Below are 456752 nucleotides of genomic sequence, written 5' to 3'. Positions count from 1 at the left end.
GATGCTGGCGCGGCGTCTCCCCGGCATCCTGCCCCCGCTCGACGAGGACGCCGCGCTCCTGGCAGCCTCCGTGCGGTCGCTCGGCGGGCAAGCCGTCTCGGCTCTTCGCCGGACTCCGCCCTTCGAGGCTCCGCACCACAGCGCGAGCGTGGCTGCGCTCGTCGGTGGCGGATCGCGGATCATCCGGCCGGGGGCGATCGCCCGCGCGGCGACCGGCATCCTGTTCCTCGATGAGGCGGGGGAGTTTCCTGCGCACACGTTGGACGCGCTGCGCCAGCCCTTGGAGAGCGGCCGGATCACCATCCACCGGGCCGGGGCGGTCGCGGAGTTCCCGGCGCGATTCCAGCTCGTGGCTGCAACCAATCCCTGCCCCTGCGGACAGTTCGCCGTGCCGGGCGGATCGTGTGTCTGCCCGCCGATCGCCATCCGGCGCTACCTCGGCCGGCTTTCGGGCCCCCTGCTCGACCGGATCGATATCGAGCTGTCGATGCGTCGGGTGGCGGTCGCGCCCGGCCAGGGCGATGCCGGCGGCACCACCACCGCCGACGCGCACGCTCAGGTGCGCGAGGCGCGGGCACGCGCTGCGCATCGCCTCCGCGAAACCCCGTGGCGGGTGAATGCCGACGTGTCGGGAAGCTGGCTCCGGCAGGGGCCGGCCGCACCGTCGCCGATCATCCGCCGGCCACTGGATGCTGCGCTCCACCGCGGAGCGCTGACCCTGCGCGGGTACGACCGGGTTCTCCGGGTCGCCTGGTCGCTCGCCGATCTCGGCGCCCGCCCGCAACTGAGCGTCGAAGACATCGGGCGTGCTCTGTTCCTGAAGAAGGGGGTGACCGCATGAGAGTGTGGCCGGAGTCTTCTGATGCCGCGAGGCGCACGCTGGCGGGCGTCCGCGGTGCGGATTCATCCGACTCCGACGAAGCCGACACGTGGGCACGGGTGGCGTGGAACCTCCTCACCGAACCCGGTGACGGCTCCGCCGGTCACCTCATCGCAGAGTACGGCGCCCTTCGGGCGCTCGAGATGGTGGTGAATGCGGGCCCCGCGCCCACGCACCTCGCCGGGGCTGCGGAGCAGGGCCGAGAGCGCTGGATGCCGCGGTGGCGGCCGGAAGGTGTCGCCGAAGCGTGTGCGGCCGCGGCGCGGGCCGGTGTGCAGCTCATCGTCCCCGGCGATCCGTCATGGCCGACGGCGGTGGATGACCTGGGAGCCCATCGGCCTGTCTGTCTCTGGGTGCGTGGAAGCGCCGCCCTGTTGCGGCCGGCCGGCGCCGCCGTCGCGCTGGTCGGCGCGCGGGCGGCGACATCCTACGGCGAGCACGTCGCCGGAGAGCTCGCCGCCGACCTCGCCGGCTCGGGGGTGACGGTGGTCTCCGGCGCGGCCTACGGCATCGATGGCGCCGCTCACCGCGCCGCGCTCACGGTCGGCGGCGACACCGTGGCTTTCCTCGCCGGCGGCGCAGATCGCGCGTATCCGGCCGGGCACAGTCATCTGATCGATCGCATCGCTACCAACGGCGCGATCGTCAGCGAAGCCCTGTGCGGCGCGGCGCCGACGAAATGGCGGTTCCTCCAGCGCAACCGGCTGATCGCGGCGATCTCCGATGCGACGGTGGTCGTCGAGGCAGGGTGGCGAAGCGGCTCACTCAACACGGCCGGTCATGCCGCCTCCCTGGGACGTCCGCTCGGCGCGGTGCCCGGGCCGATCACCAGCACCGCCTCGGCGGGGTGTCATCGGCTGCTGCGGGAGTACGACGCGCGCTGCATCACCTCCGCGGGCGATGTCCGCGAGCTCCTCGGTTGGGAGGACGGGATGCTGCTTCCGGCGGTGAGCGGGGACCGCACCGATCGGACCACGCGCGTCATCGACGCCCTCAGCGTGCGATCGGAGAAGGACCTGTCCCAGATCGCCCGGTCCTCAGGCCTCGCGCCTGCCGAGGTCGAGGCGGAGCTCGGGATCCTCGCCCTCTCCGGAGGCGTGGAACGCGGCAGGACCGGATGGCGCCGGGTACCTTCGTGGACGAGATGAGCGCGCCGCCGCGCGGCGGCGCATCGATGGGGACGCATCGGGCATCCTGGGGTGATGCGGCTCTCGGCGGTCATCGAGCGCTACCTGGCGCACCTGCGCGACGTCCGGCGGCTGTCACCGGCAACCGTCCGTGCGTACCGCGCCGATCTGCGCGACCTCGCCGACATCCTCGACGATCCCGACATCGGCGAGATCACTCGCGAGGATCTGCGCGAGTGGCTCTGGCGCGTCCAGCAGAGCGGGGCCTCCCGGGCGACCCTCGCACGGCGTGCGGCATCGGCGAGGGGACTCTTCGTCTGGGCGGTGGCCGCCGGCGACCTCTCGACCGACCCCGCCGCCCGCCTCGTCACTCCCAAACGCGGACGGACTCTGCCGACGGTGGCACCCGCCGAGGCGCTCGCCGAGATGCTCGCCGATCTGGGGGCTGCAGCGTCGCAGACGGGCGATCCTCTCGCGCTGCGCGACCACGCGATCCTCGAGCTGCTCTACGGGGCCGGCATCCGCGTCTCGGAACTCTGCGGCCTCGACACCGACGATGTGGATCGCGAGCGGCGCACCGTGCGCGTCTGGGGCAAAGGGGCCAAGGAGCGCGTCGTGCCGTTCGGCATGCCCGCGTCTGCGGCGCTGGAGGCTTGGTTCGTGCGGGCGCGCCCCGTGCTCCTCGCGCGGCAGGCTGATCGAGACCGCGGGAGGGCTGCGCTCTTCCTCGGCGCGCGCGGGGCACGGCTCGGTCCGCGGACCGTGTACGACCTCGTGGCACGCACGGTCGGCCCCCTCGTCGGGAGACCCGTCGGTCCGCACGCCCTGCGGCACAGCGCCGCCACCCACCTGCTGGACGGCGGGGCCGACCTCCGCAGTGTCCAGGAGATCCTCGGTCACGAGAGCCTCGGCACCACGCAGATCTACACCCACGTGTCGCACGAACGCCTCACCGCGTCCTACCGTCTGGCTCATCCTCGAGCGTGACCTGCGAACGGCTCAGCAGCAGGGGAGGAGGACCGCGCGCGGCACCCCTCCGAGAAGCAGCATCGGGTTGATGTAGGCGCCGTTTCGGCGCACACCGAAGTGGAGCGTGCCGGGCGCGCTGTGGCCGCCCTCGGACAGGATGGCGACGACGCCCCCGCGATCGACCGCGGTCCCCGGGGGGAGAACGCCCGAGGCGGGTTCCAGCGTGGAGACGAACCCCGCCCCGTGGTCGATCGTGACCACCGGGCGCCCTGCCACCTGTCCGCTGAAGGCGATCACCCCGTCCGCCGGCGCGACGACCTCCACCGACGACGGTGACCCGATCGGGGCGATGTCGATGCCCCGATGGCCTGGCGCATACTCGTGCGCGGGCGCGATGTACGGGCGGACGAGCCGGAACGGCTCCAGAGGCCATCCCCAGGTTCCTGCGAGCGGGATCGAGACATCGTCGGGCGGAGTCGCCGCGCCGACGGGAGGGGAACCTGCGACCGCGAACGCGAAGCCGAGCACGACAACCAGCCGGAATGCCGCCCACCGGTTCGTCTGTGGTGGTCGATCGGACGGTGCGCGCGAGGCCATGAGCGCAAGGCTCGCTCACCCGAGCAGCTGACGAGTCGTGCTCGTCTGGATCTGTGGACTCCTGACTCCTCTTCGCACGTGGGGAGGAGAGGACGTGGCCGCCATGACGCTGATAGACTTCCCTTCGCACCCCGACATCGGGGTGACTACGCGTGCCCTGAGCGCGCTGCGACGACTTCGGTCCCGCAGCGCGCGGCATCCTTCCCACGGTCTCCCACCCGACATCGTCGCGTGCGAGCGGAAGGCGGTCGGGTACCAGGCAGCACCGGTCGATCGACCGGGAGGAAAACCGAAACGGCGCGAACGCGCCAGAGAAGGAGAACGGCCATGGCCGTCGTCACCATTCGCCAGCTGCTCGACAGCGGCGTGCACTTCGGACACCAGACCCGTCGGTGGAACCCGAAGGTCAAGCGCTTCATCCTCACCGAGCGCAGCGGCATCCACATCATCGACCTGCAGCAGTCGCTGTCGTACATCGACAAGGCGTACGAGTTTGTCAAGGAGACCGTCGCGCACGGCGGGACCGTCCTGTTCGTCGGAACGAAGAAGCAGGCCCAGGAGGTCATCGCCGAGCAGGCGACCCGCGTCGGCCAGCCCTACGTCAACCAGCGCTGGCTCGGCGGACTCCTCACCAACTTCCAGACGGTGTCCAAGCGCCTGGCTCGTATGAAGGAGCTCGAGGAGCTCGACTACGACAACCCGGCAGACAGCGGCTTCACCAAGAAGGAGCTCCTGCTGAAGAAGCGCGAGCTCGACAAGCTGCACAAGTCCCTCGGCGGTATCCGCAACATGTCCAAGACGCCGTCGGCGATCTGGGTCGTGGACGCCAAGCGCGAGCACCTCGCCGTCGATGAGGCCACGAAGCTCGGCATCCCGATCATCGGCATCCTCGACACCAACGCGGACCCCGACGAGTTCCAGTACCCGATCCCCGGCAACGACGACGCCATCCGCTCGGTGTCGCTGTTGACGCGCATCATCGCCGACGCCGCTGCCGAGGGCCTGATCCAGCGTCACCAGCCCGCAGACGCCGACGAGGCCGCCGAGCCGCTCGCCGAGTGGGAGCGTGAACTCCTGGAGCAGGGCAGCACGGTCACGGGTGCCGCCGATGTGTCGGTCGCCGCGACCGAGACCGCTGCCGACGAGGCCGGTGCCGCCGCCGCCGAGGCGGCCGTCGCCGCCGAGACTGCGGAGACCCCCGAGACCGCCCAGGAAGCGGCCGACGCCCCCGAGGCCGCGGCCGACGAGGCCACCGAGAAGTAAGCCGCTGTTCCTCGGGGCGGGGTGGAGACGCCCCGCCCCGAGGAACGCGCATGCACACGACAGCACCCGTCACATAAGGAGCCGCCACCCATGGCAAACTTCACCATCGCTGACATCAAGGCTCTTCGCGAGCAGCTCGGCACCGGAATGGTCGACACCAAGAAGGCCCTCGAGGAGGCCGACGGCGATGTCGAGAAGGCCGTCGAGATCCTGCGCCTGAAGGGCGCGAAGGGCAACGCCAAGCGTGCCGACCGCTCCACGAGCGAGGGCCTCATCGCGGCCCGCGAGCAGGACGGCAAGGTCACCATGATCGAGCTCGCCTGCGAGACCGACTTCGTCGCCAAGAACGACCGCTTCGTCGCTCTGGCCGAGAAGGTCGTCGAGGCCGCCGCCGCCGCCGGCGCCGACTCCGTCGACGCCGCCCTGGCAGCGCCCGCCGGTGCGCAGACGGTCGCCGAGCTCATCTCGGACGAGGCCGCGATCATCGGTGAGAAGGTCGAGCTGCGTCGCGTGCGCACGCTCGCCGGTGACAACTTCGAGGTCTACCTGCACAAGACCAACAAGGACCTGCCCCCGCAGGTCGGAGTGGTCCTGGCGTACTCGGGTGATGACGCCGAGACCGCCCGCAGCCTGGCGCAGCACATCTCCTTCGCCAACCCTTCGTACCTCTCCCGCGATGAGGTGCCCGAGGAGGACGTGGAGAAGGAGCGCCAGATCGTCACGGAGATCTCGCGCAACGAGGGTAAGCCCGAGGCGGCTCTGCCCAAGATCGTCGAAGGACGCGTGAACGCCTTCTTCAAGCAGGTGTCGCTTCTGGACCAGGACTACGCCCGCGACAACAAGCTGTCGGTGGCCCAGGTCGCCAAGGACGCAGGTCTGACCCTCACCGGGTTCGCCCGGTTCAAGGTCGGCGCCTGAGATCGCTGCAGGGCCCGTATCGACCCCTCGTCGATGCGGGCCCTTTCTCACGCTTCGATAGTCTGCGTTGGACGAGAGGATGATCCGTGATCGATGAGACGAGCCACCGCCGTCGTGTTCTGCTGAAGCTGTCCGGGGAGGCGTTCGGCGGAGGACAGCTCGGGGTCAATCCCGACATCGTCAGCCAGATCGCCCGCGAGATCGCTGCTGCGGTCGATCGTGTGGAGATCGCCGTCGTCGTCGGCGGCGGCAATTTCTTCCGGGGGGCCGAGCTGAGCCAGCGGGGGATGGACCGGGGCCGGGCGGATTACATGGGCATGCTCGGCACCGTGATGAACGCGCTCGCCCTGCAGGATTTCCTGGAGCAGGCGGGGTCCGCAACGCGCGTCCAGTCGGCGATCTCGATGACTCAGGTCGCCGAGCCGTACATCCCGCGCCGTGCCGAGCGTCACATGGAGAAGGGCCGCGTCGTCATCTTCGGCGCCGGAGCAGGACTGCCGTACTTCTCCACCGACACCGTCGCCGCACAGCGCGCCCTGGAGATCGGAGCGATCGAGGTCCTGGTCGCGAAGAACGGCGTCGACGGCGTCTACACCGCCGACCCGCGGAAGGACGCGACCGCGACCCGCATCGATCGCATCACCTACATCGATGCACTTCAGCGCGGTCTGAAGGTCGTCGACTCGACCGCGTTCAGCCTGTGCATGGACAACGGCATGGACATGCGCGTGTTCGGGATGGAGCCGGAGGGCAACGTGACCCGGGCCCTCCTGGGCGAGTCCATCGGCACCCTGGTGACCGTCTGACGACGCCCCCTCCTCGCCACCACGGTGTGCTGCCCCGGGCTTCCCGGGGTCGCGCACTAGACTTCTGATGAGTTCGGAGAATGGAGTTCCTGTGATCGCCGACGTACTGGCAGATGCCGCTTCCCGCATGGACCGGGCGGTCGAGGCCGCGAAGGAGGACTTCGCGACCGTGCGCACCGGGCGTGCCAACCCGCAGCTGTTCCAGAAGATCATGGTCGACTATTACGGTTCGCCCACGCCGCTTGCCCAGCTCGCCTCGCTGAACAACCCCGAGGCGCGCACGCTCGTGGTCACGCCCTACGACAAGTCGGCGCTGAAGGCCATCGAGCAGGCGATCCGCGACACCCCCAACCTCGGAGCCAACCCCACCAACGACGGCAACCTCGTGCGTGTCACGCTGCCCGAGCTCACTCAGGAGCGGCGCAAAGAGTTCGTCAAGATCGTCCGTGCCAAGGGTGAGGACGCCAAGGTCCACGTCCGCGGCATCCGCCGCAAGGCCAAGGACGACCTCGACGCGCTCAAGAGCGAGGTCGGTGAGGATGAGATCTCCCGCGGTGAGAAGGAGCTCGACGCTCTGACGCGCACGCACGTCGACGCCATCGATGACGCGCTCAAGCGTAAAGAGGCTGAGCTGCTCGAAGTGTGAGCCGGTCATGACAGACACCGCGGGTGGAGAGCGGGGCAGCGACGCCCCTGCGGTTCCCGCGACCCGTCGGGAGGCCGCTGCGGCCCGACGGGCGCCCGTCGCCGGAGAACCCGGATTCCAGACGCATGTGCGCGCTGCCCGAAGCGAACTGGAGACGCAACTCGCGCATGCGCGAGCAGAGTTCGAGGAGGCCAACGCCAGGATCACGCAGCGCACCGGGCGAAACCTCATCCTGGCGATCCTCATCGGCCTGGCGATCGGCGTCGTGGTCCTGGCATCCCTGATCTTCTTCAAGCAGCTGTTCGTGCTGTTCGCGCTGGCTGCCAGCACCCTCGGCACGTTCGAATTCAGCCGCGCCCTGCGCGCGTCAGGTCGCCGAGTCGACATCGTCGCGCAGCTCATCGCGGGAACACTTCTGGTTCTCGCCGGCTTCTTCCTGCAGCCCTGGTTGCACTGGATCGGCGCGTTCGCCGCGGTCTCCCTCGTGGTGGTGTGGCGACTGGTCGCGCAGCTCTTCGCCGACGACGGCCGACCGCATGCACTCGTGCTCGGTGACGTCCTGATCGCCGGCCTCGTCCAGCTCTACGTCCCCTTCTTCGCCAGTCTCTGCGTCGCCCTCCTCGCCCAGGACGGCGGCCAATGGTGGGTTCTCGCCTTCATCATCGTGGCGGTGGTCTCCGACACCGGCGCCTACGTGTCGGGACTCACCCTCGGACGGGGTGGCCGTCACCCGATGGCGCCGCGCATCAGTCCGAAGAAGACGTGGGAGGGATTCGCAGGGGCCGCGGTGGCCGCGGTCATCGCGGGACTCCTGCTCGCGCCGTTGATGCTCGGTCTGCCGGTCTGGACGGGCGTCATCATCGGACTGGTGATCCTCGGCACGGCCACGGCCGGCGATCTCGGCGAATCGATGATCAAGCGCGATCTCGGGATCAAGGACATGAGCTCTTGGCTCCCGGGCCACGGAGGAGTCCTCGACCGTCTGGACTCCATCCTGCCCTCCACGACCGCAGCGCTTGCTCTGTACTACCTGCTCTCGCCCCTCGGAGTCGCATGACCGACCTTCGACCATCAGACACCGGCGCCGCGGGCCGGACGCACGCCCGGGCGGCGTTCCCGATCGCCCGTGGCCGCGAGAAGGGCTACGACCGCGGCGCGGTCGACGACTTCCTCCTTCGCGCCCGCGAGTCCTTCGAAGGGCGGACGGCCGATCCCGTCACCTCGTGGGACGTCCGCCACGCCGCGTTCGCTCTGGTGCGGGGCGGTTACGTCATCGACGCCGTCGATTCGGCCCTCGGTCGGATCGAGGATGCCTTCGCCGCGCGGGAGCGCGAAGCCGAGGTGGCTCGACTCGGCGCCGCCGGATGGGTGGGGCGCACCCGCGACCTCGCACAAGAGGTCCTGGACCGGCTGTCGCGCCCGGAGGGCCGGCGCTTCGACCGTGTCGGTGTGCTCGGCTTCGGCTACCGGGTCGATGAAGTGGACCTGGTGGCCGACCGCATCTGCCGTTACCTGGAGTCCGGCCAGACGGTGACGGTCGAGCAGGTCCGCGCGGTCGCCTTCCGCATGCAGCGCGGCGGATACCGTGAGCAGCAGGTCGACGCGGTGCTCGACGCCGTCGTCGAGGTCATGCTCGCAGTGTCGTGACGCCTCGCTCGACGCGCGTGGCGAGACGGGAACCGGGTCGGTAGACTCGGCGGCACTGTGACTCCCGACGGCTCCGTTGCGAACGATCTGCCGGCACCGAACGACGATGCCGGGGCGACGCGCGCCGTCGTTCCGACGCGGAGACGTGACCTCGCCGCTCCCGGTCAGGCGATCACCCGGCGCGCGACGGCACGACGAGCCGCGCCGCGTCCGGCTGCTCGCTGGTCTCGGCGGCGGAGCACCTCGGCGACATTCGCAGCCTTCGCCGCGGTTGCCTTCGCGGCGGCCTGGATCGGTCCCACCGGGGCGGCGCTGTCCAGCGCGAACGCCGAGGAGGTGCCGCCGATCTCGCTGTACGCCAGCACGCTCGGCGACGTGCAGGCGGTGACCGTGGGAACCGACACCGAGACCGCCACCGACGCCGAGTCGCCGTCGCTGGATCGCAGCGGCTATACCGTCTACGTCACTCCGACACCCACCCCGACGCCCACACCGACACCCACGACGACGCGGTCGGCCGCGTCGTCGTCCTCCTCGGGGTCGGGAGGCTGGGTGCCGCCCTTCGTCACACCCGATCCCGGAAGCGCCCAAGCGATCGCCTACGACATGGTGATAGCGCGCGGATGGGGCGACGACCAGTTCAGCTGCCTGGTGGCCCTGTGGAACAAGGAATCGGGATGGCGCGTGAACGCGTACAACGCGTCCAGCGGTGCGTACGGCATTCCCCAGTCCCTCCCGGGCAACAAGATGGCCTCGGCCGGCGCCGACTGGGAGACCAACCCCGCCACGCAGATCACCTGGGGCCTGGGCTACATCGCCGGGCGGTACGGCACGCCGTGCGGGGCCTGGGACCACTCGACCCGCACCGGGTGGTACTGACCTGATGCCACGATCGCACCGTCGTCGCCCGGATCCCGCGCGCGACGACTCCTTCGAACGGCTGCTCGCCGGCTGGAAGCGCACCGAGGAGCGACGCGGCACGATGTGGACGGTGCAGCCCGTATCCGCAGGACAGGCTGCGAAGTCGTATGTGTGCCCCGGGTGCACGCAGGACATCCCACCGGCGACGGCTCACGTGGTGGTGTGGCGCGCCGACGGCATCCTCGGCGACGCGGCCGCCCTGGCGGACCGCCGCCATTGGCACACGCACTGCTGGAGGATCGGCTGATGGAGATCCGCGGCCCCGTTCTGCTCCCGGCCGGCCGGGAGGACATCGAGCTTCATACCGTCGACGGCCTGACCCTGGTGGGCGAGCTCGCGGTTCCGAAGGACGCGGCGCCGGTGGCCACGCTCGTGACGCTTCATCCGCTCCCGACCGCGGGTGGGTTCATGGATTCCCATATCCTGCGGAAAGCCGCCGGCCGCCTACCCGCGCTGGCCGACCTCGCGGTGCTGAGGTTCAACACCCGGGGGACCACCTCGGCTCGCGGCACGAGCGAGGGGAGCTTCGACGGCGGCCGCAACGAGGCTTTCGACGTCGCCGCGGCGATGGACTTCGTCCGGGAGCGCGGTCTGCCCCGGCCCTGGCTGGTGGGATGGTCGTTCGGCACCGAGCTGGCGCTGAAGTACGGACGCGACCACGACGTCGAGGGCATCATCCTCCTCTCGCCCCCCTTGCACCGTGCGACCGAGGAAGACCTCGCCGGATGGGCTGGGGACCTTCGGCCGGTCATCGCACTCATCCCCGAGTTCGATGACTACCTGCGTCCGGATGCCGCGCAGGAGCGGTTCGCCGCCATTCCACACGCGACGCTCATCCCCGTCGAGGGGGGAAAGCACCTTTGGGTCGGCGAGAATCAGACGCGCCGGGTCTTGACCGAGATCGTCGCCGTGGTCAACCCCGACGCCCTGCCGCTGCCCGTGGAATGGGACGGTCCTCTGGCAGACCCCGCGTAAGCCGAACGCCGGTCACAGCTCGTTCTGTCGGGGAATGATCACCTGTCGATAGATGATGAGGATGCTGGCCGCGACGGGGATCGCGACGAGAGCACCCAGCAGTCCCAGCAGGGACCCTCCGGCGAGGGCGGCGATGACCACGACGGCCCCCGGGATCGACACCGCACGGTTCATGATGCGGGGGGAGATGATGTACGCCTCGATCTGCATGTAGATGAGGTAGTAGATCGCGGCGACGAGCGCCGTCGTCGGGGAGCCGAGCCCGGGGATCAGACACGTGAGCACGATGATGGCCGATCCGGTCAGGGTGCCCACGAGCGGGATCAGCGAGAAGAAGAAGGCGATGACCGCGAGGACAGCGGGGAAGGGCGCCTGGATGATCGAGAGGAAGATGAAACTCAGGATGCCGTTTGTCACACCCAGGCTCAGCTGACCGATGACGTAGAAGCCCACCGAGGCGGTGATCTGCTCGGCGAGGTCGATGAAGCGGGGCCGCTTCGAAGCCGGCACCAGCTGGTAGACGGCCTTCTTGAGGTTCGGAGTGGAGGCGGTGAAGTAGATCGTCAGGATGAGGACGATGAACGCGCCGCCGAACCCGGCGATCACGGCCCCCACGGCTCCGAGGACGCCCTCACCGATCGTGCTGCCGATGGACCCGAGGTCCAGCGAGGTGTACCAGTCCTCGATGTAGCTCCACACCTCGTCCACCCGGATGCCGGGAAAGGTGTCCTGAGCCCAGGTGAGGACACCGCCGATGAACTCCTCCCACGTCATGGTCGAGAAGAGATCCTGGATCGCGGCGATCAACTGCGCGACCTGCGCCACGATGATCGGCACCACCATCAACACGATGCCGGCGAAGATGCCGAGCACGCCGAGGATGGTGATGAGCACGGCCGCCCAGCGGGGGAGCCCTCGTCGCTCCAGCCAGGAGATGATCGGATCGAGCCCCAACGACAGGAACAGTGCCGTACCGACGTAGAGCAGGATCGTGGAGAGAGTCTGAATGCTCGCGATGAGCAGGAGTCCCAGACCCACCCCGAGAGTGGCGACGAGCGCCACGCGGAACGGATTGTGGATCTTCATCGGCGCGCGCCCTCTCTCGGCTGAACCGGCGCATCGACGTCCGGTCTTGTCAGGATACTGATAGCCGGTCGTCACCCCCGGCATCATTCGCTCCCGGGCGACATCCAGGCGCCCTTCGGTAGTCTGGAACGTCGAGTTTTGCGCTCCGCCGCGTCCTGGAGCGGTATCGGAGCGAGGAGAGGTGAGGCATTCGTGCGTTTCGTGTGGGCTGTCGCGGCCTTCGTTCTGGCCGCGCTGATGATCGGCGCGGGCATCGCCCAGCGCACGGTCTTCCAGGGGCCGGACACCGCGACCGCTGCCGTCACCGTCGAGGAGGACACGCCGTACGTCCTGGTCGAGGGCGACGTGCTCAACAGTCGCCCGGGAGCGCAGACTCTCCGTGCGCAGAGTGAGGGAACCATCTTCGCGGCATACGGTCGCACAGCCGACCTCGAGGCCTGGCTCTCTGATACGGCGTACACCCGGGTGACCGTCGGCGAGGAGGGGGCGCTCGAGGCGGAGCAGACCACCCCGAGTCTGGCCGTGTCGGAGGAGCCCGGAGAGGGCTCGACGCCGGCGCCCGAGGAGTCCGCCACCGCGGAGGGGAACGAGGCCGAGACGCCCGCGGCCGACGCCGCCACCGGCGACGAGGCGGGCGCAGACGATGTCCGTAGCCCGGTGGGCTCGGATCTCTGGCTGGACGAGTTCCAGCAGGAGGATGTGCTCATCGCCCCGCTTCAGCTGCCGGAGGACATGAGCGTGCTCGTCGCCGCAGACGGCGTCGAGCCGGCACCGGCCGACATCACGGTGTCGTGGCCGATCGCCAACGCGACTCCGTGGGCGGGGCCGCTCATCGTCGCCGGCGGTCTCATGATGGCCGTGGGGGTGTTCCTGTACATCCTCGCGATCCGCCACCTGCGACGCTCGCGCGGCCCCCGCCGCAAGGGCCTACCCGTCCCGGTCACGGAGCCGATCGACCTCGCCGTCGAAGGCAAGCGCAAGGGCGTGATCAGCGCGACCGGTCGACGCGCACTCACCGGGGGGCGCCGCCGCCTCATCGTCGTCCCGGCCGTTGCCGTGTCCGCCCTCCTGTTCGCCGGATGCTCGTCCGAGGCGTGGCCCCAGTTCGCCCCTTCGCCGACGCCCTCACCGTCCGCCTCGGTCATCGTTCCCGAGGGTCAGCAGGCGCCGGCGGTCACGGAAGCCCAGGCGGATCGCATCTGGACGCGGGTGGCCGAGACCGTCGCAGCCGCCGACGAGGCGGCGGACGAGGCTCTGGCCGCCACGCGGCTCGACGGGGCCGTGCTCGCGGCGCGTTCGACCAACTACGCGCTGCGTGCGGCGATCAGCGACTATCCCGCTCCCGCCGCACTGCCGGCCGAGCCGCTGACTCTGGTGTTGCCCCAGGCGTACGACGAGTGGCCGCGTTCGATCGTGGGTGTCGTCGATGACGCCGACTCCAACACCTCGAGCATCATGATGCTCACACAGCAGGACCAGTGGTCGCCGTACAGGCTGACTTATCTGGCGAGCCTCGAGGCGGCCACCGAGCTTCCGGTCGTGGCGCCGGCGTACATCGGCGCCATTCAGCCGGCGCCGGATTCTCCGTTCCTCCTCCTGCCCCCCGCGCAGCTCGCCGAGGCCTACGCCGACATCTTGAACAGCGGGGAGGAGAGCGAGTACTTCGATCTCTTCGACGTCGCGAGCGACCAGTTCCGCGTGAGCGTGGCCGGAGACCGCCAGAAGCGCCTGGACGAGTTCAACCAGACCGGTGCTTCCACGGGGGAGCTGACCTTCCAGGCCGCACCCGGCGCGTACGAGCCGCTGGCTCTCGCGACGCTGGAAAGCGGTGCGATCGTCGCGGTGAACATCGATGAGATCGACACCGTCAAGCCCACCAACCCCGACGCGGTGATCAAGCTCGAGAACAACCCCACGGTTCGTACGCTCTCGGGTGCCGAACAGTCCTCGACGGGCTTCACCACGACCTACACCGACCAGCTCTTCTTCTACGTGCCCGGCCAGGGGTCGACGGAGAAGATCCGTCTGCTCGGGTACGCATCCGACATCCTCAACGCGAAGGTGATTCCGTGACCGACGTCTCTCCCGGCGCGACGCTGCGTGGCGCCGTCGATCTGTCCTCGCTCCGCAACCGCCCCGCCGCGCCGCCCGCCGGGTCGGCCGGACCGCCTGCCGAGGGTGCTGCACCGGCTCCGTCCGGACGCGTGCCATCCCTCGTCATGGACGTCACGGACGCCACCTTCGGTCAGGTGCTGGAGCTGTCTCGGACGGTTCCGGTCGTCGTGGACCTGTGGGCTGAGTGGTGCGGACCGTGCAAGCAGCTGAGTCCGGCGCTCGAGCGCGTCGTCCGTGAGCTGAACGGTCGGATCGTGCTCGCCAAAGTCGATGTCGACGCCAACCCCCAGCTCGCGCAGGCGTTCCGGGCGCAGTCGATCCCGATGGTCGTGGGCGTCGTCGCGGGTCAGCCTGTGCCGCTGTTCACGGGCGCAGTACCCGAGCAGCAGGTGCGCGAGGTCTTCGCCCAGTTCCTTCAGCTGGCGGCCCAGAACGGGGTCACCGGCACGGTTGCCGCGGATGCCGATGGCGCCGATTCCGACGGCCCCGTCGAGCCGGAGCTTCCGCCGCTTCACGCCGAGGCGGCTGCGGCGATCGAGGCGGGCGACTACGCCACGGCCGTCAGCGCGTACGAGCGCGCTCTGGCCGAGAACCCGCGCGATGCCGATGCGCGCGCCGCACTCGGCCAGGTGCGTCTTCTCCAGCGTGTGCAGGGCCTGGATCTCGTCGCCGCCCGTGATGCTGCGGCAGCCGCTCCGCGGGATCTCGACGCGCAGTTCGCCGTGGCGGACCTGGATGTCGCGGGCGGCCACGTCGATGACGCCTTCGCGCGCCTGCTGGACCTGTTCTCGGTCCTCTCCGACGACGAGCGCGCACCGGTGCGTGAACGGCTGCTCGAACTGTTCGGCGTGATCGGTGACGCCGACCCCCGCGTCATTCGCGCGCGCGGGCGCCTCGCGTCGCTGCTGTTCTGAGGGAAGGGATCTTCTCAGCACCCCGGAGGGGGCGGGCTCGCGCCCGCCCCCTCCGGCGTGTCAGCCCCGGGTCGGCGAGGGGATGTGCGCGGGAGTGCGGTGGCGCAGCCAGAGCACGCCGAGTGGGGGGAGGACCATGGTCGCGCGGCCGTTGTCGTCGGCGTGCACGACGCCCATGTTCCCCACGCCCGAGCCGCCGTACTCACCAGCGTCGGAGTTGAGGATCTCCTCCCACACGCCCGCAGCGGGGAGGTCGAGCGTGAACGGCTGAACGGGCACGCCCGAGAAGTTGGCGATCACGGCGACGGTGTTGCCGTGGTGATCGCGACGCGAGAACGCGATGACGTTCGGGTCCCATGACGGCGCCCCCAGGCGATGGAACGCCGAACCGTCGGCATCCCGCGACCACAGGGCGGAGTGGGCACGGTACTGGCGGTTCAGCTGGGCGACGAAGTCCTGCAGCTGCCGGTGCGGGGGCTGCTCCAGCAGCCACCAGTCCAGGCCGCGGGACTCCGACCACTCCGACAGCTGTCCGAACTCCTGGCCCATGAACAGCAGCTGCTTGCCGGGGTGGCCCCACATGTACGCCAGATAGGCACGCATGTTCGCCAGCTTCTGCCAGTGATCGCCCGGCATGCGTTGGAAGAGGCTGCCCTTGCCGTGGACGACCTCGTCGTGGCTGATCGGCAGGATGTAGTTCTCGCTGAACGCGTACACGAACGAGAAGGACATCTCGCCTTCGTGGTGGCTGCGGTACATCGGATCGCGGGCGATGTACTGCAACGAGTCGTTCATCCAGCCCATGTTCCACTTGAAGCCGAAGCCGAGACCGGCGTGGCTGGTGGGTGCGGTCACGCCCGGGAAACTGGTGGACTCCTCGGCGATCATCGAGATACCGGGGTAGCGCCGGTAGGCCGTGGCGTTGACCTCCTGCAGGAACGCGATCGCATCGAGGTTCTCGCGACCGCCGTAGATGTTGGGGAGCCACTCGCCTTCATTGCGCGAGTAGTCGAGGTACAGCATCGAGGCGACGGCGTCGACCCGGAGGCCGTCGACGTGAAACTCCTGCAGCCAGTAGAGCGCGTTGGCGACGAGGAAGTTACGGACCTCACGTCGGCCGTAGTCGAAGATGTAGGTGCCCCAGTCCTTGTGCTCGCCGCGGCGGGGATCGGCGTGCTCGTACAGGGGCTCGCCGTCAAAGCGCGCCAAGGCCCAGTCGTCCTTGGGGAAGTGGCCGGGGACCCAGTCCATGATGACGCCGATGTTCGCCTGGTGCAGGCGGTCGATCAGATACCGCAGATCGTCCGGTGTCCCGAAGCGACCCGTGGGAGCGAAGTACCCGGTGACCTGATAGCCCCAGGAGCCGCCGAAGGGGTGCTCCGCGAGCGGCATGAACTCGACGTGGGTGAACCCCTGGTCGGTGAGGTACTCGATCAGCGGATCCGCGGCGTCCCGGTAGGACAGCCCGGGACGCCACGAGCCGAAGTGGAGCTCGTAGATCGACATCGCGCTTTCCGCGGGCCGGGATGCGGCGCGCTCCTTCATCCACGCGCCATCGCCCCACGAGAAGGATGAGTCCTCGACGATCGACGCCGTGCCGGGAGCGACCTCCGCACGGCGCGCCATCGGATCGGCCTTCATCACCCACGCGCCGTGACGCGAGAGGATCTCGAACTTGTAGCGGACGCCCGCGTCGAGGCCCGGGACGAACAGCTCCCAGACGCCGCTGCCGCCCATCGACCGCATCGAGTGGCCGGTGCCGTCCCAGCTGTTGAAGTCGCCCACCACCCGGACGGCCTGGGCGTTCGGCGCCCACACGGCGAACGATGCCCCGGCGACGCCGTCATGGGTGCGAAGATGCGCGCCCAGAGCGTTCCACAGTTCCTCGTGCCGGCCCTCTCCGACGAGATGAAGGTCGAGTTCGCCGATCGTCGGACCGTGCCGGTAGGGGTCGTCGGCGGTGTACTCCGATCCGTCCGGGTAGGTGGCGGTGATGACGTATCCGGTCGGTCGCGCGGTGAGAACGCCCTCCCAGATGCCGGCATGCCGATGGTTCAGCGGCACACGCGTGCCGTCGTCGAACACGGCGACGACGCTGTCGGCCAGCGGCCGACGGGTGCGGACGACCCACCCCCTTCCCTCGGCGCCCAGCGCGTGGATTCCGAGCACCGCGTGCGGATCGTGATGCGCGCCATGGGAGACGGCGTCGAGGAGGCCGGCGTCGAGGGGAGGAGGCGTGGCGGTCATGCGCGGTCCTTTGCGATGTGGAGGATGTGCACGGGTTCGGTGAAGGCGTCGAGGCGCACGAAATTGTGATCCGACCATGTCCAGCGCGCCCCGGTCACGAGGTCCTCGACCTCGAAGGGCTCGCCGGGCGTCACACCCCACACGCGGGTGTCGAGGTGGACCATGGTCTGACGGGTGGAGTGCGGGTCGACGTTGACCACCACGAGGATGGTGTCGGATTCGCCGGTGGGCGACAGCGCGGCATCCAGGTGCTTGGAGTAGACCAGGATGGCTTCGTCATCGCTCCAGTGCACGTCGAGGTTGCGCAGCTGTCGGAGCGCCGGGTGCGCGCGCCGGATCTCGTTGAGGCGCCGCAGCCACGGCGCGAGGGACTCGCCGCGGGCCTCGGCGCCGTCCCAGTCGCGGAACTTGTACTCGTACTTCTCGTTGTCGATGTTCTCCTCCGAGCCCGGACGGGCGACGTTCTCGAACAGTTCATACCCGGCGTAGACACCCCACGTCGGCGACGCCGTGGCGGCGAGCGCGGCGCGGATCCGGTATCCCGGTCGCCCGCCGTACTGCAGGTACTCGGTGAGGATGTCATGGGTGTTGACGAAGAGGTTCGGCCGCATGAAGTCCGACGTCTCATGCGAGATCGAGGTGAAGAACTCCTCCAGCTCCGCCTTGCTGTTGCGCCAGGTGAAGTAGGTGTAGCTCTGCTGGAACCCGGCCATCGCCAAGCCCCGCATCATCGCCGGACGGGTGAAGGCCTCGGAGAGGAAGATGACGTCCGGGTCCGCCTTGTTGACGGTCGCGATCAGCCACTCCCAGAACTGCACCGGCTTGGTGTGCGGATTGTCGACTCGGAAGATCTTGACCCCGAGGCCCACCCAGTGCTGGACCACCCGCAGGATCTCTGCGTAGATCCCGGCCGGATCGTTGTCGAAGTTCGGCGGATAGATGTCCTGGTACTTCTTCGGCGGATTCTCGGCGAAGGCGATCGAGCCGTCGGGGAGGGTGGTGAACCACTCCGGGTGCTCGGTGACCCACGGATGATCCGGAGAAGCGTTCAGCGCGAGGTCGAGAGCGACCTCGAGGCCGTGGCCGCGGGCGGCGTCGACGAAGGCGACGAAGTCCGCCTCCGTACCGAGGTCGGGGTGGATGGCGTCGTGTCCGCCCTCGTGGGACCCGATGGCGTAGGGCGAGCCGGGGTCGCCGGGCTCGGAGGTGAGGCTGTTGTTCCTGCCCTTGCGGTTGGTGGTTCCGATCGGATGGATGGGCGGGAGGTAGATGACGTCGAAGCCCATCCCTGCGACGCCGGGAAGCCTGTCGATCGCGGTTCGCAGCGTTCCGCTGGTGACCGAGCCGTCATCATTGCGCGTGGCACCCTCGGAGCGCGGGAAGAACTCGTACCAGGATCCGACGCCGGCTCGCTCGCGCTCGACGAGCAGTTCGGCTTCTTCGCCCGCGCTGACGATCGCCGAGGTCGGACGCGCGGCGAACAGCGCCGCGATCTTCTCGTCGCGGACGATGTCCAACGCCTGGGCATCGGAGACGTCGGCATCGCGCAACCGCGCGGCGGAGGCGGCCAGCAGCGTGCGTTCGGCCGCGCTCCGGCCCTTCTCGGCGATCGCGGTGTCGAAGAGGCGGGCCCCGGATTCGCGCATCACGAAGGGGTCGAGTCCGGCGGCGAGCTTGATGTCGGCAGCGTGCTGCCACGTGGCGAAATCGTCGCTGAAGGCCTCGAACCGGAAGCGCCACACCCCGGTCTCGAGGGGCGCCACGGTGGTCGTCCAACGGTCGAAGCCGTCGTTGAGAGGGGTGAGCCGGTGGAGGGACTCATCACCTGAGGGGGAGAAGAGCCGCACCTGCACGCCGATCGCATCGTGTCCTTCGCGGAATGCCGTCACGGTGAAGGGGACGGCATCGCCGACGTATGCGGACGGCCGATAGCGGCCGCCGGGCACGCTGGGAGAGGGGAGGATCAGGGGGATGCGCGGGGTCACCGTGGGCGCGGGTGCGGTGGTGGGGCGGACGGCGCGCACCGGGATCGCCGATGCCGAGCGCCAGGGATGGGGGCGGGGGGAACGAGTCGTCGTGGCCACCACTCGAACCTACCGCGCACCATCGGACGATCGCAGGGCTTGCGCACAGGCCGCAGATCACTCCACGCGGAACAGCCGCATGCTCGTCGGGGGGACATCCAGGTCGTCGCCGGGTGCGAAGACACCCTCGTGCGCGGACGGATTCTCATCGGCGCTGGACCACAGCGAGACGAAGCGGTCGGCCTCCTCGAGTTCGGGAAGGGTGACGGTCGTCGGGCGCTCGACACCGTGGATGACGAGGAGGACCCGGTTGAACGGTTCGTTCTCGGGGGTCGAGGCGGCGACGTACTGGAGCGTCCGGTGGCCGGGGTCGGTCCACCGGTCGGGCGACATGGTCTGACCATTCTCGTCGTACCACTGCATCACCGAGGCCGAGGGGATCCGCTCGCCCAGACGGGCGAATCGGATGGGACGCAGGGCGGGGTTCTCTCGACGCAGCCGGGTGAGGGCTTGCACATGGGCGAGAAGATCCTGCTGCCAGGGCGCGTGCTCCCACGACAACCAGGTCAGCGGCGAATCGTGGCAGTAGGCGTTGTTGTTGCCCCGCTGGGTGCGACCGAACTCGTCGCCCGCCGTCAGCATCGGGATCCCTGCCGACAGCAGCAGGGTGCCGAGGAGGTTGCGCATCGCGCGGCGGCGGGTGGCGAGGATCGCCTGGTCGTCGGTGCGCCCCTCCGCTCCGTGGTTGAACGAGCGATTCGTGTCGGCACCGTCGCGATTCTGCTCTCCGTTGCCGAGGTTGTGCTTGACGTCGTACGACACCAGGTCGCGGAGGGTGAAGCCGTCGTGCGCGGTGACGAAGTTGACGCTCGCGAGGGGTCCGCGTTCCTCGCTGAAGGTGTTGGACGATCCGGCCAGGCGCGTGGCGAAACCGCCGATGCCGACCGGCGACGTCGAGGCCCGTCGGGCGTAGTCGATGTCGCTCAGCCAGAAGTTGCGGACCCGGTCGCGGTAGCGATCGTTCCACTCGTGCCAGCCGGGTGCGAAGTTCCCCGTCTGCCAGCCGCCCATACCGACGTCCCAGGGCTCGACGATCTTCTTCACATCCGCCAGCGCCGGATCGTCGACGATGGCCTGGAGGAGCGGATGATCCGGGGTGAAGGCGTGCCCGGCATCACGTCCGAGGGTCACCGCCAGATCGAAGCGGAAGCCGTCGATCTGCACCTCCCGTGCCCAATACCGGAGGGAATCGAGAACCAGCCGCGCCGCGGCGTCGGTCGCCGTGTTGACGCTGTTTCCACACCCGGTGACGTCGATGTAGGTGCCGTCGTCCTGCTGCCGGTAGTACGACCGGTTGTCGATGCCGCGCAGACTCGAGCGGGGGCCGCCGATTCCTTCTTCGGCGGTGTGGTTGTAGACGACGTCGAGAAGCACCTCGATGCCGGCCTCGTGCAACAGGCGCACCATTCCCTTCACTTCGCGGAGCACCGCTTCGGGGCCCTGCCGCTGGGCCTCCAGAGTGGCGTAGGCGGCATGCGGGCTGAAGAAGTTGACGGTGTTGTAGCCCCAGTAGTTCGAAAGTCCGTGCTGCAGCAGGCGCGGCTCGGAGGCGAAGGCATGGATCGGGAGGAGCTCGACACTGGTCACCCCCAGGCTCAGCAGGTGCTCGATCATCGCGGGGTGGGCGAGTCCCGCATATGTGCCGTGGAGGGCGGCGGGGATCCCCGGGTGACGCTTCGTGAGGCCCTTGACATGTCCCTCGTAGATGACGGTGCGATCCAGCGGGACGCCGGGCTTGGGCACACCGCCCCAGTCGAACCCGCCGTCGATGACGACGCAGCGCCAGTCCTCCAGGCCGCTTCCGACGACTCCGCGCGCATAGGGATCGGTGAGAAGCGCCGCGCTGTTGAAGACGCTGCCGGGGCCGGAGGGGCCGTCTACGCGGAGCGCGTACCGGGCGCCCGGGTGCAGCAGCGGGGTGGTCACCGCCCAGACACCACCGCCTTCCGGGACGAGCGAAGCGGTTGCGACGATCCAGTCGATGTCATCGCGGTCGAAGAGGACGAGCTCGATGGCTTCGGCGTGGGCGGACCAGACCCGAAGGGTGCCTCCGGCGGGGCCCTGCCTGACGCCCAGGTCGTCGAGGTGCGGGCTCAGCAGTGAGGCGGAGGGGGAGGTGGGGGCGAGGGGGTCGGTGCTGACCATGCGAACTACGATAGTGAGCGCGTGTATCCCGGAGATGACGGCTCGTCCTGACGGGGAGGAAGGTGCTCGGCGATGACGGCGTACCTCGATCACGCGGCGACGAGCCCCCTGCGCCCCGAAGCCCGCGAGGCGTGGATCCGCGCCCACGAGGTCGTCGGCAATCCCTCGTCGATCCACGGCGCCGGTCAGTCCGCGCGTCGCCTCCTCGAGGACGCCCGGGAGCGCCTGGCGGTTCTGCTCGGCGCCGATCCCATCGAGATCGTGTTCACGTCGGGAGGGACCGAGGCGGTCAATCTCGCTCTGAAGGGGTTGTGGTGGGCCCGGTCGGCCGGGGCGGAGGCCATCGTGCTTCCCGACGGCGAGCACCACGCGACCCTGGACGTCGTCGAATGGCTGTCGCGCTTCGCGGGAGCACAGGCGCGGTCCGTGCCGCTCGATGAGATCGGGCGCATCGGGGTGGCGGAGTTCGCCGCCGCCGCGAGAGGGGCGGCTGTGGCGACGGCGCTTGCGGCCAACAACGAGATCGGCACGGTCAACGACATCCCCGCTCTCGCCGCCGCTGCCTCCGCGGCGGGCATCCCGTTCCACGTGGACGCCATCGCCGCCCTCGGGCGCGTGCCGGTCTCCTTCCGCGACTGGCGCGGGTCGGCGACCGGATCCGCCGGCCTGGTGGCCCTCAGCGTCGCCGCGCACAAGGTGGGGGGCCCGGTCGGCGTGGGCGCCCTGGTGGTCTCGCGCCACGCGCGCATCGAGCCTCTCCTCCACGGCGGCGGGCAGCAGCGCGGACTCCGGGCCGGTACCCAGGACGTCGCCGGCAGCGTCGCGTTCGCGGCCGCGCTGGATGCCGCCGAGGCCGAGCGCGAGCGGGAGCAGGAGCGTCTGGGCGGACTGTCGGACCGTCTGATCCGCGGCATCCGGGAGACGGTGACCGGCGCCGAGGTCCTCGGCCCGCCCGCGCACGGATCGACGCCGCGTCTCGCGGGCAATGTCCACGTGCTGTTCCCGGGGGCCGCGGGGGAGACGCTGCTGTTCCTCCTGGATCAGGCGGGGATCGCGGTGTCGACCGGGTCGGCCTGCCAGGCGGGGGTCGCCGAGCCGTCCCACGTCGTCCTCGCGCTGGGCCGGACCCCGGCCGAGGCGCGACAGGTGCTGCGATTCTCGCTGGGGCGGACGAGTACGCCGTCGGACGTCGACGCGGTGCTCCGGCATCTGCCGGAGGCCGTCCGACGCGCGCGTGCGGCATCCGGACTCCGTCCAGCGACCCCTTCGTAGACTGGACGGATGCGAGTACTGGCGGCGATGAGCGGCGGCGTGGATTCGGCCGTCGCGGCGGCCCGCATGGTCGATGCGGGTCACGACGTCGTCGGCGTGCACCTGGCGCTTTCGCGGGCGGGGGGCACTCTGCGCACCGGCAGCCGGGGATGCTGCACCATCGAGGATGCGATGGATGCGCGTCGCGCCGCGGATCTGCTCGGGTTCCCGTTCTACGTGTGGGACTTCTCCGAACGCTTCCGGGACGACGTGATCGAGGACTTCGTGACCGAGTACCGGGCCGGTCGCACCCCGAACCCGTGCATGCGGTGCAACGAGCGCATCAAGTTCGCCGCACTGCTCGAGCGGGCCGTCGAGCTCGGGTTCGACGCGGTGTGCACGGGGCACTACGCGCGCATCGTGGACACCGCCGCCGGGCGCGAGCTGCACCGGGCCTCGGATGCCGCCAAGGATCAGTCCTACGTGCTCGGAGTCCTCACTCCCGACCAGCTCGCGCATTCGCTCTTCCCCCTGGGAGACACCCCGTCCAAGGCCGTGGTGCGGGCCGAGGCGGAGCGCCGCGGTTTGACCGTGGCGAACAAGCCCGACAGCTACGACATCTGCTTCATCCCCGACGGCGACACCCGCGGCTGGCTCGCCGAGCGCGTCGGTGCGACCCCCGGCGACATCGTCGACCGCGCCGGCGACGTCGTCGGCCGGCACGACGGCGCCCACGCCTACACGGTCGGGCAGCGCCGTGGACTGGCGCTCGGTGTCCCGGCTGCAGACGGCAAGCCCCGCTTCGTCCTCGAGGTCCGGCCCGTCTCCAACACCGTCGTGATCGGTCCGAAAGAGGCGCTGGCCACCGCGCGCATCGCCGGCGATCGGTTCAGCTGGACCACCCAGCCGCCGGCGGTCGGACTGTTCTCGTGCCACGTCCAGATCCGCGCCCACGCCGAGCCTGTGCCGGCGGAGGGACGGTTCGACGGCAGTGAGATCGAGATCACCCCGGACCAGCCGTTCGATGGCGTCGCCCCCGGACAGACCGCCGTCCTCTACGAGGGCACCCGGGTCATCGGGCAGTTCACCATCGCGCGTACGGTGTCGGCGGCTCCCGTCGAGACGGTCGTCTCCTGAACGGGCTCCGCTGCGGTGTCGGAGGCACTGCCTAGACTGACGGCGTGACAGACGCGGTGAGAAGCTCGGCAGACCCCCTCCGTGTCGCTGAGGATCAGGTGTCGATGACGCCGGCGGCGGCACGGGCGCGGGCCGACGAGCTGACCGATCGCATCCTCCGCGCGCGCGACGCCTACTACGGCGAGGAAGCCCAGATCGTCGACGATGCCACGTACGACGCATGGATGCACGAGTTGGAGCAGATCGAGCGGCTCCACCCCGAGCTCCAGGGTCAGGATTCCCCCACGCAGAGCGTCGGTGCAGCGTCGGCGACCCTCTTCGCGCCTGTCACCCACGCCGAACGCATGCTGAGTCTGGACAATGTGTTCAGCGAAGAGGAGTTCCTCGCCTGGACGACGCGCGTCGAGCGCGACGCCGCACGCGGTGTCCGCTACCTCTGCGAGCTGAAGATCGATGGTCTCGCGCTGTCGCTCCGGTACGAACGGGGCCGACTCACCACCGCAGCGACCCGGGGCGACGGACGTGTCGGCGAGGATGTCACCGAGAACGTGCGCCGCATCGGCACGATTCCGGCCGTGCTCGCCGGCAGCGGGCATCCAGACCTCGTCGAGGTGCGCGGCGAGGTGTTCTTCACCGTCGCCGACTTCACCGCGCTCAACGCGTTCCAGCAGGCGCAGGGCGATCGCCTCTTCGCCAACCCCCGCAATGCGGCATCGGGATCGCTGCGCCAGAAGGCCGAGGGGAAGTCCGAACGACAGCTGCGGGCCATGACGGAGCGACTGAGCCGACTGCGGATGACGGTTCACGGCATCGGTGCGTGGGCCGACCCGCCGGTGGCCGCGCAGAGCGAGGTCTACCGCCTGCTGGAGGGCTGGGGGCTCCCCGTGAGCCGGTACTTCCGGGTGGCCGACGATGCCGGGGAGGCCGCCGAGTTCATCCGGCACTACGGCGAACACCGCCACGACGTGGAACACGAGATCGACGGGGTCGTGGTCAAGGTCGACGACCTCGCGCTCCACGACGAGCTGGGTGCCACCAGCCGCGCACCGCGCTGGGCCATCGCATACAAGTACCCTCCCGAACAGGTGAACACCACGCTGCTCGACATCGTGGTGTCGGTCGGCCGCACCGGTCGTGCGACGCCCTTCGCCGTGATGGCGCCGGCACAGGTCGCCGGCTCGGTCGTTCGCCAGGCGACGCTGCACAACCAGGACGTCGTGAAGGCGAAGGGCGTGCTGATCGGTGACACCGTCGTGCTCCGCAAGGCGGGGGACGTCATCCCCGAGGTGCTCGGCCCGGTCGTGGAGCTGCGCGACGGCAGCGAGCGGGAGTTCGTCATGCCGCACCGGTGCCCCGAATGCGGTTCGCCGCTCGCCCCCGCCAAGGAGGGCGACATCGATCTGCGCTGCCCGAACGCACGATCCTGCCCCGCGCAGGTGAGGGGACGTGTCGAGCACATCGGGTCACGGGGAGCCCTCGATATCGAGGGGCTGGGGGAGGTGTCGGCGGCCGCGCTGACGCAGCCCGTCCGCCCCGAGATCCCCCCGCTGGTCACCGAGGCCGGTCTGTTCGATCTCACCGCCGCCGATCTCTTCCCGATCGACGTCGTGGTGCGCGATGCCGAGACGGGGCTGCCGCGTCTCCTGGAGGACGGCACGGCGGACACCCGCTCACCCTTCCGCCGTCAGCGCAAGAAGTCCGACCCGCCCTTCGACCCCGACGGCGAGTTCGACGGCGACGCCGTCCACATCGTCTCGCGAGCAGCCCAGGAGCTCCTGGCCAATCTGGAACGCGCCAAGACCAAGGAGCTGTGGCGGTTTCTCGTCGCCCTCAGCATCCGCCACGTCGGTCCCGTCGCGGCGCGCGCCCTGGCGCAGTGGTTCGGTTCGATACGCGCGATCCGGGACGCGTCGCGCGACGACCTCGCCGCCGTCGACGGCGTCGGCGGGATCATCGCCGATGCGGTGACGGAATGGTTCGCCGTCGACTGGCATCGCGAGATCGTCGAGCGGTGGGAGGCGGCCGGTGCGCAGCTGGCGACCCCGGGTCATCCTGGTCCGGGGGCCGCAGCCATCGCCGGCGGCGTCCTCGACGGTGTCACCGTCGTCGCCACCGGAACCCTCGAGGGCTACACCCGGGAGGGCGCCCAAGAGGCGATCCTGCGCGCCGGGGGGAAGGCGGCGTCGTCGGTGTCGAAGAAGACCGACTTCGTTGCGGCCGGCCCAGGGGCCGGGTCGAAGCTGGCGAAGGCGGAAGAGCTCGGCCTTCGGGTCATCGACGCCGCGCAGTTCCACCTGCTCGTGACCGAAGGACCCTCCGCCCTCGCGGACGTGGACGACTCCTCGTCGTGATCAGTCGGCGTCTGCCCGGCCCGCATTCATCGTCTCGAGAAGCCGCGCCCGCACCTGACGTCGCTGCACCTTGCCGATCAGCGAACGCGGCAGCTCCTCGACGACGAGCACCCGGCGCGGCACTTTGTATGCCGTGAGGATCCCGCGCGCGAAGCCTCTGACCTCCTCCGGATCCAGCGGATCGGTGCCCGACACGACGACCGCGGCGACGACATCCTCGCCCGAGTGAGTCGAGGGGAGACCGACCACTGCTGCGTCGCTCACCCGGGGATGCTGGCGCAGGGCGTTCTCGACTTCAGTGGGCGCCACGTTGAAACCACCCGTGATGATGAGCTCTTTGATCCGGTCGACGATCCTGACGAAGCCCTCGTCGTCGATCGTGACGATGTCACCGGTGCGGAACCAGCCGTCGACGAACACCTGCTCGGTCTCCTCCGGACGCCCGTGGTAGCCGTCGAACACCTGCGGTCCCCGCACGACGAGCTCCCCGGGCGCGCCCTGCGGCACATCGGTGCGAGGGTCATCGGGATCCACCACCCGGCACTCGGTGCCCGGCAGAGGAAGGCCGACGCTCCCGGGCTTGCGGTGGGTCGCCACGGGGTTGGCCATGAGGACCGGAGAACACTCGCTGAGTCCGTAGCCTTCGACGAGGTAGCCACCGCTGGCCCGCTCGAAGGGCACGACCAGTTCGTGGGGGAGGGCCATCGCGCCCGAGATGGCGACCTGCGTCCCCTCCAGAGAAACCCCGGCGGCCTCGGCGGATGCGAGCAGCCGTTCGGCGATGGGGGGAACGAGGGGGAGGAAGGTCGCGGGCCGCTTCTTCGTCACCGCCAGCACGAGGTCGGGATCGAAGCGGGGGAACAGAACGAGCCGGGCGGCCATCGACATGGCGAAGGTGAGGCACAGCGTGAGACCGTACGCGTGGAACATCGGGAGGACGGCGTACACGACGCATCCCTCTCCGCGCCTGATCTCCGGCACCCAGGAGCGGGCCTGCGCGGCGTTGGCGAGAAGGTTGCGGTGGGTCAGTCGCACGCCCTTGGGCGAGCCGGTCGTGCCGCTGGTGTACTGCAGGATCGCGAGATCGTCGGTGTCGGGACCTGCGTGCTCGGGGGCGAGCGGGCCGTCGGCGGTCAGGTCCTCCCACCGTTGCACCGACGCCGCGCGCCGAGCGAGCGGGGAGTCCAGTGCCATCCGCGCCTCACGGGCTCGCGCGACCGGAAGTCGCAGGGCGACGCGGGTGCGCCACGGCATGGCGCGACGGATCTCGACCGACACCAGGGTCTGAATCCCGAGATCGTCGGGGAACGCGCGAACGGTGTCGACGACCTTGCTCCAGACGATCGCGTGACGGGCTCCGTGATCCTGGAACTGGGTGCGCAGCTCCCGCGCGGTGTAGAGCGGGTTGTGTTCCACGACCACCGCACCGAGCCGGAGGACGGCGTAGAAGGCGACGATGTGCTGCGGACAGTTCGGCAGCACGATCGCCACCGCATCGCCCGCTTTCACCCCGCGCCGTCGCAATCCTTCGGCGGCGGCGATGATCTGCGCGTGAAGCTGGCGGTAGGTCGTCTCTCGTCCGAAGAACTCCAGCGCCGGCGCATCGGGATTCTCACGCGCCGCGGTGTCGATGATGTCGACGAGCGACCCCGTTACCTCGGGGAGGTCCGAGGGAACCCCCTCGGCGTAGCTGGCGATCCACGGACGGGGCGGGTCGTACGTCGTCACGCCCGACACTCTACGACGCTGCGCAGGCACCTCCCGTCGCCCGGCACGGACCGGAGGCCGACGGAGCGAGCACCTAAACTGTTCGCGTGTCTGAAATCACACCCGACCTCGTTCGCCATCTCGGCGTGCTCGCCCGCATCCAGCTGAGCGAAGGGGAAGTGGCGCGCCTCACCGGCCAGCTCGACGTCATCGTCGACAACATCGCGAAGGTGTCCGAGGTCGCGACCGCCGATGTGGTGGCCACCAGCCACCCCATTCCCCTGCAGAACGTGTTCCGTGAGGATGTCCCCGCCGATGTCCTGACCGTCGAGCAGGTGCTGCAGAACGCCCCCGAAGCCGCCGACAATCGCTTCCGGGTCACCGCCATCCTGGGGGAGGAGCAGTGAGCGCGGCCGGCGAGATCATCCGTCTCACCGCCGCCGACCTCGCGTCGCGGTTGAGGAGCGGCGAGATGTCCAGTGTCGAGGCGACCGGTGCGCACCTCGACCGCATCCGCGAGGTCGACGGGGATGTCCACGCCTTCCTCCACGTCAACGACCGTGCCCTCGAGGTGGCCGAGGACATCGATCGACGACGAGCCGCAGGCGAGGAGCTCGGTCCGCTGGCGGGTGTGCCCCTGGCGATCAAGGACGTCCTGGTCACAACCGACATGCCCTCGACCAGCGGGTCACGGATCCTCGAGGGGTACATGTCGCCCTACGACGCCACCGTGGTCGCCCGTGCCCGTGCCGCCGGGATGGTGCCGCTCGGCAAGACGAACATGGACGAGTTCGCGATGGGCTCCTCCACGGAGCACTCCGCGTACGGACCCACGCGCAACCCTTGGGATCTCGACCGGATTCCCGGTGGTTCCGGTGGTGGCTCGGCCGCCGCGGTCGCCGCGTTCGAGGCGCCTCTGGCGCTCGGATCCGATACCGGCGGCTCCATTCGCCAGCCCGCGCACGTCACGGGGACCGTGGGCATGAAGCCCACCTACGGCGGGGTATCGCGGTACGGCGCCATCGCGCTCGCATCGAGCCTCGACCAGGTCGGCCCGGTAACGCGGACGGTTCTCGACGCCGGACTGCTTCACGACGTCATCGGCGGCCACGACCCGCACGATGCCACGTCGCTCGAGCAGACCTGGCCGTCTTTCGCCGCCGCGGCACGCGACGGCGCATCGGGGGAGGTCCTGCGCGGACTCCGGGTCGGCGTCATCTCCGAGCTTCCCGACAGCGGATTCCAGCCGGGCGTCTCTTCGCGCTTCCGAGAGACCCTCGACGCCATGGCGGCGCAGGGTGCCGAGATCGTCGAGGTCAGTGCCCCGCACTTCGAGTACGGGGTCGCGGCCTACTACCTCATCCTTCCTGCGGAGGCATCGAGCAACCTGGCCAAGTTCGACTCGGTCCGGTTCGGCATGCGTGTGATCCCCCATGTCGGGGCGACCGTCGAAGAGGTCATGGCGGCCACGCGCGAGGCCGGGTTCGGCGACGAGGTGAAGCGACGCGTCATCCTCGGCACGTATGCGCTGTCCGCGGGCTATTACGACGCGTACTACGGCAGCGCGCAGAAGGTCCGCACCCTCATCCAGTCGGACTTCGACGCCGCCTTCGCGCAGGTCGACGTGCTGGCCACTCCCTCGGCTCCCACGACGGCGTTCCGGCTCGGCGAGAAGCTCGACGATCCGCTGCAGATGTACCTCAACGACGTCACCACCATTCCGGCGAACCTTGCGGGTGTCCCCGGGATCTCGATCCCTGCGGGTCTTGCACCCGAGGACGGGCTGCCGGTGGGGATCCAGTTCCTGGCTCCCGCCCGTGAGGACGCGAGGCTGTATCGGGTCGGGGCTGCGGTCGAGGCGCTACTGGTCGATGAATGGGGTGGTCCCCTGCTGGACCGCATGCCGCTGCGGGGAGGGGTCGCCTGATGGGTCGCGACAAGCTGATGGACTTCGACGAAGCCCTGGAGCGTTTCGAGCCTGTGCTCGGGTTCGAGGTGCACGTCGAACTGAACACCCGCACGAAGATGTTCTCAGGCGCACCCAACCCCGCGAACAGCACCAACCACGATGCGGCGCCGAACACGCTGGTCGCCCCGGTCGACATGGGGCTTCCCGGCGCTCTGCCCGTCGTCAACGAGGAGGCCGTACGCGCCTCGATCAGTCTCGGGCTCGCCCTCGGATGCCAGATCGCACCATCGAGCAGATTCGCGCGGAAGAACTACTTCTACCCCGACCTCGGCAAGAACTATCAGATCTCTCAGTATGACGAGCCGATCGCGTTCGAGGGTTCTGTCGAGGTCGAGCTGGAGGACGGGACGGTCGTGACCGTTCCGATCGAGCGCGCCCACATGGAGGAGGATGCCGGCAAGCTCACGCACGTCGGCGGATCGACCGGCCGCATCCAGGGGGCGGAGTACTCCCTCGTCGACTACAACCGTGCCGGCGTGCCCCTGGTGGAGATCGTCACGAAGCCGATCTTCGGAGCGGAGCACCGAGCGCCCGACATCGCCAAGGCCTATGTCCAGACCATCCGCGACATCGTGCTCGCGTTGGGCATCTCGGACGCGCGGATGGAGCGGGGGAACCTCCGCTGCGACGCCAATGTCTCGCTGCGTCCCCGTGGTCAGGAGAAGCTCGGAACGCGCACCGAGACGAAGAACGTCAACTCGATGCGGTCGGTCGAGCGGGCCGTCCGCTACGAGATCCAGCGTCAGGCGGCGATCCTCGCCGCAGGCGGGACGATCACACAGGAGACACGCCACTGGCACGAGGACACCGGCACGACCTCGCCGGGTCGGCCGAAGTCCGACGCGGACGACTACCGGTACTTCCCCGAGCCGGACCTGCTTCCCGTCGCCCCCGCGGAGTCGCTCATCGAGGAGCTGCGCGCGGCCCTGCCGGAGCAGCCCGTCGTGCGCCGCCGGCGTCTGAGGTCGGACTGGGGTTTCGCGGACATCGAGTTCCGGGGAGTGGTCAATGCCGGCCTCTTGAGCGAAGTCGAGGCCACCGTCGCAGCCGGCGCGACGCCTGCCGCCGCCCGCAAGTGGTGGATGAGCGAGATCAGCCGTATCGCCAATGCCGATGGCCGAGAGCCGGGAGCGCTCGTCACCCCCGCGCAGGTCGCCGAGCTCCAGCGGCTGGTCGACGAGGGGACGCTCACCGACAAGCTGGCGCGCCAGGTGCTCGAGGGTGTGATCGCCGGAGAGGGAGACCCGGCGCACGTCGTGACCTCGCGGGGCCTCGCGGTCGTCTCGGACGACACCGCGTTGATCGCCGCGATCGACGAGGCGCTGGCTGCGCAGCCGGACGTGCTGGCCAAGATCCGCGACGGCAAGGTCCAGGCCGCCGGAGCGGTGATCGGTGCGGTCATGAAGGCGATGCGAGGACAGGCGGATGCCGCGCGCGTGCGTGAGCTGATCCTCGAGCGCGCGTCTCAGTGACCGGATGTCGGCGGCTTCGCCGACAATGGACGCATGGGTCGCGGTGACGGCAGCGGCCGGCTCGTCTCACCGGAGGGTGCAGATGACACGGGGGCCGGCATCCTCCACGTCGACATGGATGCGTTCTACGCCTCCGTCGAGGTGCTGGATGACCCGACCCTGCGTGGCAAGCCGCTGATCATCGGGGCCCCTGAGAGCCGCTCCGTCGTTTCCAGCGCTTCCTACGAGGCGCGGCGCTTCGGCGTGCGCTCGGCGATGCCGGTCTCGCAGGCGCTCCGACTCTGCCCTGCCGCGTTGGTGATCCCCCCGCGGTTCCCGCGTTACCTCGAGCTTTCGGCCGCGGTCATGGCGCTCTTCCACGAGATCACGCCTCTGGTCGAGCCCCTGTCCATCGACGAAGCCTTCTTGGATGTGCGCGGGGTGCGGCGACTGTGGGGGAGTCCGGGCGATGTCGCCCGCCTCCTGCGTGCGCGGGTGCGCGACGAGGTCGGACTTCCCTGCTCCGTGGGCGCCGCAGCCACCAAGCATGTGGCGAAGATGGCGTCCACGCTGAGCAAACCGGACGGTCTCCTCATCGTTCCCGAAGCAGCGACGACCCGTTTTCTCGCCGGTCGCAGGGTGAGTGAGCTGTGGGGCGTCGGCCCCAAGGCGACCGACGCGCTGGCGGCGCGCGGCATCCGCACGGTCGCCGACATCATCGACTCTCCTCCGGCGATGATCGATCGCGTGCTCGGTGCTGCGCTCGGTGCTCGCGTCCGCCAGCTGGCCCAGGGTGTCGACCCACGTGAGGTCGAGACGACACGGGTCGAGAAGAGCGTCGGACATGAAGAGACCTTCGCCGACGACATCGACGACCCTGGTGTCCTGCGGGTCGAGCTGCGCCGCCTTGCCGATCGCGTCGGCGCGCGTCTGAGGGAATCCGGCTGGGAAGCCGGGACGGTGTCGATCAAGGTGCGCTTCGCCGACTTCAGCACCGTGACGCGTGCGCAGGCCCTGCCGGAGACGACGGCGGTCGGGCAGCGCATCGGGGCGGCTGCCATCGACCTGTTCGACGCTCTCGATCGACGCGGCCCGATTCGGCTGCTCGGCGTCCGGGCCGAGAAGCTCCGACCCTCCGCGACCGCAGTGCCGACGCTGTGGGACGATGACGACGACTGGCGGCGGGTCGAGGGGGTCCTCGACGGCGCTGCCGCGAAGTTCGGACGTGGAAGCATCACCCGTGCGACGCTTCTTGACGGTCACGTCAAGGATCGGCGCAAGACTGGGCAATGAAGGTGGCGCCGAGTAGCGTGGGGGCATGCCCAACATCGCACTCGACCTCGGCAAGCAGTCCGCGGACTTCGGCGTCACATCCGTCTACGGCGAGCAGCAGGACGTCGACGGTGTCCGCCTGGTCCCGGTCGCCCTCACCTGGACCGCCTTCGGGGGTGGATCCGACGAAGCCGGAAACGGCGGAGGTGGTGGCGGCGGCTACGCGATTCCGCTCGGTGCCTACATCCGTCGCGGTGACGACCTGCGATTCGAGCCGAACGTCGTTTCGCTCCTGGCGGTCGGGATCCCCTTCGTCTGGGTGGCCGGTCGCGCGCTCAGCCGTGTCATCCGCGCGCTCAAGAAGTGAGTCCGACCCGGTCGGGCGGGCACTGACGGCAGCGGTCGAGCACACGCGCGACGCCGTCCTCTCCGTCGCCGCAGCGAACCCGGTGATCCTGATCGACGGCCGCAGCGGCGCGGGGAAGACCTCCCTCGCGCGAGAGCTCATCGCCGCGTGGCCTCTTCGCGGGCGGGTCCAATCCGTTGCGCTCGACGCGCTCTATCCCGGCTGGGACGGGCTGGCGGAGGGGGTGCGGACGGCGCAGGAGGCGATACTCCGGCCGCACGCGCGAGGTCTCATCGGTGTCTGGCAACGCTGGGACTGGGAGCGGGGGGAGTACGCCGAGGCCCATGCCGTCGACCCGTCGCTGCCGCTCATCGTCGAGGGATCGGGGCTGTTGACTGCGGGCACCGCGCCGCTCGCCGACATCCGCATCTGGCTCGAATCCCCCGCGCGAGCTCGCAGAGACCGCGCCCTCTCGCGCGACGGTGACACGTACCGGCCCCATTGGGACAGGTGGGCCCGACAAGAGGAGCGGCACCTGGTTGAGGACGGGCCGGCTCAGCTGGCCACCCACGTCTTCGCGATCCCCTGAGCTTTCAGCGCTCGGCGGTCTCCGCGTTCTCGATGGCCCGGATCAGGCCTTCCAGGCGATAGCCCAACCAGTCGTACACGCCGAACCGCGGATCGCCGTCATCGTGCTGATCTTCGTCGGTGATGCCGAGCCGGGACGCGATGACGAGTCTCACGGCAGCGAGGGTTCGCATCCATGCCTGCACGGTGTCGGGGTCCAGAACGAGATCGACCTCTTCCCAGCCCTCGGCCCCCGCCGTGGTGACGGATGCGAGTGTCGCCGCCGGAGACAGACTGATTTTCACGAGCTGTGCATCCCTGTGCCGACGGTGAAGGAGGTCTCGTTCGGTGACGTCGCGGAACTCTCGAGCCGCCTCGGGATCGTCGGTGTACGCATCGGGGACGAGCCGGAGCACGGCGGGGTCGCCCTCCGAGGGGTCGCTGACGAGCTCGGCGAACTGGTCGACCAGATCACCGAGATGGGTCGCCTCCAGGCGCATGATCTGCAGAACGAGAGGGACGGTGTTCACGCGGCGGGAGCCCTTCTCACGGTCGCCCACAGGCCGTAGTCGTGCATCGCCTGGGTGTGCAATTCCATCTGCTCCCGCGCCCCCTCGGCCACGACGGCATGACCCACGTGGTGGACGGCGAGCATGAGCCGCTCGGCCGTGGCCGCGGGAAATCCGAAGTACTCGCGAAAGACATGGGTGACGTAGCTCATCAGGTTGACAGGATCATTCCAGACCACCGTCTGCCACGGACCAGTCGTCCTCTCCTCGATCAGCTGGTCGAGGCGCTCCTGAGTCTGCGTCGTCGACGCCATCACGCCCACCCGAGCTCGTGCAGCTTGTCGTCGTCGATGCCGTAGAAATGGGCGATCTCATGGACGAGGGTGGTGTGCACCTCATGTCGCAGAGCCTGCTCGTCAGCGCATGCGGCGAGGTGGGGTTCGCGGTACAGCACGATGCGGTCGGGCAGTTCTCCCATGCCGTACCGATCACGCTCGGTCAACGCCCAACCCTCGTACAGGCCGAGCAACTCCTGTGCGGGATCCTCAGGCCGGTCCTCGACCACGAAGACGACGTTGTCGAGACCGTCGACCATGTCGTCGGGGAGGAGATCGAGCTCTTCGATCACGAGACGCTCGAAAGCATCCGCATCCATCTCGAGCATGACTCCACGATACGGGCCCAGAAGGCCTGCGAGATTGGGGTGGCTGACGGGACTTGAACCCGCGGCCCCCTGGACCACAACCAGGTGCTCTACCGACTGAGCTACAGCCACCGCGGTCCCGCATCGGCGGGACAACCCAACGATTCTCTCATACACCGGGGGAGAACGCCGACACCACGGATGCGGCCGCCGCACGGGCTCCGTCGCTGGTCGGTCCAGGTTCGGGCACGAAGACCGCCTGCCGGTAGTAGGCCAACTCGGTGATCGACTCGCGGATGTCAGCGAGCGCGCGATGGCCGCCGTTCTTCGCCGGTGCGTGGATGTAGGCACGGGGATACCAGCGACGCGAGAGCTCCTTGATGCTGGAGACGTCGACGTTGCGATAGTGCAGCCATCGATCGACACGCGGCATGTACTTCGCCAGGAACATCCTGTCCGTTCCGATGGTGTTGCCGGCCAACGGGGCTTTGCCCTCCTGCGGGGCGAAGCGCTGAATGTACTCCAACGCCTGGAACTCCGCGTCGGCAACCGTGACACCGCCGGGGATCTCCTGCAGAAGGCCCGAGGTCTCGTGCATGGTGCGCACGAAATCGCTCATGTTCTCCATCGCGGAGGCGTCCGGCTTGATGACGACCTGGAATCCCGGATCCAACGGTCGCAGCTCGAAGTCCGTGACCACGATCGCGATCTCGACGAGCTCGTCGACCGCGAGGTCGAGGCCGGTCATCTCGCAGTCGATCCACACGAGCCGGTCATTCTCCGAAGCACCCACCATGGGCCCATCCTAATGACGGGCGCACACCCCGCTCCGATTCGCGGACAGTCGGTCCCCCAGGCACGATTCGAACGTGCGACCGGCGGATTAGAAGGCCGCTGCTCTATCCACTGAGCTACTGGGGGTCGCCAGACAAGGGTAGCGGCCAACAAGGGAGGGCCGGAATCGCTCCCGACCTCTGGCGGCGGGCCGGGCGGAGGCGTAGCGTCGGAGCATCGGAAGGAGTTCGACGATGAGCACAACCGACACGCACTCGACCCTCTGGGTGGCCTACGGGACGGGCGGGGTGGTGGGAAGCATCCGCAAGTCCGGCGATGGCTACACCGTGACGATGGCGGGCGCCGAAGAGACGGCCGGCACCTACCCGACCATGGACGTCGCCAAGAACGCCCTGCACGCCCGGATGCGGCCGGGGAGCGCCTGGCCGACCTTCGAGGAGCACTGAGTCCCGACGAACCGAGTCCCGACGACCGCGGACTGACCTCGCGCGCGTCGACTCCTGTTCACGCGTCGCGTGTGGCGTCGACAGCGGTCAGCGTCGTGTCGCGACCAGCGCCGCCGGTGGAGGACTCCGCGGAACCGCTTCTGCGGGCGGTGTCGAACATCGGCAGCGTGATGTGGACCAGCGGTCCGATCGCCACGGCGAACACCACGGTGCCGACGCCCACCGTCCCCCCGAGCAGCCAGCCGATCAGCAGCACGCTGAGTTCGACGCCGCCCCGACACGCCCAGACGGGCCAGCCGAATCGTGCGTGCATGCCGGTCATGAGACCGTCGCGCGGGCCCGGCCCGAAGCGGGCGCCGATGTACAAGCCGCACCCGACCGCCACGATGAGGATGCCGCCGACGAGCAGGGCGGCCTGCGCCACGATGTGGTTCGGCGCGGCCGGGATGAGACCGAGCACGACCTGCATGCTCGTGCCGACGAGCAGGATGTTGGCGACGGTCCCGACTCCCGGCCGTTGGCGCAGCGGGATCCACAGGAGAAGAACGCCGAGTCCGACGAGATTGGTCACCCACCCGATCCCGAGCCCGGATTGGCGGGAGAGTCCCTCGGCGAACACGGTCCACGGGTCGACACCCAGACCCGCCTCGATCGTGAGTGCGCATCCGGCGCCGTACAGGACGAGGCCGGTGAGGAGTCGGAACACGCGATTGATCACCCTGTCATCTCAGCATCTCATTGGACTGCAGCAAACATGCCAATCGAACTAAAGTGGATGGATGGATTCCCGCATCTCGGCGCGCTCCCTTTCCCACGCTCTCGGGGGATGGCGCACACGAGAACCCACCTACGAGGCGTTGGCCGACGGCATCCGACTCCTGTGCTTGGACAACCGACTGGCGCCGCGCACATCTCTGCCCGCCGAGCGGGAACTGGCCGGGGTTCTGGGCCTGAGCCGCAGCACGGTCGCCGCCGCCTACCGGAGCCTGCGCGACACCGGTCACATCCACAGCGTGCGCGGATCGGGCAGCATCACCCTCCCTCTTCTCAGGAGGGACCCCGGCATCACCTCCGATGTCCACCGCGATGACATCGATCTCCAGCAGGCGAGCCCGGCCGCGTGGCCGGGTCTGGCCGGTCTCATCGCCGAAACGGTGGTCGACGCGCCCACGATCGTCGCCCGCACCGGCTACGACATCGTCGGACGGCACGAGCTCCGACTGCGGGTAGCCGAGCAGTATGCCGCGCGGGGCCTTGCGACCTCCCCGGATGAGATCCTCATCACCACCGGTGCGCAGAGTGCGATTCATCTCCTCGCCCGCGCTCTGATCACGCGCGGCGACCGCGTGCTCGTCGAGACCCCCACCTATCCGCACGCGGCGGAGGCGCTGCGGCAGGCGGGTGGGCGACTGACCGCGGTTCCGGTCACCGTCCGGGAGGGATGGGACATCGAACGAGCGGCGCAGGTCTCACAACGGACGCTCCCGGTGGCGGCGTATCTGATGCCCGACTTCCACAATCCGACGGGTCGGTCGATGAGTGCGGCAGAGCGCGACGCCCTCGCACGCGGGGCCGAGCGCGCGGGGACCACGCTGATCCTCGACGAGACCACGGCCGATCTGGACATCGACCGAGGGCCTCTCGCCCGCGGCTTCGACCGGATCGATCCGAGTCTGGTGATCCGCATCGGTTCACTCGGCAAGACGGTCTGGGGCGGGCTCCGCGTCGGATGGATTCGTGCGGCACCGGGGTTGATCCGCCGTCTCGTCGCGCTGCGCAGTGCGCAGGATCTCGGAACGCCCGAGCTGGAGCAGGTCGTCGCGGCGGCTGTCCTGGACCGTTTCGGCGATGTGGTCGCTCAGCGCCGGCATATGTTGCGGGAGGGGAGGGACGTGATCATCGCCGCACTTCGCGAGCGGTTGCCGCGCTTCACCGTTCCCCAACCACGGGGCGGGGTCTCCCTGTGGATCGAAATGGATGCACCCCTCAGTGCGGCGCTCGTCATGGACGCTCGCCATCGTGGCCTGCTGCTCACGTCGGGACCCCGGTTCTCGGTCGACGGCGGACACGACCGATACCTCCGGGTGCCTTTCACCGCAGCTCCGGAAACGCTGATCCGGGCGGCGGACATCCTGGTCGAATCGTGGTCGACCGTCTCCCGGGCCGCGCCTCCGACGCTGCTGCGCGAAGAAGCGATGGTCTGAGGCCGTCACCGGGAGTAGTGGAGGCACGACACCGCGTCGTCCAAGGTCCAGAACCGCCCCAGTTCGAAGAAGCGCCGGATCCGCGTCGAGTAGCGGAGGGCGTGGAACGGCGGCACGTCCGCATCGCGGAAGGTCTGAATGTGACCGACGATGCGTCCGCCACGGTCGACGACCCGCCACATCCGCCCGCCGGCATCGACGAGCCGCAAGCCGAGATGCGACGTCGGTTCTGCGAGGGACCTCGCGCGGTCGGTGAGAGTGGTCATGACTACCTCCTGGATCGAAGATAACTACGGCCTCCGACATCGCACTCCTCTCCTGCACAACCCCGTCTGAGCGGCGTTTCTCCACCGATCGAAGGGGGGCTCGCCGCGGCCGTCTTCATCGTCGTCACCATGAAGTCGTGCCGGTGTCCGCCGGGCACCCGGGCACCGGCACAGCCGAACATCCACACGACGAAGGAGCATCATGACAGACACCATCACCCTCACCGGCAACATCGCGACGATCCCCGAGCACAAGAAGATCCTCGACGGGGTCGCCGTGACCTCGTTCCGCGTGGCGACCTCGAACCGGCGCCTGGACAGAGCGACGGGCCAGTGGGTCGACGGCGAGACCAGTTACTACACCGTCCAGTTGTTCCGGCAGCTGGCCGAACACGCCGTGCTCTCGCTCAGCCGCGGCGACCGCGTCATCGTGACCGGCCGGCTGAAGGTGCGGGAATGGGACAACGGAACGCGCAGGGGGACGACCGTCGAGCTGGAGGCCGACGCGATCGGGCACGACTTGAAGTTCGGCACGTCGCGTTTCACGCGTTCCACCGCGTCGCGACCCGCGGCCGACGCGGCCCCGGCGGATGGATGGGCCGCCCCCGGCGTTCCCGCCGAGGTGACCTCTGAGACGCCGACCGACGGGTGGGCGACGAGTACCCCGGGTTCCCGCGACGGCTCCTCCGAGGGCGACACCGACGGCCCCGGTTCCGGCGCCCCGATTCTGTCGGTGGCCGGGGAGACACCCTTCTGAGGTCGGGCGCGAGGAGCCGGTGAGGCCACGACGTAGACTCGGCGCGTGCCTCTGCGGAAACCGGACCACCACGCCGGCCGTCGTCGTCTGCGCCTTTCACCGCGGCACCAGGGTGTCGTGCTCGGCGCGGCCGTCGCGCTGCTGCTGACGGCGTGCACCCCGACGCCGACTCCCGGTCCCCCTGCGACTCCGACAGGTCCCGTCGCAGAAGCGACGCCGTCGGCCGCACCCACCCCGGTCGGCCCGAGCCTGCTCCCCGATGGGTCGGCGGAGGACAATCTGCCGTACTTCTCCCAGATCATCCAATCGGTGTGGAACAGCGACGGACGCGGCGCCGGCAGGGCGTACGTCGACGCGTTGGCGGCCGGCGGATTCGACAAGGGCGCGATGCAGGTCACCGCGGACACGTCCACCGTGGGCAACCCCGCCGAGAGCATTCAAGTATCGGTTCGATGGGGAGAGCAGTGCCTGATCGGCCAAGTGGGTGAGGCCACCGGCGAGCCGGTCGCGACCGTGCTCGGGGCGCTTCCAGACGGAGCGTGCCTTCTGGGCGAGACGCGCCCGATCGATTGGTGAGTGGCAGACCGACCCCCAGGGGCGGGTGATCGTGGGGCGGCAGAACCGACCGGCTAGGCTGGGACGCTGACGTCGGGACGCGAAGGGAAGCTGCGAACGGTATGGCTGAATACATCTACTCGATGGTCCGGGCACGCAAGGCGGTCGGCGACAAGCTGATCCTCGACGACGTCACGATGGCCTTCCTCCCGGGGGCGAAGATCGGAATGGTCGGCCCCAACGGGGCGGGGAAGTCCACGATCCTCAAGATCATGGCGGGTCTGGACACGCCCTCGAACGGCGAGGCCAAGCTCAGTCCCGGATTCTCCGTCGGGATCCTCATGCAGGAGCCCGAGCTGGACGAGTCCAAGACGGTGCTGGAGAACATCCAGGACGGAATCGCCATCAAGGCCAAGCTCGACCGGTTCAACGAGATCTCCGCTCTGATGGCCGATCCCGATGCCGACTTCGATGCTCTTCTGGCCGAGATGGGCACGTTGCAGGAGGAGATCGATGCCGCCGATGCCTGGGACCTCGACTCCCAGCTCGAGCAGGCCATGGACGCGCTCCGTACCCCGCCCGGAGAGGCCGCGATCGCGCCGCTGTCGGGGGGTGAGAAGCGTCGGGTCGCATTGACGAAGCTTCTGCTGCAGAAGCCCGATCTCCTGCTGTTGGATGAGCCCACCAACCACCTCGACGCCGAGAGTGTGCTCTGGCTGGAGCAGCACCTCCAGAAGTATCCCGGCGCCGTCATCGCCATCACCCACGATCGCTACTTCCTCGACAACGTGGCCGAGTGGATCGCCGAAGTCGACCGCGGTCGCCTCATCGGGTACGAGGGCAACTACTCGACCTACCTGGAGAAGAAGGGCGAGCGGCTGGAGGTGCAGGGCAAGAAGGACGCCAAACTCGCCAAGCGCCTCAAGGAGGAGCTGGAGTGGGTCCGCTCCAATGCCAAGGGCCGGCAGGCAAAGTCCAAAGCCCGCCTCGCGCGCTACGAGGAGATGGCGGCCGAGGCCGATCGCACCCGGAAGCTCGACTTCGAGGAGATCCAGATTCCGCCGGGACCGCGTCTGGGCGGCATCGTGATCGAGGCGAAGAACCTGCAGAAGCGTTTCGGTGATCGATCGCTCATCGACGGGCTGAGTTTCAGCCTCCCGCCCAACGGCATCGTCGGTGTCATCGGTCCCAACGGCGTCGGCAAGACCACCCTGTTCAAGACGATCGTCGGCTTGGAGCCGCTCGACGGCGGATCGCTGAAGATCGGCGAAACGGTCAAGATCAGCTACGTCGACCAGTCCCGCGCCAACATCGATCCCGAGAAGACGCTGTGGGAAGTCGTCTCCGACGGTCTGGACATCATCACGGTCGGCAAGACGGAGATCCCCTCCCGTGCGTACGTGTCGAAGTTCGGTTTCAAAGGGCCCGACCAGCAGAAGAAGGCCGGCGTGCTCTCCGGAGGCGAGCGGAACCGCCTGAATCTCGCGCTGACGCTGAAAGAGGGCGGCAACCTGCTCCTCCTCGACGAGCCGACCAACGACCTCGATGTCGAGACGCTCCAGTCGCTGGAGAACGCCCTGCTGGAATTCCCCGGTTGCGCCGTGGTCATCACCCACGACCGGTGGTTCCTCGACCGGATCGCCACCCACATCCTGGCGTACGAGGGCACCGAGGAGCACCCCGACAAGTGGTACTGGTTCGAGGGCAACTTCGATGCCTATGAGCAGAACAAGATCGATCGGCTCGGCCCCGACGCCGCGACCCCGCACCGCTCGGCCTACCGCAAGCTCACCCGTGACTGAACCCGTCGTCGCCACCGAGACGACACCGTTCGGCCTCCGGCTGCACATCCCGATCCCCCTGCGCTGGGGGGATCTCGACGCGTTCAACCACGTCAACAACACAGCGATGCTGAAGCTTCTCGAAGAGGCGCGTGTCCGAGCATTCTGGCTTCCCGATCCCGGCGAGACGGCCCCCGACACGGCGGTGCTGTCCTCCGGCATCTCCGCCGGTGTCCTCACGCTGATCGCTCGTCAGGAGATCGAGTACCTGGCGCCGGTGCCGTACCAGCGCCACCCTCTCGATGTGCAGATGTGGTTCGGCAGGCTGGGCGGCTCGAGCATCGAGGTCTGCTACGAGGTGTGCAGCCCCCGTGAGACCGCCGCGCCCGACGGAGCCCAGACGATCTATGCGCGCGCGACGACGGTCGTGGTCAAGGTCGACGCCCGTTCCGGCGCCCCGCTCCGGCTGAGCGCCGAGGAGCGGGCGGCGTGGGAGCCGTACGTCGGTCCGCCGCTCGTCTACGCGCACCGCCGCTAGACGACGCCGCGCGGGGAAGTCAGCCGTCCGTGTTCGGCACCCGAACCATGACCTCCTGAGCCACGCTCGCGACGAGCACGCCGTCGCGGGTGAAGATCCTGCCCTGCGCGAGGCCCCGGCCGCCGCGGGCGCTCGGCGATTCCTGCACGTACACGAGCCACTCGTCGACCCGTGCCGGACGATGCCACCACATCGCGTGATCGAGGCTCGCCACCTTCAGTCCCGGTGTCGCCCAGGCGACCCCGTGAGCTCGCAGGATCGATTCCTGAATGGTCAGGTCGCTGAGGTAGGCCAGGACGGCCCGGTGCAGGCCGGGTTCATCCGGCAGCGCGCGGCGGGTGCGCAGCCACACCGCCTGCCGGGGTGCCCACTCGCCTTCCACCCGCATGTAGATCGACGACGGCACGTGGCGAACGTCGACGGGGCGATCGGTGAAAAGCCGCTTGGACATCGGGTGCAGGCCGGTCAGCTGCTCCTCGATGTCGGGCAGATCCTCCGGAGCGGGAAGGTCGTCGGGGAGGCCCGTCTGGTGTTCGAGCCCGGGATCGTCGTCCTGGAAGGACGCGATCGCGGAGAAGATCGGTACTCCCGATTGGAAGGCCTGTGTGCGTCGCGTGGAGAAGGATCTGCCGTCGTGGATGCGGTCCACCGAGAAGGTGATCCCCTGACCTGCGTCGCCGGGACGGAGGAAGTAGCCGTGCATCGAATGGACCGTCCGGCCTTCGGGGATGGTGCGCTCGGCGGCGACGAGCGACTGCGCCAGCACCTGACCGCCGTAGACGCGGCCGAGCGGCATCCGCTGCGACACCCCGGTGAAGATGTCTTCCGTGGTCCGAGCTGAGGAGTCCTCGAGATCGAGAACGGCGAGCATGGACGCAACGGGGTCGGCGTCGGATCCGCCGTGTCCCGGATCCGGGTGCGCCGGGTGTTCGGGCTCGGTCACGCGCCTGTTCCTCCTGTCCGGGCGCGGCGCCCGTTCGTTGGTAGTTTAGGTCGGATGTCCGAGCGCCTTCTTCTCGCCGATCACGACGCCGTCGCCGATGCCCTCACCTTCGCCGGTCGCGCCGCCCGACTCGGCGACGGCGCGGTGCGCCTGCGGTCCTCCGCGGGAACCCTGACGATGTGGGCGGCCGTGCTGGCGCCGCGAGGGCTCTTCGACAGCACGCCCACCATCCTCGGAATGCGGGCGATCCGCGCCGACCCCGAACTGGAGTGCGACTTCGTCGTGGACGCGACGTCACTCGCTGTGGACGCCGCCGACGCCCGAGCCCTCGCTCTGCCGGCGACGGCCCTCGCCCCGGCATGGGCGGGTATCTCGCCGCCACAGGGTGGGTGGGTGCCCGGTGGAGACATCGCGGCATCCGATCTCGCATCACGCGCGCAGTGGGGGATGGCGGCCGTGGCGAACAAGCTCCCTGCCGACGCCGGCGAGGACGTGGTGCGCGTGATCAGATCGGATGTCTGGGGAGCACCCGCGGAGGAACTCGCCGATCTGCCGCTCGGCGTCGCCTTCGCCGCATTCGGGCTGGGCTTCATCGGTGGCGAGGAGACGGTACGCGTCTTCACCGCACCGTCGTGGACGCGGCTGAGTCTTCGGCGCGGGCATGTGCTGGTCCGTCGCCCGCCCCGCGAGGGACTCACCGCGGTCCGCACGACCGGTCGCACGGACCGCTGAACAGCCAGCGCAGATCGCCGCGGGTCACACTGCTGCAGCGGCACCCCGTCCCGCCGCACGGCCGCTGAACAGGCATCCGCCGAGGAACGTCCCCTCCAGCGCCCGGTATCCGTGGACGCCGCCGCCACCGAATCCGCTCGCCTCACCCGCGGCGAACAGCCCCGGCACAGCCGAGCCTCCTTCGCCCAGGGCACGACCGTCGAGATCGGTCTCGATACCGCCGAGGGTCTTCCTGGTGACGACGCCGAGGCGCACCGCGATGAGGGGGCCCGCCTTGGGGTCGAGCAGTCGGTGCGGCGCGGCGGTGCGGATCAGCCGGTCACCTCGGAATGCACGCGCGGAGCGCAGCATCGCGATCTGTGAATCCTTGGTGAAGGGGTTCTCGACCTCGCGGTCGCGGGCTTCCACCTCGCGCCGCACCAACGCGCCGTCCAGGACGTCGCCGCCCGGGAGGGCCTGCATGCCGGCGATCAGATCGTCGAGGGTGTCGCGCACCACGAAGTCCTCACCGTGGTCGAGGAACGCCTGCACCGGCCCGGCGGCGCCCTTGCCGAGACGGGAACGGATGAGCAGGGGCAGATCTTTGCCGGTCAGGTCGGGATTCTGCTCGCTGCCCGACAGCGTGAACTCCTTCTCCACGATGCGGGAGGAGAGCACGAACCAGGAGTGATCGAATCCGGTCCGGCGCAGGTGGGCGAGAGTGCCGAGGGTGTCGAATCCGGGGTACAGCGGCACGGGGAGGCGGGTTCCTCGGGCATCCAGCCACAGCGAGGAAGGACCAGGCAGGATGCGGATTCCGTGGGCGGGCCAGACCGGGTCGACGTTGTGCAGCCCCTCGACGTAGTGCCACATCCGATCGCTGTTGATCACCCGCGCACCCGAGGCTGCCGCCGTCTGAATCATCGACCCGTCGACGTAGGCGGGGACCCCCGCGAGCATCCGCTCGGGCGGCGTGCCCAGTCGGTCCGGCCACGCCTGACGGACGAGATCGTGGTTGCCGCCGATCCCTCCCGACGCGACGATGGTGGCTCCGGCCGTGATCTGGAAGTCGGCCACCACCTCGCGAGAACTCGGACGACCGCGAGCGGAGCCGGAGGGTGCGAGGATCTGGCCCTCTGCACCGCCGATCGCTCCGTCGCGGGGGAGGAGCCCCGTGACCCGGTGGCGGGGCAGGATCGTCACGCGTCCCTCCGCCTCCGCGCGTTCGACGTCTCGGAGGAAGGGCGCCACGACGCCGGGGCCCGTGCCCCAGGTGATGTGGAATCGCGGGACGGAGTTGCCGGGGCCGGTCGCGCCGTAGCCTCCGCGTTCGGCCCAGCCGACGACCGGGAAGAACGACATCCCTTTGCCGCGCAACCACGCCCGCTTCTCGCCCGCGGCGAAGTCGAGGTAGGCCTCGGCCCACCGGCGGGGCCAGAGGTCCTCGGGCCTGTCGAAGCCGGCCGTTCCCCACCAGTCCTGCTCGGCGAGGGCCAGGGAATCCCGTACGCCCATTCGCCGCTGCTCGGGGGAGTCCACCAGGAAGAGGCCGCCGAAAGACCACCAGGCCTGACCGCCGAGGTTGCTGCGCGGCTCCTGATCCAGCAGGATCACGCGCTTTCCCGCGCTCACCGCCTCGGCGGTCGCGACGAGACCTGCCAGGCCCCACCCGATCACGAGGACATCGGCCTGCAGGACCTCCGTCGACGCCATCACGACCCCTTCGTCGGCTCGAAGGTGTTCACCATCGCGAAGGCCGCCCGGTGCAGGTAATCCCACAGCGTCTCCTCCTGCAGAGGAGGCAGCCGGAGTTCGTCGACGGCGGTCCGCATGTGGCGCAGCCACCGGTCCCGCGCGTCGGGATTGACGTGGAACGGGGCGTGGCGCATCCTCAACCGCGGGTGGCCCCGCTGGAGACTGTAGGTCGTCGGGCCGCCCCAGTACTGCTCGAGGAACAGCGTCAGGCGATCCTTGGCCGGTCCGAGGTCCTCCTCCGGGTACATCGGGCGCAGGACCTCATCGGCGGCCACCTCCCGATAGAAGACGTCCACGAGTCGGACGAAGGTGTCGTGGCCGCCCACCTCGTCGTAGAACGACCGTGGCGATGTCTCGGCGTCACTCACCGGCTCGGGGCTCCTTCCGAAGGCGGCACCTCCGCGGCGCCAGCCTCCAATCTACGCGTCCGCATCGGGCGGGGTGGTGGTCCCGGGGGGTGTCGTGCCCGGCGGCGGCGGGGTTTCGCGCGAGCGTCGGGGGCGCAGCTTCGGGCGCCAGACCGGTCGCTCCGCGGCGATCGGCACAGGGGTCGGCTTCGTCTTGGGCGGGTTCGCGCCGCGCACTCGGTGGGCGCCGTCATGGCCCTCGAGCCGCACCGAGGTGACGGTGGCGCTCAGCCCCAGGTCATCGGTCGCCCGCTTCACACGGACACGCAGCTCCCGGGCGACATCGTCCTTCGAGTGGGCCCGCGTGCGGATCACCACCCGGAGCACCAGTGTCTCGCCGGTGACCGCCTCCAATCCCCAGACCTCGGGCCGGTCGACGATCCGGGAGCGCCACTTGGGATCCTTCGCAAGTCCCGTCGCGGCATCCTGCAGTGCATGTTCGACCTCGTCGATGTCGGAGTCGGCGGGAACTCCGACGTCGACGATGACCCGAGACCATCCCTGCGACAGGTTGCCGATGCGGGTGATCTCGCCGTTGCGGACGTACCAGAGGGTGCCGTTGACGTCACGGACGTGGGTGACCCGGACGCTGACGTACTCCACGATGCCGGTGGCGAGCCCCAGATCGACGACGTCGCCGATCCCCACCTGGTCCTCGGCGACGATGAAGATGCCGTTGAGAACGTCCTTGACGATGTTCTGGGCGCCGAAGCCGAGGCCGGCGCCGACGGCCGCTGTCAGGAGGGTGAGCGACCCCAGGATGTTCGGGTTGATCACCGAGACGATGAGGAGCAGCGCCACGACGATGATCGTGACCCCGACGATGTTCTGCAGGATCGAGCCGAGCGTGCGGGTCCGCTGGACGACGCGCACCTGTGCGACGGGGGAGCGCTCCAGCGCCTGCGTGTCGTCGACGCGGGCACGGTTCTTCGCACCGGAGACGATGCGATCGACGACCCTGCGGATGACGGCCCGGAGGATGATGGCGATGAGCAGGGCGGCCACGACGATGATCGCGACCTGCAACGCTCGCCACCCGATCTCTTGCAGGACGGGCAGGACGACATCCCAGGGTGCGGGGAGGGCGGGAGGCTCCTCGGCGGGCGCTGCGGACGCGGAGACGGAGATGACAGTCATCGGTCTCAGATCCTAACGACGCGGCCCCCAGGATCTCCTGAGGGCCGCGAGCGGAAGGGATGCTGCTTACTGCGCGTCGCGCTCCTGCACTGCCAACGCGCGCTCGACGCCGGCGAGGTTCTCCTGCACCAGTCGGCGAAGGGCGGCCGGTGCGTCCGCGTGCTCCGCGAGCCACGCGCGGGTGGCGTCGCGGAGCGCCGTGTTCGCCAGCGGGGCGGGATAGAGCCCCGCGATGAGGTACTCCGCGATCTTGTAGGTGCGCGACTCCCAGACCGGCAGCAGCATGGCGAAATACGGCTGCACGTAGTCGGCGAGCAGGTCGCGGCCGGCGGGGTTGACGAATCCGAGGGAAGCGGATCGGACCACGGTGTTGGGAAGGTCGTCACGGTCGACCAGCGACGCCCATGCGGCGCGTTTGGCCTCGGGGAAGGGCAGCGCGGCGCGGGCCTGGGCGGCGAACTCACCACCCTTGGCGGTGTTGTCCGCGGCCAGAGCGGTCTCGATGTCGCCGATCGAGGCGATCCCGCCGGCGGCGAGGGAGACCAGCAGCTGCCACGAGAGGTCGGTGTCGATCTGCAGACCGTCGAGGACCACGTCGCCGTCGCGGAGGCTCTTCACCGCCGCCCACTGCTCCTGAGTGCAGGCCGCCGCCGCGAAGGCGGTGACGAACTGCAGCTGGCTGTCGCTGCCGGCCGGGGCGTTCTGCGCGAGAGCCCACAGGTGTCCGGCGACGCGACGGCGGGTGTCATCCCGCTTCTCGGGGGTGACGTACGAGCTGGAGGCCAGGAGCAGCTGTGCCAGGGTCGTGCGCACCGTTGTCGATTCGGTCTCGGAGGCGATGTTGCGCAGCACCAGATCGACGTAGTCGGTGGCCGAAGCCTCGGCATCGCGCGTCTGATCCCATGCGGCGCCCCACACCAGCGATCGGGCGAGCGGGTCGGCGATCCCCGCGAGGTGGTCGATGGCGGTCTGAAGGGAACGCTCGTCCAGGCGGATCTTGGCGTAGGCGAGGTCTCCGTCGTTGAGCAGCACCAGGTCGGGGCGGACGAGGCCCGCCAGTTCCGGCACCTCGGTGCGGTCGCCGTCGACGTCCAGCTCCACCGCGTGGGTGCGCACCAGAGCGCCGTCCTGGAGGTTGTAGAAGCCGACGCCAAGACGGTGGGGGCGGATCGTGGGGTAGTCCGCCGGAGCTGTCTGGATGATCGCGAATCGACGGATCGTCCCGTCGGGGGATTCGTCGATGACGGGGGAGAGGGTGTTCACCCCGGCCGTCTCGAGCCACTTCTTCGACCAGGTGGTGAGCTCGCGACCGCTCGTGGCCTCGAGCTCGGTCAGCAGGTCCGACAGCTCGGTGTTGGACCACTCGTGCTTCTTGAAGTAGGCCGCGACCCCGGCGAAGAACGCCTCGATCCCGACCCACGCAGCGAGCTGCTTGAGAACCGAGCCCCCCTTGGCGTAGGTGATGCCGTCGAAGTTGACCTGGACGTCCTCGAGGTCGTTGATCTCGGCGACGACCGGGTGGGTGGACGGGAGCTGATCCTGGCGGTACGCCCAGGTCTTCTCCATGGCGTTGAAGGTCGTCCACGCCTCTGTCCATTCGGTCGCCTCGGCGGTGGCGATGGTGGAGGCCCACTCGGCGAACGATTCGTTCAGCCAGAGGTCGTTCCACCACTTCATCGTGACGAGGTCGCCGAACCACATGTGGGCGAGCTCATGGAGGATGGTGACCACGCGACGCTCCCGGACGGCGTCGGTCACCTTGCTGCGGAACACGTAGGTCTCGGTGAAGGTCACCGCTCCCGCGTTCTCCATGGCGCCGGCGTTGAACTCCGGAACGAACAGCTGGTCGTACTTGGCGAACGGGTAGGGGTAGTCGAACTTTTCCTCGAAGTAGGCGAAGCCCTGACGCGTCTTGTCGAAGACGTAGTCGGCGTCGAGGTGGTTCCACAGGCTTTTGCGAGCGTAGACGCCGAGGGGGATGACCCGACCCGAGGCGCTGGTCAGCTCGGAGAAGGTCTTCTCGTAGGGCCCGGCGATGAGGGCGGTGATGTACGAGGAGATGCGGGGCGTCGGCTCGAAATCCCAGGTCGCCGTCCCGTCGCCGTGCCGGGCCGGCTCGGGCGTCGGGGAGTTGGAGACGACTTCCCAGGCCTCGGGAGCCGTCACGGTGAAGCGGAAGGTCGCTTTCAGGTCGGGCTGCTCGAAGACGGCGAACATGCGCCGGGAGTCGGGAACCTCGAATTGCGAATAGAGGTAGACCTCGCCGTCGACGGGATCGACGAAGCGGTGAAGCCCCTCACCGGTGTTGGTGTAGACGCAGTCGGCGTCGATGACCAGCTCGTTGTCCTCGGCGAGACCGTCGAGCGCGATGCGGGAATCGGCGAAGGCCGTGGCGGGATCGATCGACCGGCCGTTCAGCGTGATCTCGCGGACATCGCGGGCGATCAGGTCGATGAAGGTCGAACTTCCCGGCTGCCCCCGGAAGCGGACGACCGTTCGCGAACCGAAGATCTCCGCACCCCGAGTGAGATCGAGATCGACCTGGTAGGAGTCGGTGTCGACGACGGCTCGACGCTCCTGGGCCTCGAGGCGGGTGAGGTTCTCTCCTGGCACGGCTGTTCTCCCGGGGTCTGGGGGTAGACGGAGCGGCGCGGCCCTGTGGCACCGGCACCGCTGACAACTGCACCAGCCTACGCCCGGCGCCAGTGCCGTCGCGCGATGCGAGGATGGCAGGGTGACCGAACTCGCCCCCCAGGACACCAGCTCCGACACCCCCACGGTTCTGTTCGCCTCCCCGGCCGCCGCTTCGGGAGCGCCGCACGTCGAGACCCCCGTCGCCTACGACGCCGTGCTCCTCGCCGGCTTCGGCGGCCCCGAGGGACAGGACGATGTCATCCCCTTCCTCCGCAATGTCACCCGCGGACGGGGGATCCCCGACGAGCGCCTCGAGGAGGTCGCCCACCATTACCGTCACTTCGGTGGCGTCAGCCCCATCAATGCGCAGAATCGCGCGTTGAAGGCCGCTCTCGAAACGGAGCTCGCCTCCCGTGGGATCGACCTGCCCGTGTACTGGGGCAACCGGAACTGGGCGCCGTACCTCGACGAGGCCGTGCGTCAGGCCGCTGACGCCGGACACACGACCCTTCTGGGACTCGCCACGAGCGCGTACAGCTCGTTCTCGAGCTGCCGGCAGTACCGCGAGGACTTCGCACGGGCTCTGAACGAGACGGGCCTGGGCGACACCGTGACCATCGACAAGGTGCGCCAGTTCTTCGACCACCCCGGATTCGTCCGGCCGTTCGTCGACGGAGTGCATGGCGCGATCTCGGGCCTGCTCGATGACGGAATCGACCCGTCGCGGATCCACGTGCTGTTCTCCACGCACAGCATCCCCACCGCCGATGCCGAGCGGTCCGGCCCCCGGGACCGCGACTTCGGTCCGGGGGGTGCCTACGAAGCGCAGCACCTCGCGGTCGCCGAGGTCGTGATGGCCGACATCGCCGCGGAGATCCCGGCGGCCGCCGGCGTGCCGTGGCAGCTCGTCTACCAGTCCCGATCGGGCCCGCCGACCCAGCCCTGGCTGGAGCCGGACGTCGTCGACGTCATCGAAGGGCTTCCCGAGGTCGGAGCGCAGGCGGTGGTGATCGTTCCGCTCGGGTTCGTCAGCGACCACATGGAGGTCATGTGGGATCTCGACACCGAGGCGATGGAGGCTGCGGAGGAGGCGGGTCTGCGTGCCGTGCGGACGCAGACGCCGGGGATCGATCCGGCTTATGTGCGTGGGCTGGTCGACCTCATCGAGGAGCGGCTGAAGGGCACCCCCGCAGCGGATCGGCCGCATCGTACCGATCTGGGGCCGTGGTTCGATGTGTGTCGACCGGGTTGCTGCGAGAACGTGCGGGCGGGCTTCAAGCCGGCGGCGTCGGGCATCGCGCCGTAGGTCGCAGGCGCCGCGAGGAGCGGCGCCGTTCCGTCCGATCCGCCCGTTTCCGCCTCCCTAGGATGAAGGCCATGCGCATCCACATCGCCACCGACCACGCCGGTCTCGAGTTCTCCACGCAGCTGCAGCACCATCTCGCCGCGCAGGGGCATCAGGTCATCGATCACGGTCCGATCGAGTACGACGCGCTCGATGACTATCCGGCCTTCTGCATACGGGCGGCGCAGGCCGTCGTGCGAGACCAGGCCGCGGGTCTGGAGTCGCTCGGCGTGGTCTTCGGAGGATCGGGCAACGGCGAGCAGATCGCCGCGAACAAGGTCGCGGGCATCCGCGCCGCGCTGGTGTGGAGCATCGCGACAGCTGAACTCGCGCGCGAGCACAACGACGCCAACGTGATCGCGATCGGTGCCCGCCAGCACACCTTCGACGAGGCATCGGCGTTCATCGACCGCTTCATCGCGACGCCGTTCTCGCGTGAGGAGCGGCATGAGCGTCGCATCGCGCAGATCGCGGCCTTCGAGGCAGACGGGAGCCTCGCCCCCGACCCACGAGCGACCGGAACCGCGACCGGTGCTGCAAAGGCCGATGTCCTGGCCGACGAGACCAGCTCTTTCGATCCCGAGGCCGGCTGACACCGGTGCCCGAGGGCCATTCCGTCCACCGCATCGCCCGACAGATCGCGCAGAACTTCGTCGGGCGAACGGTGGCGGCATCGAGTCCTCAGGGACGCTTCGCCGAGGGCGCGGCACTCATCGACGGGCGCGAAGCGCGTGAATCCCGGGCGGTCGGGAAGCAGATGTTCGTCGCCTTCGACGGCGACCTGTGGCTGCGCGTGCACCTCGGTCTGTACGGCGCATGGGACTTCGCCGGCGAGATCGTCTCCGATCCGACGATCGCCGCGTCGAACGGTCGGATGGGCCAGACCAATCAGCGCGGGACGCCGCCGGAGGCGATCCTGGATGCGGCCGGGGAGAACTCCCTGACCTCGATCGGCGCCCCTCGCCGCGCGCGCGGCCGCGTGCGGATGTCGGAGCAGACCACGGGTCTCCCGGGGGAAGCCGATTCCGAGGAGTGGCCGCCCCCGGTGCGCGGCCAGGTGCGGTTGCGGTTGCTCACCGACCTCACCTGCGCGGATCTGCGGGGACCGACCGCGTGCGTCATCCAGACGCCCGATGAGGTGGAGCAGTCCCTGGCGAAGCTCGGGCCCGATCCGCTCGTCGACGACGCGCGCGAGGGGGAGGAGCGGTTCGTCGCGCGCGTGCGGCGCACCGTGACGCCCATCGGACTCCTGCTGATGGATCAGAGCGTGGTCAGCGGGATCGGCAACGTCTACCGCGCGGAGCTGTTGTTCCGGGCGAGGCTCAACCCCCACACGCCGGGCCGAGAGGTTCCCGAGGAGACGGTGCGCGAGATCTGGCGCGACTGGTCGCGGCTCCTGGTCATCGGCGTCGAGACGGGCCAGATGATGACGCGCGATGGGCTCACCGCGAAGGAGCGGCGCAGTGCGATGGCCCGCCGCGAGCACCGGCACTGGGTCTACGGGCGAGCGGGACTGCCCTGTCGAGTCTGCGGCACCTCCGTCGTGGTGGAGGAGGCGGCCTCGCGCAAGCTCTACTGGTGCCCGTCCTGTCAGGCGTGACCGGCGTCGTCACCCGACGATCGGGCACGACGGGGCGATCCGCGCGCTCGTCCTAGGCTGGGACCATGCGTCAGAATCCGAGCTTCGCGATGACGGATGTCGCAGAGCTGCGTCGCCTGGTCGACCTCAATCCGTGGGCGACGATCGTGAGCGCCGGCGACGAGGGGCTGGTCGCCTCGCACTACGTCGTGCTGCTCGACGACGACCGTGACGACCTCACCATCGTCGGTCATGTGGGCAAGCCGGATGACCTCATCCACGGTCTGGGCACGCGCGAGCTGCTCGTCGTGATCCAGGGGCCTCACGGGTACGTCTCGCCAGGGTGGTACGGCGACACGCCATCGGTTCCCACGTGGAACTTCTCCTCCGTCCACCTCACGGGTGTCCCCGAGATCCTCGATGCCTGTGAGAACCTCCGGGTCCTCGACCGGCTCGTCGCCCGCTTCGAGGGCGGAATGCCCGCGCCCCGACTCCTGTGGGAGCGGCCGAACGACGCCGCCTTCGTCGAACGGCTCGAGCGCGGCACCGTGGGGTTCCGGCTGACACCCACCCGCATCGTGGCCAAGCGCAAGCTCAGCCAGAACAAGCCGGCCGAGGTCGTCCGCGCCGTGATCGACGGCCTCGCTCACGAGGGCCCGCACCACAATCCCGCCCTCGCCGCAGAGATGGAGCGCGCGCTGCAGGCGCGAGCCGATGCCGGAGGGATCGCGTGAACGTCGGCGAGCAGGTCGCCGTCATCCGAGGCGCCCGGGTCCGCGGTCCTGGCCGCGAGCTTCTGCCGGTCGCCGATGCTGACGACCGCGTCGACGTCTTCCTCTCGGACGGCGCGATCGTCGACATCGCACCGACGGGCGTCATCCGTCCGGCGGGGTCGGTGCTCGAGGCCGACGGACGATTCCTCCTCCCGGGGCTCTGGGATCATCACGTGCACGTCACGCAGTGGGCCCTCGCCTCAGAACGGGTCTCGGTCGTCGATGCGACCACCGCGGTGGAGGCCGCACGCCGCGTGGCGGGGTCGCCGGTCCTCGCCGACGGCCGACGGGTCGGGGTCGGCTTCCGCGACGCGCTGTGGGCGGACTCGCCGAGTGTGGCGCTGCTGGACGAGCACACCGGAGACGTCCCCACCTACCTGATCAACGCCGACGTCCACAGCGTGTGGCTCAACTCCGCCGCGCTGCGCCGGGAGGCGTTGTCGGCCGACGACAGCGGCATCCTGCGGGAGGCCCCCGCGTTCGAGGTGTCGCGCCGGCTGAACGCCGTCCCTGCCGCGCACGCCGACGCCCTCGTCGCGGCGATGGCACGCCGCGCGGCCGGTCGAGGCGTCGTCGGCCTGGTGGATCTCGACATGGCCTGGAACGAGGATGCGTGGGTTCGGCGTGTGGCGGGCGGATTCGACACGCTGCGGGTGTCGTTCGGCATCTACCCCGAACACCTCGATCGCGCGATCGCCGCAGGCCTTCGCACGGGTGATCCCCTCCGCGGAGGATCCGACCTCGTCCACGTCGGGCCTGTCAAAGTCATCACCGACGGCTCGCTCGGGACTCGAACCGCCGCGTGCTCGCACCCGTACGCCGGCTCTTCCGACGATCGCGGGATGCTCACCGTCGCACCGGCCGCGCTGGTCGAGATGATGACCCGGGCGACCGCGGCGGGCCTGTCGTGTGCCATCCATGCGATCGGGGATGTCGCCAACTCCCACGCCCTGGACGCCTTCGCGCTCAGCGGAGCGACCGGCACCATCGAGCATGCGCAGCTCGTGGGCGCATCGGACATCCCGAGGTTCGCGCGGCTCGGCGTCGGTGCGAGTGTGCAGCCCGAGCACGCCGTCGACGACCGGGACCTCACCGACGAGATCTGGGCGGCGCAGACCGCCACTCCCTATCCGCTTCGCGCCCTCGCCGACGCCGGCGCCACTCTGCTGTTCGGATCGGACGCCCCGGTCTCACCCCTGGATCCGTGGGCCGCGCTGGCTGCCGCGGTGCACCGTACCCGAGGAGGTCGCCCGGCCTGGCGGCCCGAGCAGGCCCTGGACCCGCACACGGCGTTGGCGGCGTCCACGAGGGGTGGTTCGACCGATCCGGCGACGATCCGCCCCGGCTCCCCGGGTGATCTGGTGTTGTGCGACAGCGACCCGCTCGCCGCGACGGAGAGCGAGCTGCGCGAGATGACGGTCGCAGCGACGCTTCTCGCGGGTCGGCTGACCCATCTGGCCTGACCGCGCAGGCGGGCGCACCGCAGGTGTCGACGAAGGGCCCCGATTCCTCCGGAGAGGATTCGGGGCCCTTCGTCGTCATGTGAGCGAGGTCACTCGGCAAGGTGTGCGAAGAGGAACCAGCGGTCCTTCTCGAGCGTCTGCATGATGGCCAGTGCCACGTCCTGACTGGTGAGATCGACCTCGTCGAGCCCCTCGATCGCGGTCTTGACATCGACGATCACGGCGTCCATGTCGGCGATCATGTCGCGGACGATCTCCTGCCACGGGGTGAACCCGGCGGGAACCGCGGTGGGCGCGACCTTCTGAGCGATGGTCGACGTGCGGGCGTCGATCGGAAGCCCGAGCGCGACGATCCGCTCCGCAGCGTCGTCAGCTGCCTGCCGGGCGTGGTCGACGATCTGATCGAGGAGTTCGTGAATGGCGATGAAGTTCGCCCCCCGCACGTTCCAGTGCGCCTGCTTGCCGTTCACGGCCAGAGCCTGCAGTCCCAGCACGACCGGGGTGAGGAACTGCGCCGAGCCGGCGGCGACCGTGGGATCGGCGGCGGTGGCGGGGGTGGTCTGAATGTCGGTCATTCTGTCGGCTCCCTTCGAACCGCCACGCGGCGGTCCAGTGAACCCAACGCTAGTGCGCGCCCCCTATTCCGCAAGCAAGAGAAGGCTCCGCTAACCCGTCACACTGGCAGGTCGCTGAGCAAGCCGGCTGCCGTCAGGGGTTACCGTCTTACCGTGCCATCCGCTGATCCCGCCCTCGAGCCGCGCCTGCCCGGCGACGCCGAAGGGCGACGCAGCCGTCGCACACAGGGCTCGCCCGAGCACGCCGAACCTGCTCGGTTCCTTCCTCACGTGCAGGGGCTCCGCGCCATCGCCGTGCTGTGCGTGGTGCTCTACCACTTCTGGCCGGGGCGCTTCCCCGGCGGCTACATCGGCGTGGACATCTTCTTCGTCATCTCGGGCTTCCTCATCACCTCGCACCTGATGCGGGAACTCACCGCCACCGGCACCGTGCGTCTGGGCCAGTTCTGGGCGAGACGTGCTCGGCGACTTCTTCCCGCATCCCTGCTCGTGCTGCTCTTCTGCGCGCTGGTCGCGATGACCCCGTACCTCACCCCGACCTCGGCATTGCCGAACGAGGTGCGCGAGATCCTCGCATCGACCTTCTACGTCGAGAACTGGTACCTCGCGATCACGTCTGCGGACTATCTCAACAACGGCGGCGACCCCACCACCGTCCAGCACTACTGGTCGCTCTCGCTCGAGGAGCAGTTCTACGTCATCTGGCCGCTGCTGATGCTCCTCGCTGCGTGGGCCGCGGTGAAGTGGGCGCGCGGCACAGTGCGCCGGAGCGTCATCGCGGTGCTGGCGGTCGTCTCGGCGGCATCCTTCGTCTTCTGCGTCGTCTTCACCATCACCGACCCCGCGCCGGCCTACTTCGTGACCTTCGGTCGGATGTGGCAGTTCGGTGTCGGTGCCCTCATCGCGCTCGTCCCGCTGCTGCGGCTGCGCTCCGCGGGGGCGAGCTTCGTGGCGGGCTGGGTGGGGATCGCCGCCCTCCTCTGGGCGACCTTCGCCTACGACGGACAGACCCCCTTCCCCGGGTACGCCGCCCTTGTGCCCACGCTCGGCGCGGGCCTGATCATCGCGGCGTCGAACACCGACCGCTGGTGGTACCCGACCCGTGTGCTCTCGGTGCGTCCCGCGCAGTTCATCGGGGGGATCTCCTACTCGCTGTACCTCTGGCACTGGCCGCTCATCATCATCGCGCCGTCGGTGCCGTTCTGGGGACTGACGATCTACCATCGCGTCGCCCTGCTCGCGCTCTGCTTCGTCCTCGCGTGGCTGACGAAGACCTTCGTCGAGGATCCCTTCCGCAGCTGGAAGGTGCTGACCTCACGCCCGCCGCGGGTCACCCTCTGGGCGTCGCTGGCGGCGATGCTCCTGGTGGCGAGCACCGCGGGCGCCGCCTGGGCCGTGAACGCACCCGCCTACAACGCCGGTGTGCGGGCCCTCGCGGAACTGCGTGAGAACCCGCCGGAGTGCTTCGGTGCGGCATCGATCCTCGATCCGACGTGCGATGACTCCGCGACGCCCGACACGATCCTGCCGGCGCCGGGCTTCGCGGGGGCCGATCGACCATCCGACGATCAATGCTTCGTGCAGCTGAACGATTCCCGCCCGGTGTCCTGCGAGTTCGGCTCCGACGCCGACGACGCCCCGCGCGTGGCCCTCATCGGCGATAGCCACGCCTTCCAGCTCCTGCCCACATTCGAGCGGATGGCGCAGCGCAACGGCTGGCACCTGACGACCTTCTTCAAGGGGGCGTGCCCCTGGAACACCACACCCCTGTCGACGCCTGGCGCTTTCGGTGCGGCGTGCACCGACTGGCGCGAGGGCGTCACCTCCGCCCTCGCCGACCGGGAGATCGATGTCGTCTTCACCTCCGCCCTCGCGACGACCCCGTACGCCTCGGACGGGTTCGATTCGTCCCGCGACGCCGCGGTCGCGGGCTACCGCGAGGCGTGGAGCGAGGTGATCGATCGCGGCACACCGGTGGTGACGGTGGTGGACAACCCGGTGTGGGAGACCGATCCGAACAAATGCCTGCGCACGCGTGACGCCTCCGAGTGCGACGGGCCGCGCGCCGACGTGCTCGTTGCGGACGACCCGCTGCGCGAGGCGGCGGAGGGGATGGCCGGGGTCACCCTGCTGGACTTCACCGATGTCTTCTGCGACGACGAGGTGTGTCGCCCCGTGGTGGGCGGAGCCAACGTCTACCGCGACCAGGACCACCTGACGGTCACCTTCGTCGACACCCTCGAACCCTGGTACGAAGCGGCCATTCGCGACGCCCTCGCCTCTCGCTGACCCCGGACCCGAGGACGTCTAGGCTCCCTGGCATGAGCATCGACCCCGCGGCATCCGTCCTCTCCCTCGGCGACCGGCGCCCGTCGCTGCCTGATTCGGCGTTCGTCGCCGCGGGCGCGCGGGTGATCGGCGCCGTGACGCTGGGGGAGGGCGCGAGCGTCTGGTACAACGCGGTGGTGCGCGGGGACAGCGCTCCGATCACCATCGGCCCGGGCAGCAATCTGCAGGACAACGTCTCGGTGCACGTCGACGCCGACCACGCGGTGGTGCTGGGGGCGAACGTGTCGGTCGGTCACAACGCGGTCGTGCACGGATGCTCGATCGGCGACGGCTCGCTCATCGGGATGGGGAGCGTGGTGCTCTCGGGCGCGGAGATCGGCGCAGGATGCCTCGTCGCGGCCGGGGCCGTCGTGCTGCAGGGCACGGTGGTGCCGCCCGGGTCGCTCGTGGCGGGCGTGCCCGCCCAGGTGCGCAGGCCCCTCACGGAGGAGGAGCGCGAGGCCATCCGGCGGAACGCGGCGATCTACCTGCAGCACCTGGAGACGCACCGGGCGGCCGAATCGATCGGCGAGAGCGGCCTCTGAGGGCCATGGAGGGGATGACGGGAATCGAACCCGCACCATCAGTTTGGAAGACTGAGGCTCTACCATTGAGCTACATCCCCGCGGCGGAGAGATCCGCGGTTACTCCAGTCTAGGGGACGCGCGAGGTGGGTCCTGTCGATGAGGCTTCCGGGAGTGTCGGCTAGACTGCAACAGGCCCGATCGGCGCACGCGTGCGTGCGCACCCGCCCGGGGCGTAGCTCAGCTTGGTAGAGCGCCCGCTTTGGGAGCGGGAGGCCGCAGGTTCAAATCCTGTCGCCCCGACCATCGGCCCCCCATCACGAAGACCTACGCCCACGCGTCCGCGTGCGGTGGCAGACGAGGAGAGACACAAGGCATGGTCACCACCACCGTCGAGAAGCTGAGCCCGACTCGCGTGAAGCTCCGTATCGCGGTCAGCCCCGAAGAGCTGAAGCCCAGCATCACGCACGCCTACGAGCACATCGCCCAGGACGTGCAGATCCCCGGCTTCCGCAAGGGGAAGGTGCCCGCACCGATCATCGACCAGCGCGTCGGGCGCACCGCGGTGCTCGAGCACGCCGTCAGCGAAGGGCTCGATGCGTTCTATCGCGAGGCTGTCACCGCCAGCGAGATCCGCGTCATGGGTCGCCCGAGCGCCGACGTCGTGGAGTGGCCCGACGCCAAGGACTTCAGCGGCGACCTGCTGGTCGACGTCGAGGTCGATGTCCGGCCCGAGTTCGACCTTCCTGACTTCGAGGGCACGACCATCGAGGTCGACGCCGTCGAGGTCGACGAGTCGGCTGTGGACGCCGAGCTCGACAAGCTGCGCTCGCGCTTCGGCACCCTGGTGACCGTGGACCGCCCGGCCGCCACCGGCGACTTCGTCGAGCTCGACCTCGTCGCCACGATCGACGGCAACGAGGTCGATCGTGCAGATGGCGTGTCGTACGAGGTCGGCTCGGGCGAGCTGCTCGAAGGCATCGACGAGGCCGTGGACTCGCTGACCGCAGGCGAGGAGACGACCTTCCGCTCCACGCTGATCGGCGGCGACAACGCCGGCCAGGAGGCCGAGGTCGCCGTGACCGTCAAGGCGGTCAAGGAGCGGGAGCTTCCCGAGGCGGACGACGACTTCGCGCAGATGGCGTCGGAGTTCGACACGATCGCCGAACTGCGCGACAGCCTTCGCGAGCGTGCCGGCGAGCAGTCGGTCTTCACCCAGGGGTCTGCGGCCCGCGACAAGCTCATCGAGACGCTCCTGGCCGGCGCCGAGATCCCCGTGCCGCAGCAGCTCATCGAGGACGAGGTGCACAACCACCTCGAGGGCGAGGGTCGTCTCGAGGACGATGTCCACCGTGCCGAGGTCACCGAGGCCAGCGAGAAGCAGTTCCGCACCCAGATGCTGCTGGATGCCATCGTGGAGAAGTACGAGGTGCAGGTCTCGCAGGACGAGCTCACCCAGTACCTGATCCAGTCGTCGGCGCAGTACGGCATGTCGCCGCAGGACTTCATCAACGCACTGCAGCAGGGCAACCAGCTCCCGGCCATGGTCGGCGAGGTCGCCCGCAACAAGGCCCTCGCGGTCGCTCTCGGCAAGGTCACCGTCGTCGACACCAACGGCAAGACGGTCGACCTGACCGGCTTCGTCGCGCTCGAGGACGAGGAGACCGCCGAGGACGAGGTGGTCGAAGAGGCCGAGGACATCGCTGACGCCGCCGCCGAGGCCGATGAGGTCATCGCCGCCGAGGAGGCCGAGGCCCCCAAGAAGCCCGCTCGCAAGAGCCGCGCGAAGAAGGCCGACGCCGCCGAGTAAGCGCACACGCCGACAGGAGTGAGGGACGGATGCCGCGGCATCCGTCCCTCACTCGTCTGTCCGGCGACGCCGGCTCGGCGCAGGCGCGACGCGCTCGATCTGCCGACGGCGAACACGGGCGGGGCGCGATTCACGCGCCGGTAGATTCGAGGACACGACCACGGAAACAGGAGTACACATGGCCGAACCACTTGTCGCGACGAGCGTCTTCGACAGGCTGCTCAAGGACCGCATCATCTGGCTGGGGTCGGAGGTGCGTGACGAGAACGCCAACGAGATCTGCGCCAAGATCCTGCTTCTCGCCGCGGAGGACTCCGAGAAGGACATCTACCTCTACATCAACTCGCCCGGCGGCTCGATCACGGCCGGAATGGCGATCTACGACACCATGCAGTTCGTGCCGAACGACATCGTCACCGTCGGCATCGGGATGGCTGCCTCGATGGGCCAGCTGCTGCTCACGGCGGGCACCAAGGGCAAGCGCTACATCACGCCCAATGCCCGCGTCCTCCTCCACCAGCCCCACGGCGGCTTCGGCGGCACCGCGAGCGACATCCAGACGCAGGCGCAGCTCATCCTCGACATGAAGAAGCGCCTCGCCGAGATCACGGCCAAGCAGACGGGCAAGACGGTCGAGCAGATCAATGCCGACGGTGACCGGGACCGGTGGTTCGGCGCCGAAGAGGCGCTCGAGTACGGCTTCGTCGACCACATCCGCGAGTCCGCGACCGACGTCATCGGTGGCGGCGGAACCGCCACCGACAGCTGAGCTCGACGGCGAAAGAGAGAGAAGTAGGAATGCAGACCCCCACCTTCGGAGGCGCCCCGTCGGCGCCGCAGGGCCTTCAGATGCCCGGCAGCCGCTACGTCCTGCCTCAGTTCGAGGAGCGCACGGCGTACGGCTACAAGCGACAGGACCCGTACAACAAGCTCTTCGAGGATCGCGTGATCTTCCTCGGCGTCCAGGTCGACGACGCGTCCGCCGATGACGTCATGGCCCAGCTCCTCGTGCTGGAGAGCCAGGATCCCGACCGGGACATCGTGATGTACATCAACTCGCCCGGCGGCTCGTTCACGGCCATGACCGCGATCTACGACACGATGCAGTACGTCTCGCCGCAGATCCAGACCGTCGTTCTGGGTCAGGCGGCGTCGGCCGCGGCGGTCCTGCTCGCAGCGGGGGCACCGGGCAAGCGCCTGGCGTTGCCCAACGCCCGCATCCTGATCCACCAGCCTGCGATGGGTGAGGCCGGCCACGGCCAGGCCTCGGACATCGAGATCCAGGCCGCGGAGATCATGCGGATGCGCACCTGGCTCGAGCAGACCCTCGCAGCCCACTCGAACAAGTCCGTCGACGAGGTGAACAAGGACATCGACCGCGACAAGATCCTCTCGGCCGAGGACGCGGTGACGTACGGCCTCGTCGATCAGGTCCTCACCACGCGGAAGCGGACGGCCGGGGCCCCGGCGCTGACCCGCTGACAGACCCGAACGGTGACGCCCCCGCGCTCCGGCGACGGGGGCGTCACCGCGTTCACGCCGACTCAATCCCCGCGCATGTCCCCGGCAGAGGTTAGGCTCGACGGTGACGACGGGGGAGGCATCCCCGGGGCGACGAAGAGGAGCCGCAATGGCACGCATCGGTGAAAGCGCCGACCTGTTCAAGTGCTCTTTCTGCGGAAAGAGCCAGAAGCAGGTGCAACAGCTGATCGCCGGCCCCGGTGTGTACATCTGCGACGAGTGCGTCGAGCTGTGCAACGAGATCATCGAAGAGCGGATGGCCGAGTCCTCGACCGGTGTCGTCTCCGAGTTCGACCTCCCCAAGCCTCGGGAGATCTTCTCCTTCCTCGAGGAGTACGTCGTCGGTCAAGACGACGCCAAGCGCGCGCTGTCGGTCGCGGTGTACAACCACTACAAGCGCGTACGCGCCCAGGGCACCCTGCAGCCCGCCGAGCAACGCGCCGACGAGGTCGAGATCGCCAAGAGCAACATCCTGCTGCTCGGTCCGACCGGCTGCGGAAAGACGTATCTCGCGCAGACCCTCGCCAAGCGCCTCAACGTGCCCTTCGCGGTGGCCGACGCCACGGCGCTCACCGAGGCCGGTTATGTCGGCGAAGACGTCGAGAACATCCTGCTCAAGCTCCTGCAGGCGGCCGACTTCGACACCAAGCGCGCAGAGACAGGCATCATCTACATCGACGAGGTCGACAAGATCGCCCGCAAGGCGGAGAACCCCTCGATCACCCGCGACGTCTCCGGCGAGGGAGTGCAGCAGGCGCTGCTGAAGATCCTCGAGGGCACCGTGGCCTCCGTTCCTCCGCAGGGGGGCCGTAAGCACCCCCACCAGGAGTTCATCCAGATCGACACGACGAACGTGCTCTTCATCGTCGCGGGGGCCTTCGCCGGGCTCGAGGACATCATCTCCTCCCGGGTCGGCAAACACGGTGTCGGATTCGGGGCGCCGCTGCACAGCAAGGGCCAGGATCTGAACCTGTTCAGCGAGGTTCGGCCCGAAGACCTTCACAAATTCGGACTGATCCCCGAGTTCATCGGTCGTCTCCCCGTCGTGGCGTCGGTCAACCCGCTCGATCAGGCGGCGCTGATGGAGATCCTCACCGAGCCGAAGAACGCGCTCGTCAAGCAGTATCAGCGCATGTTCGAGCTGGACGGAGTGTCGTTGGAGTTCGACAGCGAGGCCCTCGAGGCGATCGCCGACCTCGCGGTCGAGCGGAAGACCGGTGCCCGCGGGCTCCGCGCCATTCTCGAAGACGTGCTCGGACCGATCATGTTCGAGATCCCGTCGAGCGAAGACGTCGATAAGGTCATCGTCACCCGCGCCGCGGTCGAGGAGCGCGCCGCCCCGACCTTCGTTCTGCGAGAGAAGCGCAAGAGCGCCTGACCCGCCGCGTGCGATGAGTCTTCCCGCCCCGTCGCTGGCCGACTACAGCGGTGTCCTCAGTCTCCGACGTGGAGATGCGGTACTGGGTGAGTGGGCAGGGGGACTCGCCGACCGCACCTCGGAGGCGCCGAATACCGTCGCCACCCGCTTCGGGCTGGCAAGCGGCACGAAGATGTTCACCGCGGCCACCGTCCTCGCGTTGGTCGACGACGGCTTGCTGTCCCGGGAGACGCGGGCACGCGACATCCTCGGAGGCGACCTCCCGCTGGTCGCGCCCGACGTCACGGTCGATCACCTCTTGACCCACACGTCCGGGATAGGCGACTACCTCGACGAAGAGGTCGACGCCCTGGCGCCGCTTCCGGTTCCCGTCCAGCAGCTCGACTCGACGCCGGCCTACCTTCCCCTCCTCGACGGGCACCCCACCAAATTCCCCGCGGGGGAGCGGTTCTCCTACTGCAACAGCGGCTACGTCCTGCTTGCCGTCCTGGCCGAACGCGCCTCCGGTAGCTCGTTCGCCGAGCTCGTCGAGACTCGCGTCTTCCAGGCTGCGGGCATGACGGATTCAGGGTTCCCTCGGTCCGATCACCTGCCGCCGGGCACAGCCACCGGGTACCGTGACGACGGACGGACGAACGTGTTCGCGCTCCCCGTCGTGGGGTCGGGAGACGGTGGCGCCTTTTCGACGGTCGCCGACCTCCACCGCTTCTGGGAGGCGCTGTTCGCCGGGCGCATCCTGAGCCGAACTGGTGTGGATCTTCTCATCACGCCGACGACCGCCGACACCGGCGACGGGCTCGGCTACGGTCGTGGCGTGTGGATCGACGGCGACGATCTCGTCATGGCCGGAGGCGACCACGGCGTCACGGCGGTGAGCAGACGCCACGCCGCATCCGGCACCACGGTCACCGGCCTCGCCAATGTCGCCGTCCGCACCTTCGCGCGCACCCGTGACCTCATGGACCAGGTGCTGGGACGGCCGGCGGCCGCCGCGGCTGAGGCGGTGTCGGCGGACTGACCGCGCGGACACCGCACTCAGCTCACACGTGCGCTGAACTCACGCGGCGAGGCCGCGGCGTCGCAGCAGCGGCGCGATGTCGGCATCCCGGCCGCGGAAATCCCGATAGGCCTCGAGCGGATCCTTCGAACCGCCCACCCCGAGCAGCCGCTGCCGGAAGCGATCGCCGTTGGCGCGGGTGAGCCCGCCGTTCTCTCGGAACCACTCCACCGTGTCGGCGTCGAGCACCTCGCTCCAGATGTAGGAGTAGTACCCGGCGCTGTAGCCGCCGGAGAAGACGTGAGCGAAGTAGGTCGAGGAGTAGCGGGTCGGGACCGCGGGATCGTCCAGGCCGATCTCCGCCAGCGCTCCTGCTTCGAAATCCGCCACGTCGAGGTCCTCGGCCGCGGCATCGGCTCCGAGCCGGTGCCAAGCCTGGTCGATCCAGGACGCCGCCAGGTATTCGCTGGTCGAGAAGCCCTGGTTGAACGCCTCTGATGCGTGCATTCTCTCGACGACGTCTGCGGGCAGCGGCTCGTCGGTGTCGACGTGACGGGCGTACGAGCTGAGGATCTCGGGCCAGTAGATCCACATCTCGTTGACCTGGCTCGGAAACTCGACGAAGTCGCGGAAGACGTTCGTGCCTCCGAAGGACGGGTAGGTCACCGTCGCGAAAAGGCCGTGCAGGGCGTGGCCGAACTCGTGGAAGAGCGTGGTGACCTCGTCAAGCGTGAGAAGCGTCGGCTGCCCGGGGGAGGGTTGGGGGACGTTGAGGTTGTTCACCACCACGGCCGCCGTACCTCGCAGACGCGACTGCACCACGATCGAGTTCATCCACGCGCCGCCTCGCTTGGTGTCGCGGGTGTAGAGATCGAGGATGTAGAGCCCGACGGGGGTGCCGTCGGCGTCGTGGACCTCGAACACCCTCGCCTCGGCGTGGTAGGCGGGAAGGTCGGGTCGCTCGGTGAAGCTCACGCCGAAGAGGTCGGTGGCGGCCCGGAACACGCCGTGCTGCAGAACCCGCTCGGCCTCGAACCAGGGTCGAAGCGCCGCCCGGTCGAGGTCGTACTCCGCTTCGCGCACGCGTTCGGTGTAGAAGGCCCAATCGTGCGCGGCCAGCGGAAACGATTCGCCGGACGCGTCGATGATCTTCTGGAGGGCGTCCTGCTCCCGTCGAGCGTTGCGGGCGGCCGGTCCGGCCAACCGGAACAGCAGCTCGCGCACGGCCTCGGGAGACCCGGCGGTCTCGTCCGCTGTGACGTATGCCGCGTGGGAGTCGTACCCGAGGAGCTGGGCGCGCTCGGCGCGCAGGCGCACGATCTCGCGCAGCACTTCCTGATTGTCGTTGGCATTCCCGCGGGAGCCTCGTGCCTGCGACGCGGCCAAGATGCGACGCCGACTCTCGCGATCGGTCAGGGTCGAGAGATAGGGGTGGCCCGTGAACAGGGTGAGGGTCACGACGTACTTCCCCTCCATACCCCGGTCTGCGGCGGCCCGGGCGGCCGCGGAGAGTTCCCCCTCCGTGAGGCCATCGAGCTCCGACTCGTCGTCGAACACCACCGCGAGGTCGTTCGTGTCCGCCAACAGGTTCTTCTCGAAGGTCGTCGTGAGAGTCGACAGTCGCTGATTGAGCTGGGTCAGTCGCTCTTTCGCCTCGTCTTCCAGCGCCGCACCTGCGTGGGTCATCTCGCGATAGCGCCGTTCGACCAGATACAGGTCTTCGGGTGTCAGGTCTTCGTTCTGGCGACGGTCGTACACGTGGCGCACGCGCGCGTAGAGGGCGGGGTCGAGCTGGATGGCGTCCTGATGCGCCGCCATGAGGGGAGCGAGCTCCTGCTCGACCGCCTGGATGTCACCGGTGGCGTCGGCGGAGGAGACGGTGTAGAACGTGCGGGCGATGTCGCCGAGAAGATGACCCGATTCCTCCAGTGCGACGAAGGTGTTCGCGAACGTGGCCTCGGAGGGATCCGCAGCGATGCGCGCGACCTCTTCTCGGTGCGCTGCGAACGCGGCGCGGAACGCGGGGAGGTAATCGGCGGCCGCGATGCGGCGGTAGTCCGGCAATCCGTAGGGCAGGGACGAGGGTGCGAGCAGCGGGTTGGCGTCGGTCATCTCTCCACCCTAGGTGAGCACGCGAGGGGTGCAACCGAGTGTTTGCAAAATACACCTTGCAAAGGTTTCTTTGCAGAGCTACTGTTGCCTCATGAACACTCCGGACGAGCAGGAATCGGATGCGGCGGCGCGGGTCGAGTCCCGCCACGCGAACGATCGGGTTCTCGACGCGCAGGCCCTCCGCGCCCTGGCGCACCCGCTCCGGGTGAAGATCTACGACATCCTCAGTCAGTACGGTCCGCAGACCGCCAGCTCGCTCGCGGAGCGATTGGGCGAGTCGACGGGTTCGACGAGCTACCATCTGCGCGCGCTGGCGAAGCAGGATCTCATCCGCGAGCGCCCCGGACAGGGGACGGGCCGCGAACGCTGGTGGGAGCGTCCGGTCGGGGGCGTGACCATGAGCGCCGCGGGCACGGCGAAGACGCCGGCTGCGCGAGCGGTCACGCAGCTCGTCACCAGCGAGTTCTTCCGTCTGCGTCAGCAGGCTCTCCTGGACTTCCACGACCACGCCATCGGGCTGGAGGACGACGTGTGGAAGGACGCGAGTCTCATCTCGACAGCGACCGCGCGTCTGACTCCCGCCCAGAGCGCCGAGCTCACCCATCGCATCATGGCGATCATCGACGAGACCGTCGACCGCTACCGCCACCAGGAAGGCGAGGACGTGCGACCCGTCACGATCCGCGCCGACGTCTTTCCGCTTCCCGACATCGGAGGTGCCTCATGACCACTCTCTTCAGCCCACTACCTGCGACCACCGGCGTCGAACGCCTGATCCTGGTCGCCGCCGATGCCGCCCGGGGAGTGGTGGCGCGTCGCGTGGAACGTCGTACCGGTCCGGTCGGCCGGCGAAGCGCCGCCGTGCTCGCCGACGCCGTCGAGCGCCGTCATCGGGCGGTCGCGCACGGCGTGATCGGCCTCTTCCCGGGCTGAACCGGTGACCGATACGAGGCCCGAGGTCGTCCCCGAGCTCGGAACGGTCCGCCCACGACGCCCGCCCCTCGGCCGAGACTTCGGTCGACTGTGGACCGCGGCGGCCTTCAGCAACCTTGCCGATGGACTGGGCCGCACTGCGGTGCCGCTCATCGCGACGACGCTGACGACCGACCCGCTCGCGATCGCCGCCGTGGGCGCTCTGGCGTTCCTGCCCTGGCTGGTGTTCGGGCTCCCGGCCGGCATGCTGGTGGACCGCTTCGACCGGCGGGTCATCATGGCAGGCGCGAACACCCTTCGCGCGAGCGCCGCGATCGCTCTGGCCGTCCTCACGGTCACCGGTGAGCTGACCATCTGGGCGCTGTTCGCGGGCGTGCTGGTCTTCGGACTGGGGGAGACCCTGTTCGACAACGCCACGAACGCGGTCGTCCCCGCGCTCGTGGCGCGCGGCGGCCTGGATCGCGCGAACGGCCGAATCCAGGCGGCGCAGATCACGATCGACAGCTTCCTGGCGCAACCGGTCGCGGGCCTGCTCTTCGCCGTGTCCTTGGCTCTGCCTCTCTGGCTCGGCGCCCTCGGATACCTGGTGCCGATCGTCCTCGCCCTGCTCCTGCCCGCCGCGGCCGCGCGACCTCGCCGAGACCCGGAGGACACCCGACCCGCCTCGCCGATCTCCACGCGCACGGCCCTGGCCTACCTGTGGCGGCATCGCTACCTCCGCGCCCTGGTGATCTTCACCTCCGTGGTGGGTTCAGCCTTCTCCTTCGCACAGGCGGCGACCATCCTGTATTTCCTCGACACTCAGGGCGTCCCCCCGGCTGCGATCGGTTTTGTGACCGCTGGTGTCGGAGTCGGCGCCCTGGCGGGTTCCCTCGTCGCGCCACTGCTGGTGGACAGGTTCGGCCGCGGCGCCGTGATGCTCGGTGCCAACCTGCTCGCCGCGGTGAGCCTGGCGCTTGTCGCGGCGGCCCCGGGGGTCGTTCTCGCGGTGGCGTTCTACGCTCTCATGGCCTTCGCCGTGTCCACCTGGAACGTTCCCTGGGGCGCCCTCCGACAGCTGATCGTGCCCGGCGACATCTTCGGACGCGTCCTCGGCGTCATCCGCAGCCTCACGTGGGGACTCTTCCCGATCGCGACCCTCGCCGGTGGACTCGCCGCACGCGTAGACCTGCGCCTGCCGTACATCATCGCCGCGGGAGTGACACTGGCGGCCACCGCGGTGGCGTCCCGCCTCATCCTCGCAGCCAGCAGGCAGACCGGTCCTCTGCCGGTGAGCGCGTCGACGGACGCGCAGGCGACTCAGCCGAACTCGTCCTCGTCGTCATGACGCACCACCGCGGTACCGTTCGCGTCGAGCTCGACGATCACGCCGCTGTCGAGTTCGGCGATCGGCCGGCCCTCCAGCCACGTCAGCGTCCACCGCGGGCGCGGACCGGCTGAGCCGAAGGCGGCGTCGACGGAACGAACGGCCGCGGCGACCGCGGGCGGTACCGACGCCGGCGGTTCGTCCCCCGACGTCCATCGCGTTCCCAGCTGCATGTCAGGCCTCCTCGGCGAAGCGGATGTCGGTGACGACCGTCTCGGTGCCGTCGGCGTATTGGATCTGGGCGACCCGGCCGACTGCCTTCAGGTCGTCCTCGGCGAGGCGGAGGCGCTCGGAGATCTCAGACGGCGCCTGGATCGTCAGCTCGGCCACCGGCGTCTTCTGCGAGACCTTCGCTTCGGTCTTGGCGCGACGGATGCCGATGAGGGCGCTTCCCACGGCCGTCAGCACATGCGGATCGCCGTCGACCGCCTGCGATCGCGGCCAGTCGGCCAGGTGGACAGAACCGACGTTGAACCACGACCATGCCTCCTCCGTGGCGAAGGAGAGCACCGGCGCGAAGAGTCGCAGCAGGGCGCTCAGTGCCTGGCGCAGCGCCAGGGCCGCAGACGCACCACCCGCGGTGGACCGGTCGTACGCACGTTCCTTGACCAACTCCAGGTAGTCGTCGCAGAACGTCCAGAAGAACGACTCGGTGATCTCCAGCGCGCGCGCGTGGTCGTACGCCTCCCACGCCGCCGTCGCCTCGTCGATGACGCGGTCGAGGGTCGCCAGCATGCTGGCATCGAGGGGGTGGGTGATCTCGGCGGCCTCGGGCACGGGGAACGACAGCACGAACTTCGCCGCGTTCAGGATCTTGATCGCCAGTCGCCTGCCGATCTTGATCTGTGTGGGATTCTGCGGGTCGAACGCGGCATCCGTTCCCAGCCGGCTGGACGCCGCCCAGTAGCGGACCGCGTCCGATCCGTGCTGGGCGAGGATGTCGGCGGGAGTGACGACGTTGCCCTTGGACTTGGACATCTTCTTGCGGTCCGGGTCGACGATGAAGCCGGAGATCGCCGCCGTCCGCCAGGGCGACCGACCGTCTTCCAAGGCGCTGCGCAGCATGGTGGAGAACAGCCACGTGCGGATGATGTCCTGACCCTGGGGGCGCAGATCGAACGGCGTGACGAGATCCCACAGCTCGGGATCCCGCTCCCAGCCGCCCGCAAGCTGAGGGGTGAGGGAGGAGGTGGCCCAGGTGTCGAAGATGTCCTGCTCGCCCTCGAAGCCGCCGGGCACGCCGCGCTGATCGGCGGTGAATCCCTCGGGGACGTCGATCGTGGGGTCCACCGGCAGCTGGGCGACTCCGGGAACGATGACCCGGTCGTAGTCGCGGTTGCCGTCGGCATCCAGCCCGTACCAGACCGGGATCGGAACGCCGAAGAACCGCTGACGCGAGACGAGCCAGTCTCCCGTGAGCCCGTTGGTCCAGTTCTCGTACCGCACGCGCATGAAGTCGGGGTGCCAGCTCAGCTCCCGTCCGAGCGAGATCAGCCGGTCTCGAAGCGCCGCGTCGCGGGCGCCATTGCGGATGTACCACTGGCGCGTCGAGACGATCTCGAGCGGGCGGTCGCCCTTCTCGTAGAACTTCACCGGATGCGTGAACGGCCTCGGTTCGCCGATGAGCTCACCGGAGTCCCGAAGGAGCTCGACGATGCGCTTCTTGGCGCTGAAGACGGTCTTCCCGGCGAGCTCGGCGTACGCCGAGACACCGGCGTCCGACGTGATCGCATCGGGTGCGTCGGCGATCACCCGGCCGTCCTGACCGAGGATCGTGCGGTTGGGGAGGTCGAGCTCGCGCCACCAGATGATGTCGGTCACATCGCCGAACGTGCAGATCATCGCGATACCCGACCCCTTGTCGGGCTGGGCGAGCGGGTGCGCGAGCACCGGCACCTCGACATCGAACAGGGGTGTCCGCACGGTCGTGCCGAAGACGTCGCGGTAGCGCTCGTCGTCGGGATGTGCCACGAGTGCGACGCAGGCGGGGAGAAGTTCGGGGCGGGTGGTCTCGATGTGGATGTCACCGCTGCCGTCGGTGCGGTGGAAGGCGACCCGGTGGTAGGCGGCCGGCTGCTCCCGATCCTCGAGCTCGGCCTGCGCGATCGCCGAGCGGAAGTCGATGTCCCACAGGGTCGGGGCCAGGGCCTGGTAGGCCTCACCGCGCTCGATGTTGCGGAGGAACGCGAGCTGACTGGTGCGCATCGTCTCGTCGGAGATCGTGCGGTAGGTCTGAGTCCAGTCGACGCTCAGACCGAGGTTCCGCCACAGAGCCTCGAAGTGCTTCTCATCCTCGACAGTGAGCTTCTCGCAGAGCTCGATGAAGTTGCGCCGGCTGATCGGGATCTGATCGGCGGCCCGAGAGGACTTGTTGTCGCCACCCTCGTACGGCGGCGAGAAGTCGGGGTCGTAGGCCAGACTCGGATCGCACCGCACCCCGTAGTAGTTCTGCACCCGTCGCTCGGTGGGCAGGCCGTTGTCGTCCCACCCCATCGGGTAGAAGACGACCTTGCCGCGCATCCGCTCGAAGCGGACCTTCACATCGGTGTGGGTGTAGCTGAAGACGTGGCCGATGTGCAGACTCCCCGAGGCGGTCGGCGGAGGGGTGTCGACGCTGTAGATGCCCTCGCGCCCCACCTCGGCAGCGCGGAGCCGGTCGAAGGCGTAGGTGCCCGCCGCGGTCCACCGTTCGTCCCATGTCTTCTCCAGCCCCTCGAGTGCGGGCTTGTCGGGGATCGTGGCCATGGTGTCTCCTCGGCGCTATGTGCGGCACTGTGTGAGCGTGCCTGGATGTGGGTCCGCCCGATTCTATCGGGCGGACCCACGGCCTCTCGGCGACGCTAGGACGCGGACGCGACGAGCTCGGGGGTCTTCTCGATCTCGGCGTCGGGTCGACGACGGATCACCGCGTGGGCGGTCACGGCCGAGACGAGGGTCACCGCGGACATCACGGCGAGGATGACACCGGGGTGCCACCAGGCGTTCCCCGTCGCCAAGCCGAACTCGAAGGTGAGCGAAGGGATGAAGCCGCTGATGGTCGCGGCGAGGGCGTACGCGAACGACAGCGCCGAGTAGCGGAACCGATCGGGGAACAGATCGTTCATAAGGCCGCCGAGGGCCGCCCACGACATGGTGGGAAGGATGCCGCCGATGATCATCGTCGCCACGAGGATCGGGAACGTCGAGAACTGCAGGAGGAAGTACATCGGGAAGGTGATGAGCAGCGTGCCGAGCGCTCCGGCGGCGACGACGCGCGCCGATCCGACACGGGCGGCCCACATGCCGAAGAGCGGGATGGTGATCAGCTGCAGCAGACCGCCGACGGTGGTCGCGACGAGGAGGTCCTGGTAGCTGAACCCCAGCTGAGACGTGCCGTAGCTGATCGTGTAGGTGTTCATCAGCGAGTAGGACCCGATGCCGAGGAGCGCGGCGCCGATGGCGACCACGAGAGCTCCCGGGCGCTGCCGCAGCATCGACAGCACCGGCGTGCGGTCGCGGCGGCCCTCGGCGACGAGGCCCTCGAAGACCGGGGTCTCGGAGATCGACCAGCGCAGGTAGAGCGACACGAGCAACAGCGGCAGGGCGAGGAGGAAGGGGATGCGCCAGCCCCACGCCGCGAGCTCCTCGGCGGGAAGGACGAGGGTGAGCACGATGAACACCGTCGCCGAGAGGATGGAGCCCACGGGTGAGCCCAGCTGCGGGATCGCGGCGTAGAAGGCGCGCTTGACCGGCGAGGAGTGTTCGGTGGCGATGAGGATCGACCCGCCCCACTCGCCGCCGAGCGACAGTCCCTGCGCGATGCGGAGCGTGACCAGAAGCACCGCTCCGAGCCATCCGGCCTGAGCGTATGTGGGCAGGAGCCCGATGAGCCCGGTCGCGACACCCATGATGCCGACCGTCCACAGCAGCGTCGTGCGTCGCCCGAGGCGATCGCCGAGGTAGCCGAAGATCAGCGCGCCGACCGGGCGGACGACGAAGGCCACAGCGATGGTGAGGAACGACAGCGCGGTGCCGCCGACCGGGCCGAGGGGCTCGAAGAAGAGCGGTCCGACGAAGAACGCCGAGAAATAGGCGAAGAGGTAGAAGTCGAACGACTCGAGCGAGGTCCCGACCATCGACGCCCACGCCACGCGGCGGGTGGGGGTGCGGTCGAGGGCGGGGGAGGACCCGGGGGGAACGGAAGACCGAGGTGAGACGGAAGGCACGGGGGACGATTCTGGCACGAGTCCAGAAACCAGGTGCATCGTCCGGGCATTCCCCGCCGCGTGCACCGAGCGGGAACGATATGATCGATGCACACGCACCGATCCGGCCATCACCGGGGAGCACTCGGAAGAACATCCCCCATGGGACCAGTAGAACCGAGCGGGTCAGGCCCGTCACAGCCGCTGTGAGAGAGGCGGGGAGACCCGCAAGCAGGGTGGTACCGCGGCTCGCGACGAGTCGTCCCGGCGTCCGGCACGACCGACGACTGCGAGACGACATGACCTATCCGAAGCCCTCTTCCTCCGGCGCCTCCTTCGGCCCCGCGGCGGTCGTTCCGAGCCCGCGATTCCCCGAGATCGAGAACGAGGTGCTCGCGTTCTGGAGCGAGGACGACACCTTCCGTGCGTCCGTGGCCCACCGCGACGGAGCCGAGGAATGGGTGTTCTACGACGGCCCGCCGTTCGCCAACGGTCTGCCGCACTACGGTCACCTCCTGACCGGGTACGCCAAAGACCTCTTCCCGCGTTTCCAGACCATGCGAGGCAAGAAGGTCGACCGCGTCTTCGGCTGGGACACCCACGGCCTGCCGGCGGAACTCGAGGCGATGAAGCAGCTCGGCATCACCGAGAAGACCGACATCGAGGCGATGGGCATCGACGTCTTCAATGATCGCGCCCGGGAATCCGTCCTCGCCTACACCCGGGAGTGGCAGGACTACGTCACCCGGCAGGCCCGGTGGGTGGACTTCGAACGCGGGTACAAGACCCTCGACACGACCTACATGGAGTCGGTGCTGTGGGCTTTCCACACGCTCCACGACAAGGGACTGGCGTACGAGGGCTACCGGGTGCTCCCGTACTGCTGGCGCGATGAGACACCGCTGTCGAGCCACGAGCTGCGGATGGACGACGACGTCTACCAGATGCGACAGGACCCCTCCGTCACGGTGACCTTCCCCCTCGTCGGGGCGAAGGCCGAAGCACTCGGACTGACCGCCGTCCGCGCCCTGGCGTGGACGACGACGCCGTGGACGCTGCCGACGAACCTCGCACTGGCCGTGGGCCCGGACATCCGCTACGTCGTTCTCCCGGCGGGGCCGCGGGGCGCCGCGGACGTGCACACCTCTCCCGACGGCACGCCCGACGACGCGATCGAGTCGAGCGCGCACCGCTACCTCCTCGCCGAGGATCTCCTCGCCGGCTACGCCAAGGACCTGGGATACGAGACGGCCGATGAGGCTCGCGCGGCGATCGATGCCCGCGTCACGGGAGCCGAGCTCGAGGGTGTGGCCTACGACCGACTCTTCGACTACTACGCCGATGCGGAGATCTGGGGGACGCACAACGCCTGGCAGATCCTCGTCGACGACTACGTCACGACCAGCGACGGCACCGGCATCGTGCACCAAGCCCCTGCGTACGGTGAGGATGACCAGCGGGTCGCCGATGTCGTCGGCATCCCGACCATTCTTTCCCTCGACGACGGCGGTCGCTTCCTGCCGCACGTGACGGATGTCGCCGGGCAGCTGTGGATGGAGGCCAACCGTCCGCTCATCCGCCTCCTGCGCGACGCGGGACGACTCCTCCGCGAGGCCAGCTACGAGCACTCGTATCCTCACTGCTGGCGATGCCGGAACCCGCTGATCTACAAGGCCGTGTCGAGCTGGTTCGTGCGCGTGACCGCGATCAAGGAGCAGCTGCTCGACGGCAACGAGCAGATCACGTGGGTTCCCGACAACGTCAAGCACGGTCAGTTCGGCAAATGGCTCGAGGGTGCACGCGACTGGTCGATCAGCCGCAACCGGTTCTGGGGTTCGCCCATCCCGGTGTGGAAGAGCGACGACCCCGACCACCCGCGCGTCGACGTGTACGGGTCGCTCGCCGACCTCGAGCGCGACTTCGGCCGGCTGCCGCGAAATCCCGCGGGAGAGGTCGACCTCCACCGGCCGTACATCGACGAACTGACCCGTCCGAATCCGGATGACCCGACCGGGCGCAGCACCATGCGTCGAATCGAAGACGTGCTGGACGTCTGGTTCGACTCCGGCTCCATGCCGTTCGCACAGGTGCACTATCCGTTCGAGAACCAGGAGTGGTTCGACGCCCACGCGCCGGCCGACTTCATCGTGGAGTACATCGGGCAGACCCGCGGCTGGTTCTACGTCATGCACGTGCTCTCCTCCGCACTGTTCGGCCGACCGGCCTTCAAGGCCGTCTCGGCGCACGGGATCGTCCTCGGCAACGACGGCCAGAAGATGTCGAAGTCGCTGCGCAACTACCCCGACGTCCGCGAGGTCTTCGACCGGGACGGGTCCGACGCGATGCGCTGGTTCCTGATGGCCAGCCCGGTGCTGCGCGGCGGGAACCTCGTCGTCACCGAGGAAGGGATCCGGGCCGGGGTGCGCGAGTTCCTTCTGCCGCTGTGGAACGCCTGGTACTTCTTCGCCACCTACGCCAACGCGTCGGACGGCTACGAGGCGACCTGGCGCACCGATTCGCAGGACGTGCTCGACCGCTACATCCTCGCGCGCACCGGCGACCTCATCCGCGGGGTGACCGCCGACCTCGAGGGCCTGGATTCGACCTCGGCCGCAGCGAAACTTCGCGACTTCGCCGAGGTGCTCACCAACTGGTACATCCGGCGCTCACGCGATCGTTTCTGGGCCGGCGTGTCGGCGGACGACCCGCGCACGACCGAGGCGTTCGACACCCTGTACACCGTGCTCGAGACACTCACCCGGGTCGCGGCGCCGCTCATCCCGCTCGTCGCCGAACGGGTGTGGCAGGGTCTCACCGGGGGACGGAGCGTGCACCTCGAGGACTGGCCGGACGTCGACGCGTTCCCCGCCGCCGACGACATCCGGGATGCCATGGACGCCGTCCGAGAGGTCTCCTCGGTGGCCAACGCCCTCCGCAAGAAGCACGGACTGCGGGTGCGTCTGCCGCTGCCGAGCCTGACGGTCGTCACGCGCGACGCGGTGGGCCTGCACCGGTTCGAGGGCATCGTGCGCGACGAGCTGAACGTGAAGTCGGTGGCCACGGCGGAGCTCGACGACTCCGTGGCCGAGCGCTACGGCATCAGCAAGCGCCTCACCGTGAACGCGCGGGCCGCCGGGCCGCGCCTGGGCAAGCAGGTGCAGCACGTGATCGCCGGAGCCAAGGCCGGGGTCTGGGAGGAGCGAGACGGCGGCGTCGTCGTCGACGGCATCGCTCTCGAGCCCGGCGAATACGACCTGGCCCTGGAGGCGGGGGGAGCGGCCGAGGGCACCGCGATCGCGCTGCTGACCGGCGGCGGCTTCGTGCTGCTGGACACCGCCACGACGCCCGAGCTGGAGGCCGAGGGCCTGGCACGCGACGTCATCCGCGCGGTGCAGGACACACGCAAGGCGGCCGGGTTCGAGGTCAGCGACCGCATCGAGCTCTGGCTGAGCTTCGATGAGGCCGACGACCGCGTCGCTGTCGAATCGGCCTTCGAGACCGCGGGGGTGGCCACGGAGACCCTCGCGATCGCGCACGGTCTGTACGGCCCGCGCGGCTCGAGACCCGCGGATTCCGAGCCCGAACACACGGCACGATTCGACGCGGGAACGTTCGCCAACCGCGGCGCTTTCGAGGTCGCCGTGTCACGCCGGGAGGCATGATGGGTCACCGCGAACGCGCCGACCGGGTGTACGAGGCGCTCCTGACCCGACAGGGGGAGCGATGGGTCCAGCCGCGGGTGGAGCGAACGAGACGCGTGCTCGAACTGCTGGATGATCCGCAGCGCACCTACCGCGTGATCCACGTCACCGGCACCAACGGCAAGACCTCCACCAGCCGCATCATCGAGAGTCTGGTGCGTGCGCACGGTCTGCGCACCGGGCTGTTCACCAGTCCGCACCTGACTCGATTCACCGAACGGATCATGATCGACGGTGAGCCCGTCGCCGATGCCGCGGTGGCCGACGCCTGGGACGAGATCGCACCGATCGTGGATCTCGTCGACGCCGAGCTCTCGGCGGCCGGTGACGCGGCGCTGACCTTCTTCGAGCTGCTGACGGTGCTCGCCTTCGTCGCCTTCGCCGACGCACCGATCGATGTCCTGGTGCTCGAGGTCGGGATGGGCGGGTCGTGGGATGCCACGAACACCGCCGACGGCGACGTCGCCGTCTTCGCGCCCATCGACCTCGACCACGCCGATCGCCTGGGCGAGACCATCGCCGAGATCGCGACGGTGAAGTCGGGCATCATCAAGCCGGGCGCCGCCGCGGTGTCCGCGCGACAGCAGCCGTCCGCGGCGGCCGTCCTGCGGGACGCCGCCGCGGGGCAGGGCGCGACGCTCGCGGTCGAGCAGGAGGACTTCGCTCTGGAAGACGCCCGGCTCGCGGTCGGCGGACAGCTCGTGACCATCCGGGGACTGCATGCCCGGTACACCGACCTCTACCTGCCGCTCTACGGCGCGCATCAGGCCGAGAACGCCACCCTCGCCGTCGCCGCGGTCGAGTCGCTCCTCGCGCCCGGAGACCGCGGGCTCGATCCCGACGTCGTCGCCGAGGGGCTGGGAGCGGCGACGTCACCGGGAAGGGTTCAGGTGATCGGCGCGGACCCCACCGTCGTCGTCGACGCGGCCCACAACCCCCACGGCGCCCGCGCGCTGGTCGCCGCCCTCGCGGCATCCTTCGACTTCGATGAATGGGGTCTGGTACTCGGCGTTCTCGACGACAAGGATGCCGCGGGGATCCTCGACGCCCTCTCGACGGTGGAGGGACCGGTGTTCGCCACCGTCCCCGACTCCGAACGTGCCCGAGACGCCGACGGGCTGGCCGACCTCGTCGAAGCCTCCGGGCGACGTGTCACCGTGCACCGCGATCTGCAGGACGCCGCCGACGCCGCCAGGGAGTGGGCCGCGGCAGCACCCCGTCGTGCGGTCGTCGTCACCGGCTCCGTCGTGCTCGCCGGCGAGGCGATCCTCCTCGCCGAGGACGAGGATTGGCGTGGCGGGTGGCGGGCATGACCGCGGCCGCCGCCGGCCCCTCGGACCGCCCTCGTCGTCCCCGCCGGCAGCGGGGCGCCGAGGAGGCGCTGGGGTCGATCGTGCTCGGGTTCGAGTCGCTCATCGCCTTCCTGGGCGGGCTGGTCGTGTACGGACTGCGGGCCCTTCCCGAGCCGATCCCGGCATGGTGGGGGATCGTCGCGGGAACGGTCGTCGCGCTCCTCATGATCGTCACCGCGGGACTGCTGCGACATCGGTGGGCGATCATCGTCGGGTGGGCGCTGCAGGTCGTCGTCGCGCTCGGGGCGATCCTCGTGCCGGCGCTGCTGTTCGTCGCGCTCATTTTCGGCGGCATGTGGGGATATGCCACCATCAAGGGTGCCTCCCTCGATGCGCGCAATGCGCGACGGGCGGCGGAATTCGGGAACGAAACGGAGACTGACTGACATGGCTACGCAAGAGACCCTCGTCCTGGTGAAACCCGATGGCGTCGCGCGGGGTCTGACGGGGGCGATCCTCGCCCGCATCGAGGCGAAGGGCTACGCCCTGGTCGACATCCGTCTGGTGGAACCCGACCGCGAGCGCCTCGAAGCGCACTACGCCGAGCACGAGGGCAAGCCCTTCTACGAGCCGCTTCTGGAGTTCATGATGTCGGGGCCGTCGGTGGCGATCCGTGTCGCCGGAAACCGCGTCATCGAGGGCTTCCGCTCCCTGGCCGGGGCGACCGACCCGACGGCTGCAGCACCGGGAACCATCCGGGGCGACTTCGGACGCGACTGGGGACTGAAGGTTCAGCAGAACCTCGTGCACGGCTCGGACAGCCCCGAGTCCGCCGCCCGCGAACTGTCGATCTGGTTCTGATCAGAAGAGCGAGCCGAGGACGTCCAGTCGCACCTGGGCGAGGATCGCCACGAGCGCGTAGCTGAGGACCGCCAGAAGCGGAACCCAGCCCATGAGCCGGTCGGCCGCACGACGCATCGCCTTGGGAGCGGGAAGGATCCCGGTTCGGATCACGTGCAGGGTGACGGCGTAGAACGACGGGATCGCCACGACCCACGTCACCATGCACCACGGGCACAGAGTGCCGAGCACGAAGATGCTCTGGGTGATCAGCCACACCACGAAAGCGAACGCGAGGGTCATCCCGAGCTCGAGCAGGAGCCAGAACCAACGGGCGAAGCGAGCGCCCGAGAGGATCGCCGCCCCTACGACGATCGGCGCGATCCAGCCCGCGAGACCCAGGATCGGGTTGGGGAAACCGAACACCGCACCCTGGGCGGATTCGAGATTCTTGCCGCACTGCACCAGGGGACTGAAGTCGCAGGAGGCGCTGGATCCCGGGTTCTCGAGCAGGTGGAACCGCTCCATCGTCAGGGAGAAGGCCGCCCACCACCCGATGACGCCGGCGATGAGGAGCCAGATCGCCAGAGCGCGGGGCTGGGAACGCGAAGACGCAGCGGGCATTGGTCGATTCTGACACCGGCAGCCTGAGTGCGTGCCGCAGGTCACGCGAGGCGTCGTCGAATCCCCGAGGCGGGTCACCCCTGCCCGATCTGCGCCGTGTGCGATAATGATCGTTGATGCGTGGCGGCCGCGCCGCCTCACCGCATCGCGAAGACTTCGGGCGATGACCGCCCGCGCAGCCCGAGCCTCGGGCCGGCTGCAGACCGCAGTGAGTTCGCGGCACCGCAGGTGCGGCGCCGCCAGAGATTTCGCCGGACGACGCGCGGTGTCGCCCCGCAAGGAGTAAGCCAGTGATGGCCGATGAGAACGAACAGCATGTCGAACCTTCCGCAGAGGGCCCGTCCTCTCCGACGCCGGATGCGGCCGAGGACGAGACCGCGGCCCTGATCGAGTCGATCGCGGTCTACGAGGACGGCGCACCGGCGCCCGAGGCCGACTCCGCCGAGAGCGCGCCCGAGGGCGACGCACCGGTCGAGCCGTCACCGACGGAGTCCGCGGATCCCGAGTCGGTCGATACGCAGGCCGCGGAGCCCGGCGACGGCGAAGATGCCCCCGCAGCTGAGGAGACCGTCGAGTCGTCGTCCTCCGACCCTCAGGGCGAGGAGACACCCCAGGGGCCGCCCACCGCCGTGAGTCTCGGACTGCTGCCAGAGGTGTTCGTTTCGTCGGTGTCGACCACGCTGCATTTCTACGCCCCGGATCTCCCACCCCTCCCCGCACTTCCCGCCCGCCCTCCTCGCTCCGAGCAGAGCACGCCGGCGCCGACGTCGTCGAAGCGCCGCCGCCGCCGTGGTGGATCCGACGGTCGCGACGACGACGGCGACCAGGGTCGAGACCGCGACGAGCAGCCGCGCCAGCGTGCCGTCGAGCTCGTGACCGAGCCCCAGCGCATCAAGGGGTCGACCCGGCTGGAGGCGAAGAAGCAGCGTCGCCGCGACGGCCGCGAGGCCGGGCGACGCCGTGCCGTCGTGACGGAGGCGGAGTTCCTCGCGCGTCGCGAGGCCGTGGATCGGGTCATGATCGTCCGGTCCAAGGCGGGGCGCATCCAGATCGCCGTCCTCGAAGACAACGTCCTCGTCGAGCACTATGTCGCCCGCCACCAGGACGCCTCCCTCATCGGCAACGTGTACCTCGGCCGCGTGCAGAACGTCCTGCCCAGCATGGAGGCGGCCTTCGTCGACATCGGCCGCGGTCGTAACGCCGTGCTCTACTCGGGCGAGGTCGACTGGGATGCGGTCGAGACCGGCAACCAGCCGCGCCGGATCGAGCTGGCGCTGAAGTCCGGCGACAAGGTGCTCGTGCAGGTCACGAAGGATCCGGTCGGGCACAAGGGTGCTCGTCTCACCAGCCAGATCTCCCTCCCCGGCCGCTACCTGGTCTACGTCCCCGGTGGCGCGATGAACGGGATCTCCAGGAAGCTCCCCGACACCGAGCGCGCCCGGCTCAAGCGCATCCTCAAGGAGGTGCTCCCCGAGTCGTCGGGTGTGATCGTCCGCACCGCGGCCGAAGGCGCCACCGAGGACCAGTTGACGCATGATGTCCAGCGCCTCACCACCCAGTGGGAGCACATCAGCCGGCAGGTCGAATCGATGCCGGCTCCGGCGCTGCTGCACGCAGAGCCCGACCTGCTCGTGAAGATCGTCCGCGACGTCTTCAACGAGGACTTCTCGAAGATGCTGATCCAGGGCGACGACGCGTTCCAGACGATCACGTCGTACCTGCAGAGCGTCGCGCCCGATCTGCTCGAACGGGTGACCCGTTTCGAGGGCGATGCCGACCCGTTCGACGAGTTCCGCATCACCGAGCAGATCGAGAAGGCCCTCGACCGCAAGGTCTGGCTGCCCTCCGGTGGATCGCTCGTGATCGACCGCACCGAGGCGATGACCGTCATCGACGTCAACACCGGGAAGTTCGTCGGCTCCGGGGGCAACCTCGAGGAGACCGTGACGAAGAACAACCTCGAAGCGGCCGAGGAGATCGTCCGCCAGCTCCGCCTGCGCGATATCGGCGGCATCATCGTGGTCGACTTCATCGACATGGTGCTGGAATCCAACCGCGACCTCGTCCTCCGACGCATGGTCGAATGCCTCAGCCGCGACCGCACGAAGCATCAGGTGGCGGAGGTGACGTCGCTCGGGCTCGTCCAGATGACGCGGAAGAAGCTCGGCCTCGGCCTGCTGGAGACCTTCAGCGAGGCGTGCGAGGTGTGCGCGGGTCGCGGGATCATCGTCCACCACGATCCGGTCTCCAAGCATCGCGCGGCAGGCACGAGCTCGAGCGGTCGTCGACCGCGCAACGGATCGTCCTCCAACGGCGGTTCGCAGGGCACGCATGTGATCACCGAGGGCGTCAAGTCGGCGCTCGCCCAGATCGCCGCGTCGACGATCCAGCCGCATGCGGAGGACGAGCGCCCGGAGATCCCGCCCGCGGTGGTCGAGGCGGTCGCCGATGCCATCGTGGAGGACGGCGTCGAGCGCGCGGCCGACCGGGAGCGTCCCAAGAAGCCTCGCAAGAAGCGCCCGGATGCGGGGAAGGGACCGAAGTCCGAAGCGGAGCTGTTGCTCGACTCCGTTCTGGATGCTCTCCCCGAACCGAAGGCCCCCGGCCAGGGTCGCGCGCGCCGACGGGTCACCACCGCCGCACTGACCGGGACGCCGATCAGCCACGCGCCGGTCGACCCGCCTCAGTGAGAGATGCGGTTCCGACGCTCGCGCGCGGTGACGCGCAGCCCTGACGCCAGCAGCGCCCGGACGAGTTCGTGGCCGTCGACCGGGCGGGCGCCGGCGCCGACCAGGCGGTCGTACGACTCCTCAGGGACGTCGTAGTGGTCCAGATCGAATCCCCGGCGAGGGATGCCCGCCGCGGCGGCGAAGGCGTGGAGTTCATCCAGGTCGCAGTCGCTGATCAGGTGCGACCACAGCCGCCCGTGGGCGGGCCAGCGGGGCTCATCGATCAGGATCGCCATCCGCTGATCTTATGGCCCGCTCCGGACACGCGGGCACGGGCTTTTGCCTGTGGTCCCGGCATCCGGTAAAGTATTCCTTTGGTGCGTCGAGAAATCCGCACCACGTCTTGTGTGACATCCCGAGCGCGTGCGCTCCCAGAAGAAAAACAGGTGTGAAGTGGTTTACGCAGTTGTGCGCGCCGGCGGCCGGCAGGAGAAGGTGGAGGTCGGCACCATCGTCGTCCTCGACCGTCAGCAGGCGAAGGTGGGCGACAAGCTCGAGCTCCCCGCGGTTCTGCTCGTCGACGGCGACGCCGTGACGACCGATGCCGACAAGCTCGCGAAGGTCACCGTGACCGCCGAGGTCCTCGGCGAGGAGCGCGGCCCCAAGATCGTGATCCAGAAGTTCAAGAACAAGACCGGTTACAAGAAGCGCCAAGGACACCGTCAGGACCTCACGCGCGTCAAGATCACCGGCATCAAGTAAGCCCAGGGAGACGTAGAGATGGCACACAAAAAGGGCGCAAGCTCCACCCGGAACGGTCGTGACTCCAACGCACAGCGCCTGGGCGTGAAGCGATTCGGCGGCCAGCAGGTCCTGGCCGGCGAGATCATCGTCCGCCAGCGCGGCACCCACTTCCACCCCGGCGCCAATGTCGGCCGCGGTGGCGACGACACGCTCTTCGCGCTGTCGGCTGGTGCTGTCGAGTTCGGCACCAAGGGCGGCCGTAAGGTCGTCAACATCGTCGCGGCCGAGTAACGGCCCCTCGAACAGTTCTCCGGGAGGGGGCGGGCGGATGCTCGCCCCCTTTCCCACTCCACCGGCGATTCGTCGCCTGACCGCAGGGAGCATGATGGTCACCTTCGTCGACCAGGTGACGCTGCACCTGCGGGCCGGGAAGGGCGGCAACGGCTGCGTCTCCGTGCGACGTGAGAAGTTCAAGCCGCTCGCCGGACCGGATGGCGGCAACGGTGGTCACGGTGGCGACATCGTCCTGGTGGCCGACCCCCAGGTCACGACTCTGCTGTCGTACCACCACTCTCCTCACCGCAGTGCCGGCAACGGCGGGTTCGGGATGGGCGATCACCGCTCCGGCGCTGCCGGCGAGTCCCTCGAGCTCACCGTGCCGGTCGGCACGGTGGTCAAGGATCCGTCCGGCGAGACCCTCGTCGACATGATCGAGCCGGGCATGCGATTCGTCGTCGCCCCCGGCGGCCGCGGCGGACTCGGCAACGCCGCCCTCGCATCCCCGAAGCGCAAGGCGCCCGGCTTCGCCCTGCTCGGCACACCCGGGTGGGAGGGCGACGTCGTCCTCGAACTGAAGACCGTCGCCGACGTCGCGCTGGTCGGCTTCCCCTCAGCCGGCAAGTCCAGCCTCATCGCGGCGATCTCGGCCGCCCGTCCGAAGATCGCCGAGTACCCGTTCACCACGTTGCATCCGAACCTGGGCGTCGTCCAGGCCGGTGACGTCCGCTACACCGTCGCCGACGTTCCCGGTCTCATCGAGGGCGCCAGTGAGGGTCGGGGACTGGGCCTGGAATTCCTCCGCCACGTCGAGCGGTGCACGGCTCTCGTGCACGTCCTCGACTGCGCCACCCTGGATCCGGGGCGCGATCCGCTGACCGACCTCGACGTCATCCTCGCCGAGCTCGCGGCCTATCCGGTGCCCGACGACCAGGTTCCGCTCCTGGAACGACCACAGCTCGTCGCCCTGAACAAGATCGATGTGCCCGAGGCGAAGGATCTCGCCGACCTCGTGCGCCCCGAGCTCGAAGCGCGCGGATTCCGCGTCTTCGAGATCTCCACGGTGTCGCGCGAAGGACTCCGCCCGCTGACGTTCGCCCTGGGCGACCTCATCTCCGCGCACCGCGTGGCGCAGGCGTCGCAGCCTCCGGTCGAGCGCGTCGTCATCCGTCCGAAGGGGGCGGAGGCCGACTTCACGGTACGGGTCGAAGGCGGATCGTACGGACCGGTCTACCGCATCCTCGGTGAGAAGCCGGTGCGATGGGTGCAGCAGACGGACTTCCAGAACGAGGAGGCCGTCGGCTTCCTCGCGGATCGTCTCGACCGGCTCGGGGTCGAGGACGAGCTTTACCGCGTCGGCGCGACAGCCGGCGCCACGGTGGTCATCGGCGAGGGAGAGAGCGTGGTGTTCGACTGGCAGCCGTCGCTCAGCTCTGCGGCGGAGCTCATCGCGGCCCCGCGCGGCACCGATCCGCGATTCGACCAGAGCACGCGTCGCACCACGTCGCAGCGCCGGGATCGCTACCACGAGCGGATGGACGCGAAAGCGCAGGCGCGCGCAGACCTCGAGGCCGAACGCCGGGCAGAACGGCAGGCTCCCGAGGAGTCCGAGTGACGCTGATGGACCGCGCCGGCATCCCCGGTGCCCGGCGTGTCGTGGTGAAGGTCGGTTCCTCCTCGATCAGCGGAGACAACGCGGCGAAGATCCAGCCGCTGGTGGAAGCGCTCGCGCGCGCGCATGCCACCGGCATCGAGGTGGTGCTGGTGTCCTCCGGCGCGATCGCCACCGGCATGCCGTTTCTGGCCCTCGATGAGCGACCGAGCGATCTCGCCACGCAGCAGGCCGCTGCCGCCGTCGGGCAGAACGTGCTCATCTACCGGTATCAGGAGGCTCTCCGGCCCTTCCGGATCGTGGCCGGCCAGGTGCTCCTCACGGCCGGCGACCTCGAGAACGTCACCCACCGCTCCAATGCCCGACGCGCGATGGAACGACTGCTGGGGCTGCGGATCCTGCCGATCGTGAACGAGAACGACACCGTCGCCACGCACGAGATCCGCTTCGGTGACAACGACCGGCTCGCGGCGATGGTGGCGCAGCTTGTGGGCGCGGATGCGCTCATCCTGCTCAGCGACATCGCCGCCCTCTACACCCGGCCGCCCGACCAGCCAGGAGCGCGCCCCATCGTCGATGTCGCGCCGGGTGATGACCTGTCGGGATACGAGTTCGGCTCCGTCGTGGTGAACAGCGTCGGGACCGGGGGAGCGGCGACCAAGGCCTCTGCGGCCAAGCTCGCTGCGGCGTCGGGAATCGCCACGCTCGTCACCAGCGCCGATCTCGTGGAGCCCGCCCTCGCCGGCGCGCAGGTCGGCACCTTCTTCGTGCCCCGTCCCGTCCAGACCCCTGTGCCGACGGGCGCCATCCGCACCACCGCGTGACCGACGCGCACGTGCCGGCTCGATACCCTGGAGGTATGTCGACGCTCTCCGCCTCACCGGCTTCCGACACAGCCGACGACGCCGTCTCCGACGACAGCGCCGCATCCCGGATGCGGAAGGCCAAGGATGCCGCCCGTTCGATCGGTCTGCTCACCGATGCCCAGAAGCGGGAGGCCCTGCGGGCGATCGCCGACGAGATCGCCCGCGCTGCCGACGAGATCATCGCGGCGAATGCGGAGGATCTCCAGCGCGGACGCGAGGCCGGTCTTTCCGAGGCGCTGCAGGACCGACTCTCGCTGGATCAGGCGCGTGTGGCGGCCCTTGCCGACGCAGTGCGGGAGATCAGCGTCCTTCCCGACCCCGTCGGGCGCATCCTCGACCGACGGACGCTTGCCAATGGGGTGGCATTGACCAAGGTGTCTGTGCCCTTCGGCGTGGTGGGAGCCATCTACGAGGCCCGGCCGAACGTCACCGTCGACATCACCGCCTTGGCGTTGCGTTCCGGCAACTCCGTGGTCCTCCGCGGAGGGAGTGCGGCGCTGTCGAGCAATGCCGCGATCGTCTCGGCGATGCGGCGTGCTCTCGCAGCCGTCGGCATCGATCCCGAGGCGATCCAGACGGTCGACCCCTTCGGACGTGACGGCGCTCGGGCGCTCATGACGGCGCGGGGGATGATCGACGTCCTCGTGCCGCGGGGGAGCGCAGATCTCATCCACACGGTCGTGACCGAGTCCACCGTCCCGGTGATCGAGACCGGCGCCGGGGTCGTCCACATCGTGCTGGACGAGACGGCCCCCCTCGAGTGGGCGCGCGACATCGTCGTCAACGCCAAAGTGCAGCGACCCAGTGTCTGCAACGCCGTCGAGACGGTGCTGATCCACCGCGCGGCCGCGGAACGGCTGGTGCCCGCCGTGGTCGATGCCCTCGTCGCCCGGGGCGTCACCGTCCACGGGGACGAGACCGTCCTGGAGTTGGCGGGCCGGGGTGTTCCTGCGACCGACGAGGACTGGGCGGCGGAATACCTCAGCCTGGATGTCGCGATGCGGGTCGTCGACGATCTGGACGACGCGCTGGATCACATCCGCCGCTACTCCACGCAGCACACCGAATCGATCATCACGATGGATGACGCAAGCGCCGAACGATTCATCGCGGAGGTCGACTCCGCGGTGGTGATGGTCAATGCCTCGACGCGCTTCACCGACGGCGGCGAGTTCGGCTTCGGGGCGGAGGTCGGCATCTCCACGCAGAAGCTCCATGCCCGCGGTCCGATGGGTCTGGCCGAGCTCACCAGCGCGAAGTGGATCGCGCGGGGTGCCGGGCAGGTGCGCGGCTGACCGCCTAGACTGGGAACGCCTGCACCCGGGAAAACGAACGGAGCCCGAATGACGACCTTCGCGACGCTTGTCAGCCTCGCCGCCGAAGAGGCCGAGTCCCACGGGAACGTGGCGCTGGAGACCGTGTGGTACGGCATCGTCGCCATCGTCGTCTTCGCCGCCCTCGCCCTCGTCACCGCCTCGTACCGCAACGTCGCCAACCGGCACGCGCACAAGGCGGAGGCTTACTCGCAGGCCCACGCGAACGACATCGTGAAGGCGGGGCACGGCCACTAGGCCGAGCGCATGAGCCCGGCGCGTCCCCCGAGGATCGGGGTGATGGGTGGGACGTTCGATCCCATCCACCACGGCCACCTCGTCGCGGCCAGCGAAGTGGCGCAGTCGTTCGATCTCGATGAGGTCGTCTTCGTGCCCACGGGGAACCCCTGGCAGAAGACCCGCGTCAGCGACAGCGAGCATCGCTACCTGATGACGGTGATCGCCACCGCCTCCAATCCCCGGTTCACCGTGAGTCGGGTGGATATCAACCGCTCCGGTCCGACCTACACGATCGATACTCTCCGCGATCTCAAGCACCAGCGGCCCGATGCCGAGCTGTTCTTCATCACCGGAGCCGACGCCATAGCGCAAATTCTCAGTTGGAGGGACCATGATGAACTGTGGGATCTCGCCCACTTCGTCGCCGTCTCTCGTCCCGGTCACGTCCTCGACACCGCGGGCTTGCCGACCGAAGATGTGAGTCAGCTGCAGATCCCCGCGCTCGCCATCTCGTCGACCGATTGCCGAGAACGCGTTCGCCGAGGCCACCCGGTGTGGTACCTCGTGCCGGACGGCGTTGTGCAATACATTGCCAAGCATCACCTCTACCGGAGCAAGGAATGACGGATAACCCAGCGAACCCCCCGCTGACCCGCAAGCAACTGCGTGAGATCCGCAACACCGGTGCGACTCCGGTCGTCAGCCGGGAAGCGATCGAGGCGGCACGTCAAGACACCGCGGCGCCCACCGACACTGCGCCTGAGAGGGCCGACGTCGCCGCCGCGCCCCTGGCGCGAGCCGCGGAACCCGCCGTGATCGGCGCCCGGCCCGTCGCCGACTCCGCCGTCGATCTCGGCGTCTCACCTCTCACGCGCCGACAGGCGCGGCAGCAGGAGCGGATCCGTACGGCGTCGGTACCCGTGATCACGCCCGACCTGCTCGAGGCGCCGCCGCGCCCGGCTGCGACGCCCGAGGCGAGTGCGACGGTCGAGGACGACGTGTCCGAGCCGGCGGCGCCCGACGACCGTTCCGCCCGGGACTCCGGCGACGGCGACGCCGCCGCCGAGCGCGCCACGGTCAGCCCGAAGCTCGGTGCCGAACTCCTCGAAGCCGAGGCGGTGCAGGTCGATCTCCCGCCGTCCTTCGATCAGCTCCTCACCCGGGCACCGGCGTCGACGTCGAGCACGCCGCACGCCCTGATCGTCTCGCAGACGCCGTCTCCGCAGATCATGGCACCGGTGAACGCCACCGGCGAGGTCATCATCACGGGCATGCTGAATCTGCCCGACGGGCTCGGCTCCACCGGACATGCGCCGGGTGCCGCCGACGGAAAAGACGTCGACGCCGTGCTCGTGGACGGCGAGCTCCCCGCGCATTCGTCCCCGACTCCGATCGCCGCCAGCGCCGCGATCAGCACGGTGAAGCTTCCGGGCGAGATCATCCAGCCGCCGGCACCCGAGAAGGGCAGTCGCCTGATGATCGCCCTGGCCATCACCGCCGGTGCCCTCGCGCTTGCGCTGGCGGCGGTGCTCATCCTCGCCTTCGTCAGCGGGGTTTTCGCATGACGGCCACGGAATCGTCTCGAGAGATGCTGCAGATCGCCGCCGCCGCCGCGGATGCGAAGGGGGCCGAAGATCTCGTCGCCCTCGACGTCTCGGAGCCGTTGCCTCTCGTCGACATCTTCCTCCTCGCAACGGGACGCAGCGAGCGCAATGTCGCCGCCATCGCCGACGAGGTCGAGCAGAAGCTGCTCGAGGCGGGGCACAAGCGGCTCCGCCGCGAAGGGCGCCAGGAGGCGCGCTGGGTGCTGCTGGACTTCGGAGACCTCGTGGTCCACGTCTTCCACGAAGAGGAGCGGGTCTTCTACGGGCTCGAGCGGCTGTGGAAGGACTGCCCGGTCGTCCCGATCGAGCTCCCCGCACACGCCGGGGAGACGGACGCCGCGAGTGGTTCGAGGCACGCCTGACGATGTAGTAATCTTGTGGGGTTGCCTCGTGAGGCGACATCCGGGCCTGTGGCGCAGCTGGTAGCGCACCTGCATGGCATGCAGGGGGTCAGGGGTTCGAGTCCCCTCAGGTCCACCGAACAAGCCCCCGAGAGATCGGGGGCTTCGTCGTAGGACGGTGTCATCATGACCGCGAGGGGAGATCGGATGCCCCGGGCAGTCGTCGCCGGCGCGAGCGGCTTCCTCGGTGCTGCCGTGTCCGAGGCTCTCGCGGCAGACGGCTACGACGTGGTCCGCATCGGCCGACGCGAAGCGGTCTCCTGGCACGACCCGGCCCGCATCGCCGCCGCGGTGGACGGGGCCGACGTCGTCGTGAACATGGCAGGGAAGAGCGTCAACTGCCGGTACACCGATGCCAATCGCGACGAGATCCTCCGGTCCCGTGTACACACGACCGCGGCGCTGCGGGACGCGATCGCCGCGGCCTCACGCCCGCCGCGGGTCTGGCTCAACTCGTCGACCGCGACGATCTACGCCCACGCGATGGATCGGCCCCACACCGAGGAGGACGGCCGGTTCGGCGAAGGGTTCTCCGTGGACGTCGCCCGGGACTGGGAACGGGAGTTCTTCGCGGGCGATCTCCCCACGACCCGCCGTATCGCGCTTCGGATGGCCATCGTGCTCGGCGACGGACCCGCGACGGGACTGCTGCTCACCCTCGCTCGCGTCGGCCTCGGCGGTCCCCAGCACGACGGGCCGTGGTTCCCGCACAGACGGTATCGCGGGATCGGCGCCGACCCGTCCGGTCCTGACGTCGGGCCGCCGGTGTACCGCACGCGAGGTCGACAGAAGTTCAGCTGGATCCACCTCGACGACGTCATCGGTGCCATCCGATTCCTCATCGATCGCGACGACCTCGAGGGTCCGGTGAATCTGTCCAGTCCGCACCCGAGCGACAACGCCGAACTCATGCGCACCCTCCGTCGCGCCGTCGGCATGCCGCTGGGGCTTGCATCGTGGAGATGGATGCTGGAGCCCGCCATGTGGCTGTTGCGGACCGAGCCGGAGCTCATCCTGAAGAGCCGGTGGGTGTTGCCGGGTGTTCTCACCGGCGCGGGATACGAGTTCTCACATCCCGACCTCGTCGACGCCGTGGATGCGGTCGTCGCCGCGAGAGCGCTGAACGATCAGGCGCCGCGCACGGCGTCGTGAGCGGCCTCGGTCGCCGTCGATTGCAGTTGCATGACCGCGACCGCCTCGCGGAGCGAGGCCAACGGTGTCTCGATCTCGTCGAAGTGGTGGACGAATCCGTTGGCATCGCGCGCCGTGATCGTCACGAACGCGTACCCATGCCGTGGCACCCGCACCATCGGCTTCGTGCGCTGTCTCCGCTCGCCCATTCGGCCCCCTCTCGCCCCTTCGACGGTACCGTGACCTTCTGCTCCGGTCCGGCCACGACGCGCAGGAGCCGCTTAGACTCCGAGGTGGGTGGAGTTCCCGGGTCGCGACGGACGGAGTGATGATGACGGCAGCGAAGCGATCTCTCTGGCAGCGACTGGTGCGCACGTTCCGGCCGGAGCCGGAGACCTACGAAACCCGTCGTGCACGGCCGGGAGGGGCTGACCCGGGCGTCATCAACGCATCTCCGATCGACCAGCGCCGCGACGGAGGGTCCGGCGGCATCGGCGGCGGCTAGGACGGAGACTGCCGGATGACGTCGATCGACCGGTGCCCTCCGCTGAGGGCGGGGCGCACGTCCCGTCGTTGGTCAGGGGTGTGCGTCGTCGGCGTTCTGACTCTGGTGCTGGGCCTCGCGGGGTGCGCGCAGAGCCCGGCGAATGCCCCCACGAGCGATCCGGGCACCGTGGAACCTGTCGCGCCGCGCACGGATCCCTCTCCGTCACCGCCCGCCTTCACCGGCCACTGGCGGGTCGCGGAGGGGGTCGTCACGGTCGCGAGCGGGCTGACCGCGCCGTGGGCCGTGGCCGCGCTGCCCGACGGTGCGTTGGCGGTGTCCGAGCGCGACAGCGGCGTCATCCGAGTCGTCAGCCCCGACGGCCGCGTGGGTGAGCTCGGACGGATCGAGGGCGTGGTGTCCGGCGGCGAGTCGGGCTTGCACGGCCTGGCCGTGCTCGTCGACGGCGAGCGACACTGGCTGTACGCCTATCACGGCGCCGCGGATGACAACCGGGTCGTCCGGGCACCGCTGACCTTCACCGCGGACGGCTGGCGGCTCGGCTCGGTGGAGACGGTCTTCGCGGGTATTCCGAGAGCGAACACGCACAACGGCGGGCGCATCGCCTTCGGCCCCGACGGGCTGCTGTACGTCACCACCGGTGACGCACAGAACGTCCGGGCCGCCCAGGATCCGGCGCAGCTGGGCGGCAAGATCCTCCGGCTGACGGCCGACGGGGACCCGGCGGGAGGCAACCCGTTCGGCACGGCGGTGTACTCCCTCGGGCACCGGAACGTGCAGGGGATCACCTGGTCGGGCGACGGTGCGATGTGGGCGAGCGAGTTCGGCCAGAACACCTGGGACGAGCTCAATCGCATCGAGGCGGGCGGCAACTACGGGTGGCCGGAGGTCGAGGGGCGGGCCGGGGATGAGAGGTTCATCGATCCGGTTGCGGTGTGGGCGACGGCGGAGGCGAGTCCGAGTGGGATCGCGGCGGTCGGCGAGACCGTCTTCATGACCGGACTCCGCGGCGAACGTCTCTGGGCGATCGATGTGTCGGGAGCGGGTGCCGAGGGAGAGCCCATCGTGGTGCTCGACGGATACGGACGCCTGCGCGACGCGGTCGCGACCGGAGACGGGAGCCTGTGGGTGCTGACGAACAACACCGACGGGCGAGGTGATCCCCGGGAAGGGGACGATGTGCTGCTGCGGGTGCCGTTGGGGCCGGCGGGCTGACCGCCGCGCCGCGGCACCGCGCCGTAGGCTGGACCGCGTGACAGGTCGGCGGAGAGTGCGGGGGGAACGTGCGCTGCCCGCACTCGCGCTGGCTGTGGGACTCACCGTCGCTCCGGGCGGGCCGGCCGGCGCCGATGACACCGAGGACGATTCCACCGCCGGGTCCGTGGGCGCCGCCGGCGTGTCGATCGAGCCGGCACCCTCTGACACCCTCGCTCGTCTCGCCACGGAACGGGTCGAGGCGATGACCCTCCCCGAGAAGGCGGCGAGCGTCGTCATGGGTCACGTGCCGGGAACCGACCCGGGTGAACTCGGGACATACATGGAGCAGACCGGCATCGGCGGGTTCATCCTCATGGGGGCGAACATCCCCGCAGACGAGGCGTCGCTCGCGCAGGTGACCGCCGCGTTGACGGGGGACCCCGCTTTTCCGGCGTTGATCGCCGTGGATCAGGAGGGCGGGGATGTGTCGCGGCTGCCGTGGGACAGTCTGCCCGCAGCACTGACGCTGAAGAACGCCCCCGCCGCCGACACCGCGGCGGCCTTCGCCGCCCGCGCTGCCCTTCTGCAGCGGGTGGGGATCGGCGTGAACTTCGGCATCGTCGCTGACGTCTCGCCGGCACCGGGCGAGTTCATCTTCCGCCGGGCGCTCGGGACGGATGCCGGTGGTGCGGCGGAGCGCGTGGGAGCGGCGGTCGCCGGGGAGGCGGGGGCCGCCCTGTCGACCATCAAGCATTTCCCTGGGCACGGAGCAGCGCCCGGCGATTCGCACGCGACGATTCCGCGCACGGATATGTCCAAAACGGAATGGGCCGCCTCTGACGCTCGCCCGTTCGCTGCGGGGATCGACGCCGGCGCGCCGTTCCTCATGTTCGGTCACCTGTCCTATACCGCCGTCGACCCGCTGCCGGCGTCGCTGTCGGCGGAGTGGCACCGGATCGCCCGGGAGGAACTGGGCTTCGACGGCATCGCGATCACGGATGATCTCGGCATGCTGCAGTCGGCGGGGGAGCCCGCCTACCTCGACCCCGTCACGAATGCCGTCACCGCCCTGGCGGCGGGCAACGACATGGTGCTCACGGTGGTCTCCTCCACGGCGGACACCGCTCCCGCCGTCGTGAACGGCATCGTGGCCGCCGTCGCGTCCGGTCAGCTCTCGGAGGCGCGTCTCAGCGAGGCGGCGACACGCGTGGCCGAAGCGCGACTGCTGCTCGCCGCGGAGGGCAGGGGCATGTCTCCATGTCCGTCGTGCGAGCCGGTCTCGTGATCTCCCGCCCGCAGGGCGTCTCGCAGCCGCGACCGCAGCAGTTGCGCTCTGTCACTGAGGTCGCGCTGCCGGCCGACATACGCCGCCTTGCCTGACGGCGTCTCTATCTCGACCGCCTCGTATCCCCAGTCGCGCAGGTCGTAGGGCGAGGCGGCCATGTCGAGGGCTCTGGTGTCGCGGGCGAGCGCGAAGCAGTCCAGGAGCAGCTCGCCCGGCACCAGGGGGCCGGCCTTCATCGCCCATTTGTACAGATCCATGCCGCCATGGAGGCATCCGGGTTGCTCGAACTCGCTCTGACTCGCCCGTTCGAGCCGATTGCGGTTTCGAGGGACCGCGTCCGGCGTGAAGAAGCGGAAGGCATCGAAGTGGGTGCAGCGCAGCTCGTGCGACTCGACCACCTCGTCCGTTCCCCGCGATCCCAGACGCAGCGGAAGCGAATGGCGCCGCTCAGACGAGCGGTAGAGCATGGCCCACTCGTGCAGGCCGAAGCAGCCGAACACCGGCGCACGCCCCTGCGTGGCGCGCAGGAGGCCCTCGATCCCGCGAAGCAGCCCGGCCCGCGACCGTCGGAACCCGACGTCGTCCACCCGCAGGGTCGCCGCGTGCGCTCCCGGTTCGTACCAGCGCCAGCCCGCACGCGCCTCGCCGGCGGCATCGACGAGGTCGACACCCGCACCGGGGTGCCACCGCGACAGCAGCGCCGGCTTGTACGAGTAGTAGGTGAACAGGAAGTCTTCGACGGGATGCTTCTCACCACGCTGCGCGCGCGCCCGGTGACCGGCCGTCAGGCTGTCTGCCCTCTCCCGGTGGATGCGCTCGCGCGCTGTCCACTCCGCGCGTTCAAGACGCATCGTCGGTCGGTGCCGCGCCGTCGGCGGGTTCGATGAGATGAGGACCATTGTTCCGGACGTTGCCCACCGCCCGGTCGACGACGTGGTCATCGAGCGTCTCGGCGACCGCGGGAGCCGCATCGATCGCTGCGTCCAACACGTCGCGGACGTTCTCGGTCGTCGGGTCCAGCCACGCGTCGGCGTGGTCGGGATCCATGAAGAGGGGCATTCGGTCGTGGATCGATCCGAGTCTGCCGATCGAATCCCTCGTCAGGATCGTGAAGCTCAGCAACCAGCGCGCCGGGTCATCGTCCTGCTTCGACGGATCCTTCCACCACTCGTAGAGCCCGCCGAAGAAGAGCGGCTCGCCGCCGGCGGGATGGATGTAGTGGGGGATCTTGGCGCCGTCCACCTGCTTCCACTCGTAGTAGCCGGTCGCCGGGACGACGGCTCGGCGCTTGGCGAGCGCCTGGCGGAACATCGGCTTGTCCTCGAGCTCCTCGGAACGGGCGTTGAACGCGCGAGCGCCGACCTTGACGTCCTTCGCCCACCCCGGCACGAGACCCCAGCGCGCCGGTTCGAGACGACGGGTGGGGGGCTCGGTCTTCGCGGAGTCGAGGACGATCGCCACGGTCGAGGTCGGCGCGATGTTGTACGACGGCGCAGGCAGATCGTCGCTCTCGACGTCCACACGCAGCACGCCGACGAGCTCGGAGCCGACGTTTGCCACCACGAAGCGTCCGCACATGCGATCAGCCTACGACCGGCCTCCGACCCCCGCGGTGTGCCGCCGTCAGGAGACGACCACGCCGACCGCCTGCAGCCTGTCCAGCAGCTCCGCGCCGTCTCGGCCGGTGACCCAGGGCACAGCCGCCGCGGAGTGGTCGTTCACCGCGGTGCGCCCACCGGCCAGGACCGCCTCGGCAGGGGAGAGGCGTCGGATGGCGACGGCGATCACGTTGTCGGGGTTCTCGCTGGTGAAGGTGGTGTAGATCTCATCGTCGTGCTGACCGTCGTCGCCGATGAGGAGCCACTTGACGTCGGGGAACTCGCGGCCCAGGCGCCGGAGGTTCTCGAGCTTGTGATCCTTGCCGCTTCGGAACCAGCGGTCGTGCGTGGGGCCCCAGTCGGTCAGGAGGATCGCGCCCGTGGGGTAGACATGCCGGCGGAGGAAGCGCATGAGGGTCGGGGCGATGTTCCACGCGCCGGTGGACAGGTACACGAAGGGGGAGCCGGGGTTGTCGCGCACCAGTCGCTCGGCGAGCACCGCCATTCCGGGGACAGGCTGACGGGCGTGCTCATCCACCACGAAGGAGTTCCACGCCGCCAGCAGCGGCCGGGGGAGCGCGGTCACCATGACGGTGTCGTCGACATCGGAGATCACGCCGAAACGCACCTCGGGGGCGACGATGAACAGGCGCGTCTCGATCGGCTCCCCGCCCTCGACAGACATCGTCACCGTCTGCCATCCGGGTTCGAGAGCCGCGGGGAGGACGGTGTCGATCACGCCGCCACGATCGGCGACGACCTCGTGCTCGGTGCCGGAGATCGTCACCCGCACCTGCGCGTAGCCCACGGGAACGGAGGCGAAGCTGCGCCAGCCCCGAACCCCGGCGTACTCGCCGGATTCGGTCGTGCGAGCGGGAGGGACGATCAGCACGCGGCCGAGCACACGCACCCAGTCGACACCCCCGTAGCCGGGGAACGGCGCCACGGTGGGTCGCTGACCACGGCGACGGGCGCGTCGTTCCCGCCACGCGTGGAAGCGGTACTCCAGGCGAGCGAGCCACAACACCTTCGCGCCGGGCGACGGAGTGGTCTCAGACATCACCTCAGTCTTTCACGGTGTCGACCTCACCCGTCGACTCCGCCACCGGATCGGGGTCGAAGTGGCGGCGCTCGAGACGTTCGATGATCTTCTTCGCGGCGAAGACGAGCAGAAGGAAGACGACGATGGCCCCGACGAACAGGTACCCCGCGAAGTGGAGTCGATCGGCCAGCTCGCGATAGGTGCCCGCCGCCGCTGACGCCACGCTGACGTAGAGGGCGGCCCACAGGATGCAGGCTGGCGCCGTCCAGGCGAGGAATCGTCGGTAGGCGAACCCGCTCATCCCCACTGTCAGCGGGACGAGGGAATGCAGGACGGGGAGGAAGCGGGAGAGGAAGATCGCCGGCCCGCCGCGTCGCTGCAGGTAGCGCTCGGATCGCGCCCACTTGTCCTCACCGATCCACCGACCCAGCCGGGAGCGCCGGATCCAGGGACCGAGGAAGCGCCCGAGGTAGAACCCGACCGTCTCGCCGGCGAGGGCGCCGAGGACGACGACGATCGCGAGGATCACCCCCTCCCAGGGGGACGAGACAGCGGTGGCTGCGACGATGACGATCGTGTCGCCCGGAACGACCAGACCCACGAGGACGCTCGTCTCGAGCATGATGGCGATCCCCGCCAGCACCGTCCGCACGACGGGGTCCACACTCTGGACGGCGTCGAGGATCCCGGAGAGGATCTCGTTCACCCCTTGAGCCTACGGGTCCGGCGTGTCCTCTAGCCTGAGAACATGTCGGTGCACCCCGTGGCCGTCGAGCTCGAGGCGTGGATCGACCCGAGCCAGGCATTCGCCCGGTGGGCAGGGCGCCACGATCACTGCTTCTGGCTCGATGGCGAGGCCACCGAGTCCGGCGGTTGGAGCTGGGTGGGGATCGGCACCCCCGCCGCTTCCGAGGTCGTCACCGCAGCGCCGATCGGCGCGGCCACGACGTCTGCGCAGCGGTGGCCGGCCGGCCGGTTCCGGGGCGGCTGGGTCGGGTGGTTCGGCTACGAGGTGGGCGCCGCCGCTGCGGGAGCGCCGGTGCACCCGGATGCCGCCGACGCGCCGTCATCGCTGTGGCTCCGCGCGTCGCAGTGGTACGCCTTCGATCACTCGCGGCAGCGGGTGTTCTTCGTGCACCACGAAGACATCGCCGAACGCCGTGTCGTGCCCGACGCCCTCCTTCCCGCGGGGGAAGCCCGACCGCGAGACGTCGCCACGCCTGCGACGGCCGTGGCACGCCACGGGGCGGATGAGTACGCCGCGCTCATCGAGAGATGCCGCGCGCACATCCGCGAAGGCGACGCCTACCAGCTCTGTCTCACCACTCGATTCACCGTCGCCGGCCCGCCTGTCGATCCGCTCGAGGTCTATCTGCGGCTGCGCGCCGGCTCGCCGGCCCCGTTCGGTGCACTCATCCGCTCGGGGGACGTCGCCCTCCTCAGCGCCAGCCCGGAACGCTTCCTCGACGTCGAGGGGGCACGGGTGCGGACGAGCCCCATCAAGGGCACGCGGCGTCGGTCGCCCGATCCGGCGGAGGACGCCATCCTGGCTGGCGAGCTCATCGGCGACGAGAAGGAGCGCGCAGAGAACCTCATGATCGTCGATCTGATGCGCAACGATCTCTCGCGGGTGTGCGAGCCGGGATCCATCGCCGTCGACGAGTTGTTCGCCGTCCATTCCTATCGACAGGTCCACCAGCTGGTCAGCACCGTGTCGGGGACGCTTCGCCCCGGCATCCGGGTCTCCGACCTCCTCGCGGCGACGTTCCCGGCCGGAAGCATGACGGGAGCGCCGAAGCTGTCGGCGATGACGATCCTGCATCGGCTGGAGGGTGCGCCGCGCGGGGTGTTCTCCGGATGCCTCGGGTGGATCGGCGAGGACGGCGGACTGGACCTGGCGATGATCATCCGATCGATCGTGGCGCACCCCGGCGGTGCGTACGTCGGCGCCGGCGGTGGCATCACGTGGAGGTCGGTGCCATCGGCGGAGGTCGCCGAGGTTGCGCTGAAAGCCCGCGGCCCGCTCTCAGCGCTCGGCGCCGCCCTGCCCAAGGGCTGGTGACGACACCCGTCCCCGCCTGACCCTGCGGCTCGGCTACCCTGGGAATCTCGCGCTCCGCGCGCTCGATGTCCCGTTCGAGCACCACGATTGGCATCTCTCCGTGAGTCAGACTTCCCCCAGCGACACCACCGCGCCCACCGACGGCAGCGGATACGACCCCTACGCCATCCAGCAGAAGTGGCAGCAGCGATGGGAGTCGGCAGATCCGTTCCGCGCCGGCGACGAGGGCGACACCCGGCCCCGCAAGTACGTACTCGGCATGTTCCCCTACCCCTCGGGCGACCTGCACATGGGACACGCCGAGAGCTACGCCTACGTCGACATCGTCGCGCGCTTCTGGAGGCACCGCGGATACAACGTGCTGAACCCGATCGGATGGGACTCCTTCGGCCTTCCGGCTGAGAACGCCGCCATCCAGCGGGGCGCCGACCCCCGGGAGTGGACCTACGCCAACATCGCGCAGCACAAGAAGAGCTTCCGCGAGTACGGCTCGTCCTACGACTGGAGTCGCATCCTGCACACCAGCGATCCCGAGTACTACCACTGGAACCAGTGGCTGTTCCAGCGGCTGTACGAGCGCGACCTGGCCTACCGCAAGGAGAGCCCGGTCAACTGGTGCCCCAACGATCAGACCGTCCTCGCCAACGAGCAGGTCGTCGACGGACACTGCGAGCGCTGCGGCGCAGAGGTCATCAAGAAGAAGCTGACGCAGTGGTACTTCAAGATCACCGCCTACGCCGATCGACTCCTCGATGATCTGAATCAGCTCGAGGGGTTCTGGCCGCAGAAAGTCATCCGCATGCAGCGGAACTGGATCGGCCGGTCCGTCGGCGCCGACATCGACTTCGAGATCGAGGGTCGCACCGAGAAGGTCACCGTCTTCTCGACGCGTCCTGACACGCTGCACGGGGCGACCTTCATGGTCGTGGCACCCGACAGCGACCTCGCCGCCGAGCTCGCCGCGGGCGCATCCGCGGAGGTGCGCATGCGCTTCCAGGACTATGTCGACACCGTCGCTCGCGAGAGCGAGATCGATCGTCAGAACACCGAGCGTCCGAAGACGGGTGTCTTCCTGGAGCGGTATGCGGTCAACCCCATCAACGGCGAGCGACTGCCGATCTGGGCAGCCGATTACGTGCTGGCCGACTACGGACACGGTGCGGTGATGGCCGTTCCCGCCCATGACCAGCGCGACCTCGACTTCGCCCGTGCCTTCGACCTGCCGATCAAGGTCGTCGTCGACACCACCGCCCCCATTACGGGGGCGATCCCCGTCATCGAGCTCGATGACGACGGCGAGCCGATCATGCCGGAGGACACGGGGCCGAGCCTGGCCGACATCGACCCCGCACAGACGGGTATCGCGCTCACCGGTGAGGGGCGGATGATCCATTCCGGGAGCCTGGATGGTCTGTCGAAGCGCACCGCCATCGCACGCATCATCGAGGAACTCGAGGCCGCAGGAACGGGACGAGCGGCGAAGTCCTACCGGCTGCGGGACTGGCTGATCTCGCGCCAGCGTTTCTGGGGGACGCCCATCCCCATGATCCACACCGACGACGGACGCATCGTGCCGGTGCCCGAATCGGAGCTGCCGCTGCGACTTCCCGACGCGCAGGGGCTCGACCTTGCGCCGCGTGGCACGTCTCCGCTGGGCGGTGCCGAGCAGTGGATCCACACCACCGATCCCGAAACCGGCCGTCCTGCGCGCCGCGACCCCGACACGATGGACACCTTCGTGGACAGCTCGTGGTACTTCCTACGGTTCCTGTCGCCGAACGACGCCACGCAGGCCTTCGCACCGCAGCAGGCCGATCGTTGGGCACCCGTGGACGCCTACATCGGCGGTGTGGAGCACGCGATCCTCCATCTCCTGTACGCACGGTTCATCACCAAGGTGCTGTTCGACATGGGTCTGGTCGAGTTCACCGAGCCCTTCACGAGCCTCGTGAACCAGGGCATGGTGCTGCTCGGCGGGTCGAAGATGTCCAAGAGCAAGGGCAACCTCGTGGAGTTCGCCGCGAGCATGCGCGATCCCGGCGCCGACGTCGTGCGGGTCGCCATCGCCTTCAGCGGCCCGGCCGAGGATGACATCAATTGGGAGGACGTCTCCACGACGGGTGCCCAGAAGTTCCTCGCCCGCGCCTGGCGTGTGGCGAAGGACGTCACCAGTGAGCCCGACGTGGTCTGGGCGGAGGGCGACGTTGCGCTGCGTCGCGTCACGCACCGCCTCCTCGCCGACGCTCCGGGCCTGATCGAGCACACCAAGTTCAACGTGGCCGTGGCGCGTCTGATGGAACTCGTCAACGCCACGCGCAAGGTGATCGACTCCGGAGCCGGACCGGCCGACCCCGCCGTCCGCGAGGCGGCGGAGGCGACGGCCATGATCCTCGATCTGTTCGCTCCCCACACCGCCGAGGAGATGTGGGAGATGCTCGGGTACGCCCCGTTCGTGGGGCTCGTGCCGTGGCGGCATCCCGACCCGACGCTTCTCGTCGACGAGACGGTGACGGCTGTCGTGCAGATCGATGGGAAGGTTCGGGCGACGCTGGAGGTCTCGGCGCGAATCGATTCCGCCGCCCTGGAGGCCCAGGCGCGCGCGAACGAGAAGGTCCAGCGCGCGCTGGCCGGCCGGGAGATCACCCGCGCTGTCGTGCGTCCTCCGAAGGTCGTCAGCTTCAGCACGCACTGAGGTGCCCAGCCACCTCTCCTGCACACCGGCACGCGGCCACGATCCCTCCACGGATCGTGGCCGCCGCCGTTCTCGCCGACCACGCCCGCTTAGCGTGTGACCGTGACGGGAGACGGCGAGGAGGGTCGCGACACCGCCCGCAGACTCGGCCTCGGCGCGGCGGTCGTGGTCGTCCTGGTCGCCGTGGCGATCACCGTCGGCATCGGCGTCTTCCGCAGCGCCCTCGCCCCCGTAGACGAGATCCCCCTGGCATCTGAGACGAGCGGAGAGGCGACGGGGGAGGAGGCGACGCAGACGGCGCCCTCGTCGTCGTCCACGGAGCTCGTCGTGCACGTCGCCGGAGCCGTCGGGAAGCCCGGTGTCTACGTCCTGCCCCCGCAGGCGCGGGTCCTCGATGCTGTGGCCGCCGCGGGTGGGTTCACCGAGACCGCCGAGCCCCGATCCGTGAATCTCGCACGGCTTCTCGCTGACGGCGAGCAGTTGGTCGTCGCCGAGATCGGCGACCACACACTCGAACAGCCGCCGGGTACGGTCCCCGGCGATGCTTCTGCCACCGGCGACGGCAAGGTGAATCTCAACACCGCCGATGAGGCGGCGCTGGACACCCTTCCCCGGATCGGACCCGCCCTGGCCGAGCGCATCATCGCGTGGCGCGAAGCGAACGGACCGTTCACCAGCGTCGACGACCTGCTCGCCGTCTCGGGGTTCGGGGAGAAGATGGTCGAGTCGCTTCGCGATCTGGTCGTCTTGTGAGCACCTCGCCGACGCGGAAGGCGATGAGACGGTGGCGGATGCCGGTGGCCGCCGTCATCGTGTGGATCGCCGCAGCGGTGGCGACTGTTCATCCGCAGGCGGCCGCCGTGATCGCCGCAGCGATGTGGACGACGGCAGTGCTCGCCCTCGCGGCGGCCCTCGCGGCGAGGACGACCTCGAAAGGTCGCCGTGCCGTCCGAGGGCCGAAAGGCCTGTGGCTGGTCGCCGTGGTGCTCGGATTGGCGGCAGCAGGAGTCGCCTCGACCAGCGTCGCACTGGCCGCCCCGACGGTGCGGGAAGCGCAGGAGCGGTTTCCGGCGGGGCGGGGCGTGGAAGCAGAGATCCTCGTCACCGGCAAGGTCGAACGACGCGGCGCCGCGGAGTGGGACTTCGACGCCGTCGCCCTCTCCCTGACCACAGGAGACCCCGCCCTGGCCGGCCTGGGGACGGTCGTGGTGGGCGTCATCATCGCCGATGCCCATCGTGACGTCCTGCCACAGCTCGACGTCGGCGCCCGAGTCCGGCTCGCCGCCGTCGTCGTAAGGCCCTATCCCGGCGACCGGGCCACGCTCGTCCTCCGGGCGCGTGATGAGCCGGCGGTCCTGCGTCCCCCGACGGGTCTCCTCGCCGTGGCGTCGGAGCTGCGGAGCGGACTCGTCACAGCCGTCGACGGACTTCCCGATCCCGGACGAACGCTGATCCCCGGCCTCGCCGTCGGCGATACGAGGCTGGTCACGGCAGATCTCGAGACGGCGATGACCGCATCATCGTTGTCGCACCTCACGGCTGTGTCGGGAGCCAACTGCGCTCTCGTCGTCGGCGTGGCATACGTCCTGGCCGCCGCCCTGGGTCTGCGACGCGGCGCGCGGACGATCGTGTCGCTCATCGCCCTCAGTGGCTTCGTCGTCCTCGTCACTCCGGAACCGAGCGTGGTTCGGGCCGGGGTCATGGCGGCGGTGGCCATGCTGGCCGTGCTCCTCGGTCGCTCCGGGATCGGCCTGGCCGTGCTGAGCCTGGCGGTCGTGGCACTCCTCGCGCTGGACCCCTGGCTCTCCACCTCCCTCGGATTCGCCCTCTCGGTTGTGGCCACCGGCTCGCTCCTCGTCCTCGCTCCGCCGTTGGCGGCCGGGCTCGCACGCGTCCTGCCGGCGTCGCTCGCTCTCATCCTGTCGGTGCCGATCGCCGCGCAGATCGCCTGCGGCCCGCTCCTCGTCCTCATCCAGCCCACCGTTCCCCTCTACGGTGTCATCGCGAACGTCCTTGCCGCTCCGGCGGCACCCGTGGCGACGATCGTCGGGCTCCTGGCGTGTCTTTCCCCGATGATCCCGCTCGTGCAGTCGGGCTTGACGGCCCTCGCCTGGGTCCCCGCCGCGTGGATCGCCGCCGTCGCCGAGACGGCGTCTGCGCTCCCCGGGTCGCAGTCCCCGTGGATCGGCGGCGTAGGCGGTCTGCTGACGTTGGCTGCCGCCGGCGGTGCGATGTGGATCCTCGTGGCGATCGGCCCCCGTCGGCGGAGAGCTGTCGGGGCCCTTCGCCTCATCTCGGGCCTTGCGCTCGCCCTCGTCCTCGGTATCGTCTCGGGAACCACCGCGCTCCGCACCCTCGCGGGGCCCCTCACCCTGCCCGGAGCCTGGAGCGTCATCGCCTGCGACATCGGGCAGGGCGACGCCGTCCTCGTCCGCTCGGACGGGGAGGTCGCCCTCGTCGACACCGGGCCCGACCCCGTGGCGCTGGGGGCGTGTCTCGATCGGGTCGGCGTCGACCGCATCGATCTGCTCGTGCTCACGCACTTCGACATCGACCACACCGGGGGCGTGGAGGCCGTCGTCGGACGTGTCGGCACCGTCATCCACGGTCCTCTCGACGGGGTGTCGGCTGCTCGGGTGCGTTCAGCCCTCGTCGCCGGCGGCGCCGAGGTCCGAGAGGTCCATCAGGGCGTGTCGGGTCGCCTCGGCGCGGCGAGCTGGCGAACTCTCTGGCCGCGCGAGGACTCGCCCGCCTTTCCTCCCGGCAACGACGCCAGCGTGGTGATCGACGTCCGGGGCGCCGGGATTCCGAGCCTTCTGCTTCTGGGCGACCTCTCGGCGGCGCCGCAACGGGCGTTGGTCGCCGACGGCGTGCTGGCCGATTCCTATGATCTGGTGAAGGTCGCCCATCACGGCAGCGCCGATCAGCACGTTCCTCTCTACGACGACGTCGATGCTGCGGCGGCGCTGATCACGGTGGGACGGGAGAACCGCCACGGGCACCCTCGGGAGGACATCCTCCATGCGCTGGCGGCAACGGGGACGGCGGTCGCGCGAACGGACGAGGACGGCCTGGTCGCCCTCTGGCTCGACGACGATCGGCTGCGGATCTTCCGCGACGCCGGACGCGCGGCGTCGGAGGGCACTGTCGGCGGTCCTCGCTAGGCTGGATCGCATGCCGGCCCGCTCCTCGTCTCGCTCGGCTGCCCGCTCATCGGCGCCGCGCAGCGCCATCCCGCAGCTGTCCTGGCGCGATCCGCAACCCGCTCCGATCGTCCTCGTCTCGGGCCCGGAAGAGGTCTGCGCCGAACGGGCCATCGCGGGCCTCCGCGACTACCTGCGCGCAGAGGACGCGAGTCTGGAAGTGTCCGACATCCGGGCAGACGACTACGCGGCCGGGTCGCTCCTGGCTCTGACCTCCCCGTCCCTGTTCGGTGAGCCTCGTCTGGTGCGCGTCTTCGGTGTGGAGAAGTGTTCCGACGCCTTCCTCACCGAGGCCCTGGGCTATCTCTCCCACCCGCAGGACGGGGCGACCGTGCTCCTGCGCCACACCGGCGCCAGTGTACGGGGCAAGAAGCTGCTGGATGCCGTCCGGGCGGGACAGGGCGGTGGCGTCGAGATCGCCTGCCCGGCGCTCAAACGGGAGTCGGACCGTTTCGACTTCGCCGCGGCCGAGTTCACCCAGGCGCGCAAACGGATCGCACCCGGTGCGCTCCGCGCCCTGGTGTCGGCATTCGCCGACGACCTCACGGAGTTGGCGGCCGCATGTCAGCAGCTCATCTCCGATGTCGCCGACGACATCAACGAGCAGACCGTCGTGCGTTACTACGGCGGTCGCGTCGAAACGTCGGCGTTCACCGTCGCCGACACCGCCATCGCCGGCCGCTACGGCGAGGCGCTCATCGCCCTCCGCCATGCCCTCGCCTCGGGGGCCGATCCGGTGCCCCTCGTCGCGGCGATCGCGTCGAAGCTGCGCACGATGGCGCGGGTCGCAGGACACCGCGAGCCATCGTCGGCGCTCGCGGCGCGACTCGGTCTCAAGGATTGGCAGGTCGACCGCGCACGACGCGACCTGTCGGGGTGGTCGGAGTCGACACTTGGGATGGCGATCCAGGCGGCCGCCCGAGCGGACGCGGAGGTGAAGGGTGCATCGCGTGACCCCGTCTTCGCCCTGGAGCGCCTGGTCACCGTGATCGCCACCCGCGAGCCGTTCGCCGGCGCACCCCGCTGATACCCACGAAGACGACCACGGCCCGTTCGTCATCGCACAGACGAACGGCCCGCCTCCGAGGAGACGGGCCGTTCGATGTCTACGAGGTCAGAGCGATGCGACCTGCTTCGCGATCGCCGACTTGCGGTTCGCGGCCTGGTTCTGGTGGATGACACCCTTGCTGACGGCCTTGTCGAGCTTCTTGGTCGCCTTGGCCAGCGCCTTCTCGGCGGTGGCCTTGTCGCCGGCGGCAACGGCCTCACGCGTGCGGCGGATCTCGGTCCGCAGCTCGCTCTTCACGGCCTTGTTGCGCTCGCGCGCCTTCTCGTTGGTCTTGTTGCGCTTGATCTGCGACTTGATGTTCGCCACGTGTCGACGTTCTTTCGTTCGGAGGTTGGATGAGAAGCCCGGCGACAGGAGAGGGCCGTCGCGAGGCGGTCGTGAGGGCGAACCCACACGCAAGCCAAACAAGGAGTCTACCAGGTCAGGTGGGGGGTCCCTTTCCACCGTCCCGCTCGAGCGTGGCGACGGCAACCCCCAGCAGGGCGTTGAACACGCGCGGACGCATCGCGGTGACGAGGTGACTGGTCCGCGGTACGACGATGAGCTCGGCGTTCGGCGCGATGCGCATGAAGAGCCGCTCGTTCACACGCAGCTGGTCGTACTGACCGTTGACGAACCACAGCGGCACCGCGATGCGGCCGAGGGCCGTGAGGAGATCGAGGACCGACAGGCTTCGCAGCGCCACGTCCTGGGCGTCGAAGGCGTATCCGCCCGCGCCGAAATCCGGCCGCGTCTCGTGGGGGAGGGTTCGGTCCAAGACGAAGTTGGTCAGCCACATGCCGCGATCTGGAAGGGCGTCGAAACGTCGGGCGAGGAAGCGGTACGTGGCCAGTCCCACGCCCCGCGGAATCGCGGTGCAGGATGCGGCGACGAAACCTGCGACCGGCGGAGGGTCTTCCTGCCCGACGTAGTCGATGCTGACGAGGCCGCCCATCGAGTGGGCGACGAGAAGCACGGGCCCGCGGGCGGCCGCCTCGCGGACGGCGCGGTCGATGGTCTCGAACGCGCCGTCGAGCGTGAACATCTCGCCGCGGCGGGTGCCGTGCCCGGGGAGGTCGACCGCCGTCACGGCGACATCCCGAGACCGGAGGTATTCGACCTGCGCCCGCCACATGGTGGCCGACGTTCGGATGCCGTGGACGAGCACGACCTGGACCCCCATGCCATCCACGATAGGGTCGGCGCGCCGTCGACCACGACGGCCCCCGCCGGGAAGGCGAGGGCCGTCGTCTCTGAGGGTGCGTCGTCAGATCACTGCTCGGCGGGCAGAGTCCGTCGGCGCAGGGCGAAGAACACCCCGCCGGCGACCAGGAGCAGTGCGCCACCGAGTGCGACGCCGAGCGGCAGCTGCGCACCGGTCACGGCGAGCGGGTCGCCCGCCTGGTTTCCCGCGCCCGGCTGACCCGGCGTGCCCGGCTGACCGGGCTCGCTCGGAGTACCGGGCTCGCCCGGCTCGGTCGGCAGATCGGTCGCCAGGATCGCGCGGCCGAGCGGTGCGGGATCGACCGTCTCGAACGCCTGGAAGTAGGCCAGGGTGGCATCCAGGTCGATCTGGCCGGTGTCGGTCCGGTCGGTCCCCTCGGTGAACGTCGGGAACCCGTCGCCGCCGTTGGCGAGGAAGGAGTTCGTGACGACCGTGAAGGTATCGGTCGGCTCGATCGGCTCGCCCTGGTAGCTCATCGAGACGATGGTCCCCGATCGGGCGACCGTCTGACCTGCCGCCGGCTCGCCCTCGACGTACTCGTAGCTGAAGCCCTCCGACACACCCAGGTGCAGCTTCGGACGATCGCCCGTCGCCTTCCACTGCTGCGTCAGGATCTCCTCCAGCTGCGCACCGGTGAGGGTCACCGTGACCAGTGTGTTCGCGAACGGCTGGACGTCGGCCGCCTCCTTGTATGTGACGACTCCGTCCTCGCCGACCAGCAGATCGGCGCGCAGACCACCCGGGTTCATCAGCGCGATCTGGGCCGGCGTGCCGCCGAAGGCAGGGTTCTCGCTGGTGGCCCAGAGGTAGACGTCGGCGACCCAGTTGCCCATCGACGACTCCACGCCGCGATCGGCGCCCGGAGGCGTGCCGCCACGGAGGATGTCACCGGTGATCGATCCGATCGGGGCGGACCCGAGCTCGTCGGCGGTCTCGACGTAGCCGGCGACCTGAGCGGCGATCTCCGCGTCGGCGGGGAAGGCGTCCTTCAGCGGGAAGGTCGTCCCCTCGATCGAGATCAGCTCATCGGCCTCGACGTCGTAGCTCAGCGAGAGCTGACCCATCGCCTTGCCGTACTCCGAGGCCTGGATGACCGGACGAGTCCGGTCGGTCCCGTCCACGGGAACCTCGCACGCGTACGTCTGGTGCGTGTGGGCCGAGACGATGGCATCGATGAGGGGCGAGGCGCCGGTTGCCAGGTCGCCGAACCCGTCGGCGTCGGCAGCGAGCTGCGCGCAGTCGCCGGTCGCCGCGCCTGAGTGGGTCAGCAGCACGATGACGTCGGGGTCGACGGTGTCGGCCAGTTCGTCAGCCACGCGGTTGGCGGCCTCCAGCTGGTCACCGAACTCGATGTCGGAGATGCCGGAGGGGTCGACCATCGTCGCCGTGTCGGGAGTCACGGTGCCGATGAAGGCCACGCTCACCCCGTCGATCTCGCGCAGCGCGTACTCCGGGAGCACCGGGTCGGTGGTGCCGGCGGCGTAGACGTTGGCACCCAGACCGAAGTCCTGGCCGGCCAGGCGCTCAGCCTCGGTCACGTTCTCGGGGTCGGTGTTGCCGCCGTAGCGCGGGAGCACACGGTTCAGCAGGTCATCGAAACCGCGGTCGAACTCGTGGTTGCCGACGACCGAGAGGTCCAGACCCGAAGCCACCAGCGTGTCGATGGTCGGGTTGTCCTGCTGGATGAACGACGTGAAGGTCGACGCTCCGATGTTGTCCCCGGCCGAGACGAACAGGGTGTTCGGGTTGTCGGCCTTCTTCGCCTCGACCGCACCCGCGATCACGGCAGCGCCCGCCTCGGCACCGGAGGGGTTGGCCTCCAGGCGACCGTGGAAGTCGTTGATCGTGAGGATGTCGACCTCGACGGGCGCGGTGGCCCCGGCGCTCAGCCCGACCTTGATCGGGTCATGGTCGCTCGAGCGGTACGGGTCGTCGGCGTGGAACTCGGTGCCGTGGTACCCGAAGCGCGAGTACTCCAGGGCGAGTGCCTCGCCGGCGTTGATGTTCCAGACGTCGGCGCCGGTCTGGCGGGCGGCAGCGGCGTCGTTGACGAGGATGTGGTCCAGCGACCCCGAGAGCCCCTGGAACACGTAGCTGTACTCGTCGCCCTGCTCCGCGTCCGAATAGCCCGCCTCGTAGAGGACCCGCATCGGGTCTTCCTGCCCGTAGGAGTTGAAGTCACCCGCGAGGATGACGGACTCGGTGTCGCCCTGGATCTCGTCGACCCACTCGGCCAGCGCCGTCGCCTGTCGCACGCGCGACTCGTTCGAGGTTCCCTGGCCGTCGCCGGCGTCCGCGTCACCCGGCCACGGACCGACCGATCCCTTCGACTTGAAGTGGTTCACGACGAAGAGGAACTCCTCGCCGTCGTCGACCGGCGCGAACACCTGGCCGATGGGCTCGCGCGCGTTCTGGAAGGCGCCGTCCGCTCCCGACTCGTCGCCGAGCGCACGGGCGTCACCGACGGTGACCACCTCGGCGGGCTGATAGATGATCGCGTTGGTGATCACGTCCAGTCCCGAGGCGTCGGGGAGCTCGTCCGAAGACGCGACGAAGTCCCAGCGGTCGGTGCCGGCGTCGGCATTCAACGCGTCGACGAGGCTCGACAGCGCCTCATCGGTCGCCTCGCCGAGGGCGGCGGAGTTCTCGATCTCCATGAGGCCGACGACCGAGGCGTCGAGCGCGTTGATCGCCGAGACGATCTTGGTCTGCTGACGCGCGAGATCGGCGTCATCCCAGGCTCCGCGCTGGTCGCATCCGTCGCGCACGTTGTTCAGCTCCGAGCCATCGGGGCTCTGGAACGCCGTGCACGAGGAGCTGTCGGTGCCGAGGGTGGTGAAGTAGTTCAGCACGTTGAAGGATGCGACGCTGACGTCGCCGCCGACCTCGTCGGGGGCGACGGTGCGGACGTCTTCGAACTCCACGCCGTCACCCGCGCCCGATCCGTCACCGGTGAGGGGTGAGGTCGGGTTGAGCTTGAACGCGTTGTTGCGATAGTCGACGATCACCGGCTCGGTGAAGGTGACCGAGGCCCCCACCACGACCGGCTCGGTGAGCGAGACGTAGGGCGGAGTGAGTGCGGCGTTGGCGGCGGAGAGGAAGTTCGTGCTTGCGCCGTCGTCGAGGACGACGCGACGTGCGGCATTCTCGGCGGTCACTGCGGCGGCCTCGGGCGAACCGGGGAGCGCCACCTCGGTGGGCTGCACGAGCGGGCCGTCGCCGAAGGCGAGGGGAACCTCGCCGTACTGGTTCGTGCCGTAGGTGTCGGTGACGGTGAACGCGCCCTCGGGCTGGATCAGCATCGACTCGAGCGCTTCGCGACCCGTGTCGTCGGCCGGCCATCCGGTGACGAGCGGCGTGACCGGTGCGTCGTCGGCGATGACCTCGACACTGCCGGTGCGGATATCGACCTGGGTGAGGCCGTTGAACTCGGTGGCGAGCCCCGTCACGCGCACCGTCTGACCCTCGGCGACCTGACCGACCGTGCTGGGCGCGTAGACGAAGACCGCGTCGGACGCGGTGCCCTCTGCGGCGCCGGTGCCGGGCGTCTGGATGACGAAGCCTGCGAGGCCTCCGGTGGGGTAGTGCGCCGTGACGACGCCCTCGGTGACCACGGTCTGGCCGTTCAACGGCGTCGAGGCGCCGGTGCCCTGGATCTCGGCGATCGTGACCGCCTCGGGGCCGGTCGGTTCCGGCTCCGGGTCGGGAGTGGGCTCCGGGTCGGGAGTGGGCTCAGGGTCGACATCGCCCCCGGCGCCCTCGGGCGTCGGGGTGCCCGCGGTGAAGTCGGCAGCGTTGACCGCGGTGTGCGAGCTCTCGGCATCGCGCGAGATGCTCGTGGCATTCGTCGTGGCAGGCGCCGGCCCCCCGGCGGAGTCGGTCGCGCCGCCCCAGCCGACATAGTCGACGACCTGATCCACGGCCGCCATGTTCGTGCCGCCCGACAGCGCCTCGGCGGAGTCGACGAGCGCGACCTTGCCACGCTCGCCCGACATCGCGATGGTCCCCTCGACATCGGCGTCGAACCCGGGGAGGGCAGTGTCTCTTCCGGTCGCCTGACCGACGAGCACCTTCCCACCCGGCTGGATCGTCGTCCCCGTCAGCGGAGTGACCTGCCAGCTGTCGCCCCCGGCGGACGCGTACTGCACGCTCCACGACCCGAGGTCGACGGCGGTGTCGCCGGTGTTGACCAGCTCGACGAAGTCGCGGTTGAACGCCGCGCCGCTGTTGCCGCCGCCGCCGTAGACCTCGTTGATGAGGACGGTGGCGTCCACGCTCACCGCGGCCTGCGCGGGCAGGGCGAGACCCGCACCACTCAGGGCGAGGGCTCCCGAGAGGAGACCGACGCCGAGCGTCCGGGCCCTTCGTCTCGGTCGGCGTGGCGTGGGGGATAGGGCACCGGATGTCACGGTCACAGACACTCTCCTGGTTTCGTATGCACAGACGAACAGCGTCCCGAGCACGACGAGACCATCGTCCGGGGGCACGCCGTTCGATCCTTACCGAATTCCCGATCGCGTGGATGACGCCTGTGGAAACTCCACGTGACACTTCGTGCGAGGGCGGCTGCCACCGGCATCCGCTCCTCTTCTCCGGCGGCGCAGGCGGCCGGCTGGTCGCCCGTAGAATCGAGGGAATATGTCCCCGCGCGCCCTCCAGCCCCTCGAGCCCAGTGCGACTCCGCCCGAGCTCATCCGGAACTTCTGCATCATCGCCCACATCGACCACGGCAAATCCACCCTGGCCGACCGCATGCTGCAGATCACCGGCGTCGTCTCCGATCGCGACATGCGCGCGCAGTACCTGGATCGGATGGACATCGAGCGCGAGCGCGGCATCACGATCAAGAGCCAGGCGGTGCGGATGCCTTGGGCCACCGATGCCGGCACCTACGCCCTCAACATGATCGACACCCCCGGTCACGTCGACTTCACCTACGAGGTGAGCAGGTCACTGGCCGCGTGCGAGGGCGCGATCCTGCTCGTCGATGCCGCACAGGGGATCGAGGCCCAGACCCTCGCCAACCTCTACCTGGCACTGGAGAACGACCTCCACATCATCCCCGTGCTCAACAAGATCGACCTTCCCGCCGCCGACCCCGAGAAGTACGCCGCGGAGCTCGCGGGACTCATCGGCGGCGACCCCGATGACGTGCTGCGGGTCAGCGGCAAGACCGGCGCGGGCGTCGAGGAGCTCCTCGACCGCATCGTCGAGCAGATCCCCGCACCGCAGGGGAACGCCGACGCTCCGGCCCGCGCGATGATCTTCGACTCCGTCTACGACGCCTACCGCGGCGTGGTCACCTACGTCCGGATGATCGACGGCAAGCTCCAGCCCCGCGAGCGCATCCAGATGATGTCGACCCGGGCCACGCACGAGCTGCTCGAGATCGGGGTGTCCAGCCCCGAGCCGATTCCGACCCGCGGCCTCGGTGTCGGGGAGGTGGGGTATCTCATCACCGGCGTCAAGGACGTCCGGCAGTCCAAGGTCGGCGACACGATCACCGATCAGCGCAAGCCTGCCACCGAGGCCCTCCCCGGCTACACCGACCCGAAGCCGATGGTGTTCTCCGGCATCTACCCGATCGACGGCAGCGACTACGCCGAGCTTCGCGAGGCCCTGGACAAACTGAAGCTCTCCGACGCCTCGCTGCAGTACGAGCCCGAGACCTCCGTAGCGCTCGGCTTCGGTTTCCGCTGCGGATTCCTGGGCCTGCTGCACCTGGAAATCATCACCGAGCGGCTCTCGCGCGAGTTCGGGCTCGACCTCATCACCACCGCCCCCTCCGTCACGTACGAGGTGCACACCGACACCGGCGAGACCATCTCGGTGACGAACCCCAGCGAGTACCCCGACGGCCGGGTCGCGGAGGTGTCCGAGCCCATCGTGAAGGTCGGCATCCTGCTGCCGAAGGACTACGTGGGAACCGTGATGGAACTCTGCCAGTCCCGCCGCGGAGCACTGCTGGGTATGGACTACCTCAGCGAAGACCGGGTGGAGCTTCGCTACAACATGCCCCTCGGTGAGATCGTCTTCGACTTCTTCGACCACCTCAAGAGCCGCACGCAGGGCTACGCGAGCCTGGACTACGAGCCCGCCGGGTCGCAGACCGCAGACCTCGTGAAGGTCGACATCCTGCTCCAGGGCGAGAAGGTGGATGCCTTCAGCTCGATCGTGCACCGGGAGAAGGCGTACGCCTACGGCACCATGATGACCGAACGACTGCGCAAGCTCATCCCGCGTCAGCAGTTCGAGGTGCCGATCCAGGCCGCGATCGGCGCCCGGATCATCGCGCGCGAAAACATCCGCGCCATCCGTAAGGACGTGCTGGCCAAGTGCTACGGCGGTGACATCACCCGCAAGCGCAAACTGCTCGAGAAGCAGAAGGAGGGCAAGAAGCGCATGAAGATGGTGGGCCGCGTCGAGGTGCCGCAGGAGGCCTTCATCGCCGCGCTCTCGGGGGATGTCGAGGGGAAGCAGAAGTAGGCTGTCAGCCATGCGCCGCGGAACCTTCAGGGATGACACGGTCGACTATGCCGCCGTCGGGGCCACCCAGGCCGCCGATCTCATGCACTTCCCGCCGGAGCGGAGCATCCCGGCGGAGGAATCGTGGCGGATCGGCAGCGGCGAGGAGCGCTTCCGCGCCGCCGGCGAGTCGCTGCTCTCGTGGAGTGCGCAGCGCGGAGCCGGGTTGGAGCTGACCGACGTCCGCCCCGCCGCCGGCCCGATGTACGCCGGCGTGAGCTTCGATGAGAACGGCGCTCCCATCGCTCCGAGCAAGCTCGAAGTCGAGCAGCGCTACGACTCCGACGGCACCCCCTTCGTCACCGCCGGCGCGACCGTGCACCTGGGGGGTCGGGTCGCGGGAATGCGCGCCGACGGCGAACTGCGGGTGATCTTCGCGGTCGAGGAACCCCGCCGCATCGGCTTCGCCCTCGGCACGGTGCAGGGGTCGGTCGTCAGCGGCGAGGAATCGTTCATGCTCGACTGGCACGACAACGACGAAGTCTGGTTCACGGTTCGCGCCTTCGACGCACCGCAGGCGCTGCTCTATCGGCTCTTCCCCGCCCTCACGCGGCGCCGCCGCCGCGAACTGTTCACCCGCTACCTGCGTGCCATCTCTCCGCTGTACGCCACCCCCGCCTGAGCGTGGGAGCCGCGCTTCCCCTCGGTGAACCCGCCCCGGCCGACGGCTCGCTGCCGGCCGGCACGGTCATCGACCCGGCGGTGCCCTTCGGCGCCTATCTCCACGTCCCCTTCTGCCGGGTGCGCTGCGGGTACTGCGATTTCAACACCTACACCGCCACCGAGCTACGCGGCGCCAAGCAGGACGACTACGCCGACACTCTGTTGCGCGAAGTGGAGCTGGCCCGCCGCGTGCTGTCCGAGACCGGGCGGCTGCGACCGGTCGAGACGGTGTTCTTCGGCGGGGGCACGCCCACCCTTCTTCCCGCCGACGACCTCGTGCGCATGCTCGAGGGCGTGCGTGCGGCGTTTCCGGGGGCCATCGAGCCCGAAGTGACGGTGGAGGCCAACCCCGACACCGTCGACGAGGCGGTCGCACGCCGCCTCGCGGAGGCCGGGGTGACCAGGCTGTCGATCGGCATGCAGTCCTCTGTTCCTCCTGTGCTGGCGACGCTGGATCGCTCGCACCGCACCGACGCGGTGGCCACCGCCGTGGCTGCCGCCCGCGAAGCCGGGCTCGGTGTCAGCATCGATCTGATCTACGGCGCACCGGGAGAATCACTGGCCGACTGGCGCGTCTCGCTCGAGACGGCGATCGCGCTCGACCCCGACCACCTCTCCGCCTACGCCCTCATCGTCGAGGAGGGGACGGCGCTGGCCCGCCGCATCCGACGCGGGGAACTCGCCCTCCCCGACGACGATCTGCAGGCGGAGATGTACGAGCTCGCAGACGATCTGCTCACCGGGGCGGGGCTGTCGTGGTACGAGGTGTCCAACTGGGCTCGGACCCCCGCCGATCGCTGTCGCCACAATGCCGCGTACTGGCGGGGCAGCGACTGGTGGGGGTTCGGCCCCGGCGCGCACGGCCATGTCGCCGGAACCCGCTTCTGGAACGTGCGTCATCCGGCCGCCTACGCCCAACGGCTCGCCGAGGGCCTGTCTCCCGCAGCGGGGCGCGAGGTCCTGTCACCGTCATCCCGGCTCCTCGAGGCGGTTCTCCTCGGCGTCCGCACCCGCGAGGGTCTGGCCACCTCGTCCCTCCCACCGGGCGCAGATGCCGCCCTCCCGGGGCTCGTGGCGGACGGCCTGGTCGAACCTCAGACCATCGACCGGGTGCGGCTGACCCGGCGCGGCCGACTCCTGGCCGACCACGTCGTTCGCACGCTCACGGCCTGACATGCCGTGATCCGGCCGTCCGACGTCGAGGGTGTTCCGATAGAATTGGCACTCGGATCCCACGAGTGCCAGGGGTGTCGGCAGGCCGACGAAGGGGGTGTCATGGTCAGCGAACGCGGATTGCAGGTGCTGCGCGCCATCGTGCAGGACTACGTCGACACGCGCGAACCCGTCGGCAGCAAGGCCATCGTCGAGCGTCACGCCTTCGGCGTGTCCGCCGCCACCATCCGCAACGACATGGCTCTGCTCGAAGACGAAGACCTCATCGTCGCCCCGCACACGTCGTCGGGGCGGGTCCCGACCGACAAGGGCTACCGCGTCTTCGTCGATCACCTCGCCCAGGTCCGGCCTCTGAGCCCCGCCCAGCGGACGGCCATCTCGTCGTTCTTGGAAGGTCCCTCGGATCTCGACGAAGTGCTCGCCCGCACGGTGCGCGCTCTGACGGTCCTCACCGGGCACGTCGCGATCGTGCAGTATCCGTCTTTCGCGCGGGCGACGGTCTCCCACGTGGAGCTCGTACGCCTCGACCCACTGAAGGTGCTGGTCATCGTCGTCACCGACACCGGCCGGGTCTCGCAGCGACTCGCGTTCCCGGGAATGGAGATCGATGAGGACCGGATGCAGCGGATCCGCGGCCGGGTCTCCGACCTCGTCGTCGGAGTGCCGGTGCGGGAGGGCGTCGCCGGGGTCGCGACCGCCGTCGAGGCGGGCGAGACCCCCGGGGATCCCGACGGCCCCGCGCTCCAGGCGATCCTCCGGGTCATCGGGGAGGAACTGGACGGCTTCCGCCAGGACCGACTCGTGCTCGCCGGCAGCGCCAACCTCGCCCGCAGCGAAGCGGATTTCCGCGGCAGCATCTATCCGCTGCTGGAGGCCATCGAAGAGCAGGTGACACTGCTGAGGCTCATGGGAGAGATGGTCGCCGACGATCAGGGCCTCGCGGCGAGCATCGGCCGCGAGAACGAGCCCTTCGGCCTGAGCGAAGCGTCCGTCGTCGCGAGCGACTACGACGCGACGGGCTCTCGTGCTCGCGTCGGCGTGCTCGGACCGACCCGCATGGACTACCCGACCAACCTCGCGGCCGTCCGGGCCGTGGCGAGGTACCTCACTCGTCTCCTGGACGAAGACGAAAACGCCCGCTGACGACAGCATTCCGCAGACTCCCCGCGCCCGGCGCGGCAGGAAGGTGAAAGTGGCTGACCACTACGAAGTACTCGGTGTGGCGCGTGACGCCAGCCCCGACGACATCAAGCGCGCCTACCGACGGCTGGCGCGAGAGCTGCACCCCGACGTCAATCCCGGTGAGGACGCGGCGGAGCGGTTCAAGCTCGTCACGCACGCCTACGACGTGCTGAGCGACCCCGACCAGCGCGCCCGCTACGACGTCGGCGGCGACACCGCCTTCGGCGGAGCCGCCGGCGGGTTCGGCGGGTTCAGCGACATCTTCGAGACCTTCTTCGGCGGGGGAGGAGGCGGCGGGGCGCGCGGTGCCCGGCCGCGCTCACGGCGCGAACGCGGTCAAGACGCGCTGGTTCGGATCAACCTCGAGCTCAAGGACGTCGTGTTCGGCGTGCACCGCGACATCGAGGTCGACACCGCCGTGGTGTGCGAGACGTGCACCGGATCGTGCTGCCAACCCGGCACCTCACCCGTCACGTGCGACATCTGCCACGGCACGGGCCACGTTCAGCGGCAGGTCCGAAGCCTCCTCGGCAATGTCGTCACCTCACAGCCGTGCTCGGTGTGCCAGGGGTACGGCACGACGATCCCGTATCCCTGCGCCACCTGCCAGGGGCAGGGGCGGGTTCGCTCACGCCGCACGGTCTCGATCGACGTACCGGCGGGCGTCGAGAGCGGTCTGCGTCTCCAACTGCCCGGGTCGGGCGAGGTGGGCCCCGCCGGCGGACCCAACGGCGATCTCTACCTCGAGGTGAACATCGCACCCGACCCGGTGTTCTCGCGCGACGGCGATGACCTGCTGGCGACGCTCGAGGTGTCGATGCCCGACGCGATCCTCGGCACCCACACGACGATCGACTCGCTCGACGGACCGGTCGACCTCGAACTGAGGGCCGGCGTGCAGTCCGGCGACGTGCTGACCATCAAGGGGCGCGGCATCACACCGCTGCGCGGCTCGCAGCGCGGCGATCTTCGCGTCGGCGTGCAGGTGGTGACCCCCACACGGCTCGACCACCGGGAGCGCGCCCTCATCGAAGAGCTCGCCAAGCGCACCAAACCCGCCCCGCCGCGCCTCTCCGAATTCCACCAGGGCCTGTTCGCCAAGCTCCGGGATCGTTTCCGGAACGGCTGAGCGGTGCCCCTGCACTTCCTGGCCTCCGAGGCGACCACGACGCCCGTCGGCGGCGTCGTGACCCTGACCGGTGCCGAGGCGAAGCACGCCGCCACGGTGCGGCGGGTGCGCGTCGGTGAGAGTGTGACCGTCGGCGACGGCGCCGGGGTGTGGCTCGAGGGCGCCTGCGAGTCGGTGTCCCCGTCGTCGGTGGCAGTGCGGGTGTCGGCGAGATCGCAGATCGCCGCCCCTGCCCCTCGCGTGGTCCTGGTCCAAGCCCTGGCCAAGGGCGACCGCGACGAACTGGCCGTTCAGGCAGCGACCGAGCTCGGCGTGGACGAGATCATCCCCTGGCAAGCCGCGCGGAGCATCTCCCGCTGGGACGCGGCCAAGGCGGCCAAGGGACGGGAGCGGTGGCAGACGATCGCCCGGGAGGCGGCGAAGCAGGCCCACCGGCCCTGGGTTCCCCTCGTGTCCGAGCCGGTCACGACGGCCGCGATCGCGGCGCGTGCGGACAGCGACCTCGTCGTCGTCCTCGAGCCGACGGCGTCCGAGCGGCTGAGCGGGCTTGCCTCGCCGAGCCGCGACCTGCTGCTCGTGGTCGGTCCCGAGGGAGGCATCACCCCGCAGGAACTCGCCCTGCTGGAAGACGCCGGAGCGACCCTCCGTCGCCTCGGCGAATCCGTCCTGCGCACCTCGACGGCGGGTCCCGCAGCGATCGCCGTCGTCAGCGGTGCCCTCGGTCGCTGGTGACGGCCCCTCGGTAGACTTCCTCCATGAGCGAACCGTCGGTCTTCAGCCGTATCCTCACCGGCGACATCCCGGGAGAGATCCTCACCGAGACGGAGAACGTCTTTGCCATCCGCGACATCGCCCCCCAGGCCCCCGTGCACCTGCTCGTCATTCCCAAGACCGAGCGCTACCGCGACGTGGGGGAGCTCGCCGCAGGCGACCCGGCACTCCTGAGCGAAATGGTCGCGCTGGCCGGATCGCTCGCGGCGCAGCACGCCGACGGCGATTACCGCCTCGTGTTCAACACCGGCGCCAACGCCGGACAGACGGTCTTCCACGTGCACGCGCACGTCCTCGCCGGGGGCCTGCAAGAGAAGGAGCTTCGTGCCTGACACCCCACCCGCCGTCGAGCGCGTCCTCGCGGACGGCGTCGCCATGGTCCAGCTGCTCGGTCCGCAGGACCGTCTGCTGCGCGTGGTCGAGAAGGAGCATCCCGATGTCGACGTGCACGTGCGCGGCAACGAGATCACCCTCACCGGCGATGCCGACGCCGTGGCCGCCGCCCGCGTGCTGGTCCACGAGTTGCTGGCGATGACCAAGGCGGGACAGAGCCTCGGCCCCGCCGATGTCACCTCCGCCGACCGGATCCTCCGCAGCGACGGCGGACCCCGCCCGTCCGAGGTTCTCGGCGAGCCACTGCTGTCGACGCGGGGCCGCGTCATCCGCCCCAAGACCCTCGGACAGAAGGCGTACGTCGACGCGATCGACGATCACACGATCGTCTTCGGCATCGGACCGGCCGGTACCGGCAAGACCTATCTGGCGATGGCGAAGGCCGTCCAGGCGCTGCAGCGCAAAGAGGTCAACCGGATCATCCTCACCCGTCCGGCGGTGGAGGCGGGGGAGCGTCTGGGCTTCCTCCCGGGAACGCTCACCGACAAGATCGACCCGTACCTGCGTCCGCTCTACGACGCTCTCAACGAGATGATGGATCCCGAGATCGTGCCCAAGCTCATCGCCAGCGGCACGATCGAGGTCGCTCCGCTGGCGTACATGCGCGGGCGCACCCTCAACGACTCGTTCGTCGTCCTCGACGAGGCCCAGAACACCACGCCCGAGCAGATGAAGATGTTCCTGACCAGGCTCGGGTTCGGGACCAAGATGGTCGTGACCGGTGACATCACCCAGATCGACCTCCCGCAGGGCGCCTCGGGGCTGCGCCTGGTCACCCGCGTGCTCGATCGCATCGACGACATCCACTTCTCCTTCCTCACGAGCGATGACGTCGTACGCCACACCCTGGTGGGCCGGATCGTGGACGCGTACAGCGAATTCGACGAGCGGCGCCTGGCTGCGCGTCGCGAACGCGACGAGGCGACCGAGCTGGCTGGTCGCGCGGAGCGTCGCGCCGCGACCCGGGCCCCGGGCCCTCGCGACCGCCTTCCGAAACGGGGACGCCAGTGACGATCGAGATCACCAACGAATCCGGGATGCCGGTCGATGAGACCGTGCTCCTGCGGCTCATGGAGCACAACTTCGGCGAACTGCACGTCAGCTCGGAAGCCGACGTGGCGATCCTCCTGGTCGATGAGGGCGCGATGGAGTCGCTTCACCTGCAGTGGATGGATGAGCCGGGGCCGACCGACGTGCTGAGCTTCCCGATGGACGAGCTGCGGCCCGGCACCGAGGAGTCGCCCACGCCGGCGGGGCTCCTCGGCGACATCGTCCTCTGCCCCCAGGTGGCCGAGACCCAGGCGACGGCCGCTCGGCACTCGACCATGGACGAACTGGTCATGCTCACCACCCATGGCCTGCTGCATCTGCTCGGCTTCGATCATGCCGAGCCCGAGGAGGAGAAAGAGATGTTCGGGATCCAGCGCGATCTGATCGTCTCCTTCCAGATGAGCGAGCGCCGTCGCGCGCGGTCATGACCCCCGTTCTCCTCCTTCTCCTCGCGCTGGTCCTCATCGCCTTCGGCGCCCTCATGGCATCTATCGACGCCGCCCTCGGCGTCACCTCGCGAGGAGACCTCAGCGAGCTCGCCGAGCAGTCGCCGCGGAATGCCACGTCTCTGCGGCGGATCGCCGCCGATCCCGACGCGCACGCCACGGCCGTGGTCTTCATCCGCGTTCTCGCCGAGACGGGGGCCGCGGTGCTGGTGACGGTGTCCTTCGTCATCCTCTTCGACAGCATCCCGTGGGCGATCGTCGCCGCCATCGTGCTGATGACGGGGATCTCCTTCGTCCTTGTGGGCGCCAGCCCCCGCGGCGTCGGCCGGCGTCACGCCCGCGGTCTTCTCCGCGGCGCCGCCCCGGTCATCCGCGGCGCCCGCCTGGTTCTCGGACCCCTCGCACACGGACTCGTCGTCCTGGGCAACCGGGTGACCCCCGGTGCACCTCGGGGTGCATCGTTCGCCTCCGAGGAGCAGCTGCTCAGCATCGTCGACGAAGCCGCCTCCCACGACCTGATCGAGCAGGACGACCGCGACCTCATCCACTCGGTTTTCGACTTCACCGACACCTTCGTGCGAGCGGTGATGGTGCCCCGCACCGACATGGTCACCGTCGGGGCGACCACCTCCACCCGCGAGGCGATGCAGGTCTTCCTCGACAAGGGCGTCTCCCGCGTTCCGCTCATCGATGAGGACGCCGACGACGTGGTCGGGGTGCTGTACCTCAAAGACCTCGTGCAGTTCGGGTTCCGCGACGAGTCCGGCTGGCGCGACGCACCGGTCACGCGCATCGCCCGCAAGGCCGTGTTCGTCCCCGAATCCATGCGCGCCGAGACTCTGCTGCAGCAGATGAAGCGGGATGCGGTGCACGTCTGCCTCGTCGTCGATGAGTACGGGGGCGTCTCGGGCCTGATCACCCTGGAGGACATCATCGAGGAGCTCGTGGGAGAGATCTCCGACGAGTACGACCCGCGCGCCGACGAGGTCGTCGAGGTCGACCCCGGCCGCTACCGGGTCAGCGCCCGTCTCGGCTTGGACGCGGTGGGCGATCTGTTCGGGATCGAGCTGGAAGACGAGGACGTCGACTCGATCGGAGGCCTTCTCGGCAAAGCCCTCGGCCAGGTGCCGCAACCCGGCGCAACCGCCGAATACCTCGGCCTCCTGATCACAGGAGGCACGTCGCGCGGACGCGGGCGCGGTCTCGCGACCGTCTTCGTCGAGCGGACGGAAGAAGCCGCAGCCGCGCGGGAGCGCGAGCACAGTGAACGGGAAGCAGGAGCACGATGACAGACGATCCCGCCGACACGCCGACCGGATCGCGCTCCGGATTCGTGACCTTCGTCGGCCGACCGAACGTGGGCAAGTCCACCCTCATGAACGCCCTCGTCGGCGAGAAGATCGCCATCACGAGCGAGAAGCCCCAGACCACCCGCCGGGCGATCCGTGCCATCGTCAACCGCCCGGGCGGTCAACTGGTGATCGTCGACACCCCCGGCATCCACAAGCCCCGCACCCTTCTCGGCCAGCGGCTCAACGACCTCGTCGACGACGTGCTGGGCGATGTCGACGTGATCGGGTTCTGCGTCCCGGCCACCGACCCCGTGGGCCCCGGCGACCGACGGATCGCCGCGTCGCTGAGCGGCTATCCGCGGGCGAAGAAGATCGCCATCGTCACCAAGATCGACGCGGCCGCGCGCGAACAGGTGACCGAGAGGCTGATGGAGGTCGACGCCCTCCGTGAGGACTGGGCCGCCGTCATCCCGCTGTCCGCCCTGACCCGGACGCAGCTCGACGTCCTCAGCGACGAGGTGCTCGCCCTCATGCCGGAGGGACCGGCGCTCTACCCCGACGATGTCGTCACCGACGAATCGGTGGACGACCGCGTCGCGGAGATCATCCGGGAAGCCGCCCTGGAAGGAGTGCGGGACGAGCTTCCGCACTCGATCGCAGTGGTCGTCCAGGACATCGCACCCCGCGAGGACAGCGACCTGACCGATGTCTTCGCCGACATCGTCGTCGAGCGCGACAGCCAGAAGGCGATCATCATCGGCCACCGCGGTTCGCGCCTGCGGGATGTCGGATCCCGCGCCCGGTCGCAGATCGAGCCGCTGCTGGGCACGCGCGTGTACCTCTCGCTGCACGTGCGCATCGCCAAGGAGTGGCAGCGCGACCCGAAGCAGCTGCGTCGCCTGGGTTTCTGAGCCTGCTACCATGGCCGCATGCGCGCCGGCCTGCTTCTTCTCCTTAGCCGCCGCGGCGAGGCCTCGATCTAGGGCCACCCTCGTCGCGGAGCTCGGCGTCGGCCCGTCCCTCAGACGTGGAAGAGAAGAAGCGACATGAAGAACACCCAGCGCCCCTCGGGCATGCCGATCCACAAGTATCGGCCGTATCACGAGCAGATCCGCGTCGATCTGCCCGACCGTACGTGGCCGGATGCCCGCATCACGCAGGCACCGCGCTGGTGCGCGGTCGACCTCCGCGACGGCAACCAGGCCCTCATCGACCCGATGAGCCCCGAACGCAAGCGCATCATGTTCGACCTCCTGGTCAGCATGGGCTACAAAGAGATCGAGGTCGGCTTCCCGTCGGCCAGCCAGACCGATTTCGACTTCGTCCGACACCTGATCGAAGAGGACGTCATCCCGGACGACGTCACGATCCAGGTGCTGACCCAGGCGCGTGAGCACCTGATCGAGCGCACCTACGAGTCCATCGCCGGCGCGAAGCAGGCGATCGTTCACCTGTACAACTCCACGAGCGTCCTGCAGCGCGAGGTGGTGTTCCGCACCGACAAGCAGGGCATCGTCGACATCGCCCTCGAGGGCGCGCGGCTGTGTCGCCAGTTCGAGAAGCGCATCCCCGAGACGAAGGTCTACTACCAGTACTCGCCCGAAAGCTACACCGGCACCGAGCTGGAGTTCGCGGTGGATGTCTGCAATCAGGTCATCGAGATCTTCGAGCCGACGCTCGAGCGCAAGGTCATCATCAATCTGCCGGCCACCGTCGAGATGGCCACGCCGAACGTCTATGCAGACTCGATCGAGTGGATGAGTCGGCACCTGGTGCACCGCGAGAACATCATCCTGTCGCTGCACCCGCACAATGACCGGGGGACGGCGATCGCCGCTGCCGAACTCGGGTACATGGCCGGGGCCGACCGGATCGAGGGATGCCTGTTCGGCAACGGCGAGCGGACGGGCAACGTCGATCTGGTGGCGCTCGGCATCAACCTGCTGACCCAGGGCATCGACCCGATGATCGACTTCAGCGACGTCGATCAGATCAAGCGCACCGCCGAGTACTGCAACCAGCTGCCGGTGCACGAGCGCAGCCCGTGGGCCGGAGACCTGGTGTTCACCGCGTTCAGCGGCTCCCACCAGGACGCGATCAAGAAGGGCTTCGAGGCGATGGACGCCCGGGCGGCCGCCGAGGGCGTCTCGGTCGACGAACTCGAGTGGGCGGTGCCGTACCTGCCGATCGACCCGAAGGATCTCGGCCGGTCGTACGAGGCGGTCATCCGTGTCAACTCCCAGTCCGGCAAGGGCGGGGTGGCGTACCTGCTCAAGAGCGACCACGCCATCGACCTGCCGCGTCGCCTGCAGATCGAGTTCTCCGGTGTCGTGCAGGCGAAGACCGACGCCGAAGGCGGCGAGATCACCAGCGATGAGATCTGGCGCATCTTCACCGACGAGTACCTGCCCGCCTCCGATCCCAACGAGCGCTGGGGCCGTTTCGAGCTGCTGAGCACCCGCACCCAGAGCGACATGTCCGGTGACGTGGTCCTCGAGGTGTCGCTGCGCGACGGCGAGGAGCGCGTCGCGGCTTCGGGTCACGGGAACGGGCCGGTTGCGGCCTTCCTCGAGGTCATCCGCGCACAGGGCTTCGACGTGACCCTCTACGACTACGTCGAGCACGCCTTGAGCTCGGGTGGTGATGCACAGGCCGCGGCCTACATCGAGTTGCAGGTCGACGGTCAGCGCCTGTGGGGCGTCGGGATCGACGGCGACATCTCGACCGCTTCGCTGAAGGCGATCGTGTCGGGTGTGAACCGGTCGATCCGCACGCGCGAGCAAGCGGGAGTGCTCGCCGGAGTGTGAGCGGAGCTCACGGCTTGATGATCGGGATCCCGGTGGTCTCCACGGCGACCTTGCGGCGGTAGAGCGCCCGCTGTTCAGGCAGGGAGATGTCGAAGATCACGGCGAGGAGCCGGATGACGGCGGTCACCGCGATCCCGATGATCGCTGCCACGGCGAGCGACGCGCCGAAGGCGTGCACCACGGCGAGCACGGAACACCCGACCGCTGCGGCGACCGCGTAGAGCGATCCGACGTGCATGATCGCGATCGGCACGCCCATCAGCATGTCGCGGAGGATGCCACCGCCCACCGCGGCGCAGACGCCGACGAACACCGCGGGGACGACGGGGAGCCCGAGGGCCAGGGCCTTGCTCGTGCCGAACGCGCCGAAGAGTCCCATCGAGAGTGCGTCCAGACCGACGATCACGGCGTTCAGGCGTGCGAAGACGCCCGACAGCAGCATGCCGACAAGGGCCGCGACGGTCGCGGTGATGAGATACCAGTTGCTCTGGAGGGTCACCGGGGTGGTGTTCAGCAGCAGGTCGCGGATGAGCCCGCCCCCCATCCCCAGCACGACGCCGATGATGGCCACACCGAGGAAGTCCAGGCGTCGCTGACCGCGGAAGCCCGAGGCGAACAGCGCCCCCTGGATGCCGCCGAGCCCGACCGCGGTCAGGTCTGCCCACAGCGGAATCACGAAGAGCGGCTCGTCCACGCGTCCATTCTGGCCCGACGGACGCGATAATCGAGTGTGCCCACCTATCGCGACGAGGTCGTGGTCCTGCGCACCCACAAGCTGGGGGAGGCGGACCGCATCGTCACCGCCCTCGGCCGCCGCAGCGGCAAGATCCGCGCGGTCGCGAAGGGGGTGCGTCGCACCTCTTCCCGTCTCGGCGCCCGCCTCGAGCCCTTCATGGTCGCCGATGTGCAGTTCTCCCGCGGCCGCTCCCTCGACATCGTGCAGCAGGCCGAGTCTCTCGGCTCCTACGGCGCCGAGATCTCCCAGCACTACGACCGTTACACCGCCGCCCACGCGATGGTGGAAGCCGCCGATCGCCTGAACGACGCCGAAGCCGCCACGCCGCATTACCTGCTGCTGGTCGGGGGTCTGCGCGCGCTCGCGCGCGGGGATCACGCCGCGCGCAGCATCCTGGATTCCTACCTCCTGCGGGCGATGGCCCTCGCCGGCTGGGCACCGGGCCTGGGTGAATGCGCACGCTGCGGCGCGCCTGCGCCCCACGACCAGTTCGTCGCGCAGCTCGGGGGTGTCGTGTGCGCCGCCTGCGCCCCCACCGGTGCCGCGCACATCGATCCCGCCACGATCGGACTGCTCACCGCACTCATGGCGGGGGAGTGGGAGATCGTCGACGCATCCACCCCGCACTCCGCGGGTGCGGCGTCCGGGCTCATCGCCGCCTACGCACAGTGGCACCTCGAACGCGGGATCCGCTCGCTCCAGCATGTGGAGGCGGTCCGATGACCCCGAAGCCCTACACGCATCGCGACGCCGTGCCCTACCGTCCGCTCGATTGGACCGGCGTCCACCCGCCGGCGTTCCCGGGCGCCGTGCCGCGCCACGTCGCGATCGTCATGGACGGGAACGGCCGCTGGGCCAACCGTCAGGGCCTCACCCGGGTGGAAGGGCACAAAGCGGGCGAGGAAGTGCTGCTGGACGTCGTCGCCGGCGCCATCCAGGCCGGCGTGCGGCACCTGAGCGTCTACGCGTTCTCGACCGAGAACTGGGCCCGGTCGCCTGATGAGGTCCGCTTCCTCATGGGGTACAACCGGGATGTGCTGCACCGGCGGCGCGACCAGCTCAACGAGTGGGGTGTGCGGATCCGCTGGGCGGGCCGGAAGCCCCGGCTGTGGACCTCGGTGATCAAGGAGCTGCAGTTCGCCGAGAGACTGACGGCCGGCAATGACGTCCTGACCCTCACCATGTGCATCAACTACGGCGGCCGCATCGAGTTGGTCGACGCCATGCGCGCCATCGCCGGCGAGGTCGCTGCCGGGCGGATGCGCCCGTCGGCGATCAACGAGAAGGTCATCCGCCGCCACCTCTACCAGCCCGACATGCCCGACGTCGACCTGTTCATCCGCTCCAGCGGCGAACAGCGGACCTCGAACTTCCTGCTGTGGGAGTCGGCCTACGCCGAGTTCGTCTTCCTCGACACCCTGTGGCCGGATTTCTCCCGCGCCGATCTCTGGCGCGCGATCGATCTGTATCTCGACCGCGACCGCCGCTTCGGCGGGGCGGTCGATCAGCCGACATCCGACATCGCCGATCACGATCGGCAGGAATAGCGAGGCTGCCGGGGATGGTTGTGGTCGATATGACTGAACCCCTCCGGCTCGACGTATGGAGCGACATCGCCTGCCCGTGGTGCTACATCGGCAAGCGCAACCTCGAAGCGGGCCTCGCCCAGACCCGGACCGACGCTGATGCTCCCGAGGTCGAGATCGTCTACCACTCCTACGAGCTCGCCCCCGACACTCCGCCGGACTACGACGGCAGCGAGGTGGACTACCTCGCCGAGCGCAAGGGCGTGAGCCGCGACGAGGCCCAGCAGATGATCGACCGCGTGACCGAGGTCGCCAAGGGATCGGGACTGGCGTACCGCTACGATCTCCTCCACCATGCCAACACCGGCAAGGCCCACCGGCTGCTGCACTTCGCCAAGGAGAACGGCCGGCAGCTGGAGCTGGTCGAACGGCTGATGTCGGCGTACTTCACCGAGGGCCGGCACATCGGTGCGGACGACGAGCTCGTGCGGCTCGCCGCGGACGCCGGTCTCGACGCCGACGCGGCCCGCGAGGTCGTCGCCACGGATCGATTCGAGCTGGACGTGCGCCGCGATCAGGCGCAGGCGCAGGCGTACGGCATCTCCGGGGTGCCGTTCTACGTGATCGACGGCACCTACGGCGTCTCCGGGGCCCAGCCCCCTGAGGCCTTCGCGCAGATCCTGCGTCAGGTGTGGTCGGAGCGCCGCTCGACAGCCGAGGCCGAACCCGCCGCGAGCGCCGGCTGAGGGCGGACCGCCGGCGCGGCCTCAGCGGGGGAGGTTCTCCTCGATCACCGAGATGATGGCGGGGTCGTCGGGCTTGACGTTCGGCCGGAAGCGGTGAACCTGGCCCGAGGGGGTGATGAGGAACTTCTCGAAGTTCCAGATGATCGGCCCCTTCTTGCCCTCGAGGTCCTTGGCGCGCTTGAGTGCCTTGTACACCGGCGCCGCACCGTTGCCGTTGACCTTCACCTTCTCCTGGATCGGAAAGGTCACGCCCCAGGTCGTGGAGCAGTACTCGAGGATCTCCTCCATCGATCCCGGCTCCTGCCCCATGAACTGGTTGCAGGGGAAGCCGAGCACGATGAAGCCCCGGTCGCCGTACGTGCGCTGGAGCTCCTCGAGCTGCTCGTACTGCGGTGCCAGGCCGCAGCGGGAGGCGACGTTGACGACCAGCACGACCTGGTCGGCGTAATCGCCGAGCGTCGCCGTGCCGCCGTCAGCGGTCGTGAACGGGATGGAACGCAGATCGGTGAGGGTGGCTTCGGAGGTCATATCCCCAGGCTAAATCCGCTTTCGCGACCCCGGCCGCGAGGATGGGAGAATACAGAGGTGTCACTCGCCGTCGCCCCAGCCCCGACCCTTCGGATCGGTCCGCTGACCCTGGACGCACCGGTCGTGCTCGCGCCCATGGCCGGTATCACCAACACCGCCTTCCGCCGTCTCTGCCGTGAGTACGGTGCCGGCCTTTACGTCAGCGAGATGATCACCTCGCGCGCGCTGGTGGAGCGCAACGCGACCACGATGCGTCTGATCACCCACCACGAGTCCGAGGTCCCGCGTTCGATCCAGTTGTACGGCGTCGACCCCACCACGGTCGAAGCCGCCGTGAGGCTCCTCGTCGAAGAGGACCGTGCCGACCACATCGACCTGAACTTCGGCTGCCCGGTGCCGAAGGTCACGCGCAAAGGCGGGGGCGCGGCGCTCCCCTGGAAGCGCGACCTGTTCCGCGACATCGTCACCCGTGCGGCACGCGCCGGGGGAGACATCCCGGTCACGGTCAAGATGCGCAAGGGCATCGACGACGATCACCTGACGTACCTCGACGCAGGCCGGATCGCCGAGGACGCCGGCATCTCGGCCGTCGCCCTCCACGCGCGGACGGCCTCGCAGTTCTATTCCGGCACAGCCGACTGGGCGGCGATCTCGGCGCTGAAGGAGGCCGTCACCAGCATCCCGGTTCTCGGGAACGGCGACATCTGGTCTGCCGAGGACGCGGTGCGCATGATGGCGGAGACCGGATGCGACGGGGTCGTCGTCGGCCGCGGGTGCCTCGGTCGCCCCTGGCTGTTCGGCGATCTCGCCCGCGCCCTGGGCAGGGACGGGAGCGCCGCCGGAGAGCCTGTCGACGCCACCCTCGCGTTCGTCGCCCGCGCCTTCCGACGGCACGCCGAACTGCTCGTGGAATTCTTCGACGACGAGGGTCGAGGGTGCCGCGACATCCGCAAGCACGTCGCGTGGTATTTCAAGGGTTACCCGGTGGGGGGCGACACCCGGGCTCGGCTGGCGACGGTGTCCACGCTCGCGGAGATCGACGAACTCCTCGCCACCCTCGACCTCGACGCCCCGTACCCGGGCGCACCCGCCGAGGGCCAGCGCGGCCGCGCCGGCACGCCCAAGCGGCCGGCGCTGCCGGACGGATGGCTCGACTCCCGCGACATCGGAGCCGACGCCTCCACCACCCTCGCCGAGGCCGAACTCGATCACAGCGGTGGCTGACCCGGTGGCGGCATTCCCGGCGAGCGAGGGCGCGGCCGGTCACGGCTCCTCCGCAGCGTGGAACGGCGGAGCAGGACTCGGCGTGGCACCCGGTCGACCGACCGGCTATGACGACGGTGACGCCGAGCGCTTCCACACCGAGACCCATCGGTCCCAGCGCGATGACTTCGCACGGGATCGCGCCCGCGTGCTCCACTCCGCGGCATTGCGTCGGCTGGCAGCGAAGACGCAGGTGCTGAGCCCGGCCAGCCCCGCGGATTTCGCACGCAACCGACTGACGCACTCGCTCGAGGTCGCCCAGGTCGGGCGCGAGCTCGCAACCGCCCTCCGGCTCTCGCCCGATGTGGTCGACACCGCGTGCCTCAGCCATGACCTCGGGCATCCGCCCTTCGGTCACAACGGAGAGCGCGCGCTCAACGACTGGGCCGACGACATCGGCGGCTTCGAAGGCAATGCGCAGACCCTCCGCATCCTCTCGCGACTCGAACCGAAAGTGTTCGACCCCGCCGGCCGGAGCGTCGGACTGAATCTCACCCGCGCGAGCCTCGACGCGACGTGCAAGTATCCGTGGACCGCCGACCATCCGGTGCCCGATCCCGGCGGTCGGCTGAAGTTCGGCGTCTACCCGGATGACGAGCCGGTTTTCCGTTGGATGCGCGAGGGCGCCCCGGGGCGGGTGCGGTGCATCGAGGCCGAGGTCATGGACCTCTCCGACGACATCGCCTACTCGGTCCACGACTTCGAAGACGCCGTCGTCAACGGGTACCTCGACCCCGCCCGCCTTGCCGACCCCGCCGAGCACGAGCATCTCCTCACGGCCGTCCAGACCTGGGTGGGGTTCGACTTCGCCCGCGACGAGCTGGCCGATGCGCTCTATCGGCTCATGCGTCTTCCGGAATGGATCATCGAGTTCCGCGGCACACGCCAGGATCTTGCCCGGCTGAAGAACCTGACCTCGGATCTCATCGGTCGATTCGCCCGTGCGGCGACGACCGCCACCCGCGATGCGTACGACGCCTCTGTCCTCACCCGGTACCGTGCCCACGTCGTGGTGCCGCGTGTCATCGAGGCGGAGATGGCGGTTCTCAAGGGCATCATCGGTGCGACGGTGGTCTCGATCGACGGGCGGAAGACCCTGTACAAAGAGCAGCGTCGCGCGCTCAAGCGGCTCGCAACGGCGCTGTGGGACGAGCCGGCGCACCTCGACGCCATGCACGCAGAGGACTTCGTCTCCGCCGAGACCGAGAGCGCACGTCGACGAGTCATCGTCGATCAGGTGGCGAGCCTCACCGATCAGCTCGCCATCGCCTGGCACACGCGCCTCGTGGGTGAGATCGACGCCGCCGCGCTCGGAATCTGGGCTCCCGGCTCGAGACGTCCGACGGCGGAATCGGGGCCGCGCTGATGGCCGGGCGCATCCGTCAGGCCGATGTGGAGGAAGTGAAGGCCCGCACCAACATCGGTGACATCATCGGCGAGCGTGTGGCTCTGAAATCCGCGGGCGTCGGGTCGTTGAAGGGCCTCTGCCCCTTCCATGACGAGCGCAGCCCGAGCTTCCACGTCCGCCCCCAGGTCGGCTTCTACCACTGCTTCGGGTGCGGCGAGTCGGGAGATGTCTACACGTTCCTCCGGAAGATGGACCACGTGTCATTCACGGAGGCGGTCGAACGTCTCGCCGGACGGATCGGGTACGCGCTCCACTACGAGGACGGCGGTGCTGCGCCCGAGACGACCGGACGCAGCCGGCTCTATGCGGCCAACGCGGCGGCGGGGGACTACTTCCGCTCCCAGCTCGTCACTCCGGACGCCGCCGCGGCACGCACCTTCCTCGGAGAGCGCGGATTCGACGCCGGCGCGGCCGCGCACTTCGGCGTGGGGTACGCGCCCCGGGGGTGGTCGCACCTGATGGACCACCTGACCGCCCAGGGATTCAGCCGCGAGGAGCTCACCACCGCGGGTCTGGTCTCGCAGGGTCAGCGCGGTGTCTACGACCGGTTCCGCGGCCGCCTGGTCTGGCCGATCCGCGACGTCACCGGGCAGGTGATCGGCTTCGGAGCCCGGAAGCTGTATGAGGACGATGGCGGACCGAAGTATCTCAACACCCCGGAGACCCCGATCTACCGCAAGGCGCAGGTGCTTTACGGGCTCGACCTCGCCAAGCGCGACATCTCGCGCGATCACCGCGTGGTGGTGGTCGAGGGCTACACCGATGTGATGGCCTGCCACCTCGCGGGGGTCACCACCGCCGTGGCCACCTGCGGCACCGCCTTCGGAACCGATCACATCACGGTGCTGCGTCGCGTGATGGGCGATGACAGCGCGGCCGGCGAGGTGGTCTTCACCTTCGATCCCGACGCGGCGGGCCAGAAGGCGGCACTGCGCGCCTTCGGGGACGAGAAGCGGTTCGCCGCGCAGACGTACGTCGCGGTCGCACCCGAGGGCCTGGACCCGTGCGATCTCCGCATGACGAAGGGGGATGCCGCGGTGCGCGCCCTCATGGACCACAAGGCGCCCATGTTCGAGTTCGTGATCGACCAGCGGTTGGCCGGGTTCGACCTCGCATCCGTGGAGGGGCGTGCAGGCGCGCTCGGAGCCGCGGCGCCGATCGTGGCGGAGATCCGCGACCCGGCCCTCCGTCCGGGCTACACCCGCGTCCTCGCCCGTCGGCTCGGGCTCGACCTCGGGGAGGTCTCCGCCGCCGTCGAACGTGCGGCGCGTGGCGCCGCACGCGATCACGCCGCTGAGCCCCGAAACAAGAACCCGCGCGACGGCGATGCGGACCGCGCGGGTGGGCGCGGCGGACGGCCTGTCGAAGACCACCCTCCGGCGGGGGAGGACCATCAGGTCCGTCCGAGCGTGGCGACGTTGCCTCGCACAGCGGACGCCGCCCTCGAGCGCGACGCCCTCACGGGCTTCCTGCAGTTCGGGCATCGGATCGACGCGGCACTTCGCACCCGTGCCCTGGCGCAGCCCTTCCGGGTACCCGCACTCGAAGCCGTGCGTCAGACCCTCGCGGTCGTGCCGGACCTGGACCGGATGGGGTGGGCCGCGGACGCGGTCTCGGAGGTGCGCGAGCCGTACCGGTCGCTCGCCGCCGAGCTTCTGACCCGCGCCTTCCCCGCGCTGACCGACGACGCCGCCGTCGCCTCCACGGCCGATCTCGCCCGTCGCGTCGTCCTGCGCGGCATCGAAGAGGAGAAGCGCGAACTGCTCCGTGCCATTCAGCGGGTGGCACCCGATTCCGAGGAGGGCCGCGCGGTTCGACTGCGTCTGCGTGAACTCGACCACGATCGGCAGGTGGTCACGGCCGAAAGCTGAACGTTCGGTCGCCGGCGCCTCGCTGACCAGGCATGATGGGGCTATGGCCCCGCCACGAGACGATGACGTCGCGATCCACAGCCGTGATCTGTCCCTGGCGTGGAACCCTCGTCTCGGCGCCCTCCGGGTGGTCGAGGGCGTGTCGTTCCAACTGCCGCGAGCCCGCACGCTGGCGGTGATGGGGCCGACGGGCGCGGGAAAGTCCAGCCTGCTGATGACGCTCGCGGGGTTCGCCCCGGCCGATCTCGGTGTGGTCGGCGGAGACGCTCTGGTCGAGGGCATCTCGGTTCGCCGCCCGGGGCGCAAGCATCGGGTTCTGACCTACGTGGCCGGCTTCCTGCCGCAGGGAGCCGGAGCGAAGCTCCCCGCACGGCTGACGGTGTCCGAGACGATCGCCGAGCCGGTGACCAGCCGCGATCGTCGTGTCAATCAGCGGGCGCTGTCGATCCGGGTCGCCGCACTGCTCGACGAGATGATGCTGCCGCTGGGGGCGGCGGCGAAGTACCCCTACGAACTCAGCGCAGGCATGCGCCAGCGCGTGGCGTTCGCGCGAGCCCTCATGCTCCAGCCGAAGGTATTCCTCGCCGACGAACCCTTCGCCAACATGGATGTCGAAGTGCGACGTGCGGCGCATAACGCCATCCGGCGGCGTCGCGATGACGTCGGCATGGCCAGCGTCATCGTGACGAACGAGGAAGACGTGGCACGCGACCTCGACGCACAGGTGCTCGTCCTGCGCGGGGGCCATCCGGTCGCCGCCGGCCGGCACCTCGATGATCTCCTCTGGACGCCTGGAGGCGCAGAGGACCGGCGGCGCGCTGCATCCTGATGTCCCTCTGCCGACCGATGTCACGGGGACCCCTCCACGTTTGCTAGCATGGTCGGGTTGCCCGCGCTGCGGCGAGGGGACATTCCTCCATAGCTCAATTGGCAGAGCAATCGGCTGTTAACCGATAGGTTCTTGGTTCGAGTCCAAGTGGGGGAGCGCAAACGGCCCGGGGCTCCACCCCCGGGCCGTTTCTTCGTGTACGCGGCGGATCACTTCCTCTCGCTCAGCGCGAGGACATTCCCCTCGGTGTCCGTGAACCAGGCCGCCCGCTCCGTCGCCAGATCGGCCACACCGTCGACCGTGGTCAGGCCGGGGAAGTCATATTCCTCGAACGTCACCCCGCGTTCGCGGAGCGAGGCCATATCCCTGTCCAGGTGTGGTGTCTCGATGGCGAAGACGGTGTTCTTCGCGGTGCCCGCGAAGCCCGTGCGATACAGGAGCACCTGCGTCTGCCCGAGTCGATAGAACACCTCCTCCTCCGACGGATCGGTCACCGGGGTCAGACCGAGCACGCCCTCGTAGAACCCACGCGCGCGAGCCAGGTCCGACGCGGCGATGACTGCCACGCCATGCGCGTCTTCGAACATGGTGCCCTCACCTTCCTTCTCTCTTGCCCTCGTGCGCGACGGTACTCCTGCTTCCCCCGACGCGAAACGCCCCCATGCGCAACGACAGGCCCTCGCTTCTGCGAAGGCCTGTCGGGAGGGGGAGCGGCGCGTCTCAGGCGTCGAGATCGTCGACGCCTGGCATCCATGCCGAGCCGGGACGACCCCAGCCGCGCTTGCGCGCGATCTTCTGCACGGTCTTCCACTCCCCATCGTCGAGCCTGTCGATGTAGAGGACGCCGTCGAGGTGGTCGAACTCGTGCTGCAGGATGCGAGCGCGCCAGCCTTCCACATCCAGCGAGACGGGCCGCCCCTCGAGATCGTGCCCCGTCACACGAACTCGATCCGACCGGCGAAGCGGGAATCGCTCGCCGGGGAACGACAGGCAGCCCTCCGACTCCTCGTCGGGGTCGGGCTCGCCGGGCACCGTCGGCAGCATCCACAGTTCGGGGTTGATGACCACCCCGCGCCAGGGGAGACCCTCGTCGTCCTCGTAGGAATACGTGAAGATGCGCAGCGGCACGCCGACCTGGGGGGCCGCGAGACCCACGCCGGGGGCCGCGTCCATCGTCTCGAACATGTCGGTGACCAGTGACCGGATCTCGTCGGTGATCTGTTCCACAGGCGCGGCGGGGGCGTGGAGCACCGGGTCTCCCATGATGCGAATCGGTCGAACGGCCATGTCTCGAGCCTATCGACGCGGCGTGGCGGGTATGGTCGAGGGGTGCTGAGCGCAGACGTACAACTGGAGGATGTCGGCGAGGTCCTCGTCGGTGTGTTCCAGAATCCAGGACTGCTGATCGGCATTCCTCTGGCGTTGCTCGGCGCGGTGTTCATGTCGTTCGGCGCGCAGTACCAGCACCGCGGCGTCGCCAAAGTCGAACAGATGAGCGGCGCCGGAGGGGCGGGCGGTCTCAGCGGCGGTCAGCTGCTGCGCCTGCTGTCGCGGCCGTCGTGGGTGATCGGCACGATGATGCTGGGGCTGGCGATCGCCTGCCAACTCGCCGCCCTCTCGTTCGCACCGCTCATCGTCGTCCAGCCGCTCGGCGCGATCGCTCTGGTGATCACCACCCTGTTGAACGCCCGGATCAGCGGACACAAGCCGACGAGGCGTTCGCTCATCGCCATCGCCGCCTGTGTCGGCGGCATCTTCATCTTCGTCACGATCGCCGCGCTCTTCGCCACCGAATCGCCCATCTCCGACGGGCAGCTCATCACGATCCTCCTCATCCTCGCCGGAGTCACCATCGCCTTCGCGGGTCTGTGGGTGTGGCTGCGCAAACGGATGGGCGCACTTTTCTACATCATGGCCGCGGGGGTGATCTACGGTTTCGTCGCGACGCTGGCGAAGGTCATCATCGTGCGGATCCAGAATCAGAATTTCGAGTGGCTGACGCTGCTCTGCCTCATCGCGCTGCTGATCGGAACGGGGATCGGCGCGTACTTCGTGCAGACCGCGTACTCGTCCGGTCCGCCCGACCTCGTCATCGCGGGCCTCACGGTGATCGATCCCATCGTGGCGATCCTCATCGGCCTCATCGTCCTCGGTGAGGCCGCGACCGCGCCGCTCTGGGCCAACATCGGCTTCCTGATCGCCGGCGTCCTCGCGGTGTGGGGGGTGTTCCAACTGGCCCGCTACCACCCGCAGATCGTCAGTGACAGCAAGGAGATCCCCATCCAGCGAGGCTCGGACGGCGACGGCACCGTCGCGGGCCCCAGCACCGGATCGATCCGGGTCACCGAGGCCGTCGCGAAGGTCTGGCCGGAACCGCCGGTGCGCGACCGCGACGATCCACGCCGCTGATCCTCGTCGGCGTCATTGGTAGGGCGGGTGGGACTTGAACCCACGATCGTCGGGTTATGAGCCCGCTGCCTTGACCAGCTTGGCCACCGCCCCTCGCATCCGAGCCTAGCGGCCCGGAAACCTGCTCCTCAGCGTCGCACGCCGGTGGACATCACCGCTCCGATGTAGGAGTACTTCACGAAGACCTCCTCCGCGATCCCCGCCTCCGCGAGCACGCCCTGGACGGCGCTGAGCATGTAGCTGGAATCCCACCCGAGATAGAGGTGATGATCGGCATCCAGTGCGTCCCACTGGCCGGTCCACGCCCGCTCGGGGTAGACCGGACCGCCCCGGCGGGCACTGTATGCGACAACCGCGTCACGCGCGTCGGCCCACAGCCGCGCGAAGACGCGGTGGAAGAGGTAGCGGACGTCCTTGACCTCCCAGTGCTCACCGCGGTACTCGACGTAGTCCCACTCGCGTTCCCAGCCTCGCGGCCACCCGCGTCGGCGGACGGCGTCGAGCACCGGGGTCAGGCCGTCGTCGTCGATACCACTGAGCGCGTCCCGGGGCCATACGCGCACGAACTGCGCGGTCAATGCGGCAGAGCGGGCCGAGATCTCCTTCGTCCCCCACCGCCCATGAGCGGCCAGTGCCGCCGTCGCGTCCACCGCAGAGCGGGCGTACCCGCTGCGCTTCGCCGCGAACGACGCGTCGAAGACCTGCATCCCCAGTCGCTCTTCGAGGAGCGCCAGATTCCCCAGGGTGCGCGCGAGGGCGCGGTGGCTGTTCTGCTCGTCCTCGGAATACTCGGCCCAGCTGCGCACTCCGTCGCCGCTCCATGCTTCACCCGGTGCGAGCGGCACGATGTGGTCGATGTCCCAGGCGGCGCGCGCATCGACGTCGAACAGCCGGGTCAGGACGTAGTGCGGGTGGGGGAGATCGGAGTACTTCAGCGCGACAGACACACGCTCATCGCTCGGTGTGATGCGGGCCATGGCTCTGCTGAGTGCCTGGGCACCCTCGTGCTCGGCGCGGCACAGACGCGCGACGATCCGGTCGGTGCCGATCCCCACGATCGTGCGCCGAAGCAGAAGCGATTCCACCTGCCGCAGCAGGCTGAGGAGCCCCTCTCGCGAGAGATCACCGCCACGAAAGCGTCGATACGCCCGCATGACGAGCGGGAACGCGATGGGGCCGAAGACACCCACCCCGGCCAGCCTCCGCGAGACGTCCTCGTCGGCTTCGCGCTCGGGTTCCCTCAGGATGCGGTGGATCTCGGCGTACTCCCGCCACTCCGACGCGTGGGAGTCCAGCGCACCGGGTTCGAGACGGGGGAACTCGTGGCGGAAGACGTCGTAGACGCCCCGGCCCGCGGCATCCTCGGTCTCACGACCCGTCCGCATGACGAGGTACTGCTCCCAGAATGCGGCGATGCTCTCGCCGGTCGCCTGCTCGATGGGCAGCCAGTACTCGTCCTCGATCCGCACCTGCTCGGCGTGAGAGAGGCCCATCAGCACGTAGTTGTGGATGAGCTCGTGGTCGCGCAGTGGCTCTCCCGTCGAGTTCAGGCTCTCGAAAATCTGCTGTGCGTTAGCGCCCGCTCCGAGGCTGATCGCGACGTGTTCGAGCTTCTGCAGTCCTCGCCAGATGTGCGGTGCTTCATCGGGTGACACCTGGCTGCGGAAGAAGGCGTAATTGTCGGCGAAGCGCGACTCCCGCACGGCCGGATCGGCGTCGTTGCCGAGGATCACCGAGCGGAAGACATCAGCCCACGCCCGGTGAGGGCGCAGCGTCGTCCGAGGCCCGTCGCCCGGCTCACCTTCACGAAGAAGGACGGCCTGAAGCTCCGTCGAGAGTGCGGGGTCGTTGTCGCCGACGGCGTGATGCAGCGCCGCCACCAGAAGCATGAGAGTCGTGATGCGCTGCTGACCGTCGATGAGCACGAGCTCATCGTCCGAGACCGCGGAGAGGACGGAGCCGATGAAGTGCATGTGACGATCGTCGAGGTCGGCGACGGCTCGGATGTCGGCGAGCAGTTGCTCGCAGTTGCCGATGTCCCATCGGTACTGCCGCTGGTAGACCGGGACGACGATCGTGCGGTCGCCGGAGGCGAGCCACCGCAGCGTGTTGACGGCGGTGGCATCGACGTTCGTGGCGGTGACCATCGGGGCGGTTCTCTCCTCGGGATGACAGGGGCGGACCGCGTCGAGTCTAATGAACCGGTCCCGGCTCCCCGGGCTCCCGCGCCTGCCGGAGGTAGGCTTGCCTTAGTTGGCCTGTTAAAACGTGCTGGCCACCTACGAAAGGGCATAACGCTATGGGTTACATCAAGTCAGCTGCTCTCGAAGAGACCGGCTACGTGGTGCTGGACAGCTACGGCAAGGAGATCGATCGCAAGGAGTGGCTCGACCTCGAGTACGTCGACTGGAAGTCCTCCGGCGACACCCGGTTCGCACCGCTGGCGTCGGCGAAGGGCGAGATCGAGTGCAACGGCTTCTGGAACCACAAGCCGCCGCGCACCGACAAGGACGGGGTCTGGATCGATTCCCAGACGGCGATCGCGCCGACCCTCACCGAGCGCGCCCTCGAGCCGGGCGCGAATGTAGGCCGCTGCCGCATCATCGAGCTGCAGCCGAACTCCTACGCAGACTGCCTGTACAACCTGCACCAGGACGACAACAACCGTCTTAACCCCGACGGCACCGGATGGGTCGTCCGCGGATTCTTCAACCTCACCGATGACAAGGACAGCTTCTTCGTCCTGCGGGAGAACCGCACCGACCCCCAGGGTGAGGTGCGGATCGCGCTGCCGGCCGGCGCTCAGCTGATCATCGACACCCAGCGCCTGTGGCACGCCGCCACCCACCTCGGCAGTGAGCCGCGTTACTGCCTGATCACGTCCTGGGAGTCGGGCCCCGAGCTCGACGCCTACATCGAGAAGTACAACGGCGTTCCCCACGCCGACATCGTCGACGTGCCGCAGGATGTCCTCGAGGCCGGCCAGGTCGAGCAGGCGCGCCGCGACGCCGCCCGCGCGGCCTACTACGCCGCCAAGGGCCAGCAGGAGAAGCTGGCGATGAGCGAAGCCTGAGTCGCCAGACTCCTCTCCGAAGGCCCCGGGGCACACCTGCGCCGGGGCCTTCGGCGTGTCGGAATCACATGCTTGTGATTCCGACGATCCTCGGGTGATAATGGCCGCACAACCGAACACACGCCGGAGCAGACGTTTCGCAGGTCGTAGGGGAAGACGTACCTGAAGAAACGGAGTCATCATGGCGACAACCACTGCGCGTGGAGTGATCTTCATCCACTCCGCGCCACGCGCGTTGTGCCCCCACCTCGAGTGGGCGGTCGGCCGCGCTCTCGGTCGACCCGTCACCTTCGAATGGGCCGACCAGCCGGTGCTGTCGGGAAGTCGGCGCGCGGAATTCTATTGGGAGGGTCCCGCGGGCACGGGCGCCGCGTTGGCCACGGCGATCCGCGGCTGGGAGCACCTCCGATTCGAGGTGTCCGAGGATCCCACTCCGCGTAGCGACGGGGGGCGTTGGATCCACACCCCAGGACTCGGCATCCACTACGCCCAGACGGATGCGGCGGGCAACATCGTCATCGGGGAGGATCGCCTCCGCTACGCGATGGAGATCGCCGCCGGTGATGCGCAGGAGCTGCAGCGTGAATTGAACGTGGCACTGGGCGCCGCGTGGGACGCCGAACTCGAACCCTTCCGTCACGCCGGCGACGAAGCATCCGTCGTGTGGCTGCACAAGGTGGGATGACCCGCCTCATGATCTGACGGACGTATCCCGTGCGCGAGGCGCCACTACCGGTGGATCGGTGATCACTCCCGGGGATCGGGACCGCGAATCGACGCACGGAGACAGGTGAGGCCCCCGACCTCGGTCGGGGGCCTCTGCCGTGCAGGGACGGCGAAGCTCAGACGCTCGCGAAGGCCGCCACGGCGTTGTGTCCGCCGAAACCGAACGAGTTGCTGATGGCGAGCTGATCGCCCTGTCCGAGCGCCACGGGCTCGCCCGAGATGCGGAAGGGCACCTGCGGATCCTGCGTGGTGATGTTGATGGTGGGAGGGGCGACGCGGTGACGAAGAGCCAGAACCGTGAAGATCGCCTCGAGGGCACCGGTGCCGCCGAGAAGATGGCCCGTCGACGCCTTCGTGGCTGACACCGGGATCTCGTCGATCCGGTCGCCGAAGACCGTTTTGAGCGCGGTGTACTCATTCGGATCGCCGACCGGTGTCGAGGTGGCGTGGGCGTTGACATGCGTGACGTCGTCGGGCGAGGCGTCCGCCATCTCCAGTGCCATGCGCACAGCCCGAGCCGCCCCCACTCCCTCGGGGTCGTTCGCCGTGATGTGGTACGAATCCGCCGTGACGCCGCCGCCGACGACGGCGGCGTAGATCTTCGCGCCGCGGGCACGGGCGTGTTCCTCGGTCTCGAGGATGAGGACGCCGGCACCCTCGCCCATGACGAATCCGTCACGGTCCACGCTGCAGGGACGAGACGCGGTCGCGGGGTCGTCGTTGCGGCGCGACAGCGCCTGCATCGAGGCGAAGGAGGCGATCGTGATCGGGTGGATCGCCGACTCGGTACCCCCGGCGATCACGACGTCGGCCAGGCCCGCGCGCAGATGTTCCACGGCGTTGACGATCGACTCGGTACTCGACGCGCACGCACTGGCCACCGTGCGGGCGAAGGCCCGCGCGCCGAAGTGCAGTGAGAGGTTCCCGGCCGCGGCGTTGGGCATGAGCATCGGGACGGTCATCGGCATGACGCGCCGCGGACCCTTCTCACGAAGGGTGTCCCAGGCGTCCAGCAGCGTCCAGACGCCGCCGATGCCCGTGGCGAAATCGATGCCCAGTCGCTCGGGGGCGACGTCGGGTCGTCCGGCATCATCCCACGCCTCCATCGCTGCGACCATGGCGAACTGCGACGCCGGGTCGAGCCGCTTGGCGATGGGACGCTCGAGAACGGTGTCGGGACGCACCTTGGCCTGCGCGGCGAAGGTGACGGGCAGCTGGTACTGCTCGACCCACTCGTGCTCGAGGGTCCGGGTTCCGGAAGCCCCGGCGAGCAGCGCCTCCCAGCTCTCGGGCGCGGTCGCGCCGATGGGGGAGGAGGCGCCGATTCCGGTGACGACGATGCGTGACGTGCTCATGCGTAGGTGATTCCTCGGTGTGTCGTGCCGGTGGGGGCCGAGGGCCCCCACCGGAGGGCGCTACGCCTGGTTCGACGTGATGTAGGTGACGGCGTCGCCGACGGTCTTGAGGTTCTTCACCTCGTCGTCGGGGATCGTCACGCCGAACTTCTCCTCGGCGTTGACGACGATCGTCATCATCGAGATCGAGTCGATGTCGAGGTCGTCGGTGAACGACTTCTCCAGGGCTACCTCGTCGGCCGAGATACCGGTCTCGTCGGTGATGAGCTCAGCGAGCCCGGCGAGGACCTCGTCGTTGGTGAATGCCATGGTTTCTCCTGTTTTCTCGGGGGAAGCCCGGTCGGGCCCCGTTCAGTTTAGGGTCGTGCGTCCCGCGCTCACGGGAGCACGATCACCTGCGCGCCGAAGACGAGTCCGGCGCCGAACCCGATCTGCAGAGCCAGTCCTCCGCTGAGCTCGGGATGCTCTTGCAGCAGACGATGCGTGGCGAGCGGGATCGACGCGGCTGACGTGTTGCCGGTCGTCTCGATGTCGCGGCCGATCACGACCGTGTCGGGAAGCTTCAACTGCTTGGCGAATTCGTCGATGATGCGCATGTTCGCCTGGTGCGGGACGAAGGCGGCGAGATCGGATGCCTCGACACCGGCCGCCTCCAGGGCCTCGCGCGCGACCTTGACCATCTCCCACACCGCCCAGCGGAAGACGGTGGGCCCCTCCTGGCGGAGGGTCGGCCACGGGGCCTTCCCGTCCCGGAAATCCGTGAGCGTGTGATTCATCCCGACCGCATCGGACTTGGAGCCGTCGGACCCCCAGACGGTCGGGCCGATGCCGGGCGTGTCGCTCGGCCCGACGACGACGGCGCCGGCACCGTCGCCGAGCAGGAAAGAGATGCTGCGATCGGTCGGATCGACGACGTCGCTGAGCTTCTCGGTGCCCACCACGACGGCGTAGTGGGCAGCGCCGGCCCGGATCAGCGCATCGGCCTGAGCAACCCCGTAGGCGAAGCCGGCGCATGCGGCATTGACGTCGTAGGCGGCGGCGGGATTGGCGCCGACGCGATCGGCGACGATCGCCGATACCGACGGCGTCTGCTTGGGGTTGCTGATCGTCGCGCAGATCACCAGATCCACCGCACTCGGCTCGACACCGGAACGCGCGATCGCCTCTCGGGTGGCCTCCGTGGCCAGGTCGATGGCGTCGGTGTCGGCTCCGGCACGCATACGGGTGACGATGCCGGTGCGCTGGCGGATCCACTCGTCGCTGGAGTCGATCGGCCCGACCAGATCGTCGTTCGGAACCGCGAGCTCACCGCGCGCGGCGCCGTAGGCGTAGATGCGCGTATGGGCGACGCCCGTGGGTTGACGCAGGGAGACGGTCATGCCGCAGATCCTTCCCAGAGCTCGACGGCGGTCGCGAGGTCGTCGGGAGTCTTCACGGCGACGGTCGGAATACCGCGGAGCGCCCGCTTCGCCAGCCCGGTGAGCGTGCCCGCCGGAGTGAGCTCGATGAGGCCGGTGACACCGGCGGCGGCGAAGCTCGCCATGCACAGGTCCCAGCGCACGGGCGAGGCGACCTGCTCGACGAGGAGATCGATGAACGCGCGTCCGGTCGCCACCGCGGAGCCGTCGCGGTTCGTCCAGATGGTGCGGAGAGGGTCACCGCCCACGGTCTGGGCTGCCGCGTCGCGGAGTGTCGCCACGGCGGGTGCCATGTAGTCGGTGTGGAACGCGCCCGCCACCTGGAGCGGGATGACGCGGGTGCCGGCGACGGGCTCGGCCGCGAGGCGGTCGAGATCCGCGCGGGCCCCGGCGGCGACGATCTGGCCGGCACCGTTGTGATTGGCCGGTGTCAGTCCGAGCGACGCCAGTCGCTCGAGAACGGATGCCTCGTCACCGCCGATCACGGCGCTCATTCCGGTGTCGGCCTGCGCTGCGGCATCCGCCATCGCCCGACCGCGCACGCCGACCAGACGCAGCACCTCGGCGTCGGGGAGGATCGCCGCGGCGGCCGCAGCGGTGAACTCTCCGACCGAATGCCCTGCCACTCCCGCCACCTGGCGAGGCCTGCCCAGCTCGCCCCAGGCGAGGAGGCCGGCTGCGACGATGAGCGGCTGGGCCACCTTGGTGTCGCGGATGCGATCGGCGTCCCACTCCGTCCCCGCCGCGACGAGATCGACGCCGGCTGCGTCGGAGTAGACCTCGAGGGTTTCTCGAGCCCCCGGGATCTCCAGCCACGGGGCGAGAAATCCCGGCGTCTGCGAACCCTGTCCAGGGAAGACGGCGATGATCACGGTTCCATCCTTTCAATGATCCTGCGGCACCTTCTGGAGGGCGTGACAAAGAAATCGCCGGAGGCTTTGTGCGTTTCGCACACAGAAGGCATCCTCACCCGACGCGCCGCGGTCCAGGAGAACGTCGGCGCGTGGCATCCGTCCCGATCGATCCGAGAATCAGCGCCGTCTGCAGAATGAGAGCTTCGCGCGGACCTGTGGCGTCCCAGCCGATGACCTCCGATACCCGTTTGAGTCGGTAGCGCACGGTGTTCGGATGCACGAAGAGCTCCCGAGCGGTCGCCTCGAGCGAGCGGCCGTTGTCGAGGTAGCTCCACAGCGTCGTCACGAGATCGGAGCTGTGGCTCTGCAACGGGCGGTAGATCCGCTCCACCAGCGTCTGCTTGGCCAGCGGATCGCCGGCGAGAGCCCGCTCGGGAAGCAGGTCATCGGCCTCGACGGGGCGGGGCGCGTGACGCCAGGCCCGGGCGACCGCGAAGCCGGCGAGGGCGGCACGCGCACTCTGGCTGGCGTCGACGAGAGCAGGCACGGCGGGTCCGAGCACGAGGTAGCCCGTCCCGAAGCCGGGTTCGAGGCGACGGGCGATCTCGTCGAACGGCAGGTCGGTCGGGGTCTCCTCCCCGCGCGGTGCGTCGGCACGACCGACGACCAGGACCAGGCGCGAGCCCTGGACGCCGATCAGCACATCGACGCCGAGCTTGCGCGCCGTCCGCCGCAACTGGTCGACATCGAACTGCGGGGGAGTGGTGCCCACGAGCACGGCCACCTCGCCGTGCCCGTGCCAGCCGAGGGCCGCGATACGGCTCGGCAGCTCCTCGTCGGCCTCGCCGGTGAGGATCGAGTCCACCACCAGCGCCTCCAGGCGCGCGTCCCACAGCCCGCGCGCCTCCGCTGCGCGGGCATATACGTCGGCGGCGGCGAAGGCGACCTCGCGCGAGTACAGCAGGATCGCTTCGCGGAGGTTCTCGTCCTTGCCCGCCACCCGCTCCTCGGTCACCTCGACGGTGACACGGATGAGCTGCAACGTCTGCGTCAGCGACACGCTCCGCAAGAGCTCACGAGGCGCGGCGGCGAAGATGTCCGCGGCGATCCAGGGGGTCGACCCGGGGTCGTCGTACCACTGGATGAAGGAACTGATACCCGCTTGCGCGACCAGACCCACCGCCGACCGACGGGCGGGCGGCATCTCGGCATACCAGGGCAGCGAATCCTCGAGACGCTGGATCGTGGCCGTGGCGAGGTCGCCTGAGATGCGTCGGAGCCAGGCGAGTGTTTCGGCCTTGTCCATCGTCGGAGGCGTCCCGGATCAGCTCTCGCCGCCCGCGTTCCCGCTCGTTCCCGCGCTGACGTCGTGCAGACGGTACTTCTCGATCGCCTGCGCCGAAAGCGAACGATCCACCGTCCCCTCGGCGGCCAGCGCCTGCAGGGTCTTCACGACGATCGACGGCCCGTCGATCTTGAACCACCGGCGTGCGGCCGGGCGCGTGTCGGAGAAGCCGAACCCGTCGGCGCCGAGGGTGTGGAAGTTGTGCTGCACCCACGGACGGATCTGATCCTGCACGGCATGCTCGAAATCGCTGACCGCGATGACCGGGCCGGGCGTCCCCGCCAGCTTGTCGGTGACATAGGCGGTGCGCTGCTCGCCGTCGGGGTGCAGGAAGTTGTGCTCGTCGGCGGCGAGACCGTCGCGGCGCAACTCGCCCCACGAGGTCACCGACCACACGTCGGCTTCGACGCCCCAGTCGTCGCGCAACAGCTGCTGGGCCTCGAGGGCCCACGGCACGCCGACGCCCGAGGCGAGGATCTGCGCGCGTGCGCCCTCGCCGGTGGCGGGTGCGATGCGGTGGATGCCGCGGACGATGCCCTCGACGTCGACCCCTTCGGGCTCGGCCGGCTGGATCATCGGCTCGTTGTACACGGTGAGGTAGTACATGACGTTGGGGTCGGGATGGTTCCCGCCGTACATCCGCTCGATTCCCGCCCGCACGATGTGGGCGATCTCGTAGCCGTAGGCCGGGTCGTAGCTGACCACCGCCGGGTTGGTGGAGGCCAGGAGCGGCGAGTGCCCGTCGGCGTGCTGGAGGCCCTCGCCTGTCAGCGTCGTCCGACCCGCGGTCGCGCCGATCAGGAAACCCCGCGTCATCTGGTCGCCGGCCGCCCACAGGGCGTCGCCGGTGCGCTGGAATCCGAACATCGAGTAGAAGACGTAGACCGGGATCAGCGGCTCGCCGTGCGTGGAGTAGGACGTGCCGGTGCCGGTGAAGGCAGCGAGCGCGCCCGCCTCGTTGATGCCGACGTGGATGATCTGCCCCTGAGGGCTCTCCTTGTAGGCCAGAAGCAGTTCGCGATCGACCGAGGTGTAGTGCTGGCCGTGCGGGTTGTAGATCTTCGCCGTCGGGAAGTACGCGTCCATACCGAACGTGCGGGCCTCGTCGGGGATGATCGGGACGATGCGGTGACCGAAGTCCTTGACCCGCAACAGGTCTTTCAGCAGACGCACGAAGGCCATCGTCGTCGCGACTTCCTGCGTGCCCGATCCCTTCTTGGGCAGGGCGTACGCCTGATCACCGGGCAGTTCCAACCCGACGTGATGCGTGCGCCGCTCCGGCAGATAACCCGCGAGCGCTCGGCGCCGCTCCTGCAGGTACTGGATGGTCTCGTCCTGCGGGCCGGGGTTGTAGTACGGCGGCAGGTAGGGGTTCTCCTCGAGCTGCGCGTCGCTTACAGGGATGTGCATCGCGTCACGGAAGAGCTTGAGGTCGTCCAGCGTCATCTTCTTCATCTGGTGCGTGGCGTTGCGACCCTCGAAGTGGGGTCCGAGGCCGTACCCCTTGATGGTCTTCGCGAGGATGACGGTGGGCTGACCCTTGTGCTCGGCGGCGGCCTTGAACGCGGCGTAGACCTTGCGATAGTCGTGCCCGCCCCGCTTGAGGTTCCAGATCTGCTCGTCGCTGTAGTCCTTGACCAGCGCGGCCGCGCGCTCGTCGCGGCCGAAGAAGTGCTCGCGGACGTAGGCGCCGTTCTCGGCCTTGTAGGTCTGATAATCACCGTCGGGGGTGACGTTCATCAGGTTCAGCAGGGCGCCCTCGCTGTCGCGGGCGAGCAGGTCGTCCCACTCCCGGCCCCAGATCACCTTGATGACGTTCCAGCCGGCGCCGCGGAAGAAGCTCTCCAGCTCCTGGATGATCTTCCCGTTGCCGCGCACCGGCCCGTCGAGGCGCTGCAGGTTGCAGTTGACGATGAATGTGAGGTTGTCCAGGCCCTCGTTCGCGGCGACCTGAAGCTGCCCGCGGCTCTCCACTTCATCCATCTCGCCGTCGCCGAGGAACGCCCACACGTGGCTGTCGGAGACGTCCTTGATGCCGCGGTTGGTCAGGTACTTGTTCGTCATCGCCTGATAGATGGCGTTGATCGGACCGAGACCCATCGACACCGTCGGGAACTGCCAGAACTCCGGCATGAGGCGGGGGTGCGGGTAGGACGGGATGCCGTTGGGTGCCGCCGACTTCTCCTGGCGGAATCCGTCGAGCTGTGCTTCGGTGAGGCGACCTTCGAGGAAGGCGCGCGCATAGGTGCCCGGTGAGGCGTGGCCCTGGATGAAGATCTGGTCGCCGCCGGAGGGGTGGTCCTGCCCCCGGAAGAAGTGGTTGAAGCCGACCTCGTAGAGCGCTGCCGACGAGGCGTAGGTCGAGATGTGGCCGCCGACGGCGATTCCGGGTCGCTGAGCGCGGTGCACCGTGATGGCGGCGTTCCAGCGGATCCACGCGCGGTAGCGCCGCTCGATCTCCTCGTCGCCGGGGAAGTCGGGCTCGTTCTCGGCCGCGATGGTGTTGATGTAGTCGGTGGTGGGAACCATCGGAACCCCGAGGTGGAGTTCCTTCGACGCCTTCAGCAGGCTGAGCATGATTTCGCGCCCGCGCTGCGGGCCCTTGGCCTGCACCAGCTGCTGAAGCGACTCCTGCCACTCCGACGTCTCTTCCGGATCGCTGTCCTGCGGGCCCTGAGAGTACGGATCCTGGTCGTGAACAGTCACACGAGACCTTTCTTCAGCTGGCAGATCATGCCAGGTATTCACCACGGACGTGCGGCTCGCTTTGTTCGCTCCGCACAACACACCATCGACAAGCCTATCGAGTCCTCGGTGGGCCCTGCCGGGATCGAACCGACGACATCCACGGTGTAAACGTGGCGCTCTACCAGCTGAGCTAAAGGCCCCTCCCGCTCAGTCTAGAAGGGCGGCGGAGTCGATCACAGCGCGCGGAGCCGCTCGAGCAGAGGACCGGCCGCCTCGGCGAGGAAGCGCTCCTGGTGGTCGCCGCCGATCTGCACGAGGGCGACATCGGTGAATCCCGCGTCGATGTAGGGCCGCACGCTCTCGGCGATCCTGTCGAGGTCGGGGCCGCAGGCGATGCCCTCGGCGACGTCCTCGGGTCGGACGAATTGGGTGGCCGCGGCGAAGCTCGCCGGGGTGGGCAGTTCGGAGTTGACCGGCCAGCCCAACCCGAACCACCGGAACTGCTCGTGGGCGCGGGCGATGGCGGCATCCTCGTCAGGATCCCAGGAGATCGGGATCTGGCCGATCTTCCGCGACCCGCTCTCGTGGGCCTCATCCCACCCGGACACGAGTTCCGCCTCGGGTTCGACGGCGATCATGTGATCCACGAGGGGCGCGAACCGCGCGATGGACTTCGGCCCCGACACCGCCGTGGCGAGTGGCACACCGCCGTCGGGGGCATCCCAGACGCGAGCGGAGTCGACCCGGAAGTACTGTCCGTCGTAGGTGACGAGATCGCCGCTGTGCAGGGCCCGGATGATCTCGATCGCCTCGACCAGCATGTCCTGGCGCACGTCCACGCCGGGCCATCCCTCGCCGACGACGTGCTCGTTGAGGCTCTCGCCCGACCCGAGTCCCAGCGTGAAGCGGCCGTCGGCGAGTAGCTGCAGTGTGGCCGCCTTCTGCGCGACGACGGCCGGGTGATAGCGCACGGTCGGGCACGTGACGTATGTCATCAGCTCCACCCGCTCCGTCACGGCGGCCACCGCCCCCAGCACGGTCCACGCGTAGGGCGCGTGTCCCTGCGTGGTCAGCCAGGGGGAGTAGTGATCGCTGGAGACTTCGAAGTCGAAGCCGACGTCCTCGGCCAGGCGGGCGTAGCGCACGAGCTCTTTCGGGCCGCTCTGCTCGGTCATCAGGGTGTAGCCGAAGTTCGTCATCGGTGCTCCTCAGGTCTGGTGGCGCCCAGGCTACGGACCCCGGCACCTCCGCCCGAGGCCTTGCGCTGGCGACCCGGATGGGGCAGGGCCCGGCCGACGGTGCGGCTGATGCGGCGGGTAGGTTGGACACGTGAACGCCACTCCTGCCGATCAGCGCCGTCTCCTCGAGGTCTCCGACCTCGATACCCGCATCCGCCAGGCAGATCACGCGCGGCGGAACCCGCCGCAGGCGTCGCGGGTCAAGGAGCTGCTCGCCCGCCGCACCGAACTGACGCAGGAGCTCACCCGCCGCGCCGGTGCGCGCGACGATCTGCGCGCGGAGCTGGCACGGATCGAGTCCGACGTCGCCGTCGTGGATGCACGCCGCGCACGCGATGAAGAGCGCCTGGCGGCGAGTTCGAACTCCCGCGAGGCACAGGGGTTCGAAAGCGAACTCGCCTCCCTCGCCCGCCGCAAGCGGGACCTGGAGGACGCCGAGCTCGAGGTGATGGAGAAGCTCGACGCCGCGGAGGCCGCCGTCGTCGAGCAGGAGGAGCTCATCCGCGCGACGAACGAGGAAGGGGCGCAGCTGAGCGCCGAGGCCAAGCGCGCGGTTGCCGAGGCTGAAGCCTCCCTGACCGCCGCCCGGCGCGACCGTGACGCCGTCGCAGGATCGATCGCCGCCGACCTGCTGGCGCTCTACGAACGCCTCGCCGCCCGCGGCGTCGGTGCCGGTCTGCTGCGCCGGCAGACCTGCGAGGGCTGCCACATGGTGCTGTCGGGTACCGACGTGCAGCGGATCAGGCAGACCCCGGATGACGCGGTGGTGACCTGTCCGGAATGCGGTGGCATCCTCGTCCGCACCGAAGAGTCGGGCGTCTGAGACCCGGAGCCACCCGACGGGTGGAGCCCCACGGATGAGCGCGCCATCGGCCGACGTCGCGTGGGTCGCCCTGGGCATGAGCGCCGACGGGTGGGAGGCGGTCATCCTGACCGCGGCCGGCTCCGAGGGTGAGCGTCGCATGCTCGCGACGGGCGACGTGGCGACGTGGGTGCGACGGGTGGAGGCCTCCCACGCACCACGGTGGATCTGGTCGGACACCGACGGCATCTATCGACGCCTGCTCGCCGCCGGCGTCCGCGTGGCTCGCTGTCATGATCTGCGCCTCGCCCACGCGATCCTCCGATCGCCCTCCGACGCGCCCCCCGAGCTCGCCGCCCGCGCCGATCCGGGATGGGACGCCCCGCGGACGGCAGCCGAGAGCGAAGACGGCGACACGCTCTTCTCCCTGGAGCCCGGCGCCGGTGCGACGCGGCTGCCGCAGGCGATCGATGCCGTCCTGCGCGAGTTCATGCGGCAGCGGGAGGCGATCGCCGCGAGCGCGTCGCCGGCCTCCCTCCGGCTTCTGCTCGCCGCCGAATCGGCCGGGGCCCTCGCTGCCGCGGAGATGACAGCGGCAGGTCTTCCCTGGGACACCGCGACGCACGATCGCGTGCTCTCGGACATTCTCGGTCCGCGCCCCCGCGGCGATGAGCTGCCGGAGCGGATGCGCCTGCTCGCTGAGGAGGTCCGCGCGGCTCTGGGCGACCCCGCCGTATCGCTCGACTCGCCGCCCAAGCTCCTCCGCGCGCTGCATCGGGTGGGAATACACGTCGAAACGACGAGCCGCTGGGAGCTCGAGCGTCACACTCACCCCGCGATCGGCCCGCTGGTGCACTACAAGCGGATGTCGCGACTGCTCACCGCGAACGGCTGGTCCTGGCTGGACGAATGGGTGCACGACGGGCGATTCCGGCCGATGTACGTTCCCGGTGGCGTCGTCACGGGCAGGTGGGCGTCCTCGGGAGGCGGTGCCCTGCAGATCCCCCGGGTGCTGCGCGATGCCGTGCGCGCAGACCCCGGCTGGTGCCTCGTCGTCGCCGATGTCGCCCAGCTCGAGCCGCGGGTGCTCGCTGCCATGGCCGGTGACCTCTCCCTGGCGGCCGCGGCCCGGGGACGAGACCTCTACGAGGGTGTGGTGGCGACGGGCGCCGTGGCGACGAGGTCGGACGCCAAGATGGCGCTCCTCGGCGCGATGTACGGCGCGACGACGGGGGAGAGCGGGCGCCTGGTGCCGAGACTGCGGCGGTCGTTCCCCCGTGCGATGGCCCTGGTTGACGAAGCGGCCCGGGTGGGGGAGGACGGCGGGGTCGTCCGGACGTGGTGGGGAAGAACCTCCCCGCCACCGAGCCCGGGATGGCGCACGGCGCAGGATCGCGCCAGCGAATCCGACGCGACGATCGCCGAGCAGGAACGGGCCAGACGCAGCGCCCGCGACCGCGGACGGTTCACCCGCAACTTCGTCGTGCAGGGGACTGCCGCCGAGTGGGCCCTGGCCTGGATCGCCGACCTGCGGGGGCGGCTCCACACCCTCGGCGGCGACATCGTCGACCCGCCGGCGGTCGCGTCGGGTCCGGTGTTCGACCGACACCCGCACCTTGCGTTCTTCCTACACGACGAGATCATCGTCCACGCCCCTCTCTCACAGGCCGAGGCGGTGGCCGACGCCGTGCGCGCAGCATCCGTCTCGGCCACCCGTCTGCTCTTCGGGGACTTCCCTCTCGATTTCCCCCTGGATCTGCGGATCACCCAGTCTGCGGCGAAGACGTGAACCCCGGGTGGCCGCCGGCCCCGCGCTACACTCGAAAAGCGAATGGGTCGGCTGGACGGTCGCGTCGCGGGCTCGCCCGCGCCGAGGAACGTCCGGGCTCCATAGGGCAGGGCGGTGGGTAACACCCACCCGGAGCGATCCGCGAGACAGTGCCACAGAGAACAGACCGCCGGGGGAGACCCCGGTAAGGGTGAAACGGCGGTGTAAGAGACCACCGGGGTCGTGGTGACACGACCCGCACGGTAAACCTCGCCCGGAGCAAGGCCAGACAGAGGATGCTGACGCGGCTCGCCGAGTCCTCGGGTAGGCCGCTGGAGCGGCACGGCAACGTGTCGCCGAGAGAGATGACCGTCCACGGGGCTCACGCCCCCGGACAGAACCCGGCGTACAGGCCGGCCCATTCGCCCTCTTCCACTTCCCCGGGGGCGCGGGTCAGTCGGTCATACCGCGGCGGATCCCGTGCTGGACCGACCAGAGACGTCGTACCGAACGCGCAGAACAGGATGTTGTAGAGCATGCGCGCACGGGGGGCGCCCCTCGGAATGGCGCCCCCGGATGGGGGCTAGCGTCGACGTGCGCTCATCGGCCGATCAGTCAGCGGAAGTCACGTCGGCCAGCTGCGGCTCGACGCCCAGCGACAGGGCGGCCGCGCCGATGATCCCCGCATTGTTGCGGTGGGTCGCCGGCACGATCGGCGTCTTGAGTGACAGCAGGTGGAGGAACTTGTCGGCATGCTTGCTAACGCCGCCCCCGACGATGAAGAGATCGGGGCTGAAGAGGAACTGCACGTAGTCGTAGTACCACTGGAGTCGCTCGGCCCACTGCTCCCACGAGAGTTCTTCGCGCTCCATGGCGGAGTACGCGGCGAACGCCTCGGCGTCCTTTCCGTGCTTGGCACGCTGGAGATGACCCAGTTCGGTGTTGGGGATGAGAACACCGCGGTACATCACCGCAGAGCCGATGCCCGTGCCGAGAGTGGTGAGGATCACCAGCCCGTTCTGGTCGCGTGCGGCGCCGTAGCGCATCTCGGCGACCCCTGCGACGTCGGCATCGTTGGCGAAGTAGATGTCGCGCCCGAGTCCCTCCTCGAAGAACTTCTCCGCCTCGAACCCGATCCACTTGTCGGACACGTTCGCGGCCGAGAGCGTCGTGCCGTTCTTCACGATGGCGGGGAAGGCGACGCCGAGCGGGATGGCGTCCTCGCTGATCTCGAGACGCGACAGGACCTCTTTGACGGCCTCGAGGACGTCGGGCGGCTCCGCGCCCTTCGGAGTGGACACCTTCACCCGATCGGTGAGGAGGGTCCCGTCCTTCAGATCGACCACCGCACCCTTGATGCCGGTGCCGCCGATGTCGATGCCGACGGCACGCGTCGCGTCAGAAGCCATGGCGCAAGCCTATCGACGCCACCGTCGATCGATAGGATCGACCCAGCGGATGATCCGTGGGCGAGCCGAGGAGTCGATGTGGCGAACGACAGCGAGAAGTACTGGTACAACCTGACCACCGGCGAGGTCGAAAAGGGCTTCGAATCGCCCGCCATCGACCGTGCTGGGCCGTTCGACACGGCTGAGGAGGCCGCGAAGGCTCCCGAGGTGCTGCGCGAGCGCTCCCGCGCCTGGGCCGAGGACGAAGCACGCGAGGACGGCTGGGAGAGCCGTCCGGCCGGCACGGACGGCGCGAACTAGTCTGACCTCGGCGCGGTCGGCTCAGGCCCCGCGTCCGCAACACCCCGGCGGAAAGGAACCCATGGACAAGCAGCGGGACTTCGTACTGCGCACGATCGAGGAACGCGGCGTGAAGTTCGTCCGCCTGTGGTTCACCGACGTCATCGGGACGCTGAAGTCGGTGGCGATCGCCCCGGCCGAAGTCGAGGGGGCGTTCTCAGAGGGGCTGGGCTTCGACGGGTCGGCGATCGAGGGTCTCACGCGGTCGTACGAGTCCGACCTGCTGGCCCATCCCGACCCCAGCACCTTCCAGATCCTGCCCTGGCGCGGTGAGATCGACCCCACCGCGCGCATGTTCTGCGACATCACCACGCCCGACGGCCAGCCCGCCGTCGCCGATCCGCGTCACGTGCTCAAGCGTGCGCTGGCGAAAGCCGCTGATGCGGGGTTCACCTTCTACACCCACCCCGAGATCGAGTTCTACCTGCTGAAGTCCTCGTCGTTCGGCACCGAGGGTCCCGAACCGGTCGACTCGGCCGGTTACTTCGACAACGTGCCCGGCGGGACGGCGCATGACTTCCGTCGCCGCTCGGTGCGGATGCTGGAAGACCTGGGGATCTCGGTCGAGTTCAGCCACCACGAGGGCGGTCCCGGCCAGAACGAGATCGACCTCCGATACGCCGATGCCCTCGCCACCGCCGACAACATCATGACGTTCCGCACGGTGATCAAGGAAGTGGCGATCGAGCAGGGCGTGTACGCGACGTTCATGCCCAAGCCCCTCGGCGGTAAGCCCGGAAGCGGGATGCACACGCACATGTCGTTGTTCGAGGGCGACGTCAATGCTTTCTACGAAGAAGGAGCGCAGTACCAGCTCTCCAAGATCGGGAGGCAGTTCATCGCCGGACTCCTCCGTCACGCCAACGAGATCTCCGCGGTGACGAACCAGTTCGTCAACTCCTACAAGCGACTGTGGGGTGGCGACGAGGCACCGAGTTTCATCACCTGGGGCCACAACAATCGCTCGGCCCTCGTGCGGGTGCCGCTGTACAAGCCGAACAAGGGTCAGTCCTCACGCGTCGAGTACCGTGCGCTCGACTCGGCGGCCAACCCCTATCTCGCGTACGCGCTCATGCTGGCCGCAGGCCTCAAGGGCATCGAGGAGGGCTACGAGCTGCCTCCCGAAGCCGAGGACAACGTCTGGTCGCTCACCGACGCCGAACGCCGCGCGCTCGGGTACGCCCCGCTTCCGGCGAGCCTGGACCACGCGCTGGAGTACATGGAGGAGTCGGAGCTTGTCGCCGAGACGCTCGGGGAGCAGGTCTTCACGTATGTCCTCCTCAACAAGCGGCGCGAGTGGCAGGAGTACCGCTCGCAGGTGACCCCCTTCGAGCTGAAGAGCAACCTCGAGATGCTCTGACCGGCCCATGAGCACGGGCGAGCGCACGTCGTCTCTCACCGAGCTCGCTCGGCTCGGGTTCAGCGCGCTCTCGGAGAGCGCCGAGCTGCTGGAGGAGCTGGCCGCGGCCATCACGGCACCCCGCTCCGATCTGCTCCGTGCTGCCGCGTCCGCCGCGGATCCGGACGGCGCACTCCTGGCACTCACACGCATCGCCCGGCGCGATCCGCAGCCGGTGCGCCGGATCCATGCCGACCCACAGGGATGGCGCGCCCTGTGGGCGCTCCTCGGGGCCTCGACGGGGTTCGCGGAGTTCTTCCTGCGACGCCCCGACGAACTGATCCACCTCGTCGACGCCGGGCTCGCCCTCCCGAGCCCGGCATCCCTGCGCGAGGAGATGCTCGAGGCCATCGGCGCCGAGGACGGCTTCGCCGCAGAGGGCACAGAAGAGTCCTGGGTGAGACTGCGGGTACGCTACCGGCGGCTCCTCGCCCAGATCGCGGCGTTCGATCTGCTGCATCCCGAGCCGCTCGAAGTGATCCCCGACGTGGCCGCACGCCTCGCGGATGCCGCCGGTGCGGCGCTGGAAGCCTCGCTCGCCGTCGCGCGGACCCGTGTGTCGCGCGGGGCCGCCGGGGCGGGCCTGTTCCCGGCGGAGCAGGTGGCGCGCACGAACCTCGCCGTCATCGGCATGGGGAAGGCCGGGGCACGCGAGCTCAACTATGTCAGCGACGTCGACGTCATCTTCGTCGCCGGCGCCGACGACGACATCATCGACGAGATCGGCGAGAGCCGCGTCGTCGACATCGCCACTCGGCTCGCCGTCCAGACCATGCGCGGCATCTCGGGCGCCGAGATCGAGCCCCCGCTGTGGGAGGTGGACGCGAACCTCCGCCCGGAGGGCAAGCAGGGTGCGCTCGTACGCACACTCGGCTCGCACCTGTCGTACTACGAGCGCTGGGCGAAGAGCTGGGAGTTCCAGGCGCTGCTGAAAGCCCGACCGCTGGCGGGAGACGTCGCGCTCGGCGAGCAGTACGTCGCCGCCCTCGCGCCGAAGGTGTGGACGAGCGCAGCGCGCGAGAACTTCGTCGACAGCGTCCAGCGCATGCGTGAGCGCGTGACCGACCACATCCCCGCCGACGAGGTCGCGGTCCAGATCAAACTGGGACCCGGAGGCATCCGGGACGTGGAGTTCACCGTTCAGCTGCTCCAGCTGGTCCATGGCCTGAGCGACGACCGGATCCGGCAGCGCGGCACGCTGCCGGCCCTCGAAGCCCTCGCATCGGAGGGCTACATCGGTCGCGCCGAAGCATCCGCCTTCTCCCGCGACTACCGCAGACTCCGTCTGTTGGAACACCGGATGCAGCTGAGGAACCTCCGCCGCACACATCTCATGCCGCGGGAAGCCGACGAGCTGCGCGTGCTGGCCCGCGCGACGGGGCTCGCCGAGACGGGGGAGCGGGTGTGGCAGACATGGGAAGCGACCAAGCGCGAGGTCCGCGACATCCACGTCCGTCTGTTCTACCGTCCCCTGCTCTCCGCGGTCGCGAGCCTTCCCGAGGCCGAGCGGTCGCTCTCACCGGCGCAGGCTCACGACCGGCTGGCGGCGATCGGCTTCACCGATCCCGCCGGAGCACTGCGACACATCGGTGCGCTCACGAGCGGACTCAGCCGGAAGGCGACGATCCAACGGCACCTCATGCCGGTGATGATCCGCTGGTTCGCCGACGGCGTCGATCCCGACTACGGGCTGCTCGCCTTCCGCCGCATCAGTGAGCGGCTGGGCGACACTCCGTGGTTCCTGCGTATGCTCCGCGATTCGTCAGGAGCGGCCGAGAGCCTCACCCGCGTGCTGTCGGGCTCGCGGTACGTCGGAGAGCTGATGGAGTGGATCCCCGAGTCGGCGGCGTGGCTCGATGACCCTGATCTGCTCCGACCCCGCAGCGGCCTGGCGCTTCAGGAGGAGGCGCGGGCCATCCAGACCCGCCACGAGACCGTCGATGACGCGATGCGCGCCGTGCGGGCGCTTCGACGCCGCGAGCTTCTGCGCACCGCCATGGCGGCGATCGTCGGCACCCTCACGATCGAAGAACTCGCTGATGCGCTGACCACGATCACCGAAGTCACCATCCAGGCGACGCTGCGCGCCGTCCGACGCGACGTCCTCGACCCCGAGGATGCGCCGCTGGATTTCTCGGTGATCGCCATGGGACGGTTCGGCGGGGCCGAGCTCGGGTTCGGCTCGGACGCCGATGTCATGTACGTCTACCGCCCGAACGGGCTGGATCCCGAGCGGGCGGCACGCAAGGCTCTGCAACTCGTGGGAGCGCTGCGGCAGTACTCCGAGGATCATCGTGCACCGCTCGACCTCGATGCGGGGCTGCGTCCCGAGGGGCGCAACGGACCGCTCGCGCGCTCGCTGGACGCCTTCGAGGAGTACTACCGCCGCTGGTCGCTGTCGTGGGAGGCCCAGGCCCTCCTGCGCGCCCGTGGCGTGGCGGGCAGCGTGAAGCTCATCACCGCGTTCACCGGGCTCGCCAACGAGGTGCGCTACCCCGCATCGCCCGACCCGGCCGGGCTCCGTGAGATCAAGCGCATCAAGGCCCGTGTCGAGAACGAACGCCTGCCGCAGGGCGCCGACCCGGCGCGGCATCTGAAGCTCGGCCCCGGCGGCCTCAGCGACGTGGAGTGGCTCGTCCAGCTGCTGCAGCTGCAGTACGCCCACACCGTGCCGGCGCTGCGCACCACCTCGACCACCATCGCGCTGACGGCGGCGAAGGATGCCGGCATCGTTCCCGAGGCGGACGCCGCGCGCCTGTTCGAGGCGTGGCGGCTCGCCAGCCGTCTACGCTCGGCCAACACCCTTCTGTCCGGACAGACGAGCGATGTGCTGCCGACGGATCGGAAGAAGCTGGACGGCATCGGCCGACTGCTGGAGTACCCGCCTCGATCGGCCACCCAGGTCGAGGAGGACTGGCTTCGCACGGCCCGACGGGCGCGGCGGAGCTTCGAGCGCCTCTTCTACGGCTGAGGCGCACGAGCGCCTGTCCACCTTGCGCCGCCAACCGATTCAGGCGCATCCTTCTGACATGACTCGTGAGATCCCCGACGAGGATGTCGTGTTCACCGAGATCGCCGACCGCCTACGCGAGCGCTACCCGCAGGCATCCCCGGCCGACATCGAGCAGGCTCTCGATCGCGCCCGACACCATTTCGACGGCGCCAAGGTGCGCGACTTCGTTCCGGTTCTGGTCGAACGCGAGGCGCGCGCCTCCCTCGATCAGACGCTGTCATCGGGATGATGCCTTCCGGGATAGGGTGTCGGCGTGACGGTCCCATCCGCGGCACCCACCCCCGACGCGCCGCCGCCCTCTCGGAGTGCCTGGATCGCCCGCACCTGGGATCGCATCCCGACCGGCTGGTTCGCCGGCATCCTCACGGCCGTCTTCCTCGCCGGCACCGCGGCATTCGGAGGTCTCGCGCAGGCCGCCGTGCCCCCGATTCCCGAACTCGAACCGGGTGAGACCCACGTCAACGAGCAGTTCGCCCTCACGGTGGAACGGGCGGTCCTGATCGACGAACTGCCGGAGGCGGGGATCACCGTCGAACCCGGTCAGCGAGTGCTCGCGGTCGTCCTGACGGCCGAGAACGTCTGGGACCGCGCTCTTGCGTCCGAGAGCTCCGGCGGGCTGAGTGCGGGGGTGCGCGTGACGGAACTCGCGGACGCCCCTCCCGCAGCGATCGCCCGGTTCGACGACACCACCTTCTCGCCCTACCTGCAGCCGCGCGTTCCGGCTGAGCTGGTGGTGACGTGGGCGGTCGATCGTAACGCTCTCGCGGAGGGCGACGAGATCGAGATCGTGCTGCGGGATCTGAGCCTTCGCGAGGGCGCACTCGTCGTCGCCGGCGAGTACTGGGAGTCGCCCGTCGCGGCCGCGACGATGACCCTCGAGGTCACCGACGTCGGCGCAGGAGCAGACGCCGAGGGAGACGAGGGATGAGGCGGTGGATGGCGTGGACGATCGGGGTCGCGCTCGTCGTCGCGGCCTGGGGCGTTCTCCAGATCACTCCCTCTCAGGATGACGCCGAAGCCCCGTTCCCTCTCGCGGCGGAGATCGGCGAGACGGCTTCCGCACGCGGATTCGTCATGAACGTCACGGACGTGCGACTGGCCTCACGGGCCGTCGCCGGCGGCTGGTCGGCCGAAGGCACTTGGCTGGTCGTCGACCTCCGGGCCGAGGCGACCCAGGAGGAGACCGGCACGATCCTGGCGCACGCCGAGCTCACGATCGACGGTGTGACCTACCGCGCCAGCGAGCGACCCGCGTCGCTTCTCCGCACCGGTCTCACCCCGGGCATCCCGCGGGAGGGAAGCCTCGCTTTCGAGCTTCCGAGCGAGCTCGCGCGCGAGACCGCGACTCTCGAGCTGGGGATCGGTGACGATCCCCGTCTCGACAGTCTCGTGACCCTCAATCTCGACCTCGGTACGCTCGAAGCCGAAGGCGAGGTCGAACTTCTCGAGACCGGGTGGGCGCAGCGATGACACCGAATCGGTCGCCACAGTCCCGATCGACAGAGGCCCCCTCGACACCGACCCCATCCGGACCGGTGCCATCGAGACAGGGATGGTGGCGACGCAACGCCCTCGCGCTGGGTGCGGCCGCGATTCTGCTGCCGGCGGCGGTTCTCGTCCCGACGGGCGTCGAGTGGTGGCGCTGGAGTCAGGCCGACCCCGTGTTCCCCACCACGGCCGCCGCGGGCGAGAGCGTCGACTGGGCGGGCGCGTCCTGGGGTCCGGCTACGGCGGTCGACGAGACCGGCACGTTCGCCGCCGATGCACCGGCCGGAACCCGCGTGCTCGTCGTCGAGATCCCCGTCGACCCGCTCGAGGAGACCCCCGGTTGCACCACCCCGGTCCTCCGCGAGCTCGGCGCCACGGGCCGGGAGTGGGCTGCGGCGATGACCGAGGTGGACTGGCGCTACGAGCAGCCGAGCTCCTGCGAGACCGGTTCAGAGGCCCCGTTCACCCTCGAGGTGCCCTACCTCGTCCCCGACGACGCTCGCGGCCCGTTCGGCGTCGAGCTCGCCGTCCCGGACGAGCTGCCGGGCTTCCTCCGACTCGAGGTCATCCCCTGACGACACCACCGGCGCCCCGATGAGCGCACCCACCGTCGCGTCGTACGTCGCGGCGATGAGGACGGTGCGCAGCGGCTCGACGATGAGCGGGACGATGAGGAAGAGTGGTGTGGCGGCGATCACCCAGAAGTCGAAGAGGTCGTGAGGACCGACCAGTCGGGTGAGGAGCACGCGGAGCCCCTCCCCGACGAAGAGGATGAGGGTGTAGAGCAGCACGTACCCGCCGATGAGGATCGGTCCGCCCCGCCACATGAGCAGGATCGCCTGCCAGATCGGGCGGAACCGACCGCCGACCTCCGATCCGAGATCCACGAGGCGGCGGCGGAGTCGCTGGGGAAGGGTCCCGTAGCGCGACCGGGCGCGGTCGACGAGAGCGCCACGCAGCTGCGCACCCTGCGGTGACACGGTGCGTCCGTAGATGACGCCCGCGATCGTCAGCCATGCGAGCGGAACGAAGAGCACGCCGCCTGCCTCACCGATGAGCCACTCCACGGCGTCCCAGGTCCATCCGAGCGGCGCGAAGAGGTCTCCGACGGCCTGCCGGAGGTCGGCCACCCACACCATCGCCTGGCGCGTATCGATCCAGGCCGTCACCCGCCCGAGGGCCTCACCGATGAAATAGGCGACGAGGAAGATCCAGAGCGCCTCGAGGTACGTCGCGACGAGCGCCGTCCACCGGGGGAGCGAGGATCCCCAGCGCTTCCACGCCCAACGACCGGCGAACGCGAGCATGACGACGACGATCGTCCAGGGCTCCCAACCGAGGCTGTCCACCGCGCCGGAGGTGTCGACCTCGGACTCTTCCACGATGGCCGCCCATTGGCGATCGGTCTGCACCGCCAGTGCCACCCGCAGGTAGGCGGTGACATCCTCGACGAGGAAGCCGAGTACGGCGTAGACCGCGATGAACGGCAGCACCGCAGACAGCAGCGCGTCACGGAACGACCGGAGGCGCTCGGCACGGTCGACCGGGGTCGGTGCGATCGCGTTCAGTCGCAGCATCCCGTCCCTCAGGACGAGGAACATCGCCACGAGGCTGACGAGCTTGGCGAGGATCGCCAACGGGAGGAGCAGGATGCCGCCGAGCGCGGTGTATCCGCCCACGAATCCCGCCAGCTGGATCGACAGGTATCGCCCGAACGAGCCTGCGAGATACCACGCCAGAAGGGCAGGCCAATGTGCGACGAGGAGTCGAAGCCCCATCCGCATGATCTCCCGCACCGTTACACCGTAGCGCTGGAGGAGCGGTGGCTCAGCAGCTGCCCACGTCGTGCGTGTGCATGCCCGCCAGGTGCCCCTCGCCGTCGAAGTCGGCGTAGACCTCGGTGAGGACGTGGTTGTGGCAGACCTGACCGAGGAGGTGCCCGCCGATCCCGCCGCCATTCTCGGCGTAGCCGGTGAAGGGGGTGCCGTCGGCGTTAACAAGCATGACGAAGGGGCTCGCTGCCTTTTCGCCGGTGTTCTGCGCGTCGTCGTTGATCGCCATGATGTCGCCTTTCCCTGCGTAAGCGTGCACTCGTGCGCACACGAGGGAGAGCCGCAGAACGGGCGGGATGATACGCCGGAATGACGAACTCCCCCGAGCGCCGCGGCGTGCGGGGCTCGGGGGAGTGAGGTCGCTCCGGGTGTCAGACCCCGAAGTACAGCTCGAACTCGAACGGGTGCGGGCGCTGCGCCATCGGCCGGATCTCGTTCTCGATCTTGTACTCGATCCAGGTCTCGATGAGCTCCGGCGTGAACACCCCGCCCTCGAGCAGGAACTGGTGGTCGGCCGCGAGGGCGTCCAGCGAGTCCTGCAGCGAGTTCGGCACCTGGGGGATGCCCTTGGCCTCCTCCGGCGGGAGCTCGTAGAGGTCCTTGTCGACCGGCTCGTGCGGCTCGATGCGGTTCTTGATGCCGTCGATCCCGGCCATGAGCTGGGCGGCGAAGGCGAGGTAGGGGTTGCCCGAGGCGTCGGGGGCGCGGAACTCGATGCGCTTGGCCTTGGGGTTGGAGCCCGTGATCGGGATGCGGATGGCCGCCGAGCGGTTGCCCGCCGAGTAGACCAGGTTCACCGGGGCCTCGAAGCCCTTCACCAGACGGTGGTAGCTGTTCAGCGTGGGGTTGGTGAACGCGAGCACCGCCGGGGCGTGCGCGAGGATGCCGCCGATGTACCAGCGGGCGATGTCGGACAGCCCGCCGTAGCCCTTCTCGTCGTAGAAGAGCGGCTTGCCGTCGTTCCACAGCGACTGGTGGGTGTGCATGCCCGAGCCGTTGTCGCCGAAGAGGGGCTTCGGCATGAAGGTCGCGACCTTGCCCCACTGCTCGGCGGTGTTCTTGACGATGTACTTGAACTTCAGGATGTCGTCGGCCGCGTGCACCATGGTGTCGAAGCGGTAGTTGATCTCCTGCTGACCGCCGGTGCCCACCTCGTGGTGCGCACGCTCGAGCTGCAGCCCCGACTCGATGAGCTTCAGGCTGATGTCGTCGCGCAGATCGGCGGTCTTGTCGACGGGGGAGACGGGGAAGTAGCCGCCCTTGTAGGGGGTCTTGTTGGCGAGGTTGCCGCCCTCTTCGACCCGGCCGGTGTTCCAGGCGCCCTCTTCGGAGTCGACGGAGTAGAAGCTGGAGTTCTGCTTCACCTCATAGCGGACGTCGTCGAAGATGTAGAACTCGGCCTCGGGAGCGAAGAACGCGGTGTCGGCGATACCGGTGGAGGCGAGGTACTTCTCGGCCTTCTTGGCGACCTGACGCGGGTCCTTGGCGTAGATCTCGCCGTTGCGCGGGTTGTAGATGTCGAAGACCATCACGAGCGTCTTCGCCTCGCGGAACGGGTCGAGGTAGGCCGTCGACACGTCGGGGATGAGCTGCATGTCGGACTCGTGGATGTTCGCGAACCCACGGATCGAGGAGCCGTCGAACAGCTGCCCGACGGTGAAGAACTCCTCGTCGACGGTGGCGGCCGGAATGTTGAAGTGCTGCTGCACACCAGGGAGGTCCGTGAAACGGATGTCGAGGAACTTGACGTCCTCGTCCTTGATGAACCGCAGCACCTCGGATGAATCACTGAACATGGAGACTCCAGAGGTAGGGCATCGGGAACTGCCGCCCGTCGAGCGGGCCTTGAGGCACCGTATCGGCAGGGGATTGCCCGACCGTGACACCTTTGTTTCCGGCATGTTACGCGCCGAGCGCGGGTAGGGTGGAATCGTGGTCGCCAGCGCACAGGACTATCCCGGAGAGCGACTGGGGCGCCCCCGCGAGGGCGCCGGATCGATCGGCCGTCTCGGCCGTCGCGTGGGCGCTCTGTTCATCGACTACGGCGCGGCCTACCTGATCTCGGGCTTCTTCGGCTGGGACGCCCTGGCCATCCTGCTGATCTTCGGCGCGATCCAGATCGTCTTCCTCCCGACCCTTCAGGGGAGCCCCGGGCACCGTATCTTCGGCATGCGACTGGTGCGCCTCGACGGCGGGTGGGTCGGCCTGTGGCGGCCGGTGCTGCGCACCATCCTTCTCATCCTCGTCATTCCCGCGGTGATCTGGGACGCAGACCAGCGGGGCCTTCACGACAAGGCGGCGGGCACCGTCCTCATCCGCGACTGACGTCGGCGGATGTCCCGGCTCAGCGGGGACGCGGGGCGCGCACGCGCTGCGGGTCGATGCCCTTCGGGATCGGGAGCGACGCGACGGACTGCGACACCGAGTCCATCCGCTTGACGACGGCCGCCATCGTGGCACGGTCGATCTTCTTCGGCAGCGACTTGATGGCAGGAGCCAGCTTGCCGATCGGCACCTCGTCGTCGCCGTGGCCGACGTAGAGCACGGTGACGGGAACACCGGATGCCACGCGCTGCGCCTTTCCGCGCTCTTCGTTGACGAGCCGGGTGAGTCGTCCGCGAGCCCCTTCGCCGACGATCACGATGCCGCCACGGCCGATCGCCCGGTACACGGCTTCCTGGGTCTTGGGGTTGATGCCCACCGGCATCTCCGACGCACGCCAGCGGCGCCCCAGGGCGCTCGACAGCACGTATCCGGTGGCACCGGGCATGCCGTCGATCTTGCGATACATCGCCTTCGTCGAGAGCCGCGTCATGGTCATCAGGGCCGCGAGGATGCCGAACATGAAGCCGGTGACACCCCACAGGATGATGCTCCAGATCGCTCCCGGCGGGATCAGCGCACCGAGAGCGACACCCAGAAGCGTGCCGCCGATGAGGATGCCGACGAGGGCCCAGGGGAGCCAGCGATAGGCCTGGACCGTGAAGGTGTAGAGGGTGCGGATCTGCGAGAAGAACCCGGGACGCTTCTCGGGTGCGGTACTGCGTGCGGCCATGGTTCCAGCCTACCTTTCCGGCCCCTGCGACCTCTCCTGCACAAGGAGGGAGAGAGCCTGTTCTCCACAGTTCGACGGCAGGTTAGAGAGGGGGAGCGCGGTGCGGGGGAGTCTGGGGCGATGGCGATCGATTCAGCGGATGCCCTGCTGCGGTCCCTCCGACCGGTGCGGCGGGTGGATGACACCTCCGCGCCCTGGCCCGGAGAGGTGGTCCGCGACCCTGACGGTGCCGCCTGGCTTCTGGTGGACGTCGCCGAGCTCGGCGAGGGCTGGGCAGGATGGCGCGTCGCGGACGCGGAGCACCTTCTCGCACCGCACGACCTCGTCCGCACACCGTCGGGTCACGCCGCGCTGTTCCCGATCTGCGGCGATCGGCTCATCGACGTCGTGCGGCGACGTTCCGACGACGACGACCCGTTGTCAGCAGGCGAAGCCCTCACCCTCGCCGTCAGTGTGCTGCGCGGCCACCTCGAGGCGGGAGCGTCGGCGGGAGCGACAGCCGGTACCTGGTGGCTCACCGACCATGCGCGCCCTGTGCTCGCGCTGCAGCCGACGGGACCCACGGAGTCAGCGGCGATCTTCCGCCTTCTTCTGGCCCTGTTCCCCGCGTGGACGGAGGTGCTTCGCGACGGGCTGTCGGCAGTCGAACAGGCGCATCCGCACGAGCGCGACGTCCTGGGTCTCGAGGCGCGACTGTTCGCCCTGGCGTCGCCGCAGCCACTGCGCTTGGGAACGAGGAGGACCGCCTCGACGACGCCGGGTGCAGTGCCGGGTATCTCGGCTCGTCCGGTGGTCACCCGAGCGGCGTCGCGCGCGGCGGCTCGGGCTGCGGCGTCCGCCGGATCCGACGACGGAGGACTGCTCGCCCGCATCTCCGCGCTGATGGATCGCGATCTCGCTGACGCCGTCTCACGGGCCACCACAGGCCTCTGGCGGGTCGTGAGCACCAAGGGGCCGCGGTCTCGCCGCCGTGGCTTCGTGATCGCAGCCGGTGCGGCGGCCGTGGTGCTCGCCGTGGGACTCACATGGCCGAGCGATCCGGAGGCGCCGGCCGCGGCCGAGCCCATGGTCACGCCCCCGGCATCGGATGCGAGCCACGCGCCCGCGTCGGAGAAAGACCCCGCGGACAGCGCTGCTCCCACCCCGACCGGGTCGACAGAGCCCACCCCCGACGATCTCGCCGCCGTGACCGACCGGCTGTTGACCGCGCGCGCTGGATGCGGTGAGGACAGGGAGTGTCTCGCCGAGATCATGGTCGATCCGGAGCGTGCACCGGCCGCGGGGGCAGCAGACCTGCCGACCGACGTTCGGACCGTCACGTTCCTCGATGATCTCGGCGGCGCGGCCGTGCTGCGCGTGTCCGCACACGAGACATCGAACGGGTCCGCGGTGTCTCAGCTCATCGTCATCGTCCGGATCGGCGAGGAGTGGGTCATCCGCGACATCCACGACGCGGGGGCCACATCGTGATCACGATGTGGCCCCCGCGTGGTGCTTTTCCGCAGTGGATCAGATGCCGAGGTCGCCCTCGAAGTCCGCCTCCTCCAGACGGGCCTTGACCGCGCCGAGGAACCGCGCGGCGTCAGCCCCGTCGATGACCCGGTGGTCGTAGGACAGCGCGAGGTAGACGTACGACCGGACCGAGATCGCGTCGCGGCCGTCGACCGAGACCACGCCCGGGCGCTTGACGACGATGCCCGTCCCGAGGATCGCCGACTGCGGGAGGAAGACGACCGGTGTGTCGAACAACGCCCCGCGGGATCCGGTATTGGTCAGCGTGAAGGTGCCACCGGCCAGCTCGTCGGGCTTCAGCTTGTTGTCGCGCGTGCGCGCGGCGAGGTCGGCGATCTCGTGGGCGATCTGCGCGAGGTTCTTCGACGCCGCATCCCGCAGGACAGGGGTGAGAAGGCCACGCTCGGTGTCGACGGCGATCGAGAGGTTCTCGGTCGCCGGGTAGACGATGTTCGTTCCGTCGACCGTGCTGTTGATGACGGGGAAGGCCTGGAGAGCCTCCGCCGCCGCGAGGGCGAAGAACGGCAGGAACGACAGCTTGTCGCCGGTCTTGGACTGGAAGTCGCCCTTCACGCGGTCTCGGAAACCGGCGAGCTTGGTGACATCCACCTCGACGACGGTGGTGAGCTGAGCGGTCGCCTGCATAGACGCCACCGCGCGCTCGGCGAGCACCTTGCGCAGCCGCGACATCGGCTGGGTCGTCCCCCGCAGCGGTGAGACCTCCAGCGGAGTGCGGGCCGGGGCGGTGGAGGCCGACGGGGCGGCGGCCGGAGCCGGCGCCTTGGCGTCTTCCGCGGCCTTGAGCACGTCCTCCTTGCGGATGCGACCGCCGACACCGGTGCCCTTGACGGATGCCAGATCGACGCCCTGCTGCTGAGCGAGCCGGCGCACCAGCGGGGTGACGTAAGCCACCTCGTCATCGCCGGAAGACGCTGCCGGCGCGGCCGACGAGGGAGCGCTGGAGGGCGACGGCTCCTGCTCGGTGGCGACACCGGTCGCGACCGGCGCGTGCGCGACGACCTTCTCCGGAACGGGCGCGACCTCGGCCGGCTTCTCTTCGGCCGGCTTCTCCTGCGCGGCGGGCGCGGACTCGGCCGGCTTCTCCTCCGCAGCGGGCGCGGACTCGGCCGGCTTCTCCTGCGCTGCCGGGGACTCCGGGGCGGGTGCGGCGGGGGCGGCACCGTCGCCGATACGGGCGAGAGCCGATCCGACGGCGATCGTCTCGTCCTCCTGGACGAGGATCTCCTGCAGGACGCCCTTGACAGGGGAGGGGATCTCGGTGTCGACCTTGTCGGTCGAGATCTCCAGCAGCGGCTCGTCGACCTCCACGGCGTCACCGACCTGCTTGAGCCAGCGCGTGACCGTTCCTTCGGTGACGCTCTCGCCGAGCTCGGGCAAGACGACTTCGGTTCCGCCGCTGGTGGTGGAATCCGAGGGCGCAGCCTGCGCCGGAGCAGCCGGACCAGCGTCCGTGGGTCCGTCGGCAGGCTCGGCCGCCTCGGCGGCGGGCTCTTCGGCCTGAGTAGGCTCTGCGGCCGCAGGCTCTTCCTGCGCATCGGCCGGGGCCGGTGCCTCTCCGCCGCCGGAGCCGTCGCCGATCTTGGCCAGGACAGCGCCGACCTCGACCGTCTCGTCCTCGTCGACCAGAATCTCCTCGATCACACCGCTGATCGGGGAGGGGATCTCGGTGTCGACCTTGTCCGTGGAGATCTCGAGGAGCCCCTCGTCGGCCTGCACGGTGTCACCGACCTTCTTGAGCCAGCGGGTGACCGTTCCCTCTGTGACGCTCTCGCCGAGCGCGGGGAGGACCACGGATGTGCTCATGGGCTTGTCTCCTTCGGGGTTGCCGATGTCTTGTCTAGCTTAGTGATGCGCCCGCGGGCCCGTGTCAGGTCCGCGTCCGCGCGACGAACGCCGGTCACAGCGCGTGCAGCGGCTTGCCGGCCAGGGCCAGGAAGGCCTCACCGAGCGCTTCGCTCTGCGTGGGGTGGGCGTGGATGAAGGGGGCGATGTCTTCGGGGTGGGCCTCCCACGCGACGGCCAGCTGACCCTCGGTGATGAGCTCTCCGACCCGGTCGCCGATGAGATGGACACCGACGACCGGTCCGTCCTTGAGACGGACGACCTTCACCAGGCCCCCGGTGCCGATGATCTCGCTCTTGGCATTGCCGGCGAGGTTGTACTCGAAGGACTGCACCGCGTCCACACCGTGCACCTCGACCGCCCGCGCTTCGGTCACACCGACCGAAGCCACCTCGGGGTGCGAGTACGCGACCCGTGGGATGAGCTGCTCGGGGACGACCACGGGCTTCTGCCCTGCGATCGTCTCGGCGACGAAGATGCCCTGCTGGAAACTGCGGTGGGCCAGCTGAAGGCCCGGCACGATGTCACCGACGGCGAAGACGTGCGGGGTGGTGGTCTGGAGCCTCTCGTCGGTGACGACGAAACCGCGATCCAGCGCGACCCCGGCCTCTTCCAGGCCCAGATCCGCGGTGACGGGGCCCCGGCCGACGGCGACGAGCAGGTAGTCCGCCGAGAACTGCGTCCCGTCCTCGAGCGAAACGGTCACCGCGTCGGCAGACTGCGTCGCAGCGGCGAACCGGACACCGAGAGAGAAGCCGATGCCGCGGCGGCGGAACGCGCGCTCGAGCGCCTTGCTCATCGCGACATCCTCGGCCGGCACGAGGTGGTCGAGCCCCTCGACGATGGTCACCTCGACGCCGAAGGAGCGCCAGACGCTGGCGAACTCGACGCCGATGACACCGCCGCCGAGAATGATCACCCGCTCGGGGATCTCCTCCAGCTGCAGCGCCTGGTCGCTCGTGAGGATGCGGCCCCCGATCTCCAACCCCGGCAGCGTGCGGCTGTACGACCCGGTGGCCAGGACGACATCGGTGCCGCGGTAGACGGTGTCGCCGACCCGCACGGCAGGACCGGCCTCGAGACGCCCCTCGCCGTCGACCACGCGGATGCCGCGGGCCTTCAGCAGGCTCTGCAGACCCCGGTACTTCTTGTCGACGATGCCCTCGCGATAGGCGCGCACCCGGGCCGGGTCGATACCGCGCAGCTCCGCGTCGACCCCGATCTCCGTCGCAGCTCGAACGGCGTCGGCGACTTCGCCGGCGTGGAGAAGGGCCTTCGTCGGAATGCACCCGCGGTGCAAGCACGTGCCGCCCACCTTGTCCTTCTCGACCACGATCACGGACTTGCCGAGCTCGGCGGCGCGGAGCGCGGCGGCATAGCCGCCGCTCCCGCCGCCGAGGATGACCATGTCCGCCGTGGTGTCCGGCGTCGCCCCGGCGCTCATCGGGTAGCCTCGGTCTGCAGCAGACGGAGAAGACTGCGCACGGTCGCCCCGGTCGGCCCCTTGTCGGTGAATCCGAACCCGCCGCCCTTGTTCATCCCGACTCCGGCGATGTCGAGATGGATCCACGGGATGCGCTGCTCGCTGTCGGGCGCGGTGCGGCCCACGAAATGCCGGAGGAACAGACCGGCGAACAGCGATCCGCCGGCCGGGTCGCCGATCTTGGCGTTCTGCAGGTCGGCGATCGGCGAGTCGAGCTCGTCGACCATGTGCGCGGGGAGGGGGAGCTGCCAGGCGAGCTCTGCGACGTCTCCTGCAGCGGCGAGGTACCGCGCGACGGCATCGTCGTCGCCCATGACGCCGGTGTGGCGCGTGCCCAGCGCGATGGTGATGGCTCCGGTGAGGGTCGCCACGTCGATCAGCAGATCGGGGTTCTCGCGGCTGGCCGCCACCAGGCCGTCCGCGAGGACGAGCCGCCCTTCGGCATCGGTGTTGAGCACCTCCACGGTGGTGCCGTCGGCGATGCGCACGACGTCGCCGGGGCGGGTGGCGCGGCCGGAGGGCATGTTGTCGGCCACCGCGAGCCAGCCGGTCACCCTCACCGGCAGCTGCTGGGCCGCGGCCGCGCGGACCACCGCCAGAACAGTCGCCGCGCCGCACATGTCGTACTTCATCCCCACCATCGATGCCGCGGGCTTGAGCGACAGCCCTCCGGTGTCAAAGGTGATGCCCTTGCCGACAAGGGCGACGTGGCACCTCGCGCCGGCGGGGGAGTAGTCCAGGCGCACGAGTCGGGGCGGGCGGTCCGATCCCTGACCCACACCCAGGATGCCGCCGAAGCCGCCCTCGCGCAGCGCGGTCTCGTCCCACACCGTCACCTCGACCGGGAGGTCCGCGACCTCCTGGCCGGCGCGGTCGGCGAGATCGGCGGGACCCAGCCACTCCGCGGGAATCGAGACGAGATCCTTGACGAGGGCGACGGCCGATGCCGTGGCGGTGACGGCCGCGAGCGCGGTCGGGTCGAGGTCATCCGTCCCGTGCATGATCACGCGGCTCGCGCGACGCTTGGGTCCGTCCGCCTTGTACCCGTCGAAACGGTAGCCGCCGAGAGCCGCCCCCTCCGCCGCGGCCAGGAGGTGCTCGCTTGCGAAGGGAACGGCGACCGCGACCGTCTCGAATCCGGTCAGGCTGCGCAGGGCCGTACCGACCGCGTCACGTACGGCTGCTGCATCCGGGACGGCTCCCGTCCCGACGACCGCGAGAGGCCGCGGGGTCACGTCGGGCGCGTAGACACGGTGGAACGAGCCCGGCGAACCACCGAACCCGGTCGCCACGAGCGCTTCTTTCAGGCCCGGGAAGTCCTCCATCGGTGGGGCGGCATCGCCCTCCACCGGCGGTAGGGCGATGACGACGGCGTCGGCGTCGATCTCGGAGAGGGGGGCGGAACGGTATTCGAGGTCGGGGAACGACATGGGTTCCATCCTATGGAGCGGTGTTCGCTGTCAGCGGCAGTGGCCCGGCTCGCGGTGTCGCTGCGACTCGTAGCATGGAGCCATGCCTTACGCCGGTCCTCTCTACGAGCGCTCGGTCTCCGCCCCGACTGTGCCGGCGGGCCTGCCGCTCGTGATCGCCCTCACCGGCTTCACCGACGCCGGGGGAGCGGTGGCTCGCCTGATCGAATACATTCGCGACGATCTGGATCCCATCCCGCTGGCCGTCTTCTCCAACGATGTGTTGCTCGACTACCGCGCGCGCCGGCCGATCGTGACCTTCGAGGCCGACCACCTGACCGACTACCGTCCGCCGCGGCTGGAGCTCTCGCTCGCGCACGACGCCCTGGGCACGCCGTTCCTGGTGCTGGCCGGCTACGAGCCCGATTTCGCCTGGGACGGGGTGTCGGAGGCCGTCCTCGACCTCGCCTCGAGCTTCGGTGTCGCCTCCATCACCTGGGTGCACGCGATCCCCATGCCTGTCCCGCATACCCGTCCGATCGGCACGACCGTGAGCGGAACCCGCGCCGAGCTGACCGAGGCGCACTCGGTGTGGCAGCCTCACACCCAGGTGCCCGCGACGGTGGCCCACCTTCTCGAGTACCGCTTCACCGAGGTAGGCGCCGCCGTCGCCGGTTTCGTGCTGCTCGTGCCCCACTATCTCGCCGACACCGAATACCCCGCCGCCGCACTCGCGGGCCTCGACAGCATCACGGTCGCCACCGGGCTCGTCTTCGACGGAGACGGCCTGCGCGAGGAGAACCGCGAATATCTGACGAAGGTCGAGGAGCAGGTCGCCGGCAGTGACGAACTGTCTCGGATGCTGCAGGGGCTCGAAGAGCGTTACGACGCCTACATGGCAGGTGCGACCAACGCCACCCCCATTCTTCACACGGGCGATCTCCCGAGCGCCGACGAGCTCGCAGCGGAGCTCGAGCGCTTCCTCGCCTCGCGGCCGAACAGCGACGAAGACAAGCGCCCCTGACCGTCGAGAGGAATTCCCTCCGACTCTTCGACGTTGTGTCCTGAGGGCGCGTTCGGGAATTCGTGGGGAGCGTGAATGCGAACCGCCCAGACAGATGTGAGACAATGGATGTTCTGACCCATTGTCGTCCCCCGTCCGCTGCCCTGCGTACGGGAACGGGACTTGACAAGGGTCTTACTAGTGTCCGAAAGATACCGCCGCGGCGCTCCGCGTTCGTGACGGTGAAAGGCGAACCGTGACCGCAGGCACGAAGACGACGAACCGCACCACGAAGGACACCGACACCGCCGACACGGTCGAGGAAGTCGAGACCGCCACCGCAGCGCCCGCGAAGAAGCGGCCCGCGGCGAAGAAGGCCCCTGCCAAGAAGCCCGCCGCCAAGACGACGGCCAAGGGCGGCAAGAAGAAGGCTGACGCCGACGAGGTCGATGAGGAGATGGACGACGTCGAGCTCGACGCCGACGACGAGATCTCGGGCGACGATGTCGATGACACCGAGGGTGACGCCGACACCGCGGCGCCGAAGGCCGCTGCCGCCGCGACGCCCGAGGGGGAGTCCGAGGAGGACGAAGAGGAGAACACCAAGCCGGTGTTCGCCGAGCCGCTCCCGACCGGCGCCATCGTCATCTCCAACGACGAGGACGACATCCCCGTCTACTCGACCCAGATCACCGGCGCGACCGCCGACCCGGTCAAGGACTACCTGAAGCAGATCGGCAAAGTGCCGCTGCTGAACGCTGCCGAAGAGGTCGAGCTGGCGATGCGGATCGAGGCGGGTCTGTTCGCCGAGGAGAAGCTGTCGCACATGTCGGCGGCCGAGAAGGCGTCGCAGCTGGGCCTCGACCTGCAGTGGGTCGCCCGCGACGGTCAGCGCGCCAAGAGCCACCTGCTCGGCGCCAACCTGCGCCTCGTGGTCTCCCTGGCCAAGCGCTACACCGGCCGCGGGATGCAGTTCCTCGACCTGATCCAGGAGGGCAACCTCGGTCTCATCCGCGCGGTTGAGAAGTTCGACTACACCAAGGGGTTCAAGTTCTCGACCTACGCCACGTGGTGGATCCGTCAGGCCATCACCCGCGCCATGGCTGACCAGGCGCGGACGATCCGCATCCCCGTGCACATGGTCGAGGTCATCAACAAGCTCGCCCGCGTGCAGCGGCAGATGCTGCAGGACCTGGGTCGCGAACCCACGCCCGAGGAGCTCAGCCGCGAGCTGGACATGACCCCCGAGAAGGTCATCGAGGTGCAGAAGTACGGCCGCGAACCGATCTCGCTGCACACTCCGCTCGGTGAGGACGGCGACAGCGAGTTCGGTGACCTGATCGAGGACACCGAGGCGGTCGTGCCGGCCGACGCCGTGGGCTTCACCATGCTGCAGCGCCAGCTCGAGTCGCTGCTGGACTCGCTGAGCGAGCGCGAGGCGGGCGTCATCCGCATGCGCTTCGGTCTCGGCGACGGCCAGCCGAAGACCCTCGACCAGATCGGCGACACCTTCGGGGTGACCCGCGAGCGCATCCGTCAGATCGAGTCGAAGACGATGGCCAAGCTCCGCCACCCGAGCCGTTCGCAGTCGCTGCGGGACTACCTTGAGTGAGCGGTCGAACGCATGACCGGTGAAGCGAACGACGGCAAGGCCCTCACGGTCACCGTCGATGGGGCTTCGTTCGCCCGTATCCCGATCCGCACGCGCGTCGTGATGCCGGGGGATGACCTCGATGCGTTCGTCCGCGAGTACGCGGCGAGCCTGGTCCGACCCGATGATCTGCTGTTCGTGACCGAGAAGATCGTCGCTATCACCCAGGGTCGGTCGTACCCGCTGGACGAGATCCAGCCGCGCCGGCTTGCGCGGTTCCTGTCGCGCTACGTGACCCGGACCCCGCACGGGATCGGTCTGGGCATGCCCGAGACCATGGAGATGGCTCTTCGGGAGTGCGGCACCCCTCGCATCCTGCTCGCCGCCGCCGTCTCGGCGGTGACGAAGGTGTTCGGCCGGAAGGGCGATTTCTACCGGATCGCCGGCGACAAAGCGCGTGCGATCGACGGGCCCACGAGCGGCACCATCCCGCCGTACAACAAGGCCGTGGTGCTCGGGCCGGATCGCCCCCGCGAGGTGGCCAGGCGGTTGAAGGATCTTCTCGGAGGCGTTCCCGAGGTCGCGGTTGTCGACATCAACGACCTGGGCGGGAACATCCTCGGCTCGACCGTCGACAAGGCACGCGAGAAGCAGCTCGTGGCGATCCTGAAGGACAATCCGCTCGGCCAGGGTCACCAGTCGACCCCGCTCGGAATCATTCGCGCGGTCTGACCCGACGGACGGCTACGGTCTTCAGCCGAGGATCGCAGTCGCAGCCAGCAGGACCGGGATGCATCCGATCGTGGTCAGGAATACCGTATCCCGCGCGATCGCCTCACCGACGTCGAAGCGCTGGGCGTAGTTGAACACATTCTGCGCGGTCGGAAGAGCGGCCAGAACGACGATGACCAGCACGTCGGCGCGGGGGAGCGCGAACACCAGGGTCGCGACCGCCCAGGCGATCGCGGGCATGACCAGCAGCTTCAGCGTCGACGCGAGGACCACGTCGCGGCGTCGCCCGTGGGCGCCGAGGACGCGCTGCCCGTACAGCGACAGGCCGTAGCTGATGAGCAGCACCGGCACGCAGGCGTTCGCCACGAGCGCGGCCGGAGCCATGACGACCTCCGGCAGCTCGACTCCGCTGATCGAGACCGCCGCGCCGAGCGCGGAGCCGATGACGATCGGATTGGTGACGACGCGACCGACCGTCTTCCCGAGGGACGAACGCCCGGATGTCACAGCATCGAGGATCGCCATCGTAATCGGCGTGAAGACGAGGAGCTGCAGGAGGATGACCGGCGCCGGGAACGCCGCATCGCCGAGGAGGTAGAGCGAGAGGGGGATGCCGATGTTGTTGGAGTTCACCTGGCCTGCGCTCAGGCTCCCGATCGTCGTCTCGGCGACGGACCGGCGCCACACCACGCGCGCGATGACCGCGTAGACCACGATGACCGCCACGGCGGCGATCGCGGACACCGGCAGGAGCGACGAGAAGAGCGTTCGCACGTCGGCCTCGGCCAGGACGACGAAAAGCAGGAACGGCGACAGGACGAAGAAGGTCAGCCGTGCCAGCACCGGGCGCGCGTGCTCGCCGAGCAGGTTGATGCGCCCGAGGATGTAGCCGATGAGGATCGCGACACCCACCACGACGAAGCCGGTGAGAGCCGTGAGCATCCCTCGATGCTAGTGCGGCCGATCTCTCACGCCGGTCGTACCCGGAGCCAGACGACGCCGTGCGCGGGGAGCATGAGCCCGCCCGTCAGGACGACGGGGGAGTGCGAGACGATGTCGGTGGCATCCGGTCGGAACCCCGAGAGGGTGATCGGCTCGATCAGGACGGTGGAGTCGCCGACGTTGCCGAGCACGAGAATCGTGGAGTCCGCGGCGACACGCTGGAAACCCACCACCTGCGGGAACGGCGTGTGGAAGGGGAGGAGGGGATTGCCGGCGGCGAACTCGGGGGAGTTCTGCCGGGCTCGGATCAGAGCGTGGAGCCGGGCGCTGAGGCGCCCGGCGACGGTGGACTCGTCGTGCCGTGCCGCGTACGCCCTCGCGTCGCGGTGGGGCCTGTGCACCCAGCGACTGTCGTCGGCGTGGGCCGGGTCGTCCCGGTAGCCGTAGTCGTTGAGCTGACCGACCTCGTCGCCGAGGTAGATGAGCGGGATCCCGCCGGTGGAGAGGGCCAGAGCGTGGGCGAGGATGACGCGGTCCTCACCACCGGGGTCACCCGCCTCGATGCCCGCCAGCGATGCCGTCGTGCCGGCAACACGGGCATCACCGGTCTTCGGGTTCTCCTGGAAAGGCTCGCCGCGCGAGAAGGTGCCCTCGAACCTCCCGACGTAGAAGTCGTTGAGAAACCGCCGATGCGGGTAGCCGTCGATGCCGAGCTCGGCCGCGTCCTCGTCGGCGAAGGTCCAGCCGATGTCGTCGTGACTGCGGACGTAGTTCACCCACGAGGTCCCGGGCGGCAACGCGTGGCGCTCGTCGAGCGCCTTCTGCAGCAGCCGGGCGTCGCGGGTGGCGAGGGCCTCCCAGCCCAGCGCCATCTGCAACGGGTTGTACGACAGCTGACACTCGCCGGGGGAGATGTACGTGATCACCTCGTCTGGGTGCACGATCGCCTCGGATTTGAACAGCACCGAGGGAGCCGCGAGTCGGAGGACCAGGTTGAAGGCGCGCAGGAGCAGGTGCGCTTCGGGAAGCGACTCGCACGGAGTGCCGAGGCGCTTCCAGATGAACGCGACGGCGTCCATGCGAAGGACCTCGACGCCCTGATTGGCGAGGAACATCATCTCCTGCGCCATCGCCCGGAACACCCGGGGGTTGGCATAGTTCAAGTCCCACTGGAAGTGGTAGAAGGTCGCCCAGATCCATCGCCCGTCAGGCAGCTGCACGAACGCACCGGGGTGGTCGTCGGGGAAGATCTCGCGCACCGTCTCCTCGTACCGGTCCGGCATCGTGCGGTCGGGGAAGATGAGGTAGAAGTCCTCGTAGTCGGGGTCGCCCGCAACGGCCTTTCGGGCCCACTCGTGCTCGTTGCTGGTGTGGTTGAAGATGAAGTCGAGCACCAACGAGATGCCTGCCGCCCGGAGATCGGCCGACAGAGCGGCGAGATCGGCCATCGTCCCGAGCGGCGGGTCGACCTTGCGATAGCTCGAGACCGCGTAGCCGCCGTCGTTGTTGCCCTCGGGGGAGTCGAAAAGTGGCATGAGGTGCAGGTACGTCAGCCCCAGTTCCTGGAAGTAGGGGATCTGCGCGCGGATCCCGGCGAGGGTGCCTGCGTAGCGGTCGACGTAGCAGACCCCGCCGAGCATCCGCTCCGACAGGAACCAGTCGGGGTCCGCCATGCGCTGGGCGTCGAGCTGCTTCAGATCCGTCGGCCGATCGCGCCACCCCGCGGCGGCCGCCGCGATCACCTCGGCGAGGGCCTCTCGTCCGTCGTCGCGATCGCCGTAGAGCTGCGCGAACAGGCCGTGCAGCTCGGGCAGCGTCGCCGTCAGACGTTCGTCGAAAGCGGGACCGGCATCTCCGAGGACGGCTCGCGCAGCCGCCCGGGCGGCCTCGAGATCGACCGAAGGATCAGGACTGAGGCGTGTCATGGCGCTCCACATCGACGGGATCACGTGGATCGCATCGTATCGCTCACGTGGCGTGGGACTGACACCTCGGACACCACCAGGTGCGGCGGCGGCCGGGATCATCCGGGACCTCGGCGACGACCTCGATCCTCGTGCCGCATCGCAGACACGGGCGACCCGCCCGACCCACGACCCAGTGCGTGGACCCCCGTGCGCGATTGCCGGTGGTCACCTGGTACATACCGGGGACGGTGGCTGAGATGCGCAGACAGCGGGCGGCGAGGTCGACGAGCGCGGCGATGTCGGTCCTGCCGATGGGCGCGAAGGGATGGATGCCGCGGAGGAAGGCGAGCTCGTTCACCCACAGGTTGCCCAGCCCGGCGAGGTTCGCCTGATCGAGAAGGGCGGCGACGGTCGGTCTGTCGGGCCGCCGTGACAGACGTCGCGTCGCCTCCGCGGCATCCCAGTCCCCGCGAAGCGGGTCGGGACCGAGTCGCTCGCGAACAAGGCGTTCCTCGGCGGTGGGCGCATACTCCATGACCGGCACGTCGATGCCCCAGAGCGTCGCTCCGTCATCCAGAGCGAACCGGCAGCGCACACGATGCATCTCGGCGCGCGGGATCGGACGCCGGGTCACCGACCACGAGCCCTGCATCTTCAGATGGGTGTGCAGGGACCAGCCGTCGTCGAAGCGAGTGAAGAGGTGCTTGCCGTGCGTGTCGTACGACAGGATGCGTCGGTCGTCGAGTTTCGTCCCGGCATGGCTGCCGGATCGCAGTTCACCCGTCACGATCGTCCGACCGGTCGACGCGGAATGCAGGCGACGTGCCAGTCGGTAGACGCTGTCACCCTCGGGCATCCCGCCAGCTTATGGCGGGCCTCCGACACGGCCACCGCGGAGACGCAACGACGAAGCGCCCCGAATTGTTCGGAGCGCTTCGCCAGCGAGGTTGTGTGCTGGAGCGGATCAGTCCAGCTGGCCTCGAACCGCCCCTCCGGGGTACTCCGCGTTGTGCACGTTGACGTAATAGTTCTCCGGGTCAGCGGCAAGAGCGGCGGCGAGATCCGGGTTGTAGACACAGCCTGATGAGTAGCCCTTCGTCGGGGCCGCGAGATCCTGCACCACCGGACCGGAGGCACCGGCGCCTCCGACATGGATGTGCGCTGCGGCCGCAGGCTGGATCCGCTGAACGAAGAGGTTGTAGCAGACCTCTCCGTCCTCGGTGTCCCAACGGACGAAGGCGAAGCCGCGCCCGTCCGGGTCACCCGGCCCCGGCACCTCCGCAGCGCCCGTGAGGCGGGTGAAGGAGAACGGTGTGAGGTCGGTCGGCTCGGATGCGGCAGCGGCCGTGGGGAGCGCCAATGCTCCCGCCAGTCCCAGTGCGGCAACTGATGCCAGAGTTCGTTTGCGCATGTCTGTTCCTTTCGGTTGTTCAGACTTTCCGTTTTTTCGTAGCGTGCGCCGAATCGGATGGGAACTGAGCGATTGCAGGGACGATGCCGGACAGTGCTCGATGCCATGGTGTGCCTTCGCCCGAAACCCCAGCCCCGATAATGCACATTATGTCAGTTCGAGCGTGACTGAGTCGATGTGGCGCTCGAAGTACGCTCCCCCGGGAAGATTCAGCGATCCACCCGCACCGCGTCGTAATCGGTCGTGGGTGTCGGCGGGGTACCGAACCGGGCGTTCGGCAGATAGAGATCCTGCCGGTACGCGGCCACCGTCGTCGGCACGCGGAATGCGTCGCTCGTGATGATGTTCTCGAGCGTGCCCGACCTGCCCTGGACGTCAAGGCGGAACTCTGCGACCTGATTCAGCCTGTTCTGCACGACGTAGAGCGTGCGGTTGACGACCAGCAGGCCGTCGCCGTTCACCAGCGAGTATCCGCCCAGATCGACCGCAGTGGCGACGCCCGACTCGGGGTCGACGCGGAAGAGGGTGCCCGTGGCCGACTGGACGACCAGCAGCGCCTGGCGATTCGGCGTCAGAGCGATGCCGTTGGCGTTGAAGCCCTTCTGCTGCACCCACTCCCCCGTGAGCGGCAGCGTGACGATCTCAGACGGGTCGGGCAGATCGCCCGATCGCGGGATCGGGAGGAAGTACAGCTCCGCCGCCGACGAGTTGGTGAACCACGCGCCATCTCGTGTCAGGACGACGTCGTTGATGAACCCACCGGGCGCCGTGAGCTGGAACCGCGCGAGCTCCGCGCCGGTCGCCGCATCGACGACGCGGGCGACGCCCGTGGGTCCGCCCGAGATGAACAGCCTTCCGCGCAGGTCGACCTTGAGTCCCGCGGCGGGGATGCCCGGACCCTCACTGATGACCGCGCCCTCGCCGGTGCGCACGTCGGCGGCGTAGATGTCTCCGTCGACGAGCGAGCCGAAATAGGCGGTTCCACGATTGTCGATCGCGATGCCCTCGGGCTGGAACCCGTCCGGAAGCGGGATCTGGTCGACCGCCCCACCGCGAGAGGCCGGTGGGGCCGCGACGGCATCGGTCACGGGAAGTGCGGTGAGAAGCCCCGCGACAGCGAGGGCGGGAAGGACGAGGGTGATGCGTCGGCGCGTCATGGGCCAAGGCTAGGGTCGGTTCAGGGCACTGCGGGCCGAGATGAGAAAGGTCTCAGAGATGCCGCGCCGCCTGATTGACTGGGCAGAGCCGTCGAACGGGAGACCTGATGCCCTCACCCCACCACACCCTCGGTCGAGTCGTCGTCGCGCCGGAGGTGAGCGACGCCGTCACCCGTGGCATTCCCGTTCTCGCGCTCGAGTCCACGATCTTCACCCACGGGCTCCCCCGACCCCGCAACCTCGAGGTCGCGCGGGAAGCCGAGGACCACCTCCGCCGCCGCGGCGTCGTTCCCGCGACCATCGGTGTCGTCGACGGGCGCCCGACCGTCGGCCTCTCCCCCACCGAGATCGAACGCCTCTCGAGCGAGGACGGGGTCGTCAAGGTGAGCCTTCGCGACCTCCCCGTCGCCGCCGCCAAAGGCTTGAGTGGAGGGACCACCGTCGCGGCAACCGCATTCCTCGCGAGCCGCGCAGGCATCCGCGTGTTCTCCACCGGTGGTCTCGGCGGTGTCCACCGTGACGCGCAGCAGACCTTCGACGAATCGGCCGACCTGCCGACTCTCGCGGGCCTCCCCCTCGTCGTGGTGAGCGCGGGGGTCAAATCAATCCTCGACATTCCGTTGACCCTTGAGCGTATGGAGACCCTCAACCTCACCGTCGTGGGGTACCGCACCACCGACTACCCGGGGTTCTACATCGCCGACTCGGGGCTCGACATCGAGTACTCCGCCGACTCCGCCGGCGAGATCGCCGACATCGCCCGAGCCCGCGACGCGCTCGGGATCGTCTCGACCCTTCTCGTCGCACGTCCCGTCGACGCCGACCATCAGCTGCCGCCCGATCTGCACGACGCCGTCCTGGCCCGCGCGCTCGATGCCGCCGCAGCAGCCGGAGTCACGGGCCACGACACCACGCCGTTCCTGCTGGACTACATGCAGCGCGAGACCGGGGGCCGGAGCCTCGACGTCAACGTCGAGGTGTACCGCGGCAATGTCGCGCTCGGCGCGGAGATTGCCGCCGCGTTGGCCGGCGCCGACTGATGCTGACGGTCATCGGAGATCTCCTCGCCGACATCGTCGTGCTCGGCGCCTCGGCACTCGAGCGCGGCACCGACAACCCGGTGACGATCACCCACACCCGGGGCGGCAGCGCGGCCAACGTCGCGGCGGCGGCCGCGCCCGCGACATCCGTCCGTTTCATCGGCAGGGTCGGATCGGATGCCGAGGGCGAGGCGCTCGTCCACGATCTCGAACGTTCGGGGGCTGAGGTGCGCGTGCAGCGAGCCGGGCGCACCGGGTCGATCGTCATCCTCGTCGACGAATCCGCCGAGCGGACGATGCTCACCGACCGCGGGGCGGCGGCGGAACTCGGTCCGATCGATCCCGGATGGCTGGAGGGCACCCGCTGGCTGCACCTCCCGCTCTACGGCTTCTCCGACGCGCTCTCTCGAGCGGCTCTGCTCGCCGCTTCGGCGTGGGCGCGAGAGCGGCATGTGCCGCTCAGCCTGGACGTGTCGAGTGTGGCGACGATGCGGACGCTGGGGCGCGAGGCGCTCAGCGATCTGCTCCTGCGCCTTTCTCCCGCCGTGGTCTTCGCCAACGCCGAGGAAGCGGTTCTTCTCGACGCGTCGGACGTCGTGCTGCCCGGCCGGACGGTGTTCGTCGTCAAGCGCGGTGCGGAGCCGGTTCAGCTCCGCCAGGACCGCGGCCTTGAGGAGGTTCCGGTCGACCGCGTCGACGGGGTGCTCGACAGCACCGGCGCCGGAGACGCGTTCGCCGCCGGGTACATCGTCGCCGCGCTGCGCGGTGACGAACCCGCCGCATGCGCGGTCTCCGGGTGCGCCTTCGCGCGGGAAGCGCTGCTGCGGCCGGGGGCGCTGTAACTCGCGCATGCGGTCGCTGGCCTCACCGGGTCAGCGCACGGTCCAGGTGGGTGGCATCGACGTAGAGATGCGTCCTAAACCCGACGCCCGCAGCAGCACGGACGTTGGCTTCCGAATCGTCAACGAAGAAGCATTCGGCGGGATAGGCGTCCAGGGTTTCCGCGACGGCGACGAAGGCCCCATCGGCCGGCTTGGCCAGACCCAGCGTGCTGGAGTTGAAGACGACGTCGAACTCGCCGGACAGGCGCAGACGGTCGAGGTCCGCGTCCAGCCGGGTCGTGGCATTGCTGAAGAGAGCAATGGTGCGGCGTCCTCGTTCCCGCCGAAGCAGGTGCAGCACCTCGTCATCCACACGACCGGCCGGCAACGACCACTGCGCGACGGCGCGCCGCCCACGGGGTCCGAACGATGCTTCAAGCTCGCGTGCGATCTGCTCCCGCCACTCCTCGTCGGTGATCTCACCAGTGACGGCGCGGTGCAGGCGGGAAACGTCGTCGAACACGGCCTCACGGAGCCGACCCGCCGGGAGACCGTGCGCCGCCTCGGCATCCTTGATGATCGGGGTGGCTCGCCGCAGCGATCTAGCCGGTGGCGAACCCGCCGTTGACCTTCAGCAGCTGCCCATTGATCCACGACCCCTCCGGCGAGAGGAGGAAGCGGACGGTGTTGGCGATGTCGTCGGGTGTACCGAGACGCCCCGCCGGGGTCGCGTCGAACGTCCACCGCCGGATGTCGTCATCCATCCAGCCCGTATCGATCGGGCCGGGGTTGATGACATTGGCCCGCACGCCTCGATCGCCCAGCTCGACGGCCGCTGCGATGACGATCCGATCGAGTGCGCCCTTGCTCGCGCCGTAGGGAAGGTTGTGAGCGGTGTGATCACTCGTCAGGGCGATGATCGACCCCGCGACCTCTCCGGGCGAAGCGCTCTGCGGCAACCGTTCGGCGAAGGCCTTGATGAGAAGCCAGGTCGCCCGGGCATTGACGGCGAAGTGGCGGTCGAAGCTCTCGACATCCGTCGTCAGGATCGAGCTGTCGACGGACTCGCAGTGCGACATCACGAGCGCACGAAGCGGTCCCCCGGCAGCGGCCTCGTCCACCACTCGCTCCGGGACCGCAGGATCGGAGAGATCGCCGCGGACGACGGTGACGGAGACGCCGTGCGCCCGGCACGCGTCTGCGATGTCGAGAGGATCGGATGCCCCGCGTTCAAGCCCCACGCGCTGGTCATACTCGTCCCAGTGGTTCAGAACGAGGTTCCACCCGTCCCGGGCGAGACCGAGTGCGAGGCCTGCGCCGATCGAGCGGCGCCGGCCGACGCCGGTGATGAGGGCGGTACCCGGCGGAGGCGTGGGGCTCATCGTTCGAGCCTACGGTCCGCCGGGTGAGCGTCAGAGTCCCGCGGCGTCGTCGGGACGGCTGGTCGACTGCCGGGTGACGCGCTCGTTGGTCGCCGGGTCGACCGTGGTGCGGCTCACCGATTCGGTGTTGCGGCGACGCGCGAGGAGCACGATGCCGATGAGGAACACGAGGGCACCGGCACCCATCAGGATGTAACCGATCATGTCGAGGTTGATCCACTCGACCTGCACGTTGACGGCGAAGGCCAGGATGGCTCCGATGGCGAAGAGTGCGATACCAGCACCGATACTCATGGGTCTCCCCTTTCCGGGTATGCGAGGGCGTTGCCCACCCAACACTGTGGACTGTCTGAGACCAGGGGCGCACCCTCTTGACAGGACGAGACGCATGCGGCATGTCGGAGGCACGACATAGGCTTCGGAGATGACTCCGGTGATCTTCCACACATCGACGACACTCAATGGATTCCTGGCCGACGACAGCGACTCGCTGGAATGGCTCTTCGCCACACCAGGGGCGGACGAGGCCGAACAGGACTTCTCGGCATTCCTCGAGACCGTCGGCGTGCTCGTCATGGGATCGACGACCTATGAGTGGGTCGTGGAGCACGAGGACCTGCTCGCCCACCCGGAGAAATGGACGGAGATCTACGGCGGCCGGGTGACATGGGTCTTCACGTCGCGAGCGCTCCCCCGCGTCGCCGGCGCGGACGTGAGGTTCGCCACCGGCGCGGTCTCCTCTGAGTGGCCCCAGATCCAGGCGGCCGCAGCGGAACGCGCGGTCTGGATCGTCGGCGGCGGCGACCTCGCGGGCCAGTTCGCCGACGCGGGACTGCTGTCCGAGATCCGGGTGTCGATCGCCCCTGCCACCCTTCCGTCCGGGCGCCCCCTCCTCCCGAGACGGATCGGGCCCGACAGGCTCCACCTCGAATCGGTGGCACGCGCGGGCCAGTTCGCCGAGCTGCGCTATACGGTCAGGCCGACCTGAGCGGCGCTCGCGTCACCCCGATGCCGGCGCGAGGGTCACCCAGTCCGCGTACTTCGGTGCTCGACCGTCACCGGACGACGTGCCGGTCAATCGCCGACGCACCCACGGACCGAGATGCTCGCGGTAGTAGTCGCGGCGCCCCAGCTGCCCGAACTCCAGCTCGGGTAGCGACCACCACTGTTCCGGTGGCGTCAGACCCAGCGCCGTCAGCACCCGAGCTGCGACGCGATGATGACCCCGGCTGTTCATGTGCAGCCGGTCGGGCGACCAGAACGGCGGCGCCGACAAGTCGCGGTCGGGCCAATTCAGTGCGCGGATGACATCGGGACGATCCTGAACTCGCCCGACGACGGCGATCGACAGGAGGTCACCGCGCCTTTGGATGACGCGACTGAGCGGAAGCTGTGGCGAGGGATTCGCTCCGGACAGGAGGATGAGCCGCACGCCCTCCTCGTCGCACCGCCGGAGAACCTGGCTGAACGCGTCCGCGATGCCACGGATCGACGTCCGCGGTCGGAGCATGTCGTTGCCGCCGCCGTTGAACGACAGGTGCGTGGGTTTCAAGGCCAGCGCGGGTTCGAGCTGCTCCTCGACGATCGGCCAGACGAGTTTCCCGCGGATCGCGAGGTTGGCGTACTGGATCGGCTGCTCGGTCGCATCCGCCCAGCCCTGGGCTGCGAGGTCGGCCCACCCCCGGGTGCGTCCGTCGGGAAGCTCGTCGCCGACGCCCTCCGTGAACGAATCCCCGATCGCGACATAGCGCACTGCAGCCATCAGACCACCCTACAAACGCTCAGCGGTCATCCAAGGCACGGCCTCGCCGGTCGGAGAGACCCCACGCACCGGCCGCCGCGATCGCGAAGAACGCTGCGAACACGACGAAGAGCACCGGAGCTCCCCCGAGTGCCAGGAGCGGTGGTACAGCGAGCGGGGCGATGATCGACGCGATCCGGCCGACTCCCGCCGCCCACCCCGCGCCCGTCGCGCGCACCGAGGTGGGATACGTCTCCGGAGTGATCGCGTACAGCGCGCCCCACGCGCCCAGGTTGAAGAAGGACAGGGCCATTCCCGTCGCGATCACCGTCGCCTCGCTCGTCGCCGTGCCGAACAGCACCGCCGCGACGGCGGAGCCGACGAGGAAGACCGACAGCGTCGCACGACGGCCCCAGACCTCGATCAACCAGGCCGCCGCGGCGTACCCCGGCAGCTGGGCAAGGGTGATGATGAGGGTGAACCCGAAAGAGCGGACGAGGTCGTACCCCTGCGCGACCAGGATCGACGGGATCCAGATGAAGGCACCGTAGTAGCTGAAGTTCACGCAGAACCACACCAGCCAAAGGCACACGGTGCGAAGACGGAACTCGGGGCTCCACAGAGCCGCGACGCCGGCGCGCACCCTGCTCCCCTCGACCGTCGCCGTCGGCGCCGGCGTCGGCGGAGTCGCGGCCGTCGGAGTCCCCCCGCGCGGGAAGAGGGCCGGCGACGTCTCGAAAGAGCGGACCACCGCCTCCGCGTCGCCGGCTCGACCCCGGCGCTCCAGCCAGCGCGCCGACTCCGGGAGCCCCCACCGAACCACCAGGGCGTACGCCGCGGGGACCGCGCCGAGCGCGAAGGCCCAGCGCCACCCGTCCTCGGATGCCGGGATCACGAAGAATCCGATCAGCGCCGCCGCGGTCCATCCGACCGCCCAGAAGGCCTCGAGGATGACGATGACCCGGCCCCGGATCCGCGCGGGGGCGAGTTCGCTCACATACGTCGAAGCGACGGGGAGTTCGGCTCCGAGGCCCAGACCGACGATGAAACGGAGCACCAGCAGCGCCGCCACGCCTCCGACCAATGCGCTGGCACCGGTGGCGAGACCGTAGACGAGCAGAGTGACGGCGAAGACCGAGCGACGCCCGATGCGATCGGCGAGGAGCCCCCCGAGGCTCGCGCCGACGGCCATGCCGAGGAACCCGGCGGAGGCGATGAGCGAAGCCTCCGTCCCGGTCAGGCTCCACTGCTGGGCGAGAACCGCGATGACGAAGGAGATGAGCCCCACATCCATCGCGTCCAGCGCCCACCCCACCCCGGATCCGGTGAGGACCCGGAGGTGCCTGCGGGTGAAGGGAAGACCGTCGAGACGGTCGCTGACCGACTCGGGTGCGGTGCGGATGCTCACGCAGTCATGTTAGGGCGCTGCCGTCGTCGCCGGTTCCGGCGCGGAATCCAGCGCCTGCGCCTCTGCGACCAGCTCGCGCACGCGCGGGATCACCTGCGTTCCGAACAGCTCGATCGAGCGCATGAGCTTTTCGTGACCGAGCGTGCCGTTGGAGTACTTCAGGTCGAACCGGTCGAGCCCGAGAGTGAGCACCGTCTCGGCGATCTTGCGAGCGACACGCTCGGGTGAGCCGGCGTAGATGGCACCCTCGCCGACATCCTGCTGGAAGCGGAGCCGGTTGTACGGCGGCCATCCGCGCTCGCGCCCGATCGTCGAGAACATGACGTCGAAAGCGGGGTACGCCTCCTCCCACGCCTGCTCGTCGGTGTCGGCGATATGACCGGGCGAGTGCACCCCGATCGGCCGCGACTCGTGTCCGAAGGATGTCAGCGACCGGCGGAACAGCTCGGCGTACGGGGCGAAGCGCGCGGCGGGTCCGCCGATGATGGCGAGCATGAGACCGAAGCCGTACCGCGCGGTGCGCACGACCGACTCGGGAGAGCCGCCCACACCGACCCACGCCGGCATTCCGCCTTCGGTCTTGGGGAACACGTCCACGTTCGACAGACCGCGACGCGTCGTGCCCTCCCAGGTGACCGGCCGCTCGGTGAGCAGCTGGGCGAACAGCTCGAGCTTCTCTTCGAAGAGCACCTCGTAGTCCTTCAGCTCATAGCCGAAGAGCGGGAACGACTCGGTGAAAGAGCCGCGCCCGAGGATGGGCTCGGCGCGACCGTTCGAGAGGGCGTCCAGGGTGGCGAAGCGCTGGTAGACCCGCACCGGCTCGTCGGACGACAGCACCGTCACCGCCGTTCCGAGACGGATGTCGCGTGTCCGCGACGCGATCGCGGCGAGAACCACCTCGGGGCTCGACACGGCGTACTCGCGGCGGTGGTGCTCCCCCACGCCGAAGAACGAGATGCCCACCTCGTCGGCGAGCACCGCCTGGTCGACGAGGTTGCGCAGGGTCTGCGCCTGCGACAGCTCGTGGCCGTCCGCGTCGACGGTGACGTCCCCGAAGGTGTGGAGTCCGAACTCGATCATGATCGCCCTTTCTCTGCGGCCCCGGAGGGACCTATTCAGACGAATAGAACACCGTGGCTCCCAGACTATTCCTTCGGGGACGTCGCCGCACCTGTCAGCGCGCGAGCGCGGTGCGGAGGGTGTCCAGGCCCACGCCGCCGATGTCGAGCGCCTTCTTGTGGAATGCCTTGAGGTCGGCGTGTGCGCCGTTCGCCTCGCGATAGTCGTCGCGCAGCTGCTCCCAGATGCGCTGTCCCACCTTGTACGACGGTGCCTGCCCGGGCCAGCCGAGGTAGCGGTTCACCTCGAAGGTGACGAACTCGTCGGGCATGTTGACATTGCGACGCATGAACTCCAACGCGAACGGGGCGTCCCACGTCCCTTCGCCATCGGGGCGCTGCTTCTCGAGGTGCACGCCGATGTCGAGCACGACGCGCGCGGCGCGCATCCGCTGACCGTCGAGCATGCCGAGTCGATCGGCCGGGTCATCGAGGTATCCCAACTGCTCCATGAGGCGTTCGGCGTACAGCGCCCATCCTTCGGCGTGGCCCGAAGGGCCGGCCAGCAGCCGACGCCACGAGTTCAGCTGCGCGCGGTTGTACACCGCCTGCGCGATCTGAAGATGGTGGCCTGGCACGCCTTCGTGGTACACCGTCGTGAGCTCGCGCCAGGTGTCGAACTCCGTGACACCCTCCGGCACCGACCACCACATGCGTCCGGGACGGGAGAAGTCGTCGGTGGGGCCGGTGTAATAGATGCCGCCCTCGTTCGTAGGCGCGATCATGCATTCCAGGCGACGGATCGGCTCGGCGATGTCGAAATGCGTCTTGCCGAGCTCAGCGACGGCGCGGTCGCTGGTCTCCTGCATCCACTTCTGCAGCGCCTCTGTGCCGTGGAGCTTCCGCGACGGATCCTCCTCCAGGAACGCCACGGCTTCCTCCACCGACGCGCCCGGCTTGATCTCACCGGCGATCTGCTCCTGCTCGGCGACCATGCGCGCGAGTTCCTCGACGCCCCATTCATAGGTCTCGTCGAGGTCGATCGTGGCGCCGAGGAATCGGCGCGACATCAGCGCGTACACCTCCCGACCGACGGCGTCCTTCTCGGTCGCCACCGGGGCGAGTTCACCGGAGAGGAACGATGCCAGTTCGTCGTACGCGACGCGTGCGGCACCGGCGCGGTCGGACAGTTCACGGGCGAGGGATGCCGGAAGCTGACCCTCGGCAGGAGCGGCGTTGCCGACGAAAGTCGTGAAGAACCCCCCATCGGCGGTGTAGCGGGCGATCTGGGTCGCGACCTCGACCACCTGGCGGCGAGCGGGAACCATCCCCTGCGCGATCCCCTCGCGGAGAGTGGAGATGTATCCGCGCACGGCCTCGGGGAGGGCGGACATCCGCTCGCTGACGACCGACCAGTCCTCGGCGCTGTCTGTCGGCATGAGGTCGAACACCGCTCGGATGTCCTGAGCGGGAGAGGCGATCACGTTGAGGTCGCGCAGGTGCCACTTCGCCTCGTCGAGCTCGATCTGCAGGTCGAGCTCGCGGGTGAGATCTTCCTTCGTCACGGCGTCGATGTCGTCGGCGGGGGTCGCGCTCGCTAGAGCTGCGCGCACCTTCTTCGCCTCTTCAATCACGCGGGCCTGACCCTCGGGCGAGTAGTCGCCGTAGCGGTGGTTGTGCTCGGATCGACCGATGTACGTCGCCAGCGACGGATCGAGTTCGGCCAGGGTGTCGACCCACGCCTCGGCGATCGTGTCGATCGGCGTGGGGGTGCGGGATGCGTCTGTCATACCTCCGAGCCTAGGCACCCCGCTCGCTCGAGCGCCAACACCGCGGCGGTGCGCCGCGACCGATGGGGCGCCCGGTCAGTGGCCGGCGGCGTTCCAGTCGGCGCCGCGGCCGATCTGCACGTCCAGCGGAACGGTCAGCTCCGCCGCATCCGCCATCCGCTCCCGGACGATGCGCTCGGCGGCGTCCCACTCCCCCGGCGCCACCTCGACGACGAGTTCGTCGTGGATCTGCAGGAGAACACGCGAGGCGAGCCCTTGTGACGTGAGGTCATCGTGGATGCGGAACAGGGCGACCTTCATGATGTCGGCGGCACTGCCCTGGATCGGCGCATTCAAAGCCGCCCGCTCGGCGTTCTCACGCAGCACTCGATTGGGGCTGTTGAGGTCGGGGAACGGCCGCCGGCGGCCGAAGATCGTCTCGGTGTAGCCGTCGATGCGGGCCTTCTCGACAGACGTGCGCAGGTAGTCGCGCACGGCGCCGAACCGCGCGAAGTACTCGAGCATGAGCTCCCGCGCTTCGGCCTGCTCGATCCGCAGCTGCTTGGACAGCCCGAACGCCGACAGACCGTACACCAGGCCATAGGACATCGCCTTGACCTTCGTCCGCATTGCGGGGGTGACGTCTTCGGGTGCGACACCGAAGACCCGCGCACCCACGAACCGGTGGGTGTCCTCCCCTGAGTTGAACGCCTCGATCAGGCCGGGATCTTCGGACAGGTGCGCCATGATGCGCATCTCGATCTGCGAGTAGTCGGCGGTCAGCAGCGCCTCGTAGCCGTCACCGACCTCGAACGCCGACCGGATGCGGCGGCTCTCCTCCGTGCGGATCGGGATGTTCTGGAGGTTGGGGTCGGTGCTCGAAAGCCGCCCCGTCTGCGACCCCGTTTGAAGGTAGGTGGTGCGGATGCGCCCATCGGCACCGATCGCGGTGTCGAGCGATTCGATGATCTGGCGGAGTTTGGTCGCCTCGCGATGCTGGAGCAGGAGGTTCAGGAACGGATGCGGGTGGGATTCCTGCAGATCGGCGAGCACCGCGGCATCCGTGGAATATCCGGTCTTGGTCTTGCGGGTCTTCGGCAGCTGGAGCTCTTCGAAGAGCACCTCCTGCAGCTGCTTCGGCGACCCGAGGTTGACCTCGCGTCCGATCGCGGCGTAGGCCTCCTGGGCGATCCGGTCGGCTCGGTCGCCCAGCTCGCCCGAGAACTCCGACAGCTTCGCGTGCGAGACCGCCACTCCGGCGAGCTCCATGTCGGCAAGGGTCTGCAGCGTCGGCAGCTCGATGTCGGTCAGGACCGAGAGGACGGATGCCGCGAGCTGCGAGCGCTGCGCCTCGGCGACGCGCAGCGTGAACCACGACAGCTGCCCCGGGGTCGCGCCCTCGGTCTCGGGGACGAGCTGAGCGGGGTCGGACTCGGGGAGCTTCTCGCCCAGGAAACGATCGGTGAGGTCGGCGAGGGACTTGTCGGGGAAGCTCGGGCGCAGGAGCCAGCCCGCCAGGATCGTGTCGAAGGCGAGTCCGCCGAGGCGGATCCCCTCGCGGCGGAGCGCCTTGACCTGCGGCTTGGCGTCGGTGAGCACCTTCGGAGACTCCGAGAGCAGCCACGGGGTGAGAGCGGCGGCGATCTCTTCGGACCAGGTCGCCTCGACGGCGGCGTCGATTGTGGCGAGCCCGATGCGACGCGGTCGCCCGTTCTCGGCGATGAACGTCAATGCCACATCACCCGACGCCTCGTCGACCCAGGCTGCCAGACTCGCCGAGTCGGGCTCGGAGGGGGTCGGCGCCGTGGCGGTGGGGACGGCGGCCTGTGCCGACATGGCCTGATCGACGCCCGCCGCCTCGAAGACCCGGGGCAGGAGCGTACGGAACTCCAGCTGCGCGAAGATCTCGCGGACGGCCTGCGCATCGATCGGCCGCACCGCGAGGTCAGCGGGGCCGACCGGGAGATCGACGTCGGTCAGGAGTGCGTTCAGCTGTCGGTTGCGGCGTACGTCGTCGAGATGCTCACGGAGGTTGTTCCCCACCACCCCGGTCACCTTGTCGGCCTGGGTGAGAAGGTCATCGAGCGATCCGAACTGCTTCAGCCACTTCACCGCCGTCTTCTCACCCACCTTCGGCACGCCGGGAAGGTTGTCGCTGGTCTCGCCGACGAGAGCCGCGACATCGGGGTACATCGCCGGCTCGACGCCGTAGCGCTCGCGGACAGCCTCGGAGTCGTAGCGCTTGAGCTGCGAGACGCCCTGCACATTCGGGTACAGGAGCGTGATGTCGTCGGTGACCAGCTGGATCGTGTCGCGGTCTCCGGAGCAGACGAGGACGTGGAAGCCCTCTGCCGCTCCACGCGTGGCGAGCGTTGCGAGGATGTCGTCGGCTTCGATGTCCTCCTGCTCCAGCACCGGGATGCTCATCGCCGCGAGGCACTCCTTGAGCAGCGGGATCTGTCCCTGGAATTCCTTGGGGGTCTCGGAGCGGTTGGCCTTGTACTCGGCGTACTGCCGCGTACGGAACGACTGACGCGAGGTGTCGAAGGCGACAGCGAGGTGCGTGGGCTTCTCAGCCTTGATGAGGTTGATGAGCATCGCCAGGAACCCGTAGATCCCGTTGGTGTGCTGCCCGTCCTTGGTGGAGAAATTGTCGACGGGGAGGGCGTAGAACGCCCGGTAGGCCAGCGAGTGGCCGTCCACGACGAGGAGGGTAGGCTTTGCGGAGTCCGTCACCCTGACAGCCTAGACGCGGGGTGAGACACCCCCCGAGCCAGGAACCCGCCGATGACCGACACCGTCGACACCGATGCCGATGAGCTCTCCTGGGCCGAGGCGCGGGGCATCGGGGCGCTCGCCGAGAAGATGGGCTTCGAGTGGCTTGAGTTCACCGCTGCGCGGTGCGCGGCACGGATGCCGGTGGCGGGCAACACCCAGCCGGTGGGACTCTTCCACGGCGGCGCGTACGTGGTGCTCGGTGAGTCGCTCGGCTCGATGCACGCCAACTTCCACGCCGGGCCCGGGCGCCTCGCGGTCGGCGTGGACATCAACGCGACGCACACCCGATCCGCGACCTCCGGTTTCGTGACCGGAGTCTGCACGCCCCTGCACCTCGGTCGGAGCGTCACCGTGCACGAGATCGTCGTGACCGACGATGAGGGACGCCGCTGCTCGACGGTGCGGATCACCAATCACATCAAGGACGTGGCCGCCCGCAGCTGACACCCTCTCAGGCGGGTTTGCGCGCGATGATCGTGAAGGTCGCCGGAATGCGATCGCGGACGCCCTCGGGCCACATCCATCCGTGGTCCACGGGCACCATTCGCCCGCTGAACCGCCAGGGGAGCACTCGTCCCTCGTCGAGCTTCTCGATCTGCAACCCGGCGGAGATGAGGGAGTTGATCGTCTCGGAGAGGGGATGAGGCCACTCGTAGGTTCGCGAGTGGGCGACCTTGCCGTCACCGGCGTAGGTGGAGTCGTCATCCCACATCTGCGCCGTGCCGTCTGCGAAGTAGCGGTGCCGCACCAGATCGTCGTCGCCATCCTCGTCGATCGTGTAGAGCATCGGATGCCCGTCGCGGATGTAGAACAGCCCGCCCGGACGCAGCAGGGCCGCGATCTGCATCGCCCAGCGATCGAGGTCGCGAAGCCAGCCGATCGTTCCCACGCTGGTGTAGACGATGTCGAAATCGCCGCTCACGTGCGTTCGGGCTTCGAGCACGTCGCCGAGGACCCAGGTCACATCGACACCCGCGCGTTCCGCCAGACGCGCCGCGACCTCGAGGGCACGGTCGCTGAAGTCCAGCGCCGTCACCCGCGCACCGGCTCGGGCGAGTGACACGGTGTCCGTACCGATGTGGCACTGGAGGTGACAGAGATCCTTGCCGCGCAGCGTGCCGACGAACGGCAGGAGCGCCGCCAGATCGTCGCTGGCGACCTCCGATAGATGCTCCGGGTCGTCGAAGGCCTCCAGTCCGTAGGCCTCCTCGTGAAGCGCGGCCCGGTCCTGCCAATTGGCGAGATTGAACGCGCGCGCGTCCTCCCAGGCGATCGCGACTCCGTCCGCGTGTGCGACGACAGCGTCCGTGGGAGGCTCGGTGGTCACTTCTTGGGGGCGAGCTGCTCGATGATCGCCTTGGCGACATCCTGCATCGTCAGGCGACGGTCCATCGACGCCTTCTGGATCCAGCGGAACGCCTCGGGCTCGGTGAGGCCCATCTTCTCGTTCAGGAGACCCTTCGCCCGGTCGACGAGCTTGCGGGTCTCGAAGCGCTCGACCATGTCGGCGACCTCGGCCTCGAGCGTGATGATCTGCTCGTGACGGGCCAGAGCGATCTCGATGGCAGGAAGCAGATCGTTCGGGGTGAAGGGCTTGACGACATAGGCCAGCGCGCCGGCCTCGCTCGCGCGCTCGACGAGCTCCTTCTGGCTGAAGGCGGTGAGCAGCACCACGGGGGCGATGTGGTTCTTGCTGAGCTTCTCGGCGGCGCTGATGCCGTCGAGCTGCGGCATCTTGACATCCATGATCACGAGGTCGGGGCGCAGCTCGGTGGCCAGTTGCACGGCGGTCTCGCCGTCGCCGGCCTCTCCGACGACATCGAAGCCGTTGTCGCGAAGGATCTCGACGATGTCGAGGCGGATGAGCGACTCATCCTCGGCGACGACGACCCGGCGAGGGGCGGATGCGGCGGCCTGCTCTTGCCCGGACTGCTCTTGCCCGGCGCGCTCTGACTCAGTCACCCCGCAATCCTACGGCTTCCCGCATGCGGGCCCGCAATCGGGTCCGCTCGCTGCGATAGGGTCGAGGGCGGACGCGGCCGCTGGCCGCGAGCCGGTGTGGCGGAATGGCAGACGCGACCGACTCAAACTCGGTTGCCCGAAAGGGCGTGTGGGTTCGACTCCCACCACCGGCACCACGCCCGGCGCGACGCCGGCTCACGCGCCGTAGAACTGGTGGCCGAGGGCCTTGCTCTTCAACGCCTCGAACTCGCCCGCGGTGATGACCCCCGAATCGAGCAGCTGCTTGGCCTTGGCGATGTCGTCCGCAGGGCTGGCTGACGGCGCGGGCCGGTAGTCGTCGTTCTCGGCCACTGCTCGAGGTGACGCCGCCTGAGCGCGCTCCGCCATTCCCCGACCCCGGGCGATGATGTAGACCAACGCGGTCAGAAGCGGCACGAAGACCAGAGCGATGATCCACAGTGCCTTGAACCAGCCGTTGAGCTGATGGTCGCGGAACAGGTCGGTGATGATGACGATCACGACGTAGAGGTAGGCGACGAAATAGAACGCCCACAGCATGAGCCAGATCAGATCGGTGATGTAGGGCATGTCGCTCCTCGCCTCGAGGGATGGCCTCAGCGTAGCGACCACGTGGTCCGAGCGGGAGAGGCGTGGGCAGAGTGCTCGATCACCGGTTGTCAATCCCCCGAGGGGTGGCGGACGGCGAGTGGCAGGATGATCCGGCCCCCGGGAAGGACACGATGCAGAGAATGTCGATCGCTCGCGCCGCGCGCGAGCTCTATGGGTGGGAAGACCTTCGGGAAGGGCAGGAGGAAGCCGTCAGCGCACTGCTGGCGGGCCGGGACGTCGTCACCGTCCTTCCCACGGGTGCAGGAAAGTCCGCGGTCTACCAGCTCGCGGGAGCCTTGCGGGACGGCATGACGATCGTCGTCTCCCCTCTCATCGCCCTCCAGGCCGATCAGCTCGCCGGTCTCTCCGAGACTCCGCGCGCGCCCCGCGGCGCCATGCTGAATTCGTCGATCGGAGAGCGCGCCACCGAGGAACTCTGGCAGTCCGTCCGGGCCGGGAAGGTGGAATTCCTCTTCCTGGCCCCGGAACAACTCGCCAAGGACGATGTCCTCGACCGGCTGTCGAACCTGACGATCGGCCTGTTCGTCGTGGACGAAGCGCACTGCGTCGCGAGCTGGGGGCACGACTTCCGTCCCGATTATCTCGGTCTCGGCGGGGTGCGCGAGCGACTGGGGCACCCTCCCACCGTCGCGCTGACCGCGACGGCTGCGGCACCCGTTCGCGAGGAGATCGTCGAGCGCCTCCGGCTGACAGATCCGCTTCTCGTGGTTCGAGGTGTCGATCGACCGAACATCGATCTGGATGTCCGGAGGTTCGCGCTGGAGGCCGAGAAGGACCGGGAGATCATCGAGGTGATCCCGACGCTCCCTCCGCCGGGGCTGGTCTACACCTCGACCCGACGCGCTGCGGAGGAGCTGACGTCCCGTCTGCGCGAACAGGGTGTTCGCGCAGAGACCTATCACGCCGGGCTCCCCTCGCGCGAGCGCCGACGAACGCACGAGCAGTTCCTGCACGGGGAGATCGACGTCGTCGTCGCGACCAACGCGTTCGGAATGGGCATCGACAAACCCGACGTGCGCTTCGTCGCGCATGCCGCCGTTCCCGAGTCGCTGGATGCTTACACGCAGGAGACCGGACGCGCGGGAAGAGACGGGGAACCCGCGCAGGCGGTGCTGTTCTACCGATCCGAGGACCTGGGAATCCGCAAGTACTTCGCCGCGCGATCCGTCGATACCGGGGCCGTCAGCCGGGTCTACCGGACCCTCGTGAAGGCGGATGCGCCGGTCGGGATCCGGGCGCTCGCCGAGACCCTGACTCTCTCGACGCGGCGCGTCACCGGGCTCGTGAACCTCCTCGTGGAAGCGGGAGTGGTCGGTGTCGACCGCAACGGCGCGACGGTCATCGCCGTGCGACGACCGAAGGAGGCAGCAGCACTGGCGCGGGAGGCCGCCGACCGTCGGCAGCGGATCGAGCAGTCACGCCTGGACGTCATGCGCCGGTATGCCGAGACCAGAGGGTGCCGCCGGCGGGTGCTCTTGAGCTACTTCGGGGACGACGGCTCGGAGTCCTGTCGCAGCTGCGACACCTGTCGAAGCGGCACGGCCGAGGAGGAGGTGTTCGTCATCGCAGACGCACCCTTCCCCACCGGGTGCGAGGTCGAACACGCCGAATGGGGACGCGGGAGCGTCGTGGACGTCGAGGACGACCGGCTCACTGTCTTCTTCGGGGAGCAGGGCTACAAGGTCCTTCAGTCGGCCGCCGTCGAAGAGAGAGACCTCCTCACGCGCGTCGCGTGAGGAGGTCTCTGCGTCACGTGGTGCGTCAGTCCCGCGTCTGATAGATCGGGGCCGCACCGTGCACGGCATCGCCGACCTTGTGGATGCGGATGTCGTTGGTCGAACCCACGATCCCGGGAGGCGACCCGGAGATCACGACGACCTTGTCGCCGACCTTGGCCAGGTCGTTCGCGAGGAGATAGTCGTCGACCTGGATGAACATGCGGTCGGTGTGCGGGACGTGCTCGACGAGCGTCGAGCGGATCCCCCACGTGATCGCCATGCGACGACGGATCGCCGGCTCGGGCGTGAATCCGATCATGGGGATCTTCGGACGCAGACGCGACATGCGGCGCGCGGTATCCCCGGACTCGGTGAAGATGCAGAGGAACTTCGCCTCGACGAAGTCGGCCACCTCCATCGCGGCGAGGGTGATGGCACCCCCCTGGGTCCGCGGCTTCGTGGTCAGCGGCGCGATGCGCTCGAGTCCGTGATCCTCGGTCGACTCGACGATGCGCGCCATGGTCTCGACGACCTTCACGGGGTAGTCCCCGACACTGGTCTCGCCCGAGAGCATGACGGCGTCGGCACCGTCGAGAACGGCGTTGGCGACGTCGCTGGTCTCGGCGCGTGTGGGCACCGGGTTGTTGATCATCGATTCCAGCATCTGGGTGGCGACGATGACGGGCTTGGCCATCCGACGGCACAGCTCGACGGCCCGCTTCTGGACGATCGGCACCGCCTCCAGAGGCAGCTCCACGCCGAGGTCGCCACGGGCGACCATGATGCCGTCGAAGGCGTCGATGATCTCCTCGAGATTGTCCACCGCCTGCGGCTTCTCGATCTTGGCGATCACGGGAACGCGGCGTCCCTCCTCGGCCATGATCACGTGCACGCGCTGGATGTCCTTGGCGTTTCGCACGAACGAAAGGGCGATGAAGTCCGCGCCGATCCGCAGACCCCAGCGGAGGTCGGCCTCATCCTTCTCCGACAGCGCGGGGACGTTCACCGCCACACCCGGCAGGTTGATCCCCTTGTTGTTCGACACTGTCCCGGCGACGATGACACGCGTCGTCACGACCGAGCCCTCGACCTCGACGACCTCGACGCGCACCTTGCCGTCGTCGATCAGGAGGAAGTCGCCGGGCTTGACGTCACCGGGAAGCCCCTTGAAGGTCGTCGAGACGAGCTCCTTCGTCCCCGGGACATCCTCCGTGGTGATCTTGAAGATGTCGCCTTCGGCGAGCTCGTGCGGGCCGTCCGCGAAGCGGCCGAGGCGGATCTTCGGCCCCTGCAGGTCGACCAGCACCGCCACCGGGCGACCCGCGTCGTCAGCGGCCTTGCGGACATTGGCGAAGTTGGCCTCGTGTACGGAGTAGTCGCCGTGACTGAGGTTCAGCCGGGCGATGTCCACTCCGGCATCGATGATCGCGCGGACCATGTCATAAGAGGAAGTGGCAGGACCCAAAGTGGCGACGATCTTGGCGCGTCTCATCCGTGTATGAACTCCGAGTGATGGGGGAAATGGCGAAGGGCCGGGGCAAGCCTACGCGGGCTGCAGCCCGATGGCGACATCGTTCGGGTGAACGGGCGCCGGCAGGTCGGTGCTGCCCATGAGGTACTCGTCGACCGCCGCGGCCGCCGCGCGACCCTCGGCGATGGCCCAGACGATGAGCGATTGACCGCGCCCCGCGTCGCCGGCGACGAACACCCCAGGAGCGGATGTCTGGTAGACCGCGTCGCGCTCGATGCTGCCCCGCGGACCGAACTGCGTGCCGAGCTGATCGGCCAGGTGCGCGTGCTCGGGGCCGGTGAAGCCCATGGCGATCAGCACGAGGTCGGCGGGGATCTCGCGCTCCGTGCCCGACTTCGGCACGCGTCGGCCATCGCGGTACTCGGTCTCGGCGACGCGCAGCGCGCGGACCTCGCCGACGGCGTTCGCGAGGAACTCGACGGTGGACGCGAGGTACTGACGCTCACCGCCCTCCTCGTGCGCGGAAGCGATCTCGAACAGGTTCGGCATCATCGGCCAGGGCTGGTCCTCGGGGCGCTCCTCGGGCGGCTGCTTGCCGATCGCGAGGTTGGTCACGCTCAGGGCGCCCTGCCGGTGGGCGGTGCCGATGCAGTCGGCTCCCGTGTCGCCGCCGCCGATCACGACGACGTGCTTGCCCTCCGCGGTGATCTGGTTGGACACCGCGTCGCCCGCCACCGCCTTGTTCGATTCGACGAGGTACTCCATCGCGAAGTGCACGCCCGCGTGATCGCGACCGGGGATCGCGAGGTCGCGCGGCACCGTCGCCCCCGTGGCGATGACGACGGCGTCGTACCGCGCGCGCAGATCGCTCCACGAGATGTCCACGCCGATCTCGACACCGGCGCGGAACCGGGTGCCCTCGTCGCGCATCTGACGAAGACGCGCCTCGAGATGGCGCTTCTCCATTTTGAAGTCGGGGATGCCGTAGCGGAGCAGCCCACCGATGCGGTCGTCACGCTCGTAGACCGCCACGGTGTGACCGGCTCGGGTGAGCTGCTGCGCGGCGGCGAGGCCGGCCGGACCCGATCCGACGACGGCGACCGTCTTGCCGGTCAGACGCGCGGGGGGCTCGGGCTCGACCCAGCCCTGCGAGAACGCCTCGTCGATGATCGAGACCTCGACCTGCTTGATCGTCACCGGAGGCTGGTTGATGCCCAGAACGCACGAGCTCTCGCACGGCGCGGGGCAGAGCCGGCCCGTGAACTCCGGGAAGTTGTTCGTCGCGTGAAGGCGCTCGATCGCCGCGCGCCCCTCGCCCCGCCACACCAGGTCGTTCCATTCCGGGATGAGGTTTCCCAGCGGGCATCCCTTGTGGCAGAACGGCACGCCGCAGTCCATGCATCGACCGGCCTGCCGCCGGAGAACGGCCGAGTCCCCCGGCTCATAGACCTCTTTCCAGTCCATGATCCGCACCGGGATGGGGCGGCGAGGCGGCAGCTCCCGCTCGGTCACCTTCAGAAAGCCTTTGGGGTCAGCCACCCGTCACCTCCAGGATGCGGCTCCATACGACGTCGCCGTCGGGATCGAGTCCTTCGTCGAGCGCCTCCTGCCGGGTCTGCAGGACAGCGGCGTAATCGCGCGGGACGACACGGACGAAGTTCTGCGCCTCGCGCTCGAAGTCGTCGAGCAGGCGCTGCGCCAGTTCGGATCCGGTCTCGGTGACATGCTGTTCGAGCAGGTCGCGGAGCATCTCGACGTCACCCGCGCCGAGCTCGCCGAGAACGAGCTCGCCCGACGCGATCGCCTCCCGGTTGACGAGCTTCCGGTCGAGCCGGTAGATGTACGCGGTTCCCCCCGACATCCCGGCACCGAGGTTGCGTCCGGTCTCGCCCAGGATGACGGCGAGGCCTCCGGTCATGTACTCGAGGGCATGATCGCCCACGCCCTCGACGACCGCGGTCGCGCCGGAGTTGCGGACGAGGAACCGCTCCCCCACGACGCCCCGGAGGAACATCGTGCCCTGGGTGGCCCCGTAGCCGATGACGTTGCCGGCGATGACGTTCTTCGACGCGTCGAACGACGCTCCGCGCGGCGGGCGGATCACGATCTGGCCCCCGGACAGGCCCTTGCCGACGTAGTCGTTGGAGTCGCCCTCGAGACGCAGCGTGATCCCCGCCGGCATGAATGCGCCGAGAGATTGACCGGCCGAGCCGGTGAGGTTGACGGTGATCGATCCCGAGGGCAGACCGTTCTCCCCTCGTGCACGGGTGACGTGATGCCCGAGGAGCGTGCCGACGGCGCGCTCGGTGTTGCGGATGGGCAGATCGATCGTCACAGACCCGCCGCGCTCGATCACGTCGCGGGCTCGCTCGATGAGCACCGTGTCGAAGTGCTCCTCGAGCTCGTGCAGCTGGGCGCGACCGTGGCGCCGCGGCTCGTCTTCGGCGAAGTTCGGTCCGTGGAGGACGGGCGTGAGGTCGAGGCCACTGGCCTTCCAGTGCTCGATCGCGCCGTTCAGGTCGAGCATCTCGGTGCGGCCGATGGCCTCGTCGAGAGAGCGGAACCCCAGCTCCGCGAGGTACTCGCGCACCTCCTGGGCGACGAACTCCATGAAGTTCACCACGAACTCCGGCTTGCCGTTGAAACGTGCCCGCAGCGTCGGGTTCTGCGTCGCGACGCCCACCGGACAGGTGTCGAGGTGGCACACGCGCATCATGATGCAGCCCGAGACCACGAGCGGTGCGGTGGCGAAGCCGAACTCCTCCGCGCCCAGGAGGGCGCCGATGATGACATCGCGCCCGGTCTTGAGCTGACCGTCGACCTGCACCACCACGCGATCGCGCATCCCGTTGAGCATGAGCGTCTGCTGCGTCTCGGCCAGCCCCAGCTCCCACGGGGTGCCCGCGTGCTTGAGCGAGTTGAGCGGGCTCGCGCCCGTACCTCCATCGTGCCCCGAGACGAGGATGACGTCGGCCAGCGCCTTGGCCGTGCCCGCCGCGACCGCGCCGATCCCCGACTGGCTCACGAGCTTGACGTGGATCCGGGCGCCGGGGTTGGAGCGCTTCAGGTCGAAGATGAGCTGCTTGAGGTCTTCGATCGAGTAGATGTCGTGGTGGGGCGGTGGCGAGATGAGCCCGACGCCTGCGGTGGCGTGGCGCGTGCGCGCGACCCACGGGTACACCTTCGCCGGAGGGAGCTGTCCACCCTCGCCGGGCTTGGCGCCCTGGGCCAGCTTGATCTGGATGTCGTCGGCCTCGGTCAGGTAGAGACTCGTGACCCCGAACCGTCCCGATGCGACCTGCTTGATCGAGCTGCGCCGCACCGGGTCGAGCAGGCGCTCGACGTCCTCGCCGCCCTCACCGGTGTTCGATCGACCGCCGATGCGGTTCATCGCGATCGCGAGGGTCTCGTGCGCCTCCTGGGAGATCGAGCCGTAGCTCATCGCTCCGGTCTGGAAGCGCTTCACGATCGCCGATACGGGCTCGACCTCGTCGATGGGCACCGGGGGGCGCACCCCCGACCGCAGCTGGAACAGCCCACGAAGGGTCTTGAGCTCGGCCGCCTGATCGTCGACCAGCTTCGTGTATTCGCGGAAGATGTCGTACCGCCGCGTGCGCGTCGCATGCTGCAGACGGAACACGGTGTCGGGGTTGAAGAGGTGCGGCGATCCGTCACGGCGCCACTGGTACTCGCCCCCGGTCCACAGCCGCTCGTGCGCACGCACCGCGGCGTCTTCGGGATACGCGTAGGCGTGGCGTGCGGCGTTCTCGGCGGCGATGACGTCGAGCCCGACGCCCCCGAGCTTGGTCTCGGTTCCCGTGAAGTAGGTGTCCACGAGCTCCTGCGACAGCCCGACGGCCTCGAAGACCTGGGCGCCGGCGTAGGACGACACGGTGGAGATGCCCATCTTCGACATGATCTTCAGCACGCCCTTGCCGAGGGCGTAGATGAGGTTCTTCACCGCCTTCTCGGGGGTGACGCCGGTGATGTAACCCGCGCGGACGAGGTATTCGACCGTCTCCATCGCCAGGTAGGGGTTCACCGCCGACGCACCGTAGCCGATGAGGGTGGCGATGTGGTGCACCTCGCGCACGTCACCGGCTTCGACGACGAGACCGACCTTCATGCGGGTCTCACGTCGGATGAGGTGATGGTGGACGGCAGCCAGCATGAGCAGCGACGGGATCGGTGCGAGGTCTTTGTTGGAGTCGCGGTCGCTGAGCACGATGAGCTCCGCGCCGTCCTCGATCGCCTGGTCGACCTCGGTGCACATCTGCTCGAGCCGCTTGCGCATGCCCTTGTGCCCGGCCTCGACGCGATAGAGACCTCGGATCGTCACCGACGACCGATCGGGCAGTGCCGTGTCGATGTGCTGGATCTTCGCGAGCTCGTCGTTGTCGATCACGGGGAAGTCGAGCATCACCGTGCGGGCGTGGTCCGGTCCCCACGACAGCAGGTTGCGCTCGGGCCCGAGCCCCAGCGACAGGGAGGTGACGACCTCTTCGCGGATCGAGTCCAGCGGCGGGTTGGTGACCTGCGCGAACTGCTGGACGAAGTAGTCGAACAGCAGGCGCGGCCGGTCGCTGAGGACGGCGACCGGGGTGTCGCTGCCCATCGCGCCGAGCGGCTCGGCGCCGTTCTGGCCCATCGGGGTCAGGAGGATCCGCACCTCCTCCTCGGTGTAGCCGAACGTGCGCTGACGACGGGTGATCGAGGCGATCGGGTGGACGATGTGCTCGCGCTCGGGCAGATCGGCCAGGCGCACGCGCCCCGCATTCAGCCACTCCTGCCAGGGATGCATGGTCGCGAGGTCGCGCTTGATCTCGTCGTCCTCCACGATGCGTCCGGCCTCGGTGTCGACGAGGAACATCCGGCCCGGGCGCAACCGGCCCCGACGCTTGATGCGCTCGGGGGCGATGTCGAGGACCCCGGTCTCACTGCCGATCACGACGAAGCCGTCGGTCGTCTCCGTCCAGCGTCCCGGACGCAGGCCGTTGCGGTCGAGCGTCGCACCCACGAGCGTGCCGTCGGTGAAGATCAGCGCCGCGGGGCCGTCCCACGGCTCCATCTGATTCGCGTGGTAGTCGTAGAACGCCCGGAGATCGGGGGCGATGTCGGCCTGCTTCTCGTAGGCCTCGGGCACCATCATCATCACCGCGTGCGGAAGGCTCCGGCCGGTCAGCGTCAGCAGCTCGAGAACCTCGTCGAACGACGCGGAGTCACTGGAGCCGACGGTGCAGATCGGCAGCAGTGGACGGATGTCGCCGAGGAGCTCCGACTCCAGCTGCGACTGCCGCGCCCGCATCCAGTTGCGGTTGCCCTTGACGGTGTTGATCTCGCCGTTGTGCGCGAGCATCCGCAGCGGCTGCGCAAGCGGCCAGGAGGGGAAGGTGTTGGTGGAGTACCGGGAGTGCACGACGGCGAGCTCGGAGGCGAAGCGCTCATCCTGGAGGTCGGGATAGAACGGCTCGAGCTGGAGCGTGGTGACCATGCCCTTGTAGCCGATGGTGCGTGCCGACAGCGAGACGAAGTAGGCGTCGAGCTCGTGTCGGGCGCGCTTGCGCATCCGATAGGTGCGCCGGTCCAGATCGATGCCCGACAGCGCCGGCGCATCGCCTTCACCGGGACGGGATACGAAGATCTGCTCGAAGGCGGGGCGCGCCTCGAAGGCCAGCTTCCCCAGGTGCTCCTCGGCGACCGGCACGTCGCGCCAGCCGAGCACGACGAGGTTCTCGCCGGCGGCGATCCGTTCGATGCCGGCTTTCTGCTCGGCTCGTGCCTCCTCGTCGCGCGGCAGGAAGACCATGCCCGCCGCGTACTCCCCCATCGGGGGCAGGTCGAAGTCGACGACCTCGCGGAAGAAGGCGTCGGGCATCTGGGTGAGGATGCCGGCTCCGTCTCCGGTGCCCGCATCCGAACCGATCGCACCGCGGTGCTCGAGGTTCCGCAGCGCCGTCAGGGCCAGGTCGATGATGTCGTGGCCCGGTTCGCCTCGGAGCGTCGCGACCATCGCCAACCCGCAGGCGTCCTTCTCGAATGCCGGGTTGTACATGCCCTGGCGGGCGGGGAAGCCACCGCCCACCACCGACGTGGAGGTGCTGCTGCCGGAACTCGCGGCCATGCGTACCGTCCTCACATTGATGCTCAAGATGGGACGACGTCGGCCCGAATCAGCTGATGAACACCCCTACTTCTTGGCGGCTGTGCTTGTGGCATCGCTCTCGGCGACCTCGTTCGCCGGTGGTTCGCTGAGGTCGACGAAGTCGTTGGTGTCCTGCGATTGTACCGTGCCCCGGCCCTTCCACTCCCGACCGGCCACATAGGGCGACGGCTCGGTGCCGGGGTGGCGCCGACGCTGCACGATGATGATGGCCAGACCCACGATGACGCCGAAGATCGCGGCCCAGACGTTGGTGCGCAGCCCCAGGTAGATGTCGCTCGGATCGATGCGGATCGACTCCCACACGATGCGGCCGGCGCTGTACCAGATCAGGTAGAGGCCGAACAGCCGTCCCCACTGCATCCGCAGACGCTTCCCCGCCCACAGCAGCACGAAGACGCCCGCCGTGTTCCAGATCACCTCGTAGAGGAAGGTCGGGTGGAACAGCGTATCGGCGGGCAGCCCCGGGGGGAACGCGGCGTTGTCGGAGTCGATCTCCAGACCCCACGGCAGGTCGGTGGGAAGGCCGAACAGTTCCTGGTTGAACCAGTTTCCGAAGCGCCCGATGGCCTGCGCGAGCAGGATGCCGGGGGCCAGCGCATCCGCGAAGGACCAGAAGCGGATCCCCGTCCAACGGCAGCCGAGCCACGCGCCGACCGCGCCGCCGATCAGCGCACCGTAGATGGCGATCCCGCCCTCCCAGATGGCCCAGACCGAGCCGGGCTGGAGGGGGTTCCACGGGTTCGAGCCCTCGTAGAAGTAGAAGCCGAGGTGGGTGAGCACATGGAAGATCCGGGCGCCGACGATGGCCAGCGGCACCGCGAGAAGGGCGATGTCGATGACGACCCACGGCTCTGCGCCGCGCTTGGTCAGTCGATGGTTCGTGAGCAGGACCGCCACCACGATGCCGGCGATGATGCACAGCGCGTAGAAGTAGACGCGGAGCGGTCCCAGCTGGATGAAGCTGATCTCGGGGCTCGGGATGCTGGCGAGCACGGAGGTTCCCGCGCTCGAGAGGGCGAACGACATGGATTCGAGTCTAAGCGGGGCGTCCGGCGCCCGCGGACATCGTGCCCTCGTGCAACTCGGCGGCGAGGTCTCGCAGGGCGGGGATGCCGCCGTCGCGCAGGGCGCGGACGAGGGCCGTTCCGACGATGGCGCCGTCCGCGTACTCCAGGACGCCGGAAACGTGGGAGGCGTTGGAGATGCCGATGCCGACGCATGCGCGCTCGGCGCCGTGCGCGCGCAGGCGCGCGACGAGGCCTCGGGCGGCGGCGTCGAGGTCCTCGCGGACGCCGGTGATCCCCATCGTGGAGACCGTGTAGACGAATCCCGTCGAGTTCGACGCGATGAGGTCGAGACGCTCGTCGGTGGAGGTGGGAGCGGCGAGGAAGACCCGGTCGAGGTCGGTGCGGCGGGACGCCGCGATCCAGTCCCCGGCAGCGTCAGGAGTGACGTCGGGCGTGATCAGTCCCGCTCCCCCGGCCGAGTGCAGGTCGTCGGCGAACCGGTCGACCCCGTACTGCATCACGGGGTTCCAGTACGTCATCACCAGCACCGGGGTGTCGGTCTGCCGCGTGATCTCGGCGACGGCGGTGAACGTGTCGCGGAGGCGGAACCCGGCGGCCAGTGCCGTCTGCGTCGCCTCCTGGATCACGGTGCCGTCCATGACCGGATCTGAATACGGCGGGCCGAGCTCCAGGACGTCGGCTCCCGCCTCCGCCAGGGCGACAGCGGCATCGATGCTCGTGGCCAGGTCGGGGAAGCCGAGCGGAAGGTATCCGACGAGGGCACCGCGACCATCGGCCTTGGCGGCGTCGATCGCCGCCGAGACGGATGAGGTCACAGCTTCACGCCCTCGCCCTTCGCGGCGTCGACGACGGGTTCGGCCGCCGCTGCCGCGAGATCGATCCCTGCGTCGTAGAGCTCGAAGTAGCGTGCCGCAGTGTCCATGTCCTTGTCCCCGCGGCCGGAGAGGCAGATCGCGATGACGGCATCGGGGCCCAGCTGCTCGCCGATGCGCATCGCGCCGGCCAGAGCGTGCGCCGACTCGATGGCGGGAATGATGCCCTCCGTCTCGGAGAGCAGCCGCAGAGCCGCCATCGCTTCGGCGTCGGTGGCGGGGATGTAGTCTGCCCGACCGATCGAGGCGAGCCATGCGTGCTCGGGTCCGACGCCCGGATAGTCCAGGCCTGCGGAGATCGAATGGGACTCCACGGTCTGCCCGTCCTCGTCCTGCAGGACGAAGGTCTTCGCGCCGTGGAGGACGCCCGGGCGGCCCCGCTCGATGGACGCCGCATGGCGTACGGTGTCCACGCCGTCGCCGGCGGCTTCGACCCCGTAGAGGCGCACATCGGCGTCATCCAGGAAGGCGTCGAACATGCCGATCGCGTTCGATCCCCCGCCCACGCACGCGAAGACCGCGTCGGGCAGTCGACCGACCTCGTCGAGGAGCTGCCGGCGCGCCTCTTCGCCGATGACCTTCTGGAAATCGCGCACCATGGCAGGGAACGGGTGGGGACCCGCGGCCGTGCCGAAGATGTAGTTGGTCGTCTCGACGCTGGACACCCAGTCGCGGTAGGCCTCGTTGATCGCGTCCTTGAGGGTGCGCGAGCCCGTGGTCACCGGAACGACCTCGGCCCCGAGCAGGCGCATCCGTGCGACGTTGAGCGCCTGGCGCTCGGTGTCGACCTCGCCCATGTAGATGGTGCACTCGAGCCCGAACAGCGCCGCCGCCGTCGCCGTGGCCACGCCGTGCTGGCCGGCGCCGGTTTCGGCGATGACGCGCTTCTTGCCGAGGCGGCGGGTGAGCAGGGCTTGCCCGAGGACATTGTTGATCTTGTGCGAACCGGTGTGGTTGAGATCCTCGCGCTTGAGGAACACCCGGCCACCACCGGCGTGCGCGGCGAACCGCGGCACCTCCGTGATGATGGACGGTCGACCCGCGTAGCTGCGCAGCAGTTCGAGGAACTCCTCCTGGAAAACCGGGTCGTTCTTCGCGCGGTCGTACTCCGCGCTCAGCTCGTCGATGGCGGCGATGAGCGATTCGGGCATGAACCGCCCGCCGAACTCGCCGAAGAATGGCCCTGCGGCTTCACGCAGACTCATGTCCGCTCCTTCCGGTTTCGGCCGGCGGGATGGTCTCCCGCCGCAAGGAACCGCCCGAGGGTCGCCACCGGGTCGCCCGTCACGAGGGCTTCGCCGATGAGGACCACGTCGGCACCGTGATCGCGGTAGTGCGCGACGTCGTCCGGAGACGACACCGCAGATTCCGCGATGCGGATGGTTCCTTCGGGGATGAGGGGTTCCAGGCGCCCGAACAGGTCACGGTCCAGCTCGAACGTCGACAGGTCGCGGGCATTGACGCCGATCACCGACGCGCCGAGGTCGATCGCCCGGGACACCTCGTCGGCGCTGTGCGTCTCGACGAGAGCGGTCATGCCGAGCTCGCCGATGAGGCGGTGCAGCCGGACGAGGTCATCCTGCGCGAGGGCGGCGACGATGAGGAGCACCAGGTCGGCCCCGGCGGCTCGGGCCTCGACGACCTGGTACTCGGTGGCGATGAAGTCCTTGCGCAGAACGGGCAGATCGACCGCCGCCACGACGGCGTCGAGGTCGGCGAGGCTGCCCGAGAAGCGACGTTCCTCGGTGAGGACCGAGATGGCCGAGGCGCCGCCCTGCTGATACCGCCGCGCCTGCGCGGCGGGGTCGGGGATGTCGGCGAGCGGCCCGCGCGAAGGACTCGCGCGCTTGACCTCCGCGATGATCTTCACCCCGGCGCTCGGGGCGAGCGCAGCGCGCGCATCCTTGGCCGCGGGGCGGGCCAGCGCGGTGCGCTCCACCTGAGCCAGCGGGGTGTCCGCGGAGCGACGCTCGGCGTCCGCGACGGCGCCGGCCGTCAGTTCGGCGAGCAGATCGATGCCCGCCGATGTTCGCCCAGCGCCCGCGTTCAATGCTCTTTCGCCGTTGTCTTGGCCCCGCCGACGCCGTAGCCGGCTCTCGACATGCCCCAGCCCACGAGCAGACCCACGACGATCAGACCGGCCGAGGCCCACACCACCACCGGCACGTCGAAGAAGAACGCGACGGTTCCGACGGTGAAGCCGACGAGCATGATGACGACAGCCGTCCATGCCGCCGGCGAATTGCCGTGGCCGGGATCACCGATGTGGTTGCTCATGAATATCCTCCAGGACGCCGGGACACACCACCGCCAGTCTATCGGTCAGACCGTCGGATCCTGTCCGCGCGACAGCTCATCCCACGAGTCGATCGCCTCGGTGCGCCGCGTGGCCGCGCCGTCGGGTACGACCTCCGCGGTCGTGCGGTACTTCCGCCCCGCGCCCGGCCATCGGTGCGCCGTGGCGAGGATCAGCACGCCGGCGCCGAGAAGAACGGCGCATGCCGCGAGCGTGATGAGCGGCCACGGCGTGGTGGCGATGTCCGTGACGAGATCGCCCACGGCCTCGACGCCCGCGATCCCCGTCGCCTCGGTCACCGCCGAGACGACGGAGGCAACGGGTGCCGTGAGGGCGACGACACCCGTGACGACACCGAGGGTCGCGGCGATCACGACGGTGAGGACCCCGAAGATGTAACGCAGCACGGTGCCCGCGATGGCGAGGGCCGCGCCCAGTGCCAGGGCGGTCAGGCTGAGGGGCGCGAGCACGGGAAGCGCTGCCGCGCCGCTGACGGGAAGCAGGTCGCGCGCCCCGTCCTCGATGGTCACCGTCAGCCAGGTCTGGGTCGAAGCGATCACCCCGGTCGCACCGGCCACCAGGATCAGCAGCACCGCCAGCGAACGAGGACGGACGGACGGACCGCCGCGCACCCCTCCGGAGGAACTCACGACGGATCGCCGACGGGCGCGGTGCCGACCGCCGGGTCCAGATCGTCGGCGTCGAAACACGTTCGGGTGCCGGTGTGACAGGCGACGCCGATCTGATCGACCTCGACGAGGATCGCGTCGCCGTCGCAGTCCAGTCGCGCGCCGCGGACGAACTGCGCGTGGCCGGAGGTGTCGCCTTTGCGCCAGTACTCCTGTCGCGATCGCGACCAGAACGTGACCCGGCCTTCGGTCAGCGTGCGACGCAGCGCCTCGGCATCCATCCATCCGAGCATGAGCACCTCGCGGGTGTCCCACTGCTGGACGATCGCCGCGACGAGGCCGTCATCGGTGAAGCGGACGCGAGCGATGCGGTCCTCGACGTCTCCGGAAAGCTCGGCCTCGGTCATCGATCCCTCTCCGTTCGCCGGACCGGAATGCCGTGGCGCGCTATCGCCTCTTTCACCTCGCCGACCCGCAGCTGACCGGTGTGGAACACCGAGGCGGCCAGCACCGCGTCGGCTCCGGCCGTAATGGCCGGAGCGAAGTGCTCGAGGGCGCCCGCGCCACCGGAGGCGATGACGGGAACGCGAGCCACCTCGCGCATCGCCGCGATCAGCTCCAGGTCGAAACCCTGTTTGGTTCCGTCGGCGTCGATCGAGTTGACCAGCAGCTCGCCCGCTCCCCGCTCCACAGCCTCTCGGGCCCAGACGAGTGCATCCAGGTCGGTCTCGGTGCGCCCGCCGTGGGTGGTCACCACGAAGCCCGACGCCGAGCCGGCACGCCGATCGGGTGAGACCCGCTTGACGTCGAGCGAGAGCACCAGCACCTGCGCGCCGAAGCGGTCGGCGATCTCGTCGAGCAGATCCGGACGCGCGATCGCGGCGGAGTTCACGCCGATCTTGTCGGCTCCCACCGACAGCAGTCGTGCGACGTCGTCGGTCGATCGCACTCCGCCGCCGACCGTCAGGGGGATGAAGACCTGCTCCGCCGTGCGCTGGACGACATCGTAGGTCGTGGCACGCTCGTCGACGGTCGCGGTCACGTCGAGGAAGGTGACTTCGTCGGCGCCCTGGTCGAAGTAGGCCTTGGCGAGCTCGACCGGGTCGCCCATGTCACGCAGATCGACGAAGTTCACGCCCTTCACGACGCGGCCGCCGGCGACGTCGAGACAGGGGATGACGCGGGTGGCCAGGGTCATCTCAGAGCCTCGCCGCGTGGATCTCGGTCACGAGGATCGCCCGCGCACCGATGGCGTACAGGGCGTCCATCACCTGGTTCACACCCTTGCGCGGGCTCATCACGCGCACCGCGACCCACTCCGGATCGCGCAGCGGCGAGATGGTCGGCGACTCGATGCCGGGTGCCACCGCGACGGCTTCGTCGATGAGCCGGGCGGGCAGGTCGTAGTCGATGAGCACGTATCGGCGAGCGACCATGACTCCCCGCAAGCGCCTCAGGAGGGTCTCGGTCCCCTCCGCCTCGACCGGTGCCCCGATGAGCACCGCCTCGGACTGCAGGATCGCCGGTCCGAAGATCTCCAGCCCGGCCTGACGCAGCGTCGTCCCCGTCGAGACCACATCGGCCACCGCATCGGCCACGCCGAGGCGCACGGCCGACTCGACTGCGCCGTCCAGGGGGACGAGATCGACGGCGACCCCGCGCTCGTCGAGGAAGCCGTCGACGAGCCCGGGGTAGGCGGTCGCCACCCGCACACCCTCGAGGTCGTCGACATCGGTGAAGCGGCCGGGGGGCCCGGCGAAGCGGAAGGTCGAGTCGCCGAAGCCGAGCGCTTCGATCTCGCGGGCGCCCGGCATGCGGGCATCCAGCAGCAGGTCGCGGCCGGTGATGCCGACATCCAGCGCGCCGGAACCGACGTAGGTGGCGATGTCCTTCGGACGCAGGTAGAAGAATTCGACCTCGTTCTCAGGGTCGATGACGTGCAGATCCTTCGGATCACGTCGGCCGGTGTACCCGGCCTCCTGGAGCATCGCCGAGGCGGTGTCGGCGAGGGAGCCCTTGTTGGGCACGGCGATTCTGAGCATGTGGGATGGCTTTCGGGAGAGAGGACGGACGGGAGGACCGCTCAGAGATGTCGGTACACGTCCTCGAGCGTGAGTCCCTTCGCGACGAGCATCACCTGCAGGTGGTACAGCAGCTGTGAGATCTCCTCGGCGGTGCGCTCATCGGATTCGTACTCGGCGGCCATCCACACCTCGGCGGCCTCTTCGACGATCTTCTTGCCGATGGCGTGGACGCCGGAATCCAGCTCGGCGACGGTCCCCGATCCGGCGGGACGCTCGACGGCCTTCGCCGTGAGCTCGGCGAACAGCGCGTCGAAAGTCTTCACCATGCCAGGGTAGCGAACGGGCGGACCCGACCGGCGCGGCGGGGTGTCAGTGGACGAGGATGCTGAGGCCGATGACGAGCAGCCCCAGCAGCGTCGTCGCGAGGACGCCGAGCATCCGCCACGGCCACGTCGCACCGTTGCGCCGGGCGTTGAGGTAGCCGATCAGCCCCAGGATGACCACACCGCTGCCGAGCGCGAGGAAGTAGGCCGTCCACTCGTCCAGCACACCCCAGGTCCCGGTGGCGAGGAGGAAGACCGGGATGAGCATCGCCAGTGCCATCCCGCCGGAGTGGCGCACACCGTCGCGGATGCCCTCGCGGAGCGGGGGCACGGGCCTGCGGGCCCGGCTGGCGACGACGGCGGCGTAGATGTGCGCCAGCCAGAAGACCCCGACGGTTCCGGCGACGAACCAGATGACGTCGAGGTCGGTGGGCGCCTCGATCTCGGCGCCGATGAGGGCGGTGACGAGCACCACGCCGTAGATGCCGTGCTCACCGCTGTAGGCCGACAGCAGCCACCTCGCTCCGCGGACCCCTGCCACGCGGAGCGCCTCGGTGCTCGAGGGTGTCGCCGCCTCGGTGCCACCGTCGGCGGGATCCGGCCCGGGAGCTGCGGGCCGGTCCTCGGAGCGGTCGGTCATGGGCGTTCTCCGATCAGCGGCGGGAATGACGGTGGTGATGGCGTGCCTGATCACGCAGCGCGATGATCGCCCGCTCGGGGTTGTCGGAGCCGAAGACCGCCGACCCCGCGACGAAGGTGTCGGCACCGGCCTCGGCGGCCTGCGCGATGGTGGATTCGCCGATGCCGCCGTCGACCTGCAGCCACACCTCCGAACCGCGTCGTCTGGCCTCGGCCGCGAGGGCGCTGAGCTTGGGCATCGTCTCGGGCAGGAAGGACTGCCCGCCGAATCCCGGTTCGACGGTCATGACGAGGATCTGGTCGAACTCGTCGAGCACGTCGTAGAGCGACTCGACCGGGGTCGCGGGCTTGACGGCGACCCCGGCCCGGGCGCCGATCGCGCGCAGACGCCGTGCGACGGCCACAGGTTCGCTCGCCGCCTCGAGGTGAAAGGTCACCGAGGCGGCGCCGATCTCGGCGTACCCCGGCGCCCACCGCTCGGGGTCGTCGATCATGAGGTGGACATCGAGCGGGACGGGGCTGGTGTCCTGGATGCGCTGGACCATCTGCGGACCGAAGGTCAGATTCGGGACGAAGTGATTGTCCATGACGTCCACATGCACGAAATCCGCGGCGGCGATGCGGGCGAGATCGTCGGCCATGTGGACGAAGTCCGCGGCCAGGATGCTGGGATTGATCCTGACCGCTGCGGCGGAGTCGTGGTCGGCGTGCACCGGACCATTATGTCGGCACACCGCGGCGGTGCCCGATGTGCGATCGTCAGCGCCGCCGAAGCAGCGAGATCGACATCGCGTCGGTGTTGTGCCGGTGCGGCCACAGCTGCGCGCGGCCCGATCCGTCGGCCTGGGGCAGGAGGTCGGGGTCGCTCGCGCTGAACGCGGTGATGACGGCGCGGGCATCGAGCTCCTCGACGTCGTCGCCGCGGGCTCGGACGATGTCCGCAACGACGCCCGCGGTCTCGGCGAGGTGCGGCGAGCAGGTGACATAGGCCACCAGGCCCCCGGGCGTCAGCCCGTCGATGGCCGCATCGAGGAGCCCGCGCTGCAGATCGACGAGGTCGGCGACGTCAGACGGTGATTTGCGCCAGCGGGCCTCCGGCCGCCGGCGCAGCGCACCGAGCCCCGTGCAGGGAGCATCGACGAGGATGCGGTCGTACCCGCCGGCGCGTGCCCGGGTGCGACCGTCCTCCTCGCTGACCGGGACATCCAGCGGCACCCCGGCGACGGATTGCCGCACCAGTCCCGCCCGAGCGGGATTGACCTCGTTGGCCTCGAGCTGTGCGCCTGCCGCGAGAGCCTCGGCCGCGAGGATCGCCGTCTTCCCACCCGGACCCGCGCACAGGTCGAGCCACCGCTCCCCCGCCCGCGCGGGACGGGCCCGGGTGAGAGCGAGGGCGGCGATCTGCGATCCCTCGTCCTGCACGCGGATGCGACCGCCCGACGCGGTCACCTGGGCTTCGGGGTCGCCGCCGGGCGAGCGGAACCCGACGGGCGAGAAGTCGGTGCGCCGCGCGCCCTGCGGCACCTCGGCGAGCCCCGGGAGGGCGGCGAAGGTCACCCGCGGTGAGACGTTGTCGGCGTGAAGGAGCTCATCGAGCTCATCGGCGCGTCGTTCGGCTGCCAGCGCCCGGCGGAAGGCGCGCACGACCCAGACGGGGTGGGAGGTGAGCAGGCCCCGTCGCTCGTCGTCGGAGCGCGCCGTCTCGCCGATCCGGGTCATCCAATCGCCCGGTGTGTCGCGTGAGACCCGCCGGAGCACCGCGTTGGCGAAGCCCCCGGCGCTTCGTCCCGCAGCGCGGCGGGCGAGCTCGACCGACTCGTTGACGGCCGCGTGCGACGCGACACGGGTCGAGAGCAACTGGTGGACGCCGAGACGGATGGCATCGAGCACGGGCGGATCGATGAGGTCGACCGCGCGGGCGGCGGCGACGGCGATGACCGCGTCGTAGGTGTTCTCCCGTCGGAGCGTTCCGTAGGTGAGCTCGGTCGCGAGCCCTGCGTCGGCGGCGTCGAGCCCGGCGCGGCGGATCGCGGTGGGAAGGAGCAGATTGGCGTAGGCATCGGAGTCGTGCACGGAGCGGATCGTCTCGAAGGCCACGAGTCGTGCGGGATTCAGGGCGCTCATGATCCCAGCACCGGCTCGCTCTGCCTGAGTCCGCGGAACCAGTCACCGGCGACCATCGGCCCGCGCCCGGCAGGCTGGACGGTGTCGAGCACGACGGGCTCGGTGGCGGTCCCCACGATGACTGCGCGACCGTGCGCCGCCAGACGCCCCGGCGACAGCCGGGGCGCGTCGGGAGCGGCCGCCCGGGCGCGCAGCACCTTCACCCGAGCGCCGTCGAGGGTTGTATGGGCGCCCGGCTCGGGCGTCACCCCGCGGAACCGGTGGAGCACCTCGTCGCGCGTGCCGTTCCAGTCGAGGCGACCGTCGGCGTCGCCGAGCTTGGGCGCGAACGTCGGTGCGCCCTGCTGGGGCCGCGCCGTCGCCGAGCCGTCGGCGATCGCATCGACGACCGCACGCAGAACAGTCGCGCCCCGGTCGGCGAGGAGTTCCAGCACCTCCCCCGCCGTGGCACCGTCGGGTGTGGGGAGCACCACCTCGTCGAAGACGTCGCCGGCATCGAGCTCGGCCACGAGCCGGAAGACGCTGGCGGCGATCTCGGCGTCGCCGGCGATCAGCCCGTGCTGCACCGGCGCGGCACCCCGCCACCGCGGCAGCTGCGAGAAATGGAGGTTGATCCAGCCGTGACGAGGCGTCGACAGCAGCGGCTCGCGCACGAGGCCGCCGTAGGCCACGATGACCCCGAGGTCGGGGTGGGCGCGTTCGATCGCGGTCGTCGCCGCGTCATCCAATCGACGGGTCTTCAGAAGCGGCAGACCGAGTTCGTCGGCGACGGAGGCGACCGGCGACGGGGTCAGTACGCGCTTGCGCCCCACGGGCGCATCATCGCGCGTCACGACGGTCACGATGTCGTGGGATGACGCGTGAAGGGCGCGCAACGACGGCACGGCCGGTGCGGGGGTTCCGGCGAAGACGAGACGCATAGGGGCTCTCACAGATCGAGGTCGGGCAGGTCCACCCGCACTCTGAGTGTAGGCGGCGCACCGCCGGATGCCGGGGTGCGACCACGGGCGCGACGGGTGCGGAGGGCAGCCGCGACGACGGAGGAGCGGAGGGACTCGGAGACGTCGGCACCGACGCGGTAGTCGAACCGCACCAGGGCCCGCACCCCGGCCTCGCCGCGGGGGGCGGGGCCCAGGACGCTCTCATCGTCCAGTGCGGGGACGGCCTGGCGGAGCGCCGTCACCGCCGCCTCGACGCTCTGCGCATCGCCGTCGACCGCGGCCACCCGAACCGCCGGCGGCATCCGAAGCGGCGCCCGCGCGGCGAGCTCCGAGCGGGCGTAGGCCGCCTGCGACCAGGTCGCCAGGGCTCGGGCGACGGCGCCGGTCACGCCGACCAGATGCACCGGGGCATCCGGAGCGGCGAGGGCGGCGGCGTTCGACCACCACCGGAGCGCCGCCTCGCCGATCCGCAGGTCGTCGGAGAGCAGCATCCGCTCCCCGTCCAGAAGCACCACGGCACGATAGCCGCCCTCCGCGGGGGGTTCGGCGCCCCGGGTGGCGATCACGAGTGCGGGAGCCGCAGCGACCTCCTCCACCACGTGGCGGCCGTCGGAGATGACGACGCGTACCCCGGGGAAGGCGCGGCCGAGCTCCTCAGCGGTGCGCTCACTTCCCGATGAGGCCAGACGCACCTTCTCGGAGCCGCAGTGCACGCAGGTCCAGGCTCGCGCCTGGCGCGCACACCAGGAGCACTCGGGCACGGCACCCACACTCCGCGCGTGAAGCGGCCCCTCGCAGTGCCGACACCGGGCGGGCCGGCGGCACTCGGCGCACACCAGCACGGGGGCGTATCCGGGCCGCGCGACCTGGACGAGGACCGGCCCGTGGGCGAGGGCGTCCGAAGCGGCCCGGAACGCACTCGACGGGATGCGCACCCCGCGGCGCTCTCCCTCCTGCGTGGCGCTCAGCACGATCCGGGGCGAACGGCGACGCGATGCGGGGACGTCGCGGACGAAGCCGAGTTGCACGAGCCGCTCCACGTCGGTGGTGCGGCTGTGGCCGGCGAAGAGGAGGGCGCAGCCGTCGATCTCCTGACGGATGAGGGCGGCATCGCGCGCGTGCACGCCGGGCGACAGCGGTTCGGCCAGGAGCGGGTCTCCGTCATCCCAGACTGCCACGAGGCCGATCCGGTGCACCGGGGCGTAGACGGCGGACCGGTTGCCGACGACGATGCACGGGGCGTCGGAGAGCATCCGAAGGAAGCCGGCGTACCGGGCAGGGCCCGGCTGGCGCGCGTCGTCGCGGACGACGGCCGCAGCGTCCACTCGCGAGGCCAGGGCGCGCTCGATCTGCGCCTGGTCGCGATGGTCGGGGACGACCACGACGGCGCTCCTGCCCGCCGCGAGGGTGTCGACCGCCGCGGCCGCCAGGAGGTCCGCCCACCCGCCCACGTCGCCCGACGGGGTGGGGACCTGGTGCGGCGGGGCGTCCACGGCGAGACGCTCGCCGTCGCGGAGCGCCGCCGCGAGTCCGGGGAATCGGTCGAGCGTCGCTCGAGCCCTGCTCTCGGCGTCCGGCGAGACCTCCGGAGCGGCCGCCCTCTCGCTCGCAAGCCACACCTTCTCGGCGCGCACCATGCGCTTGGGGATCACCAGGCGCAGGATGTCGGAGGCCGACCCGGCGGCCCGGTCGGCCGCTCGACGGGCCAGCCGGTAGAGCGCCGCCGGAAGGACCGGTACCGGCGAGACGACGGCGTCGATGTCGGAGAGCGGCCGCTCGGCGACATCCGGTTCGTCATCGACCTCGACGACATAGGCGTCCACGACCCGTCCGGCGCTGCGCAGCGGCACCTTCACACGGACGCCCGGTGCCACCTCCCCCGCGAACGCCTCGGGCACGGCGTAGTCGAACAGCCGGTCCAACTGCGGCAGCGGAGAGTCGATGAGGACCCGCGCCACCCGCGCCCCGCTCATGGGCGCCGAGGCCCTCTCGGACCAGACGGACTCACAGTCCTGCGGCGGCGCGCAGGTCGTCGACCCGGTCGGTGCGCTCCCAGGTGAAATCGGGGAGCTCACGGCCGAAGTGGCCGTACGCCGCCGTCTGCGCGTAGATCGGACGAAGGAGCCCGAGCTGCTGGATGATCGCACGCGGACGCAGGTCGAACACCTCGCGGATGGCGGCGGTGATGACCTCGTCGGGCACGTGTCCCGTGCCGAAGGTCTCGACGTACAGACCGACGGGCTTGGCCTTGCCGATCGCGTAGGCGACCTGGACTTCGAGGCGGTCGGCGAGGCCGGCGGCGACGGCGTTCTTGGCCACCCAGCGCATCGCGTACGCCGCCGACCGGTCGACCTTCGAGGGATCCTTGCCGCTGAAGGCCCCGCCCCCGTGGCGGGCGGCGCCGCCGTAGGTGTCGATGATGATCTTCCGACCCGTGAGTCCCGCGTCGCCCTTGGGTCCGCCGACGACGAAGGGACCCGCCGGGTTGATGTAGAACTTCACGCCCGAGATGTCGAGCCCCGTCGCCTCGAGCACGGGCTCGATGACCTCGTCGCGCACCGCACCGCGGAGCGCTTTCTGCGAGATGTCGGGGTGGTGCTGCGTGGAGAGCACCACCGACTCCACGGTGCGCGGCACCACCCCGTCGTAGCCCAGGGTGACCTGTGTCTTGCCGTCGGGACGGAGGAAGGGGAGGCTGCCGTCGCGTCGCGCCGCGGCCAGGCGCTCGGCCATGCGGTGCGCCGTCCACGCTGCCATGGGCATGAGCTGCGGAGTCTCGGTGGTGGCGTAGCCGAACATGATGCCCTGGTCACCCGCGCCCTGTTCGTCGTTCGGGTCGATCGATCCGCCCTCGCGCCGCTCGAACGCCTTGTCGACACCCGCGGCGATGTCGGACGACTGCGCTCCGATCGAGACGCTCACACCGCACGAGTCGCCGTCGAAGCCGGTGTCGCTGGAGGTGTAGCCGATGCGGTTGACGACGGAACGCACGATCGCGGGGATCTCGACGTACGCGGCCGTGGAGACCTCGCCGGCGACGTGGACGAGACCCGTCGTCACGAGGGTCTCCACGGCGACCCGACCGTGCGGGTCTTCGGCGAGGATCGCGTCGAGGATGCTGTCCGAGATCTGGTCGCAGATCTTGTCGGGATGCCCCTCGGTGACGGATTCGGACGTGAACAGACGCAGTGAGGTCATCGATGCTCCAGATCTCGCGGGGACGGGCACAAGTATGCCCGGGGTGGCCGACAGCCACCCCGGGCAGGGACTCGAGAACGACTTACTCGGCGGCCCGCAGGCGCAGCTTGTCTTCGTTGATCTCGTGAAGGGCGATCGTCAACGGCTTGTCCTCGACCGTGGAGTCCACGAGCGGACCGACGTTGTCGAAGAGGTTCCCCTCGTGCAGGTCGGAGTAGTAGTCGTTGATCTGACGCGCACGACGGGCGGCGTAGATGACGAGCTGGTACTTCGAGTCGACCTTCTCGAGAAGGCTGTCGATGGGGGGCTCGATGATGCCCTGGTTGGTTCCGGCCATGGCTGAACCTCCTGGTTCGAAAGGATGTCGGCGGAGAAGTCCTCGGGCGCGGGGCGGTCGGCCGAGCCGCGCCATCCGACCATTCTACAGGTCCGCGCGTCGGCTGAGCAGTTGCCGCCGTGAGCTGATCACGCCGGTGTCGAATCCCGCGAGGTGAAGTCCTCCGTGGAACCGCGCGTGTTCGATCTTGACGCACCGATCCATGACGACCGACAACCCGGCCTCCTCCGCGAGGGCGGCGGCATCCTCGTGCCACGAGCCGAGCTGCAGCCACAGGGTCTTCGCACCGGCAGCGACCGCCTCGGCCGCGACGGCCGGCAGGTCGTCGTGGCGACGGAAGACGTCGACCAGGTCGGGGGTGACCGGCAGATCCGCCAGCGACGCGTAAGCGGGCCGCCCGAGGATGGTGTGGGCGCGGGGGTTGACGAAGTACACGTCGTACGGCGCGCTCCCCAGCAGATAGGTCGCGACGAAGAAGCTGGCGCGCGCGGGGTTGTCGGAGGCGCCGACGATCGCGACCGATCGTGTGCGGCGGAGGATCTCGAAGCGTTCCTGCGGGCCGGGGCCCTGCCACGTGCGACCCGGCACGGCGGCGGAGGGCAGCGCGCACGCCGCGCCGTCCGGCGTGCCGGGCTGTTCGTCGGGCACGGCCGACGGACGGACGGTGGGCAGGGCGCAGGACGGATCGGTCATCGGGTCGCTCCCGTCGCGGCGGTGAGGGCCTGGTCGAGGTCCCACAGGATGTCTTCGGGGTCTTCCAGCCCCACCGAGATGCGCACGAGGTCGGCGGGGACACCCGCGGCGCTCAGCTGTTCGGCGCTCAGCTGCTGATGGGTCGTGGAGGCGGGATGGATGACGAGGGTGCGCGCATCGCCGATGTTGGCCAGGTGCGAGGCGAGCTGCAGGGAGTCGATGAACCGCTCCCCCGCCGCACGGGCCTCATCGGGGTCGATCCCGCCGCCGGTGCTCGCGGGGCGGATGCCGAAGGCGAAGACCGAGCCCGGGCCGAGCGGAAGGTACCGTTCCGCGCGCTCGTGATGGGGGTGCTCGGAGAGCCCCGCCCAGGTCACGTAGGAGACCCTGGGGTCCTCGTTCAGCCATTCGGCGACGATGCGCGCCCCGGCGAGGTGGGCGTCGATCCGCTGCGGGAGCGTCTCGACCCCCTGCAGGAGCTGGAACGCCGACTGAGGGCTCAGTGCCGGTCCGATATCGCGCAGCTGCTCGCTGCGGAGCTTGGTGAGGAAGCCGTACTCGCCGAAGTTGTCCCACCACCGGATTCCGCCGTACGAGGCCACCGGCTCGGTCATCTGCGGGAACTTGCCGTTGCCCCAGTCGAACGTGCCCTTCTCGATCACCACCCCGCCGAGGGTCGTCCCGTGTCCGCCGAGGAACTTCGTCACCGAGTGGATGACGATGTCGGCGCCGTGCTCGAGGGGGCGCGCGAGGTAGGGCGTGGCGAGGGTCGAGTCGACGACCAGCGGGATGCCGGCGGCGTGGGCGACCTCGGCGAGTCCCTCGATGTCGGCGATCGACCCGGACGGGTTGCCGATCGTCTCGACGTAGAGCACCTTGGTCTCCGGCCGGATGGCGGCGGCGTAGTCGGCCGGTTCGGTGGAGGCGACGAAGGTCGTCTCCACGCCGAAACGCCGGAGCGTGACATCCAGCTGGGTGACCGTGCCGCCGTACAGCTGCGCCGACGCGACCACGTGGTCTCCCGCGCCGACGAGGGCGGCGAAGGTGATGAACTCCGCACTCATGCCCGACGCCGTCGCCACCGCGCCGATGCCCCCCTCGAGTGAGGCGAGGCGCTCCTCGAGGGCCGCCACGGTGGGGTTGCCGATGCGCGAGTAGATGTTGCCGTACTTCTGCAGGGCGAAGAGGTTGGCGGCGTCCTTGGCGCCGTCGAAGACGAACGAGGTGCTCTGGTAGATCGGAACGGCCCGGGCGCCGGTGGCGGCGTCGGGTGTGCCGCCGGCATGCAGGGCGCGGGTGCGGAAGCCGAAGCGATGGTCGTCGGTCATGGGTCCTTTTCCGGAGGGGAGTCGGGGGTCAGTGGGCGGCCAGGGCCGCGGCGATCGCCGCGACGGCCTCGGGATTCTGCAGGGAGGTGGTGTCGCCGAGCGGCGCCGGCGCGCGCCCGGCACGCCGATCGAGGTCGGCCTCCCAGAGCTGGGCGAGCAGGCGCCGGAGGATCTTCCCCGACCGGGTCTTGGGGAGCTCCGGCACGCACACCACGCGGTGGGGGCGGGCGACCGGACCGATCGCGCGGGCCACCTCGTCGCGGAGGGTCGCCTCGTCGGGTCGCGCGTGGCCGGCGGCGACGGCGAAGACGACCACGCGCTGGCCGGTCACCGGGTCGCTCACCCCGGTGGCACCCGCCTCGGCGACGTCGTCGCGGGCGACCAGTGCCGACTCGATCTCGATGGTCGACAACCGGTGCCCCGAGACGTTCACGACGTCGTCGAGGCGGCCGAGGATGCGGATGTTGCCGTCCTCGTCGCGGGTCGCGCCGTCGCCGGCGACGTAGTATCCGCCCCACTCGCCGCGACCGGCGAAGGTCGACCAGTAGGCGCTCCGATACCGTGCGGGGTCGCCCCACACGGTGCGGGCCATCCCCGGCCACGGGCGTCTCACCACGAGGGTGCCGGCCCCGCCCGGGTCGATCTCGGCGCCGTCGTCATCGACCACGGCGACGTCGATACCGGGGAGCGGGCGCGTGGGTGAGCCGGGCGCGAGGGTCGTCGCCCCCGGGAGCGGGGCGACCATCGCCGCACCGGTCTCGGACTGCCACCAGGTGTCGATCACGGGGAGCTCCCCCCGCCCGAAGCCCTCGCGGAACCACAGCCACGCGGCAGGGTTGATCGCCTCGCCGACGGTGCCGAGGAGGCGCAGGCTCGACAGGTCGAACCCGGCGGGCAGGCTCTCGCCGAACCACGCCATGAAGGTGCGGATGAGCGTCGGGGCGGTGTAGTAGACCGTCACCCCGTAGCGCTCGATGATCTCCAGATGGCGCGTCCGCTCGGGGGTGTCCGGCGTTCCCTCGTAGATCACCTGGGTGAGCCCGTTGGAGAGCGGCCCGTACAGCTCGTACGTGTGCGCGGTGACCCACGCGAGGTCGGCGGTGCACCAGTGGACGTCGTCGGCCTTGGCGTCGAAGTGGGCCCAGTGCGCCCACGATGCGTGGGTGAGATATCCCCCCGAGGTGTGGACGAGCCCCTTGGGCCGGCCGGTCGTACCCGAGGTGTAGATGATGAAGAGCGGATGCTCCGCATCGACGTCGCTCGCGGCGTGCACGTCGGGTTGCGCCGCCGTGATCTCGTGCCACCAGAGGTCGCGCCCCGTCGTCCACGGCACCTCGTGCCCGGTGCGCCGCACCACCAGGACGTGCTCGAGGTCGGCGAGGCCCTCAGCCGCGGCATCCGCCGTCGACTTCACCTCCACCGCCCCGCCCCGGCGGAACTGCCCGTCGGAGGTGACGAGCAGCTTGGCCCCGGTGTCCTGCAGTCGGAAGCGGAGGGCCTCGGCCGAGAATCCGCCGAAGACGAGGGAGTGCACGGCGCCGATCCGTGCGCACGCGAGCGCGACGACGACGGTCTCGACGAGCACCGGCAGGTACACCACCACCCGGTCGCCCGCCGTGACACCCAGAGCGGTCAGCGCGTGCGCAGCACGCGCGACCTCCCGCTGCAGGTCGGCGTAGGTGACCCGGCGCCGATCTCCCGGCTCCCCTTCGAAGTAGAGCGCCACCGTGTCGCCGCGGCCGGCTGCCACGTGACGGTCGACGCAGTTGACCGCGACGTTCAGGCGTCCGCCTCCGAACCAGGTCGCCGAGGGGATCACGGCGGGGTCGTCGGGATCGGGTGGCGTCCACGCCAGCGTCCGCTGCCACGGCGTCGTCCAGTCCAGGCGTCGGGCGGCATCGTCCCAGAATCCGAGGGGATCAGCGGCGCCGCGTTCGTAGGCCTCGGCGGTGACGTTGGCATCGGCGGCGAGACCCCTCGGCGGGGCAAAGCGCAGCGCGGAGCGATCGAGGGCCTGAGGGGTGGTCACACCCACCGCCGCAGGAGCCGCTTCTGCACCACGCTGAGAATGGCGTTCGAGAGTGCACCGAGGAGGGCCAGCAGAACGATCGTGAGGAGGATCCGGTCGACCCGTCCGGTCTGCTGCGAGATCGTGAGCAGGAAGCCGAGCCCCATCGCCGCGCCCAGAAGCTCGGAAGCGACCAGGAACAGCCACGCCTGTGCCATGCCGAGGCGCAGACCCGACACGAGCGCCGGCAGGACGGCGGGAAGCTGGATGGTGCGGAAGAGATCCCAGCCGCGCAGGCTGAACGACCGCCCCATCTCGACCAGGTGCGCGTCGACGTGACGGAGGGCGCCGGCGACGGTGGTGAAGACCGGGAAGAAGGCGCCGATGGCGATGAGGGTGACCTTCGACTCCTCGCCGATTCCCATCCACAGCAGCAGGAGCGGGACGAGCGCGAGGGACGGAATGGCCCGAAGCGCCGCGAGCGACGGGCTCAGCAGCACGTCGCCGATGCGGGTGAGGCCCACCAGAGCGGCCGCGGCGATGCCGATGACCGACCCCAGGGCGAATCCGAGCAGCACGCGCTGCACCGAGATCGCGATGTTCAGCCACAGCTCACCGGTCTGCGCCATCTCGATCGCGGCGGTGACCACCGTCGCGGGCGGCGGCAGCCGGTAGGCCGGGATGGCCCCGGTGCTGGAGGCGACCTGCCAAGCGAGGAGAAGCAGAGCCGGGACGACGAGGCCGCCGATGACGCGGATCCCGGGCCGCGCCCAGAACTCCCGGCGCGCGGGAGCCCCCGTCGCCGGAGCGACGGGGGCGGTGACCGGAGGAGCCGTGACGGTCGTCACGCTCCGGTCGGGGTCGTGATCGAGAGTCGAGGCGCGGCCCTGTCGGACGTCGGTGCTCACTGGTCCTCCGTGGCCGTACGGGCGAAGCTGTCGTCGATGAGGGTGGCGAGCGCGTCGTCGACCGCGGCCTGACCGCCCTGGATCGACCCGGACTCCACGAGCACCGGACCGATCTTCTCCAGCACCGCCAGCTGGTCGTCGCCGGGGATGCCGCTGACATCGAGGTTGGAGCGCTCGGTGATCACCGTCTCGGCCACGGCGAGATCGATGCCGGCGACCTCGGCGAGGAGTGCCGCGGTCTCGTCGGGGTTCTCCAGGGCCCACGCGCGGGCCTCCTCGTAGGCGTCGACGACGACCTGCGCGACGTCGGGGTGGTCGGTCAGGAACTCCTCGGTGGCATTGAGGAAGCCATAGGAGTTGAAGTCCACGTTGCGGTAGAGCAGCTCGGCGCCCGACTCCGCCTCGGCAGCGGCCATGATCGGGTCCAGGCCCGCCCACGCATCGACCGAGCCGGCGTCGAGGGCGGCGCGGCCGTCGGCGTGCTGCAGGTTCTGCAGCTGGATGTCGGCGATCGTCAGCCCTTCCGTCTCCAGAGCCTGGAGGAGGAAGAAGTAGGGATCGGTGCCGGGGGTGGCGGCCACCGACTTCCCGTCCAGATCGGCGACGGAGGTGATGTCGCTCCCCTCGGGGACGACCAGGGCCGACCACTCGGGCTGGGAGTAGATGTCGATCACCTTGATCGGCGAGCCGTTCGCGCGGGCGAGGAGCGCCGCCGAGCCCGCCGTCGAACCGACGTCGATCGAGCCGGCGCGCAGGAACTCGTTGGCCTTGTTCGATCCCGCCGACTGCACCCACTCGACGGTGACGTCGTCGCCGAGGGCCTCTTCGATGAGCCCCTGGTCGCGCACGATGAGGCTCAGGGGGTTGTAGGTGGCGAAGTCGATCGACAGGGTGTCGGTGGACCACTCGGCACCCTCGGCGCCGGCCGAGCCCGCGGCATCCGCGTTCGACGCGTCTGCGCTCTCGCCGGCGAGGCATCCTGTCGTGGCGAGCATGATCGTTCCGGCGATCGCGAGGGCGGGAACGGTTCGGCGGACGATGGTGCTCATCGGGTCTCCTCGGCGGTGCGGCGGGTGTCGGGCGTGCTGTGGTGGGTGTCGACGCCGAGTCCCTCGAGGAGCTCGGCGCGCAGAGCGGTGAAGTCATGGGCGGCGCGATCGCGCGGACGGATGCCGGGCACGTCGACGATCCGGGCGATCGAGGATGCCGCGGGGTCGCCACCGAGCGAGCGAAGGAGCAGCACGCGGTCGGCCAGGTACAGGGCCTCCTCGACGTCGTGCGTGACGAGGAGGACGGTGGTGGGCCGCGCAGCGTGGATCTGCAGCAGGAGGTCCTGCATGCGCAGGCGGGTGAGCGCATCCAGGGCCCCGAAGGGCTCGTCGAGCAGCAGGACCTCCGGACCTCGAGCCAGCGCCCGGGCGAGGGAGGCGCGCTGGGCCATCCCGCCGGAGACCTCCCGCGGACGGCGATCGGCGGCGTGGCCGAGACCGACGAGGTCGAGGAGCTCGGCGACGCGCTCACGGCGCTCCGCCCCCCGCACCCCGCGGGGAAGACCCAGCGAGACGTTGTCCGCGATGGTGCGCCACGGCAGGAGACGCGGCTCCTGGAACGCCACCGCGGTGCGCTCGTCGGTGTCGCGGACGGGGGCGTCGTCGAGCTCGATCATCCCGGCGGTCGGGGTGTCCAGCCCCGCGAGAAGACGCAGCAGCGTGGACTTGCCGCACCCGGAGGGGCCGACGACGGCCACGATCTCACCAGGCGCGAGCGCGAGGTCCACTCCGCGAAGGACGGGCAGCGGAGCCGGCGTCGGGAAGGTCCGCGACACGCCGGCCACCCGCACCGCGCCACGGCGTCCGCCGGCGGCGGGCACGTCGATGACGCGGGAGTCCGGGGTGGGCATGCACCCAGCCTGCCCACCCCGGCGCCCGATGACACATCGGGCGTAACGTTCTGAAACGTCCGCGTCCGCGAGGTCAGCGCGCGGCGAGCGAGACGACCTCCGCCGCCGCCCGTGCGACGTCGTCGTTGACCACGTGGTAATCGAACTCCGACTGCGCCGCCAGCTCCACCCGCGCCGTCCGCAGCCGGCGCGCCCGCTCCTCCGCACCCTCGGTGCCGCGCCCCACCAGCCGGTTCACCAGCTCGTCCCAGCTGGGCGGGAGGAGGAAGACCAGCGTCGCCGACGGCTCGGCCGCCCTCACCTGCCGGGCGCCCTGCAGATCGATCTCGAGCAGCACCGTGCGCCCCGCCGCAAGCGCCTCCTCGATCGGCCGGCGGGGGGTGCCGTACCTGTGGGAGTTGTGCACCGTCGCCCACTCGAGGAGCTGGCCTTCGGCGATGAGTCTGTCGAACTCGACGTCGTCGACGAAGTAGTAGTGCTCGCCGTCGCGCTCCCCCGGTCGCGGTGCGCGCGTCGTCGCGGAGACGGAGAGCAGGATCTCGGGGTGATGCGTCTTGATGTGCGTCGCGACCGTCCCCTTCCCCACCGCCGTCGGTCCGGCCAGCACGATCAGACGACTCCGTCCCGTCCGCGGCTCGGGCTCGGGCCACCGCTCGTCGAGGAAGGCCATCAGATCGCGGCGCTGGCGCGCGCCGAGCCCGCCGAGCCGCTTGACCGGCGAGATGGCGAGGGACTCGAGGATCCGGTCGCGCTTGCCTTCCCCGATCGCCGGCAGTGCGGTGAGGAACTCGGTGACGCGCAACGTTCCGGCAGGCGAGTCCGGCGCGGCGAAGGCACGACGCGTGAGCTCCTGGGGTGAGATGACGCGGGTGGCCAGGTCGCGCTTGAGCGCGGCGCGGGCGCGTCGCGCAGCGACGGCCCGCTCAGACGCGGCGCGGCGATCGACCTCGGGCGGGCGACGGGACGATGTCACGACTGTTCCTCCCGGTACAGAGCCTGCCGCTCGTCGATCCGGGCGGCGAGATCCGTCGGTCCAGCGGAGAGGATGCTGCGGCTCTCGCTGGCGAGCACGTTGTGCGAGAGCGCGCCGAACAGGCGTGTTAAGTCGGCGGGCTCGGCGCCCTGCGCTCCGAAACCGGGCGCGAGGATCGGCGCACCGCGGAGCAGGTCGTCGGTGAGCCCGAGTTCCCAGCGGTCCACCGTCGCGCCCACGACGAGTCCGATCGGACCGAGGCCGCCGGTGAAGGCGGCCGAGCCGTTCACCCACGTGACGTCGCGCGCGACCCGGGCGGCGACGGTCTGGCCGTCATCCGTCGCCACATCCACGGGGTGCGCGGTCTGCAACGACGTCGCTTCGGGGTTGCTGGTGCCCGCCAGGACGAAAACGCCCTTGCCCGCGCGGACAGCGCCGGTGAGGGTCTCGCGGAGCGAATCGGGTCCGAGGTAGGGACTGACGGTGAGCGCGTCGGCTTCCAATGGTGAGCCGGGGTGCAGCCACGCGGCCGCATACGCGGCCATCGTGCTGCCGATGTCGCCCCGCTTGGCGTCGGCGATGACGATGAGCCCCGCCGCACGTGCGGCGGCGAGCGTCTCCTCCAGCGCGGCGAAGCCGGCAGCCCCGAACCTCTCGAAGAAGGCCACTTGGGGCTTCACCACGCCGACGCGTCCAGCCGCCGCGTCGACTGTCCGCAGCCCGAAGTCCCGAACCCCGGCGGCGGTGTCATCGAGGCCCCACTCGGCGAGGAGGTGCGCGTGGGGGTCGATCCCGACGCAGAGGGGCCCGTGGGTGTCGAGGGCTGCGCGCAGCCGTTCGGCGAAACCGGTCACCGGGCCTCCGCCCGATCGGCGGCGTACTCCTGCAGGCTCCGCACCGCGAATCCCTCACGCAGCACCGGGAGGGCGCTCACGGCGGCACCGAGCACGGCCATCGTGGTGAACAGGGCCTTGTCGGCCGCGACCGCCGCCGCGCGGATCTCGTATCCGTCGGCACGCGCAAGCCCGCCGCTCGGGGTGTTCACGACGATGTCGATGTCGCCGGCGTTGATGAGGTCGACGATGTTCGTCTCTCCCGTCGCCTGCGTCGCGGAGTACTTGTTCACCACTCGCACCTGGATGCCGTTGCGCCCGAGGATCTCCGCGGTCCCCTCGGTGGCCACGAGGTCGAACCCGAGCTCCTGGAGACGATGGGCGGGAAGGATCACGGCACGCTTGTCGCCGTCGGCGACCGAGATGAAGACGGTGCCCGTCAGCGGCATCCCGCCGTATGCGGCCTCTTGACTCTTGGCGAACGCGGTCGGGAAGTCGCGATCGATGCCCATCACTTCACCGGTGGAGCGCATCTCGGGCCCGAGCACCGAGTCGACGATCTGACCGTCGCGGGTGCGGAACCGCTTGAACGGCAGCACCGCCTCCTTCACGGCGACGGGCGCTCCCAGCGGCACGCGCGAGCCGTCGGCCTCGGGGAGCATTCCCTCGGTCACGAGCTCGGCCACCGTCGAACCCGCCATGATGCGGCTCGCGGCCTTGGCGAGCGGAATCCCGAGGGCCTTGGAGACGAACGGCACCGTGCGGCTCGCGCGGGGATTGGCCTCGATGACGTAGAGCACACCGGCGCTGATCGCGAACTGCACGTTCAGGAGCCCCCGCACCCCCACGCGGTGTGCGATCGCGAGCGTCGCCTCGCGCACCCTGTCGATGTCGCTGCGACCGAGCGACATCGGCGGCAGGGCGCAGCTGGAGTCGCCGGAGTGGATGCCGGCCTCCTCGAGGTGCTCCATGATTCCGCCGATGTAGAGCCGATCGCCGTCGTAGAGGGCGTCGACGTCGATCTCGATCGCGTCGTCGAGGAACCGGTCGACCAGAAGCGGCATCCCCGGACCGATGATCGCCTGATCGGCGATGCGCACGAAGTAGTCGCGCAGGCTTGGGGTGTCGTACACGATCTCCATGCCGCGGCCGCCGAGCACGAAGCTCGGGCGGACGAGCACCGGGTACCCGATCTCCTCGGCGATCGTCACGGCCTGATCGACGTCGGTCGCGGTGCCGTTGCGCGGCGCGATCAGACCGGCGTCGTCGAGGAGGCGCGAGAACAGCTCCCGCTCCTCGGCGAGCTCGATCGCGGCGGGACTCGTGCCGAGGATCCGGTAGCCGGCATCCTCGATCCCCTGCGCGAGACCGAGCGGCGTCTGGCCGCCCAGCTGGCAGATGACGCCGAGGATCTCGCCCGACTGCGACTCGGCGTGCAGGACCTCCAGCACGTCCTCCAGCGTCAGCGGCTCGAAGTACAGCCGGTCGGAGGTGTCGTAGTCGGTCGACACGGTCTCGGGGTTGCAGTTGACCATGATGGTCTCGAAGCCGGCGTCGGCGAGGGCGAACGAGGCGTGGACGCAGGAGTAGTCGAACTCCACACCCTGGCCGATGCGGTTGGGGCCCGAGCCGATGATGACCACCTTGGTGCGCTCCGATGCGGCGATCTCGGTCTCGCTGTCGTAGCTGGAGTAGTGGTACGGCGTCAGCGCCGGGAACTCCCCCGCGCAGGTGTCGACGGTCTTGTACACCGGGCGGATCCCGAGTCCGTGGCGCACCGCCCGCGCCTCGGCCTCGGAGATGCCGCGCAGCTGCGCGATCTGCACGTCGCTGAAGCCGTGATCCTTCGCCAGACGCAGGGTCGCGTCATCCAGCTGCTCGGCATCGCGAATGGCATCGGCCACCTCGTTGATGAGCACGATCTGATCGAGGAACCACGGATCGATCGCCGTGGCGTCGAAGGCCTGCTCAGGGGTGGCGCCCAGGCGCAGCGCCTGCTGGAGGACCACGATGCGTCCGTCGGTCGGGGTCTTCGCGACCTCGAGCAGCTCCTCCACCGAACGGGACTCCTCGCCCCAGTGGAAGCTCGACCCGCGCTTCTCCAGCGACCGCAGCGCCTTCTGCAGGGCGGTGGTGAAGTTGCGGCCGATGGCCATCGCCTCGCCCACCGACTTCATGGTCGTGGTCAGCGTGGTGTCGGCGGCGGGGAACTTCTCGAAGTTGAAGCGGGGGACCTTCACCACGACGTAGTCGAGCGTCGGCTCGAAGCTCGCCGGCGTCACCCGGGTGATGTCATTGGGAATCTCGTCCAGGCGGTAGCCGATGGCGAGCTTGGCGGCGATCTTCGCGATCGGGAACCCCGTGGCCTTGGAGGCCAACGCCGAGGAGCGCGACACCCGCGGGTTCATCTCGATCACGATGATCCTGCCGTCGTCGGGATTGACGGCGAACTGGATGTTGCAGCCGCCGGTGTCCACCCCCACGGCGCGGATGATGTCGATGCCGATGTCGCGGAGCTTCTGGTACTCGCGGTCGGTGAGCGTGAGCGACGGCGCGACGGTGATCGAATCCCCCGTGTGCACCCCGACCGGGTCGACGTTCTCGATGGTGCAGACCACGACGGTGTTGTCGGCGGTGTCGCGCATGAGCTCGAGCTCGTACTCCTTCCACCCGAGGATCGACTCCTCCAGGAGCACCTCGTGGGTGGGCGAGTCGTGGAGGCCCGCACCCGCGATGCGGCGGAGGTCGGCCTCGTCGAAGGCGAAGCCGGACCCGAGGCCGCCCATCGTGAACGACGGACGCACGACGAGGGGGTAGCCGAGTTCGGCGGCCCCGGCGAGCACCTCGTCCATCGTGTGGCAGATGCGGCTGGCCGCGACATCCGCGCCCGCTTCGATGACGAGCTCCTTGAAGACCTGTCGGTCCTCGCCCTTCCGGATGGCATCGACCTTGGCGCCGATCAGCTCGACGCCGTACTTGTCGAGGATGCCCCTCTCGTGCAGCGAGATGGCGGCGTTCAACGCGGTCTGGCCGCCGAGGGTCGGCAGGATCGCGTCGGGCTTCTCCTTGGCGATGATCGTCTCGAGCACGTCTGCGGTGATCGGTTCGATGTAGGTCGCATCGGCGAAGTCGGGATCGGTCATGATCGTCGCCGGATTGGGGTTGACGAGGATGACCCGCACCCCCTCGGCGCGCAGGACCCGGCACGCCTGGGTTCCGGAGTAGTCGAACTCGGCGGCCTGGCCGATGACGATCGGGCCGGACCCGATGACGAGGACGCTGTGGATGTCGTCGCGCTTGGGCATCAGTCGTTGCTCTCCTGGGTGTCACCGGCACCGGAGCGGGCGTCACGATGCGCACGCACCATGTCGCGGAACCGGTCGAACAGATAGTTGGCGTCGTGCGGACCAGCCGCCGCCTCGGGGTGGTACTGAACCGAGAAGGCGGGGATGTCGAGGGCGCGAAGCCCCTCGACGACGTTGTCGTTCAAACCGATGTGGCTCACCTCGACCCGCCCGTACCCCTGCGGGCTCTCGAAAGAGCCCTCCAGCGGCGCGTCGACGGCGAAGCCGTGGTTGTGGGCGGTGATCTCGACCCGCCCGGTGACCTTGTCGAGCACCGGCTGATTGATGCCGCGATGGCCGAAGGGCAGCTTGTAGGTGCCGAGACCGAGGGCGCGGCCGAGCAGCTGATTTCCGAAGCAGATGCCGAAGAAGGGCAAGCGGTCATCGAGCACAGCGCGCAGCAGCTCGACATGCGCGCCGGACGCGGCCGGGTCGCCGGGTCCGTTGGAGTAGAACACCGCGACGGGGTCGATCGCGCGGATGTCGGCGATCGTGGCGTCCTGCGGCAGGACGTGCACGTCGAAGCCCCGATCGGCGAGGTTCTCGATCGTGGCCTGCTTGACGCCGAGGTCGAGCACCGCCAGGTTGCCGAGGCGCTCGCCACGCGCGGGTGTGACCTCCGCGGCGGTCACCGAGACCGTCGAGGAGAGGTTCTGCCCCGTCATCTCCGGAGCCTCCTTCACCACGCGGAGCTGTTCGTCGGCGTCCCAGCCGGCGGCTTCGCCCGAGAAGATCCCCCCGCGCATGCTGCCGGCGGCGCGGATGTGCCGAGTGACGGCGCGCGTGTCGATCCCGCTGATGCCGACGATCCCGTCAGCGGCCAGGGCGTCGTCGAGCGACTGCTCGGAGCGCCAGTTCGACACCACACGCGCGGGGTCGCGGACGATGTAGCCGGCCACCCAGATGCGGCGCGACTCGACGTCCTCCGAGTTCATGCCGGTGTTGCCGATGTGCGGGGCGGTCTGCAGCACGATCTGGCCGGCGTACGACGGGTCGGTCAGGGTCTCCTGGTAGCCGGTCATGCCGGTGGAGAAGACGACCTCGCCGAGGGTCGTGCCCCGCGCGCCGTAGGCGCGCCCGGTGTGACGGGTACCGTCCTCGAGGACGAGGACGGCGGGGTCGGTGGTGGTCAGGCCTGTGGTGGGGAGCCGGGTCATGTGTCGTCTCCAGTCGGGGGAACGAGCGGTCGGATGGCGGTCGCAAGGGCCTGTGCGGAGGCTTCCTGCGGCCGGAAGTAGGAGTCGACGGGAGTTCCGTCGTCGAGCTGCCAGACGAGGCGGGTGAGGCCGCCCGACTCGACGACACGATCGATGGCGACGGTCGCCTGGTCGACGGCGGCGAGGCGGGCGCCGGCGAGGAAGAGCCCGGGGGCGCCGTCGAGGTCGACCGCGACGCCGCCGTCGGTCACGGTGACCTCGCCGCGGGCGCGGAAGCCCAGGTGGCGGATCGCGAGACGCTCCAGTGGTTCGTCGTGGCGGGTGGTGGCGACGTACAGCACGCCGAAACGGGCGAGCTCGGCGGCGCCCTCGGGGGGCGTCCCCACGGGCGCCGTCAGTCCCGCGTCGCGACGAGATCGTCGGCGCCACGCCCAGACGAGGAGGAGGAGAACGACGACGACCCCGGCGAGGGTGACGATGAGTGCACCCTCGCGGGTCATGCGTGCACCCCCGGGGCGTCGAGCACGTCGCCGTCGGCGACGGTGACCACCCCGCGATGGAAGGTCCAGCGGACCTCCCCCGGAAGGGCACGGCCGAGGTACGGTGAGTTCTCGCTCCGACCGCGCAGGTCGGCCGTGGTGAACGGCCGCGACGCGGCAGGGTCGTACAGGGTCAGCGACGCCGGCTGTCCGGCGGCGAGCGGCGTGCCGGCGCCGCCGAGGCGGCCGATACGGGCGGGAGCCTCGGACATCACACGGGCGACGTCGGGCCACCCCAGCATCGCGGTGTCGACCATCGCCTCATGCACGACCCGCAGCGCGCTCTCGAGTCCGACCATTCCGTTGGCCGCAGCCTGCCACTCGCACGCCTTCGCCTCGGCGGGATGCGGGGCGTGATCGGTGGCCACGATGTCGATCGTGCCGTCCGCGAGGCCCTCCCGCACCGCGCGCACGTCTTCGTCACGGCGAAGCGGCGGGTTGACTTTGAACCGGGCGTCGTAGCCGCGGACGAGCTCGTCGGTGAGCAGCAGGTGGTGCGGGGTGACCTCGGCGGTCACGGCCACTCCGCGGCGCTTGGCCCACCGGATGATGTCGACCGACCCGGCGGTGGAGAGGTGGCAGACGTGCAGGCGAGAGCCGACGTGCTCGGCGAGGAGGACGTCGCGAGCGATGATCGACTCCTCCGCGACCGCGGGCCAGCCGGCGAGGCCGAGCTCCGCCGAGACCGCGCCCTCGTTCATCTGCGCGCCCTCGGTGAGCCGCGGGTCTTGCGCGTGCTGGGCGATGACGCCGTCGAACGCCTTCACGTATTCGAGCGCACGGCGCATGATCAGGGGGTCCCAGACGCAGAACCCGTCGTCGCTGAACACCCGGACACGCGCACGGGAGTGCGCCATCGCTCCCAGCTCGGCGAGGCTCTCGCCGCGCTGCCCGACCGTGACGGCGCCGATCGGCTGCACCGTGACGTAGCCGGCGGCCTCACCGAGCGCGAGCTCCTGCTCGACGACGCCCGCGGTGTCGGCCACGGGCGAGGTGTTCGGCATCGCGAAGACCGTCGTGTAGCCGCCGGCAGCCGCCGCACGCGAGCCGGTCAGAACCGTCTCGGCGTGCTCGAACCCGGGCTCACGCAGGTGGGCGTGGAGGTCGACCAGGCCCGGGAGGGCGATCAGCCCCTCGGCGTCGATCACCGTGGCACCCGCGCGGCTGAGGCCCGAGCCGATCTCGGAGATCGCACCGTGCTCGATGAGGATGTCCACACGCGCTCCGGCGAGGGGCGCCGCGCCGCGGATCAGAACGGGGGCCGGGGTGACGGGGTGAGGGGCGCTCATCGTCCGTCCTCTCTCTCGTCGTCGCGCTCGCCGGCCAGCAGGAGGTACAGCACGGCCATCCGCACGGACACACCGTTGGTCACCTGCTCGAGCACCGTCGATCGCTCGGAATCCGCGGCTTCGGCGGCGATCTCCAGCCCTCTGTTCATCGGGCCGGGGTGCAAGACCATCGTATCGGGCGGAAGGGCCGCGACCCGTTGCCGTGACAGGCCCCAGACCCGCGCATACTCCCGCTCGGTGGGGAAGTAGGCCGCGCGCATCCGCTCGAGCTGGATCCGCAGCATCATCACCGCGTCCGGACCGTCGGCGATCGCGCGGTCGAGGTCGTACTGGACCGTGACCGGCCAGTCCGAGACATCCTGGGGGATGAGCGTCGGCGGAGCGACGAGGGTGATGTCGGCACCGAGCGCGGTGAGCAGCCAGACATTGGAGCGGGCGACCCGAGAGTGGAGGATGTCGCCGACGATCGTCACACGGATGCCGTCGAGGCCGCGGCCGCGACTGCCGTCGCCGAAGCGGCGCTTGCGGATCGTGAACGCGTCGAGGAGGGCCTGAGTGGGGTGTTCGTGGGTGCCGTCACCGGCGTTGACCACTCCGGCGGTGATCCACCCGCTCGTCGCAAGCGTGCGCGGGGCGCCCGAGGCGCCGTGGCGGATGACGACCGCGTCGGCGCCCATCGCCTGCAGCGTCTGCGCGGTGTCCTGGAGCGACTCGCCCTTCGACACGCTCGAGCCTTTGGCCGAGAAGTTGATGACGTCGGCCGACAGGCGCTTGGCCGCCGCTTCGAAGGAGATGCGGGTGCGGGTGGAGTCTTCGAAGAAGAGGTTCACCACCGTCTTGCCGCGCAGCGTCGGGAGCTTCTTGACCTCGCGGCGCTGGGTGTCGGCCATGTCCTCGGCGACGTCGAGGATGCCGATCGCTGTCTGCCGGTCGAGGGTCTTGGTGTCGAGCAGGTGCCTCATGCTCCACTCCCCTCGATCGAGACCGAATCCTCGCCGTCGATCTCGCGGAGACGCACGTTCACCCGCTCTTCACGAGCGCTCGGAAGGTTCTTGCCGACGAAGTCGGGGCGGATCGGCAACTCGCGATGCCCGCGGTCGACGAGGGTCGCCAACCGCACGGCGGCGGGTCGACCGATGTCCTGGAGCGCGTCGAGGGCCGCCCGGATGCTCCGGCCGGAGAAGAGCACGTCATCGACCAGAACGACGACCGCTCCGTCGATGCCGCCCGCAGGAATCTGCGTGGGGCGGGGCGCCCTCGTCGGATGACGGTGGAGGTCGTCGCGGTACATCGTGACATCCAGCGCCCCGACGGGAACGCGAGCGCCGCCGAACTCGGTCACGAACGCGGCGATGCGTTCTGCAAGGGGCACGCCCCGCGTGGGGATCCCGAGAATGACCAGACCCTCGGGTCCCTTGTTGGACTCGAGGATCTCGTGGGAGATCCGAGTCAACGCCCGAGTGATGTCGGCGTCGTGCAGCACAGTGCGCACGGTCATCCGCCGCTCCCTTCTCCGCCTCACGGGACGGATTTAAAGGTTGCCGGTTACCATCCTCCACCCTACCGGACCCGCCCCCGTTCCCCCGCGCGCCCCACCGCCGCTCCCCCACTCCCGCCGCCCGCCCGCCTCCGACCGCCGCTCCCCCGGCCAAGCCTGTTCATCCGTCGGAGATGTACACGCAAGGGCCCTTCTGGCGTACATCTGCGACGAATGAAGAGCGGATGCGACGTGCTGCGCCCCGCCGATCGTCAGCGACGCGTGCTCAACGCGACGCGGACGCGGTCGACGTACTGCAGCGGGTATCGGAAGAGCTGATCGCGGGCGACCCGGATGACCCGCCACCCCGCATCCGTGAGCCGTTCGTGCTTCTCGAGGTCACGCTGCCACTGCGCGGCGTCGGTCCGGTGCTGGTCGCCCTCGTACTCGATGGCGATCCGCAGCTCCGGGTACGCCAGGTCGACGCATCCGAGGAACTCCCCCGCCGCGCCGTAGACGTCGTGATCGGTTACCGGCTCGGGAAGTCCCGCGTCGACGAGCAGCAGCCGCGCCCAGGTTTCGGTGCGCGACGCGACTCCTGAACGGATGCGCTCGAGCGCCGCGCGCAGGGCTTGCGCGCCGAGCCGTCGGCCCATCGTGGCGGCATGGCGGAGTTCTGCCATGTCGGCTAAGGCAGGACGGATGACGTATCCGAAAGGCCCGGCCACCCGCGGGGATCGCACGATCGCATCACCGACGGCGACCAGGCCGTATGCGTCGATCATCGGCGCGAGCATCGCCCAGGTCGTCGCCGGATCGGAGACGGGCACCCCGAAACGCGGATGACGCACGACCGTGACGAGGTCGGGGCGAACCTGGTGCCCGATCGTGCCGGCAGCCCGTGGCGCACGCCCGGGCGTGCTGACGTGAACACGCGGGTCCGTCAGATGCGACAGGGGCAGATCCCACAGGAGCGCCGCTGTGGTGTGGCTGAAGCAGCCGCCGTCGTTCAATCGGACACTGAACTGCAACGCTGCCTCGACGATCGCGGCGCGCTGGCGTGCGAACGGATGCGCCGCGTCATCGTGCGCACGGGGTTCGGCCCGGACTCCGTGGAACGGCCTTCCGAGCTCTGCTCGGTCCACCCACCGGCGCGACTTCCCCCGCCGCCGCGCGTCGGCCACGGTGAAGACCCCTCGCTGCGCACCTGCATCCATCCGACCAGGGTGCCCGGCGCGCCATCCGTACCTCGCCCGTTGTCCACAACCCCGGTTCATCCGTCGAAAGTGACCGGAAAAGCCCCTTCGAGTCGTACATCTTCGACGGATGAACGGCGTGGCAGGGGCGGCGGGGCGGCGGCGGGGCGTCGCCGCGCGGCGGCGGGAGCGGCGCGCGGCGGGGGCGGCGACGCGCGGCCGGGGGCGGCGACGCGCGGCGGGAGCGGCGGGAGCGACGCACCACGGAGCGGTGGCCAGGCCGTGCTCCCCGAGCGGTTCATTCGTCGCAGATGTACACGTTTTCGCCTCTGCGGCGTACATCTTCGACGAACGAACGGATGGTGAACGGTGCCGGCGCGCGGGCGCAGGGCGGCCGGGCGCCTCGGCGCCGGGCGCAGACTCCGGGGTCAGGCCGCGGGTGCCTCGGCGCGGTCAGCGGACTCGTCCGCCTGGCTGGCGCGGATCGGATGACCCTGGGAGGTCAGGCACTTGCCCGATGTGAGGTCCCACTTCCAGTCGTGAAGACTGCAGGTGAGCACACCGTCCTCGACCTTGCCCGTCTTCGACAAATCGGCGCGCAGGTGCGGGCACCTCCGCTGCACGACCCAGTCGGCCAGGCGGATGTCTTCGGAGACATCCGACTGCTCGGCGTACCAGTTCTCCACGTACTCGATGCGATCCCGTGACAGGCACTTCAAGAACGTCGTGAGGAATTCGTTGAACTTGCCCGAGCGACCGACCTCGAACTGCATCGACAGGAAGATCGAGTTCGACCAGTCGATCTCGTGGTCGCGGATGTTGGTCGACACGAGATCGGCAGGGATGGTGTACCAGTAGATGCACTCCTCGCCGTCGTACGCCCGCACCTTCGCGCGCGGGAAGTCGACGACCATGTCGAGGTCACCGATGCGGAAGCGTACGTTTCCGCCCACGCCGTTGCGGATCGTGCGCGCGCGGCGCAGGAGCGGCTCCCACCACTCCTTGATGGCGGCGAGCATCTCGTCCGGCGCGAGCACGGGCGCGCGGGTCGCCTCCTCCGCGGCGATCTCGTCCTGCCGCGCGTCGCGCTGCTCGGCGAGGTAGGCCCACTTGTCGTCGAAGATGCGATCGATCTCGGCCTCGGAGTAGAGCGTCTGGGTGACCGTCAACGCACCGTCGTTCATCTCCACGACCGTCCCGGGCACGAACTCGTAGCCCTTCTGGTCGGGGCGCACCTCGGCCATGTGCCGGAGGAACTCCCGCTGATCGGTGAAGATCGCGTCGCCGTCCAGCCCCTGGCCGTTGTACTTGAACAGTGCTTCGCGCAGGAACATCGGCGGACCCGCCATGGGGAACACGTGCTCAGCGTCGACCTTTTCGATGTAGTACATCGCGCGCTTGTTCTGGGCGTCGCGCTTCAGCCGGGCGAAATTCTGCTTGGCATCCTGCGGGAGGTCGTAGACCATCGGCCACCAGATCGCACCGGAGACCTGGGTGAAGTAGGCCTCGGGCTTGGAGAACGCCAACAGCTTCTCCAGGTCGAGCGGATGGGAATCGTTCTGATTCAGGATGCTGGCGGTGCCGTCGTCCACGGACAGGGACGAATCTCCGATGGGGCCGTCGCTCGGTGCGCGCAGCGGGGTGACCATGAGCTTCAGCGGCCCGAATTCCAGCGGCACGCCGGCCTGGGTGAAGACGATGTTGTCGTAACCGAGGCGCCGGAGGTCCTGCTCGAGGTCATCGGTGGGGTACTCCGGCAGCAGGACGCGGATGTCCTTCGGTACGTAGCGCTCGAGCAGCGCCGGGTCGAAGTGGTCGCGGTGCCGGTGGGAGATGTAGAGGAAGTCGGCCTTGCCGAAGCGGTCCCAGTCCAGGCCCCTGTTGTCGGGGAAGGGGAACCAGGAACCGAAGAAGGTCGGTCCCATGACGGGGTCGCAGAGGATGCTGCCACCGCGCGTCTCGATGAACATTCCGGCGTGCCCGAGGCCTGTGATCCGCATGCATCTCCTCCGTTCGAACCGGAGCGATTCTACGCGGGCCGCCTCCGCATCCGCCGAGCGCGGGTGACCGCGGCGCGGCGGCGCGGCGCCTGCTCAGGTCAGGCGACGTCGCCGGCGTCCCGCGAGTACGCGCGTTCGCCCATCACCCAGGTTTCGGCGACGGCCCGGTCGTCACCCACCATCATGATCGCGAAGAGAAGGTCGGCGGCGTGCTCGAGGGTGGTCGGCGCGGCATCGCCGACGCTGACGCCGGTTCGCCAGCGGACGGCCGGCGGGCCGCCCCTCCCGTCGAGGACGACGAAGTCGGCCTCTTTGCCGATGTCGAAGTTGCCCACCTTGTCGTCGAGCCGCAGCGCCTCCGCGCCACCCAGGGTCACGGAGTAGAACGCACGGTACGGAGAGAGTCTGTTGCGTTCGGCTTCGGCCGCATCCTGACGCGAGGGGTCGATGCTGCCGTCGAGCTGGGTGTTGTTGAGCATCCCGACCTTGTACGCGTCCTCGAGGACGTTCAGCATGCTGAAACGGTTTCCGCCACCCACATCACTGCCGAAGGTCAGCAGGACGCGATGTTCGGGGTCGGTCGCCCGTCCCAGGCGGAACAGGCCGCTGCCGAGGTAGAGGTTGGAGCACGGACAGAAGGTGACGGCGGCCCCGGCCGCGGACAGACGGCGGAATTCGCCGTCTGTGAGCCAGACACCGTGTCCTCCGGTGAACTTGGGGCCCACCAGCCCGTACTTCTCGTACACCTCGAGGTAGTCCGTGCAGTCGTCGTGCAGCTGGAGGACCCCTCGGATCTCGGAGGGGTTCTCAGAGATGTGCGTGTGCACCCACACGTCGGGGTTCTCCGCCTTCAACCGCCCGCACGCGGCGAGCAGATCCTTCGAGGCGCCATAGGCGAACCGCGGCGTGACGGCGTACGAGCTCCGACCGACGCCGTGGTACCTGTCGATCAGCTCCGTCGCCGCGGCGTAGAACTCGTCGGCGGTGGTGGTGAACCACTCGGGGGCATTCACATCGATGGCGGTGATGCCGGTGATGATGCGCATGTTCCGGCGAGCGGCCTCTTCGAAGACGACCTCCGCGGTGACGGGCTGCGCCGTGGTGAAAGCCTGACAGGTCGTGGTGCCGGAGGCGAGGAGGGTGTCGAAGAATCGGCGCACGCCTTCTTCTGCATACTCCCGATCGAAATACCGGCGCTCCTCCGGGAACACCCACTTCTCCAGCCAGGGCAGAAGCTGCTCGCCGTAGGAACCCAGGATCCGGGTCTGCGGAATGTGGATATGCCCGTCGATGAAGCCCGGAAGGATGAGGCGATCGGAGATCTCGACGACGTCCATCGAGGGGTGACGGGCCGAAACCTCGTCGTGCGGGCCGAAGTCGACGATGATCCCGCGGTCATCGACGACGAGCAGCCCGTCGGCGAAGAAGCGCGTCGCTGCCTGCTCATCGCCGACATGTCGCCAGGGGTCGTCGACGAAGTCGAGGAATGCTCCCCTGATCGCGCGCACGCCGGTACCGATTCCCGGTCGGTCAGGACGCGCGGGAGATACGGCCGAGGACCCCATGGACGAACGCTCCCGAATCATCGGTGGAGAACTCCTTGGCGAGCTCGACAGCCTCGTCGATGGCGACCGCAGCGGGGACGGCGTCGTTGTAGAGGATCTCCCAGGCACCGATGCGCAGCAGGGCCCGATCCACGGCGGGCATGCGCGCGAGCGACCAGTCTTTGGCGAAAGTCGTGATCTGCTCGTCGATGTCGTCGCGCTGATCGATGATGCCGTCGACGATCTCGCGGGCGTACAGCCACGATGCCTCACGCGCGGGCTCACTGGCGGCGCGTTTGGCCTCGACGGCCAGAATTACTCCGAGGTCTTCGCCGCGGACGTCAGCCTGGAAGAGGATGTCGAGCGCGCGCTTGCGTGCTTTCGTGCGGGCACTCATCGGGCGGCGTCCTCGCTCAGTTCACACGACCGAGGTAGTCACCGGTTCGCGTGTCGACCTTCACCTTGGTTCCGGTCTCCAGGAACAGCGGAACCTGGATCTCGTAGCCGGTCTCGACCGTAGCGGACTTAGTGCCGGCCGACGAGCGGTCGCCCTGCAGCCCCGGCTCGGTGTAGGTGATCTCCAAGACGACGGATGCCGGCAGATCGATGTAAAGCGGGTTGCCGTTGTTCAGCGCGATCGTGACCTGCTGGTTCTCGAGCAGGAAGTTCTTCGCGTCGCCGACGGTGGCGGCCGGGACGTTGACCTGGTCGTAGTCGCTCATGTCCATGAAGACGAAGCTGTCGCCGTCGTTGTACAGGTACGTGAAGTCACGGCGGTCGACGTTCTCGATCTCGACCTTGGCGCCGGCGTTGTAGGTGCGGTCGACGACCTTGCCGGTCACGACGTTCTTGAGCTTGGTGCGGACGAACGCTCCGCCCTTTCCGGGCTTGACGTGCTGGAACTCCACAACGCTCCAGAGCTGTCCGTCGATGTTGAGGACGACGCCGTTCTTGATGTCTGCGGTCGATGCCATTGCGCTGATCGGATCCTTCGAAGTGCGGGCGATGTGCCCCGGAGGCGTTGCGGCCGAGCGGCCGACCACCGATTCTACGTGACGATCGGCCCTCAGCCCTCGGCCTGACCGGTGAGGAGGTCGATCAGCAGGCGCGTCGCGGTGCGGTAGCCCTCGATCCCCTCCCCCATGATGTGGACGGATGCGACGTCGGCGACATAGGAATGGTGGCGGAACGGCTCGCGGGTGCGGATGTCGGAGATGTGGATCTCGGCGACCGGCAGCGCGACGCCCGAGAGGGCATCGCGCAGCACGACCGAAGTGTGGGTGAGCCCCCCGGGATTGATGACGATGCCGGCGCAGTCCTCTCGCGCCGCGTGGATCGCGTCGATGAGCACACCCTCGTGGTTGCTCTGGACGGCCCGCACCTCGAATCCCCGCTCCGCCGCCGTCCGCATGACGAGGTCTTCGACGTCGGCGAGGGTCTGCGTGCCGTACAGCGCGGGCTCCCGGATACCGAGAAGGTTGAGGTTCGGTCCATTCACCAGCAGGATGCGTCGACTCGTGGTCATGTCGTTCTCCCCAGTGATTTGCGCATCTCGATCTCGGGACCGATGACGCTCGTGAATTCGACACCCGTCGGGACGAAGCCGATCCGCCGGTAGGCCGCTCGGGCGCGCGCATTGTCGCGATGCACGTCGAGGGTGAGGGCATCTGCGCCGTGCTCGGCGGCCCACACGGCGGCGGCCTCGATCAGTCGTTCCAGAAGGCCCGCACCGCGCGCCGCCGGGGCGATGAAGACCCCGACGACATCGGCCCGTGGCGCTTCGACGCCGCGTCCGAGGTGATCGCGGTCACCCGCTTCGCGCAGCAGCACAGTGACCGATCCGACCCAGGAGCCGCCGTCGACGGCGACGAACTGAGCCGCGTCGTCACCGAGGGCTGCGCCGGCGGCGCGATCGCGCCACGCGGCATCGTCACGCTCCCGCTCCTGCTCGACGGTGGTGAGGAAGGCCAGCGACGCATCGGGATCGCTGACGGCGGCCATGCGGAGGTCGCGGATCTCTGCCCACTCGTGCAGACGGACCCGACGCACCTCCGCCGGTGACCTCACCCCGCGACCTCCTGATACGCCGCGAAGAGGAGCGACTCGTCCGGAGCCTGCAGCACCGTGGGACGGGCGATGTCATCCAGGACGATGAAGCGGAGCATCCCCCCGCGGCTCTTCTTGTCGCGCTGCATCGTCGCCAGCAGCTGCTGCCAGGCGCCCGCGCGGTAGGTGACGGGAAGGCCCAGTACACCGAGGATGTCGCGGTGACGCTGCGCCGCGTCATCCGACAGGCGCCCTGCCAGGCGCGACAGCTCCGCGGCGAACACCATGCCCACCGAGATCGCCGCGCCGTGACGCCAGCGATAGCGTTCGGCGTGCTCGATCGCATGACCGAGGGTGTGCCCGTAGTTGAGGACTTCTCGCAGGCCCGCCTCGCGGAGATCCTCCCCCACGACCCGTGCCTTCATCTCGATGGCCAGTTCGATCGAGCGTCGGAATCCGGATGTCGTCGGATCGACCACCCCCTCGGGGTCCGCCTCGACGAGGTCGAGGATCTCGGGATACCAGATGAACCCGGCCTTGACGACCTCCGCGAAACCCGCGACGGCCTCGTTGCGCGGGAGAGTGGCGAGCAGGTCGAGGTCGCACAGCACCGCGCGCGGCGGCCAGAACGCGCCGACGAGATTCTTGCCCTCCGCGGTGTTCACCCCGGTCTTGCCGCCGACAGCGGCGTCGACCATGCCGAGAACCGTGGTCGGCACCTGCACGATCGGCACGCCGCGGAGCCACGTCGCGGCGACGAAACCGGCCAAATCGGTCACGGCTCCTCCACCGAATCCGATGACCGCGTCGGTGCGGGTGAAGTCGGCCTGACCCATGATCTGCCAGCAGAAGGCGGCGACTTCAATGCGCTTGCCCTGTTCGGCGTCGGGGATCTCGGCCAGGAGCACCTGCCGTCCGCCTCCGATCGACCCGCGCAGCTGCTCCGCCTGGGCAGACAGGGTCGGAGGATGCACGATCAGCACTTTCTGCGCGTCGGCCGGGAGGGCGTCGGTCAGCCCCGGGAGGATCCCGCGTCCGACCGTGACGTCGTAGGGTGCCGCACCTGCGACGGTGATCACCGTGGCGTCGGTCATGCTCTCTCCTTCTGCGGGGACTCGGCCCACGCGACGATGGCGTCGACCACCTTCTGCAGCGGGCCGGTCGAGGTGTCGAACGTCGCGTCCGCGAGTCGTCGGTACAGGGGCAGGCGTTCGGCGAGGATCGCATTCCACCGGGTCATGGGGTCTTCGTCCTGCAGCAGCGGCCGTGCGGTGTCTCGCAGGCGATGGGCGACGACGCGCGGCGCGACGGTCAGGAGAACCACCCGGTGCCTCTCGAGATCGCGCTGGGTGTCGGGGTCGAGCACCGCTCCCCCGCCGAGCGAGACGACGCCGCCTGTTCGCAGAGCGCGGGCGACGGTCTCACGCTCGAGCCGGCGGAACTCCGCCTCTCCGTGGTCGGCGAAGATGCGCTCGATGGGGCCGTGCTCGCGGACGACCCCGGCGTCGGTGTCGGTGAAGGGCACGCCGAGGCGACGGGCGACCCGCTTGCCCAGGCTCGTCTTGCCCGCCCCCATCGGGCCGATGAGGACGATCGCCTCAGACGGCGAGGTCATCGTGGGCGGCGATCGTCGGATCGCTCTCGCCGACCGTGCGCAGGGTGTCGGGGATGCCGGCGACGTAGCTCTCGAGGTTGCGGAGCGTCTCGGCGACGCTGTCGCCGCCGAATTTCTCCAGCACGACCTCAGCGAGGACGATGGCGACCATGGCCTCGGCGACGACGCCGGCGGCCGGCACCGCGCAGACATCCGACCGCTGGTGGTGCGCTGCGGCGGCCTCCCCCGTGGCCACGTCGATCGTGCGCAGGGCGTGCGGGACCGTGGCGATGGGTTTCATCCCGGCCCGCACGCGCAGAACGGTGCCGGTGGACATTCCCCCCTCGGTGCCTCCCGCACGGTCGGTGCTGCGGGTGATCCCGGCCTCGCCGGCGAAGAGTTCGTCATGCGCGAGGGATCCACGGCGGCGGGTGGTCTCGAAGCCGTCGCCGACCTCGACGCCCTTGATCGCCTGGATGCTCATCAGCGCTTGAGCGAGCTTGCCGTCCAGGCGCCGGTCCCAGTGGACGTGCGAGCCGAGCCCCGGCGGCAGTCCGTACGCGAGCACCTCGACGATGCCGCCGAGGGTGTCGCCGTCTTTGCGTGCGGCGTCGACCTCGGCGACCATCCGCTCGGACGTTGCGGGGTGGAAGCACCGCAGCGGATCGGCGTCGAGGATCTCGAGGTCTTCGGGCGTGGGCAGCGGTGCGTCGTCGGGCGTGCGCACGGGTCCGATCGACAGCGTGTGGCTGACGAGCTGGATGCCGAGCTCGGCGAGGAACCCTCGAGCGAGGGCTCCTAGGGCCACCCGCGCCGCGGTCTCACGGGCGCTGGCCCGTTCGAGGATCGGACGCGCCTCGTCGAATCCGTACTTCTGCATACCGACGAGGTCGGCGTGACCCGGTCGCGGACGGGTGAGGGCGGCGCCGCGGCCGCGCGACATCTCGGTGAGTTCCACCGGCTCCGGGCTCATGACCTCGGTCCACTTCGGCCACTCGGTGTTGCCGATGCGCAGCGCGATGGGGCTGCCCAGGCTGTAGCCGTGACGGACTCCGGCGGAGATCTCGAGCGCGTCGGCTTCGAACTTCATCCGCGAACCGCGCCCGTACCCGAGGCGCCGACGGGCGAGGTCGGCCTGGATGGCGGAGCGGGAGACCGGGACGCCGGCGGGAAGACCCTCCATGATGGCGACGAGTTCGGGGCCGTGGGATTCCCCGGCGGTGAGCACGCGAAGCATGGGTCCTAGTCTTCCATGAGGGCTCGGCGCATCGACGCGACGATGACGGACTCTGACGGAAGCGGCTCGTCGACGTCGCCGGTGGTGAAGATCCGCACCTGACGCACCGCCTGATGCAGGAGCATCGGCAACCCGGAGACAGCCCGGCCGCCCGCGCCCTCCCACGCCGCCGCGAGCGGTGTCGGCCACGAGCCGTAGACGACGTCGACCAGCAGGCCCCCGGGTACGACCACCGCGTCGAGGACGGATGCTGGCAGCTCGGCGTCTCCGGGAAGCGTGGCGATGGTCAGCCCGGGGTCGGTTCGGGCATCCGGATGCGTGCGGGGCGCGTCGAGGGGTACTGCCGTGACGTGCAGGTCGAGGCTCACGCCGAGGGCGACGAGATGGCCGGCCGCATCGGGGCGGCGCGCACGGATCTCGACCTCTCTCGCTCCCAGTGCTTCCAGCGCGAGAAGCGCCGAGGTCGCGGTCGCTCCCGCACCCAGGACCGTCCCGTGCACGGCCCGTTCGATCCCCTGTTCGCGGATCGCCGCGACGAGCCCGGCGACGTCGGTGTTGAATCCGCGGATTCCGGCATCGCCGGGAACCAGGGTGTTCACCGCGCCGCTCAGCTGCGCGGCACGGTCGAGGACGGTCGCGGCCTTCGCGGCGACGTGCTTCAGAGGCATGGTCAACGACAGACCGCGCCACGTCTCCGTCGTATCGGCGAGTGCGGCGCCGAACTGCGCCTCCGAGACCCGTCGACGCTCGTAGGTCCACGGCAGGCCGAGCAGAGCATAGGCGGCGGTGTGCAGCTGCGGGGATCGGCTGTGTGCGATCGGATCGCCCCACACCGCCAGGCGCGTGGCGTCGGCGCTCAGCATCCCGCGTCGGGGTTCTGGCTGCACCACTCCCGCCACTGCTCGACATACCGGAGATGCTCGTTGTAGGTCTCGGTGAAGATCGTCTCGCCCGTGTTGAGGTTGACGGTCACGAAGTACAGCCACGGGCCGTCCGCGGGGTTCATCGCGGCGTTGATCGCGACGTCACCGGGGTTGGCGATCGGGCCGATGGGCAGCCCCACCTGCACGTACGTGTTCCACGGGTTCGGATCGGTCAGGGCTTCCTCGCTCGAACTCACGACGCCCTCGCGGCTCTCGCCGACCCCGTACTGGGCGGTGGAGTCCATCTGCAGCTTGCCGAAGGTCTCCTGGTTGCCGGGATCCAGTCGGTTCTGGATGACCCGCGAAACCTTCTGCATGTCAGCCTCGTAGCGGGCTTCCCTCTGGATGATCGAAGCGATGATGAGGATCCGCTGCCGGTCGTCGACGGGGACCCCCGCGGCATCCAGCGACTGCACGGTGCGGTTCACCATCGTCTGGATGACGTCGGTCGCCGTGACGCCGGGATCGAAGGTGTACATCGCCGGGAAGAGCCACCCCTCCAGGCTGTCGGCCGGGACGCCGTACGCGGCGGGGTCGGCCGCCGCGGCCTGCAGCTCCTCCAGCGGCATGCCGAGACTTTCGGAGACGACCTCCAGGGTCGCCTCCGCCGTCTGACCCTCGGGGATGAGCGCGGAGTTCTCCAGCTTGTTCTCCGGGTTCTCGATCGCTGCGAGCGCCGCCTCGGAGGTCATCTGCAACTGCAGGCGATACACGCCGGGCATGAACGTGGGGCTCCGACCGTTGTCGATCAGGTAGTCGTAGAAGGCGTCGGAGGTCTTGGTGACGCCCGCTTCGAAGAGCGTCTGAGAGATCGATTGGCCGGTGTCACCCGAGACGATCGTGACGAGTGCTTCACCGTTCGCGAGGCCGTCTTCGAAGTCGGCCGGTTCCTCCCAGCCCATCACTTCGCGGATCTGGGACTCGTAGGTGTTCCAGACGTACAGGCCGCCGACGACGATGCCGCCGATGATGGCGAGCACCAGCCCGATGGCGATCGCCGCGCCGATGCGACGGCGGCGCCGATCCGGCTTCGGCGGCGGAGAACCGAGGGCCTCGGTGGTGGCTTCGCCCGTGAACAGGTCCTCAAGGGTCGCGGTACCGGCCGGCCGGGTCGCGGTGCGGGTGGAACCCCTCTCCCTGCTTGACGGGTCGGTGGAGGCGACGCCGACGGACGCCGGCGTCTGCGCGACACGTGGCGCGGGAATCGGAGCCGGATCGCTTCGGGGTGCGGGGACCGGCGCGGACGGCGCATCGGTGGATCGCGTGGCCGCCTCGCGAGCGGCTCGGCGGGACGGCGGTGGGTCCGCCGGTCGGGGTGCGTCCTCGCTCGCCGGCGGTGCAGACGCATGACCTCCGGCGGTCGCATCCGCCGCCCCGGAGGTCTCGGGGGCGCCCTCCGTCCGGCGGGAGTCTCGCGTGCGGGGGTCGGGCAGCTTCCCGAAGAGATCCGCGAACGGATCCTCGGACGACGGGTGATCGGGCATCAGGCGGGCTCCTGGGGGACGGGGGTTCCGGGCGGTCGTCCCTGCCGCTTCTCCACATCGAGGGCGTGCTGAAGCAGAACGACGGCCGCGGCCTGGTCCACAATGCTACGAGAAGAACGCTGCGATCTGCCCGAATCTCGCAGAACCGCATGCGCGGAGACGGTGGTCAGACGCTCGTCCACGAGGCGCACGGGCACCGCCGACACCTTCGCGAGCTCCTCCGCGAACGCCCGCGCATCCTCGGTCGAGGGCGTCGACTCGCCGCGGAGATTCAGGGGGAGACCGACGATGAGCTCCACTGCGGAGTACTCGTCCGCGAGCTCCCGCACGCGGGTGATCGCCCGCTCATCACGGGTGACGGTCTCCACCGGAGTCGCGAGCAGCCCGTCCGGATCGGAGCGCGCGACCCCCACACGTGCCTTCCCGACATCGATCCCGAGGCGGGCGCCTCGCCGGAAACCGGTCATCCCTCGGCGAGCACCCGGGTGACGGCGTCCATCGCCGCGGCCAGCGCCGCAGCATCCGTCCCCCCGCCCTGGGCGAGGTCGTCACGACCACCGCCGCCGCCGCCGAGGACGCCTGCGGCGGTCTTGGCGAGGACGCCCGCACGGGCTCCCGCGCTGCGCGCGGCGTCGTTCGTCGCCACGATCACGACCGGACGCTCCCCCACGACGGCGCCGAGGGCCACGACGGCGGCATCAGCGCCGAGCCGCTCGCGCACCTGGAGAGCCAGAGCCCGCACGTCGTCGGCGCTCGAGGCGGTGCCGAGGTTCTCAGCGACGACCGCATACGCCCCCTGACGGGAAGCGGCGGCCACGAGGTTCGGGAGGCGCTCGCCGAGCGCCTTCGATTCCAGCTGAGCGATCTTCTTCTCGGCGGCCTTCAGGCTCGCGGCAAGATCGGCGATGCGAGCGGGCAGCTGGTCGCGCGGGGTCTTCAAGGCGGAGGTCAACTGCGACACGATGGCGCGTTCCGCCGCCAGCTCGCGGAACGCGTCGGCACCGACGAGGGCTTCAACACGGCGGTTGGAGGCACCCACCGACGACTCCCCGACGAGATTGATGATCCCGACCTCGGCGCTGCGATCGACGTGGGTACCGCCGCAGAGCTCGCGCGACCAGGGGCCACCGATGTCGACCATCCGTACGGTGTCGCCGTACTTCTCGCCGAACAGCGCCAGCGCGCCGAGTTCCTTGGCCTCATCCAGGGAGAGCACGCGCGTGGTGACCTCGAGATTGTCACGCACCGCGTTGTTGGCGATCTCCTCGATCTCGGACTTCGTCTCCGGCGACAGCGCCTGACCCCAGGTGAAGTCGAAACGGAGATACCCGGCACGGTTCAGCGACCCGGCCTGCGTCGCGGATCGTCCCAGGGTGTCGCGGAGAGCCGCATGGACGAGGTGCGTCGCCGAATGCGCCTGCATCGCTGCGCGACGGTTCGCCGCATCGACGACCGAGGTCGCCGGCTGACCCACCCCGACTTCGCCGGTGCGCACCTCGACGGTGTGGCTGATGAGGCCCGGAACCGGACGCTGCACATCGATCACGTCGAGTTCGTAGCCGGGCCCGACGATCACACCCTTGTCGGCGACCTGACCGCCCGATTCGGCGTAGAGCGCCGTCTCGGCGAGGATGACCTCGGCGATCTCGCCCTGGCGCGCACGGTCGACCGACACCCCGTCCACGAGGACGCCCAGAACGGTGGATTCGGTCTCGAGGTCGGTGTAACCGGTGAACGCGGTCTCTCCCCGGGCACGGAACTCCCGATAGACACTGTGGTCGGCGATGGCGCGCTTGCGCGCCTTGGCGTCGGCCTTCGCCCGAGAGCGCTGCTCCTGCATGAGGGTGTCGAAAGCCGCGCGGTCGACGCTCAGCCCCGCCTCCTCGGCGATCTCGAGCGTGAGGTCGATCGGGAACCCGTAGGTGTCGTGGAGCAGGAAGGCGTCAGCGGCCGGGATGCTCGTTCCTCCGGCGTCCTTGGTGGCCGTGACCGCGAGGTCGAGGATCGTCGATCCCGAGGCCAGTGTGCGAAGGAACGTCTCCTCCTCGGCGACGGCATAGGCGGACAGCCGGGAGTACTCGGCCTCGAGGTTCGGGTAGGCGGCCTTCATCGCGTCGCGGGACGCCGCGAACAGCTCGGGGAAGGTCGGAGCATCCACTCCGAGCAGGCGCATGGCCCGGACCGCCCGGCGCATGAGTCGCCGGAGGATGTATCCACGGCCCTCATTGGACGGGGTCACACCGTCGGCGAGGAGCATGAGCGAGGACCGCACGTGGTCGGCCACGACGCGGAACCGCACGTCGTCGTCATGCACGGCACCGTAGCGACGGCCCGACAGCTCCACCGCACGATCGAGCACCGGCCTCACCTGGTCGGTCTCGTACATGTTCTCCACGCCCTGCTTGAGGAACGCGACGCGCTCGAGACCCATGCCGGTGTCGATGTTCTTCTGCGGGAGCTCGCCGATGATGTCGAAGTCGACCTTGGAGCGGACGTTCGTGATCGCGTACTGCATGAACACGAGGTTCCAGATCTCCACGTACCGGTCGTCGTCGGTCGCGGGACCCCCGTCGATGCCGTACGCCGGACCACGGTCGAAGAAGATCTCCGAGCAGGGGCCGGCGGGGCCGGGCTGCCCGGTGCTCCAGTAGTTGGAGTCGCGACCGAGGCGCTGGATGCGGTCGGGCGAGATGCCGGCCACGGTGCGCCAGAGCGACTCGGCCTCGTCGTCGTCCTCGTAGACGGTGACCCACAGGTCCTTCTCGTCGAACCCGAGACCGCCGTCGGCCTCGGAGGAGAGCAGCAGATCCCACGCGTAGCGGATCGCGCCCTCCTTGAAGTAGTCGCCGAAGGACCAGTTGCCGAGCATCTGGAAGAACGTGCCGTGTCGCGGAGTCTTGCCGACCTCTTCGATGTCGTTGGTTCGGATGCACTTCTGCACGTCCGCCGCACGGGAATAGGGCGCAGGCACCACTCCGGTCAGGTAGGGGATGAAGGGCACCATGCCGGCGACAGTGAACAGCAGTGACGGGTCGTCGCTGACGAGCGAAGCCGAGGGGACGATGGTGTGGCCATTGCGCTCGAAGTAGTCGAGGTAGCGCTGGGCGATCTCAGCGGTTCTCATGCGAAGTCCTCAGGAAGACGTGGGTGATCCGCCCGCGGAGCGGGCGGATGGCGGATCGGGCGACGGGTCAGTCGGATGACGCTGCGGCAGCCTTGGCTTTGGCCAGTGCCTCACCGGCTGCGTCTGCAGCCGCCTCGACGGCGTCTTCGGCAGCGTCACCGAGGTCGTCGAGGGTATCGGCGAAGCGTCCCTGCTGGTCGCGGTAGGCGTCGCCCATGCGGTCGGTGAACTCCGAGATGCGGGCGTCGACCTCGGCGAGGAGTTCGGCTCCACGGGGGTTCTTGTTCACCACATGGGCGGCGACGAACCCGCCGATGATCCCGATCAAGAACCACAGGAGACTTCTCATCACACCACTTCCTCCGCCGCGGGCGCGGCACTGTCTCATCGTAGGCGGAAACGACGGAAGGCGCCGGGGTGACCCGACGCCTTCCGAGAGGCACGCAGCCGACGAGCGTCAGCGCGCGGCGTAGTACTCGACGACCAGCTGGACGTCGCAGACGACGGGGACCTCGGCGCGCTTGGGGCGACGCACGAGCTGCGCCTGCAGCTTGTCGAGCTCGACCTGCAGGTAGCCCGGAACGGGGGGCAGCACGTCGGCGTGTCCGCCGGCGGCAGCGACCTGGAAGGGCTCGGTGCCCTCGCTCTTGGCCTTGACGTGGATGGTCTGGCCCGGCTTCACGCGGAACGACGGGCGGTCGACGGTCTGGCCGTCGACGAGGATGTGGCGGTGCACGACCATCTGACGGGCCTGCGCGGTGGTGCGGGCGAAGCCCGAGCGCAGCACCAGGGCGTCGAGGCGCATCTCGAGCAGCTCGACGAGGTTCTCACCCGTCAGGCCCTGCGTACGACGAGCCTCGTTGAACGTGTTGCGCATCTGCTTCTCGCGGATGCCGTACTGCTCGCGCAGACGCTGCTTCTCACGGAGACGGACGGCGTAGTCGCTGTCGGCCTTGCGCTTGGTGCGACCGTGCTCGCCCGGAGCGTAGGGACGCTTCTCGAGATAGCGGGCGGCCTTCGGAGTGAGGGCGACGCCGAGGGCGCGGGACAGGCGGACCTTGCGGCGGTCCTGGGACTTCGTAGCCACGAAGTGTTCCTTTCGATGACGCTGCCGTGTCTTTCACGGCTCGCGGACGTATCGCCCCTCTTCGCCCTTCCGGACTGCACGCCGGGGCATGCCGGAAGGTCGGTGAAGAAGAGAGGGGATGCCCGAAAACGGTGTTTCAAGCCGGTCAAGCCTACCAGATCGGCCCTCAGCGCCAGATCTGCGCCCGCGCGAGCCCCAGCGCCCCGGCGGGATACAGCGGCATGTCCCCCGACGCGAGGGCCGCCACGTCGTACCACCCGACCGTGGTGTCGCTGTCGGCCACCGCGCGCCTCTCTCCCCGCGGGAGTCGTTCGAGCGCCGCGCTTCGGAGCGAGAAGACGTGGACGATCTCATGGCCGCGCCGCCCGTCTGCGTCGTAGATGTTCTCGGTGACGTCGAGAAGCTCCGCCTCTTCCACGTCGGCCTGCAGCTCTTCGGCGAACTCCCGCTCGAGCGCCTCGACGGCGGTCTCGCCGAATGCGACGCCGCCCCCGGGAACACGCAGGAAAGGGGGACGATCCGCTTTGGCGGCGTACTCCTCCGCGAGGACCCATCCGTCACGCACGAGCAGTCCCACCGCGATGACCCTCACCCGATCGCGCGGCGCGAGATCGCCCGCATAGAACGACACCGCCCGCTGGTACGACGGAAGTCGCGGCGCCAGTGCTGCCAGGGCGGTGCGCAGGGCCGGCGTGGGCTTGTCGTCATCGTGGAGTGCCAGCGCGAGGAACGCCTGGGCGGCCGGGAAGAGCGGGTCTTCGGCATCAACGGTCTGCAGCAGTGCGATCGCCGCCGACACATCCCCGACATTGCGCAGCGAGCTGCCCAGTTGGATGATCGCGGGCGTCCGGTGCGCAGCGGGGAGCCCGGCGTCCAGAGCCGCGCGGTACAGCGGCACGGCGGCAGCCTCGTCGCCGAGGTAGTCGTGGAGGGACGCGCGCTCGAAGAGAGCGCGTCCCGTCGCCGCCGACTCCTCGGAGAGGATCGTCTCCAGCATCCCGGACAGCTCGGCGCCGGGCCGGTCGCCCGACGTCTCCCAGAACCGCTCGAGGCGATCCTCGAGCGCCTCACTCGTGTTCACTTTCCCAGCAGCTTTCTGATCTTCTCCAGCCTCGCCTGGACGTCTCGCTCCTGGCCGTGGTTCGTCGGCTGGAAGTACCGCTTCCCGCGGAGCTCGTCAGGGAGGTACTGCTGAGCCACCACCCCCACCTCGCTGTCGTGGGGATAGACGTACCCCTTGCCGTGGCCGAGACGCTTCGCCCCCGGATAGTGCGCGTCACGCAGATGCACGGGCACGCGGCCGAACCCGCCTGCGCGGACGTCGGCGATGGCGGCGTCCACCGCCAAGTAGGCCGCGTTCGATTTCGCCGTCGTAGCGAGGTACGCCGTCGCCTCGGCGAGCGGAATACGGCCCTCGGGCATGCCGATGAACTGCACGGCATCGGCGGCGGCGACCGCGATGACAAGGGCCTGCGGATCGGCCAGGCCGATGTCTTCGGATGCCGAGATGATCAGCCGCCGGGCGATGAAGCGCGGATCCTCGCCGGCCTCGATCATGCGTGCGAGGTAATGGATCGCCGCGTCGACGTCGGAGCCGCGGATCGACTTGATGAACGCGCTGATGACGTCGTAGTGCTCGTCCCCCTGACGGTCGTAGCGCAGCAGCGCGCGGTCGACGGCCTGCGAGACGTGGTCGACGGTGATCGTCGGATCCGTGGCATCCGATTCCGCACCGTCGTCGTCTGCATCGTCGATCCCGGTCGCGTCCCGCTCAGCCAGCGACGCCGCCGCTTCCAGAGCGGTCAGGGCGCGCCGGCCATCGCCGGACGCCAGTCTGACCAGGGCGTCCCGCGCCTCGGTGTCGAGGACGAGCCTGCCGGCCAGCCCCCGCGGATCATCCACGGCGCGGTCGATCAGCATGCCGAGATCGGCGTCGGTGAGGGGACGCAGCGTCAGCAGCAGAGAGCGCGACAGCAGCGGCGAGATGATCGAGAACGAAGGATTCTCGGTGGTCGCGGCGATGAGCACCACCCATCCGTTCTCGACACCGGGGAGAAGCGCGTCCTGCTGCGCCTTGGTGAACCGGTGGATCTCGTCGAGGAAGAGGATCGTCGACTGACCGTAGAGGTCTCGCTGTGTGAGGGAGTCCTGCATCACCTCCCGGACATCCTTGACGCCGGCCGTCACTGCGGAGAGTTCGACGAAGCGCCGGCCCGACGAGCGGGCGATGGCCTGGGCGAGGGTCGTCTTGCCGGTGCCGGGCGGGCCCCAGAGGATCACCGACGTCGCCGTCGTCCCCGTCGCCTCGGGGTCGGCGAGGGTGACCAGGGGCGAGCCCTTGCGCAGCAGGTGCCCCTGCCCCGCGACCTCACTGAGGGAAGTGGGGCGCATCCGCACGGCGAGGGGCGTGTGGCTGCGCACGAGACCCGCCGTATCACTCACTCCCCAAGGCTAACGGCGACCGCCGACACCGCCTCCCCCGCGTTTGGCGGCCCCCCGGCGCTGTGCATAGGATCATTGCGCCCGGGACCGCCGGGACCGAAGGAGGATCGGTGGCCACCGGAAGCAAGGATCGCGCGTCCCGCGCGGAACGCGAGCGAGCCCGGCTCTACCAGGCCCGCCAGAGCTTCCACGAGGGACAGCAACGCCGACGCCGCCGCGACAACCTCATCGCCGGTGTCGCCGGCGGCTTGCTGATCGCGGGGATCGTCGCCGCGCAGACCGCCTACTTCACCGTCGGACCCGGGGCGGCCGAACCCGCCCCCTCGCCGACCCAGACCTCGGTGCCCAGCCCGTCCGACGGGTCCACGCCCGAGCCCACCCCGCTCGAGACGACTCCGGTGCCGAGCAGCGAGCCGACGGGCGAGCCGAGCGGTGATCCCTCCGCTCCCGCGGATCAATAGGCGCACCGAGGCACAACCCCTCGTCCCGACGCGACGCCGTACTAGGCTGGGGCGCGTCCATCCCCCACACCCGGCCTCGGCCGCGATGAGGTGCATCCCGTGACTGCCGCAGCAGACCCCACCAGCCCGGAAACCCCCACCGACGACCAGCCCTGGGGCCGCGTCGACGAAGACGGCACCGTATCGGTGCGAGAGTCGGACGGATGGCGCGTCGTCGGCCAGTTCCCCGACGGCTCGCCCGAAGAGGCCCTGGCGTACTTCGAGCGCAAATTCAGCGACCTCGCCTCCGAGGTGACGCTGCTCGAGGTCCGCCACCGCCGCGGTGGCGCGTCGGCCAGCGACCTCCGCTCGACCGCGACCTCTCTGCAGGCGAAGATCAGCGGCGCCGCCGCGGTGGGAAACCTCGCCGCCCTCGAGGCGCGGGTCGCCACCCTCACCGCCTCGCTCGCCGAAGCCTCGGCGTCCGAGGCCGCGGCAGCCCGCGAGGCTGTGGACGCGGCCGTGAAGGAGCGCACCGCCCTGGTCGAGCGGGCAGAGGAGCTCGCCTCCCGCGATCCGCGATCGGTGCAGTGGAAGCAGGTCTCGACCGAGCTGTCCGCGCTGTTCGACCAGTGGCAGTCGCAGCAGCAGAGCGGTCCGCGACTGCCCCGCTCGACCGCGCAGCAGTTGTGGAAGCGCTTCCGCGACGCCCGCGCCACGATCGACAAGCACCGCAGGTCGTTCTATGCCGAGCTCGACGAGGCCCACAAGTCCGTCCGCGACCGCAAGACGCGGCTGATCGAACGCGCCGAAGCCCTCGCCCCGCGCGGTGAGGACGGCATCGGCGCCTATCGCGACCTGCTGGACGAGTGGAAATCCGCCGGGCGCGCCGGAAAGAAGGCGGATGACGCGCTCTGGGCGCGGTTCAAGGCCGCCGGCGACGCGCTCTATGCCGCACGCGGCGAACGGGAAGCAGCCGACGCCGAAGCATCGAAGGAGAAGATTGAGGCGAAGAAGGCCCTGCTGGCCGAAGCCCGCCCGATCCCGGACGAGAAGGACGTCGCCAAGGCCCGTTCGCTGCTGACCGGCATCCAGCGGAAATGGGATGAGATCGGTCGCATCTTCCCTCGCGACGCCGAGCGTTCGCTCGACGACGAGCTCCGCAAGATCGAGCAGGCCGTGCGGTCGCGCGAAGAGGTCGAGTGGAAGCGCAACGACCCTGAGACGCAGGCTCGCGCCGACGACATGACCCGTCAGCTCACCGACGCCATCGCCAAGCTCGAAGCCGAGGTGGCGTCCGCCGAGGCATCGGGAGATGCCCGGGCGGTGGCGAAGGCCAAGGAAGCCCTCGAAGCCCGGCAGGCCTGGTTGCGGGCACTCGGCGGCTGACCACCGGCGGGTTCTCCACAGGGCGACCCACCGCGGGCCCATCCGCGGCAGACTCGCGGCCATGCCCACGTCGCGCTTCCTCTATCTCCCGGGCGACCGGTTGTCGGCCACCGAGCTGTCAGCAGCGCGCCTGGATGGCGACGTCATCGAGGTCGGCGACGGATACATGCCGGCCGACGCGGTGGAGACGGCGGCGCTGCGGGCAGGGTCGCTCGGCGGCATCCTCACCGATCTGTTCGCGGCCACCCATCTCAGCGCCGCCTGGATCCACGGCGCGATCGCCGAACCGCCTGCCCGCCACACGGTGCAGCGGGCCGTCGCCCGTCGGGTGACCACCGTGCACGACCGGCGCGTCCTCGTGCGCGACATGGCGCTCGATCGCGGCGACGTCGAGCGCATCGGCGGGGTCTGGGTGACCACACCCGCCCGGACCCTCTCCGACCTCTGCCTGGTCGGCGACGAGCTCCACACCCGCGCCGCCGTCGACCTCCGCGGGCTCAGACCGGGTCTGGCGGAGGCCGCACACCGACACCTCACCAGCCGAGGACGGGTGCCGCACAAGCGGCGTGCCCTCGATCTCCTCGCCGAACTGGCGGCTCGTCCGACCGATCAGGAAGATGTCACGCGGTAGACATCGTAGACCGCATCGATGCGCCGCACGGCGTTGAGCACGCGATCCAAGTGCACGGTGTCGCCCATCTCGAACACGAATCGGCTGATGGCCAACCGGTCGTTGGAGGTCGACACCGTCGCGGACAGGATGTTGACGTGATGCTCGCTGAGCACGCGCGTGACATCGCTGAGCAGCCCGGAGCGGTCGAGCGCCTCGACCTGGATCTGGACGAGGAACACGCTCTTGGTGGTCGGGGCCCACTCCACCTCGATGAGACGCTCGGGGTCTTCCTTCAGCGATCTCACGTTGGTGCAGTCCGCACGGTGGACCGACACGCCGCTCCCCCGCGTGACGAAACCCACGATCTCATCGCCGGGAACGGGGGTGCAGCACTTGGCGAGCTTGACGAGGATGTCGGGCGCGCCGCGGACCAGCACCCCGGACTCGCCGCCGCGGGGCGCCCGCGACCGGCCGACAGCCGGGAGGTCGATCGGACCCGTGGAGGTGTCCTCGGCGGCACTCACGAGCGCCGTGACCTTCTCGATCACCGATTGCGTCGACACGTGTCCCTCGCCGACCGCGGCGTACAGGGCGGAGACGTCCTCGTAGCGCAGCTGCCGAGCGACCTCGGTGAAGGAATCCTGGTTCATCAGGCGCTGGAGCGGGAGGTTCTGGCGGCGCATCGCCCGGGCGATCGCATCCTTCCCCTGCTCGACCGCCTCCTCGCGCCGCTCCTTGGTGAACCAGCCGCGGATCTTGTTGCGGGCGCGGGTGCTCTTGACGAACCCGAGCCAGTCCTGGCTCGGACCCGCATCGGGATTCTTCGAGGTGAACACCTCGACCACGTCGCCGCTGTTGAGTTCGGACTCCAGCGGCACGAGCCGCCCATTGACCTTCGCCCCCATCGTCCGGTGGCCGATCTCGGTGTGGACGGCGTAGGCGAAGTCCACCGGCGTCGCCCCCGAGGGCAGCCCGATGACGCGGCCCTTGGGCGTGAAGACGTATACCTCTTTCGCGCCGATCTCGAAGCGCAGCGAGTCGAGGAACTCGCCCGGGTCGGCCGTCTCGGCCTGCCAGTCGGAGATGTGGGCGAGCCACGCCATGTCGGCGTCGACGGCTTTGGCATCGGCCTTGCCGCCGTTCATCCGCTCCTTGTACTTCCAGTGCGCCGCCACACCGTACTCGGCCTGCTGGTGCATCTCGTTGGTGCGGATCTGGATCTCGACCGTGCGGCCGGCCGGCCCGATCACGGTGGTGTGCAGCGACTGGTAGAGGTTGAACTTCGGGGTTGCGATGTAGTCCTTGAACCGGCCGGACAGCGGTGTCCAGCGCGCGTGGATTGCGCCGAGCACCGCGTAGCAGTCTCGGACGCTTCCCACCAGGATGCGGATGCCGATGAGGTCGTAGATGTCGTCGAACTCACGGCCGCGGACGATCATCTTCTGGTACACCGAGTACAGCTGCTTGGGCCGACCCATGACCCGACCGCGTACGCGCAGGTCGCGAAGGTCTCCTTCGACCGCTTCGATGACACTCTGGACGTACTGCTCCCGCTGCGGGGTTCGCTGCTTCACGAGACTGTCGATCTCGGCGTAGAGCTTCGGGTGCAGAACGGCGAAGGACAGGTCCTCGAGCTCCGACTTGATCGTCTGGATACCCAGCCGGTGCGCGAGCGGCGCGTAGATCTCCAGGGTCTCGGTGGCCTTCTTCTTCGCCTTCTCGGGCGGGACGAAGCCCCAGGTGCGGGCGTTGTGGAGGCGGTCGGCGAGCTTGATGATGAGGACCCGGATGTCGCGCGACATCGCCACGATCATCTTCCGGACGGTTTCTGCCTGAGCGCTCTCGCCGTACTTGACCTTGTCGAGCTTGGTGACGCCGTCCACCAGCATGGCGACCTCGTCGCCGAACTCGGCAGCAAGGGTGTCGAGGGGGTAGCCGGTGTCCTCGACCGTGTCGTGGAGGAGGGCGGCGGCGATCGCCCTCGGGCCCAGGCCGAGGTCGGCGAGGATCTGCGCCACCGCGAGGGGATGAGTGATGTACGGCTCGCCGCTCTGGCGCGTCTGCCCGGCGTGGGCTCCGTCGGCGACCGTGTACGCCCGCTCGATGATCGTCAGATCACCCTTGGGATGGTGCGTGCGCACCGTGCGCAGCAGGCGTTCGACGTCGTCGCGACGCGCGGAGCGGGAGAAGATCCTCGGCACGAGCCGTCGCAGCGACGACGTCGCCTGGGCGGAGGGGTGTGCCGGGGCGGACGGGACGGTCTCGGTCACTGACCCCTCCCTCCGCTGGACACCTCATCCTACGCCGCGTGTGCCGGCCCTTCGCGCGCGGCCCAGCTGCGACCGCGCCTTCACCTCGAGTCGCTGCTCAGACGGGAGTGCCGGCGAGCTCACGCGCGGCGAGGACGCGCTCGTCGCGTGCACGCACCGCGGGCTCCTTCTCACGGAACAGCGCGTAGAGCGGGGCGGCGACGAAGATCGTCGAATACGCCGCCACGATCGTGCCCACGAAGATCGACAGCGAGATGTCGGTCAGCGTCCGCGCGCCGAGCCACAGCGCGCCGATGAAGAGGATCGCCCCGGTGGGGAAGGCCGCGACGACGGTGGTGTTGATCGAGCGGACCAGCGTCTGGTTCACGGCCAGGTTGACCGACTCGCCGAACGTGCGTCCAGAGACTTCGCCGTCCTCGCTGGTGTTCTCTCTGATCTTGTCGAAGACCACCGTGGTGTCGTACAGCGCATAGGACAGGATCGTGAGGAAGCCGATGACGGCCGCCGGCGAGATCTCGAATCCGAACAGCCCATACACCCCGACGGTGATGATCAGCACGTCGACCAGTCCGATGATCGCGGCCGTCGACATCTTCCACGTACGGAAGTAGATCGCGAGGATCAGGAAGGTCAGCGCGAGGAAGATCGCCAGGCCCCACAGGGACTGCCTCGTGACATCCGCGCCCCAGCTGGGACCGATGAACGAGTAGCTGACATCGGCGGCCGGCACCTGATACTCCTCGGCCAGCGCCGCGGAGATCGCCAGGCTCTCGTCATCGGTCACCTGATCGGTCTGCACGCGAATGGCGTCGGTGCCGACGGTCACCACACGGGTGGCAGCTCCCGGGACGACCGACTGCACGGCGTCGGTGGCGAGGGCCTGATCCGTGGTGGCGACGCCGGAGACGGTGAACTGCGAGCCGCCGGTGAACTCGATGGAGAGCTGGATGGGACGGAACAGCGGCACCAGGGCCGAGCCGATCACGAGGACCGCCGCGATGATGAACCACAGACGTCGGCGCCCGACGAACGGGAAGCTGGTCTTGCCGGTGTAGAGATCGTTGCCGAGCTGGCTCATGGACCGCATCAGTGGTCTCCGTCCTTGACCTTCGTTGCGGACTTGCCGGACTCCGTGGCGGCGAGCTCCGCCTGCTTGCGCTCGGCGATCGTCTGCCGTCGCTCCGCTTCGCTTCGCGCCTTGCCCGCTCGCCGTGCCGCCGGCGTCTTGCCGACAGTCACGGGCGCGCGGAACTGCGCGCGACCCCGGTAGACGGCACCCAGGGCCTTCGGGTCGAGGCCGGAGAGAGGATGCCCCGAGCCGAAGAAGCGGGTGCGGGCCAGTAGCTGCAGTACTGGGTGGGTGAAGAGGATGAAGATCAGGACATCGATCACCGTCGTGAGCCCCAGCGTGAAGGCGAAGCCCTTCACGGTGGCGTCGGCGAGGATGTAGAGCACGACGGCGGCGAGGACGTTGATCGACTTGGAGATGTAGATCGTCCGGCGGGCCCGGGCCCAGCCGTCTTCGACCGCACCCGTGATGGACTTGCCGTCGCGGAGCTCGTCTCGTATTCGCTCGAAGTAGACGATGAAGCTGTCGGCCGTGAATCCGATGGACACGATCACACCGGCCACACCGGCCAGCGACAGGCGGTATCCGATGCGCCACGCCAGGATGCACAGCGTGATGTACGTCAACACCCCCATCACGATCAGTGAGGCGATGATGACGAAGCCCAGAGCGCGATAGACCGCGAGGGAGTAGAGGGCGACGAGGATGAGACCGATGAGACCGGCGATGAGGCCGATCTGCAGCTGCTGGGATCCCAGGGTCGCCGAAATGGTGTCGGAGCTGACCACCTCGAAGCTCAGCGGCAGCGCGCCGTAGCGCAGCTGGTCGGCGAGCACCTGCGCGGTCTCCTGAGTGAAACTGCCGGTGATGCTCGGGCGGCCGTCGAGGATGACCCCGTTCATCTGCGGGGCCGAGAGCACCGAACCATCGAGGACGAAGGCGAACTGGTCGAGCGGCGGCGCAGCACCGAAGAGGCGCTGGCTGATCTCACCGAAGATCTGGGTGCCCTCACCGTCGAAGACGAGGTTGACCGCCCAGCGACCGTCGGTCTGCTGAAGACCGAAGGTGGCATCGTCGATCGCCGACCCATCGAGCTCGACCGGTCCGAGGAGGTATTTCACCGTGCCCGTGGGGTCGCAGGTGATGAGCGGCTGGTCGGCGGGCGCGTTGGCAGGGTCGTTCGCGGGGTCGGAGCAGTTGTAGGCGTCGTACTGCGCCTGCAGCGCCGGGGTGATCCACGCCGGGTCGCTGCCGTCGGACGGCGAGGGGGACGGCGTCGACGGCAGGGACGGGTCGGGCGTGGGGTAGGGCGTCTGGTTGCCGTCCTGCCCGATGAAGGCGCCGGTGGTCTCGTTGCTCGTGGCGAGCACCGCACGCAGCTGCAGCTGCGCCGACTGCTCGATGCGCTGACGGGTCTCCTCGTCGGCCTCGCCGGGGATCTGCACGACGATCTGGTTGCCTGCCTGGGTGGCGACATCCGCCTCGCCGACGCCGGACGCGTCGACGCGCTGCCGGATGATCGTGACCGCCTGCTCCAACTGCTCCGTCGACGGCGGTTCTGCGTTCTCCGTCTGGGCCTGGAGGACGATCTGGGTACCGCCCTGCAGATCGAGCGCGAGCTCAGGAACCCAGGAGCTCTGGCCGAACGCGTAGACACCGAGCGCGTTGATGCCGAACAGGGTTGCCGTGATCGCCAGCAGGCCGATCAGGGCCCGCCAGGCGCGGCGGACGGGGGTGGATGTGGCCACGAGGGGTCAGCTTTCTTCGAGCCGTCGAAGGACGGGTCAGGCGTCGGGCTTGGTGCGCTTGTCCGTGTCGGAGTCGTCGATGGGCTCGGCGGGTGCAGCGGCGCGTCGGTCGTCGCTGATCGAGGTGATGTCACCCGTGGCCACGCCCTCGAGGTACTCCTCCTTGCTCACCTCGGCCTCGATGAACTCCTCCTCCGACAGCACGTCGGTGGGATTCACCACGCGGAGGATCGCCTGACTGTGCACCTTGATGCTCACACCGGGAGCGATCTCCACGACCGCGGGCTGGTCGAGGTTGTCAGGGTCGTAGGAGACGATCGTGCCGTAGAGGCCCCCCTGGAGGAGAACCTCGGCGCCGGGGACGGTCTGGCGGGCGCGCTCCTCCTGCTCGGCCTTTTGCTTCTGCAGGCGACGGCGCGAGCTCCAGAACATGAAGACCAACAGAGCGGCCAGCAGAAGGATCAGGCCGTAGTTGGCGAAGAAGGTCGCGAAGTCCATGAGGTGAGAAGCACCTTTCGGTTTCGGCACGCCTGGGCGGCGCTGCCGTGCAGGGAGGGAAGGCGGCGAGAAGCCTTGAGCGATTATAGGTCATCGAATCTGAGGGCCCCATCGCGATGAGGGGCTCCCAGGTGCGCATAGGCGTCGGGGGTCGCGACCCGGCCGCGGGGTGTTCTGCCCATGAATCCGATGCGGACGAGGTAGGGCTCGACGACGGATTCGATGGTGTCGGGTTCCTCGCCGACGGCGACCGCGAGCGTTCCAAGGCCCACCGGACCGCCGTGGAATCGGCGGATGAGCGCATCGAGCACGGCGCGATCGAGACGGTCCAGCCCGATCCGATCGACGTCGTAGAGCTCCAGGGCCGCATTCACCACCTCGGCATCGGCTGGGCCGCCGCCCCGGTGGACGATGAGGTAGTCGCGTACCCGACGCAGCAGCCGGTTCGCGATCCGCGGGGTTCCGCGCGAGCGTCGGGCGATCTCGGATCGCGATGACGCCGGGATCTCCACACCGAGCTTGTCCGCCGAACGCCGGATGACCTGCTCCAGCTCCTCCGGCTCGTAGTACTCCAGGTGCGCGGTGAAGCCGAATCGGTCGCGGAGGGGATTGGGAAGCATCCCCGACCGCGTGGTCGCGCCGACGAGCGTGAAGGGTGCGAGATCGAGCGGGATGCTGGTGGCTCCGGCGCCCTTCCCGACCATGATGTCGATGCGGAAATCCTCCATCGCGAGATAGAGCATCTCCTCGGCGGAGCGGGCCATGCGGTGGATCTCGTCGATGAACAGCACCTCGCCCGGGACGAGGCTCGACAGCAGAGCGGCCAGGTCACCGGCGTGCTGGATCGCGGGGCCACTGGACATCCGCAGCATCCGCTCGCTCTCGTGCGCGACGATCATCGCCAGCGTCGTCTTGCCGAGCCCGGGAGGGCCCGAGAGCAGGATGTGGTCGGCCGGGCGCTGCTGGATGCGCGCGGCCTGCAGGAGCAGCTGAAGCTGACCGCGCACCTTCTGCTGCCCGACGAAATCGGCGAGCGAGGTCGGGCGAAGAGCTCCCTCGATCGCGAGTTCGGACTCGTCGGCGGGTTCGTTGGGGTCCAGAGCCTCACCCACGGAGCGACTCCCGCGCCGGCCCGAGCCCGGCGAGGGTGCGGCGCAGCAGCGCGCCGACCGAGGAGCGGTCGGCGTCGGTCGCGGTCTCCGAGACGGTGGCCACCGCCTCGGCCGCCGTGCGCTCGGACCAGCCGAGCCCCACGAGCGCCTGGACGACCTGCGCGCTGAGATCGGGGGCCGGCGTGGATGCAGCCACTCCGCCGACCGGACGGGCGGGCGCGAGCTTGCCGGCCAGCTGGACGACGATGAGCTTCGCCGTCTTCGGCCCGATCCCAGACACACGCCGGAAGGGGGCGTCGTCGTCGGCGGCCACCGCGTCAGCGATCTGCGGCACCGTGAGGGTGGCCAGCACTCCCAGCGCCGACTTGGGACCCACGCCGGTCACTCCGAGGAGGACCGAGAAGACCGCCAGCTCTTCGCGTGTGGGGAACCCGAACAGCGACAGCGCGTCTTCCCGGACGATGAGGGCGGTGTGGAGCAGGAGGCGCTCCCCCACCGGGGCGCTGCGTGAGACCTGTGGAGTCACCGCGACGGAGAACCCGACGCCCCCCACCTCGATGATGACGCTGTCGGCCTCGACGTGCAGCACCGTGCCGTGGAGGGAGGAGATCATGAGCTCAGCTTAGAGGACGGTTCGGACATATGTTCTAGCGACACACCCGCGGCGTTCAGCGACGCGCGAGTCGCTCGGCGTCGGCCCACCGCTGCTGCGCGGGAGTGAGCGCGCCGGAACCGGATGCCGCCGCGGCAGCGCCGCGCCGCCAGGCGTGGCACAGCGCGATCGCAAGGGCGTCCGCGGCGTCGGCGGGTTCGGGCAGGCTGTCGAGGCGCAGCACGCGCGCCACCATGGTCTGCACCTGGCGCTTGTCGGCCGCACCGTAGCCGGTGATGGCGGCTTTGACCTCGGTCGGGGTGTGAGTGGCCGCCGGCAGGCCCGCCTCTCCCGCCACGAGCAGGGCGATGCCGCTGGCCTGCGCGGTTCCCATCACGGTCTGTCGATTGTGCTGGGCGAACACGCGCTCGACGGCGACGACCGCGGGATCGTGCGCCCTCACGATGTCGCGCAATCCGGCCGCGAGCGCGGCAAGACGGTGCTCGATCGGCGCACCCGCCTCGGTGCGGATCACGCCCACGTGGACGAGACGCGCGCTGCGATCGGCCGCGACATCGACCACGCCGATCCCGCAGCGGGTCAGACCCGGGTCGACGCCCAGGACCCGCAGGGAGGGAACGCGTGAAGAGGCCACCCCGCCACGCTAGGCGCGAGGACCGCACTCCGGGGTGAGGCGCGCCCCGGGCTCAGTCGTCCGCTTCGAGCTCGGCCTGGACCTCGGGGGTCAGGTCGAGGTTGCTGAAGACGTTCTGCACGTCGTCGCTGTCTTCGAGCGCATCGATCAGCCGGAAGACCTTCCTCGCCGTGTCGGCGTCGACCTCCACCTTGAGGTTGGGGACGAACTCGACGTCGGCGGAGTCGTAGTCGATCCCCGCGTCCTGGAGGGCCGTGCGCACAGACACCAATTCGCTGGCCTCGGTGATGACGGCGAAGCCCTGGCCGTGCGGCTCGACCTCTTCGGCGCCGGCATCGAGGACGGCCAGCATGACGTCGTCTTCGCTCGTCCCCTCGCCGGGAACGACGATCACTCCCTTGCGGGTGAAGTTGTAGGCGACGCTGCCGGGGTCGGCCAGGTTGCCGCCGTTGCGCGAGAGGGCGGTGCGCACCTCGGCGGCGGCACGGTTGCGGTTGTCGGTCAGACACTCGATCATGAGCGCGACGCCGTTCGGACCGTAGCCCTCGTACATGATCGAGGTGTACTCGACCGCTTCGCCGCCGATCCCCGCGCCGCGCTTGATGGCGCGGTCGATGTTGTCGTTCGGGACAGAGGTCTTCTTGGCCTTCTGCACCGCGTCGTACAGCGTGGGGTTGCCGGAGAGGTCGGCCCCGCCGATCTTGGCGGCGACCTCGATGTTCTTGATGAGCTTGGCGAACGACTTCGCACGGCGGGCGTCGATGACGGCCTTCTTGTGCTTGGTGGTCGCCCACTTGGAGTGGCCGGACATGCCATCGATTCTAGCCGCGCCTCTCCCCGCTCCCCTCGCGACCCCTCCCCGTCCCCGCGAGAGGGCATCTGCGCGCCGAGAGCACGGGGCGCACCCGCATCCTCGGCACCCCGTTGCACTCTCGCGAGAGCGGCGGGACACTGTCGCCATGGATGAGCGCGACGCGGCGCTGGACGCCGCCCACGAGGCGGCGCGGGAGTTCCTGGCGTCTCTGCCCGACCGCCCCGTCTGGCCCCGGGCGAGCGTCGAGGAGATGACCGCAGCCTTCGGCGGCCCCCTCCCCCGCACCGGCCGGCCCGCCCCCGAGATCATCCGGGATCTCGCCGTCCGTGCCGATCCGGGCCTCGTCGCGATCCCGGGCGGCCGCTTCTTCGGGTTCGTCATCGGGGGCACCCTGCCGGCCGCCCTCGCCGCCGACTGGCTGGTCTCGACCTGGGATCAGAACTCCGGCTCGAGCGCCATGACCACGGCCACCGTCGCGCTGGAACGCGTCGCAGGTGACTGGTTGCTGGAGATCCTCGATCTTCCTCGCGGCGCGTCGGTGGGATTCGTCACCGGCGCGCAGGTGTCGAACTTCGTCTGCCTCTCGGTCGCTCGGCACGCGCTCCTGCGGCGCCGCGGCTGGGACTTCACCCGTCAGGGACTCAACGGATCGCCGCCGATACGGCTCGTGGTCGGTCGCGATCGCCACGGCTCGATCGATCGCGCGGCGCGATTCCTCGGGCTCGGCGAGGCCGACACGGTCGTCGTCGACTCCGACGACGACGGCAGGATGCGACCGGTCGCCCTCGCCCGCGCGCTCGACGAGGCTCCCGCGGACGCGGCGACGATCGTCTGTCTGCAGGCGGGCGAAGTCCACACCGGGGCGTTCGACCCGTTCGCCGAGCTCATCCCGATCGCGAAGGCGCACGGGGCGTGGGTCCACGTCGACGGCGCGTTCGGCCTGTGGGCCGCGGCGTCACCGCGGCTTCACGCCCTCACCTGGGGAGTGGACGCCGCCGACTCCTGGACGACCGATGCGCACAAGACGCTGAACGTCCCGTACGACTGCGGTATGGCGATCGTCCGGAATCCGGCCGACTCGATCGCGATGTTCCGGGCCGGCGGCGACTACCTGATGTACACCGGCTTCGATCCCTGGGACGTCACGCCGGAGCTGTCACGCCGGGCCCGCGGCGTCCCGGTGTGGGCGGCCCTGGCGTCTCTCGGCCGAGACGGCGTCGAAGCCCTCGTCGATCGACTGCACGCGAACGCGCGCAGGCTGGAACGGGGCCTGCGTGCCATCCCGGGCGTGACGGTCGTCTGCGCGCCGGACTTCACCCAGGTGATGTTCCGACTGGATGACGACGACGCCACCCAGGCGCTCGGGCGCGCCGTCCTCCAGGAGGGAACGGCCGCCCTCACGGGAGCGCACTGGCGCGGGCGGGCGGTACTGCGCTGTTCGATGTCGTCGTGGGTGACCACCGACCAGGACATCGACCTGACCCTCGCCGCGATCGCCCGCCTGACCTCGCCCGCGGTCGTCTGACCGCACCGCCCCGCTCCCACCGCCCGCCTCGCGCCGCGAGAGTGCAACGGCGCGATGGATTCTCGCGGAGGGTGGGGAGGGTGGGGAGGCCGGCTGGGCGGGGCTCAGGCGTGCGACGCCACGTGGTCGAGGAAGCGTCGGTGGAACCGGGTCTCCCCCGAGACCTCGGGGTGGAACGCGATCCCCAACAGAGCGCCCTGCTCGACGGCGACCACGCCCCCGCCCGCGAGCGACGCAAGCGCCCGCGCGGCAGGTCCGACGTCGGTGACGAGCGGGGCCCGGATGAAGGCGGCGTGAACGGATGGCCCGGAGAAGCCGTCGACCACCAGCTTCGTCTCGAACGACTCCACCTGGCCGCCGAAGGCGTTCCGCTTGACCGTCACGTCGAGTCCCCCGAAGGTCTGCTGCCCGGCGATCCCGTCCTCCAGACGGTCGGCGAGCAGGATGAGCCCCGCGCACGTGCCGAAGACCGGCATCCCGCCCGCGATCGCGCGGCGGATCGGCTCCTGCATCCCGAACGCCCGCGACAGCTTGTCGATCGTGGTCGACTCGCCGCCGGGCAGCACCAGCCCGTCGACGGCCGCCAGTTCCTCGGGTCGACGGACGAGGTCGACCTCAGCGCCGAGTTCCGACAGCACACGAGCGTGCTCGCGCACGTCCCCCTGGAGGGAGAGGATGCCGACGCGCGGCCTACCAGCCACGCTCGGCGAGGCGGTGAGGAGCAGGCAGGTCGGAGACGTTGATGCCGACCATGGCCTCCCCGAGTCCGCGCGAGACCTCGGCGATCACCTTCGGGTCGTCGAAGAACGTGGTCGCCTTGACGATGGCCGCGGCGCGCTCGGCGGGGTTGCCCGACTTGAAGATGCCCGAGCCGACGAAGACGCCGTCGGCACCGAGCTGCATCATCATCGCGGCGTCGGCCGGTGTCGCGACGCCGCCCGCGACGAAGAGAACGACCGGAAGGCTCCCGGTCTCGGCGATCTCGGCCACCAGCTCGTACGGAGCCTGCAGCTCCTTGGCCTTGACGTAGAGCTCGTCCTTCGGCAGCGAGGTCAGCGCGGCGATCTCGCCGCGGATCCTGCGGATGTGCTTCATCGCCTCCGACACGTCGCCCGTGCCCGCCTCACCCTTGGAGCGGATCATCGCGGCGCCCTCGGTGATGCGCCGCAGCGCCTCACCCAGGTTCGTCGCGCCGCACACGAACGGCACGGTGAACTTCCACTTGTCGATGTGGTTGACGTAGTCGGCGGGCGAGAGCACTTCGGATTCGTCGATGTAGTCGACGCCGAGCTCCTGGAGCACCTGGGCCTCCACGAAGTGCCCGATGCGCGCCTTGGCCATGACCGGGATCGACACAGCCTCGATGATGCCGTCGATCATGTCGGGGTCGCTCATGCGCGACACGCCACCCTGCGCACGGATGTCGGCGGGCACGCGCTCGAGTGCCATGACGGCCACGGCGCCGGCGTCCTCGGCGATGCGCGCCTGCTCGGCGGTGACGACGTCCATGATGACGCCACCCTTCAGCATCTCGGCGAGGCCGCGCTTGACCCGGTCGGATCCGGTCGTCGGTGTGCTCATCATCGGTCCTTTCAAGACGAGGTTCGATTTTTGACCTAGGCCAGAAAATATCATGACCTACGGCGTAGGCTGGTCACGATGACGGCGATCGACATGCAGCAGGCGATCCATGGCACCACCGCGGCGGAGATCGCCCGCAGCATCCGTTCGTCGATCGAGGAGGGCATCCTCTCCCCCGGCGACACGCTTCCCCCGGTCCGCGATCTCGCTGCGGCCCTCGGGGTGAATCGCAATACCGTCGTGGCCGCCTATCGGCAGCTCTCGCAGGCGGCGCTCGTCGTCTCCCGCGGCCGGGGCGGCACACGCGTGGCCGACCGCGCGCCGGTCCCGCAGGAGGGCTTCGCCCCCGACACGGTCCTCCGCGACGTCGGTACCGGAAACCCCGATCCGACCCTCATCCCCGATCTCGCTCCCGCCCTGGGCCGGATCGCCTCCCGGCCCGTGCTGTATGGCGAACCGGTCGTCGACGCCGAGCTGGCCGCGTGGGCCGCAGCGTGGTTCGAGCCCGATGTGCTCGCCGACGAGATGCGTATCACCGTCACCAACGGCGCGGTGGACGCGCTCGAACGACTCCTCGCCCAGGCCCTGACCCGAGACGACGCGGTCGCCCTGGAAGACCCCTGCTTCCTCTCCGCCCTTCACACGGTGCAGGTCGGCGGATATCGGCCGATCGCCGTCCCCGTCGACGACGAGGGGATGACGGTGGCCGGCCTTTCCGCCGCGCTCGACGCCGGCGCCCGCGCGATCGTCTGCACGCCCCGCGCGCAGAACCCGACCGGGGCGGGGATGACCGCCGAACGCGCCGAGGCTCTGCGAGACGTGCTGGCGCAGCATCCCTACGTCCTCATCGTCGAGGACGACCACTACTCCCTGCTCTCTCGCCGCCCCTACCTGTCGCTGATCCCCTCCGGACACCGCCGGTGGGCACTGGTGCGATCGGTGTCGAAGTTCCTGGGACCCGACATGTGTCTCGCCCTGGCCGCGACCGACCCCGACACCGCGGAGCGCCTTGCCACGCGGCTCAGCCCGGGAACGACCTGGGTGAGCCATCTGCTGCAGCGCCTGGCGCTTGCGCAGCTGACCGACCCGGGTGCCCGCGGGACGATCGATCGTGCGGCCGCCCACTACGCCGCCCGCAACGCGCGTGTCGCCGAGCTCTTGCGCGACGCCGGTCTCGACGCCACCCCACGCGACGGGCTGAACCTCTGGGTCGACACCGGCGCGCCCGCACGGGCGGTGTCGGAGCAGCTGATGCGCCGCGGCTGGCTCGCGCGCACCGGAGACGAATTCTCGCTGCGCACCGATGAGCCCAGCACCCATCTCCGTCTCACCGTCCACGACCTCGACGACGTCGACGCCCGGGCACTGGCCCGCGACCTCTCCGCCGCCGCGCGTGCCGCGGCCCTCACCGAAGGATGATGCTCCCGTGAAGATCCTCTCGATCCAGTCCGCCGTCGCGCACGGCCACGTCGGCAACTCCGCGGCGGTCTTCCCGCTGCAGCGGATCGGCGTCGAGGTGCTGCCGGTCTACACCGTGAACTTCTCCAACCACACGGGGTACGGCGCGTGGCGCGGGCCCCTCATCGCTCCGACCGACGTCGCCGAGGTGCTCACCGGCGTCGAGGAACGGGGGGTGTTCGGGCAGATCGACGCCGTCCTCTCGGGCTATCAGGGCAGCGAGGGGATCGGCGACGTCATCGTCGACGCCGTGCGCCGCGTGAAGGCCGCGAATCCCGACGCGCTCTACGCGTGCGACCCGGTCATGGGGAACGCCAGATCCGGATGCTTCGTAGCCCCCGCGATTCCCACGCTGCTGCGCGAACGGGTCGTCCCGGTGGCCGACATCATCACCCCGAACCAGTTCGAGCTCGGCTTCCTCACCGACACCGAGCCGCTGTCGCTGCAGTCGACGCTGGACTCCGTCGACGCCGCGCGCGCGATGGGCCCGCGGACCGTGCTCGTGACGAGCGTGGAGCGCCCCGAGCGCGAGGAGGGCACCCTCGAGATGCTGGCGGTCGACGACGCCGGAGCGTGGATCGTGCAGACTCCCCAGCTGCCGATGAAGGCGAACGGCTCGGGTGACGTCACCGCCGCGCTCTTCACCGCGCACTATCTGCGCACCCGCAGCGCGGCCGAGGCGCTGGCGCGCACCGTCTCGAGCGTCTTCGACCTTCTCGCGCTGACCCTCGAATCCGGCGAACGGGAACTCCAGCTCGTCGGGGCGCAGGAATACTACGCGCACCCGCGGATGCAGTTCCCCGTCGCGCAGGTGCGCTGAGGCCGGAGCGACCGCGCGTTCAGCCGTAGACCTCGGTGAAGGCCGCCTCCCACTGGGGTCCGTCCTCGGGGCAGAGGAAACCAGAGCCGAAGACCATGACGCTCGCGACGTTGCGCTCGGCGGCGAGGCGCTGATCGGCGGTGAAGTCGTCAGGGATCAGCTGCGCGAAGACCGGCGACGAGGCGACGTGGGCCTGCAGCAGCGGTGCGTCGACCTCGTGATCATTGAGGATCGCCGTCTCGCACGCGTCGGCGGCGAGCGCGAGCGAGATGCTCTCGGTCTGGGCGTCCCACGTTCCGCCCTGCGACTCGATGAACGCCCGCTGCTGGGCGATGAACTCCTGCTGCGCCGGCGTGACCGCCACGAGCGGCGTGCCATCGAGGGGAAGCTGCTGGTCGGCGAGGAACTGGTCGCGCTCGGCGAGGGCGTCGGCCATCGGATCGTCGCCGTCCGCATCGTCGCTCGCCGACGGGGTGGGAGCCGACGAGGAGGCCGTGGGGCTCGACGAGCTCTCCACCTCGACGGGAAGCGAGAAGGAGCAGCCGGCCAGACCCAGGGCGACGATCACGAGGGAGGCGGCTGCGACGGTCGAGCGTGAAGGCATGCCCGCCACCGTAACGGGCGCCACGCTGCGACGCCCGGGGTTGTCCACACCCTCGGCACGCGGTATCAGGCGGGCCAGGCGTCGGCGATGGCGACACGCACCTCGCCGAGCAGCTGCGGAAGAGCCTTGGTCTTGGCGATGATCGGAAAGAAGTTCGCGTCGGTCGCCCAGCGCGGCACGATGTGCTGGTGAAGGTGCGCGGCGACACCCGCACCGGCCACCGCTCCCTGGTTCATCCCGATGTTGAAGCCGTCGCACCGCGAGACCCGCCGGAGGACGCGCATCGCCGTCTGCGTCAGAGCGCCGATCTCGGCCACCTCCTCGGCCGTCGCCTCGTCGTACGTGGCGATGTGACGGTAGGGGCAGACGAGAAGATGCCCGGAGTTGTAGGGGAAGAGGTTCAGCAGGACGTACGCCGTCTTCCCGCGGGTGACGATGAGGCCGTCTTCGTCGGACTTCCGCGGCGCCTCGTCGAAGGGGCACTCCTCCCGCAGCGGCTCGGGACCGGCCTGGATGTACGCCATCCGATGCGGCGTCCACAGCCGCTGGAACTCATCGGGCACGCCGGCGAGGTCCGCGGCGGCGACGAGGTCGTCGCCGCCGCGGACGGAGTCAGACACGGAAATCCTCGGCGGTGTTCACGAGCAGGTGGCCGTCGATCGCCGCGCGGATGCGCCGGACCGCGTCATCCACGGCGATGCCGTTCTCCTGGCTGCCGTCTCGGAATCGGAACGACACCGTCCCCGCCGACCGGTCCTGCTCGCCGGCGATGAGGATGAGCGGCACCTTCTGCGTGGTGTGGGTGCGGATCTTCTTCTGCATCCGGTCGTCGCTGTGGTCGACCTCGGCGCGAACACCCTCGGACCGCAGGCGCGCCACGATCTGGTCGAGATAGTCGGCGTACTCCTCCGCGACCGGCACGCCCACCACCTGCACGGGCGACAGCCAGACCGGGAACGCTCCGGCGTAGTGCTCGAGCAGGATCGCGAAGAACCGCTCGATCGACCCGAACAACGCCCGGTGGATCATGATCGGGCGCTTTTTCTGACCGTCACGGTCGGTGTACTCCAGTTCGAAGCGCTCGGGCAGGTTCGGATCGACCTGGACCGTCGACAGCTGCCAGGTGCGGCCGATCGCGTCGCGGGTCTTCAGGTCGATCTTCGGACCGTAGAACGCCGCTTCACCGGGAACCTCGGTGAGCTTCAGGCCGCTGGCGACGGCGACGTTGCGGAGCGCATCGGTCGAGTACTCCCAGAACTCGTCGGAACCGATCCACTTCTCCTTCTCGTCGTCGCGCATCGACAGCTCGAGCTCGAAATCGTCGAGACCGAAATCGCGCAGCATCGAGATCACGAACTCCAGCACGCGCGTCGCCTCCCCCTCCAGCTGCTCGGGGGTGACGAAGAGGTGGGAATCGTCCTGGGTGAACCCGCGCACCCGGGTCAGGCCGTGGAGCGCCCCGGAGAGCTCGTTGCGGTACACGGTCCCGTTCTCCGCCAGGCGCATCGGCAGGTCGCGGTAGCTGCGCGCACGCTCCTTGAAGATCAGGATGTGCATGGGGCAGTTCATGGGCTTGAGGTAGTAGTCCTGCCCCGCCTTGGTGACGGCCCCCTCGGCGTCGCGCTCCTCGTCCAGGGTGATCGGGGGGAACATCCCCTCCCGGTAGGTCACCAGGTGGTTGGACTGCAGGAACAGGTCCTGCTTGGAGATGTGCGGGGTGTAGACGTAGGTGTAGCCGCCTTCGATGTGTCGCCGGCGGGCGTGCTGCTCCATCTCGCCGCGCACGATGCCGCCGCGAGGATGCCACACCGACAGTCCCGACCCGATCTCCTCGGGGAACGAGAACAGGTCCAGGTCGCGGCCGAGCTTGCGATGATCGCGCTTGGCCGCCTCCTCGAGGCGGTGCTGATAGGCGCGGAGGTCGTCCTTGGATGCCCATGCGGTGCCGTAGATGCGCTGCAGCTGCGGGTTCTTCTCGCTCCCCCGCCAGTACGCCCCGGCGACACGCTGCAGCGCCCAGCCGTTCCCGATCGTCCGGGTGTTCGGCACGTGCGGACCGCGGCAGAGGTCCTTCCACACCGTCTCACCGTCGCGGTCGACGTTGTCGTAGATGGTCAGCTCGCCTGCTCCCACCTCGACGGAGGCCCCTTCGGTCTTGTCTGCCCCGCCTTTGAGCCCGATGAGCTCGAGCTTGAACGGCTCGGAGGCGAGTTCGGCGCGCGCCTCTTCGTCGGTGACGACGCGCCGGACGAACCGCTGACCCTCGCGAATGATGCGCTGCATCTCCTTGTCGATGGCCTTCAGATCCTCCGGGGTGAACGGCTGATCCACGCCGAAGTCGTAGTAGAACCCGTCGGTGATCGGCGGCCCGATCCCGAGGTTCGCCTGCGGCGAGATGCGCTGCACGGCCTGGGCGAGCACATGTGCGGTCGAGTGGCGGAGGATCGACAGACCCTCGGGGCTGTCGATGGTGATGGGTTCGATGTCGTCGCCGTCGCCGACGGTCGTCGCGAGGTCTCGCGGTTCTCCGTTCACACGCATGGCGATGACGGACTTGTCGGGGAAGAGCGCGAAGCCGTCGGCGCGGGCGGATTCGTCCGACGAGGAAGCGTCAGTCACAGGGGTACTCCTGGGTCTCGGTCACGGGTGGTCGGTCACGTTCTCAGCTTCGGGCGCACCGGCGCCCCGCCCGCTCAGGCGTCGAGCGTTCGCGTGCCGACCAGGGCGGCGAGAGCCGCGATGCTGGGCCGGGAATCCATGCCGACAGTCTAGTCAGGTCGGGGCGCGCGGACCGGGGCACCATGATGGTGCAGTGAAGACCTGGATGCTGGGGCTCGGGCTGCTCGCTGCCGGCGCGGTGGCCCTGGTGACCGGTGTCCTCCCGGCATCCGAGCTCCTCGCCGTCGGCGACCGGGTCTGGAGCATCCTGCTGTTCGTCGTGGCGATCACGGTCGTCGCCGAACTCGCTGCATCCGCCGGCGTCTTCGATGTCGCCGCTTCGGCCCTGGCGCGGATCGCCCGCGGCAGGACGCTGCTGCTGTGGGCGCTGGTCGTCGCCCTCGCCGTCGGGGTCACCGTGTTCCTCTCTCTCGACACCACCGCTGTGCTTCTGACTCCGGTCGTGCTCGCCGTCGCGCGTGCCCATCGACTGGACCCGATCCCCTTCGCGCTCGCGACGGTGTGGATCGCCAACACCGCCTCCCTGGTGCTGCCGATCTCGAACCTCACGAACCTGCTCGCCGTGGACCGCATCTCCGGCGGCGATATCGCCGGATTCGTGGCACTGCTGTGGCCAGCCGCCGTGGTGTCGATCGTTCTGTCGGTGCTGTTGCTGTTCGTGGTCTTCCGCCGCCGGCTTCGGGGTCGGCACGATTCCTCGGCACCTCCGGTCGTGTCGGACCGCGTTCAGCTGAGGGTCGCGGCGACCATCGTGATCGTTCTGCTGCCGTTCCTCGTCAGCGGCATCCCGCCCTGGATCCCGGCGAGCCTCGCCGCTCTCGCCCTGACGGCGCTTTTCGCGTGGCGCTCGCCCCGCCGCCTGCGGCTCTCGCTCGTGCCGTGGTCACTGCTGGTCTTCGTCTGCGGTCTCTTCGTCGCCGTCGCCGCGCTCGAGGCCCTGGGAGCCCTCGAACCGTTGGAGGCGCTCATCGGTCCGGGTGACTCGGCGGCCTCTCTTGCGAGCATCGCGGGGGCCGGGGCGGCAGCGGCCAACATCGCGAACAACCTCCCCGCCTACCTCCTGCTCGAGTCCGCCGCCGACGACCCGGTGCGCCTCGCGGCGCTGCTCATCGGGGTCAACGCCGGGCCCCTCGTCACCCCGTGGGCGTCGCTGGCGACGCTGCTGTGGCACTCCCGGGTCGTCGCGGCCGGCGTCACCCTGTCCTGGGCGCGCTATGCCGTCCTCGGCCTGGTGGGAGCGCCGCTCATCGTCGCCGGCGCGGTGCTGGCGCTCGCCGTGACGACCGCCTAGCCGCCCCGCCTCCCCAGCGTCAGGAAAGCGTCAACCAGATCCACAGGGCGAGCGTGACGAGCGGGATGAGGAAGTCGAGCACGAGGATGGGGCCGGCGTTGTTGATCGAGAGATTGCGTTCGACCACGATCGCGCGGATGTGACCGATGCCCGCGAGGACGAGGAAGACCAGCGCGGCCAGGATCGGGGCGAGCCAGGCGTCTGCATCGAACGCTGCGGCGGCGACGATCGCGGCCACGCCGATTCCGAGGTTGGCCGCACCGACTTCGAACTGGAAGGGACCCGGCTGCCAGCCGATCGATCGGGCGATGACGGGCCCGAAGAAGAGGTGGGCGATGCCATTGCCGACGCTGGAGGACCCGATGAGGAACAGGACGGCGTTCATCGTCGTCCACCGCAGAGCGTCGGCACCGCCGGTGACGACGAAGCCGACGATCTCGGCGATGACGAAGAGGATCACCCCCGCGAAGGGAAGCAGGCCGACGAGAAGCGGCGTCTTCTGCGGTGTGATGGATCGTGCAGCGTCGGGCGATATACCGGTCATGCGCGTGATCGTACCGCCCGTCTCACAGGTGTTTGGTCGCCTCGCGGACCGACAGCGCGCTGAGCTCGTGTGCAGCGACGAAACGTCGCACCCAGTCCGGGTCGGTGCGGGCGTGATCGCGCAGGGCCCACCCGATCGCCTTCCGGATGAAGAAGTCGGGATCCGAGGCGTTGCGCTCGATGACCTCCGCCAGAAGGTCCCGGTCGACGCGGGCGCGTCTGCCCAGCTGGGACAGGATCGCGATGCGCCGGATCCACAGGTGGCCGTCCAGGGCCCACGCGCGCACGAGGGACGCTGAGTCGTCGGGACGGGTGTCGAGGAGGTCGCCGAGTCGGTGGGCGAGCTCGTCGGTGATGTCCCACCACGCGCCCGTGCGCACCATGTGTTCCACGAGCGGTACCAGTCGCAGGTCCCCGCGGAGGGCCCGATGTCGAAGGAGGGCCATCGCGGCGTAGCGCTCCTCCCGGTGAGTCGCGTCGTCCCACAGGCGTCGCGAGGCCTCCAGCGCGGTGTCGGCGTCGTACCCCGCCGCGATCCGGGAGACGATCGCCCGCACCTCGGGCACCCGGACGCCGAGGAACGGCATCGTCGACTTCATGTAGGCCTGCTGACCGGCGGCGCGCTCGGGTTGTGCTGCGTGCCGAAGGGCTCGGCGGAGGTCGTCGACCATCGCGGTGGCCCCCGGGCCGACGCCCGTCATGCGTCGCGGGGGTTCCGCCGCTCCACGATCAGCGGATCGACGGGTGTGAGGGGCAGGCGCGGCAGATCCCGCTCGGAGATATCGAAGGCACCGGCGAGCACCTCGCGCGAGAACGCCGAGGCGGTGGCCCGGTATCCGATGTCTCCGGGGGTGGGCTGGTCGAAGAAGATGAGGAAGTCCAGTCCGTCCTCGCCGAGCGTCTCGATGTGATGCGGGTACGCGCGCGGGATGAAGTAGACCTGCCCGGGCTCGAGCTCGTACCGGTCGAGGGTTCCGTCGGGGCCGAGCACCCGCATCCGTCCTCTGCCCTTCCAGACGTAGCCGAGCTCCGCGGTGACGGGATGCCAGTGCGGCTCGCGCATCCCGTTCCCGGCGATATGGAGGTGGTACATCGAGATGTCCTCGAGCGCGGCCCAGTACTGCTTGCGTGCGAGCTTCGCGAACCCGTAGCCGTACGACAGGGGCGCCTGCTGCCCTTCGACGTCGAACAGCCGGGCGTTCGGAAGCCCGGCGGTGTCGGGAATGCGCACGGGGCCCCGGCGTCGGAAGATCGGGGTCGGGTCCCGTCGAGGCAGGATCTCGAAGGCCGCCGCCGGGAGGTCGTAGGTGTTCCCCAGGACGGCGTCGGTCATCGCATTCACACTGCCGGAGAAGGAGAAGTGCTGCGGGTGGGCCGACCGGAGCGCGGCGATGATCTCCGCCGCACCGTCGCCGACGTTCTCGATGTGCGCGACGGCACCCGACTCGATGTGGAACATCTGTCCCGCTTCGACGACGAAGGTGGCGAAGGCGTCGGCGTTGCCGAGCACCGAGACCAGCACTCTGCCCCGTGTGACGTAGGCGAGCTGGTGGGCGTTGACGTTCCACTGCGGCTCGCGGACACCCCCGGGGGCGAGGACGATCCGCTGGATGGACATCCGCCTGAGCATCGGGAAGTCCGCGCGGGTGAGCCGGCGGATCTCCCCCGCCTCGCCCTCGAAGGCGGTCGGAGCGGCGTGCAGCGATGCGACATGCGGCGAGGCCATGTCGAAAATGTAGACCCTCCGGCCGCCTTCTGGCGGTGGGCGTCGATCGGGAGTCGTGCTCGGGAGCCTGCGAACGCCGTCAGACCGCGACGCGATCCGCGGTCGAGACGACGCGCTGCAGCGGGTGCGACGACGGCAGGTCGTGCAACCGATCGACACCGTCGATCGGTTCACCCAGAGGCGGCTGGAGGACCACCCCGTCCTCACTCAGTTCCGTGGCGAGAGCCCTTCTCAGGGCTTCCGCCTCCACCACCTTTCCATTGGCACTGACCCGCGCCTGCGTCTTCGGCATCCCCGACATCCGCAGAGCGGCCGCGATCGAGCCTGCCAGTTCCCGGGCGGCCGTCATGACGATGCCGGCGGCGACCGCGTCGTCCTCTGCCGCTGCGGTCACCGAACGCGCGAATGCCGCGACGCGCTCGACGCGGCGGGGGTCGGCCTGCAGGGCGAGAGGAACCAGCGGCAGCGCGCCGAATGCCGCGGTCGCGGAGGCGGTGAGGGAGGTCGCGAGACCGCGGCCGTCGACCGCACGCAGCGCAGCATCCAAACCCGCTCGGCCGATCCAATAGGCACCCCCGGCGTCGCCCAAGAGGTAGCCCCACCCGTCCACGCGGGCGAGGCCGGCCGTCCCGCAGCCGAGGACCACCACACCCGTGCCCACCGCAGCGACCACTCCGTGCTCCTCGGCATTGGCCCCGAGGTACCCGGTGACCGAGTCGTGCGCGATGCGGGCGGAGGTCAGCGTCGGCTCGACGGAGAGCAGATCCGCTGCGGCGGCGGGGTCTTCATCGAATCCGGACGCTCCCACCGCCACCGAGATCGTCCGCGTCGTCGGCGGGGCACTCGCGAGCGCGTCGCGGACGACACCGACCAGCTGGGGCGTCGCCGGCCGGTCGGCGCGGATGCCCGGGAGCACCGAGATATGCGTTCCGTGCGGGTCGCTTCGACGCACGCGGATCGAGGACTGCCCGGCGTCGACCGACAGCCGGGTCGTCCCATCAGCGCGCGGGCCGCCCCTCACTTCAGGTCGCCTCCCGTCGTGGGCCGCCCCGGGAGCGGGGCCGCGGGCACCAGCCGCAGGGTCAGGGTCTGCTGGGGCGCGAGGGGGTATTCGCTCCGCTGCGCACGCGCGACCCGCACCGATGCGCCGGCCAGCGCCGTCTCATCCATGCGAACAGCCGAGACGTCGACATCGACCGCCGCGTGGAGCGTGGCGTGGCGATGCGTGTCAGTCGGATTGCTCAGCCGCAGGATCGCTCCACGGCCGTCCTCCGCCGGCTTGAAGGCGGTGACGAGCGCGCCCGACACCGAGAGCGGTGGCGCAAGGACGGACGGCGCCTCGGGTCCCACGCGCACCTGCAGCGCGACGACGGCGACGCGACGCGCGTCGGCCCGCTCGGCGAGGGCGTAGGCGTCGGTGGCCGCCGCACCCAGAACGAATGCGACGCGGGCGGTGATCGGTCGCAGCAGCTGCGCTTCCGGGGTGGCCAGTTCCGGGCCTGCCCCGGTCGTGCGGGTTCGCAGATCGAACCGCGAGAGCCACCCCACGCTCCGCAGCACGGTCACGGCCACCTCTGCCGGAGCACCGTCGCCGCCTGCGATGCCCTGCACTTCGGAGACGTGGTCCAGCAGGATCCCGATGGCCTCGTCGCCTCCCCCGGCCGCGACGTACCCGTGCGCGGGGTGGGTCCCGATCGCGCTCTCGCGATTCCGCTCGTGCGGGGCCGGCCCGATGACCGGCCCGAAAGGGCGCGTCAGCGACGAGAAGTGCTGACCGCTGGTCCACGCCGTCGGCTGACCAGCGACCGGAGCGAGCAACCGGAGGCGATGATCACGTGAGGCGTTCACCCACTCCGCCGTCCACTCCAGCGTGTCCGAACCGTGCCACGCCGTCAGTCGGATGTCCACGGCGGTGGGGATCGTCGCGGTGGACCGGGCCTCGCGTGCCTCATCGAGCGAGTGCGGGATGTCGAGTTCGGCGCGCCAGGAGATCACCGTACGCACCGCCGACCGGATCACCGCGACGCTGCCCGCCCGCGCCTCGACACGACGATCGCCCGCCGGAGGGTCGTACGTGTACGTGTCGCCGCGGTCACCCTCGTCCACCAGCCGACCGAGGCGCCGATGGCGGGTGCCGGTGGCCGGGTCGACGACGTCGAACGCGGCGTCGGCGAGCACGGTGACCGATCGACCATCCGGAAGCGATACCGCCTCGCCGACGTGCCCCGGTTCGCTGTCGGCGCGTGCGCGGGGTCGACCGTCATGAGGAGCCAGCTCCGCCGTGAAGATGGCGACGGCACCGGGCTCGACGACGGAGGCGATGAACCGAAGCCGCAGTACCCGGGCTTCGACGGAGTCGGGGAGGAGATCGAGATCAGCCTCGAAGGAACGCCGCACACCGAGGTCTTCCACTTCGATCGGAACCACTCGTCCGCTCGGATCCTTCAGCTGTGCGATGTCGCTTCCGGGTGCGACGACGACATCGACCTCGACGGGAACACGCCGGTCTCCTGCGGCGAAGGGGACATGGACCGCGATGCGAACGGCGTCGTCGGCGGGCGTCCCGTGCACCCGGGTGTCGACGCGGCGTCGGAGCAGTGCGCGCCGCAGCATCTGATCGCCCAGCTCGAGAACACGGTCGGTGCGCACCGAGTTCTCCCGGTGCACCTCGTCCACGCTGCACCCGCAGATGGAGTCATGTGGAGCGTTCTCGAGCACGAGCTCCCAGGCGTGACGCAGCTGTGCATCGGTCGGGCCTGCGATCGGCGTGGCATCGACGGCCGAGAGCCCGGGAACAGCCGGAGGATCGAGCACCTCGGCGGCGAGGAGGGGTTCGACGATGCGCTCCAGCATCCGCTCCGCCCGTGAGTTCTCCTGTTTCAGATGGATGCGCGAGGACAGCGTGCCGGGAAGCAGGAACGACCCTGGGCCGCCGAGGAATCGGAGTTCGCCGTCGATGACCACGGGATCCGGACGTGTGGCGCGCAGATCGTCGAAGAAGTCCTCCAGACTCGACTGGACCAGGGACCCACCGGATGTCTCCGACGCAGCCACCGCTGCGAGCACCCGGCCCACCGCGCGGGGGGCGAGGTGGTCGCCCCCGTTCATCAGCAGCCAGGGGCCCTCGGGGCGACGCTCACGCTCCCGGTCGAGGAAGGCCGCGAGGCGCTCGGCGCGTCCCTCGGGGGTCCACAGGATCTCCGCCTCGTGGTACGCCTGGTTGACCGCGTACACCTCGGCGCCGTCCGGTGAGCGCCACCGGAACTCCGATGCCTCCGGTGGCGCACCACGCCAGACCAGCGCCGTGTCGATGCCGAACCCGGTGAGGATCCGGGGCAGGTCGGCGGGGTGACCGAACGCGTCCGGAGAGTATCCGATGGCTGTCAGCGCCCCGATCCCAGCGCCCAGACGGCGAGCGGCGAGGAGGTTGCGGATGAGATTCTCGCCTGAGACCAGCTGGTTGTCGGCGAGAACGTGCCACGGTCCCACCGTGAGGACACCCGCCCGCACGTGCCGGCGCACACGCTCGACGAGATCGGGACGCAGGTCTCCGACGTCGCGGAGCGTGATCGTCTGTCCGTCCAGATGGAACCTCTCGATCGAGCCCGCGTCGAGCTGGGTGCACACCTGCTCGACGAGCTCGACCAGCCGCGCGCGATAGGACTCGAACGGGCGGTACCATTCCCGGTCCCAGTGCACATGGGTGACGACGTGACAGGTCGGCTCGGAGCCGTTCCCGCTGCGGTCACGGATGGATGGTGCGACGCGCTGCTCAGACACGGACCGCTCCCTTCGGCGAGCGAGGGCTTCCGGCATCGGCGGGGATGGCGCCGACGAATCCGGCGGTGATCATCGCGGGGCGCGTGATCGCGCCCCCCACGACGACGCTCCACGCGCCGGCAGCGAAGGCGGAGGAGAGCTGTGCGGGCGTGGTGATCCGCCCTTCCGCCACCACCGGGATCGCCAGGGTGTCCACCAGCGCCGCCACGAGGTCCAGATCCGGACCGGGGTGATGGGCGTGCCCGGCGGTCTCCGGCGTGTAGCCCGAGAGCGTCGTCCCGACCAGCGTCGCACCGGCGGCTGCTGCGGCGACACCTTCGGCCAGGGTGGCGACGTCGGCCATGACGGCGATTCCCCGCAGGCTCAATTCGCGAAGGGTCTCGCTCAGAGTGCGTCCGTCCGGACGCGGTCGTGCGGTCGCGTCCAGGGCCACGATGTCGGCGCCCGCGTCAGCCACGGCGAGGGCGTGTTCCAGCGTCGGGGTGATGTAGACGCCGTCGGCGCCGGCTTTCCAGAGCCCGATCACGGGGAGATCGGTCACCGAGCGGATGGCACGGACATCGTCGGGGCCCTCGCACCGGATTCCTCCGGCGCCTCCGGCGATCGCCGACAGCGCCATGGCACTCATGTGCTCGGGACCGTGCAACGGTTCACCGGGTAGCGCCTGGCATGAGACGACGAGGCGCCCCCGGAGGCGATCGAGGAGGGAAGGGATGTCGGGCATGATCCTCATTCGGTACGACGCGCGCCGGGGACGGCGCGCGGGTGGTCGGTCGCGCTCGATCGGTCGATCGCAGCGAGCGCGGGTTCGGCGAGCGCGCGGGCGAGAGCACCCCAGGTGCATCCGGGCGCAAGGTCGGGGCGAGTCGGGGTGATGTCCAGGAGCGCGGCGATGCGCACGGCGGCCCGCCGTAGCGCCGCCGCCGCCTCCGTCGACACCGGAAGATCGGGTTCGACGGTCAGCCGTCGTCGTCCGACGCGATCCAGCCCGCCGTGGGCGATCAGCAGCGACCCCGCGACGAACGCCGGGTGATGCTGAGGGAGGTCCAATGCCCAGACGATCGGGACTCCGGCGCGCAGAACGGCGACCTGAACCGCGATCAGCTCGCGTGCATCGGCCAGGATCTCCTGGGCGGTGAGGCGCCGACGGACCGAGTGCGCCGCCAGAACGCCGGCGGCCTCCCCCACTGCCCATTCGCCGTGATGGACGCGGTAGGCCGCGGCGGCGATCTGCGTCGCCGCCAGGTTCTTGGCGCCGGCGAGCAGGTTCGCCGGACCCCGTCCGCACTCCGGGACCAGCGACCGGAGCGGCACCTGGAAAGGAGCCGTCGGCGCGTAGACGCTCGGGTGACCACCGACCCGCGGGTGGAGGTCGGCGTGATACCAGGCGATCCCCGCAGCATCCGTGAACTGCTCGGCCCGTTCCTCATCGGCGCGCGGGGTCAGGTCGAGTTCGGTGACGGGATGCGCGGAGCGCAGTCGCCGCGACTCGCGGACATACGGCGACTCGGCCAGACCATCCGACGTACCCGAGATCTCGGGCGCGAGTCGGAGTTCCGGGTATCCCGTCCCACCGCCGTCGCGAGGCGCTTCCGTGCGCAGCCAGTGCACGAACGCCCTGGTGAGATCCCGGGCGGCGGCCTCCGTCCCCCGGGGGTCGGCGACCAGCCCGGAGCCGTACCAGTCGTTGCCGTGCCAGTTGATGATCGCGGCGTCGATGCCGCCGAGCTGTACGCTGTCGCGGACTCGTCGATACGACCAGAACGACCCCGGCGGATGTTCGTCGTCGAAGAACGAGAAGGTGTGGGTGTGTCCGACGTCATTGGAGAGGGTGAGGCTGAAAGGCTGCGCGTCGCGCCAGCGCTCATAGTGGAGCGGTGCGTCGGCGACCGGTCCGGGCTGATCGTCGTCGCGGACCAGCGCGGCGACGACGGTGCAGGATTGCTCCGCCCGGTGATCGGCACCGCCGGGGAGCGCGTGGGGTTCACCGAAGGCTTCGCGGCCCTCCGATCCGATCACCCAGTCCGCTCCGGCCAGAGGCAGGACGTCGCCGGTCTCGGTGGCGTCGACGACGACCGCGCCGGTCACGGAGATGAGCTGCCCACCGCGCTCGAGGACGACTCCCGCCAGACGTTCGGCATCGCCGATCACCTCGACCAGGTGTGCGCCGCGCAGGATCGTCAGCATGCCGCGCCGCCGCGGCGCGTCCAGCATCGTCTCGAGGATCCGCTCCCCGACGGCGGGCTCGAAGCACAGCCGACTCACCCACCCGCCGCCGGGATTGCGACGACCGTCGTAGGCCGCGCGGATGCTGTCGCGCACAGCCCGATAGCGGAGGGAGCACGCTGCCTCGCGCTCGATGTGAGGGTGCTCATCCAGCGGCGCGGTCAGCTGTGTCGTGATCTGGCCACCCACTCGGCGCTCGCCACCGGCCATCACGACAGCGCAGCCGGCGCCGGTCGCGGCGAGCGCGGCGGCGACGGCTCCGAGACCGAGCCCGATCACGACGACGTCGGTCTGGATCTGCCCGTCGCCGTTCATGCGTTCTCCCCCGCGGTGTCCGACAGCGCGATCTCGAAGGACCGTCGCCACGGGAACGAGATGTCAGAGGCGGTCACCTTCCCGATCCCGGCGGAGGCGAGCGGGGCGAGCGCGTCCGTCAGAGCGGCGGCGACGAAGGCGGCCGCACCACCGACGTCCTCGATCCGATCGTGCCGCTCGACGGGTGACCCGATGCGTGCGCGCAGCTGCCGCCGGACCTCGCTCATGTAGCCGTAGTCCTCGATCACGCGCGTCCGCACCAGGCGCGCACTCGCGCCGCCGTCGAACACGCCCGCGCGACGTGCAGCCAGCGCCGTGACCAGGTGCGCTGCGGCCGTTCCGATCGTGTTGCCCGCCGTGTTCCAGGCGGCGAATCCGTCCAGATCCGCCAGCACGCCCCGCCGCGCGAGCGCGCGGACCAGCGCGGGATCGGCGCCGTTGGGCTGGGCGACGTCGGCGACGGCGACCGCGGTGCGGCCGTCCGCCACGAGCGATGCCGCCAGCGCAGCGGTGGCGTCGGCGGCTGCCGTATCCGTTCGCTCCGGCGGTGAGACCGCCCAGTCGCCTCTCGTACCGTCGGGGGTGTGGACGAGGAGGATCCCGTCGGCCTCCGCGGGATCCTCGACGAGCTCGGCCCCGGCACTGTCCAGCTGTGCGCGAGCGGTGTCACCGACGGGTCCCGTCTCGTAGGGAGCCACCCGGTCCAGCCCTCGCGGGTCGGCGGCGAGGACGGCGATTCGCGAAGGCCGGGTCTGCAGCTGTTCCCCCACGGCGCGAGCGGTCAGGACCGCTCCGGTCTCGTCGGCGCCGGGCGCGACGCGGGCCCGACTGGTCACGCCCAGCCGCCCGATCCACTCGCCGATCGCCATCTGGTCTCGCTCCGACAGCGACCCCGGGACGGCGTCGTCGACTCCGACGAACAGTCGACGGAGCGTGCCGTCGGCGACCATGCCGACGGCGCCGAGGGCGAGCACGTGCTGCCGCAGTCGACGCCGCAGCCAGTCGGCGCGCACGTCGTCGGGGATGTCGGCGGTGCGTCCGCCACCGCCACCGCCACCGCCAGGCGAGCCTCCCAGTTCGAGCGACAGTGCGTGAAGGGCGGGCCCCCACTGGGCCCAGTACCGCGGTTCCTCGAAGTCATCTGCCGCATCGGGGGCGCGAGGGACGACGATCGAGGCGTAGACAGGCGCTGCGCTGTCGCGCAGCACATCGAAGCGTGCGAGCACCGCGGCGGCGCTCTCGGCGCCGATCCGGGAGGGGATGAGTCCGCCGAACCCGAGACCGTCGAGCGAGATCACGGCAGCGTGGGCGGCGTCGTCACCGTCGCCGTGGAGCGCGGCGTCCAGCCACGTCGTGAGCGCGCCGATGTCTCCCCCGCGGCGGAGGTCCGGGCGTGCGACCGGGGGCGGTACCTCCATGCGGAAGCCGGCGATCGCCGCGATCCGGCGCGGCAGATCCAGGCAGACCGGCCGCTCGTCCAGCGGTACGAGCACCAGCCTCGGAGTTCGAGACGGCGCGGGCATCAGACGCGGCGCTTCACATTGATCTGGAACTCGTACGCATCGCCCCGGTAGACACCCGTCGAGGATTCGATGCGCCGCCCGTGCGTGTCGAAGACGATGCGCGCGACGAGGAGGGCCGGTGAGCCCGGCGCCGATTCGAGCAGCTCCGCCTGCCGTTCATCCAGAGTGACCGCCCGGATCGTCTGATGCGCGCGCGCAGGCGTGGCGCCGGCGTGTCCGAAGTACTCGTAGAGCGATCCGAGCAGCTCCGGTCCCAGGTTGTCGCCCGTGAGCCACTCGGGCAGCCACAGGCTCTCGATGCACAGCGGCGCGCCGTCAGCAGTTCGGAGGCGCTCGATGTGCACCGCACGGGCACCCGGAGTGATGAGCAGCTCCCGCGCGATCCGTTCGTCGGCGCGGCCGTGCTCGAGCCGGAGCACCCGCGATCCGGGCGTCATCCCACGCTCGGCGATGTCCTCCGAGAAGGAGGTCAGGTACAGCGACTTCGACACCAGGTCCTTGTCGGCCACGAAGGTGCCCGATCCCTGGACCCGGTAGACCCAGCCGTGGTCGGCCAGGCGCGCGAGCGCCTGGCGCACCGTGGCACGGCTGACGCCGAAGAGGTTGACCAGCTCCCGCTCGGGCGGCAGAGGGTCGTGCGGGGCGAGGTGGGCGATGACCTCATCCCGCAGCCGCGAACGGATGGCTTCCACCTTCGATCCGGTGTCGCCGGCCGCGCGCGAGGGCGGCATCATGGGGGCATCCGTGCCGGTCTCGAGTGTCATCCCTTCACCGCCCCTTCTCCTGCACCGCGGAAGAACCACTTCTGAGCGAAGAAGAACGCGATGATCAGCGGGATGACGGCGATCATCGTGCCGGCAGCCACCACCTTCTGGTCATCCGCGAACGCACCCGCCAGAAACTGCAGTCCCACGGTGAGGGTGTAGTTGTCCTGGCTGGTCAGGACGATCTGCGGCCAGAGGAAGTCGTCCCACGCGAACATGAAGCTGAAGATACCGACCACTGCCATCGTCCCCTTCACCGAAGGCAGTGCGACGCGCCAGTAGCGCTGGAACTCCGACGCGCCATCCAGGACCGCGGCCTCATCGATGGCGCGCGGAAGGGACAGGAAGGCCGACCGGAAGAGCAGGATCGAGAATCCCGTGACGGCGGAGGGCAGGATAACCCCCAGCAGCGTGTCGACGAGTCCGAGCTGTCGGGCGGTGAGGAAGACCGAGATGAAGATGACCTCGAACGGGATGACGAGCGTGGCCAGGAAGGTCAGGTATGCCGCGGTGTTACCGCGGAAGCGCAGGCGGGCCAGGGCGAAGCCGGCCAGCGAACCGAAGGCGATGTTGGTCACGGTGGAGGCCGAGGCGACGATCAACGAGTTGCCGATGAAGGTCCAGACCGGGATCACGTCGGCGACCTTGGCGAAGTTCTCCAATGTCGGGTCGCGCGGCAGGAAGTAGGGCGGGTAGGAGAACACACTGTCCCCCTCGCCTTTCAGGGCCGTTCCGAGCGTGTAGAGGAAAGGCCCCACGAGCAGCACCAGCACGAGGACGAGGACGACGTAGTGCGCCACCCGGCGGATGACTCCCCCGACGCCGAGAGGGCGTCGGCGTCGGAGCTCTGCGCGCTCGGCGGCCGTCAGCGGGGCGGCGACGCTGCGGACGGCGTCTGCGGATTCGATGACGGTCATGCTTCCGCGTTCTCCCTACTGAGCTTCTGCAGCGCGACGGTCAGGCCGATGGTGAAGACGAACAGCACCAGGCTCATCGCGGCGGCGTAGCCGACCTGTCCGTCGAAACCGGACCCCACCTCGCGGATGGTGAACACCATCGAACGCACCTGCCCTCCGGGTCCGGCGGTAGGACCGGCGATGACGAAGATCTCGGCGTAGACCTTCATGGCGGCGATCGCCGACAGCACACCGACCAGCAGCATCGTCGGCCGAACCGAGGGGATGGTGACGGAGAAGAATCGCCGGATGCCGCCGGCACCGTCCATCTGCGCTGCTTCATGGAGCTCGCCGGGTACGTTCGCGAGCGCGGTCAGGTAGATGACCATGTAGAAGCCCAGGCCTTTCCACACCGTGACCAGGATGCAGCTGAACAGCAGAAGGGTGGCGTCGGTGAGGAACGGCAGCGGCTGCTGCACGATGCGAAGGGTCTGGAAGAGCCAGTTGACCGGGCCGCGTTCCTTCAGCAGGAACACCCAGATGAGGCCGACGACCACCATGGAGGCGATCACCGGGGTGTAGAACGACGCTCGGAAGAACGCCATGCCGGGGATCTTCGGCTGAACGAGCATCGCCAGCAGCAGGGGAAGAGTCACCAGCAGGGGAACCGCCACGACGACGTAGATCAGCGTGTTTCCCGCCGAGAGCCAGAAGACGTCGGAGGTCGCGAGGGCCCCGAAGTTCTCAAGCCCCACGTACTGTCCCCCCGAGGCGAGCCGGAAGTCGGTGAACGACAACTGGACGGTGCGGAAGAACGGGACGATGTGGAAGATCAGGGCGACGGCGAGCGCCGGTGCCATGAGCAACCAGGGCGTGACGAGCCTTCGGGGCCGCATCGCGTCTACTCCCCGCCGCCGGTGATGGCGTTGGCCTCTTCGACCGCCTGGTCGAGCGCCTCCTGTGCGGTCAGGTCACCGGTGAGGGCGAGCTGGATCTTCGCCAGCACCGCGTTCTTGACCTGGTCGTCGTACTGGACGGGCGTGAGGTTCTCGGCGCGCGCGAGCCCCTCTGCGGAGAGCTTGACGGCCTTGGACAGTTCGGTGCCGTCGGAGTCGTCCTGGAAGAACGGGTCATCCAGCGCAGCGGTGACCGACGGCAGCACCGGCGCCACCCGGGAGAAGGCGAGCTGGTTCTCGGCGTTGGTGATGAACTTCGTGAAGGCCAAGGCGGTACCGGGGTTCTCGCTGGTCTTGGGAATCAGGAGCCCCATCACCGACATGTTGACCGGCTCACCCTCGGCGGCGATCTGGGGTGCCACCCGGGTGTTCGCGAACACCTCGGGAGCGTTCTGCTCGATGCCGTTGAGGAAGTTCGGTCCCGAGGGGAACATCGCGACGTTCCCGGCCTGGTAGCCCTCCTTGGCGTCGTTGAGGGTCTGCGTGAGCGAATCGGCCGGGAACACTCCCGACTGGTACATCTCGGCGAGCCCCTCGACGTATTCGACGGCGTCCGGGGTGTTGAAGGTCCAGACGAGGTCTTCATCGATGAGCGGGACACCGATCTTGGCCAGATCGGTCATGAACCGGTTCTCCAGCGCGGGGTGCAGGCCGTAGAACTCGCCCGCACCGGCCTCCGAGATGGCGCGAGCGTCCTCGTAGAGCTCCGCGAACGTCTCGGGTGCGTCGTCGGGGTCCAGCCCCGCGGCTTCGTAGAGCGCGGCGTTGTACATCGTCACCTCGCTGGTCAGGTACCACGGCACACCGAAGGTCCCCTCCATGCCGGGAACCTGGAATCCCTTCCACGCCCCCTCGACATACTCTGCGGCGAGCTCGGGGGCGGCCTGGTCGATGTCGAGGAAGACTCCCTCGCGTTCGAGCGGCTGAGCGAAGTTGGGGTTCATGTTGACCACGTCAGGGAGGTTCCCGGCGGCGGCATCGGCGGCGAACTTCTCCTGCGCCCCGGCGAACGGCACATCGATCCACTCGACCTCGGTGCCCGGGTACTCCTCCTCGAAGGCCGCGATGGTGTCCTCGATGTACGCCGCGAGGTCGGGGTTGGAGCTGAGCTCGAGCGTGGCGAAGCTGATCTCGCCTTCGACGGTCGACAGCTCGTCGGCGGAGGCCTCGGAGCCGGTGTCGACACCTTCGAGGCCGCAGCCGGCGAGCGCAAGGGCCAGACCGGTCGCAGTCGCACCCGCGAGAAGCGTGCGACGGGTTCGGTTCAACGTCATTGGTGGGACCTTTCGGATTGCGGGATCGATGCGATCCACGGACGGACGTTAGCAAATGGTTCGAACCACTGCAACGTGCTTCTGACCATTGTCATGGTTTCGAGATCCGACCCTTGCGATCAATCGCGTCGAAGACTAGCGTTGGCGCGCAATTGGTACGAACCAATTGCTGACCTGTGATGCCACAACGCGGATCACTACGGAATGACAAGGATTCGATGATGAATGCCCTGACACGTGCACGCCGCCGTACCGCGCTCGCCGCGGCCGCCGTCGCCCTCGCACTGAGTGCACTGAGCGCCTCGCCCGCGCTGGGTCTGAGCCCGGCGCCCGTCGTGAAGGCGCAAGCCGCCGCCCTCGTCGCGCCCGTGGCGGGAGACGAGGTGACGACGGCCGGCGGCGAGCGGATCGCGATCGCCGCGGTCAACCCGCCGAGCAGGCTCGCCGGGATGGTCGCCGTCTACACCCCGGCGTTCGGGGCGACCACGAAGACCAACGGGTTCGGCGGTGAGGCCGTGCTGCGCCCCGCCGCCGGCGGCGCATGGACGGTGCAGAGCGTGTGCACGATTCTCGCCCCGTGCGGTGATCCCGCCTTGCGCCCGGGTGACAATGCGATCCCTGCCGACGGCATCGTCCTCTCGGTATCGCCGGGGGGCACGCCCGACGTCCGCGCGTGGCTTCGTGACAACATCCGCCCGGGCGACACCGTGCGGATCGGTCCGGTCATCTCGCGGGAGGAGCGTACGACGCTCGATGCGGTCGATCCGACAGCCCAGTCCAACCCACCCGGTGTCGACGGCACGGGCGTGTGCTTCCCGGGCTGTCGCGGCGCCGAGCAGATGGTCCAGTACACGCCGGCATCGAGCCGGGAGACCACGGGAACGAACGACTTCGGTTACGAGGTCACGGTGCAGGACGGCGTCGTCACAGGCGCCGGTGGCAACGACCGCGAGATCCCTGCCGACGGCTACGTCCTCTCCGGTCACGGCGGACGCGGCACGTGGCTCCAGACCAACGCCGTCGTGGGGGCCGCGATCTCGATCGAGGGCGATGTCCTGATTGCGACGGTCGACGAACGAACCGCGATCTTCGGCGCCGAGCGCGCCCTCGATGACGCCACGGCACGCATCGGGGCAGCCACGGCGTCGTGTCTGGTCTTCGCGTCCGACGCCGCTCGCGCGGCGGCGACGGAGTCCGCGACACTCCTCGACGACGCACGCGCCGCCTCGGGGTCGGGCGACGCAGCTGAGGCGGTGGATCTCGCGGTGGCGGCGCGGGGCGCGGCCGAGCTCGCCGCCCACCGCACTGCGGAGTCACGGGTCGCGGAGGGGCGCGCGACGTGGGTGCGTCCTGAAGAGACCACACCGGAAGCCATCGAGGCATCGCTCGACCGGATCGATGAGGCGGGCTTCAACATGGTCTTCCTCGAGACCATCTATCAGGGATACACGATCTACCCCTCCGAGGCCGCCGCCGCCGCCGGTATCGCCCCCCAGCGCCCCGAGATGGTCGGGTTCGACCCCCTGCAGGTATGGATCGAGGGTGCGCACGAGCGCGGCATCGAGCTGCATCCCTGGATCCACACCTTCTTCGTCGGTGCCGATCAGACGGTGGGTACCGGTCCGATCCTGTCGCAGCACCCAGAGTGGGCGGCGATCCAGCGACAGGATGTCGGGAAGCCCGGCCTCCACCCCTCGATCGCGGAGCCCGGCTACTACTTCCTCGACGCCGCGCACCCCGACGCGCGGGCCTACGTGCAGTCGCTGCTGGCAGAGCTCATGTCGACGTACGACATCGACGGAATCCACCTCGACTACATCCGGTACCCGGTCTCGCAGCCCTGGGAGACGGCAGGGTATTCCTACAGCGACTACTCGCGACAGGCATTCGCCGGCGAACACGGCGTCGACCCCTACTCCCTCTCCCCGGACTCGCCGCTCTGGCAGACCTGGACGGACTGGCGGATCGCGAACGTGACCTCGTTCGTCGGAGAGGTTCGGGATCTGCAGCAGAAGTCCGCTCCCGACATCGCGCTGTCGGCGGCCGTGTTCGCCGACCCGGTCGACGGGCTCGACAAGAAGTTCCAGAACTGGGGCGACTGGGTCGATCGCGGCTTCGTGGACGTTCTGACGGGCATGTCCTTCGGTACCTCCGGAACCTCTGTCGCACGCGACACAGAAGCCATGCGCGAACGGGTCGGCGATGAGGAGTACCTGTACACCGCGACGTACGGACCGTTCCGCGGCTCGACGTCCGGCACGGTGCTGGAACAGATTCGTGCGGTGAACGCGGCAGGGTCCGATGGCACGGGCCTGTTCGCCTACAACCAGTTGACCGATGCGCAGGCGCGGGCGCTGTCGGAAGGCGCGCACCGGGTCGAGGCCGTCGCTCCGCACGCGGATCCGATCAGCGCGGCCTCGACGGGGATCCGTCACCTGCGTGACGGCCTGCCCGCCACCGTCGAGGGCCGATGCCTGGCTGCGAAAGACGCTGATCGCATCGGACACCGTCTCGACAAAGCCCTCGACGCGCTGTCTGACGGCAAGCTCGACAAGGCCGCCAGGGAGCTCGACAAAGCCTCGAGCCTCCTCCCTGCTGACGACACCGCGTCAGCAGCATGGGTGGAGCGGGCTCAGCGCGATCTGGCGATGTACGGACGCTGGGTCGAGGCCGCCGTCCGTCGGTGACGCTTCGCCGCAACGGCGATGACACCGCGAACGCGGTGGGGGTGGAGTTCTCGCAGTCCGGGGACTCCACCCCTTCGCATGCGGTCGCGAACCAGGTCAGCGTCGCGCGTGCCTCGGGCCCGGACCGGTCGGTCCTGCTGAGCGCCCCGCGCCCCGACGCGTCCTCTCGAGCCGAGAGCACTGGCTTCGGATTCGAACTCGTCACCCGCGGAACTCCCTCTCCTCCCCCGGGGACGGTGGACACGGACCATGTCGTCGGCCGCGGATAGACTCGCCGCTGCTCGGGCGGAGGAGGGACGATCGCCATTGGCACGAACAGGCGCTACGCCCACGCGGTGGACCGCCGGATCAGCGATCGTGTCCTCGAACGCACCGCGGCACAGGGGTCTTTGCAGACGTTGACCCGGGCGGAGCTGCAGTTGGACCTCCTGCCGTGCACGACCGATCCCCACCCGAAGGCTGTGCGCGCGTGGGTTCGCTTCGGCGCGACGCCGGTGCAGGTCGACGCCGAGGCGTGCATGTGGACCCCGCGCGCGGTGGCGATCAGGTTCCACGTGGGCACGCGTGAGTACCGGTGCTGGGTGTGGGCGAACGCGGTCGACCCTTCGCCGTGAGCCCTTTCACCGAGGCCCACGCCCTGCACCGAGACCTTCCGTGACACGGTGCGTCTCGAGCGTGAACGTCGGTTTCGCCGATGGCAGAGCGAAACCCTCTTGCCCGCCTGAGCTGCGGTCAGCGCCCGGCGGCGGCGGCGCCTCCATGACGTCCCTGGCCGGTGGAGCCGGCGCCGGCACCGCGACGTCTTCCGAGCGGGACCATCGGAACAGCGAGCCCGAACAACGCCACGAGCGGCAGGAAACTGCCCGACACCAGCGCCAAGACCACACCGAGGGCCGCAAGGGAGATGGCGATCCCCCACACGGTTGCCCGCAACCATCCAGGAACAAAGTCACCCTCGGAAGCCATACGCGTGACTCTAAGGCACGAGAAGACGGCCCCGCGAGACGCGCACCGAGTTCACAGCGCACGAACACCAACGTCGCCCGCCCCGCAGCTCAGAAACAGAAAACCCCCGGCTGACCGGGGGTTTTCATCTGTGCGCGATACTGGGATCGAAACTGTATCAGTGACACTGGGCAGATCAGCGTGTTTCCGCGGGTTTGGCCCATTATGGTGCGGAAGTGGGGGGTTCGTGTTAAGGTCACTGGAACGCACGAGACCGCACAACCACGCATGAGATATTGCACGGTATTGCACGACGGAGAGCCATGGCAACCAAGAAGCGCAAGCGCAGGGAGTCGTTCGGCGCGGTCCGACAACTGCCGTCGAAGCGCTACCAGGCGTCCTATGTCGGCCCTGACGGGAACCGTTACACCGCTCCCCTGACGTTCACCGCGATGGATGACGCGCGGGCATGGTTGGCGCGGCGGCGCATCGAGATCGCAGACGGACTCTGGAGCCCCCACGAAGCCCAAACGGAGGCGACAGCTAAAGCGACCCGTGTCGTCACCTTCGCCGACTACGCAGAGCAGTACATCAGCACCCGCACGAACCGTCACGGCGCACACCTGAGCCCACGAACAGCGGAGGAGTACCGCCGGCTGGTGAAGCGCCCGCTGGCACCGTTCGCTGACTCCCGGCTCTCGGCGGTGACCCCCGATGCTGTCCGGTCCTGGTATTCGGATCTGATCAGCTCGGGGAAGAAGACTCAGGCGGCTCGAGCGTACGAACTACTCAAGGCGATCTTTTCCACGGCGGTGCAGGACGGCCGGGTTAAGGCCAACCCGTGTCAGATACGTGGGGGCGCGTCGGCATCGACCGGTAAGAAGACTGTTCCGCCGACGCCCGCTGAGCTGGCGAAGATGCTGGAGGTGATCGCGCCTCGTTACCGTGCTGCGGTGCTTCTCGGCGCGTGGGCTGGTGTTCGTTACGGGGAGCTGACAGAGCTGCGACGCAAAGACCTTGAGCGGGTCGGGGACGTGTACGTGGTGAACGTGTCCCGGGGTGTGACCCATGTCACGGGCCATGGCGCGATCGTTGGGCCGACGAAGAGCGAAGCGGGGGTGCGGTCTATCGTGTTGCCGCCGCATGTCACCGGCGACATCGAGGCGCACCTAGACGAGCACGTGGGCGGGTTCCCCGACGCGCTTCTGTTCCCTGCGAAGAATGGCGTGAAGCACCTGCGTGAGTCGTCGTTCACGAAGCATTGGTATCCGGCTCGTGAGGCTGCGGGGCGTGAGGATCTGCCGTTCCACGGGTTGCGGCACTACGGGGCAACACGGTTCGCGTTGACGGGTGCGACGTTGAAAGAGATTCAGTCGCGTCTAGGTCACAGCACCGTCGCTGCGGCGATGCGGTATCAGCACGCCGTGGGGCGGGATGAAGAGCTTGCGAGGCGCATGAGCGACCTCGCATGAGGTGTTGCAGATCCAACACCTGACATGAAAATGCCCCCGCCGCGCGGCACACGCGACGAGGGCTTAGACACCGAAAGGGTAAACAAACAATGTCCACCAAACAGATTACCGTACCCGCCCAGGCGCCCGCGTGGGCCTGGAAGACCGAGTACGTCGAGGAAGACGGCGTACGCATCTTCCTGGGCCTCACCTCCGACCACAACGGCGTAACGGCGCAGATCGTCGCCTCTGACTTCTCGCCCAGGCCGATCGTCGATGTCAGGTTCGATGATCGAGACTCAGGCGATCAGTTCTATATGCCGCTCGACCGCCTGGAAGACCTCATCGAGGTTCTGAAACAGACCCGTGACGTGTACAAGGAGGCGACCCAGTGAGCATGTCGCGAGAGGCCTTCTACGCCCAGCTTCGAGCCAATGTCCGTGAGCTGTTGGAGAAGAGCGGGATGACTCAGAAGCAGTTGGCTAAAGAGATGGGGATGCCGTACAGCACGCTCAACAAGAAAATGCGGGGCGTATCGACGAGATGGAGCGCTGTAGATTTCGCGAGCGTCTACGGCGTCTTCGGTGATGACCCCACTTTGCTGCGGGGCCTGTACTCCACGTGAGTCCATTGAGGGGTGGTAGGGCGGTTGCTTACGAGGACCTCGTCCTACCACCTTTTCCCTGAGTATTGGCTGAGAGTCCCGCAACTCCCCGCATGGCGGCGCACCGGCCTGTTAATCTGATGTCCTAACTGAAAACCGACTGCTAGGTCTGAGGATCGAAAGCGGAGAAAGCCCCTGGAGGGCAGCCCACGCGGCACCGCTGGACAACGGAAGCGTCGAAGCCCTGGAGGCTCCGCACCCGGAAAGTAAGACCGAACGGAAACGCCCTGGAGGCCGACCGAGCGCAACCGAACCCCCGATGGGTTTGCGTTGGCTCGGTTTCGTGCTTTCTAGGAGCAAACCGTGGCTACTACCGCAGTCGCACAGTCCTGGGGAACCATCCAGGACGCCGCAGAGATGTTCAAACTCTCTGACGACACGATCCGTCGCATGATCTCCCGCGGCGAGATCGAAGCCAAACGCTTCGGCCCCCGCCTCATCCGCGTCAACCTTCAGAGCATCGCCGACTCCGCACGCCCCCTGGCGGTGGTCGCTTGAATGACGAAAGCCGCCCAAAGGCGGCTCCCGAAGACTCAGCTGTGGCGGCGGTGTCTAGGCCCTATTCTACCGGGTCCGTCTACGTCACTGGGGTTATCGAGCGCCGCAACCATCCTCACGAACTGCACCCCGTCATGCATGACCTTTGGCGTGACGGATTCACCGCAGGATGGCTCGCCGCGCAACCGCTGATCCAGCAGGCGCGCGCCGACGCTGACAGGTACTACTACCTCGCGTTCAACTCCGAGGAAGCGCAGCAACGGCACAAGGAAGCCCTGAAGGCGTTCGACGTTGCTCGCAACCGTGCCAGCACCGCCGAGACATGGGCCGTGCTCGACCGCATCGCCGCCGAGCGGGCAGCAGCAGCGCAGGGGGGGACTCAATGAACCGTCACGAACCCACTCCCCCGCCCGAAGGTAAGCGGTGGGCTGTCAATGTGCACTCATGGCAGGCGGGTGTTCCGGATGTTCCGGATGTTCCGCTTCCGGAGGGAAAGGCGGGCGCGCATCTTCTCAATGAAGTTCGGGACTACCTGCGTCGGTTCGTCGCGTACCCGACAGAGTGGGCGTCGACCGCTCACGCCCTCTGGATCGCTCACGCTCACGTCGTTGACGTGTTCGAGAACACCCCCCGCCTCGGGTTCATCAGCCCTGAGCCCGGATCGGGTAAGTCTCGAGCCCTGGAGATGACGGAAGCACTCGTCCCCCGCCCTGTCCTGTCCGTAAACGCCTCAACGGCGTACATCTTCCGCAAGATCAGTGACGAGGCAGGGCTACCGACCCTGCTTCTGGACGAGGTTGACGCCATCTTCGCGGGCGGGAAGACGGACGCTTCCGAAGACCTCCGTGGCCTTCTCAACTCTGGTTACCGTCGTGGCGCAACTGCTGGCCGTGCCGCCATCCGAGGTAAAGAGATCGTCACTGAAGAGTGGCCGTCGTTCTGCGCCGTCGCACTCGCTGGCCTCAACCAGCTACCCGACACCCTGATGACCCGTTCAGTGGTGGTCCGGATGAAGCGGCGCCGGCCGGATCAGAAGGTGGAGCCGTACCGCCGTCGCGTGAACGGTGAACAGTCCGACCACCTAAACATCCGTCTCGCTGAGTGGGGGGAAGAGGTCAGGGAGGATCTGGAGACGGCGTGGCCGACACTGCCTGAAGAGATTCAGGACCGTGACGCGGACGTGTGGGAACCGCTTATTGCTGTGGCTGACGCTGCTGGTGGTGAGTGGCCTTCCATGGCTCGTGCGGCGGCTGTGGCGGCTGTCACTGAGTCGAAGTCGAAGCCCGCATCACTGGGCGTGCAGTTGCTTACTGACATCCGCAGGGTGATGGCGGACAGCGACCGCATCTCAACAACCGAGCTGCTTGATGCGCTTCATGACCTGGAGACGGCCCCGTGGTCGTCGCTGAGGGGTGAACCTATCGACGCCCGCTTCTTGGCTCGCACGCTCTCGAAGTACGAGATTGAGCCGACGAAGATCCGTGTGGGTGTGGCAACGGTCAGGGGTTACCACCGTTCAGCCTTCGCGGATGCGTGGGAACGCTACTGTCCCCCGCCTTTCGTCCCAGAGACGGAACAAGCGGAACAAGCGGAACAGGCCGCTGAGTCGGCGTCTAGTCCTTCGACCTCCTGCCGGGTCTGTGGACATCCGCTCTGGTCCCCGAAGTCACTGATGGATGGCATCTGCGGGAAGACCGATGACGCGCACACGGCAGAGCGGAGGGCGGCATGATCCCCCACGTCATCACCACGGCAACCTGCAAGGGCTGTAATCCGTGGGTGCGGGTCATCGCACACCCCACCACGAACCAGCCGATCGCTCAGGAGCTGCACGAGGACACCTGTCACGTGTGGCCCAAGCTGACCCGCTCAGATCGGGGAGGCATCCATGCCGCGCACTGACCCCGGAGCGGCCGAGTACGCCGCCCTCGTGGAAGCGATGGAAACCGTGCGGCCAGCGTGCCGCGACTACGAACTGTTCACCGCCGACGAAGTAGACGACGCACAACTCGCGCTCGCCAAACGGCTCTGCGCCGACTGTCCACTGACGGCCTACTGCTCGGCCTACGCCGCCGCATCAAAGCCAACCGTAGGGATATGGGCGGGCGTCAACTACGGACCGTCAAAACAGCGCACAAAACGAAAGGAAACACGTGGGAAAGAAAACCCGTAAACCCCACCAGCCACCGCGACACAACAAACGCCACGACCCCTGGCAGGTATTAGCGGAAGACCTTTACGACCGCGGCCTCATCTCCGCCATGGCCGCATTCGGACACATAAGCAATTGGCGCACACGCCGCCTATACGACGAATTCTCCTAAACACCCGAAAGAAAGGAAGCCATCATGGCTGAAAACTCGAACCACATCGACCGTGCCCACCCGGTGCGTGTCCTTCTCGACAACGCCGCCCACGGCAACGTCGCCACCCCGAACGACCTGAACCACCTTCTCGGTGACGTGTCAGACGAACGACTCCCAGAAGGGCACAGCCTCCTCCGCTACCGGGAAACGATCAACACCCACGCCGCACGAATCGCGAAGATGCACGCGACCGGGAACTACCAGGCCGCGAGGGAAGCAGCAGCCGCAGCAGCAGCAGAACTCGCCGGCCGAATGACCCCCGAGCAGCGGGCACTCAAAACCCACTCCACCCGCTCCGACCAGGCAGACATCGACTCGATGGTCGCCCGACTCTTCACGAACTGAGGTAACACCCATGGCCTACACCACAACCCGCTCAGCGAACATCGACGGCGGCAACGTGCGCGCCCTCACCGAAACCGCCGACATCCTCAACAGCCACGGAATCCGCGTCCCTGACGATGTGACCGAAGCCCTTACCCGACACAAGCAGGTCATCGATCACATCGCCTCTGTCATCGCGGAGACCGATGCGGACATGGCCGGTGTCGAAGCAGCTCGAGCACTCGCAGACGGCGAAGGGACCGCGCAGCAACTCCTCACAGCAGCAGCGGCCACCAGCCTCACGGGACGGAACCCTCAGACCGCGTACCGGAAGATCATCGACCGCGCAAAGTCCCTCGCGGCCCACGACCTGCGGCAAGTGTTCGCAACCCACGGTGACCAGTGGGTGACAAAGATCCTGCGGCCACGCATCACCAAAGCTGTGAACGTCATCGTGGAAGCAACCCAGTACGCACCCCAGTACGACGCGTTCAGGGAACCCAACGCCGCAGACAACTGGCTCAGCAACCCCGCCGTGAACGAAGCATGGACAACCCTCCGAGACCTGTACCGAGTAGCCCGCAAGCTGCGACAGTTCAAGGTCATCCCCTCCACCTTCCAACGTGACGACACGTACGAATGGACCGGGACTGCCGTCGAATACACCACCCAGAAAGCCGGTGACACTCTCACCGCATCGGTGCGTGACAACATCCGCGACGGCAACCTCACATGGTTCCTCATGGGCATCCAGTACGGGCTCACACCCACCCTGCTGACGGAGAAGGAAACCAGCCAGCAGTAGCGAGCCGGAAAGGGGGTGGGGGGCACTCCCCTCCACCCCGCAGAGTCGCCGGAGTTAGCCAGCCACGTTATGCGTGCGGGAATGGTTCGTTTTTTTAGATGGGATTGCAAACGAAAGGAGCCCAGTGATGGCTCAAAAGGGTATTGCGGGCGTGCTGGATGCACTACGCGAGGAAACGGAGACGGAATCGTCACCGAAGCGGATTGATGCGCTTATAGAAGCTGCGAAGAAGCGGGTGATGGAGTCTTTCGACGTTGAGATTGGTATTGGCGACGACATTTACTCCGTGGTGACGTTCACGGAAGTTCGGGGCGTTGATTGGGGGAATGTGACGGCTCTTTCGCCGCCGCGTGAATCGGTGCCGGCTGATTTCCAATTTGGGTTCAATCCGGATGCGGCGGTTGAGCATTACCCGGCGTCCGCGATCCGTGTCGATGGGGAGCCGGTGACCTCGGAGCAGTGGAAGGAACTAGTCGGCTACCTCGATGCGGCGGCACGGGTCGATATGGCATCGGCGTTGTGGGCGGTCCATGAGTTGAAGCCGCGTCAGCAGTTGGCGGCGCTGGTCGCGAAGAAGAAGGAGGCCAGCGATGGCAAGTGAACGTGTGGTGAAAGTCCGTCTGTCGGCCGAGGTCGCCAGTTATGTCTCCGGTATGAAGGAGGCCGCGCAGAAGACCCGTGAGGTGGGTTCGGAGTCGGAGAAGCTGGCGCAGAAGCGAGAAGCGTTCGACTCGTTCGGGCGTAGCGCGCTCGGCGTCGGCGTGGCGATGAATGCGCTGACCGTGGCGGTGCTGAAGACGGGGATTGAGTACAACAGTCTCCAGCAGCGTTCTCGCGCGGCACTGTCAACCCTGTTGGGGGGTGCTGAGGCCGCGAACGCTCAGATGGACAAGCTGGACGAGTTTGCTCGCACGTCACCGTTCGCGAAGTCCACCTTCATCACTGCTCAGCAGCAGATGCTCGCGTTCGGTATCGAAACGTCGAAGGTCATCCCCTACCTGGATGCAATTCAGGACGCAATCGCGGCTTCGGGTGGCTCAAACGCCGATCTTGAAGCGATCGTCGCCACGATGAGCAAGATCCAGTCGTCCGCGAAGATCACCGCTACGGATCTGATGGAGTTCGGTAACAGGGGTATCGACGCGGCTGGGCTCATCGGTGCGTCGATGGGTAAGACCGGCGCGCAGATCCGGGATGAGATAACCGCGGGTTCGCTGGACGCCACGAAGGCTCTGGACGCGCTTGTGGAGGGTATGAAGACACGTTTCGGTGGTGCTGCGGCGAACGTGAAGGAGACGTGGGAGGGGGCCGTAGATCGCGTCTCAGCGGCGTGGCGTGACCTGTCCGCTGATTTCGCCGCGGGCCTGGTGGACCCGAACGGCGGTGGGATGCTGGTCGATCTGGCGAACCTGGCCGCTGACATCATGCGTGCGTTCCAGGCGCTCCCTGACCCGGTGAAGAACGCTACCGGTGGGGTGTTCGCGTTCGCTGGTGCGGTGGCTACCGTGACCGGGCTTGTCACGCTCGCTGTTCCGAAGGTGATCGCGTACCGGGGGCAACTGGCGAGCCTGGGCCTGTCGATGCGTACCCTCTCCCTTGCTGGTGGAGCCGCTGGGGTGGCGCTGACGGGGCTTGTAATGGTCATTGGGGCTGTCGCGGGTGCTCAGGCTGAGGCGCGGCAGAAGGCGGAAGCGTATGCGTCTGCGATCGAGTCGGGTGCTACGGCTACCCGTGAGGCTGTTGCGGCGAATCTGACGGCTGAGAAGTCGTGGCTGTGGGTGTCTCGAGGTTCGGCGGCTGACGCTGCGGAGAAGTTCGGTATCCAGCTCACCGACCTCGCTGACGCCGCCCAGGGCAACGCTGACGCCCTCGATGGGATGGCCGATGTGATCAAGGCTGGTTCGGGTGACATGGACGCTGGTAACCGTCTGGCGGAGAAGTACGGGATGAGCCTGGCCGAGGTGTCGTCGGCGTCGGGGATGGTTGCTGAAGCTGTGTTGGGTGAGGCGCGTTCCCTGGAGGAAGCGACCCGCATCCTCGGGCAAAAGAACGAGATCACTGAGGAGGGCACGGAGGTCACGAACACGGCGGCTGATGCGTACCTGAACGCGGCAAGCTCTGCCGGCGACCTGTCGTCGCAAATCTCGGAGCTGATGGACCGTATCAACGAGTCCAACGGGATCGGGCAGGATGCGGTGTCGTCTAACGCCCGGTGGCAAGCCTCGCTCGCCGGAATCTCGGCTGAGGTGCAGCGTCAGCGTGACGAGTTCGAACAGGCCAACGGGACTCTTGACGGGTTCACCCTGTCACTGGACGAGTCCACGGCATCCGGGTCAGCTAATGCGGCGATGCTCGCTGACGTTGCTGGCGCGGCGTTCGACGCGGCGGGGAAACAGTACGAACTCGACAAGACAGTTATGAGCGCGAAAGACGCTACCGACAAGTACGCGGGGACTCTCGCCGCTCAGCGTGAAGCGTTCATCAACTCGGCTACCGCTGCGGGGTTCAACGCCGACGAGGTGCAGACTCTCGCCGACAAGGTGTTCGCTCTGCCGTCCGAGAAGGAGGTCGAGATCCTTGCCGAGACAGCTGGTGCTCAGTCCACGATTGACCGGTTCCTAGCGAGCAACAGCAATCTGCGGGTTCGGGTCGCTGTCGATGCCGTGACGGGCGGTTCTGTGCGGTCTGTGGTGGGTACGGACTACGACGTGGCCCGTGCTGAGGGTGGCCCGGTGTTCGGTCCTGGTGGGCCGAAGGATGACCGTGTGCGGGCTCTGCTGTCGAACGGCGAACACGTGTGGACCGCTGAGGAAGTGCAGGCCGCTGGCGGACACGGCGCGATGGAGGAGATGCGCCGCGCTGTGATGTACGCCCGCACACCAGATGGGCCGGAAGTCGTGGTCAACGGCACCACACCCGGCCTGTTCGACAAACTGATCAAAAGCGAAATGGAGACCACCCGATGAGCATGCTGATCTTCAGCCAGACCGAGGAGAACCTAATCCTTTGGACCGACACCCTCGTGGTGGACACCGATCACCGCCCGACCGGCCTCGCGCAGAAGGCGTGGGCGCTTCCCGACATAAACGTATTGGTTGCGGCCACCGGCACCGCCGAGATCGCTCTGTCGTTTGTGGAGAACCTGAATAGGGCTTCCGGGCTGACTGACATCGAGGACGTGAACGGTAGGGCGACCGGTGTTCTCCAGGCCATCCACGACACTCTCGAAGCGCACGTGGGCAACATCGGCCGTTCAACGATCTACGTATGGGGGTTCCCCGCTGACGGCGGCAAGCTCGTGCGCTACATCTACCGGTCGATGAACAACTATCAGCCTGAGCGATACGTAGGCGATCAGTTCGGTGCAAAGCCCTCCCCGCCCGGTCGCGAGCTAGAAATGCCATCAAGCCATGAGGATGTGATCGAGTTGGCGTTGCAGTTGCAGCAGATCAACCGTGACTCCGAGCACGGCGTACCCTCCGGTGGCGAGCTGATCGCTACCTACCTCCAGCGCGGCGATGTCAGAACGCAACTGATCTTCCAGTTCCCTGACCTGGAGGAGTCGTTGAAGGCGATCAAAGAACGAGAGTGACACCACGATGCCCCCGGCGCTGCATGTTTGGCGTCGGGGGCTTTCTTGTTTCTTGGGTGTCTGGACTACCGATGTCGGAGGGTGGGCCTAAGGTGCGGCACATGAACCTCCCCAACGGCGTAGACAAGATCCTCGAATACCTGGCCATGATGGCTCAGGGTTACGACAATCACCTGAAATGGAACGAGCAAGCCAAGCTGAAGGCCGACATGATGAATGTTCCTGATCGGTGGCGCGTGATCGATCCCGCAGAGTTCAGAGCGCAGGCGCTCGCACTTGGGATGCGTACCGAAGATGCCGATGAGATCACCGACTACCTGAAGCGCCGCCTCCAAGGGCGCCGCCTCGTGCCGACTCGGAGCTACCGCGATTTCAAGTTCACCTACCCGGTGGACACACTCCCTGAGCCGAAGGGGTTTGGCGAGATTCGCCGCAGCGGCGCGCTCAACTGGTGAGTTGGTATTGCACGCATATTGCACGAGCCGTCCCGAGAAGCAGAAAACCCCCGGAATTCCGGGGGTTTCTCTGTGCGCGATACTGGGATCGAACCAGTGACCTCTTCCGTGTCAGGGAAGCGCGCTACCGCTGCGCCAATCGCGCCCAAGGGCTGTTTGATTATGTGGAGTGGAGGTGGCGACGGGATTCGAACCCGTGTAAACGGCTTTGCAGGCCGGTGCCTAGCCGCTCGGCCACGCCACCGTGTGTGGTTCGACCCACGCGTCGTGTCCACCCCGGAGGGTGGACCCCGCACTCGAGCGGATGACGAGACTCGAACTCGCGACCCTCACCTTGGCAAGGTGATGCGCTACCAACTGCGCTACATCCGCGTGCTCCCGGCTTCCCGGGCGCTTCACCGACTTTAGCCGATCCGGCGCCCTGTTCCAAACCAGCGCCTCCGCCGCGTGTCGCCGCGGCTTCCGGTTCGGACCGGGCTCCGGCATCCGGTAACATCGGTACCCGGCCCCCGGGCCGACGGGCGATTGGCGCAGTTGGTAGCGCGCTTCCTTCACACGGAAGAGGTCATCAGTTCGAGTCTGGTATCGCCCACCACATCCGAGTCTCATCTCGGCGCGGAGAACCGCCAGCCGTATCTCCTTCGAAGCGCCTCGGCCACCGTGGTGAAACGCTGCAGGTCCAGGGCGGCCGCCTCGCGTCGCATCCCGCGGTCATGAACGGTGTACAGCTGATCGATGTCCACCCACGAGGCGCGACCACGGCTGTCCCACTCCCCCGTGCCCAGCGGAAGGTAGTCATGGTCGCCGTCGTGCGCCTGGCTGGTCAGTCGCACCGCGTAGACCCGATCGGCTGATGCCCGACCGATGACGAGGACCGGACGATCCTTGCCGCGCCCGTCGTTCTCGGCGTAGGGAACCCACGTCCAGACGATCTCGCCCGCATCGGCAGTGCCGTCGGGGTCTGGCCCGTACTCGATGACGAGGTTCCGGGGCGGGCGGGCGACGGTCTGGGTGCCCACCGCCGGGCTCGTCGCGGAATCCCCCGCATCCGGGCGCGCTCCTCGGCTCGTGCGACCCGCACCGAGGAGCGCAGAGAGGGAACCGAGCAGACCGCGCATTCGCACCATCACGCCAACATACGCGGAGGGCGCCGCGCTCTCGCGCGACGCCCTCCGGATACGGCGTTCGGTGATTCAGCCGCGGGTGTCGGTGAGGACGTAACCCTCTTCGCCGTGCACCACGGTGTCGATACCGGCGACCTCGTCCTCGTTCTTCACGCGGAAGCCGATCGTCTTCTGGATGGCGAAACCGATGATCCAGGCGAGCACGAAGGAGTACGCCAGCACGGCCACAGCGGCGATCGCCTGCACCAGCAGCTGCGTGCCGTCACCGCCCATGAACAGGCCGGTGCCGTTGGCGAAGAAGCCGATGTAGAGCGTGCCGACCAGGCCACCCACGAGGTGGATGCCCACGACGTCCAGCGAGTCGTCGAAGCCCCAGGCGTACTTCAGCTCGATGGCCAGGGCGCAGACGACACCGGCGATGATGCCGAGGAGGATCGCCCAGATCGGGTCGAGCGAGGCACAGGCCGGCGTGATGGCGACAAGACCCGCCACGGCACCCGATGCGGCGCCGACCGAGGTGGGCTTGCCGTCCTTGATCTTCTCCACGACGAGCCACGCGAGAAGAGCGGCGGCCGGAGCAGCGATGGTGTTGACGAACGCGAGCGCGGCCACACCGTCGGCAGCCAGCTCCGAGCCGGCGTTGAAGCCGAACCAGCCGAACCACAGCAGACCGGCGCCGAGGAGGACGAACGGCGGGTTGTGGGGAACGTGCACGCCCTTCTGGAAGCCGACCCGCTTGCCGAGCACGAGAGCCAGGGCCAGAGCGGCGGCACCGGCGTTGATGTGAACCGCCGTTCCACCCGCGAAGTCGATGGCGCCCACCCCGAAGGTCTCCTGGAGGCCGTAGGTGATCCAGCCGCCGTAGGCGAAGCTGCCGTCTTCGGCCAGACCGAAGTTGAACACCCAGCTGGCGACCGGGAAGTACACGATCGTCGCCCAGAGGCCGGCGAAGATCAGCCAGGCGCCGAACTTGGCGCGGTCGGCGATCGCACCGGACACGAGGGCGACGGTCAGGATCGCGAACGTGGCCTGGAAGGCGACGAAGGCGAGCGGCGGATAGGCGGCGCCCTCGGGCACCTCGAGGAGGCTCGTCAGACCGAGGGCCGACCAGTCGATCGACCACGGGGCGACCAGTCCCTCAGCTCCCGGGAACGCGATCGCGTAACCGTAGAGCACCCAGAGGACGCCGATGAGTCCGAGCGAGCCGAAGCTGAGCATCATCATGCTGATGACGCTCTTGGCCTTCACCAGTCCGCCGTAGAAGAACGCCAACCCTGGCGTCATCAGCAGGACGAGTGCGGCCGCGATGAGCATGAATGCGGTATTGCCTTGATCCATCTCTCAGGAGAACCTCTCTGCAGGGACGCAGGATGTAGCGTCGGGTGGCCTCCAGTGTGGTGACCCGCGGTTTCAAGAGGCATGCGTCCCGTGTTTCCGGTCGGTTACGCCCCCGGCCCCTGGGTAAACATCAGGTTTCCGGATGCCGCGAAGCGGCCACGACCACGCTACGAAACGGCTCAGCGCCCGTGGCGGAGCGGTGCGACACGGCGCTCAGGCGAGCGTCGAGGCGATGAGACGCGACGTCGCGCGCAGGTACTTCTTGCGATAACCGCCGCTGAGCATCTCGGCAGGGAAGACCTGGTCCAGCGAGAGCCCGGTCGCGCGGATCGGAAGCTGGGCGTCGTAGACGCGGTCGATGAAGGCGACGAAGCGCAGAGCGGCCGACTGGTCGTCGAAGGCCCGGACATCCCGCATCCCGATCATCCCGACGCCGTCGATGAGACGGATGTAGCGCGACGGGTGCACGCGGGCGAGGTGGGCGATGAGGTCGTCGAACGCGTCGTCGGATACCACCGTCCGGGTCGCGGCGTCGGCGATCGCGCCGGCGTATTCGGCGTCGTCGAGCGTGACGGCGTGGCCGTCGAGCGAACGGTGGCGGTAGTCGGTGCCGTCGATGCGGATGGTCTCGAAGTTCGCCGCCATCGCGTGGATCTCACGGAGGAAGTCCTGCGCGGCGAAGCGGCCCTCGCCGAGCGCATTCGGCGGGGTGTTGGAGGTCGCGGCGAGCTTCGTTCCGCCGGCCACCAATTCACCCAGGAGCCGGGTCATCACCATCGTGTCGCCCGGGTCGTCGAGTTCGAACTCGTCGATGCACATGAGGTCGGTGCCCCGGAACAGCTCGACCGTCTTCTGGTAGCCGAGCGCGCCGACCAGCGCGGTGTACTCGATGAACGAGCCGAAGTACTTCCGACGGGCCGGCATCGCGTGGTAGACGGCGGCGAGCAAGTGGGTCTTGCCGACACCGAATCCGCCGTCGAGGTACACACCCGGCTTGGTCTCGGGCTGCTTCTTCGCCCGCCGGAAGAACCCGCCGCGCTCGGGAGCGGGTCCTCCACCGGCGAAGGTCACCAGGTAGTCCTTGGCCTCCTGCTGCGACGGGTACTGCGGGTCGGCGCGGTAGGAGTCGAAGGTCGCGGAGGCGAACTGCGGCGGCGGAGTCAGAGCGGCCACCATGTCGGCACCGGAGATCTGCGAGTCGCGAGAGGTGAGGTGGATGACACCGGTTCCGGTGCGGGTTGCGGTCATGAACGTCCTGTGTCGCCGTCTTACGGATGTCGAGGCTGAGGGTGCGCCACGGCGCAGCGGATCCTAGGCTCGAGGGGGACGGTTACACCCTACGCCGTCCACCCGTCTCCCCCGACATCCCGAGGAGTGTGCCCCGTGCCCGTGGAGTTCGACACGTCATCGCCCAAGTTCGCCGAGTACGCCGACCCCGGGCGCCTGGTCACGGGAGCCTGGTTGGAGGAGCGATTGGGCACGCCGGGACTGGTGGTGGTCGAGTCCGACGAGGACGTCCTGCTCTACGAGACGGGTCACATCCCGGGCGCGGTGAAGGTCGATTGGCACACCGAGCTGAACGATCCCGTGGTGCGCGACTACGTCGACGGCGAGGGATTCGCCGAGCTCCTCAGCCGCAAGGGCATCTCGCGCGATGACACGGTCGTGATCTATGGCGACAAGAACAACTGGTGGGCCGCCTACGCCCTGTGGGTGTTCTCGCTCTTCGGACACGAGGACGTCCGGCTGCTCGATGGTGGACGCGATCTGTGGATCGCCGAGGGACGGCCCCTGACCACCGAGGCCAGCATCCCTGCCCCGACCGTCTACCCGGTCGTCCAGCGAGACGACACCGCCCTCCGCGCCTACAAGGAGGACGTGCTCGCCCACCTCGGGAACCCGCTGATCGACGTCCGCTCCCCCGAGGAGTACAACGGCACCCGCACGACCGCTCCCGCCTACCCTGAAGAGGGAGCGCTGCGCGCCGGTCACATCCCGAGCGCGAAGAACGTGCCGTGGGCGAGGGCCGTCGCCGAAGACGGGGGGTTCGCGCCCCGCGCTGAGCTGGAGCAGATCTACCGCGACGAGGTGGGACTCACCGGCACCGCGCCGATCGTGGCCTACTGCCGGATCGGCGAACGCTCCAGTCACACCTGGTTCGTCCTGCGCCACCTCCTCGGCTTCTCCGACGTGCGCAACTACGACGGGTCGTGGACCGAGTGGGGCTCGGCGGTACGGGTGCCGATCGTGGCCGGCGACGAGCCGGGAGAGATCCCGGGCCGCGCCTGAGCGGCCCGGTCGGACTCGCTGAGGGCGTGGGAGGATGGCGGGGATGACATCCCCCGACGTTTCCTCGGACGTGCCCGCCGCACTGGCGGCGATCCGCGACGACTTCCTCGAACTCCCCGAGCAGGAGCGACTGCAGCTTCTGCTGGAGTTCTCGCACGAACTCCCGCCGATCCCGGATGCGCTGGCCGATCACCCGGAGCTGCTCGAGCGTGTGGCCGAATGCCAGTCTCCGGTCTTCATCCTCGTCGAGGTCGACCCGGAGGGCGTCGTGGCGATGCACGCAACCGCGCCGGCCGAAGCGCCCACCACGCGGGGGTTCGCCAGCATCCTGGTTCAGGGGCTGACCGGCCTGACGGCCGACGAGGTCCTGGCCGTCCCCGACGACTATCCCCAGAGCATCGGCCTGACCCGTGCGGTGTCGCCCCTGCGTATCGCAGGGATGACGGGCATGCTCGGGCGCGCGAAGCGGCAGGTGCGTGCCAAACGGGTCGGCGCGCCGGGCTGACCATGTCGGGTTCGGTACACGCCTCTGCGCCTGCAGGGCGCTGGGTGACGGAGGTCATACCGTCCTCGTTCGAGCGCGTCGACACGACGGACGACTCCGCAGCAGAGTGGATGTCGCGGCGCTACCGGCGCGCGGAGAGGGCCTTCGTCAGGCTGAACATGGTCACCACGCTCACCGGGTCATCCACGGGTGCGGACGGATCGAGCACGTCGATCAGTTCGCGGGTGGACCGGATGATCCTCGGTGCGATCCGTCGCGAGGCCGACGTGGTCGTCGTCGGGGCCGAGACCGTCCGAGCCGAAGGGTCCGTGCTGCCCAAGACCGCGCGCCTGGCGATCGTGACCGCCACCGGCGACCTCGGCGACGGCTCGCTCCGGCGCCGTGACGGGCGGGAAGCCCCGCCGGCTCTCCTCCTCTGCCGCCCCAAGCATGCCGACCGCGTCACCGCCGCGGTCGGGGACGCACCGGCCGAGGTCGTCGCGGTGCCGTCGTCGGGTGCTCCGGGCGAAGACGCCACGCGGCTGCATCCCGTCGACGTCGTCCGCGCACTCCAGGCGCGGGGTCTCCGCCGGATCGTGTGCGAAGGCGGCGCGGGTCTTGCGACGCAGTTCGTGGCGTCGGGGATGGTCGACGAGGTCTGCGTCACCGTCGCGCCGTTCCTCGAACCCGTGCACCACCCCTTCCTCTCCCTCGCCGCCTCGGTGCCGTCGGAGGTGGCGGGGATGCTGGTGGACGACGCCGGATTCAGCTACCGGCGTCTGACGATCCGCCGCTGAGCTCGGACGTTCCGCCCTCACCGTCGTCGGGTCGGCTTGCGTCGACGTCGAGGCTCAGCCCGTGACGACCGAGCCACGTCCGGATCGCGGTACTCCACCGTTCCTGGTCGTAGTTCCACAGCTTGGTGTGCCGGGCCACGTCGAAGACGATGAGCTCGACCAGATCGGGGCGGGCGACGACGAGATCGTGGGAGGCGTCGGAGGGCACGAATCCGTCGTCGTCGCTGTGCAGGATGAGGATGGGATGCCGCAGCTCCCCGGCGCGCGCCACCACGTCCAGCTGGTCGAAGGGGATCGGCCCGCCGGTGCGGGTCAGCGGCGTCGTCCACTCGCTGGCGAGTGCACCGAGGGCGAGACCCGTGACCGGCGCCGGAAGCCCCATCATCTTCGCCTGATAGTTCAAGACGATCCGCCAGTCGATGACGGGCGATTCGAGGATGAGGCCGGAGATCACCTGACGGTGGGGAGAGTTCAGTGAGACCTGCAGCGCGATCGCACCGCCCATCGACCACCCCATGAGGATGATGCGCTGGGCGCCGCGGCGGCGGGCGAACCCGACGGCGGCATCGACATCGCGCCACTCGGTGGCACCGAGGGCGTAGGTGCCGGTCCGACTGCGGGGCGCCTCACCGTCGTTGCGGTAGGAGACGACGAGGGATGTGATCCCCAGGGCGCGGAACACCGGCACCGCGCGGAGGCACTCCGAGCGCGTGGTGCCGCGCCCGTGGATCTGGATCACCCAGGTCTCGGGCGCCTCGTCGGAGGTGTCAGCCGGGAAGAGCCACGCGGGACACGGCCCGACACCGGATCCGATGAGTTCTGAGGAGAAGGGCAGGTGCAGTTCCTCGGGGCGTTCGTAATACCACCCGCTGAAGGCGGCATCGGGCGCCACCCCCGCGCCGGGGGGAACGTGGGTGAGCAGCTTGCGCTTGACGCCGAGGGCGTCTTCGTCCAGCACCGACCCGAGCTTGAGGTAGCCCGTGTCGCCGGCGGTGAACAATCCGTAGCGTCCCGGAAGGACGGTGTCGTCCGTACGGGAGAGCGTGATGGTCTGCGCGACGGGATCGACGGCGAGGATACGGGTGTCGGCGACGCGCACGGCAGGCGTCACCACCCGTCGCGCGACACGGACCGACACCACGCCCAGCACACCGACGGCGGCGGCGACGGCGGCACTGAGGATCGCGACCGCGGCCCGGACTCCCCCCAGCAAGCCGGGTGGGGGGCCGGAGGGTGCGGCGCGCCTGGAGTCGACCATCGAGCGATCACTCTAGTCTGTCCGCGTGGCTGACCAAGGATCCCCGGCGACGACGGCGTTCGCCCTCGCCGCGGAGGCCGTGCGGGCGACGACGTTCCGAGAGGACTTCGCGGTGCGCGAGATCCCCGCGCCCGCGGGCCTCGCACCCGAGGCGATCGCGCTCGCCGGCGACGTGCGACCCGAAGACGACGGCGTGGACTCGCCGTATGGAACGGGCCGCTTCATTCTGCTCCACGACGAGTCCGAACCGGCGGCGTGGGGAGGTCCATGGCGGATCGTCTGCTTCGCCCAGGCGCCTCTCGAGGCCGATATCGGTGTCGACCCGCTGCTGGCGGACGTCGCCTGGTCATGGCTCATCGATGCCCTCGACTCCCGCCATGCCGCCTATCACTCGGCGTCGGGCACCGCGACCAAGACCCTTTCGAAGGGCTTCGGTTCGCTCGCCGAGGAGGGGGACGGCGCGCAGATCGAGCTGCGCGCGTCCTGGTCTCCAGACGGCGACATGACCGGACATGTGGAAGCCTGGAGCGAATTGGTCTGCATGCTCGCCGGTCTCCCGCCGGGGTCGGAGGGCATCGCGGTCTTCGGTCCTCGGAGGACGATGCGTGGCTGACTACACCGTGATCGCGGACGCGGGGTCGTTCGCGCGCGCCGTCTCGTCTCTGCGCGACGCCGAGGGACCGGTCGCCGTCGACGTCGAACGCGCCTCCGGATTCCGGTACTCCCAGCGGGCCTACCTGATCCAGGTCTTCCGCCGGGGCGCAGGAGTGCATCTGTTCGACCCGCCCGTCCTGGAAGACTTCTCCGCCCTCCAGGAGGCGATCGGCGACGCCGAGTGGGTGCTGCATGCCGCCAGCCAGGACCTTCCTTCGCTTCGCGAACTGGGCCTCGAGCCCATCGAGATGTTCGACACTGAACTGGCGGCGCGTCTTCTCGGTCACGAGCGGGTGGGGCTCGGCGCCGTCGTCGAGGACACGCTCGGCATCAGCCTGGCCAAGGCGCACTCCGCTGCGGACTGGTCGACCCGGCCCCTGCCCGATTCGTGGCTGGAGTACGCCGCGCTGGATGTCGCCCACCTGATCGACGTCCGCGACGCGCTCGTCGCGGAGTTGGCCGAGCAGGGCAAGACCGAGTTCGCACGGCAGGAGTTCGCCGCCGTACTGGCCCGGGAGCCCAAGCCGATGCGCGAGGACCCGTGGCGGCGCCTCAGCGGCCTGCACACCGTGCGCGGGCGCCGGGCGCTCGCCGTCGCCCGCGCCCTCTGGACCGCGCGCGAGGAGTACGCACGGGAGCAGGATGTCGCACCCGGGCGCCTCGTTCCGGATCGGGCGCTCGTCGCGGCGATCCGCGCCGATCCCGCGTCCAAGCACGAACTCGCCGGCGTGAAGGAGTTCACGGGCCGCGCCAGCCGCAGCCAGCTCGACCGGTGGTGGAACGCGATTCAGGAGGGCCGCGCCGCGACCGACCTCCCGCCCGACCGTCTCCCCGGCACCGACTCCATTCCGCCGCCGCGCGTATGGCCCGACCGCAACCCTGCCGCCGACGCGCGGCTGAAGGCCGCTCGCCCCCTGGTCGAGGAGCGCGCCGCCGAGCTCTCCATGCCGACGGAGAATCTGCTGACCCCCGAACTCCTGCGCCGTGTCGCGTGGTCGCCGCCCGACGAGATCACCGCGTCTGGGGTCGGAGAATCCTTGCGCGCCCTCGGCGCACGACCCTGGCAGATTGACCAGACTGCACAGATCATCGCCGATGCCTTTGTGGAATCCGTGCAAAGCAGTTCGACGGCCCCGGAGAGCGCTTCGTAGGTTGCGCCCAACCGATTCCGTGCGATTTCGGCGGCCCACCTACGCTCGCAGAGATCCCCGATTTTTGGAGGCTTAAGTGGCCGAGCTTTCCGACGTCTTCTTCGTCGACGGTATGCGTACCCCCTTCGGGCGCGCCGGCGAGAAGGGCATGTACTGGAACACCCGGGCTGATGATCTCGCCGTGAAGGCGACCATCGGGCTCATGGAACGCAACCCTTCGGTGCCGAAGGACCGCATCGACGATGTCGCCATCGCCGCGACATCCCAGACCGGCGACCAGGGGCTCACCCTCGGTCGCAGCGTCGCCCTCCTGGCGGGGCTGCCGCAGACCGTCCCGGGCCTCGCGATCGACCGGATGTGCGCCGGCGCGATGACGAGCGTCACCACGATGGGCGCCTCCATCGGTGTCGGGATGTACGACCTCGCCCTCGCGGGCGGTGTCGAGCACATGGGGCACCACCCCATCGGCGGCAACGCCGACCCGAACCCGCGCTTCGTCGCGGAGAAGATGGTCGACCCGGGCGCCCTGAACATGGGGGTCACGGCGGAGCGGATCTTCGACCGCTTCCCGCACCTCACCAAGGAGCGCTCCGACCGGTACGGCATGCTCAGCCAGCACAAGGTGCAGGCCGCTTACGACGCCGGAAAGATCCAGTCCGACCTGGTCCCGGTGGCCATCAAGGGCGCCGACGGCGCCTGGGGACTCGCCACCGAAGACGAGGGTCGCCGCCCCCAGACCACGATGGACGACCTCGCGGGGTTGAAGACCCCGTTCCGCGCTCACGGGCGCGTGACGGCCGGAACCTCCTCGCCGCTCACCGACGGAGCGACGATGTCGCTCCTGGCCGGCGGCGCCGCCGTCAAGGAACTGGGTCTTCGCCCCAAGATGCGGATGGTCTCCTTCGGCTTCGCCGGCGTCCAGCCCGAGATCATGGGTATCGGCCCGATCCCGTCCACCGAGAAGGCGCTGAAGCGGGCCGGGCTGAAGATCGACGACATCGGCCTGTTCGAGTTGAACGAGGCCTTCGCCATCCAGGTCATCTCCTTCCTCGACCACTTCGGCATCGCCGATGATGACCCTCGCGTGAACCCCTGGGGCGGTGCGATCGCCTTCGGACACCCTCTGGCCGCATCCGGCGTGCGCCTGATGATCCAGCTCGCGGCCCAGTTCGCCGAGCGACCCGACGTCCGCTACGGCCTCACCGCGATGTGCGTCGGACTCGGGCAGGGCGGATCGGTCATCTGGGAGAACCCCCACTACAACGGCAAGAAGCGCAAGTAAGGGCACGGCAGCGATGACCAACACATCTTCCGAACAGTACGCCGCGATCGATTTCTCCCCCCTGTCCGCCCTCACCGACGACGAGGTGGTCACCCACTCCCCCGTCAGCGACGTCCGCCTGCCCTCGGGCAAGGTCCTCGCCCTCATCACCCTCGACAACGGTCGGGACCACACGCGCCCGAACACGCTCGGGCCCGCGACGCTCACCGAGCTCGGTGCGACACTCGACTCGCTGAAGAAGCGAGCGGATGCCGGTGAGATCGACGCAGTCGGCATCACCGGCAAGCAGTACATCCTGGCCGCCGGCGCCGATCTGAGCGACATCACCAAGGTGGACTCGCGCGACGCCGCTCGCCTGGTCGCGCAGCTCGGTCACCGCGTGCTGGGGCAGCTCTCCGAGCTCGGCGTCCCCTCGTTCGCCTTCGTCAACGGGCTCACGCTGGGCGGCGGACTCGAGATCGCCCTGAACTCGACCTACCGCACGGTCGATGCCTCCGCTGCGGCGATCGCGCTCCCCGAGGTCTTCCTCGGCATCATCCCGGGGTGGGGCGGTGCGTACCTGCTGCCGAACCTCATCGGGATCGAGAACGCCCTCGAGGTGGTGATCTCGAACCCGCTGAAGCAGAATCGGATGCTCAAGCCCCAGCAGGCTTTCGACTACGGCATCGTCGACGCCATCTTCCCGGCCGCGAACTTCCTCGAGGATTCGCTGCGCTGGGCCGACGGGGTCCTGGGCGGTCGCAAGGTCGAACGCAAGAACGAGCCGGGCAAGATCGAGCGTCTCACGAAGTGGCCGATCGCGATCAAGATGGCCCGCGGCATGCTCGAATCCAAGATCGGGACCGTTCCGCGCTCGCCCTATGTCGCGCTCGATCTGTTGGACAAGGCCAAGTCCGGAACCAAGGCCGAAGGATTCGCCCGAGAGGACGAAGCCCTCGCAGACCTCGTCGTGGGCGACCAGTTCGCGGCGTCGATGTACGCCTTCGACCTCGTGCAGAAGCGCGCGAAGCGCCCGGTCGGGGCTCCCGACAAGGCCTTGGCGAAGAAGGTCACCAAGGTCGGGATCATCGGCGCCGGGCTCATGGCCAGCCAGTTCGCGCTCCTTTTCGTGCGGAAGCTGCAGGTGCCCGTCCTCATCACCGACCTCGATCAGGCGCGCGTCGACAAGGGCGTCGCCCACATCCACGACGAGATCGGCAAGCTGGAGGCCAAGGGGCGTCTGGACGCCGACACCGCCAACCGGCTGCGCGCCCTCGTGACGGGGACGACCGACAAGAGTCTGTACGCCGACTGCGACTTCGTCATCGAGGCGGTCTTCGAGGAGGTCGGGGTCAAGCAGGCCGTTTTCGCCGAGATCGAGGCGGTCGTCGCCGAGGACGCCATCCTCGCGACCAACACCTCGTCGCTGTCGGTCGAAGAGATCGGGGCCGAGCTCGCGCACCCTGATCGACTGGTCGGGTTCCACTTCTTCAACCCGGTCGCGGTCATGCCTCTCATCGAGATCGTCACCACCCCGAAGACCTCGGACGCGGCGCTGTCCACCGCCTTCGTCGTCGCGAAGGGTCTCGGCAAGAATGCGGTCCTCACCGCCGACGCACCCGGCTTCGTCGTCAACCGTCTGCTGGCCAAGGTCATGGGCGAGGCCGCACGCGCGGTCTACGAGGGAACCCCCGTCGTCGACGTCGAGAAGGCCTTCGCACCACTGGGGCTTCCCATGGGTCCGTTCCAGCTGATCGATCTCGTGGGGTGGAAGGTCGCCGCGCATGTGCAGGACACCATGGTCCGCGCGTTCCCCGACCGGTTCTACGCCAACGAGAACTTCCACGCGCTGGCGGAGCTGTCCGAGGTCGTCGAGAAGGACAAGTCGGGCCGGGTCACCGGCTTCACCAAGGCGGCGGAGAAGGTCCTGAAGGGCCACGTGGGCGACAGCCCGGCCTCGGCCGAGACCATCCTCACCCGCGTGCAGGACGGACTCGCCCAGGAGATCCGCATCATGATCGACGAGAACGTCGTGCCGGCGGTCGAGGACATCGACCTCTGCCTCATCCTCGGTGCGGGCTGGCCGTTCATCGACGGTGGCGCATCGCCGTACCTCGATCGCGAGGGAGCGTCGCAGCGCGTGTTCGGCGACACCTTCCACCACCCGCCGATCCGCGGTGTCGCGTCGCGCGGCTGACCGCCCGATGTCACGACGAAGGCCCCCGGCTCACGCTGGGGGCCTTCGTCGTGCGTCCGGACGCCGGGTTCGTCAGATCCCGGCGATCATCACTTCTCCGCGTCGCTGAGCCGGGCAGGCTCGGCAAGCCAGAGCGACCCGTCGTCCCCGCTCGGACGCGCGACCGGGATGCGGGTGCCGAGTACCTGTGAGACGACGTCCTGCGCGATCTTCGCCGCGGTCAGCCCCGCATCCTCCAGAATCTGCTCCCGGCTGGCGTGGTCGATGAACTCATCAGGCAGGCCCAGCTCATCCACCGCCGTGTCGATGCCCGACTCCCGAAGCACCTGGCGAACACGCGTTCCGATTCCGCCGACGCGGATTCCGTCTTCGATGGTGATGACGAGGCGGTGAGACGCGGCGAGGTCCACGATCGAAGGCTGCACGGGAACGACCCAGCGCGGATCGATGACCGTGGCCCCGATGCCCTGTGCGCCGAGGCGATCCGCGACATCCATCGCGAGGTGTGCCATCGGCCCGATGCCGATGATGAGGACGTCCTGCGCCTCCGAGCGCGACAGGACATCGACGCCGTCCGCCAGTCGTTCGACAGCGGGCAGGTCGGGGCTGACGCTCCCCTTGGGGAAGCGGATCACCGTCGGAGCATCCTCCACCGCCACGGCCTCTCGGAACTCCTCCCGGAGCCGCTCGGCGTCGCGTGGCGCGGCGATGCGGATGTGCGGCACGATCTGGAGCATCGCCAGATCCCACATCCCGTGGTGGCTCGGTCCATCGGGACCGGTGACGCCCGCCCGGTCGAGGACGAATGTGACGCCCGCGCGGTGCAGCGCGACATCCATCATCACCTGATCGAACGCGCGGTTCATGAACGTCGCGTAGATGGCCACGACCGGATGCAGACCGCCGAATGCGAGACCCGCGGCGGATGCTGCGGCGTGCTGCTCGGCGATGCCGACGTCGTAGACGCGGTCGGGGAATCGCTGCGCGAACGGCAGCATGCCGGTCGGACGCAGCATGGCCGCGGTCATCCCGATGATCTCGGGACGCTCCTCGCCCACGGCCACGAGCTCCTCGGCGAAGACGTCGGTCCAGGCCGTTCCCGAACCGCCGCCCAGCGGCTCACCGGTCACCGGGTCGATGCGGCCCACGGCGTGGAACTGGTCGGCGACGTCGTTGCGGGCCGGCTCGTATCCTCGGCCCTTCTCGGTGATGGCGTGGACGATCACCGGTGCGCCGTGCGCCTTCGCCAGCTCGAGCGTTTCGATCATCGCCTCGAGATCGTGCCCGTCGACGGGTCCGAGGTACTTGATGTCGAGATTGGAATACAACGCCTCGTTGTTGATGAAGCGCGCGAGGAAGCCGTGGGTGCCGCCGCGGACGCCGCGGTACAGAGCGCGGGCGGCGGGCCCGAGACGGCGGAACAGGTCGGCCGAGCCGCGCGCAAGCGTCTCGTACCCCTCCGTCGTGCGGACACGGTTGAGGAATCGCGCCATCCCGCCGATCGTCGGAGCGTACGATCGTCCGTTGTCATTGACGATGATGACCAGGTTCCGGTCGTTGTCGTCCGTGATGTTGTTCAGGGCCTCCCACGTCATGCCGCCCGTGAGCGACCCGTCCCCGACGACGGCCACCACGTGACGATCCCGGCGGCCGGTGCGACTGAGCGCCCGCGAGACGCCGTCAGCCCAGCTGAGCGAGCTGGACGCATGGGAGGACTCCACGACGTCGTGGACGCTCTCGGAACGCTGCGGGTAGCCTGCCAGGCCGCCGCGCGAACGCAGCCCCGAGAAGTCCTGCCGACCGGTGAGGAGCTTGTGCACGTAGGACTGATGCCCGGTGTCGAAGATCACCGGATCCTGCGGGGAGTCGAAGACCCGGTGCAGCGCGATCGTGAGCTCCACCGCCCCCAGATTGGGTCCGAGATGCCCGCCTGTGCGGGAGACATTCTCGACCAGGAAGGCGCGGATCTCCGCGGCCAGTTCGTTGAGCTGCTCGATGCTGAGCCCGTCGAGATCACGAGGGTTCGAGATCGTGTCGAGGATCGCCACAGGTCTCCTTTCGCCGGGCGATCCGTCGTCCCCGGGTCGAGGAGACGGATGCGCGTGGTGCGAGTCTAACGCCGCCCGGGGCGGGGCGACGCGGAAGCGCCCGGCCGGTTTCGACGCCGGCCGGGCGCATGGTCCGCGGTGCTCAGACCAGGGATCGGAGCACGTACTGCAGGATCCCGCCGTTGCGGTAGTAGTCCGCCTCGCCGGGGGTGTCGATGCGCACGACGGCGTCGAACTCCACCGGCGCCTTTCCGGCATCCGAGGCGTCGGTGGGCTCGGCGATGACGCGCACGGTCCTCGGGGTGGACCCGCCGTTGAGCTGCTCGATGCCGGTGATCGTGAAGACCTCGGTGCCGTCGAGGCCCAGCGAGGATGCCGACTCCCCCGCAGGGAACTGGAGCGGGATGACGCCCATGCCGATGAGGTTCGAGCGGTGGATCCGCTCGTAGCTCTCGGCGATGACGGCGCGCACGCCCAGCAGTCGCGTGCCCTTGGCCGCCCAGTCGCGCGACGACCCCGAGCCGTACTCCTTGCCGGCCAGGATCACCAGCGGCACTCCGGCCTGCTGGTAGTTCTCCGACGCGTCGTAGATGAAGGACTGCGGCCCCCCGTCCTGGGTGAAGTCGCGGGTGAAGCCGCCCTCGACGCCGTCCAGGAGCTGGTTCCTCAGCCGGATGTTCGCGAACGTGCCGCGGATCATGACTTCGTGGTTCCCGCGGCGCGAGCCGTAGGAGTTGAAGTCCTTCTTGTCGACGCCGTGCGACTGGAGGTACTGGCCCGCCGGGCTGTCGGCCTTGATCGATCCTGCCGGCGAGATGTGGTCGGTGGTGACCGAGTCGCCGAGCTTGGCCAGCACGCGGGCCCCGGCGATGTCGCTGACCGGGTCGGGCTGCAGCGTCATGCCCTCGAAGTACGGGGGCTTGCGCACGTAGGTCGATGCGTCGTCCCACTCGAAGGTCGCACCGGTCGGTGTGGGAAGCGAGCGCCACCGCTCGTCACCCTCGAAGACCGCGCCGTACTGCTTCTCGAACATGTCGGTCGAGATCGACGAGTCGATCGTCTGCTGCACCTCGGCGGGACTCGGCCAGATGTCCTTGAGGAAGACGTCGTTGCCCTGGCTGTCGGTGCCCAGCGGGTCGGTCTCGAAGTCGAAGTTCATCGATCCCGCCAGCGCGTAGGCGATCACCAGCGGCGGGCTCGCGAGATAGTTCATCTTCACGTCGGGGTTGATGCGGCCCTCGAAGTTGCGGTTGCCTGACAGCACGGCCGTCACGGCGAGGTCGTTGTCGTTGACCGCGGCCGAGACCTCTTCGATGAGAGGCCCGGAGTTGCCGATGCAGGTGGTGCAGCCGTAGCCGACCGTGTAGAAGCCCAGGGCCTCGAGGTCGTCGGTCAGCCCCGCCTTCTCGTAGTAGTCGGTGACGACCTTCGATCCCGGGGCGAGCGTCGTCTTCACCCACGGCTTGGCCTTGAGCCCCTTCCGAGCGGCATTGCGAGCCAGGAGTCCGGCGGCGAGCATCACCGACGGGTTGGAGGTGTTCGTGCACGAGGTGATGGCGGCGATCGTGACCGCACCGTGGTCCAGCGTGTAGGAGATGCCGTCGGAGGTCGTGACCGGCGTCGGCTTGGACACCGCTGCCGGCGCGTGACTGCGGTGAGCGGCGGTCACGACGCGGTCGGAGATGTTCTCGTCGTCGGGGGTGAAGCCCACCGGGTCGGATGCCGGGAAAGTACCCTCGACGGCTTCGTCGACCCGGGTTTCCGGTCCGGCCTCGGCGTAGTCGAGGACGTCCTTCTCGAACTGCGTCTTCGCGGCCGTCAGCTCGATCCGGTCTTGCGGGCGCTTGGGTCCGGCGATCGAAGGGACGACCGTGCCGAGATCCAGCTCGAGGTACTCGCTGAAGACGGGTTCGCGCGACGGGTCGTGCCAGAGCGTCTGGGCCTTGGAGTACTCCTCCACCAGCGCGAGCTGTTCGTCGGAGCGTCCGGTGAGGCGCAGGTAGTCGACCGTCACCTCGTCGATCGGGAAGATGGCGGCGGTGGAGCCGAACTCGGGGCTCATGTTGCCGATCGTGGCACGGTTCGCCAGCGGCACGGAGGCCACGCCGTCGCCGTAGAACTCCACGAACTTCCCCACCACGCCGTGCTTGCGGAGCATGTCGGTGATGGTCAGGACGACGTCGGTCGCGGTGACCCCGGCGGGAATGCTGCCGGTGAGTTTGAATCCGACCACCTTGGGGATGAGCATCGAGACAGGCTGGCCGAGCATGGCCGCCTCGGCCTCGATGCCGCCCACGCCCCAGCCGAGCACGCCGAGGCCGTTGACCATGGTGGTGTGCGAGTCGGTCCCGACGCAGGTGTCGGGGTACGCACGCAGGCTTCCTCCGACGGTGCGGGTGTAAGTGACCTTGGCGAGGTGCTCGATGTTCACCTGATGCACGATGCCGGTCCCGGGCGGCACGACCTTGAAGTCGTCGAACGCCGTCTGGCCCCAGCGGAGGAACTGGTAGCGCTCGCCGTTGCGCTCGTACTCGATCTCGACGTTGCGCTCGAACGCGTCCGGACGGCCGAAGAGGTCGGCGATGACCGAGTGGTCGATCACGAGCTCGGCGGGAGCGAGCGGGTTGATGCGGGTGGGGTCGCCACCGAGGTCGGCCACGGCCTCGCGCATCGTGGCGAGATCGACGATGCAGGGCACGCCGGTGAAGTCCTGCATGACCACTCGGGCCGGGGTGAACTGGATCTCGGTGTCGGGTTCGGCGGTGGGCTCCCACGAACCGAGGGCCTCGATCTGCTGCTTGGTGACGTTCGCACCGTCTTCGGTGCGCAGCAGGTTCTCCAGCAGGACCTTGAGGCTGAACGGCAGCTTCTCGTATCCCGGGACCGCGTCGATGCGGAAGATCTCGTAGTCGGTGCTGCCGACCGTCAGGGTGCTCTTGGCACCGAAGCTGTCAACTGTGGACACGTCTGTCTCCTTCGTCGGCCGCGAGGACGCGAGCAGTCCCCGCATCCCCATCTTCGCTGGCCGTCGGTGTGGCGGCTAGCAAGGCGAGCCTTAGCCCGCAACGCTCAATTTATCTCGACGTCAAGATAAATGTATCACTTGGGAGCGGGGGGATAGAGGGCGCGCACCACCAGCCAGGTCACCGCGAGCAGCGGAGCGAAGAGGGGAATGCCCATCACGAGCTTGAGCGTTCCCAGCAGCGCCACCGCGCTGTCGCGCTGGCTCTCGTCCAGGGAGGACAGGTAGATGGGGAACTGCACGGCCAGACGCGCCGCGAACAGGGAGGCCCACGCGATGGTGAGCCAGAAGAACGCCCGCCGCTTGCGACGGTCCATACGCCACCGCGTCCCCTCGCCGACGAGGAAGCCCACGGCGAGCCCGATGATCGGCCATCCGACGAGTGCGGAGATCAGCAGCGCCGAACCGTAGATCGCGTTGGTGATGAAGCCGGGGATGAAGTTGTCGGAGGGGTTCCCGGTGATCAGCGCCAGTCCCGCCGCGACGCCCGCTGCGACCAGTCCGCCGATCGCCGCCGAGGGAGGCGACTTCTGCACCAGACGCACGATCGTGAACACCGCCGCGATCCCCACCGAGACCACGAGCGCCGGAATCAGCTTCTCCCGCGTATCGCCGGGCACGAGGGTGTAGGTGAGGATGAACGTCAGGCTCGGCAGGACAGATTCGAGCACTCCGCGCCAGCCGCCCATCGCCGACCAGACGACACGTCCGGTGCTGGCCTGCTGGGTGGGATCGAGACCCGCGCGCTTGGCCGCTCCCCCGAGGGCGGCGCCCAGGAGGTCGGAGGCACGCTGATCCCCGGCTCCGGGCGCGGGTTCGGGGTCGGGGGCGTGGACGCCCGTCGAGCTGTCGCTCACGCCGTACCCGGTGTGGCAGGCATGCGGAGGGGGATGAGATCGCGCGGCGGCATCGGCGACGTTCCGCGGACCACCACGATGGAGCGGAAGAGGTCCTCGATCTTCGCCGCGGCATCGACGTCGGCCGCAGCCGCCCCGCCGATCACCCCGCGCAGGAACCAACGCGGCCCGTCGACGCCGACGAAGCGGGCGATGCGCTTGCCCGCTCCCCCGTCCGGTCCTGCCACCACGGGCACCTCGGCGAGCAGCTCGGGTCCGAGCGGGCCCTCGCGCTCTTCGACGCGCCCGCCCTGCTGTCGGATCTGCTGACGGATCTGCTCGCGCGTCTCCTCCCACAGCCCCGCCGACCGGGGTGCGGCGAACGGCTGGATCTGCAGCGTCGAGTCGGCGTAGTCCAGACCTACGGCGACGATGCGCTTGGTCTGCTCCTCCACCTCCAGGCGCAGGTTCAGACCCTCCCGCGGGAGGACCTTGATGCCTCCGAGATCGATGTACGGGCGGACCGGATTGGCCTCCGCCTCGTCGAACGGCCCCTCGGTCGCCCGATCGGCAGGTGCGCTCTTGGGCGAGTTCTGCGGTGTGGCGTCGGTCATGCCGTCGCTCCGTCCTTCTGGTAGCCGGTCGAACCGAACCCCCCGGCGCCGCGGACGCTGTCGGGGAGGTCGTCGACCGGCACGAACGCGGCCCGGGTGACGGGCATCACGATGAGCTGGGCGATCCGGTCGCCGGGTGCGATCTCGAACGCGGTGTCGCGGTCGGTGTTCAGCAGGGCGACCTTGATCTCGCCGCGGTATCCCGCGTCGACGGTGCCCGGCGAGTTGACGATGGTGATGCCGTGCTTCGCGGCCAGTCCGCTGCGGGGCACCACGAAGGCGGCGAAGCCCTCCGGGAGGGCGATCCGCACGCCGGTGCCGACGAGGGCGCGCTGCCCGGGCTCCAGGCGCACGGCCTCCGCGGACACCAGATCCGCACCCGCATCGCCGGGGTGGGAGTAGGCCGGAACGTCGGGGGCGATAATGAGGACGTCCACGGTTTCAGTCACGCAACGAGGGTAATGCACATGTCAGAGCCACGCCGCAGCGGCGAGCAGGCGGTGCTCTACCGCGAAAGACTGGGTCCGAGCCTGTGGCTGCTGGTGGCCGCCGCCCTGTGCGGACCGATGGCGGCCCTGGTGTTCACTCCCGTCGATCCGACAGTCGCCCTGATCGTCGGCGCGGCGGTCGCGGCGCTCATCGTCGTCGCGCTGGTCGCCGCCTCGCCGGTGGTGGAGGTCGGCGACGGGATGCTGCGGGCCGGGCGGGCCCGCATCGAGGTGCGTCACCTCGGCGAGGCCGAGGGGTTCACCGGCGAGGAAGCCCGTCGCAAATGCGGCGTGGAGCTGCACCCCCGGGCGTGGCATCTCATCCGCGGGGGGATCGATCCGGTTGTGGTCATCCCGCTCGAAGACCCCGACGACCCGGTGCCGGTGTGGGTGGTCTCGACCCGCACGCCCGACCGCCTGATCGCTGCGATCGAGCGGGCGCGACGCGGGGACGCCGAGCCGGTTACGCCGCGCACTCCCGGCAGATCGGTCCGTCGCCGCCCTCGTGGTCCAGCTGAGAGCGGTGCTTGACCAGGAAGCAGTTCATGCAGGTGAACTCGTCCTCCTGGGGGGGAAGCACGACCACGTCCAGCTCGAGGTCGGACAGGTCGGCGCCGGGCAGTTCGAAGCCCGAGGGGTTGTCGGCGTCCTCGACGTCCACCGAACCGGACATCTTGTCGGGGACACGCTCCTTGAGCGCCTCGATCGACTCGCTGTCGTCTTCGGTCTTGCGGGGGGCGTCGTAGTCGGTTGCCATGCGGGGGGATCTCTACTTCCGGTGATTCTCGGGTGCACCTGGCCTGAACAGGCGGCCATAGTTTGCATGACCGGTGGGCATTTCGCAAATGCCGCATCCGGCGCCGCGGCGCCCGGTTCGGACGCTCTGGGCACGCCTGCGGGTGATCGGATGCCGCCCCAGGCGCGAGGGGGCGACGATCACCCACCGGAACATGCGCCACGCGCACGATATTCCCGGCCCCGGGGCGTCCCTGTGACACCATGGCGGCACTGCTGAGTCGGAGAGGCGTTCGCATGGAACAGCTCAAGGTGATCGGAACCGAGGACGACAGACTCGTCCTCGCGACCGAATCGGGCGACCGGTTCTCGCTGCCCGTCGATGAGGTGCTGCGCAACGAGCTGCGCCGCACGCGACGCGACCGCGACCACGACGGCCAGGCCGCTCGCCCCAGCCCCCGCGAGATCCAGTCGCACATCCGTGCCGGGCTGTCGACGACCGAGGTGGCGACGCTGCTGGGCTGCCGCGTGGAAGACGTGGCCCGCTTCGAAGGACCGGTGCTCGCCGAGCGCGAGCACGTCGTCGGTCAGGCTCTCGCTGTGCCGGTGCTGCTGGGCGGTCAGCTCGAGCACGACGCGCACCCCACGTTCGGAGCAGCCGTGCGCGGCAAGCTCCACGAAGCCGGCGCGGTCGGCGAACGGTGGACGAGCTGGAAGGAGCCCTCGGGATGGATCGTCAAGCTCGAGTTCACCGCCAACAGCGTCGACCATGATGCGCGGTGGAGCTTCGATCCCCGCCGCAGCACCCTCTCGCCCCTGAATGCCGACGCGATCCAGCTGTCGCGTCAGGGTTCGCTCCCCGAAGGACTGATCCCACGCCTGCGGGCCCTCGACACCGCCCCTGCCAAGGACGACTCGCGCTTCGACAGCGGCGCCTTCGGGCCCCGTCGCCCGCCGGAGGCCGACCTCGAGCACCCCGAGATCCCCGCGCCGGTCGCGCCGGCCGTCCAGCAGGCCGCGATCAAGCGGGCGACCGAACCGGCGGTCACCTCCGCGGAGACCGCCGACCTGCTCGAAGCCCTGCGTCGTCGTCGTGGCCAGCGGGAACCCCTTCCCGGCGCGGAGGAGGCGCGAGAGCGCACGACGTCATCGCAGCCCGTCGCACTCTTCGACGCCCTCGAGCCGGGGTACGGCGATGGGCCCGAGCCCTCCGACGAGAGCGTTCCGTCCGACAGGGGTCCGTCGGCGACGCAGGTCGCCGAGGCCGCGGGACGCCGCAAGGGCCGCACGTCGATGCCCTCCTGGGACGAGATCGTCTTCGGCGCACGCGGCGACGACTGACACGCGCGGCACCGCTCAGGCGAACGCGCCGAGGCGGATGAGCGGAACGATCCGCTCGGCGTCGGTGAGCGAGCCGTGCTGGCCCACCATCTGCTGACCGGTGCGTTCGGCGTCCCGGTCGTCGTAGTACGCCGTGGCCCCGCGCGCGGCGACGAGGACGTCGCCGATGCGCGGCCGCACGACGGGATCGACGTCACCGAACAGGCCGCTCGCGACAGCCTCGTCCCTCGTGAGGACCCACGCGTGAGGGGACTCCGCTGCCCGCCACGCGTCGGCGACGTCATCGGCGGTCCCCGGGTCGGCGTACAGATGAAGCATCCGGGGTTCGCCGCCGATCTGTGCCACACCCTCCAGCAGCGGGCTCCCCTCGACCAGAAGGCGATGCCGGTGCCGGGGAACGTCGACCATCCCGTGGTCGGCGGTGACGATCGCCCCCACATCGCCCGGCAGCGCTCCGCCGAGCCGCGCGAGCGCGGCGTCGACCTCCTCCAGCCCGATCGTCCACTCGTCGGATTCCCATCCGCGACGATGTCCGATCCCGTCGAGCTCCGGTGTGTAGAGATAGATGAGGGCGCCCGGATGCCGGGCCGCAAGGTCGACGGCGAGGTCGACCCGGTCGGAGAAGTACTCGGCCGGGACCGCCACCGCACCGCGCAGCGTCGCCTCGGTGAACCCCGTGCCGGTGTACTCGGGCTTGGAGACGAAGAACGTCGGCCGGCCGGCTTCGGCTTCCCGGCCGAAGAGAGGCGCAGCGCGCTGCCAGCTCACCGGCAGTCCGTGCGTGTCCCACCCACGGAGCTGATTGAGAACCTCGCCGGTGTTGGGGACGAAGGCGCGGTAGCCGACGATGCCGTGGGTACCCGGCTCGGTCCCCGTCAGCAGACTCGTGAGCGCAGCGGCGGTGGTGGTGGGGAACACGGTCCGCGCGACATCCTTCTTCGACATCGCCGCCGCGAGATACCGCGCGTGACCGCTGCGGGCTCGCAGATTGTGGGCTCCGAGGCCGTCGACCACGCAGACGATCGCGCTTCGCGCGGGGGCCCACTGGTCGGATGCGCCCCTGAGCGCCGCGATCAACTCCGGCACGACGCCGGTGAGGCGCCGGGCACCGGGCGGGTCCGACGGTAGGCTGACGGTCACCCGGGCCAGTCTGGCACACCCCGCCGGCGGCTCCCCCGCTCCGTCTTGGAACCCCATCGCCATGCCCGCATCACCCGCTGACACCACGCCCACCGAACGCATCGAGGACGTCGACGTCTCCGTCGAGATGCAGGGGTCGTTCCTCGAGTACGCCTACTCCGTCATCTACTCCCGCGCCCTGCCCGACGCCCGCGACGGATTGAAGCCCGTGCAGCGCCGCATCCTCTTCCAGATGGCCGACATGGGGCTTCGGCCCGATCGCGGGCACGTCAAGAGCGCGCGGGTCGTCGGCGAGGTGATGGGGAAACTCCACCCGCACGGCGACGCTCCGATCTACGACGCCCTCGTGCGCCTGGCCCAGCCCTTCTCGCTGCGGGTGCCTCTGGTCGACGGGCACGGCAACTTCGGCTCGCTCGACGACGGACCCGCGGCTCCGCGGTACACCGAGGCCCGCCTGGCTCCCCCGGCCCTGGCGATGACCGCAGACCTCGATGAAGACGTCGTGGACTTCATCCCCAACTACGACGGCCAGTTCCAGCAGCCGGAGGTGCTTCCGGCTGCGTTTCCCAACCTGCTCGTCAACGGCGCATCGGGCATCGCGGTGGGGATGGCCACCAACATGGCCCCGCACAACCTCATCGAGGTCGTCGCCGCCGCCGTGCACCTGCTCGAGAACCCCGAGGCGACCCTCGAAGAGCTGATGGAGTTCGTCCCCGGCCCCGACCTGCCCTCCGGCGGGATCATCGTCGGGCTCGACGGCATCCGCGACGCTTATGCCGCGGGACGCGGGTCGTTCCGCACCCGGGCGAAGGTGTCGATCGAAAGCCTCGGTCCGCGCCGGACGGGACTCGTCGTCACCGAGCTGCCGTATCTCGTGGGTCCGGAGCGCGTGATCGAGAAGATCAAGGACGCCGTCACGAGCAAGAAGCTCACGGGCATCTCCGACGTCACCGATCTCAGCGACCGTACGAAGGGTCTGCGTCTGGTCATCGGCGTGAAGACCGGGTTCGACCCGAACGCCGTCCTCGAGCAGCTGTACCGTTTGACGCCGCTGGAGGACTCCTTCGGCATCAACAACGTCGCCCTCGTCGACGGCCAGCCGAAGACGCTCGGGCTGCGCGAGATGCTCCGGGTGTACCTGGACCACCGCATCCGCGTGATCACGCGACGGAGCGAGTATCGCCTTGCGCGCCGCCGCGAACGCCTCCACCTCGTCGAAGGTCTCCTCATCGCGATCCTCGACATCGACGAGGTCATCCAGGTGATCCGCACCTCCGACGACGGGGAGCAGGCGCGTGGCCGGCTCATGGACGTCTTCGACCTCACCCAGGTGCAGGCCGAGTACATCCTGGAGCTGCGCCTGCGGCGCTTGACGAAGTTCTCACGCATCGAGTTGGAAGCCGAACGCGACGCCCTGAAGGCCGAGATCGACGCCCTCGTCGAGCTGTTGGGCGACCCGGCCTTGCTCCGGGCCCAGGTCGCCGCCGAGCTGGACGCCACCGCCGAAGCGCTCGGCACCCCACGGCGGACCCTGCTGCTGAACGGCGGTCCGGTCGCGGCACGGTCGTCGAAGTCGGCGGGTCCGGTCGACCTCCAGATCGCCGACGCGCCCTGCCGGGTCTTCCTCTCCGCGACGGGACGCATGGTGCGCGCCGAGCGGACGCCGGAGGCACCGGGCGGCGGTATCGTCGCACCGGCCCGCCGATCGAAGCACGACGCTGTGCGTTCCGCGGTCGACACCACGACGCGCGGGGACGTGGGAGCGGTCACCACCGCAGGACGCCTCGTCCGCTTCTCGCCGGTCGACCTGCCCTCCGTTCCGGGGAACTCGGTGCAGTTGTCGGCGGGGACCCGCGCCGACCAGTACCTCGGGCTCACCGGCGGCGAGCATGTGGTCGCCCTCGTCCCCCTCGCGTCCGATCCGCCCATCGCACTCGGCACCGCCCAGGGCGTGGTCAAGCGGGTCGCCGCCTCCGAGCTCGCGGGCAAGCACGACGTCGCGATCATCTCCCTCAAGGACGGTGACCGCGTCGTCGGGGCCGCCCTCGCGCCCGACGGAGCGGAGCTGGTGTTCGTCGCCGCGGACGCGCAGCTGCTGCGCTTCGACGCGTCGTCCGTCCGACCCCAGGGCCGTGCCGCCGGTGGGATGGCCGGGATCAGGCTGGCCACAGGAGTGGAGGCGATCGGGTTCTTCGTCGTCGGCGGCTCGGCCTTCGACGCCGTGGTGGTCACCGTCGCGGGCGCCTCCACAGCACTGGCAGGCACCGACTCCGGATCGGCCAAGGTCTCGGCCTTCACGGAGTACCCCGCCAAGGGACGCGGCACCGGCGGGGTGCGGGCGCACCGCTTCCTCCGGGGCGAGGACGCCTTGAGCCTGGCCTGGGTCGGTTCCGACCCCCGGGCGGTCGGTCCCGACGGTGCGGTTCGACAGCTGCCGGCGCCGGGTGCACGACGCGACGCGTCGGGAACGCCGCTCGACGGTGTCGTCGGAGCGGTCGGCACCGTCGTGCGCTGAGGGACGCCGGTCAGGCGTCGATGCGCTCCCGCGACAGCCGGTCGCTGGAGTCGACGATGAACTCGCGACGGGGGGCGACGTCGGTACCCATCAGGAGTTCGAAAACACGAGAGGCCGCCTCGGCGTCCTGCACGCGCACCCTTCGAAGCGTCCGTCCGCCCCGATCCATCGTCGTGGTCGCGAGCTGGTCGGCGTCCATCTCACCGAGACCCTTGTACCGCTGCACCGGCTCCTGCCAACGCCTCCCCGCCTTGGTGAGCTTGGTGAGCAGGGTGTGCAGCTCCTGTTCGCTGAAGGTGTAGATCGTCTCGTTGGGCTTGGTCCCGGGATGCATCACGATGACCCGGTGAAGGGGCGGGACGGCGGCGAACACCCGTCCGGCCTCGACGAGCGGACGCATGTAGCGGAAGAACAGGGTCAGCAGGAGGGTACGGATGTGCGCGCCGTCCACGTCGGCATCGCTCATCAGGATGACCTTGCCGTAGCGCGCGGCGTCGAGGTCGAACGACCGGCCCGAGCCCGCACCGATCACCTGGATGATCGATGCGCACTCGGCGTTGGACAGCATGTCGCTGATCGACGCCTTCTGAACATTCAGGATCTTCCCGCGGATCGGCAGCAAGGCCTGGTATTCGCTGTTGCGCGCCAGCTTGGCCGTGCCGAGCGCCGAATCGCCCTCGACGATGAAGAGCTCTGATTCGGCGACGTCGTTGGTGCGGCAGTCGGCCAGCTTGGCCGGCAGAGACGACGACTCCAGGGCATTCTTCCGACGCTGCGTCTCTTTGTGCGTGCGCGCCGAGATGCGCGCCTTCATCTCCGAGACGACCTTGTCCAAGAGCAGCGACGTCTGCGCCTTGTCGTCGCGTTTGGTGGAAGAGAAGCGCGCGGTGAGCTCCTTCGTGACGACCTGGGCCACGATCTGACGGACGGCCGGGGTGCCCAGCACCTCTTTCGTCTGGCCCTCGAACTGGGGCTCGGGCAGCCGGACGGTCATCACCGTGGTGAGGCCGGCGAGGATGTCATCCTTCTCGATCTTGTCGTTGCCCACCTTCAGCCGGCGAGCGTTCTGTTCCACCTGTGCGCGCAGCACCTTCATCAGTCCCTGCTCGAACCCCTGCTGATGGGTGCCGCCCTTCGGAGTGGCGATGATGTTGACGAAGGAGCGGGCGACGGTGTCGTAGCCGATGCCCCACCGCAGCGCGATGTCGACCTCGCAGGTGCGCTCGACCTCGGTGGGGATCATCGCGCCGGTGGGCTGCAGCACGGGGACGGTCTCGATGAAGACCCCGGTACCGGTCAACCGCCACACGTCGGTGACACCGGCGTCAGGGGCGAGGAACTCCACGAACTCCGAGATGCCGCCCTCGAAGCGGTAGGACGTCTCGACCGGCTCGCCTGCGCGCTCGTCACGCACGACGATCTGCAGACCGGGGACGAGGAACGCCGTCTGCCGGACCCGCTGCTCGAGCTCCTCGAAGGAGAACGCGGCATCGCGGGTGAAGATCTGCCGATCGGCCCAGTAGCGGATGCGCGTTCCCGTCGCCCCGCGCGGCGCCTTGCCGACCACGCGCAGCTCGCTGCTGTCCTCGAAGGGGGTGAACGGCGAGTCCGGACCCGGGCCCGCGAACACCCCCGGCTCGCCGCGGTGGAACGACATCGCATAGGTCTTGCCCCCGCGGTCGACCTCGACGTCGAGGCGCTCGGAGAGGGCGTTGACGACGGAGGCACCCACGCCGTGCAGACCTCCCGACGCGGCGTACGACCCCCCGCCGAACTTGCCGCCGGCGTGCAGCTTGGTGAAGACGACCTCCACGCCTGTGAGCCCGGTGCGGGGCTCGACGTCGACCGGAATGCCGCGGGCGCGGTCGCGGACCTCGACGCTGCCGTCGGCGTGGAGGACGACGTCGATGTGATCTCCGTGACCACCGAGCGCCTCATCGACGGCGTTGTCGATGATCTCCCAGAGGCAGTGCATGAGGCCGCGGGCATCGGTCGAGCCGATGTACATGCCCGGACGTTTGCGGACGGCCTCGAGCCCTTCGAGCACCTGCAGGTGATGGGCGGAATACTCAGCGGCGGTCACAATCTCCAAGGCTAACCGGGGGTTCCGCCCCGGCCTTGCACAGACACGACCGTCGGGCGCCGCCGTACGCGCTCAGCGAACGGCCATCGGATCGCGGCATGACCGTCAGCGTGCCGTGGTTGTATGTGGGGACCACGCCGAGAGTCACAATCCCGAGGAGGCACCGCGATGACACTTTCGACACCCTCTGAGACGGCCGTCCTCGAATACCGCCTGACCGCGGTGGACCGCTGCGATTCCTGCGGAGCTCAGGCCTACATCGCCGCCGAGGTGAACGGCAGCGAGCTGCTGTTCTGCGCTCACCACGGCCGCAAGTACGAAGAGAAGCTCCGTGCCGTGGCCACCTCCTGGCACGACGAGACCGCACGCCTCAGCGGCGACGACTGACGATCACCGCACGCCCCGGTACTGCCGGGGTACCAGCGGCGAGACCCGGACCGCGACCTCTTCGCCGATCGAATCGATCGTCTCGGCGAGCGAGGTCGCGGTCTCCTCGTTGCGGCCGGCGTCGCCGTACACGACCACCCGGTCACCGGTGTCGGCCCCCGGCCATGCGGCGACCTCCGACATCGCCCCGGCGACGGTGAGGAGCCGGCGCGGCCCGGCGGGCGTCGCGACATCGGCCCGCGACGCCAGGGTGCTGAACAGCCCGTCGCGCGCACCCACGCCGATGCGCACCACGGCGCCGGCCACCTCGACGACGGGCGCCACCCAGCGGGCGATGGGCTTCACTCCGAGCTCGGCCTCGTCGGGCCCGCCCGCGGGACGGATGCCGTAGCAGAACGCCCCGACCCGGGCGATGTCGTAACGGAACTCCGGTCGGGCGAACGCCGCGGCGCTGGCTGCGAGGTGGCGCCAGCGGGGACGGAGCCCCGCGGTCTCCGCGGTCCGCAGAGCCTGTTCGAACCGGTCCCGCGCGATGTCGTCGTCCTCGTCGGATGCTTCGGCGATGTGGCTCCAGATCCCCTCGACGACGAGGCTCCCCGCGCGTTCGGCGGCCGCGGCGATCGAGACGAACTCCGACCACTCCTCCGGCCGGACGCCGTTGCGGCGCAGCCCTGTATCGATCTTGAGATGAACCCGTGCGGGGCGCGGGCCCCCGCGCCGAGCGGCGATGTCGTCGAGGAGTCGGCGATCGCCCACCCCGATGTCGAGGTCCAGTTCGATCGCGGCAGCGACCTGCTCGGGCGTATCGGCGATCCACACGAAGATGCGCGCGTCCCCGCCCGCTCCTGTTCGCACCCGCGCGCCCGTCACGAGGTCAAAGGCTCCGAACCAGCGGACACCCTCCCGTCGCGCACGGGCGACCACGGCGTCCACGCCGTGCCCGTACGCATCGTTCTTGACCACGAGCATGAGCTCGGCGGGCGCGATCGCCGCGCGGACCCGAGCGAGGTTCATCGCGAACAGGTCGAGGTCGACTTCGAGGACCGATCCGGTCATGCCGCCTCCCGACGAGCGCGAACACCGACGATCGCGAGGATCTCACCGGCGTCCAGTCCCGTCGCCGCCGTCCACCGCCCCAGCGACGGCTCCCCCCGATCGGGATCGCCGAAGAACACCGCCGGCGCTCCCGGAGGAACGACGGCCCGCGGCCCCAGGTCGACCACGCAGACGTCCATCGCCACCCGACCGACGACGGGCGCATCGCGCCCCTCGACGCGGACGGCCACCCTGTTGCCGAGATGGCGCACCACACCCTGCCCGTAGCCGCCGCTGACGAGGGCGACGGTGGTGTCCGACGGGGCCCGGAAGGTGTACCCGTAGGAGACACCCTCCCCTTCCCGCAGGAGCTTGGTCGCGATCACCCGGCCCGTGAGCGCCATGACGGGCCGACCGGGTGATCCGGGGAGGCCGAACAGCCACGCGCCCGCGAGCGCGGCGTCTCCCCCGCTCTCCGCCCACGCCATGCCCGCCGATGACACCGCGCGCTCGACGATGTCGGCACCGTGACCCCAGGCGTCGGCATCGAGGACGTCGCGATCGACCACGAGGAGCCCGGCGTCGCGGGCGATCCGAAGGTTGTGCGCAAGGGCGGAGCCTCGGATGAGGGCCACGGGCCGGGGGTCCAGCTGCGCCGCGACGGGGGCGGCGGCGCCCCGTGAGGACTCGGCAGTCGGACGCAGAGGATCCACCGACATCACCCCTCTAGACTATCCGGGTCCGTCGTCCCCGACTCGAAAGTCCCCATGCCCTCGACCGGTCTCGGCCTCTCCTCCCGCCTTCGCTACCTCGCCTACCGCGCGCGGAGGATCAACGTGGGCTCGGTGTGGGAGCGGGCCAGGGAAGCCTCCGCGCAGCACGGCAAGTGGACGCCCGCCATCGTGGTGGACATGCTCTTCTCCGCGGGGTTCCGTCAGGTGGGCTTCCAGGACTACATCGACTACGACTTCGCGATCCTGACCCGTCGTGAGCGGGCGACGTTCATGACGCACCCCTTCTCCAATCAGCTGTCGCAGCGCTTCGACCACCCCGACTTCCGCCACCTGTTCCAGGACAAGATCGAGTTCGACCGCGCTTTCTCCGAGCACCTGCACCGGGAGTGGATGGTGGTCGAACCCGACAACGCCGACGAGGTCCGCGCCTTCACCGAGCGCCACGGGACCATCGTCACCAAGGAACCGATCGGTCAGGCCGGAACCGGCGTCCACAGGTACCACGCCGCCGACGTCGACGACTGGACAGCATTCCACCACGGGCTTCACGACCGGGGCGAGCTCCTCATCGAAGAGGTCATCGTGCAGCATCCCGACCTCGCCGCGGTCTGCCCGGGGACGGTGAACACCACGCGTGTGACGGCGTTCTTCGACGGGGAGCGCACCCTCATCCTCGCGATCGCGCAGAAGTTCGGTCGCGGCGCGGTCAGCGACCAGATGTCGTTCGGCGGCTTCTACACGATGCTCGACGACGACGGTCGCGCCGTGGGTCCCGGCTACGACTCGCACGGCCACGTGCACATCACCCATCCGGACTCCGGATTCCGGATCGCCGATTTCCAGCTGCCGATGATGGCCGAGGTCGTCGCGTTCGTCGACCGCGTCGCCCGCGTCGTCCCTCAGGTGCAGTACGTCGGATGGGACATCGTGGTGACCCCCACCGGTCCGGTGCTGGTCGAGGGGAACTGGGGAGCCGGCGTGTACGAGAACAAGCCGAGCGTCACCGGCATCCGCACCGGACACAAGGCCCGCTATCTGGCCGCGACCGGGCTGGGCTGACGAAGACGGGAAGCCGCGAACCCCACGGCCTGTCGCCGTTCCCCTGAGCCCGTCCCGGGTCTACAGTGAGAGCGCAGTCTCTCAGCAAATGCTCAGAAAGGGTTCGGTCATGTCCACCGGCACCGGGGAGAAGTCCCTCACCAGCACCGTCCGGGTCGCCCTCGGCATCGTCGGCGCGATCGCGCTGATCTTCGGTCTGCTCATCCTCATCTGGCCGCAGAAGGCGTTCGGCGTCGTCACCTTCCTGCTCGCCATCTACGCCATCATCGCCGGACTGGTCTACATCGGCCTCGGTGCGTTCTCGCGGGAGCGAGGCGGCTGGTCGAGAATCGGCTACATCGTCCTCGGCGTGCTGTTCGTCATCGCCGGCGTCATGGCCTTCCTCAACTTCGGTGCGGCCACCGACTGGCTGCTCCTTCTCGTCGGGCTCATGATCGGCATCACGTGGGTGGTCGAGGGGATCGTCTCGCTCTCCACCCTGTCGGACGCGTCGTCGAAGGGCTGGACGATCTTCTTCGCGATCATCAGCATCGTCGCCGGCGTCGTGGTGATGTTCGCCCCCATCTGGGGCGCCCTCATCGTCTGGCTGTTCTTCGGCGTCTCGCTGGTGATCCTGGGCATCATCCAGATCATCCGCGCCCTGCGCTTCGGTCGCGTCTGACCGGAACGGCGCGTCACCTGCCCGGCGCGTTCAGGCGACGGGCAGGTGACGCGCCCACCACTCCAGCACCGCGTCGAAGCGTTCGACGCGGTGGCGGGGCCGGCCGCTCCGGGTGAGCTCGTGGTTCTCGCCGGGGAAGAGCAGCATCTCGCTCGGAACCCCCGCACGCGTGAGCGCCGAGTAGTAGCGCGTCGCCTGCTCCAGCGGGCACCGATGGTCTTCCTCGGCGTGCATCACGAGGGTGGGCGTGCGCACCTGCCCGACGACCGCCATGGGACTCTGCGCGGCGATGAGCTCGGGGTCGACGCCGACGTATTCGTCGCCGAAGAACGAGCCGATGTCGCTCGTCCCCTGGAACGACGTCGGCTCGAGGAAGCCGCGCTCGACGATCGCTCCGCGGAATCTGTGGTCGTGCGCGATGATCCACGCGGTGAGGTAACCGCCGTACGAGCCGCCCATGATGCCGAGTCGCCCGGCATCGAGAGTCGGATCGTACTCCAGCGCGCCGTCGAGGAAATCGATGACGTCGTGATGGTCGAGCGTCCCCATCGCCTGGCGGATGGCGCGACCGTGCGCGCGGCCGTAGCCGGCAGACCCGCGCGGGTTGCAGTAGACCACGGCGTAGCCCGCGTCGACGAGGACCTGGGTCTCGTCGAAGAGATGGACGCCATAGCTGGCGTAGGGTCCCCCGTGGATCTGGAGGACGACGGGGAAGGGCCCGTCCCCGTCGGGCCGGGCGACCCAGCCGTGCACCGGGTAGCCGTCGCGACCGCGAACGGTCAGCTCGCGCGGCTCGACGATTCCCGCTGCGGCCGCGGAGGCTCCGAACGCGGTCAGCACGCGGGGCTCACCGGGCCCGGCGAGGACCATCTCGCCGAACGAGTCGGGGGTGGCGACGGCGGCGACGATGACGGAGCCGGATGCCGCATGACCGAGCACCTCGCGGTCGCCGTCGATGACCGTGGCGGCCGATCCGTCGCGGGCGACGCGGAGGAGCCGGACGCGCCCGCGGCGCCGATCCTGAACGAGGACGTCGTCGCCGATCGGGGTGAGGTGACTTCCGACCTCGCCCAGGTCGATCGTCTCGGGATCGGTGAGGACTCGGGCCTCCCCCGCGGCGATCACGAACAGCGCGGTGCCGGGCGCGACGAAGTCCGTTCCCGCGGAGCCCACGTCGGAGGCGAGGGCGGCCACCGTGCCGTCGTCCGCGACGGCAAGACCCGTCACCGACAGGTTCGCATCGGTTCCGAGCACCTCGCGGCGCCCGGAGCCGTCGAGGTGATGCGCGATGACGGGGGTGCGCAGGTCTCGACGGTCGACTTCGATCCGATCGGGAACGGCCAGCACCTCCTCGCCCGCCACCGCCAGGGTCGACCAGCTGAGGTCGCCGTCGGTGAGCGCACGCGGGGTCGCGCCGATCACGGTCGGGCGCGCTGCTACATCCTCGTCGCGCACGGCGGGCGCGGGGTCGTAGAACGGCTCGCTGTCGACCTCCGGCGCGGCGATCACGAAGATCTGCGCCGGACGGTCGGCGAGGTAGCCGAGACCGTTCGCGTTCCAGCGCACACCGGTGATCCGCCGAGGCGCCTCGGCCGCGGCATCCAATCCTTCGACGGTGCCGTACCGTCCGTCCTCGGGCATCCGTGCGGTGTAGACCAGGGAGCGGCCGTCCGTCGTCCAGACGACCTCGCCGACCCCGAGCGGGGCATCGGTGGCCTGCACCGGCTCGCCCCCGGCCGGGGCGACCACGAAGACCTGTGAGCGACCCCGGGCATCCGGCCGGAGGAACGCCAAGCGCGTGTCATCGGGCGAGAGCACTGGGGCCGTGTCGAGAACGCCACGCGTGAGCCGGCGCGGAGCACCGTCGGGCAGGTCGATCCGCCACAGCTGACCGACCGTCCGGTTGGCCGGGAGGTCGGGACGGCTGACGGAGAAGACCGCGAACCCGCCCTGCGACGAGAGTGCGGGCCGCCCGACCCCGAGGAGCTTCTGGATGTCGGTGGGGCCCACGGTTCACTCCCCCGCGAAGGATGCGGTGTCGCCGACGAGCCGCGTGTTGTCGTCGGGGATAGGATCCACCGCGGCCCGGGCCACTTCGCCGGCGAACTCCGAGACGTTGTAGAGCCGTCCCGCCGACTCGCGTCGCGAGGCGATCGCGCCGGGGTTCGCACGCTCGAGGAGCGTGGCGGTGATGGTGCCTTCGATCATGTCGCCCGATACGACCACGAACTCCACGCCACGCTCGGAGAGCATCGGGATGCGCTCCCGCAGCGCGTCTTCGCCCGCACGCTTGGACAGCGCGACCGGCTCGTACTCGGGCATCGTCGGCGTCGTTCGGATGAAGTGCGCCTGGTGGCTGGTGACGAACACGACACGGGCGCCCTCTCCGAGGAGGGGCAGCGCGGTCTCGAGGACCGACACCTGGGCGTCGCGGTTGAGACGGAGCGCATAGTCCTCCGCCATGCCGGCCTCCATGCCGCCCGAGGCATTGAGGACCAGGATGTCCAGCCGACCGAACTCGCGTTCGACCTCGGCGAACATCGCCTGCACCGAGTCGGGGTCGGTGAGATCGGCTTCGACCACGAGCGCGCGGACTCCGAGGTCGCGCAGCTGGGTGGCGAGCTTCTCGGCGCGCGGCGCCTTGTTGCGGTAGTTGATCACGACATCGGCGCCCGCCTCGGCGAGGTAGCGGACGGTGTCGGCTCCGATGCCGCGGGAGGATCCGGTCACGAGGGCGGTCTTGCCTGCCAGCGATCCGGGAGCAAGGGTCTGAGACATGTGTGGCGACTCCTGTGATGACGCACCGCGGATGCCGCGGCAAGGCCGTCCGGCCCCCTGAACCCTATCAACGCCGACGTGCCGGACTGCGGTGTTATGGTGGCCGTCAAGGCCGAGGAGGAGCCGCGATGCTGCCGGATCTCACGCAATACCTCTGGATCGTGTGGCTGGTGCTCGCGGGGGTCTTCATCATCATCGAGCTGCTCACGCTCGAGTTCACCTTCCTCATGATCGGCGCCGGGAGCCTCATCGGCGGCCTGGGGGTCAATCTCCTCGGCGGTCCGTGGTGGCTCCAGATCGCCGCGGCGGCGGCGATCTCGGCACTGCTGCTGTTCACCATCCGACCGCTGCTGCTGAAGATCCTCCATCGCGGGGAACCGGCGAGGACCAACGTCGATGCCCTCTACGGCATGGGCGGACGCGTCGTCGCCTCATTCGTCGACGGCGAAGGCGGCTCGGTGCGCCTCGACAACGGCGAGACCTGGACGGCGCGTTTGGCCGCCGGCGCCGTCGGCGCCGGCGTCGGCGTGCGCGTCACGGTCGATCGGGTCCTCGGCGCGACCGTCGAGGTGAGCCCCGCCACGCCCGTCGCTCCCGACCCACCGGAAGGAAACACCCCGTGATCGATCCCGGCGCCTTCATCGGCCAGATCTTCGTCATCGTCCTCCTCGTCGTCCTGGCGATCTTCGTGGTGGTGGTGCTCTTCCGGTCGATCCGGATCATCCCGCAGGCCTACGCCGGGATCGTCGAGCGGCTCGGGCGCTACCAGCGGACACTGTCGCCCGGGCTGAACATCCTGGTGCCGTTCGTCGATCGCCTTCGCCCTCTGGTGGACATGCGCGAACAGGTCGTGTCCTTCCCCCCGCAGCCGGTCATCACCGAGGACAACCTGGTGGTCTCGATCGACACGGTCGTCTACTTCCAGGTGAACGACGCCCGCGCGGCGACCTACGAGATCGCCAACTACCTCAGCGCGGTGGAGCAGCTGACCACCACGACGCTTCGCAACGTGGTCGGGGGGCTCAACCTCGAAGAGGCGCTCACGAGCCGTGACAACATCAACGGACAGCTTCGCGTGGTGCTCGATGAGGCCACGGGCAAGTGGGGCCTGCGGGTCTCGCGCGTCGAGCTGAAGGCCATCGATCCGCCGACCTCGATCCAGGACTCGATGGAGAAGCAGATGCGCGCCGAGCGCGACCGCCGTGCGGCGATCCTGACCGCCGAGGGCACGAAGCAGTCCCAGATCCTCGAGGCCGAGGGTCGACGCCAGGCCGAGATCCTGCGGGCCGAGGGAGACAAGCAGGCGGCGGTGCTGCGCGCACAGGGCGAGGCCGAGGCCATCGAGATGGTCTTCGGAGCCATTCATGCGGGCGAGCCGGATGACAAGCTGCTGGCCTACCAGTACCTGCAGACCCTGCCGAAGATCAGCGAGAGCCCGTCGAACAAGCTGTGGATCATCCCCAGCGAACTGACCGAAGCACTCAAGGGCATCGGCAATGCGCTCGGCGGGCGCGACGAGGGCGGATCGACGGCGACGCCCGGAAGTGCGCGACGCCCCACGACTGCTGCACGCCGTGCCGAGTATTCCGCCGCCTCGGATGCGGCCGTCGCTGCCGCGCGCGAAGCGGCGTCGGACGCTGATGCGATCGCCAACGAGGCCCGTTCCACCACACCGGGGGCGGTCCGTGCCGACGCCCCGACCCCGACTCCGACCGAGGGTGGGAGCGACCCTGCCTGACCCGAAGCATCCGTGGTTCCAGGCCTCGGACGCGCCACGCGTGCTCGCCCACCGCGGCCTGGTCCCCGAGGGATCCACGGATCTCGTGGAGAATTCCTTCGCCGCGGTGGCAGCCGCACACGCCGCCGGAGCGACCTACGTCGAGTCCGATTGCCATGTGACCGTCGACGGGGAAGTGGTGCTCTTCCACGACGACGATCTGCGACGCGTCGCCGGCGATCCGCGCGCGGTCGCCGACGTGACCTTCGGCGAGCTGTCCGAACTGATGGCCGGGCTCGGCGGGGTTCTGACGCTCACCCAGGCGCTGGAGTCCTTCCCCACCGTGCGGTTCAATCTCGACGTCAAGGCACCCGCCGCCGCGGAACCGGTCGGGCGCAGCGTCGCCGCGCACAGTGAGCGGGTGCTCCTGACGAGCTTCTCCGACGAACGACGACACGCCGCGCTCCGGGCGGCCGCTGATGCCGGGGCAGCCGTTCGACCGGCGACCTCGGCCGGCATCCGCACCATCACCCGTCTCCTCCTCGCCCACGGGATCAGGGCCCGCCGCGCCGTCTCCCGGCTTCTCTCCGACGTCGACGCGCTGCAGGTTCCCGAGCGTCACGGACGTGTGCCCATCGTCACTCCGCGTCTCATCGAGACCGCCCATCGCCACGGAGTCGAGATCCACGTGTGGACCGTGAACGATCCGGCGGATATGGAAAGGCTCCTCGACGCCGGGGTGGACGGACTCGTCACGGACCGCGCCGACATCGCGCTCCCCCTCGCCGCCCGTCGCGCGGCCTGAACGACCGGCGCGAAGGCCTGAGCATCGGCTGTGAAAGCCGCCCCGGGCCCCGCCCTTCGGATGATCCGCCCAGGCGAGGGCGTTATACCTGATCAGCGACGGAAGGACCACACAATGGCAGACCGCAGTCTTCGCGGCATCCGACTCGGCGCCCAGAGCCTACAGAGCGAAGAGGGTGTCGTGTTCCATGAACGCGTACAGCACATCTACTCCTGCACGTCCTGCGGACGTGACACCACCCTGACCTTCGCGGCCGACGCCGAGGTGCCCCAGGCCTGGGAATGCCGCACGTGCGGCTCCGAGGCTCTCCTGCGCATCGGCGAGGGCACCGCGACGGTCGATCACAGCGACGAGAAGGCACCCCGTACCCACTGGGACATGCTCCTGGAACGGCGCACGATCCCTGAGCTCGAAGAGCTGCTCGAGGAGCGTCTCGCTTTCGTCCGTGCCCGCCGCGGCGCGGCCGACGACACCTCGAAGGGCAAGCTCAGCGCCTGATCAGGCCTTGACGTCCCTGTCGACGCCGGTCTCCTCGGAGGCCGGCGTCTTCGTCTGCCTGCGCTCGCGCACCCGCAGCGCGATACCGACCACGGCGAGGGCCAGGAGACTCCCCCAACCCAGCAGCACCTGCACGGCGGGGCCGATCACGACGGCAGGTGTGAGACCGGTGCGCAGTGGAACGTCGGCGAGCATCTGACCGGCGGTACCCGCCGGCAGGCTGTCGAGGGTCGTCCCGTCCGGGGCGATCACCTGGCTGGTGCCGACCGTGGAGAGGTTCACCACGGAACGGCCGGTCTCGATCGCGCGCATCCGCGCGAAGGCGAGCTGCTGCAGGTTCTCATCGGTATCGCGGAAGTCGGCGTTGTTCGTCTGGAACACGTACAGCTCCGCGCCATCGCGCGCACCCTCCCAGATGACGGCGTCGTAGATGACATCGAAGCAGATCGCCAGCCCGACTCCCACGTCGCCGACGTCGATGAGAGGGGGGTTGTCGCCGGGGGTGTACTCGCGCTGGATCAGACCGACGAGATCGGGAACGATCCGTTCGAAGAACCACCGGTCCGGGACGTACTCCCCCATCGGGACCGGGTTGCGCTTGTCGTGGAACGCGACCGGATTCTCCGCCCCGGCCTCCCACAGCATCGACGTGTTGAACGTCAGGTCGCCGCGGTCCGTGGCCGCGTTGACGAGCAGCGGTACGCCGAACTCCTCGGCCAGGGCGTCGAGGGTCGCCGCTGTGGTGCCGTCCTGCAGCGGGTCGTAGTCGATCCCGCCCTCCGGCCACACGAGCAGATCGATATCCTCTTCGGCCAGCGGTGCGGTCGCCGCGAGCTGGGCGTTCAGGATCGCGTACGGCGTGCGTTCATCGAAGTAGGCCGAGGGCCCATTGCCCTGCACCGCGCCGACGCGGAGATCACCGGACGGGGTGGTCGGGAAAGCCGGGACGGCCACGAGCAGCACCACGGCCGCCATCGCGGGGAGCGCGGTGCGAACGTCGCGAAGACGACCGGCCCGCAGCCACTCGATGATCGCGGCGGTGGCGGTCACCATGAGGAAGGTGAGGCCCGCGACACCCGTCCACGACGCGATGTCCGCCAGCGGGCTCTCGGACTGGCTCATCCCGATCCGCGCCCACGGAAACCCGGTGTAGGGCCAGGAACCCATGAACAGTTCGCGGGCGGTCCACAGCCCGCCGACCAGAAGCGGAAGAACGGTCAGCTGTGCTGCTCGCGCGGGCATCGCCCGCGGCAACCAGCGGTAGGCGAGGGCGACCGGGATCGCCCCCACCCCCATGAGGATGGCCTGCAGACCCGACAGCGCCAGCCACGGGATCGGGCCGAGATAGCGGGTGATCCAGATGATGTGGATGAGATAGAAGGAGGCGCCGAAGACGAAGCCGACGAGGACGGCACCGCCGATGCTCCGGCCGATGAGGGACACCAGGGCGAAGGCCACGCCGACGAAGGCGAACGGCCACCACCCCACGTCGGGGAAGGCCAGATCGAGGGTCGGGCCGGCGACGGCGGCGGTGAGGACCGCCGCCCACAGGGGGAGGATCGGACGCGGCACTGCACGCACCGCAGACGGGACGCTCATACCGACGAATGCGCGACGATGCCGCGCCGGACCGCATCCAGCGCCGAGCGCGCGGTCCGTCCCACCTCGGTGTCGGCGACGATCGAGAGCTGGTCCAGCAGGTCGATGGTCTGCTTCGCCCAGCGCACGAAGTCGCCCGCGGCCATGTCGGCCTCTTCCAGCACGCGGTCGAGCATGCCCCCGCGTGCCCAGGTGTGCATGGCCAGCGCCAGACCGCCCGAGGGCGGTTCCGACCCCGGCAGGTGATGCTCGCGCTCCAGGTCGTCCAGACGCTGCCAGAGCGTCAGCGTCTCGGCGAAGACCGGACGGAAGGCACCCCGCGGGAGCGCGTTCTCACGACCGTCCTCCCGCCGTGGCTCGAAGACGAGGCAGCAGGCCAGAGCCGCCAGAGATGACGCATCCAGTCGATCCCAGAGGTGCAGCCGGAGCGACTCCGCCACCAGCAGATCGCGCTCGCCGTAGATGCGCCTCATGCGGCGCCCCTCGGCGGTCAGGTGGGTGTCGCCGGCATCGTCGACATCGACATAGTGGACAGCGGTGAGCACGTCGACGACACGGTCGAACACCCGCGCGACGGTGCCGGTGCGGCTGTCGATCTGCCGACGCATCCGCTGGACGTCGCGGTCGAGACGGTGATACCGCTCGCCCCACCGGGCATGACTCTCCCGGTCGGGGCACGAGTGACAGGGATGACGCTGCATGCGTTTGCGCAGGGATGCGAGTTGTCGCTGCCGGCTCTCCCGGAGGCCTCGCGGTGCCGTGGCATCCCGTCGATTGATCTTCTCGAGGTCGCTGAGCTCACGTCGGATCCCGGCGTACTCCACGAAGTCCCCCCGGTCGCAGGCCATCGCCGTCGCATAGCCCGCCAGCGACTCCTCGGCCTCCTTGACCTGCCGGGCGATCCCGACCACCGAACGGTCCGCCTGGAACTGGGCGAACGAGGATTCCAGAACCTCCCGCGCCCGGGGCCGACCGAACTGGTCGATGAGGTTGACCGCCATGTTGTAGGTCGGACGGAAACTGGAGTTCAGGGGGTAGGTGCGCCGAGACGCCAGCGCGGCGACCTGCTGCGGGTCCATCTGCTCGGTCCACTGGATGACCGCATGCCCCTCGACGTCGATCCCCCGCCGTCCCGCGCGCCCGGTCAGCTGCGTGTACTCGCCTGCGGTGATCGCGACGCGCGCCTCGCCGTTGAACTTCTCGAGCTTCTCGAGCACGACGGTGCGCGCCGGCATGTTGATTCCCAGCGCCAGCGTCTCGGTGGCGAAGACCGCCTTGACGAGCTTTCGCTGGAACAGTTCCTCGACGACCTCCTTGAAGGCGGGGAGGAGACCGGCATGGTGGGCTGCGACACCCCGCTCCAGGTTCTCCCGCCATTCCCAGAACCCGAGCACGGCCAGGTCCTCGTCGCCGAGGGTGCGGGTGCGTTGCTCCACCACCTCGCGGATGAGGTCACGCTCCTCGCGGGTGGTCAGTCGGAGTACGGCGCGGCGCACCTGCTGCACGGCCGCGTCGCAGCCGGCTCGACTGAAGATGAAGAAGATCGCCGGCAGCAGGTTGCTGCGCTCGAGGAGTCGCACGACGTCGGGGCGATCGATCCGCTCGATGCTGCGGATGTTCGAGGGCCGGACCGGCCGCACCCCGCCCCGCGGCGGCCGACGACGGCTCGGATCGTTTCGGACCTGCTGGGCGCGGCGGTTGTTCTCGAAGCTCGTGCCCTTGAACGACCGCAGTCGCATCAGCTCCTGGTTGACCTGCGCGGTGGCCACCCCGGCCCTGTCGTCGAAGAGCGGCAGCAGGTCTCCCCGGACCAGGACGTGCTGCTCCAGCGGCACCGGACGGGTCTCGGAGACGATGACCTCGGTGTCGCCGCGCACGGTGTCGAGCCAGTCGCCGAACTCCTCGGCGTTGGACACCGTGGCTGACAGGGAGACCAGTCGGACACTCCGGGGCAGGTGGATGATGACCTCTTCCCAGACGGCGCCGCGGAAGCGATCGGCGAGGTAGTGGACCTCGTCCATGACGACGTAGCGGAGGCTCCTCAGCGCCGGCGAGTCGGCGTAGAGCATGTTGCGGAGCACCTCGGTGGTCATCACGACCACCCGGGCGTTGCCGTTGATGTTCGTGTCGCCGGTGAGCAGGCCGACCTCATCGGGACCGTACTCGTCGACGAGCTCGCGGTACTTCTGATTCGACAGGGCCTTCATCGGGGTGGTGTAGAACGCCTTGTCATGGGGTTCGCGCATCGCGAGGTGGATGGCGAACTCGCCGACGATCGTCTTCCCGGCGCCGGTCGGGGCGGCCACGAGCACGCTCCGACCCTCCTCCAGCGCCCGGCAGCTCTCGATCTGGAACGGATCGAGCTCGAACGGTCGCGATGCGGCGAAGGCCGTGGCGATCGGATGCCCGCGCTGCTCACGAGAGGCCGCGGCCGCGCGGGCATACCGCTCGGCCGGCGACGGCTCGCTCATCAGGCCGCCCCAGGCGGTGTCATCAGCTCGCCCCGGGCGGCAGGAGTGCGGCGTCGCGGCGGGACCGGCGGCTGTCGAACAGCAGGGACAACCCAGCGGCAGCGAAGAAGAGGACGACCAGGATGCCGGCCAGCATCAGCATGCTCACCACGTCGGCGGCAGGGGTGGCGAGAGCGGCGAAGACCGTGGCGATCAGAACCGCGGCGCGCCATCCCTTCAGGATCGCACAGCCGCTCATGACACCCGCGAGATTGAGCGCCACGAGGAAGACCGGCAGAACGAACGAGACGCCGATGACGATCATCAGCTTGAACACGAAGTCGTAGTACTCGGCGGCGTTGTAGAAGTTGGTGCCGCCCTCGGGAGTGAATCCCCACATCAGGTCGATCACGTGCGGGACGATGAGCACGCCGACCCAGCAGCCGAGGAAGAAGAGGGGGACGGCAGCGGCGACGAAGCCGATGGTGTAGCGGATCTCTTTCCGCGTGAGCCCTGGCATCACGAACGCCCAGACCTGCCACAGCCAGACCGGCGCCGACAGGAACAGGCCGATCGAGAACGCGATCCGCATCCGCATATCGAATGCAGACGTGACCGTGGTGAAGTTCAGTGCAGAGAAGTCGTCCCCGCGCGTTGCGGCGATGTCACGGATCGGACCGGTGATCCAGTAGATGATCGGATCGGTGATGATGAAGGCGACGATCATCCCCACCACGAGGGCGATGACCGCGAACATCAGCCGACGGCGCAACTCCAGCAGGTGCGCACCCAGCGACATGCGTTTCTCGCGCCGCGGCTCGCTGTCGTCTGTCCGGGCGCGCTCAGCCGTGGCCACGCCGATCAGGTGTTTTCAGACGGCCTGCCCAGGCTCGCGTCGGACGACGCGGTGGGCGGGTTGGAGGGTGCCGGTGAGGCCGCCGGTGTATCGGCAGGCTTCACGTCCTCCTCTTTCATCGCCTTCATCTCACCCTTGAAGACTCGGGCCGACTGGCCGACGCTCTTGGCGAGAGCAGGCAGCTTCGCAGCGCCGAACAGCAACAGGATGACCGCGAGCAAGACAAGAAGGTGGGGCCACCCGAAAGCGTTGCCGAGCATCAGGACTCCTTAGGTCGGGTTTTCAGTCTAACCCGCGACGTCTATGAACCGGCCGGTGACGGATCGGCGCGTTCGGCGTACTGCGCGAGGCCCGCGCGAGCCCATTCGGCTGCGGCGCGACGTGCCCCCTCGGGCGAGACGATCTCGACCACGCCGCCCCGACGTGCCGCGAGGCGGCGCAGCGTCGTCTCATCAGCGACGCGCAGGGTGGCGATCGCTTCGTCGCCGTCCCGCACGACGGTCGCTCGCTCGAGGTAGTCGCCCAGCAGCGGCGCCAGCGACGCACGGAAGCGGATGCGGGCGATGACCTCTCCTGCGCCGTCGGTCGGTTCGAACCAGCCGGGTGCGGCGTCTTCGCTGTGCGTGCTCGGGATGTCGGTGACCCGCAGATCGCTGACCCGGTCGAGATGGAACGTGCGCATCGCCTGACGCAGGTGGCACCATCCCTGCAGGTACCACTGGCCATCGGCGATGTGCACCTTGACAGGATCGACCGTGCGGGCGGTCGGCTCCGACTCGGGCGCCTTGTAGGTGAAGGTGACGGCGACACGCTCGCGCAGGGCGATCGCCACCGCCTCGCGCACGTCGTCGACGGGGCTCGGCGCGACGATGACGTCGGCGGGTTTGGCCGACGCACCCTGCGAGAGCTTGGCGAGGAGACCGCTGTAGACCTCGGTGTCGCCGACCCCCGGGATGGTGCGTGCGAGCTGAAGTCCCGCGACGAGTGCCGCAGCCTCACGAGCGGTCAGTCGCGGAGACCGCTCGAGACCGACGGAGTGGGTGATGGAGATGATGTCCCGGGTGTCGAGAAGATCCCAGTCGATGTCGAACAGATCGTTCGCCATCTGCCAGTAGCCTCGTTCGCCCGGAAGTCCGATGACGGTGAGCTTCTGCACCATGTCGCGCATCTCATCGCAGGTCACATCGAACTCTTCGGCGGCCTCGGCGATCGACACCTCGCCCTTGCTGATGAGGTACGGCACCAGCTGCAGGATGAGCGCGGCCCGATCCGTGGCCACCAGCGGACGTCGCGCGCTCATGAGGAGCCTCCTGGCGCTCCGTCGTGGCGCGCGAGGGCCCCCCGCAAGCGGGAGACGACGAGCGCGCGCAGTCTCTCGGGTGCGACCACCCGCACCTCGGGGCCGTACGAGGCCAGCTCGTCGGCGAGAACATGGACGTCGACGAAGGGCACGTGGATTCCCTGACCGGCCGGGCGTGCCCGACGGGCGAGGCGCAGCGCCGCCTCTGTTCCGGGGTCGACTTCGAGGTGAGCGAGCTGGCGTTCGGCGAGGTCTTGCAGTTCGGCCAGCGCCCTCTCCCCCGCGCCGTCGCGCAGCGCCGGGTCGAAGGTCTCGCGGGTGACGGCGACGTCCCCGACGATGCGACTGAGGAGGAAGGTGCGATCAGCGTCGAGATTCAGGTCGCGTCCGAAGACATGCCATCGGGCCTCGTACTCGACGAGGGCGAGGGGTCTGACCCGCCGCAGCCGCTCATTCTCGTCACCGGGGCGCAGATAGGGGAAGGTCACCACGCGACTCTGCTCGATGGCGCGCTGCAGCACCGGGAACGAGGGCTCGCGGGCGCTGATGCGCGGCGAGTATCCGATGATCGGCTCATCGACGTCGATGCCGAGGGCACGGATCTTGCGCAGACCGCTGCGGGCCTCGGCCGACAGCGACCCCTCGCTCCACACCTCCCCGGCGAGGTTCAGCAATGCGAGTTCGGCGGGCGTGAAGTCGATGTCCTCGGGGAGGGAGTACTCGGACTTCGGTACGCGATACCGCGCGTCGCGCAGATCGTCGGGATCGGCGAAGTCGCCGATCGTCTCGATGGGAACGCCGAGGCCGCGGAGATTCTCCTTGTCGCGTTCGAACATCTTCTCCAGTGCGTCCTTGGACGCACCGGATTCGGTGTGCTCGCGATAGCCCGAGACCGAGCGGAGGATCGTGTCCTTGGTCAGTCCCTGCTCCGTCGCCATGAGGGCGACCACGAGGTTGACCAGGCGCTCCTCCGGCGGATTCTTCGTAGGGGTGTTCGCCGGCACCCCCTCATCCTAGGCGGGGCTCGGCGAAGATCCGGAAGGCGCGGAGGTCAGGAGATCTCGTCGAGTCCCAGGATGTCCACGACGAACACCAGGGTCGCGCCACCGGGGATGCTCCCCTGGCCCGCATCGCCGTACCCCTGGTCGGGCGGCACGACGATCATCACCTGCGATCCGACCGTCTGGCCCTCCAGCCCCGCGGCGAAGCCGGGAACGACGTCCTCGAGCGCGAACGACACCGGCGCCTGGCCCCACGACGAATCGAACACCGTCTTGTCGTCCCACAGCACGCCGGTGTAGGCCACGCGCACCGGCACGTCGCCGGTCACCTCGGGCCCGTCACCGCGGATCAGGGTCTCCACGACGAGGTCGCTCGGCGCAGCGGCATCCGGGACGATCACACCGGGCGTGCCGTCGGCGGCGCGGACGACGGAGGGGAGGTTGAAGCCGGCGTTGAACTGCAGTGCGCCCGCCGCCCGGGGCAGATAGGCCTTGCGGACGTCGATGACGGCGACCGCCGACTCGTCCTCGGCGAGACCGATGCTGGCCGCCGCCTCCGGCAGGATGTCGCCGGGCGCGAGGCCGACGACCACGCGCGACCCCTCGGTCGCGCACTCCAGCGCGTCTTCGAGAGCGGGGATCGGGGTGTACCACTGCGACATCGGCGCCACGCGGGCGATGTCGTCGTCATAGGGGGTCTGGATGAGCACCTCGCCGGTCTCGCCGCTGACGATGGTGACATCCAGCAGAGCCGCCTGCTCGGTCGCGGTCAGCGCTGCTCCGTCCCCGGCCTCGAGGTCGGTGTGAGAGGTCGAGCGGACCTGGAAAGGCGTGTACAGCTCGACCTCGGGGGCGCTTCCCGGGTCACCGTCGACGGTGACGAGGGAGTCGAGAGAAGAGCCGGATGACGCGGGCCGGTCGCATCCCGCAGCCGGGACGCTGGTGCATCCGACCAGGGTCAGTGCGGACAGGCCGACGACGGCGAGCAGAGCGGGGAGTTTTCGCACCCGGCTAGTTTAGGCGGACCCCTGGGCGCCCCCTGTGCGGGCGTCTGCGGCGCGCTGCGCCTCGCGGACGCGTTTGCGCAGATTCTTGTCGGTGATCTCCCGGTCGCCGACGGCGCCCGGCGTCCACAGCTCGACGTCTTCGTCGCCGTAGCTCGACTTCGACGCGCGACGCTTGCGCTCGGGGAGCACGGCGCCAGGCGCGAGCCGGCGGGCGGTGAGCAGGAAGCCGGTGTGGGCGACCATCCGGTGATCGGGACGCACAGCGAGCCCTTCGACGTGCCAGCCGCGCACCATGGTCTCGTTGGCCTCGGGGTCGGTGAACAGGCCGGTGCCGCGGATGTACTCGGCGACCCGGCTCAGCTGGGTGGCGGTGGCGACGTAGCAGATGACGACGCCACCGGGGACGAGCGCATCGGCAACCGCGTCGATGCAGTCCCAGGGCGCGAGCATGTCGAGGACGACGCGGTCGACGGTGCCGTTCTCCATGTTCCGGGGAAGCTCGTCGACGAGGTCGCCGACGACCACGCGCCACGCGGGCGGCTCCTCACCCAGGAACGTCGCGACGTTCGCACGCGCGACCTCGGCGAAGTCCTCCCGCCGTTCGAAGGACACCAGCCGCCCTTCCGGTCCGATCGCTCGCAGGAGCCAGAGCGCCAGCGCGCCGGAACCGACGCCGGCCTCGACGACGGTGGCACCGGGGAAGATGTCGGCGTCGGCGACGATCTGCGCGGCATCCTTGGGGTAGACGATCGCCGCGCCCCGGGGCATCGACATGACGAAATCGCGCAACAGCGGCCGGAGGGCGAGGTATTCGTGCCCCCCGCTGCCGACAACCACGGAACCGTCGGGGATGCCGATGATGTCGCGATGGGCGAGGACGCCGTGATGAGTGTGCAGCTCCCCGTCCTCGCGGAGGGTGACCGTGTGCAGTCGCCCCTTGGGTCCGGTCAGCTGCACCCGCTCGCCGACGCGGAAGGGTCCGCTCCACCGGCCGCTCACGCGTGGGCCCCCGCGCGGGCGATGCGGGCGGTATGGAACGCCTGCAGGTCCGCTGTGGTGCGCCCCTCCAAGCTCTCCCAGATCGTGTGCGCCCCCGCCCCGGCGAGGGAGACCATCAGCGGCACCCCGATCACGGAGGCGCCCGACGCAACGGCCGAGCGCAGTCCGTTGGGCGAATCCTCGATCGCGACCGTGTCCGCCGGGGCGACGCCGAGGAGGTCGCAGGCCTGGAGGTACGGATCGGGGAAGGGCTTGGGGCGGGTCGCGTCGTCACCGGCGATGACCACGTCGAACGCCTCGAAGTCGATGAGGTCCACCACGGTGGTCGCCATCCGGCGCATGGACATGGTCACCAGCGCCGTCTTCACGCCCCTGTCCTTGAGATCTCGCAGCAGCTCCTTGGCGCCGGGGCGGAACGGCACGCCGATGACGGCGAGCTGTCGCATCACCTCGTCGGTGAGGTGGTCGATGATCTCGTGGATCCCCATCCGCACACCGGCGTTCTGGAAGATGCGCGCCGAATCCTCCAGTCCCAGGCCCACCAGGCTCAGTGCCTGCTCGTGAGACCAGGTCCCGCCGAAGCGTTCGACCAGCGGAGTCTCCGCGGCCATCCAGTAGGGCTCGGTGTCGACCAGTGTGCCGTCCATGTCCCAGAGGACGGCGGCGAGGGAGGGGGAATGCACCGCTCCAGGCTACCGGGCGCCCCCGTCCGGCCCGCGCGACGCCTATCCTGGGTAGCAGCCCGCGCCGGCGGGCCGAGGGAGGTCCTGTGGAGGGTCTGGGACGCAGGGTGATCGTCGCGGCGTTCGACGGATGGAACGACGCGGGAGAGGCCGCGTCGTCGGCCCTGGCGCAGATCCGCGGGACGGACGGCTACGAATCCGTCTTCTCCGTCGACCCGGAGCTGTACTTCGACTACCAGTACACCCGACCCCAGGTCTCCATCGACGGCGAGGGACGGCGGAAGCTCTCCTGGCCCGAGACGAGTCTCCTCCGGCCGGTGCGGCAGACCCGCGGTACCCAGCTCTGGCTCCTCACCGGCGTCGAGCCGGCACGCGCCTGGCAGGCGTTCGCCTCCGAGATCATCGACGCGGCCCTCCGGGAGGACGTCACCGGCTTCGTCGCCCTCGGCTCGATGATGTCCGATGTCCCCCACACCCGCCCGATCTCGGTGTTCGCCGGCAGCGACAACGAGCAGCTGCGCCAGACCCTCGACCTCGAGAAGAGCACCTACGAGGGGCCGGTGGGCATCTTGAGCGTGCTCGCACACGCGGCCGAGGCCGCAGGCATCCCCACCGCGAGCCTGTGGGCGAGCGTGCCCCACTACGTCGCGGGGCACACCCCGTCGCCGAAGGCCACGCTGGCACTCCTGGATCGCCTGGAGGATCTCACCGGCGCGCAGGTTCCTCGTGGCGATCTGTCCACGGAGGCGGCCGCCTGGGAGGCCTCCATCGACGCCGCAGCGGCCGACGACGAGGAGATGACGGAGTACATCCGTCAGCTCGAGCGGACCCGCGACACATGGGATTCGCCGGAAGCCTCGGGCGACGCCATCGCGCAGGAGTTCGAACGCTACCTGCGTCGCCGCGGCGACGGGCCGACCAAACCGGGCCGGGACGACCCCCGCCGTTCGTGATCGACCCGCGGGCCCTGATCAGTACGGCTGCAGCACTCCCACTGACAGCAGCACGATGAGCAGCACGCCCAGCGCGACCCGGTAGATCACGAACGGCAGGAAACTGCCGCGCTTGAGATAGCGCATCAGGAAGGCGATGACGGCGAGGCCCACGCCGAAGGCCACGAGCGTGGCCACCGCCGTGTCGAGCTGACTGTAGGGGCCGCCGGGCTCTTCGAAGCTCTGCAGCAGCTCGTAGAAGCCGCTGCCGAACACCGCGGGCACGGCGAGCAGGAACGCGTACTCGGCGGCGGCGGGGCGGGTGTAGCCGAGAGCGAGCCCGAGGGTGGTGGTCGCACCTGAGCGCGAGACACCGGGCACCAGGGCGAGCGCCTGGGCGAAGCCGAGGGCGAGTCCGTGCGGGTAGGTCAGGTCGCTCAGCTCCCTCCGCCGCGCGCCCCAGCGGTCGGCAGCCCCGAGCAGGAGACCGAAGAAGATGAGCACGATTGCCACGAGCCAGAGGTTGCGGAAGGTGTCGCGGATGACGTCCTGCAGCAGGAAGCCGAGGACGCCGATCGGGATGGTGCCGATGATGATGAGCCAGCCCATGCGCGCGTCGGGATCGTTCCTGGGCACCCGCCCGGCCAGCGACTGCGCCCATCTCGAGATGATGCGGACGATGGTCTTCCAGAAGTACAGCAGGACGGCCGCTTCGGTGCCGATCTGGGTGATCGCGGTGAAGGTCGCCCCGGGATCCTGCGCGGACGGCAGGAACTCCCCCACGATGCGCAGGTGAGCGCTGGAGGAGACCGGGAGGAATTCGGTGAGGCCCTGGACGATGCCGAGGAAGATCGCCTCGATGAGCTGCATGTGCGCCTTTCGGTGGACGGTGACGTGGAGCGGCGCCGGGTCAGCAGGTACGCAGCAGGTCGGTGAGCACCCGCTGACCGAACTCGAGCGCTGCGATCGGCACCCGCTCGTCGACGCCGTGGAACATGCCGGTGAAGTCGAGATCGGCAGGGAGGCGCAGCGGTGCGAATCCGTACCCCGCGATCCCGAGCTCGGCCAGGGCCTTGTTGTCGGTTCCGCCGCCCATCAGGTAGGGGATGACAGGGGTGCCCGGATCGTGCACGCCGAGCGCCCGCACCATCGCATCCACGAGGTCACCCGAGAAGGGAACCTCGAGCCCGATGTCACGGTGAACCACCTCCACCTCGACGTCGTCGCCGATGATGCGACGGATGTCGGCCAGGGCGGCGTCTTCGGTGCCGGGGAGGACGCGGACGTCGATGAGCGCCTCCGCGCGATCGGGGATGACGTTGTGCTTGTACCCCGCGGTCAGCCCGGTGGGGTTGGTGGTCGTCCGCAGCGTCGCGCGGAGGAATCCCGCCGCAGGGCCGGCTTCGGCGGCCAGCTCGTCGGGGTCGTCGCCGGCGCGGCCGGACAGGGCGCCGAGAGCGGCCACGAGCTGCGACGTCGTGTCGGTCAGCGTCACCGGCCACGCCGTGCGGCCGAGCGCTGCCACCGCTTCGGCGAGGCGGGTGACGGCGTTGTCGGGGTGGAAGCTGCTGCCGTGGGCGGCGCGTCCCCGCGCGATGAGCCGGATCCAGACGAGCGCCTTCTCCCCCACCTGCAACAGGTACGCGCGACGGTCTGCGACGCTGATCGAGTAGCCGCCCACCTCGCTGATGGCCTCCGTCGCCCCGGCGAACCACTCGGGGCGGTCGCGCACGACGAGCTGGGATCCTTCGATGCCACCGTTCTCCTCGTCGGCGAAGAACACCAGCACGAGATCGCGGTCCGGCCTCTCGCCGGAGCGGAGCATGTCGGCGACGGAGGCGAGGATCATCGCATCCATGTCTTTCATGTCGACCGCTCCGCGACCCCAGAGCATGCCGTCGCGCACCTCGCCGCCGAAGGGATCGACGCTCCAATCCTCGGCCACGGCGGGGACGACGTCGAGGTGCCCGTGCAGGACGAGGGCCGGCCGATCGGGATTCCGGCCGGGCACGCGGGCCATCACGTTGGTGCGCCGATCGATGGGTTCGTAGTACTCCGGCTGCAGTCCCAGCGACTGCAGGAAGGCACCGACGTACTCGGCAGCCTCACGCTCGCCGCGGGATCGACCGCCGCCGAAGTTGGTGGTGTCGAATCGGATGAGGTCCTGGGCGATGCGGGCGACTTCGGGGAGGTCGGATCCGGGCGTCGGCATGCGGACTAACCTACCCGTCCGCGGTGCCCGCGATCTGCGACCGGATCCGACGCCCTTCGGGATCGCGTCCCCACCCGTGCGCACGAGCGACCTCGCGGACGTGGTAATGTCGATCCTCGGTTGCACGACCGAAACACCCATGCGCGGGTGGCGGAATAGGTAGACGCGCTAGCTTGAGGTGCTAGTGCCCGTATAGGGCGTGGGGGTTCAAGTCCCCCCTCGCGCACAACAAGAAAAACCCCCGGTTCGCCGGGGGTTTTTCTGTTGCCGTCGGTCACCCCACCGCGACGCCGAAGACGAGCCCGAGAACGTAGGTGACCGCCGCGGCCGCGTAGCCGATGGCGAGCTGCCGCAGTGCCCTCCGCAGCGGCGGGCCGCCCGAGAGCAGTCCGACCATCGCCCCGGTGGCCAGGAGCGCGATGCCGACGAGCACCAACGCACAGACCATGGCGGTCGTCCCCGACAGTCCGAACAGCCACGGCAGGAGCGGGATCACCGCACCCGAGGAGAAGAACAGAAAGCTCGACAGCGCCGCACCCCAGTCGCGACCGATGACATCGTGCGCGTCGGAGTCCTCGGCGGCCAGTCGGAACGGGACGCTCCGGTCCGCGTCGCGGGCCGCGCCGACGACCGCCCGCGCCCGCGCGTCGGCGTCAGCCTCCGACATCCCCCGGGTGCGGTAGACCAGCGCCAGCTCATTGGCGTCCAGGTCGAGGTCGGGAAGGACGTGGTCGGCGTCGTTGTTCGGCTCGGTGGCCGCCAGAAGCTCACGCTGCGAGCGCACGGAGACGAACTCCCCCGCCCCCATCGACAGCGCACCGGCCAGCAGTCCCGCGACGCCGCTGAAGAGCACGAACGAGGGGGCGACACCGGTGGCGCCGATACCCATGACCAGGGCCATGTTCGAGACGAGTCCGTCGTTCGCGCCGAACACGGCGGCGCGGAACGATCCCGACAGCCGTCGACGGCCCCGGGCGGCCAGCCCGCGGACCACTTCCTGATGGATGCGTTCGTCGGCGGCCATTGAGGCCGAGGCGAAGGGCTCGGCCTCGTAGGGCGACCGCGCCTCGGCCCGCTGAGCGAGTGCGAGGACGAAGATCGAGCCGAAGCGCCGTGCCAGCAGTGCGAGCACGCGGGTGCGCAGATCCGGTCGCGGGAGCCGGTCGGGCTCCCCGCCCAGCATCTCGAGCCAGTGCGCCTCATGCCGACCCTCCGCCTCCGCGAGGGCGAGGAGGATGTCGCGCTCCTCCCCTTCCCGTCGGGCGGCGAGCTCACGGTAGACGCGCGCCTCGGCGCGTTCGTCGACGAGGTACTGCGCCCATCGGCGGCGGTCGCGGGCGGTGATGTGAGGAGGGGCGGCGGGGGCGTCGGCGGGCACGCGGAATCGACCTCGTTTCAGGGGTGGGAACAACTCCACGCTAACCACCGCCGCCCCGCGGGCTCTCACCAGGCCGCGGATTGCCAGCATTTCGGACGACCGAAGCGGCGCCCCGTTCAGGACCGGACGCGCGCGCGCAGCACGTCGATCCGCGCCTGCAGCTGCGCCACGGTGGCGTGCGAGACCGCAGGCCCTCCGCAGATGCGCCGCAGCTCGGCGTGGACGGCACCGTGCGGCTCACCGCTCTGCCGGGCGTACAGGCCCACCAGGCTGTTGAGCAGCTGACGCTGCTCCTTGAGGGTGCGGTGCAGGGCCGCGGGAGGTGCAGGCGCCGCCGGTTCGGACCCCGTGGCCGCCGCTGATTCCCGAACCTTGCGATGACGGCTCTGGCGCGCCTGACGCTGCAGCAGCAGCTCGTGGACATGCTCGGGTTCGAGAAGGCCCGGAAGTCCGAGGAACTCTTCTTCCTCCGGCGTTCCGGGCACGGCGAGCTGACCGAACTCCCGGCCGTCGAACATGACGCGGTCGAAATGGGCGGCCGACCCGAGCGCCTGGAAGGTGAACTCCTGCGTCAGTGCGTCGGAGGCCTTCTCCTCGCGCTCCGCGGCGTCCATCAGATCTTCTTCGGCGTTCCACTCGTCGTCGCCGTCGCTGTCTCGGTCGAGGGCGTGATCGCGTTGGCGCTCCAACTCGTGAGCGAGCGCCAACAGCTGCGGCACGTTCGGCAGGAACACACTCGCGGTCTCGCCGCGACGCCGAGCGCGGACGAAACGCCCGATGGCCTGGGCGAAGAACAGCGGGGTGGACGCCGATGTGGCGTAGACCCCCACGGCCAGGCGCGGAACGTCGACACCCTCGGACACCATCCGCACCGCGACCATCCACCGCGACGTCCCCGCCGAGAACGACTCGATCCGCGACGACGCCTCCGCCTCGTCGGAGAGCACGACCGTGGGTCGTTCACCGCTGATGCCCTCCAGGATCGCGGCGTACGCCCGCGCCGCGGTCTGGTCGGTCGCGATCACGAGACCACCGGCATCGGGCACCTGCTCGCGCACCTCGCTGAGTCGACGATCGGCCGAGCGGAGAACCGCGGGAATCCAGTCTCCCTCGGGGTCGAGTGCGGTGCGCCACGCCTGGGAGGTGATGTCCTTGGTGTTGTCCTGTCCGAGCTGGGCCTCCATCTCATCGCCCGTCTTGGTCCGCCACCGCATCTGCCCGGCGTAGACGAGGAAGATCACGGGGCGCACGACCCCGTCCTCGAGGGCCCGGCGATAGCCGTAGGCGTAATCGGTCCGGGAGATCCTGATGCCCTTGTCGTTGGGGTGGTACTCCACGAAAGGGATGGGCGCGGTGTCGCTGCGGAAGGGGGTCCCCGACAGCAGCAGCCGCCGGGTCGCCCGGCTGTAGGCCTCCCGAAGCGCATCGCCCCAGCTGAGGGCGTCGCCGCCGTGGTGGACCTCGTCGAGGATGACGAGGGTGCGCGCCGAGTCGGTCAGGTGCTGATGGACCGAGGGCTTCACCGCGACCTGCGCGTAGGTCACCGCGACCCCGTGGTACTGGCGGGAGGGCGCGACGAACCGGTTGCTGAACGCCGGATCCAGGCGCAGCGACACGCGTGCCGCCGCGTCGGCCCACTGCGACTTCAGGTGCTCGGTGGGGGCCACGACGACCACACGGTCGACCACCTGGCGCCGAAGGAGCTCGGTGGCCAGTCGCAGCGCGAAGGTCGTCTTGCCGGCGCCGGGGGTGGCCGCCGCGAGGAAATCGCGCGGTCCCGCGCCCGGACCGTCGGGGCCGTCGAGCGAGAAATAGAGATCCAGCGCCTCGGCCTGCCAGGCGCGCAGCCGCTGCGCGGTGCCCCACGGCGCCCGCTGCGGCCAGGTCGGCGACAGGTGCTCGGCGGCGAAGCTGCCGAGGTGGACGTCGGTCTCGCCGGCGGTGTCGGTCAGCGCGGCCTCGTCCACAGCTCCCCCTTCCCGAACACGACGAGTCACCACGATAGACGACGCCTCGGACGCTACCCTCGACACAAGCCACGAGCCGAGGAAGCCCCATGTCGACCACACCCGACCACCCGAGCCCCTATGCCGCGAACCACGAACTGCACCCCTGGCGGCGGTTCGTCGCCCTGGGCGACTCGTTCACCGAGGGCATCGGCGACCCCGAACCCGGTTCACCCGGTGGGCACCGAGGCTGGGCCGACCGCGTGGCAGAGGTGCTCTCCCGTCAGGTGCCCGATTTCTCCTACGCCAACCTCGCGATCCGGGGACGACTGATCCGTCAGATCGTCGACGAGCAGGTCGAACCCGCCCTCGAGCTCAAACCCGATCTGGTCACCTTCTCCGCCGGCGGCAACGACGTGATCCGCCCGGGCTCGGATCCGGACGTGGTGGCCGACATCTTCCACGATGCCGTGGTGCGACTGTCCACCTCCGGTGCGACGCTCGTGGTCTTCACCGGCATCGACACGAATTTCACCCCGGTGTTCCGTGGCATCCGCGGCAAAGTCGCCATCTACAACGAGAACATCCGCGCGATCGCGGAGCAGTACGACTGCATCGTCGCCGACCAGTGGGCCCTCAAAGAGGTGCAGGACATGCGCTTCTTCGACGACGACAGGCTCCATTACAACTCGCTCGGTCATCATGAAGTCGCCCGGATGGTGCTGCGCACCCTCGCCGTGCCCAACGACCTCCAGCCGATGACGCCTGATCCCCTGCCGGTGCGCACCTGGCGTCAAGCCCGGTCGAACGACCTGGTGTGGGCACGGGAGTACCTCGTGCCGTGGGTACTGCGACGACTCCGGCAGCAGTCTTCGGGCGACACCGTCGTGCCCAAGCGTCCCGAGCCCCTGCCGATCATCCGGTCCACGGACGACTCCTGAGCGGCGTCACTGCGCCTCGCGCGTGAGTGCCCACAGGGCCACCGCGCTCGCCGCGGCGACGTTGAGCGAATCGACGCCGCCGGTCATCGGGATGGTGACCACCGAATGGGCGTCGGCGAGACTCCGGCGCGACAGACCGTGTCCTTCGCCGCCGAGGAGCAGGGCCACCCGATCCGGACGGTCGCGCGCGAAGGCGTCGAGGGTCGCCGCCTCGTCGGTGAGGGCGAGCGCGGCGACGTGGAAGCCGGTCGATGCCAGCTCGGCGGCGCTCGAACGGGGATCGGCCAATCGCGTCCAGGGCACCTGGAAGACGGTCCCCATCGACACTCGGACGCTCCGGCGGTAGAGCGGGTCGGCGCATCGCGGCGAGACCAGGACGGCGTCGGCGCCGAGCCCGGCGGCATTGCGGAAGACGGCACCGACATTGGTGTGATCGACGATGTCCTCGAGGACCACCACCGTCCGCGCCCCCGCGACGGTGTCGGCCACGCTCCGAAGGGCCGGGCGGTGCATGGCGGCGAGGGCCCCACGGTGCACGGCGTAGCCGGTGAGGGCCTCGGCGACGGCCGCCGGGACGACGAACACATCGACCTCGGGGGTCTCGGCGAGAATTGGCATGACGTCGTCGACCCACTTGCGCTGCACCAGGACCGAACGCGGACGATGCCCCGCCGCCAGCGCCCGGCCGATCACCTTCGCCGACTCCGCGATGTACAGCCCCTCCTCGGGCTCGCGCACCCGCCGCAGAGCCACGTCCGTGAGGTCGCGGTAGTCCGAAAGGCGATCGTCGCCAGGATCGTCGATCTCGTGCAGCTGCATCCGACCACTCTCGCACCCGGGCGTCTCTCGTAACATCGCCGCAAAGCACCGGGCCTAGACTCGGTCACCTGAACCCGGCGACCTACACTCGGCGAAGGGGGGGTGTCTGTGACCGTCACGACCGATCTGAGTTCTCAGACGCCGGCCGTCTCCGAGGCGCTGGACGTGCTGCGAGGCCGTCGGCTGGCGATCCTCACCGGCGCCGGCGTGTCGACAGACTCGGGGATCCCCGACTATCGCGGAGAGGGCGCCCCCGTGCGCACCCCGATGACGGCACAGGAGTTCCTCGGCGATGCCGCCGCCCGTCGCCGCTACTGGGTGGGCTCCCATCTCGGCTGGCGAGCGTTCGCCGCCGCGAGCCCGAACGCCGGTCACGGGGCGATCGCCGACCTCGAGCGTCGCGGCATCGCAGCCGGAGTGGTCACTCAGAACGTCGACGGTCTGCACGTGCGCGCGGGGAGCCGCCGTGTCGTGGAGCTGCACGGCACGATGCGTCGCGTGTTCTGCACGCACTGCGGCCAGGTGTTCGACCGCCGTGATCTCGCGGTCCGGGTCGAGCGCGACAACCCGTGGCTGACCGTCCCGGACGCGGTTCCGCTCGGACCCGATGGGGATGTCGTGCCCTCGGCGACCGACGGATTCATCCTCCCCGACTGCACGGTGTGCGGCGGCATGCTCAAGCCCGATGTCGTGTTCTTCGGCGAGTTCGTCCCGGCCGAGAAGTTCCGCGAGGCCGAGCAGATCCTTCGCACGGCCGATGCGCTGGTGATCGCCGGGTCATCGCTGGTGGTCAATTCCGGCATCCGTCTGCTCGAGCGCGCGCGACGGCGGAGACTCCCCGTGGTGATCATCAATCGGGGGCAGACGCGCGGCGATGCGCGTGCCACGGTCAAGATCGACGCCGGCACGTCACCGGTCCTGCGTTTCCTCGCCGACAACCTCCCGGCGCCCGACGCCCGCTGAGGGCGGACCCTCAGCCGCGCCCCGGTACGCTCATGCGGTGAGCTCACTGATCCTGGTCCGCCACGGCGAGACCGACTGGAATCGCGCCGGACGGATCCAGGGGCTCACCGACATCCCCCTGAACGACACCGGCCGCGCGCAGGCCCGTGAGGCCGCGGAGCAGCTGCGCACAGAGCTCGCGAGCACGATTCCGGATGCCGCAGAGAGCGCCGTGATCGTCTCCAGCGACCTGCAGCGGGCCTCGGAGACGGCAGACATCATCGCCGCTGCGCTGGGACTCGCCACGCCGCGCCGATACCCGGGTCTTCGCGAGCGTGCGTACGGGGAGGCGGAGGGCCTCGTCACCGCGGAGTTCCAGCGTCGCTGGGGCCACTGGCACATCGCGGACGTCCCTGGCGCCGAGACGCGAGCCGACCTCCGCGCCCGCGCGACCGCGACGCTGTTGCGTGCGCGGCAGGACGCGAGCGTCGACGGGACCGTTCCCCCGCTCATCGCGGTCGCGCACGGAGCGCTCATCCGGGAGGTGATCGGGCACGCCACCGACGACCGCCTGCCCGAGCCCGGCATCCGACTGCCGAACGGCTCGCTGCACCGCTTCGAGATCGAGGGCGGCGCACTCCGGCTCGTGCTGCCGGTCGACGTCACGCCGTGAGGGCGGCGCGGTCCATCACCGAGCGGGCGTGCCGGAGGACCGGCTCGTCGACCATGCGTCCCTCGTGGGTGAACACCCCGGGCCGATCCTCGGCGACGGCGAGGAGGCTCCGGGCCCACGCGATCGTCGCCTCATCGGGCCGGTACGCCCGGCGGATCACGGGCACCTGCGAGGGGTGGATGCAGGCGGTGGCGGTGAACCCCGACGCCGCAGCGTCGGCGGCCTCCCGCGCGAGCCCCTTCACATCTGCGATGTCGAGATGCACAGCGTCGATGGCCGCCTTGGCTTGGGCACCCGCCGCCAGCAGCACGCGCGCCCGCGCGTACCGGGCGATGTCTCGGTAGCGCCCGTTGCCTTTGCGGCTGGACGTGCCGCCAAGGCTTGCCACGAGGTCTTCCGCGCCCCACATGAGGCCCACCACCTGGTCGTGTGCGGCGAGCTTCTCCGCGGCGGCCACGCCGCGGGCCGTCTCGCACAGGGCGACGATCGAGAAGCGCCGGTCGACGGCGCGCAGCGCCTTGGCGCTCTCGGCCTTGGCGATCATGACGGTCCGGAAGTCTGTCTGCGACAGGGTCGCCATGTCGGCGGCGAATGCCTCGGTGCCCACCGGATTCACCCGCACGATGACGCGGGACGGGTCGAGGTCGGCGTCGATCACGGCGCCGCGCGCGGCGGTCTTGCGGTCGTGCCCGACGGCATCCTCCAGGTCGAGGATGACGGCATCGGCGCGCTCGAGCGCTTTGCCGAACCGTTCGGGGCGGTCGGCCGGGCAGAAGAGGAGAGCCGGAGTGGGCAGCATCCTTCTCACACCTCCTCTGGGGTCTCGGAGGCGGCGCTCGCCGTCCCGCCGACGGCATCCCGGCACCACATCAGGGCGACCCGGGTGGCGGAAGCGACCACGACGCCGTCCTGATTCCGCCCGGTATGGCGCATCGTGACGATCCCCTGACCCGGGCGGGATGCCGAACGACGCGTGTCGAGGATCTCGGTTTCGGTGTAGAGCGTGTCACCGTGGCGGAGCGGGGCGGGGAAGGTGATGTCGGTCATGGCGAGCTGCGCGACGAGGGTCCCCAGCGTCAGCTGCGACACCGAAGCCCCGACCATCGTGGCCAGGGTCCACATCGAATTGACCAGCCGCTCACCGAAGGGGCTGTCGGCTGCCCACGCTGCATCCAGATGGAGCGGCTGGGAGTTCATCGTCAGTGCCGAGAACAGCACGTTGTCGGTCTCGGTCGCCGTCCGCCCGGGTCGGTGCAGGTAGCGGGCTCCGACGTCGAACTCGTCGAAGTAGAGTCCGCGCTGGATGGCGCCGGGGCGCTCGGAGTCGTCGTTCACGGTGCCGCCCACGCTACCCGCCGAGTCCCAGCGCCCGCGAGATGACCAGCAGCTGCACCTCGGTGGTGCCCTCGCCGACCTCGAGGATCTTGGAGTCGCGGTAATGGCGCGCCACGGGGTACTCGTTCATGAACCCGTTGCCGCCGAAGATCTGCGTCGCGTCGCGGGCGTTGTCCATCGCCGCGTCGCTCGCGGTGACCTTCGCAATGGCGGCCGCGGTCTTGAAGGGCTTCCCGGCGTCCCGCAGCCGGGCCGCGTGCAACCAGGCCAGACGAGCGTTGTGCACGCGCGCCTGCATCCGGGCGAGCATGAACTGGATTCCCTGCCGGCTCGCCAGCGGTGCGGCGAAGACGGTGCGCGACCGGGCGTATTCCACTGCGGCCTCCAGACACCCCTCGGCCGCGCCGGTCGAAAGCGCGGCGATGGCGATGCGGCCCTCGTCGAGGATGTGGAGGAAATTGGCGAAGCCTCGCCCCTCCTCGCCGAGGAGGTGCGAGGCGGGGACCCGCGCGTCGGTGAACGTGAGCGGGTGGGTGTCCGACGCGCGCCACCCCACCTTGTCGTACCCCGGCTCGACGGTGAATCCCGGGGTGCCGTTGGGGACGATGATCGTGGAGATCTGCTTGCGCCCGCCGGCCTCGCCGGTGACGGCGGTGACCGTGACGAAGCGGGTGATGTCTGTGCCGGAGTTGGTGATGAACTGCTTCGACCCGTTGATCACCCACTCCTCGCCGTCACGGCGGGCGGTCGTGCGGGTGGCCCCGGCATCCGAGCCCGCCTCGGGTTCGGTCAGACCGAACCCGGCGAGTGCGCGACCGGCCAGGAGGTCGGGGAGGTACTCCTCGCGCTGCGCGTCGGTGCCGAAGCGGTGGATCGGCATCGCTCCGAGACTCACCCCGGCCTCCAGCGTGATGGCGATCGACTGATCGACGCGGGCGAGCGCCTCGATCGCCAGGCACAGCGCGACGTAGTCCCCGCCCTGTCCGCCGACCTCTTCGGGGAAGGGGAGTCCGAACAGCCCCATCTCCCCCATCTGCGCCACCACGTCCAGCGGCAGCGTGTGGGTGCGGTCGGCTTCGTACGAGACCGGCGCGACGACCTCCTCGGCGAACTGGCGCACGAGCTGCGCCAGTTCGAGCTCGGTCTCCTCCAGCCCGTACTCACTGAGCGGAATGGTCATCCTGGTCCTCCTCGACCTCCGCGACGATCTGGTCGCGGTTCACCTGGTCGCCGATGGCGACGTGGATCCGGACCGCGCCGTCGTGGGGCGCGATCACGATGTGCTCCATCTTCATTGCTTCGATGCTCACGAGGCGGTCACCCGCGGTCACCCTCGCGCCGTCCGCGACGTGCACGGCGACCACCGCCCCCGGCATCGGCGCCCGCACCTGCGGGGCCGAGGAAGCGGTTCGACGCGAGTGCGCGGCCAGGCGACGCATCATCGCCTCCCGCCGATCGATGGGAATCAGCCGATGCGTGGCCCCGTTCCGCCAGGTCCACACCGCGCCGTCCTCGTCGCGCGCGACGACCACCTCCGCCGACTGTGGCGCGTCCGTCCGCGGCGCCGACATGACACCGATGCCGTCCACGACGAAGGACACGGTCTCGGCCACCGGCGCCCGCCCGCCGCGCCATCCGCGAAGGCTTCGCCACACCGGCCCGGCGCCGGATCGGGAATCCATTGCCGGGCCATCACCTCGTGCCGCCTCCCCTAGCGCGGCTGCGGCCACGAGCTCGACGTCGTCCGGGGCGGAGGGCTCGGGCGCCGGCATCCGGTCGATGATGCCGGTGTCGAGCTCGCCCGACTGCACGTCCTCGCGGGCGAGCAGGGTCCGCAGGAACGCCACATTCGTCTCGACGCCGGCGATCACGGTCGCTGCCAGTGCCTCATCCAGAGCGCGCAGGGCCGCCGCCCGGTCGGCGGCGTGGGCGATCACCTTCGCGATCATCGGATCGTAGTCGGCGGTCACGATCGATCCGGTGCCGATCGCCGCGTCGGTGCGGATCCCCGGAGCGGGCCGCCACGCGAGGATCTTCCCCACCGACGGCACGAACCCCCGCTCCGGACTCTCGGCGTAGACGCGCGCCTCGATGGCGTGACCCCGCATGCGCACATCTTCCTGCGCGACGGACAGGGGAAGCCCGGCGGCGATGCGCACCTGCTCGGCGACGAGGTCGATACCGGTGACCTCTTCGGTGACGGGGTGCTCGACCTGAAGCCGGGTGTTCATCTCGATGAAGAAGAACTCCTCAGGGCGGGCCGCGGCGACGAGGAACTCCACCGTTCCCGCGCCCCGATAGTCGACGCTCGCCGCGGCGGCACAGGCCGCCCGCCCGAGACGCTCCCGCGTCATGGCGTCGATCGCCGGGGAAGGCGCCTCCTCGATGACCTTCTGATGACGACGCTGCAGGGTGCATTCGCGCTCACCCAGATGAATCACGTGGCCGTGATCGTCGGCGAGCACCTGCACCTCGATGTGGCGTGGGCTCTCGAGGAGCCGCTCGAGGAGCAGCGTGTCGTCGCCGAACGCCGCGCGCGCCACGCGCCGGGCGCTCTCCACGGCCGCGGAGAGGTCGCCCGCGTCACGCACGATCTGCATGCCTTTGCCGCCCCCGCCCGCGGACGGCTTCACCAGCAGGGGGAATCCGATCTCGTTCGCCGACCGGGCGATCCCGGCGTCATCCATCCCCGCGGCCGAGAAGCCGGGAACGGTCGGAACACCGAAGCCGGCGACGTGCTCCTTCGCCCGGATCTTGTCGCCCATGACCTCCAGCGCCCTCTCGCCCGGGCCGATGAAGACGATGCCGGCTTCGGCGCACGCCCGCGCGAAGGCGACATTCTCCGAGAGGAAGCCGTAGCCCGGGTGGATCGCCTCCGCGCCCGACCGATGGGCGGCGTCGATGACGGCGGCGATGTCGAGATACGACGCCGAAGCGGCCGCCGGACCGATCCGCACCGCGTCGTCGGCCTCGCGGACGTGCGGGGCGTCGGCGTCGGCGTCGCTGTGGACGGCGACGGCGCGGATTCCGAGCGCGCGGAGGGTGCGGATGACGCGACGGGCGATCTCGCCGCGGTTGGCGACGAGGACGGTCTCGAAGATCGGAGCGGGGTGGTCGGGGGTCACGGGGATCACATCCGGAAGACGCCGAACTGCGGCGTGGGCAGCGGCGTGCGACTGACGACGTCGAGGGCAAGACCCAGGATGTCGCGGGTGTCGGCGGGGTCGATGACGCCGTCGTCCCAGAGTCGGGCCGTGGCGTAGTAGGGGCTTCCTTGCTCGTCGTAGCGGGCGCGGATCGGCGCTTCGAACGCCTCCTGGTCGGCGGGCTTCCAGTCCTGGCCTCGAGATTCGAGCTGATCCCGTTTCACCGTGCCGAGCACCGCGGCGGCCTGGGGCCCGCCCATGACCGAGATCCGGCTCGCCGGCCAGCTCCAGAGGAAGCGGGGCGAGTAGGCGCGACCGCACATGGAGTAGTTCCCCGCCCCGAAGGATCCGCCGATGATGACCGTGAGCTTGGGCACGCGTGTGGTGGCCACGGCGGTGACCATCTTCGCCCCGTCCTTTGCGATTCCGCCGGCCTCGGCATCGCGCCCCACCATGAACCCGGTGATGTTCTGCAGGAACAGCAGCGGGGTCTCGCGTTGATCGCAGAGCTCGATGAAATGCGCGCCCTTCTGAGCCGACTCCGAGAAGAGCACTCCGTTGTTGGCGACGATGCCCACCTGATGCCCGTGGATCCGCGCGAAGCCGGTGACGAGGGTGTCGCCGTACTCGCGCTTGAACTCGTGGAAATCGCTGTCGTCGACCAGTCGCGCGATCACCTCGCGCACGTCGTAAGGCTGATTGACGTCCACGGGGACGACCCCGTAGAGCTCGGCCGGATCGGCGCGCGGCGGAACCGCGGCTTCGACCTGCCAGATCGGATCCGGCTCGGCGGGGAGGGTGGCGACGATGTCGCGGACGATCTCCAGCGCATGCTCGTCGTCATCGGCGAGGTGATCGACGACGCCCGACCGACGGGCGTGCAACTCCCCGCCCCCGAGCTCTTCCGGAGTGACGATCTCACCGATCGCGGCCTTCACCAGCGGCGGTCCGCCGAGGAAGATCGTCCCCTGGCCCCGCACGATGACGGTCTCGTCGCTCATCGCCGGCACGTAGGCCCCGCCCGCCGTGCACGACCCCATCACGGCTGCGATCTGCGGGATCCCTGCGGCCGAGAGCCGGGCCTGGTTGAAGAAGATGCGTCCGAAGTGGTCGCGGTCGGGGAAGACCTCGTCCTGCATCGGCAGGAAGGCGCCGCCCGAATCGACCAGGTAGACGCACGGGAGGCGGTTCTCCAGGGCGATCTCCTGGGCGCGAAGGTGCTTCTTCACGGTGAGCGGGAAGTAGGTCCCGCCCTTCACCGTGGCGTCGTTGCAGACGACCATGACGTGCCGTCCGTGCACGAGCCCGATACCGGCGACGACTCCGGCCGCGGGAGCCTCCCCGCCGTACAGGCCGTCGGCGGCCAGCGGGGCGATCTCGAGGAAGGGGCTGCCCGGATCGAGCAGGCGGTCGACGCGGTCTCGGGGCAGGAGCTTTCCCCGGGCGACGTGGCGCTCCCGCGACGCGGCAGGTCCACCGAGCGCGGCTGCGGCCAGCCGGCGGCGAAGGTCGTCGGCGAGGCCGCGCTGGGCCGCGTCGGAACGTCGGAAGTCGTCATCCCGACGCACGGTGGTGGTGAGCCTGGCCATGTCATCTCCGTCGACGTCACGATCCGGTCACGCCCGTTGTCGCGGCGCGCCGAGGACGGTTAGTGTGCGTTAACCGAGCTTTCACGTTAGCGGGGATTAACTGAAATGGCAAGCATCACGGGTCGCGATCGGGCCAAGGCGGACCGGCACTCCGCTCTCCTCGCCGAGGCGGCACGCCTGTTCGCCGAGCGGGGGTTCACCGGCGTCAGCCTCGAGGACCTCGGTGCGGCGGTCGGCGTGAGCGGACCGGCGATCTACCGCCATTTCGCCAACAAGCAGGCACTGCTCGGAGCGATCCTCATCGGCGTGAGCGAACGACTGCGCGACGGCGGACGAGCTGTGCTCGAGCGGACGGATGACGCCGACGCGCGCCTCACGCAGCTTGTGGCCTTCCACGTCGACTTCGCCCTGACCGATGCTGATGTCATCCGCGTCCAGGACCGCGACCTGGCGAACCTCGGCGACGAGGATCGTCGGACGGTGCGCCGTCTGCAGCGCGAATACGTGGAGATGTGGGTCGGCGTCCTCGCGGCCGTGCACCCGGATCGCAGCGACCAGGACCTCCGGGTGCGGGCCTACGCGTGCTTCGGTCTGATCAACTCCACTCCCCACAGCATCCGCACGGGTCAGGGCGCGCCCGACCAGGCGCACGTCCGCGGAATCCTGACCGACATGGCAGGAGCCGCATTGGGCGTCTGAGCGGTATCCTCGCTCCACGATGCGAGAGAACCCCGAGCAAGAGGCCTCAACGTCCCGCCGTGACTTTCTGAAGGTCGGCGGCCTGGCGGCGGCGGGCTTCGCCGTGGGCGGAGCCACCGGCGCCGCCGGCGGCGCCGTGGTCGGTCACGCCGCCGGCGTGCGAGAGGGGACGCAGGAGCTCCCGGCCCTGGCGGCGCGCTCCGAGCCCGGCTTCGATCACATCGTGGTGTTCATGGGCGAGAACCGGTCGTTCGACAACATGCTCGGATGGCTGTACACCCCCGAGACCCTCCCCGAGCGCACGAGGTTCGACGGACTCGCCTTCGGCGACTACGCGAACCTCTCGCCGCACGGCGACCGCGTCGGCGCGCACGTGTACTCCGGAGCGACCGACGTCGTGATGGGTCTTCCCAACCCCGACCCGGGCGAGGAGTTCCCGCACGTCAACACCCAGCTGTTCGGCCGCGTCGACCCGGCAGGCAACGCCACGGCGCAGGTGGGGCAGATGAGTCCGCCGTTCAACGCTCCCCCGCCCGGGACCGCACCGACGATGGACGGCTTCCTCCAGGACTACTGGAACAACTTCACCCGGCTGCGCCGAGGCACCGAGCCGACGCTCGCGGAGGCATCCCAGATCATGGGGGGCTTCTCACCCGAGCAGCTCCCGGTCCTGTCTACCCTCGCTCGGGAGTTCGCCGTCTTCGACGCCTGGTTCGCGGGCGTGCCGTCTCAGACCTACTGCAATCGCTCGTTCTTCCACGCCTCGACCTCCCACGGCTTCGTGACGAACAAGCACGGCGGCGGGTACGAGAAGTGGCTGAACGCCCCAGAGACCCCGACCATCTTCAATCGGCTCGAGGACGCGGGGCTGTCGTGGAAGATCTACTTCGATGAGATGCAGCTGGTCTCACTGACCGGCGTGCTTCACGCCGCGGTCCTGGAGAAGTACTGGCGCACCGACCACTTCGCCTTCATGCCGGAGTTCTACCGCGACGTCGAGAACGGCACCCTCCCCGCCTACGCCTTCATCGAACCGCGCCTGGCCTACAACCACAACGACTTCCATCCCCCCTTCGGGGTCTACCGCTCGAGCGAGGTCGATGGCCGCTTGGTCATCGATTCGGCGGTCTCCGACGTCCGCGCCGGCGAGAAGCTGGTGGCGAGCATCTACGACGCCATCCGCGCGAGCTCCAGCGCCACGGGGTCGAACGCCATGAACACCCTCCTCCTCATCACCTTCGATGAGCATGGCGGCACCTACGACCATGTGCCGCCGCCGCGGGCGGTGCCACCGGTGGAGGGCGCCGCGCCGGGAGAGATGGGCTTCGCCTTCGACAGGCTGGGCGGGCGCGTTCCCGCGATCGCGGTCTCGGCATACACCCGCGCCGGAACCGTCATCAACGACGAGATGCACCACGGTTCGGTGATCGCGACCGTCGCCCGCCGTCACGGGCTCCAGCCCCTCAATCGTCGGGATGCCGGAGCGAACACGCTGTTCTCGGTGCTGAACCTCAGCAGGCCCCGCCATCCCGCCACCTGGCCGACGGTCCACCCCATGTACCACCCGCCCAACCCGCAGGCCGACGAGCCGATCGACGTGACGTCGTCGCCGCACCGGGACAAGCCCCTGAGCCCGCCCGGCCGCGGGCTGCTCGGCCTCCTGCAGGCGCGATACGGCGAGGGATCCCGGGGAGAGCCGCAGACGTACGCCGAGGCATACGACTATCTGCGTCGCCGTGGCAAGGGCCTGTTCACGCAGGCGTGACGGTCCCCGCGTTCGTCATCCGAGCAGCATTGCGCGCCCGGGTTCCCGCAGCACCGCCCCCACGTCGGCGAGGAACCTCGACCCCTGCTCGCCGTCGACGAGACGGTGATCGAAGGACAGCGCGAGGGTGACCACGTCGCGCAGTGCGATCTGGCCGCGATACTCCCAGGGCTGAGATCGCACCGCCCCGATGGCGAGGATGGCGGCTTCGCCGGGATTGATGATCGGTGTCCCCGCATCCACGCCGAACACACCGACGTTGGTGATGGAGAAGGTCCCCCCGCGCATCGCCTCGGGCGAGGTCTTCCCGGCACGGGCCGTGGTCGCGAGGTCGCGGATCGCGTCGGCGAGAGCAGGGAGGGTCATCCGGTCGGCATCGCGGATGTTCGGCACGACGAGACCGCGCTCGGTCGCGGCCGCGATCCCGAGGTGCACACCGTGATACTGCACGATCTCACCGCTCTCGCCGTCCCACCGCGAGTTCAGCGTCGGATGGTGACGCAGGGCGAGGCAGACGGCTTTGGCCGCTACGGCGAGGACGCCGATGCGGTGGTCGGCGAGCGAACGGTCCGCGCGCAGGGAGGCGACGAGCTCGGTCGTCTCGGTGACATCGACGGTGAGGAACACGGTGACGTGCGGCGCCGTGAAGGCGCTGCGCACCATCGCCTCGGCGGTGTGCTTGCGCACGCCTCGGATCGGGATCCGGGTCTCACCGATCTCCGCGGTGTCGGGCGTCCGCACGGATCCCACCGGCTGATCGGCGCGGGCCGTCGTGTCGGCGTAGCCGCGGACGTCGTCACGGGTGATCAGACCGTCCTGACCCGTCCCCCTCACGAGTGCGATGTCGACGCCCAGGTCTTTGGCGAGCTTGCGGACCGGCGGGGTCGACCTCGGCCGTTCCTGCACCGACTCGAGCGCCTCCACGAGGCGGATGTCGTCGTGCGGCGCGACAGCGAGGACTGCGGTGTCGCTCGCCGTCGTGCGAGGCGTAGACGCGGTGGTCCGCGCTCGACGCCGCGGGCGGTTCCCGCTCCGCGGCGCGGCGCCGTAGCCGACGAGGTTCGGTCCGGCTGCGTCGTCGGCCGGTGCGTCGACGGCGGTGGCCGGACGGGGAGTGGGCTCGGCGGTCGCCGGCGATGACGCGTCCGGGGTCGCAGGGCGCGCGGAGGCCTCGGCACCGACCTCGAAGGAGATCAGCGGCGAGCCGACCTCCACGACGTCTCCCGCGGCGGCATGCAGGGCCTGAACGACCCCGGCGTGCGGCGACGGCAGTTCCACGACGGCCTTGGCCGTCTCGACCTCGGCGATGGTCTGATTCAGCGCGACGCGGTCACCCTCGGCGACGAGCCACTGTACGAGCTCGGCCTCGGGCAGCCCCTCGCCGAGATCGGGGAGGCGGAACTCCTGGATCACAGTTCCACCCCCGTCAGACTGTTCGGACGGTCGAGGACCCGGTCGACGGCATCGAGGACGCGGTCGAGATCGGGAACGTGGTGCTTCTCGAGCTTCGCGGGCGGGTAGGGGATGTCGTGTCCCGTCACCCGGACGGGAGGCGTCTCGAGGTAGTGGAAGCACCGCTCGGTGACACTGGCGACCAGCTCGGCACCCACTCCCGCCTCGCGAGCGGCCTCATGGGTGACCACGACGCGACCGGTCTTGCGCACCGACGCGCCGATCGTCCGGTAGTCCACCGGCGACAGCGAGCGCAGGTCGATGACCTCGAGGGAGATGCCGTCCTCCTCGGCGGCCAGTGCGGCGTCCAAGGCAGTGATCACCTGAGCGCCATAGGTCAGTACGGTGACGTCGGTGCCCTCCCGGGCGACGCGGGCAAGACCCATCGGCGGAGCATCGGCGGGATCGACGTCGAGGTGGACCTCTGCCTTGGTGTGGTACAGCCGCTTGGGCTCGAAGTAGACCACCGGGTCATCCGAGGCGATCGCCTGGCGCAGCATGACGTACGCATCCTGCGGATTGGACACCGCCACGACGCGCAGGCCCGAGGTGTGGACGAAGTACGCCTCCGGCGACTCGGAGTGATGCTCGGCCGCCCCGACACCCCCCGCCCACGGGATGCGGATCGTCAGCGGCATCCGGACATTGCCGCGGGTGCGGTAGTGGAGCTTGGCGACCTGGCAGACGATCTGGTCGAAGGCGGGATACACGAAGCCGTCGAACTGGATCTCGACCACCGGCCGGAAGCCCCGGAGGGCGAGGCCCACCGCGGTGCCGACGATGCCCGACTCCGCCAGCGGCGTGTCGATGACGCGCGTGGCGCCGAACTCCTCCTGGAGGCGGTCGGTGACTCGGAAGACACCGCCCAGCTTGCCGATGTCCTCCCCCATCACCAGCACCTTGGGGTCATCCGCCATCGCACGTCGCAGACCCTCGTTGATCGCCTTGGCCATCGTCAACTGGACCATGATCAGCCCTCCTGCGTCGCGGCGAAGCCGTCGAGGTACGCGGCATATGCGGCACGCTGCTCGTCGATGCCGGAGTGCGGCTCGGCGTAGACGTCGTCGAAGATCGACAGCGGCGGTCGGGTCACCGCCCCCATCGCGGCCTGGCGCACCTCGGCGGCGAGCGCGTCGGCGTCAGCGGCGACCTCGGCGACGAAGCCGTCGTCGAATGCGTCCTCGGCACGCAGCAATGCCTCCACCCGGTCGATCGGATCGCGGCGACGCCAGATCTCGACCTCCTCCTTGTCGCGGTAGCGTGTGGGGTCGTCCGAGGTGGTGTGCGGACCCATGCGATAGGTGACGGCCTCGAGGAACGCCGGGCCCCGGCCCTTCCGGGCGTGGTCGATCGCCCAGCGCATCGCGGCGAGGCAGGCCAGCACGTCATTGCCGTCCACGCGCATACTGGGGATGCCGAACCCGGGCGCGCGCCCCGCGATCGGGAACCGCGCCTGGACGCTGACCGGCTCGGAGATGGCCCACTGGTTGTTCGTGCAGACGAAGACCACCGGCGCACCGAACGAGGAGGCGAACACCATCGCCTCGTTGACGTCGCCCTGGCTGGTCGCGCCGTCCCCGAAGTAGGCCGCGGCCACCTGGTCGCCGCCGTCGCGCTGGACGCCCATCGCGTAGCCGACCGCATGGAGCGACTGGGCGCCGATGATGATCTGCTGGGTCGCCGTGTGCAGCTCGAAGGGGTTGTAGGTGGAGTGGCCCTCGCCGCGCCAGGCGAGGACGTAGTCGGATGGCTTGCCGCCCCGCGCGTACACGACGCCGGTCTCGCGATAGCTCGGGAAGGCGAAGTCGTCCGCACGCAGCGCGCGGGCGGTGCCGATCTGCGTCGCCTCCTGACCCTGGCACGGCGGCCACAGCCCCACCTGCCCCTGCCGCTGGAGAGCCACGCCCTCCGCGTCGATGCGGCGCAGCAGCACCATGTCGCGGTAGAGCCGCTGGATGGCGGCGATGTCGACATCCTCGATCCACTGCTGCAGATCGGGATCGACGACGCGTTCGCCGGCGGGGGTCAGCAGACGAGCGACGTCGTCCACATCGGTGGCCAGATCGGCCATCGGGTTCAGGGTGTGCACCGTTGTCATCCCTCCTCGAGGCGAAGCTCTCGTGAAGCACCGCGCGTGAGTCGCCGGCAGCGTCGCCGACAAGCCCGAGGCTACCCGTTCTGTCACCTAGCTCAAGCATCTTCACGATGATTGAGCAACATGCGCAGATCGGGATGATTCAGCCTGCTAATCTTTCGCAGTATGAGCACTCTCGATCATGTCGATCTCGAGCTTCTCGCCGCCCTCTCGGACGATCCGCGCGCCACGGTCGTCGCCCTGGCGGAGCGACTGGGCCTGTCGCGCAACACGGTCCAGGCACGGATGTCGCGGCTCGAGCGGGCCGGCGTGTTCCTGTCGTACGAACGCGCGATCTCGCCGGAGGCCCTGGGGTTCCCGATCGAGGCGTTCCTCAGCGTCACGGTGCGACAGGCCGACCTCCCCCGCATCACCGCCGAGCTCGGACGCGTGCCCGAGATCGTGCAGGTCCACGGTCTGAGCGGCCAGGTCGATCTGCTGGTGCGCGTCGCCTGTCGCGACACTCAGCACCTCTTCGACACCGACGCCCGGATCCTCGCCATCGAAGGCGTCGAGCGCACCGAGACCTCCCTGGTCATGGGGGAGGTCATCGGCTACCGCGTGCGGCCGCTCATGGAGCAGGCACGACGGGACTCGTAGCCCCTGCGCCGCGCGCATCGACCGAGGACGCCGCGTCGAGGCGGACGAGGATCACACCGACGAGGATGAGCGCTCCGCCGACGAACTGGACGGCAGCGGGGATCTCCGAGAGGAAGATCCAGGCGAAGGCCAGCGCGAAGAGCACCTCGGAGAGTCCGACGAAGGACCCTACGCGGGAGCCGATCCGCGGCACGGCCATCACCCCGAGACCGTATCCGACCGTGGTCGCCACCGCGGCCACCCACAGCAGCGGCAGCCACCACGCCACCTCCGCGCCTGCCAGCGTCACCGTCACGGCGACGGCGCGGAACGGCAGGATGCCGGTCGCGCACAGCGCCGCCATCACCAGGCTGCCGAAGAGCAGTCCGGCGGCGGCGAGTGCGAGGGGCGGCAGATCGTCTCCGGCGCGCTCGGCGATGACGAAGTACGCGCAGACGCACACCGCCGCGCCGAGCGCGAACAGCACGCCGATCGGGTCGAATGCCGCGCCGGAGACATCGACGACGAGCACCAGGCCCAGGACCGCCACCACCGACCCCGCGAGGACGAGGACCGACGGGCGCCGGCGGGTGCGGATCCAGACCGCGACGACGAGGATCACCGGTGCGAGGTACTGGATGAGCAGTGCCACCGCCACCGGCATCCGCTGCATCGCGGAGAAGAAGAGCAGCTGACATCCGAGCACCGGCATGAGCCCGAAGGCGACGATGAGGTGCCAGTGACGTCGGATGAATCCGCGCTGGCGACGAATCGCCACCACGAGCGCCGGAGAGAGCACGAGGGCGGCGACGCCCATCCGCACCAGGAGCGCGGCTCCGAGCGACCATCCGGCCTCCAGCAGCGGCTTCATGAACGGCCCGCTCGAGGAGAACGCCAATGCCGAGGCCAGGGCCATCACCAAACCCGTGGTGGCTGCGCGCGACGCTGCCGCGGGAACGGCGAGGGAGAGCACGGGAAGCGGCGCGGTCGCGGTCATCGGGTCATCCGTCTGTCAGGAGTCAAGCATGCGTACACTGGTGACACTAGCGTCGGCGAATGTCAGGAGTCAACATGGTGTTCATTCATGACACCGAGAGCAATCTCCGTGCGGCGGCGTATCTGGTCAACACCCTCCCGGGGGTGGGCGGTGACGACGCCGTGGACACCCTCGCGACCCTCGAGCAGTTCGACGAATACCTGCGGATCAACCCGTACACCGGCGCCATCCGTCGCGATGACGCCGAACTCTCGGCGCTGCGCGGAGTGCGCCGACCGCTGCAGGGGCTGTGGGACGTCGACCGCGACGGAGCGGTGCCCCTGGTCAACGAGATGCTGCGACGCGGACACGCCCTCCCCCGCCTGATGAAGCATGACGGAATGGACTGGCACATCCACGCCACGTCTGACGACGCCCCCCTGGCGACGCGGGTGCTGGTCGAAGCCGCCATGGCCTTCGTGGATGTCATCCGCGCCGACGAGTACGACCGCGTGCGACGGTGCGCCGCCGATGACTGCGACGGCGTCTACGTCGATTTCTCCAAGAACAAGTCCAAGCGCTACTGCGACACCGGCAACTGCGGGAACCGGATGAACGTCAACGCGTATCGGCAGCGGAAGGCGCAAGAAAGCGAGTGATGGCCGCAGCTGCGGGCCCGGGCGTCTCGTAGTGGATCAGATGCCCCACCTCGGGGATCTCCACGAGCTCCGCCCGGGGGAACAGCGTCTGCAGCCGGCGCTGCGCGGCGAGGGGCGTGATGTCGTCGCGCTCGGCGACGATGAGGAGCGTCGGCTGCGCGATCTCGGGCGCGAAACCCCGCACGTCGTTGCCGACCGAGGTTTCGAACGCCTCACGGAGGACGTCGCGGTCGGCGAAGCGCGAGAAGTAGCGATCATGCTGGTCGTGGATGTAACGGCGCAGATCTCGACGGCGCGTCTTGGCCATCGCCACACTCATCCCGCGGACGATCGCTCGCTGCCGAAGCACCCACTCCCCTGCCGGCCGCGGCAAGCGGGCGCCCATCCGGTAGTACAGCACCGCGAGACGGGTGAGGAGGCCCCGGGGACCCTCCAGCGCCGGCGCGCCGATGGGGTTGATGAGGATGAGCCGTGATGTCGGGAGCCCTCCGGCCACCGCCGCCGACGCCACGATCGAGCCGAACGAGTGTCCCAGGATCACCGCCTCCGGGGCGAGGGTCGCGTGGAGCTCGGTGAGCCAGGCACGGTAGGCGTCGATGTCGTGTCGGCGCCCGGGAAGCGGGGTCGAGTCTCCGAAACCGGGGAGGTCGGGGACGATCACGCGCATGTCGGGCAGAAGACCGATGATGGCGGCCAGCCCATGGTGGTCGCCGCGGAACCCGTGCACGGCGAGCACGGTGACCGCGGCGTCGGCAGGCCCGTACGTCCAGTAGGCGGTCCGACCGCCCAGGATCTCGACCCGGTCCCCCTCGGGTACCACGGCGCGCGGGGCGGGGACCTCGGGGTGCGGAATCGACACGCTCGAGTCTAACCGGCAGCCGATGTCGGGACCGGAGCGTACGGTGCGGAGCCATGACGATCCCTCGCTCCGCCCCCGATCCCGCTGCGTCGGCTCCCGTTCCCCTCCGCGGCGATCCGCCGCCCTGGCTCCGCGTCGTGGGTGTGTTCGACCTGGAGACCACGGGTGTGGATGTCCGCACCGACAGGGTCGTCACGGCGCACGTCGGGTTGCTGGATGCTGCGGGGATGGCGGTCTGCGGGCGGTCGTGGCGGGCCGATCCGGGTGTGGAGATCCCCGCGGCGGCGACCGCCGTGCACGGGATCACCACCGCCGAGGCCCGCGCCACGGGCCGACCCGCGGCGGAGGTCGTGACCGAGGTCGTCGGGTGCCTTCGCGGCATCCTCGACGCGGGCATTCCGGTGGTGGCCTACAACGCCGCCTACGACTTCTCGCTGCTGCACCACGAAGCCCTGCGTCACGGGGTCGTACCGCTGGAGCACCCGAATCCGGTCTTCGATCCGCTCGTCATCGACCGCCACTACGACCGCTATCGGCGGGGGAAGCGCACCCTCATGCGGGTGGCGGAGCATTATGCCGTCCCCCTCGACGAGGCGCATGAAGCGGCTGCCGACGCGCGCGCGGCAGGACGCGTGGCGCAGGCGCTCGCCCGGCGCTATCGGGGCCTGCTCCCACCGACTGCTCGGCAGATCCACGTCGAGCAGATCGCGTGGGCGCGCGACCAGGCCGCCAGCCTCACCGAGTACTTCGTGAGGATCGGTCGCATCGATGCCGGCGATCCGATCGACGGCACGTGGCCGGTGCGATGACGCGAAGAAGCCCCCGACCGCGGTCGGGGGCTTCTTCGCGGTGGCTCAGCGGCCGCCGAAGTTCTTGAAGCGCTGGTTGAACTTCTCGACGCGACCGGCCGAGTCGAGGATGCGCTGCTTGCCCGTGTAGAACGGGTGCGAGGCCGACGAGATCTCGACGTCGATGACGGGGTACTCGACACCGTCGAGCTCGATCGTCTTGTCGCTGGTGACGGTGGAACGGGTGAGGAAGGTCTCGCCCGAGCCGAGGTCGCGGAACACGACCGCGCGGTAGTCGGGGTGGATGTCAGTCTTCATGGGAATCCTTGCGGGAGCGACGGAAAGTCTGTTGTGCGAGAGCACCAGCGGATGAGTCTACCAGGCGTCGGCCCGGACCACCGAACCGGGTTCCGCCGAACACGACGGCGAGGTCGTCACCGTGCAGCGCGGGCGGTGAAGCGCCCGTCCTCCTCGCGGAGCGTGATCGGCGTACCGAAGGTCTCGGTCAGCGACTCCCCCGTCAGCGCCTCGGCGAGCGGCCCCGCTGCCACGACGCGCCCCTCGCGGAGCAGCAGAACATGGGTGAAGCCCACGGGGATCTCCTCCACGTGGTGCGTGACCATCACCATCGCCGGCGTGGTCGGCGCCTGCGCGTACCCTCCCAGCAGCAGAAGCAGCTCCTCCCGCGCACCCAGATCCAGGCTGGCGGTCGGTTCGTCCAGCAGCAGCAGCTCGGGGTCGGTCATGATGGAGCGCGCGATCTGCACGCGCTTCTGCTCGCCATCCGACAGCGTGCCGAACGTGCGATCGGCCAGCTCGTCCAGACGCCACTCCGCGAGGACGCGCAGCGCTCGGCGCTCGTCGATGTCCTCGTAGTCCTCGCGCCAACGTCCGACCACCGAGAACGCCGCGGTCAGGACGACGTTGAGAACGGTCTCGTCCTCGGGGATCCGCCGGGCCATGGCACTGGAGGCGAAGCCGATGCGCGGACGAAGTTCGAAGACATCCGTTCGACCGAGGCGCTCGCCGAGGATCGTGACCGCACCGGAGGTCGGATGGATCAGGGTGTCCGCGAGCTGCAGGATCGTGGTCTTCCCCGCGCCGTTCGGGCCGAGCACCACCCATCGCTGATCGTCGCTGACCTCCCAGTCGAGGTGATCGACGATGTCACGGGCGTTTCTGCGGACGACGACGTCGGAGAACTCCAGCACCTGCGGCATGACCCCAGCCTATCGGCCGGTCACCGACCGTCACGGCGCCGCGGCGACCTCCCGGTACAGAGCCGCCGTCTGGGCGGCGATGCTGTGCCAGCTGAAGTCGGAGATCGCCCGCTGTCGCCCCGCTTCCCCCCACGCCCGGGCCCGGGTGGGGTCGCCGACCACCTCGGTGAGGGCGGCGGCGAGGTCGTCGACGAACCTGTCGGGGTCCAGGGGCGTCCCCGTGCCGTCGTCCATCTGCTCGATCGGCACCAGCCGGCCGGTGACCCCGTCGACGACGACCTCGGGGATGCCGCCCGTGGCGGTGCCGACGACAGCGGCGCCGCACGCCATCGCCTCGAGGTTCACGATCCCGAGGGGCTCGTACACCGAGGGGCACACGAAGGCGGTCGCGGCGGTGAGCACCGTGCACAGTTCGTGGCGCGAGAGCAGCCGGTCCAGCCACACCACTCCGTCGCGCGTTTCCTGAAGGCCTCGGACGAGCTCCTCCACCTCCGCCATGATCTGAGGGGTGTCCGGAGCACCGGCGCACAGCACGAGCTGCACCTCCGGCGGCAGCTGGGCCGCAGCGCGCAGAAGATACGGCAGCCCCTTTTGCCGGGTGATCCGACCGACGAAGACGACCGACGGCCGTGCCGGGTCGACTCCCAGCCGGGTCAGGAGCGGATCATCGGTCACGGGGTGCCACGAGTCGGTGTCGATCCCGTTGTAGATCACTCGCACCTTGCCCGGGTCGACCGCGGGATAGCTGCGGAGGATGTCGGCGCGCATGCCTTCGCTCACCGCCACGATCGCCGCAGCGTGCTCGTAGGCGACCTTCTCCACCCAGCTGGACACCGCATATCCCCCGCCGAGCTGCTCGGCCTTCCACGGCCGAAGCGGCTCGAGGCTGTGAGCGGTGAGCACGTGCGGAACGCCGTGCAGAAGCGAGGAGAGGTGGCCGGCGAAGTTGGCGTACCAGGTGTGACTGTGCACGACGTCGGCGCCGGCGACATCCGTCACGATCTCGAGGTCGGTGCCGAGTGTCTGCACGGCGGCGTTGGCGCCGGCGAGCTCCGCGGGCACGCGGTACGAAGTCGTGTCCGCCTCGTCACGATCGGCCCCGAAAGCCCGCACGCGCACATCCACCGGTGAGCCGGCGCCCCCGTCTCGCAGCGCCCGCACCAGTTCGGTCACGTGCACCCCGGCGCCTCCGTAGATCTCCGGCGGGTATTCCTTGGTGATCATGTCCACGCGCATGGGTCGAAACCTAGTACACGTCGGCATCTGTGGACAGTCGCTGGGTACCAGCGCGAAACCGGGCCTAGGGTGGTGCCATGCCTGCAGCGCCGAAGGTCTTCGGAATCATCCTCGCCGGCGGCGAGGGGAAGCGACTCATGCCCCTGACCGCCGACCGCGCCAAGCCCGCCGTACCGTTCGGGGGCCAGTACCGGCTCATCGACTTCGCGATATCCAACCTGATCAACTCGGGGCTCCGGCAGATCGTCGTCCTCACCCAGTACAAGTCACACAGCCTCGACCGTCACGTGTCACAGACCTGGCGGATGTCGGCGCTTCTGGACTCCTACGTCGCTTCGGTGCCCGCGCAGCAGCGGCTCGGCAAGCGGTGGTTCTCGGGGTCGGCGGATGCGATCCTGCAGAGCCTGAACCTCATCAACGACGAGCAGCCCGACATCGTCATCGTGATCGGCGCCGACCACGTGTACCGCATGGACTTCCGGCAGATGCTCGCCGCGCACATCGAGTCGGGCGCCCGGGCCACGGTGGCCGGCATCCGCCAGCCGATCTCCCTGGCCGACCAGTTCGGCGTCATCGACGTCGATCCCGACGACCCGAGCCGCATCCGCGACTTCCTCGAGAAGCCGCAGCACCCCGAGGGCTTGGCCGATGCGCCCGATCAGGTGCTCGCATCCATGGGCAACTACATCTTCGACGCCGACGCTCTGATCGAGGCGGTCGAGGCCGACGGCGAGATCCCGACCTCCAACCACGACATGGGCGGGGACATCGTCCCGTACTTCGTCGGTCGCGGTGAGGCGGGGGTCTACGACATGGTCCGCAACGACGTGCCGGGGTCGACCGATCGCGACCGGTCGTACTGGCGAGACGTCGGGACGATCGACTCGTTCTTCGAGGCCCACCAGGATCTCATCTCGACGCTGCCCGTCTACAACCTCTACAACATGCAGTGGCCGATCCACTCGCAGGCCGTCAACTCGCCGCCCGCGAAGTTCGTCCGCGACTCGGTGGGCCGGATCGGCAACTCCATCGATTCGATCGTCTCGCTCGGTTCCGTCCTCTCCGGGACGCATCTCGAGCGCAGCGTCGTCGGTCCGTGGACGCTCGCCGCGGGGGGCTCGACGATCACCGATGCCGTCCTGTTCGACCACGTGCAGGTGGGTGCCGGCGCGCGGATCCATCGCGCCATCCTCGACAAGAACGTCGTCCTGGCCGACGGCGCCACCGTGGGGGTCGACCGCGAACGCGACATCGCCCGGGGATTCACCGTCACCGACAGCGGGATCACCGTGGTCGGCAAGGGAGTCTTCGTCGATCGGTGACCCTCGGCACGCCGCTACGGTGGACAGGTGAGCGAGCCCGCGCGATTCCTCGTCGTCCTCGACGCCGATTCGACCCTCATCCGCAACGAGGTGATCGAACTCATCGCTGATGAGGCCGGCCGCGGAGCGGAGGTCGCCGCCGCCACGGAGGCGGCGATGCGCGGCGAGGTCGACTTCGCCACGAGCCTGCGCGCCCGGGTGGAGACGCTGGCCGGAGTCCCGCTGGGCGCACTCGACCGCGTGCGCGCACGTGTCGAGCCGACCCCGGGGGCTGTGGAGCTCATCGCCGCGGTGCATGACCGCGGCGGAATCGTGGGCGTCGTCTCCGGCGGCTTCCACGAGATCCTCGACCACATGGCGCCGTCGCTCGGTGTGGATCTGTGGCGGGCCAACCGACTCGCCGTCGCGCACGACGCGCTGACCGGGCAGGTCTCCGGTCCGATCGTCGACGCCGAGGGGAAGGCGGCCACCCTCGTGGCGTGGGCCGGTGACCACGGGGTTCCCCGGGCGCGCACCCTGGCGATCGGCGACGGTGCGAACGACCTCGTGATGATGTCGGTCGCCGGACTCGGCCTCGCCTTCAACGCCAAGCCGCTCGTCCGGGAACGGGCCGACCTCGTGATCGGGCCGGTGGATCTGCGCGAGGTGATCCCCCTCCTGCCGTAGGGCGGTGTCGGGCACGGGGAGTACGGTGGCGGCCATGGACGTCCTCCTGGTTCCCGGACTCTGGCTCACCGCGTCGTCGTGGAATGAGGTGGTGCCGGGTCTGCGATCCGCCGGGCTCTCCCCCGTCCCCCTCACCATGCCGGGCGTCCGGCGTGGCGACGCGCCTCCCGACCCGGCAACGGCCGACATCGGCATCGACGAGTGGATCGATGCCGTCGTGGCCGAGATCGACAGGCGGGAGGCCCCCGTCGTCCTGGTCGGTCACAGCGGAGGCGGCAACGTGATCTACGGCGCCGCCGACCTCCGGCCGACGAGGGTGGCGCACCTGGTGTTCCTCGACACCTTCCCGCCGTCAGACGGAGGCATCATCTCGGAGTTCCCGATCGACGGCGACACCGTGTCGTTCCCCGGCTGGGACTTCTTCGACGATGACGACGTCGACGACCTCGATGCGGACGTGCGGGACCGGGCCATGGCGCACATCGGCGTCGTGCCCCGCAGGGTTCCCACCGACCCCGTCTCGCTCACCGACGACCGGCGCCGCGAAATCCCGGCCACGATCCTCACCAACACCGTCTCGCCCGAGCAGATCGAGGCGATCCGTCAGGATCCGCCCGCCTGGGCCGCCGGCCTCGCTGCGCACGGACCCCTGCGCGCCGTCTCACTCCGCGCGCCCGATGAGGCGAGCGGCCACTGGCCGCAGTTCTCCAAGCCCGATGCCGTCGCCCGCGCGATCGCGGAGACGCTCGGACGGTGATCCGTCGCGGGGATGACCGACCGGGTCAGTGCCCCATGCCGAGTCCACCGTCGACCGGGATCACCGCGCCGGAGATGTAGGCCGCGTCATCGGAGGCCAGCCACGCGACGACGCCCGCGACCTCGGTCGCGTCGCCGAATCGTCCGGCGGGGATGTTCTTCTTGTACTCGGCCTGGGTGTCGGCGGGCAGCTCGGCGGTCATGTCGGTCTCGATGAAGCCGGGTGCGACGACATTGGCCGTGATCCCCCGCGCCCCGAGCTCACGGGTGAGCGACCGGGCGAACCCCACGAGCCCGCTCTTGGAGGCCGCGTAGTTCACCTGCCCCGCGGAACCATAGAGGCCGACCACGCTGGAGATGAGGATGATGCGCCCGAACCGTGCGCGGATCATGCCCTTCGACGCTCGCTTGACCACTCGGAACGCCCCGCCGAGGTTCGTGGCGACGACGCTGTCGAAATCGTCTTCGCTCATGCGCATCAGAAGGGTGTCGCGGGTGATCCCGGCGTTCGCCACGACGATCGTCACGGGGCCGAGCGCCTGTTCCACCTCCGTCATCGCCGCGTCGAGCGAGGAGGCGTCGGTGACGTCTGCTCGAACGGTGAGCGCGCCGTCGGGGCCCTCGCCCGAACGGGCGGTGACGGCCACCCGGTAGCCGTCGGCCACGAAGCGCTCGGCGATGGACCGCCCGATGCCGCGGTTTCCGCCGGTGACCAGGACGACACGTTCGTTGCTCATCCTCACAGCCTAGCCAGGCAGGTTTGACACCCGGGACGACAGCCTGAAACGCTGGAGTGACACGAGAAAGGGCGCACCGTGAGCACACCCGAGAACCCGCAGGGCACCGAGCCGACCACCCCCGGGGTTCCGCCGTACCCCGGCTCTCCGCAGGGATCATCGGTGCCCGCTCAGCCGCCCGCCTACGGTCAGCCGCCCGCGCAGGCTCCTTACCCCGGCCCGTCCCCCTACGGCGCGACCGCCCCGTACGGAACCCAGCCGCCGTACGGGGGCGCGCCGTACGGCGCGTATGCGGGCCCGAAGACGAATGTCCTGGCGATCGTCTCCCTCATCTCGTCCATCGCATCGTTCGTCATCCTCCCCTTCATCGGATCGCTCGTCGGCGTGATCACCGGCCACATGGCGCTTTCGCAGATCAAGCGCACCGGCGAGCAGGGCCGCGGTCTCGCACTCGCCGGCACGATCGTCGGGTATGTCGGCCTCGGGTTCATCCTCCTGTTCGTGCTGTTCTTCCTGTCCTTCCTGCCTCTGATCATCGGCAGCGCCTCCACCGGCACGCTCTCCTGAGCCGGCCGGTCGCATCTCGCCGCCTTCGAGATCTCTTGCGATCGAGAAAGTGTTGATCCCGGCCGGAGCCGCCTCCCTCCACGCGGCGTACCCTTGTCCCATCGTGAACCGCTCGTCGAGGCCTCCATCCGCCACGTCGCTGCCCCGCGCACCTCGTGACGATTCCGGCGCGCGGTCGGCGCGCTACCTCGCGATGATGGGCGTGCGCGTCCTGTGCTTCGTGCTGATGGTGCTCATCACTCCGTACGGCTGGTACACCTGGGTGTTCGCGCTCGGAGCGGTCTTCCTCCCCTATGTGGCTGTCGTGTTCGCCAACGTCGGCGCAACGGATCGGGTGGCTCGCTCCGAGAACCCGGAGCGCCAGATCACGGCGCCGGTCGCTTCGGAGCCGCCGCCCGCCCCGGCCGACCGCGTTCTGCGCATTCAGGAGTCCTCTCCGCCCCCGCGGCGCGGAGAGGGCGAGTGAGCGCCGACGGGTCACCGGCGCAGTGCTCACGCGCGGGATGCCGCGCCGCGGCGTCGTGGCTGATCCGCTGGCGCAATCCCCGCATCCACAGCGCTGATCGTTGGAAGTCGTGGGTGGCCTGCGACGAGCATCGCGAGTATCTGCGCGAGTTCCTCGCCGCACGCTCGTTTCCTCTCGACGTGTCTCCTCTCGACCGGGCGGTCAGCGGACCGTGACGGCGACCCGATCTTCCGCCTTCGTCCGCTGGACCGGGTACGCACTCGTGGCCGTGGTGTTCGCGATCGCGTGCGCCTTCCTGTCGAACTGGCAGTTCTCGCGCAACGCCGAGCGCGCCACCGAGCTGCGGATCGTGGAGCAGAACTACGACGCCACCGCGGTGCCCCTGGAAGAGCTGGTCCCGGCCGGGTCGGCACTGGACCCCGAGGACGAGTGGCGTCCGGTCGAGCTCGTCGGGCAGTACCTCCGTGATGAACAACTGCTTGTGCGTAACCGACCTCACGGTGGCACCGCGGCTTTCGAAGTCCTCGTGCCGTTCCGCCTGGATGACGGCAGGGTCGTCCTGATCAATCGCGGATGGGTGCCCCCGGGCGCCGATCAGGCCGAGCCCGACGCCGTCCCGGCACCACCGGAGGGAACGGTGACGGTCGAGGCTCGTCTTCGGCCGGAGGAGGCGGCGCCGCGGTCGGGTCGGTCGGCGCCGGCGGGCCAGGTGCCGACGATCAACATCGGTCTGGTCGCAGAGCGTCTTCCCGCAGCCACGGCGAACGCCCTTCAGCCGTCACTCTACGCGTTGATGTCGAGCGAGGACCCGGCTGCCACCCCCGCGCCGGCAGCTCTCGAGGTCCCGTCCGAAGACCCCGGTCCGCACCTGTCCTACGCGATCCAGTGGATCCTCTTCGCGATCATGGGCTTCATCTTCATCGGGTACATCATCCGCACCGAGCTCCGGTACCGGCGAGAAGACCAGGAGGATGACGGAACCGAGGCCCCCTCCGCCGGCGACACGCTTCCGCCGGTCATCGCCGACGGCGGCGTCGCCCCGCGAGTGCGCCGAGGGAGGCGTCGCCCCGATCCCGACGCGAGCGAAGAGGATGCCCTGCTCGACGCTGCCGGCTCCGATCGTCGGAGCTGAGACCCGACGCGGACGAGGTGAGGATCACGCCAGGGAGATCAGTTCGGCGTAGTCGCGTCCCCAGATGTCCTCGACACCGTCGGGCAGGATGAGCACCCGCTCCGGGTTCAGGGCGTGAACGGCCCCCTCGTCGTGCGAGACGAGGACGACGGCGCCCTCGTAGTGCGCGAGGGCATCGAGGATCTCCTCGCGCGAAGCGGGGTCGAGGTTGTTGGTCGGCTCGTCGAGGAGGAGCACGTTGGCGCTCGAGACCACGAGCGTCGCCAGCGACAGCCGGGTCTTCTCTCCGCCCGAGAGCACCCCGGCGGGCTTGAGCACGTCGTCACCGGTGAAGAGGAACGATCCGAGGACTTTCCGCGCCTCGGTGGCGGTGATGTTCGGCGCCGCCGACATCATGTTGTCCAGCACCGACCGCGAGACATCGAGGTTCTCGTGCTCCTGTGCGTAATAGCCGATCTTCAGTCCGTGGCCCGGGTCGACCTGACCGGTGTCGGGAGCGTCCACCCCCGCCAGGATGCGCAGCAGTGTCGTCTTGCCGGCACCGTTGAGGCCGAGGACGACGACCTTCGAGCCGCGGTCGATGGCGAGGTCCACGTCGGTGAAGATCTCCAGCGACCCGTAGGACTTCGACAGGCCGGCGGCGGTCAGCGGCGTCTTCCCGCACGGGGCGGGCTTGGGGAATCGGAGCTTGGCGACCCGATCCTCCTGGCGGACCTCCTCGAGGCCTGCCAGCATCTTCTCCGCCCGCGCGACCATCTGGTGGGCGGCGGCTGCCTTCGAGGCCTTCGCTCCGAACCGGGCCGCCTGCTGCTGCAGCACGGTGGCCTTCTTCTCGACGTTCGCGCGTTCCTTCTTCCGGCGTTCCTCGTCGGCCACCCGCTGGCGGAGGTAGTTCTTCCAGTTCATGTTGTAGACGTCGATGACCTGACGGTTGGCGTCGAGGTAGAACACCCGATTCACCGTCTCGCCGACCAGCTCCACGTCGTGGGAGATCACGATGAGTCCGCCCTTGTAGCCCTTGAGGAACTCGCGCAGCCACACCACGCTGTCGGCGTCGAGGTGGTTGGTCGGCTCGTCGAGGATCATCGTGCCGGCGTCCGAGAAGAGGATCCGGGCGAGCTCGATGCGCCGGCGCTGACCGCCGGACAGGGTCTTCAGCGGCTGATCGAGGATGCGGTCGGGAAGCGACAGGTTGTGGGCGATCGATGCGGCCTCGGCCTCTGCCGCGTACCCGCCCAGAGCTTCGAACCGCTCAGTGAGCTGGGCGTAGCGACGCATGGCGCGCGCCGCCACGTCGGGATCGTCGGAGGCCATCGACACGGACGACTCCTGCATGCCGATCGCGATCGTCCCGAGGCCTCGTGCATCGAGGATGCGCGTGCGCGCGAGCATCTCCGGGTCACCGGAACGGGGATCCTGCGGAAGGTAGCCGATCTCTCCTGAACGGTCGACGCGGCCGTTTGACGGGAGCAGGTCACCGGCGAGGACCTTGGTGAGCGTCGTCTTTCCGGCACCGTTGCGGCCCACCAGACCGACCTTGTCGCCACCGGACACCCGGAACGACACCTCGGACATCAGCACGCGGGCGCCCACGCGGATCTCGAGGTCGTGTACGGCGAGCACGGCGAACGTCCGATCGGTCAACAGGGGGCGAGAGGCCGAGTGGCCAGCTCCCCAGTATACGACTGCACCGGCTTCGCCTCAGCCGGTGGTGTCTTCTAGGCTGAGCCCATGTCATCGATCGCCGTCGCTCCCCGCCCTCGTCGCGTCCTCGCAGACGTCGTGGCGCGCCCCTCGTCCCGTACCCGCGCCTTCGCCGTCGACGCCGCCCTGGTGTCCGCCGGCGCGCTGTTCGTCGCCGTTCTGGCGCAGGTGTCGATCCCGCTGTGGCCCGTGCCCATCACCGGACAGACGCTCGGCGTGATCGTGGTCGGCGCCGCCCTCGGAGCCCGCCGCGGCGCCGCCAGCCTCACGGTCTACCTGCTCGCCGGGCTCGCGGGCCTGCCCGTCTTCGCCGACTTCACCGGGACGATCGCGGCGGTGGCCAAGCCGAGCTTCGGATTCATCATCGGCTTCATCGCGGCTGCGGCCGTCGCAGGGTGGTTCGCCGAGCGCGCCTGGGACCGGCGGCCCGCCCTGGCGTTCCTCGGCTTCGTCGCGGCGAGCGCGATCCCGTTCCTCTTCGGCATCCCCTACATGGCCCTCATCCTCAACGCCGTCCTCGGAATGGATCTGTCGTTCTGGCAGGTTCTCGAAGCGGGTCTGTTCCCCTTCATCGTCGGAGGCATCATCAAGGCCGCGATCGCGGCCGCTCTCATCCCCGGCGCCTGGGCGCTCGTGCGCAGACTGGATCGTCGCTGACACCTCCCGATCTCTCGACATCGAGCGAAACCCCGGCCCCGCGGCCGGGGTTTCGTCATTCGGAACGGGCGCACACACCGCCTCAGGTAAAGTAAGGCTGTCCTAATCTCCTGGAGGCTTCCTTGACTCACTTCCGCATGGCTGCAGCGCTGAGCGCCGGCCTCGTCGTCACTCTCGCGCTGGCCGGCTGCGCCGGCTCGGCCGCCACCGGCACGACTGCCGATGCGGCCACCTCGGCGGAGGGCCCCTTCCCGGTGACCATCACCCATGCCTTCGGCGAGACGACGATCAGCGACGAGCCCGAGCGCATCGCGACCGTCGCGTGGGGCAATCATGAGGTGCCGCTCGCACTGGGAATCGTTCCGGTCGGGATGAGCAAGGCCACCTGGGGCGACGACGACGGCGACGGCGTGCTGCCGTGGGTGGAGGACCAGCTCGACGCGCTCGGTGCCGAGACACCGGTGCTGTTCGACGAGACCGACGGCATCGACTTCGAAGCCGTCGCCGACACCCAGCCCGACGTGATCCTCGCCGCCTACTCGGGCCTGACGCAGGAGGACTACGACACGCTGTCGAAGATCGCTCCCGTGGTGGCCTACCCCGAGGTGGCGTGGGGCACCTCCTATGAGGAGATGATCGAGCTGAACTCCGCCGCGCTCGGACGTGCGGAGGACGGCATCGCCCTCATCGACGACCTGCACGCGCAGGTGGACGAGGCTCTCGCCGCTCACCCCGACCTCGCCGAGGCGAAGGTGCTGTTCTCGTATCTCGACCCCGCCGACCTCAGTCAGATCGGGTTCTACACGGCCCTGGACACCCGCCCCGGCTTCCTCGCCTCCCTCGGGATGCCGCTGCCGACCGCGGTCGAGGAGATGTCGGCGGACACCGAGGAGTTCTACCTCAGCGTCAGCGCCGAGGAAGCCGACCGCTTCGACGACGTCGACGTCTTCGTCACCTACGGTGACGCCGACGGCGCCCTCGTCTCGCAGCTGCAGGCCGACCCGCTGCTCTCGCAGATTCCTGCGATCGCGAACGGCGACATCGCGGTCCTCGAGAACAGCACGCCCCTCGCCGCGTCGGCGAACCCCTCGCCGCTGTCGATCGGCTGGGGCATCGAGGAGTACTTCGCGCTTCTCGACGGCGCCCTGAACTGATCGCCCTCGCTCGATCGTGACGACCTCGGCCACCCCTGCGCTCCTGCCGGACGCCGCTGCTCCTCTGCGGCGTCCGGCAGGGGTGCGGTGGGCGTGGCTGGGGGCGTCGATCGTCCTGCTGGTGGTGCTGTGCGCCGCATCGATCGCCTTCGGAGCGCGCGACATCACCGTGTCAGAGCTCTTCGCCGCCCTCTCGGGCCGCACCGACACCGTCGGAGAGGCCGCCGTGGTCGCACGCGTCCCCCGGACGGTGCTCGCCGCGGTCGTGGGGGCCGCCCTCGCCCTGGCCGGGGCGACGATGCAGGCCGTCACCCGCAATCCGCTGGCCGATCCGGGGATCCTCGGCGTCTCCGGCGGGGCGGCACTGGCGGTGGTCATCGGACTCGCGTTCTTCGGCATGAGCGACCCCTGGAGCACCATGGGTCTCGCGATCGCCGGTGCGGGGGGAGCCGCCGTCTTCGTCTACGCGGTCGGCTCGCTCGGACGCGGCGGCGCGACTCCGCTCAAGCTCGCGCTGGCGGGCGCCGCGGTCTCCGCGGCCTTCGCATCGCTGGTCAGCGCCATCCTCCTCCCCCGGGTGGACGTGATGGAGACCTTCCGGTTCTGGCAGATCGGAGGCGTGGGCGGCGCCACCTGGGACCGACTCCTCGCCGTCCTGCCCGTCCTCGCCCTCGGCGCGATCATCTGCCTGATCACGGCCCGCGGCATGAACTCCCTGGCGCTCGGCGACGACCTCGCCGCCGGGCTGGGCGAGAACGTGGGCCGGACCCGTCTGCTGTCCTCCGCCGGCGCTGTCATCCTCTGCGGCGCGGCGACCGCCGCGGCCGGCCCCATCGGGTTCGTCGGCCTCGTCATCCCGCACTTCTGCCGGCTGCTCATCGGGACCGACCATCGCTGGCTGCTGCCCCTCTCGGCCGTCGTCGGCGCCGATCTCCTCCTCGTCGCCGACGTGATCGGTCGGATCGTCGCGCGACCGGAGGAGATCGAGGTCGGCATCCTCACCGCCCTCATCGGCGCCCCCTTCTTCATCTGGATCGTCCGCCGGCAACGGGTGCGTGAACTGTGACCGCCGTCCGCACCCACGGCGTCCTCGCGGCCTCGACGACCGCAGGGACGATTGCGCGCGGGCGTCGACGGCGGGCGACCCGTCGGGTCGCTGTCATCGGGACGCTCTCCATGGCGATCGCGACGGTCTTCGCCGTGTCGCTGATGATCGGCAACACCTTCTACGGACCGGGCGACGTGTTCCGGGTCCTTCTCGGCGAACAGGTCACCGGGGCCTCGTTCACCGTGGGCGAGCTGCGACTCCCCCGCGCTCTCCTGGGCCTGTTCACCGGGTTCGCATTCGGGACGGCCGGGGTCACCTTCCAATCCCTCCTGCGCAATCCGCTGGCATCCCCCGACATCATCGGGATCAGCGCAGGGGCCAGTGCCGCAGCGGTGACCGGCATCGTGGTGCTCTCCCTGTCGGAGACGGCGGTATCGCTCCTGGCCCTCGCCGGCGCGCTCGCGACCGCGCTGGTGATCTGGCTCCTGGCCCACAAGGACGGGTTCGCCGGAACGCGCCTGATCCTCATCGGCATCGGTGTCGCCGCGATGCTCGACAGTGTCATCACCTCCGTCCTCTCCCGGGCAGCGGTCTGGGATCTGCAGGTCGCGATGCGATGGCTCACCGGCAGCCTCAACGGCGCCGACTGGCAGACCCTGACCCCCGTCGTGATCGCCGCGGCGATCCTCGTCCCGGTGATGATCGGCCAGACCCGCAATCTCGATGTGCTTCGGCTCGGGAACGACACCGCGGCGGCCCTCGGCGTCGCCCTGACACGCAGTCGGCTTCTTCTCATCGTCGCCGCCGTCGCGCTCCTCGCCTTCGCGACGGCGGCCACGGGGCCCATCGCGTTCGTGGCGTTCATGGCCGGGCCGATCGCGGCGCGTCTCATCGGGCCCGCCGGGTCGCTCCTCGTGCCCGCGGGACTCGTCGGCGCGCTCCTGGTCCTCAGCGCGGATCTCGTCGGCCAATTCGCCTTCGAGAACCGTCTGCCGGTCGGCGTCATCACGGGCGTCCTCGGCGCCCCCTACCTCATCTACCTCCTCATCAGGACGAACCGCTCCGGAGGCTCGCTATGACCACCGCCCATCGCCTGGCCGCCGAGGGGCTCACCCTCGCCTACGGGAGTCGGCTGATCGTGCCGGAGCTGGACCTCGTCGTCCCGTCGGGTCGGGTCACCGCGATCATCGGTGCGAACGGCTGCGGGAAGTCCACGCTTCTGCGCGCGCTGGCCCGTCTGCTCGCTCCCCAGTCGGGACGCGTGGTCCTGGACGGCGAGGCGCTGCACACGCGGAAGTCCAAGGAGGTCGCCAGGATGCTGGCACTCCTCCCCCAGAGTCCGGTCGCGCCGGAGGGGATCGCCGTGGCCGACCTCGTCGGTCGCGGCCGCCACCCGCACCAGCGTCCGCTCGCGCGGTGGAGCACCCGCGACTACGAGGTCGTCGCGCAGGCGCTCGAGGCCACGGGTGTCACCGACCTGGCCGATCGAGCCATGGACGAGCTCTCCGGGGGCCAGCGTCAGCGGGTGTGGATCGCGATGGCCCTCGCGCAGGAGACGGACGTCCTGCTGCTGGACGAGCCGACCACGTTCCTCGACGTCGCCCACCAGATCGAGGTGCTGGACCTCCTCACGGATCTGAATCGCGACCGCGGCACGACGATCGTGATGGTGCTTCACGACATGAATCTCGCCGCCCGCTACGCCGATCACCTGTTCGCCCTTCGTGACGGCCGCGTCGTCGCCGAGGGCCCGCCGCGTGACATCCTCACGCGGCGACTGATCGATGAGGTCTTCGACCTGGACGCCGTCGTCATCGACGATCCTGTCTCGGGCGCGCCGATCGTCCTCCCCCGCGGCCGCCACCACGCCACCCGCACCGACGCCCACCCCATCACGGAGGCTTCCCGATGAGCGCCATGCGCTTCTTCCGCGTGCGCGTCTCGCGCATCACCGACCTGACCCCGAGCTTCCGTCGGTTCACCTTCGTCGGAGATGACCTCGACCAGTACGGGGATCCCGGGTACGACCAGCGGGTGAAGGTGGTCTTCCCCACCGCGAGCCTCCCCCTCGATTCGATGCCCACCGGCGAGGACTGGTACACCCGGTGGCGCGCGCAGCCCGACGACGGGCGTCTGCCCTTTCGCACCTACACCACCCGCGCCGTGCGCCACGCCGTCCGGGAGGTCGACATCGACATGGTCGCCCACGAGATCTCCGGTCCGGCGTCGGCGTGGATCGCCGCTGCCGCTGAGGGCGACGAGGTGCTGATCCTCGCCCCGACGACAGCGGATCGGGGCGTGAGCCTCGGAATCGACTTCGTCCCGCCCCGGCACACCGAGAACCTGCTTCTGGCCGGTGACGAGACCGCGGCCCCCGCCATCGCGGTGATCCTGGAGCAGCTGGCCCCCGACGCCCGAGGAGTCGTGGCGGTGGAGGTGCCGCATGAGGGCGATCTCGACTACCTGCCGCGCCATCCCGGCTTCGACTACCTCGTCGCCGCCCGGGGCGACGGGCTGCGGCACACCCACCTCGTCGCGGCGGTCGAGGACGCCGTTCAGCGTCTGGCCCCGTCGGGGCGCGGGGGCGAGATCGAGGAGATCGACATCGACGAGGGAATCCTCTGGGAGGTTCCCCGCACCGCCAAGGGCGGCGCGGCCCTCAAAAGGGCGCCACTGTACTCCTGGCTGGCCGGTGAGGCGAGCGCGATCAAGACCCTTCGGCGGCACCTCGTCACGGAGCAGGGCGTGGACCGGCGTGCCGTGGCCTTCATGGGCTACTGGCGGCTCGGCCGTGCTGAGAACTGAGCTGCGAGGAGATCGACGACGGCGCGGGTCTCAGGCCACGGTCGTCGATCGCGCCTCGTGTGCGTGGCCGAGGCGGAGGCCCGGGACCAGCGCGGCGAGTGCGAGAAGCGTGCCGATCACGAAGACGGCCGGGAACCCGGCATCCGTCCCCGTCAGCAGCGTGAAGACAAGCCCCATCACCGCGATGGATGACGCCGAGCCGACGGCGTCCGAGATCGACAGCGCCGAGGAGTTGAATCCCTGATTCTGCGGTGTCGAATACGCCAGCGTCAGCACTGTCAGTCGCGGGTACATCAATCCCATTCCGGCGCCCGCGAGGCTCCATCCGGCGACGAGGACCGCGGGGGTGAGGCTCAGCAGCGCCGTCGCCACCGCGATGAGGAGCGAGGCGACCAGCAGCGCGGTGCCGATGACGGTGATGCGGGTGTTGCCGAGGCGGTCTCCGATACGGCCCTGCACCTCCGCCGCGCCCGCCCACGCCAACGCGGCCGCCGTGAGCCCCAGACCAGCCCAGGTCGGCGAGAAGCCGTAATCGTCGATGAGCAGGTAGGGGATGTAGATCTCGGCCCCGAACAGCGCTCCCGCGATGAGCCCGCGCATCAGGACCACACTGGGCAGCCCGCGGGCGGCGCGCAGAGCGCCGGGCGGCAGGAGCGGACGCGCTGCGAGCGCGACGACGACGACCGAGGCGATGACCGCAAGCCACGCCCATCTGCCGAGTTCGCCGGCCAGGCTGAGTCCGAGCGCGCCGATGGCGACGACGAACGCGCACGCGAGCCGCGGCCCGACCCGCGCCGTGGCCGGTTCGTCGGTGTGCAGCGGCAGGCCGTGCAGACGCGCCACCACGAGCAGGTACGCGACGATGGTGAGCACCGCCACCCCCAGGAACACCCAGCGCCAGTGCAGGAACTCCGCGACGGCTCCGGCCAGGAAGGGGCCGATGAGCGAAGGGACGACCCAGGCTGCCGAGAAGGCCGCGAAGACGCGTCCGTGGACGGTCCCGGGGTACACCCGCGCGACGACGACGTACAGGGCGACCGTCTGCCCGCCGGTTCCGAGACCCTGCACGAGTCGTCCGGCGACGAGAGCAGGCATGCTGGGCGCCAGCCCGGCGATCAGAAGACCGATCACGAACAGTCCCACCGCAGTGCTGAGAGGCGCCAGCACACCGCCCCGGTCGCACCAGGCACCCGCCGCCACCATGCCGATGACACTGGTTGCGAGGGTCCCGGCGAAAGCGACGGCATAGAGGCGGTCGCCGTCGAGGTCGGCGCTGACCACCGGCATCACCGTGGTCACCGCGAGCGCCTGCGTCGCCGCGAGGAAGATCAGGGCGACCGCACCGACGGTCACCCAGAGGAACGGCGGACCCCAGACGGACGAGGGTGCGACGTCGACCGGAGCGCGAGAGGAGGTCATGCGCGTGCGAGGGCACCGACCCGCGCCACGGCCTCGCGCAGCACGTCGGGATCGCAGCCGAAGTTGATCCGCACGTGTCCGCGACCCTCCGCACCGAACTGCGGACCGAAGTGGAACGCGACGCGTGCCTCCCGGAGAATGCGCCGCCCCGGGTCATCCCCCCATTCGTACGCGCTCAGATCGACCCACCCGAGGTATCCCGCGGGAGGAATGCGGAAGCGGGCGAGAGGGAGGTGGGAGGCGAGGAGATCGTCGAGGAGTCGGCGATTGACGTCGAGCCGAGCCAGGAGCGCGCCCAGCCACTCGTCGCTGTCGGCGAACGCCGCGATCGCCGCATGCGCACCGAAGATGCCCGTGCGCCATTCGACCTCGACAGGGAGCGATCGGAGGGTTCCGAAGCGTTCGGGGGTTGCGGCGACCATGATCGCGCACTTCAGACCCGCGAGATTGAACGCCTTGCTGGCGCTCACCAGGGCGAAGCCGACCGACGCTGCTGTGTCGGAGACCGCCAGGAACGGCACGAACCCGGCTTCGGGTTGCGCCAGAGGAGCGTGGATCTCGTCGCTCAGGACGACGGCATCGTGGGCGGCGGCGAGCTCGGCCAGGCGCTCCAGGGTTCGTCGCTGGTGCACGGTCCCGGTGGGGTTGTGCGGGTGGCACAGCAAGACCGCCCGGGCGCCCGCCGCGAGAGCCGCATCGACACCGGCGAGGTCGATCTCCGGCCCCTCCGGTCCCTCGACGAGAGGGACGCGCGAGACCACGGCGCCGGCCTCGGCCACCGCGTCGAAGAAGGGCGGGTAGACGGGCGGCATGACGATCACCCGGTCGCCCGGGCGGGTGACCTGACGCAGGATCTCGACGACCCCCATCATCACATCGCACGTGGTCCGCATGAGGGCGGGATCCGGATGCCAGCCGAAGCGCCGCCCCGCGAATCCGGCGTACGCTTCGCGGACGCCCGACCCCGGCGCGGTGTAGCCGGTATCCCCGAGCTCGACGGCGCGGCGCAACCGGGCCGAGATCGCCGGAGCCAGCGCGAAGTCGGTCTCGGCGACGAAGAGCGGCAGCACGTCAGCGGGGTACGCCCGCCATTTCGCACTGGATCGCTCCCGCAGATCGGCCAGCGGAAGGGCCTCGAGGGGCTGCACCCCTGCGTCAGATCGCGAAGCCGAGCGCGCGCATCATGTCGCGCCCGTCGTCGGTGATCCGCTCGGGGCCCCACGGCGGCATCCACACCCAGTTGATGCGGAAGCGCTCGACGACCTCGTCCAACGCCTGAGCGGTCTGCTCCTCGAGGACGTCGGTCAGCGGGCACCCAGCCGACGTGAGGGTCATGTGGATGACAAGGGCATCGTTCTCGTCATCCCATGCGAGGTCGTAGATGAGACCCAGGTCGACGACATTGATCCCCAGTTCGGGGTCCATCACGTCCTTCAGGGCTTCGGTGACCTCGTCGAACTTCTCCGGGCTGAGCGTCGCGGTCATGGCTGCATCCTACGCGGGGTCATCTCAGGCGTCGACCGGCGTCTCATCGCCGATGAAGCGGTCGTAGCCCTCTTCCTCCAGGCGCTCCGCGAGTTCGGGGCCGCCCTCTTCCGCGATGCGGCCGTTGACCATCACGTGGACGAAGTCGGGGCGGATGTAGCGGAGGATGCGGGTGTAGTGCGTGATGAGGAGCACGCCGAGATCGGTGTCCTCCTTGGCGCGGTTGACACCCTCGGAGACGATCTTCAGCGCATCGACGTCGAGACCGGAGTCGGTCTCGTCGAGCACGGCGATCTGCGGCTTCAGCAGCTCGAGCTGAAGGATCTCGTGACGCTTCTTCTCGCCGCCGGAGAATCCCTCGTTGACGTTGCGCTGGGCGAACTTCGGATCGATGCGGAGGCTCTTCATGGACGCCTTGACGTCCTTCGTCCACGTCCGGATGGCCGGCGCCTCGCCGTCGATCGCGGTCTTGGCGGTGCGCAGGAAGTTGGTCACCGTGACACCGGGGATCTCGACCGGGTACTGCATGGCGAGGAAGAGCCCCGCGCGCGCCCGCTCGTCGACCGACATCTCCAGCACGTCTTCGCCGTCGAGGGTGATCGATCCGCTCGTGACGGTGTACTTCGGGTGCCCGGCGATGGTGTACGCCAGCGTCGACTTGCCGGAGCCGTTGGGCCCCATGATCGCGTGGGTCTCGCCGGTACGGACGGTCAGGGTCACGCCGTTGAGGATCGGGGTGGTCCCGGCGTCGGTCTCGACCGTGACATGGAGGTCGCGGATCTCGAGCACAGTCATCAGATGTCCTTCTTCACATTCGGGTCGATGAGCACGTCGTCGCCGTCGATGGTCACTTCGAAGACCGGGACGGGTTCGTATGCGGGGAGGTTGAGGGGTTTGCCGGTGCGCAGCGAGAACGCCGAGCCATGGGCCCAGCACTCCAGAGTGTCACCGTCGACGAAGCCCTCGGCGAGCGAGATGTCGCCGTGCGTGCAGGTGTCGCCGATGGCGTGGACCTCGCCGGCGGCGTCGAGGACGACGGCGATGGCCACTCCGTCGACCTCCACACGCAGGGCGGAGTCCTGCTCGAGGTCGCTGAGGGCGCAGACGCGGGTCGCGCTCACGCGGCCGCTCCTTCCTCGAGTTCGCGCTCGATGGCCGCGATCAGCTCCTCTTCCAGCGTCGGGATGCCGATGCGCTGGACGATCTCGCCGAGGAAGCCCAGGACGACCAGCCGCCGTGCCTCCGCCTCGGGGATGCCCCGGGCCTGCAGGTAGAACAGCTGCTCGTCGTCGAAGCGCCCGGTGGCGCTGGCGTGACCGGCGCCGGCGATGTCTCCGGTCTCGATCTCGAGGTTGGGGATGGAATCGGCGCGGGCACCGTCGGTGAGGACGAGGTTGCGGTTCGCCTCGTACGAGTCCGTTCCCACGGCGTCGCGACCGATGAGCACGTCGCCGATCCAGACGCTCCGGGCGCTCTCACCCTGGAGGGCGCCCTTGTAGAGCACATCTCCCACCGTGTGCGGGCCCTTGTGGTGGAGGTAGACCTGGCTCTCGAGGTGCTGGCCCGCGTCCGAGAACGACACGCCGTAGAGCTGCGCACGAGACCCCGCGCCTGCCAGTTCGACGGACGGGTTCACCCGGACGACCGAGCCGCCGAGGCTCACCACCACATGCGTCAGCGAGCCGTCGCGCTCGACACGGGCCTGGTGCGCCGCCGCGTGGACGGCGTCGTCGTCCCAGCGCTGGACCGACACGACCGTCAGGGCGGCGCCGTCACGGACGATGATCTCGACGTTTTGGGCGAGGAGGGCGGGCCCGGCGTGGCGCAGCAGCACAGTGCCGCGAGCGTGCGGTTCGGCCTCGATGACGAGGTGCGAGAACGTGGCCGCCGCATCGGCGACGACGTCGACGATGACCGGTTCGGTCAGCTCGGCGCCCGACCGCAGCCGGATGCGCGTCGCTTCGGGCGTGCGCACCCAGGCCAGCGCCGCCGGGTAGTCCTCGGGCGTGAACACCTCGCCGCGCGGCGCGGAACCCGGGGCGAGGGTGTCGACCGTCACACCGACGTGCTCGCCGACGGTGATGCCCGTCGGCCGTGCCGCCGCGTCATCCGTCGGCCACAGCGGCGCAAGACGCTCGATCGGGGTGTGCTTCCAGTTGACCTCTCGCCCGGTCGGGACGCCGAAGTCAGCCGGATCGTAGGACTGCGGACGCTCGGAGCGGGTCTGGATGGGAGCCAGGCCCCACCCCCCGTCGGTGTGCGCTGTGGATCCCGGCACCGCGACGGGTGCCTGCGTGGTGGAACTCATTCAGCCGACGCTGCCTTCCATGCCCATCTCGATGAGCTTGTTCAGTTCCATCGCGTACTCCATCGGCAGCTCACGGGCGATGGGCTCGATGAACCCGCGGACGATCATGGCCATCGCCTCGTCCTCGGGGAGACCGCGGCTCATGAGGTAGAACAGCTGCTCCTCGCTGACCTTCGACACCGTCGCTTCGTGACCGAGCTGCACGTCGTCGACCCGGATGTCGATCGCCGGGTAGGTGTCGGATCGCGAGATCGTGTCGACCAGCAGCGCATCGCAGCGCACCGTGTTGGCGGAGTGGTGCGCATTGGCGTCCACCCTCACCTCGCCGCGGTAGCCGGCGCGACCGCCGCCCCGGGCGATCGACTTCGACACGATCGACGACTGGGTGTACGGCGCCATGTGGATCATCTTCGCGCCGGCGTCCTGGTGCTGACCGGGACCGGCGAAGGCGACCGAGAGCGTCTCGCCCTTGGCGTGCTCGCCGACCAGGAAGATCGACGGGTACTTCATCGTCACCTTGGAGCCGATGTTCCCGTCGACCCATTCCATCGTGGCGCCCTCGTGGGCGACAGCACGCTTGGTGACGAGGTTGTAGACGTTGTTCGACCAGTTCTGGATCGTCGTGTAGCGCACGCGGGCGTTCTTCTTCACGATGATCTCGACCACGGCCGAGTGCAGGGAGTCGCTCTTGTAGATCGGGGCGGTGCAGCCCTCGATGTAGTGGACGTACGACCCCTCGTCGGCGATGATCAGCGTCCGCTCGAACTGCCCCATGTTCTCGGTGTTGATGCGGAAGTACGCCTGGAGGGGGATGTCGACGTGCACGCCCTTGGGGACGTAGACGAAGGAGCCTCCCGACCACACGGCGGTGTTCAGCGCGGCGAACTTGTTGTCACCGGCGGGGATCACGGTGCCGAAGTACTCCTCGAAGAACTCGGGGTGCTCCTTCAGCGCGGTGTCGGTGTCCATGAAGATGACGCCCTGGCGCTCCAGATCCTCCTGGATCTGGTGGTAGACGACCTCGGACTCGTACTGCGCCGCGACGCCGGCGACCAGACGCGCCCGCTCGGCCTCGGGGATGCCGAGTCGCTCGTAGGTGTTCTTGATGTCCTCGGGGAGGTCCTCCCAGGACTGTGCCTGCTTCTCCGTGGAGCGCACGAAGTACTTGATGTTGTCGAAGTCGATCTCCGACAGGTCGGCACCCCACGTGGGCATGGGCTTGCGCCCGAACAGCTGGAACCCCTTGAGGCGGTTCTTGAGCATCCATTCGGGTTCGTTCTTCATCGCGGAGATGTCGCGCACCACCGCCTCGCTGATGCCACGGCGGGCGCTCGCTCCGGCGGCGTCTGTGTCGTGCCATCCGAATTCGTACACCCCCAGGCCTTCGAGCTCCGGGCGATCGATCAGTACATCCGACATCGTCACACTCTCCTCTCGGGGCCCCAACGGATTTCTCCGTTCCGACATTCCCCCTGCCTCGGGGAGAAACGGCAGGGATTGTCGCGGGGTCGACCCGCTCCTGGCGTCGCGCTGGACGCCTAAACTGTTCAGAAGGGGTTGCGCCCGAGGGCGCGCGACCGAACCCTTCGATTCTACAGGTTCCGCCTTCCCCCCGGCCCGCGCCGGGTGCCCGGCGGCATCCGACCCAGGAGGTCCCCGCATGTCCGCGCTCGCGCCCGTGTCGACTCGCCCGCGCCGGGCGCCTGAGGGGATGAGTCGTCCGCTCCGCGTCTTCGCGTGGCTGTCATTCGTCGCCGAGGTCCTCATCATCGGCACCGGCGGGGCTGTCCGGCTGACCGGCTCGGGGCTCGGCTGCCCCACCTGGCCGCGGTGTACCGCCGATTCGATCGTCCCCACCCCCGAGATGGGGATCCACGGCGTGATCGAGTTCGGGAACCGCACGCTCACCGGCGTGGTGGGGATCCTCGCGCTCGCCGTCGTCATTCTGATCGTGCTCCGAACCGGCGGTCGCAGGGCTCTCGGCCCGACCCTGTGGTTCGCTGCCGGCGGAATCGCGGGGGCCGGAGCGGCCGTGGCGCTCGGCATCGCGCTCGACATCCCGGCGGGACCCCTCGCCAACGGCGTCCTGCTCGCCGCGGTGATCGCGGCCGCGATCCGCTCCGTCCGCACGACTTCGGCGCGACGCGACCTCGTGCTGTTGGCCTGGGTGGTGCTGATCGGTGTCGTCGCGCAGGCTCTCGTCGGGGGGATCACGGTGCTGACGGGTCTGAACCCCTTCATCGTCGGCTTCCACTACGTCGTCTCCGTCGTCCTCGTGTGCGTCACCGCGGCCTTCCTCGTCCGGATGAACCGACCCGATCTGCCTCGCGAATCCGCCGTCCCCGAGTGGTTGCGCTGGACGACCAGAGCGGCGGTCGCAGCCCTGATCGTCACGATCGTCTTCGGCATCCTGACCACCGGGGCCGGCCCGCATTCGGGCGATGCCGACGCCGGCAGGAGCGGATTCGACGCCGAGCTCCTCGAACACATCCACGCCTGGCCCAGCTACGTGCTGTTCGCTCTGACGATCGCCCTTGTCATCGGCGCATGGCGGCAACGAGACCGAACCCCGCTCCTCGCTCGATGGAGCATCATCCTGCTCGGGTCGGAACTGGTCCAGATCGCCGTGGGTCTCTTCCAGGCCCGGAACGGTCTGCCGATCCTCGCGGTGGGCATCCACATGGTCCTCGCCGCGCTCACCGCGGCCGCCATGACCGCGGTGGTGCTGCACCTGACCCGGCCGGTGACAGGCGGCGTGCCCGTCGTCACGCGTGACGCGTCGGAGGCTCGCGCCGGCGTCGGCGCCTGATCCCCGCTGCGCCCTTCGTCCTTCGCGGTCGCGCTCCCCGTTCATTCGCCCCGCGCTTTCCTCCGTCCCTTCCTCGGCGATTCGCCGAACCTCGGACGCATCGGTCGAGGGCGACCGCGCGAAGGAAGATCTCCGCGTCACCGTCCCGCAGTCCCTCGTCCCGCGCGGTCCTCAACGCGTGTCGGCTCACCCCTTCGTCCAGCAGGAGCGAACGCGCGCGCAGCAGTCGCGGTGATCTCCCGCCGCCCGGTCGGATCCGCCTCGTCGAACCGTGGCACGCTCGATCCCCGCGGTACTGACGCGCGGCGCCGATGAGAAGCAGGGCCGCGCCGCGTCAGAAGGGCAGGAGCGGGTCGACGGCGATCGCGACGAACAGCAGGGTGAGGTACGAGATCGACGCGTGGAAGACGCGCATCGGTCGCGGCTCAGTGCCACGCACCGCTCGGTTGTACAGGCGGTGCGACTCGTAGATGAACCAGCCGCCGAACACCACGGCCGACACGGTGTACACGAGTCCCATCCCGGCGACGGGGATCAGCAGCAGCGAGCACGCCACGGTCGCCCAGGCGTAGAGGATCACCTGCAGCCCGACCTGCGAGCCGGTGCGGGTCGCGCCGAGCATCGGCACGTCGACCTCCGCGTAGTCGCCGCGGTACTTCATCGACAGCGGCCAGTAGTGCGGCGGCGTCCACAGGAACACCAGCAGGAACAGCACGAACGGCGTCCACGACAGCGACCCCGTCACCGCGGTCCATCCGATCAGCACCGGGAAGCACCCGGCGATGCCGCCCCAGACGATGTTCTGCTCGGTGCGGCGCTTGAGGATCATCGTGTAGACGACGACGTAGAAGAAGATCGCGCCCGCCGACAGGCCGGCGGCGAGCGGATTGGTCGTCAGCAGGAGCCAGAGGGTGGATGCCACGGCGAGCGACCAGGCGAACACCAGCGCCCCTCGTGGGGTGACCTCCCCCGTCACCAGGGGACGGTTCTCGGTGCGCTGCATATGGGCGTCGATGTCGCGGTCGAGGTACATGTTGAACGCCGCGGCCGATCCGGCGCTCAACGAACCGCCGATCACGGTCGCGAGGACGAGCCAGAGGTTCGGCAGTCCGTTCTGCGCGAGGATCATCACCGGCACCGTGGTGACCAGCAGCAGCTCGAGGACGCGCGGCTTGGTCAGCGCGATGTACGCACGGACGGTACGACCCGGAGACGGGCGGTGGCGCGTGATCGCGCCACCGGCGGCCGTTGAGATGTCCATCGTCCCCCGTTGCGAGCCTCGAGAAAGTCCCCTCCGAGTCTAGGTCATGGCGCGCGGGCTCCGTCCGGCGCGAGGTTTCTATCGCGAAGACCGAGGGATGTCAACGGCTCGTCGCGACCTGTCACAGTCGCTCGCCCGGATGTGCCGCTTCGCTATGCTGAAGCCACACGCGCGCCCCGCGCCCAATCCCCTGTACCTCACCGGTCTTCGCCGTGGATTGCCTGCCGTCGGGACGCACCTTCGAGAAAGGCGGCCCGGGTGTCGGCACTGCGGTGGGAAGAGATCGATCGACGCGCGGTGGACACCGCCCGAGTCCTGGCGGCGGACGCCGTGGAAAAGGTCGGCAACGGTCATCCCGGCACCGCGATGAGCCTCGCCCCGGCGGCGTACCTTCTCTACCAGCGGGTGATGAACCACGATCCGGCCGAGACGCACTGGCCCGGCCGTGACCGTTTCATCCTCTCCGCCGGCCACAGCTCGCTGACGCAGTACGTGCAGCTCTACCTCGGCGGTTTCGGCCTCGAGCTCGACGATCTGAAGGCGCTGCGAACCTGGGGGTCGAAGACCCCGGGTCACCCCGAGTTCGGTCACACCGACGGCGTGGAGATCACCACCGGTCCGCTCGGGCAGGGCCTCGCCTCTTCGGTCGGCTTCGCCTATGCGCAGCGCTTCGAGCGCGGGCTGTTCGACCCCGAGACCCCGGCAGGCGAATCCCCGTTCGACCACCACATCTACGTCATCGCCTCCGACGGTGACCTCCAGGAGGGTGTCACCTCCGAGGCGTCGTCGCTGGCCGGGCACCAGAACCTCGGCAACCTCGTCGTCATCTACGACTCCAATCAGATCTCGATCGAGGACGACACCAACGTCGCTTTCACCGAAGACGTCGCGAAGCGCTACGAGTCATACGGATGGCACGTGCAGACGGTCGACTGGAAGAAGACCGGGCAGTACGTCGAAGACGCCGCCGCGCTGTACGAGGCGATCGAGCAGGCCAAGGGCGAGACCGACCGGCCGTCGATCATCATCCTGAAGACCATCATCGGCTGGCCCTCCCCCGGCAAGCAGAACACCGGCAAGATCCACGGCTCGGCCCTGGGCGCCGACGAACTGCGCGCCACAAAAGAGGTGCTCGGCTGGAACCCGGACGAGACGTTCGAGGTGCCGGACGACGTGCTCGCGCACACCCGCTCCCTTCGAGAGCGGGGCGCGGCGGCGCGCGCCGCGTGGCAGGAGAAGTTCGACGCCTGGGCCGCAGCCCACCCCGAGCGCAAGGCCCTCTGGGACCGCATTCAGGCGCGGGAGCTCCCCGGTGACATCCGCGACGCGCTGCCCGTCTTCGCCGCCGGCAAGGACGTCTCCACCCGCGCGGCCTCCGGTCAGGTCATCAACGCCCTGGCCGCGCAGCTTCCCGAGCTCTGGGGCGGCTCCGCCGATCTCGCCGAGTCGAACCTCACGACGATCAAGGACGCGAAGTCCTTCATCCCCGAGGTCTGGTCCACGCATGAGTGGTCGGGTGACCCGTACGGCCGCGTGCTGCACTTCGGAATCCGCGAGCACGCGATGGGCGCGATCATCAACGGCATCGTGCTCCACGGACCGACCCGCGCCTTCGGCGGAACGTTTCTCATCTTCAGCGACTACATGCGCCCGTCGGTGCGCCTGGCGGCCCTGATGAACATCCCGTCACTGTTCGTGTGGACCCACGACTCCGTCGCGCTCGGCGAGGACGGTCCCACGCACCAGCCGATCGAGCAGCTCGCCGCGCTGCGCGCCATCCCCAATTTCACGCTGGTCCGCCCGGCCGACGCCAACGAGACCGCCGTGGTGTGGCTGGAGCTGCTCCGCCGACACGCCGGCCCTGCGGGCCTGGCGCTCACCCGTCAGAACATCCCGGTGTTCGAGCGGGGCGAGGGCGATGCCTCCGGCGAGACCTTCGCCTCGGCTGACGGCGCGGCCCGAGGCGCCTACGTCCTGGCCGAGGCTCCTGACGGACGCCCCGACGTGATCCTGATCGCGACGGGCTCCGAGGTGCAGCTGGCCGTGGCCGCGCGCGAGACGCTGCGGGGCGAGGGCGTGAACGCCCGCGTCGTGTCGGCTCCGTCGCTGGAGTGGTTCGCCGAGCAGGACGAGGCCTACCGCGAATTGGTGCTCCCCTCCGCCGTGAGCGCGCGGGTCTCGGTCGAGGCGGGCATCGCGCTGCCCTGGCGCGGCATCGTCGGCGATCGTGGGCGCTCGGTGTCGATCGAGCACTTCGGCGCGTCGGCCGACTACAAGACGCTGTTCGAGAAGTTCGGCATCACCGCCGAGGCCGTCGTCGAGGCGGCCCGCGAGACCATCGCGGCCACGGCCGCCGCCCACTGATCAACCGAGCCACCGCGCTCTTGAGCCCCCGAGGCACTGAGGAGATCCTGATGACCACCCCCACCGCACGTCTTGTCGAAGAGGGCGTCAGCATCTGGCTGGACGACCTGTCCCGCCAGCGCATCGAATCCGGCAACCTGGCCGGCCTGATCGACAGCCGCAACGTCAGCGGCGTCACCACCAATCCGACGATCTTCGCCGGCGCCCTCGCCAAGGGCGAGGACTACGAGGCGCAGGTCACGGCGCTCTCCGCCGACGGAGCAGACGTCGATCGCACCATCTTCGAGATCACGACGGATGACGTCCGCTCGGCCGCCGACATCCTGCGGCCGGTCTTCGACGCCACCGACGGGGTCGACGGCCGCGTCTCGATCGAGGTCTCGCCCGACCTCGCGCACGACACCGCTGCGACGGTCGCCGAGGCGAGGAAGCTCTGGGCCCGGGTGGACCGCCCGAACGTCCACATCAAGATCCCTGCGACCCTCGCGGGTCTCCCCGCGATCACCGAGGTGCTCGCGGAGGGGATCTCGGTCAACGTCACCCTCATCTTCAGCCTCGAGCGGTACGCCGCCGTCATCGACGCCTACCTCTCGGGCATCGAGAAGGCACGGGAGGCCGGGCACGACATCTCCGCCATCCACTCCGTCGCGTCGTTCTTCGTGTCGCGCGTGGACACCGAGGTCGACAAGCGCCTCGAGTCGATCGGCACCGATGAGGCACGGGCGCTGAAGTCCCGTGCCGGCGTGGCCAACGCCCGTCTGGCGTACGAACTCTACGAGCGGGAGTTCGCCACCGACCGCGCGACGGCGCTCATCGAGGCCGGAGCCCGCGTCCAGCGCCCCCTCTGGGCGTCGACCGGCGTCAAGGATCCGGCCCTTCCCGACACCCTCTACGTGACCGAGCTCGTCGCGCCCGGCACCGTGAACACGATGCCGGAGAAGACGCTCGAGGCGACCTTCGACCATGGTGACGTGACCGGCGACACCGTCACCGGCAACTACGCCGATGCACATGCGGTCTTCGATCAGCTGAAGGCCGTCGGCGTCGACTTCGACGACGTCACCGATGTGCTGGAGAAGGAGGGTGTGGAGAAGTTCATCGCCTCCTGGCACGAGCTGCAGGGAACGGTCGCCGCGGCTCTCGAGGCGGCGCCCGCCAGCGTCGAGGAGGCGGCTCAGTGAGCTTCGACATCCACGTCTCGGGGCGTGTCAAGTCCGTCGTCGACGAGACGCTCCCGGGGCTGGTCGCCAGCCTCGTCGCGTCGGGGATCACCGCCGGCGATGCGTCGCTGTGGGGTCCGGATGCGGAGTCCGAGGCATCCAAGCGCCTCGGCTGGGTGCAGGCGGTGTCGGTGTCGCGTCCGCTCGTCGCCGAGATCGTGGCTCTCCGCGACGAGTTGCGCTCGCGGGGAGTCACCCGCGTGGTCCTCGCGGGAATGGGAGGATCGTCCCTCGCTCCCGAGGTGATCGCCCAGACCTCGGGGGTACCCCTGGTGATCCTCGACTCCACCGCTCCCGGCCAGGTGCTCGCTGCGATCGACGGCGACAGCGAGGCCGGCGGCCTCTCGCAGACCGTGCTCGTGGTGTCCTCGAAGTCGGGGTCGACCGTCGAGACCGACTCGGCCAAGCGCACCTTCGAGGCGGCCTTCCGCGACCTCGGGATCGACCCGACCGAGCGGATCGTCATCGTCACCGACCCCGGCTCGCCGCTGGATCAGTCCGGGCGCGCCGACGGCTACCGCGTCTTCAACGCCGACCCCGAGGTCGGTGGTCGCTACTCGGCGCTGACCGCCTTCGGCCTCGTGCCCGCGGGACTGGCGGGCGTGGACATCGGCGAGCTGCTCGACGAGGCCGAGGCCACCCTTCTCGAAGTCGCCGTCGACAGTCCCGAGAATCCCGCGCTCATCCTGGCCGCGGCGATCGCCGGGGGAACCCCGAGACGCGACAAGCTGGGCCTGGTCACCGACGGAACCCACATCGTCGGGCTCCCCGACTGGATCGAACAGCTCATCGCCGAATCGACCGGCAAGCAGGGCACCGGCATCCTCCCGGTCGTGCTCCTCCCTGTCTCCCCTGAGCTGGACTCCCGGCCCGACGACCTGCAGATCGTGCGGCTGGTCGACGAGGCGGGGGCCTTCCATCTGCGTGAGCGTCACGAGGGCGAGATCCTCGTCAGCGGTTCGCTCGGCGCCCAGTTCATGGTGTGGGAGTACGCCACGGCCATCGCAGGACGGATGCTGGGGATCAACCCCTTCGATCAGCCCGACGTGGAGTCGGCCAAGACCGCCGCCCGCGGTCTGCTCGATGCCCGCCCGGAGCCCTCGGCACCCGCCTTCACCCTCGACGGCGTGGAGGTGCGGGTCTCCGACCCGGCGCTCGCGGCATCAGGAACCGTCGCCGGCGTGCTCGATGCCCTGTGGGCGCAGCTTCCGGCCGACGGCTACGTCTCGATCCAGGCGTACGTCAACCGACTCGACCTTCCGCAGCTCCAGGGTCTCCGCGAGCTCGTCGCCGCCGACTCCGGTCGCCCGACCACCTTCGGCTGGGGTCCGCGGTTCCTGCACTCGACGGGTCAGTACCACAAGGGCGGGCCCGCGACGGGCGTGTACCTGCAGATCCTCGAGCAGACCGATGTCGACCTCGAGATCCCCGGTCGCCCCTTCACCTTCGGCCAGCTGATCCAGGCACAGGCCGCCGGTGACGCCAGCGTCCTGGCTGACGGTCACGGCCGCCCGGTCGTGACGCTCACGCTGACCGACCCGCAGGCCGAGGTCCTCTCCCTGTTCGAAGCCGCCCAGTAGGACGTTCATGACCGACGAGATCCCCGGATCGAGCAGCGGCGCAGCAGCGTCGGGTGTCGAGATCTCCCGCGGACGCAACCCCCTCCGCGACCCTGAAGACCGGCGCTTGAACCGTATCGCGGGGCCGAGCGCCCTGGTGATCTTCGGCGTGACCGGTGACCTCTCCCGCAAGAAGCTGATGCCCGCGGTGTACGACCTCGCGAACCGCGGGCTCCTTCCTCCGGGGTTCGCACTCGTCGGTTTCGCCCGCCGCGACTGGGAGGACCAGGACTTCGCCCAGGTCGTCTACGACGCGGTGCGCGCGAACGCCCGCACCGAATTCCGTGAGGAGACCTGGGCGCAGCTGCTGGAAGGCATCCGGTTCGTCTCGGGCGAATTCGGCGACGCCGACGCGTTCCGACGCCTGCGCGAGACGGTGGACCAGCTCGACGCCGAGCGGGGAACGATGGGCAACCATGCGTTCTACCTCTCGATCCCGCCGAAGGACTTCCCGATCGTCGCCGAGCAGCTGAAGGCATCGGGACTCGTCGACGACACCGCCGACCGCCCCGAACGGTGGCGGCGCGTGGTGATCGAGAAACCCTTCGGACACGATCTGGCCTCGGCGCAGGCTCTGAACGACGCGTTGCGAAGCGCGTTTCCGACCGACTCGATCTTCCGGATCGACCACTACCTGGGCAAAGAGACCGTCCAGAACATCCTCGCCCTGCGGTTCGCCAACGAGCTGTACGAACCCATCTGGAATCGCAACTACGTCGATCACGTGCAGATCACCATGGCCGAAGACATCGGCGTGGGCGGTCGCGCCGGCTACTACGACGGGATCGGCGCCGCGCGCGACGTCATCCAGAACCACCTCCTGCAGCTCCTCGCACTCACCGCGATGGAGGAGCCGATCTCGTTCGACGCCCAGCATCTGCGCGCGGAGAAGGAGAAGGTGCTCGCCGCGGTGACCCTGCCCGAAGACCTGGCCCGCTCCACCGCGCGCGGTCAGTACGCCGGAGGCTGGCAGGGTGGCGAACGGGTTCTCGGATTCCTGGAGGAGGAGGGGATGAACCCCGAGTCCACCACCGAGACCTACGCCGCCATCACCCTCGAGGTCAACACGCGTCGGTGGGCGGGGGTGCCGTTCTACCTGCGCACCGGAAAACGTCTCGGACGCCGCGTCACGGAGATCGCGGTGGTGTTCAAACGCGCACCCGAACTGCTGTTCTCGCGCAACCAGACCTCGGGGCTCGGTCAGAACGCCCTGGTGATCCGGGTGCAGCCCGATGAGGGCGTGACCATCCGGTTCGGGTCGAAGGTGCCGGGCGCGGGCCTGCAGGTCCGAGACGTCACGATGGACTTCGGCTACGGCCACGCCTTCACCGAGGCGAGCCCGGAGGCGTACGAACGCCTCATCCTCGACGTCCTGCTGGGTGACCCGCCGCTGTTCCCGCGGCACGAGGAGGTGGAACTGTCGTGGCGGATCCTCGATCCCATCGAACAGTTCTGGGCCGCTCAGGAGGGACCGCTCGAGCAGTATTCCCCGGGCTCCTGGGGCCCGGAATCCGCCGAGGCGATGCTCGCCCGCGACGGCCGCACCTGGAGGCGTCCATGATCGTCGATCTGCCCGACACCACTGTCAGCAAGATCTCGCGCGCCCTCGTCAACGTCCGGGAGGAGGGCGGCGCGGTCGCGCTCGGACGCGTCCTGACGCTCATCATCGTCACCCAGCAGGGCGCGCAGGAAGACGTCATCGACGTCGCCAACGCCGCCTCGCGCGAGCATCCGATGCGCGTCATCGTCGTGATGACGAATGGCGAACACTCCCCGCCGCGGCTGGACGCGCAGATCCGCGTCGGCGGCGACGCCGGTGCCAGCGAGGTCGTGACCCTCCACGCCCTCGGCGAGGCGGGCTCGACCAATCTCGAGAGCCTTGTCACGGGGCTCCTGCTCCCGGACGCGCCGGTCGTGGTGTGGTGGCCGGATGACACCCCCGACATCCCCTCGCAGACCTCGATCGGAAAGATCGCTCAGCGACGGATCACGGATGCCGCGACCAAACCCGATCCGTCGGCGTGGGTCGCCTCCCTCGGCGAGAAGTACCGGCCAGGAGACACCGACCTCGCGTGGACCCGCCTCACCCGGTGGCGGGAACAGCTGGCAGCGATCCTCGATCAGCCGCCGTTCGAGAATGTCACGAGCATCACCGTCCGCGGCGCGTCAGACTCGCCCTCCACGGCGCTCCTGGCCGCGTGGCTGCGTCTCGCCCTCGATGTGCCCGTCGACTGGGGCTACCTCCCCACCGCGGAGTGGCCGCACGGCATCAAGTCGGTGACCCTCGTGCGTGAAAGCGGTGACGTCGTCCTCGAGCGACCGAGTCCTGCCGTGGCGCTGCTCACACAGCCCGGTCAGCCCCAGCACGACCTCGCGTTCCCCCGGCGGAGCCTGCGGGAGTGCCTCGCCGAGGAGCTGCGTCGCCTCGACCCCGATGTCCTGTACGGTCGAGTGATCACCGAGGGCTGGGCGCTTCTCGATCCGCCTACGACGCAGGAGACACATGACTGATTCGTCCGGCGAGAAGCGCGTCGTCATCACCTCCGACGCTGCCGCGCTGGCCGACTCCGTCGCCGAGCGTTTCCTCACCCGGGTCGCCAAGAAGTCGGCCTCCCGAGACGTCCATGTCGCTTTGACGGGTGGCGTCAGCGGGGCGGCCGTGCTGCGTGCCGCCGCCGCGCAGGCTCCTCGGTACCCCATCGACTGGACGCGGGTGCACTTCTGGTGGAGCGACGAGCGTTTCGTGCGACGGTTCCACCCCGAGCGCAACGAGCGTCAGAGCAGGGAGGCGCTGCTGAACGCTCTTCCGGATGCGCACATCCACGCCGCTCCGGCCAGTGACGAGGGTCTGGACCTCGACGAAGCCGCGGCCGCGTACGCCGCCGAGCTCGCGCGGTACGGGACGTCGGATCATCCGCACTGGCCGACGTTCGACATCAGCTTCCTCGGCGTCGGACCCGACGGTCACATCGCATCGCTCTTCCCCGACCGCCCCGAGATCCTCGTCACCGACGCATCGGTGGTCGCCGTGCGCGACTCCCCCAAGCCGCCGTCGCAGCGGCTCACCTTCACCCGACCGGTGATCAACTCGTCACAGCGGGTCTGGCTCGTGCTGTCAGGTGCTGACAAGGCGTCGGCGCTCGGTCTCGCTCTCGCAGGGGCGAGCTACCCCAGCGTGCCCGCCGCGGGTGCGAAGGGCACCCGGCGCACGGTGTTCTTCGTCGACCAGGCAGCCGCAGCCCAGGTGCCACCTGAGCTGATCGACCAGGACTACTGAGAGCCCCGGCACGGCCGACGGCGCAGGTCTACTGGCCGCGACGCTCGCGGAGCTGGTTCAGCGCGTCCTCGAGGAGGGCGTCGGCCTCTTCCTCGGTGCGACGCTCCTTCACGTACGCCAGGTGCGTCTTGTACGGTTCGGTCTTGGCCACGGCCGGCGGGTTCTCTCGATCACGTCCGGCCGGAAGACCGGAGTGCGGCGAGTCGATCGTGTCGGGAATCTCCTCATCGGGGATTCCCGCGGCGAAGTACCGAACCGTCTCGTTGCCCAGCGCGTCCCAATACGAGACGGCGATGCGTTCTGCGTGATACCCGTGATCCTGCTCGCCCATCGGGCCGGCACCCACTCGGGTGCCGCGGATCGCATTTCCTCCGGTTGCCATGTCTTACAGTCCCTGGAACTTGGTGATGAGGCCGAGGGCCACGATGGAGGCGAACCACGCCAGAGCGAGGACCACCGTGAAGCGGTTCAAGTTGCGCTCGGCAAGGCCCGACGACCCCAGAGCCGACGTCATCCCTCCCCCGAACATGTCGGAGAGTCCCCCACCGCGTCCCTTGTGAAGGAGGATGAGGAGGGTCAGCAGGAGGCTCGTGATGCCGAGGAGCACCTGCAGGACGAACTCGAGGATCTGCACAGTCGTAGTGGCCTTTCAGCGCGGTCCGGGCGAACCGCACAGGGGTCAAGTATAGGTCGGGTTGCCGCCGAGGTCAGACTCCGACGTGCTTCTGGTACCGGATGATGGCGGCGAACTCATCCACGACGAGGCTGGCTCCCCCGACGAGCGCACCGTCGACATCGGGCTCGCGCATGAAGCGGGCGATGTTGCCGGACTTGACCGAGCCGCCGTACAGCACACGCGTGCGCAGGGCCGCCTCCTCTCCGAGCGATGCACCGACCACGGCGCGCAGCTTCGCGCAGACCTCCTGGGCCTGTTCGGGGGTCGCCGCCTGGCCGGATCCGATCGCCCAGACGGGCTCGTAGGCCACGACGACCTCGCTCCCCTGCGCGAGACCCGCGAGCGCCTTCTCCACTTGAGCCACCGGCACGGCGCTGGCACCGTGCGTCTCGAGATCTTCCGCCGTCTCGCCCACGCAGATGACGGGCACGAGCCCGTGACGCAGGGCCGCGGCGACCTTCGAGGCGACGATCTCGTCCGTCTCGCCGTGGTACAGCCGACGCTCGGAGTGACCGATGATGACGTATCGGCACTCGAGCTTCGCCAGGAACGTGCCGGAGATCTCACCCGTGTAAGCACCGGAGTCGTGTGCGGAGAGGTCCTGAGCGCCGAGGGCGAACGGGATCTTGTCGGCATCGACGAGCGTCTGCACCGTGCGGAGATCGGTGAACGGCGGGAACAGGCCCACCTCGACGCTGCCGGTCTCGTGGCCGGCATCCTTAAGGGTCCAGTGCAGCTTCTGCACGAAGGCGACCGCCTGCAGGTGGTCGAGGTTCATCTTCCAGTTGCCGGCGATGAACGGGGTGCGCCTGGCCTGCGACGCAGTCGAATCAGTACTCACGCCTGCCATCCGAGGACCTCCAGTCCGGGGAGTTTCTTTCCCTCGAGGAATTCGAGGCTCGCGCCACCTCCGGTGGAGATGTGGCCGAATCGCTCGTCGGCGAAGCCGAGCTGCCGCACCGCGGCCGCCGAGTCGCCGCCCCCGACCACGCTGAGTCCGGAGACCTTGGTCAGCGCCTCGGCGACACGGCGGGTGCCGGCGGCGAAGGCGGGCATCTCGAACACGCCCATCGGGCCGTTCCAGAAGACGGTGCGGCTGTCGGCGACGAGGTCGGCGAAGAGCGCGGCGGTGTCGGGGCCGATGTCCAGGCCCAGGCCGTCGGCACCGAAAGGCGTCTCCTCCAGAGCCGACACGGGGGCGACGACGTGGTCGGCGTCGGCGGCGAACGAGGCGGCGACCACCGCGTCGACCGGAAGCACCAGCTCGACGCCGCGGGTGCGGGCGTCCTCGACGTAGCGGCGGACGGTGTCGAGCTGGTCCTCCTCGAGGAGGCTCTTACCCACGGAGTGACCCTCGGCGGCGAGGAACGTGAACATCATCCCGCCGCCGACCAGGAGCCGGTCCACCCGCGGCAGGAGATGCTCGATGACGCCCAGCTTGTCGCTGACCTTCGAGCCGCCGAGGACGACGGTGTACGGCCGCTCGGGATTCTCGGTGAGGCGGTCGAGGACGTCGAGCTCCTTCTCGATGAGGAGCCCCGCTGCCCGCGGCAGCAGATCCGCGACATCGAACACGCTGGCCTGCTTGCGATGGACGACGCCGAACCCGTCGGAGACGAAGGCGTCGGCGAGACCGGCGAGCTCCGCGGCGAACGCGCGACGCTCCGCGTCATCCTTCGCCGTCTCCCCCGGCTGGAAACGCAGGTTCTCCAGCACCGCCACGTCGCCGTCCTCCAGGGCGGCGACCGCCTCGTGAGCCGACTCCCCCACCGTGTCGCGCGCGAAGGCGACGGGCTTGCCGAGCAGCTCCGACAGGCGCTGGGCCACCGGCGCGAGACTGTACTTCTGGTCGGGAGCGCCGTCGGGACGACCGAGGTGGGAGCAGACCACCACGCGGGCACCCTGATCGATGAGCGCGTTCAGGGTCGGAAGCGAGGCGCGCACGCGGCCGTCGTCGGTGATGCGACCGTCCCGCAGGGGGACGTTCAGATCACAGCGGACGAGGACGCGCTTGCCGGCCAGCGGGCCGAGGGACCCGAGGGTACGCAGTGCCATCCGTCGACTCAGAGACGCTCGGCCACGTACTCGGTGAGGTCAACCAGGCGGTTGGAGTAGCCCCACTCGTTGTCGTACCAGGCGGAGACCTTCACGAGGTTGCCGCTGACGTTGGTCAGCTCCGCGTCGAAGATCGACGAGTGCGGGTTGCCCTGGATGTCGCTGGAGACGATCGGGTCCTCCGTGTACTCCAGGATTCCCTCGAGGCGCCCCTCGGCAGCCGCGGCCTTGTAGGCGGCGTTGATCTGGTCGACCGTGAGCCCCTCGGTGGGGGTGACGATCGTCAGGTCGACGATGGACCCGGTGGGAACGGGAACGCGGTAGGACGAGCCGCTCAGCTTGCCGTTGAGCTCGGGCAGGACCAGCCCGATGGCCTTGGCAGCCCCGGTCGAGGCCGGGACGATGTTGATGGCGGCACCTCGTGCGCGCCGCAGGTCGCCGTGCGGGCCGTCCTGGAGGTTCTGGTCGGCGGTGTAGGCGTGCGCGGTCATCATGAAGCCGCGCTCGATGCCGAACGCGTCGTTGAAGACCTTCGCGAGCGGTGCGAGACAGTTGGTGGTGCACGAGGCGTTGGAGATGATGACGTCCGTCGCCGGATCGTAGGTCTCTTCGTTCACACCCATGACGATGGTGGCGTCGTCACCGGTGGCAGGGGCCGAGATGAGAACCTTCTTGGCACCGCCGGCGATGTGCTTCTTGGCGTCCTCCGCCTTGGTGAAGCGCCCGGTGGACTCGATGACGATGTCGACACCCAGCTCGCCCCAGGGCAGGTTGGCGGGATCGCGCTCCTCGAAGACCTTGATGGTCTTGTCGCCGACGGTGATGGAATCCTCGGTGTACGAGACCTCGGCGTCGAGCACGCCTCCGACGGAGTCGTACTTCAGCAGGTGCGCGAGGGTCTTGTTGTCGGTGAGGTCGTTGACCGCGACGATGTCGATGTCAGCGCCCTGCGCGAGAGCCGCGCGAAGGTAGTTGCGTCCGATGCGGCCGAAGCCGTTGATTCCGATCTTGACAGCCACGAGAGAGGACTCCTGTTGTGTCGTGCGCGCGAGCGCGAGGGGTTGCGAAGGTGAGGAAAGGAATGGAACAACGGCGTCCCAGCGGGCGATCCCGCTGGGACGCCGCGCTTGCTATGACAGTACCAGCAGGCCCGAGGTCTTCTCACGGGCGGCGTCGAGGCGCTGGGCGACGTTCTGCCAGTTGGCGATGTTCCACACCGCCTTGACGTAGTCGGCCTTGACGTTCAGGTAGTCGAGGTAGAAGGCGTGCTCCCACATGTCCAGCTGGAAGATCGGCACCGTCCCCTGGGCGGTGTTGGCCTGCTGGTCGAAGAGCTGCTGGATGATCAGCTGCTCGCCGATCGGGTCCCAGCTGAGAACCGCCCAACCCGAGCCCTGGATGCCGGTCGCGGCGGCGGTGAAGTGGGCCTGGAACTTCTCGAACGAGCCGAAGAACTCCGCGATCGCGGCGGCGAGCTCGCCCTCGGGCTGTCCGCCGCCCTCGGGCGAGAGGTTGGTCCAGAAGATGGAGTGATTGACGTGTCCGCCGAGGTTGAACGCCAGATCCTTCTCGAGCTTGTTCACGTTCGCGAGGTTGCCGCTCTCACGCGCCTCGGCGAGCTGCTCGAGCGCGGTGTTCGCACCGGTGACGTACGCCTGGTGGTGCTTGTCGTGATGCAGCTGCATGATCTTGCCGCTGATGTGCGGCTCCAGCGCGGCGTAGTCGTAGGGGAGGTCGGGCAAGGTGTACTTCGCCATATTCTCTTCTTCCTATCGGCGCGCGCCGAGGCTCCCCGGCGCAGCGAGGGTGACGGGTTTCATCCTACTGAGACCCAACAATCGGTCTCCGGGCTTGTTCCCCGCGACGAGACGTTGTATCAGTCGTCCACGCCGGCAGGAACCGCCGACTCGGTGCCGGGGATCCCGTCCGTCTCGGCCTTCTTGTCGGCCATGGCGAGCAGACGACGGATGCGGCCGGCGACGGCGTCCTTGGTCAGCGGCGGGTCGGCGTGGTGACCCAGCTCGTCGAGACTGGCGTCGCGGTGCGCGAGACGGAGCTCACCGGCCTGACGCAGGTGCTCCGGCACCTCGTCGCCGAGGATCTCCAGCGCCCGCTCGACCCGTGCGCACGCGGCGACCGCCGCCTGCGCCGAGCGGCGGAGGTTGGCGTCGTCGAAGTTCACCAGTCGATTCACGCCGGCGCGCACCTCACGGCGCTGGCGGAGCTGATCCCACTGAGCCGCCGCGCGCGCAGCGCCCATCTCGGCCAGGGCGACGCGGATACCCTCCCCCTCGCGGACGACCACGCGGGGAATGCCGCGGACTTCGCGCGCCTTCGCCGGGATGCCCAATCGATGCGCGGCACCCACGAGCGCCATCGCGGCCTCCGAGGCGGGGCAACTGATCTCCAGCGCCGCTGATCGTCCCGGCTCGCTGAGCGCACCGGCGCCGAGGAAAGCGCCGCGCCAGATGGCCGCGAGGTCGGGGCGGGCACCGGTGGTGAGCCGATTCGGGAGGCCGCGGACGGGTCGGCGTCGCTGGTCGAGGAGTCCGGTCTGGCGGGCGAGGGTCTCACCGCCCTCGATCACCCGGACGGCGTAGTGGCTGCCGTTACGGGCCCCCGAGCCATGCACGTGGACGAGTTCGGGACGAACGCCGTAGAGCTCGACGAGATCACGCGCGACGCGACGCGCCAAGGCTTCGGTGTCGACCTCGGCTTCGACCGCGACCCGATTGGCGATGGAGTGCAGACCGCCCGCGAACCTCAGCAGCGACGTCAGTTCGGCCACTCGTGCCGTCGGCCGCGGGTCGCGGACAGCGGTCAATTCGGCCTTCACCTCAGCGGTCAGCGACACGGGACTCCTCAGCATGGGTCGGAACGACGCTCCAGCCTACTCGGGCGCCCCGCCGCCCACGACCACGGCCTCGGCTACTCGCGCCCCAGGTCGCGATCCTTCACGCGAACGGCGACACCGGGAACCTCGCCCAGTCGTGCGGCGAGTTCGCGGGCCATCACCACCGAACGGTGCTTTCCGCCGGTGCAGCCGATCGCCACGACCGAGTGCCGCTTGTTCTCGCGCTGGTAGCCCTCGAGCACCGGTCGGAGTGCGGCGGCATACGCGTCGATGAACGCCACCGCGCCCTCCTGTTCGAGGACGTAGTCGCGCACACCCTCGTCGACGCCCGTCAGTGGCCGCAGCTGATCGTTCCAGTAGGGGTTGGGGAGGAAGCGCATGTCGGCGACGAGGTCGGCGTCGGGCGGAAGACCGTACTTGAATCCGAAGCTCATGACGGTCACCACGTGCCGTGCCGCACCCTCCTCCGAGAAGAGGTCGACCATGTGGGTCGCCAGCTGGTGGACGTTGAACTGCGAGGTGTCGATGATGAGGTCGGCGTTCTCACGGATCGCGGCCAGTCGCTGCCGTTCGCGCCGGATCCCATCGAGGATCGTGCCCTCGCCCTGCAGCGGATGCGGACGACGTACGGCCTCGAAGCGACGCACGAGCACCTCGTCGGAGGCATCGAGGAAGAGCACGCGCAGCTGGCGTCGGTCGCGCAGATCGTGCAGCGCCTGCGGGAGCTCAGCGAAGAGATTGCGCCCCCGGACGTCGACGACCACGGCCACCTTGGGCAGCGCGTGGGCGGCGAGCTCGGTCAGATCGAGCAGCGGCTTCAGCATCTGCGGGGGCAGGTTGTCCACCACGTACCACTCGAGGTCTTCGAGGGCGTTCGCCGCCGTGGAACGCCCTGCGCCCGACATCCCCGAGACGATGAGCATCTCACCCGGCGTCGTCTGTTCGTCGGCCATGCCCTCCCCCGTCGTCTGCTCCAGGTTACCCATCGGCGAGGTGGTCGACGATCGCGGCGGCGAGCTTCGGCCCCACACCGGGGAGCTCGGCGATCTCGTCGGGTGTCGCCTTCTTCAGCGCGGTCACCGACCCGAAGTGGCGGAGAAGGGCGCGGATGCGGGCCTCTCCGAGGCCGGGCACCTCGGTCAGCACGGATTGGATGTCGCGACGACGGCGGCTGCGCTGATGTCTGATCGCGAATCGATGGGCTTCGTCGCGCAGGCGCTGGAGGAGATAGAGGGCCTCGCTGGTGCGCGGCAGGATGACGGGGAAGTCGTCGCCGGGCAGCCACACCTCCTCGAGCCGCTTGGCGATTCCCGCCAGGGCGATCTCGGAGTGTCCGGCGTCGGCGAGGGCCCGGGCTGCGGCGGCGACCTGCGGCTGACCGCCGTCGACGAGAAGAAGCTGGGGCGGGTAGGCGAAGCGGGGCCGTTTGCGCGCGACGACGCACTCTTCCGACGTCTCTTCCTGGTCCTCGGGTCGATCGAGGTAGGCCAACCGGCGTGTGAGCACCTGATGGAGCGAGTCGGTGTCATCCGAGGTCTGCTCCACCTTGAAGGAACGGTACTGATCCTTGCGCGGCAGTCCGTCTTCGAAGACGACCATCGACGCGACGACGTTGGTCCCCCCGAGGTGGGAGACGTCGTAGCACTCGATCCGCAGGGGCGCTTCGTCCAGACCCAGCGCCTCCTGCAGATCGGTCAGCGCCTGGGTGCGAGCGACGTAGTCACTCGTACGGCGGGTCTTGTGCAGCATGAGTGCCTGCTGGGCGTTCAGCGTCGCCGTCTTCATCAGCTCCGCCTTCTGCCCCCGCTGGGCGACACCGATCGAGACCTTCTTACCGCGCCTCTCGCGGAGCCACTCCTCCAGTTCCTGCGCGTCATCAGGAAGTTCGGGTACGAGCACCTGGCGTGGGATGTCGGCTGCCGCGGCGTCGCCGTATGTGCGCTGCAGCACCTGATCGACGAGGTCGGCCCCGGAGATGTCGATCTCCTTCTCGATGGTGGTCGCACGCACACCGCGCACCCGGCCGCCGCGGACGACGAAGTGCTGCACGGCGGCGGCGAGTTCGTCTTCGGCGATGCCGAAGAGATCGGCATCGGTGTCGGAGGGCAGAACGAGGGCGCTGCGCTTGAGGACCGCGTCGATGGCCTGGAGCTTGTCTCGGTACACCGCCGCGGATTCGTAGTCCATCGCCGCCGAGGCCTCGTTCATCCGGGCGGTCATCTCGCGGGTGAAGCGCTGGTCGCCGCCCGCCATGAAGGCGATGAAGTCGTCGACGACGGCGCGATGCTCCTCGATCGTCACCTTCATCGAACACGGTCCGCCGCAGCGGCCGATCTGCCCCGGGAAGCACGGGCGCCCCGAAGCCATCGCCTTCTTGTACGACGCGTCGCTGCACGTGCGGATCGGGAAGACCTTGATGAGCAGGTCGATCGTGTCGTGGACCGCCCACACCTTGGGATACGGCCCGAAATACTTCGCCCCCGCGATCCGGTGGTTGCGGGTCACCATCACGCGCGGAGCCTCATCGCCCAGGGTGATAGCCATGAACGGGTAGGACTTGTCGTCGCGGTAGCGGACGTTGAAGGGGGGATCGAACTCCTTGATCCACTGATACTCCAGCTGCAGGGAATCGACGTCGGTGGCGACCACCGTCCACTCCACCGACGTCGCGGTGGTCACCATCCGTCGCGTGCGCTCGTGGAGGGTGTGCAGCGGAGCGAAGTAGTTCGACAGGCGGGCGCGGAGGTTCTTCGCCTTGCCGACGTAGAGCACGCGTCCCTGCCCATCGCGGAACCGGTAGACCCCCGGATTGGTGGGGATCTCACCAGCCTTGGGCCGGTAGGACAGCTGCGGTCGGCCCCGGCGGGGGGCGCGTTCGGTGGTCGTCACGGCCGACTCAGCCGGCCTTGCGGACCGCCGACTCGCCGAGCACCTCGGCCAGGAAGGCGCCGGTGTGGCTTTCCTCGACGCGCGCGACCTGCTCGGGTGTGCCCGTGGCTATCACCTGACCCCCGCCCGATCCGCCCTCGGGCCCGAGGTCGATCACCCAGTCGGCCGACTTGATGACATCGAGGTTGTGCTCGATCACGATGACCGAATTCCCCTTGTCGACCAGCCCGTTCAGCACCTCGAGCAATCGACGCACGTCTTCGAAGTGCAGCCCCGTCGTCGGCTCGTCGAGGACGTAGATGCTGCGTCCGTTCGAGCGCCTCTGCAGCTCCGTCGCGAGCTTGACGCGCTGCGCTTCGCCCCCGGAGAGGGTCGTCGCCGACTGTCCGAGCCTCACGTAGCCTAGGCCGACGTCGACGAGGGTCTTCAGGTAGCGGTGGATGGCCTGAATGGGCTCGAAGAACTCCGCCGCCTCGGAGATCGGCATCTCGAGCACTTCGGCGATGTTCTTGCCCTTGTAGTGCACCGAGAGGGTGTCGCGGTTGTACCGCTTGCCGTGGCAGACCTCGCAGTCGACGTAGACGTCGGGGAGGAAGTTCATCTCGATCTTGATCGTGCCGTCACCCGAGCACGCCTCGCAGCGGCCCCCCTTGACGTTGAAGCTGAACCGGCCCGGCTGATAGCCCCGGGCCTTGGCTTCGGGGGTCTCGCTGAAGAGGGTGCGGACGCGGTCGAAGACGCCCGTGTAGGTCGCGGGATTCGAGCGAGGCGTACGGCCGATGGGTGCCTGATCGACGTGGACGACCTTGTCGAGGTTGTCCAGACCCGTCACTCTCGTGTGCTTTCCCGGCACGGTGCGCGCACCGTTCAGCCGCGATGCCAGCACCTGATAGAGGATGTCGTTCACCAGTGACGATTTGCCGGAGCCGCTGACCCCGGTGACGGCCGTGAGCACACCGAGGGGGAAGTCGACGGTGACGTTGCGGAGGTTGTTCGCCCGGGCACCCACGACGCTGATCTTGCGCGAGCGATCGATCCGGCGCCGCTTCTTGGGCGTCGGGATCGCGCGCCGACCGGAGAGATAGTCGCCGGTGATCGAGTGCGGGTCGGCCAGGAGATCATCGAGCGGTCCGGAGTGCACCACCTCGCCACCGTCGACGCCCGCGCGCGGACCGATGTCGACGATCCAGTCCGCGGCGTGGATCGTCTCCTCATCGTGTTCGACGACGATCAGGGTGTTGCCGAGATCGCGGAGCTTGACCAGCGTCTCGATCAGGCGACGGTTGTCACGCTGGTGCAGACCGATGGAGGGCTCGTCGAGAACGTAGAGCACGCCGGTGAGGCCTGAGCCGATCTGGGTCGCGAGACGGATGCGCTGCGCCTCTCCCCCCGACAACGAACCGGCCGAACGACTGAGGTTGAGGTAGTTCAGCCCCACCTGGATGAGGAAGTCCAGCCGGAGGCGGATCTCGCGCAGCACCTGCGCCGCGATCTTGGCTTCCCGCGGGGTCAGCTCGAGGTCGGCGAAGAACGCGTGGGCGTCACCCAGGCTCAGCCGCGAGGCATCCGCGATGGAATGTCCATGCACCTGCACCGCCAGCACCTCGGGCTTCAGCCGCGCCCCGTCGCAGACGGGGCAGGGGACCTCGCGCAGGAACTCCGCCCAGCGCTGCCGCTGTGTGTCGGACTCGGCCTGCAGATACTGCCGCTCGATGTAGGGGACGACGCCCTCGAAGCCCGAGGAGTACCGCATCTCCCGCCCGTACCGGTTCTTCCACCGGACGGTGACCTTGTAGTTCTCGCCGCGCAGAACCGCGTCCTTGATGTCGGCGGGGAGCTTGCGCCACGGGGTGTCGAGCGAGAAATCCAGGTCGCGGGCAAGACCCTCCAGCAGCCGCTCGTAGTACTGGAAGAGTCCCTTGCCCTGTGTCGTCCACGGGATCAGCACGCCGTCGCGGATCGAGAGGTCCTCGTCGCCGATCATGAGCTCGACATCCACCGACATGCGGGTGCCCAGACCCGAGCAGGCGGGACAGGCGCCGAACGGAGCGTTGAAGGAGAACGTCCGCGGTTCGATCTCGGTCAGCTGCAGCGGATGCCCGTTCGGGCACGCCAACTTCTCGGAGAAGGACTGCCAGGCCTCGTCGCCCTCGCGGTCGACGAAGTTGACCTGCATGACTCCGCCGGCCAGGCCCAGCGCCGTCTCGACCGAGTCGGTGACCCGGGAGAGGATGTCGGGGCTTGCGACCAGGCGGTCGACGACCACCGCGATGTCGTGCTTGTAGCTCTTCTTCAGCGTCGGGGCGTCGGCGAGCTGAACCATGTCGCCGTCGACGATGGCGCGAGAGTAGCCCTTCGCGCTCAGCTCTTTGAAGAGGTCGACGAACTCGCCCTTCTTCTGCGAGACCACCGGCGCGACGATCTGATAGCGGGTGCGCTCGGGGAGTTCCATGAGCTGATCGGCGATCTGCTGCACGGTCTGCCGCTGAATGATCTCTCCGCACTCGGGGCAGTGCGGTATGCCGATGCGGGCCCACAGCAGACGCATGTAGTCGTGGATCTCGGTGATCGTGCCCACCGTCGACCGCGGGTTGCGGTTGGTCGACTTCTGATCGATCGAGACGGCGGGGCTCAAGCCCTCGATGAAATCCACGTCGGGCCGGTCGACCTGGCCGAGGAACTGACGGGCGTAGGCGCTCAGCGACTCGACGTATCGGCGCTGACCTTCGGCGAAGATCGTGTCGAAGGCGAGGCTGGACTTCCCCGACCCCGACAAGCCGGTGAAGACCACGAGCGAGTCACGGGGAATGTCGAGGTCGACGTCCTTCAGATTGTGGACGCGCGCGCCTCGGACGCTGAGTTTTCCGGACGACCCGAAGGAGAGATTTCCGCCGGATGCGGAGCCGGTCGGAAGGCCTGTGGAAGCGGGGGAACCGGGCAGGGCGACGGGAACGATGGGCACCCGTCAAGTGTAGGTGGGGCCTCCGACATGGAGTCCGGCGTTCGCGCCGAGCGAGAACCGAGGCACGATCCTCTCAGCCGATCGACACCCGCCCCGCAGCGTCGAGCCGCCATCCGGGATTGTGCGCGATCTCCCACGGGTGCCCGTCGGGATCGACGAAGACACCCGAGTATCCGCCCCACGGGGTCGGCCCGGCCGGACGACTGATCCGGGCACCCGCGTCTGCGGCCGCGCCGAGAAGGGCATCGACCGCGGAGGCGGAGGACACGTTGTGCGCCAGAGTCACCCCGCCCCATCCGCCAGGGTCGTCGATACCGGAATCTTCGGCGAGCTCTGCCCTTCCCCACAGCGCGAGGACGAACCCGTCGAGCTGGAAGAAGGCGACGACGCCGTCGATCGACTTTTCGTGCGGCGCCCACCCCAGGGCGCGGTAGAAGGCCAGTGCGCGTTCGAGGTCGGTGGCACCCAGGGTGATGAGGCTGACCCGCTGCGCCATCGACGTGTCAGGCATGACCGGCTCGCTCCATCGCGCGAAGCTCTTTCTTGAGGTCTTGCACCTCGTCACGCAGGCGCGCCGCGAGCTCGAACTTCAGCTCCCCTGCGGCCGCGAGCATCTGGCCGGACAGGTCGGCGATCGTGGCCTCCAACTGCTCGGCGCCCTCGGCCGCGATGCCCTCCCGTCGCAGCTGCGGCGTAGGCGACTTGCCCTTCCCCGACTTCACTCGCGCGTCCTTGCGGTTCAGCAGGGCCTTCGTGTCGTCCGCCTCGCGAGCGAGCACCTCGGTGATGTCGGCGATGCGCTTGCGCAGGGGCTGCGGATCGATGCCGTGCTCGAGGTTGTAGGCGATCTGCTTGTCGCGTCGACGATTCGTCTCGTCGATCGCGTTCCGCATCGAATCGGTGATGGTGTCGGCATACATGTGCACCTCACCCGAGACGTTTCGCGCCGCACGGCCGATGGTCTGGATGAGGGAGGTGCCGGATCGGAGGAAGCCCTCTTTGTCGGCGTCCAGGATCGACACCAGCGAAACCTCCGGAAGATCGAGACCCTCACGGAGCAGATTGATCCCGACCAGGACGTCGTACACGCCGGCGCGCAGTTCGGTCAGCAGTTCCACGCGTCGCAGGGTGTCGACGTCGGAGTGCAGGTACCGCACGCGCACGCCGTGCTCGCCGAGGAAGTCGGTGAGCTCCTCGGCCATCTTCTTGGTCAAGGTCGTCACGAGCACGCGCTCGTCGCGCTCCACGCGAAGGCGGATCTCTTCGAGCAGGTCATCGATCTGGCCCTTCGACGGCTTGACCACGATCTGCGGGTCGATCAGTCCGGTGGGTCGGATGATTTGCTCGACCACCCCGTCGGCGATGCCCATCTCATAGCGTCCGGGGGTTGCGGAGAGGTAGACCGTCTGTCCGATGCGCTCCTTGAACTCGTCCCATCGCAACGGTCGGTTGTCCAGCGCACTGGGGAGCCGGAACCCGTGCTCCACCAGCGTGCGCTTCCGAGAGGCATCACCCTCGTACATCGCACCGATCTGCGGAACGGTCACGTGCGACTCGTCGATGACCATGAGGAAGTCGTCGGGGAAGAAGTCCAGCAGAGTGTGCGGCGGCTCCCCCGGCATCCGTCCGTCCAGATGACGCGAGTAGTTCTCGATCCCCGAACAGAAACCCAGCTGCTGAAGCATCTCGAGGTCGAACGTCGTCCGCATGCGCAGCCGTTGCGCTTCGAGCAGCTTGTTCTGCGACTCCAGCTCCTTCAGGCGCTCGGCGAGCTCGTGCTCGATCGTTCCGATCGCGCGCTGCACGGTCTCGGTACCCGCGACGTAGTGAGAGGCAGGGAAGATCGGAACCGACTCCATGCGCTGCACGACATCACCCGTGAGGGGGTGGAGCATGTACAGCGCCTCGATCTCATCGCCGAACATCTCGATCCGGATCGCGTACTCCTCGTACACCGGGATGATCTCGATCGTGTCGCCCCGGACGCGGAAGTTCCCTCGCGAGAAGTCCACGTCGTTGCGGTTGTACTGCATCGAGATGAACTTGCGGATCAGAGCGTCGCGGTCGTAGACCTCGCCCACCTGCAGCGCCACCATCGCACGCAGGTACTCCTCGGGCGCGCCGAGGCCGTAGATGCACGACACGGTCGAGACCACCACGACGTCACGTCGGGACAGCAGCGAGTTCGTCGTCGAGTGGCGCAGCCGCTCGACTTCGGCGTTGATCGACGAGTCCTTCTCGATGAAGGTATCGGTCTGGGGCACGTAGGCCTCGGGCTGGTAGTAGTCGTAGTACGACACGAAGTACTCGACCGCGTTGTGCGGCATGAGCTCGCGGAACTCGTTGGCCAGCTGGGCGGCCAGGGTCTTGTTGTGCGCCAGCACCAGGGTGGGCCGCTGCACCGCCTCGATCAGCCACGCGGTGGTGGCGGACTTTCCCGTTCCGGTCGCTCCCAACAGGACGACGTCGGTTTCGCCGGCATTGATGCGGGCGGCGAGGTCGGCGATCGCCGACGGCTGATCGCCGGACGGCTCGTACTCGCTGACGACCTCGAAGGGCCTGACGGATCGTGTGGTCTGCACTGTTCCAGCGTAGGCGCGCCCTCCGACATCCGCTCCGTCAGCCGAAACCGCCGCCGAATCCGCCCGCGTCCATTCCACCGAAGCCGCCGCCGTCGCCGAATGCTCCGCCCCCGAACCCCCCGTCGCCGGCGTACCCGCCGGCGTCGACGGATGCCGCCGTGGGGTCGACGGTGTCGACGAGCCATCCCGGCTGCTCCGCGAGCATGAGAGACCCGGCGCCGACGGTGAAGTAGGCCGTGACCGCCTGGGTCAGGAGGAATTGCTGCGCGACGACCGTCATGACCCCGGCACTCATCAGGATCGATCGCGGGTCGGCCGTCTGTCGCGGGTCGCCCGCCTCGGGCGTCATCCGACCGTCCGCCCGCTCGCTGCGGTACTGCTCGGCACGGCGGACGAGTGTGGCCAGCAGACACGGCTCAGCATCGGCATCCTGCCGCTCGTCGTCACGGAGGAAAGGACGGAGTTCTGCGAGCATTGCTCGCCGGCGCTCCAGCGGGAGGTCGCGGAACGCCGTGGCGTGCGCGCTCTCGATGACCGATGCCGGGAGCGTGTTCAGCAGGTACACGTACCTCGAGATCTGCTCTTCCTCGGTGACCGCGCGGTACGGCGCCCTCCGCCGCCGACGGAATCTCCAGAGCGCTCCCATGTCGGCTCCTCCTGATCGGTAGCGACAGGGTACGCCGAACTCAGCGGCGTCTGGCGTTTTTCTCTACGATCCGTCGAGGCAGCTCCTGCCAGAGCCGGTCGACCTGGGAGAGCGTGTCCGCCATCGGCACCGCAGTGTCGATCACCACGTCGGCGAGCGCGAGGCGCTCGTCGTCGCTCGCCTGCGCGGCGATCCGGGCGGTCGCGTCCTGCTCCGTGAAGCCTCGCAGGTCGACCAGCCGTCGCCGTCGGATCTCCGCGGGCGCGTGGGCGACCACGATCAGATCCCAGGGGTCCGCGGCGCGGGCCTCCGCCAGAAGGGGGACGTCGTAGACGACCACCGCGTCGGGGTCCGCTGTGAACGCCTCGGCGAAACGCCGGGCCGACTCCTCCCGGACGGCGGGATGCACGATGGCGTTCATACGCTCGACCGCCGCGGCATCGCCGAAGGTGCGGCCGGCCAGGGCGGCCCGGTCCAGTGATCCGTCCTCGCGGAGGATGTCGTCGCCGAACTCCGCGGCGAGCGCCGTGAGGACCGGGGAGCCCGGCAGCTGGACGTGGCGCACGATCGCGTCGGCGTCGACGACGACGGCGCCGTGGTCGGCGAGGCGCCGGGCGATGGTCGACTTCCCCGAGGCGATCCCGCCGGTGAGCGCGAGCAGAGACATGTTCCGAGCATGCCACGCCGAGGTCGTGGGACGCCGGAGGGCTGCGCCCTCTAGACTGGGCCGATCGGACGCACCCCCCGAACGCGGCCGGAAGCGAGCGAGGCAACGCGGTGACACAGTCAGCCGTCGTGATCGAAGATGAGGCCGACATCCGGTCGCTCATCTCGCTCGTCCTGGAATCGGCGGGCTACGCCGTCCACGCCGCCGACAATGGACTGGACGGCGTGGAGCTGGTGCGTCGCGTGTCACCCGAGGTGGTCACCCTCGACATCAGCATGCCCGGGATCGACGGGTACGAGACCGCCCGGCGCATCCGCCGCTTCAGCGCCACCCACATCATCATGATCACGGCCTTCGTGCAGGAGTCGGATGCGCAGGAGGGACTGGACGCCGGCGCCGACGAGTATCTCCGCAAGCCCTTCCGGCCGCGGGAGCTGCGCGCCCGCATCGAGGCGCTGACGACGACGCGTCGACCCGAGTAGGTCTCACGCCTCGGCGGTGCGCGCGACCACCACCGCCGAGTCGGCGCTGGAGAATCCGCTCACGGCGCTCGTGCGCGCCACCCGAAGAAGCGTCTCAGGCTCGTATCCGACGATCTCGGTCAGCGCGACGCCGACGCCGACGACGGGGAGACCGACGCCGGAAAGCTGACCGAGGGCGTCGAAACTGCCGCGGTACAGCGTCATGGCCTCCCGGCGGGCGGTGCTCGGTGAGGACGCGGTCGTGACCAGGGCGATGCCGCCCTCGCCGTCCTCCCCCATCACCGAGAACAGAGGCGCGTGACTGCGGACCGCCTCGCGCCACACCACGATCGCCTCGCGGCGCGCGTCTTCACCGAAGGCGGTGGCGATGTGTGCCAGGTCGTCGAGTCTGACCTCGATCACCGCGAGCGCCACGCCCCGGGCTTCGGCCGTGGCCGTCAGCGAATCCAGGGCGGCGCGAAGACGCTTCTCGGTGAGGATCCCCGTCACAGCATCCTCTGCTCCGGCCAGCGCACGCTGGTGGCGCAGTTCCGCCCGTCCTGCGCGGAGCACGGAGGTCACGACCACGGCGACGATCATCAGCAGGACCGTCAGCATCCCCACGACGACGCTGCCGAACCACGTCTGGAAGAACGGGTCGTCGGGGCCGATCAGGAGGAACGCGAGGAGACGGAAGGAGAAGTAGACGGCTTCGATGGCGAACACGGCGCCGAGCACCCACGCCGTCCGCATGCCGCCGAGCGAACCGCGGAAGCACTCGATCCCCGCCGCACCGGCCACGACGACGAGAGCGGCGAACGTCCACGCCGCTCCCGCCCAGTCATCGAGGCTCGGCTGTTCGAGCACCGTGGCGACGGCGGTGACCGCGCTGAGCACGGCGATCATGCCGATGGCAAGACCGTTTCGTCGACCGTTGTAGAGGCGGCAGCCGATCCACATCGCGCCGGTTCCGGCGACGAACGCGGAGTTGCCCGCGACGACCGCCCAGAAGGCGGTGGGATCGGCGGCCCAGGCGAGGTAGAGCAGGGAGGTCAGGATGGCGCCGAGGAATCCCAGCGCCCACGCCCGCCCGGCAGCCTCATCGCGACGAAGCACGGTCTCGAGGAGGAACACGGTGCCCGCGACGAAGACGACAAGGGCGGTCATCACCGCTGACGTCACCAGATCGAGATCCGCGAGCATCAGGCCTCCCCTCCTCCGCCTGGACGGGTCGCGGGCAGGGTGACGGTGAATGTCGAGCCCACCCCGAGCACGCTGCTGACCGTGATGTCGCCGCCGTGCCCGCGGACGATGTCGCGACTGATCGCGAGACCGAGACCCGTTCCCGACACGGGTGAGGAGCGCACCGCGACACCGCGGTAATAGCGCTGGAAGAGTGCCTCGACATCCTCCTCCGTCATGCCCACGCCGCTGTCCTCGATGACGATCGCGGTCCATCGCCCCGTGGTCGCCGATTGCAAGGACACCCGTCCCCCCTCGCGGTTGTACTTGACGGCGTTGGAGAGCAGGTTGTCGATCACCTGGGCGAGCCGACGCGGGTCGACATAGGCGTGCGCCGGACGCAGCCGGGTCGTGTCGATGGTGACGCCGCGCTCGCCCGCGCGGAGCACGAGCGATTCGACGGCCGCTCGGATGACCTCGGAGACCTCCACGACCTCCGGCTGCATGACGAGCTCGACGCGGTCGTCGGCAGCCGCCGATGCCGTCAGGACGTCGGAGACGAGCTCGAGCAGCTGTTCGGCGTTCCGGTCGGCGATCTGGAGGTTCGATCGGATCCGGGACGGTGTCTCGGGGTCGTCGATGGCGAGCTCGATGTAGCCGAGGATCGACGTCAGTGGGGTCCGCAGCTCGTGCGACACCGACGAGATCACCTCGTCCCGCGCCCGTGCGGCGAGCATCTCGACGGTGACATCGCGGGAGACGACGACCGCGCCGGCATCCCGACCGTCGGAATCGCGCAACCGTCGGGCGGTGAAGCTCAACGCCCGCTGCAGGCCGCCCGGCGTACCGAACCACACGCGCTCGTCCTGGAAGACCGCGCCGCGGCGCGCGCGCTCGAGCGGGAGCTCTTCGCGCGGCAGGCGGGTCGTGCGATCCGTGCGGTAGGCCTCGAGCTGATCCTCCGCCTCGACGTCGGCGAGCACCTGCTGCAGGCGGGCATGGGCGTCATTGGTCACCGTGATCGCGCCGGTCTCGTCGATGCGGATGACGCCGAAGTCGACGGCGTCGAGCACCTCGGTCACGAGCTGCTCCTGACGCCGGGCCCGCTCGGCCGACTGCCGCAGCAGCGCGGCCTGCTTGTCCAGCAGCATCCGCTGTGCCGCCGCCCGCCGCGCGGCGAGGAAGGAGGTCAGCCCGACGGCGATGAGGACGACGGGCAGGAGGATGGTGCTCAGCACCGCCCCGTTCGGCGGCCCGATGGCCACGGTTATCCAGTAGGTCACGCTGGCCGTGACCACCCCCGAGATGAGGCCCGCGATCCCGAAGCCGGTCGCCAGCCACATCACCGGGAAGATGAAGAGCAATCCCGTCCCGAGGGCGGGGGCGGCACTGCGGATGACGCCGACGGCGACGATGTCGGCCAACGGGATCGCCATCAGCCACCACGAGGACATGCGGTCCCACGGCACCACGAGCGCGAGTCCGGTGAGGATGAAGATCCCGATCACCCCGGCGAAGAAGACCGGCATGCTCCCCACCACATCCGTCGCCAGCACGGCGATCGCGACCGCCAGGACGAGCGCCCCGAGGAGGAGCTGGGTGAGAGCGGGCGAACGCCCGCGCGCGCGATCGGCGAGGACGACATCGATCCAGCGGCGCGTGTCGGGGGCGGCGGAGGGAACGGATGCGGTGGGGGTGACGTCCATGCGACTACGACCGCCCTGCCGACGGTTCGGCGTCTTCCCGCGCGTACCCCGCGACGAGCTCCTGCTCGCGGGCGAATCCGGGGAGGAAGACCGCCACGACCACCGCACCGACGACGATCGCGACAGCACCGATCAGATAGGCGGAGAACGCGCCGTCGAGCAGGGACTGCGTCGCCCCCTGGGTGATCTCGGTGGCGTACTGCGGATACTGCTCAGCGACTCGCAGCGCCGAGGCGTACGAGGCCTGCAGCGCCTGCGTCACCTCGGCACTCACCGACTGCGCCTCGGCCGACGCGGCGATCTGACGGGCGAACGAGGCCGCGAAGCCGGCTGCGAGAACCGCCCCGAGGAGGGCCTGCATGATCGAGCCGCCCAGGTCGCGCTGCAGATCCGAGGTCGCTGACGCCATCCCCACGCGTCTGACCGGCGTGCTCTCGGTGAGCGCACGCGAAGCCGGCGTCATCGCGAAGGCGGCACCGCTGCCGATGAAGAGGAAGCCGGCGCCGACGAGCACGTACGGCGTGGACTCCCCCCACAGCAGGGTGGTGAGGAAGCCCAGCAGGACGAGCGCATACCCCGCCAGCATGGTCGCGCGCGACCCACGCGAGGTGAGCAGCCGCGCGGACAGCGGAGCGCACAGCAGCAGACCGACGGCGGCCGGCACCACCGCCACCCCGGCTTCCAGGGTGCTGTACCCGAGGATGTTCTGGAGGAACTGCTGCCCGACGAACATCGCCCCCATCAGCGAGCCGAAGACGATCGTGCCACCGGTGGCCGGTACCCAGAACATGCGCCGTCGGGCGACCCTCAGTTCGTAGATCGGATGCCGCGCCGCCATCTGGCGCCAGGCGAACAGTGCCAGCAGCACCACCGCTGCGCCCAGCAGGATCAGCCCGAGCAGAGTCTGACCGGGCGCGAAGACCAGACTCACCCCGAGCACGAGCGCGGCGATCGCGAGGGTCGCGAGAACCCCTCCGAGGTGATCGACGGGGTCGTCGTTCTCCTTGACGTGCGAGGGCACGAAGAGCGCAACGAGGACGAAGGCGATCGCAGCGATGGGCGCCGCCAGCAGAAAGGCCGAGCCCCACCACCAGATCGTCAGCAGCAACCCTGCCAGCACGGAGCCGATCACCGCAGCCGTGGCGCTGACGCCCGACCAGAGGGCGATGGCCACGGTACGCCGGGGCCCCTGAGCCCACAGCGCGGTGATCAGCGACAGGGTGGTGGGAAAGGCCATGCCGGCTGCGACACCGGTGAAGATCCGCGCGGCGATGAGCATCTCCACCGTCGGGGAGAAGGCGGAGAGGAAGCTTGCGACGACGGTGAGAGCGAGGCCGAGCAGAAGCAGCTGTTTGCGTCCGTAGCGGTCGGCCAGAGCCCCGAGGTACAGCACCGACATCGCAAGCCCCAGCCCGCACCCGACGGCGACGAGATTCAGCGCGGTCTGGGTGGCGCCGAAGGCGTCGCCGACGTCGGGAAGGGCGACGTTGGCGGCGGCGAGGTTGATGTTGCACACCAGCGCGGCCAGGATCAGGGCCGTCAGGACCACGGGCGCCCGGGGCGGGACCGTGCCGAGGTCTGTGTCGCCCGCGCGCGTCTGAGTCACGCGCTCACTTTATCGAGGCGCGAGACCTGCGGTGCGCAGCACCACAGCAGCGGTGACCGCGGCAGCGGTGCACATCGCCGCGAGCGCAGCGATGAAGGCCGTCCAGCCGGGCCCGGCGTAGACGAAGCCGAGGCACCAGCCGAACAGGCTCGACCCGCCGTAGTAGGCGAGATAGTACAGCGAGGACGCCTGCGCCCGGGTATCGGCCGAAGCGGCCACGGGGGCCCAGCCCGACGCCACGGCGTGGGCCGCGAAGAACCCCGCGGTGAAGACGAGGAGACCGAGGAGGACGACCGCGGTCGTGGGAGCCAGCAGCGCAACCAGCCCCACGAGCATCGCCGAGATGCCGCCGAGGAGGACCGGGAGCCGGCCGTGACGCACGGCGAGCGCACCGGCCCAGGGGGATGAGACCGTCCCGGCGAGGTAGGAGAGGAACAGCAGGGTCGCCAGCCACCCGGGCAGGGAGAACGGTGGCTGCGCGAGGTGGAAACCGAGGTAGTTGAACACCGCGACGAACGCTCCCATGAGGAGGAATCCCTGCGCGTCGATTGCGAGCTGGGCCGGGGTTCGCATGACAGCGGAGAGCCGCTCGCCGAGCCGGCGCTCCGGCCGATGGCGGTGGGCGATGAAGCCCCGCGCGCGCGGGACGAGCCAGAGGAAGACCACGGCCGAGGCCGCGCACAGGATCGCCACCGCCCACATTCCGGCCCGCCATTCGACGAGGTCGGCGACGGGGCCCGACACCAGCCGTCCCGAGAGCCCGCCGACGGTCGTACCGGCGATGTAGCTCCCCGCCGCGGACGCCGTGTGGCGCGCGTCGACCTCCTCGCTCAGATAGGCCAGGGCGATGGCGGGGATCGCTCCCAGCGCCACACCCTCGGCGAGTCGGATGCCGAGGAACACGCCGATGTCGTCGGCCAGCGGCGCCAGCAGCCCGAGGACCGTGGCAGCGCAGATCCCGACGGTCATGGCCGGCACGCGACCGAAGCGGTCGGCGACGATGGACCACGGGATGACGGCGGCGGCCAGACCGAGCGTCGTCACCGACACCGCGAGGGAGGCGGTCGGGGGCGACACGTCGAGGTCGGCGGAGATGAGCGGCAGCACCGCCTGAGGCGAGTACAGCTGCGCGAAGGTGGCGATCCCGGCGAAGAACAGGGCGACGAGGAGACGCCGGTACGCGCGGCTCCCCGGCAGGTGCCCGGTCGCGTCGCTCATCGGTCCGACGCTACGCGGTTCATCCCGTCACGTTCGTCCGCACACGGCACAGGGCCGGAACCCGTGACGGGTTCCGGCCCTGTGCGCGGATGGTGCGAGCTCAGCGACCAGAGAGCTTCTCACGAAGCGCAGCGAGCGCCTCGTCGTCGGCCAGCGTTCCGCCGCCCGACGTGTCGGACGAGAACGAGGACGAACCCGTCGACTCGACCGCGGGCGCGTTCGCCTCGGCCTCGAGGGCCTTGACGACGGCGGCCTTGTGGGCCTCCCAGCGCGCCTGTGCGGCGGCGTAGTCCTGCTCCCAGGCCTCGCGCTGCTCGTCGAAGCCTTCCTTCCACTGGTTGGTCTCCGGGTCGAAGCCCTCGGGGTACTTGTACTCCCCGTTCTCGTCGTACTCGGTGACCATGCCGTAGAGGGCCGGGTCGAACTCGGTGCCGTAGGGGTCGACCGACTCGTTGGCCTGCTTCAGCGACAGCGAGATGCGGCGACGCTCGAGGTCGATGTCGATGATCTTGACGAAGACCTCTTCGCCGACCGACACGACCTGCTCGGCGAGCTCGACGTGCTTGCCCGAGAGCTCGGAGATGTGCACGAGACCCTCGATGCCGTCCGCGACGCGGACGAACGCACCGAACGGCACGAGCTTGGTGACCTTGCCCGGCGCGATCTGACCGATCGCGTGGGTGCGGGCGAAGACCTGCCACGGGTCCTCCTGCGTCGCCTTCAGCGACAGGGAGACGCGCTCGCGGTCGAGGTCGACCTCGAGGATCTCGACGGTGACCTCCTGGCCCACCTCGACGACCTCGGAGGCGTGCTCGATGTGCTTCCACGACAGCTCGGAGACGTGCACGAGGCCGTCCACGCCGCCGAGGTCGACGAAGGCACCGAAGTTGACGATCGACGAGACCGTTCCCTTGCGGACCTGGCCCTTGTGCAGGTTGTTGAGGAACGTGGTGCGCGACTCGGACTGGGTCTGCTCGAGCAGAGCACGACGCGAGAGCACGACGTTGTTGCGGTTCTTGTCGAGCTCGAGGATCTTCGCCTCGATCTCCTGACCCAGGTACGGGGTGAGGTCGCGGACGCGGCGCAGCTCGATGAGCGAAGCGGGGAGGAATCCGCGCAGGCCGATGTCGACGATGAGGCCACCCTTGACGACCTCGATCACCTGGCCGGTAACCACGCCGTCGGTCTCCTTGATCTTCTCCACGTCACCCCAGGCGCGCTCGTACTGTGCGCGCTTCTTGGACAGGATCAGGCGCCCTTCCTTGTCCTCCTTCTGGAGGACGAGCGCCTCGACGTGGTCGCCGACGTTGACGACCTCGTTGGGGTCGACGTCGTGCTTGATCGAAAGCTCGCGCGAGGGGATGACACCCTCGGTCTTGTAGCCGACGTCGAGGAGGACCTCGTCGCGGTCGATCTTCACGACGGTGCCTTCGATGAGGTCTCCGTCGTTGAAGAACTTCAGGGTCTTTTCGACCGCGGCCAGGAAGTCCTCGGCAGATCCGATGTCGTTGATCGCGACCTGCTTGGTGGCCGGGGCGGTCGTTGCGGTAGTCATGTAGTGGGTTGTCCTTGGTGGTGTGGTGTTCGGGCCTCGGCTGCCTGGTCCGCACGCGAAAGCGGTCGGATCCGGCCCCGAGGCGGAGCGGATTGTGGTCGTACGGCGTCACATGTGGCGCACCGGCCCACACGTCATCCCGAGATCGAAACCGGGCATGGTGGAACCGTCACACGCGTGACACTTCAGGTTATCAGAGAGCGTCAGCCCGCGGAGACCTCGACGGTGAACTCCAACGGCTGGATCCCGCCGTCCTGATTCGTCATCGTGACCGTCGTCGTGCCCTCGGCGAGCGCACGCACCCCCGGGTTGAAGGTGGCGCTGCCGTCATCCCTCCCCTGGACGAATTCCGCCACGGCGGGATCGGCGACCTCGCCCTCGTAACTGTCGATCGCGAGGTCACCGGTGTCGATGTTGAGCACCTGACCGACGACGAGCTCGACCGTGGCCCCCTGCAGATCGTTGGCCGACTCGGTGACGGGGGCGATCACCGACGTGCTCCCGGGATTCGCCGCGCCGGGTGCACAGGCGCTGAGCGAAAGGGCGAATGCCGCCGTGGAGAGGACGGCCAGGACGAGCTTCGGGCTGCGCATGAACTCACCATGGCAGGAGAGGGCGCGGAAAGGAAAGGATGCGGCGGCGCAGGGATGCGCGACGACGACACCGCGTGTTCGGTTCAGACCAGGAGACGCCCCAGGAGACGGGTCAGCAGACCCTGCTCCTCGCGCGACAGGCCCGCGAGCTCCTCGGCCTCCCGGCGGACCAGCTCCGTCATCGCGGCGTCGACGCGCTCGGTGCCCTCGGGACTCAGGCGCACGAGCACGCCCCGACCATCGCGCGGGTTGGGCCGCCGCTCGACGAGGCCGCGCGCGGCGAGCTTCTCCAGACGGTTGGTCATCGCCGCGCTTCCGATCATGGTGGATTCGATCAGCTGGGCAGGGCTCAGTTCGTGAGGATCCTCTGCGCGACGGAGAGCGGCCAGGACATCGAACTCCCACACCGACAGGCCTGCGCTGAAGAAGGCCTCGGCGCGCAGGCGGGCGAGTCGGAGCGCGACGCGCCGCAGTCGCGACATGACATCGAGCGGAGTGAGATCGACGTCGGGGAGCCGACGGGACCACGCGTCGATCAGCAGATCGACGTCGTCATCCCTCTCCCGGGCCTCCCCGCTCATACTTCGACCGTAGCGGACGCCACGAGGGGTGAGCTGCGTCCCGCGGCGCTACCGCGCGTCGGATGCGGCGACGAAGGCCTCGGCGATCGGCTGCTCTCCCCCGCCGAATCGCAGTGTCCGCCGGACCGTCGCGGGCTCGACCAGCGCTGCCGCGACGGCGGCGGCGACGTCTGCGCGCGGCACCGCACCGCGGCCGTCCGGATCGATGGTGATTCGTCCCGTGCCGGGTTCGTCCAGGAGCGCCCCCGGTCCGAGCACGGTCCACTCCAGACCGGTGCCGCGCAGATGATCGTCGGCGGCGAGCTTGGCGTCGGCATAGGGAAAGAAGTCGTCGTCCTCGGGCACGCCGTGATCGGCCTTCGATCCCAGCCACGACACCATCACGTAGCGCTCGACACCGGCCTGGCCCGCGGCGTCCATCGAGCGGATCGCCGCATCGCGGTCCACCGCATACGTACGCGCGGCGTCACCGCCGCCGGCGCCCGCCGACCAGACGATCGCGTCGTGGCCCGCCACCAGCTCGGCGAGCGCCTCGGTGTCGAGCTGCTCGATGTCGGCCACGCGGGGCGTCGCACCCGTGCCCTCGACCTCGCCGACGTGAGCGGGATTCCGGATGACCGCGGTCACCTCGTCGCCACGCGAGACCAGCAGCGGCGCCAGGAGCATCGCAACCTTGCCGTGTCCACCGAAAACCAGCACCCGAGACATCCGCTCTCCTTCTTTCGACGAACCCTCAGCCCATCGGGCGGCGTCGGCGCTGTCAACCCCGCCCGACGTGGCTAGCGTTGAGGTATGCGACTGACCTCGGCGATCCGCGCCCCGCGTCGCGCGCCTCTGCTGCAGGTGGCCAAATCGGCGATCGCGACCGTGGCCGCCTGGCTCGTCGCCGGCTGGCTGATCCAGGGTCCTCCCCCGGTGTTCGCCGCGATCGCCGCGCTTCTCGTGGTGCAGCCGAGCCTCAACCAGTCGTTCGCGAAGGCGATCGAACGCAGCGTCGGCGTCATCGTGGGTGTGGCCATCGCCTCGGGGCTCGGGATGGTGTTCGGCGACGCCACCTGGGTGGTCCTGGTCGCCATCATCGTCGCCCTGATCGTGGCGTGGGCGGCTCGCGTGACCGCGGGGACGGCGAACCAGGTCGCCATCAGCGCGGTGCTCGTGCTCGCCCTGGGCGCCACCACCCCCGATTACGCCGTCGACCGCATCCTCGAGACCATCATCGGCGCGATCATCGGCATGGTGGTGCACATCGTGATGGTGCCGCCGGTCGCCGTGACTCCCGCACACGAGGCCGTCGACCGGGTCGGGGAGGAACTCGCTCGATCCCTCGAACGCCTCGCCGATGCGCTCACGACGCAGCAGACGCGTCCGCAGATCGAAGAGCTCATGCTCACCGTTCGGCTGCTGCGACCGATGGTGGTCGACGCCGATGAGGCCATCGCGACGGCGCGCGACTCGCTCTCCCTCAATCCGCGGGCCCGGCGGTATCGACGCGAGCTCGGCGAGGTCGAGCAGCTCCTCGCCGTCTTCGGTCCTATCGTGACCCAGACGATCGGGATGACGCGTGCGGTCTACGACCACTACGACGCCAGCCTTGCCACCGAGCCCGCTGTCGTCGCGATCGCCGATCAGCTGCGTCGCGCGGCGCACGACATCCGCCTGGATCTGCGCCGCGCGCCCCGGTCGGGTGGCGCGGAGCCGACGGCGACGACGACGATCCCGGCGCTCACGGCACCCCTGCAACTGACCGCACCATCGGCGACGAACTGGATCGTCGTGGGCTCGTTGATGGAGGACCTGCGCCGGATCCACGATCAGCTCAGCGAAGGCAATCCGTAACGAGGGCCGAATGAGGGGTGTCGCCCGTCCTCGGGGCTGGTAGCGTGCGGGGGCACCGCGGTGACGCACCACAGCCACGACGGAGGACGACAGTGACCCAGAACGCCCCCGCCCCTTCGGCTGCGGTCCGGCCCCGGGAGCAGTGGACCGGCCAGGTCGGCTTCATCCTCTCGGCCATCGGATCGGCGGTCGGCCTCGGCAACATCTGGCGTTTCCCGGGGGTCGCCTACGAGAACGGCGGTGGGGCGTTCCTCATCCCCTACCTGGTCGCGCTCCTGACCGCGGGCATCCCGATCCTGTTCCTCGATTACGCCCTCGGGCACCGGTTCCGTGGTGCCGCGCCCACCGCGTTCCGGCGGATCGGCCGATCGATCGGACGTTTCACCGAGTCGCTCGGATGGTTCCAGGTGGCGATCGCCTTCGTCATCGGCCTCTACTACACGGCCGTGATCGCCTGGGCGCTCAGCTACTTCGTCTTCTCGTTCGACCTGCGCTGGGGCGACGATCCGGCGACCTTCTTCCAGGCCGACTACCTGCAGGTCGGCGACCCCGGGTTGAGCCTGGAGTTCGTGCCGGGCGTGCTCATCCCCCTTGCACTGGTGTGGATCGCCGCGATCCTGGTGCTCGCCGCGGGAGTGGCCAAGGGCCTTCAGCGGGCGAACGTGATCTTCCTCCCCCTCCTCGTCGCGGCCTTCCTGATCCTCGTCATCCGCGCCCTCTTCCTCGACGGCGCAGCCGACGGGCTGAACGCCCTGTTCACCCCGAACTGGGCGGCCCTGGGCGATCCGAACGTGTGGATCGCGGCGTACAGCCAGATCTTCTTCTCGCTGTCGATCGCGTTCGGCATCATGATCACCTACGCCTCCTACCGGCGTCGACGGTCGAATCTGACCTCGCCCGGCCTGGTCGTGGCGTTCGCGAACTCGTCGTTCGAGATCCTCGCCGGCATCGGCGTCTTCGCCACGCTGGGGTTCTTCGCCTTCCAGCAGGGCATCCAGGTCGCCGAACTCGAGGGCCTGACCGGGGTGGGGCTGTCGTTCATCACCTTCCCCGCGATCGTGTCGCAGATGCCCGGCGGCCCGCTGTTCGGATGCCTGTTCTTCGGCTCCCTCACCCTCGCCGGCTTCACGTCGCTGATCTCGGTCCTGCAGGTCGTCTCGGCGGCGTTCCAAGAGAAATTCCGCCTGACACCGCGGGTGGCGGCCACCGCCGTGGGTTCGGTCTCGGCGGTGCTGTCGATCCTGCTCTTCTCCACCACCACCGGCCTGTTGGCCCTCGACGTCACGGATCAGTACGCCAACAATGTGGGGATCGTCGCCTCGGCGGTGCTCACCACGATCGTGGTGATCTGGGTGCTGCGCGGCGGCCCCGAACTCCGCTACCACCTCAACGCGGTGTCGACGTTCCAGGTCGGGCGCGTGTGGGTGCTGCTCGTGGGCGTGCTGGCACCGATCGTGTTGGCCTACATGCTGATCCAGCGCATCGTCGTGCTGATCGTGGAAGGATACGGCGGTCTTCCCGAGTGGTACCTGCTGGTGTTCGGCTGGGGAACGATCGGGTTCATCGTGGTCGCTGCCATCGTCATGTCGGCGCTGAAGTGGCGCGACTCGCCGGATGACTTCCGCGCGTGGCCGTCTTTCCCGCCCGAAGGCCAGGCGGCGAATCGGAAGGAGCACGCGAAATGACCGGTCTCGCCATCACGTTCCTGATCCTGTCGATCATCATCGTCTGGGGCGGGCTGGCCGTCAGCATCCTCTTCCTTCGCTCGCGCCCCGAGCCCACCGAGTACCCTCCGGGTGGGACGGATGATCACCGCGAAGACATCGGTCCGGCCGAACGCGACACCTGAAGCCGGTTGCGTACGCGCCGCGCCGTCCGGACGACGCTCCGCGCAGGAACGCCGACGACGAGCGCCCATCGCCCGGCCGGTGAACGATCCATCTCACCGAGCACGGACTTGCGCTCCCAGGCCAGACGCAGGCGCCCCCCTCGTCCCGCCGGCAGCGCGGGGTCGGCCAGCAGTCCCTGTCGCCGGAACCCCACCAACCGCTCGACGGCCGCGATCCAGTCATCCTCTTCCGGGTCGTGCAGGTAGTTCTCCTGCAACCACGACGTCGACGGAAGCCGGAATCGGCCCGCGAGCAGATCGTCCTCGCCCCCGAGCAGGCCGCTGCCCTCGAAGACCACGTTGATGAGCGCGGGCGAGACGCCGAACGTGTCCAGCGCCAGAACCGGGATGCCGCGGGCGATGGCCTCGATCGCCGCGGTCGAGCTGACCGTGACGAGCCCGGCGGCCTGATCGAGGGCCGCCTGCATCGGCGCCGTCGACAGGACGAGGTTCTCCGGTGGCTCACCGAGCGAACGCAGGAGCTCGGGAAACGCGTCGCGCTCGAGGTGGGTCTGATGCTCCCCCTCTGCGGCGCGGAGCTTGATCACGACGCGCCGTGAGTCGTCCGCCGACGCCAGTCTTCGAAGCATGACGGCCAGCCTCAGGCGGTCGTCCCGGTCGCTCGGCACGATCGCCTGGGCGGCGAAGACGATGTCGGTCGCCCCGCGGGCATGCCCTTGACCACCCGCCCGCGCGGCCGCCGCGGCGAACGGCAGGGTGGCCAGGGCGAAGCGGTGGCGAAGTCCGGTGGTCACCGACAGCGCTGCGAACTCCGTCCGCTCGCGCCGGGAGTGCACGACGAACAGATCGGCGCCCTGCCGGTAGAACAGAGCCTTCCGGGTGGCGGGGACCGAGATGCCCGGAAGCCCCGTCACCACGACCGGTCGCCCCGGAAGGGTGGCGAGGAGACGCACGAGAACCCGGGCCAGTGGGCCGCGGGCCCCGATGATCACGACATCCGGCGGGTCGTCGGCAACGCTCTCCCGCAGCTGCGCGAGCGTCAGCCGGACGACGGCGTCGGCGGGCAGGCCGCTCGTCGTCAGGGCGGCGCGCAGCTGGTCGTCCGAGACCGCCAGCGGCGTGTCGAGGATTCGCATCGAGCGGTCCCAGGTGGCCGGAGCATTCCCCACGAGCGCCGCCGCCCACTTCACGTACGAATCGGTGTCGGCGATGCCGACGACCCGGATCCTCCGCGGTGGCGCTGACCCATCGGCGGACCCTCTCATGTGAGAGAACCTGTCACGTCGGGACGCGGCGGAGCTTGGCCAGAGGGCCCCGCTCGCTGTCGTACACGCGCTTGACGCCGTCACCGAGGGCTGCCTCGATGATCCGGATGTCGCGCACGAGGTGCTGCAGGCCGGCGGGTTCGAGGGAGGCGGCATGGTCGGAGCCCCACATCGTGCGATCGAGCGTGATGTGGCGTTCGACGGCGACCGCGCCCAGCGCGACCGCGGCGAGCGAGACCTGCAGGCCGCGTTCGTGACCGGAGTACCCCACGGGCACTCCGGGGAACCGGTCGCGCAGTGCGGGGATCATGCGCAGGTTGGCCTCGTCGGGCTCCATCGGGTAGGTCGAGGTGGCATGAAGCAGTACGAGGTCATCGGTGCCCAGGGCGTCGACGGCCGCGCTGATCTGCGCCATGGTCGACATGCCAGTGGAGAGGATGACCGGCTTGCCGGTGTCGCGGAGGGCGCCCAGCAGGGCACGGTCGGTGAGGCAGGCGGAGGCGACCTTGTGCGCGCCGACGCCCAGGTCTTCCAGGAACGCCACGCTCGGCACATCCCAGGGCGAGGCGAACCACTCCAGTCCTCGCAGGATCGCGTGGTCGGAGATCTCGATGTACTGATCGCGATCGAACTCGACACGGCGCCGGTAGTCGAGGTAGCTCATCGTGCCCCACGGCGTCTCGCGCGGAATGTCGCGCATGTGCTCGGGCGTCGAGATCTCGGGGGTGCGCTTCTGGAACTTCACCGCGTCGACGCCCGCGTCGGCGGCGACGTCGATGAGGCGCTTGGCGATCTCGACATCGCCGTTATGGTTCAGGCCGATCTCGCCGATGATGTAGGCGGGGTGGCCGCCTCCGATGACGCGGGAGCCGATGGTGACGGTCATGGGGTGGTCCTGTTCTCCTGGAGGTAGGGAAGGGATGTCGGGCCGCGGCGGGCGCGGAGCACGCGCTCAGCGAGCTCTCGCACGGCGCCGTCGCCACCGTGGCGGTCGAGGACGACGCGAGCGGCGCTCAGGACGACGGGGTCGGCGTCGCCGACGGCGACGGGCCAGCCCACGATGTCCATCGCGGGCACGTCGTTGACGTCGTTGCCGAGGTAGGCGATGCGAGACAGCGGGATGCGTGCGGCATCGGCCCAGCTGCGGAGCGCCCCGGCCTTGTCGGCGACGCCCTGCACGACCTCGACGCGGAGCTTCCGCGCCCGGGCGCTGACGACCGGGTTCTCCTCGGTCGAGAGGATGAGGAAGGGGATCTGCGCGGCGCGCAGGCGCGCGACGCCCATGCCGTCGGAGCGGCTGACGCGCACCGCCTCGACACCGGACTCGGTGACCGTGACGGTGTCGTCGGTGTGCACGCCGTCGAAGTCGGTGACGACCGCATCGACATCGAGAGGTTCGGGCGCGTCGACGAGAGGAGCGAGGGCGCGGGCGAGCTCGAGCTCGGCGAAGGAGTCGATCTCGATCGCGGTGCGCTCGGGCACCGTGGCGATTCCGATGCTGCCGAAGAAGCGGTGCCGGATGGTGCGGAAGCCCCGGGCTCGCATGACGTAGAACGCGCCCGTCTCGAGGTAGTGCGGTTCACGGTCCTGCCGGCGCGGACGGTGATCGGCGCGGTGGTTGATCGCTTCGGCGCAGTCGCCCGTGCCTTTGCGCCAGAGGAAGCCGTACGTCTCGATCGCCGAGAACACGCTGTCGCGGCGGCGCTGCTGCACCAGGCGGATGGCACCGTCGAGGGCTTCGCTGTCGATGAACGGCGAGGTGGCCTGCAGGAACGCCACGACGCCGACGTTGACGTCGCGCGCCTCGAGGTCGTCGAGGGCGTGCAGGATCGCCGACTCGGAGCTCGCGGTGTCGCCCGAGAGGTCGGCGGGGCGCCGGATGACCTCGGCCCCCCACTCTTCCGCGACGGCGGCGATCTCGTCGTCGTCGGTCGAAACGCAGACGCGGTCGATGAGATCGCAGCGCCGGGCTGCCTGAATGGCGCGGCCGATGAGCGGGATGCCGCCGACGCGACGCAGATTCTTGCGGGGAACGCCCTTCGATCCGCCCCGGGCCGGGATGATCGCGACGACGTCGCTCATCGTTCGGCCCCCGCCCGCGTCTGGTCGGTCGGCACCGGTTCACCGTTGATGGTCGAGCCGCTGCCGGCGAGGACGAGGCGGAGAGTGGTCGAGGTCGTCGAGGGAAGGGTGTGCAGCTGCAGCGGTCGGGTCGCGCCGGCGAGGATCAGCTCGACGGGGACGGATGCCTCGGCGACCGCGACACCCGGAACGCGGCGGACGGCGTCGAGCTGTTCGGCGGTCTCGCGCCGGTGCGGGAGGTAGGTCGCAGGTTCGGCGCCGGTCGGCGCGGCCGCGGCGAGTTCGGCGAGCCATCTGAGGTAGGCGTCACGTGTCATCCGTCCGTCGACCGGGCGGGCGCTGCCGAGGATCACGCGGGCGCCGAGATCGACCGGCGCGGAGGCTGTCGCGCGCGTCCAGGCGAACCGGTGCCGCTCGATGGCGAAGCCGCGGTCGGCGAGCGCGGCCGTGCGATCCGGGCCGAGGTCGAAGGCCGTGAACAGGTGCGCGGCACGGGAGCGGGCGCGGCGGGCGATCGCCTCGGCGGCGAACGGCGCGACGAGAGAGGTCAGCCCCTTCTCGGTCACGTGGGGGCGAGCGTAGGGGCGGCGTTGAAGGAGGGTGTCGGCGAAGGGCAGCGCGATAGCGCCGTCGTCGAGGAAGGTGAGGGTGCGAGGACGGAGGATGGCGGCAGCGAGACGGAACTGTCCCGAGAATCCGTCGCCGACGAGCCAGTGCGGATGCTGCGCCAGCAGCTTCCACGGGATGCCGAGGTAGGGATCCATCTCACCGAACCGCGCCCCGCGCGCGAGGAGGAGGTCGGCCGTCTCCGACATCTGCGGCGTCAGACGGCCCGCGACCGGGATGGTGGTGCGATGTGCGGCCGCCCACTCGGCGGCGCCGATCAGTTGCAGGGGTGACTCCACCCACGCCAGCACGGCGTCTCGGTTCATGCCACCTCCCAGAGCGTCCAGCGTCGAGCGCTCAGGTGAACGGTGGGGACTCCCCGGGGGGTCGGTCGGTCGACGAGCAGGTGAACGTCCGGTGCCGGTGTCGGGTGTGGATAACTCCGAGGGTGCGCGTTGACGCCGACTACGGTGGTGTCCGTGAAAAGCCGGGTCGGATCAGGGGCACGAAGCACGGTGAGGGGTGTCGCGGGTGTGACGCTCAGCCTCGTCTCCGTGTTCGCGCTCGTGACGGGGTGCGCACCGCAGCCCGAGCCGGTGGAGTCTCAGGGGCCCTTCGTGACAGAGGAAGAGGCCTTCGCCGCCGCCGAGGAGACGTACCGCAACTACGTCGAGGCACTGAACGCCGTCGACCTGAGCGATCCCGAGACCTTCGAGCCCGTCTACGAATGGACGACCGGCGCCGCAAACGCCACTGAACGCGAGAGTCTCACGCAGTTGGCGGCCAAAGGATGGCGCAAGACGGGAGATTCCCTACTCGTCAGTTTCGCGCCCGTTTCCTCCTCAACTGACCCCCCAGCCGCCGTGGCGGCGTTGGCATGCGTCGATGTCTCAGCAGTCGACGTTGTTGATGCGTCCGGCTCCACTGTCGTCCCCGAAACTCGTCCGGACCGCTATGCGGTTGAGCTCGAATTCGAGAGTTCGGGGACAACTGACACAGGTCTGACCGTATCGAAGAGCACTGCGGTGGAGAGCGCTGAATGCGCTGGCTGACGATTGGCACAGTCTCACTTAGCGCGCTGCTGGGCATCGTCGCTCCTGCGTCAGAAGGGTGCGCTGGCTCGAACATGTGGACGCATTGCGAAGTGGGCAACACCGGCACCGAGGTCAACGTCGGCGCGAGCACGGGCTCGGGCGGCGGCGGTGGGCAGATCGGCGAGGGTCGCCGCGGAGGTGGATCCGAGAGTGCGGACGTCGCCGATCCCGTCGAACCCGATTGCGTCGTCGAACTGCGGCGCTGCGACATCGACTATCAGGTCGAGGCTCCTCCCGAGGTGACGATCGAGGATCTCGCCTCATTCCGTCCGGCGGTGCCGCTCCTCGGCGGTGAACCATCCGGGTTCGGTGTGGTCGGGATGCCGACGAATGTGTACGCATCCGCGAGCGCGCAGGAGATCCCCGGCGAGATCCTCGGCTGGGATGTGGTCGTCCGGTTCGAGCCGGCGGCATACGTCTTCTCCTATGGCGACGGCACGACCGTGCGGTCCTCCTCGGGCGGGTCGTCGTGGTCGGCCCTCGGGCAGCCGCAGTTCACTCCGACCGCAACCAGCCATGTCTACGCCGAGCGCGGGGTGTACCCGGTGGCGGTGACGGTGGAGTACACCGCCGCCGTCACCTTCGGGTCGACGTGGCGCCCTGTGCCCGGGGTCGTCACCTCGTCGGCCGGAGGCTACGAGGTCGACGTCCGCGAGGTGCGAACGGCACTGGTCGACCGGACGTGCCGTGAGGACCCGGCCGGTCCGGGCTGTTGATCTGACGCAACTGAACTCGGTCGACGTGACAGGATGTGCCCATGCCGGATCGCCTGATGCTGCTCGACTCCGCGTCCGTATGTTGCAAGAGCAACTGCCTCGTACGGAGATGAAGTGACGCTCTCCGGATTCTGGTCCTATGTCCACGCTGACGACGATGCAGAGGGTGGGCGTATAGCCCAGCTTGGCCGGGATATCGCAGCGCAATTTGAGTTGCTGACCGGCGAGTCGATCGAGCTCTTTCTCGACCGGGACTCCCTGGAGTGGGGCGCGCAGTGGCGCGAGCGGATTGAAACTTCGCTAGCGACTATCGCGTTCTTCGTTCCCGTGCTCACCCCTCGCTACTTCGCGAGCGCGGCCTGCAGGGCCGAGCTACAGACCTTCTCTCGGCGCGCAGACCAACTCGGCTTGCGTGCACTTCTACTCCCCGTCCTGTATGCAGATCTGCCATTCAATGAGGGCGAGGACGAGCTGGTCGAGCTTGCGCGATCGTTTCAGTGGGTCGACTGGCGTGACTTGCGTTTCAGTGATCGGACCGATGGCTCCTACCGGAGAGCTGTCCACGAGTTGGCTCAGCGTCTCGTGCTGGCGAATAGGGTCGCCGAGACGCGTGAGGCGACCGAGGCCACCCTCGAGGTCGCTGAGGAGCTGGACGCGCCCGGGACGCTCGACATCCTCGCGTCCTATGAGGAGTCTCTGCCCGCCCTCGCGAGCATGTCGAACGAGATTGCGGAGCAGATCGCGAGAGTGGGCAGGGTAACCACCGCCCACACGCCGCGGCTCGAGGCCGTCCCGTCGGGGACGACACCCTTCGTATGGCGCCTTCGCGTTGTCCGCGATCTCTCAGGGGAACTCGCGTCTCCGGCGGCTGAACTCGCGAGGTTGGGCGAAGCATTTACGCTCAAGCTTCATGACATGGATGTCGGTGTCCGAACGATCATCGAGACAGCGCCCAGCCAACCACAGAACCGCGACGTGTTCTGCCGTTTCTTCGCTCAGGTGCGGCAGCTCTCTGCCTCCGCTGCAACCGGCCTCTCGCCCCTTCAACGGATGCTCGAGAATGCGGCAGCACTAGAGAGCCTCTCGCGCGAAATCCGACCAGTCATTCGGGAGATGCGCCAGGGAGTCACCTTGATTCTGGAGGCCCAAGAGGTCATGGCCGGTTGGGTGTCGCTCATCGACAATCTGGACTTCGGTTGCAGTGACGCTGCGCTAGATCGAGCATTGGTGGAAGGGTAGCTTCATGCCGGATCGCCTGATGCTGCTCGACTCCGCGTCTCTGTACTTCCGCGCGTTCTACGGCGTGCCCGACACGGTCAAGGCACCCGACGGCGCGCCGGTGAACGCCGTACGTGGTTTCCTCGACATCATCGCCAAGCTGGTCACGACGTACGAGCCGACGCGACTGGTGGCCTGCTGGGATGATGACTGGCGCCCGCAGTGGCGTGTCGATCTGATTCCCTCCTATAAAGCGCATCGCGTCGCCGAGATCGTCGCGGGCGGGCACGATGTCGAGGTGGTGCCCGATCCGCTCGAAGCACAGGTGCCGATGATCCGCCAGACGCTCGAGGCGCTGCGGATTCCCATCGCCGGGGCATCCGACTACGAAGCGGACGACGTCATCGGTACGCTGGCGACGACTGCGACGGTGCCGGTCGACATCGTGACCGGTGACCGCGACCTTTTTCAACTCGTGGACGACGAACGCGACGTTCGCGTCATCTACACGGCCCGCGGAATGAGCAATCTCGAAGTGGTCACCGGCGAGGTGGTGGAGAAGAAGTACGGGGTTCGACCCGACCAGTACGCCGACTTCTCCACGCTGCGCGGTGACACCTCGGACGGCCTTCCCGGCGTGAGCGGCGTGGGAGAGAAGACCGCGGCGAGCCTCCTGTCGCAGCATGGCGACCTCGCGGGGATCATCGCAGCGGCCGAGGCCGGCGAAGGGATGTCTGCGGGGGTGCGGTCCAAGATCCTGGCGGCGCTCCCCTACCTCGAGGTGGCTCCGCGGGTCGTCGGTGTGGCGCGCGATCTCGATCTCACGGTGACCGGTGACGACCTGACCCCCCTCGATTCCACTGCCACGGCGGCCGCGCGCGAGCTCGCCGAACGCTGGGCGCTGGGTGGTTCGATGGATCGCGTCCTTGCGGCGATCGGCGTCGCAGGCGCGTAGCTGCCTTCACACCACCGTCGAGGCGGGCGGCCAGGCAGACCACGGTCCGGAGATGCTCTGGAGGGCGTCGAGCGCCATCTGAGCCTCTTCTCGCGACATGCCCTGCGCTCGGAATCCCCCGGATGAACGGCCGTCCGGCGACTCGAATGCGAAAGCGAGCCAGGGGTCTCCCTCCCGGAAAGAGATCGCTTCCCTGTAGTGACCGTTCACCACCGCACGCACCAGTCGTTCGAGTTCATTCGCCTCGTGTTCCCACGTCGAGTCGCAGGCATCACAGCTACACACCGGGTAGGCGAAGTCATGAAGGAGACCCGCATGGACATGCACGCCCGGACGGTCGTGGAAGATGAAGGTCAGCGCGGCACACGAAGCATCGACGGGCCGAAGCCGCACCCCCCTCACGACGTCCGGCGGCGAGCCGTGCCACCTGTTGCCATAGTCGATGACGCGACCGTCCCGGTCTCGGAAGGTCTGTGTCGCGAAGGACGGGCGCACGTACATCATCTCGGCCACCCGTCTTCGGGTCGCGCCGCGTCGCCCCGCATCCTCTTCACCCCGCGAGCGTCGAGCTCGCTGAGGATGCGCCCGACGAACTCGGCGACCCCCCGCGATGACGACGCCGCCGGCCGCCCGCCGCACGTCACGTCGGCGGCGAGCGCCGATCTCGCCTCGGCCCGGTCGATGTGGCCGGGCACCGCGAACGCGAGGACGTCGAAGTTCCTCTCCTCGTACCGCGGGATCGCTGCGCGGATCCGACCGATATCCGGGTCGTCGCTGGTGACGTGCAGATATGCACGCAGCTCGGGATCGAACCCCGTGCCGCCGACGTAGGCCACGGCGTTCGTCGCGACGTCGATCCAGACGTAGATCCAGGAGCCGGACGGTTGCACGCGCCCCGCGCGGACGCGGACCTCGCGTACGCGGTCGGTGCTCATCGGCCCACGCTATCCGACACAACCGAGCGGGAACGCTGTGCAGGAGACACCGCGACGTCACTGCGCCGGCAGGCAGCCGCCGTCGAGGATGAGCCCGCCGACCTCGATCTGCACCGTCTGAGCGGAGATCTCCCCGTAGAAGCACCCGCCGGCCACGCCCAGCGCCCCGAAGAGGAGATCGTCCGCGTCGCCTCGCGTCTGCACGTCCGTCAACCCCGCGTCCCGCAGCGTCGCGACGACCGATTCCGGGGTGACCGCCCCGTCGCTTCGCAGCGCGTCCAACGCCACGACGACCTCCGGAAGCAGCTCACGGTTCGCCGCGACAGCCTCGTCCGAGAGCGGCATGCGCTCCCGATAGCCGTCGTTGGCGGCCATCGCGGCGTCGGGGTCATAAGGAGCACAGTCGGGCGGAAGCTCGACCCCCGGCACGGCAGGACACGCCGCCGTCGGCGTCGGACTGCCCGCCCCGGATCGACCCGCGACATGCTCTCCCGCGTCGGCACACCCGGCGACGGCGGTCATCACGCACCCCAGGACGACCGCCAGGACGGCGGCATCAGCCAGACGTCGATGCCGCGTCATCCTCGTCCGCCCTTCGTCCCTCCCCGCGGCCCGCTCCGCATGGAGGCGACGCTAGCCCCGATCAGCACCGTGGAATAGACCCCCACGAGAGCCAGCACGAGCACGAGCGCCGGCGTCCAGCTGCCGGTGAGGTCGTGCAGCAGGCCGAAGAGGGGCCCGCCGGCGGCGGCGACGACGTACCCGCCGCCCTGCACGAAAGCCGAGAGGCCCGCCGCTTCGTTGTCGCTGCGCGCCACGGCGACCAGCACCGAGAAGATCACGACGAACCCGCCCGCATGCCCGATGGCGCCGATCGCGAGCCACAGGCCGAGCAGCTCCGGCGCGGCGAGCAGTCCGATGCCCAGCACGACCCACGACACGCAGATGACCACCGGTGGCACCAACCGCGGCGTCCACCGGGCGAGGAACGGGACGACGAACGCTCCCAGGATTCCCGCCCCCTGATAGATCGACGCGATCACCCCGGCCGTGTCCGGCCCGACCCCGAGTTCATCGGAGGCGATCGCGGGCATCCAGGTCGACAGGCCGTAGTACAGAAAGCTCTGCAACCCGAACGACGCCACGAGCAGCCAGGTGACGGGCCGGCGCATCATCGACCTCTCCTCGCGCCGAGAGGCGACGACCGGCAGCGGTCCGGTGATCGTGGCGGGGTCGATGTCGAGAGCGGATGCCCCGCCCGAGCCGTCGCGCCCAGGTGTCACCTCTCCGGAGTAACGCTGCGCGTCTTCGCCCTGTCGCCGCGACCGCGCGAGATGCGCACCCCAGAGCACGATGCCCGCGATCGTGATGAGCGACCACGACACCAGCGCCCACGGCCAGCCGATGAGCGACGCCAGCGGTGCGGTCAAGGACGACGTCATGAGCGACCCGACGTTCATCGTCGCCGCGTATCCGGCCGTGACCACCGCGACCCGTGCGGGCGGGACGTCGCGACGGATGATCACGGGGATCACGACGTTCCCGATGGTGATGGACGCCCCGATCACCACCATCCCGGCGAGCATGAACCCGAAGTCGGGGATCGAGCGGATCACGGTGCCCAGGAGCACGCCCGACAGCGAGACGAGCAGCGCCATCTCGGCACCCGTCCGACGGACGAAGATCGCCGCGAGCGGGGTGAGGAGCGCGAACATCAGCACCGGCGCGGTGGTGAGGAGCCCGGCGGTCGCGCCGGTGATGCCGAGGTCCGCCTCGATGTCGCGCAGCACCGGCGTGGGCGAGACGATGGGGCCGCGCAGGCTCAGCGCGGCGGTGAGGACGCCGGCGATGACGAACCAGGGGAACGCGCGTTTCACCGCCGCGAGCCCGTCCACTCCCGGAGCTTCTCCAACGGCCACGTGGTCACGATCCGCTCGGCGGGCACCCCGGCCTTCTCCGCACGCTCGGCGCCGTAGTCCAGCAGCGACAGCTGTCCCGGCGCGTGGGCGTCGGAGTCGATGGAGAACAGGCAGCCGGCGTCGAGGGCGAGCGCGATGAGGTCATCGGGCGGATCCTGGCGCTCGGGGCGGGAGTTGATCTCCACCGCGACCCGGTGCTGCGCGCAGGCGTCGAACACGGCGCGCGGGTCGAACTCCGACGGCGGACGCGTTCCCCGCGATCCCTCGACCAGCCGTCCGGTGACGTGTCCGAGCACGTCCACCCGGCCGCTGGAGACGGCCGCGACCATGCGCCGGGTCATCGGCGCGCGGTCCATGCGCAGATGGGAATGCACCGATGCGACGACCACGTCGAGCTCCCGGAGCAGGTCGGTCTCCTGATCCAGTCCCCCGTCGTCGAGGATGTCGACCTCGATGCCGGTGAGGACGGTGACGCCCTCCCGCGGGAGGGCACGGACGACGGCGAGCTGTTCGCGGAGCCGCTCCGCCGACAGCCCGTTCGCCACACGCAGGCGCGGGGAGTGATCGGTCAGCGCGAAGTATTCGTGCCCGAGGTCGTTCGCGGCGGCGACCATCAGATCGATCGAGGTCAACCCGTCCGACCACTCGCTGTGGGCGTGGAGATCGCCCCGCAGGAGCGGTCGGAGCAGCGACGCCCGCTCTTCCCCGGCCTTGGCGCGCAGGTCGGTCAAGTACTGCGGAACCTTCCCGGCGAGCGCCTCCTGGATCACCCCGAAGGTGGAGTCGCCGATCCCCTTCCGGCGTTTCAGCGCGGCCGTGTCGCGCAGCTGGGCCTCATCGAGATCGGCGATGGCGTCGGCCGCGACGCGGAAGGCCTTGGATTTGTATCGCGACGACCGCTCCCGCTCGAGAAGTCGCGCGATCTCCGTCAGCGCCTCGTGGGGGTTCATGCCCCCGCGAGCGCCTGGGAGGTCGTGACCCATTCGTCGAGCTTGCGCGCGGCCGCACCGTCGTCGATCGTCGCGGCAGCGACATCCCGGGCCTCGGCCAGCCGCTCCAGGATCGGCCGCCCCGCCTGTCCCGGGTCGCGGAAGAGCCGGTAGGCGACGATGCCCGCGGCGGCGTTGAGCTCCACGATGTCGCGGACCGGTCCGCTCTCGCCGTCGAAGACGCGGCGCACGATGGCGGCGTTGTGCTCGGGTTCCCCTCCCAGCAGATCGTCGATGTCGGCGAGCGGGATGCCGAGATCGCGGGGATCGAGGTCGTGCTCGTGGATGTCGCCGAGGCTGATCTCCCACAGTCGACTGTGGCCGGTGGTGGTCAGCTCGTCCAGCCCGTCGTCACCGCGGAAGACCAGGGCCGTCGCGCCCCTGGTGCGGAAGACGCCGGTGATGAGGGGCACGCGGTCGAGGGATGCCACCCCCACCGCGTTCGCCTCGGCGCGGGCGGGGTTGCACAGCGGCCCGAGGAAGTTGAACACCGTGGGAACGCCCAGCTCCCGTCGCACGGGGCCGGCGTGCCGGAACCCGGGGTGGAACGCCGTCGCGAACGCGAAGGTGATGCCCGCTCGCGAGAGGCTCTCCGCCACCGCGGCCGGGTCGAGGGTCAGGTCGATGCCGAGAGCCGAGAGCACGTCCGACGAGCCCGAGGACGAGCTCGCCGCCTTGTTGCCGTGCTTCACGACCGGGATCCCGGATGCCGCGGCGACGACGGCCGCCATGGTGGAGACGTTCACGGTGCCGAACCTGTCGCCGCCCGTGCCGACGATGTCGAGCACCTCGGCGGGGACCGGAAGGGGCACGGCGGCCTCGAGGATCGCGTCGCGGAACCCGACGATCTCGTCGACCGTCTCGCCCTTCGCACGCAGGGCGGTGAGGAACCCGCCGATCTGCGCGGGGGTCGCGTCGCCCCGCATGATCCGACGCATCGCCCACGTGGATTCGGACACACTGAGGTCACGTCGATCCAACAGGCTCGTCAGCACGCCCGGCCACGAAAAGAGCTCCGCCATGGCCCTCAGCCTACTGTCGAGCCCCGCCCGGGCATTTCGTGGGCTTTTGTGAGGTTGACCTCAGCGATCCCGAAGCCGACGGATTGGTTCGACGGTGAGAGATCGACCTCATCCGTTGGGCGATCGACGGCCCGATCTCAGACATAATGGGGAGCGTGACGACCACCCCTGCCACCTACTCCCAGGCCATGCGGTCCGTCAAGCGACCCGATCCGGTCGCCGTCGGAACGATCGTATGGCTCGGTTCGGAGGTGATGTTCTTCGCGGGACTGTTCGCGATCTACTTCACCCTCCGCAGCACCTCGCCCGAGCTCTGGGCCGAGCGCACCGAGCTGCTGAACGTCCCGTATGCGACCGTCAACACGATCATCCTGGTGCTGTCATCGGTGACATGCCAGATGGGCGTCTTCGCCGCCGAGCGGGCGCAGCCCTACACGGTGAAGTCGAACCGCTTCTGGAACCGCTGGGGCATGGTCGAGTGGTTCTGGCTCACCTTCGCGCTGGGCGCGATCTTCGTGTCGGGCCAGGTGTGGGAGTACGCCCAGCTCGTCTACGAAGGCATGTCGATCGACGCTGATTCCTACGCGTCGGCCTTCTACCTCACGACCGGGTTCCACGCCCTGCACGTCACGGGTGGTCTCATCGCCTTCCTCCTCGTCATCGGGCGCGCGTACGCAGTCCGCAACTTCGGACGCAAGGAAGAGACGTCGGCGATCGTGGTGTCCTACTACTGGCACTTCGTCGACGTCGTGTGGATCGCCCTCTTCCTCGTCATCTACTTCCTCAAGTGAGAGCGGAGCTGAACCCCGACATGGCACGCAAGAAATCCCGCCGCGCGACCGGTCGCCGCAGCCCCTGGGCCGCCGCAGCCCTCATCGGCATCGGCCTGCTGATCACCGGCGGCGTCTACGCCGGCGCCTCCGCAGCCGTCGCCGCCACCGACGACGGTGGCACGACCCAGGAGCTCACGGTCGAGGACGGCGAGCTGCTGTTCCAGGCGAACTGCGCGACCTGCCACGGCCTCGACCTGCAGGGCTCCGAGGCCGGCCCGTCGCTCTACGGTGTAGGCGAGCTGTCGGTCCACTTCCAGGTCAGCACCGGACGCATGCCGCTGCAGGCGCAGGGCCCGCAGGCTCCGCAGAAGCCGGTGCAGTTCACCGAGGCGCAGACCCAGGCTCTCGCCGAGTACGTGCAGTCGGTCGCCCCCGGCCCGGAGTTCCCGGCGGATGAGGTTCTCGACGGCGAGGGCGACGCGTCTCACGGCGGGGAGCTCTTCCGCATCAACTGCGCGATGTGCCACAACGTGGCCGGCGCCGGCGGTGCGCTGACCGAGGGCAAGTACGCTCCGGCTCTGGACGGAACATCTCCTCTGAACATCTACGCCGCGATGGTGACCGGCCCGCAGAACATGCCGGTGTTCAACAACATGAACCTCTCCCTCGAGGAGAAGCGGGACATCATCACCTACCTGCTCTACATACAGGAAAACCGGTCCCCCGGTGGGTTCGAGCTCGGTTCGCTGGGCCCGGTCTCCGAGGGTCTGTTCATCTGGATCTTCGGCATCGGTTCGCTGATCGCCATCACCGTGTGGGTCACGGCGAAATCCAACTGACCCGACACGACACAGCAACGAGGAGCACCATGGCACACGAGGACGACGCGCTCGCCCACGAGAGGGCTTCCTGGCAGCCCTCGAGCGGTCTTGCCGTGGCCGTCAAGGATCCGGTGAAGGCACCGGCTCTGCCGCCCCACCGCGAGCGGATGACGGACAAGGATCCCGCCGCGATGAAGCGGGCGGTCCGCACGGTCTACACCCTGTTCTACCTGTCGGTCGCCGGCAGCATCGCAGCGATCGTGGCGTACTTCGCGTTCCCGATCGAGAGCGGGCGCCTCACCGACATCCGGTACAACAACCTCTTCATCGGTCTCGGGATCGCGCTGGCGCTCCTGGCCATCGGCATCGCCGCGATCCACTGGTCCAAGGCGATCATGGCCGACAAGGAGCACATCGAGCCCCGGCATGCCACCCGCGGCAAGGACACCACCCGCGCCGCGGTCGTGGAGTCGTTCCGCACCGCGAACGAGGAGTCCGGCTTCGGTCGCCGCGCGCTGATCCGCAACGGTCTGTTCGCCGCGCTGGTCGCCTCGATCCTCCCCGGCATCACGCTGTTCCGCGGCCTCGCCCCGTTCAACTCGACCGAGAACCCCATCGCCGGAAACCCCGTCGCGCTCCTCGAGCACACGATGTGGGAGGAGGGCATGCGCCTGGCGCTCGACCCCACCGGGGAGCCCATCCGCGCCGCCGACGTCACCCTCGGCTCCGCCTTCCACGTCATCCCCGAGCCGCTCGCCGAGCTCTCCCACGAGGAGGGCTACCTCGAGGAGAAGGCCAAGGCGATCGTCCTCCTCATGCGCCTGCGCCCCGAGGACCTGCCGGCCGAGACCAACCGCCTGGACTGGACCTACGACGGAATCGTCGCCTACTCCAAGGTCTGCACGCACGTCGGCTGCCCCGTGGCTCTCTACGAGCAGCTGACCCATCACCTGCTGTGCCCCTGCCACCAGTCGCAGTTCGACGTGGCCAACGGCGCTCGGGTGATCTTCGGCCCGGCCGCACGGCCGCTGCCGCAGCTACCGATCACGGTGGACGACGAGGGCTACCTCGTGGCCCAGAGTGACTTCACCGAACCCGTTGGCCCGAGCTTCTGGGAGCGCCGATGAGCACCGGGAACCACCCCACAGAGAACGTGACCCTCGAGCCGGCCATGACGGACGGAACGCAGGGCACGACAGACGGCAAGCCGCTCGGAGGCCGATTCGTCGGCTGGGCGGCCAACTACGTCGATGAGCGCACGAGCGTCTCCGGCCTCGTCAAGGAGCTCGGTCGCAAGATCTTCCCCGACCACTGGTCGTTCATGCTCGGCGAGATCGCGCTGTGGAGCTTCGTTGTCGTCCTCATCTCGGGGACGTTCCTGACGTTCTTCTTCGACGCGTCCATGGTCGAGACCCACTACACCGGGTCGTGGCTGCCGATGCGCGGCATCGAGATGTCGGCGGCCATGGCCTCGACCCTCGAGATCTCGTTCGACATCCGCGGCGGCCTCCTGGTCCGCCAGATCCACCACTGGGCGGCGCTGGTGTTCATCGCGGGCATCGGTGTGCACATGCTCCGGGTGTTTTTCACCGGCGCGTTCCGCAAGCCCCGCGAGCTGAACTGGGTCATCGGCTTCGTGCTGTTCGTCCTGGCGATGGGCGAGGGCTTCACCGGCTACTCGCTCCCCGACGACGTGCTCTCCGGCAATGGCCTCCGCATCATCGACGGCATGATCAAGGGCATCCCCCTGATCGGCACGTGGACCTCGTTCCTGCTGTTCGGCGGAGAGTTCCCGGGCACCGCCATCGTGGGCCGCCTCTACGCGCTGCACATCCTGCTGCTGCCCGCGATCCTCGTGGCCCTGCTCGTGGCGCACCTGATGCTCATGATCATCAACAAGCACACGCAGTTCGCCGGCCCCGGCCGCACGAACGACAACGTCGTGGGCTACCCGATGATGCCGGTCTACATGTCCAAGATGGGCGGCTTCTTCTTCATCACCTTCGGTGTGATCGTGCTCGTCGCGTCGCTGTTCACGATCAACCCGATCTGGAACTACGGCCCCTACGACCCGTCACCGGTGTCGGCAGGTACGCAGCCCGACTGGTACATCGGCTTCGCCGACGGGATGCTGCGCCTGATCCCGCCGCACCTGGAGACGGTCTTCCTCGACCGCACCTGGTCGTGGAACATCATCATCCCGATCACGGTCCTCGGCCTCTTCCTCGTCGTCGTCGCGCTCTACCCCTTCATCGAGGCGTGGATCACCGGCGACAAGCGCGAGCACCACATCGCCCAGCGTCCCCGCAACGCCGCCACCCGCACCGCCATCGGCGCGGCCGGCGTGACGTTCTACGCGGTGATGTGGGCGGCGGCGTCGTCCGACCTGATCGCGACCCACTTCTGGCTGACCATGGAGGGTGTCATCCACACCCTGCAGGTGGCACTGATCCTCGGGCCGATCATCGCCTACTTCGTCACCAAGCGCATCTGCATCGCACTGCAGAAGAAGGACCGCGAGATCCTGCTGCACGGCTACGAGTCGGGCCGCATCGTGCGCCTCCCCGGTGGCGAGTACATCGAGGTTCACCAGCCGGTCGACGAGTACGAGCGCTGGAAGCTCATCGAGACGGACGTGTACGAGCCCCTGGTCGTGCGACCGAACGCGAAGGGCCGCATCCCGTGGCACCAGAACGTCCGCGCGTCGATCTCGCGGTGGTTCTTCGAGGACCGCCTCACTCCGCTCACGCAGACGGAGCTGGATGCGGCGCTGGAGCACCAGCACCACACCCTCGACCACGTCGCCAGCGAGAAGGACGCCGAGCTCCAGGGCGCCCACGAGCGCGCGGGCGTCCCGGACGCGCCGCACGTGCCGATCGACGACGGCAGCCGCTCCGAGACGGCCGTCCGTCCCTCCAACGTCATCGTCGCCGAGGAGACCCGACCGCCCCAGGGCCACAAGGACTGATCGGTTCTCGTAGGAAGGGTCCTGCACTCCCCGGGGGTGCAGGGCCCTTCTCGTTGCCACCGGCATGAACGGCAGGAATCCATCCGTCGCTGGCCGTCCCGCAGATCGTCAGAGCGACGTACGGCCCGTACCGTGGACTCATGATCGACGCTGCCTCGTACTTCGCCGCCAAGCTCGCCTACGAGACCGACGCCTCCGACGTCTACGCCGCCCAACGCGCCGGAGAGGACGTCATCCTCCTCGACGTCCGCAGCGACGAGGCGTGGCGGCAGGGCCGGATCACCGGTGCCCGGCACCTCCCCTATCGCGACATCCCCACGCGCGCGCCTCGAGAGCTCGCCGGAGCCGCGGAGGTCGTCGTCTACTGCTGGAGCCCCGGCTGCAACGCGGGAACGAAGGCCGCAGCCGCGTTGGCCGAGCTCGGGTTCGCGGTGCGGGAGATGATCGGCGGCTACGAGTACTGGGTGAGAGAGGGACAGCCCACGGAGAACGACGAGGGCCCGCTCCCACGCACCTTCGACCCCCAGGTCATGGTCGTGCGGTCGAAGACCGATCACGCCGTCTGACGGGCGCTGAGCGCGCCGCAGGCAGGATCAGCCGGCCGCCAGGTCGCCGAGCGGACCGTCGAGGGCGAAACGGCGTGCTGCCGCCCCCACGAAGATCGGTGCCTGGCGTGCCGACGCCTCACCGACGACGACGTCCGTGACGACCACGGTCACGTTGTCGGCGGCGCCGGCGTCCAGGGCGAGGCTGACGAGCTGCGACGCCGCACCCTCGCGATCCTCCTGCCGGAGGGCCTCCCGCACCGCCTCATCGTCGACGTAGTCCGTGAGGCCGTCGCTGCACAGCAGCCACCGGTCGTCGCGGTGCGGCTCGACCCACGTCACCAACGGCAGGTCTTCGGGACCGCCCGACATCGAGGCGGTGATCAGGTTGCGGTGCGGGTGGGTCATGACATCCTCGGCCCGCACGTGGCCACCGTCGACGAGCGCCTGAACGAACGAGTCGTCGCGCGTCATGCGGGTCATCGTCCCCGATCGCAGGGAGTAGGCGCGCGAGTCGCCGATGTGCGCGAGGAGGAGCCGATCGCGATGACCGAGGAAGAGGCCGGTGAACGTCGTCGCCATACCCGCCAGGCGGGGATCGCGGTGCGCGTGCGCTGCGATGTCCCAGTTGGCCAGCAGCGTCCGCTCCGTGAGCATTTCCGCGTCGGGTGACTGGTGCCACCCGGCGACGAGGCGGTGGACGAAGGCGGCGGAGGCCAGATCACCTGCGGGGCCGCCGCCGACGCCGTCGGCGACCCCCGCTCCCCAGGGCGCGGCGAACGCCGAATCCTGGTTGCTCGGACGCGGCCCCGATGCCGAGGCGGCTGCCGACTCCAGTCGGAACGCCACTGTCAGCGGGCGAAGTATCCGCGGTAGTACTCATAGACCCAGCCGACGATCGCGACGGCGAAGACCCCGAGGCCGATGGGCACCATCCACGCTCCGACGGCGAGGCCGATGAATGCGAGCCCGGCGGAGAAGGCGAGGACGATGGGCCACCACGACCACGGGCTGAACTCGCCCATCTCGGGATCGCCGTCATCGATGTCAGCCGTCAGCACGTCTTCAGGGAGTTCGCCGCCCTGCGCGACATGGACCCGCTGGATGTAGAACGCGATCAGGGCGGCCATGAATGCGGTGAACAGCAGCGCGACGGAGCCGACCCATTCGATGGCCGAGAACCACGGGACCTCCGCGGTCGTGTACGCGATGATGTTCCACACCGTGTAGAACGCGAAGACCAGCAGGAAGAAGCCGCTGAGCAGCCACCAGAGTCCGACGTTGGTACGCACTTACTTGACCTCTCCCTGTGCCAGGTCGACCACGGGCGTGTCGGGCGCGTCCTTGGCCGGACCCACGCCAACGGGCAGGCCCGCCTCGGGGTGGTTCAGGTCGAACGCCGGCCGCTCGCTGCGGATGCGCGGGATGGAGGTGAAGTTGTGACGCGGCGGCGGGCACGAGGTCGCCCACTCGAGCGATGCGCCGTAGCCCCACGGGTCGTTGACAGTGACCTTCGGCGCCTTGCGAGCCGTGATCCACACGTTGAACAGGAACGGGATCATCGACGCGCCGAGGATCATCGCACCGATCGTGGACACCTGGTTCTGCCAGGTCCATCCGTCGGCGGCGGAGTAGTCGGCGTAGCGGCGGACCATCCCGTCCACGCCCAGCCAGTGCTGGATGAGGAAGGTCATGTGGAAGCCGATGAACAGCAGCCAGAAGTGGATGATGCCCAGGCGCTCGTTCAGCATCCGACCCGTCCACTTCGGCCACCAGAAGTAGAAGCCGGCGAACATCGCGAACACGACGGTTCCGAAAACCACGTAGTGGAAGTGGGCCACGACGAAGTAGGAGTCGGAGAGGGCGAAGTCCAGCGGCGGCGAGGACAGGATGACACCGGTCAGGCCACCGAACACGAACGACACCAGGAAGCCCAGCGCGAACACCATCGGCGTCTCGAAGGTCACCGACCCTCGCCACATGGTGCCGATCCAGTTGAAGATCTTCACGCCCGTGGGGACGGCGATGAGCATCGTCATGAGCGCGAAGAAAGGCAGCAGCACCCCGCCGGTGACGTACATGTGGTGCGCCCACACCGCCACCGAGAGTGCAGCGATGGCGATCGTGGCATAGACGAGCGTCTTGTAGCCGAAGATCGGCTTCCGGCTGAAGACCGGGAAGACCTCGGAGACGATTCCGAAGAACGGCAGCGCGATGATGTAGACCTCGGGGTGTCCGAAGAACCAGAACAGGTGCTGCCACAGCAGCACACCGCCGTTCTCGGGGTCGTAGATGTGCGAGCCGAAGATGCGGTCCGATCCGGCCGCGAGGATCGCGGCGGCGAGCACCGGGAACGCCATGAGGATCAGGATGCTGGTGACCAGCGTGTTCCAGGTGAAGATCGGCATGCGCCACATCGTCATGCCCGGGGCGCGCATCGTGATGATGGTGGTGATGAAGTTCACCGCGCCGAGGATCGTTCCGAAACCGCTCATGCCGAGCCCGAGCATCCAGAGGTTCCCACCGACTCCTGGTGAGAAGGTCGCACTCGCCAGCGGTTGATACGCGAACCAGCCGAACGAGGCCGCACCGGCCGGCGTCAGGAAGCCCGAGACCGCGATCAGCGAACCGAACAGGAACAGCCAGAACGCGAAGGCGTTCAGGCGAGGGAAGGCGACGTCAGGGGCGCCGATCTGCAGGGGCAGGATGGCGTTGGCGAAGCCGGCGAAAAGCGGCGTCGCGAACATCAGGAGCATCACGGTGCCGTGCATCGTGAACAGCTGGTTGTACTGCTCCTTGGTCGGGACGACCTGCATGCCGGGCTCGAACAGCTCGGCGCGAATGATGAGGGCCATGACGCCCGCGAACATAAAGAACACCACCGATGCGATCAGGTACATGTACCCGATCGTCTTGTGGTCAGTGGAGGTGATCCACTTGACGACGATGTTGCCCTTCTGCTCGACGCGGGACGAGCTCAGCAGGGCGGCCTGCCGCGGCGGCAGCGTCGAGGAGCGGCCGGGTGTGGATTCCTGCGGTGGCAGTGTCGTCGCCATGATCAGCCCTGATTCTCCGTGATGGGTCCCCCGCCGGGGGTTGTTTCGTCATCCGGGCTCACCCCGGTGCCCGGCAGGTTTTGCAGCCGGTCGTAAGCGTCGGTGATGTCACCGGTCTGGCCGCGGTCGCGGAGCGAGTCCAGGTACTGCTCGTACTCGGCTTCGCTGACCACCTCCACGTTGAACAGCATCGCCGAGTGGTACTCGCCGCAGAGTTCGGCGCACTTGCCCGCGTATGTGCCCTCGCGGGTCGGCGTGAAGGACCATTCGTTGTCCTTGCCGATGTACATGTCCTTCTTGTAGAGGAAGTCGATGATCCAGAAGCTGTGGATGACGTCGCGGGCCTCGAGATCGATCTTCACGGTCTGGTTCACGGGGAGGTACAGAGTGGGCAGCGCGGCCTGGTCGTAGTCGCCGCGGGCGTCGGGCTCGGCCTGCACGCCCATGCTCCACACGGCGTCGGAGTTGTCCTCCTCCTCGCCGTTGTACTGGAAGTCCCACGCCCACTGCTTGCCGATCGCGGTGATCGAGACGTCGGGGTCTTCGTACTGGGTCTCGATGATCGCCTGGTCGCGGGCCGTGAAGGCGAAGAATCCGACGACGAGGATCAGCGGCACGATCGTGTAGAAGATCTCGATCGGCATGTTGTAACGCAGCTGCACCGGAAGACCGGTCTGGCCCTTGCGTCGACGGTAGGCGATCGCCGCCCACCCCATGAGACCCCAGGTCACGACACCCACCGCGAGGAGGACGATCCAGGAGTTGACCCACAGACCCGAGACGAGTTCGGTCCGGTTGGTGGCCGGCGTACCCTCCTCGACGAAGCCGGGCAGGTACCCGTTCAACTCGGTCGGAGTGCATCCCGCGAGCACGAGGGCCGCGGCGATCCCGACCGGGACGAACGCCCAGCGGAGACGGCGTTTCGAGGGCACGTGCGCACCTTTCCGTTCAGTGTGTTTCCGTGGCCAGTCTAGGGCAACCTCTGGGCGCGTTCTGGCCTGACGCCCAGGTTGTTCGACCGTTCGGACACGCCCGCCGTCGACCTCGACGGCGAGGCGTCGAGGTCGGGCGCAGCGGTCACGATCGGGTCAGTGGAAGCTGTCGCCGCAGGCGCAGCTGCCGGCGGCGTTCGGATTGTCGATCGTGAAGCCCTGCTCGGAGATCGTGTCCTTGAAGTCGATCGTGGCGCCGTCGAGATACGGGACGCTCATGTCGTCGACGATGACCTCGACGCCGTCGAAGTCGACGGTCTTGTCACCCTCGAGAAGACGCTCGTCGAAATAGAGCTGGTAGATCAGGCCGCTGCATCCGCCCGGCTGGACGGCGACGCGCAGCCGAAGGTCGTCACGACCTTCCTGGTCGAGCAGGTTCTTCACCTTCAGCGCGGCGGCATCGGTGAGAAGCACGCCGTGTGCGCGCGCGGTGTCGGTGGACAGAGCGGTGTCGGTCATTACAGATCCTCCGGGTGCGGTGCGCGAGACAGGGCTCGGTGCAACCGATTCTACGCCCCGACCCCCTGGCCGGGACGGGATAGCACGCCCATCAAGAGACTCTGCGATCCAGTTCCTCCAGAAGCAGCGCCTCGGAGACGACCGCGTTGCGGAAGGTGTCCAGGTGCAGCGACTCGTTGGGGGCGTGCGCACGGGCGTGAGGGTCTTCCACGCCGGTGACGAGGATCTGCGCGGTCGGGAACTCGCGGACGAGATCGGCGATGAACGGGATCGAACCGCCGACACCCAGGTCGACCGGGTCGACGCCGTAGCCCTCGGCGAACGCGGTCCGGACCGATTCGACCGCCCAGCCGCTGGTGTCCACGAGGAAGCCGTCACCGAGATCGACGTCACCGAAGGACAGTCGCGCGCCGAACGGCGCGTGCCGCTCGAGATGGGAGCGGAGGGCCTCGAAGGCCTCCGCCGCCGCCTGACCGGGTGCGATGCGCGCACTGACGACGACCGACACCTCGGGGCTGAGCGTGTTGGAGGCGTTCTTCACGCTCGGCGCGTCGATTCCCGTCACCGTCACCGACGGCTGATTCCAGATGCGACTGAGGATCGTTCCCGATCCGATCGGGCTGACGCCCCCGAGCAGCCCCGCCTCATCGCGCAACGTCGCCTCGGTGTACTCGGGGGTCGCCGCCTCCCGGCGGAGCAGCCCCTCGACCGCGACGGAGCCCTCGGCATCCCACAGGGTGGACAGCAGGCGGATGGTCGCGAGCATGGCGTCGGGAACGGCACCGCCGAACATTCCGGAATGAGACGCGTGGCCCAGGGTCCGCACCGTCAGGGTGAACCGCACGTTCCCACGCAGCGAGACCGTCAGCGCCGGCGTTCGCGCGTCCCAGTTGCCCGAGTCGGC

At 69.2% G+C, this 456752-nt stretch carries 427 protein-coding genes, 14 tRNA genes and 1 other RNA gene (2 of these 442 cut by a window edge); 197 read left to right on the top strand and 245 right to left on the bottom strand.

The annotated features are described in order from the left end of the window. The 3 genes in view from V6S02_RS07405 to V6S02_RS07395 are tightly spaced (at most 54 nt apart) and all read left to right on the top strand, a layout consistent with a single transcriptional unit that may run on beyond the window. Positions 1-841: the 3' portion of a YifB family Mg chelatase-like AAA ATPase gene (locus V6S02_RS07405; protein ID WP_336400374.1), read on the top strand. The gene continues 686 nt to the left of window position 1, outside the view; 841 of the gene's 1527 nt are visible here — the last part of the coding sequence; the start codon falls outside the window, past its left edge; the stop codon is at positions 839-841. Next, complete coding sequence (dprA, locus tag V6S02_RS07400) at positions 838-2028, top strand: DNA-processing protein DprA (protein ID WP_336400373.1); 1191 nt, start codon at positions 838-840, stop codon at positions 2026-2028. The genes V6S02_RS07405 and dprA overlap by 4 nt, the downstream gene beginning before the upstream one ends. Positions 2029-2082: 54 nt before the next feature. Then, positions 2083-2994: a tyrosine recombinase XerC gene (locus V6S02_RS07395; RefSeq protein WP_336400372.1), complete on the top strand. Its 912-nt coding sequence runs from the start codon at positions 2083-2085 to the stop codon at positions 2992-2994. 12 nt (positions 2995-3006) lie between these two features. Here the strand turns inward: V6S02_RS07395 and V6S02_RS07390 are convergent, their stop codons facing one another. After that, positions 3007-3573, bottom strand: coding sequence for a murein hydrolase activator EnvC family protein (locus V6S02_RS07390; RefSeq protein ID WP_336400371.1), 567 nt, complete (start codon positions 3571-3573; stop codon positions 3007-3009). A gap of 327 nt (positions 3574-3900) precedes the next feature. Between V6S02_RS07390 and rpsB the strand changes: the two genes are divergently transcribed. The 9 genes from rpsB to V6S02_RS07345 all read left to right on the top strand — a co-directional run bounded on the left by rpsB (position 3901) and on the right by V6S02_RS07345 (position 10749). Continuing rightward, positions 3901-4836 carry a 30S ribosomal protein S2 gene (gene rpsB, locus V6S02_RS07385; RefSeq protein WP_336400370.1) on the top strand — a complete coding sequence of 312 codons (936 nt, stop codon included), beginning with the start codon at positions 3901-3903 and terminating at the stop codon, positions 4834-4836. 90 nt (positions 4837-4926) lie between these two features. Continuing rightward, positions 4927-5754 carry a translation elongation factor Ts gene (gene tsf, locus V6S02_RS07380; protein ID WP_336400369.1) on the top strand — a complete coding sequence of 276 codons (828 nt, stop codon included), beginning with the start codon at positions 4927-4929 and terminating at the stop codon, positions 5752-5754. A gap of 86 nt (positions 5755-5840) precedes the next feature. Continuing rightward, positions 5841-6560, top strand: a complete 720-nt coding sequence (gene pyrH, locus V6S02_RS07375) for a UMP kinase (RefSeq protein ID WP_336400368.1) — start codon at positions 5841-5843, stop codon at positions 6558-6560. A 91-nt stretch (positions 6561-6651) separates the two neighbouring features. Beyond that, a complete protein-coding gene (gene frr, locus V6S02_RS07370; RefSeq protein WP_124293402.1) occupies positions 6652-7206 on the top strand; it encodes a ribosome recycling factor in 555 nt (184 codons plus the stop codon). 7 nt (positions 7207-7213) lie between these two features. Beyond that, positions 7214-8263 (top strand): phosphatidate cytidylyltransferase, encoded by a 1050-nt coding sequence (locus V6S02_RS07365; protein WP_124293401.1) that lies wholly within the window; start codon positions 7214-7216, stop codon positions 8261-8263. Continuing rightward, positions 8260-8853, top strand: coding sequence for a DivIVA domain-containing protein (locus V6S02_RS07360; RefSeq protein WP_336400367.1), 594 nt, complete (start codon positions 8260-8262; stop codon positions 8851-8853). Before V6S02_RS07365 ends, V6S02_RS07360 begins: the two co-directional genes overlap by 4 nt. 171 nt (positions 8854-9024) lie before the next feature. After that, positions 9025-9732, top strand: a complete 708-nt coding sequence (locus V6S02_RS07355) for a lytic transglycosylase domain-containing protein (protein ID WP_336400796.1) — start codon at positions 9025-9027, stop codon at positions 9730-9732. Between the two features lie 4 nt (positions 9733-9736). Continuing rightward, positions 9737-10021 carry a hypothetical protein gene (locus V6S02_RS07350; RefSeq protein ID WP_336400366.1) on the top strand — a complete coding sequence of 95 codons (285 nt, stop codon included), beginning with the start codon at positions 9737-9739 and terminating at the stop codon, positions 10019-10021. Next, the gene (locus V6S02_RS07345) at positions 10021-10749 is read left to right on the top strand and encodes an alpha/beta hydrolase (protein ID WP_336400365.1); all 729 of its coding nucleotides are present in this window, start codon (positions 10021-10023) and stop codon (positions 10747-10749) included. Before V6S02_RS07350 ends, V6S02_RS07345 begins: the two co-directional genes overlap by 1 nt. A gap of 12 nt (positions 10750-10761) precedes the next feature. Here the strand turns inward: V6S02_RS07345 and V6S02_RS07340 are convergent, their stop codons facing one another. Continuing rightward, the gene (locus V6S02_RS07340) at positions 10762-11835 is read right to left on the bottom strand and encodes an AI-2E family transporter (protein ID WP_124293397.1); all 1074 of its coding nucleotides are present in this window, start codon (positions 11833-11835) and stop codon (positions 10762-10764) included. 192 nt (positions 11836-12027) lie between these two features. On the opposite strand from V6S02_RS07340, the gene V6S02_RS07335 reads away from it, so the two are divergent. Beyond that, positions 12028-13908 carry a glycosyl transferase gene (locus V6S02_RS07335; RefSeq protein ID WP_336400364.1) on the top strand — a complete coding sequence of 627 codons (1881 nt, stop codon included), beginning with the start codon at positions 12028-12030 and terminating at the stop codon, positions 13906-13908. Continuing rightward, positions 13905-14864: a tetratricopeptide repeat protein gene (locus V6S02_RS07330; protein WP_336400363.1), complete on the top strand. Its 960-nt coding sequence runs from the start codon at positions 13905-13907 to the stop codon at positions 14862-14864. Before V6S02_RS07335 ends, V6S02_RS07330 begins: the two co-directional genes overlap by 4 nt. Before the next feature lie 60 nt (positions 14865-14924). On the opposite strand, the gene glgB is transcribed toward V6S02_RS07330, so the two are convergent. From glgB to glgX, 3 genes are read right to left on the bottom strand one after another with little or no spacing between them, the layout of a single operon-like run. Further along, on the bottom strand, positions 14925-17111 hold the full coding sequence (gene glgB / locus V6S02_RS07325; RefSeq protein ID WP_336400362.1) for a 1,4-alpha-glucan branching protein GlgB: 2187 nt from the start codon (positions 17109-17111) through the stop codon (positions 14925-14927). After that, on the bottom strand, positions 17108-19195 hold the full coding sequence (locus V6S02_RS07320; protein ID WP_442927904.1) for a maltotransferase domain-containing protein: 2088 nt from the start codon (positions 19193-19195) through the stop codon (positions 17108-17110). The genes glgB and V6S02_RS07320 overlap by 4 nt, the downstream gene beginning before the upstream one ends. Positions 19196-19252: 57 nt before the next feature. Next, positions 19253-21340 carry a glycogen debranching protein GlgX gene (gene glgX / locus V6S02_RS07315; protein ID WP_336400361.1) on the bottom strand — a complete coding sequence of 696 codons (2088 nt, stop codon included), beginning with the start codon at positions 21338-21340 and terminating at the stop codon, positions 19253-19255. A gap of 72 nt (positions 21341-21412) precedes the next feature. Here glgX and V6S02_RS07310 point away from each other — a divergent pair, with 72 nt between their 5' ends. The 3 genes from V6S02_RS07310 (at position 21413) to ligA (ending at position 26079) form a co-directional block, all read left to right on the top strand. After that, entirely contained in the window at positions 21413-22612 is a 1200-nt protein-coding gene (locus V6S02_RS07310) for a cysteine desulfurase family protein (RefSeq protein ID WP_336400360.1), read from the top strand. 9 nt (positions 22613-22621) lie between these two features. Beyond that, positions 22622-23728, top strand: coding sequence for a tRNA 2-thiouridine(34) synthase MnmA (gene mnmA, locus V6S02_RS07305; RefSeq protein ID WP_336400359.1), 1107 nt, complete (start codon positions 22622-22624; stop codon positions 23726-23728). Between the two features lie 104 nt (positions 23729-23832). Further along, complete coding sequence (gene ligA, locus V6S02_RS07300) at positions 23833-26079, top strand: NAD-dependent DNA ligase LigA (protein WP_336400794.1); 2247 nt, start codon at positions 23833-23835, stop codon at positions 26077-26079. Here the strand turns inward: ligA and V6S02_RS07295 are convergent, their stop codons facing one another. Further along, a complete protein-coding gene (locus tag V6S02_RS07295) occupies positions 26080-27807 on the bottom strand; it encodes a long-chain-fatty-acid--CoA ligase (RefSeq protein WP_336400358.1) in 1728 nt (575 codons plus the stop codon). Between the two features lie 86 nt (positions 27808-27893). On the opposite strand from V6S02_RS07295, the gene gatC reads away from it, so the two are divergent. Genes gatC through V6S02_RS07265 form a run of 6 tightly spaced genes read left to right on the top strand, consistent with a single transcriptional unit; the run spans position 27894 to position 33413 of the window. Further along, a complete protein-coding gene (gatC, locus tag V6S02_RS07290; protein WP_124293389.1) occupies positions 27894-28193 on the top strand; it encodes an Asp-tRNA(Asn)/Glu-tRNA(Gln) amidotransferase subunit GatC in 300 nt (99 codons plus the stop codon). After that, on the top strand, positions 28190-29713 hold the full coding sequence (gene gatA, locus V6S02_RS07285) for an Asp-tRNA(Asn)/Glu-tRNA(Gln) amidotransferase subunit GatA (protein ID WP_336400357.1): 1524 nt from the start codon (positions 28190-28192) through the stop codon (positions 29711-29713). Before gatC ends, gatA begins: the two co-directional genes overlap by 4 nt. After that, positions 29713-31227: an Asp-tRNA(Asn)/Glu-tRNA(Gln) amidotransferase subunit GatB gene (gene gatB / locus V6S02_RS07280; RefSeq protein WP_336400356.1), complete on the top strand. Its 1515-nt coding sequence runs from the start codon at positions 29713-29715 to the stop codon at positions 31225-31227. The genes gatA and gatB overlap by 1 nt, the downstream gene beginning before the upstream one ends. 33 nt (positions 31228-31260) lie before the next feature. Next, positions 31261-32499, top strand: coding sequence for a DNA polymerase IV (gene dinB / locus V6S02_RS07275; protein WP_336400355.1), 1239 nt, complete (start codon positions 31261-31263; stop codon positions 32497-32499). A 25-nt stretch (positions 32500-32524) separates the two neighbouring features. Next, complete coding sequence (locus V6S02_RS07270; RefSeq protein ID WP_124293385.1) at positions 32525-32845, top strand: hypothetical protein; 321 nt, start codon at positions 32525-32527, stop codon at positions 32843-32845. After that, on the top strand, positions 32820-33413 hold the full coding sequence (locus V6S02_RS07265) for a hypothetical protein (RefSeq protein WP_124293384.1): 594 nt from the start codon (positions 32820-32822) through the stop codon (positions 33411-33413). Before V6S02_RS07270 ends, V6S02_RS07265 begins: the two co-directional genes overlap by 26 nt. Positions 33414-33417: 4 nt before the next feature. Here V6S02_RS07265 and V6S02_RS07260 read toward each other — a convergent pair whose 3' ends face one another. From V6S02_RS07260 to V6S02_RS07235, 6 genes are all read right to left on the bottom strand, one after another. Then, positions 33418-33921, bottom strand: coding sequence for a DUF2017 family protein (locus V6S02_RS07260; RefSeq protein WP_336400354.1), 504 nt, complete (start codon positions 33919-33921; stop codon positions 33418-33420). Next, entirely contained in the window at positions 33918-34214 is a 297-nt protein-coding gene (gene clpS, locus V6S02_RS07255; RefSeq protein ID WP_336400353.1) for an ATP-dependent Clp protease adapter ClpS, read from the bottom strand. The genes V6S02_RS07260 and clpS overlap by 4 nt, the downstream gene beginning before the upstream one ends. Continuing rightward, on the bottom strand, positions 34214-34564 hold the full coding sequence (locus V6S02_RS07250; protein WP_124293382.1) for a metallopeptidase family protein: 351 nt from the start codon (positions 34562-34564) through the stop codon (positions 34214-34216). Before V6S02_RS07250 ends, clpS begins: the two co-directional genes overlap by 1 nt. A 35-nt stretch (positions 34565-34599) precedes the next feature. Then, positions 34600-34675, bottom strand: a tRNA-His gene (locus V6S02_RS07245). A 37-nt stretch (positions 34676-34712) separates the two neighbouring features. Continuing rightward, entirely contained in the window at positions 34713-35339 is a 627-nt protein-coding gene (gene orn, locus V6S02_RS07240) for an oligoribonuclease (protein ID WP_124293381.1), read from the bottom strand. A gap of 52 nt (positions 35340-35391) precedes the next feature. Continuing rightward, positions 35392-35464, bottom strand: a tRNA-Arg gene (locus V6S02_RS07235). A 107-nt stretch (positions 35465-35571) separates the two neighbouring features. Here V6S02_RS07235 and V6S02_RS07230 point away from each other — a divergent pair. Beyond that, the gene (locus tag V6S02_RS07230; protein WP_124293380.1) at positions 35572-35784 is read left to right on the top strand and encodes a methyltransferase; all 213 of its coding nucleotides are present in this window, start codon (positions 35572-35574) and stop codon (positions 35782-35784) included. A gap of 58 nt (positions 35785-35842) precedes the next feature. Here V6S02_RS07230 and yczE read toward each other — a convergent pair whose 3' ends face one another. Continuing rightward, positions 35843-36502: a membrane protein YczE gene (yczE, locus tag V6S02_RS07225; protein ID WP_336400352.1), complete on the bottom strand. Its 660-nt coding sequence runs from the start codon at positions 36500-36502 to the stop codon at positions 35843-35845. Positions 36503-36563: 61 nt separating this feature from the next. Here yczE and yczR point away from each other — a divergent pair, with 61 nt between their 5' ends. Beyond that, a complete protein-coding gene (gene yczR / locus V6S02_RS07220) occupies positions 36564-37988 on the top strand; it encodes a MocR-like transcription factor YczR (RefSeq protein ID WP_336400351.1) in 1425 nt (474 codons plus the stop codon). 5 nt (positions 37989-37993) lie between these two features. On the opposite strand, the gene V6S02_RS07215 is transcribed toward yczR, so the two are convergent. Further along, a complete protein-coding gene (locus V6S02_RS07215; protein ID WP_336400350.1) occupies positions 37994-38254 on the bottom strand; it encodes a hypothetical protein in 261 nt (86 codons plus the stop codon). 202 nt (positions 38255-38456) lie between these two features. Here V6S02_RS07215 and ssb point away from each other — a divergent pair, with 202 nt between their 5' ends. From ssb to V6S02_RS07195, 4 genes are all read left to right on the top strand, one after another. After that, the gene (ssb, locus tag V6S02_RS07210) at positions 38457-39011 is read left to right on the top strand and encodes a single-stranded DNA-binding protein (protein WP_336400349.1); all 555 of its coding nucleotides are present in this window, start codon (positions 38457-38459) and stop codon (positions 39009-39011) included. Positions 39012-39056: 45 nt separating this feature from the next. After that, positions 39057-39587 carry a DUF6993 domain-containing protein gene (locus tag V6S02_RS07205; RefSeq protein WP_336400348.1) on the top strand — a complete coding sequence of 177 codons (531 nt, stop codon included), beginning with the start codon at positions 39057-39059 and terminating at the stop codon, positions 39585-39587. Positions 39588-39688: 101 nt separating this feature from the next. Beyond that, positions 39689-41368, top strand: coding sequence for an energy-dependent translational throttle protein EttA (ettA, locus tag V6S02_RS07200; protein ID WP_124293375.1), 1680 nt, complete (start codon positions 39689-39691; stop codon positions 41366-41368). Continuing rightward, positions 41361-41885 (top strand): acyl-CoA thioesterase, encoded by a 525-nt coding sequence (locus tag V6S02_RS07195; protein ID WP_336400347.1) that lies wholly within the window; start codon positions 41361-41363, stop codon positions 41883-41885. The genes ettA and V6S02_RS07195 overlap by 8 nt, the downstream gene beginning before the upstream one ends. Positions 41886-41904: 19 nt before the next feature. Here the strand turns inward: V6S02_RS07195 and V6S02_RS07190 are convergent, their stop codons facing one another. Further along, positions 41905-42756: an acyl-CoA thioesterase gene (locus V6S02_RS07190; protein ID WP_124294470.1), complete on the bottom strand. Its 852-nt coding sequence runs from the start codon at positions 42754-42756 to the stop codon at positions 41905-41907. Positions 42757-42882: 126 nt separating this feature from the next. Between V6S02_RS07190 and V6S02_RS07185 the strand changes: the two genes are divergently transcribed. Further along, the gene (locus V6S02_RS07185; RefSeq protein WP_336400346.1) at positions 42883-43560 is read left to right on the top strand and encodes a hypothetical protein; all 678 of its coding nucleotides are present in this window, start codon (positions 42883-42885) and stop codon (positions 43558-43560) included. A 24-nt stretch (positions 43561-43584) separates the two neighbouring features. Here the strand turns inward: V6S02_RS07185 and V6S02_RS07180 are convergent, their stop codons facing one another. The 4 genes from V6S02_RS07180 to pepN form a co-directional block, all read right to left on the bottom strand. Further along, entirely contained in the window at positions 43585-45252 is a 1668-nt protein-coding gene (locus tag V6S02_RS07180; protein WP_336400345.1) for an FAD-binding dehydrogenase, read from the bottom strand. Beyond that, positions 45252-45662 (bottom strand): globin, encoded by a 411-nt coding sequence (locus V6S02_RS07175; protein WP_336400344.1) that lies wholly within the window; start codon positions 45660-45662, stop codon positions 45252-45254. Before V6S02_RS07175 ends, V6S02_RS07180 begins: the two co-directional genes overlap by 1 nt. Positions 45663-45713: 51 nt before the next feature. Then, positions 45714-46838: a mechanosensitive ion channel family protein gene (locus V6S02_RS07170; protein WP_336400343.1), complete on the bottom strand. Its 1125-nt coding sequence runs from the start codon at positions 46836-46838 to the stop codon at positions 45714-45716. A gap of 66 nt (positions 46839-46904) precedes the next feature. After that, positions 46905-49451 (bottom strand): aminopeptidase N, encoded by a 2547-nt coding sequence (gene pepN, locus V6S02_RS07165; RefSeq protein WP_336400342.1) that lies wholly within the window; start codon positions 49449-49451, stop codon positions 46905-46907. A 121-nt stretch (positions 49452-49572) separates the two neighbouring features. On the opposite strand from pepN, the gene V6S02_RS07160 reads away from it, so the two are divergent. From V6S02_RS07160 to V6S02_RS07140, 5 genes are all read left to right on the top strand, one after another. Then, positions 49573-50778 (top strand): ferrochelatase, encoded by a 1206-nt coding sequence (locus tag V6S02_RS07160; RefSeq protein WP_205782926.1) that lies wholly within the window; start codon positions 49573-49575, stop codon positions 50776-50778. A gap of 71 nt (positions 50779-50849) precedes the next feature. Continuing rightward, the gene (locus V6S02_RS07155) at positions 50850-51410 is read left to right on the top strand and encodes a ribose-5-phosphate isomerase (protein WP_336400341.1); all 561 of its coding nucleotides are present in this window, start codon (positions 50850-50852) and stop codon (positions 51408-51410) included. Positions 51411-51415: 5 nt separating this feature from the next. Continuing rightward, a complete protein-coding gene (locus V6S02_RS07150; protein WP_336400340.1) occupies positions 51416-52417 on the top strand; it encodes an Fpg/Nei family DNA glycosylase in 1002 nt (333 codons plus the stop codon). 65 nt (positions 52418-52482) lie between these two features. Further along, on the top strand, positions 52483-53130 hold the full coding sequence (locus V6S02_RS07145; RefSeq protein ID WP_336400339.1) for an FMN-binding negative transcriptional regulator: 648 nt from the start codon (positions 52483-52485) through the stop codon (positions 53128-53130). Beyond that, entirely contained in the window at positions 53127-54632 is a 1506-nt protein-coding gene (locus V6S02_RS07140) for an amidohydrolase (RefSeq protein ID WP_336400338.1), read from the top strand. Before V6S02_RS07145 ends, V6S02_RS07140 begins: the two co-directional genes overlap by 4 nt. Before the next feature lie 89 nt (positions 54633-54721). Here V6S02_RS07140 and V6S02_RS07135 read toward each other — a convergent pair whose 3' ends face one another. Further along, complete coding sequence (locus V6S02_RS07135) at positions 54722-55207, bottom strand: Dps family protein (protein WP_124293363.1); 486 nt, start codon at positions 55205-55207, stop codon at positions 54722-54724. A gap of 153 nt (positions 55208-55360) precedes the next feature. On the opposite strand from V6S02_RS07135, the gene V6S02_RS07130 reads away from it, so the two are divergent. Together V6S02_RS07130 and V6S02_RS07125 are read left to right on the top strand one after the other, a co-directional pair. Next, positions 55361-57496 carry an acyltransferase family protein gene (locus V6S02_RS07130; RefSeq protein WP_336400337.1) on the top strand — a complete coding sequence of 712 codons (2136 nt, stop codon included), beginning with the start codon at positions 55361-55363 and terminating at the stop codon, positions 57494-57496. Between the two features lie 32 nt (positions 57497-57528). After that, the gene (locus V6S02_RS07125) at positions 57529-58080 is read left to right on the top strand and encodes a gamma carbonic anhydrase family protein (protein ID WP_124293361.1); all 552 of its coding nucleotides are present in this window, start codon (positions 57529-57531) and stop codon (positions 58078-58080) included. 6 nt (positions 58081-58086) lie between these two features. Here the strand turns inward: V6S02_RS07125 and V6S02_RS07120 are convergent. Continuing rightward, positions 58087-58160 (bottom strand) — tRNA-Gly (locus V6S02_RS07120). A gap of 128 nt (positions 58161-58288) precedes the next feature. On the opposite strand from V6S02_RS07120, the gene V6S02_RS07115 reads away from it, so the two are divergent. The 6 genes from V6S02_RS07115 to V6S02_RS07090 all read left to right on the top strand — a co-directional run bounded on the left by V6S02_RS07115 (position 58289) and on the right by V6S02_RS07090 (position 63786). Continuing rightward, positions 58289-58365, top strand: a tRNA-Pro gene (locus tag V6S02_RS07115). A 70-nt stretch (positions 58366-58435) separates the two neighbouring features. Further along, positions 58436-59869 carry a trigger factor gene (gene tig, locus V6S02_RS07110; protein ID WP_124293360.1) on the top strand — a complete coding sequence of 478 codons (1434 nt, stop codon included), beginning with the start codon at positions 58436-58438 and terminating at the stop codon, positions 59867-59869. A gap of 178 nt (positions 59870-60047) precedes the next feature. After that, entirely contained in the window at positions 60048-60638 is a 591-nt protein-coding gene (locus V6S02_RS07105; RefSeq protein ID WP_124293359.1) for an ATP-dependent Clp protease proteolytic subunit, read from the top strand. 29 nt (positions 60639-60667) lie between these two features. Beyond that, positions 60668-61351 carry an ATP-dependent Clp protease proteolytic subunit gene (locus tag V6S02_RS07100; RefSeq protein ID WP_336400336.1) on the top strand — a complete coding sequence of 228 codons (684 nt, stop codon included), beginning with the start codon at positions 60668-60670 and terminating at the stop codon, positions 61349-61351. A gap of 148 nt (positions 61352-61499) precedes the next feature. Then, positions 61500-62768: an ATP-dependent Clp protease ATP-binding subunit ClpX gene (clpX, locus tag V6S02_RS07095; protein WP_336400335.1), complete on the top strand. Its 1269-nt coding sequence runs from the start codon at positions 61500-61502 to the stop codon at positions 62766-62768. Positions 62769-62781: 13 nt separating this feature from the next. Beyond that, positions 62782-63786 carry a serine hydrolase domain-containing protein gene (locus V6S02_RS07090; protein WP_336400334.1) on the top strand — a complete coding sequence of 335 codons (1005 nt, stop codon included), beginning with the start codon at positions 62782-62784 and terminating at the stop codon, positions 63784-63786. Between the two features lie 39 nt (positions 63787-63825). Here the strand turns inward: V6S02_RS07090 and V6S02_RS07085 are convergent, their stop codons facing one another. After that, positions 63826-65877, bottom strand: coding sequence for a M3 family metallopeptidase (locus V6S02_RS07085; RefSeq protein ID WP_336400333.1), 2052 nt, complete (start codon positions 65875-65877; stop codon positions 63826-63828). A 91-nt stretch (positions 65878-65968) separates the two neighbouring features. On the opposite strand from V6S02_RS07085, the gene V6S02_RS07080 reads away from it, so the two are divergent. From V6S02_RS07080 to V6S02_RS07070, 3 genes are read left to right on the top strand one after another with little or no spacing between them, the layout of a single operon-like run. Next, positions 65969-66604 carry an ArsR/SmtB family transcription factor gene (locus V6S02_RS07080; protein ID WP_336400332.1) on the top strand — a complete coding sequence of 212 codons (636 nt, stop codon included), beginning with the start codon at positions 65969-65971 and terminating at the stop codon, positions 66602-66604. Then, entirely contained in the window at positions 66601-66810 is a 210-nt protein-coding gene (locus tag V6S02_RS07075) for a hypothetical protein (protein WP_124293353.1), read from the top strand. Before V6S02_RS07080 ends, V6S02_RS07075 begins: the two co-directional genes overlap by 4 nt. Positions 66811-66814: 4 nt before the next feature. Beyond that, on the top strand, positions 66815-68137 hold the full coding sequence (locus V6S02_RS07070) for an MFS transporter (RefSeq protein WP_336400331.1): 1323 nt from the start codon (positions 66815-66817) through the stop codon (positions 68135-68137). Here the strand turns inward: V6S02_RS07070 and V6S02_RS07065 are convergent. The 3 genes from V6S02_RS07065 to V6S02_RS07055 all read right to left on the bottom strand — a co-directional run bounded on the left by V6S02_RS07065 (position 68110) and on the right by V6S02_RS07055 (position 72381). Then, the gene (locus tag V6S02_RS07065) at positions 68110-68349 is read right to left on the bottom strand and encodes a hypothetical protein (RefSeq protein ID WP_336400330.1); all 240 of its coding nucleotides are present in this window, start codon (positions 68347-68349) and stop codon (positions 68110-68112) included. The genes V6S02_RS07070 and V6S02_RS07065 overlap by 28 nt on opposite strands. A 1-nt stretch (position 68350) precedes the next feature. Beyond that, positions 68351-70921 carry a valine--tRNA ligase gene (gene valS / locus V6S02_RS07060; protein ID WP_336400329.1) on the bottom strand — a complete coding sequence of 857 codons (2571 nt, stop codon included), beginning with the start codon at positions 70919-70921 and terminating at the stop codon, positions 68351-68353. 95 nt (positions 70922-71016) lie between these two features. Further along, positions 71017-72381 carry an MFS transporter gene (locus V6S02_RS07055; RefSeq protein ID WP_336400328.1) on the bottom strand — a complete coding sequence of 455 codons (1365 nt, stop codon included), beginning with the start codon at positions 72379-72381 and terminating at the stop codon, positions 71017-71019. Positions 72382-72659: 278 nt separating this feature from the next. Between V6S02_RS07055 and ileS the strand changes: the two genes are divergently transcribed. From ileS to ndk, 4 genes are read left to right on the top strand one after another with little or no spacing between them, the layout of a single operon-like run. Further along, positions 72660-76022, top strand: a complete 3363-nt coding sequence (ileS, locus tag V6S02_RS07050) for an isoleucine--tRNA ligase (protein WP_336400327.1) — start codon at positions 72660-72662, stop codon at positions 76020-76022. Beyond that, positions 76022-77374 (top strand): bifunctional folylpolyglutamate synthase/dihydrofolate synthase, encoded by a 1353-nt coding sequence (locus V6S02_RS07045; RefSeq protein ID WP_336400326.1) that lies wholly within the window; start codon positions 76022-76024, stop codon positions 77372-77374. The genes ileS and V6S02_RS07045 overlap by 1 nt, the downstream gene beginning before the upstream one ends. Continuing rightward, complete coding sequence (locus tag V6S02_RS07040) at positions 77371-77799, top strand: DUF4233 domain-containing protein (RefSeq protein WP_124293346.1); 429 nt, start codon at positions 77371-77373, stop codon at positions 77797-77799. Before V6S02_RS07045 ends, V6S02_RS07040 begins: the two co-directional genes overlap by 4 nt. Position 77800: 1 nt before the next feature. Next, positions 77801-78214, top strand: coding sequence for a nucleoside-diphosphate kinase (gene ndk / locus V6S02_RS07035; protein WP_124293345.1), 414 nt, complete (start codon positions 77801-77803; stop codon positions 78212-78214). On the opposite strand, the gene V6S02_RS07030 is transcribed toward ndk, so the two are convergent. Beyond that, positions 78215-78817: a vitamin K epoxide reductase family protein gene (locus V6S02_RS07030; RefSeq protein WP_336400325.1), complete on the bottom strand. Its 603-nt coding sequence runs from the start codon at positions 78815-78817 to the stop codon at positions 78215-78217. 293 nt (positions 78818-79110) lie between these two features. On the opposite strand from V6S02_RS07030, the gene V6S02_RS07025 reads away from it, so the two are divergent. Beyond that, entirely contained in the window at positions 79111-81507 is a 2397-nt protein-coding gene (locus V6S02_RS07025; protein ID WP_336400324.1) for an Rne/Rng family ribonuclease, read from the top strand. On the opposite strand, the gene V6S02_RS07020 is transcribed toward V6S02_RS07025, so the two are convergent. Then, positions 81501-81782 carry a DUF4031 domain-containing protein gene (locus V6S02_RS07020; protein WP_124293342.1) on the bottom strand — a complete coding sequence of 94 codons (282 nt, stop codon included), beginning with the start codon at positions 81780-81782 and terminating at the stop codon, positions 81501-81503. The two genes, V6S02_RS07025 and V6S02_RS07020, sit on opposite strands and share 7 nt — an antisense overlap. Positions 81783-81939: 157 nt before the next feature. On the opposite strand from V6S02_RS07020, the gene rplU reads away from it, so the two are divergent. The 11 genes from rplU to V6S02_RS06965 all read left to right on the top strand — a co-directional run bounded on the left by rplU (position 81940) and on the right by V6S02_RS06965 (position 89694). Then, positions 81940-82248: a 50S ribosomal protein L21 gene (rplU, locus tag V6S02_RS07015; RefSeq protein WP_164478179.1), complete on the top strand. Its 309-nt coding sequence runs from the start codon at positions 81940-81942 to the stop codon at positions 82246-82248. An 18-nt stretch (positions 82249-82266) separates the two neighbouring features. Continuing rightward, a complete protein-coding gene (rpmA, locus tag V6S02_RS07010) occupies positions 82267-82521 on the top strand; it encodes a 50S ribosomal protein L27 (RefSeq protein ID WP_124293341.1) in 255 nt (84 codons plus the stop codon). A 94-nt stretch (positions 82522-82615) separates the two neighbouring features. Beyond that, complete coding sequence (gene obgE, locus V6S02_RS07005; RefSeq protein ID WP_124293340.1) at positions 82616-84121, top strand: GTPase ObgE; 1506 nt, start codon at positions 82616-82618, stop codon at positions 84119-84121. Between the two features lie 5 nt (positions 84122-84126). Beyond that, positions 84127-84942: a glutamate 5-kinase gene (gene proB, locus V6S02_RS07000; protein WP_205783120.1), complete on the top strand. Its 816-nt coding sequence runs from the start codon at positions 84127-84129 to the stop codon at positions 84940-84942. 35 nt (positions 84943-84977) lie between these two features. Continuing rightward, the gene (locus V6S02_RS06995) at positions 84978-86279 is read left to right on the top strand and encodes a glutamate-5-semialdehyde dehydrogenase (protein ID WP_336400323.1); all 1302 of its coding nucleotides are present in this window, start codon (positions 84978-84980) and stop codon (positions 86277-86279) included. A gap of 48 nt (positions 86280-86327) precedes the next feature. Further along, complete coding sequence (locus V6S02_RS06990) at positions 86328-86555, top strand: hypothetical protein (RefSeq protein ID WP_124293337.1); 228 nt, start codon at positions 86328-86330, stop codon at positions 86553-86555. 9 nt (positions 86556-86564) lie between these two features. Beyond that, positions 86565-87161, top strand: coding sequence for a nicotinate-nucleotide adenylyltransferase (gene nadD / locus V6S02_RS06985; protein WP_124293336.1), 597 nt, complete (start codon positions 86565-86567; stop codon positions 87159-87161). Continuing rightward, on the top strand, positions 87158-88102 hold the full coding sequence (locus tag V6S02_RS06980; protein ID WP_336400322.1) for a hypothetical protein: 945 nt from the start codon (positions 87158-87160) through the stop codon (positions 88100-88102). The genes nadD and V6S02_RS06980 overlap by 4 nt, the downstream gene beginning before the upstream one ends. Continuing rightward, on the top strand, positions 88099-88503 hold the full coding sequence (gene rsfS, locus V6S02_RS06975) for a ribosome silencing factor (protein WP_336400321.1): 405 nt from the start codon (positions 88099-88101) through the stop codon (positions 88501-88503). The genes V6S02_RS06980 and rsfS overlap by 4 nt, the downstream gene beginning before the upstream one ends. 42 nt (positions 88504-88545) lie before the next feature. After that, positions 88546-88618: transfer RNA gene (locus V6S02_RS06970), tRNA-Ala, on the top strand. 50 nt (positions 88619-88668) lie between these two features. After that, positions 88669-89694 carry an epimerase gene (locus V6S02_RS06965; RefSeq protein ID WP_124293333.1) on the top strand — a complete coding sequence of 342 codons (1026 nt, stop codon included), beginning with the start codon at positions 88669-88671 and terminating at the stop codon, positions 89692-89694. Here the strand turns inward: V6S02_RS06965 and V6S02_RS06960 are convergent. Continuing rightward, entirely contained in the window at positions 89670-89882 is a 213-nt protein-coding gene (locus V6S02_RS06960) for a hypothetical protein (protein WP_124293332.1), read from the bottom strand. The genes V6S02_RS06965 and V6S02_RS06960 overlap by 25 nt on opposite strands. A 122-nt stretch (positions 89883-90004) precedes the next feature. On the opposite strand from V6S02_RS06960, the gene V6S02_RS06955 reads away from it, so the two are divergent. From V6S02_RS06955 to V6S02_RS06945, 3 genes are read left to right on the top strand one after another with little or no spacing between them, the layout of a single operon-like run. Then, positions 90005-90178, top strand: a complete 174-nt coding sequence (locus tag V6S02_RS06955; protein ID WP_336400320.1) for a hypothetical protein — start codon at positions 90005-90007, stop codon at positions 90176-90178. A gap of 15 nt (positions 90179-90193) precedes the next feature. Next, a complete protein-coding gene (locus tag V6S02_RS06950) occupies positions 90194-91393 on the top strand; it encodes a PQQ-dependent sugar dehydrogenase (RefSeq protein WP_124293331.1) in 1200 nt (399 codons plus the stop codon). A gap of 37 nt (positions 91394-91430) precedes the next feature. Beyond that, on the top strand, positions 91431-92660 hold the full coding sequence (locus V6S02_RS06945; RefSeq protein WP_336400319.1) for a glycoside hydrolase family 3 N-terminal domain-containing protein: 1230 nt from the start codon (positions 91431-91433) through the stop codon (positions 92658-92660). Here the strand turns inward: V6S02_RS06945 and V6S02_RS06940 are convergent. From V6S02_RS06940 to V6S02_RS06925, 4 genes are read right to left on the bottom strand one after another with little or no spacing between them, the layout of a single operon-like run. Then, positions 92543-93511, bottom strand: coding sequence for a 3-methyladenine DNA glycosylase (locus V6S02_RS06940; protein WP_336400318.1), 969 nt, complete (start codon positions 93509-93511; stop codon positions 92543-92545). The genes V6S02_RS06945 and V6S02_RS06940 overlap by 118 nt on opposite strands. Further along, positions 93501-94238, bottom strand: a complete 738-nt coding sequence (locus tag V6S02_RS06935) for an SOS response-associated peptidase (RefSeq protein ID WP_336400317.1) — start codon at positions 94236-94238, stop codon at positions 93501-93503. The genes V6S02_RS06940 and V6S02_RS06935 overlap by 11 nt, the downstream gene beginning before the upstream one ends. A gap of 45 nt (positions 94239-94283) precedes the next feature. Beyond that, complete coding sequence (locus V6S02_RS06930; RefSeq protein ID WP_124293329.1) at positions 94284-95318, bottom strand: App1 family protein; 1035 nt, start codon at positions 95316-95318, stop codon at positions 94284-94286. 4 nt (positions 95319-95322) lie between these two features. Continuing rightward, entirely contained in the window at positions 95323-96006 is a 684-nt protein-coding gene (locus V6S02_RS06925) for a DedA family protein (protein ID WP_124293328.1), read from the bottom strand. 42 nt (positions 96007-96048) lie between these two features. On the opposite strand from V6S02_RS06925, the gene pabB reads away from it, so the two are divergent. The 5 genes from pabB to holA all read left to right on the top strand — a co-directional run bounded on the left by pabB (position 96049) and on the right by holA (position 104284). Then, the gene (gene pabB / locus V6S02_RS06920; protein ID WP_336400316.1) at positions 96049-97362 is read left to right on the top strand and encodes an aminodeoxychorismate synthase component I; all 1314 of its coding nucleotides are present in this window, start codon (positions 96049-96051) and stop codon (positions 97360-97362) included. A gap of 100 nt (positions 97363-97462) precedes the next feature. Then, positions 97463-100054 carry a leucine--tRNA ligase gene (gene leuS / locus V6S02_RS06915; RefSeq protein WP_336400315.1) on the top strand — a complete coding sequence of 864 codons (2592 nt, stop codon included), beginning with the start codon at positions 97463-97465 and terminating at the stop codon, positions 100052-100054. Between the two features lie 102 nt (positions 100055-100156). Continuing rightward, positions 100157-100807 carry a helix-hairpin-helix domain-containing protein gene (locus V6S02_RS06910; RefSeq protein ID WP_164478178.1) on the top strand — a complete coding sequence of 217 codons (651 nt, stop codon included), beginning with the start codon at positions 100157-100159 and terminating at the stop codon, positions 100805-100807. Positions 100808-100845: 38 nt separating this feature from the next. Further along, positions 100846-103218, top strand: a complete 2373-nt coding sequence (locus V6S02_RS06905; RefSeq protein ID WP_336400314.1) for a ComEC/Rec2 family competence protein — start codon at positions 100846-100848, stop codon at positions 103216-103218. Between the two features lie 10 nt (positions 103219-103228). Continuing rightward, the gene (gene holA / locus V6S02_RS06900; RefSeq protein ID WP_124293323.1) at positions 103229-104284 is read left to right on the top strand and encodes a DNA polymerase III subunit delta; all 1056 of its coding nucleotides are present in this window, start codon (positions 103229-103231) and stop codon (positions 104282-104284) included. A gap of 87 nt (positions 104285-104371) precedes the next feature. Here the strand turns inward: holA and rpsT are convergent, their stop codons facing one another. The 3 genes from rpsT to V6S02_RS06885 form a co-directional block, all read right to left on the bottom strand. Further along, the gene (gene rpsT / locus V6S02_RS06895; protein WP_124293322.1) at positions 104372-104632 is read right to left on the bottom strand and encodes a 30S ribosomal protein S20; all 261 of its coding nucleotides are present in this window, start codon (positions 104630-104632) and stop codon (positions 104372-104374) included. Positions 104633-104747: 115 nt separating this feature from the next. Further along, the gene (locus V6S02_RS06890) at positions 104748-105488 is read right to left on the bottom strand and encodes an alpha/beta fold hydrolase (RefSeq protein WP_336400313.1); all 741 of its coding nucleotides are present in this window, start codon (positions 105486-105488) and stop codon (positions 104748-104750) included. Positions 105489-105577: 89 nt separating this feature from the next. Further along, positions 105578-109945: an ExeM/NucH family extracellular endonuclease gene (locus tag V6S02_RS06885; RefSeq protein WP_336400312.1), complete on the bottom strand. Its 4368-nt coding sequence runs from the start codon at positions 109943-109945 to the stop codon at positions 105578-105580. Positions 109946-110168: 223 nt separating this feature from the next. Between V6S02_RS06885 and lepA the strand changes: the two genes are divergently transcribed. From lepA to leuA, 12 genes are all read left to right on the top strand, one after another. Beyond that, complete coding sequence (gene lepA, locus V6S02_RS06880) at positions 110169-112016, top strand: translation elongation factor 4 (protein WP_124293320.1); 1848 nt, start codon at positions 110169-110171, stop codon at positions 112014-112016. A 10-nt stretch (positions 112017-112026) separates the two neighbouring features. After that, a complete protein-coding gene (locus tag V6S02_RS06875) occupies positions 112027-112677 on the top strand; it encodes a DUF1990 family protein (protein WP_336400311.1) in 651 nt (216 codons plus the stop codon). Positions 112678-112679: 2 nt separating this feature from the next. After that, complete coding sequence (hemW, locus tag V6S02_RS06870) at positions 112680-113891, top strand: radical SAM family heme chaperone HemW (protein WP_336400310.1); 1212 nt, start codon at positions 112680-112682, stop codon at positions 113889-113891. Positions 113892-113993: 102 nt separating this feature from the next. Further along, positions 113994-115034, top strand: coding sequence for a heat-inducible transcriptional repressor HrcA (gene hrcA, locus V6S02_RS06865; protein ID WP_336400309.1), 1041 nt, complete (start codon positions 113994-113996; stop codon positions 115032-115034). A gap of 49 nt (positions 115035-115083) precedes the next feature. Beyond that, complete coding sequence (gene dnaJ / locus V6S02_RS06860) at positions 115084-116202, top strand: molecular chaperone DnaJ (RefSeq protein WP_124293316.1); 1119 nt, start codon at positions 115084-115086, stop codon at positions 116200-116202. Positions 116203-116205: 3 nt separating this feature from the next. Continuing rightward, complete coding sequence (locus V6S02_RS06855) at positions 116206-116934, top strand: 16S rRNA (uracil(1498)-N(3))-methyltransferase (RefSeq protein ID WP_336400308.1); 729 nt, start codon at positions 116206-116208, stop codon at positions 116932-116934. Between the two features lie 23 nt (positions 116935-116957). Further along, positions 116958-117305 carry an HIT domain-containing protein gene (locus V6S02_RS06850; RefSeq protein WP_124293314.1) on the top strand — a complete coding sequence of 116 codons (348 nt, stop codon included), beginning with the start codon at positions 116958-116960 and terminating at the stop codon, positions 117303-117305. 43 nt (positions 117306-117348) lie between these two features. Continuing rightward, a complete protein-coding gene (locus tag V6S02_RS06845; protein ID WP_124294466.1) occupies positions 117349-118377 on the top strand; it encodes a PhoH family protein in 1029 nt (342 codons plus the stop codon). Beyond that, positions 118374-118844: an rRNA maturation RNase YbeY gene (ybeY, locus tag V6S02_RS06840; protein WP_336400307.1), complete on the top strand. Its 471-nt coding sequence runs from the start codon at positions 118374-118376 to the stop codon at positions 118842-118844. The genes V6S02_RS06845 and ybeY overlap by 4 nt, the downstream gene beginning before the upstream one ends. After that, the gene (locus tag V6S02_RS06835) at positions 118841-120151 is read left to right on the top strand and encodes a hemolysin family protein (RefSeq protein WP_336400306.1); all 1311 of its coding nucleotides are present in this window, start codon (positions 118841-118843) and stop codon (positions 120149-120151) included. Before ybeY ends, V6S02_RS06835 begins: the two co-directional genes overlap by 4 nt. Beyond that, positions 120148-121065: a GTPase Era gene (era, locus tag V6S02_RS06830; protein WP_336400305.1), complete on the top strand. Its 918-nt coding sequence runs from the start codon at positions 120148-120150 to the stop codon at positions 121063-121065. The genes V6S02_RS06835 and era overlap by 4 nt, the downstream gene beginning before the upstream one ends. Positions 121066-121200: 135 nt before the next feature. Then, positions 121201-122961: a 2-isopropylmalate synthase gene (leuA, locus tag V6S02_RS06825; protein ID WP_336400304.1), complete on the top strand. Its 1761-nt coding sequence runs from the start codon at positions 121201-121203 to the stop codon at positions 122959-122961. 7 nt (positions 122962-122968) lie between these two features. On the opposite strand, the gene V6S02_RS06820 is transcribed toward leuA, so the two are convergent. After that, a complete protein-coding gene (locus tag V6S02_RS06820) occupies positions 122969-123655 on the bottom strand; it encodes a trimeric intracellular cation channel family protein (protein ID WP_124293309.1) in 687 nt (228 codons plus the stop codon). A 36-nt stretch (positions 123656-123691) separates the two neighbouring features. Here V6S02_RS06820 and recO point away from each other — a divergent pair, with 36 nt between their 5' ends. Genes recO through V6S02_RS06805 form a run of 3 tightly spaced genes read left to right on the top strand, consistent with a single transcriptional unit; the run spans position 123692 to position 125969 of the window. Next, positions 123692-124420, top strand: a complete 729-nt coding sequence (gene recO / locus V6S02_RS06815) for a DNA repair protein RecO (RefSeq protein ID WP_124293308.1) — start codon at positions 123692-123694, stop codon at positions 124418-124420. Beyond that, positions 124417-125244: an isoprenyl transferase gene (locus V6S02_RS06810; RefSeq protein ID WP_124293307.1), complete on the top strand. Its 828-nt coding sequence runs from the start codon at positions 124417-124419 to the stop codon at positions 125242-125244. The genes recO and V6S02_RS06810 overlap by 4 nt, the downstream gene beginning before the upstream one ends. 29 nt (positions 125245-125273) lie before the next feature. Then, entirely contained in the window at positions 125274-125969 is a 696-nt protein-coding gene (locus V6S02_RS06805) for a DsbA family oxidoreductase (protein ID WP_336400303.1), read from the top strand. 21 nt (positions 125970-125990) lie between these two features. On the opposite strand, the gene V6S02_RS06800 is transcribed toward V6S02_RS06805, so the two are convergent. Continuing rightward, on the bottom strand, positions 125991-126497 hold the full coding sequence (locus tag V6S02_RS06800; RefSeq protein WP_336400302.1) for a glutathione peroxidase: 507 nt from the start codon (positions 126495-126497) through the stop codon (positions 125991-125993). A 57-nt stretch (positions 126498-126554) separates the two neighbouring features. On the opposite strand from V6S02_RS06800, the gene dusB reads away from it, so the two are divergent. The 5 genes from dusB (at position 126555) to V6S02_RS06775 (ending at position 132024) form a co-directional block, all read left to right on the top strand. Beyond that, on the top strand, positions 126555-127721 hold the full coding sequence (gene dusB, locus V6S02_RS06795; RefSeq protein ID WP_336400301.1) for a tRNA dihydrouridine synthase DusB: 1167 nt from the start codon (positions 126555-126557) through the stop codon (positions 127719-127721). A gap of 82 nt (positions 127722-127803) precedes the next feature. Beyond that, on the top strand, positions 127804-129126 hold the full coding sequence (locus tag V6S02_RS06790) for a deoxyguanosinetriphosphate triphosphohydrolase (RefSeq protein WP_336400793.1): 1323 nt from the start codon (positions 127804-127806) through the stop codon (positions 129124-129126). Next, positions 129126-131039: a DNA primase gene (gene dnaG / locus V6S02_RS06785; RefSeq protein WP_336400300.1), complete on the top strand. Its 1914-nt coding sequence runs from the start codon at positions 129126-129128 to the stop codon at positions 131037-131039. The genes V6S02_RS06790 and dnaG overlap by 1 nt, the downstream gene beginning before the upstream one ends. Positions 131040-131082: 43 nt before the next feature. After that, a complete protein-coding gene (locus tag V6S02_RS06780; RefSeq protein WP_336400299.1) occupies positions 131083-131868 on the top strand; it encodes an ATP-binding cassette domain-containing protein in 786 nt (261 codons plus the stop codon). Positions 131869-131951: 83 nt separating this feature from the next. Then, a tRNA-Asn gene (locus V6S02_RS06775) sits at positions 131952-132024 on the top strand. 53 nt (positions 132025-132077) lie between these two features. On the opposite strand, the gene V6S02_RS06770 is transcribed toward V6S02_RS06775, so the two are convergent. Together V6S02_RS06770 and def are read right to left on the bottom strand one after the other, a co-directional pair. Beyond that, positions 132078-132455: a VOC family protein gene (locus V6S02_RS06770; RefSeq protein ID WP_124293302.1), complete on the bottom strand. Its 378-nt coding sequence runs from the start codon at positions 132453-132455 to the stop codon at positions 132078-132080. 133 nt (positions 132456-132588) lie between these two features. After that, positions 132589-133155 (bottom strand): peptide deformylase, encoded by a 567-nt coding sequence (def, locus tag V6S02_RS06765; RefSeq protein ID WP_336400298.1) that lies wholly within the window; start codon positions 133153-133155, stop codon positions 132589-132591. A gap of 42 nt (positions 133156-133197) precedes the next feature. On the opposite strand from def, the gene V6S02_RS06760 reads away from it, so the two are divergent. Continuing rightward, positions 133198-134277, top strand: a complete 1080-nt coding sequence (locus tag V6S02_RS06760) for a DMT family transporter (protein WP_336400297.1) — start codon at positions 133198-133200, stop codon at positions 134275-134277. A 16-nt stretch (positions 134278-134293) separates the two neighbouring features. Here the strand turns inward: V6S02_RS06760 and V6S02_RS06755 are convergent. Together V6S02_RS06755 and V6S02_RS06750 are read right to left on the bottom strand one after the other, a co-directional pair. Further along, a tRNA-Ile gene (locus V6S02_RS06755) sits at positions 134294-134370 on the bottom strand. A gap of 35 nt (positions 134371-134405) precedes the next feature. Then, positions 134406-136424, bottom strand: a complete 2019-nt coding sequence (locus V6S02_RS06750) for a DUF262 domain-containing protein (RefSeq protein ID WP_336400296.1) — start codon at positions 136422-136424, stop codon at positions 134406-134408. Between the two features lie 152 nt (positions 136425-136576). Between V6S02_RS06750 and V6S02_RS06745 the strand changes: the two genes are divergently transcribed. Together V6S02_RS06745 and V6S02_RS06740 are read left to right on the top strand one after the other, a co-directional pair. Then, positions 136577-137350: a hypothetical protein gene (locus tag V6S02_RS06745; protein WP_336400295.1), complete on the top strand. Its 774-nt coding sequence runs from the start codon at positions 136577-136579 to the stop codon at positions 137348-137350. Positions 137351-137531: 181 nt separating this feature from the next. Continuing rightward, complete coding sequence (locus V6S02_RS06740; protein ID WP_336400294.1) at positions 137532-138035, top strand: DUF3145 domain-containing protein; 504 nt, start codon at positions 137532-137534, stop codon at positions 138033-138035. A gap of 157 nt (positions 138036-138192) precedes the next feature. On the opposite strand, the gene V6S02_RS06735 is transcribed toward V6S02_RS06740, so the two are convergent. The 8 genes from V6S02_RS06735 to V6S02_RS06700 form a co-directional block, all read right to left on the bottom strand. After that, the gene (locus V6S02_RS06735; RefSeq protein WP_336400293.1) at positions 138193-139431 is read right to left on the bottom strand and encodes a beta-ketoacyl-[acyl-carrier-protein] synthase family protein; all 1239 of its coding nucleotides are present in this window, start codon (positions 139429-139431) and stop codon (positions 138193-138195) included. Between the two features lie 60 nt (positions 139432-139491). Then, the gene (locus V6S02_RS06730) at positions 139492-139740 is read right to left on the bottom strand and encodes an acyl carrier protein (RefSeq protein WP_124293295.1); all 249 of its coding nucleotides are present in this window, start codon (positions 139738-139740) and stop codon (positions 139492-139494) included. 68 nt (positions 139741-139808) lie between these two features. Continuing rightward, positions 139809-140810, bottom strand: a complete 1002-nt coding sequence (locus V6S02_RS06725; RefSeq protein WP_124293294.1) for a beta-ketoacyl-ACP synthase III — start codon at positions 140808-140810, stop codon at positions 139809-139811. Then, positions 140807-141721: an ACP S-malonyltransferase gene (locus V6S02_RS06720; RefSeq protein WP_336400292.1), complete on the bottom strand. Its 915-nt coding sequence runs from the start codon at positions 141719-141721 to the stop codon at positions 140807-140809. Before V6S02_RS06720 ends, V6S02_RS06725 begins: the two co-directional genes overlap by 4 nt. Before the next feature lie 94 nt (positions 141722-141815). Further along, a complete protein-coding gene (locus tag V6S02_RS06715) occupies positions 141816-143009 on the bottom strand; it encodes a PucR family transcriptional regulator (RefSeq protein ID WP_124293292.1) in 1194 nt (397 codons plus the stop codon). A gap of 18 nt (positions 143010-143027) precedes the next feature. Further along, a complete protein-coding gene (aceE, locus tag V6S02_RS06710; protein ID WP_124293291.1) occupies positions 143028-145754 on the bottom strand; it encodes a pyruvate dehydrogenase (acetyl-transferring), homodimeric type in 2727 nt (908 codons plus the stop codon). Positions 145755-145863: 109 nt separating this feature from the next. Continuing rightward, positions 145864-145936: transfer RNA gene (locus V6S02_RS06705), tRNA-Val, on the bottom strand. A gap of 33 nt (positions 145937-145969) precedes the next feature. After that, positions 145970-146935, bottom strand: coding sequence for an LLM class F420-dependent oxidoreductase (locus tag V6S02_RS06700; RefSeq protein WP_336400291.1), 966 nt, complete (start codon positions 146933-146935; stop codon positions 145970-145972). Positions 146936-147065: 130 nt separating this feature from the next. On the opposite strand from V6S02_RS06700, the gene V6S02_RS06695 reads away from it, so the two are divergent. The 3 genes from V6S02_RS06695 to rnpB all read left to right on the top strand — a co-directional run bounded on the left by V6S02_RS06695 (position 147066) and on the right by rnpB (position 149969). Next, a complete protein-coding gene (locus V6S02_RS06695) occupies positions 147066-147797 on the top strand; it encodes a zinc ribbon domain-containing protein (protein WP_336400290.1) in 732 nt (243 codons plus the stop codon). A 34-nt stretch (positions 147798-147831) separates the two neighbouring features. After that, entirely contained in the window at positions 147832-149565 is a 1734-nt protein-coding gene (locus V6S02_RS06690) for a bifunctional 3'-5' exonuclease/DNA polymerase (protein WP_336400289.1), read from the top strand. A 43-nt stretch (positions 149566-149608) separates the two neighbouring features. Next, an RNA gene (gene rnpB, locus V6S02_RS06685) (RNase P RNA component class A) lies at positions 149609-149969 on the top strand. Between the two features lie 186 nt (positions 149970-150155). On the opposite strand, the gene ppgK is transcribed toward rnpB, so the two are convergent. Continuing rightward, a complete protein-coding gene (gene ppgK / locus V6S02_RS06680; protein ID WP_336400288.1) occupies positions 150156-150953 on the bottom strand; it encodes a polyphosphate--glucose phosphotransferase in 798 nt (265 codons plus the stop codon). Between the two features lie 78 nt (positions 150954-151031). On the opposite strand from ppgK, the gene V6S02_RS06675 reads away from it, so the two are divergent. The 6 genes from V6S02_RS06675 to V6S02_RS06650 all read left to right on the top strand — a co-directional run bounded on the left by V6S02_RS06675 (position 151032) and on the right by V6S02_RS06650 (position 157174). Then, complete coding sequence (locus V6S02_RS06675) at positions 151032-151253, top strand: SPOR domain-containing protein (protein WP_124293284.1); 222 nt, start codon at positions 151032-151034, stop codon at positions 151251-151253. Between the two features lie 61 nt (positions 151254-151314). Further along, positions 151315-152652: a type I glutamate--ammonia ligase gene (gene glnA, locus V6S02_RS06670; protein WP_124293283.1), complete on the top strand. Its 1338-nt coding sequence runs from the start codon at positions 151315-151317 to the stop codon at positions 152650-152652. A gap of 7 nt (positions 152653-152659) precedes the next feature. Continuing rightward, positions 152660-155662 carry a bifunctional [glutamine synthetase] adenylyltransferase/[glutamine synthetase]-adenylyl-L-tyrosine phosphorylase gene (locus V6S02_RS06665; protein WP_336400287.1) on the top strand — a complete coding sequence of 1001 codons (3003 nt, stop codon included), beginning with the start codon at positions 152660-152662 and terminating at the stop codon, positions 155660-155662. Positions 155663-155720: 58 nt separating this feature from the next. Then, positions 155721-155933, top strand: coding sequence for a three-helix bundle dimerization domain-containing protein (locus V6S02_RS06660; RefSeq protein ID WP_141938560.1), 213 nt, complete (start codon positions 155721-155723; stop codon positions 155931-155933). A gap of 24 nt (positions 155934-155957) precedes the next feature. Further along, positions 155958-156632: a hypothetical protein gene (locus tag V6S02_RS06655; protein WP_336400286.1), complete on the top strand. Its 675-nt coding sequence runs from the start codon at positions 155958-155960 to the stop codon at positions 156630-156632. After that, entirely contained in the window at positions 156629-157174 is a 546-nt protein-coding gene (locus V6S02_RS06650; protein ID WP_336400285.1) for a hypothetical protein, read from the top strand. The genes V6S02_RS06655 and V6S02_RS06650 overlap by 4 nt, the downstream gene beginning before the upstream one ends. A gap of 467 nt (positions 157175-157641) precedes the next feature. Here the strand turns inward: V6S02_RS06650 and V6S02_RS06645 are convergent, their stop codons facing one another. The 3 genes from V6S02_RS06645 to glnA (V6S02_RS06635) all read right to left on the bottom strand — a co-directional run bounded on the left by V6S02_RS06645 (position 157642) and on the right by glnA (V6S02_RS06635) (position 160820). After that, positions 157642-158988 (bottom strand): hypothetical protein, encoded by a 1347-nt coding sequence (locus tag V6S02_RS06645; RefSeq protein ID WP_336400284.1) that lies wholly within the window; start codon positions 158986-158988, stop codon positions 157642-157644. A 31-nt stretch (positions 158989-159019) separates the two neighbouring features. Continuing rightward, positions 159020-159253: a hypothetical protein gene (locus tag V6S02_RS06640; RefSeq protein WP_336400283.1), complete on the bottom strand. Its 234-nt coding sequence runs from the start codon at positions 159251-159253 to the stop codon at positions 159020-159022. Positions 159254-159395: 142 nt separating this feature from the next. Continuing rightward, positions 159396-160820 carry a type I glutamate--ammonia ligase gene (glnA, locus tag V6S02_RS06635; RefSeq protein ID WP_124293277.1) on the bottom strand — a complete coding sequence of 475 codons (1425 nt, stop codon included), beginning with the start codon at positions 160818-160820 and terminating at the stop codon, positions 159396-159398. Positions 160821-160956: 136 nt separating this feature from the next. Between glnA (V6S02_RS06635) and V6S02_RS06630 the strand changes: the two genes are divergently transcribed. Then, positions 160957-161349, top strand: a complete 393-nt coding sequence (locus V6S02_RS06630) for an RDD family protein (protein ID WP_124293268.1) — start codon at positions 160957-160959, stop codon at positions 161347-161349. Positions 161350-161368: 19 nt separating this feature from the next. Here V6S02_RS06630 and V6S02_RS06625 read toward each other — a convergent pair whose 3' ends face one another. Continuing rightward, positions 161369-162079, bottom strand: coding sequence for a DUF4191 domain-containing protein (locus V6S02_RS06625; RefSeq protein ID WP_124293267.1), 711 nt, complete (start codon positions 162077-162079; stop codon positions 161369-161371). A gap of 120 nt (positions 162080-162199) precedes the next feature. Here V6S02_RS06625 and V6S02_RS06620 point away from each other — a divergent pair, with 120 nt between their 5' ends. Further along, positions 162200-163549, top strand: coding sequence for a hypothetical protein (locus V6S02_RS06620; RefSeq protein WP_336400282.1), 1350 nt, complete (start codon positions 162200-162202; stop codon positions 163547-163549). A 39-nt stretch (positions 163550-163588) separates the two neighbouring features. Here V6S02_RS06620 and sucB read toward each other — a convergent pair whose 3' ends face one another. From sucB to V6S02_RS06605, 3 genes are all read right to left on the bottom strand, one after another. Further along, positions 163589-165415 (bottom strand): 2-oxoglutarate dehydrogenase, E2 component, dihydrolipoamide succinyltransferase, encoded by a 1827-nt coding sequence (gene sucB / locus V6S02_RS06615; protein WP_336400281.1) that lies wholly within the window; start codon positions 165413-165415, stop codon positions 163589-163591. A 94-nt stretch (positions 165416-165509) separates the two neighbouring features. Next, a complete protein-coding gene (lpdA, locus tag V6S02_RS06610) occupies positions 165510-166898 on the bottom strand; it encodes a dihydrolipoyl dehydrogenase (RefSeq protein WP_336400280.1) in 1389 nt (462 codons plus the stop codon). After that, a complete protein-coding gene (locus V6S02_RS06605; RefSeq protein WP_336400279.1) occupies positions 166895-168367 on the bottom strand; it encodes a leucyl aminopeptidase in 1473 nt (490 codons plus the stop codon). Before V6S02_RS06605 ends, lpdA begins: the two co-directional genes overlap by 4 nt. A gap of 82 nt (positions 168368-168449) precedes the next feature. Between V6S02_RS06605 and V6S02_RS06600 the strand changes: the two genes are divergently transcribed. From V6S02_RS06600 to V6S02_RS06590, 3 genes are all read left to right on the top strand, one after another. Beyond that, complete coding sequence (locus V6S02_RS06600; protein ID WP_336400278.1) at positions 168450-169370, top strand: proteasome assembly chaperone family protein; 921 nt, start codon at positions 168450-168452, stop codon at positions 169368-169370. Between the two features lie 235 nt (positions 169371-169605). Further along, the gene (locus tag V6S02_RS06595; protein ID WP_336400277.1) at positions 169606-170961 is read left to right on the top strand and encodes an RNA polymerase sigma factor; all 1356 of its coding nucleotides are present in this window, start codon (positions 169606-169608) and stop codon (positions 170959-170961) included. A 12-nt stretch (positions 170962-170973) separates the two neighbouring features. Beyond that, positions 170974-171672 carry a coenzyme F420-0:L-glutamate ligase gene (locus V6S02_RS06590; protein WP_336400276.1) on the top strand — a complete coding sequence of 233 codons (699 nt, stop codon included), beginning with the start codon at positions 170974-170976 and terminating at the stop codon, positions 171670-171672. Between the two features lie 21 nt (positions 171673-171693). Here the strand turns inward: V6S02_RS06590 and V6S02_RS06585 are convergent, their stop codons facing one another. The 5 genes from V6S02_RS06585 to V6S02_RS06565 form a co-directional block, all read right to left on the bottom strand. Then, positions 171694-172614, bottom strand: a complete 921-nt coding sequence (locus V6S02_RS06585; protein ID WP_336400275.1) for an AEC family transporter — start codon at positions 172612-172614, stop codon at positions 171694-171696. Positions 172615-172640: 26 nt separating this feature from the next. Continuing rightward, positions 172641-174539, bottom strand: a complete 1899-nt coding sequence (locus V6S02_RS06580) for an alpha-amylase family protein (protein ID WP_336400274.1) — start codon at positions 174537-174539, stop codon at positions 172641-172643. 43 nt (positions 174540-174582) lie between these two features. After that, positions 174583-175377 (bottom strand): DNA-formamidopyrimidine glycosylase family protein, encoded by a 795-nt coding sequence (locus tag V6S02_RS06575; RefSeq protein ID WP_336400273.1) that lies wholly within the window; start codon positions 175375-175377, stop codon positions 174583-174585. Positions 175378-175485: 108 nt separating this feature from the next. Continuing rightward, positions 175486-175932, bottom strand: coding sequence for a CHRD domain-containing protein (locus tag V6S02_RS06570; RefSeq protein ID WP_124293256.1), 447 nt, complete (start codon positions 175930-175932; stop codon positions 175486-175488). Positions 175933-176141: 209 nt separating this feature from the next. Next, positions 176142-177089, bottom strand: coding sequence for an SMP-30/gluconolactonase/LRE family protein (locus V6S02_RS06565; protein ID WP_336400272.1), 948 nt, complete (start codon positions 177087-177089; stop codon positions 176142-176144). Positions 177090-177196: 107 nt separating this feature from the next. Here V6S02_RS06565 and V6S02_RS06560 point away from each other — a divergent pair, with 107 nt between their 5' ends. Together V6S02_RS06560 and V6S02_RS06555 are read left to right on the top strand one after the other, a co-directional pair. Beyond that, complete coding sequence (locus V6S02_RS06560) at positions 177197-178129, top strand: pseudouridine-5'-phosphate glycosidase (protein WP_336400271.1); 933 nt, start codon at positions 177197-177199, stop codon at positions 178127-178129. Further along, positions 178129-178971, top strand: a complete 843-nt coding sequence (locus V6S02_RS06555) for a carbohydrate kinase family protein (protein ID WP_336400270.1) — start codon at positions 178129-178131, stop codon at positions 178969-178971. Before V6S02_RS06560 ends, V6S02_RS06555 begins: the two co-directional genes overlap by 1 nt. Positions 178972-178993: 22 nt before the next feature. On the opposite strand, the gene V6S02_RS06550 is transcribed toward V6S02_RS06555, so the two are convergent. The 3 genes from V6S02_RS06550 to V6S02_RS06540 all read right to left on the bottom strand — a co-directional run bounded on the left by V6S02_RS06550 (position 178994) and on the right by V6S02_RS06540 (position 180626). Next, positions 178994-179473, bottom strand: a complete 480-nt coding sequence (locus tag V6S02_RS06550; protein ID WP_336400269.1) for an HAD-IA family hydrolase — start codon at positions 179471-179473, stop codon at positions 178994-178996. 79 nt (positions 179474-179552) lie between these two features. After that, the gene (locus V6S02_RS06545; protein WP_336400268.1) at positions 179553-180332 is read right to left on the bottom strand and encodes an SDR family oxidoreductase; all 780 of its coding nucleotides are present in this window, start codon (positions 180330-180332) and stop codon (positions 179553-179555) included. Between the two features lie 30 nt (positions 180333-180362). Beyond that, the gene (locus V6S02_RS06540; RefSeq protein WP_124293250.1) at positions 180363-180626 is read right to left on the bottom strand and encodes a DUF6458 family protein; all 264 of its coding nucleotides are present in this window, start codon (positions 180624-180626) and stop codon (positions 180363-180365) included. Positions 180627-180756: 130 nt separating this feature from the next. On the opposite strand from V6S02_RS06540, the gene V6S02_RS06535 reads away from it, so the two are divergent. Further along, positions 180757-181320 carry a dihydrofolate reductase family protein gene (locus V6S02_RS06535; protein ID WP_336400267.1) on the top strand — a complete coding sequence of 188 codons (564 nt, stop codon included), beginning with the start codon at positions 180757-180759 and terminating at the stop codon, positions 181318-181320. 12 nt (positions 181321-181332) lie between these two features. Here the strand turns inward: V6S02_RS06535 and V6S02_RS06530 are convergent, their stop codons facing one another. The 5 genes from V6S02_RS06530 to polA form a co-directional block, all read right to left on the bottom strand. Beyond that, a complete protein-coding gene (locus V6S02_RS06530; protein ID WP_336400266.1) occupies positions 181333-182094 on the bottom strand; it encodes an SGNH/GDSL hydrolase family protein in 762 nt (253 codons plus the stop codon). Between the two features lie 19 nt (positions 182095-182113). After that, positions 182114-183475 carry an MFS transporter gene (locus tag V6S02_RS06525; protein WP_442927918.1) on the bottom strand — a complete coding sequence of 454 codons (1362 nt, stop codon included), beginning with the start codon at positions 183473-183475 and terminating at the stop codon, positions 182114-182116. Between the two features lie 15 nt (positions 183476-183490). After that, positions 183491-184561 (bottom strand): LLM class flavin-dependent oxidoreductase, encoded by a 1071-nt coding sequence (locus tag V6S02_RS06520; RefSeq protein ID WP_336400264.1) that lies wholly within the window; start codon positions 184559-184561, stop codon positions 183491-183493. Positions 184562-184655: 94 nt separating this feature from the next. Continuing rightward, a complete protein-coding gene (locus tag V6S02_RS06515; protein WP_336400263.1) occupies positions 184656-186329 on the bottom strand; it encodes a DUF885 domain-containing protein in 1674 nt (557 codons plus the stop codon). A gap of 75 nt (positions 186330-186404) precedes the next feature. After that, the gene (gene polA, locus V6S02_RS06510; RefSeq protein ID WP_336400262.1) at positions 186405-189044 is read right to left on the bottom strand and encodes a DNA polymerase I; all 2640 of its coding nucleotides are present in this window, start codon (positions 189042-189044) and stop codon (positions 186405-186407) included. A 51-nt stretch (positions 189045-189095) separates the two neighbouring features. On the opposite strand from polA, the gene V6S02_RS06505 reads away from it, so the two are divergent. Then, on the top strand, positions 189096-189530 hold the full coding sequence (locus V6S02_RS06505; RefSeq protein WP_124293245.1) for a hotdog fold thioesterase: 435 nt from the start codon (positions 189096-189098) through the stop codon (positions 189528-189530). A gap of 7 nt (positions 189531-189537) precedes the next feature. Here the strand turns inward: V6S02_RS06505 and V6S02_RS06500 are convergent, their stop codons facing one another. Then, positions 189538-190413, bottom strand: coding sequence for a class I SAM-dependent methyltransferase (locus V6S02_RS06500; protein WP_336400261.1), 876 nt, complete (start codon positions 190411-190413; stop codon positions 189538-189540). Further along, on the bottom strand, positions 190410-191048 hold the full coding sequence (locus V6S02_RS06495) for an ANTAR domain-containing response regulator (RefSeq protein WP_124293243.1): 639 nt from the start codon (positions 191046-191048) through the stop codon (positions 190410-190412). Before V6S02_RS06495 ends, V6S02_RS06500 begins: the two co-directional genes overlap by 4 nt. Before the next feature lie 90 nt (positions 191049-191138). Between V6S02_RS06495 and V6S02_RS06490 the strand changes: the two genes are divergently transcribed. After that, positions 191139-191224 (top strand) — tRNA-Leu (locus V6S02_RS06490). Between the two features lie 19 nt (positions 191225-191243). On the opposite strand, the gene V6S02_RS06485 is transcribed toward V6S02_RS06490, so the two are convergent. Then, on the bottom strand, positions 191244-191636 hold the full coding sequence (locus tag V6S02_RS06485; RefSeq protein ID WP_336400260.1) for an SHOCT domain-containing protein: 393 nt from the start codon (positions 191634-191636) through the stop codon (positions 191244-191246). Positions 191637-191797: 161 nt separating this feature from the next. Between V6S02_RS06485 and V6S02_RS06480 the strand changes: the two genes are divergently transcribed. Next, positions 191798-193414, top strand: coding sequence for a RecQ family ATP-dependent DNA helicase (locus tag V6S02_RS06480; RefSeq protein WP_336400259.1), 1617 nt, complete (start codon positions 191798-191800; stop codon positions 193412-193414). A 25-nt stretch (positions 193415-193439) separates the two neighbouring features. Here the strand turns inward: V6S02_RS06480 and pyk are convergent, their stop codons facing one another. From pyk to V6S02_RS06220, 52 genes are all read right to left on the bottom strand, one after another. Beyond that, positions 193440-194888, bottom strand: a complete 1449-nt coding sequence (pyk, locus tag V6S02_RS06475) for a pyruvate kinase (RefSeq protein WP_124293240.1) — start codon at positions 194886-194888, stop codon at positions 193440-193442. Positions 194889-194939: 51 nt separating this feature from the next. After that, a complete protein-coding gene (locus tag V6S02_RS06470; RefSeq protein ID WP_336400258.1) occupies positions 194940-196406 on the bottom strand; it encodes a glutamate synthase subunit beta in 1467 nt (488 codons plus the stop codon). After that, positions 196399-200988 (bottom strand): glutamate synthase large subunit, encoded by a 4590-nt coding sequence (gltB, locus tag V6S02_RS06465; protein ID WP_336400257.1) that lies wholly within the window; start codon positions 200986-200988, stop codon positions 196399-196401. Before gltB ends, V6S02_RS06470 begins: the two co-directional genes overlap by 8 nt. Positions 200989-201054: 66 nt before the next feature. Then, positions 201055-202056 carry a prolipoprotein diacylglyceryl transferase gene (gene lgt, locus V6S02_RS06460; RefSeq protein WP_336400256.1) on the bottom strand — a complete coding sequence of 334 codons (1002 nt, stop codon included), beginning with the start codon at positions 202054-202056 and terminating at the stop codon, positions 201055-201057. Between the two features lie 10 nt (positions 202057-202066). After that, positions 202067-202873 (bottom strand): tryptophan synthase subunit alpha, encoded by an 807-nt coding sequence (gene trpA / locus V6S02_RS06455; protein WP_124293236.1) that lies wholly within the window; start codon positions 202871-202873, stop codon positions 202067-202069. After that, positions 202870-204135 (bottom strand): tryptophan synthase subunit beta, encoded by a 1266-nt coding sequence (trpB, locus tag V6S02_RS06450; RefSeq protein ID WP_124293235.1) that lies wholly within the window; start codon positions 204133-204135, stop codon positions 202870-202872. The genes trpA and trpB overlap by 4 nt, the downstream gene beginning before the upstream one ends. After that, the gene (gene trpC / locus V6S02_RS06445; RefSeq protein WP_124294459.1) at positions 204132-204941 is read right to left on the bottom strand and encodes an indole-3-glycerol phosphate synthase TrpC; all 810 of its coding nucleotides are present in this window, start codon (positions 204939-204941) and stop codon (positions 204132-204134) included. Before trpC ends, trpB begins: the two co-directional genes overlap by 4 nt. Positions 204942-204976: 35 nt before the next feature. Next, positions 204977-205207 carry a DUF6704 family protein gene (locus V6S02_RS06440; RefSeq protein WP_336400255.1) on the bottom strand — a complete coding sequence of 77 codons (231 nt, stop codon included), beginning with the start codon at positions 205205-205207 and terminating at the stop codon, positions 204977-204979. A gap of 45 nt (positions 205208-205252) precedes the next feature. Continuing rightward, a complete protein-coding gene (locus tag V6S02_RS06435) occupies positions 205253-205876 on the bottom strand; it encodes a Trp biosynthesis-associated membrane protein (RefSeq protein ID WP_336400254.1) in 624 nt (207 codons plus the stop codon). Beyond that, positions 205873-206262, bottom strand: a complete 390-nt coding sequence (gene hisI / locus V6S02_RS06430; RefSeq protein ID WP_124293233.1) for a phosphoribosyl-AMP cyclohydrolase — start codon at positions 206260-206262, stop codon at positions 205873-205875. Before hisI ends, V6S02_RS06435 begins: the two co-directional genes overlap by 4 nt. Then, complete coding sequence (hisF, locus tag V6S02_RS06425) at positions 206259-207053, bottom strand: imidazole glycerol phosphate synthase subunit HisF (protein WP_336400253.1); 795 nt, start codon at positions 207051-207053, stop codon at positions 206259-206261. Before hisF ends, hisI begins: the two co-directional genes overlap by 4 nt. 1 nt (position 207054) lies before the next feature. After that, positions 207055-207897 (bottom strand): ATP phosphoribosyltransferase, encoded by an 843-nt coding sequence (hisG, locus tag V6S02_RS06420; RefSeq protein WP_124293231.1) that lies wholly within the window; start codon positions 207895-207897, stop codon positions 207055-207057. Positions 207898-207938: 41 nt separating this feature from the next. Then, entirely contained in the window at positions 207939-208202 is a 264-nt protein-coding gene (locus V6S02_RS06415) for a phosphoribosyl-ATP diphosphatase (protein WP_336400252.1), read from the bottom strand. Between the two features lie 46 nt (positions 208203-208248). Further along, complete coding sequence (locus V6S02_RS06410) at positions 208249-208842, bottom strand: hypothetical protein (protein WP_124293229.1); 594 nt, start codon at positions 208840-208842, stop codon at positions 208249-208251. Between the two features lie 13 nt (positions 208843-208855). After that, positions 208856-209554, bottom strand: a complete 699-nt coding sequence (gene rpe, locus V6S02_RS06405) for a ribulose-phosphate 3-epimerase (RefSeq protein ID WP_276310430.1) — start codon at positions 209552-209554, stop codon at positions 208856-208858. Positions 209555-209600: 46 nt separating this feature from the next. Beyond that, positions 209601-210965 carry an RsmB/NOP family class I SAM-dependent RNA methyltransferase gene (locus tag V6S02_RS06400; RefSeq protein ID WP_336400251.1) on the bottom strand — a complete coding sequence of 455 codons (1365 nt, stop codon included), beginning with the start codon at positions 210963-210965 and terminating at the stop codon, positions 209601-209603. Continuing rightward, positions 210962-211885, bottom strand: a complete 924-nt coding sequence (fmt, locus tag V6S02_RS06395) for a methionyl-tRNA formyltransferase (RefSeq protein WP_336400250.1) — start codon at positions 211883-211885, stop codon at positions 210962-210964. Before fmt ends, V6S02_RS06400 begins: the two co-directional genes overlap by 4 nt. Positions 211886-211893: 8 nt before the next feature. Further along, the gene (locus tag V6S02_RS06390; protein ID WP_336400248.1) at positions 211894-213879 is read right to left on the bottom strand and encodes a primosomal protein N'; all 1986 of its coding nucleotides are present in this window, start codon (positions 213877-213879) and stop codon (positions 211894-211896) included. Positions 213880-213910: 31 nt separating this feature from the next. Next, on the bottom strand, positions 213911-215104 hold the full coding sequence (gene metK, locus V6S02_RS06385) for a methionine adenosyltransferase (RefSeq protein WP_124293225.1): 1194 nt from the start codon (positions 215102-215104) through the stop codon (positions 213911-213913). Positions 215105-215186: 82 nt separating this feature from the next. Continuing rightward, positions 215187-215441 (bottom strand): DNA-directed RNA polymerase subunit omega, encoded by a 255-nt coding sequence (gene rpoZ, locus V6S02_RS06380; RefSeq protein ID WP_124293224.1) that lies wholly within the window; start codon positions 215439-215441, stop codon positions 215187-215189. Between the two features lie 84 nt (positions 215442-215525). Further along, positions 215526-216134 (bottom strand): CoA-binding protein, encoded by a 609-nt coding sequence (locus V6S02_RS06375; RefSeq protein WP_336400247.1) that lies wholly within the window; start codon positions 216132-216134, stop codon positions 215526-215528. Beyond that, positions 216131-217462: an O-acetylhomoserine aminocarboxypropyltransferase/cysteine synthase family protein gene (locus V6S02_RS06370; protein ID WP_336400246.1), complete on the bottom strand. Its 1332-nt coding sequence runs from the start codon at positions 217460-217462 to the stop codon at positions 216131-216133. Before V6S02_RS06370 ends, V6S02_RS06375 begins: the two co-directional genes overlap by 4 nt. 28 nt (positions 217463-217490) lie before the next feature. Next, complete coding sequence (gene acs, locus V6S02_RS06365) at positions 217491-219491, bottom strand: acetate--CoA ligase (RefSeq protein WP_442927903.1); 2001 nt, start codon at positions 219489-219491, stop codon at positions 217491-217493. Then, positions 219488-220378: an ABC transporter permease gene (locus V6S02_RS06360; protein ID WP_240638567.1), complete on the bottom strand. Its 891-nt coding sequence runs from the start codon at positions 220376-220378 to the stop codon at positions 219488-219490. Before V6S02_RS06360 ends, acs begins: the two co-directional genes overlap by 4 nt. Next, on the bottom strand, positions 220375-221427 hold the full coding sequence (locus tag V6S02_RS06355; protein ID WP_336400245.1) for an aliphatic sulfonate ABC transporter substrate-binding protein: 1053 nt from the start codon (positions 221425-221427) through the stop codon (positions 220375-220377). Before V6S02_RS06355 ends, V6S02_RS06360 begins: the two co-directional genes overlap by 4 nt. Beyond that, positions 221424-222278 carry an ABC transporter ATP-binding protein gene (locus V6S02_RS06350; RefSeq protein ID WP_124293219.1) on the bottom strand — a complete coding sequence of 285 codons (855 nt, stop codon included), beginning with the start codon at positions 222276-222278 and terminating at the stop codon, positions 221424-221426. The genes V6S02_RS06355 and V6S02_RS06350 overlap by 4 nt, the downstream gene beginning before the upstream one ends. A 73-nt stretch (positions 222279-222351) precedes the next feature. Further along, a complete protein-coding gene (gene gmk, locus V6S02_RS06345; protein WP_336400244.1) occupies positions 222352-223251 on the bottom strand; it encodes a guanylate kinase in 900 nt (299 codons plus the stop codon). Further along, the gene (gene pyrF / locus V6S02_RS06340) at positions 223248-224105 is read right to left on the bottom strand and encodes an orotidine-5'-phosphate decarboxylase (protein WP_336400243.1); all 858 of its coding nucleotides are present in this window, start codon (positions 224103-224105) and stop codon (positions 223248-223250) included. The genes gmk and pyrF overlap by 4 nt, the downstream gene beginning before the upstream one ends. After that, positions 224102-227389, bottom strand: coding sequence for a carbamoyl-phosphate synthase large subunit (carB, locus tag V6S02_RS06335; protein ID WP_336400242.1), 3288 nt, complete (start codon positions 227387-227389; stop codon positions 224102-224104). The genes pyrF and carB overlap by 4 nt, the downstream gene beginning before the upstream one ends. Then, positions 227389-228585 carry a glutamine-hydrolyzing carbamoyl-phosphate synthase small subunit gene (gene carA, locus V6S02_RS06330; protein WP_336400241.1) on the bottom strand — a complete coding sequence of 399 codons (1197 nt, stop codon included), beginning with the start codon at positions 228583-228585 and terminating at the stop codon, positions 227389-227391. Before carA ends, carB begins: the two co-directional genes overlap by 1 nt. Beyond that, the gene (locus V6S02_RS06325; protein WP_336400240.1) at positions 228582-229085 is read right to left on the bottom strand and encodes a PH-like domain-containing protein; all 504 of its coding nucleotides are present in this window, start codon (positions 229083-229085) and stop codon (positions 228582-228584) included. Before V6S02_RS06325 ends, carA begins: the two co-directional genes overlap by 4 nt. Then, positions 229082-230413, bottom strand: a complete 1332-nt coding sequence (locus V6S02_RS06320) for a dihydroorotase (RefSeq protein ID WP_336400239.1) — start codon at positions 230411-230413, stop codon at positions 229082-229084. Before V6S02_RS06320 ends, V6S02_RS06325 begins: the two co-directional genes overlap by 4 nt. Continuing rightward, positions 230410-231375: an aspartate carbamoyltransferase catalytic subunit gene (locus V6S02_RS06315; protein ID WP_124293212.1), complete on the bottom strand. Its 966-nt coding sequence runs from the start codon at positions 231373-231375 to the stop codon at positions 230410-230412. The genes V6S02_RS06320 and V6S02_RS06315 overlap by 4 nt, the downstream gene beginning before the upstream one ends. Continuing rightward, complete coding sequence (pyrR, locus tag V6S02_RS06310; RefSeq protein ID WP_124293211.1) at positions 231372-231911, bottom strand: bifunctional pyr operon transcriptional regulator/uracil phosphoribosyltransferase PyrR; 540 nt, start codon at positions 231909-231911, stop codon at positions 231372-231374. The genes V6S02_RS06315 and pyrR overlap by 4 nt, the downstream gene beginning before the upstream one ends. A gap of 251 nt (positions 231912-232162) precedes the next feature. Next, positions 232163-233107 carry a DUF559 domain-containing protein gene (locus V6S02_RS06305; RefSeq protein ID WP_336400238.1) on the bottom strand — a complete coding sequence of 315 codons (945 nt, stop codon included), beginning with the start codon at positions 233105-233107 and terminating at the stop codon, positions 232163-232165. A gap of 407 nt (positions 233108-233514) precedes the next feature. Next, the gene (locus V6S02_RS06300) at positions 233515-235086 is read right to left on the bottom strand and encodes a Rieske 2Fe-2S domain-containing protein (RefSeq protein ID WP_124293209.1); all 1572 of its coding nucleotides are present in this window, start codon (positions 235084-235086) and stop codon (positions 233515-233517) included. 98 nt (positions 235087-235184) lie between these two features. After that, complete coding sequence (gene guaD / locus V6S02_RS06295; RefSeq protein WP_336400237.1) at positions 235185-236594, bottom strand: guanine deaminase; 1410 nt, start codon at positions 236592-236594, stop codon at positions 235185-235187. A gap of 22 nt (positions 236595-236616) precedes the next feature. Further along, positions 236617-237027 carry a transcription antitermination factor NusB gene (nusB, locus tag V6S02_RS06290; protein ID WP_124293207.1) on the bottom strand — a complete coding sequence of 137 codons (411 nt, stop codon included), beginning with the start codon at positions 237025-237027 and terminating at the stop codon, positions 236617-236619. Positions 237028-237043: 16 nt separating this feature from the next. Then, the gene (gene efp, locus V6S02_RS06285) at positions 237044-237604 is read right to left on the bottom strand and encodes an elongation factor P (RefSeq protein WP_124293206.1); all 561 of its coding nucleotides are present in this window, start codon (positions 237602-237604) and stop codon (positions 237044-237046) included. Between the two features lie 92 nt (positions 237605-237696). Beyond that, complete coding sequence (aroQ, locus tag V6S02_RS06280; RefSeq protein ID WP_336400236.1) at positions 237697-238155, bottom strand: type II 3-dehydroquinate dehydratase; 459 nt, start codon at positions 238153-238155, stop codon at positions 237697-237699. Further along, positions 238152-238697 (bottom strand): GNAT family N-acetyltransferase, encoded by a 546-nt coding sequence (locus V6S02_RS06275; RefSeq protein WP_124293204.1) that lies wholly within the window; start codon positions 238695-238697, stop codon positions 238152-238154. The genes aroQ and V6S02_RS06275 overlap by 4 nt, the downstream gene beginning before the upstream one ends. Beyond that, positions 238694-239770 (bottom strand): 3-dehydroquinate synthase, encoded by a 1077-nt coding sequence (aroB, locus tag V6S02_RS06270; protein ID WP_124293203.1) that lies wholly within the window; start codon positions 239768-239770, stop codon positions 238694-238696. Before aroB ends, V6S02_RS06275 begins: the two co-directional genes overlap by 4 nt. Further along, positions 239767-240291, bottom strand: a complete 525-nt coding sequence (locus V6S02_RS06265) for a shikimate kinase (RefSeq protein WP_336400235.1) — start codon at positions 240289-240291, stop codon at positions 239767-239769. The genes aroB and V6S02_RS06265 overlap by 4 nt, the downstream gene beginning before the upstream one ends. Beyond that, a complete protein-coding gene (aroC, locus tag V6S02_RS06260) occupies positions 240275-241507 on the bottom strand; it encodes a chorismate synthase (RefSeq protein WP_336400234.1) in 1233 nt (410 codons plus the stop codon). Before aroC ends, V6S02_RS06265 begins: the two co-directional genes overlap by 17 nt. 5 nt (positions 241508-241512) lie before the next feature. Continuing rightward, the gene (locus tag V6S02_RS06255) at positions 241513-242397 is read right to left on the bottom strand and encodes a shikimate dehydrogenase family protein (RefSeq protein ID WP_442927902.1); all 885 of its coding nucleotides are present in this window, start codon (positions 242395-242397) and stop codon (positions 241513-241515) included. After that, positions 242364-243914 (bottom strand): endolytic transglycosylase MltG, encoded by a 1551-nt coding sequence (gene mltG, locus V6S02_RS06250; protein WP_336400233.1) that lies wholly within the window; start codon positions 243912-243914, stop codon positions 242364-242366. The genes V6S02_RS06255 and mltG overlap by 34 nt, the downstream gene beginning before the upstream one ends. Continuing rightward, on the bottom strand, positions 243914-244381 hold the full coding sequence (ruvX, locus tag V6S02_RS06245; protein ID WP_336400232.1) for a Holliday junction resolvase RuvX: 468 nt from the start codon (positions 244379-244381) through the stop codon (positions 243914-243916). Before ruvX ends, mltG begins: the two co-directional genes overlap by 1 nt. After that, positions 244378-247038 carry an alanine--tRNA ligase gene (alaS, locus tag V6S02_RS06240; RefSeq protein WP_336400231.1) on the bottom strand — a complete coding sequence of 887 codons (2661 nt, stop codon included), beginning with the start codon at positions 247036-247038 and terminating at the stop codon, positions 244378-244380. The genes ruvX and alaS overlap by 4 nt, the downstream gene beginning before the upstream one ends. Positions 247039-247105: 67 nt before the next feature. After that, on the bottom strand, positions 247106-247387 hold the full coding sequence (locus V6S02_RS06235) for an ATPase (protein ID WP_124293196.1): 282 nt from the start codon (positions 247385-247387) through the stop codon (positions 247106-247108). 108 nt (positions 247388-247495) lie between these two features. Next, positions 247496-248125 (bottom strand): 30S ribosomal protein S4, encoded by a 630-nt coding sequence (rpsD, locus tag V6S02_RS06230; RefSeq protein ID WP_124293195.1) that lies wholly within the window; start codon positions 248123-248125, stop codon positions 247496-247498. 166 nt (positions 248126-248291) lie between these two features. Then, on the bottom strand, positions 248292-249206 hold the full coding sequence (locus V6S02_RS06225; protein ID WP_336400230.1) for a tetratricopeptide repeat protein: 915 nt from the start codon (positions 249204-249206) through the stop codon (positions 248292-248294). Beyond that, positions 249203-250516 carry a replication-associated recombination protein A gene (locus V6S02_RS06220; protein ID WP_442927917.1) on the bottom strand — a complete coding sequence of 438 codons (1314 nt, stop codon included), beginning with the start codon at positions 250514-250516 and terminating at the stop codon, positions 249203-249205. Before V6S02_RS06220 ends, V6S02_RS06225 begins: the two co-directional genes overlap by 4 nt. A gap of 161 nt (positions 250517-250677) precedes the next feature. Here V6S02_RS06220 and V6S02_RS06215 point away from each other — a divergent pair, with 161 nt between their 5' ends. The 3 genes from V6S02_RS06215 (at position 250678) to V6S02_RS06205 (ending at position 253027) form a co-directional block, all read left to right on the top strand. Continuing rightward, positions 250678-251028, top strand: a complete 351-nt coding sequence (locus V6S02_RS06215) for a dioxygenase (RefSeq protein ID WP_336400228.1) — start codon at positions 250678-250680, stop codon at positions 251026-251028. 99 nt (positions 251029-251127) lie between these two features. Continuing rightward, positions 251128-252396, top strand: coding sequence for a DUF349 domain-containing protein (locus tag V6S02_RS06210; RefSeq protein WP_336400227.1), 1269 nt, complete (start codon positions 251128-251130; stop codon positions 252394-252396). A 61-nt stretch (positions 252397-252457) separates the two neighbouring features. Continuing rightward, positions 252458-253027, top strand: a complete 570-nt coding sequence (locus V6S02_RS06205; protein WP_336400226.1) for a hypothetical protein — start codon at positions 252458-252460, stop codon at positions 253025-253027. Here V6S02_RS06205 and V6S02_RS06200 read toward each other — a convergent pair. The 8 genes from V6S02_RS06200 to V6S02_RS06165 all read right to left on the bottom strand — a co-directional run bounded on the left by V6S02_RS06200 (position 253006) and on the right by V6S02_RS06165 (position 261764). Further along, positions 253006-255279 (bottom strand): RelA/SpoT family protein, encoded by a 2274-nt coding sequence (locus V6S02_RS06200; protein WP_124293191.1) that lies wholly within the window; start codon positions 255277-255279, stop codon positions 253006-253008. The genes V6S02_RS06205 and V6S02_RS06200 overlap by 22 nt on opposite strands. A gap of 97 nt (positions 255280-255376) precedes the next feature. Next, positions 255377-256366 (bottom strand): protein translocase subunit SecF, encoded by a 990-nt coding sequence (secF, locus tag V6S02_RS06195; RefSeq protein WP_336400225.1) that lies wholly within the window; start codon positions 256364-256366, stop codon positions 255377-255379. Beyond that, positions 256366-258096 (bottom strand): protein translocase subunit SecD, encoded by a 1731-nt coding sequence (gene secD, locus V6S02_RS06190; RefSeq protein ID WP_336400224.1) that lies wholly within the window; start codon positions 258094-258096, stop codon positions 256366-256368. Before secD ends, secF begins: the two co-directional genes overlap by 1 nt. Positions 258097-258132: 36 nt before the next feature. Beyond that, positions 258133-258594 (bottom strand): preprotein translocase subunit YajC, encoded by a 462-nt coding sequence (locus V6S02_RS06185; RefSeq protein ID WP_124293188.1) that lies wholly within the window; start codon positions 258592-258594, stop codon positions 258133-258135. 83 nt (positions 258595-258677) lie between these two features. Further along, positions 258678-259706: a Holliday junction branch migration DNA helicase RuvB gene (ruvB, locus tag V6S02_RS06180; RefSeq protein WP_124293187.1), complete on the bottom strand. Its 1029-nt coding sequence runs from the start codon at positions 259704-259706 to the stop codon at positions 258678-258680. Continuing rightward, positions 259699-260319, bottom strand: a complete 621-nt coding sequence (ruvA, locus tag V6S02_RS06175; RefSeq protein WP_336400223.1) for a Holliday junction branch migration protein RuvA — start codon at positions 260317-260319, stop codon at positions 259699-259701. Before ruvA ends, ruvB begins: the two co-directional genes overlap by 8 nt. A 55-nt stretch (positions 260320-260374) precedes the next feature. After that, on the bottom strand, positions 260375-260953 hold the full coding sequence (gene ruvC / locus V6S02_RS06170; RefSeq protein ID WP_336400222.1) for a crossover junction endodeoxyribonuclease RuvC: 579 nt from the start codon (positions 260951-260953) through the stop codon (positions 260375-260377). Between the two features lie 52 nt (positions 260954-261005). After that, complete coding sequence (locus V6S02_RS06165) at positions 261006-261764, bottom strand: YebC/PmpR family DNA-binding transcriptional regulator (protein ID WP_336400221.1); 759 nt, start codon at positions 261762-261764, stop codon at positions 261006-261008. A 148-nt stretch (positions 261765-261912) separates the two neighbouring features. On the opposite strand from V6S02_RS06165, the gene V6S02_RS06160 reads away from it, so the two are divergent. Then, positions 261913-263292, top strand: coding sequence for a pyridoxal phosphate-dependent decarboxylase family protein (locus V6S02_RS06160; RefSeq protein WP_336400220.1), 1380 nt, complete (start codon positions 261913-261915; stop codon positions 263290-263292). A 104-nt stretch (positions 263293-263396) separates the two neighbouring features. On the opposite strand, the gene pdxT is transcribed toward V6S02_RS06160, so the two are convergent. Together pdxT and pdxS are read right to left on the bottom strand one after the other, a co-directional pair. After that, entirely contained in the window at positions 263397-263993 is a 597-nt protein-coding gene (gene pdxT / locus V6S02_RS06155) for a pyridoxal 5'-phosphate synthase glutaminase subunit PdxT (protein ID WP_336400219.1), read from the bottom strand. Next, the gene (pdxS, locus tag V6S02_RS06150; protein WP_124293181.1) at positions 263983-264873 is read right to left on the bottom strand and encodes a pyridoxal 5'-phosphate synthase lyase subunit PdxS; all 891 of its coding nucleotides are present in this window, start codon (positions 264871-264873) and stop codon (positions 263983-263985) included. Before pdxS ends, pdxT begins: the two co-directional genes overlap by 11 nt. A gap of 93 nt (positions 264874-264966) precedes the next feature. On the opposite strand from pdxS, the gene V6S02_RS06145 reads away from it, so the two are divergent. Both V6S02_RS06145 and pdxY read left to right on the top strand, forming a co-directional pair. Continuing rightward, positions 264967-266292, top strand: a complete 1326-nt coding sequence (locus V6S02_RS06145) for an aminotransferase class I/II-fold pyridoxal phosphate-dependent enzyme (protein ID WP_336400790.1) — start codon at positions 264967-264969, stop codon at positions 266290-266292. A 7-nt stretch (positions 266293-266299) separates the two neighbouring features. Further along, positions 266300-267151: a pyridoxal kinase PdxY gene (gene pdxY / locus V6S02_RS06140; protein ID WP_124293180.1), complete on the top strand. Its 852-nt coding sequence runs from the start codon at positions 266300-266302 to the stop codon at positions 267149-267151. A gap of 19 nt (positions 267152-267170) precedes the next feature. Here the strand turns inward: pdxY and V6S02_RS06135 are convergent, their stop codons facing one another. The 3 genes from V6S02_RS06135 to thrS all read right to left on the bottom strand — a co-directional run bounded on the left by V6S02_RS06135 (position 267171) and on the right by thrS (position 270296). Continuing rightward, complete coding sequence (locus tag V6S02_RS06135) at positions 267171-267755, bottom strand: hypothetical protein (protein WP_124293179.1); 585 nt, start codon at positions 267753-267755, stop codon at positions 267171-267173. Positions 267756-267820: 65 nt separating this feature from the next. Further along, positions 267821-268375 (bottom strand): HIT family protein, encoded by a 555-nt coding sequence (locus V6S02_RS06130; RefSeq protein WP_240638562.1) that lies wholly within the window; start codon positions 268373-268375, stop codon positions 267821-267823. Next, positions 268368-270296 (bottom strand): threonine--tRNA ligase, encoded by a 1929-nt coding sequence (gene thrS, locus V6S02_RS06125; protein WP_240638844.1) that lies wholly within the window; start codon positions 270294-270296, stop codon positions 268368-268370. The genes V6S02_RS06130 and thrS overlap by 8 nt, the downstream gene beginning before the upstream one ends. Before the next feature lie 271 nt (positions 270297-270567). On the opposite strand from thrS, the gene V6S02_RS06120 reads away from it, so the two are divergent. Further along, the gene (locus V6S02_RS06120; protein WP_336400218.1) at positions 270568-271725 is read left to right on the top strand and encodes an SLC13 family permease; all 1158 of its coding nucleotides are present in this window, start codon (positions 270568-270570) and stop codon (positions 271723-271725) included. 19 nt (positions 271726-271744) lie between these two features. Here V6S02_RS06120 and V6S02_RS06115 read toward each other — a convergent pair whose 3' ends face one another. The 12 genes from V6S02_RS06115 to V6S02_RS06060 all read right to left on the bottom strand — a co-directional run bounded on the left by V6S02_RS06115 (position 271745) and on the right by V6S02_RS06060 (position 285728). Continuing rightward, positions 271745-272269 (bottom strand): DUF6790 family protein, encoded by a 525-nt coding sequence (locus tag V6S02_RS06115; RefSeq protein WP_124293177.1) that lies wholly within the window; start codon positions 272267-272269, stop codon positions 271745-271747. Between the two features lie 22 nt (positions 272270-272291). Beyond that, positions 272292-272969, bottom strand: a complete 678-nt coding sequence (locus V6S02_RS06110; RefSeq protein ID WP_336400217.1) for a DNA alkylation repair protein — start codon at positions 272967-272969, stop codon at positions 272292-272294. Continuing rightward, positions 272966-273994 carry a cupin domain-containing protein gene (locus V6S02_RS06105; protein WP_124293175.1) on the bottom strand — a complete coding sequence of 343 codons (1029 nt, stop codon included), beginning with the start codon at positions 273992-273994 and terminating at the stop codon, positions 272966-272968. Before V6S02_RS06105 ends, V6S02_RS06110 begins: the two co-directional genes overlap by 4 nt. 79 nt (positions 273995-274073) lie before the next feature. Continuing rightward, positions 274074-275015, bottom strand: coding sequence for a BadF/BadG/BcrA/BcrD ATPase family protein (locus tag V6S02_RS06100; RefSeq protein ID WP_336400216.1), 942 nt, complete (start codon positions 275013-275015; stop codon positions 274074-274076). After that, positions 275012-277774: a hypothetical protein gene (locus V6S02_RS06095; protein ID WP_336400215.1), complete on the bottom strand. Its 2763-nt coding sequence runs from the start codon at positions 277772-277774 to the stop codon at positions 275012-275014. The genes V6S02_RS06100 and V6S02_RS06095 overlap by 4 nt, the downstream gene beginning before the upstream one ends. Further along, complete coding sequence (locus V6S02_RS06090; protein ID WP_336400214.1) at positions 277767-278498, bottom strand: N-acetylmannosamine-6-phosphate 2-epimerase; 732 nt, start codon at positions 278496-278498, stop codon at positions 277767-277769. The genes V6S02_RS06095 and V6S02_RS06090 overlap by 8 nt, the downstream gene beginning before the upstream one ends. A gap of 5 nt (positions 278499-278503) precedes the next feature. Beyond that, positions 278504-280315: an FAD-dependent oxidoreductase gene (locus V6S02_RS06085; protein ID WP_336400213.1), complete on the bottom strand. Its 1812-nt coding sequence runs from the start codon at positions 280313-280315 to the stop codon at positions 278504-278506. Next, positions 280312-281808, bottom strand: coding sequence for a DUF4127 family protein (locus tag V6S02_RS06080; protein ID WP_336400212.1), 1497 nt, complete (start codon positions 281806-281808; stop codon positions 280312-280314). Before V6S02_RS06080 ends, V6S02_RS06085 begins: the two co-directional genes overlap by 4 nt. 29 nt (positions 281809-281837) lie before the next feature. Beyond that, a complete protein-coding gene (locus V6S02_RS06075) occupies positions 281838-282602 on the bottom strand; it encodes a GntR family transcriptional regulator (RefSeq protein ID WP_124293170.1) in 765 nt (254 codons plus the stop codon). Beyond that, complete coding sequence (locus V6S02_RS06070) at positions 282599-283519, bottom strand: carbohydrate ABC transporter permease (protein ID WP_124293169.1); 921 nt, start codon at positions 283517-283519, stop codon at positions 282599-282601. Before V6S02_RS06070 ends, V6S02_RS06075 begins: the two co-directional genes overlap by 4 nt. Further along, positions 283516-284394, bottom strand: coding sequence for a carbohydrate ABC transporter permease (locus tag V6S02_RS06065; protein WP_124293168.1), 879 nt, complete (start codon positions 284392-284394; stop codon positions 283516-283518). Before V6S02_RS06065 ends, V6S02_RS06070 begins: the two co-directional genes overlap by 4 nt. 5 nt (positions 284395-284399) lie before the next feature. Then, positions 284400-285728: an ABC transporter substrate-binding protein gene (locus tag V6S02_RS06060; RefSeq protein ID WP_336400211.1), complete on the bottom strand. Its 1329-nt coding sequence runs from the start codon at positions 285726-285728 to the stop codon at positions 284400-284402. 221 nt (positions 285729-285949) lie between these two features. Here V6S02_RS06060 and V6S02_RS06055 point away from each other — a divergent pair, with 221 nt between their 5' ends. Both V6S02_RS06055 and V6S02_RS06050 read left to right on the top strand, forming a co-directional pair. Continuing rightward, a complete protein-coding gene (locus tag V6S02_RS06055) occupies positions 285950-288415 on the top strand; it encodes a glycoside hydrolase family 10 protein (protein ID WP_336400210.1) in 2466 nt (821 codons plus the stop codon). Positions 288416-288750: 335 nt separating this feature from the next. Next, a complete protein-coding gene (locus V6S02_RS06050; protein ID WP_240638537.1) occupies positions 288751-289029 on the top strand; it encodes a hypothetical protein in 279 nt (92 codons plus the stop codon). 118 nt (positions 289030-289147) lie between these two features. Here the strand turns inward: V6S02_RS06050 and V6S02_RS06045 are convergent, their stop codons facing one another. Further along, the gene (locus V6S02_RS06045; RefSeq protein WP_336400209.1) at positions 289148-289381 is read right to left on the bottom strand and encodes a hypothetical protein; all 234 of its coding nucleotides are present in this window, start codon (positions 289379-289381) and stop codon (positions 289148-289150) included. A 302-nt stretch (positions 289382-289683) separates the two neighbouring features. On the opposite strand from V6S02_RS06045, the gene V6S02_RS06040 reads away from it, so the two are divergent. The 14 genes from V6S02_RS06040 to V6S02_RS05975 all read left to right on the top strand — a co-directional run bounded on the left by V6S02_RS06040 (position 289684) and on the right by V6S02_RS05975 (position 299515). Then, complete coding sequence (locus V6S02_RS06040) at positions 289684-290832, top strand: tyrosine-type recombinase/integrase (RefSeq protein WP_336400208.1); 1149 nt, start codon at positions 289684-289686, stop codon at positions 290830-290832. A gap of 89 nt (positions 290833-290921) precedes the next feature. Then, complete coding sequence (locus V6S02_RS06035) at positions 290922-291206, top strand: hypothetical protein (protein WP_336400207.1); 285 nt, start codon at positions 290922-290924, stop codon at positions 291204-291206. A 2-nt stretch (positions 291207-291208) separates the two neighbouring features. After that, positions 291209-291436, top strand: coding sequence for a helix-turn-helix domain-containing protein (locus V6S02_RS06030; protein WP_336400789.1), 228 nt, complete (start codon positions 291209-291211; stop codon positions 291434-291436). A gap of 342 nt (positions 291437-291778) precedes the next feature. Next, on the top strand, positions 291779-291973 hold the full coding sequence (locus V6S02_RS06025; RefSeq protein WP_336400206.1) for a helix-turn-helix domain-containing protein: 195 nt from the start codon (positions 291779-291781) through the stop codon (positions 291971-291973). After that, positions 291970-292359: a hypothetical protein gene (locus tag V6S02_RS06020; protein WP_336400205.1), complete on the top strand. Its 390-nt coding sequence runs from the start codon at positions 291970-291972 to the stop codon at positions 292357-292359. Before V6S02_RS06025 ends, V6S02_RS06020 begins: the two co-directional genes overlap by 4 nt. A 50-nt stretch (positions 292360-292409) precedes the next feature. Then, a complete protein-coding gene (locus V6S02_RS06015; protein ID WP_336400204.1) occupies positions 292410-293705 on the top strand; it encodes a DUF3631 domain-containing protein in 1296 nt (431 codons plus the stop codon). Then, entirely contained in the window at positions 293702-293875 is a 174-nt protein-coding gene (locus tag V6S02_RS06010) for a hypothetical protein (protein WP_336400203.1), read from the top strand. The genes V6S02_RS06015 and V6S02_RS06010 overlap by 4 nt, the downstream gene beginning before the upstream one ends. After that, positions 293862-294146, top strand: coding sequence for a WhiB family transcriptional regulator (locus V6S02_RS06005; RefSeq protein ID WP_336400202.1), 285 nt, complete (start codon positions 293862-293864; stop codon positions 294144-294146). The genes V6S02_RS06010 and V6S02_RS06005 overlap by 14 nt, the downstream gene beginning before the upstream one ends. Positions 294147-294321: 175 nt before the next feature. Then, positions 294322-294684, top strand: coding sequence for a hypothetical protein (locus V6S02_RS06000; RefSeq protein WP_336400201.1), 363 nt, complete (start codon positions 294322-294324; stop codon positions 294682-294684). A 10-nt stretch (positions 294685-294694) separates the two neighbouring features. Then, positions 294695-295468, top strand: a complete 774-nt coding sequence (locus V6S02_RS05995) for a hypothetical protein (RefSeq protein ID WP_336400200.1) — start codon at positions 294695-294697, stop codon at positions 295466-295468. A gap of 127 nt (positions 295469-295595) precedes the next feature. Then, positions 295596-296069 carry a hypothetical protein gene (locus V6S02_RS05990; protein ID WP_336400199.1) on the top strand — a complete coding sequence of 158 codons (474 nt, stop codon included), beginning with the start codon at positions 295596-295598 and terminating at the stop codon, positions 296067-296069. After that, on the top strand, positions 296059-298434 hold the full coding sequence (locus V6S02_RS05985) for a tape measure protein (protein ID WP_336400198.1): 2376 nt from the start codon (positions 296059-296061) through the stop codon (positions 298432-298434). Before V6S02_RS05990 ends, V6S02_RS05985 begins: the two co-directional genes overlap by 11 nt. Further along, positions 298431-299060 (top strand): hypothetical protein, encoded by a 630-nt coding sequence (locus V6S02_RS05980; RefSeq protein ID WP_336400197.1) that lies wholly within the window; start codon positions 298431-298433, stop codon positions 299058-299060. Before V6S02_RS05985 ends, V6S02_RS05980 begins: the two co-directional genes overlap by 4 nt. 101 nt (positions 299061-299161) lie before the next feature. Continuing rightward, positions 299162-299515 carry a hypothetical protein gene (locus V6S02_RS05975; protein WP_336400196.1) on the top strand — a complete coding sequence of 118 codons (354 nt, stop codon included), beginning with the start codon at positions 299162-299164 and terminating at the stop codon, positions 299513-299515. Between the two features lie 73 nt (positions 299516-299588). Here the strand turns inward: V6S02_RS05975 and V6S02_RS05970 are convergent. The 3 genes from V6S02_RS05970 to V6S02_RS05960 all read right to left on the bottom strand — a co-directional run bounded on the left by V6S02_RS05970 (position 299589) and on the right by V6S02_RS05960 (position 299887). Then, positions 299589-299660, bottom strand: a tRNA-Val gene (locus tag V6S02_RS05970). A gap of 25 nt (positions 299661-299685) precedes the next feature. Beyond that, positions 299686-299759 (bottom strand) — tRNA-Cys (locus tag V6S02_RS05965). A 55-nt stretch (positions 299760-299814) separates the two neighbouring features. Beyond that, positions 299815-299887: transfer RNA gene (locus V6S02_RS05960), tRNA-Gly, on the bottom strand. A 147-nt stretch (positions 299888-300034) separates the two neighbouring features. Here V6S02_RS05960 and V6S02_RS05955 point away from each other — a divergent pair. Then, positions 300035-300110: transfer RNA gene (locus V6S02_RS05955), tRNA-Val, on the top strand. A gap of 10 nt (positions 300111-300120) precedes the next feature. Here V6S02_RS05955 and V6S02_RS05950 read toward each other — a convergent pair. From V6S02_RS05950 to zapE, 3 genes are all read right to left on the bottom strand, one after another. Next, positions 300121-300642, bottom strand: a complete 522-nt coding sequence (locus V6S02_RS05950; protein ID WP_336400195.1) for a type II toxin-antitoxin system PemK/MazF family toxin — start codon at positions 300640-300642, stop codon at positions 300121-300123. Positions 300643-300708: 66 nt separating this feature from the next. After that, positions 300709-301977, bottom strand: a complete 1269-nt coding sequence (locus V6S02_RS05945; RefSeq protein ID WP_124293163.1) for an ammonium transporter — start codon at positions 301975-301977, stop codon at positions 300709-300711. Between the two features lie 213 nt (positions 301978-302190). Next, entirely contained in the window at positions 302191-303225 is a 1035-nt protein-coding gene (gene zapE / locus V6S02_RS05940; RefSeq protein ID WP_124293162.1) for a cell division protein ZapE, read from the bottom strand. Between the two features lie 135 nt (positions 303226-303360). Here zapE and V6S02_RS05935 point away from each other — a divergent pair, with 135 nt between their 5' ends. The 3 genes from V6S02_RS05935 to V6S02_RS05925 are packed head-to-tail and all read left to right on the top strand — an operon-like array spanning position 303361 to position 305547. Beyond that, positions 303361-304266 (top strand): sulfurtransferase, encoded by a 906-nt coding sequence (locus V6S02_RS05935; protein ID WP_336400194.1) that lies wholly within the window; start codon positions 303361-303363, stop codon positions 304264-304266. Positions 304267-304309: 43 nt separating this feature from the next. Next, entirely contained in the window at positions 304310-304771 is a 462-nt protein-coding gene (locus V6S02_RS05930; RefSeq protein WP_336400193.1) for a SufE family protein, read from the top strand. A 44-nt stretch (positions 304772-304815) separates the two neighbouring features. Then, entirely contained in the window at positions 304816-305547 is a 732-nt protein-coding gene (locus V6S02_RS05925) for a RibD family protein (protein WP_336400192.1), read from the top strand. Here the strand turns inward: V6S02_RS05925 and V6S02_RS05920 are convergent. Continuing rightward, on the bottom strand, positions 305516-306805 hold the full coding sequence (locus tag V6S02_RS05920; protein ID WP_336400191.1) for an alpha/beta hydrolase family protein: 1290 nt from the start codon (positions 306803-306805) through the stop codon (positions 305516-305518). The two genes, V6S02_RS05925 and V6S02_RS05920, sit on opposite strands and share 32 nt — an antisense overlap. 25 nt (positions 306806-306830) lie before the next feature. Here V6S02_RS05920 and V6S02_RS05915 point away from each other — a divergent pair, with 25 nt between their 5' ends. From V6S02_RS05915 to V6S02_RS05900, 4 genes are all read left to right on the top strand, one after another. Beyond that, the gene (locus V6S02_RS05915) at positions 306831-307418 is read left to right on the top strand and encodes a DUF3000 domain-containing protein (protein ID WP_124293157.1); all 588 of its coding nucleotides are present in this window, start codon (positions 306831-306833) and stop codon (positions 307416-307418) included. Beyond that, positions 307411-308610 (top strand): ribonuclease D, encoded by a 1200-nt coding sequence (locus V6S02_RS05910; protein ID WP_124293156.1) that lies wholly within the window; start codon positions 307411-307413, stop codon positions 308608-308610. The genes V6S02_RS05915 and V6S02_RS05910 overlap by 8 nt, the downstream gene beginning before the upstream one ends. A gap of 76 nt (positions 308611-308686) precedes the next feature. Then, positions 308687-309892 (top strand): thiolase family protein, encoded by a 1206-nt coding sequence (locus V6S02_RS05905; RefSeq protein ID WP_141938365.1) that lies wholly within the window; start codon positions 308687-308689, stop codon positions 309890-309892. Positions 309893-309905: 13 nt separating this feature from the next. Continuing rightward, a complete protein-coding gene (locus V6S02_RS05900) occupies positions 309906-312068 on the top strand; it encodes a 3-hydroxyacyl-CoA dehydrogenase NAD-binding domain-containing protein (RefSeq protein WP_336400190.1) in 2163 nt (720 codons plus the stop codon). Positions 312069-312157: 89 nt separating this feature from the next. Here the strand turns inward: V6S02_RS05900 and dxs are convergent, their stop codons facing one another. The 5 genes from dxs to dut all read right to left on the bottom strand — a co-directional run bounded on the left by dxs (position 312158) and on the right by dut (position 319037). Further along, positions 312158-314116, bottom strand: a complete 1959-nt coding sequence (dxs, locus tag V6S02_RS05895) for a 1-deoxy-D-xylulose-5-phosphate synthase (RefSeq protein ID WP_124293153.1) — start codon at positions 314114-314116, stop codon at positions 312158-312160. 142 nt (positions 314117-314258) lie between these two features. Next, positions 314259-317081, bottom strand: coding sequence for an aconitate hydratase AcnA (acnA, locus tag V6S02_RS05890; protein WP_336400189.1), 2823 nt, complete (start codon positions 317079-317081; stop codon positions 314259-314261). A gap of 134 nt (positions 317082-317215) precedes the next feature. Next, positions 317216-317995 (bottom strand): DUF3159 domain-containing protein, encoded by a 780-nt coding sequence (locus V6S02_RS05885; protein WP_336400188.1) that lies wholly within the window; start codon positions 317993-317995, stop codon positions 317216-317218. Then, entirely contained in the window at positions 317992-318588 is a 597-nt protein-coding gene (locus V6S02_RS05880) for a DUF3710 domain-containing protein (protein WP_124293150.1), read from the bottom strand. Before V6S02_RS05880 ends, V6S02_RS05885 begins: the two co-directional genes overlap by 4 nt. Then, positions 318585-319037 carry a dUTP diphosphatase gene (dut, locus tag V6S02_RS05875; protein ID WP_200829968.1) on the bottom strand — a complete coding sequence of 151 codons (453 nt, stop codon included), beginning with the start codon at positions 319035-319037 and terminating at the stop codon, positions 318585-318587. The genes V6S02_RS05880 and dut overlap by 4 nt, the downstream gene beginning before the upstream one ends. Positions 319038-319055: 18 nt before the next feature. On the opposite strand from dut, the gene V6S02_RS05870 reads away from it, so the two are divergent. Beyond that, positions 319056-319607: a DUF3093 domain-containing protein gene (locus V6S02_RS05870; protein WP_336400187.1), complete on the top strand. Its 552-nt coding sequence runs from the start codon at positions 319056-319058 to the stop codon at positions 319605-319607. On the opposite strand, the gene V6S02_RS05865 is transcribed toward V6S02_RS05870, so the two are convergent. Beyond that, positions 319540-319833 (bottom strand): DUF4193 domain-containing protein, encoded by a 294-nt coding sequence (locus tag V6S02_RS05865; protein WP_124293148.1) that lies wholly within the window; start codon positions 319831-319833, stop codon positions 319540-319542. The genes V6S02_RS05870 and V6S02_RS05865 overlap by 68 nt on opposite strands. Positions 319834-320108: 275 nt before the next feature. Between V6S02_RS05865 and sepH the strand changes: the two genes are divergently transcribed. Beyond that, positions 320109-321152 carry a septation protein SepH gene (gene sepH, locus V6S02_RS05860; RefSeq protein WP_124293147.1) on the top strand — a complete coding sequence of 348 codons (1044 nt, stop codon included), beginning with the start codon at positions 320109-320111 and terminating at the stop codon, positions 321150-321152. Between the two features lie 15 nt (positions 321153-321167). On the opposite strand, the gene V6S02_RS05855 is transcribed toward sepH, so the two are convergent. Beyond that, positions 321168-322292 carry an alkaline phosphatase family protein gene (locus V6S02_RS05855; protein WP_336400186.1) on the bottom strand — a complete coding sequence of 375 codons (1125 nt, stop codon included), beginning with the start codon at positions 322290-322292 and terminating at the stop codon, positions 321168-321170. Positions 322293-322353: 61 nt separating this feature from the next. Here V6S02_RS05855 and V6S02_RS05850 point away from each other — a divergent pair, with 61 nt between their 5' ends. After that, positions 322354-324807, top strand: a complete 2454-nt coding sequence (locus tag V6S02_RS05850) for a DNA gyrase/topoisomerase IV subunit A (protein ID WP_124293146.1) — start codon at positions 322354-322356, stop codon at positions 324805-324807. Between the two features lie 10 nt (positions 324808-324817). Here the strand turns inward: V6S02_RS05850 and V6S02_RS05845 are convergent, their stop codons facing one another. Next, positions 324818-326890 carry a DNA gyrase/topoisomerase IV subunit B gene (locus V6S02_RS05845; RefSeq protein WP_336400185.1) on the bottom strand — a complete coding sequence of 691 codons (2073 nt, stop codon included), beginning with the start codon at positions 326888-326890 and terminating at the stop codon, positions 324818-324820. 168 nt (positions 326891-327058) lie between these two features. On the opposite strand from V6S02_RS05845, the gene V6S02_RS05840 reads away from it, so the two are divergent. Beyond that, complete coding sequence (locus tag V6S02_RS05840) at positions 327059-327277, top strand: DUF7455 domain-containing protein (protein WP_124293144.1); 219 nt, start codon at positions 327059-327061, stop codon at positions 327275-327277. Between the two features lie 3 nt (positions 327278-327280). Here the strand turns inward: V6S02_RS05840 and V6S02_RS05835 are convergent, their stop codons facing one another. Beyond that, a complete protein-coding gene (locus tag V6S02_RS05835; protein WP_336400184.1) occupies positions 327281-328333 on the bottom strand; it encodes an alanine racemase in 1053 nt (350 codons plus the stop codon). Further along, positions 328330-329031 carry an alanine racemase gene (locus V6S02_RS05830; RefSeq protein ID WP_336400183.1) on the bottom strand — a complete coding sequence of 234 codons (702 nt, stop codon included), beginning with the start codon at positions 329029-329031 and terminating at the stop codon, positions 328330-328332. The genes V6S02_RS05835 and V6S02_RS05830 overlap by 4 nt, the downstream gene beginning before the upstream one ends. Positions 329032-329079: 48 nt before the next feature. On the opposite strand from V6S02_RS05830, the gene V6S02_RS05825 reads away from it, so the two are divergent. Next, positions 329080-330105, top strand: a complete 1026-nt coding sequence (locus V6S02_RS05825) for a sugar-transfer associated ATP-grasp domain-containing protein (protein ID WP_336400182.1) — start codon at positions 329080-329082, stop codon at positions 330103-330105. 109 nt (positions 330106-330214) lie between these two features. Next, positions 330215-330766: an HdeD family acid-resistance protein gene (locus tag V6S02_RS05820; RefSeq protein ID WP_336400181.1), complete on the top strand. Its 552-nt coding sequence runs from the start codon at positions 330215-330217 to the stop codon at positions 330764-330766. Positions 330767-330796: 30 nt separating this feature from the next. Here the strand turns inward: V6S02_RS05820 and V6S02_RS05815 are convergent, their stop codons facing one another. Next, positions 330797-332776, bottom strand: coding sequence for a S9 family peptidase (locus V6S02_RS05815; RefSeq protein WP_336400180.1), 1980 nt, complete (start codon positions 332774-332776; stop codon positions 330797-330799). Between the two features lie 3 nt (positions 332777-332779). Continuing rightward, positions 332780-333544, bottom strand: coding sequence for an SDR family oxidoreductase (locus tag V6S02_RS05810; RefSeq protein WP_336400179.1), 765 nt, complete (start codon positions 333542-333544; stop codon positions 332780-332782). Positions 333545-333672: 128 nt separating this feature from the next. On the opposite strand from V6S02_RS05810, the gene V6S02_RS05805 reads away from it, so the two are divergent. The 4 genes from V6S02_RS05805 to V6S02_RS05790 all read left to right on the top strand — a co-directional run bounded on the left by V6S02_RS05805 (position 333673) and on the right by V6S02_RS05790 (position 336564). Continuing rightward, the gene (locus V6S02_RS05805; RefSeq protein WP_124293137.1) at positions 333673-334167 is read left to right on the top strand and encodes an NfeD family protein; all 495 of its coding nucleotides are present in this window, start codon (positions 333673-333675) and stop codon (positions 334165-334167) included. Continuing rightward, positions 334164-335282, top strand: a complete 1119-nt coding sequence (locus tag V6S02_RS05800; protein ID WP_124293136.1) for an SPFH domain-containing protein — start codon at positions 334164-334166, stop codon at positions 335280-335282. Before V6S02_RS05805 ends, V6S02_RS05800 begins: the two co-directional genes overlap by 4 nt. After that, the gene (locus tag V6S02_RS05795; protein ID WP_336400178.1) at positions 335263-336066 is read left to right on the top strand and encodes a glycerophosphodiester phosphodiesterase family protein; all 804 of its coding nucleotides are present in this window, start codon (positions 335263-335265) and stop codon (positions 336064-336066) included. The genes V6S02_RS05800 and V6S02_RS05795 overlap by 20 nt, the downstream gene beginning before the upstream one ends. Positions 336067-336180: 114 nt before the next feature. Further along, on the top strand, positions 336181-336564 hold the full coding sequence (locus tag V6S02_RS05790; protein WP_124293134.1) for an RNA polymerase-binding protein RbpA: 384 nt from the start codon (positions 336181-336183) through the stop codon (positions 336562-336564). Here the strand turns inward: V6S02_RS05790 and lnt are convergent, their stop codons facing one another. The 9 genes from lnt to V6S02_RS05745 form a co-directional block, all read right to left on the bottom strand. Beyond that, positions 336565-338163, bottom strand: a complete 1599-nt coding sequence (lnt, locus tag V6S02_RS05785) for an apolipoprotein N-acyltransferase (protein ID WP_336400177.1) — start codon at positions 338161-338163, stop codon at positions 336565-336567. Then, a complete protein-coding gene (locus V6S02_RS05780; RefSeq protein ID WP_336400176.1) occupies positions 338160-340634 on the bottom strand; it encodes a DEAD/DEAH box helicase in 2475 nt (824 codons plus the stop codon). The genes lnt and V6S02_RS05780 overlap by 4 nt, the downstream gene beginning before the upstream one ends. Positions 340635-340656: 22 nt before the next feature. Further along, entirely contained in the window at positions 340657-341412 is a 756-nt protein-coding gene (gene tatC / locus V6S02_RS05775; protein WP_336400788.1) for a twin-arginine translocase subunit TatC, read from the bottom strand. Between the two features lie 62 nt (positions 341413-341474). Further along, positions 341475-341729, bottom strand: coding sequence for a twin-arginine translocase TatA/TatE family subunit (gene tatA, locus V6S02_RS05770; protein WP_141938330.1), 255 nt, complete (start codon positions 341727-341729; stop codon positions 341475-341477). 41 nt (positions 341730-341770) lie between these two features. Further along, positions 341771-342769 carry a helix-turn-helix transcriptional regulator gene (locus tag V6S02_RS05765; RefSeq protein WP_336400175.1) on the bottom strand — a complete coding sequence of 333 codons (999 nt, stop codon included), beginning with the start codon at positions 342767-342769 and terminating at the stop codon, positions 341771-341773. Continuing rightward, positions 342766-343773, bottom strand: a complete 1008-nt coding sequence (locus V6S02_RS05760) for a helix-turn-helix transcriptional regulator (RefSeq protein WP_336400174.1) — start codon at positions 343771-343773, stop codon at positions 342766-342768. The genes V6S02_RS05765 and V6S02_RS05760 overlap by 4 nt, the downstream gene beginning before the upstream one ends. A 47-nt stretch (positions 343774-343820) precedes the next feature. After that, positions 343821-344777: an FKBP-type peptidyl-prolyl cis-trans isomerase gene (locus V6S02_RS05755; RefSeq protein ID WP_336400173.1), complete on the bottom strand. Its 957-nt coding sequence runs from the start codon at positions 344775-344777 to the stop codon at positions 343821-343823. A 9-nt stretch (positions 344778-344786) separates the two neighbouring features. Next, positions 344787-345776, bottom strand: coding sequence for a tRNA (adenine-N1)-methyltransferase (locus V6S02_RS05750; protein ID WP_124293127.1), 990 nt, complete (start codon positions 345774-345776; stop codon positions 344787-344789). Then, positions 345773-346459 (bottom strand): HAD family hydrolase, encoded by a 687-nt coding sequence (locus V6S02_RS05745; protein WP_336400172.1) that lies wholly within the window; start codon positions 346457-346459, stop codon positions 345773-345775. Before V6S02_RS05745 ends, V6S02_RS05750 begins: the two co-directional genes overlap by 4 nt. An 86-nt stretch (positions 346460-346545) precedes the next feature. On the opposite strand from V6S02_RS05745, the gene V6S02_RS05740 reads away from it, so the two are divergent. Then, positions 346546-347412, top strand: coding sequence for a PAC2 family protein (locus V6S02_RS05740; protein WP_124293126.1), 867 nt, complete (start codon positions 346546-346548; stop codon positions 347410-347412). 18 nt (positions 347413-347430) lie between these two features. On the opposite strand, the gene V6S02_RS05735 is transcribed toward V6S02_RS05740, so the two are convergent. Both V6S02_RS05735 and V6S02_RS05730 read right to left on the bottom strand, forming a co-directional pair. Then, entirely contained in the window at positions 347431-348261 is an 831-nt protein-coding gene (locus V6S02_RS05735) for an undecaprenyl-diphosphate phosphatase (RefSeq protein WP_124293125.1), read from the bottom strand. Between the two features lie 40 nt (positions 348262-348301). Beyond that, positions 348302-349603: a M20/M25/M40 family metallo-hydrolase gene (locus V6S02_RS05730; RefSeq protein WP_336400171.1), complete on the bottom strand. Its 1302-nt coding sequence runs from the start codon at positions 349601-349603 to the stop codon at positions 348302-348304. 141 nt (positions 349604-349744) lie between these two features. Here V6S02_RS05730 and V6S02_RS05725 point away from each other — a divergent pair. Then, positions 349745-349829 (top strand) — tRNA-Leu (locus tag V6S02_RS05725). A 48-nt stretch (positions 349830-349877) separates the two neighbouring features. Here V6S02_RS05725 and V6S02_RS05720 read toward each other — a convergent pair. Further along, entirely contained in the window at positions 349878-350981 is a 1104-nt protein-coding gene (locus V6S02_RS05720; protein WP_240638520.1) for a VIT1/CCC1 transporter family protein, read from the bottom strand. A 116-nt stretch (positions 350982-351097) separates the two neighbouring features. Continuing rightward, the gene (locus V6S02_RS05715) at positions 351098-352948 is read right to left on the bottom strand and encodes a DEAD/DEAH box helicase (RefSeq protein ID WP_336400170.1); all 1851 of its coding nucleotides are present in this window, start codon (positions 352946-352948) and stop codon (positions 351098-351100) included. 89 nt (positions 352949-353037) lie between these two features. Here V6S02_RS05715 and V6S02_RS05710 point away from each other — a divergent pair, with 89 nt between their 5' ends. After that, positions 353038-353868: an SGNH/GDSL hydrolase family protein gene (locus V6S02_RS05710; protein WP_124293122.1), complete on the top strand. Its 831-nt coding sequence runs from the start codon at positions 353038-353040 to the stop codon at positions 353866-353868. A gap of 6 nt (positions 353869-353874) precedes the next feature. Here V6S02_RS05710 and V6S02_RS05705 read toward each other — a convergent pair whose 3' ends face one another. Beyond that, on the bottom strand, positions 353875-354687 hold the full coding sequence (locus V6S02_RS05705; RefSeq protein ID WP_336400169.1) for a TrmH family RNA methyltransferase: 813 nt from the start codon (positions 354685-354687) through the stop codon (positions 353875-353877). A 108-nt stretch (positions 354688-354795) separates the two neighbouring features. Here V6S02_RS05705 and V6S02_RS05700 point away from each other — a divergent pair, with 108 nt between their 5' ends. Continuing rightward, positions 354796-355650 carry a Sir2 family NAD-dependent protein deacetylase gene (locus V6S02_RS05700; RefSeq protein WP_442927901.1) on the top strand — a complete coding sequence of 285 codons (855 nt, stop codon included), beginning with the start codon at positions 354796-354798 and terminating at the stop codon, positions 355648-355650. 37 nt (positions 355651-355687) lie between these two features. Next, entirely contained in the window at positions 355688-356302 is a 615-nt protein-coding gene (locus V6S02_RS05695) for a histidine phosphatase family protein (RefSeq protein WP_336400168.1), read from the top strand. On the opposite strand, the gene V6S02_RS05690 is transcribed toward V6S02_RS05695, so the two are convergent. Genes V6S02_RS05690 through V6S02_RS05670 form a run of 5 tightly spaced genes read right to left on the bottom strand, consistent with a single transcriptional unit; the run spans position 356292 to position 362372 of the window. After that, positions 356292-357101, bottom strand: a complete 810-nt coding sequence (locus tag V6S02_RS05690) for an HpcH/HpaI aldolase/citrate lyase family protein (protein WP_336400167.1) — start codon at positions 357099-357101, stop codon at positions 356292-356294. The two genes, V6S02_RS05695 and V6S02_RS05690, sit on opposite strands and share 11 nt — an antisense overlap. 5 nt (positions 357102-357106) lie before the next feature. Further along, positions 357107-357637, bottom strand: coding sequence for a MaoC family dehydratase (locus V6S02_RS05685; protein WP_336400166.1), 531 nt, complete (start codon positions 357635-357637; stop codon positions 357107-357109). A gap of 13 nt (positions 357638-357650) precedes the next feature. Beyond that, positions 357651-358817: an acyl-CoA dehydrogenase family protein gene (locus tag V6S02_RS05680; RefSeq protein ID WP_336400165.1), complete on the bottom strand. Its 1167-nt coding sequence runs from the start codon at positions 358815-358817 to the stop codon at positions 357651-357653. Continuing rightward, positions 358798-360771, bottom strand: coding sequence for an acetyl/propionyl/methylcrotonyl-CoA carboxylase subunit alpha (locus tag V6S02_RS05675; protein WP_442927900.1), 1974 nt, complete (start codon positions 360769-360771; stop codon positions 358798-358800). The genes V6S02_RS05680 and V6S02_RS05675 overlap by 20 nt, the downstream gene beginning before the upstream one ends. Next, entirely contained in the window at positions 360768-362372 is a 1605-nt protein-coding gene (locus V6S02_RS05670) for a carboxyl transferase domain-containing protein (protein ID WP_336400163.1), read from the bottom strand. Before V6S02_RS05670 ends, V6S02_RS05675 begins: the two co-directional genes overlap by 4 nt. Positions 362373-362477: 105 nt before the next feature. On the opposite strand from V6S02_RS05670, the gene V6S02_RS05665 reads away from it, so the two are divergent. Then, on the top strand, positions 362478-363071 hold the full coding sequence (locus tag V6S02_RS05665; RefSeq protein ID WP_124293114.1) for an SACE_7040 family transcriptional regulator: 594 nt from the start codon (positions 362478-362480) through the stop codon (positions 363069-363071). Between the two features lie 19 nt (positions 363072-363090). Next, positions 363091-364836 carry an alkaline phosphatase family protein gene (locus V6S02_RS05660; protein ID WP_336400162.1) on the top strand — a complete coding sequence of 582 codons (1746 nt, stop codon included), beginning with the start codon at positions 363091-363093 and terminating at the stop codon, positions 364834-364836. A gap of 15 nt (positions 364837-364851) precedes the next feature. Here V6S02_RS05660 and V6S02_RS05655 read toward each other — a convergent pair whose 3' ends face one another. Genes V6S02_RS05655 through pdhA form a run of 3 tightly spaced genes read right to left on the bottom strand, consistent with a single transcriptional unit; the run spans position 364852 to position 368386 of the window. After that, positions 364852-366249: a dihydrolipoamide acetyltransferase family protein gene (locus V6S02_RS05655; protein ID WP_336400161.1), complete on the bottom strand. Its 1398-nt coding sequence runs from the start codon at positions 366247-366249 to the stop codon at positions 364852-364854. Next, a complete protein-coding gene (locus V6S02_RS05650) occupies positions 366246-367256 on the bottom strand; it encodes an alpha-ketoacid dehydrogenase subunit beta (RefSeq protein WP_124293111.1) in 1011 nt (336 codons plus the stop codon). Before V6S02_RS05650 ends, V6S02_RS05655 begins: the two co-directional genes overlap by 4 nt. Before the next feature lie 2 nt (positions 367257-367258). Further along, positions 367259-368386 (bottom strand): pyruvate dehydrogenase (acetyl-transferring) E1 component subunit alpha, encoded by a 1128-nt coding sequence (gene pdhA / locus V6S02_RS05645; RefSeq protein ID WP_336400160.1) that lies wholly within the window; start codon positions 368384-368386, stop codon positions 367259-367261. A 162-nt stretch (positions 368387-368548) separates the two neighbouring features. Here pdhA and V6S02_RS05640 point away from each other — a divergent pair, with 162 nt between their 5' ends. Next, positions 368549-369022, top strand: a complete 474-nt coding sequence (locus tag V6S02_RS05640) for an Lrp/AsnC family transcriptional regulator (protein WP_124293109.1) — start codon at positions 368549-368551, stop codon at positions 369020-369022. On the opposite strand, the gene V6S02_RS05635 is transcribed toward V6S02_RS05640, so the two are convergent. Next, positions 368994-369998, bottom strand: coding sequence for an EamA family transporter (locus V6S02_RS05635; protein WP_124293108.1), 1005 nt, complete (start codon positions 369996-369998; stop codon positions 368994-368996). The genes V6S02_RS05640 and V6S02_RS05635 overlap by 29 nt on opposite strands. Before the next feature lie 74 nt (positions 369999-370072). Between V6S02_RS05635 and V6S02_RS05630 the strand changes: the two genes are divergently transcribed. Next, on the top strand, positions 370073-370636 hold the full coding sequence (locus V6S02_RS05630; RefSeq protein ID WP_336400787.1) for a CGNR zinc finger domain-containing protein: 564 nt from the start codon (positions 370073-370075) through the stop codon (positions 370634-370636). Here V6S02_RS05630 and V6S02_RS05625 read toward each other — a convergent pair. After that, a complete protein-coding gene (locus V6S02_RS05625) occupies positions 370596-371495 on the bottom strand; it encodes an alpha/beta fold hydrolase (protein WP_442927899.1) in 900 nt (299 codons plus the stop codon). The genes V6S02_RS05630 and V6S02_RS05625 overlap by 41 nt on opposite strands. A gap of 53 nt (positions 371496-371548) precedes the next feature. Here V6S02_RS05625 and V6S02_RS05620 point away from each other — a divergent pair, with 53 nt between their 5' ends. After that, positions 371549-372304, top strand: coding sequence for an exonuclease domain-containing protein (locus tag V6S02_RS05620; RefSeq protein ID WP_336400159.1), 756 nt, complete (start codon positions 371549-371551; stop codon positions 372302-372304). Between the two features lie 45 nt (positions 372305-372349). Here V6S02_RS05620 and V6S02_RS05615 read toward each other — a convergent pair whose 3' ends face one another. The 3 genes from V6S02_RS05615 to glgA all read right to left on the bottom strand — a co-directional run bounded on the left by V6S02_RS05615 (position 372350) and on the right by glgA (position 374739). Then, positions 372350-372601, bottom strand: coding sequence for a type B 50S ribosomal protein L31 (locus V6S02_RS05615; protein WP_124293105.1), 252 nt, complete (start codon positions 372599-372601; stop codon positions 372350-372352). A gap of 116 nt (positions 372602-372717) precedes the next feature. After that, positions 372718-373503 (bottom strand): ABC transporter ATP-binding protein, encoded by a 786-nt coding sequence (locus V6S02_RS05610; protein WP_336400158.1) that lies wholly within the window; start codon positions 373501-373503, stop codon positions 372718-372720. A 30-nt stretch (positions 373504-373533) separates the two neighbouring features. Next, the gene (gene glgA / locus V6S02_RS05605; protein ID WP_336400157.1) at positions 373534-374739 is read right to left on the bottom strand and encodes a glycogen synthase; all 1206 of its coding nucleotides are present in this window, start codon (positions 374737-374739) and stop codon (positions 373534-373536) included. Positions 374740-374816: 77 nt separating this feature from the next. On the opposite strand from glgA, the gene V6S02_RS05600 reads away from it, so the two are divergent. Genes V6S02_RS05600 through V6S02_RS05590 form a run of 3 tightly spaced genes read left to right on the top strand, consistent with a single transcriptional unit; the run spans position 374817 to position 377484 of the window. After that, positions 374817-376061, top strand: a complete 1245-nt coding sequence (locus V6S02_RS05600) for a glucose-1-phosphate adenylyltransferase (RefSeq protein WP_124293102.1) — start codon at positions 374817-374819, stop codon at positions 376059-376061. A gap of 27 nt (positions 376062-376088) precedes the next feature. Continuing rightward, a complete protein-coding gene (serB, locus tag V6S02_RS05595) occupies positions 376089-376727 on the top strand; it encodes a phosphoserine phosphatase SerB (protein ID WP_336400156.1) in 639 nt (212 codons plus the stop codon). 34 nt (positions 376728-376761) lie between these two features. After that, positions 376762-377484: an alpha/beta fold hydrolase gene (locus V6S02_RS05590; protein ID WP_336400155.1), complete on the top strand. Its 723-nt coding sequence runs from the start codon at positions 376762-376764 to the stop codon at positions 377482-377484. A gap of 25 nt (positions 377485-377509) precedes the next feature. Here the strand turns inward: V6S02_RS05590 and V6S02_RS05585 are convergent, their stop codons facing one another. After that, entirely contained in the window at positions 377510-378220 is a 711-nt protein-coding gene (locus V6S02_RS05585; protein WP_124293099.1) for a beta-ketoacyl-ACP reductase, read from the bottom strand. A gap of 78 nt (positions 378221-378298) precedes the next feature. On the opposite strand from V6S02_RS05585, the gene V6S02_RS05580 reads away from it, so the two are divergent. From V6S02_RS05580 to V6S02_RS05565, 4 genes are all read left to right on the top strand, one after another. Next, positions 378299-378787 (top strand): DUF4190 domain-containing protein, encoded by a 489-nt coding sequence (locus V6S02_RS05580; RefSeq protein WP_336400154.1) that lies wholly within the window; start codon positions 378299-378301, stop codon positions 378785-378787. Between the two features lie 103 nt (positions 378788-378890). Next, on the top strand, positions 378891-379253 hold the full coding sequence (locus tag V6S02_RS05575) for a DUF3099 domain-containing protein (protein ID WP_124293097.1): 363 nt from the start codon (positions 378891-378893) through the stop codon (positions 379251-379253). After that, complete coding sequence (locus V6S02_RS05570) at positions 379250-379468, top strand: hypothetical protein (protein ID WP_124293096.1); 219 nt, start codon at positions 379250-379252, stop codon at positions 379466-379468. The genes V6S02_RS05575 and V6S02_RS05570 overlap by 4 nt, the downstream gene beginning before the upstream one ends. Continuing rightward, positions 379465-380385 carry an SURF1 family cytochrome oxidase biogenesis protein gene (locus V6S02_RS05565; RefSeq protein WP_336400153.1) on the top strand — a complete coding sequence of 307 codons (921 nt, stop codon included), beginning with the start codon at positions 379465-379467 and terminating at the stop codon, positions 380383-380385. Before V6S02_RS05570 ends, V6S02_RS05565 begins: the two co-directional genes overlap by 4 nt. 24 nt (positions 380386-380409) lie before the next feature. On the opposite strand, the gene V6S02_RS05560 is transcribed toward V6S02_RS05565, so the two are convergent. Further along, on the bottom strand, positions 380410-382008 hold the full coding sequence (locus V6S02_RS05560; protein WP_336400786.1) for an ABC-F family ATP-binding cassette domain-containing protein: 1599 nt from the start codon (positions 382006-382008) through the stop codon (positions 380410-380412). 108 nt (positions 382009-382116) lie between these two features. On the opposite strand from V6S02_RS05560, the gene V6S02_RS05555 reads away from it, so the two are divergent. The 6 genes from V6S02_RS05555 (at position 382117) to V6S02_RS05530 (ending at position 387753) form a co-directional block, all read left to right on the top strand. Then, on the top strand, positions 382117-382746 hold the full coding sequence (locus tag V6S02_RS05555; protein ID WP_124293094.1) for a biotin transporter BioY: 630 nt from the start codon (positions 382117-382119) through the stop codon (positions 382744-382746). Positions 382747-382883: 137 nt separating this feature from the next. Next, positions 382884-383900: an iron-siderophore ABC transporter substrate-binding protein gene (locus V6S02_RS05550; RefSeq protein WP_124293093.1), complete on the top strand. Its 1017-nt coding sequence runs from the start codon at positions 382884-382886 to the stop codon at positions 383898-383900. Positions 383901-383916: 16 nt separating this feature from the next. Continuing rightward, entirely contained in the window at positions 383917-384966 is a 1050-nt protein-coding gene (locus tag V6S02_RS05545; RefSeq protein ID WP_336400152.1) for a FecCD family ABC transporter permease, read from the top strand. Further along, complete coding sequence (locus V6S02_RS05540) at positions 384963-386027, top strand: FecCD family ABC transporter permease (protein WP_336400151.1); 1065 nt, start codon at positions 384963-384965, stop codon at positions 386025-386027. The genes V6S02_RS05545 and V6S02_RS05540 overlap by 4 nt, the downstream gene beginning before the upstream one ends. After that, positions 386024-386860 carry an ABC transporter ATP-binding protein gene (locus V6S02_RS05535; protein WP_336400150.1) on the top strand — a complete coding sequence of 279 codons (837 nt, stop codon included), beginning with the start codon at positions 386024-386026 and terminating at the stop codon, positions 386858-386860. Before V6S02_RS05540 ends, V6S02_RS05535 begins: the two co-directional genes overlap by 4 nt. Then, positions 386857-387753, top strand: a complete 897-nt coding sequence (locus tag V6S02_RS05530) for a siderophore-interacting protein (RefSeq protein ID WP_336400149.1) — start codon at positions 386857-386859, stop codon at positions 387751-387753. The genes V6S02_RS05535 and V6S02_RS05530 overlap by 4 nt, the downstream gene beginning before the upstream one ends. 30 nt (positions 387754-387783) lie before the next feature. On the opposite strand, the gene V6S02_RS05525 is transcribed toward V6S02_RS05530, so the two are convergent. From V6S02_RS05525 to sufB, 7 genes are read right to left on the bottom strand one after another with little or no spacing between them, the layout of a single operon-like run. Beyond that, positions 387784-389172 (bottom strand): MFS transporter, encoded by a 1389-nt coding sequence (locus V6S02_RS05525; protein ID WP_336400148.1) that lies wholly within the window; start codon positions 389170-389172, stop codon positions 387784-387786. Then, the gene (locus V6S02_RS05520) at positions 389169-390320 is read right to left on the bottom strand and encodes a MalY/PatB family protein (RefSeq protein WP_336400147.1); all 1152 of its coding nucleotides are present in this window, start codon (positions 390318-390320) and stop codon (positions 389169-389171) included. Before V6S02_RS05520 ends, V6S02_RS05525 begins: the two co-directional genes overlap by 4 nt. A gap of 7 nt (positions 390321-390327) precedes the next feature. Next, positions 390328-390657 carry a metal-sulfur cluster assembly factor gene (locus V6S02_RS05515; RefSeq protein ID WP_124293088.1) on the bottom strand — a complete coding sequence of 110 codons (330 nt, stop codon included), beginning with the start codon at positions 390655-390657 and terminating at the stop codon, positions 390328-390330. A 24-nt stretch (positions 390658-390681) separates the two neighbouring features. After that, positions 390682-391452, bottom strand: coding sequence for a Fe-S cluster assembly ATPase SufC (gene sufC / locus V6S02_RS05510; protein WP_124293087.1), 771 nt, complete (start codon positions 391450-391452; stop codon positions 390682-390684). Beyond that, entirely contained in the window at positions 391452-391778 is a 327-nt protein-coding gene (locus tag V6S02_RS05505; RefSeq protein WP_141938248.1) for a non-heme iron oxygenase ferredoxin subunit, read from the bottom strand. Before V6S02_RS05505 ends, sufC begins: the two co-directional genes overlap by 1 nt. Next, entirely contained in the window at positions 391775-392965 is a 1191-nt protein-coding gene (gene sufD, locus V6S02_RS05500; protein ID WP_336400146.1) for a Fe-S cluster assembly protein SufD, read from the bottom strand. Before sufD ends, V6S02_RS05505 begins: the two co-directional genes overlap by 4 nt. Then, entirely contained in the window at positions 392966-394384 is a 1419-nt protein-coding gene (gene sufB, locus V6S02_RS05495) for a Fe-S cluster assembly protein SufB (protein ID WP_124293084.1), read from the bottom strand. Positions 394385-394676: 292 nt separating this feature from the next. On the opposite strand from sufB, the gene V6S02_RS05490 reads away from it, so the two are divergent. Then, the gene (locus tag V6S02_RS05490) at positions 394677-395774 is read left to right on the top strand and encodes a COX15/CtaA family protein (RefSeq protein ID WP_336400145.1); all 1098 of its coding nucleotides are present in this window, start codon (positions 394677-394679) and stop codon (positions 395772-395774) included. Positions 395775-396108: 334 nt separating this feature from the next. Here V6S02_RS05490 and V6S02_RS05485 read toward each other — a convergent pair whose 3' ends face one another. After that, positions 396109-397035 (bottom strand): heme o synthase, encoded by a 927-nt coding sequence (locus V6S02_RS05485; protein ID WP_124293082.1) that lies wholly within the window; start codon positions 397033-397035, stop codon positions 396109-396111. A 258-nt stretch (positions 397036-397293) separates the two neighbouring features. Here V6S02_RS05485 and tkt point away from each other — a divergent pair, with 258 nt between their 5' ends. Genes tkt through pgl form a run of 6 tightly spaced genes read left to right on the top strand, consistent with a single transcriptional unit; the run spans position 397294 to position 405515 of the window. After that, positions 397294-399399, top strand: a complete 2106-nt coding sequence (gene tkt / locus V6S02_RS05480; protein WP_336400144.1) for a transketolase — start codon at positions 397294-397296, stop codon at positions 399397-399399. A 50-nt stretch (positions 399400-399449) separates the two neighbouring features. Beyond that, positions 399450-400580 (top strand): transaldolase, encoded by a 1131-nt coding sequence (gene tal, locus V6S02_RS05475; protein WP_336400143.1) that lies wholly within the window; start codon positions 399450-399452, stop codon positions 400578-400580. Further along, entirely contained in the window at positions 400577-402199 is a 1623-nt protein-coding gene (locus V6S02_RS05470) for a glucose-6-phosphate isomerase (RefSeq protein ID WP_124293079.1), read from the top strand. Before tal ends, V6S02_RS05470 begins: the two co-directional genes overlap by 4 nt. Positions 402200-402206: 7 nt before the next feature. Next, on the top strand, positions 402207-403799 hold the full coding sequence (gene zwf / locus V6S02_RS05465; RefSeq protein WP_124293078.1) for a glucose-6-phosphate dehydrogenase: 1593 nt from the start codon (positions 402207-402209) through the stop codon (positions 403797-403799). Then, entirely contained in the window at positions 403796-404749 is a 954-nt protein-coding gene (locus tag V6S02_RS05460; protein WP_336400142.1) for a glucose-6-phosphate dehydrogenase assembly protein OpcA, read from the top strand. The genes zwf and V6S02_RS05460 overlap by 4 nt, the downstream gene beginning before the upstream one ends. Then, positions 404742-405515 (top strand): 6-phosphogluconolactonase, encoded by a 774-nt coding sequence (gene pgl / locus V6S02_RS05455; RefSeq protein WP_336400141.1) that lies wholly within the window; start codon positions 404742-404744, stop codon positions 405513-405515. Before V6S02_RS05460 ends, pgl begins: the two co-directional genes overlap by 8 nt. A gap of 28 nt (positions 405516-405543) precedes the next feature. On the opposite strand, the gene V6S02_RS05450 is transcribed toward pgl, so the two are convergent. The 14 genes from V6S02_RS05450 to coaE form a co-directional block, all read right to left on the bottom strand. After that, positions 405544-405897, bottom strand: a complete 354-nt coding sequence (locus tag V6S02_RS05450) for an RNA polymerase-binding protein RbpA (protein WP_124293075.1) — start codon at positions 405895-405897, stop codon at positions 405544-405546. A 3-nt stretch (positions 405898-405900) separates the two neighbouring features. Further along, entirely contained in the window at positions 405901-406149 is a 249-nt protein-coding gene (gene secG, locus V6S02_RS05445) for a preprotein translocase subunit SecG (RefSeq protein WP_124293074.1), read from the bottom strand. Positions 406150-406222: 73 nt separating this feature from the next. Further along, positions 406223-407032 carry a triose-phosphate isomerase gene (gene tpiA, locus V6S02_RS05440; protein WP_336400140.1) on the bottom strand — a complete coding sequence of 270 codons (810 nt, stop codon included), beginning with the start codon at positions 407030-407032 and terminating at the stop codon, positions 406223-406225. Continuing rightward, positions 407029-408246 (bottom strand): phosphoglycerate kinase, encoded by a 1218-nt coding sequence (locus V6S02_RS05435; protein ID WP_336400139.1) that lies wholly within the window; start codon positions 408244-408246, stop codon positions 407029-407031. The genes tpiA and V6S02_RS05435 overlap by 4 nt, the downstream gene beginning before the upstream one ends. Positions 408247-408254: 8 nt before the next feature. Further along, positions 408255-409265: a type I glyceraldehyde-3-phosphate dehydrogenase gene (gap, locus tag V6S02_RS05430; protein ID WP_124293071.1), complete on the bottom strand. Its 1011-nt coding sequence runs from the start codon at positions 409263-409265 to the stop codon at positions 408255-408257. A 111-nt stretch (positions 409266-409376) separates the two neighbouring features. Beyond that, a complete protein-coding gene (locus V6S02_RS05425; protein WP_124293070.1) occupies positions 409377-410003 on the bottom strand; it encodes a superoxide dismutase in 627 nt (208 codons plus the stop codon). Positions 410004-410122: 119 nt separating this feature from the next. Further along, positions 410123-411100 (bottom strand): DNA-binding protein WhiA, encoded by a 978-nt coding sequence (gene whiA, locus V6S02_RS05420; protein ID WP_124293069.1) that lies wholly within the window; start codon positions 411098-411100, stop codon positions 410123-410125. A gap of 74 nt (positions 411101-411174) precedes the next feature. Further along, positions 411175-412086: an RNase adapter RapZ gene (rapZ, locus tag V6S02_RS05415; protein WP_442927898.1), complete on the bottom strand. Its 912-nt coding sequence runs from the start codon at positions 412084-412086 to the stop codon at positions 411175-411177. Further along, a complete protein-coding gene (uvrC, locus tag V6S02_RS05410; protein ID WP_336400138.1) occupies positions 412079-413989 on the bottom strand; it encodes an excinuclease ABC subunit UvrC in 1911 nt (636 codons plus the stop codon). The genes rapZ and uvrC overlap by 8 nt, the downstream gene beginning before the upstream one ends. Before the next feature lie 7 nt (positions 413990-413996). Next, entirely contained in the window at positions 413997-416951 is a 2955-nt protein-coding gene (gene uvrA / locus V6S02_RS05405; protein WP_336400137.1) for an excinuclease ABC subunit UvrA, read from the bottom strand. A 73-nt stretch (positions 416952-417024) separates the two neighbouring features. Continuing rightward, positions 417025-417462, bottom strand: coding sequence for a VOC family protein (locus tag V6S02_RS05400; protein WP_336400136.1), 438 nt, complete (start codon positions 417460-417462; stop codon positions 417025-417027). Continuing rightward, on the bottom strand, positions 417455-419533 hold the full coding sequence (uvrB, locus tag V6S02_RS05395) for an excinuclease ABC subunit UvrB (RefSeq protein WP_124293067.1): 2079 nt from the start codon (positions 419531-419533) through the stop codon (positions 417455-417457). Before uvrB ends, V6S02_RS05400 begins: the two co-directional genes overlap by 8 nt. Positions 419534-419570: 37 nt before the next feature. Further along, positions 419571-420179, bottom strand: a complete 609-nt coding sequence (locus V6S02_RS05390) for a hypothetical protein (protein WP_336400135.1) — start codon at positions 420177-420179, stop codon at positions 419571-419573. Between the two features lie 40 nt (positions 420180-420219). After that, complete coding sequence (coaE, locus tag V6S02_RS05385) at positions 420220-420846, bottom strand: dephospho-CoA kinase (RefSeq protein WP_336400134.1); 627 nt, start codon at positions 420844-420846, stop codon at positions 420220-420222. 110 nt (positions 420847-420956) lie between these two features. On the opposite strand from coaE, the gene V6S02_RS05380 reads away from it, so the two are divergent. Beyond that, positions 420957-421328 (top strand): response regulator transcription factor, encoded by a 372-nt coding sequence (locus V6S02_RS05380; RefSeq protein WP_240638456.1) that lies wholly within the window; start codon positions 420957-420959, stop codon positions 421326-421328. A gap of 3 nt (positions 421329-421331) precedes the next feature. Here V6S02_RS05380 and V6S02_RS05375 read toward each other — a convergent pair whose 3' ends face one another. From V6S02_RS05375 to V6S02_RS05340, 8 genes are all read right to left on the bottom strand, one after another. After that, a complete protein-coding gene (locus tag V6S02_RS05375) occupies positions 421332-422510 on the bottom strand; it encodes a hypothetical protein (RefSeq protein ID WP_124293063.1) in 1179 nt (392 codons plus the stop codon). Then, positions 422510-424195, bottom strand: a complete 1686-nt coding sequence (locus V6S02_RS05370) for a sensor histidine kinase (RefSeq protein WP_336400133.1) — start codon at positions 424193-424195, stop codon at positions 422510-422512. Before V6S02_RS05370 ends, V6S02_RS05375 begins: the two co-directional genes overlap by 1 nt. 4 nt (positions 424196-424199) lie before the next feature. Continuing rightward, the gene (locus V6S02_RS05365; protein ID WP_336400132.1) at positions 424200-425801 is read right to left on the bottom strand and encodes an MFS transporter; all 1602 of its coding nucleotides are present in this window, start codon (positions 425799-425801) and stop codon (positions 424200-424202) included. Between the two features lie 9 nt (positions 425802-425810). Further along, positions 425811-427019, bottom strand: coding sequence for an MFS transporter (locus V6S02_RS05360; protein ID WP_336400131.1), 1209 nt, complete (start codon positions 427017-427019; stop codon positions 425811-425813). A 100-nt stretch (positions 427020-427119) separates the two neighbouring features. Continuing rightward, on the bottom strand, positions 427120-428574 hold the full coding sequence (rpsA, locus tag V6S02_RS05355; protein WP_124293059.1) for a 30S ribosomal protein S1: 1455 nt from the start codon (positions 428572-428574) through the stop codon (positions 427120-427122). A gap of 203 nt (positions 428575-428777) precedes the next feature. Continuing rightward, positions 428778-429167, bottom strand: coding sequence for a hypothetical protein (locus V6S02_RS05350; protein ID WP_336400130.1), 390 nt, complete (start codon positions 429165-429167; stop codon positions 428778-428780). 83 nt (positions 429168-429250) lie between these two features. Next, positions 429251-429748, bottom strand: a complete 498-nt coding sequence (locus tag V6S02_RS05345) for a MarR family winged helix-turn-helix transcriptional regulator (protein ID WP_124293057.1) — start codon at positions 429746-429748, stop codon at positions 429251-429253. Between the two features lie 48 nt (positions 429749-429796). Continuing rightward, complete coding sequence (locus V6S02_RS05340) at positions 429797-430456, bottom strand: SDR family oxidoreductase (RefSeq protein ID WP_336400129.1); 660 nt, start codon at positions 430454-430456, stop codon at positions 429797-429799. An 84-nt stretch (positions 430457-430540) separates the two neighbouring features. Here V6S02_RS05340 and V6S02_RS05335 point away from each other — a divergent pair, with 84 nt between their 5' ends. From V6S02_RS05335 to V6S02_RS05325, 3 genes are all read left to right on the top strand, one after another. After that, on the top strand, positions 430541-431584 hold the full coding sequence (locus V6S02_RS05335) for an FUSC family protein (protein ID WP_336400128.1): 1044 nt from the start codon (positions 430541-430543) through the stop codon (positions 431582-431584). Between the two features lie 92 nt (positions 431585-431676). Beyond that, positions 431677-433269 carry a sodium-dependent transporter gene (locus V6S02_RS05330; RefSeq protein ID WP_336400127.1) on the top strand — a complete coding sequence of 531 codons (1593 nt, stop codon included), beginning with the start codon at positions 431677-431679 and terminating at the stop codon, positions 433267-433269. Continuing rightward, complete coding sequence (locus V6S02_RS05325) at positions 433266-433433, top strand: methionine/alanine import family NSS transporter small subunit (RefSeq protein ID WP_124293053.1); 168 nt, start codon at positions 433266-433268, stop codon at positions 433431-433433. The genes V6S02_RS05330 and V6S02_RS05325 overlap by 4 nt, the downstream gene beginning before the upstream one ends. On the opposite strand, the gene V6S02_RS05320 is transcribed toward V6S02_RS05325, so the two are convergent. From V6S02_RS05320 to V6S02_RS05305, 4 genes are read right to left on the bottom strand one after another with little or no spacing between them, the layout of a single operon-like run. Continuing rightward, a complete protein-coding gene (locus V6S02_RS05320) occupies positions 433394-434698 on the bottom strand; it encodes a DUF6716 putative glycosyltransferase (RefSeq protein WP_336400126.1) in 1305 nt (434 codons plus the stop codon). The genes V6S02_RS05325 and V6S02_RS05320 overlap by 40 nt on opposite strands. Positions 434699-434711: 13 nt before the next feature. Further along, entirely contained in the window at positions 434712-435584 is an 873-nt protein-coding gene (locus V6S02_RS05315; RefSeq protein ID WP_124293051.1) for an N-acetylneuraminate synthase family protein, read from the bottom strand. Further along, a complete protein-coding gene (locus V6S02_RS05310; RefSeq protein ID WP_124293050.1) occupies positions 435581-436780 on the bottom strand; it encodes an acylneuraminate cytidylyltransferase in 1200 nt (399 codons plus the stop codon). Before V6S02_RS05310 ends, V6S02_RS05315 begins: the two co-directional genes overlap by 4 nt. After that, on the bottom strand, positions 436777-437712 hold the full coding sequence (locus tag V6S02_RS05305; protein WP_124293049.1) for a hypothetical protein: 936 nt from the start codon (positions 437710-437712) through the stop codon (positions 436777-436779). The genes V6S02_RS05310 and V6S02_RS05305 overlap by 4 nt, the downstream gene beginning before the upstream one ends. A gap of 207 nt (positions 437713-437919) precedes the next feature. Here V6S02_RS05305 and V6S02_RS05300 point away from each other — a divergent pair, with 207 nt between their 5' ends. The 4 genes from V6S02_RS05300 to V6S02_RS05285 all read left to right on the top strand — a co-directional run bounded on the left by V6S02_RS05300 (position 437920) and on the right by V6S02_RS05285 (position 441369). Further along, positions 437920-438438: a hypothetical protein gene (locus V6S02_RS05300; RefSeq protein WP_336400125.1), complete on the top strand. Its 519-nt coding sequence runs from the start codon at positions 437920-437922 to the stop codon at positions 438436-438438. A 92-nt stretch (positions 438439-438530) separates the two neighbouring features. After that, on the top strand, positions 438531-439196 hold the full coding sequence (locus V6S02_RS05295) for a hypothetical protein (protein ID WP_336400124.1): 666 nt from the start codon (positions 438531-438533) through the stop codon (positions 439194-439196). Between the two features lie 114 nt (positions 439197-439310). Next, a complete protein-coding gene (locus tag V6S02_RS05290) occupies positions 439311-440435 on the top strand; it encodes a toll/interleukin-1 receptor domain-containing protein (protein ID WP_336400123.1) in 1125 nt (374 codons plus the stop codon). A 4-nt stretch (positions 440436-440439) separates the two neighbouring features. Continuing rightward, a complete protein-coding gene (locus V6S02_RS05285; protein WP_336400122.1) occupies positions 440440-441369 on the top strand; it encodes a 5'-3' exonuclease in 930 nt (309 codons plus the stop codon). Positions 441370-441375: 6 nt separating this feature from the next. Here V6S02_RS05285 and V6S02_RS05280 read toward each other — a convergent pair whose 3' ends face one another. From V6S02_RS05280 to trpD, 6 genes are read right to left on the bottom strand one after another with little or no spacing between them, the layout of a single operon-like run. Then, a complete protein-coding gene (locus V6S02_RS05280) occupies positions 441376-441873 on the bottom strand; it encodes a DUF6226 family protein (RefSeq protein ID WP_336400785.1) in 498 nt (165 codons plus the stop codon). After that, positions 441870-442304: a hypothetical protein gene (locus V6S02_RS05275; RefSeq protein ID WP_336400121.1), complete on the bottom strand. Its 435-nt coding sequence runs from the start codon at positions 442302-442304 to the stop codon at positions 441870-441872. Before V6S02_RS05275 ends, V6S02_RS05280 begins: the two co-directional genes overlap by 4 nt. Before the next feature lie 57 nt (positions 442305-442361). After that, positions 442362-442886 (bottom strand): hypothetical protein, encoded by a 525-nt coding sequence (locus V6S02_RS05270; protein WP_336400120.1) that lies wholly within the window; start codon positions 442884-442886, stop codon positions 442362-442364. Beyond that, the gene (locus V6S02_RS05265; protein ID WP_336400119.1) at positions 442883-444223 is read right to left on the bottom strand and encodes an MFS transporter; all 1341 of its coding nucleotides are present in this window, start codon (positions 444221-444223) and stop codon (positions 442883-442885) included. The genes V6S02_RS05270 and V6S02_RS05265 overlap by 4 nt, the downstream gene beginning before the upstream one ends. Further along, entirely contained in the window at positions 444178-445173 is a 996-nt protein-coding gene (locus V6S02_RS05260; RefSeq protein WP_336400118.1) for a PHP domain-containing protein, read from the bottom strand. The genes V6S02_RS05265 and V6S02_RS05260 overlap by 46 nt, the downstream gene beginning before the upstream one ends. Further along, entirely contained in the window at positions 445170-446234 is a 1065-nt protein-coding gene (trpD, locus tag V6S02_RS05255) for an anthranilate phosphoribosyltransferase (protein ID WP_336400117.1), read from the bottom strand. The genes V6S02_RS05260 and trpD overlap by 4 nt, the downstream gene beginning before the upstream one ends. A gap of 146 nt (positions 446235-446380) precedes the next feature. Here trpD and ctaE point away from each other — a divergent pair, with 146 nt between their 5' ends. From ctaE to V6S02_RS05230, 5 genes are all read left to right on the top strand, one after another. Continuing rightward, positions 446381-447025, top strand: a complete 645-nt coding sequence (gene ctaE, locus V6S02_RS05250) for an aa3-type cytochrome oxidase subunit III (RefSeq protein WP_289263394.1) — start codon at positions 446381-446383, stop codon at positions 447023-447025. A 20-nt stretch (positions 447026-447045) separates the two neighbouring features. Further along, the gene (qcrC, locus tag V6S02_RS05245; RefSeq protein ID WP_336400784.1) at positions 447046-447846 is read left to right on the top strand and encodes a cytochrome bc1 complex diheme cytochrome c subunit; all 801 of its coding nucleotides are present in this window, start codon (positions 447046-447048) and stop codon (positions 447844-447846) included. Between the two features lie 29 nt (positions 447847-447875). Then, complete coding sequence (gene qcrA / locus V6S02_RS05240; protein ID WP_179559394.1) at positions 447876-448955, top strand: cytochrome bc1 complex Rieske iron-sulfur subunit; 1080 nt, start codon at positions 447876-447878, stop codon at positions 448953-448955. A 44-nt stretch (positions 448956-448999) separates the two neighbouring features. After that, on the top strand, positions 449000-450796 hold the full coding sequence (gene qcrB / locus V6S02_RS05235) for a cytochrome bc1 complex cytochrome b subunit (RefSeq protein WP_336400783.1): 1797 nt from the start codon (positions 449000-449002) through the stop codon (positions 450794-450796). Between the two features lie 140 nt (positions 450797-450936). Further along, positions 450937-451362 carry a rhodanese-like domain-containing protein gene (locus tag V6S02_RS05230; protein WP_248242883.1) on the top strand — a complete coding sequence of 142 codons (426 nt, stop codon included), beginning with the start codon at positions 450937-450939 and terminating at the stop codon, positions 451360-451362. A 27-nt stretch (positions 451363-451389) separates the two neighbouring features. Here V6S02_RS05230 and V6S02_RS05225 read toward each other — a convergent pair whose 3' ends face one another. From V6S02_RS05225 to V6S02_RS05200, 6 genes are all read right to left on the bottom strand, one after another. Then, a complete protein-coding gene (locus tag V6S02_RS05225; protein ID WP_248242884.1) occupies positions 451390-452190 on the bottom strand; it encodes a PP2C family protein-serine/threonine phosphatase in 801 nt (266 codons plus the stop codon). 2 nt (positions 452191-452192) lie between these two features. Then, positions 452193-452633, bottom strand: coding sequence for an aa3-type cytochrome oxidase subunit IV (ctaF, locus tag V6S02_RS05220; protein ID WP_248242885.1), 441 nt, complete (start codon positions 452631-452633; stop codon positions 452193-452195). Next, positions 452634-454397, bottom strand: a complete 1764-nt coding sequence (ctaD, locus tag V6S02_RS05215; RefSeq protein WP_336400116.1) for an aa3-type cytochrome oxidase subunit I — start codon at positions 454395-454397, stop codon at positions 452634-452636. It abuts the gene before it with no gap. 2 nt (positions 454398-454399) lie between these two features. After that, entirely contained in the window at positions 454400-455329 is a 930-nt protein-coding gene (ctaC, locus tag V6S02_RS05210; protein WP_248242887.1) for an aa3-type cytochrome oxidase subunit II, read from the bottom strand. 156 nt (positions 455330-455485) lie between these two features. Then, complete coding sequence (gene erpA / locus V6S02_RS05205) at positions 455486-455848, bottom strand: iron-sulfur cluster insertion protein ErpA (protein WP_124293033.1); 363 nt, start codon at positions 455846-455848, stop codon at positions 455486-455488. 91 nt (positions 455849-455939) lie between these two features. Beyond that, on the bottom strand, positions 455940-456752 hold the 3' portion of the coding sequence (locus tag V6S02_RS05200; RefSeq protein WP_248242888.1) for a dipeptidase. Its footprint extends 582 nt past the window's final position; the window shows 813 of its 1395 coding nt (coding positions 583-1395); the start codon falls outside the window, past its right edge; the stop codon is at positions 455940-455942.

It is taken from the genome of Microbacterium sp. CCNWLW134, assembly GCF_037083565.1.
In the GTDB taxonomy this organism is placed as follows: Bacteria; Actinomycetota; Actinomycetes; order Actinomycetales; family Microbacteriaceae; genus Microbacterium.
Note: the sequence above shows the minus strand (reverse complement) of the source record. Positions and strands in the feature narration are given on the sequence as shown.

Bases quoted from the DNA above. Each gene is read 5' to 3' on its own strand.
- qcrB (WP_336400783.1), top strand. From the start codon at position 449,000: ATGACGGACGGAACGCAGGGCACGACAGACGGCAAGCCGCTCGGAGGC.
- V6S02_RS06745 (WP_336400295.1), top strand. From the start codon at position 136,577: ATGGGTTACATCAAGTCAGCTGCTCTCGAAGAGACCGGCTACGTGGTG.
- V6S02_RS05680 (WP_336400165.1), bottom strand. From the start codon at position 358,817: ATGACCATTCCGCTCAGTGAGTACGGGCTGGAGGAGACCGAGCTCGAA.
- glnA (WP_124293277.1), bottom strand. From the start codon at position 160,820: ATGTTCAGTGATTCATCCGAGGTGCTGCGGTTCATCAAGGACGAGGAC.
- sufC (WP_124293087.1), bottom strand. From the start codon at position 391,452: ATGACTGTGCTCGAGATCCGCGACCTCCATGTCACGGTCGAGACCGAC.
- V6S02_RS06350 (WP_124293219.1), bottom strand. From the start codon at position 222,278: ATGCCCACCCCGGACTCCCGCGTCATCGACGTGCCCGCCGCCGGCGGA.
- V6S02_RS05880 (WP_124293150.1), bottom strand. From the start codon at position 318,588: ATGACCGACGCCACACCGCAGAACTCGCCCAAGAGCGCACCTGCCGAT.
- V6S02_RS05350 (WP_336400130.1), bottom strand. From the start codon at position 429,167: ATGCGCAGCCCGAAGCTCGTCCTGGCCGTCCTCTCCACGGCGGCATTC.
- V6S02_RS06935 (WP_336400317.1), bottom strand. From the start codon at position 94,238: ATGTGCGGACGCTTCGTGGTGGCAAACGTCGGCTCCGAGCTCGTCGGC.
- glnA (WP_124293283.1), top strand. From the start codon at position 151,315: ATGGACAAGCAGCGGGACTTCGTACTGCGCACGATCGAGGAACGCGGC.
- hisG (WP_124293231.1), bottom strand. From the start codon at position 207,897: ATGCTCAGAATCGCCGTGCCCAACAAGGGCTCCCTCGCCGACACCGCC.
- V6S02_RS05550 (WP_124293093.1), top strand. From the start codon at position 382,884: ATGGCTGCAGCGCTGAGCGCCGGCCTCGTCGTCACTCTCGCGCTGGCC.
- sufD (WP_336400146.1), bottom strand. From the start codon at position 392,965: ATGAGTTCCACCACGCAGGCACCCGTCGCGGTGCCGGGATCCACAGCG.
- V6S02_RS05325 (WP_124293053.1), top strand. From the start codon at position 433,266: ATGACCGGTCTCGCCATCACGTTCCTGATCCTGTCGATCATCATCGTC.
- mnmA (WP_336400359.1), top strand. From the start codon at position 22,622: ATGCGAGTACTGGCGGCGATGAGCGGCGGCGTGGATTCGGCCGTCGCG.
- V6S02_RS06010 (WP_336400203.1), top strand. From the start codon at position 293,702: ATGATCCCCCACGTCATCACCACGGCAACCTGCAAGGGCTGTAATCCG.
- V6S02_RS06060 (WP_336400211.1), bottom strand. From the start codon at position 285,728: ATGACGTTGAACCGAACCCGTCGCACGCTTCTCGCGGGTGCGACTGCG.
- V6S02_RS05790 (WP_124293134.1), top strand. From the start codon at position 336,181: ATGGCAGACCGCAGTCTTCGCGGCATCCGACTCGGCGCCCAGAGCCTA.
- hisF (WP_336400253.1), bottom strand. From the start codon at position 207,053: ATGACCCTGGCCACCCGCGTCATCCCCTGTCTCGACGTCGCCGGCGGC.
- V6S02_RS05375 (WP_124293063.1), bottom strand. From the start codon at position 422,510: ATGCTCGCGGATCTCGATCTGGTGACGTCAGCGGTGATGACCGCCCTT.
- V6S02_RS07105 (WP_124293359.1), top strand. From the start codon at position 60,048: ATGGCCGAACCACTTGTCGCGACGAGCGTCTTCGACAGGCTGCTCAAG.
- V6S02_RS06105 (WP_124293175.1), bottom strand. From the start codon at position 273,994: ATGGCCTCGCCGCATGTCGCATCGCTGCACGCCGCTCCGACCGCCTTC.
- V6S02_RS06440 (WP_336400255.1), bottom strand. From the start codon at position 205,207: ATGAGCAACCACATCGGTGATCCCGGCCACGGCAATTCGCCGGCGGCA.
- V6S02_RS05660 (WP_336400162.1), top strand. From the start codon at position 363,091: ATGCGAGAGAACCCCGAGCAAGAGGCCTCAACGTCCCGCCGTGACTTT.
- V6S02_RS06700 (WP_336400291.1), bottom strand. From the start codon at position 146,935: ATGACGAACTTCGGCTACACCCTGATGACCGAGCAGAGCGGCCCGAAA.
- V6S02_RS05260 (WP_336400118.1), bottom strand. From the start codon at position 445,173: ATGAACCCCCACGAGGCGCTGACGGAGATCGCGCGACTTCTCGAGCGG.
- V6S02_RS06515 (WP_336400263.1), bottom strand. From the start codon at position 186,329: ATGACAGACGCATCCCGCACCCCCACGCCGATCGACACGATCGCCGAG.
- V6S02_RS06555 (WP_336400270.1), top strand. From the start codon at position 178,129: ATGCTGACGGTCATCGGAGATCTCCTCGCCGACATCGTCGTGCTCGGC.
- ssb (WP_336400349.1), top strand. From the start codon at position 38,457: ATGACAGACACCATCACCCTCACCGGCAACATCGCGACGATCCCCGAG.
- V6S02_RS07040 (WP_124293346.1), top strand. From the start codon at position 77,371: ATGACCGCGGCCGCCGCCGGCCCCTCGGACCGCCCTCGTCGTCCCCGC.
- dprA (WP_336400373.1), top strand. From the start codon at position 838: ATGAGAGTGTGGCCGGAGTCTTCTGATGCCGCGAGGCGCACGCTGGCG.
- V6S02_RS06740 (WP_336400294.1), top strand. From the start codon at position 137,532: ATGGCGACAACCACTGCGCGTGGAGTGATCTTCATCCACTCCGCGCCA.
- V6S02_RS06965 (WP_124293333.1), top strand. From the start codon at position 88,669: ATGACCGCGAGGGGAGATCGGATGCCCCGGGCAGTCGTCGCCGGCGCG.
- V6S02_RS06485 (WP_336400260.1), bottom strand. From the start codon at position 191,636: ATGCCCTACATCACCGATCTGATCTGGCTCATGCTGTGGGCGTTCTAT.
- V6S02_RS06055 (WP_336400210.1), top strand. From the start codon at position 285,950: ATGAATGCCCTGACACGTGCACGCCGCCGTACCGCGCTCGCCGCGGCC.
- V6S02_RS06600 (WP_336400278.1), top strand. From the start codon at position 168,450: ATGCCTTACGCCGGTCCTCTCTACGAGCGCTCGGTCTCCGCCCCGACT.
- V6S02_RS05825 (WP_336400182.1), top strand. From the start codon at position 329,080: ATGCCCTCGACCGGTCTCGGCCTCTCCTCCCGCCTTCGCTACCTCGCC.
- V6S02_RS06300 (WP_124293209.1), bottom strand. From the start codon at position 235,086: ATGCGGATCACAGGCCTCGGGCACGCCGGAATGTTCATCGAGACGCGC.
- V6S02_RS05710 (WP_124293122.1), top strand. From the start codon at position 353,038: ATGTCGACCACACCCGACCACCCGAGCCCCTATGCCGCGAACCACGAA.
- trpD (WP_336400117.1), bottom strand. From the start codon at position 446,234: ATGGCGGAGCTCTTTTCGTGGCCGGGCGTGCTGACGAGCCTGTTGGAT.
- V6S02_RS05305 (WP_124293049.1), bottom strand. From the start codon at position 437,712: ATGAACCGAGACGCCGTGCTGGCGTGGGTGGAGTCACCCCTGCAACTG.
- V6S02_RS06835 (WP_336400306.1), top strand. From the start codon at position 118,841: ATGACCCCCGTTCTCCTCCTTCTCCTCGCGCTGGTCCTCATCGCCTTC.
- V6S02_RS05650 (WP_124293111.1), bottom strand. From the start codon at position 367,256: ATGGTCCAGTTGACGATGGCCAAGGCGATCAACGAGGGTCTGCGACGT.
- pabB (WP_336400316.1), top strand. From the start codon at position 96,049: ATGTCGGTGCACCCCGTGGCCGTCGAGCTCGAGGCGTGGATCGACCCG.
- pyrR (WP_124293211.1), bottom strand. From the start codon at position 231,911: ATGACCGTGCGCACTGTGCTGCACGACGCCGACATCACTCGGGCGTTG.
- V6S02_RS06690 (WP_336400289.1), top strand. From the start codon at position 147,832: ATGAGCGCGCCATCGGCCGACGTCGCGTGGGTCGCCCTGGGCATGAGC.
- V6S02_RS05280 (WP_336400785.1), bottom strand. From the start codon at position 441,873: ATGATGTACGTGCGCCCGTCCTTCGCGACACAGACCTTCCGAGACCGG.
- trpB (WP_124293235.1), bottom strand. From the start codon at position 204,135: ATGAGTCTGCGTGAAGCCGCAGGGCCATTCTTCGGCGAGTTCGGCGGG.
- V6S02_RS05985 (WP_336400198.1), top strand. From the start codon at position 296,059: ATGGCAAGTGAACGTGTGGTGAAAGTCCGTCTGTCGGCCGAGGTCGCC.
- aroC (WP_336400234.1), bottom strand. From the start codon at position 241,507: ATGCTTCGCGTGCTCACCGCCGGGGAATCCCACGGCCCCGAACTCGTC.
- V6S02_RS05585 (WP_124293099.1), bottom strand. From the start codon at position 378,220: ATGAGCAACGAACGTGTCGTCCTGGTCACCGGCGGAAACCGCGGCATC.
- V6S02_RS06480 (WP_336400259.1), top strand. From the start codon at position 191,798: ATGTCGATCGCTCGCGCCGCGCGCGAGCTCTATGGGTGGGAAGACCTT.
- V6S02_RS06090 (WP_336400214.1), bottom strand. From the start codon at position 278,498: ATGCCCGACATCCCTTCCCTCCTCGATCGCCTCCGGGGGCGCCTCGTC.
- V6S02_RS06580 (WP_336400274.1), bottom strand. From the start codon at position 174,539: ATGACACGCCTCAGTCCTGATCCTTCGGTCGATCTCGAGGCCGCCCGG.
- V6S02_RS05670 (WP_336400163.1), bottom strand. From the start codon at position 362,372: ATGGCCAGGCTCACCACCACCGTGCGTCGGGATGACGACTTCCGACGT.
- lepA (WP_124293320.1), top strand. From the start codon at position 110,169: ATGTCCCCGCGCGCCCTCCAGCCCCTCGAGCCCAGTGCGACTCCGCCC.
- V6S02_RS07100 (WP_336400336.1), top strand. From the start codon at position 60,668: ATGCAGACCCCCACCTTCGGAGGCGCCCCGTCGGCGCCGCAGGGCCTT.
- valS (WP_336400329.1), bottom strand. From the start codon at position 70,921: ATGGCCACGATCCCCGACAAGCCCGCACTCGAGGGGCTGGAGAAGACA.
- V6S02_RS06545 (WP_336400268.1), bottom strand. From the start codon at position 180,332: ATGAGCCCCACGCCTCCGCCGGGTACCGCCCTCATCACCGGCGTCGGC.
- orn (WP_124293381.1), bottom strand. From the start codon at position 35,339: ATGGTGGGTGCTTCGGAGAATGACCGGCTCGTGTGGATCGACTGCGAG.
- V6S02_RS05590 (WP_336400155.1), top strand. From the start codon at position 376,762: ATGGACGTCCTCCTGGTTCCCGGACTCTGGCTCACCGCGTCGTCGTGG.
- tsf (WP_336400369.1), top strand. From the start codon at position 4,927: ATGGCAAACTTCACCATCGCTGACATCAAGGCTCTTCGCGAGCAGCTC.
- V6S02_RS07045 (WP_336400326.1), top strand. From the start codon at position 76,022: ATGGGTCACCGCGAACGCGCCGACCGGGTGTACGAGGCGCTCCTGACC.
- V6S02_RS07080 (WP_336400332.1), top strand. From the start codon at position 65,969: ATGAACACTCCGGACGAGCAGGAATCGGATGCGGCGGCGCGGGTCGAG.
- V6S02_RS05830 (WP_336400183.1), bottom strand. From the start codon at position 329,031: ATGTCGGTGGATCCTCTGCGTCCGACTGCCGAGTCCTCACGGGGCGCC.
- V6S02_RS06730 (WP_124293295.1), bottom strand. From the start codon at position 139,740: ATGGCATTCACCAACGACGAGGTCCTCGCCGGGCTCGCTGAGCTCATC.
- clpS (WP_336400353.1), bottom strand. From the start codon at position 34,214: ATGGCGTCGACGACGCAGACTCAGGAGCGCCTCGACCAGCTGATCGAG.
- V6S02_RS05400 (WP_336400136.1), bottom strand. From the start codon at position 417,462: ATGCCTGACACGTCGATGGCGCAGCGGGTCAGCCTCATCACCCTGGGT.
- V6S02_RS06160 (WP_336400220.1), top strand. From the start codon at position 261,913: ATGGATGAGCGCGACGCGGCGCTGGACGCCGCCCACGAGGCGGCGCGG.
- efp (WP_124293206.1), bottom strand. From the start codon at position 237,604: ATGGCATCGACCGCAGACATCAAGAACGGCGTCGTCCTCAACATCGAC.
- V6S02_RS06995 (WP_336400323.1), top strand. From the start codon at position 84,978: ATGTCGACGCTCTCCGCCTCACCGGCTTCCGACACAGCCGACGACGCC.
- V6S02_RS05690 (WP_336400167.1), bottom strand. From the start codon at position 357,101: ATGCTGCCCACTCCGGCTCTCCTCTTCTGCCCGGCCGACCGCCCCGAA.
- metK (WP_124293225.1), bottom strand. From the start codon at position 215,104: ATGACCTCACTGCGTCTGTTCACGTCCGAATCCGTCACCGAGGGGCAT.
- V6S02_RS07065 (WP_336400330.1), bottom strand. From the start codon at position 68,349: ATGCAGCTGGGAACGCGATGGACGTCGGGGGACGAACCGCCGGCGTCG.
- obgE (WP_124293340.1), top strand. From the start codon at position 82,616: ATGGTCACCTTCGTCGACCAGGTGACGCTGCACCTGCGGGCCGGGAAG.
- V6S02_RS05980 (WP_336400197.1), top strand. From the start codon at position 298,431: ATGAGCATGCTGATCTTCAGCCAGACCGAGGAGAACCTAATCCTTTGG.
- nadD (WP_124293336.1), top strand. From the start codon at position 86,565: ATGAGCCCGGCGCGTCCCCCGAGGATCGGGGTGATGGGTGGGACGTTC.
- V6S02_RS05340 (WP_336400129.1), bottom strand. From the start codon at position 430,456: ATGTCTCGGGTGCTGGTTTTCGGTGGACACGGCAAGGTTGCGATGCTC.
- V6S02_RS05530 (WP_336400149.1), top strand. From the start codon at position 386,857: ATGAGCGCCATGCGCTTCTTCCGCGTGCGCGTCTCGCGCATCACCGAC.
- V6S02_RS06165 (WP_336400221.1), bottom strand. From the start codon at position 261,764: ATGTCCGGCCACTCCAAGTGGGCGACCACCAAGCACAAGAAGGCCGTC.
- V6S02_RS07345 (WP_336400365.1), top strand. From the start codon at position 10,021: ATGGAGATCCGCGGCCCCGTTCTGCTCCCGGCCGGCCGGGAGGACATC.
- V6S02_RS05765 (WP_336400175.1), bottom strand. From the start codon at position 342,769: ATGAGCGCGCGACGTCCGCTGGTGGCCACGGATCGGGCCGCGCTCATC.
- V6S02_RS06265 (WP_336400235.1), bottom strand. From the start codon at position 240,291: ATGACCTCGCCGTCTGAGGCGATCGTCCTCATCGGCCCGATGGGGGCG.
- pdhA (WP_336400160.1), bottom strand. From the start codon at position 368,386: ATGACAACGGTGCACACCCTGAACCCGATGGCCGATCTGGCCACCGAT.
- V6S02_RS06220 (WP_442927917.1), bottom strand. From the start codon at position 250,516: ATGCGCCCCACTTCCCTCAGTGAGGTCGCGGGGCAGGGGCACCTGCTG.
- V6S02_RS06235 (WP_124293196.1), bottom strand. From the start codon at position 247,387: ATGAGAAGTCTCCTGTGGTTCTTGATCGGGATCATCGGCGGGTTCGTC.
- V6S02_RS06750 (WP_336400296.1), bottom strand. From the start codon at position 136,424: ATGGTCACCGCCACGAACGTCGATGCCACCGCCGTCAACACGCTGCGG.
- tal (WP_336400143.1), top strand. From the start codon at position 399,450: ATGACCACCCCCACCGCACGTCTTGTCGAAGAGGGCGTCAGCATCTGG.
- V6S02_RS06725 (WP_124293294.1), bottom strand. From the start codon at position 140,810: ATGACCGTCTCCCTGCGTCAACCCACGGGCGTCGCCCATACGCGCATC.
- V6S02_RS07090 (WP_336400334.1), top strand. From the start codon at position 62,782: ATGAGTCTTCCCGCCCCGTCGCTGGCCGACTACAGCGGTGTCCTCAGT.
- V6S02_RS05930 (WP_336400193.1), top strand. From the start codon at position 304,310: ATGACATCCCCCGACGTTTCCTCGGACGTGCCCGCCGCACTGGCGGCG.
- V6S02_RS05450 (WP_124293075.1), bottom strand. From the start codon at position 405,897: ATGGCAACCGGAGGAAATGCGATCCGCGGCACCCGAGTGGGTGCCGGC.
- ctaE (WP_289263394.1), top strand. From the start codon at position 446,381: ATGGGGAGCGTGACGACCACCCCTGCCACCTACTCCCAGGCCATGCGG.
- V6S02_RS06960 (WP_124293332.1), bottom strand. From the start codon at position 89,882: ATGGGCGAGCGGAGACAGCGCACGAAGCCGATGGTGCGGGTGCCACGG.
- V6S02_RS05460 (WP_336400142.1), top strand. From the start codon at position 403,796: ATGATCGTCGATCTGCCCGACACCACTGTCAGCAAGATCTCGCGCGCC.
- thrS (WP_240638844.1), bottom strand. From the start codon at position 270,296: ATGCGTGTGAACGGAGAACCGCGAGACCTCGCGACGACCGTCGGCGAC.
- V6S02_RS05995 (WP_336400200.1), top strand. From the start codon at position 294,695: ATGGCCTACACCACAACCCGCTCAGCGAACATCGACGGCGGCAACGTG.
- V6S02_RS06950 (WP_124293331.1), top strand. From the start codon at position 90,194: ATGACGTCGATCGACCGGTGCCCTCCGCTGAGGGCGGGGCGCACGTCC.
- V6S02_RS06560 (WP_336400271.1), top strand. From the start codon at position 177,197: ATGCCCTCACCCCACCACACCCTCGGTCGAGTCGTCGTCGCGCCGGAG.
- V6S02_RS06320 (WP_336400239.1), bottom strand. From the start codon at position 230,413: ATGAGCGCCCCTCACCCCGTCACCCCGGCCCCCGTTCTGATCCGCGGC.
- V6S02_RS06205 (WP_336400226.1), top strand. From the start codon at position 252,458: ATGCCCACGTCGCGCTTCCTCTATCTCCCGGGCGACCGGTTGTCGGCC.
- V6S02_RS06400 (WP_336400251.1), bottom strand. From the start codon at position 210,965: ATGAGCGCCCTGAATCCCGCACGACTCGTGGCCTTCGAGACGATCCGC.
- V6S02_RS06000 (WP_336400201.1), top strand. From the start codon at position 294,322: ATGGCTGAAAACTCGAACCACATCGACCGTGCCCACCCGGTGCGTGTC.
- V6S02_RS05835 (WP_336400184.1), bottom strand. From the start codon at position 328,333: ATGACCGGATCGGTCCTCGAAGTCGACCTCGACCTGTTCGCGATGAAC.
- V6S02_RS07190 (WP_124294470.1), bottom strand. From the start codon at position 42,756: ATGCTCGCCGTTCTCGATCTCGAGGACTCCTCAGCTCGGACCACGGAA.
- V6S02_RS05620 (WP_336400159.1), top strand. From the start codon at position 371,549: ATGACGATCCCTCGCTCCGCCCCCGATCCCGCTGCGTCGGCTCCCGTT.
- clpX (WP_336400335.1), top strand. From the start codon at position 61,500: ATGGCACGCATCGGTGAAAGCGCCGACCTGTTCAAGTGCTCTTTCTGC.
- V6S02_RS05805 (WP_124293137.1), top strand. From the start codon at position 333,673: ATGCTGCCGGATCTCACGCAATACCTCTGGATCGTGTGGCTGGTGCTC.
- V6S02_RS05535 (WP_336400150.1), top strand. From the start codon at position 386,024: ATGACCACCGCCCATCGCCTGGCCGCCGAGGGGCTCACCCTCGCCTAC.
- V6S02_RS06110 (WP_336400217.1), bottom strand. From the start codon at position 272,969: ATGACGGGCGTCGGCCCGGGGGCCACCGCGATGGTCGACGACCTCCGC.
- alaS (WP_336400231.1), bottom strand. From the start codon at position 247,038: ATGAGAACCGCTGAGATCGCCCAGCGCTACCTCGACTACTTCGAGCGC.
- V6S02_RS07125 (WP_124293361.1), top strand. From the start codon at position 57,529: ATGAGCATCGACCCCGCGGCATCCGTCCTCTCCCTCGGCGACCGGCGC.
- V6S02_RS05370 (WP_336400133.1), bottom strand. From the start codon at position 424,195: ATGGACGTCACCCCCACCGCATCCGTTCCCTCCGCCGCCCCCGACACG.
- V6S02_RS07085 (WP_336400333.1), bottom strand. From the start codon at position 65,877: ATGACCGACGCCAACCCGCTGCTCGCACCCTCGTCCCTGCCCTACGGA.
- V6S02_RS05610 (WP_336400158.1), bottom strand. From the start codon at position 373,503: ATGCCGCAGGTGCTGGAGTTCTCCGACGTCGTCGTCCGCAGAAACGCC.
- ruvA (WP_336400223.1), bottom strand. From the start codon at position 260,319: ATGATCTCCTCCCTCCACGGCACGGTGCTGCACGTCGAGGCCGACAGC.
- V6S02_RS06145 (WP_336400790.1), top strand. From the start codon at position 264,967: ATGCAGCAGGCGATCCATGGCACCACCGCGGCGGAGATCGCCCGCAGC.
- V6S02_RS06410 (WP_124293229.1), bottom strand. From the start codon at position 208,842: ATGACCGACCGCTCCGAGGACCGGCCCGCAGCTCCCGGGCCGGATCCC.
- V6S02_RS05850 (WP_124293146.1), top strand. From the start codon at position 322,354: ATGCCCGCATCACCCGCTGACACCACGCCCACCGAACGCATCGAGGAC.
- V6S02_RS05425 (WP_124293070.1), bottom strand. From the start codon at position 410,003: ATGGCGAAGTACACCTTGCCCGACCTCCCCTACGACTACGCCGCGCTG.
- V6S02_RS05820 (WP_336400181.1), top strand. From the start codon at position 330,215: ATGTCCACCGGCACCGGGGAGAAGTCCCTCACCAGCACCGTCCGGGTC.
- V6S02_RS05705 (WP_336400169.1), bottom strand. From the start codon at position 354,687: ATGCAGCTGCACGAGATCGACGATCCTGGCGACGATCGCCTTTCGGAC.
- V6S02_RS05525 (WP_336400148.1), bottom strand. From the start codon at position 389,172: ATGACCTCCTCTCGCGCTCCGGTCGACGTCGCACCCTCGTCCGTCTGG.
- V6S02_RS05360 (WP_336400131.1), bottom strand. From the start codon at position 427,019: ATGAGCGACGCGACCGGGCACCTGCCGGGGAGCCGCGCGTACCGGCGT.
- tatA (WP_141938330.1), bottom strand. From the start codon at position 341,729: ATGCTCGGCAACGCTTTCGGGTGGCCCCACCTTCTTGTCTTGCTCGCG.
- leuA (WP_336400304.1), top strand. From the start codon at position 121,201: ATGAAGAACACCCAGCGCCCCTCGGGCATGCCGATCCACAAGTATCGG.
- V6S02_RS07020 (WP_124293342.1), bottom strand. From the start codon at position 81,782: ATGGCGATCCTGATCGATGAGCCCCGCTGGCCCGCCCACGGGCGGCTG.
- pdxS (WP_124293181.1), bottom strand. From the start codon at position 264,873: ATGAGCACACCGACGACCGGATCCGACCGGGTCAAGCGCGGCCTCGCC.
- V6S02_RS06805 (WP_336400303.1), top strand. From the start codon at position 125,274: ATGACTGAACCCCTCCGGCTCGACGTATGGAGCGACATCGCCTGCCCG.
- V6S02_RS07025 (WP_336400324.1), top strand. From the start codon at position 79,111: ATGGCCGATGAGAACGAACAGCATGTCGAACCTTCCGCAGAGGGCCCG.
- dinB (WP_336400355.1), top strand. From the start codon at position 31,261: ATGGGTCGCGGTGACGGCAGCGGCCGGCTCGTCTCACCGGAGGGTGCA.
- V6S02_RS07155 (WP_336400341.1), top strand. From the start codon at position 50,850: ATGCGCATCCACATCGCCACCGACCACGCCGGTCTCGAGTTCTCCACG.
- V6S02_RS06940 (WP_336400318.1), bottom strand. From the start codon at position 93,511: ATGCGTCTTGAACGCGCGGAGTGGACAGCGCGCGAGCGCATCCACCGG.
- aroB (WP_124293203.1), bottom strand. From the start codon at position 239,770: ATGACCGACGCCACGGTGATCACCGTCGCAGGTGCGGCACCCTACGAC.
- V6S02_RS05285 (WP_336400122.1), top strand. From the start codon at position 440,440: ATGCCGGATCGCCTGATGCTGCTCGACTCCGCGTCTCTGTACTTCCGC.
- V6S02_RS05345 (WP_124293057.1), bottom strand. From the start codon at position 429,748: ATGAGCGGGGAGGCCCGGGAGAGGGATGACGACGTCGATCTGCTGATC.
- holA (WP_124293323.1), top strand. From the start codon at position 103,229: ATGCCGGCCCGCTCCTCGTCTCGCTCGGCTGCCCGCTCATCGGCGCCG.
- nusB (WP_124293207.1), bottom strand. From the start codon at position 237,027: ATGAGTGCCCGCACGAAAGCACGCAAGCGCGCGCTCGACATCCTCTTC.
- era (WP_336400305.1), top strand. From the start codon at position 120,148: ATGACAGACGATCCCGCCGACACGCCGACCGGATCGCGCTCCGGATTC.
- V6S02_RS06605 (WP_336400279.1), bottom strand. From the start codon at position 168,367: ATGTCGTTCCCCGACCTCGAATACCGTTCCGCCCCCCTCTCCGAGATC.
- V6S02_RS06325 (WP_336400240.1), bottom strand. From the start codon at position 229,085: ATGACCCGCGAGGGTGCACTCATCGTCACCCTCGCCGGGGTCGTCGTC.
- V6S02_RS07215 (WP_336400350.1), bottom strand. From the start codon at position 38,254: ATGACCACTCTCACCGACCGCGCGAGGTCCCTCGCAGAACCGACGTCG.
- V6S02_RS05920 (WP_336400191.1), bottom strand. From the start codon at position 306,805: ATGGTCGACTCCAGGCGCGCCGCACCCTCCGGCCCCCCACCCGGCTTG.
- hisI (WP_124293233.1), bottom strand. From the start codon at position 206,262: ATGACCGAGGCCGAGCTTTCCGGAGACGTCGAGGACCGCATCGCTCGC.
- rsfS (WP_336400321.1), top strand. From the start codon at position 88,099: ATGACGGCCACGGAATCGTCTCGAGAGATGCTGCAGATCGCCGCCGCC.
- glgX (WP_336400361.1), bottom strand. From the start codon at position 21,340: ATGGTCAGCACCGACCCCCTCGCCCCCACCTCCCCCTCCGCCTCACTG.
- V6S02_RS05615 (WP_124293105.1), bottom strand. From the start codon at position 372,601: ATGAAGACTGACATCCACCCCGACTACCGCGCGGTCGTGTTCCGCGAC.
- V6S02_RS06085 (WP_336400213.1), bottom strand. From the start codon at position 280,315: ATGAACGGCGACGGGCAGATCCAGACCGACGTCGTCGTGATCGGGCTC.
- V6S02_RS07340 (WP_124293397.1), bottom strand. From the start codon at position 11,835: ATGAAGATCCACAATCCGTTCCGCGTGGCGCTCGTCGCCACTCTCGGG.
- V6S02_RS06030 (WP_336400789.1), top strand. From the start codon at position 291,209: ATGTCGCGAGAGGCCTTCTACGCCCAGCTTCGAGCCAATGTCCGTGAG.
- V6S02_RS06355 (WP_336400245.1), bottom strand. From the start codon at position 221,427: ATGAGCACCATCGTCCGCCGAACCGTTCCCGCCCTCGCGATCGCCGGA.
- V6S02_RS06505 (WP_124293245.1), top strand. From the start codon at position 189,096: ATGACCGACACCGTCGACACCGATGCCGATGAGCTCTCCTGGGCCGAG.
- V6S02_RS05840 (WP_124293144.1), top strand. From the start codon at position 327,059: ATGACACTTTCGACACCCTCTGAGACGGCCGTCCTCGAATACCGCCTG.
- sepH (WP_124293147.1), top strand. From the start codon at position 320,109: ATGGAACAGCTCAAGGTGATCGGAACCGAGGACGACAGACTCGTCCTC.
- V6S02_RS06370 (WP_336400246.1), bottom strand. From the start codon at position 217,462: ATGACCGACGACCATCGCTTCGGCTTCCGCACCCGCGCCCTGCATGCC.
- V6S02_RS07250 (WP_124293382.1), bottom strand. From the start codon at position 34,564: ATGCTCGAGATGGATGCGGATGCTTTCGAGCGTCTCGTGATCGAAGAG.
- V6S02_RS06585 (WP_336400275.1), bottom strand. From the start codon at position 172,614: ATGCTCACGGCTCTCACCGGCTTCGTCGTGGTGGGTGTCGCGATCCTC.
- V6S02_RS06070 (WP_124293169.1), bottom strand. From the start codon at position 283,519: ATGACCGTCATCGAATCCGCAGACGCCGTCCGCAGCGTCGCCGCCCCG.
- V6S02_RS07365 (WP_124293401.1), top strand. From the start codon at position 7,214: ATGACAGACACCGCGGGTGGAGAGCGGGGCAGCGACGCCCCTGCGGTT.
- V6S02_RS06375 (WP_336400247.1), bottom strand. From the start codon at position 216,134: ATGACCGATCCGTCCTGCGCCCTGCCCACCGTCCGTCCGTCGGCCGTG.
- aroQ (WP_336400236.1), bottom strand. From the start codon at position 238,155: ATGACCACGAGTCGACGCATCCTGCTGGTGAATGGACCGAACCTCAAC.
- V6S02_RS05555 (WP_124293094.1), top strand. From the start codon at position 382,117: ATGTCATCGATCGCCGTCGCTCCCCGCCCTCGTCGCGTCCTCGCAGAC.
- V6S02_RS06800 (WP_336400302.1), bottom strand. From the start codon at position 126,497: ATGACCTCCGAAGCCACCCTCACCGATCTGCGTTCCATCCCGTTCACG.
- gltB (WP_336400257.1), bottom strand. From the start codon at position 200,988: ATGGCCGCGAGTTCCGGCAGCAGCACCTCCACGTCGGTGGTGGGCGGT.
- V6S02_RS05310 (WP_124293050.1), bottom strand. From the start codon at position 436,780: ATGAGCGACGTCGTCGCGATCATCCCGGCCCGGGGCGGATCGAAGGGC.
- V6S02_RS06005 (WP_336400202.1), top strand. From the start codon at position 293,862: ATGCCGCGCACTGACCCCGGAGCGGCCGAGTACGCCGCCCTCGTGGAA.
- V6S02_RS07270 (WP_124293385.1), top strand. From the start codon at position 32,525: ATGCCCAACATCGCACTCGACCTCGGCAAGCAGTCCGCGGACTTCGGC.
- rpsB (WP_336400370.1), top strand. From the start codon at position 3,901: ATGGCCGTCGTCACCATTCGCCAGCTGCTCGACAGCGGCGTGCACTTC.
- V6S02_RS05780 (WP_336400176.1), bottom strand. From the start codon at position 340,634: ATGAGCGAGCCGTCGCCGGCCGAGCGGTATGCCCGCGCGGCCGCGGCC.
- V6S02_RS05230 (WP_248242883.1), top strand. From the start codon at position 450,937: ATGATCGACGCTGCCTCGTACTTCGCCGCCAAGCTCGCCTACGAGACC.
- V6S02_RS05435 (WP_336400139.1), bottom strand. From the start codon at position 408,246: ATGGCACTGCGTACCCTCGGGTCCCTCGGCCCGCTGGCCGGCAAGCGC.
- V6S02_RS05730 (WP_336400171.1), bottom strand. From the start codon at position 349,603: ATGCCGACGCCCGGATCCGACCTCCCCGAAGTCGCCCGCATCGCCCAG.
- V6S02_RS06845 (WP_124294466.1), top strand. From the start codon at position 117,349: ATGGTCCAGCTGCTCGGTCCGCAGGACCGTCTGCTGCGCGTGGTCGAG.
- ppgK (WP_336400288.1), bottom strand. From the start codon at position 150,953: ATGGCTTCTGACGCGACGCGTGCCGTCGGCATCGACATCGGCGGCACC.
- V6S02_RS05735 (WP_124293125.1), bottom strand. From the start codon at position 348,261: ATGCAGCTCATCGAGGCGATCTTCCTCGGCATCGTCCAGGGCCTCACC.
- V6S02_RS07185 (WP_336400346.1), top strand. From the start codon at position 42,883: ATGTCCGAGCGCCTTCTTCTCGCCGATCACGACGCCGTCGCCGATGCC.
- ruvX (WP_336400232.1), bottom strand. From the start codon at position 244,381: ATGACCGGTTTCCGGCGAGGCGCCCGCCTCGGGATCGATGTCGGGAAG.
- V6S02_RS06045 (WP_336400209.1), bottom strand. From the start codon at position 289,381: ATGGCTTCCGAGGGTGACTTTGTTCCTGGATGGTTGCGGGCAACCGTG.
- V6S02_RS06980 (WP_336400322.1), top strand. From the start codon at position 87,158: ATGACGGATAACCCAGCGAACCCCCCGCTGACCCGCAAGCAACTGCGT.
- mltG (WP_336400233.1), bottom strand. From the start codon at position 243,914: ATGCCCGATCACCCGTCGTCCGAGGATCCGTTCGCGGATCTCTTCGGG.
- V6S02_RS06955 (WP_336400320.1), top strand. From the start codon at position 90,005: ATGACGGCAGCGAAGCGATCTCTCTGGCAGCGACTGGTGCGCACGTTC.
- V6S02_RS05630 (WP_336400787.1), top strand. From the start codon at position 370,073: ATGGTGTTCATTCATGACACCGAGAGCAATCTCCGTGCGGCGGCGTAT.
- V6S02_RS05945 (WP_124293163.1), bottom strand. From the start codon at position 301,977: ATGGATCAAGGCAATACCGCATTCATGCTCATCGCGGCCGCACTCGTC.
- glgA (WP_336400157.1), bottom strand. From the start codon at position 374,739: ATGCGCGTGGACATGATCACCAAGGAATACCCGCCGGAGATCTACGGA.
- V6S02_RS06590 (WP_336400276.1), top strand. From the start codon at position 170,974: ATGACCGGTGAAGCGAACGACGGCAAGGCCCTCACGGTCACCGTCGAT.
- V6S02_RS05275 (WP_336400121.1), bottom strand. From the start codon at position 442,304: ATGAGCACCGACCGCGTACGCGAGGTCCGCGTCCGCGCGGGGCGCGTG.
- V6S02_RS05950 (WP_336400195.1), bottom strand. From the start codon at position 300,642: ATGGTGCGAATGCGCGGTCTGCTCGGTTCCCTCTCTGCGCTCCTCGGT.
- pyk (WP_124293240.1), bottom strand. From the start codon at position 194,888: ATGAGACGCGCCAAGATCGTCGCCACTTTGGGTCCTGCCACTTCCTCT.
- ndk (WP_124293345.1), top strand. From the start codon at position 77,801: ATGGCTACGCAAGAGACCCTCGTCCTGGTGAAACCCGATGGCGTCGCG.
- V6S02_RS07395 (WP_336400372.1), top strand. From the start codon at position 2,083: ATGCGGCTCTCGGCGGTCATCGAGCGCTACCTGGCGCACCTGCGCGAC.
- ctaD (WP_336400116.1), bottom strand. From the start codon at position 454,397: ATGGCGACGACACTGCCACCGCAGGAATCCACACCCGGCCGCTCCTCG.
- gatB (WP_336400356.1), top strand. From the start codon at position 29,713: ATGGGTCGCGACAAGCTGATGGACTTCGACGAAGCCCTGGAGCGTTTC.
- hrcA (WP_336400309.1), top strand. From the start codon at position 113,994: ATGGTCAGCGAACGCGGATTGCAGGTGCTGCGCGCCATCGTGCAGGAC.
- V6S02_RS07230 (WP_124293380.1), top strand. From the start codon at position 35,572: ATGAGCACAACCGACACGCACTCGACCCTCTGGGTGGCCTACGGGACG.
- ileS (WP_336400327.1), top strand. From the start codon at position 72,660: ATGACCTATCCGAAGCCCTCTTCCTCCGGCGCCTCCTTCGGCCCCGCG.
- V6S02_RS06520 (WP_336400264.1), bottom strand. From the start codon at position 184,561: ATGATCGAGTTCGGACTCCACACCTTCGGGGACGTCACCGTCGACGCG.
- fmt (WP_336400250.1), bottom strand. From the start codon at position 211,885: ATGCGTCTCGTCTTCGCCGGAACCCCCGCACCGGCCGTGCCGTCGTTG.
- rpoZ (WP_124293224.1), bottom strand. From the start codon at position 215,441: ATGGCCGGAACCAACCAGGGCATCATCGAGCCCCCCATCGACAGCCTT.
- V6S02_RS06850 (WP_124293314.1), top strand. From the start codon at position 116,958: ATGAGCGAACCGTCGGTCTTCAGCCGTATCCTCACCGGCGACATCCCG.
- zapE (WP_124293162.1), bottom strand. From the start codon at position 303,225: ATGACCGCAACCCGCACCGGAACCGGTGTCATCCACCTCACCTCTCGC.
- V6S02_RS06810 (WP_124293307.1), top strand. From the start codon at position 124,417: ATGACCCCGAAGCCCTACACGCATCGCGACGCCGTGCCCTACCGTCCG.
- rapZ (WP_442927898.1), bottom strand. From the start codon at position 412,086: ATGGGTAACCTGGAGCAGACGACGGGGGAGGGCATGGCCGACGAACAG.
- ettA (WP_124293375.1), top strand. From the start codon at position 39,689: ATGGCTGAATACATCTACTCGATGGTCCGGGCACGCAAGGCGGTCGGC.
- V6S02_RS05865 (WP_124293148.1), bottom strand. From the start codon at position 319,833: ATGGCAACCGACTACGACGCCCCCCGCAAGACCGAAGACGACAGCGAG.
- V6S02_RS07180 (WP_336400345.1), bottom strand. From the start codon at position 45,252: ATGGCGTCGACGGAGGTCCTGCAGGCCGATGTCCTCGTGATCGGGTGG.
- V6S02_RS06620 (WP_336400282.1), top strand. From the start codon at position 162,200: ATGGCGATCGATTCAGCGGATGCCCTGCTGCGGTCCCTCCGACCGGTG.
- V6S02_RS07310 (WP_336400360.1), top strand. From the start codon at position 21,413: ATGACGGCGTACCTCGATCACGCGGCGACGAGCCCCCTGCGCCCCGAA.
- V6S02_RS06570 (WP_124293256.1), bottom strand. From the start codon at position 175,932: ATGCGCAAACGAACTCTGGCATCAGTTGCCGCACTGGGACTGGCGGGA.
- V6S02_RS05315 (WP_124293051.1), bottom strand. From the start codon at position 435,584: ATGACCGTCACCATCGGCTCCCGCGTCATCGGAGGCGGCCACCCCGCC.
- V6S02_RS06575 (WP_336400273.1), bottom strand. From the start codon at position 175,377: ATGCCCGAGGGTGACAGCGTCTACCGACTGGCACGTCGCCTGCATTCC.
- lgt (WP_336400256.1), bottom strand. From the start codon at position 202,056: ATGTCGTTCGCCCTCTCGAGCGCGGGAACCTCCGTGCTCGCCAGCATC.
- V6S02_RS06065 (WP_124293168.1), bottom strand. From the start codon at position 284,394: ATGCGGCCCCGAAGGCTCGTCACGCCCTGGTTGCTCATGGCACCGGCG.
- rpmA (WP_124293341.1), top strand. From the start codon at position 82,267: ATGGCACACAAAAAGGGCGCAAGCTCCACCCGGAACGGTCGTGACTCC.
- carA (WP_336400241.1), bottom strand. From the start codon at position 228,585: ATGACCCGGCTCCCCACCACAGGCCTGACCACCACCGACCCCGCCGTC.
- V6S02_RS06660 (WP_141938560.1), top strand. From the start codon at position 155,721: ATGACTCGTGAGATCCCCGACGAGGATGTCGTGTTCACCGAGATCGCC.
- V6S02_RS05975 (WP_336400196.1), top strand. From the start codon at position 299,162: ATGAACCTCCCCAACGGCGTAGACAAGATCCTCGAATACCTGGCCATG.
- V6S02_RS06640 (WP_336400283.1), bottom strand. From the start codon at position 159,253: ATGGCGATCAACGACGACGCGCAGAACACCGGCGAAAAGGCAGCGAGC.
- coaE (WP_336400134.1), bottom strand. From the start codon at position 420,846: ATGTCTCTGCTCGCGCTCACCGGCGGGATCGCCTCGGGGAAGTCGACC.
- V6S02_RS05490 (WP_336400145.1), top strand. From the start codon at position 394,677: ATGAGTCGTCCGCTCCGCGTCTTCGCGTGGCTGTCATTCGTCGCCGAG.
- V6S02_RS06035 (WP_336400207.1), top strand. From the start codon at position 290,922: ATGTCCACCAAACAGATTACCGTACCCGCCCAGGCGCCCGCGTGGGCC.
- sufB (WP_124293084.1), bottom strand. From the start codon at position 394,384: ATGTCGGATGTACTGATCGATCGCCCGGAGCTCGAAGGCCTGGGGGTG.
- V6S02_RS05390 (WP_336400135.1), bottom strand. From the start codon at position 420,179: ATGGGAGCGCTCTGGAGATTCCGTCGGCGGCGGAGGGCGCCGTACCGC.
- V6S02_RS06875 (WP_336400311.1), top strand. From the start codon at position 112,027: ATGCGCCGCGGAACCTTCAGGGATGACACGGTCGACTATGCCGCCGTC.
- V6S02_RS07145 (WP_336400339.1), top strand. From the start codon at position 52,483: ATGCGTCAGAATCCGAGCTTCGCGATGACGGATGTCGCAGAGCTGCGT.
- carB (WP_336400242.1), bottom strand. From the start codon at position 227,389: ATGCCCAAGCGCGACGACATCCACAGCGTCCTCGTCATCGGGTCCGGC.
- V6S02_RS07030 (WP_336400325.1), bottom strand. From the start codon at position 78,817: ATGCCCGCTGCGTCTTCGCGTTCCCAGCCCCGCGCTCTGGCGATCTGG.
- tig (WP_124293360.1), top strand. From the start codon at position 58,436: ATGGTCACCACCACCGTCGAGAAGCTGAGCCCGACTCGCGTGAAGCTC.
- V6S02_RS05320 (WP_336400126.1), bottom strand. From the start codon at position 434,698: ATGAGAGGGTCCGCCGATGGGTCAGCGCCACCGCGGAGGATCCGGGTC.
- V6S02_RS07350 (WP_336400366.1), top strand. From the start codon at position 9,737: ATGCCACGATCGCACCGTCGTCGCCCGGATCCCGCGCGCGACGACTCC.
- sucB (WP_336400281.1), bottom strand. From the start codon at position 165,415: ATGAGCACATCCGTGGTCCTCCCCGCGCTCGGCGAGAGCGTCACAGAG.
- V6S02_RS06540 (WP_124293250.1), bottom strand. From the start codon at position 180,626: ATGAGTATCGGTGCTGGTATCGCACTCTTCGCCATCGGAGCCATCCTG.
- zwf (WP_124293078.1), top strand. From the start codon at position 402,207: ATGACCGACGAGATCCCCGGATCGAGCAGCGGCGCAGCAGCGTCGGGT.
- V6S02_RS06565 (WP_336400272.1), bottom strand. From the start codon at position 177,089: ATGACGCGCCGACGCATCACCCTCGTCCTTCCCGCCCTCGCTGTCGCG.
- V6S02_RS06665 (WP_336400287.1), top strand. From the start codon at position 152,660: ATGAGCACGGGCGAGCGCACGTCGTCTCTCACCGAGCTCGCTCGGCTC.
- V6S02_RS06905 (WP_336400314.1), top strand. From the start codon at position 100,846: ATGCCGGTGGCCGCCGTCATCGTGTGGATCGCCGCAGCGGTGGCGACT.
- V6S02_RS06305 (WP_336400238.1), bottom strand. From the start codon at position 233,107: ATGGATGCAGGTGCGCAGCGAGGGGTCTTCACCGTGGCCGACGCGCGG.
- V6S02_RS06890 (WP_336400313.1), bottom strand. From the start codon at position 105,488: ATGGGGGTCCAGGTCGTGCTCGTCCACGGCATCCGAACGTCGGCCACC.
- V6S02_RS06780 (WP_336400299.1), top strand. From the start codon at position 131,083: ATGGCCCCGCCACGAGACGATGACGTCGCGATCCACAGCCGTGATCTG.
- V6S02_RS06650 (WP_336400285.1), top strand. From the start codon at position 156,629: ATGAGGCGGTGGATGGCGTGGACGATCGGGGTCGCGCTCGTCGTCGCG.
- V6S02_RS07390 (WP_336400371.1), bottom strand. From the start codon at position 3,573: ATGGCCTCGCGCGCACCGTCCGATCGACCACCACAGACGAACCGGTGG.
- rpsA (WP_124293059.1), bottom strand. From the start codon at position 428,574: ATGACTACCGCAACGACCGCCCCGGCCACCAAGCAGGTCGCGATCAAC.
- V6S02_RS06770 (WP_124293302.1), bottom strand. From the start codon at position 132,455: ATGTTCGAAGACGCGCATGGCGTGGCAGTCATCGCCGCGTCGGACCTG.
- V6S02_RS06535 (WP_336400267.1), top strand. From the start codon at position 180,757: ATGACTCCGGTGATCTTCCACACATCGACGACACTCAATGGATTCCTG.
- tatC (WP_336400788.1), bottom strand. From the start codon at position 341,412: ATGTCGCTGGGTGCGCACCTGCTGGAGTTGCGCCGTCGGCTGATGTTC.
- V6S02_RS05640 (WP_124293109.1), top strand. From the start codon at position 368,549: ATGAGCACTCTCGATCATGTCGATCTCGAGCTTCTCGCCGCCCTCTCG.
- V6S02_RS05635 (WP_124293108.1), bottom strand. From the start codon at position 369,998: ATGACCGCGACCGCGCCGCTTCCCGTGCTCTCCCTCGCCGTTCCCGCG.
- pgl (WP_336400141.1), top strand. From the start codon at position 404,742: ATGACTGATTCGTCCGGCGAGAAGCGCGTCGTCATCACCTCCGACGCT.
- V6S02_RS06930 (WP_124293329.1), bottom strand. From the start codon at position 95,318: ATGTCTGAGACCACTCCGTCGCCCGGCGCGAAGGTGTTGTGGCTCGCT.
- lnt (WP_336400177.1), bottom strand. From the start codon at position 338,163: ATGAGCGTCCCGTCTGCGGTGCGTGCAGTGCCGCGTCCGATCCTCCCC.
- yczR (WP_336400351.1), top strand. From the start codon at position 36,564: ATGGATTCCCGCATCTCGGCGCGCTCCCTTTCCCACGCTCTCGGGGGA.
- V6S02_RS06735 (WP_336400293.1), bottom strand. From the start codon at position 139,431: ATGAGCACGTCACGCATCGTCGTCACCGGAATCGGCGCCTCCTCCCCC.
- dnaG (WP_336400300.1), top strand. From the start codon at position 129,126: ATGGCCGGGCGCATCCGTCAGGCCGATGTGGAGGAAGTGAAGGCCCGC.
- V6S02_RS05990 (WP_336400199.1), top strand. From the start codon at position 295,596: ATGGCTCAAAAGGGTATTGCGGGCGTGCTGGATGCACTACGCGAGGAA.
- qcrC (WP_336400784.1), top strand. From the start codon at position 447,046: ATGGCACGCAAGAAATCCCGCCGCGCGACCGGTCGCCGCAGCCCCTGG.
- V6S02_RS07360 (WP_336400367.1), top strand. From the start codon at position 8,260: ATGACCGACCTTCGACCATCAGACACCGGCGCCGCGGGCCGGACGCAC.
- V6S02_RS05335 (WP_336400128.1), top strand. From the start codon at position 430,541: ATGCGACTGACCTCGGCGATCCGCGCCCCGCGTCGCGCGCCTCTGCTG.
- V6S02_RS06315 (WP_124293212.1), bottom strand. From the start codon at position 231,375: ATGAGGCACCTGCTCGACACCAAGACCCTCGACCGGCAGACAGCGATC.
- V6S02_RS07135 (WP_124293363.1), bottom strand. From the start codon at position 55,207: ATGACCGACATTCAGACCACCCCCGCCACCGCCGCCGATCCCACGGTC.
- V6S02_RS05900 (WP_336400190.1), top strand. From the start codon at position 309,906: ATGACCAACACATCTTCCGAACAGTACGCCGCGATCGATTTCTCCCCC.
- V6S02_RS05665 (WP_124293114.1), top strand. From the start codon at position 362,478: ATGGCAAGCATCACGGGTCGCGATCGGGCCAAGGCGGACCGGCACTCC.
- V6S02_RS06135 (WP_124293179.1), bottom strand. From the start codon at position 267,755: ATGCCTTCACGCTCGACCGTCGCAGCCGCCTCCCTCGTGATCGTCGCC.
- proB (WP_205783120.1), top strand. From the start codon at position 84,127: ATGGACCGCGCCGGCATCCCCGGTGCCCGGCGTGTCGTGGTGAAGGTC.
- glgB (WP_336400362.1), bottom strand. From the start codon at position 17,111: ATGACCGCCACGCCTCCTCCCCTCGACGCCGGCCTCCTCGACGCCGTC.
- V6S02_RS06390 (WP_336400248.1), bottom strand. From the start codon at position 213,879: ATGAGCGGGGCGCGGGTGGCGCGGGTCCTCATCGACTCTCCGCTGCCG.
- V6S02_RS06625 (WP_124293267.1), bottom strand. From the start codon at position 162,079: ATGGCCGCACGCAGTACCGCACCCGAGAAGCGTCCCGGGTTCTTCTCG.
- erpA (WP_124293033.1), bottom strand. From the start codon at position 455,848: ATGACCGACACCGCTCTGTCCACCGACACCGCGCGCGCACACGGCGTG.
- V6S02_RS06530 (WP_336400266.1), bottom strand. From the start codon at position 182,094: ATGGCTGCAGTGCGCTATGTCGCGATCGGGGATTCGTTCACGGAGGGC.
- lpdA (WP_336400280.1), bottom strand. From the start codon at position 166,898: ATGAGCGCCGGGGCGACGCCGGACACCACGGCGGACATGGTCATCCTC.
- V6S02_RS07075 (WP_124293353.1), top strand. From the start codon at position 66,601: ATGACCACTCTCTTCAGCCCACTACCTGCGACCACCGGCGTCGAACGC.
- def (WP_336400298.1), bottom strand. From the start codon at position 133,155: ATGGCCGTTCGACCGATTCGCATCATGGGAGACCCGGTGCTCCACGCC.
- V6S02_RS06185 (WP_124293188.1), bottom strand. From the start codon at position 258,594: ATGGACTTCGCGACCTTCTTCGCCAACTACGGCCTGATCCTTCTGCTG.
- V6S02_RS06040 (WP_336400208.1), top strand. From the start codon at position 289,684: ATGGCAACCAAGAAGCGCAAGCGCAGGGAGTCGTTCGGCGCGGTCCGA.
- V6S02_RS05600 (WP_124293102.1), top strand. From the start codon at position 374,817: ATGCCTGCAGCGCCGAAGGTCTTCGGAATCATCCTCGCCGGCGGCGAG.
- V6S02_RS05485 (WP_124293082.1), bottom strand. From the start codon at position 397,035: ATGGACATCTCAACGGCCGCCGGTGGCGCGATCACGCGCCACCGCCCG.
- V6S02_RS05810 (WP_336400179.1), bottom strand. From the start codon at position 333,544: ATGTCTCAGACCCTTGCTCCCGGATCGCTGGCAGGCAAGACCGCCCTC.
- V6S02_RS06990 (WP_124293337.1), top strand. From the start codon at position 86,328: ATGACGACCTTCGCGACGCTTGTCAGCCTCGCCGCCGAAGAGGCCGAG.
- V6S02_RS05515 (WP_124293088.1), bottom strand. From the start codon at position 390,657: ATGACCGCGACGCTCAGCCCGGAGAAGTTCGACGAGGTCACCGAAGCC.
- V6S02_RS05270 (WP_336400120.1), bottom strand. From the start codon at position 442,886: ATGACGCGGCATCGACGTCTGGCTGATGCCGCCGTCCTGGCGGTCGTC.
- V6S02_RS07170 (WP_336400343.1), bottom strand. From the start codon at position 46,838: ATGACTGTCATCTCCGTCTCCGCGTCCGCAGCGCCCGCCGAGGAGCCT.
- qcrA (WP_179559394.1), top strand. From the start codon at position 447,876: ATGGCACACGAGGACGACGCGCTCGCCCACGAGAGGGCTTCCTGGCAG.
- secF (WP_336400225.1), bottom strand. From the start codon at position 256,366: ATGCGGTCCATGAGCCAGCTCGGCAACGATCTCTACACCGGCAAGACC.
- V6S02_RS05870 (WP_336400187.1), top strand. From the start codon at position 319,056: ATGTCAGAGCCACGCCGCAGCGGCGAGCAGGCGGTGCTCTACCGCGAA.
- V6S02_RS06715 (WP_124293292.1), bottom strand. From the start codon at position 143,009: ATGGACAAGGCCGAAACACTCGCCTGGCTCCGACGCATCTCAGGCGAC.
- ligA (WP_336400794.1), top strand. From the start codon at position 23,833: ATGACGCCGGCGGCGGCACGGGCGCGGGCCGACGAGCTGACCGATCGC.
- V6S02_RS06115 (WP_124293177.1), bottom strand. From the start codon at position 272,269: ATGACCGGTATATCGCCCGACGCTGCACGATCCATCACACCGCAGAAG.
- V6S02_RS06075 (WP_124293170.1), bottom strand. From the start codon at position 282,602: ATGACACTCGAGACCGGCACGGATGCCCCCATGATGCCGCCCTCGCGC.